Annotated in this window: 331 protein-coding genes and 1 tRNA gene; 151 read left to right on the top strand and 181 right to left on the bottom strand. The window is 67.0% G+C overall.

From position 1 onward, the window contains the following. Nucleotides 1–681 precede the first annotated feature (681 nt). Nucleotides 682–1,779, top strand: coding sequence for an AAA family ATPase (locus AB4089_RS07610; protein ID WP_441408677.1), 1,098 nt, complete (start codon nt 682–684; stop codon nt 1,777–1,779). A gap of 38 nt (nt 1,780–1,817) precedes the next feature. Here AB4089_RS07610 and AB4089_RS07605 read toward each other — a convergent pair whose 3' ends face one another. The 3 genes from AB4089_RS07605 to AB4089_RS07595 form a co-directional block, all read right to left on the bottom strand. Beyond that, nucleotides 1,818–4,211 carry an ATP-binding cassette domain-containing protein gene (locus tag AB4089_RS07605; protein WP_441408676.1) on the bottom strand — a complete coding sequence of 798 codons (2,394 nt, stop codon included), beginning with the start codon at nt 4,209–4,211 and terminating at the stop codon, nt 1,818–1,820. A gap of 134 nt (nt 4,212–4,345) precedes the next feature. Next, complete coding sequence (locus AB4089_RS07600) at nt 4,346–4,765, bottom strand: VOC family protein (RefSeq protein WP_441408675.1); 420 nt, start codon at nt 4,763–4,765, stop codon at nt 4,346–4,348. Then, a complete protein-coding gene (locus AB4089_RS07595; protein ID WP_441408692.1) occupies nt 4,762–5,193 on the bottom strand; it encodes a helix-turn-helix transcriptional regulator in 432 nt (143 codons plus the stop codon). The genes AB4089_RS07600 and AB4089_RS07595 overlap by 4 nt, the downstream gene beginning before the upstream one ends. A 121-nt stretch (nt 5,194–5,314) precedes the next feature. Between AB4089_RS07595 and AB4089_RS07590 the strand changes: the two genes are divergently transcribed. From AB4089_RS07590 to AB4089_RS07570, 5 genes are all read left to right on the top strand, one after another. Continuing rightward, nucleotides 5,315–6,616, top strand: coding sequence for a type III polyketide synthase (locus AB4089_RS07590; protein WP_441408674.1), 1,302 nt, complete (start codon nt 5,315–5,317; stop codon nt 6,614–6,616). Between the two features lie 41 nt (nt 6,617–6,657). Continuing rightward, nucleotides 6,658–7,392 (top strand): class I SAM-dependent methyltransferase, encoded by a 735-nt coding sequence (locus AB4089_RS07585; protein ID WP_441408691.1) that lies wholly within the window; start codon nt 6,658–6,660, stop codon nt 7,390–7,392. Further along, nucleotides 7,385–8,563, top strand: coding sequence for an FAD-dependent oxidoreductase (locus AB4089_RS07580; protein WP_441408673.1), 1,179 nt, complete (start codon nt 7,385–7,387; stop codon nt 8,561–8,563). The genes AB4089_RS07585 and AB4089_RS07580 overlap by 8 nt, the downstream gene beginning before the upstream one ends. Nucleotides 8,564–8,652: 89 nt before the next feature. After that, nucleotides 8,653–9,633, top strand: a complete 981-nt coding sequence (locus AB4089_RS07575) for a hypothetical protein (RefSeq protein WP_441408672.1) — start codon at nt 8,653–8,655, stop codon at nt 9,631–9,633. A 9-nt stretch (nt 9,634–9,642) separates the two neighbouring features. Beyond that, on the top strand, nt 9,643–10,314 hold the full coding sequence (locus AB4089_RS07570; protein WP_441408671.1) for a peptide deformylase: 672 nt from the start codon (nt 9,643–9,645) through the stop codon (nt 10,312–10,314). A 22-nt stretch (nt 10,315–10,336) separates the two neighbouring features. On the opposite strand, the gene AB4089_RS07565 is transcribed toward AB4089_RS07570, so the two are convergent. Then, on the bottom strand, nt 10,337–12,406 hold the full coding sequence (locus tag AB4089_RS07565; protein WP_441408670.1) for a prolyl oligopeptidase family serine peptidase: 2,070 nt from the start codon (nt 12,404–12,406) through the stop codon (nt 10,337–10,339). A gap of 178 nt (nt 12,407–12,584) precedes the next feature. On the opposite strand from AB4089_RS07565, the gene AB4089_RS07560 reads away from it, so the two are divergent. The 4 genes from AB4089_RS07560 (at nt 12,585) to AB4089_RS07545 (ending at nt 15,902) form a co-directional block, all read left to right on the top strand. Next, nucleotides 12,585–13,466 (top strand): methyltransferase domain-containing protein, encoded by an 882-nt coding sequence (locus AB4089_RS07560; RefSeq protein ID WP_441408669.1) that lies wholly within the window; start codon nt 12,585–12,587, stop codon nt 13,464–13,466. A gap of 211 nt (nt 13,467–13,677) precedes the next feature. Continuing rightward, complete coding sequence (locus AB4089_RS07555) at nt 13,678–14,139, top strand: NfeD family protein (protein WP_441408668.1); 462 nt, start codon at nt 13,678–13,680, stop codon at nt 14,137–14,139. 91 nt (nt 14,140–14,230) lie between these two features. Further along, entirely contained in the window at nt 14,231–15,187 is a 957-nt protein-coding gene (locus AB4089_RS07550; RefSeq protein WP_441408667.1) for an SPFH domain-containing protein, read from the top strand. Nucleotides 15,188–15,554: 367 nt separating this feature from the next. After that, complete coding sequence (locus AB4089_RS07545; RefSeq protein ID WP_208748926.1) at nt 15,555–15,902, top strand: RNA polymerase-binding protein RbpA; 348 nt, start codon at nt 15,555–15,557, stop codon at nt 15,900–15,902. 135 nt (nt 15,903–16,037) lie between these two features. Here AB4089_RS07545 and AB4089_RS07540 read toward each other — a convergent pair whose 3' ends face one another. The 18 genes from AB4089_RS07540 to AB4089_RS07455 form a co-directional block, all read right to left on the bottom strand. Then, nucleotides 16,038–16,775: a polyprenol monophosphomannose synthase gene (locus AB4089_RS07540; protein WP_441408666.1), complete on the bottom strand. Its 738-nt coding sequence runs from the start codon at nt 16,773–16,775 to the stop codon at nt 16,038–16,040. Between the two features lie 509 nt (nt 16,776–17,284). Continuing rightward, on the bottom strand, nt 17,285–18,961 hold the full coding sequence (locus AB4089_RS07535; protein ID WP_441408665.1) for an amidohydrolase: 1,677 nt from the start codon (nt 18,959–18,961) through the stop codon (nt 17,285–17,287). A 124-nt stretch (nt 18,962–19,085) separates the two neighbouring features. After that, the gene (locus tag AB4089_RS07530) at nt 19,086–22,025 is read right to left on the bottom strand and encodes a DEAD/DEAH box helicase (protein WP_441408664.1); all 2,940 of its coding nucleotides are present in this window, start codon (nt 22,023–22,025) and stop codon (nt 19,086–19,088) included. Between the two features lie 24 nt (nt 22,026–22,049). Further along, nucleotides 22,050–22,844, bottom strand: coding sequence for a twin-arginine translocase subunit TatC (tatC, locus tag AB4089_RS07525; RefSeq protein ID WP_441408690.1), 795 nt, complete (start codon nt 22,842–22,844; stop codon nt 22,050–22,052). A 48-nt stretch (nt 22,845–22,892) separates the two neighbouring features. Continuing rightward, nucleotides 22,893–23,162, bottom strand: coding sequence for a Sec-independent protein translocase subunit TatA (gene tatA / locus AB4089_RS07520; RefSeq protein WP_441408663.1), 270 nt, complete (start codon nt 23,160–23,162; stop codon nt 22,893–22,895). Nucleotides 23,163–23,197: 35 nt separating this feature from the next. Then, nucleotides 23,198–23,581 carry a hypothetical protein gene (locus AB4089_RS07515; RefSeq protein WP_441408662.1) on the bottom strand — a complete coding sequence of 128 codons (384 nt, stop codon included), beginning with the start codon at nt 23,579–23,581 and terminating at the stop codon, nt 23,198–23,200. 5 nt (nt 23,582–23,586) lie between these two features. Further along, nucleotides 23,587–25,653: a helix-turn-helix transcriptional regulator gene (locus AB4089_RS07510; protein WP_441408661.1), complete on the bottom strand. Its 2,067-nt coding sequence runs from the start codon at nt 25,651–25,653 to the stop codon at nt 23,587–23,589. A gap of 156 nt (nt 25,654–25,809) precedes the next feature. Further along, nucleotides 25,810–26,205 (bottom strand): FKBP-type peptidyl-prolyl cis-trans isomerase, encoded by a 396-nt coding sequence (locus AB4089_RS07505; protein ID WP_018772903.1) that lies wholly within the window; start codon nt 26,203–26,205, stop codon nt 25,810–25,812. Nucleotides 26,206–26,245: 40 nt separating this feature from the next. Continuing rightward, nucleotides 26,246–27,181, bottom strand: a complete 936-nt coding sequence (locus AB4089_RS07500) for an FKBP-type peptidyl-prolyl cis-trans isomerase (protein WP_441408660.1) — start codon at nt 27,179–27,181, stop codon at nt 26,246–26,248. Between the two features lie 111 nt (nt 27,182–27,292). Beyond that, the gene (gene pafA / locus AB4089_RS07495) at nt 27,293–28,657 is read right to left on the bottom strand and encodes a Pup--protein ligase (protein WP_441408659.1); all 1,365 of its coding nucleotides are present in this window, start codon (nt 28,655–28,657) and stop codon (nt 27,293–27,295) included. Between the two features lies 1 nt (nt 28,658). Further along, nucleotides 28,659–29,366: a proteasome subunit alpha gene (gene prcA / locus AB4089_RS07490; protein ID WP_441408658.1), complete on the bottom strand. Its 708-nt coding sequence runs from the start codon at nt 29,364–29,366 to the stop codon at nt 28,659–28,661. Between the two features lies 1 nt (nt 29,367). Further along, the gene (prcB, locus tag AB4089_RS07485; RefSeq protein WP_441408657.1) at nt 29,368–30,210 is read right to left on the bottom strand and encodes a proteasome subunit beta; all 843 of its coding nucleotides are present in this window, start codon (nt 30,208–30,210) and stop codon (nt 29,368–29,370) included. 86 nt (nt 30,211–30,296) lie between these two features. After that, the gene (locus AB4089_RS07480; RefSeq protein WP_026266331.1) at nt 30,297–30,500 is read right to left on the bottom strand and encodes a ubiquitin-like protein Pup; all 204 of its coding nucleotides are present in this window, start codon (nt 30,498–30,500) and stop codon (nt 30,297–30,299) included. A gap of 90 nt (nt 30,501–30,590) precedes the next feature. Then, nucleotides 30,591–32,201, bottom strand: coding sequence for a depupylase/deamidase Dop (gene dop, locus AB4089_RS07475; protein ID WP_441408689.1), 1,611 nt, complete (start codon nt 32,199–32,201; stop codon nt 30,591–30,593). 56 nt (nt 32,202–32,257) lie between these two features. Further along, nucleotides 32,258–34,069: a proteasome ATPase gene (gene arc / locus AB4089_RS07470; RefSeq protein ID WP_441408656.1), complete on the bottom strand. Its 1,812-nt coding sequence runs from the start codon at nt 34,067–34,069 to the stop codon at nt 32,258–32,260. A gap of 84 nt (nt 34,070–34,153) precedes the next feature. Beyond that, the gene (locus tag AB4089_RS07465; RefSeq protein ID WP_441408655.1) at nt 34,154–35,230 is read right to left on the bottom strand and encodes a tRNA (adenine-N1)-methyltransferase; all 1,077 of its coding nucleotides are present in this window, start codon (nt 35,228–35,230) and stop codon (nt 34,154–34,156) included. Between the two features lie 102 nt (nt 35,231–35,332). Then, complete coding sequence (locus AB4089_RS07460) at nt 35,333–36,520, bottom strand: site-2 protease family protein (RefSeq protein ID WP_441408654.1); 1,188 nt, start codon at nt 36,518–36,520, stop codon at nt 35,333–35,335. Next, complete coding sequence (locus AB4089_RS07455; RefSeq protein ID WP_441408653.1) at nt 36,513–37,286, bottom strand: HAD family hydrolase; 774 nt, start codon at nt 37,284–37,286, stop codon at nt 36,513–36,515. The genes AB4089_RS07460 and AB4089_RS07455 overlap by 8 nt, the downstream gene beginning before the upstream one ends. A 153-nt stretch (nt 37,287–37,439) precedes the next feature. Between AB4089_RS07455 and AB4089_RS07450 the strand changes: the two genes are divergently transcribed. Further along, on the top strand, nt 37,440–38,345 hold the full coding sequence (locus AB4089_RS07450; protein ID WP_441408652.1) for a PAC2 family protein: 906 nt from the start codon (nt 37,440–37,442) through the stop codon (nt 38,343–38,345). Nucleotides 38,346–38,370: 25 nt separating this feature from the next. Here the strand turns inward: AB4089_RS07450 and mshC are convergent, their stop codons facing one another. Beyond that, nucleotides 38,371–39,651 carry a cysteine--1-D-myo-inosityl 2-amino-2-deoxy-alpha-D-glucopyranoside ligase gene (gene mshC / locus AB4089_RS07445; RefSeq protein WP_441408651.1) on the bottom strand — a complete coding sequence of 427 codons (1,281 nt, stop codon included), beginning with the start codon at nt 39,649–39,651 and terminating at the stop codon, nt 38,371–38,373. A 15-nt stretch (nt 39,652–39,666) separates the two neighbouring features. Beyond that, entirely contained in the window at nt 39,667–40,500 is an 834-nt protein-coding gene (locus AB4089_RS07440; RefSeq protein ID WP_441408650.1) for an undecaprenyl-diphosphate phosphatase, read from the bottom strand. Between the two features lie 51 nt (nt 40,501–40,551). Here AB4089_RS07440 and AB4089_RS07435 point away from each other — a divergent pair, with 51 nt between their 5' ends. Further along, nucleotides 40,552–41,487: an aldo/keto reductase gene (locus AB4089_RS07435; protein WP_441408649.1), complete on the top strand. Its 936-nt coding sequence runs from the start codon at nt 40,552–40,554 to the stop codon at nt 41,485–41,487. Between the two features lie 75 nt (nt 41,488–41,562). Here the strand turns inward: AB4089_RS07435 and AB4089_RS07430 are convergent, their stop codons facing one another. Then, nucleotides 41,563–41,838, bottom strand: coding sequence for a hypothetical protein (locus tag AB4089_RS07430; protein ID WP_390202449.1), 276 nt, complete (start codon nt 41,836–41,838; stop codon nt 41,563–41,565). Between the two features lie 39 nt (nt 41,839–41,877). On the opposite strand from AB4089_RS07430, the gene AB4089_RS07425 reads away from it, so the two are divergent. Continuing rightward, nucleotides 41,878–42,111 carry a DUF5703 family protein gene (locus AB4089_RS07425; RefSeq protein WP_018772920.1) on the top strand — a complete coding sequence of 78 codons (234 nt, stop codon included), beginning with the start codon at nt 41,878–41,880 and terminating at the stop codon, nt 42,109–42,111. Between the two features lie 26 nt (nt 42,112–42,137). Here the strand turns inward: AB4089_RS07425 and AB4089_RS07420 are convergent, their stop codons facing one another. Together AB4089_RS07420 and AB4089_RS07415 are read right to left on the bottom strand one after the other, a co-directional pair. Then, complete coding sequence (locus AB4089_RS07420; protein WP_441408648.1) at nt 42,138–43,298, bottom strand: acyl-CoA dehydrogenase family protein; 1,161 nt, start codon at nt 43,296–43,298, stop codon at nt 42,138–42,140. Between the two features lie 15 nt (nt 43,299–43,313). Next, a complete protein-coding gene (locus tag AB4089_RS07415; protein ID WP_441408647.1) occupies nt 43,314–44,630 on the bottom strand; it encodes a M20/M25/M40 family metallo-hydrolase in 1,317 nt (438 codons plus the stop codon). Between the two features lie 164 nt (nt 44,631–44,794). Here AB4089_RS07415 and AB4089_RS07410 point away from each other — a divergent pair. Next, nucleotides 44,795–44,877, top strand: a tRNA-Leu gene (locus tag AB4089_RS07410). A gap of 155 nt (nt 44,878–45,032) precedes the next feature. Here the strand turns inward: AB4089_RS07410 and AB4089_RS07405 are convergent. The 4 genes from AB4089_RS07405 to malQ all read right to left on the bottom strand — a co-directional run bounded on the left by AB4089_RS07405 (nt 45,033) and on the right by malQ (nt 51,395). Continuing rightward, nucleotides 45,033–46,163: an AI-2E family transporter gene (locus tag AB4089_RS07405; protein WP_441408646.1), complete on the bottom strand. Its 1,131-nt coding sequence runs from the start codon at nt 46,161–46,163 to the stop codon at nt 45,033–45,035. A 34-nt stretch (nt 46,164–46,197) separates the two neighbouring features. Continuing rightward, on the bottom strand, nt 46,198–47,718 hold the full coding sequence (locus tag AB4089_RS07400; protein WP_441408645.1) for a CYTH and CHAD domain-containing protein: 1,521 nt from the start codon (nt 47,716–47,718) through the stop codon (nt 46,198–46,200). 247 nt (nt 47,719–47,965) lie between these two features. Then, complete coding sequence (locus AB4089_RS07395; protein ID WP_441408644.1) at nt 47,966–49,054, bottom strand: alkaline phosphatase family protein; 1,089 nt, start codon at nt 49,052–49,054, stop codon at nt 47,966–47,968. 112 nt (nt 49,055–49,166) lie between these two features. Beyond that, a complete protein-coding gene (malQ, locus tag AB4089_RS07390; protein ID WP_441408643.1) occupies nt 49,167–51,395 on the bottom strand; it encodes a 4-alpha-glucanotransferase in 2,229 nt (742 codons plus the stop codon). Nucleotides 51,396–51,562: 167 nt separating this feature from the next. Between malQ and AB4089_RS07385 the strand changes: the two genes are divergently transcribed. From AB4089_RS07385 to AB4089_RS07370, 4 genes are all read left to right on the top strand, one after another. Beyond that, a complete protein-coding gene (locus AB4089_RS07385) occupies nt 51,563–51,721 on the top strand; it encodes a hypothetical protein (protein WP_441408642.1) in 159 nt (52 codons plus the stop codon). Then, nucleotides 51,718–52,482 carry a M50 family metallopeptidase gene (locus AB4089_RS07380; RefSeq protein WP_441408641.1) on the top strand — a complete coding sequence of 255 codons (765 nt, stop codon included), beginning with the start codon at nt 51,718–51,720 and terminating at the stop codon, nt 52,480–52,482. Before AB4089_RS07385 ends, AB4089_RS07380 begins: the two co-directional genes overlap by 4 nt. 44 nt (nt 52,483–52,526) lie before the next feature. Then, on the top strand, nt 52,527–53,594 hold the full coding sequence (locus AB4089_RS07375) for a glutathione S-transferase family protein (protein ID WP_441408640.1): 1,068 nt from the start codon (nt 52,527–52,529) through the stop codon (nt 53,592–53,594). Between the two features lie 93 nt (nt 53,595–53,687). Continuing rightward, nucleotides 53,688–54,839 carry an FUSC family protein gene (locus AB4089_RS07370; protein WP_441408639.1) on the top strand — a complete coding sequence of 384 codons (1,152 nt, stop codon included), beginning with the start codon at nt 53,688–53,690 and terminating at the stop codon, nt 54,837–54,839. Nucleotides 54,840–54,932: 93 nt separating this feature from the next. Here the strand turns inward: AB4089_RS07370 and AB4089_RS07365 are convergent, their stop codons facing one another. Genes AB4089_RS07365 through AB4089_RS07355 form a run of 3 tightly spaced genes read right to left on the bottom strand, consistent with a single transcriptional unit; the run spans nt 54,933 to nt 58,586 of the window. Next, on the bottom strand, nt 54,933–55,847 hold the full coding sequence (locus AB4089_RS07365; RefSeq protein WP_441408638.1) for a MaoC family dehydratase: 915 nt from the start codon (nt 55,845–55,847) through the stop codon (nt 54,933–54,935). Next, the gene (locus tag AB4089_RS07360; RefSeq protein ID WP_441408637.1) at nt 55,844–57,184 is read right to left on the bottom strand and encodes a 3-oxoacyl-ACP reductase; all 1,341 of its coding nucleotides are present in this window, start codon (nt 57,182–57,184) and stop codon (nt 55,844–55,846) included. Before AB4089_RS07360 ends, AB4089_RS07365 begins: the two co-directional genes overlap by 4 nt. A gap of 10 nt (nt 57,185–57,194) precedes the next feature. Next, complete coding sequence (locus tag AB4089_RS07355) at nt 57,195–58,586, bottom strand: acetyl-CoA C-acetyltransferase (RefSeq protein WP_441408636.1); 1,392 nt, start codon at nt 58,584–58,586, stop codon at nt 57,195–57,197. A gap of 61 nt (nt 58,587–58,647) precedes the next feature. Between AB4089_RS07355 and AB4089_RS07350 the strand changes: the two genes are divergently transcribed. Together AB4089_RS07350 and AB4089_RS07345 are read left to right on the top strand one after the other, a co-directional pair. Next, a complete protein-coding gene (locus tag AB4089_RS07350) occupies nt 58,648–59,421 on the top strand; it encodes a TetR family transcriptional regulator (RefSeq protein WP_441408635.1) in 774 nt (257 codons plus the stop codon). A gap of 43 nt (nt 59,422–59,464) precedes the next feature. Beyond that, nucleotides 59,465–61,645, top strand: coding sequence for an acyl-CoA dehydrogenase family protein (locus tag AB4089_RS07345; protein WP_441408634.1), 2,181 nt, complete (start codon nt 59,465–59,467; stop codon nt 61,643–61,645). Nucleotides 61,646–61,740: 95 nt separating this feature from the next. On the opposite strand, the gene glgA is transcribed toward AB4089_RS07345, so the two are convergent. Next, nucleotides 61,741–62,976 carry a glycogen synthase gene (gene glgA, locus AB4089_RS07340; protein ID WP_441408633.1) on the bottom strand — a complete coding sequence of 412 codons (1,236 nt, stop codon included), beginning with the start codon at nt 62,974–62,976 and terminating at the stop codon, nt 61,741–61,743. A gap of 102 nt (nt 62,977–63,078) precedes the next feature. Between glgA and glgC the strand changes: the two genes are divergently transcribed. The 3 genes from glgC (at nt 63,079) to AB4089_RS07325 (ending at nt 66,625) form a co-directional block, all read left to right on the top strand. Then, nucleotides 63,079–64,494, top strand: a complete 1,416-nt coding sequence (gene glgC, locus AB4089_RS07335; RefSeq protein WP_441408632.1) for a glucose-1-phosphate adenylyltransferase — start codon at nt 63,079–63,081, stop codon at nt 64,492–64,494. Nucleotides 64,495–64,556: 62 nt separating this feature from the next. Beyond that, complete coding sequence (locus AB4089_RS07330; protein ID WP_441408631.1) at nt 64,557–66,065, top strand: SDR family NAD(P)-dependent oxidoreductase; 1,509 nt, start codon at nt 64,557–64,559, stop codon at nt 66,063–66,065. 92 nt (nt 66,066–66,157) lie between these two features. After that, the gene (locus AB4089_RS07325) at nt 66,158–66,625 is read left to right on the top strand and encodes a pyridoxamine 5'-phosphate oxidase family protein (RefSeq protein ID WP_441408630.1); all 468 of its coding nucleotides are present in this window, start codon (nt 66,158–66,160) and stop codon (nt 66,623–66,625) included. Nucleotides 66,626–66,710: 85 nt separating this feature from the next. On the opposite strand, the gene AB4089_RS07320 is transcribed toward AB4089_RS07325, so the two are convergent. Continuing rightward, a complete protein-coding gene (locus tag AB4089_RS07320) occupies nt 66,711–67,154 on the bottom strand; it encodes a universal stress protein (RefSeq protein WP_441408629.1) in 444 nt (147 codons plus the stop codon). 292 nt (nt 67,155–67,446) lie between these two features. Between AB4089_RS07320 and AB4089_RS07315 the strand changes: the two genes are divergently transcribed. Then, nucleotides 67,447–68,178 carry a response regulator gene (locus tag AB4089_RS07315; protein ID WP_441408688.1) on the top strand — a complete coding sequence of 244 codons (732 nt, stop codon included), beginning with the start codon at nt 67,447–67,449 and terminating at the stop codon, nt 68,176–68,178. Nucleotides 68,179–68,242: 64 nt separating this feature from the next. Here the strand turns inward: AB4089_RS07315 and AB4089_RS07310 are convergent, their stop codons facing one another. Next, entirely contained in the window at nt 68,243–69,943 is a 1,701-nt protein-coding gene (locus AB4089_RS07310; protein WP_441408628.1) for a GAF domain-containing sensor histidine kinase, read from the bottom strand. A gap of 157 nt (nt 69,944–70,100) precedes the next feature. Here AB4089_RS07310 and AB4089_RS07305 point away from each other — a divergent pair, with 157 nt between their 5' ends. Continuing rightward, complete coding sequence (locus AB4089_RS07305; protein ID WP_441408627.1) at nt 70,101–70,598, top strand: pyridoxamine 5'-phosphate oxidase family protein; 498 nt, start codon at nt 70,101–70,103, stop codon at nt 70,596–70,598. 95 nt (nt 70,599–70,693) lie between these two features. On the opposite strand, the gene AB4089_RS07300 is transcribed toward AB4089_RS07305, so the two are convergent. From AB4089_RS07300 to AB4089_RS07290, 3 genes are read right to left on the bottom strand one after another with little or no spacing between them, the layout of a single operon-like run. Then, nucleotides 70,694–71,545: a transglutaminase family protein gene (locus AB4089_RS07300; RefSeq protein WP_441408626.1), complete on the bottom strand. Its 852-nt coding sequence runs from the start codon at nt 71,543–71,545 to the stop codon at nt 70,694–70,696. Continuing rightward, a complete protein-coding gene (locus AB4089_RS07295) occupies nt 71,542–72,468 on the bottom strand; it encodes an alpha-E domain-containing protein (protein WP_390202421.1) in 927 nt (308 codons plus the stop codon). Before AB4089_RS07295 ends, AB4089_RS07300 begins: the two co-directional genes overlap by 4 nt. Next, nucleotides 72,461–74,056, bottom strand: coding sequence for a circularly permuted type 2 ATP-grasp protein (locus tag AB4089_RS07290; protein ID WP_441408625.1), 1,596 nt, complete (start codon nt 74,054–74,056; stop codon nt 72,461–72,463). Before AB4089_RS07290 ends, AB4089_RS07295 begins: the two co-directional genes overlap by 8 nt. Nucleotides 74,057–74,240: 184 nt before the next feature. Here AB4089_RS07290 and AB4089_RS07285 point away from each other — a divergent pair, with 184 nt between their 5' ends. Together AB4089_RS07285 and pepN are read left to right on the top strand one after the other, a co-directional pair. Continuing rightward, on the top strand, nt 74,241–75,251 hold the full coding sequence (locus AB4089_RS07285; protein WP_441408624.1) for a YeiH family protein: 1,011 nt from the start codon (nt 74,241–74,243) through the stop codon (nt 75,249–75,251). Between the two features lie 34 nt (nt 75,252–75,285). Further along, nucleotides 75,286–77,928, top strand: coding sequence for an aminopeptidase N (gene pepN, locus AB4089_RS07280; RefSeq protein WP_441408623.1), 2,643 nt, complete (start codon nt 75,286–75,288; stop codon nt 77,926–77,928). A gap of 103 nt (nt 77,929–78,031) precedes the next feature. Here the strand turns inward: pepN and AB4089_RS07275 are convergent, their stop codons facing one another. Both AB4089_RS07275 and AB4089_RS07270 read right to left on the bottom strand, forming a co-directional pair. Next, complete coding sequence (locus tag AB4089_RS07275; RefSeq protein WP_441408622.1) at nt 78,032–79,135, bottom strand: lipoate--protein ligase family protein; 1,104 nt, start codon at nt 79,133–79,135, stop codon at nt 78,032–78,034. A gap of 149 nt (nt 79,136–79,284) precedes the next feature. Further along, complete coding sequence (locus tag AB4089_RS07270) at nt 79,285–79,542, bottom strand: type B 50S ribosomal protein L31 (protein WP_028267311.1); 258 nt, start codon at nt 79,540–79,542, stop codon at nt 79,285–79,287. Nucleotides 79,543–79,841: 299 nt separating this feature from the next. Here AB4089_RS07270 and AB4089_RS07265 point away from each other — a divergent pair, with 299 nt between their 5' ends. Further along, nucleotides 79,842–80,315, top strand: coding sequence for a DUF6325 family protein (locus tag AB4089_RS07265; protein WP_441408621.1), 474 nt, complete (start codon nt 79,842–79,844; stop codon nt 80,313–80,315). A gap of 176 nt (nt 80,316–80,491) precedes the next feature. Here the strand turns inward: AB4089_RS07265 and AB4089_RS07260 are convergent, their stop codons facing one another. The 3 genes from AB4089_RS07260 to AB4089_RS07250 are packed head-to-tail and all read right to left on the bottom strand — an operon-like array spanning nt 80,492 to nt 82,947. Continuing rightward, a complete protein-coding gene (locus AB4089_RS07260) occupies nt 80,492–81,307 on the bottom strand; it encodes a TrmH family RNA methyltransferase (protein WP_441408620.1) in 816 nt (271 codons plus the stop codon). 49 nt (nt 81,308–81,356) lie between these two features. Then, complete coding sequence (locus tag AB4089_RS07255; protein ID WP_441408619.1) at nt 81,357–82,142, bottom strand: sulfite exporter TauE/SafE family protein; 786 nt, start codon at nt 82,140–82,142, stop codon at nt 81,357–81,359. A 19-nt stretch (nt 82,143–82,161) separates the two neighbouring features. After that, nucleotides 82,162–82,947: an ABC transporter ATP-binding protein gene (locus AB4089_RS07250; protein WP_441408618.1), complete on the bottom strand. Its 786-nt coding sequence runs from the start codon at nt 82,945–82,947 to the stop codon at nt 82,162–82,164. 132 nt (nt 82,948–83,079) lie between these two features. Here AB4089_RS07250 and serB point away from each other — a divergent pair, with 132 nt between their 5' ends. After that, nucleotides 83,080–84,009 (top strand): phosphoserine phosphatase SerB, encoded by a 930-nt coding sequence (serB, locus tag AB4089_RS07245; protein WP_441408617.1) that lies wholly within the window; start codon nt 83,080–83,082, stop codon nt 84,007–84,009. Between the two features lie 90 nt (nt 84,010–84,099). Here the strand turns inward: serB and AB4089_RS07240 are convergent, their stop codons facing one another. The 3 genes from AB4089_RS07240 to AB4089_RS07230 form a co-directional block, all read right to left on the bottom strand. Further along, nucleotides 84,100–84,876 carry an SDR family oxidoreductase gene (locus AB4089_RS07240; RefSeq protein WP_441408616.1) on the bottom strand — a complete coding sequence of 259 codons (777 nt, stop codon included), beginning with the start codon at nt 84,874–84,876 and terminating at the stop codon, nt 84,100–84,102. A gap of 146 nt (nt 84,877–85,022) precedes the next feature. Continuing rightward, nucleotides 85,023–85,442: an Hsp20/alpha crystallin family protein gene (locus tag AB4089_RS07235; protein ID WP_441408615.1), complete on the bottom strand. Its 420-nt coding sequence runs from the start codon at nt 85,440–85,442 to the stop codon at nt 85,023–85,025. Between the two features lie 153 nt (nt 85,443–85,595). Further along, nucleotides 85,596–86,321, bottom strand: coding sequence for a beta-ketoacyl-ACP reductase (locus tag AB4089_RS07230; RefSeq protein ID WP_441408614.1), 726 nt, complete (start codon nt 86,319–86,321; stop codon nt 85,596–85,598). Nucleotides 86,322–86,470: 149 nt separating this feature from the next. Between AB4089_RS07230 and AB4089_RS07225 the strand changes: the two genes are divergently transcribed. The 4 genes from AB4089_RS07225 to AB4089_RS07210 are packed head-to-tail and all read left to right on the top strand — an operon-like array spanning nt 86,471 to nt 88,569. Next, complete coding sequence (locus AB4089_RS07225; RefSeq protein WP_441408613.1) at nt 86,471–86,917, top strand: DUF3099 domain-containing protein; 447 nt, start codon at nt 86,471–86,473, stop codon at nt 86,915–86,917. Continuing rightward, nucleotides 86,914–87,207, top strand: coding sequence for a hypothetical protein (locus AB4089_RS07220; protein WP_441408612.1), 294 nt, complete (start codon nt 86,914–86,916; stop codon nt 87,205–87,207). The genes AB4089_RS07225 and AB4089_RS07220 overlap by 4 nt, the downstream gene beginning before the upstream one ends. Beyond that, complete coding sequence (locus tag AB4089_RS07215) at nt 87,208–88,086, top strand: SURF1 family cytochrome oxidase biogenesis protein (protein ID WP_441408611.1); 879 nt, start codon at nt 87,208–87,210, stop codon at nt 88,084–88,086. Nucleotides 88,087–88,089: 3 nt separating this feature from the next. Continuing rightward, a complete protein-coding gene (locus AB4089_RS07210) occupies nt 88,090–88,569 on the top strand; it encodes a YbaK/EbsC family protein (RefSeq protein WP_441408610.1) in 480 nt (159 codons plus the stop codon). A 151-nt stretch (nt 88,570–88,720) separates the two neighbouring features. On the opposite strand, the gene AB4089_RS07205 is transcribed toward AB4089_RS07210, so the two are convergent. Then, entirely contained in the window at nt 88,721–90,319 is a 1,599-nt protein-coding gene (locus AB4089_RS07205) for an ABC-F family ATP-binding cassette domain-containing protein (protein WP_441408609.1), read from the bottom strand. 304 nt (nt 90,320–90,623) lie between these two features. Here AB4089_RS07205 and AB4089_RS07200 point away from each other — a divergent pair, with 304 nt between their 5' ends. The 3 genes from AB4089_RS07200 to AB4089_RS07190 are packed head-to-tail and all read left to right on the top strand — an operon-like array spanning nt 90,624 to nt 92,733. Further along, nucleotides 90,624–91,271: a biotin transporter BioY gene (locus AB4089_RS07200; protein ID WP_441408608.1), complete on the top strand. Its 648-nt coding sequence runs from the start codon at nt 90,624–90,626 to the stop codon at nt 91,269–91,271. Further along, nucleotides 91,268–92,104 (top strand): energy-coupling factor ABC transporter ATP-binding protein, encoded by an 837-nt coding sequence (locus AB4089_RS07195; RefSeq protein ID WP_441408607.1) that lies wholly within the window; start codon nt 91,268–91,270, stop codon nt 92,102–92,104. The genes AB4089_RS07200 and AB4089_RS07195 overlap by 4 nt, the downstream gene beginning before the upstream one ends. Further along, nucleotides 92,101–92,733 (top strand): energy-coupling factor transporter transmembrane component T family protein, encoded by a 633-nt coding sequence (locus AB4089_RS07190; RefSeq protein ID WP_441408606.1) that lies wholly within the window; start codon nt 92,101–92,103, stop codon nt 92,731–92,733. Before AB4089_RS07195 ends, AB4089_RS07190 begins: the two co-directional genes overlap by 4 nt. Nucleotides 92,734–92,786: 53 nt before the next feature. On the opposite strand, the gene AB4089_RS07185 is transcribed toward AB4089_RS07190, so the two are convergent. The 3 genes from AB4089_RS07185 to AB4089_RS07175 all read right to left on the bottom strand — a co-directional run bounded on the left by AB4089_RS07185 (nt 92,787) and on the right by AB4089_RS07175 (nt 97,010). Continuing rightward, nucleotides 92,787–93,860: a DNA polymerase IV gene (locus AB4089_RS07185; RefSeq protein WP_441408605.1), complete on the bottom strand. Its 1,074-nt coding sequence runs from the start codon at nt 93,858–93,860 to the stop codon at nt 92,787–92,789. A gap of 452 nt (nt 93,861–94,312) precedes the next feature. After that, nucleotides 94,313–95,485: a thiolase family protein gene (locus tag AB4089_RS07180; protein ID WP_441408604.1), complete on the bottom strand. Its 1,173-nt coding sequence runs from the start codon at nt 95,483–95,485 to the stop codon at nt 94,313–94,315. Nucleotides 95,486–95,573: 88 nt separating this feature from the next. Continuing rightward, nucleotides 95,574–97,010, bottom strand: a complete 1,437-nt coding sequence (locus AB4089_RS07175) for an AMP-binding protein (protein ID WP_441408603.1) — start codon at nt 97,008–97,010, stop codon at nt 95,574–95,576. Between the two features lie 58 nt (nt 97,011–97,068). Here AB4089_RS07175 and ypfJ point away from each other — a divergent pair, with 58 nt between their 5' ends. Next, entirely contained in the window at nt 97,069–97,956 is an 888-nt protein-coding gene (gene ypfJ / locus AB4089_RS07170; RefSeq protein ID WP_441408602.1) for a KPN_02809 family neutral zinc metallopeptidase, read from the top strand. Nucleotides 97,957–98,003: 47 nt separating this feature from the next. On the opposite strand, the gene AB4089_RS07165 is transcribed toward ypfJ, so the two are convergent. The 7 genes from AB4089_RS07165 to AB4089_RS07135 form a co-directional block, all read right to left on the bottom strand. After that, the gene (locus AB4089_RS07165; protein WP_441408601.1) at nt 98,004–98,603 is read right to left on the bottom strand and encodes a hypothetical protein; all 600 of its coding nucleotides are present in this window, start codon (nt 98,601–98,603) and stop codon (nt 98,004–98,006) included. Nucleotides 98,604–98,793: 190 nt separating this feature from the next. After that, complete coding sequence (locus AB4089_RS07160) at nt 98,794–99,126, bottom strand: metal-sulfur cluster assembly factor (RefSeq protein WP_056434018.1); 333 nt, start codon at nt 99,124–99,126, stop codon at nt 98,794–98,796. Nucleotides 99,127–99,139: 13 nt separating this feature from the next. Next, nucleotides 99,140–99,937: a Fe-S cluster assembly ATPase SufC gene (sufC, locus tag AB4089_RS07155; RefSeq protein WP_441408600.1), complete on the bottom strand. Its 798-nt coding sequence runs from the start codon at nt 99,935–99,937 to the stop codon at nt 99,140–99,142. Between the two features lie 90 nt (nt 99,938–100,027). Beyond that, complete coding sequence (locus AB4089_RS07150) at nt 100,028–100,387, bottom strand: non-heme iron oxygenase ferredoxin subunit (RefSeq protein WP_441408599.1); 360 nt, start codon at nt 100,385–100,387, stop codon at nt 100,028–100,030. A 39-nt stretch (nt 100,388–100,426) separates the two neighbouring features. Then, on the bottom strand, nt 100,427–101,713 hold the full coding sequence (gene sufD, locus AB4089_RS07145; protein WP_441408598.1) for a Fe-S cluster assembly protein SufD: 1,287 nt from the start codon (nt 101,711–101,713) through the stop codon (nt 100,427–100,429). Beyond that, complete coding sequence (gene sufB, locus AB4089_RS07140) at nt 101,713–103,176, bottom strand: Fe-S cluster assembly protein SufB (protein WP_441408597.1); 1,464 nt, start codon at nt 103,174–103,176, stop codon at nt 101,713–101,715. The genes sufD and sufB overlap by 1 nt, the downstream gene beginning before the upstream one ends. Further along, entirely contained in the window at nt 103,176–104,036 is an 861-nt protein-coding gene (locus tag AB4089_RS07135; protein ID WP_441408596.1) for a helix-turn-helix transcriptional regulator, read from the bottom strand. The genes sufB and AB4089_RS07135 overlap by 1 nt, the downstream gene beginning before the upstream one ends. Nucleotides 104,037–104,153: 117 nt before the next feature. Between AB4089_RS07135 and AB4089_RS07130 the strand changes: the two genes are divergently transcribed. The 4 genes from AB4089_RS07130 to AB4089_RS07115 all read left to right on the top strand — a co-directional run bounded on the left by AB4089_RS07130 (nt 104,154) and on the right by AB4089_RS07115 (nt 107,568). After that, a complete protein-coding gene (locus tag AB4089_RS07130) occupies nt 104,154–105,122 on the top strand; it encodes an ABC transporter ATP-binding protein (RefSeq protein ID WP_441408595.1) in 969 nt (322 codons plus the stop codon). Beyond that, nucleotides 105,119–105,931 (top strand): ABC transporter permease, encoded by an 813-nt coding sequence (locus AB4089_RS07125; protein WP_441408594.1) that lies wholly within the window; start codon nt 105,119–105,121, stop codon nt 105,929–105,931. Before AB4089_RS07130 ends, AB4089_RS07125 begins: the two co-directional genes overlap by 4 nt. A 7-nt stretch (nt 105,932–105,938) precedes the next feature. Beyond that, the gene (locus AB4089_RS07120) at nt 105,939–106,883 is read left to right on the top strand and encodes a COX15/CtaA family protein (protein WP_441408593.1); all 945 of its coding nucleotides are present in this window, start codon (nt 105,939–105,941) and stop codon (nt 106,881–106,883) included. 160 nt (nt 106,884–107,043) lie between these two features. Then, a complete protein-coding gene (locus AB4089_RS07115; RefSeq protein WP_441408592.1) occupies nt 107,044–107,568 on the top strand; it encodes a hypothetical protein in 525 nt (174 codons plus the stop codon). A 12-nt stretch (nt 107,569–107,580) separates the two neighbouring features. On the opposite strand, the gene AB4089_RS07110 is transcribed toward AB4089_RS07115, so the two are convergent. Then, nucleotides 107,581–108,900 carry an MFS transporter gene (locus AB4089_RS07110; protein WP_441408591.1) on the bottom strand — a complete coding sequence of 440 codons (1,320 nt, stop codon included), beginning with the start codon at nt 108,898–108,900 and terminating at the stop codon, nt 107,581–107,583. Between the two features lie 569 nt (nt 108,901–109,469). Here AB4089_RS07110 and AB4089_RS07105 point away from each other — a divergent pair. Then, complete coding sequence (locus AB4089_RS07105; protein WP_441408590.1) at nt 109,470–110,699, top strand: acyltransferase family protein; 1,230 nt, start codon at nt 109,470–109,472, stop codon at nt 110,697–110,699. On the opposite strand, the gene AB4089_RS07100 is transcribed toward AB4089_RS07105, so the two are convergent. Both AB4089_RS07100 and AB4089_RS07095 read right to left on the bottom strand, forming a co-directional pair. Next, nucleotides 110,696–111,661, bottom strand: coding sequence for a threonine/serine dehydratase (locus AB4089_RS07100; protein WP_441408589.1), 966 nt, complete (start codon nt 111,659–111,661; stop codon nt 110,696–110,698). The two genes, AB4089_RS07105 and AB4089_RS07100, sit on opposite strands and share 4 nt — an antisense overlap. A 157-nt stretch (nt 111,662–111,818) precedes the next feature. Beyond that, nucleotides 111,819–112,781, bottom strand: coding sequence for a heme o synthase (locus AB4089_RS07095; RefSeq protein WP_441408588.1), 963 nt, complete (start codon nt 112,779–112,781; stop codon nt 111,819–111,821). 514 nt (nt 112,782–113,295) lie between these two features. On the opposite strand from AB4089_RS07095, the gene tkt reads away from it, so the two are divergent. The 6 genes from tkt to pgl all read left to right on the top strand — a co-directional run bounded on the left by tkt (nt 113,296) and on the right by pgl (nt 121,556). Further along, nucleotides 113,296–115,413 carry a transketolase gene (gene tkt, locus AB4089_RS07090; RefSeq protein WP_441408687.1) on the top strand — a complete coding sequence of 706 codons (2,118 nt, stop codon included), beginning with the start codon at nt 113,296–113,298 and terminating at the stop codon, nt 115,411–115,413. A gap of 62 nt (nt 115,414–115,475) precedes the next feature. After that, nucleotides 115,476–116,591, top strand: coding sequence for a transaldolase (gene tal / locus AB4089_RS07085; RefSeq protein WP_441408587.1), 1,116 nt, complete (start codon nt 115,476–115,478; stop codon nt 116,589–116,591). Nucleotides 116,592–116,597: 6 nt separating this feature from the next. Beyond that, a complete protein-coding gene (locus tag AB4089_RS07080; protein WP_441408586.1) occupies nt 116,598–118,232 on the top strand; it encodes a glucose-6-phosphate isomerase in 1,635 nt (544 codons plus the stop codon). 15 nt (nt 118,233–118,247) lie between these two features. After that, nucleotides 118,248–119,810, top strand: coding sequence for a glucose-6-phosphate dehydrogenase (gene zwf, locus AB4089_RS07075; protein ID WP_441408585.1), 1,563 nt, complete (start codon nt 118,248–118,250; stop codon nt 119,808–119,810). Continuing rightward, nucleotides 119,807–120,748 carry a glucose-6-phosphate dehydrogenase assembly protein OpcA gene (locus tag AB4089_RS07070; protein ID WP_018772991.1) on the top strand — a complete coding sequence of 314 codons (942 nt, stop codon included), beginning with the start codon at nt 119,807–119,809 and terminating at the stop codon, nt 120,746–120,748. Before zwf ends, AB4089_RS07070 begins: the two co-directional genes overlap by 4 nt. Beyond that, the gene (gene pgl, locus AB4089_RS07065) at nt 120,738–121,556 is read left to right on the top strand and encodes a 6-phosphogluconolactonase (protein ID WP_441408584.1); all 819 of its coding nucleotides are present in this window, start codon (nt 120,738–120,740) and stop codon (nt 121,554–121,556) included. Before AB4089_RS07070 ends, pgl begins: the two co-directional genes overlap by 11 nt. Here the strand turns inward: pgl and AB4089_RS07060 are convergent. The 17 genes from AB4089_RS07060 to AB4089_RS06980 form a co-directional block, all read right to left on the bottom strand. Next, on the bottom strand, nt 121,509–121,904 hold the full coding sequence (locus AB4089_RS07060) for an RNA polymerase-binding protein RbpA (RefSeq protein WP_441408583.1): 396 nt from the start codon (nt 121,902–121,904) through the stop codon (nt 121,509–121,511). The two genes, pgl and AB4089_RS07060, sit on opposite strands and share 48 nt — an antisense overlap. A gap of 115 nt (nt 121,905–122,019) precedes the next feature. Beyond that, a complete protein-coding gene (secG, locus tag AB4089_RS07055) occupies nt 122,020–122,277 on the bottom strand; it encodes a preprotein translocase subunit SecG (protein ID WP_441408582.1) in 258 nt (85 codons plus the stop codon). Nucleotides 122,278–122,325: 48 nt separating this feature from the next. Further along, on the bottom strand, nt 122,326–123,141 hold the full coding sequence (gene tpiA / locus AB4089_RS07050) for a triose-phosphate isomerase (protein ID WP_441408581.1): 816 nt from the start codon (nt 123,139–123,141) through the stop codon (nt 122,326–122,328). 78 nt (nt 123,142–123,219) lie between these two features. After that, a complete protein-coding gene (locus AB4089_RS07045) occupies nt 123,220–124,446 on the bottom strand; it encodes a phosphoglycerate kinase (protein WP_441408580.1) in 1,227 nt (408 codons plus the stop codon). 10 nt (nt 124,447–124,456) lie between these two features. Next, the gene (gap, locus tag AB4089_RS07040) at nt 124,457–125,467 is read right to left on the bottom strand and encodes a type I glyceraldehyde-3-phosphate dehydrogenase (protein ID WP_079549564.1); all 1,011 of its coding nucleotides are present in this window, start codon (nt 125,465–125,467) and stop codon (nt 124,457–124,459) included. Nucleotides 125,468–125,738: 271 nt separating this feature from the next. Then, nucleotides 125,739–126,362: a superoxide dismutase gene (locus AB4089_RS07035; RefSeq protein ID WP_441408579.1), complete on the bottom strand. Its 624-nt coding sequence runs from the start codon at nt 126,360–126,362 to the stop codon at nt 125,739–125,741. Between the two features lie 127 nt (nt 126,363–126,489). Next, nucleotides 126,490–127,470: a DNA-binding protein WhiA gene (gene whiA, locus AB4089_RS07030; protein WP_018772999.1), complete on the bottom strand. Its 981-nt coding sequence runs from the start codon at nt 127,468–127,470 to the stop codon at nt 126,490–126,492. Nucleotides 127,471–127,480: 10 nt separating this feature from the next. Beyond that, nucleotides 127,481–128,500, bottom strand: coding sequence for a gluconeogenesis factor YvcK family protein (locus AB4089_RS07025; protein ID WP_441408578.1), 1,020 nt, complete (start codon nt 128,498–128,500; stop codon nt 127,481–127,483). Further along, a complete protein-coding gene (gene rapZ / locus AB4089_RS07020; RefSeq protein ID WP_441408577.1) occupies nt 128,500–129,423 on the bottom strand; it encodes an RNase adapter RapZ in 924 nt (307 codons plus the stop codon). The genes AB4089_RS07025 and rapZ overlap by 1 nt, the downstream gene beginning before the upstream one ends. A gap of 142 nt (nt 129,424–129,565) precedes the next feature. Beyond that, the gene (uvrC, locus tag AB4089_RS07015; protein ID WP_441408576.1) at nt 129,566–131,575 is read right to left on the bottom strand and encodes an excinuclease ABC subunit UvrC; all 2,010 of its coding nucleotides are present in this window, start codon (nt 131,573–131,575) and stop codon (nt 129,566–129,568) included. Between the two features lie 47 nt (nt 131,576–131,622). Then, complete coding sequence (locus tag AB4089_RS07010) at nt 131,623–132,291, bottom strand: lysophospholipid acyltransferase family protein (protein WP_441408575.1); 669 nt, start codon at nt 132,289–132,291, stop codon at nt 131,623–131,625. Next, complete coding sequence (locus AB4089_RS07005; RefSeq protein ID WP_441408574.1) at nt 132,278–133,042, bottom strand: HAD hydrolase-like protein; 765 nt, start codon at nt 133,040–133,042, stop codon at nt 132,278–132,280. The genes AB4089_RS07010 and AB4089_RS07005 overlap by 14 nt, the downstream gene beginning before the upstream one ends. A gap of 222 nt (nt 133,043–133,264) precedes the next feature. After that, on the bottom strand, nt 133,265–136,213 hold the full coding sequence (uvrA, locus tag AB4089_RS07000) for an excinuclease ABC subunit UvrA (protein WP_441408573.1): 2,949 nt from the start codon (nt 136,211–136,213) through the stop codon (nt 133,265–133,267). Nucleotides 136,214–136,280: 67 nt separating this feature from the next. Beyond that, nucleotides 136,281–136,673, bottom strand: coding sequence for a GntR family transcriptional regulator (locus AB4089_RS06995; protein WP_441408572.1), 393 nt, complete (start codon nt 136,671–136,673; stop codon nt 136,281–136,283). Next, nucleotides 136,670–138,526, bottom strand: a complete 1,857-nt coding sequence (locus AB4089_RS06990; RefSeq protein ID WP_441408686.1) for an ABC transporter ATP-binding protein — start codon at nt 138,524–138,526, stop codon at nt 136,670–136,672. Before AB4089_RS06990 ends, AB4089_RS06995 begins: the two co-directional genes overlap by 4 nt. Before the next feature lie 122 nt (nt 138,527–138,648). After that, entirely contained in the window at nt 138,649–140,451 is a 1,803-nt protein-coding gene (locus tag AB4089_RS06985; protein ID WP_441408685.1) for an ABC transporter ATP-binding protein, read from the bottom strand. A gap of 135 nt (nt 140,452–140,586) precedes the next feature. Continuing rightward, complete coding sequence (locus AB4089_RS06980) at nt 140,587–141,366, bottom strand: trans-aconitate 2-methyltransferase (protein ID WP_441408571.1); 780 nt, start codon at nt 141,364–141,366, stop codon at nt 140,587–140,589. Nucleotides 141,367–141,509: 143 nt separating this feature from the next. Here AB4089_RS06980 and AB4089_RS06975 point away from each other — a divergent pair, with 143 nt between their 5' ends. From AB4089_RS06975 to AB4089_RS06965, 3 genes are all read left to right on the top strand, one after another. Further along, entirely contained in the window at nt 141,510–144,056 is a 2,547-nt protein-coding gene (locus AB4089_RS06975; RefSeq protein ID WP_441408570.1) for a DEAD/DEAH box helicase, read from the top strand. A gap of 106 nt (nt 144,057–144,162) precedes the next feature. Then, the gene (locus AB4089_RS06970; protein WP_441408569.1) at nt 144,163–144,675 is read left to right on the top strand and encodes a GNAT family N-acetyltransferase; all 513 of its coding nucleotides are present in this window, start codon (nt 144,163–144,165) and stop codon (nt 144,673–144,675) included. 19 nt (nt 144,676–144,694) lie between these two features. Continuing rightward, nucleotides 144,695–146,041 carry an alpha/beta fold hydrolase gene (locus AB4089_RS06965; RefSeq protein WP_441408684.1) on the top strand — a complete coding sequence of 449 codons (1,347 nt, stop codon included), beginning with the start codon at nt 144,695–144,697 and terminating at the stop codon, nt 146,039–146,041. Between the two features lie 110 nt (nt 146,042–146,151). Here AB4089_RS06965 and AB4089_RS06960 read toward each other — a convergent pair whose 3' ends face one another. The 3 genes from AB4089_RS06960 to coaE all read right to left on the bottom strand — a co-directional run bounded on the left by AB4089_RS06960 (nt 146,152) and on the right by coaE (nt 150,795). After that, nucleotides 146,152–147,180, bottom strand: coding sequence for a TerC family protein (locus AB4089_RS06960; protein WP_441408568.1), 1,029 nt, complete (start codon nt 147,178–147,180; stop codon nt 146,152–146,154). A gap of 162 nt (nt 147,181–147,342) precedes the next feature. Beyond that, complete coding sequence (uvrB, locus tag AB4089_RS06955) at nt 147,343–149,424, bottom strand: excinuclease ABC subunit UvrB (protein ID WP_441408567.1); 2,082 nt, start codon at nt 149,422–149,424, stop codon at nt 147,343–147,345. A 36-nt stretch (nt 149,425–149,460) separates the two neighbouring features. Next, nucleotides 149,461–150,795, bottom strand: a complete 1,335-nt coding sequence (gene coaE, locus AB4089_RS06950) for a dephospho-CoA kinase (RefSeq protein ID WP_441408566.1) — start codon at nt 150,793–150,795, stop codon at nt 149,461–149,463. Between the two features lie 22 nt (nt 150,796–150,817). On the opposite strand from coaE, the gene AB4089_RS06945 reads away from it, so the two are divergent. Continuing rightward, on the top strand, nt 150,818–151,519 hold the full coding sequence (locus AB4089_RS06945; RefSeq protein ID WP_441408565.1) for an IMPACT family protein: 702 nt from the start codon (nt 150,818–150,820) through the stop codon (nt 151,517–151,519). A gap of 319 nt (nt 151,520–151,838) precedes the next feature. Here the strand turns inward: AB4089_RS06945 and AB4089_RS06940 are convergent, their stop codons facing one another. The 4 genes from AB4089_RS06940 to polA all read right to left on the bottom strand — a co-directional run bounded on the left by AB4089_RS06940 (nt 151,839) and on the right by polA (nt 158,643). After that, the gene (locus AB4089_RS06940) at nt 151,839–152,276 is read right to left on the bottom strand and encodes a VOC family protein (RefSeq protein WP_441408564.1); all 438 of its coding nucleotides are present in this window, start codon (nt 152,274–152,276) and stop codon (nt 151,839–151,841) included. Nucleotides 152,277–152,746: 470 nt separating this feature from the next. Beyond that, nucleotides 152,747–154,222 carry a 30S ribosomal protein S1 gene (gene rpsA, locus AB4089_RS06935; RefSeq protein ID WP_026537355.1) on the bottom strand — a complete coding sequence of 492 codons (1,476 nt, stop codon included), beginning with the start codon at nt 154,220–154,222 and terminating at the stop codon, nt 152,747–152,749. Nucleotides 154,223–154,449: 227 nt separating this feature from the next. Next, the gene (locus tag AB4089_RS06930; protein WP_441408563.1) at nt 154,450–155,736 is read right to left on the bottom strand and encodes a GNAT family N-acetyltransferase; all 1,287 of its coding nucleotides are present in this window, start codon (nt 155,734–155,736) and stop codon (nt 154,450–154,452) included. Nucleotides 155,737–155,790: 54 nt separating this feature from the next. Further along, nucleotides 155,791–158,643, bottom strand: coding sequence for a DNA polymerase I (gene polA, locus AB4089_RS06925; protein ID WP_441408562.1), 2,853 nt, complete (start codon nt 158,641–158,643; stop codon nt 155,791–155,793). On the opposite strand from polA, the gene AB4089_RS06920 reads away from it, so the two are divergent. After that, nucleotides 158,642–159,106, top strand: coding sequence for a hotdog fold thioesterase (locus tag AB4089_RS06920; RefSeq protein WP_441408561.1), 465 nt, complete (start codon nt 158,642–158,644; stop codon nt 159,104–159,106). The two genes, polA and AB4089_RS06920, sit on opposite strands and share 2 nt — an antisense overlap. A 10-nt stretch (nt 159,107–159,116) precedes the next feature. On the opposite strand, the gene AB4089_RS06915 is transcribed toward AB4089_RS06920, so the two are convergent. From AB4089_RS06915 to AB4089_RS06875, 9 genes are all read right to left on the bottom strand, one after another. Continuing rightward, on the bottom strand, nt 159,117–159,665 hold the full coding sequence (locus AB4089_RS06915; RefSeq protein WP_441408560.1) for a dihydrofolate reductase family protein: 549 nt from the start codon (nt 159,663–159,665) through the stop codon (nt 159,117–159,119). A gap of 74 nt (nt 159,666–159,739) precedes the next feature. After that, nucleotides 159,740–159,961, bottom strand: a complete 222-nt coding sequence (locus tag AB4089_RS06910; protein WP_441408559.1) for a hypothetical protein — start codon at nt 159,959–159,961, stop codon at nt 159,740–159,742. Next, nucleotides 159,958–161,163 carry an anion permease gene (locus AB4089_RS06905; RefSeq protein WP_441408558.1) on the bottom strand — a complete coding sequence of 402 codons (1,206 nt, stop codon included), beginning with the start codon at nt 161,161–161,163 and terminating at the stop codon, nt 159,958–159,960. The genes AB4089_RS06910 and AB4089_RS06905 overlap by 4 nt, the downstream gene beginning before the upstream one ends. A 287-nt stretch (nt 161,164–161,450) precedes the next feature. Further along, nucleotides 161,451–162,137, bottom strand: coding sequence for a hypothetical protein (locus AB4089_RS06900; RefSeq protein ID WP_441408557.1), 687 nt, complete (start codon nt 162,135–162,137; stop codon nt 161,451–161,453). A 121-nt stretch (nt 162,138–162,258) separates the two neighbouring features. After that, nucleotides 162,259–163,128 carry a universal stress protein gene (locus tag AB4089_RS06895; RefSeq protein ID WP_441408556.1) on the bottom strand — a complete coding sequence of 290 codons (870 nt, stop codon included), beginning with the start codon at nt 163,126–163,128 and terminating at the stop codon, nt 162,259–162,261. Nucleotides 163,129–163,160: 32 nt separating this feature from the next. Beyond that, a complete protein-coding gene (locus tag AB4089_RS06890) occupies nt 163,161–164,477 on the bottom strand; it encodes an erythromycin esterase family protein (RefSeq protein WP_441408555.1) in 1,317 nt (438 codons plus the stop codon). A 260-nt stretch (nt 164,478–164,737) separates the two neighbouring features. Further along, a complete protein-coding gene (locus tag AB4089_RS06885) occupies nt 164,738–165,544 on the bottom strand; it encodes a hypothetical protein (protein ID WP_441408554.1) in 807 nt (268 codons plus the stop codon). A gap of 1 nt (nt 165,545) precedes the next feature. Then, nucleotides 165,546–167,246 (bottom strand): multicopper oxidase family protein, encoded by a 1,701-nt coding sequence (locus tag AB4089_RS06880; protein WP_441408553.1) that lies wholly within the window; start codon nt 167,244–167,246, stop codon nt 165,546–165,548. Nucleotides 167,247–167,364: 118 nt separating this feature from the next. After that, the gene (locus AB4089_RS06875) at nt 167,365–172,596 is read right to left on the bottom strand and encodes a peroxidase family protein (RefSeq protein ID WP_441408552.1); all 5,232 of its coding nucleotides are present in this window, start codon (nt 172,594–172,596) and stop codon (nt 167,365–167,367) included. Nucleotides 172,597–173,180: 584 nt separating this feature from the next. Between AB4089_RS06875 and AB4089_RS06870 the strand changes: the two genes are divergently transcribed. Further along, the gene (locus AB4089_RS06870) at nt 173,181–175,529 is read left to right on the top strand and encodes an FdhF/YdeP family oxidoreductase (RefSeq protein ID WP_441408551.1); all 2,349 of its coding nucleotides are present in this window, start codon (nt 173,181–173,183) and stop codon (nt 175,527–175,529) included. 259 nt (nt 175,530–175,788) lie between these two features. Here AB4089_RS06870 and AB4089_RS06865 read toward each other — a convergent pair whose 3' ends face one another. Together AB4089_RS06865 and AB4089_RS06860 are read right to left on the bottom strand one after the other, a co-directional pair. Beyond that, a complete protein-coding gene (locus AB4089_RS06865) occupies nt 175,789–176,106 on the bottom strand; it encodes a DUF6457 domain-containing protein (RefSeq protein WP_441408550.1) in 318 nt (105 codons plus the stop codon). Nucleotides 176,107–176,212: 106 nt separating this feature from the next. Next, the gene (locus AB4089_RS06860; protein ID WP_441408683.1) at nt 176,213–177,217 is read right to left on the bottom strand and encodes a LysR family transcriptional regulator; all 1,005 of its coding nucleotides are present in this window, start codon (nt 177,215–177,217) and stop codon (nt 176,213–176,215) included. Nucleotides 177,218–177,348: 131 nt separating this feature from the next. On the opposite strand from AB4089_RS06860, the gene AB4089_RS06855 reads away from it, so the two are divergent. The 11 genes from AB4089_RS06855 (at nt 177,349) to AB4089_RS06805 (ending at nt 188,395) form a co-directional block, all read left to right on the top strand. After that, nucleotides 177,349–178,227: an FAD binding domain-containing protein gene (locus AB4089_RS06855; protein ID WP_441408549.1), complete on the top strand. Its 879-nt coding sequence runs from the start codon at nt 177,349–177,351 to the stop codon at nt 178,225–178,227. 5 nt (nt 178,228–178,232) lie between these two features. Then, on the top strand, nt 178,233–178,775 hold the full coding sequence (locus AB4089_RS06850) for a (2Fe-2S)-binding protein (RefSeq protein ID WP_441408548.1): 543 nt from the start codon (nt 178,233–178,235) through the stop codon (nt 178,773–178,775). Beyond that, nucleotides 178,772–181,165: an aerobic carbon-monoxide dehydrogenase large subunit gene (locus AB4089_RS06845; RefSeq protein WP_441408547.1), complete on the top strand. Its 2,394-nt coding sequence runs from the start codon at nt 178,772–178,774 to the stop codon at nt 181,163–181,165. The genes AB4089_RS06850 and AB4089_RS06845 overlap by 4 nt, the downstream gene beginning before the upstream one ends. Next, nucleotides 181,165–182,139 carry an XdhC family protein gene (locus tag AB4089_RS06840; RefSeq protein ID WP_441408546.1) on the top strand — a complete coding sequence of 325 codons (975 nt, stop codon included), beginning with the start codon at nt 181,165–181,167 and terminating at the stop codon, nt 182,137–182,139. The genes AB4089_RS06845 and AB4089_RS06840 overlap by 1 nt, the downstream gene beginning before the upstream one ends. Then, on the top strand, nt 182,123–182,800 hold the full coding sequence (locus AB4089_RS06835; protein WP_441408545.1) for a nucleotidyltransferase family protein: 678 nt from the start codon (nt 182,123–182,125) through the stop codon (nt 182,798–182,800). Before AB4089_RS06840 ends, AB4089_RS06835 begins: the two co-directional genes overlap by 17 nt. Next, nucleotides 182,797–183,720: an AAA family ATPase gene (locus AB4089_RS06830; RefSeq protein ID WP_441408544.1), complete on the top strand. Its 924-nt coding sequence runs from the start codon at nt 182,797–182,799 to the stop codon at nt 183,718–183,720. Before AB4089_RS06835 ends, AB4089_RS06830 begins: the two co-directional genes overlap by 4 nt. Further along, the gene (locus tag AB4089_RS06825) at nt 183,713–184,999 is read left to right on the top strand and encodes a vWA domain-containing protein (protein WP_441408543.1); all 1,287 of its coding nucleotides are present in this window, start codon (nt 183,713–183,715) and stop codon (nt 184,997–184,999) included. Before AB4089_RS06830 ends, AB4089_RS06825 begins: the two co-directional genes overlap by 8 nt. Continuing rightward, complete coding sequence (locus AB4089_RS06820; protein ID WP_441408542.1) at nt 184,989–185,801, top strand: SRPBCC domain-containing protein; 813 nt, start codon at nt 184,989–184,991, stop codon at nt 185,799–185,801. Before AB4089_RS06825 ends, AB4089_RS06820 begins: the two co-directional genes overlap by 11 nt. A 9-nt stretch (nt 185,802–185,810) precedes the next feature. Continuing rightward, nucleotides 185,811–186,938, top strand: coding sequence for an XdhC family protein (locus AB4089_RS06815; protein ID WP_441408541.1), 1,128 nt, complete (start codon nt 185,811–185,813; stop codon nt 186,936–186,938). A 24-nt stretch (nt 186,939–186,962) separates the two neighbouring features. Further along, a complete protein-coding gene (locus AB4089_RS06810) occupies nt 186,963–187,682 on the top strand; it encodes a DUF5134 domain-containing protein (RefSeq protein ID WP_441408540.1) in 720 nt (239 codons plus the stop codon). A gap of 92 nt (nt 187,683–187,774) precedes the next feature. Continuing rightward, nucleotides 187,775–188,395: an L-threonylcarbamoyladenylate synthase gene (locus AB4089_RS06805; RefSeq protein ID WP_441408539.1), complete on the top strand. Its 621-nt coding sequence runs from the start codon at nt 187,775–187,777 to the stop codon at nt 188,393–188,395. Nucleotides 188,396–188,435: 40 nt separating this feature from the next. Here the strand turns inward: AB4089_RS06805 and AB4089_RS06800 are convergent, their stop codons facing one another. The 3 genes from AB4089_RS06800 to AB4089_RS06790 form a co-directional block, all read right to left on the bottom strand. Next, nucleotides 188,436–188,699 (bottom strand): hypothetical protein, encoded by a 264-nt coding sequence (locus tag AB4089_RS06800; RefSeq protein ID WP_441408538.1) that lies wholly within the window; start codon nt 188,697–188,699, stop codon nt 188,436–188,438. Between the two features lie 168 nt (nt 188,700–188,867). Continuing rightward, complete coding sequence (locus AB4089_RS06795) at nt 188,868–189,806, bottom strand: AfsR/SARP family transcriptional regulator (protein ID WP_441408537.1); 939 nt, start codon at nt 189,804–189,806, stop codon at nt 188,868–188,870. A gap of 391 nt (nt 189,807–190,197) precedes the next feature. Continuing rightward, entirely contained in the window at nt 190,198–191,133 is a 936-nt protein-coding gene (locus AB4089_RS06790; RefSeq protein ID WP_441408536.1) for a S1C family serine protease, read from the bottom strand. A gap of 234 nt (nt 191,134–191,367) precedes the next feature. On the opposite strand from AB4089_RS06790, the gene AB4089_RS06785 reads away from it, so the two are divergent. After that, on the top strand, nt 191,368–191,871 hold the full coding sequence (locus AB4089_RS06785) for an HtaA domain-containing protein (RefSeq protein ID WP_441408535.1): 504 nt from the start codon (nt 191,368–191,370) through the stop codon (nt 191,869–191,871). Nucleotides 191,872–191,894: 23 nt separating this feature from the next. Here the strand turns inward: AB4089_RS06785 and AB4089_RS06780 are convergent, their stop codons facing one another. Further along, nucleotides 191,895–192,644: an ABC transporter permease gene (locus AB4089_RS06780; protein WP_441408534.1), complete on the bottom strand. Its 750-nt coding sequence runs from the start codon at nt 192,642–192,644 to the stop codon at nt 191,895–191,897. Nucleotides 192,645–192,801: 157 nt separating this feature from the next. Between AB4089_RS06780 and AB4089_RS06775 the strand changes: the two genes are divergently transcribed. Both AB4089_RS06775 and AB4089_RS06770 read left to right on the top strand, forming a co-directional pair. Further along, a complete protein-coding gene (locus tag AB4089_RS06775) occupies nt 192,802–194,796 on the top strand; it encodes an amylosucrase (protein WP_441408533.1) in 1,995 nt (664 codons plus the stop codon). Between the two features lie 415 nt (nt 194,797–195,211). Then, the gene (locus tag AB4089_RS06770) at nt 195,212–196,627 is read left to right on the top strand and encodes a sensor histidine kinase (protein WP_441408532.1); all 1,416 of its coding nucleotides are present in this window, start codon (nt 195,212–195,214) and stop codon (nt 196,625–196,627) included. Here AB4089_RS06770 and AB4089_RS06765 read toward each other — a convergent pair. Together AB4089_RS06765 and AB4089_RS06760 are read right to left on the bottom strand one after the other, a co-directional pair. Further along, nucleotides 196,575–197,285: a response regulator transcription factor gene (locus AB4089_RS06765; RefSeq protein WP_441408531.1), complete on the bottom strand. Its 711-nt coding sequence runs from the start codon at nt 197,283–197,285 to the stop codon at nt 196,575–196,577. The genes AB4089_RS06770 and AB4089_RS06765 overlap by 53 nt on opposite strands. 97 nt (nt 197,286–197,382) lie before the next feature. Beyond that, nucleotides 197,383–197,628, bottom strand: a complete 246-nt coding sequence (locus AB4089_RS06760) for a hypothetical protein (RefSeq protein WP_441408530.1) — start codon at nt 197,626–197,628, stop codon at nt 197,383–197,385. A 290-nt stretch (nt 197,629–197,918) separates the two neighbouring features. Here AB4089_RS06760 and AB4089_RS06755 point away from each other — a divergent pair, with 290 nt between their 5' ends. Beyond that, on the top strand, nt 197,919–198,221 hold the full coding sequence (locus AB4089_RS06755) for a DUF4193 domain-containing protein (protein WP_223987258.1): 303 nt from the start codon (nt 197,919–197,921) through the stop codon (nt 198,219–198,221). Between the two features lie 218 nt (nt 198,222–198,439). Then, on the top strand, nt 198,440–200,689 hold the full coding sequence (locus AB4089_RS06750) for a putative bifunctional diguanylate cyclase/phosphodiesterase (RefSeq protein WP_441408529.1): 2,250 nt from the start codon (nt 198,440–198,442) through the stop codon (nt 200,687–200,689). Between the two features lie 40 nt (nt 200,690–200,729). On the opposite strand, the gene AB4089_RS06745 is transcribed toward AB4089_RS06750, so the two are convergent. Continuing rightward, nucleotides 200,730–201,677, bottom strand: a complete 948-nt coding sequence (locus AB4089_RS06745) for a cation diffusion facilitator family transporter (protein ID WP_441408528.1) — start codon at nt 201,675–201,677, stop codon at nt 200,730–200,732. 264 nt (nt 201,678–201,941) lie between these two features. On the opposite strand from AB4089_RS06745, the gene AB4089_RS06740 reads away from it, so the two are divergent. From AB4089_RS06740 to AB4089_RS06730, 3 genes are all read left to right on the top strand, one after another. Continuing rightward, on the top strand, nt 201,942–202,244 hold the full coding sequence (locus AB4089_RS06740; protein ID WP_441408527.1) for a cupredoxin domain-containing protein: 303 nt from the start codon (nt 201,942–201,944) through the stop codon (nt 202,242–202,244). A gap of 47 nt (nt 202,245–202,291) precedes the next feature. Then, nucleotides 202,292–202,696: a hypothetical protein gene (locus AB4089_RS06735; protein ID WP_441408526.1), complete on the top strand. Its 405-nt coding sequence runs from the start codon at nt 202,292–202,294 to the stop codon at nt 202,694–202,696. Between the two features lie 237 nt (nt 202,697–202,933). Continuing rightward, complete coding sequence (locus AB4089_RS06730; protein WP_441408525.1) at nt 202,934–203,689, top strand: CDP-alcohol phosphatidyltransferase family protein; 756 nt, start codon at nt 202,934–202,936, stop codon at nt 203,687–203,689. Here AB4089_RS06730 and AB4089_RS06725 read toward each other — a convergent pair. Together AB4089_RS06725 and AB4089_RS06720 are read right to left on the bottom strand one after the other, a co-directional pair. Then, nucleotides 203,581–205,224 (bottom strand): FAD-dependent oxidoreductase, encoded by a 1,644-nt coding sequence (locus tag AB4089_RS06725; RefSeq protein WP_441408524.1) that lies wholly within the window; start codon nt 205,222–205,224, stop codon nt 203,581–203,583. The two genes, AB4089_RS06730 and AB4089_RS06725, sit on opposite strands and share 109 nt — an antisense overlap. 4 nt (nt 205,225–205,228) lie before the next feature. Continuing rightward, the gene (locus tag AB4089_RS06720; protein ID WP_441408523.1) at nt 205,229–206,665 is read right to left on the bottom strand and encodes a DUF2252 domain-containing protein; all 1,437 of its coding nucleotides are present in this window, start codon (nt 206,663–206,665) and stop codon (nt 205,229–205,231) included. A gap of 315 nt (nt 206,666–206,980) precedes the next feature. Here AB4089_RS06720 and AB4089_RS06715 point away from each other — a divergent pair, with 315 nt between their 5' ends. Together AB4089_RS06715 and AB4089_RS06710 are read left to right on the top strand one after the other, a co-directional pair. Next, nucleotides 206,981–207,316 (top strand): carboxymuconolactone decarboxylase family protein, encoded by a 336-nt coding sequence (locus tag AB4089_RS06715; RefSeq protein WP_441408522.1) that lies wholly within the window; start codon nt 206,981–206,983, stop codon nt 207,314–207,316. A gap of 168 nt (nt 207,317–207,484) precedes the next feature. Then, nucleotides 207,485–208,063: a TMEM175 family protein gene (locus AB4089_RS06710; protein WP_441408521.1), complete on the top strand. Its 579-nt coding sequence runs from the start codon at nt 207,485–207,487 to the stop codon at nt 208,061–208,063. 30 nt (nt 208,064–208,093) lie between these two features. On the opposite strand, the gene AB4089_RS06705 is transcribed toward AB4089_RS06710, so the two are convergent. The 3 genes from AB4089_RS06705 to AB4089_RS06695 form a co-directional block, all read right to left on the bottom strand. Further along, complete coding sequence (locus tag AB4089_RS06705) at nt 208,094–208,435, bottom strand: GNAT family N-acetyltransferase (protein WP_441408520.1); 342 nt, start codon at nt 208,433–208,435, stop codon at nt 208,094–208,096. A 116-nt stretch (nt 208,436–208,551) separates the two neighbouring features. Further along, nucleotides 208,552–209,562, bottom strand: coding sequence for a pirin family protein (locus AB4089_RS06700; protein WP_441408519.1), 1,011 nt, complete (start codon nt 209,560–209,562; stop codon nt 208,552–208,554). A gap of 86 nt (nt 209,563–209,648) precedes the next feature. Then, on the bottom strand, nt 209,649–210,932 hold the full coding sequence (locus tag AB4089_RS06695) for a class I SAM-dependent methyltransferase (protein WP_441408518.1): 1,284 nt from the start codon (nt 210,930–210,932) through the stop codon (nt 209,649–209,651). A 184-nt stretch (nt 210,933–211,116) separates the two neighbouring features. On the opposite strand from AB4089_RS06695, the gene AB4089_RS06690 reads away from it, so the two are divergent. Then, nucleotides 211,117–211,461 (top strand): hypothetical protein, encoded by a 345-nt coding sequence (locus AB4089_RS06690; RefSeq protein ID WP_441408517.1) that lies wholly within the window; start codon nt 211,117–211,119, stop codon nt 211,459–211,461. Between the two features lie 268 nt (nt 211,462–211,729). Continuing rightward, nucleotides 211,730–211,996 carry a hypothetical protein gene (locus AB4089_RS06685; protein WP_441408516.1) on the top strand — a complete coding sequence of 89 codons (267 nt, stop codon included), beginning with the start codon at nt 211,730–211,732 and terminating at the stop codon, nt 211,994–211,996. Here AB4089_RS06685 and AB4089_RS06680 read toward each other — a convergent pair. The 3 genes from AB4089_RS06680 to ligD (AB4089_RS06670) all read right to left on the bottom strand — a co-directional run bounded on the left by AB4089_RS06680 (nt 211,986) and on the right by ligD (AB4089_RS06670) (nt 213,896). After that, on the bottom strand, nt 211,986–212,123 hold the full coding sequence (locus AB4089_RS06680) for a hypothetical protein (protein WP_441408515.1): 138 nt from the start codon (nt 212,121–212,123) through the stop codon (nt 211,986–211,988). The genes AB4089_RS06685 and AB4089_RS06680 overlap by 11 nt on opposite strands. 24 nt (nt 212,124–212,147) lie before the next feature. Then, on the bottom strand, nt 212,148–212,753 hold the full coding sequence (locus tag AB4089_RS06675; protein ID WP_441408514.1) for an AAA family ATPase: 606 nt from the start codon (nt 212,751–212,753) through the stop codon (nt 212,148–212,150). Nucleotides 212,754–212,873: 120 nt separating this feature from the next. Next, nucleotides 212,874–213,896 carry a non-homologous end-joining DNA ligase gene (gene ligD, locus AB4089_RS06670; protein ID WP_441408513.1) on the bottom strand — a complete coding sequence of 341 codons (1,023 nt, stop codon included), beginning with the start codon at nt 213,894–213,896 and terminating at the stop codon, nt 212,874–212,876. A 78-nt stretch (nt 213,897–213,974) separates the two neighbouring features. Between ligD (AB4089_RS06670) and AB4089_RS06665 the strand changes: the two genes are divergently transcribed. Further along, nucleotides 213,975–214,664 carry an alpha/beta hydrolase family protein gene (locus AB4089_RS06665; RefSeq protein ID WP_441408512.1) on the top strand — a complete coding sequence of 230 codons (690 nt, stop codon included), beginning with the start codon at nt 213,975–213,977 and terminating at the stop codon, nt 214,662–214,664. A gap of 33 nt (nt 214,665–214,697) precedes the next feature. Here AB4089_RS06665 and AB4089_RS06660 read toward each other — a convergent pair whose 3' ends face one another. The 5 genes from AB4089_RS06660 to AB4089_RS06640 all read right to left on the bottom strand — a co-directional run bounded on the left by AB4089_RS06660 (nt 214,698) and on the right by AB4089_RS06640 (nt 220,673). Continuing rightward, entirely contained in the window at nt 214,698–215,921 is a 1,224-nt protein-coding gene (locus AB4089_RS06660; protein ID WP_441408511.1) for a macrolide family glycosyltransferase, read from the bottom strand. 179 nt (nt 215,922–216,100) lie between these two features. After that, nucleotides 216,101–218,821 carry an ATP-dependent RNA helicase gene (locus AB4089_RS06655; protein ID WP_441408510.1) on the bottom strand — a complete coding sequence of 907 codons (2,721 nt, stop codon included), beginning with the start codon at nt 218,819–218,821 and terminating at the stop codon, nt 216,101–216,103. A 42-nt stretch (nt 218,822–218,863) separates the two neighbouring features. Beyond that, entirely contained in the window at nt 218,864–219,637 is a 774-nt protein-coding gene (locus AB4089_RS06650; RefSeq protein ID WP_441408509.1) for an anti-sigma factor family protein, read from the bottom strand. Further along, on the bottom strand, nt 219,634–220,140 hold the full coding sequence (locus tag AB4089_RS06645) for a sigma-70 family RNA polymerase sigma factor (protein WP_441408508.1): 507 nt from the start codon (nt 220,138–220,140) through the stop codon (nt 219,634–219,636). Before AB4089_RS06645 ends, AB4089_RS06650 begins: the two co-directional genes overlap by 4 nt. 338 nt (nt 220,141–220,478) lie before the next feature. After that, a complete protein-coding gene (locus AB4089_RS06640; protein WP_441408507.1) occupies nt 220,479–220,673 on the bottom strand; it encodes a hypothetical protein in 195 nt (64 codons plus the stop codon). Nucleotides 220,674–220,759: 86 nt separating this feature from the next. On the opposite strand from AB4089_RS06640, the gene AB4089_RS06635 reads away from it, so the two are divergent. Next, nucleotides 220,760–221,431: a hypothetical protein gene (locus AB4089_RS06635; RefSeq protein ID WP_441408506.1), complete on the top strand. Its 672-nt coding sequence runs from the start codon at nt 220,760–220,762 to the stop codon at nt 221,429–221,431. A 96-nt stretch (nt 221,432–221,527) separates the two neighbouring features. Continuing rightward, nucleotides 221,528–221,794: a hypothetical protein gene (locus AB4089_RS06630; RefSeq protein ID WP_441408505.1), complete on the top strand. Its 267-nt coding sequence runs from the start codon at nt 221,528–221,530 to the stop codon at nt 221,792–221,794. A 1-nt stretch (nt 221,795) separates the two neighbouring features. On the opposite strand, the gene AB4089_RS06625 is transcribed toward AB4089_RS06630, so the two are convergent. Next, on the bottom strand, nt 221,796–222,131 hold the full coding sequence (locus AB4089_RS06625) for a YegP family protein (RefSeq protein ID WP_441408504.1): 336 nt from the start codon (nt 222,129–222,131) through the stop codon (nt 221,796–221,798). Between the two features lie 720 nt (nt 222,132–222,851). On the opposite strand from AB4089_RS06625, the gene AB4089_RS06620 reads away from it, so the two are divergent. Beyond that, nucleotides 222,852–223,919 carry a quercetin 2,3-dioxygenase gene (locus tag AB4089_RS06620; protein WP_441408503.1) on the top strand — a complete coding sequence of 356 codons (1,068 nt, stop codon included), beginning with the start codon at nt 222,852–222,854 and terminating at the stop codon, nt 223,917–223,919. Nucleotides 223,920–224,011: 92 nt separating this feature from the next. Here the strand turns inward: AB4089_RS06620 and AB4089_RS06615 are convergent, their stop codons facing one another. The 13 genes from AB4089_RS06615 to AB4089_RS06555 form a co-directional block, all read right to left on the bottom strand. After that, on the bottom strand, nt 224,012–225,301 hold the full coding sequence (locus AB4089_RS06615; RefSeq protein ID WP_441408502.1) for a DUF3500 domain-containing protein: 1,290 nt from the start codon (nt 225,299–225,301) through the stop codon (nt 224,012–224,014). Beyond that, complete coding sequence (locus AB4089_RS06610) at nt 225,279–227,057, bottom strand: FAD-dependent monooxygenase (protein ID WP_441408501.1); 1,779 nt, start codon at nt 227,055–227,057, stop codon at nt 225,279–225,281. The genes AB4089_RS06615 and AB4089_RS06610 overlap by 23 nt, the downstream gene beginning before the upstream one ends. Beyond that, nucleotides 227,057–227,929: a fumarylacetoacetate hydrolase family protein gene (locus AB4089_RS06605; RefSeq protein WP_441408500.1), complete on the bottom strand. Its 873-nt coding sequence runs from the start codon at nt 227,927–227,929 to the stop codon at nt 227,057–227,059. The genes AB4089_RS06610 and AB4089_RS06605 overlap by 1 nt, the downstream gene beginning before the upstream one ends. Nucleotides 227,930–228,108: 179 nt before the next feature. Continuing rightward, nucleotides 228,109–229,008: an alpha/beta hydrolase fold domain-containing protein gene (locus AB4089_RS06600; protein WP_441408499.1), complete on the bottom strand. Its 900-nt coding sequence runs from the start codon at nt 229,006–229,008 to the stop codon at nt 228,109–228,111. A 100-nt stretch (nt 229,009–229,108) separates the two neighbouring features. Beyond that, nucleotides 229,109–230,122 (bottom strand): alpha/beta hydrolase fold domain-containing protein, encoded by a 1,014-nt coding sequence (locus AB4089_RS06595; protein WP_441408498.1) that lies wholly within the window; start codon nt 230,120–230,122, stop codon nt 229,109–229,111. After that, nucleotides 230,119–232,860 carry a glycoside hydrolase family 78 protein gene (locus AB4089_RS06590; RefSeq protein ID WP_441408497.1) on the bottom strand — a complete coding sequence of 914 codons (2,742 nt, stop codon included), beginning with the start codon at nt 232,858–232,860 and terminating at the stop codon, nt 230,119–230,121. The genes AB4089_RS06595 and AB4089_RS06590 overlap by 4 nt, the downstream gene beginning before the upstream one ends. A gap of 189 nt (nt 232,861–233,049) precedes the next feature. After that, a complete protein-coding gene (locus AB4089_RS06585) occupies nt 233,050–233,409 on the bottom strand; it encodes a VOC family protein (protein ID WP_441408496.1) in 360 nt (119 codons plus the stop codon). 34 nt (nt 233,410–233,443) lie between these two features. Further along, nucleotides 233,444–234,457, bottom strand: a complete 1,014-nt coding sequence (locus tag AB4089_RS06580) for an alpha/beta hydrolase fold domain-containing protein (protein ID WP_441408495.1) — start codon at nt 234,455–234,457, stop codon at nt 233,444–233,446. Further along, nucleotides 234,454–237,225, bottom strand: coding sequence for a family 78 glycoside hydrolase catalytic domain (locus tag AB4089_RS06575; RefSeq protein WP_441408494.1), 2,772 nt, complete (start codon nt 237,223–237,225; stop codon nt 234,454–234,456). Before AB4089_RS06575 ends, AB4089_RS06580 begins: the two co-directional genes overlap by 4 nt. Continuing rightward, nucleotides 237,225–238,232: an oligopeptide/dipeptide ABC transporter ATP-binding protein gene (locus tag AB4089_RS06570; RefSeq protein WP_441408493.1), complete on the bottom strand. Its 1,008-nt coding sequence runs from the start codon at nt 238,230–238,232 to the stop codon at nt 237,225–237,227. Before AB4089_RS06570 ends, AB4089_RS06575 begins: the two co-directional genes overlap by 1 nt. After that, nucleotides 238,229–240,244 (bottom strand): dipeptide/oligopeptide/nickel ABC transporter permease/ATP-binding protein, encoded by a 2,016-nt coding sequence (locus AB4089_RS06565; RefSeq protein ID WP_441408492.1) that lies wholly within the window; start codon nt 240,242–240,244, stop codon nt 238,229–238,231. Before AB4089_RS06565 ends, AB4089_RS06570 begins: the two co-directional genes overlap by 4 nt. Then, nucleotides 240,241–241,194: an ABC transporter permease gene (locus tag AB4089_RS06560; protein WP_441408491.1), complete on the bottom strand. Its 954-nt coding sequence runs from the start codon at nt 241,192–241,194 to the stop codon at nt 240,241–240,243. Before AB4089_RS06560 ends, AB4089_RS06565 begins: the two co-directional genes overlap by 4 nt. Before the next feature lie 60 nt (nt 241,195–241,254). Continuing rightward, entirely contained in the window at nt 241,255–242,811 is a 1,557-nt protein-coding gene (locus tag AB4089_RS06555; RefSeq protein WP_441408490.1) for an ABC transporter substrate-binding protein, read from the bottom strand. 374 nt (nt 242,812–243,185) lie between these two features. On the opposite strand from AB4089_RS06555, the gene AB4089_RS06550 reads away from it, so the two are divergent. The 3 genes from AB4089_RS06550 (at nt 243,186) to AB4089_RS06540 (ending at nt 245,939) form a co-directional block, all read left to right on the top strand. Then, on the top strand, nt 243,186–244,439 hold the full coding sequence (locus AB4089_RS06550; RefSeq protein ID WP_441408489.1) for a glycoside hydrolase family 1 protein: 1,254 nt from the start codon (nt 243,186–243,188) through the stop codon (nt 244,437–244,439). Between the two features lie 156 nt (nt 244,440–244,595). Next, entirely contained in the window at nt 244,596–245,465 is an 870-nt protein-coding gene (locus AB4089_RS06545; RefSeq protein WP_441408488.1) for an IclR family transcriptional regulator, read from the top strand. Nucleotides 245,466–245,642: 177 nt separating this feature from the next. After that, nucleotides 245,643–245,939 carry a hypothetical protein gene (locus AB4089_RS06540; protein WP_441408487.1) on the top strand — a complete coding sequence of 99 codons (297 nt, stop codon included), beginning with the start codon at nt 245,643–245,645 and terminating at the stop codon, nt 245,937–245,939. Nucleotides 245,940–245,984: 45 nt separating this feature from the next. On the opposite strand, the gene AB4089_RS06535 is transcribed toward AB4089_RS06540, so the two are convergent. Both AB4089_RS06535 and AB4089_RS06530 read right to left on the bottom strand, forming a co-directional pair. Beyond that, complete coding sequence (locus tag AB4089_RS06535; protein ID WP_441408486.1) at nt 245,985–246,437, bottom strand: universal stress protein; 453 nt, start codon at nt 246,435–246,437, stop codon at nt 245,985–245,987. A 138-nt stretch (nt 246,438–246,575) separates the two neighbouring features. After that, nucleotides 246,576–249,224, bottom strand: a complete 2,649-nt coding sequence (locus tag AB4089_RS06530) for a LuxR C-terminal-related transcriptional regulator (RefSeq protein ID WP_441408682.1) — start codon at nt 249,222–249,224, stop codon at nt 246,576–246,578. A gap of 152 nt (nt 249,225–249,376) precedes the next feature. Here AB4089_RS06530 and AB4089_RS06525 point away from each other — a divergent pair, with 152 nt between their 5' ends. Beyond that, complete coding sequence (locus AB4089_RS06525; protein ID WP_441408485.1) at nt 249,377–249,937, top strand: potassium channel family protein; 561 nt, start codon at nt 249,377–249,379, stop codon at nt 249,935–249,937. 316 nt (nt 249,938–250,253) lie between these two features. Next, complete coding sequence (locus AB4089_RS06520) at nt 250,254–251,867, top strand: hypothetical protein (protein ID WP_441408484.1); 1,614 nt, start codon at nt 250,254–250,256, stop codon at nt 251,865–251,867. A gap of 121 nt (nt 251,868–251,988) precedes the next feature. On the opposite strand, the gene AB4089_RS06515 is transcribed toward AB4089_RS06520, so the two are convergent. Further along, nucleotides 251,989–252,819: a class II glutamine amidotransferase gene (locus AB4089_RS06515; RefSeq protein WP_441408483.1), complete on the bottom strand. Its 831-nt coding sequence runs from the start codon at nt 252,817–252,819 to the stop codon at nt 251,989–251,991. 232 nt (nt 252,820–253,051) lie between these two features. On the opposite strand from AB4089_RS06515, the gene AB4089_RS06510 reads away from it, so the two are divergent. From AB4089_RS06510 to AB4089_RS06495, 4 genes are all read left to right on the top strand, one after another. Next, nucleotides 253,052–253,492 carry a hypothetical protein gene (locus AB4089_RS06510; RefSeq protein WP_441408482.1) on the top strand — a complete coding sequence of 147 codons (441 nt, stop codon included), beginning with the start codon at nt 253,052–253,054 and terminating at the stop codon, nt 253,490–253,492. Between the two features lie 109 nt (nt 253,493–253,601). After that, on the top strand, nt 253,602–253,988 hold the full coding sequence (locus tag AB4089_RS06505) for an SHOCT domain-containing protein (protein ID WP_441408481.1): 387 nt from the start codon (nt 253,602–253,604) through the stop codon (nt 253,986–253,988). Between the two features lie 106 nt (nt 253,989–254,094). Continuing rightward, the gene (locus AB4089_RS06500; RefSeq protein WP_441408480.1) at nt 254,095–255,273 is read left to right on the top strand and encodes an AI-2E family transporter; all 1,179 of its coding nucleotides are present in this window, start codon (nt 254,095–254,097) and stop codon (nt 255,271–255,273) included. A gap of 38 nt (nt 255,274–255,311) precedes the next feature. Then, complete coding sequence (locus tag AB4089_RS06495) at nt 255,312–255,980, top strand: GAP family protein (protein WP_441408479.1); 669 nt, start codon at nt 255,312–255,314, stop codon at nt 255,978–255,980. A gap of 8 nt (nt 255,981–255,988) precedes the next feature. On the opposite strand, the gene AB4089_RS06490 is transcribed toward AB4089_RS06495, so the two are convergent. Continuing rightward, the gene (locus AB4089_RS06490; RefSeq protein ID WP_441408478.1) at nt 255,989–257,584 is read right to left on the bottom strand and encodes an MFS transporter; all 1,596 of its coding nucleotides are present in this window, start codon (nt 257,582–257,584) and stop codon (nt 255,989–255,991) included. A gap of 344 nt (nt 257,585–257,928) precedes the next feature. Between AB4089_RS06490 and AB4089_RS06485 the strand changes: the two genes are divergently transcribed. Together AB4089_RS06485 and trxB are read left to right on the top strand one after the other, a co-directional pair. Then, complete coding sequence (locus tag AB4089_RS06485; RefSeq protein WP_441408477.1) at nt 257,929–258,564, top strand: LysE family translocator; 636 nt, start codon at nt 257,929–257,931, stop codon at nt 258,562–258,564. A gap of 197 nt (nt 258,565–258,761) precedes the next feature. After that, nucleotides 258,762–259,739 carry a thioredoxin-disulfide reductase gene (gene trxB, locus AB4089_RS06480; RefSeq protein ID WP_441408476.1) on the top strand — a complete coding sequence of 326 codons (978 nt, stop codon included), beginning with the start codon at nt 258,762–258,764 and terminating at the stop codon, nt 259,737–259,739. A 66-nt stretch (nt 259,740–259,805) separates the two neighbouring features. Here trxB and AB4089_RS06475 read toward each other — a convergent pair whose 3' ends face one another. The 5 genes from AB4089_RS06475 to ribA form a co-directional block, all read right to left on the bottom strand. Continuing rightward, the gene (locus AB4089_RS06475) at nt 259,806–260,966 is read right to left on the bottom strand and encodes a hypothetical protein (protein WP_441408475.1); all 1,161 of its coding nucleotides are present in this window, start codon (nt 260,964–260,966) and stop codon (nt 259,806–259,808) included. A gap of 121 nt (nt 260,967–261,087) precedes the next feature. Continuing rightward, nucleotides 261,088–261,603, bottom strand: a complete 516-nt coding sequence (locus tag AB4089_RS06470; protein ID WP_441408474.1) for a universal stress protein — start codon at nt 261,601–261,603, stop codon at nt 261,088–261,090. A 98-nt stretch (nt 261,604–261,701) separates the two neighbouring features. Beyond that, entirely contained in the window at nt 261,702–262,559 is an 858-nt protein-coding gene (locus tag AB4089_RS06465) for an SDR family oxidoreductase (protein ID WP_441408473.1), read from the bottom strand. A gap of 192 nt (nt 262,560–262,751) precedes the next feature. Beyond that, complete coding sequence (locus AB4089_RS06460; RefSeq protein ID WP_441408472.1) at nt 262,752–263,549, bottom strand: dioxygenase family protein; 798 nt, start codon at nt 263,547–263,549, stop codon at nt 262,752–262,754. 93 nt (nt 263,550–263,642) lie between these two features. After that, a complete protein-coding gene (ribA, locus tag AB4089_RS06455) occupies nt 263,643–265,571 on the bottom strand; it encodes a GTP cyclohydrolase II RibA (protein WP_441408471.1) in 1,929 nt (642 codons plus the stop codon). A 222-nt stretch (nt 265,572–265,793) separates the two neighbouring features. On the opposite strand from ribA, the gene AB4089_RS06450 reads away from it, so the two are divergent. Both AB4089_RS06450 and AB4089_RS06445 read left to right on the top strand, forming a co-directional pair. Continuing rightward, entirely contained in the window at nt 265,794–266,138 is a 345-nt protein-coding gene (locus AB4089_RS06450) for a YnfA family protein (RefSeq protein WP_441408470.1), read from the top strand. After that, on the top strand, nt 266,135–266,572 hold the full coding sequence (locus AB4089_RS06445) for a type II toxin-antitoxin system VapC family toxin (protein ID WP_441408469.1): 438 nt from the start codon (nt 266,135–266,137) through the stop codon (nt 266,570–266,572). The genes AB4089_RS06450 and AB4089_RS06445 overlap by 4 nt, the downstream gene beginning before the upstream one ends. A 60-nt stretch (nt 266,573–266,632) precedes the next feature. On the opposite strand, the gene AB4089_RS06440 is transcribed toward AB4089_RS06445, so the two are convergent. Next, nucleotides 266,633–268,048: an aminotransferase-like domain-containing protein gene (locus AB4089_RS06440; protein ID WP_441408468.1), complete on the bottom strand. Its 1,416-nt coding sequence runs from the start codon at nt 268,046–268,048 to the stop codon at nt 266,633–266,635. On the opposite strand from AB4089_RS06440, the gene AB4089_RS06435 reads away from it, so the two are divergent. The 8 genes from AB4089_RS06435 (at nt 268,047) to deoC (ending at nt 276,809) form a co-directional block, all read left to right on the top strand. Then, nucleotides 268,047–269,012 (top strand): DMT family transporter, encoded by a 966-nt coding sequence (locus tag AB4089_RS06435; RefSeq protein ID WP_441408467.1) that lies wholly within the window; start codon nt 268,047–268,049, stop codon nt 269,010–269,012. The genes AB4089_RS06440 and AB4089_RS06435 overlap by 2 nt on opposite strands. Before the next feature lie 55 nt (nt 269,013–269,067). Then, nucleotides 269,068–269,742 carry an FMN-binding negative transcriptional regulator gene (locus AB4089_RS06430; protein WP_441408466.1) on the top strand — a complete coding sequence of 225 codons (675 nt, stop codon included), beginning with the start codon at nt 269,068–269,070 and terminating at the stop codon, nt 269,740–269,742. Between the two features lie 347 nt (nt 269,743–270,089). Beyond that, on the top strand, nt 270,090–271,160 hold the full coding sequence (locus AB4089_RS06425; RefSeq protein ID WP_441408465.1) for a LacI family DNA-binding transcriptional regulator: 1,071 nt from the start codon (nt 270,090–270,092) through the stop codon (nt 271,158–271,160). A gap of 34 nt (nt 271,161–271,194) precedes the next feature. Next, nucleotides 271,195–272,169 carry a ribokinase gene (locus AB4089_RS06420; RefSeq protein ID WP_441408464.1) on the top strand — a complete coding sequence of 325 codons (975 nt, stop codon included), beginning with the start codon at nt 271,195–271,197 and terminating at the stop codon, nt 272,167–272,169. Between the two features lie 52 nt (nt 272,170–272,221). Then, nucleotides 272,222–272,626 carry a D-ribose pyranase gene (rbsD, locus tag AB4089_RS06415; RefSeq protein WP_441408463.1) on the top strand — a complete coding sequence of 135 codons (405 nt, stop codon included), beginning with the start codon at nt 272,222–272,224 and terminating at the stop codon, nt 272,624–272,626. A 1-nt stretch (nt 272,627) separates the two neighbouring features. Continuing rightward, nucleotides 272,628–274,118, top strand: a complete 1,491-nt coding sequence (locus tag AB4089_RS06410; RefSeq protein WP_441408462.1) for a sugar ABC transporter ATP-binding protein — start codon at nt 272,628–272,630, stop codon at nt 274,116–274,118. After that, nucleotides 274,115–276,118 (top strand): ABC transporter permease/substrate-binding protein, encoded by a 2,004-nt coding sequence (locus tag AB4089_RS06405; RefSeq protein ID WP_441408461.1) that lies wholly within the window; start codon nt 274,115–274,117, stop codon nt 276,116–276,118. Before AB4089_RS06410 ends, AB4089_RS06405 begins: the two co-directional genes overlap by 4 nt. A 22-nt stretch (nt 276,119–276,140) precedes the next feature. Next, nucleotides 276,141–276,809 (top strand): deoxyribose-phosphate aldolase, encoded by a 669-nt coding sequence (deoC, locus tag AB4089_RS06400; RefSeq protein ID WP_441408460.1) that lies wholly within the window; start codon nt 276,141–276,143, stop codon nt 276,807–276,809. Nucleotides 276,810–276,869: 60 nt separating this feature from the next. Here the strand turns inward: deoC and AB4089_RS06395 are convergent, their stop codons facing one another. After that, nucleotides 276,870–277,241, bottom strand: coding sequence for a VOC family protein (locus AB4089_RS06395; protein ID WP_441408459.1), 372 nt, complete (start codon nt 277,239–277,241; stop codon nt 276,870–276,872). A gap of 411 nt (nt 277,242–277,652) precedes the next feature. Between AB4089_RS06395 and AB4089_RS06390 the strand changes: the two genes are divergently transcribed. Continuing rightward, the gene (locus tag AB4089_RS06390; RefSeq protein ID WP_441408458.1) at nt 277,653–277,937 is read left to right on the top strand and encodes a hypothetical protein; all 285 of its coding nucleotides are present in this window, start codon (nt 277,653–277,655) and stop codon (nt 277,935–277,937) included. Between the two features lie 3 nt (nt 277,938–277,940). Here the strand turns inward: AB4089_RS06390 and AB4089_RS06385 are convergent, their stop codons facing one another. Further along, nucleotides 277,941–279,146, bottom strand: coding sequence for an alanine racemase (locus AB4089_RS06385; RefSeq protein WP_441408457.1), 1,206 nt, complete (start codon nt 279,144–279,146; stop codon nt 277,941–277,943). A 172-nt stretch (nt 279,147–279,318) separates the two neighbouring features. Between AB4089_RS06385 and AB4089_RS06380 the strand changes: the two genes are divergently transcribed. Continuing rightward, the gene (locus AB4089_RS06380) at nt 279,319–280,089 is read left to right on the top strand and encodes an alpha/beta fold hydrolase (RefSeq protein WP_441408456.1); all 771 of its coding nucleotides are present in this window, start codon (nt 279,319–279,321) and stop codon (nt 280,087–280,089) included. A 42-nt stretch (nt 280,090–280,131) separates the two neighbouring features. On the opposite strand, the gene AB4089_RS06375 is transcribed toward AB4089_RS06380, so the two are convergent. The 4 genes from AB4089_RS06375 to AB4089_RS06360 form a co-directional block, all read right to left on the bottom strand. Beyond that, a complete protein-coding gene (locus tag AB4089_RS06375) occupies nt 280,132–282,033 on the bottom strand; it encodes a primary-amine oxidase (protein WP_441408455.1) in 1,902 nt (633 codons plus the stop codon). Nucleotides 282,034–282,108: 75 nt separating this feature from the next. Then, nucleotides 282,109–283,344 (bottom strand): saccharopine dehydrogenase family protein, encoded by a 1,236-nt coding sequence (locus AB4089_RS06370; protein ID WP_441408454.1) that lies wholly within the window; start codon nt 283,342–283,344, stop codon nt 282,109–282,111. Nucleotides 283,345–283,414: 70 nt separating this feature from the next. Beyond that, the gene (locus AB4089_RS06365) at nt 283,415–284,971 is read right to left on the bottom strand and encodes an APC family permease (RefSeq protein WP_441408453.1); all 1,557 of its coding nucleotides are present in this window, start codon (nt 284,969–284,971) and stop codon (nt 283,415–283,417) included. A gap of 176 nt (nt 284,972–285,147) precedes the next feature. Further along, nucleotides 285,148–286,011: an MIP/aquaporin family protein gene (locus tag AB4089_RS06360; protein WP_441408452.1), complete on the bottom strand. Its 864-nt coding sequence runs from the start codon at nt 286,009–286,011 to the stop codon at nt 285,148–285,150. 221 nt (nt 286,012–286,232) lie between these two features. Between AB4089_RS06360 and AB4089_RS06355 the strand changes: the two genes are divergently transcribed. After that, nucleotides 286,233–287,003, top strand: coding sequence for a potassium channel family protein (locus AB4089_RS06355; protein WP_441408451.1), 771 nt, complete (start codon nt 286,233–286,235; stop codon nt 287,001–287,003). Here the strand turns inward: AB4089_RS06355 and lepB are convergent. The 5 genes from lepB to AB4089_RS06330 all read right to left on the bottom strand — a co-directional run bounded on the left by lepB (nt 287,000) and on the right by AB4089_RS06330 (nt 292,786). Next, nucleotides 287,000–287,488 carry a signal peptidase I gene (lepB, locus tag AB4089_RS06350; RefSeq protein ID WP_441408681.1) on the bottom strand — a complete coding sequence of 163 codons (489 nt, stop codon included), beginning with the start codon at nt 287,486–287,488 and terminating at the stop codon, nt 287,000–287,002. The genes AB4089_RS06355 and lepB overlap by 4 nt on opposite strands. Nucleotides 287,489–287,505: 17 nt before the next feature. Beyond that, entirely contained in the window at nt 287,506–289,116 is a 1,611-nt protein-coding gene (locus tag AB4089_RS06345) for a multicopper oxidase family protein (protein ID WP_441408450.1), read from the bottom strand. A 108-nt stretch (nt 289,117–289,224) separates the two neighbouring features. Next, nucleotides 289,225–290,475 (bottom strand): sensor histidine kinase, encoded by a 1,251-nt coding sequence (locus AB4089_RS06340; RefSeq protein ID WP_441408449.1) that lies wholly within the window; start codon nt 290,473–290,475, stop codon nt 289,225–289,227. Between the two features lie 85 nt (nt 290,476–290,560). After that, on the bottom strand, nt 290,561–292,156 hold the full coding sequence (locus AB4089_RS06335; protein WP_441408448.1) for a BTAD domain-containing putative transcriptional regulator: 1,596 nt from the start codon (nt 292,154–292,156) through the stop codon (nt 290,561–290,563). A gap of 117 nt (nt 292,157–292,273) precedes the next feature. After that, entirely contained in the window at nt 292,274–292,786 is a 513-nt protein-coding gene (locus AB4089_RS06330; RefSeq protein WP_441408447.1) for a hypothetical protein, read from the bottom strand. A 202-nt stretch (nt 292,787–292,988) separates the two neighbouring features. Between AB4089_RS06330 and AB4089_RS06325 the strand changes: the two genes are divergently transcribed. Further along, nucleotides 292,989–295,130, top strand: coding sequence for a PKD domain-containing protein (locus AB4089_RS06325; protein WP_441408446.1), 2,142 nt, complete (start codon nt 292,989–292,991; stop codon nt 295,128–295,130). Continuing rightward, complete coding sequence (locus tag AB4089_RS06320; protein ID WP_441408445.1) at nt 295,120–295,509, top strand: hypothetical protein; 390 nt, start codon at nt 295,120–295,122, stop codon at nt 295,507–295,509. The genes AB4089_RS06325 and AB4089_RS06320 overlap by 11 nt, the downstream gene beginning before the upstream one ends. Nucleotides 295,510–295,560: 51 nt before the next feature. On the opposite strand, the gene AB4089_RS06315 is transcribed toward AB4089_RS06320, so the two are convergent. Beyond that, complete coding sequence (locus tag AB4089_RS06315; protein ID WP_441408444.1) at nt 295,561–295,869, bottom strand: hypothetical protein; 309 nt, start codon at nt 295,867–295,869, stop codon at nt 295,561–295,563. Between the two features lie 96 nt (nt 295,870–295,965). Further along, nucleotides 295,966–297,240, bottom strand: a complete 1,275-nt coding sequence (locus AB4089_RS06310; protein WP_441408680.1) for an MFS transporter — start codon at nt 297,238–297,240, stop codon at nt 295,966–295,968. 189 nt (nt 297,241–297,429) lie between these two features. Between AB4089_RS06310 and AB4089_RS06305 the strand changes: the two genes are divergently transcribed. Next, nucleotides 297,430–298,281 (top strand): alpha/beta fold hydrolase, encoded by an 852-nt coding sequence (locus AB4089_RS06305; RefSeq protein ID WP_441408443.1) that lies wholly within the window; start codon nt 297,430–297,432, stop codon nt 298,279–298,281. A 57-nt stretch (nt 298,282–298,338) separates the two neighbouring features. Here AB4089_RS06305 and AB4089_RS06300 read toward each other — a convergent pair whose 3' ends face one another. The 3 genes from AB4089_RS06300 to AB4089_RS06290 form a co-directional block, all read right to left on the bottom strand. Continuing rightward, nucleotides 298,339–299,448 carry a DUF3616 domain-containing protein gene (locus AB4089_RS06300; RefSeq protein ID WP_441408442.1) on the bottom strand — a complete coding sequence of 370 codons (1,110 nt, stop codon included), beginning with the start codon at nt 299,446–299,448 and terminating at the stop codon, nt 298,339–298,341. After that, nucleotides 299,445–301,415 (bottom strand): aconitate hydratase, encoded by a 1,971-nt coding sequence (locus tag AB4089_RS06295; RefSeq protein WP_441408441.1) that lies wholly within the window; start codon nt 301,413–301,415, stop codon nt 299,445–299,447. The genes AB4089_RS06300 and AB4089_RS06295 overlap by 4 nt, the downstream gene beginning before the upstream one ends. Before the next feature lie 117 nt (nt 301,416–301,532). Further along, nucleotides 301,533–302,597, bottom strand: a complete 1,065-nt coding sequence (locus AB4089_RS06290) for a hypothetical protein (protein WP_441408440.1) — start codon at nt 302,595–302,597, stop codon at nt 301,533–301,535. Nucleotides 302,598–302,771: 174 nt separating this feature from the next. Here AB4089_RS06290 and AB4089_RS06285 point away from each other — a divergent pair, with 174 nt between their 5' ends. Then, nucleotides 302,772–303,545, top strand: coding sequence for an MBL fold metallo-hydrolase (locus tag AB4089_RS06285; RefSeq protein WP_441408439.1), 774 nt, complete (start codon nt 302,772–302,774; stop codon nt 303,543–303,545). 54 nt (nt 303,546–303,599) lie between these two features. Here the strand turns inward: AB4089_RS06285 and AB4089_RS06280 are convergent, their stop codons facing one another. Further along, entirely contained in the window at nt 303,600–304,529 is a 930-nt protein-coding gene (locus tag AB4089_RS06280; protein WP_441408438.1) for an EamA family transporter, read from the bottom strand. Nucleotides 304,530–304,604: 75 nt separating this feature from the next. Here AB4089_RS06280 and AB4089_RS06275 point away from each other — a divergent pair, with 75 nt between their 5' ends. Both AB4089_RS06275 and AB4089_RS06270 read left to right on the top strand, forming a co-directional pair. Continuing rightward, nucleotides 304,605–305,486 (top strand): LysR family transcriptional regulator, encoded by an 882-nt coding sequence (locus tag AB4089_RS06275; RefSeq protein ID WP_441408437.1) that lies wholly within the window; start codon nt 304,605–304,607, stop codon nt 305,484–305,486. Nucleotides 305,487–305,648: 162 nt separating this feature from the next. Next, nucleotides 305,649–307,175, top strand: coding sequence for an FAD-dependent oxidoreductase (locus tag AB4089_RS06270; RefSeq protein WP_441408436.1), 1,527 nt, complete (start codon nt 305,649–305,651; stop codon nt 307,173–307,175). 47 nt (nt 307,176–307,222) lie between these two features. Here the strand turns inward: AB4089_RS06270 and AB4089_RS06265 are convergent, their stop codons facing one another. The 3 genes from AB4089_RS06265 to AB4089_RS06255 form a co-directional block, all read right to left on the bottom strand. Further along, complete coding sequence (locus AB4089_RS06265; RefSeq protein WP_441408435.1) at nt 307,223–307,525, bottom strand: DUF4193 domain-containing protein; 303 nt, start codon at nt 307,523–307,525, stop codon at nt 307,223–307,225. A gap of 109 nt (nt 307,526–307,634) precedes the next feature. Continuing rightward, the gene (locus AB4089_RS06260) at nt 307,635–307,895 is read right to left on the bottom strand and encodes an SDR family NAD(P)-dependent oxidoreductase (RefSeq protein ID WP_441408679.1); all 261 of its coding nucleotides are present in this window, start codon (nt 307,893–307,895) and stop codon (nt 307,635–307,637) included. Beyond that, the gene (locus AB4089_RS06255; protein WP_441408693.1) at nt 307,847–308,041 is read right to left on the bottom strand and encodes a hypothetical protein; all 195 of its coding nucleotides are present in this window, start codon (nt 308,039–308,041) and stop codon (nt 307,847–307,849) included. Before AB4089_RS06255 ends, AB4089_RS06260 begins: the two co-directional genes overlap by 49 nt. On the opposite strand from AB4089_RS06255, the gene AB4089_RS06250 reads away from it, so the two are divergent. Then, complete coding sequence (locus AB4089_RS06250) at nt 308,040–308,183, top strand: hypothetical protein (protein ID WP_441408434.1); 144 nt, start codon at nt 308,040–308,042, stop codon at nt 308,181–308,183. The two genes, AB4089_RS06255 and AB4089_RS06250, sit on opposite strands and share 2 nt — an antisense overlap. Nucleotides 308,184–308,367: 184 nt before the next feature. Here AB4089_RS06250 and ppsA read toward each other — a convergent pair whose 3' ends face one another. Both ppsA and AB4089_RS06240 read right to left on the bottom strand, forming a co-directional pair. Continuing rightward, nucleotides 308,368–310,797 carry a phosphoenolpyruvate synthase gene (ppsA, locus tag AB4089_RS06245; protein WP_441408433.1) on the bottom strand — a complete coding sequence of 810 codons (2,430 nt, stop codon included), beginning with the start codon at nt 310,795–310,797 and terminating at the stop codon, nt 308,368–308,370. 152 nt (nt 310,798–310,949) lie between these two features. Next, entirely contained in the window at nt 310,950–311,768 is an 819-nt protein-coding gene (locus tag AB4089_RS06240; protein WP_441408432.1) for a pyruvate, water dikinase regulatory protein, read from the bottom strand. Nucleotides 311,769–311,902: 134 nt separating this feature from the next. Here AB4089_RS06240 and AB4089_RS06235 point away from each other — a divergent pair, with 134 nt between their 5' ends. After that, nucleotides 311,903–312,241 carry a hypothetical protein gene (locus AB4089_RS06235; protein ID WP_441408431.1) on the top strand — a complete coding sequence of 113 codons (339 nt, stop codon included), beginning with the start codon at nt 311,903–311,905 and terminating at the stop codon, nt 312,239–312,241. Nucleotides 312,242–312,298: 57 nt separating this feature from the next. Then, nucleotides 312,299–313,807 carry an MFS transporter gene (locus tag AB4089_RS06230; protein WP_441408430.1) on the top strand — a complete coding sequence of 503 codons (1,509 nt, stop codon included), beginning with the start codon at nt 312,299–312,301 and terminating at the stop codon, nt 313,805–313,807. A gap of 52 nt (nt 313,808–313,859) precedes the next feature. Here AB4089_RS06230 and AB4089_RS06225 read toward each other — a convergent pair whose 3' ends face one another. Next, nucleotides 313,860–315,353 carry a protein adenylyltransferase SelO gene (locus AB4089_RS06225; RefSeq protein ID WP_441408429.1) on the bottom strand — a complete coding sequence of 498 codons (1,494 nt, stop codon included), beginning with the start codon at nt 315,351–315,353 and terminating at the stop codon, nt 313,860–313,862. A gap of 89 nt (nt 315,354–315,442) precedes the next feature. On the opposite strand from AB4089_RS06225, the gene AB4089_RS06220 reads away from it, so the two are divergent. Together AB4089_RS06220 and ligD (AB4089_RS06215) are read left to right on the top strand one after the other, a co-directional pair. Further along, entirely contained in the window at nt 315,443–315,766 is a 324-nt protein-coding gene (locus AB4089_RS06220) for a hypothetical protein (RefSeq protein ID WP_441408428.1), read from the top strand. 68 nt (nt 315,767–315,834) lie between these two features. Then, complete coding sequence (gene ligD / locus AB4089_RS06215; RefSeq protein WP_441408427.1) at nt 315,835–317,079, top strand: non-homologous end-joining DNA ligase; 1,245 nt, start codon at nt 315,835–315,837, stop codon at nt 317,077–317,079. A gap of 31 nt (nt 317,080–317,110) precedes the next feature. Here ligD (AB4089_RS06215) and AB4089_RS06210 read toward each other — a convergent pair whose 3' ends face one another. Then, nucleotides 317,111–317,464, bottom strand: a complete 354-nt coding sequence (locus AB4089_RS06210) for a cupin domain-containing protein (protein WP_441408426.1) — start codon at nt 317,462–317,464, stop codon at nt 317,111–317,113. A gap of 42 nt (nt 317,465–317,506) precedes the next feature. After that, nucleotides 317,507–318,301, bottom strand: a complete 795-nt coding sequence (locus AB4089_RS06205; protein ID WP_441408425.1) for a carbon-nitrogen hydrolase family protein — start codon at nt 318,299–318,301, stop codon at nt 317,507–317,509. A 32-nt stretch (nt 318,302–318,333) separates the two neighbouring features. Between AB4089_RS06205 and AB4089_RS06200 the strand changes: the two genes are divergently transcribed. Beyond that, the gene (locus AB4089_RS06200) at nt 318,334–318,990 is read left to right on the top strand and encodes a GntR family transcriptional regulator (protein WP_441408424.1); all 657 of its coding nucleotides are present in this window, start codon (nt 318,334–318,336) and stop codon (nt 318,988–318,990) included. Here the strand turns inward: AB4089_RS06200 and AB4089_RS06195 are convergent. Further along, nucleotides 318,987–320,393, bottom strand: a complete 1,407-nt coding sequence (locus tag AB4089_RS06195; RefSeq protein ID WP_441408423.1) for an MFS transporter — start codon at nt 320,391–320,393, stop codon at nt 318,987–318,989. The genes AB4089_RS06200 and AB4089_RS06195 overlap by 4 nt on opposite strands. 146 nt (nt 320,394–320,539) lie before the next feature. On the opposite strand from AB4089_RS06195, the gene AB4089_RS06190 reads away from it, so the two are divergent. The 3 genes from AB4089_RS06190 to AB4089_RS06180 all read left to right on the top strand — a co-directional run bounded on the left by AB4089_RS06190 (nt 320,540) and on the right by AB4089_RS06180 (nt 322,777). Further along, on the top strand, nt 320,540–321,226 hold the full coding sequence (locus AB4089_RS06190; RefSeq protein WP_441408422.1) for a DUF2848 domain-containing protein: 687 nt from the start codon (nt 320,540–320,542) through the stop codon (nt 321,224–321,226). Nucleotides 321,227–321,598: 372 nt separating this feature from the next. Continuing rightward, nucleotides 321,599–322,210: a glyoxalase gene (locus tag AB4089_RS06185; RefSeq protein WP_441408421.1), complete on the top strand. Its 612-nt coding sequence runs from the start codon at nt 321,599–321,601 to the stop codon at nt 322,208–322,210. A gap of 99 nt (nt 322,211–322,309) precedes the next feature. After that, on the top strand, nt 322,310–322,777 hold the full coding sequence (locus AB4089_RS06180) for a group II truncated hemoglobin (RefSeq protein WP_441408420.1): 468 nt from the start codon (nt 322,310–322,312) through the stop codon (nt 322,775–322,777). Nucleotides 322,778–322,816: 39 nt separating this feature from the next. Here AB4089_RS06180 and AB4089_RS06175 read toward each other — a convergent pair whose 3' ends face one another. After that, on the bottom strand, nt 322,817–323,734 hold the full coding sequence (locus tag AB4089_RS06175; RefSeq protein ID WP_441408419.1) for a helix-turn-helix transcriptional regulator: 918 nt from the start codon (nt 323,732–323,734) through the stop codon (nt 322,817–322,819). A gap of 154 nt (nt 323,735–323,888) precedes the next feature. Between AB4089_RS06175 and AB4089_RS06170 the strand changes: the two genes are divergently transcribed. The 3 genes from AB4089_RS06170 to AB4089_RS06160 all read left to right on the top strand — a co-directional run bounded on the left by AB4089_RS06170 (nt 323,889) and on the right by AB4089_RS06160 (nt 326,471). Then, nucleotides 323,889–324,299, top strand: a complete 411-nt coding sequence (locus tag AB4089_RS06170; RefSeq protein WP_441408418.1) for a (R)-mandelonitrile lyase — start codon at nt 323,889–323,891, stop codon at nt 324,297–324,299. A gap of 24 nt (nt 324,300–324,323) precedes the next feature. Next, the gene (locus tag AB4089_RS06165; protein WP_441408417.1) at nt 324,324–325,181 is read left to right on the top strand and encodes an aldo/keto reductase; all 858 of its coding nucleotides are present in this window, start codon (nt 324,324–324,326) and stop codon (nt 325,179–325,181) included. 348 nt (nt 325,182–325,529) lie between these two features. After that, nucleotides 325,530–326,471 carry a C2 family cysteine protease gene (locus tag AB4089_RS06160; protein ID WP_441408416.1) on the top strand — a complete coding sequence of 314 codons (942 nt, stop codon included), beginning with the start codon at nt 325,530–325,532 and terminating at the stop codon, nt 326,469–326,471. A 62-nt stretch (nt 326,472–326,533) separates the two neighbouring features. Here the strand turns inward: AB4089_RS06160 and AB4089_RS06155 are convergent, their stop codons facing one another. After that, a complete protein-coding gene (locus tag AB4089_RS06155; protein ID WP_441408415.1) occupies nt 326,534–327,118 on the bottom strand; it encodes a helix-turn-helix domain-containing protein in 585 nt (194 codons plus the stop codon). A 122-nt stretch (nt 327,119–327,240) separates the two neighbouring features. Between AB4089_RS06155 and AB4089_RS06150 the strand changes: the two genes are divergently transcribed. From AB4089_RS06150 to AB4089_RS06135, 4 genes are all read left to right on the top strand, one after another. Continuing rightward, on the top strand, nt 327,241–328,302 hold the full coding sequence (locus AB4089_RS06150; RefSeq protein WP_441408414.1) for an NAD(P)/FAD-dependent oxidoreductase: 1,062 nt from the start codon (nt 327,241–327,243) through the stop codon (nt 328,300–328,302). A 13-nt stretch (nt 328,303–328,315) separates the two neighbouring features. Then, nucleotides 328,316–329,185, top strand: coding sequence for a class I SAM-dependent methyltransferase (locus tag AB4089_RS06145; RefSeq protein WP_441408413.1), 870 nt, complete (start codon nt 328,316–328,318; stop codon nt 329,183–329,185). A gap of 252 nt (nt 329,186–329,437) precedes the next feature. Further along, complete coding sequence (locus AB4089_RS06140) at nt 329,438–329,701, top strand: hypothetical protein (RefSeq protein ID WP_441408412.1); 264 nt, start codon at nt 329,438–329,440, stop codon at nt 329,699–329,701. A gap of 351 nt (nt 329,702–330,052) precedes the next feature. Continuing rightward, nucleotides 330,053–330,472 (top strand): SRPBCC family protein, encoded by a 420-nt coding sequence (locus AB4089_RS06135; protein WP_441408411.1) that lies wholly within the window; start codon nt 330,053–330,055, stop codon nt 330,470–330,472. Nucleotides 330,473–330,605: 133 nt separating this feature from the next. Here the strand turns inward: AB4089_RS06135 and AB4089_RS06130 are convergent, their stop codons facing one another. Continuing rightward, nucleotides 330,606–332,636: a glycogen debranching N-terminal domain-containing protein gene (locus AB4089_RS06130; protein WP_441408410.1), complete on the bottom strand. Its 2,031-nt coding sequence runs from the start codon at nt 332,634–332,636 to the stop codon at nt 330,606–330,608. Between the two features lie 182 nt (nt 332,637–332,818). Between AB4089_RS06130 and AB4089_RS06125 the strand changes: the two genes are divergently transcribed. The 4 genes from AB4089_RS06125 (at nt 332,819) to AB4089_RS06110 (ending at nt 337,242) form a co-directional block, all read left to right on the top strand. Then, nucleotides 332,819–333,868, top strand: a complete 1,050-nt coding sequence (locus AB4089_RS06125; protein ID WP_441408409.1) for a LacI family DNA-binding transcriptional regulator — start codon at nt 332,819–332,821, stop codon at nt 333,866–333,868. Nucleotides 333,869–333,953: 85 nt separating this feature from the next. After that, on the top strand, nt 333,954–335,204 hold the full coding sequence (locus tag AB4089_RS06120; RefSeq protein WP_441408408.1) for a sugar ABC transporter substrate-binding protein: 1,251 nt from the start codon (nt 333,954–333,956) through the stop codon (nt 335,202–335,204). A gap of 2 nt (nt 335,205–335,206) precedes the next feature. Next, on the top strand, nt 335,207–336,298 hold the full coding sequence (locus AB4089_RS06115) for a carbohydrate ABC transporter permease (protein WP_441408678.1): 1,092 nt from the start codon (nt 335,207–335,209) through the stop codon (nt 336,296–336,298). Continuing rightward, nucleotides 336,295–337,242, top strand: a complete 948-nt coding sequence (locus AB4089_RS06110; protein WP_441408407.1) for a carbohydrate ABC transporter permease — start codon at nt 336,295–336,297, stop codon at nt 337,240–337,242. The genes AB4089_RS06115 and AB4089_RS06110 overlap by 4 nt, the downstream gene beginning before the upstream one ends. A 41-nt stretch (nt 337,243–337,283) precedes the next feature. Here the strand turns inward: AB4089_RS06110 and AB4089_RS06105 are convergent, their stop codons facing one another. From AB4089_RS06105 to AB4089_RS06075, 7 genes are all read right to left on the bottom strand, one after another. Next, nucleotides 337,284–338,807 carry a glycoside hydrolase family 32 protein gene (locus tag AB4089_RS06105; RefSeq protein WP_441408406.1) on the bottom strand — a complete coding sequence of 508 codons (1,524 nt, stop codon included), beginning with the start codon at nt 338,805–338,807 and terminating at the stop codon, nt 337,284–337,286. Between the two features lie 58 nt (nt 338,808–338,865). Next, nucleotides 338,866–339,744: a carbohydrate ABC transporter permease gene (locus AB4089_RS06100; RefSeq protein ID WP_441408405.1), complete on the bottom strand. Its 879-nt coding sequence runs from the start codon at nt 339,742–339,744 to the stop codon at nt 338,866–338,868. Between the two features lies 1 nt (nt 339,745). Continuing rightward, nucleotides 339,746–340,708, bottom strand: coding sequence for a carbohydrate ABC transporter permease (locus AB4089_RS06095; protein ID WP_441408404.1), 963 nt, complete (start codon nt 340,706–340,708; stop codon nt 339,746–339,748). 81 nt (nt 340,709–340,789) lie between these two features. Then, a complete protein-coding gene (locus AB4089_RS06090) occupies nt 340,790–342,085 on the bottom strand; it encodes a sugar ABC transporter substrate-binding protein (RefSeq protein WP_441408403.1) in 1,296 nt (431 codons plus the stop codon). A gap of 168 nt (nt 342,086–342,253) precedes the next feature. Next, a complete protein-coding gene (locus tag AB4089_RS06085) occupies nt 342,254–343,273 on the bottom strand; it encodes a LacI family DNA-binding transcriptional regulator (protein WP_441408402.1) in 1,020 nt (339 codons plus the stop codon). Between the two features lie 193 nt (nt 343,274–343,466). After that, the gene (locus AB4089_RS06080) at nt 343,467–344,735 is read right to left on the bottom strand and encodes an FAD-dependent oxidoreductase (protein ID WP_441408401.1); all 1,269 of its coding nucleotides are present in this window, start codon (nt 344,733–344,735) and stop codon (nt 343,467–343,469) included. Continuing rightward, a complete protein-coding gene (locus AB4089_RS06075) occupies nt 344,728–346,044 on the bottom strand; it encodes an MFS transporter (RefSeq protein ID WP_441408400.1) in 1,317 nt (438 codons plus the stop codon). The genes AB4089_RS06080 and AB4089_RS06075 overlap by 8 nt, the downstream gene beginning before the upstream one ends. A 48-nt stretch (nt 346,045–346,092) precedes the next feature. On the opposite strand from AB4089_RS06075, the gene AB4089_RS06070 reads away from it, so the two are divergent. The 5 genes from AB4089_RS06070 (at nt 346,093) to AB4089_RS06050 (ending at nt 351,282) form a co-directional block, all read left to right on the top strand. Further along, nucleotides 346,093–346,914 (top strand): IclR family transcriptional regulator, encoded by an 822-nt coding sequence (locus AB4089_RS06070; RefSeq protein WP_441408399.1) that lies wholly within the window; start codon nt 346,093–346,095, stop codon nt 346,912–346,914. 174 nt (nt 346,915–347,088) lie between these two features. After that, nucleotides 347,089–348,243, top strand: coding sequence for a cupin domain-containing protein (locus tag AB4089_RS06065; protein WP_441408398.1), 1,155 nt, complete (start codon nt 347,089–347,091; stop codon nt 348,241–348,243). Then, on the top strand, nt 348,240–349,064 hold the full coding sequence (locus AB4089_RS06060; protein ID WP_441408397.1) for a fumarylacetoacetate hydrolase family protein: 825 nt from the start codon (nt 348,240–348,242) through the stop codon (nt 349,062–349,064). The genes AB4089_RS06065 and AB4089_RS06060 overlap by 4 nt, the downstream gene beginning before the upstream one ends. Further along, entirely contained in the window at nt 349,064–349,813 is a 750-nt protein-coding gene (locus tag AB4089_RS06055) for a maleylpyruvate isomerase family mycothiol-dependent enzyme (protein ID WP_441408396.1), read from the top strand. The genes AB4089_RS06060 and AB4089_RS06055 overlap by 1 nt, the downstream gene beginning before the upstream one ends. A gap of 269 nt (nt 349,814–350,082) precedes the next feature. Continuing rightward, nucleotides 350,083–351,282, top strand: coding sequence for a luciferase domain-containing protein (locus tag AB4089_RS06050; protein WP_441408395.1), 1,200 nt, complete (start codon nt 350,083–350,085; stop codon nt 351,280–351,282). Between the two features lie 42 nt (nt 351,283–351,324). Here AB4089_RS06050 and AB4089_RS06045 read toward each other — a convergent pair whose 3' ends face one another. Continuing rightward, the gene (locus tag AB4089_RS06045; protein WP_441408394.1) at nt 351,325–351,666 is read right to left on the bottom strand and encodes a hypothetical protein; all 342 of its coding nucleotides are present in this window, start codon (nt 351,664–351,666) and stop codon (nt 351,325–351,327) included. Between the two features lie 85 nt (nt 351,667–351,751). Here AB4089_RS06045 and AB4089_RS06040 point away from each other — a divergent pair, with 85 nt between their 5' ends. From AB4089_RS06040 to AB4089_RS06010, 7 genes are all read left to right on the top strand, one after another. Beyond that, complete coding sequence (locus tag AB4089_RS06040; RefSeq protein ID WP_441408393.1) at nt 351,752–352,342, top strand: TetR/AcrR family transcriptional regulator; 591 nt, start codon at nt 351,752–351,754, stop codon at nt 352,340–352,342. Between the two features lie 84 nt (nt 352,343–352,426). Continuing rightward, on the top strand, nt 352,427–353,245 hold the full coding sequence (locus tag AB4089_RS06035; protein ID WP_441408392.1) for a CPBP family intramembrane glutamic endopeptidase: 819 nt from the start codon (nt 352,427–352,429) through the stop codon (nt 353,243–353,245). A gap of 182 nt (nt 353,246–353,427) precedes the next feature. Next, entirely contained in the window at nt 353,428–354,366 is a 939-nt protein-coding gene (locus AB4089_RS06030) for a methyltransferase family protein (protein ID WP_441408391.1), read from the top strand. 387 nt (nt 354,367–354,753) lie between these two features. Then, on the top strand, nt 354,754–355,218 hold the full coding sequence (locus tag AB4089_RS06025; RefSeq protein ID WP_441408390.1) for a hypothetical protein: 465 nt from the start codon (nt 354,754–354,756) through the stop codon (nt 355,216–355,218). Between the two features lie 1,247 nt (nt 355,219–356,465). Beyond that, nucleotides 356,466–356,840, top strand: a complete 375-nt coding sequence (locus AB4089_RS06020; protein WP_441408389.1) for a hypothetical protein — start codon at nt 356,466–356,468, stop codon at nt 356,838–356,840. Next, nucleotides 356,837–357,913, top strand: coding sequence for a PEP/pyruvate-binding domain-containing protein (locus AB4089_RS06015; RefSeq protein ID WP_441408388.1), 1,077 nt, complete (start codon nt 356,837–356,839; stop codon nt 357,911–357,913). Before AB4089_RS06020 ends, AB4089_RS06015 begins: the two co-directional genes overlap by 4 nt. Continuing rightward, a complete protein-coding gene (locus tag AB4089_RS06010) occupies nt 357,910–358,509 on the top strand; it encodes a hypothetical protein (RefSeq protein WP_441408387.1) in 600 nt (199 codons plus the stop codon). Before AB4089_RS06015 ends, AB4089_RS06010 begins: the two co-directional genes overlap by 4 nt. Nucleotides 358,510–358,906: 397 nt before the next feature. On the opposite strand, the gene AB4089_RS06005 is transcribed toward AB4089_RS06010, so the two are convergent. Beyond that, complete coding sequence (locus tag AB4089_RS06005; protein WP_441408386.1) at nt 358,907–359,749, bottom strand: COG4705 family protein; 843 nt, start codon at nt 359,747–359,749, stop codon at nt 358,907–358,909. A 959-nt stretch (nt 359,750–360,708) separates the two neighbouring features. On the opposite strand from AB4089_RS06005, the gene AB4089_RS06000 reads away from it, so the two are divergent. Continuing rightward, nucleotides 360,709–363,318 (top strand): phosphatidylglycerol lysyltransferase domain-containing protein, encoded by a 2,610-nt coding sequence (locus tag AB4089_RS06000; protein WP_441408385.1) that lies wholly within the window; start codon nt 360,709–360,711, stop codon nt 363,316–363,318. 134 nt (nt 363,319–363,452) lie between these two features. On the opposite strand, the gene AB4089_RS05995 is transcribed toward AB4089_RS06000, so the two are convergent. Continuing rightward, the gene (locus AB4089_RS05995) at nt 363,453–364,787 is read right to left on the bottom strand and encodes an alpha/beta hydrolase (RefSeq protein ID WP_441408384.1); all 1,335 of its coding nucleotides are present in this window, start codon (nt 364,785–364,787) and stop codon (nt 363,453–363,455) included. Nucleotides 364,788–365,065: 278 nt separating this feature from the next. Between AB4089_RS05995 and AB4089_RS05990 the strand changes: the two genes are divergently transcribed. After that, on the top strand, nt 365,066–366,361 hold the full coding sequence (locus tag AB4089_RS05990) for an alpha/beta hydrolase (protein WP_441408383.1): 1,296 nt from the start codon (nt 365,066–365,068) through the stop codon (nt 366,359–366,361). A gap of 149 nt (nt 366,362–366,510) precedes the next feature. Next, nucleotides 366,511–366,861, top strand: a complete 351-nt coding sequence (locus AB4089_RS05985) for a hypothetical protein (RefSeq protein WP_441408382.1) — start codon at nt 366,511–366,513, stop codon at nt 366,859–366,861. An 86-nt stretch (nt 366,862–366,947) separates the two neighbouring features. Here the strand turns inward: AB4089_RS05985 and AB4089_RS05980 are convergent, their stop codons facing one another. Beyond that, nucleotides 366,948–367,313, bottom strand: coding sequence for a ClpX C4-type zinc finger protein (locus tag AB4089_RS05980; protein ID WP_441408381.1), 366 nt, complete (start codon nt 367,311–367,313; stop codon nt 366,948–366,950). 153 nt (nt 367,314–367,466) lie between these two features. On the opposite strand from AB4089_RS05980, the gene AB4089_RS05975 reads away from it, so the two are divergent. The 5 genes from AB4089_RS05975 (at nt 367,467) to AB4089_RS05955 (ending at nt 371,236) form a co-directional block, all read left to right on the top strand. Beyond that, complete coding sequence (locus AB4089_RS05975; protein WP_441408380.1) at nt 367,467–368,732, top strand: MFS transporter; 1,266 nt, start codon at nt 367,467–367,469, stop codon at nt 368,730–368,732. A gap of 314 nt (nt 368,733–369,046) precedes the next feature. Beyond that, entirely contained in the window at nt 369,047–369,646 is a 600-nt protein-coding gene (locus AB4089_RS05970) for a hypothetical protein (protein ID WP_441408379.1), read from the top strand. Then, the gene (locus tag AB4089_RS05965) at nt 369,646–369,888 is read left to right on the top strand and encodes a helix-turn-helix domain-containing protein (protein ID WP_441408378.1); all 243 of its coding nucleotides are present in this window, start codon (nt 369,646–369,648) and stop codon (nt 369,886–369,888) included. Before AB4089_RS05970 ends, AB4089_RS05965 begins: the two co-directional genes overlap by 1 nt. A 191-nt stretch (nt 369,889–370,079) precedes the next feature. Continuing rightward, nucleotides 370,080–370,589 (top strand): hypothetical protein, encoded by a 510-nt coding sequence (locus AB4089_RS05960; RefSeq protein ID WP_441408377.1) that lies wholly within the window; start codon nt 370,080–370,082, stop codon nt 370,587–370,589. 323 nt (nt 370,590–370,912) lie between these two features. Then, nucleotides 370,913–371,236 (top strand): hypothetical protein, encoded by a 324-nt coding sequence (locus tag AB4089_RS05955; RefSeq protein WP_441408376.1) that lies wholly within the window; start codon nt 370,913–370,915, stop codon nt 371,234–371,236. Nucleotides 371,237–371,377: the final 141 nt, after the last annotated feature.

The raw sequence follows: 371,377 nt of genomic DNA, 5'->3' as shown, positions 1-371,377 counted from the left end.
GACTTGCCAGTGGTCCCAATCGGCCAATCGCCTGTGTTCCCGCAGGTCACAGGTACTTTTCTGCTGCAGTCGCGGGGGCGCCGGGTGGCAATGTGCGGAGGAGGGGTGATCGTGCATCGGATGCAATAATCACGGTACTACTTTACATAATGTTGATTATCGGCATTATAGAATCAGCCGGAAGGGGCTGATATTGGGCATTCTGAAGAACGTCTTTGAGGCGCCAGCTCACGACAGCGATCCCAGTCCGGTATTCAGGCGACATCGGCGTGCAAATTCGAACGGCATGTTAGCGGCGTGCACTTCGCGAGATGCCGACGTCGTCTGTAGGCATTCGTATCGGCTGCCCAAAACAATCCGGCTGCCGAATAACGCCAGCCGCAAGCTGATGGAATTCCGAGTTCCTCGGGCTGTCGTCGGCAGGCTGTAGAAAAATGCCCGACCGCGACGCATGGCCGATCTGGATGCCTGCCGGCTGAGCATTGTGTCGCCGCCACTGCGACGCGCCCTGGCGAAGCATTAAGGTGAATGGTCAGACCAGGGCATAGCTGGCCCGACTCCCCCAGCGGCAACCCACCGGAGCGTCCAAATGAGGCCGTCAGCTAGCAGGGTCAGGGTGGTAGGCTGGCCGAAGTTTCACCAGTTTCACCAGTTTCACCTACATTCACCCCGGAGGCGTCGGTGCAGAATCCCTTTAAACCCACTGCTGGAGCTACCCCGCCGGACCTGATCGGACGCGCAGGGCTCCTGGACGAATTCGAATACGGCCTGCGGCAGGGTTCGGGCGCCCCGGGGCTCCTCACCATCATCACTGGCTCCAGGGGCATCGGCAAGACCGTCATGTTGAGCGCTGCAGAGGCGATCGCCAGGAGCCAGGGCTGGGCCGTGGTCTCCCGGACGGCCAATCCGGGGTTCCTGGCCAGAATCGGTGATGACATGCTGCGCCTCATCGACGAGTTCGGCGACGGCCCGCCCACCCGGAAGATCACCGCCTTCTCCGCGGCGGGATTCGGCCTGACCACCCAGCTCCCCCAGGAGCGGGTGCCGGACTGGCGCCGGACCGGCGAGGAGCTGCTGCGGCTGCTGGATGAGAAAGGTACAGGCCTGGTCATCACCATTGACGAGATCCACGCCGTCGACCGGACCGAAATCTCACAACTGGCCGCCGATGTGCAGCACTTCATCCGCGACGGTCTCCCCATCGGCCTGGTCTTTGCCGGTTTGCCGTCTGCCGTGTCCGACCTGCTCAACGAAGGCGTGGCCACCTTCCTGCGGCGGGCCGACAGGATCAATCTTCATGAGGCGGCAATCGCTGAGGTCACCGCGTCCTTCCTCGAACTGTTCAGCGAGGGAGGCATCGAGGTTTCTGCGGACCTGATGAGCGAGGCGGCGGAGGCAACTGAAGGCTACCCGTTCCTCATTCAGCTCGTCGGCTACTACCTGTGGATGGAGGCAGACAGGGCCGGGTGGACCTTGGGCGCGGACAGCGTCCGCACCGCCATTGCGGCCGCGCAAAGGCGGAATACCCTGGTGGTCGTCGAGTCGGCGCTCTCAGACGTCTCCGAAAAGGACCGTGAGTTCCTCGATGCCATGGCCGAGCAGGACGGCTCCTCAACGGCTGCCCAGATCGGCCACATCATCGAGTCAAGGCCCAATGTGGTGTCCAAGTACCGCAACAGGCTCATTGCGGCCGGCCTGATCGAATCAGCCGGGTATGGCAAGGTGGACTTCGCCATACCCGGCCTTCGCCAGTACCTCCGCGCCCAGGCCAGGCCCTAAACCCACTCGGGGGCAGCCCGCGGCGGGTCCCCTGTACCTCAGACGCCCACGTAGGCCGCCAGGTGCTCACCGGTGAGCGTGGAACGCTTCGCGACGAGCTCGGCGGGCGTGCCCTCGAAGACCAGCCGTCCGCCGTCGTGGCCGGCGCCGGGGCCGAGGTCGATGATCCAGTCGGCGTGGGCCATGACCGCCTGGTGGTGCTCGATGACGATGACGGACTTGCCGGACTCGACGAGACGGTCAAGGAGACCCAGCAGGTTCTGGACGTCGGCGAGGTGCAGACCCGTGGTGGGCTCGTCGAGGACGTAGACGTCGCCCTTCTCGGCCATCTGGGTGGCCAGCTTCACCCGCTGCCGCTCACCGCCGGAGAGCGTGGTAAGCGGCTGGCCGAGGGTGAGGTAGCCGAGCCCGACGTCCACGAGCCGGTCGAGGATCTTGTGGGCCGCCGGCGTACGGGCGTCCCCTTCGCTAAAGAACACCTCGGCCTCGGTCATGGACATTGCCAGCACTTCGGCGATGTTGCGGCCGCCCAGCCTGTATTCCAGCACTGGCGCCTGGAACCTGCGGCCCTCGCAGTCCTCGCAGACGGATTCCACGGTGGCCATAACACCTAGCTCGGTGAAGATGACGCCCGCGCCGTTACAAGTGGGGCAGGCGCCTTCGGAGTTGGAGCTGAAGAGTGCGGGCTTCACGCCGTTGGCCTTCGCGAACGCCTTGCGGATGGGCTCGAGAAGGCCGGTGTATGTGGCAGGATTGCTGCGCCGCGAGCCCTTGATGGCGCCCTGATCGATCACCACAACACCGTCGCGGCCGGCCACCGAGCCGTGGATCAGCGAGCTCTTGCCCGAACCGGCGACACCCGTGACCACGCACAGCACGCCGAGCGGAACGTCGACGTCCACGTCCTTGAGGTTGTGCTTCGAGGCGCCGCGCACCTCGAGCTTGCCGGCCGGCGTGCGCACCGAGTCCTTCACCGCGGCACGGTCATCGAGGTGGCGGCCGGTGATGGTGTCACTCCCCCGCAGCCCCTCGACGCTTCCCTCGAAGCAGACGCGGCCACCCTCGGTGCCCGCACCGGGGCCGAGGTCGACAACATGGTCAGCGATGGCGATGGTCTCCGGCTTGTGCTCGACGACGAGTACAGTGTTGCCCTTGTCGCGCAGCTGCAGCAGCAGCTGGTTCATCCGCTCAATGTCATGCGGGTGCAGGCCGATCGTCGGCTCGTCAAAGACATAGGTGATGTCCGTGAGGGACGAGCCCAGGTGCCGGATCATCTTGGTGCGCTGGGCCTCTCCCCCGGACAGCGTGCCCGCCGGCCGTTCCAGTGACAGGTAGCCCAGCCCGATTTCGGCGAAGGAGTCCAGCAGGTGCTGCAGGCCCTTCAGGAGTGGCGCGACAGAGGGTTCATTGAGCCCGCGGACCCACTCGGCGAGGTCGCTGATCTGCATCTCGCACAGGTCGGCGATGTTCTTGCCCTGGATCTTCGAGGACCGGGCCTCCGGGCTGAGCCGCGTGCCGTCGCACTCGGGGCAGGACTGGAACGTGATGGCGCGTTCCACGAAGGCCCGGACATGCGGCTGCATCGCCTCGACGTCCTTGGAGAGCATCGACTTCTGGATCTTGGGAATCAGTCCCTCATAGGTGAGGTTGATGCCCTCGACCTTGATTTTGGTCGGTTCCTTGTAGAGAAGGTCGTCCAGTTCCTTCTTGGTGAACTTGCTGATCGGCTTGTCCATGTTGAAGCCGGCGCCGCTGAAGATGCGCCCGTACCAGCCGTCCATGCTGTAGCCGGGGATCGTGAGGGCGCCGCCGGCGAGCGACTTGCTGTCGTCGTACAGCGCGGTGAGGTCGAAGTCGGAGACCGAGCCCATGCCCTCGCACCGCGGACACATGCCGCCGAGGTAGACCGCACCGTGCACCACGTTCTTCTCGACCCGGCCACCGGCCTTCTCGGTGCTCATCACCCCGCTTGCCTTCCGCGTCGGGACGTTGAAGGAAAACGCAGTGGGCGGGCCCACGTGGGGTGATCCCAGCCGGCTGAAGAGTATCCGGAGCATGGCGTTGGCGTCGGTGGCGGTGCCCACCGTGGAGCGGGGGTTGGCGCCCATCCGCTCCTGGTCGACGATGATCGCCGTCGTCAGTCCTTCGAGATGGTCGACGTCGGGCCGTGCCAGGCTGGGCATGAATCCTTGCACGAAGGCACTGTAGGTCTCGTTGATCATCCGCTGCGACTCGGCGGCGATGGTGGCGAACACGAGCGAGCTCTTGCCTGAGCCGGAAACGCCCGTGAACACCGTCAGGCGGCGCTTCGGGATCTCGACGCTGATGTCCTTCAGGTTGTTCTCGCGTGCGCCCTGCACACTGATCAGATCGTGGCTGTCCGCTACGTGCAGCGCAGGCGACTGCGTCTCCGGGCTCGTGGCAATGCTCATCGTGTCTCCATCTATTGGGCGGGGCGGCCTGCCCCAGCCGGCCTCCGCCAGCGTCGCTTTGCTCTATCTAACCAGCTGCGGGCACGTTGTCCCGAGGTTCTCTGGTTCTTTGGTTTTCCCGGTCACCGGACGGCTCAGCGCGGCTGCTGGATTCGGATCAGGTTGCCCGCGGGATCGCGGAAGGCGCAGTCGCGGACCCCATAGGGCTGGTCGGTCGGCTCCTGGACCACCTCGGCGCCGCTGGCCTGCACCCGGTCGAAGGTGGCGTCGACGTCCTTGGTGGCCAGGAGGATGCGCGCATAGGTGCCCTTGGCCATCATCTCGTCGATGGTGCGGCGTTCGTCGTCGGTGACGCCGGGGTCCGCGGCCGGGGGCTCCAGGACGATTGACGTGTCCGGCTGGTCGGCGGGGCCGACCGTGAGCCAGCGCATTCCGCCGTAGCCGACGTCGTTGCGGACCTCGAAGCCGAGGGTGTCACGATAGAACGCCAGGGCGGCGTCGGGATCGTTGTGCGGGAGGAAACTAGCGTGAATGTTGATGTCCATGGCACTCATGCTAACTGCGGCTCCAGGGCCGGTACTTCTCGATTCCTGACCGGTCTGGTGACCTGTTTCGCCACGCAGGACGGCATCCCTGCGGTCGCGCGTGCCGCCTCGCGCCGGTAGACGCTGGGTGGTACGCCAACCAGTTCGGTGAAACGGGTGCTGAAGGTGCCCAGGGACGAGCAGCCGACCGTGAAGCAGACCTCTGTGACGCTGAGGTCGCCCCGGCGCAGCAGCGCCATGGCACGCTCGATGCGCCGCGTCATCAGGTAGCTGTAGGGCGACTCGCCATAGGCCAGGCGGAACTCGCGGCTGAGGTGCCCGGCGGACATGTGCACACCGCGGGCGAGGGCCTCGACGTCGAGCGGTTGGGCGTACTCCCGGTCCATCCGGTCACGGACGCGGCGCAGCAGCGCGAGGTCGCGCAAGTGCTGCGCCATGTCGGGTTTGCTGGTCACAAGTCAGATCGTGCTACGTCGCGCCGAAGATGTCCACCCCGGACCCCAGCCAAATCCCGGGTCAGTCCATTGTCTTTGGCGGCGGGCTCACTGAGAATGAACCATGACGGTCTACCTGAGGTCCTTAGAAACTGCAGTCCCGCCAACCATTCTGGTCCAGCCCGAGGCCAGGGCCGTGTTCGCCGCCCAACCGGGGCTCACGCGGCTCGGATCCCGGCTGGTCAACACGTGCTTTGACTCCGCCGCCATCGACACCCGGCATACGGCCGTCGAGGAACTCACCACGGACAGCCGGGCAGAAGATCCCCAGTTCTTCGACCCGGCCACCGGCCTGGTACTTAGCCCCAGCACCAAGATCCGCAACGGCATATTCGCCACGGAAGCGACCAAACTCTTCATCGAGGCCGCCCAAAAAGCCCTCGATGCCTGTCCGGGAATCGAGGCGCCGGACATCACCCACCTGATCACCGTCTCCTGCACCGGATTCTTCAATCCCGGCCCGGACTACAAAATAGTCCGGGCCCTCGGCCTGAACCCGGCCGTCCAGCGGTACCACCTCGGCTTCATGGGCTGCTACGCCGCTTTCCCGGCGCTGCGGGCCGCGAAGTCGTTTTGTGAGGCGGATCCGGATGCGACGGTCCTGGTGGTCTGCGCCGAACTCTGTTCCCTCCATGTGCGGACTTCCAATGATCCGGACACCATCATGGGATCGGCCTTGTTCGCCGACGGCGCCGCAGCCGCAATCATCACCGCGCGGGACATCCCCGGCGAACCTGCCCTGCTGCGGCTGGACCACTTCGAAACCGTCCTAACGCCGGTCGGCGAGGACTCGATGGCCTGGAACATCGGCGATGAGGGCTTCGAGATGGTCCTGGGCAACTATGTCCCGCACATCATCGATGACCACATCATTGGCGCCCTCGAACCACTCCTGTCCCGCGACCCTTCGCTGCAGGGGCTCCCCTACCGGGACATCCAGCACTGGGGAATCCACCCGGGCGGCCGCAGCATCCTGGACAAGGTCCAATCCAGGCTGGACCTCAGCGACGAACAGCTGGTCCCCGCCCGCGAAACGCTCCGAAATTACGGCAACATGAGCAGCGCCACCGTCCTGTTCGTCATCCGGCACATCCTGGACCTGCCGGCCGCGAACGACGCCGGCGGCAGCGCAGGCAGCCAGGCCAACCAAAGTGACCCAGACGGCCCAGCCCGCCCAGGTGAGGAACGGATCTGCTCGATGGCCTTCGGCCCGGGCCTGACCGTGGAAACGGCGCTCTTCACCAGGCTGGTCGCTCCGCGTTCCGCTGCGGCTGCACGGCAGGAGCCGGCCGAGGCGGTGGCGGCGGTGGCCGCGGAACCAACGGATTCTGCTGACTCCGCGGAGCCGGTCTCGGTGCAGGCCTGAGGGCGGCGGCCCTGGAACCGTTCGGCGTGAATCAGTTGAGCATGGAGCGTTTCCACTCGGCCCTCCTGCGGGACCGTGCCCGGGACGCCGTCGAGGAAATGGACCTGCCCGGTTGCGATCCCGGCCAGCTGGAGCGAACCTATGCCCAGTTTGCGCTCGTCAACCGCGCAATCGCCGGCTGGCACGGTATCTATCGCACCCGGGTCCGGCCGCGGCTGTCCGCGGACTCCCCTACCTCGCTGCTGGACATCGGCTGCGGCGGAGGCGACGTTTCGGTGCTGCTTGCCCGCTGGGCCGCCCGAGATGGACTGCGCCTCGAGGTCACCGCCATTGACCCGGATCCGCGGGCCATTCTGTTCGCCCGCGGCCGCCACGCGGCAGAGAATGTCACGTTTCGGCAATCGTCCGCTGCGGAGCTGATCGAGAAGGGCGACCTGTACGACGTCGTGGTGTCCAACCATGTGCTGCACCACCTTGAGGGGCTGGCAGCGTTCCTGGCCGAGTCGGCCGCGTTGTCCCGGAGCACGGTGGTCCACAACGACATCCGCCGCAGCCCCGCCGCCTACGCGCTCTTCTTTGTCTCCTCCTGGGTGTTCACCGGCTCCTATATCCGGCGGGACGGGCTGACCTCGATCCGGCGGAGCTACACCGCCGCGGAGCTGGCCGCTGCCGCCCCCGACGGATGGACGGTTGCCCGCCACGCCCCCTTCCGGAACCTGCTGTTGCTGGACAGCGCCGACGGCGGCCCAAGGACGGGGCCCGATCCCCGTGGCTGAGGTGTTGATTGTGGGCGCCGGCCCCGTGGGACTGTTCATGGCTGCGCTGCTGCTGCAGGACGGCGTCGATGTCCAGGTCCTGGAACAGCGGAGCGCCCCGGAACCCCATTCGCGTGCCATCGGCATCCATCCGCCTGCGCTGATGGCCCTGGCCCGGGCCGGCATTGCCGGGTCCCTGGTTGCCGAGGGGGTCCAGATCCGCCGCGGAGTGGCCGTGGCCCGCGGGAAGACCCTTGCCGAGATGTCCTTCGACGGCGTCTCCGACCGGTTTCCGTTCGTCCTGTCCCTGCCCCAGTGCAGGACAGAGGCGGTGCTTGAACGTAGGGTCAGCGAGCTCGACGACGGCGCAGTACACCGCGCCGTCCGCCTCACCCGGCTCTCCGACGACGGCGCCCGGTTCACCGCCGAAGCCGAATCCCCGCGCGGCGCGCTGCGCTATTCGGCGCCGCTGCTCATAGCCGCCGACGGCGTGCGCTCCACAGTGCGGGCCAGCCAGGGCATCGGCCTGCGCGTCAAGGAGTATCCGGACAGCTACCTCATGGGAGACTTCGCCGACTGGACCGGGTTCGGTCCGGACGCCGCGCTGTTCCTGGCCGGTGCGGGCATCGTGGAGTCGTTCCCCCTGCCCGGTCAGCGGCGCCGGTGGGTCGTGCGCCTGGGGCCAGGCGATCCCCCTCCAGGCGGCCCCGCTGCCAACGGTCACGCTGCCAACGGCCAGGGCGGCGACGCGTGCTGGCTGATGCGCTGCGTGCGGGAACGGACTGGCCTGGAGATCGACGCCGGGACCAACAGCATGCTCAGCAGCTTCGGCGTCCGCTCACGTCTGGCCCGCCGGATGGTGGCCGGCCGGACGGTGCTGATCGGGGACGCGGCCCACGAGGTCAGTCCCATCGGAGGGCAGGGCATGAACCTGGGCTGGATCGATGCCGCGATGCTGGCGCCGATAGTGAAGGCGGCGGTGCGCGGCAGCGATGTGACGGGTTCCCTCAGGACTTTCGAACACACCCGGCTGAGGGCGGCAGCCCGGGCGGCACGCCAGGCGGAAATCAACATGACCCTGGGCCGGCCCCTGGCGGACGGCCTCTTGGCGGTGCGGAACCGGGCCATCGGGGGCATCGCTGCAGTTCCGGCGGTAAATTCACTGATCGCCCGCCGCTTCACGATGCACTAGCCGGCTGCCGTCGTGTGCCCCCCACCCGGGCTCCGCCTGAAGGGAGCCCACGCCGAGGACTGGACGGCGTCCCGGAATAGACTGTGCGCATGGACGGCCACCCTGTGACGCGCCGGCGCCGGATTCTGTTGCGGATCATGGCTGCCGTGGCCGTGCTTGGGACTGCGGCGTCCTGCTCGGGCAATGGGTTCCCGGGCACAGGTTCCCCAACGCCGACGACGACGGCCACACCCACCGCCGCCGGGCCTGTGACCGCGGAAATCAGCCAGTTCCGCGACAACTACAGCAAGCAAATCATCGAAATCCAGCTCACGAACTCCACCGGCAGCGCCCTGACGGTCCTGGGCGCGGAGCTGAACAGCCCGCTGTTCTCCGCTGTGATCGCCTGGCCGGCGCACTCCGGCGGGATCGTCCTCCCGCCCGGACAGACGAAGAGCCTGCCGGCACCGCTGCCCGCACCCGAATGCGGCAGCCCGGCCGCGACCACGGGGCCGCCAGGGACGAATGCTGCCTCCGGCGGCGCACCGGGCACCACCGCGTTCGTCTCCCTCCGGCTGGCGCAGCCCCCAGGCGGTGGCCCAGCCGGCGCCACAACGCCGGCGGCAGACCCATTCGGCGTCCTGGCCCGGAACAATGCCGAGATGTGCCTGACCGGTGCGGCCTCGGCCGTGGCCACGATCCGGCTCGCTCCGGACCTTGAGGTCGCCGCGGACGGGCGGACCGCCGTCGTGCGCCTGCTGGTGCAACCGCATGCCACCGATGCCGCCGATGCAGGCGGCGCTGAACTGGTGATCGACCGGATAGACGAAACCACCCTCCTCGCGGAAGCCACGCAGGCTCCATGGCCCCGCTCCTTGACGCTCCGCGCCGGCGGGCCGCCGCAGGAAGTGCGGCTCGGCATCCGGCCCGCCCGCTGCGATCCGCATGCCGTGGCCGAAGACAAGGTGGGCACGCTCCTGCCGCTGCGGGTCAGGGTGGCCGGCCGGGAGGGGGTCCTGAAAGTAGGCGCCGATGACCAACTTCGAGGCCGGATGTACGACTTTGTTACAACCGCGTGCGGCCGCCAGTAGTGTGGGGGCATGTCCAATGACGCCAGGCCCACCGACTTCAGCGCCGCCCGGATTAGCGAAACGGTCCAGGAGATCCTCAGCGCGGGTATCCTTCCGCCGATTGTCCAGGCAGGGCATCCCGTGCTTCGGCACGTGGCGGCACCATACGAGGGCCAGTTGACGGACGCCGAACTCGGTCACCTCATCGACCTCATGCGCAGCGTAATGCACAAGGCCCCCGGGGTTGGCCTGGCGGCACCGCAGCTGGGGATTCCGCTGCAGATCGCAGTCCTGGAGGACCAGTTCGACGTCGACGCCGAGGTAGCCGCAGTCCGTGGCCGGGAGCCGCTGCCGTTCTTTGCCATGGTGAACCCGAGCTATCGGATCCTTGGCCCCAAGTCAGTGGCGTTCTACGAAGGCTGCCTCTCCATTGGGGGCCTGCAGGCTGCGGTGATGCGGCCGGAATCGGTCCAGCTCGACTTCACGGCGCCGGACGGCACGCCGATGCAGCGGTCCTTCTCCGGCTGGCAGGCACGGATTGTCCAGCATGAGACCGACCACCTGCACGGGGTCCTGTTCCTTGACCGGGCAGAGCTGCGCTCCATCAGCAGCAGTGCCGAATACTCCGCCCGCTGGGCGCAGCCGGACATCAGCCGCGCCCGGCAGGAACTGGGGTTCCTGCCGGACCCGGCGGAGGACTGATGCGGCCGACTAGGGCGGCCGACTACGGCTGCGGTGCCGGATTCCCGGCGGATGGAAGGTAGCGCGCCCACCACTTCAGGATCTCGTCGAACCGCTGCTTCCGGTGGTGCGGGGTGCCGGAACGGGACAGCTCGTGGTTCTCGCCCGGGAAGACCAGGAACCCGGTCTCCACGCCCCGCTGCTTGAGGGCGGTGAAATACCGCTGCCCCTGCTCCACAGGGCACCGGAGATCCTCCTCGCTGTGGATCACCAGCGAGGGCGTCCGCACGTCGTCCACGCGGGCCATGGGGCTCTGGGCCGCCATTTGCTCCTCGGACCGGCCGGTGTATTCGCCGCCGAAGAACCAACCGATGTCAGAGGAACCCATGAAGCTCACAGGATCGAGGAAACCGCGCTCGACGATCGCCGCCCGGAAGCGGTGGTCGTGGCTGATGGTCCACGCCGTCAGGTAGCCGCCGTAGGATCCGCCCATGATGCCGACATTCTCTGCGTCCAGATCCTCGAACTTCTCTACGGCCCCGTCCAGGAAGGCGAGGACGTCCTGCATGTCCACCGTTCCCATCCGCTCCTTGATGGTCCGTCCGTGCTCCTGGCCGTAGCCGGCCGAGCCCCGCGGATTGCACATGAGTACGGCATATCCGGCCCCGGCGTAGACCTGGGCTTCGTCGAACAATGCCACGCTGAACTGGGCAAATGGGCCGCCGTGGATGTTCAGCAGCACCGGGTGCGGGCCCGGGCCTGCCGGCTTCACGAGCCAGCCATGGACCGGGTACCCGTCCGCTGAGGGCAAGGTCAGTTCCTGCGGCTCGCTGATGCCCGCGACGCTCCGCAGCGGCGCGGAGAAATCCGTCAGGCGCCGCACCCGCCCGCCGTCGAGCACTGCGAGGTCGCCTGCCGTGGTGGAATCGGTGAAACTGACCACCAGGGACCCACCGCCGTCCGTAGCGCCGGTCACCACACGGCTTCCCTCCAGGAGGACGGTGTGGCCGCCCGTAGCGCCGAACTCGTGCAGTTCCACGGTCCCCCGCGCATTGTTGAGGACCAGCGCGCCGGCGGGGCCGCGCAGCTCGATCCGGTTGCTGCCGGAGAGGTCAAGAGTCTCGGCGTCGCTGAGCGCCGTGGCTTGTCCGCCGCCGGCCGGCATGGCGTACAGGGCGGTGTTCCGGCCAACGAAGTCCCGGCCGGATGGGCCCAGGTCCTGCGCGAGGAAGAACAGCCACTTCCCGTCCGCGGACTGGCGCACCGCACTGACGGTCTGTGGCCGGGCATTGGCCGGTGTGATGGCCTGCGGCTGCCCTCCGGCGGCGGGAATCGCATAGATCCGGCTGACGAGGTCGGTGTCCTGGCCTTCATGAAGCGCCGCCGTGACGTAGATAGTGCCGCCGTCGGAGCTGAAGCTGGCGCCGTTGTGATCGGCTGGACCGGTGGTGAGCTGCTTGGCGGCCGGCAGCACGCGGCCGGCAGCCTCCGTGGGATCAGCCGCGGCGCCGAGTGCCTTCAGCGCGCGTCCGGCCGGGGCCACCTTCGGCTCGGCATCGAGCTGCGGGACTTCGAGGAGGAACAGGTGCAGGGGCTTGTCAGCGGTGTAGCCAAGACCGTTTATCCGGTACTTGAAATCGGTGATCAGCCGGGCGTCCTCGCTGCCCGCGCCCACGCCGTCGACGCTGCCGTACCGGCCCTCATCAGGGGTCCTGGCACTGAAGACAATGGTCCGGGAATCGGGTGACCAGGCGAAGGAGCTGACTCCCAGCGGGGCTGCCGTCAGCGGCTGCGGTTCGCCGCCGGTTGCCTCCACGACGTGCAGCTGCGGCTTGCCGCCGGGGGCCGCGCGCAGGAAGGCAAGGGCCTGCCCGTCCGGCGAAAAGTCAGGTGCCGTGTCCCGGAATCCGCGGGTCAAACGGCGCGGCCGTTGGGCAGGATCGTTGTAGTCCAGGACGTCCAAGCCCGGGTCTACGGGGACGGTCCAGAGCTGTCCCACGTAGGCGTCGGCGTCGAAGTCCGGCCGAATTACGGACACCACGGCGCGAGAGCCGTCAGGGTGCACGGCGGGGGCGGAGACGGAATTGAGCAGCGGAAGTTGTTCAGATTTCACGCTTGCGAGCCTAGCCCGTGGTGCGCGCACTGTGAAATACCTCACTCCCTGCGGTGCGGCGCGGACGCTCCAACCGTCCACCCGCGGTGCGGAGGGCCGGCCCCGGACCGTTCCCAAGTAGCCCGCCGCGTGTTCCCTGTCCCGCAGGGAGTACCGGATCCCCGCTTAGGATGAAGCTATGCCTCCCGCCCCCGAACTCCCCCTCCTGTGCCCGGTGTGCCGGAACGTTCTCCGGCCCGGCGGGGGCGCGGCCCCCACCCTCGTGTGCGGCGGCGGCCACAGCTTTGATGCCGCCAAGCAGGGATACTTCAACTTCCTGGTCGGCAAGGGAACCGTGTTTGAAGCGGATACAGCCGACATGGTGGCCGCCCGATTCGATTTCCTCTCCGCCGGGCACTATCGGCCGCTGGCCGAAGCCGTCGCAGCGATGGCCGCACCCGCCGTCCTGGAGGCCACGTCCCGCCACCCGGTGGTGCTGGACGCCGGAACGGGAACTGGCCACTACCTCAGGGCCCTGCTCGATCGGGTGGCAGTGGATCGGCAGGACGGTGACTGGGCCGCCGCAATCGGCTTGGACATTTCGAAGTTCGCACTGCGCCGCGCCGCAAGGATGAATCCGGAAGCCGTGAATGTGGTCGCGGATGTCTGGCAGCCGCTGCCCGTCGCGGATAACGCCGTCGACGTCGTCACGGTGGTCTTTGCGCCGCGCAACGCGCCCGAGTTCGCCCGGGTGCTCCGACCCGGCGGCCGGCTGGTAGTGGTCACGCCGCGGCCCGGCCACCTGGCCGAGGTTGCCGGGCAGGCCGGGATGTTGGGGATCGAGCCGGGCAAGGACGAGCGTCTCGTCGCGTCCCTGGGCCAGCACTTCGCGCCCGTCGAATCGCGGGATCTGGACCTGCCGTTGTCCCTGAGCCCGCGTGACGTGGCCAACCTTGCGTTCATGGGGCCCGCAGGCCATCACCTGGACCGTGCCGCGCTCGGCGCCCTCGAGGCCAGTCTTCCGGAGCGGACCGCCGTCTCGGCACGCTTCCGGATCAGCGTTTTTGAACGCATCGCGTGAACACTCCCGGGGTGCTGCGGAGCGGTTCAGGACGCCCCTAGACCACCAGGGCGGGGACTCCGGACGGAGAAATTGCCCCGGGAAATAACGACTTGGCCACTTTGGCCATGAATTTCCGCCTGCCGGTCCCAGCCCTCTGCCTTCCGCATAGTATGGAAATACAGTTACTGGGGGGCTGTGCCTTCAGCTCCCGGAACTCAAGGGGGAATTGATGTCTGTATGGCTGGTCGAGAATTGGTGGGCGCTTTGGCTCGCGCTGTTTCTCCTGTTTGCCGTGGTCGAGATGCTCACCCTGGACCTGTTTTTCATCATGCTCGGCGGCGGCGCTCTCGCCGGATTAGTAGCGGACTTCGCGGGGGCCGATCTGTGGCTTCAAATTATTGCCTTCTGCGTGGCATCCCTGCTGATGATCGGCTTTGTCCGGCCGGTGGCACTTAAACACCTCCATCGAGGCCCTGCAGATCAACGCACGAACATTGAGCGGCTCATCGGCGAATCCGCCGTCGTCATGGAAGCGGTAAGCGAAAGCGGCGGGCTCGTCAAAATCGGCGGGGACGTCTGGAGCGCGCGGTCCGAATCGGGAGTCCTGGCACCCGGCCAACAGGCGGTGGTCAGCGCCATCGACGGTGCCACTGCCATCGTGGCGCCGCAGCCGGAATCGGCCATCCAATAGGGGACGCCAGTTCTGCGGTCACCTGCAGGCAGCAGGCCGCGGATCTGCAAGGAGCGGGACCAAAACCAAACAACTGGGGAATAGGTGAAGTATGAATATCGCAGTCGCAATTGTGCTGCTGGTACTAATTGTGTTCGTAATTATTGTGCTGGTCCGGTCGGTCCGGATCATTCCACAGGCCCGGGCCGGCGTCGTTGAACGGCTGGGCAAATACCAACGCACCCTGAATCCCGGCCTGACCTTGCTGATTCCCTTTGTGGACCGCCTGCTGCCATTGCTGGACTTGCGTGAACAGGTGGTTTCTTTCCCGCCGCAGCCCGTCATCACCGAGGACAACCTGGTTGTTTCGATCGACACCGTGGTCTATTTCCAAGTCACTGACGCCCGGGCCGCCACCTACGAGATCGCCAACTACATCCAGGCCGTGGAACAGCTCACCACCACCACCCTGCGCAACGTGGTCGGCGGACTCAACCTCGAGGAAGCGCTGACGTCCCGCGACCAGATCAACGGCCAGCTCCGCGGAGTCCTGGACGAGGCGACCGGACGCTGGGGCATCCGCGTCTCCCGAGTGGAGCTCAAGGCGATCGATCCGCCCCACTCGATCCAGGATTCGATGGAGAAGCAGATGCGGGCCGAGCGTGACCGTCGCGCCGCCATCCTGACCGCGGAAGGAACCAAGCAGTCTGCAATCCTCACCGCCGAAGGCCAGCGCCAGTCCTCCATCCTGAAAGCCGAAGGTGACGCCAAAGCCGCAATCCTGAGGGCAGACGGCGAGGCGCAGGCCATCCAGAAGGTCTTCGACGCGATCCACAAGGGCAACCCGGACCAGAAACTGCTGGCTTACCAGTACCTGCAGACTCTCCCGAAGATCGCCGAAGGCAGCTCGAACAAGCTGTGGATTGTTCCGAGCGAGATCGGCGAGGCACTCAAGGGGATCGGCAGCGTCCTGGGCGGCGTCCCGGCCCAGGTGCAGGAGCCGTCGACGCCGGAGGCTGCTCCGCAGCCAGCGCCCGCGGCGGCTGACGGCCAAGTAAGCCGGTCCTAGCCCCCGGCACCTGTCGGCCCCCGCAGCCCCGCCTTTCCGGCGCGGTTGCGGGGGCCAACCAGCTTAAGGCCTGATTGGCCGGGTACAGCCTACGCAGTTCGCGCTGCATGGGTACTCGCTTTACCTCACCCACACCACTCCCGTATACTTGAATATTTGTCCGGTCCGTTCAGTCGTCCGGAACAAATACGCTCCGCACAGCGTTGATTCCAATGACGTTCCAAACAGTTTTGTTCACTGGTGACTGTCATTTGGCCGGGCCACACGGGCCAGGCACGGTACAGCGCTGTGCAACCAGAAGTCCGGCGCCCGACGGTCCCCGGACAACGCAGGGCTTGACCCTGCGAACCGAATAGAGGGAGAAAAGATGAGCGATCGCAGCCTGCGGGGTATGCGCCTTGGCGCACAGAGCATGGAGACCGAATCCGGCGTCGAACCGGCTCCGCGCCAGCGGGTTGAATACCGTTGCGAGGACGGCGAGCAGGTGTTCGTGACGTTCTCCTCGGAAGCCGAAATCCCCCCGGTCTGGGTTTCGAAGACGGGCAAGGAAGCCTTGCTGGTGGACGGCGAACGCCCCGTCAACAGCAATGAAAAGGCAGTGCGCACGCACTGGGACATGCTGCTGGAACGCCGCACGCTTCCCGAGCTTGAGCAGATCCTCGAAGACCGCCTCACCATCCTGCGCGAACGCCGCGGCGAACGCCGCTCGGCCTAGAGCCCGGCGCACACGCTACGGCAAGGGCCGGGCCCGCATCACTTGATTGATGCGGGCCCGGCCCTTTTCTGTGGCAAGAGCCTTGTGTGCCTTAGGTGCCCTGCGGGACGGGAGCCGTCCGCGCTGCCGGTGGTCCTACTTGCCGTCCTGCTTACCGCGTAGCTTGTTCCAGCGGGCAGTCAGTCCCCATTTGGTGACGTTGATCATGGCTTCCACCACGATGTTGCCGCTCATTTTCGAAGCGCCGAGCTCGCGCTCGACGAAGGTGATGGGGCGCTCCACGATCGTCAGCCCGAGCTTGGCCACCCGCCAGGCCAGGTCCACCTGGAAGCCGTAGCCCACCGAGTCCACCGCATCCAGGTTCAGCTTCTCCAGAGTGGTCCGGCGGAACGCGCGGAAACCACCGGTCACGTCCTTGATTTTCACGCCCAGCATGATCCGGGCATAGGTGCTGCCGACTCGGCTGATGGCCTGCCGGTAGATGGGCCAGTTGACCACACTGCCGCCGGGCACCCAGCGCGACCCCATGGCGAGGTCCGCGCCTTGCTCCACGGCCTCAATCAGCTGGGGCAGCTGTTCGGGCTGGTGCGAGCCGTCCGCGTCCATCTCTACGAGGATGTCGTAGCCGGCGTCCAGGCCCCACTTAAAGCCCGCGATGTACGCGGCTCCGAGCCCGGCCTTTCCAGCGCGGTGCAGGACGTGGACCTGGCCGTCTTCGGCGGCCATGCGGTCTGCCAGCTGCCCCGTGCCGTCGGGGCTGTTGTCGTCGACAACCAGCACGTCGGACGCGGGCACGGCTGTGCGCAGGCGACCGAGGGTCTTGGGCAACGATTCCAGCTCGTTATAGGTGGGGATGATGGTGAGGACACGCACAGCGAGGCCTTTCCTTGAAGGGAGCGGTCGGTGCGCCGAAAGACGATCGTTCGGGAAATTCAGGCGCAACTTCCCATTATAGGGAGTTGTGCGCGCATGACAGGCCCGCATCATCGCCCGGGCAGGTCCACCCGCTTCGGGCCAGTTCCGTCAGGCCTGAAAATTGCGGCGCCGGAACCGTTTTCTGCTGCGAAGTAGACCCGCCCCCTGGGGGTGCCCGTGGTCATGACCAGAATAAGTTCCCGCGGGTGCGGCAACCTGGAATGGACCGGGGACTGCCGGAGCCTGCGCCATACGCAAGCCGCCGTTGCCCCTCAATGCTACGGGGGCGGCCCGATCTGTCAACCGAGCCGTGACCTGCCCTTATGTCCGTCGTTCCAGTTCAGGGCGGAGCGGCGCGGGGGAATGTTTCGGCTCCGTAGGCTTGATGACGGGCCTTAGTGACGGGCGTTAGTGACAGGGGCCCGACGGCGGCCGCCCGGTTCGGGTGCCCAGTTGAGGTGACCGGCTCAGGCGCCCAGGCCGCCACTGGCATGGAGCCGCTGGCCGTCTCGTACGGTCAGGAGGCAGGCTGGGTCGCTTCCGGTGTCCAGCGCAGGCAGGAGCGGTGTCCGGGCGCGCGGGTCGGTGCTCCAGGACTGCACCCTTCCGTCGGAGACCTGGACCATGAGTTCCTCGACTTCCCAGACCGCGAAGCTGGCCGGAGCCCCCGGCACCAGTTGTCCGGCCATCGGGTTGGGGTAGCGGGCAGCCCGCCAGCCGGCGCGGGTGTGGCCAAGGAACGCTGCCCGGGCGGAGATCTGCTCCGCAGGGTTGGTGTGCTGCAGGCAGGCCCTCACACTGGACCACGGCCGCAGTGGCGTCACCGGGCTGTCGCTGCCGAAGCAGATCGGCACGCCGGCTGAGTAGAAGCTTGCAAAGGGGTTCATTCCCAGCTGCCGGGAACCGAGGCGCTGCTGGTACAGGCTGTTCTCACCGCCCCACAGTGCGTCGAAGACCGGCTGGGCGCTGACGGTAATCGAATAGCGTGCGAGCCGGCTGATGGCCGCGGGGTCGGCGAGTTCGACGTGCTCGAAACGGTGCCCTGCGGCGCGGACGCGCTGCTCCCCTACCTCGGCGGCAGCCAGGTCGAGGGCGTCCAGGGCCGCGTCCAGGCCGGCGTCGCCGATCACGTGGAAGCCTGCCTGGATCCCCAGGAGCGAGCACGCCGCAAGGTGGGCCGCTGCGTCGGCGACGGAGAGGTACTGGCTGCCGCGCTCTCCGGGGGCGTCGGCGTAGTCCGCGCGGAGGGACGCGGTCCGTGAGCCGATGGAGCCGTCGATGTTGAGGTCGCCGGCCAGGCCCAGGACCGCGATACCCAGTCCGTCCAGGATGGAGCGGGCATGTTCCTCGGATGTGGCGAGCTCACCCCAGTACGGCAGGATCTCCGGCACCGCCATGCCGGCCGCGTTGTCTGCCTGGTTCTCCCCGCCGGGGGTGGTGTTCCAGGCCGAGGCGACCTGCAGGTCCTCGATGCTCCCGATGTGCGGGGCGGCCATTTCGGCGAGGGCAACGTACCCGTTGGCGGCCGCCTCTGTGAGGGCCCGCTGCTGGTAGGCGCGCAGCGCGGCCGTCGGGAGTTGGCGGGCCGCCAGGCGGGCGGCGGTGTGCGCCCCGCGCTTGACCTGGCCGCCGCCGCCGTCGCCGTCGAGGCCGTCCAGCCGCGCAGCCGCCGCCAGAGAGCTGGACACGAGGGCCGAGTGGACATCCACGCGCGACAGATAGACCTGGCGGCCGCCGGCCGCGCGTTCGATTTCCTCCCGGGAGGGCAGGGTGGGATCGGCCCACGTGGTTTCGTCCCAGCCGTGGCCCAGGACGGTTCCGGATACGGAGGCGCTGGAAGCCGCAACAGCATCGAGCAGTTCGGCGGCCGAGCGCGCGCCCGCCAGCTGGAGCCCGTCCAGCGCGATTCCTGTTTCCGTCAGGTGGGCGTGGGAATCGACGAAACCCGGTGCCAGGAGTGCGCCCTGCAGATCGATGATCTCCATGCTGGAGTCCGCGATGGAGGACGCAGCCTGCTCGGACCCGACCCAGGCCACGGTGTCGCCGTCGACCAGCATGGCGGTGGCAAAGGGATCGGCCGCTGTGTAGACGGAGCCATTGCGGTACAGCGTGACGTTGCGGGCGGCGGCCGGCGAATCGGTCATGGGGCGGGCACTCCTTGTAGCTGGTGGCCGGCCCAACGCCGGCGCGATCGAAAAATTCGGCAAACTCAATAAGGCGCAAACACGGAAAGCGCACAAAACGCAGTAGAGGCCCACTGCTGCGGCCCTAGGCCACGGAGGAATAGGCGACGACGCCGCGTTTGATCAGTTTGATGGCCTCCGAGCAGAGCCGGACAATCCGGGGGTCTAGGTTCGGGATGTCGGCGAGCTGGTCCAGCAGGTCAATGACCTGTTTGACCCAGCGGACAAAGTCGCCCGCCGCCAGGTCGGTGCCGCTGAGCACGTCCTGAAGGTGCCGGCCCTTGGCCCATTTGAAGATCGGCCAGACGAGGCCAAGCTCGGGCTCGCCAGTAAGAGGCAGCTTGTTGGCCTCCTCGATGTCCTCCAGAGCAGACCATTCGTGCACCACGGTATCCACCGCGGATTCCAGCGACACGCTGGGCATCTTGGGCCGAAGCCCACGGTCCTCCCGTTTGGCCTGGTAGACCAGCACGCTGGCCAGGGCGGCGATTTCGGCGGCGTCGAGGTCGTTGAACGCACCCATCCGCAGGGACTGCGAAATCAGCAGGTCCTTTTCGCCGTAGATCCGGCGCAGCCGTTGCCCGTCTGCACTGATGGAGAGCACGCCGGTGTCCGAGGTCTCCAGGTAGCCGTAGCCGGTCAGGACGCCGCACACGCGGTCGAACGTCTTGGCGATGGTGTTGGTCCGACCCTGGATCTGACGGATCAGCCCGTCCGTTTCCTGGCGCAGTTTCCACCAGCGCTCGGACCACCGGGCATGGTCCTCGCGTTCGCTGCAACCGTGGCACGGGTGGGCGCGGAGCTCCCGGCGCAGCTCGGCGATCCGCTTCTCCTGGTTGGGCGCGGCGGAGGCCCGGCCGAAGTCGTCGTCGCGGCGCGGGGGCGCGGGCGGCCGGTGCTCGCGGATGGCGTTGCGCACCGAGGACGCCAGGTCACGCCGTGATTTGGGCACCTTGGCGTTGAACGACTTGGGAATCCTGATCCGCGTGATCGGCGACAACGGGCCCTCCACGTCGTGCAGGCCGATCCGGCGCAGCTGGTTGTCCAGGGTCATCACGGCGGGGCGCGGTTCCCGGGACTCGTGGTCGGAACTGAGCACCACCGCGAGGCCCGGTGACTTGCCTGCGGGGACGTCCACCACGTCGCCTGGAAGCAGCCGGCTCAGGGAGTCCTCGGTGAGGGACTTCCTGGCCCGCGAGGTGCTCCGGGAGGCGGTCGTCTCGGCGTCGCCAAGCGCCCGCCGCAGCCGCGCGTATTCGGTGAAGTCGCCCAGATGGCAGGTCATCGCCTTGCTGAATCCGGCGATCGATTCCTCCCGGCTCCGGACCTGACGGGCCAGCCCAACCACGGAACGGTCCGCCTGGAACTGGGCAAAGGAGGATTCGAGGATCTCCCGCGCGCGGGGCCTGCCGAACTGCGCCAGGAGGTTGATCGACATGTTGTATGTGGGCCGGAAGCTGGAGTTCAGCGGGTAGGTCCGTCGTGAGGCGAGGCCCGCGACGGCGGCCGGATCCGTGCCCGGTTGCCACAGGACGACGGCGTGGCCCTCGACGTCGATTCCGCGGCGTCCGGCGCGGCCCGTCAGCTGGGTGTACTCCCCCGCCGTGATGTTGACGTGCGCCTCGCCGTTGAACTTGTCCAGCTTTTCCAGCACGACGCAGCGGGCCGGCATGTTCACACCCAATGCAAGCGTCTCGGTGGCGAAGACGGCCTTGACCAGCCCGTCGACAAACAGCTTTTCCACGACTTCCTTGAACGTGGGCAGCATGCCGGCGTGATGCGCCGCGAGTCCGCGCATCAGGCCGTCCCGCCAGCTCCAGAAGCCGAGGACGTCGAGGTCGTCAGAGGGGATGTCCTGGGCGGCTTCGTCGACGCGCTGGGCGATGAGAAGTTGTTCCGCCTCGGTGGTCAGCCACAGTCCGGCCGCGACGCACTGGGCAACGGCGGCATCGCAGCCGGCCCGGGAGAAGATGAAGGTGATGGCCGGCAGGAGGTCCTGCCGGTCCAGGCTGGCGATGACCTGCGGCCGGCTGGCCTTCCGCACCGGGCTGCGCTGGGCGCTTTGCGGTTCGTCCCGCTGGCTGCGCTGGTTCCGGCGCTGGCTGCGGCCGCCGTGGCCGAAGCGGCCACGGAAATTCATCTGGCTCTCGGCCCGTGCCATGGACAGTAGTTCCGGGTTGACCTCGAACCCGGCCCGGCCGGGCAACTCCGCAGTGACGGCGGGCTGGATTGAGGCGGTCAGCGACGCCGTGGTCGCCGTCTCCTGGGCGGCGCCGGCCTCGCTTCCTTCGACCTCGCCGGCGGGGGCGATTTCGTCAAAGCTGGTGTCGCCGGCAAACAGGTCCACGATCTTCCGGCCCACCATGACGTGCTGCCACAGGGGCACCGGGCGGTGTTCGGAGACAATCACGTCGGTCTGCCCGCGGACGGTGTCCAGCCACGCACCGAACTCCTCGGCGTTGGACACCGTGGCGCTCAGCGAGGCCACCTGGACCTCGCTGGGAAGGTGGATGATGACTTCTTCCCACACCGCGCCGCGGAATCTGTCGGCGAGGTAGTGGACCTCGTCCATGACCACGAAGCCGAGGTCATCAAGGGTGTCCGAATCCGCGTAGAGCATGTTGCGGAGCACCTCGGTGGTCATGACCACGACGGGGGCGTCGCCGTTGATGCTGGTATCGCCGGTGAGCAGGCCCACCTGGGCGGCGCCGTACTTGGCGGCCAGCTCGGAGTATTTCTGGTTGCTCAGCGCCTTGATGGGTGTGGTGTAGAACGCCTTGAGCCCGCGCTGGAGCGCCAGATAGATGGCGAACTCCCCCACGATCGTTTTCCCTGCCCCGGTAGGGGCGGCCACCAGGACGCCGCGCCCGGTCTGCAGGGACAGGCAGGCTTCACGCTGGAAGTCATCGAGCTCGAATTCGAGCGTCCGGATGAATCCGCCCAGATAGGTCTTGGCTTCGGCGGCCCGCTCGACGCTGGCGCGGTAACGTTCGGACGGTGATTCCGGCCCGGGGTGTGACGACATGCTTCCAGCCTAATGCGCGAAAGGCTAGAGATTCTCCAGCTCGGAGCTGGGGGTGGCGTGGTCGGCCGTGGCTTCCGTCTCAGCCTCGCGCTTGACGGCACGCCGTTCGCGCCGGCGGTCGTTGAGCAGGCAGAGCCCGATCGCGGCGAAGAACAGCGCCAGCATGGGGCCGGCAAGGTAGAACATGCTCATGGCGTCGGCGCCGGGCGCGGCCATCGCGGCGAACAGGCACACCAGGAACACCGTGATCCGCCAGCTCTTGAGAAGCTGCTGGCCCTTGATCAGGCCGGCCAGGTTCAGCCCGAACAGGACCACCGGGAGGAGGAAAGCGATGCCGAAGGCCAGCAGCAGCCGCAGGACGAAGGACAGGTACACCTGGGCGCTGATGAAGTTGGAGCCGCCCGACGGCGTGAAATCGGTCAGTACTCGCACCGCGTTGGGCAGCACGAGCCAGGCCAGCAGGACGCCGCCGAGGAACAGCGGCACGGCAGCTGCTACAAAGGACAGGGCAAGGCGCCGTTCCTTCTTGTGCAGCCCGGGCACAATGAAGGCCCACAGCTGGTAGAGCCAGACCGGGCTGGCAATGATCAGGCCAAGGAACACGGACACCTGGATCATCAGGTCGAAGGAGCTCGCGACGCCGTCAAAGTTCAGGGTGGCCTGGCGGCCCTCGTGCGTGTTCAGGTCGCGGATGGGCTTGATCAGCGCCGACAGCATCGGCTGGTAGACAAAGAAACCCACCACTGTCCCGAGGACGACGGCGATTGCCGCCTTGAAGAGCCGGTTGCGCAGCTCTTTCAGGTGGTCGAGGAGCGCCATCCTCCCCTCGGGGTTCGATCGACGGCTCATGGTTACTGCCATGCGGTCTTAGGCGCGGGTCGACGGCGGAACGTCGGTACCGTCGCCCGTTCGGCTTTCCGGAGCGCCGGCCTGCGGGTGGTTGATGACCCGGCCTTCGACCGGGTCGGAGCCATCCTTGGCGTCGGAGGAGCCGTCCTTCTTCATTTCACGGACTTCCGACTTGAAAATGCGCATCGACTGGCCCAGGCTGCGGGCCATGCCCGGCAGCTTCGGCGCAGCGAACAGCACCAATGCCAGAACGATGATGATGATGAGATGCCAGCCTTCAAGCCTCATTTGGGGAGGTCCTTTCGTTTGAATACATCCTATGTCTAACGCGTTTCGATGTCGCGCAGTGCCTGCGGTTGCCCGCGATCCTTCTTGCGCTGGATGCGGCGCAACCGGCGGGCGTTCTGCCGGGAGAACTTGGATGCGTGGTAATCATGACGCATCCGGGCAGGCGAGGCAAAAACGGCGCTCCCGGGTTCGGGACGGGGGGCTGCGTCCGCGCCGTCCGGGGCGTCGGCGTCGGCCGCTGTGTGCCCCGATCCGGGGTCCGCAAATGAGGGCACCTGGGAAAAGCGGTCCGCGGCTTCACTCAGTTCTGCAAGCGTCGTCGTGGCCTGCCGGAACAGCCGCAAGCCGAGCACGCCGAAGAACAACAGCGAAAGCGCGACGAGCGCTATCCAAATCACGATCCAGGACCACCAAGGCATGCGGATCAGTCTATCGGGCGATCCGACGAGTCTTCGTATTGCGTCAGGGCCGCGGCGAGCCACTCCCGGGACGCGTCTGCGACGGCGCCCGGCTGCAGGATCCGCACCATCCCGCCGTGCTGGGCCACGAACATCGGCAGCCAGTCGGTGCTGCCGAACCGGATTTCGGCGAGGAGGCCGCCGCCGGGCAGGGCCGCGGTCCGCTCGGCGTAATAGTCGTCGGCGAGTCCGGTGCCACGGGGCGCAAGCTCCACGACCACCACCGTATCGTCGTCGTTCGGGGTGAAAAGTTTCACCGGGAAGCTGTCCGCCGGCTTTGCCGTGGCTGCCACGGGCCGGCCGTTGGGCGCCATGGCTTCGATCCGGTCCAGCCGGAAGTTGCGCAGGCCGTTGGCGGAGTGGCAGTACGCCTCGAGATACCACGTGTTGTCCAGCGAATACAGCCGCAAGGGGTCCACATCGCGTTCGGACACGGCGTCGCGCTGCGGCGAGAAATACCTCAGGTGCAGCTGCGCGCCGGACTCGATGGCCGCGCGGGCGGTTTCGAGCGTTTCGGTGTTGCCCGGGGCCACCTCGGGCCCGGAGAGCGCGGCCGCCTTGAGCCCCTCCTCCCCCGCCGCGGCCATGAGCTTGAGCGTCACGGATTCCAGCGCGCCGCCTTCGGCGATCTCTGGCAAGCCGTTGAGGGTCTCCAGACCGGTCAGGAGGGCGCAGGCCTCGTCCACCGTGAACCGGACGGGGCGGGTCAGGTCCAGGTCCTGGGTGATGAACACGTGGTCATCGTCCCACTGAATGTCCAGCAGATCGTCGGGGTAGCCTTCCGGCAGTCCCGAGCAGATCAGGATCCGCAGGTCGTCCTCGAGCGCCTTGCGGGTGATCCCAAACCGGGCGGCCACCTCGCTGATGTGCAGTCCCTGGTTGTGGACCAGGAAGGGCACCAGCTGCAGCATCCGCTTGAGCTGATCCTCGGAGGTCCGTTTGCGGGGCCGGCCGGCGCGCCCGGCCTCCGGGAACGCCACCTCGGGCGCCGGCCGGGCAACGAACGCGGCGGCGGCGCTGAGGCGGCGGTGGACGGCGGCGGCAACGTCGGGCGGCGAAATCACGGTGACCCGGGGACCGTAGGAGGCCAGTTCCTCGCCGAGGGTCTCGGCGTCGCGGAAGGTCACCGCGAGTCTGTCCGTGCCGGCCGCGCGCCGCCGCCCCCCGGATCGGAGTTCTCCGGACCAGAGTCCCCCGGATCCGGGCTCCCCGGGTTCCTGTGCCGGGTCCGTGACCGGCAGGGCGCGTTTGCGGAGTCCCAGCAGCCGTCCTTCCTCGACGTCGACGACGGCGGTCTGCACGGGCAATTCGGCCAGAGCGGCCAGTTCGGCGCGGACGTTGAAGCCGGCGGGAGGCGGTGTGAAGCTCTCCTTGTCCAGCACCGTCACGGCGGACGTCAGCCGGGACAGCCGGAAGAACCGTTTGTCCGACCGGTCCCGGTCGTGGCCCACGAGGTACCACTGGCCGAAGCGGCTGCCCAGGCCCCAGGGCTCCACCAGTCGTTCCTGCTCCTCGCCCGTGCTGCCGGCGAGGTAGCTGAACCTGACCGGGTGCTGGGAGTGCATCGCGGCGACCAGGTCTTCGAAGGCCTGGCCTGCGGGGCGGATGCGCGGCTGGACTCCGGTGGGAAGTTCGGCGTCGGGCAGGCCGCCGGCGGCCTGCAGTTTGCGGACCGCGTCCACGGCGGCGGAGCCGAGGGCGGCGTGCTCCCAGAGTTGCGCTGCGAGGATGAGGACGGTGCATTCCTCGGGCGTGAGGCTGACGTCGGGCAGCCGGTTCGACTCCTTGCCGATCCGGTAGCGGGTGGTCGCCGGGTCGTCGGAGCCCCAGCCCGTGTCCGTGACGGTTTCGACGTCGAACCCGAACTGGCGCAACTCGCCTTTGTCCCGTTCGAACATGCGGCCGAAGGCCACGTCCGTGCTCGTCGTGTCGTGGTAGACCTTTTCGCGCAGTTCGCTGCGGCGCAGGCCGTACTTGGTATTGAGCAGTGCGATGAGCAGGTTCAGGAGGCGTTCTGTACGTGAGGCGGACACCTCGCAAGGGTACTAAAGCCCGTCCCGGAAAATGACGAAAGCGCGGTAACAGCCGGAAGAACTTTCCCGATTGTTACCGCGCTTTGCGCCGTGTGCGCCTGATTCAGCGGGCTGAATCAGACGACCGGTTCAGCCCGCGTAGCTGGCGTCCGCGCGTTAGCGGACGGCGACGAGGTCCACGACGAAGATCAGGGCCTCGTTGGGGCCGATTGCCCCGCCGGCGCCACGGGAGCCATAGGCAAGCTCGGACGGGATCTCCAGGCGGCGGCGGCCGCCGACCTTCATGCCCAGCAGGCCCTGGTCCCAGCCCTGGATGACCTGGCCGACGCCGACCCGGAAGTCCAGGGGCGCGCCGCGGCCCCAGGAGGCGTCGAATTCTTCACCGGTGGACCAGGCAACGCCCACGTAGTGGGTGGAAACAGTGTCGCCGGGCTTGGCCTCGGCGCCGTCCCCTTCGATCAGGTCGGTGATGACCAGTTCGGTGGGGACGTCTCCTTCGGGGAAGTCAATTTCGGGCTTTTCGCGGTCGAGGTTGCGCTGTCCAAATGACATGGGTGCTCCTTTGGGGGTGACGTGTTGTGGATGCGGTGGATTACTTGACGCCGAGGATGTCGACGACGAAGACGAGATCGCCCTTGGCGTCGCCTTGGCCCTGATCACCGTAGGCGAGGTCCTTCGGGACCACCAAAAGGACGCGGGAGCCGACCGTCTTGCCGGTCAGGCCCTGGGTCCAGCCCTTAATGACGCCGGTCAGCGGGAAGGTGGCTTTCTTGCCACTGTCGAAGCTGGAATCGAAGACCTTGCCGGTGGCGAGGGCGACGCCGACGTAGTTCACGGTGATGGTGTCGGTCTCCTTGAGGGCCTGGCCCTTGCCCTTGATGAGGTCCTGCGAGACCAGCGCGGTGGGAGCCTTGACGCCGGCCACGGAGATTTCCGGAATGCCCTTGTCGTTTTCCTTGACGGTCGGCAGCCCGGCCGGCGGGGTGACGGCGTCGCCCTCAGGCTTGTCCAGGACCGGCGGAGCGTCCTTGGCGGAGAGCACCTTGACGATCAGGAGCTGCGTCGGCTTGGCCTCGGTACCCTCTGCTGCGGCCTGGCCGGGGACGGCCAGGGCAAGGTGGGAGCCAATCTTGGCGCCCACAAACGCGTTGTAGATCACGGGGCTGCTGCTCTTGAGCTCGTCGTTCAGCTCCAGCGGCTCGGGATCGTTCGGGAACGTGTCTTCGAGGGTGCTGCCGTCCTTGCCGTTGAAGGCGACGATCGAGATGTTGGCGATCTGGTTGGCCTTGACCCGGTCGCCGCTGCCTTCGGTGACCACCTTGACGGTGGGTTCCTTGACATCGAGCGGTTTGGTGAATTCGACACCGGGGGCCTTCTTGTCACCGTTCTCCGTCAATTTGACCGAGTCCAGCTTCGCGGTCTCACCCGCGGACTGGCTGGTGGGTTCCGGAGCCGGGGGCGCTTCGCCGCCGCCGCAGGCGGTCAGCAGCAGCAGTCCGGGAAGAAGAATTGCTAGTAGTCGGCGCACTTGGAAACTTTCGTCGAGGCAGGGTGGACTCAGTGCCGTTCGGTTTCCCGCGGCAAAGAAAGCGGCGGCCGCCAGGCGGCCCTACCTCAGAATAACGTGCGAAGCTGAGTATCAGCCCATCGAGTCCAGCAGCGCATCCACCCGGTCATCGACGCTCCGGAACGGATCCTTGCACAGGATGGTCTGGTGGGCGCGGTCGTTCAGCTTCAAATGAACCCAGTCCACCGTGTAGTCGCGGCCGAGCTCCTGGGCACGCCGGACGAAGTCGCCGCGGAGTTTGGCCCGGGTGGTCTGCGGCGGGGCATCCACCGCATCCTTGACCGTCGTGTCGTCCACTATCCTGCGGACGGCCCCGCGGGCCTGGAGCAGGTAGAACAGTCCGCGGCCGCGGGAAATGTCATGGTACGTCAGGTCCAGCTGCGCGATCCGGGGCGCGTCCAGCCCCAGCCCGTGCCGTTCCCGGTAGTTGTCCATGAGCTTCTTCTTGATCGCCCAGTCCACTTCTGTGTCGATGGTGCTCGTGTCGCCGCTTTCGATGGCGTCCAGCGTGCGCTCCCAAAGGTCCAGGATCAGCGGCACGTGTGCGTTGTGCGCGCCGTGCTCGGCCACGAACGCCGTGACCTTGCCCAGGTACTCGCGCTGGATTTCCAGGGCGGTGAGCTGCCGGCCGTTGGCGAGCCGGACCAGTGCCCGGCCGCTGAGGTCGTGGGAGATTTCCCGGATGCTCCGGATCGGGTTCTCCATGCGCATGTCGCGCATGATCACCCCGGCCTCGATCATCCGCAGGATCAGGTCCACCGTGCCGATCTTCAGCAGGGCCGTTGATTCGGACATGTTGGAGTCGCCCACGATCACGTGCAGGCGGCGGTAGAACTCGGCGTCGGCGTGCGGCTCGTCCCGGGTGTTGATGATCGGCCGGGAGCGGGTGGTGGCGGAGGAGACGCCCTCCCAGATGTGGTCGGCCCGCTGGGAGAAGGCGAAGGTGGCCCCGTGCGGGGTCTTCAGGATCTTGCCGGCCCCGGCGATCAACTGCCGGGTCACGAGGAACGGGATCAGGATCTCCGCGAGCCGGGAAAATTCGCCGCGGCGCGGGATGAGGTAGTTTTCGTGGCTGCCGTAGGAGTTCCCGGCCGAGTCCGTGTTGTTCTTGAACAGGTACACGGTGCCGTTGAACCCCTCGGCCGCCAGCCGCTCCTGGGCTTCGTCCACGAGGTCGCAGAGGATCAGTTCGCCGGCGCGGTCATGCGCGATCAGCTGGGCGAGGTCGTCGCACTCGGCCGTGGCGTACTCCGGGTGGGACCCGACGTCCAGGTAGAGGCGCGAACCGTTGGTCAGGAACACGTTGGAGGACCGTCCCCAGCTGACCACCTTGCGGAAGAGGTAGCGGGCTACTTCCTCGGGCGCGAGCGGCCGGGACTCCGGACTTGAATAGGAAATTCCGAATTCGGTTTCGATGCCGAATATGCGCTTGTCCATCTCACTTCTCCTCAGCCAGCAATGCCACGATGTCCGGGTCCTCGAGCCGGCGGAATGCCCGCCGGGTGCCGCGTCCGCTCTCCGAGGCCCGGTCCAGTACCGCGACTTCCAGCGCGGACGCCGGCAGCGTGGTTGTTTCCTTGTCCGCCACGAGTCCGGCGAGGGCCAGCCGGATGGCGCCCGCGAAGTCCAGTTCGCCCTGCCAGCCCGCCGCGACTGCTTCGGAAACCTTGTCCGCCTGGCCGCCCATCACAATGAAGCCCTGTTCATCGGCGATGGAGCCGTCAAAGGTCAGCCGGTACAGGTGATCCGCCTCCTGGGTCTGGGCGACCTCGGCCACAGCCAGTTCCACCTCGAAGGGTTTCTGTTCGGCCGTAAACACCGCGCCGAGGCTCTGCGCGTATACGCTCGCGAGACCGCGGGCCGTGACGTCCTCCCGGTCGTAGGAATAGCCGCGGACATCGGCATAGCGCACCCCGGCTTGGCGCAGGCTTTCGAACTCATTGTACTTGCCGACGGCGGCGAACGCGATCTTGTCGTAGATCTCGCCGATCTTGTGCAGCGACGGGGACGGGTTCTCGGCCACGAGGGCAATCCCATCCCTGCAGCTGATGACGACCACCGAGCGTCCGCGGGCGATGCCCTTCCGTGCGAAATCCGCACGGTCCTTCATCAGCTGTTCGGGCGATACGTAGAACTGCTGGGTCATTTCAGGCCTCCCGCTGGGCGACGGCCCGGGATTCGATGATGCGGCCGGCGACGGCGGCGAGATCGCGCTCCGGGACCCGGAAGGCGCCCGTTCGGTTCACGATGTACACCACCGGCCATAGTTGCCGGACCGGATCGGGCCCGCCCGTGGCGGAGTCGTCGTCGGCGGCGTCGTACAGGGCCTCGACGGCGACCGCCACCGCGTCCTGTTCCGAAAGGCCGGGGCGCCAGAGTTTCTTCAGCGCGCCGCGGGCGAACATCGAGCCGGAGCCCACGGCGTGGTGCTCCTGCTCCTCGTAGCGGCCGCCCGTCACGTCGTAGGAGAAGAGCCTGCCAAAGCCCGCGGGCCGGTCGAATCCGGCGAACAACGGGACGACAGCGAGGCCCTGCATGGCCATGGGCAGGTTGCCGCGCACCATGGCGCCGAGCCGGTTTGCCTTGCCGTCCAGGCTGAGCAGCGTGCCCTCGATTTTCTCGTAGTGCTCGAGTTCCACCTGGAACAGCCGGGTGATGTCGAGGGCAATTCCGGCTGTTCCGGCGATGCCCAGCACGGAGTACTGGTCCGCGGGAAAGACCTTTTCGATGTGCCGGCTCGCGATCACGTTGCCCATCGTCGCGCGGCGGTCGCCGGCCATCAGCACTCCCCCGGCATAAGTCATCGCCACGATCGTCGTGCCGTGCGGGACCTGCAGCCCAGCCGCCGGCTGGGCGGCATGCCCGGTGGCCGGCAGCTGGCTGAACGGCATTTGGCCAAAGGGCATTAAGTCAGGCCGTTCGCGCTGCAGATGCTCGGTGAATGAGGACGTCGCGTTGGCTGCTACTCGGTTGGCTGTTGTTTCCTGCACTAACGCTCTCCCTCAACGTGGTGGATCAACGACTCTTCCGGCCCTTAGCCCCTCCCGCCGCCCTCATCCGGCGGCCGGCGGCGCTCCTACTGGCCGCCCTTTTGGACGAAGGCGCGGACGAACTCCTCGGCATTGGACTCCAGTACGCCGTCGATCTCATCGAGGAGATCGTCCACGCCCTGGGTGGCTGCCGACGCCTGGGCGTCCGCGGGGGCCGGCGGCGCGGCGGGGACGTCCTCGTCAACCTCGGTGTCCCGCGACTGCGGCTGCTGCTGCTCCTGGCCTGCCATTGTTTTCTCCTTCATGTCCGTCCCTTTTCTCCTAAGGGACATCCTGTAGCAATAGTGCCACGCCGGGGGCGCCGGCGGGGGCCTTTATTCCTAGGAACCGGGGCTGAGTCCCAGCAGTTCGGCCAGGAACGTCCCGGCCTCCCGGTGCCGGGCAAACAGGCCGCCGGTGAGGGCTTCGGTTCCGCGCAGCGGCTCGCGGGTGGGGACCCGCTGGAGCCTGCCCCGGCCCGGGACATCGAAGATCACCGAGTCCCAGCTGGCTCCCGCGAGGTCCGCGCCGAACCGGCTGACGCAGCGTCCGCGGAAGTAAGCCCGGGTGTCCGACGGCGGTTCAGTCACCGCACGGGCGATCGCGGCGTCGTCGACGATTCGCTGCATCCGGTCGCGGGCCAGCAGCCGATAGTAGAGCCCCTTTTCGGGGCGGATGTCGGCCCACTGCAGGTCCACCAGGCCCAGCCTGGCACTGTCCCACTCCAAGCCGTCACGCTGGCGGTAACCCTCCAGCAAGGACAACTTGGCGAGCCACTCCACAGAGGACGCGGCCGCAGCCCGGTCACCGCCGAGCTCGGTCAATGTGGCGGACCACCGTTCGAGCACCTCGTGGGTGTGCCCGTCACCGTCCACGGCGTCCGCGACGCCGGTGTCCTGCGCGTGCTTCGAGGCGGCCTCGAAGTAGATCCACTGCAGGTCCAGGGCGGTGATCCGCCGGCCGTCGCCCAGGCGCAGCAGCGTGGTCAGCGAGGTGTCGTGGCTGATGGCCTGGAGGGCGGCGACGGGTTCGTGGACTTCGATCCGCGGCGCCAGCCCGGCCTCGATCAGGCTCAGGACCATGGCGGTGGTGCCGAACTTGAGGAAGTTGGATGCCTGGCTGAGGTTGGCGTCGCCGATGATGACGTGGAGCCGGCGGTATTTGTCCGCGGTGGCGTGGGGTTCGTCCCGGGTGTTGATGATGGGCCGGCGGATGGTGGTTTCCAGGCCCACCTCGGTTTCGAAGAAGTCCGCCCGCTGGCTGATCTGGTAGCCCGCCCGGGCGCTGTCCTGGCCCAGACCCACACGCCCGGCACCGCAAATGATCTGCCGGGTGACGAAGAACGGCGTGAGGCCGCGGACGATCTCGCCGAACGGCACCGAGCGGGGCATGAGGTAGTTCTCGTGCGAGCCGTAGGAGACCGATTTGTTGTCCGTGTTGTTCTTGTACAGGTTGATCGGCGGCAGTTCGGAATCGGCGGCCAGGCGGCGGACGGCGGCCAACGCCACGAGGTCGCCGGCGGCGTCCCACGTCACGGCGGCGTGCGGGTTCGTCACCTCGGGGCTGGAGTACTCCGGATGGGCGTGGTCGACGTACAACCGTGCGCCGTTGCCCAGCACCATGTTCATGAGCAGCGTGCCCGATTCGTCCTCGCCGTCGGCCTCCAGTTCCTGCCGCCCGTAGGCGAGGGCGATCGCCTCGGCGTCGAGGACGGGAGGCTGGTCCGTGAGCTGTTCCGGGTCAGCGCTGCTGCGCTCCAGGGTCCAGCCGCGGGCGTCGTGCAGCGGTTCCTCGTCGGTGTAGTCCCACCGTGTTTCGGCGCCGCCGGCGGCGCGCTGCCGCGTGACCTGGGCGTAGGCCTGGATTACACGGGCCGACATCATGGTGGCGTTGGCTCCCGGTGCCGAGGGCGCGTGGATGCCGTATTCGGTCTCCGAGCCCATCACCCTCATGGCCCCGCCGACCGGCAGCCCGCCCGAGTCGGCCGGCTTGCCGGAGACAACAGCCGTCACAGGTACTGCCCTGTGCTGGGCATCGTCTCGATGGACTTCCCGGGCTCCTGGCCGGCCTTGCCCTGCACGATGGTGCGGATGTAGGTGATGCGCTCGCCCTTCTTGCCGGAAATCCGTGCCCAGTCATCCGGGTTGGTGGTGTTGGGCATGTCCTCGTGTTCACGGAACTCGTCCACGACCGCCCGGAGCAGGTGGTCGATCCGCAGGCCCTTCTGCCCGATGGTCAGCAGGTCCTTGATGGCGTACTTCTTGGCCCGGTCCACGACGTTCTGCACCACGGCGCCGGAATTGAAGTCCTTGAAGTAGAGCATCTCGGTGTCGCCGTTGGCGTAGGTCACTTCGAGGTATTCGTTGGACTTCTCGGTGGAGTACATCGCCTCGACGGTCCGCTGGACCATGGCGTCCACGGTCGCCTGGACGTCACCGCTGTGCTCGGCGAGGTCGGTCTCGTGGAAGGGCAGGTCCGTGGTGATGTACTTGTTGAAGATGTCCGCGGCGGCCTCGGCGTCGGGACGCTGGATCTTCACCTTGACGTCCAGGCGGCCCGGCCGCAGGATGGCCGGATCGATCATGTCTTCCCGGTTGGACGCGCCGATCACGATCACGTTGTCCAGCCGTTCGACGCCGTCGATCTCGCTGAGCAGCTGCGGGACAATGGTCGTTTCGACGTCGGAGGAAATGCCGGTGCCGCGGGTGCGGAACAGGGAATCCATTTCGTCGAAGAACACCACCACCGGGCTGCCCTCCGACGCCTTCTCCCGGGCCCGCGCGAAGATCAGGCGGATGTGCCGTTCCGTCTCGCCGACGTACTTGTCCAGCAGCTCGGGTCCCTTGATGTTCAGGAAATAGCTCTTCATGTCCGTCTTGCCGGCGCGCTCGGCGGCCCGCGCGGCCAGCGAGTTGGCCACGGCCTTGGCGATCAGGGTCTTGCCGCAGCCCGGCGGGCCGTACAGCAGGATGCCCTTGGGCGCCTTCAGTCCGTGCTCGCGGTACAGGTCAGGGTGCAGGAACGGCAGTTCGACGGCGTCGCGGATCTGTTCGATCTGCGGGCCCAGGCCGCCGATGTCCTGGTAGGTGATGTCCGGAACTTCCTCGAGCACGAGGTTCTCCACCTCGGAGCGCGGGATTTTTTCCAGTGCGTAGCCGGTGCGTGAATCGATCGAGAGCGCGTCACCGACCCGCAGCCGCTGGGCGAGCAGGGCACCGGAGAGCCGGATCACCCGCTCCTCGTCGGCGCGGCCGACCACCAGGGCGCGGTCCGGCCCGAGCATTTCCTTGAGCGTGACGAGGTCCCCGGCGCGCTCGTAGCCGAGCCCGGCGACCACCATGAGGGCCTCATTGAGCAGGACTTCCTGCCCCACGGCCAGCTGGTTGAGGTTGACCAGCGGGCTAATCCCCACGCGCATTTTGCGGCCGGCGTTGAAGATGTCCACGGATTCTTCGGTGGCCGCCTGGCCGCTGTTCCCGGCGGTCGGCAGCCGCTTGGGGTTCAGCTGAAGGATGGTGCCGAAGCTGTACGGCGGCTGTCCCTCCTGGTCGAGGGCGTTCTTGAGCCGCAGGATTTCGGCTTTGGCCGTTTCCAGCATGCTGACGAGCTTGGAATTGTTCTGCGTCGCGGCAGCAAGCTGGCGGTCAATGTGGCGGAGCTTATCCCTGAGGATATTGACCTGCCGTTCTGCGACGGACAGTTCACTGGCGGGGTACCGCTCGCCCTCGCCGGATGCGGCCCGGGCCGCATCCGAGCGTGCGGTGGCATCCGCTGCGTCCTCAGCCGGTGTGCGGCCCGGGTCAGTGTTCGGAGTCTCCATCGTGTATCAGCCCCTTCCTGCTCTTCTGTTAAGACCATAGTCCTAAGAAGGCTGGTGCCGCTGGAGACATCCTAAATATGCTGCCTAGTTCGTTATCTCCGGGGCGTCCACGACGTTTGTTCCGGCGATTGCGTCGCGGGCGGCGCGGCGCAGTTTCTTGTCCGAAACGGCCCGCTCGCCCACCGCGCCCGGGGTCCAGGCATTGACGTCTTCTTCGTTAAAGTCCGTCTTGGAGGGACGGCGCTTCACCGAGATTCCCGTGACGCCGTCGGCCAGCCGGCGGGTTACGAGCAGGAATCCGGTGTGGGCGACCATCCGGTGATCCGGTCGGACGGCCAGGCCCTCGAGGTGCCAGCCGCGGACCATGGATTCCCACGCGTCAGGTTCGGTGAACCGTCCGTCGGCGCGGATGGCTTCGGCTGTCCGCGAAAGCTGCGTCACAGTCGCGACATAATTGATCCACACTCCGCCCGGTGCGAGGACAGTGGCGACGGCGTCGAGGCATTCCCACGGGGCGAGCATGTCCAGGACCACGCGGTCCACGGAGCCGGGTTCCTCGGTGCGGACGACTTCCTCCTGGAAGTCGCCGAGCGAGATCTTCCACGCGGGGTGCGGGCCGCCGAAGATGGTCTCGACGTTGCCGCGGGCGATGTCCGCGAATTCCTGGCGGCGCTCAAATGAGTGCAGGTAGCCGTTGTCCCCCACCGCGCGCAGCAGCGAGATGGACAGGGCGCCCGAGCCGACACCGGCTTCGACCACGCGGGCGCCGGGGAAGATGTCCGCCATGGTGACGATCTGGCCGGCGTCCTTGGGGTAGACCACGGCTGCGCCGCGCGGCATGGAGAGCACGAAGTCCGAGAGCAGCGGGCGCAGGGTCTGGTACTGCTGTCCGACGTTGTTGACCACCACGGAGCCGTCCGGCTGGCCGATGATCTCGTCATGGTTCAGGAATCCCCGGTGCGTGTGGAAGGCCCCGCCGACTTCGAGCGTGATCGTGTTCATGCGGCCGCGCTCGTCCGTGAGCTGGACCCGCTCGCCTTCGCGGAACGGTCCGCGGCGGCGCGCCGCGCCGGTCGCGCCGTTGACTGGGGCGGCGGCAGTTGTGTCGCCTGCGGCGGGGGTGGTGGCGGTGTTAGTGCCTGCGGCGGTGTCGCTGCTCATGAAGATGTTCCTCGCTCCTGTAAAGCTGTGTGGCCGCGGACATGCCGGCGGTCACCGGTCCTTGCGCGTGGGGGGCCGGAAATTCACGACCGCCCAGTAACTCTACCGGTTCTGCCCCTGGTTCTGGCGCTCGTTCCGGTACTTGCCCGTGATGGCCTTGAGCACAGCGGACTGGCGCAGCAGCCCGGTGACGGCGCCGTCGCGGTCCACGACGGCGTACTCCTGGCCTTCGAGCTGGGCCAGGTACTGGACGAGTTCCTGGCCCTTGGACCATTCGGGGACATAGGCGCCGGCGCCAAGGGGGTAGGAGACAGCGGTGAGGGCGGTCGCGGCGGCCAGCGCGGCGGGCACGGTGGCTGCGGCTCCGGCGTCGACGATGCCGACGGGGCGGCCGTCCCGGTCGCACAGCACCACGGCGGGCTTTCCTGCCGGCGCCCGGTCCAGGAAGTCGGCCACTGTGGCGGTTTCCGGAAGGCCGAGGGCCGGCTCGGCGAGGGCGGCGGCGTCGACGAGGTACAGCCGGCCGCGCAGGCGGGCCTGCTGGATCGACGCTGATGCGCCCATCCACAGGAAGCTGCCCACGAGGGCGGTGATAAGGGTGAAGGTAATGTCTGGCCGCTGGCCGCTGACCAGGGGCAGGATGATGAACCACAGTGCCAGGGCGACCACGATGATCCGGCCCGCCCAGCCCGCGGCAATGGTGCCCTTTTCCTGGCTGCCGGTGACTTTCCAGACGGCGGATTCGACCAGCCGGCCGCCGTCCAGGGGAAGGCCGGGAAGGACGTTGAAGATACCGATCAGCAGGTTGGCCCAGACGAAGATGTTGGCCAGGATGTCGCCAACACCCCTCAGGTCACCGAACGAAAGCAGGAGCCAGCCTGCGCCGGCCAGGACGAAGTTCGCGGCCGGTCCGGCCATCGCCACCAGGACGGAGCGGCCAGGTGAGGCCGTGAAGCTTTGGAACTGCGTGTGCCCGCCCCAAAGGTTCAGGACAATTTTTTCCGTGGGCCAGTGGAAGATCTTCGCGGTGAGCGCGTGGGCGAGTTCGTGCGCCAGCACGGAAATCAGAAGCAGCAGCGCGTAGGCGAAGGCGACGAAGAACGCGGTGACGCCGAGACGTGGATTGTTGCTCTGCAGGACCGGGCCGTACGCGATCACGGTGAAGGCGGCGATGATGAACCAGGAATACGCCAGAAATACCGGGATGCCGGCAATGCGGCCCAGCGGGATCCCCTCGCGGCGGGAAGCCGTGCTCTTGCCGGATTGCCCCCGGCTGCCGGTGTCAGCCACGGTGCTGGCTCCCGGCCGAGGCGCCGGTTGGGTGCAGGTCGGATTCGGGCGCGCGGCCGAACGTGGCGTCCGGGAATTCCTGCCGCAGGGCCACCAGCTCCTCAAGGTCGGCAACGGTCCGGCCTTCGAGGGTGTCCCAGGTGGTCCGGCGGGGGTCGTGCGGGAGGGGCAGGATATGCGGGATGGCGACCGTGACGACGCCGGAGGCTACGGCCGCTGCGACACCCGGCACGGAATCCTCCAGGGCCACGCAGTGGTGCAGGCCCAGTTCGGGATCCTGCTGCTGCAAGAGTTCCACGGCCGTCAAGTAGGCCTCCGGGTGCGGCTTCCCCTGCGTGACGGTGTCCCCGGTGACCAGGAACTCGAAGTAGGGTTCCGGCAGGCTCGCGACGATCTCGCGGGCCAGCGGGCCCTCGGACATGGTGACGAGGGCGCAGCGGACGCCGGCGTTGTATAGCTCGTCGAGCAGTTCGCGGGCGCCCGGCCGCCACGGAACGGAGTTCCGTACCTGGCTGATGACATGGCCGGTGAGCGTGTCGATGATCTCGCGCTGTTCCATCTTCACGCCGGCTTCCTGCAGGATGCCCGCGGAAAACGTCAGTGCCTGCCCGACGAGCTGCATGGCCTGGTCCTGGGACCATTGTCCGCCGTGGGCTTCAACGAGGGCGCGCTCGGCTTCGATCCAGTAGGGCTCGGTGTCGACGATGGTGCCATCCATGTCCCAGAGCGCTGCTTTTAGAAGGGGCCGGGAAGCTGAGGATCGCATGCCCTCCAGTCTACGGGGAAGCCCGCGGACCGGAGCCCGCGCTACGCCTACGGCGAATTCCGGCCGCCGTGCCGCGGGATTCGGGGCGGAAATTGGGCACGCTGAGCGCCCAATTGCCTGCGCGGGGCCGGGTCTTGGACGTAGGGTGATGGCATGAATAGCTTCGAGGCAGACCCCACCGAACCAGGCGCCGTCTCCGAGCCGGAGCGGCTGCTGCTGCCCGTCGCCGAGGGCCGGCGCATCACCGTCATGCTGGCTGCCTTTGAGGGCTGGAACGACGCCGGCGAGGCTGCCAGCGATGCCCTGCGCTATCTGAACAAGCTCTGGGGCGGCAAGAAGGCCGCTGCGATCGACGCCGACGAGTACTACGACTTCCAGTTCACCCGGCCCACGATCCGCCGGACGGCGGCCGGCGAACGGAAGATCAAGTGGCCGTCAACACGGATCTTCAAGGCCAGTGTCCCCGACTCGAACGTGGACGTGATCTTCGTCCAGGGCACCGAGCCGTCCTATAAGTGGCGTGCCTACACGGCAGAGCTGCTGGTCCATGCCGAGGCCCTCCACGTGGACTATGTGATCCTGGTCGGGGCGCTGCTCGCCGACGTGCCGCACAGCCGCCCGATTCCAGTGAGCGCGTCCACGGACGACGCCGCCCTGCGCGAACGGATGGACCTCGAGGCCTCCCAGTACGAGGGTCCGGTGGGGATAGTCGGGGTGCTGGCCGAGGTGGCCATGCTGGCCGGGCTTCCCACCGTGTCGCTGTGGGCCGCCGTGCCGCACTATGTCGCCCAGGCGCCCTCGCCCAAGGCCCAGCTTGCGCTCCTGCACCGGATTGAGGAGCTGCTCCAGGTCCCGCTGGACACCACGGAACTCGTGGAGGAGGCCGACGCGTGGGAGCGGGGCGTGGACGAGCTCGCCACCGAGGATCCCGAGATTGCGGCGTATGTGCGCCAGCTGGAGGAGGCGAAGGACACCGCCGACCTCCCGGAGGCCAGCGGTGAATCCATCGCCCGCGAATTCGAGCGCTATCTCAAGCGCCGGGGCAAGGACAAGCCCTAGCAGGGGTTTGTTGCGGGGCAGCGGGCTAGAGTTCGACGCCGAGGAGCGCGTTGACGGCGTCGCTCACCAGTGCGGCGTCCGTGGCGGCGGCCGTCTCCGGCGTCTCCAGGGCTGCCTTGGCCCAGGCGTCGACGGCGGCGAGGGCGCCGGGCGCGTTGAGGTCATTGGCGAGCTCTGTCCGCATCCGGCCGATGAGCCCCGCGGCGGAGCCCTGGGGAGCCACGGCGAGGGCCTCGCGCCAGGTGCGCAGCCGGTCCTTGGCCTCGGCGAACCCCTCAGCGGTCCAGGACCAGTCCGTACGGTAGTGGTGGGCCAGGATGGCCAGGCGGATCGCGGCCGGCTCTTCGCCGTCACCGCGGAGCTTTGACACCAGGACAAGATTGCCCTTGGACTTGCTCATCTTTTCCCCGTCGAGGCCCACCATGCCGGCGTGCGCGAAGTGGCGGGCCAGCGGCACACCGGCCAGCGAGTACGCGTGGCCAGCGCCCATTTCGTGGTGCGGGAAGATGAGGTCCGAGCCGCCGCCCTGGACGGTGAAGGGCTTGGGCAGGTATTCCTGGGCGATCACGGTGCACTCGACATGCCAGCCGGGCCGCCCCTCCCCCAGTTCGCCGCCGGGCCAGCTGGGCTCGCCGTCGCGGGCAACCCGCCACAGCAGCGGGTCCAGCGCCTGGCGCTTCCCGGCCCGGCCGGGGTCGCCGCCGCGCTCGGCGAAGAGTTCGAGCATTTCGGCGTCGGAGAGTCCGGAAATGGATCCCAGGGTCCAGGCGTCAGCGTCGTCCGTCGAATGTTTACCGGCGGCCTCGACGTCGTAGTACACGTCGCCGTCGGGCTCCCCGGCGCTGCCGGGCACGCGGTACGCGAGTCCGTTGTGCAGGAGGCGCTCAATGGCGGGAACGATCAGTGGAACGGACTCGACGGCACCGACGTAGTGGTCCGGGGCGAGGACGTTCAAGGCTTCCATGTCGGTCAGGAACAGCTCGATCTGGCTCGCGGCGAGGTCCCGCCAGTCGACGCCGGTGGCCGTCGCGCGTTCCAGGAGGGGATCGTCGACGTCGGTGACGTTCTGGACGTAGGCGACCTGCTGGCCACCGTCCCGCCAGGCACGGTTCAACAGGTCGAAGGCGACATAGCTGGCCGCGTGGCCCATGTGCGTGGCGTCATACGGGGTGATGCCGCAGACATACATGGACTGCTCACCCGTGGCCTCCAGGGTGACGATTCCGCCCTTGGCGGTGTCGAAAAGGCGCAGGGCGGGCATGCTGCCGGGGAGCTGGGCAACGGGGCGGGAGATCCAGGATTTCACAGCCCAAGCCTAGTGCTAGGCGCTGATGACATTGAAACCGAGCAGCAGGAACAGGGACATTCCCAGGATGATCCGGTACCAGACGAAGAGCCGGTAGCCGCGGGTGGAGACATACTTCAGGAACCAGCCGATGATGACGTAGCCCACGACGAAGGCGATCACGGTGGCCAGGGCCGTCTCCGGGAGTCCGTACGGGCCGGTGATGCCTTCCTTGGAGACCACTTTGTACAACTGGTACAGGCCGCTGCCGAACACGGCGGGGATGGCCAGCAGGAACGAGTAGCGGGCTGCCGCCTCACGGGTGTAGCCCATCAGTAGGCCGGCGCTGATGGTGCCGCCGGAGCGGGACACGCCCGGGAACAGCGCCAGGGCCTGCGCGAGTCCGTAATAAAGGCCGTGCTTGTAGGTCAGTTGCGTCAGTTCGCGGTTCTGCTTGCCAACCGTGTCTGCCACCGCGAGGACCATGCCGAACACGATCAGCATGGTGGCGACGCCCCACAGGCTGCGGAGCACGGATTCGATCTGGTCCTGGAACAGCAGGCCGAGGACGATGATCGGGATGCTGCCCAGGATCACCAGCCAACCCATCCGCGCATCCGGGTCCTGCCGTGACACTTTGCCGGTCAGCGAACCGGACCACGCGCGGATGATCCGCAGGATATCGCGCCAGAAATAGACAATCACAGCCGTCTCGGTGCCCAGCTGGGTGATGGCCGTAAAGGCCGCGCCGGGGTCCGACGCATCGGGCAGGAAGGCGCCGACGATCCGTAAATGGGCGCTTGAGGAAATCGGGAGGAACTCGGTCAGGCCTTGTACGAGGCCCAGCAGGGCCGCTTGTATCCAGTTCACGTTTATAGACCCTACGTTATGAAGCACGGCGACTCCCGTAAGCTTGCTGGCATGCAGCAGCGTTATGTCGGCAACAGTGGGTTGCGCGTGTCCGCCCTATCCCTTGGCACCATGTCCTGGGCCCGGGAAACCGAGGAACAGGATGCCGCCGCCCTGGTGCGGTCCTTCGTCGATGCCGGCGGAACCCTGATTGACACCGCGGCGTCCTACGCCGACGGTCAGGCCGAGGCGATGCTCGGCGGAATGCTCGGCGACGTCGTCGCCCGTTCCGAAGTGGTGATCTCCACCAAGGCCGGTCTGACGACGTCGGACGGCCGCCGAAGCGTCGACACCTCCCGCAACGGCATGCTCTCCGGCCTTGACGCGAGCCTGGCCCGGCTGGGAACCGACTACGTGGATCTCTGGTTCGCGCACGCCTGGGATCCAAACGTGCCGCTGGAAGAAACCCTGTCCGCGCTGGACTTCGCCGTGCGATCCGGCCGGGCGCGGTACGCCGGCGTCTCCAATTTCAACGGCTGGCAGACGGCCAAGGCCGCCGCGATCGCCGGCTTTCCCCTCGTGGCCAACCAGTCCGAATACTCGCTCCTGCAGCGCAACGCGGAGATCGAGCTGATTCCGGCAATTGAGGACGCCGGGCTCGGCCTGATGGCCTGGGGACCGATGGGACGCGGCGTCCTGAGCGGAAAGTACCGCGGGCACATCCCGGCGGATTCCCGTGCCGCCAACCAGCGGCTCGCCACGTACGTGGAGCCGTATCTTGAGGCACCGGCGTCGAGTGTGGTGGAGGCGGTCGCCATGGCGGCGAAGGGTCTCGGTCGGACGCCCCTGGATGTGTCGCTGAGCTGGCTGCTGTCCCAGCAGGGCGTGGCAACGGCCGTCGTCGGTGCGCGGACGCCGGTCCAGCTCAAGGAGATCCTGGATTCGGCCCTGGCGCCGCTGCCGCCGGAGATCGCCCAGGCGCTCGAAGACGTCTCCGACCCGGCCTAGGGCCGTCCAAAGAAGTCGCGGGCCGGCCCAGTTCTCTGGCGGCCTGGTTTTCCGGCTGCTCAGCTTCCTGGCCGCTCAGTTCTCTGAGTTCTGCAGGATCTCGAGGTCTTCTTCGTCGTCGACATCGTCCACGTCATCATCGTCGTCGTCGCCGTCGATCACTTCCAGGGGCGTCACTTCCCCATAGGCTTCATAGAGGGCGTCGTCGTAAACTTCAAAGGCATCGGCGACGGCGAAGAACGCCGCTTCGACCGCGGGATCCCCGTCGCTTCTGCGGGCGGAGGCCGCCGCCAGGTGCTCTTCGAGTGCAGAGGTCAGTGACTGAAGCGCGACACGCGGATCGATGCTCATGACTTCACGTTAGTCGGAAAAAGACGAAAATGGAGAGCAATGAAAGAACATTTTCTGAGCAGCTCGGTCCGGCGGGAACGGGACTATGTGAAGCAGTACGAGTACCTCGTCCTGACGGTCGGCCCTGAGGATTCCCTGCCCGAGGCCCGCCGCCGGCTGGTGGAGCACTCCGAGTACGGCAAATGGGAACTGGAACGCAGCCGCCTCTACGTAGGCGGCGGGCGACGGTTCTGGTTGCGCCGGAAAGTCATCCAGGTCCAGCGCACCGTATAGGACTCCCCCGGGCCCCAGGGCCGCCCCTAGGGCTCCAGTGGGCCCAGCCAGGCGTTCGCCACGGTGTTGTGCGCCGATTCGTCGTCGGACGGGTGGAACATGCCGGCCAGCACGTCCCGGTAGAGCCGCTCCAGTTCAGAGCCGCGGAAGTAGCTTGATCCGCCTGACACCCGGATCGCGAGGTCCACCACGGTGCGTGCCGTTTCCGTGGCCCGGACCTTGAGCCCCACCAGCCGGGGAAACCACTGGCTGCCGTGCTCAGCCAGTTCATCGACGTCGGCGGCAACGCGGGAGAGCTGCGGGTACAGCGCATCCATGGCCATCGCCGCCTCCGCCACCTTCCAGCGGATGTCCGGGTCCTGGGCGTAGCTGCGGCCGCCGTTCTTGAACGACGTGCGGCGCTGTACGGCTTCCACCCCGAGTGTGAGGGCCCGGTCGCCGATTCCGGTGTAAACCGCAGCCAGCAGGGTCTCGAAGCAGGCAAAGATCGCGAAAATGAGCGGGTCCGCGTTCGGGCCCACCGGAAGTTTCCGGAAGATCCGTTCCGCCGGCACGACGGCGCCGTCCAGGACCGTGGTGTTTGACTGGCTGGCCCGCATGCCCAGGGTGTCCCAGTCCGGCAGGATCTGGTACCCGGGCGTATCCCGGGTGATGAAGCCATGGACCAGCTCCCCGGCGCCGTCGGCCGCCGAGGAGTCCTTCCCGAAGATCCCCAGCCGGGTCCACGCCGGTGAGAGGCTCGTGAAAATCTTGCGCCCGGTGAAGCTGTAGCCTCCGCCGGGCACGGGGACGGCCTCGGTGCGGGAATCGAACAGCACCGCGTCGTTGCCGGCCTCCGAATTGCCGAAGGCAAAGATCTCCCCCTGGGCGGCTTCCTGGAGGATGAAGTCCAGGGAGGAGTCCCCCCGGGCTCCGAGCACGTGGGCGACGCCGGTCCACACCAGGTGCATGTTGACGGCCAGCGCCGTGGCCGGCGCCGCCGTCGCCAGCCGGCGCTGCAGCTGCGCCGCGTCCGCCAGCCCGAGTCCCAGCCCGCCGTCGGCCACGGGGACAAAGATCTTCAGGTAGCCGGCCGCCGCCAGGTCCGCAAGGTCCTCATGGAAGAAGGCGTTGTCGCGGTCGTAGCCGGCGGCGCGGCCGCGGATCCGTTCCAGCAGCGGCGCGGTGAGGATGTCCTCGGGCGTCATGGCCGGGGCGCCCGATCAGTAGTTGGTGAGCAGGGTGTCCAGCACCCGCGCACCGAACTTCAGGGAATCCGCGGGGACACGCTCGTCCACACCGTGGAACATGCCGGTGAAGTCGAGCTCGTCCGGAAGCATCAGGGGGGCGAACCCGTAGCCGGTGATGCCAAGCCGGCTCAGGGACTTGTTGTCCGTTCCGCCGGACAGCGTGTACGGCAGCACCTTGGCGCCCGGATCCTCCGAATGCAGGGCGTCGATCATCGAATCGACGAGGTTCCCGGCGAACGGCACCTCCAGTGAGACATCGTTGTGCACGTAGCTGATGTCCACACCGGTCCCCGCGAGTTCCCGGACGATCTCCAGCACCTGCTCTTCCTGTCCGGGCAGCGTGCGGCAGTCGATGAGGGCCTCGGCGGATTCCGGGATGACGTTGTGCTTGTAGCCGCCCTTGAGGAGGGTGGGGTTGGTGGTGTTCTGCAGCGTGGCGCCGACAAAACGGGCCACTGTGCCGAGTTCCTTGAGGATCTTGTCCGGGTCGTCGGGATCGAATTCGACGCCGGTGAGTTCGGTGACGCCGTCGAGGAACTGCCGGGTGGTCGGCGTGAGCTCGATGGGCCAGTTGTAGGCGCCGATCCGGGAGACGGCTCCGGCGAGCCGGGTCACGGCGTTGTCGGTGTTGATCTGGGACCCGTGGCCTGCCCGGCCGTGGGCGACAAGGCGGAGCCAGGAGAGGCCCTTTTCCGCCGTCTGGAGCAGATAGGTGCGCTGGCCGCCGATCGTGGCGGAAAAACCGCCAACCTCGGAGATCGCCTCCGTGGCGCCCTCAAAGAGTTCCGGCCGCTTGTCGACGGCGTAGCGGGCCCCGTAGGTGCCGCCGGCTTCCTCATCGGCGAAGAACGCGAAGATGAGGTCCCGCTTGGGTTTCCGGCCGGTGCGGGCGAAGTTGCGCAGCACGGACAGGATCATGGCGTCCATGTCCTTCATGTCCACGGCACCGCGTCCCCAAATCAGGCCGTCCTTCAGCTCGGCGCCGAAGGGGTCCACCGACCACTGCTCGCGGAGGGCGGGAACAACATCCAGGTGGCCGTGGACCACGAGCGCGCTGGCCGAGGGGTCCTCCCCCGCCAGCCGGGTCACGACGCTGGCGCGGCCGGGGGCGGCCTCGAAGATTTCGGCCTCCAGCCCGACTTCAGCCATGAGCCCGGCGGTGTACTCGGCGGCCGCACGTTCACCGGGGCCGGAGCCGTCTCCGTAGTTCGATGTGTCGATCCGGATCAGCTCTTGGCAGATCCTGACGACCTCGTCCTCGGGCCTGGGTTCAGTCCGGTTGTCAGTCATTGCGGCTCCTCTTAGCGGGTGGCTCAATTGCTTGCTTCAGCCTACCCACACCACCCCCGCGGACCCCGATTATTTGTTTCCGGAAAAGTCGTGCTAGAGTCTTTCTCGCTGCTTCCGAGAAAAGCAAAACGCTGAGAGGCGAAACGAACTCGGAATTACCACCTGCGCGGGTGGCGGAATGGCAGACGCGCTAGCTTGAGGTGCTAGTCCTCGAAAGGGGGTGGGGGTTCAAGTCCCCCTCCGCGCACAAGGGAAAACCCCTGGAATCCAAGGATTCCAGGGGTTTTTTTCTATCTTCACCCAGGCGGGGGCCGGCCCGCTGCCGGGGACTTCCTCGATGTCCGGGATGTGATTTCAAGCACATGAGCCCGCGATGACTGTGAGCTGAGACTACTGGGCAGGTTAACCAGCCGGCAGCTCTGGTTCGGGCAGCTCAGGTTCCGTCAGCTTGGGTTCCGTCAGCTTGGGTTCGGGCAGCGGATCGCGGCCGGTCCACGTCTTGAGGACAGTCCAGGCAACAGCCGTGATCGGCACCGCCAGCAACGCTCCAACGATGCCGGCGAGCAAAGTGCCGGCGGCCAGGACCAGCAGGATGGCCAGTCCGTGGATGCTGAGCACTTTGCCCATCAGGACCGGCTGCAGGAAGTGGTGTTCGAGTTGGTTGACCCCGATGACGACGGCGAGGACGATGAGCGCCTGGATCAGGCCGTTGGAGACCAAAGCGACGGCGACGGCGAGGGTTCCCGCCACGGTGGCTCCGACGATAGGGATGAAGCCGCCCATGAAGACGAACACACCCAGCGGAAGCGCCAGGGGTACGCCCATGATGGCGAGTGTAATCCCGACGACGAGACCGTCGATCGCGGCGACAATGGCGGTGCCGCGCACGTACCCGCCCAGGACGACAGTGCTGCGGTCTGCGGCCAGGCGTGCCTTGGCGCGCTGGTCGGCGGGAAGGAAACCAATGAGGAACGTCCGGATCTCGGGCCCGTCCTTGAGGAAGAAGAACAGCGTCACGACCATCAATACCGAGCCGGCGAATATTTCTCCCGCAGTACGGGCTCCCGTGATTGCCTCCGCACCGAAGGAGCTGGACGTGAAGAACTCCCGCACGGAGTTGATCGCGGCGGTGATCTGTTGGTCGCTGACGGGGACAGGTCCGGTATTGAGGAAGGAGTGCAGCTGGTCAACCCCGGCAGCGGCACGGGCCGAGAGCTCCGCCCACTGGCGGGAGACCAGGATCACGATGCCGGCGATGACGCCGCCAACAACGGCGAGGATGGCCACGAACGCGGCGACGACGGCGAGGGCGCGCGGCCATGCGCGCCCGGTAAGCCAGCGGACCAGGGGGGAAATGGCCGCGGCCAGGATGACGGCAATCAGGACCGGAATCACTACGAGCGAAACGCGCGTCGCGGACCAGATGATCGCCCATGAGAGGGCGGCCACAGAAAGGGCCTGGATGGAACGGATGCTGGCGCGGCCGAGTCCGTCCGACCATATGGCCGCTAAACCGGTGCGGAGTTCGGTCATTGGTGCCCTCTTTCGCAGCGCTGCGTCGTCGCGGTTACTCCCAGTGCAGGGGTTCCGGCCTGGAATTTTGCCAGGAGTCCAGGAAGCGCACGCGCGCTTCATTGCCGCGCTGTTGCTCCAGGGCATGCAGTCTCCCGTAAGTGAATCCAATGCCCGCGTCGGCAGCTGCCTGCGCGGCCAGCATCAGCAGGGTTTCCCTGGTGACCACGCTGTCCTGGAAATCTCCGAGCACTTCCTGGATTTCCTCCGCGGCCCGGGCCAGGGTGGTTGCTTGCTTGTCGAAAATCGGCGAGGCCGCTTCGGCCGCGTACCGCAGCCGCTTGGCGCTCTTGCGAACATCGTGGAGTGCGGCATCCTGCGACGTCCCGTCGGTGCCGCCGTTCAGGGACCGGACCGCTGCCTTCAGGCGTTTGCGGTCGGCCGAGACCAGCCGGCCAATCGTTCCCAGCGCTTCATTCCGGGCAGTACCGGAAAGCGGAGGTGCGGCCAGGAAGGCATCGAGGGAATCGAGGAGACGGAAGTAGCGGTCACTGTCCAGTGCCTCCAAACCTGCGGCGCGGCCCTGAAGCTGGATGGTGCCGAGCTGCTCCTCGATTTGCCGGGCCACCGGACCGATCAGCAACTCCGGCGGCTCGGCATCGAGCATGTCCTTCAGCCTGGCGCGGATGACCTCGGTGTCCCGTGCCTGGCCTACGGTGCCGGCGAGCCATTGGAGTTCGGCCCGCAGGAACTGGGACAACGTCGTATCCGTGAGCTTCCGGAAGGTCGCCAGCGCCGAGCGCAACCTGCGCGCGGCCACCCTGAGCTGGTGCACGGCATCGGGCGCATCGACGCGGACTCCGGGGTCATGGACTTTCAAGGCCCGAACTTGTTGGAAGATGTAAGCCAGCATGACATCCGACGCCGGCCCGCGCCGTCGTGGTTTTGGCGCCGGTGCCGGTTCCCCGGGATACCTGGCGCCGAGCGCCCTGGCGAGCTTGGAGGGCAGGGCGGAGACCGGGACGCCCTCTGCGGCCAGCACTTCGTCAGCGTCCTGGAGCAGCGCCCTGGGGCCGTCGGCGAGTTCAATTTCCCATTCCCGCCACCGCGACGGTTCCGCCGGCGGCAACAGGAATTGTGCCTCAACGCGGTCATCGCTGAACCGGGCCAGGAGTGCGGCATCGGCGGCGTACAAAGGGGTCGAGCTCCGGCTGGTCCTGATACGCGCCACAGGCACCAGCACGTGGTTGCGGGTGTGAACCAGCACCAACTGGCGCAGACGCTCCGGCACGGCGTCCTGATCGGCTCCGAGCGGCTCCGTGATCTCCCGCCGCTCCCCCGCGGCGACCGGGAGTTTGAGGTGCCAGCCCGCATCCGGACCACCGGACCGGCGGCGCAGGGTGATCCGCCGTGCGGCCAGCGCCAGTGCTTGGGTGTCAAAGTAGACCGCGTCCAACTGTTCGCTTACGGGTTCCCCCACGCGATCTACGCCCTGTATTGATGCCAGCCTCGGCAGGGCGCCGGATTCGGAAGGGCTGTATTTGTGTTCCACCTCAATCACTTCGGAACCAGCCATGATCCATTCTAGGAACTGGCATGCACTTCCGGCACGTGTCCAAAGCCCTTTTATCGCAGCACCCGGGTGCACAGATTTCGCGGGCAACGGTGGACGTGGCGAAGCTCCGACCAAATAGCGGTTGACCGGAGCTTCGGGACCATTATGGGCAGTGTTTGCTGTGTGTTCGCCGGGAAGCGGCGGCCGCCGTCGCCGGTGGCTGTGAATTGCCGCGAACAACCCGGGCACGCTGCCCCGGGCAGCAGCGCTATTGGTTGAGCATGTCGCTCATGAGGGGCGCGTTGCGGACGTTGTCGGTCAGGGGCTGAAGCCCCCACAGGTCCTCGACAGTGTGCAGCAGGGAGTAATGCGAGTAGGCCGCATTGGACGTGAAGCCTCTGCGTGCGGCCGGCCCGGCAAAGACTGTGGCCACCCGGTTGTCGTCCTTGCTGCCTTCATCCCAGGTGACCACCAGCAGGGAATTCTGCGTCGTGAAGGCCGGCGACCCCAGGATTTTCGGCACCTCGCGGGAGAGCCAGCCGTCCCCGGTGCCGATGGGACAGTCGTGGGTGTCGTTGCACAGGTCAGGGGTGATGAAGGAGTAGTCCGGCAGGGTCGCCGCCGATTGCAGGTCCTGGTCCAGCCGGGCAAACGGCACAACATGGTCCGAGCACGAGGCCAAGTCGCCCGTCACGGCGGGGTAATACATGAACGGATTGTGCCTCACCGCATACCGCCGGGAGTCCTGCGCGGTGCAGGGCGCGGGCATGCCTTCGGCGTACATTTTCCAGGTGCGCCCGGATTGCTGGATCTCATCGGCGATGGAGCGCACATTGGCCGTGCAGGACTTCGGTTTGCAGTTGCTGGTGATTCCCGCGTTGGTCCCGCTGGTCAGGACGAGGTAATTGGGAAGACTCGGGTGCATGATCGCCCGGTAGTTGTCAGCCACCGAGAACTCTGCCGCGAGCATGTTGAAGTAGCCTGCCTCGCTGGCGCCCATGATCTCCGAGGCCGCCTTGTTTTCCTGCACGATCACCACAATGTGCCGGATGCCGCCGCCCTGCGGTCCCGGGGCCGGGTGCGGCGCCGGCTGTGCGAAATACGGGGAAGGTGGCGGGCTCGCGGCGGGAGGGGTGCCTTGGCCCGGCGGCGCCTGCTCGGCAGGCGGGGCTGTAGCCGGCGGCGTGTCCGTGGCTGTGGCCTCAGGAGGCGGGGCTTCGGACGACGGCGCTTCGGCGGAGGGGGCTCCGGGGGGCGCAGGCGGGCCGGCCTGGAAGGGGTGCACCGCGGTGCACCCCGCCAGCACCATCGCCAGCGCCCACCCGCCGGCCAAAAAACCTCGGCCGATCCGCGTCATCGGACCATGCTAGCGGCCGGCATCGGTGCAGCCAATGCTGCCCGCAGTTCAGGTCTCAGGAATCGCTCAGGTCGGTGAGGTGATCATTCAGGGCCCAGCTGAAGTACCCGCGTCAGTCCGCTTGATGCAGCGCTTCCCGGACGGTGCCCAGCAGGGACAGGAACCGCTCGTTCCCGGGCAGGTCATCGATCAGCACCACGCCCTCGGGAGCGGCCAGCGGGATCCGCCAGTTCGGGTACTCGGTGCTGGTGCCCGGCTGGTTCTGGGTCCGGGTCTCCCCCACGGCGTCCACGAGCGCCACGCCCAGCAGCGAGGACGGGGCCAGCGCCGTGTACGCGTAGAGCGCCTCCACCGTGGTCCGGACATCCGGGCCCTGCATGTCCGAGGGGTCCTGAGTGTCCGTCAACAGTCCGCGGGCCCGGACCTGGGCCAGCACGGCTTCCTGCTCGGCTGCCGCCTCCGCGCGTTCGTCCTCCACAGGGCGCCGCAACAGCCCCAGAGACTCCCGCAAAGTGACATGTTCGCCGGCAAGGTAACCGGCTGTCGGGGGCAGATCGTGGGTGTTGACGCTGGTCAGGCACTGCCGGCGGTAGCGCTCCGGCGGAATCGGGCCGTCGGCGTCGTGCTCGAACCAGAGAATCGATGTGCCGAATATCCCCCGCTCGGCCAGGTAATCGCGGACCCACGGCTCGAACACGCCTAGGTCCTCGCCGATCACGATCGCCCCCGCCCGTTGCGCCTCAAGTGCCAGTATGCCGATCAGGGCTTCGTAGTCGTAATGGACATACGTGCCGCTCTCCGGGCCGGCCCCGGCAGGGATCCACCACAACCGGAACAAGCCAAGGATGTGGTCCACGCGAATGCCGCCGGCGTGCCGCAGCACAGTCCGGAGCATGTCCCGGTAGGCGGCATAGCCGGATTCGGCGAGCCGGCCCGGATGCCACGGTGGCTGCGACCAGTTCTGGCCCAGCTGGTTGAACATGTCCGGGGGTGCGCCCACGGTCACGCCGCGGGCCAGGACGCCGGCCAGCGTCCAGGCATCGGCACCGCCAGGATTTACCCCGACAGCAAGGTCATGCACGACGCCGATCCCCATGCCCGCGTGGTGCGCCGAGCGCTGGGCCGCCTCGAGTTGCTGGTCGCAGAGCCACTGCAGCCAGCAGTGGAATTCGATCCGGCCCGCGAGCCGCGGCCGCTGCTCGACGCAGTACGGCGATTCCGGGGTTGCCGCCGCACCGGCCCACTCCTCCGCCGTCGGCGGCAGCTCTTCGGCGAGTGCACACCACAGCGCAAAGTCTTCGAGCCCCTTGCCCTGATCGGCGCGGAAGTCCGCGAAGTCCCGGGAGCGGGCCGGACCGCGGCGCACCGCAAACACGCGTTCCAGGGCCGCGAGCTTCGCGGCGTAACTGGCGTCGCGGTCCAGCAGGTCCCGGGACCGGTTGGCTGCCTGCAGGCTTTCGGCCAGGCCCGCGACCTCGGCCCGGCCGGCGGTGTCGAGGTAACCGTATTCGGGGATTTCCTCCACCCGAAGGTAGAGCGGGTTGAAAAAGCGCCGTGTGGTGGGCAGGTACGGCGAGTCCTCGACGGGCGGCACAGGTTCGGCGGCGTGCAGCGGGTTGACCAGCACAAAGCCGGCCCCTTGCCCACCTGCAACGGTCGCGAGGTCGTTGAGATCGGCAAAGTCGCCAATCCCCCACGACCGGGAGGACCGCACGGAGTACAGCTGGGCCGTCAGCCCCCAGGTGCGGCGTGCCGCAATCGGGGCAGGGATTCGGAGTTGGCCGGGTGTGACCACCAGCGGACACTGCGCCAGGGTGCCGTCGGCGTCCGCGTGCAGGGTGTGCCAGCCGAGGCCGAGGTCGCCGGGAATGGTGAACGTGGCACGGCCGGTGAGGACGCCGTCGACGTCGACCGGCTGGTCCCAGTTCTCCTGCTGGGTGGCCTCATGCCTGCTGCCGTCTTCGGCGGCGATCCAGACCCGGACTCCGGCCCCGTGCGGTACGTGGACGTCCACGAGGGTCTCACGTCCCTCCCTTAACACCAGAACCGGTGGGAGGATGCGCCGCCAGGGAGCCAGCCGGGACGCCGACAGGGAACGCTGCTGCTGGTCGGGCCCGTCGGCGGGGACGCCCAGGGCCGCCAGCACGGCACGGAGAGTGCCGGCCGCCACGGACCGCTCCGCACCGTCCCAGCCCCAGTAGCTCGTGTCCACACCGTGGGCCGCGGCGAGTTCGCGCAGGAGCGCATCCGCCGCACCAATGTTCCCGGGGCTCCCGGGGTCCACTGGGACTTCTACGTCGTCGGAGTCTTCGGGGTTCTCGAGGAAGGTGCGGTCCGCCATGCGCCCACTCTAGACGCTGCCCCCACGCCCCGCGCCCCCTCCTAGGAGATGGGATCCATCTACCAGTTGCGGGGTGTTCCTTGGAGTCATTCCCCTGCACAGGCACGCGGCCTGGCCCGTCGGTCCGTTTAGGCGCCGCCACGGCGTCCGCGCTAGCCTTGCAGTCTATGGTTGACGTCGAACGGTTCCGGGTCCTGCTGCACGAGGAACGTGACCGGAAGCTTGCCCTCCTGCCCACCCTTCATGGCGACCGGATTCCGGAGGGCCGGCTGGGGGCCGTGCCCTGGGCCCCGCATTTCATCGGCCACGCCTGGGGCCGGGCATGACCGGGCTCGGCCTGCCCGCGGAACCGAACCTCGCCGTGACGTGGTGGGACCGGATCGTTGCAGGTTTCTCGCACGCTCCCAGTCCGCACGTGACCGGCACCGAGCTCGTCGTCGTGATGGTACTGGCCGTCGCACTGTCCTTGCCCCGCCTGACGTGGCGCTACTTCGGCCTGCTTGGCACCGTGACCCACGAACTCGGCCACGCGTTTGCCGCCCTGACCACCGGCCAGCGGCTCGGCGGCATCCGGCTGGGCCTGGACCACTCCGGCACCACCACGACATACAGCAGGAGCCGGCTCTCGGCCGCCTGGTCGACTTTTTGGGGCTACCCGGTCCCCGCCGTCGTCGGCGCCCTGATGGTGTGGTGCGGTTTCAACGGCTGGGGCCCGGCCGCGATGTCAGTGGGCACACTGATCCTGCTGGCCTCATTCCTGTTCCTCCGCAACGGCGTCGGGCTCCTCATCACCGCCGCAGCGGTGCTGGCCGCCGCGCTCCTGGTGCTGTTCGTGCCGCCGGCGTTCAACGGACACGTGATGATCGTGCTCGGACTCGCGCTCCTGGTCGCAGCCGTCCGGGACCTCGGCAAACTCGCCAACGTCCATCTGCGGCACCGTGAGAGGCTGCCGACGTCGGACGCCTATCTCCTGGCTCGGGCTACCTCTGTTCCCGCCGTGATGTGGATTGCACTCTTCGCCGCGGTAGTGGCCGGTGCCTGGTGGTTTGCCTGGCAGCCGATGGCGCCGGTGTTCACGGCACTGTAGCAGCGGAGTTCGGGCCGTCTAATTCCCGGCCTTAGGCTGGGACCATGAGCCAGACTACCCACACCGACGATCCCGGATTCAGCACCAAAGGCGCCTACGTGACCGGCGGCGCGGAATTCACCCGGGACACCAACTACATTGAGGACCGGATCACCCGGGACGGCGCACCGGGGAGCAACGGAGAGCCGGGCTGGCCGGTGGAGCCGGGACGCTACCGCCTCATCGCGGCGCGCGCGTGCCCGTGGGCCAACCGCACGGTGATCGTGCGGCGGTTGCTCGGCCTGGAGGACGTCATCTCGCTCGGCCAGCCCGGCCCCACCCACGATGTCCGGTCCTGGACGTTTGACCTGGACCCGGACGGCAGGGATCCCGTCCTGCGGATCGAGCGCATCCAGGACGCCTACTTCCGCCGCTTCCCCGACTACCCCCGCGGGATTACCGTCCCGGCGATCGTAGACGTTCCGAGTGGACAGGTAGTGACGAACGACTTTGCCCAGATCACGCTCGACTTTTCCACCGAATGGGAACAGTTCCACCGGGCCGGGGCGCCGCAGCTGTACCCGGAGCACCTGAGGGATGAGATCGATGCCGTCAACAGGCGCGTCTTCACCGAGGTGAACAACGGCGTCTACCGGTGTGGCTTTGCCGGTTCGCAGGAGACCTACGACGCCGCCTACGACCGGCTCTGGACGGCCCTGGACTGGCTCGAAGAACGGCTGGCAGGGCAGCGCTACCTCGTGGGCGACACCATCACCGAGGCAGATGTCCGCCTGTTCACCACACTGGCCCGCTTCGACGCCGTCTACCACGGCCACTTCAAGTGCAACCGGCAAAAGCTCAGCGAGATGCCGGTCCTGTGGGCTTACGCCCGCGATCTGTTCCAGACGCCCGGATTCGGCGACACCACCGACTTCGTCCAGATCAAGCAGCACTACTACATCGTTCATGAGGACATCAATCCCACCGGAGTGGTCCCCCGCGGCCCCGCACTCGGCAACTGGCTCTCGGAACACGGCCGCGAAGCGCTGGGCGGCCGGCCGTTTGGCACCGGCACACCGCCGGGACCGGTCCGCGCCGGTGAAGAGGTCACCCCCGGACACGGCGCAGCCTGAGCGGTTCCCCCGCCGGTCAGTCGGGAAGTGACCACAGCCGCGGCAGGTTAGTCCACTTGTCGCAGCAAGCTTCCGGCCCTAGGGTGAGCCGGGATGGTCACCCCAGAAAAGACAGCCGGCAGCCCACCCTCCGCGCCGCGCCGATGGACCCGCAACGTGTCCCATGCCGTCTCCGCGGCAATCCTGTGGCCCCGCCTCCAGCTGGCCCTGAAGGCGGGACTGGCCGCGGGCATCGCCTTCGCGATCGCTCCGTTCATGCCCGGCTCCGCTGCCGAGTACCCGTACTACGCACCGCTCGGCGCCCTGGTGGCCATGTACGAGAACGTTGCCGGTTCCATGCGCCAGGGCCTCCAGACGCTCGTCGGCCTGGCGATCGGCGTCGGCCTCGCGTTCATGCTCTTCAGCCTCGGTTCGCCCACTCCGCTCACGGTCGCGCTAGTCATGGGCCTGGGCGTAATCCTGGCCGGGCTGCCGAAGATCGGCTCGGGCCGGGACTGGATCCCGACGGCGGCGCTCCTGGTGCTGCTGGTCGGCGGACATAATCCGGACACGTTCTCCTTCGGGTACCTCTTCCAGATGGGCGTCGGCGTCACGGTGGGCATCATCGTGAACCTGCTGGTCTTCCCGCCGCTGCATTTCCGGGCCGCCGCCCTGAGCATCGCGGAATTGCGCCAGGCCCTCGCCCAGCAACTCTGGGACATGGGCAAGGCCCTGAAGGAAAGCTGGCCGCCGGAACATCAAAACTGGTCGCGCCGGTCGGAAGCGCTCGCGGCACACGCCCGGTCCGTGCGCCTCGCCGTGGAGAAGGCCGACGCGAGCCGCCAGGCCAATCCCCGCCGCCACCTGCATCCGCACGACCTGGACCTCGATTACCGGAACCTGCGGGACCTCGAGCGGCTGACGTTCCACGTCCAGGACGTGACCCAAGTGCTCTCCGAGGTCATCTGGGACGAGGACACCCCGTTCGTGATTCCGGACGCCTACGCGGCCCCCCTCGCGGACGCCCTGTCCTCCGTCGGCGACGTCCTCCGTGCCATGGAGGAAGAACAGCCCGAACGCCAGGCCGAGCTGGCCGTCACCGCCGATGCGGGGATCAACGAACTCACCGCCCGGCTGGGCTCCGAAGAGCACAGCAAGGATGCCCCGAGCGCGGTGGAATCCATCCTCCTGAGCCTGCACCGCATGCTGAAGGTGGCCACGCCCGGCCGGCCAGAGGCACAACCCGGGGCCCAACCGGCGGCATAGGTCGGGCATAGGTCACAACAGGCCAACCCGCCCGCAAGCCAGGCAACGGAGCGCACCGCCAGCCGGGAAGGCGTGCGGCGGGAACGACGGCGGCTACGGCAGCGCCGCGACAGAACCGCTGATGTGCCGGCGCCCGGAGAGTGCGTTCCACGCCACGTAGTCGGAGCGCTGCCAGGCGCCGCCGTCGGCCTGCATGCTGCTGATGTCCAGCGCCACCCGGGCCGGCAGGAACACCGGCGCCTCGAAGGCCACGTCCCAGCTGAACGAATCCCCCCTGACGGCGCCGACGTCGGCCAGCGCCCGCGACGCCAGGTACATGCCGTGGGCAAGGGAACGGCGGAGACCCAAGGCCTTGGCCGTCAGGACGCTGAGATGGATGGGGTTGAAATCGCCGGACACGGCCGCGTAGGCGCGCCCGGTGTCGACGCCCAGCTGCCACAGGGCCGTCGGATCCGGCACCGAGAACGGCGGCGGCGTCACGGGCACCGAGGGCTTGTCGATCCCCGGAAGGAACACGCCCTTGGCCAGATAGGTCGAGACCCCGCGCCAGCTGAGGTTCTCCTGCCCTCCGGCACGGACCTCCGCCACGAGGTCGAGCTGGGTGCCGGCCCGGTGCCCGCGCAGGTTCTCCACCCGGGCCCGGATGTCCAGGGCCTGGCTGAACAGAACCGGCGAGGACTGCACCACCTTATTGCTCAGGTGGATCATGCCGAGCAGCGGCAGCGGGAAATCGTCCCGGTTCATGACGCTCATGGCCAGCGGAAACGCCAGGGCATGGATAAAACCGGCGGGGAGGACGTCGCTCGCGCTCTCGCCGATCAGGTGCTGATAGGCGGTCAGGTTGCCTACGTCCGCCTTCACGCCACGGACCTCGTGAGTGTAGGCCGGCAGTTGCGTGCCGCCGTGGGTACCCAGCACCCGGCGACGTGCCGCGGCGGCCGCCGCGTTGACGTAGAGCTTGGACAGGGCAGGCATCTCGCCCAGGATGACGGTCTGGGAACCGCTCATGCGCCGACCAGGTTTTGCCCGCAGACCCGCAGCACCTCCCCGGAGATGCCGCCCGCTGCGTCGCTGGCCAGGAACGCGATGGCCTCGGCGACGTCGCCCGGCCGGCCGCCCTGCTGGAGGGAATTGAGCCGCCGGGCCACTTCGCGGGTGGCGAAGGGGATCCTGGCGGTCATCTCAGTTTCGATGAAACCCGGGGCCACTGCGTTGATGGACCCGCCGCGCTCACCGATCAGCGGAGCCGTGGCGCGCACCATGCCAACCACGCCGGCCTTGGACGCGGCATAGTTGGTCTGGCCGCGGTTTCCGGCGATGCCGCTCGTAGAGGCCACGGACACTATGCGGGGCGATTCGCCGAAGTGGTCCGAGGCAAGGAGTGCCTCGTTGATCCGCAGCTGCGCGGCGATGTTGACGCCGATCACGGAGTTCCAGCGGCCCGCGTCCATGTTGGCCAGCAGCTTGTCACGGGTAATTCCGGCGTTGTGGATCATGATGTCCAGCCGGCCGTGACGTGCCGCCGCGTGCTCGATGATCCGCTGTCCGGCGTCCTCGCGGCTGATGTCCAGCTGCAGCGCCGTCCCGCGGACCTCGTTGGCCACCTCCGCAAGGTGGTCCCCGGCCGCCGGGATGTCGACGAGGATCAGCGTGGCGCCGTCGCGGTGCAGGGTGCGGGCGATCGCGGCGCCGATTCCCCGGGCGGCGCCGGTCACGACGGCCACCTTGCCGGCCAGCGGCTTGTCGACGTCGTCGGGCAGCTGACCCGCGCCGGAGCTGACGGTCAGGAACTGCCCGTCCACGAAGGCCGAGCGGCCCGACAGGAAGAACCGCACTGCACCGAGCGTTCCGGGGCTGGTGGTCCCGGCGCCGTCGGCGAGCAGGATGCCGTTCCCGGTGGCGCCGGCGCGGAGTTCCTTCGCCAGCGACCGCAGGAGACCGTCCACGCCCTGCCGGGCCGCTGCCGCCGCCGGATCCGCGGCGGTATGCGCCGTGCGGGACACGGTGATGACGCGGCTGTTCCGGGCGAGATCACGCAGGGAGCCGGCGGCGGTGAGAACCGGCATCTCCAGGTCGCCGGGGTGGGCAAGTTCGTCCAGGACCAGGATGATGGCGCCGAGCTTTTCCTTGGGTATCGCGTGGCGGCGGACGTCCAGGTTCCAGGCCAGGAGGGTGGCGGCGAGGTCGTCGGCGCCCCTGGTTGACCCCTGGACGAGGACGGGACCTTCGATGAGGGGGCCGCCGGGCTGGTACCGCCGGAGGGCCACCGGCTGTGGGAGCCCGAGCCGCTTGGCGATGTCCTTGCCGAGTCCGTGGCTGACGAACTGCGTGTATTTGTCGCTCATCCGATGCTCCTTAGAGTGCTTCGAGGATCGCGACGACGCCCTGGCCGCCGGCGGCGCAGATGGAGACAAGGCCGCGGGCCGGGCGCCCGTTGACCTGGCCGGTGGTGTGCAGGGTCTTGGCCAGCGACGCCACGATCCGGCCGCCGGTGGCAGCGAAGGGGTGTCCGGCGGCGAGCGATGAGCCGTTGACGTTCAGTTTGGAACGGTCGATGCTGCCGAAGGCACCGTCCAGGCCGAGGCGGGTGCGGCCGAATTCCTCGTCCTCCCAGGCGGCCAGGGTGCTCAGCACCGTGCCGGCGAAGGCCTCGTGGATCTCGAAGAAGTCGACGTCCTCGAGGGTGAGGTTGTGCCGTGCGAGCAGCCGGGGCACCGCGAACGCCGGCGCCATGAGAAGCCCGTCCTTGCCGTGGACGAAGTCGACGGCGGCAGCCTCGCCGTCGACTACCGTGGCGAGCTTGGGGAGGTCGTGGGCGTCGGCCCATTCCTCGGAGGCGAGCAGCACGGTGGAGGCGCCGTCGGTCAGCGGGGTGGAGTTGCCGGCCGTCATGGTCGCCTCGGCGCCGAGGTTTTTGCCGAATACGGGCTTGAGCGTGGCCAGCTTCTCCAGGCTGGTATCGGCCCGCAGGTTCGAGTCGCGGCTCAGGCCACGGTAGGGGGTCAGGAGGTCGTCGAAGAAGCCGGCGTCGTAGGCTGCGGCAAGGTTCCGGTGGCTGTTGAAGGCGAGCTCATCCTGGGCCTCGCGTGTGATCTTCCACTGTGCAGTGGTCAGCGCCTGGTGCTCGCCCATGGACAGTCCCGTCCGCGGCTCCCCCGTGTTGGGGGCATCCGGGGCGAGGTCCTTGGGCCGGAGCCGGCTGAGCACCTGCAGCTTCCGGGATACCGTTTTGGCGCGGTTGAGGTCCAGGAGCACCTCGCGGAGTCCTTCGCTGACGGCGATGGGGGCGTCGGAGGCCGAGTCGACGCCGCCGGCGATTGCGGACTCGATCTGGCCCAGCTTGATCTTGTTGGCCAGGCCGAGCACCGTTTCAAGGCCGGTGGCGCAGGCCTGCTGGAGGTCGTATGCCGGGGTCTCGGCGGAAAGGGCCGAGCCGAGCACTGCCTCCCGGGTGAGGTTGAAATCGCGGGAGTGCTTCAGGACAGCTCCGGCAGCGACTTCGCCGATCCGCTCATCCTGGAGGCCGAAGCGGGCGATCAGTCCGTCCAGGGCGGCGGTCAGCATGTCCTGGTTGGAGGACTTGGTGTACGCGCCGCCGGTCCGGGCGAACGGGATGCGGTTGCCGCCCACCACCACAGCCTTGCGGAGCCGCGCCGAGGCGGCGGGCGCCTCCCCTGCTGCGGCTGGTGCGGCAGCTGATTCGGCGGCTGGTTGGGGGCGGGGCACTGACTGTCCGTTGACGGACATGGGCTGTCTCCTTCAATCAAAGCGGTTACCGATACCCAGCGTACCTGATACGCTGGGTATCGTGAACATCTCCGACGCAACCGCGCCCGACGGGCACACCGCCGTCGACGGCCGCGCTTCCCGCTGGCAGTCGCACCGCGAGGAACGGCGGCGGGAGCTCATCAAATCGGCCCGGCGGGCAGTGCACGCCCTTGGCAGCGACGCGTCCATGGAGGACATCGCCGCGGCCGCGGGAACGTCAAAGTCTGTCTTCTACCGCTATTTCGGCGACAAAGCCGGGCTCCAGCAGGCCGTCGGCGAGGTGGTCCTGAGCCAGATGCAGCGGCGCATCCAGGAGGCGGCCCAGAGCGCCCAGACCCCCCGCGAAGGCCTGTTCGCCATGGTGTCCGCCTACCTGCAGATGGCCGAGACCAGCCCGAATGTCTATACCTTCGTCACCCGCCATGCCCCGGGCGAAGCGGATGCCGCCAGCGCGCCGGTATCCACCGCTGGGGCGTTGAGCCACTTCTTCGCCGCCATCAGCGACATGATTGCCCGGCCCATGCGCAGCCACCTGGGCAGCGGCCAGGACAAGGAAGCCGTGATCGGCTACTGGCCGAACGCCGCGATCGGCCTGGTTCGGAACGCCGGGGAGCAGTGGCTGGCCAGCCCGCCCGGACCCGCCAAGCCGGACCAGGAAGCCATGGCCCGGCAGATCACGGACTGGCTCTGCTTCGGAATCGCGCCCGAACTGCAGTCAGCGGCCCTGGCACAGGCTGGTCCATCGAACCCGGGCGACCCGGCGGGCGAGGACACGGCCCGGCCCGGACACACCGGTCCCACGCCTGCGAACTGAATTGCCAGAACTAGAGATTGTCAGAACCAAAGAAGGAATCGACATGACTGAACTAGCCGACCGCACCACCGGCAACGCGCCACGCCGCACGCCGCGACCACAACTGCCGGCCGAACCCACAGCAGCCGGCCGCACCGACGCGCAACCCGGCTCCCGACCCGGTTCCGCTGAGGCGCCCGCCGTCGACGTCGCAGCCCTGGGCAAACAGCTGCTCGGCCAATGGGCCGACATCCGCCTGACGTCCAGGGCCCTCGCCGGCCGCCCGGAACTGCACAAGATCGAGGGGCTGACCCACACCGAGCACCGCCAACGCGCGTTCGGACAGCTCAAGATCCTCGTCCACAATGGTGCCGTCCACCGCGCCTTCCCGGCCTCCGTGGGCGGCTCGGACGATCACGGAGGGAACGTGGCCGGCTTCCAGGAACTGGTCATCGCCGACCCGTCACTGCAGATCAAGGCCGGCGTCCAGTGGGGACTCTTCGGCTCCGCCGTGAACCACCTCGGCACCGCCGACCACCACGCCAAGTGGCTGCCGGGCATCATGAGCCTGGAGATCCCGGGCTGCTTCGCCATGACCGAGACCGGCCACGGATCCGACGTCGCCAGCATCGCCACCACGGCCACCTACGACCCCGCAGCCGGGGAGTTCGTGGTCCACACGCCGTTCCGGGCCGCGTGGAAGGACTACATCGGCAACGCCGCCTCCGATGGCCTGGCCGCCGTCGTGTTCGCCCAGCTGGTGACCAAGGGCGTCAACCACGGCGTGCACGCGTTCTACATGGACCTCCGGGACCCCGAGACCAAGGAGTTCCTGCCGGGCATCGGCGGAGAGGACGACGGCGTCAAGGGCGGCCTGAACGGCATCGACAACGGCCGGCTGCACTTCACCCAGGTCCGGATCCCGCGCACCAACCTGCTGAACCGCTACGGCGACGTCGACGCCGAGGGCAACTACACCTCCCCCATCGCCAGCCCGGGCCGCCGCTTCTTCACCATGCTCGGCACGCTGGTCCAGGGCCGCGTCTCGCTCGACGGCGCCGCCGTGACGGCATCGAAGCTGGCCCTGAAAACCGCCATCCAGTACGCCACGGAACGCCGGCAGTTCAATGCCTCCTCCCAGACCGATGAGGAGGTCCTGCTCGACTACCAGCGGCACCAGCGCCGGCTCTTCACCCGGCTGGCCACCACGTACGCCGCGAGCTTCGCCAGCGAGCAGCTGCTGCAGAAATTCGACGACGTCTTCTCGGGCCGTCACGACACCGAGGAGGACCGGCAGGACCTCGAAACCCTCGCGGCCGCCCTCAAGCCGCTCAGCACCTGGCACGCCCTGGACACCCTGCAGGAATGCCGCGAGGCCTGCGGCGGCGCCGGCTTCCTGATCGAGAACCGCTTCGCCTCGCTGCGTGCAGACCTGGACGTGTACGCCACGTTCGAGGGCGACAACACTGTCCTGCTGCAGCTGGTCGCCAAGCGCCTGCTGGCCGACTACGCCAAGGAATTCCGCAGCGTGAACTTCGGCGTGCTGGCCCGCTACGTCGTGGGCCAGGCCACCGGCGTCGCCATCCACCGCACCGGGCTGCGCGGCGTCGCCCAGTTCGTGGCGGACACCGGATCAGTGCAGAAGGCGGCCCTGGCAATCAAGGACGAAGCCAGCCAGCGAACCCTGCTGACCGACCGGGTCCAGACCATGGTCGCGGAGGTCGCCTCAGCCCTGAAGGGCGCGAACAGGCTCCCGCAGCAGCAGGGCGCCGCGTTGTTCAACGCCCACCAGCACGAACTCATCGAAGCTGCCCAGGCCCACGCGGAGTTGCTGCAGTGGGAGGCCTTCACCGAGGCCCTCGGAAAAGTGACCGACCCCGGCACGCACAAGGTCCTGACCTGGCTGCGTGATCTCTTCGGCCTGTCCCTCATCGAGAAAAACCTGGCCTGGTACCTCATGAACGGCAGGCTCTCGATGCAGCGCGGCCGCACCGTGGGCGAATACATCAACCGCCTGCTCGTGAAGATCCGCCCCCACGCCGTCGACCTCGTGGACGCCTTCGGCTACGGTCCCGAGCACCTCCGCGCGGAGATCTCCACCGGCGCGGAAAAAGCGCGCCAGGACGAGGCCCGGGACTACTTCCGGAAGCAGCGCGCCAGCGGCCAGGCACCCCTGGATGAAAAGATCCTGCTTGCGCGCGCGGCCAACGGGACAAAAGCTTCCGGCGCACGAGCCACCCGCTAACAGCTTCGCGTCCTCTGTAACGGCCGGATTACGACGACGGCGCCGCCCCCTCAGCCGGGGCGGCGCCGTCGTCGTTCTGCTGTTTGAATGCTTTGTCAGGAGTCCTTGTTGAGCGCTGATTTGTTGAGCGCCGATTTGTCGAGCACTGAGCGGTAGACCTCGAGTGTGGTCTCGGTGATGGACTCCCAGGAGAAGTGCTCCTCGGCCCTGCGCCGGCCGGCCACGCCCATGGCGCGCGCCCGGGCGGGATCGGACACCACATCGATGAGTGCCTCGGCAAAGTCGGTGACGAACTTCTCCGGGTCCAGCGGGATGCCCGTACCGTCGGTGACCTGCTCGATCGGGACGAGCAGTCCGGTCTCGCCGTGCTGGACAACTTCGGGGATGCCGCCGGTGGCGCTTGCGACGACGGCGGCGCCGCACGCCATCGCCTCGAGGTTCACGATGCCCAGCGGCTCGTAGATGGACGGGCACGCGAACGCCGTCGCGTGGCTCAGCACCTGGATGACCTCCTTGCGGGGAAGCATCCGCTCGATCAGGATCACGCCGCTGCGCTGGCTCTGCAGCTCCTCGATCAGGCGTGCCGTTTCGGCCGCCAGCTCCGGCGTGTCGGCGGCACCCAGGCACAGGACGAGCTGGACGTCGGCCGGGAGCTTGGCGGCGGCCCGCAACAGGTACGGAACGCCCTTCTGCCGGGTGTTCCGGCCGACGAAGACAACGCTCGGCCGCTCCGGATCGATGCCGAGCTCGCGGATGATGTCATCGTCCTCATCCCGGGTCCAGTGGCTGACATCGATGCCGTTGTGGACCACCCTGACTTTGGCCGGGTCAACGTCCGGGTAGCTGCGCAGGATGTCCTGGCGCATCCCTTCCGAGACGGCGATGATGGCGGCAGCGGCCTCATAGGCGGTCTTTTCCACCCAGGAGGAGACGGCGTATCCGCCACCGAGCTGCTCGGCCTTCCACGGTCGCAACGGCTCCAGGCTGTGGGCGCTGAGGACATGCGGGATGCCGTGGAGCAGCGACGCGATATGTCCGGCCATGTTGGCGTACCAGGTGTGGGAGTGGACCAGATCCGCCCCGGCGATGTCCGGGACGATCCTCAGGTCCACCCCGAGGGTCTGGATGGCGGCGTTTGCTGAACCCAGGTCTTCGGGCACGGAGTACGACGTGACAGTCGCCCCGTGATACCCGGGCTCACGGGGCGCGCCGAAGGCACGCACCTGTAGGTCCACATGTTGGGCCAGCACCCTGCTGAGCTCGGCCACATGGACTCCGGCGCCGCCATAGATTTCCGGCGGGAATTCTTTAGTCACAATATCTATTCGCACATGCACCAAGGTAGTCGTTACGGTGGAACTGATCTAGTGTGAAGACGTTCGGGCATGCCGGACTGTTTTGGGGAGTAACGAAGGCGTTCAGGAGCGATCACCATGCCGCATCAAAAGAAAGTCTTGGCAATTGTCCTCGCAGGTGGCGAGGGAAACCGGCTCATGCCGTTGACGGCGGACCGGGCCAAGCCGGGCGTGCCCTTTGCCGGGAGCTACCGGCTTATTGACTTTGCCCTTTCCAATCTTGTGAATTCCCGGTATCTGCAAATTGTGGTGCTGACGCAATACAAGTCGCACAGCCTTGACCGGCACATTTCCGAAACGTGGCGTTTGTCCACCCAATTGGGCAACTACGTGGCCTCCGTTCCGGCCCAACAGCGCGTCGGTAAGAGCTGGTTCCTGGGCAGCGCCAACGCCATCTACCAGTCCCTGAACCTGATCCATGACGCCAATCCCGACATCGTCGTCGTGGTCGGCGCAGACCACGTCTACCGGATGGACTTCTCCCAGATGGTGGCCCAACACGTGGCCAGCGGGGCCAAGGCGACTGTGGCCGCCGTCCGCCAGCCGCTGCACATGGCGGACCAGTTCGGCGTGATCGAAACCGACGCGGAGAACCCGGACAAGATCGCCGCGTTCGTCGAAAAGCCGTCCTCGACGCCCGGCCTCGCGGCCGATCCGAGCCAGTTCCTGGCCTCCATGGGCAACTACGTGTTCGACGCCGACGCCCTGGTCGAAGCCCTCCACGTCGACGCCGAGCGCCTGGACACCAAGCACGACATGGGCGGGGACATCATCCCCTACTTCGTCACCAAGGGTGAGGCCGGCGTTTACGACTTCACTCTCAACGACATTCCCGGATCGACGGAACGGGACCGCACCTACTGGCGCGACGTCGGCACCATCGACTCGTTCTACGACGCCCACATGGACCTGATCTCCCCCGTCCCGGTGTTCAACCTCTACAACTCCGAGTGGCCGATCTACACCCGGCAGAGCGTCTCGCCGCCGGCCAAGTTCGTGCGCGGCAAATCCAACACGGTAGGCACCGCCCTCGACTCCATCGTGGCCAACGGCGTCGTCGTCTCCGGCGGCATCGTGGAGGGCTCGGTACTCTCCAACGACGTCTACGTCGGCACGTCCAGCCGGGTCCTGGATTCTGTCCTGATGGACAAGGTCAATGTGGGCGAGGGCGCGGTGATCAAGCGTGCCATCCTCGACAAGAACGTCAAGGTTCCGGCCGGGGCCGCGATCGGCCTCGACCCCGAGCTGGACCGCGCCCGCGGATTCAAGGTCACCGACTCCGGAATCACGGTCCTGTCCAAGGGGCAGCTGGTCCCGGATCCCAGCGACGCGGAACGTGCGCTCTCGGCCGCCAACCTGCGCTTGGTGCCGTCGGCCGTTCTTTCCGCCACGGAAAACTGGCCCGAAATGCGGGAGTCAGTGGACAAAGTCGCAGATGTGCAGGCCGCCGCCGTAGGTGCGGACGCCTCCGGCAAGCAAACTCCCACGGCATAGCCCGGCGGGGGGCCCGGCGCCGGCGTCAGGCCGGGCTCCCCGCACCCTGTAAAATTAGGGCAATGAGCTCCCCCGATCTGTCCTCTGATCTCCCCCCTGCCGAGCCTGGTCCCGCCGAGTCCGGTGCTGCCGGGTTGACCCCGGAGGAGATCCGCGCCTGCTTGAAGGTCCTGAACACGATCCACGCCTACGACGAGGAGCACCCGGACTACGTTTCCGTGCGCCGCGCCACCGGGAAGATGTTCAAGGCCGTCAAGCGCCACCGGCGGGTCAGCAAGCGCGACGAGATCGCCGAAGCGGACCGCGCCGTGATCGCCCAGACGGCGACGGCAGCCCCCGACAGGATCGACGACGAGACGCGCGGCAACAAGCTTGCCCCGTCCGCAACCGGCGAGATCGCAGGGCACCTGATCAGGTCCCGGCCGTGCTACATCTGCAAGCAGCACTACACGCAGGTGGACGCCTTCTATCACCAGCTGTGCCCCGAATGCGCATCCTTCAGCCACACCAAGCGCGACGCCCGGACCGATCTGACCGGGCGCAGGGCCCTCCTCACCGGTGGCCGGGCCAAGATCGGCATGTACATCGCGCTCCGGCTCCTGCGCGACGGCGCCCACACCACCATCACCACCCGGTTCCCCAAGGACGCTGCCCGCCGCTTCGCCGCGATGGAGGACAGCGCCGGCTGGCTGCACCGGCTCCGGATCGTGGGCATCGACCTCCGCGACCCGTCCCAGGTGATGGCCCTGACAGATTCGCTCGACGCCGCGGGTCCGCTGGACATCATCATCAACAACGCGGCCCAGACGGTACGCCGCTCCGGAAACGCCTACAAGCCCCTCGTCGACGCCGAGGACGAGCCGCTGCCCGCCGCCCTCCAGGCCGCCAACGGCGGACCCGAGCTTGTCACATTCGGCCACGCCCATGACAAGCACCCGCTTGCCCTGGCCAGCACCGTGCTCGAACACCCCGTGCTCGCCGGGGACGCGATCACCTCACTGGCGCTGTCCACCGGTTCAGCATCGCTGGAGCGCATTGCCTCCGGTACCGCCATCGACGCCGGTGGACTGGTGCCGGACCTCGCCACCATCAACAGCTGGACCCAGGTGGTGGACGAGGTGGACCCACTCGAGATGCTCGAAGTCCAGCTGTGCAACGTGACAGCTCCGTTCCTGCTGGTCAGCCGGTTGCGCGGGGCCATGAAGCGCTCCACCGCCCGGCGGAAGTACATCGTCAACGTCAGCGCCATGGAAGGCCAGTTCTCCCGCGCCTACAAGGGCCCCGGGCACCCGCACACCAACATGGCCAAGGCGGCGCTGAACATGATGACGCGCACCAGCGCCCAGGAAATGCTCGACGCCGACGGCATCCTCATGACAGCCGTGGACACGGGCTGGATCACGGACGAACGGCCGCACTACACCAAGGTCCGCCTCATGGAAGAGGGCTTCCACGCACCCCTTGACCTGGTTGACGGCGCGGCCCGCGTGTACGACCCCATCGTGATGGGCGAGACCGGCGAGGACCAGTACGGCGTCTTCCTGAAGGACTACAAGCCCAGTCCCTGGTGACCGGCGGCCCGCAGTGCGCACGGCACGCACGTGCCCGCCGCGGGTCTTATGGCCCTAATGGGGGTCCGGGACGGTCCGTAACGTGGCTCCACATGGACACTACCTCGCCCACGCCGCACTACTCGCTGACCATGGACCAGTGCTGGGCCCTGTTCGATACCGAAGTCGTGGGGCGCGTGGCAATGATTGTGGACAGCCATCCAGAGATCTTTCCGGTGAATTTCGTGCTGGAGCGGCGGAGGATTGTCTTCCGCACCTCCGGCGGGACGAAGTTGTGGGGCGCCATCACGGGCAAGCCGGTGGCATTCGAGATCGACGGCTATGACGCCGCCGACGAGTCGGCCTGGAGCGTGATGGCTCGCGGCGAAGCCGAGCTCATCGAAAGCCAGGACGAGAAGGACGCGGCGGATGCCCTGCTCCTGGAGCCCTGGCAGCCGGGCGAGAAGGCCTACTACGTACGTGTGGCGCCTCAGGCGCTCACCGGTCGGCGCTTCAAGGTCAACAGGCCCGATCTGTGGACCACGCGCCTGTCCGATCCGCGGCGCTCTTCATTCGAGTAAGGCGCGGCATTGGAGTCAGGCACGGCGCGGGCGTCAGGCCCGGCTTCGAGTCAGGCCCGGCTTCGAGTCAGGCACGGCGCGGGCGTCAGGCCTTCTCCGGTGCGTGCACCACCAGCACGGGGCAATGCGCGTGCGCCACACAAGCGGAGCTGACCGAACCCAGCAGCAGGCCCCCGAACCCGCCGCGGCCGCGGCGGCCGAGCACGAGCATGTCAGCCGACTTGCTCTCCTCGATGAGGGTGTTGCGGGGGTGCCCCTGGACGAGGCGGCTCTCGACGTACCCAGGAGTCTCGGGGCCGAAGGCCTTCGCTACCGCCTCGTTGAGGATCTCCCCGGCCCGGACGTCAAAGTCGCCGATGCCGACGGCGACGTAGCCGTCGTACACCGGCGGATAGTCCCAGCACGCCAAGGCGACCACTTTGGCGGACAGGGGCACGGCGAGGCCCTGGGCCTGCCGTAGCGCCTCCACCGAAGCCTCCGAGCCGTCTACGCCTACAACGATCGTGCGCACGTCCCTGGCTTCGTTCATCGGTAATCCTTGCCCTCGTGCCGGCCGGACATCCTGCCCGGTTTGGCGCCGCTCCCATAATTTCGCCCCGCCCTCCGGGCGGCTAGGGCCAAAAGACATCCAGCCATCGGTCCGGCGCCGACCCGGGGCGCAGGCGGACGCCAGCGAAGGCGGTACGGACGGCGGCCGGATCCGGCCGGCTGGGCACTATGACCCTTGTCCGTGGCCCCGCCGTGCAGAAGAATGGCAGGGCTGGGATACGTCGATGAACTACAGGATCAAGCGGTCCACCAAGCGGCCGGACGGGAGAATCATGATTGCCTGGGCAGACGCAGGTCTCACTGCATCCGAGGGTATGCAGTCGGTGATGCGCGTCTTTATCCTTGATGACCACGAGCTCGTCAGGCGCGGGCTCCAGGAACTCCTCGAAGGCGAAGGGTTCGTGGTGGTTGGCAGTTCCGGCTCCGCGGTGGAGGCGACGCGCCGGATTCCCGCCCTGCACCCCGATGTCTGTGTGCTGGACGCCCGCCTTCCGGACGGGACCGGCATTGAAGTCTGCCGCGACGTGCGGTCAGTGGACCCGTCCCTGAACTGCATCATCCTGACGAGTTTCGACGACGAACAGGCCCTCCGCGGCGCTGTCCTGGCCGGCGCGCGCGGATATGTGCTTAAGGAGATCGGCGGAACGGACCTGATCGGCGCCCTGCGGCGGGCAGCAGCGGGCGAGTCCCTCTTCGATGAGGGCGTCGCCGCCGGCGTCGTGGACAGCCTGGTAGAGGCCGAGGAAGTTGACCCCCGTACGGCCTCCCTCACACCCCAGGAACGCAAGGTACTGGAACTGGTGGGCGGCGGACTGACGAACCGGCAGATTGCCGCGGAGATGTTCCTGGCGGAAAAGACCGTCAAGAACTATGTATCCTCCCTGCTGGCTAAGCTCGGATTCGAACGCCGCACCCAGGCAGCGGTCTTCATCGCCAGCCCGGCATATCCGGTGGCCTCCGCCGGGAGTGCCACCGACGGGACGCGGCCGCACAGCGTTAGGTAGGCGGTGTCCTGTAGACGCGATTCGGTGCGCGCCCGCCGGCCCCGTCGGCCAACGGGGGCAGTAACTAAAGCGGCACCGACCATTCCAGGCTGGTCCCGGCGTCGGGCGCGCTGGTGATGGTGCATTCGCCGTCGAGCATCCGCGCACGGTCCTCGAGATTGCTCAGCCCGTTGCGCTTTCCTGGCTGGGCAAATCCGGCGCCGTTGTCGCTGATCACCACCGTCACGCGGCCCTTGACAACGGCGACCGAGACCGAGATGGTGTCCGCCCCGGAGTGCCGGATGGCGTTGCTGAGCCCTTCGGAGACAACCGCCACGACATTGTCCGCCTTGTCCGGCGTCACGGCATCGACGGGTCCTGTGATGGTCAGGCGCGGGGCGAAGGGCATGGATTTCGAGGAGCTTCGGGTGACCCGGCGGATCCGGCCGCTCAGCAGTTCAGTAACGCCGGTGTTGCTCTTCAGCGAGTAGATGGTGTCTCGCAGACTGCGGATCGCCTCGTCGAGTTCACCGGTGATGTTGCGGATGCGCTCCATCGCCAGCTCCTCCCTGGTGAACCGGGTGAGGCTCTGCACGCTCAGTCCGGCCGCGAACAGCCGCTGGATGACGAGATCGTGCAGGTCGCGGGCGATCCTGTCCCGGTCCGTGAAGACCAGGAGCTCTTCGCGCAGCCGGTGCACGCGGGACAGTTCCAGGGCCAGGGCCACGTGGGAGCCGAAGACGGCGCCCATTTCGATGTCTGTCCGGGTGTAGCGGACCGAATCCTTGTTCCGTGCCAGCAGCAGCAGGCCGTGGTGGGCGCCCTGGGTGCTAAGGGCCACGGCCAGAAGCGGCCCGGTCACGCCGGCGTCGACCTCCCCGACCACCTCCGAGGCGTCGTCGAACAGCAGCGGCTCGCCGCCGTCCAGAACCTCTTCCAGGAGTTCTGATTCCAGGTGCAGTGACCGTCCCGAAAACGCCGTGCCACGCTCGCCGGCAACACCGACCACCACGTGGGCAACGCCGTTGGCGGCGGGCGCCACCAGCAGGGCGAGGTCGGAGGCGGACTCCTGGAGCGCGCGGCCGGCGATGGGGTCCAGGCCGCCGGAGGTGTAGTCGCGGTCCGTGCTCAGCATCAGCCCGGAGACGTCCATGCAGGCCTCCAGCCAGCGGGCCCTGCGGCGGGCGTCGTCGTAGAGCCTGGCATTCTCGATGGCCACGCCGGCGGCTGCCGCCAAGGCGACGGCCAGGGCCTCGTCTTCGGGGCTGAAGTCCTCGCCGCCGATTTTTTCCGTCAGGTACAGGTTCCCGAACACCACGTCGCGGACGCGGACCGGAACCCCCAGGAACGACTGCATGGGCGGGTGGTGCGCCGGGAAGCCGTAGGCCTCAGGGTGCTGGCGAAGATCATGCAGCCGCAGCGACCGCGGGTCCGTGATCAGGAGGCCGAGCACGCCATGGCCGGTCGGCAGCGGACCGATCCGCCGGGCCAGTTCGCCATCGATACCGACGGTGATGAAATGGCTCAGGGCGTGGTCATCACCGATCACTCCCAATGCACCAAACCGGGCATGCAGCAACCGGCAAGCCGATTCGACCACGCGTTCCAGGACGGCATCCAGGCTCAGGTCCTCGGCCAGGGCGACGACCGCTTCCAGCAGGCCGGCCATGCGTTCTTTGGATTGGAGCAGCTCTTCCGCGCGGGCGCCGAATCCCGTCAGCAGTTCCTCAACGGCAGAATTTGGCGCGGATACGGTATGGCCTGAACTCTCACCCGTTGACTGCATATTATTGCCCCCAATCGCTCCGGCCAATGTCGACGCTGACGGCCCTATGCCAGAATACAGTGAACCACTCAGGAAGGCCCCAGATTTCGCAGTTTTTCCCGGAGCCTGGGTCCATTTGCCCTAGCCGACGTCAGCCCGTCCGCGTACGCTCTCGGGCATGACTACTGATTCGAACGCGGGCGGTCACGACTCAAAGGACCAGGCCCATACGGTGGAAAACCTCGAGCGTCACGAATGCTGGGAGCTATTGCGCAGCGTCTCGGTCGGCAGGCTGGCGGTGTGGGTGGACGATCATCCGGACATCTTCCCCCTCAACTACAAGGTGGACCACGGTTCGCTGGTCTTCCGGACCGCGGAGGGCACCAAGCTGCAAGCGGCCACCGGGGACGCGCCGGTGGCGTTGGAAGCGGACGGCGTGGACGCGGACACCGGGGTCGCCTGGAGCGTTGTGGTTAAAGGCCAGGCCGCGCCGGTGCAGAACCCCCAGGAAGTCATGGACACCGTGGGCCTGCTGCTGTTCCCGTGGCAGGCCGGCCAAAAGGAACACTTCGTCCGGATCACACCGGACACCATCACCGGCCGGCGCTTCAAGGTGGTGCCGCCGATGACATGGTGGACGCCGCTGGACGACTCCACCCGCACCGGCCTCGAATAACCCCGAAAAGCACCACATGCGCTGTCAGTTAGAGCTGCCCTGAAGGCCTCTGGGCAGCTCTAACTGACAGCGCAACGTGGGGGGTGCCGGGCAGGTCAGGCGACGCGGGTGATCTCCACGCTGACGGTCAGGGCCGATCCCCCGCCGCCGGACAGGATGCCCTTGAGCGGCGGAACGTCGCGGTAGTCGCGGCCCCGGGCCACGGTGACGTGGAAGTCCCCCGCCGGCTTGTGGTTGGTCGGATCCCAGCTGCGCCATTCGCCGTCCCACCACTCGAGCCACGCATGGGACTGGCCGGCCACGGTCTCGCCGAGCTCCGCCGTCGAGCGCGGGTGCAGGTAGCCGGACACGTAGCGGGCCGGGATCCCGCAGCTGCGCAGGGAGCCGATGGCGAGGTGCGCCAGGTCCTGGCAGACGCCCTGCCGCTGGGTCCAGGCCTGCTCGGCGTTGGTGGTGACGCCGGTGGAGCCCTTCATGTACGTCATCTCGCCGCGCATCCACTCAAAGACCGCCATCGCGGCCTCGTGCGGGGACTTTCCCTCGACCACGCCGGGAATGATGCCGAGCACTTCGGAGCCGGGCCCCGTGAGCTGGGACTGTGGAATCCAGTCGCTGAACTGGTTGAGCGTCTCCGGGGCGGCCAGGACGTCCCACCCGACGATGTCGGCCTCGGCGGCGATCTTCTCGACCCGGTGCACCTCAACGGTGGTGGTGGACAGGACTTCGAGGTGCTCGTGCGGCATCTGCATGTCGAAGGCCGTCACGCGGGTGCCCCAGTAATCGCGGTAGCTGCTCAGGGCCGCCTGCGAGGGTGAGACCTTCATGGAGGATTCCAGGACCACCTGCTGCGGGTCCGTGAGAGGGGTCATCCGGGCCTCGTTGTAGGACAGGGTGACGCGTTTGTTGTACTTGTACGCCGTCTTGTGGACGATGTTCAGCCGGGTCATGAAACTTCTCCCACCCAGGCCAGTTCGTCTGCCTGATTGAAGTACTTACGGGAAATGGCGTCCGAGGCCTGCGAAACAGCCTTTTGCACGCGCTCCATGTGCTCGGGCAGCTCTGCCATGAGGTCATCGGTGCGGTGGAACTCCAGGAACGTGCGGGCCTGGCCGACGATCCGGCGGGCGTCGTTGATGAACCCGACGCGCTGGGCCGAGGGGTCCAGCTTCGCCAGGCACTCGTCGGCGTCGCGCAGGGCGTAGACGATGGAGCGCGGGAACAACCGGTCCAGGAGCAGGAATTCGGCGGCGTGCTGGTCGCCGAAGGCCGCCCGGCGGGTCCGCAGGAAGGACTCGTACGCGCCGGCGCAGCGGAGCATGTTCACCCAGGACATGCCGGCCGAGAGGACGTCGCGGGTGGAGAGCATGCGGGCGGTCATGTCGGCCCGCTCCAGGGACCGGCCCAGTACCAGGAACTGCCAGCTCTCGTCATGGCTGACGGTAGTGTCGGCCAGGCCGCTGACCATCGCCGTGCGTTCAAGGACCCAGTTGCAGAAGCGGTAGGTGCCCACCACGTCCTTGCGGTGCTGGTTCAGCCCGTAATAGGTCGTGTTGAGGCTTTCCCAGAGCCCGGAGGAGACGGTCTCGCGGGCGCGGCGGGCGTTCTCCCGGGCCGCGCCGAGCGAACCGGCAATTGACGTGGCGCTCTGCTTGTCGTAAGCGAGGGCGTTGAGCAGTTCGGGGAGGCCGAACTCCTCATTCTGCGCACGGGCGCCCATGACGGCGAGGAGTTCCTGCGCAACGCTGCGCTGTTCCTCCATGGGCAGATGGTTGAGGCGCTCGAGGTGGACGTCGAGGATCCGGGCGGTGCCGTCTGCCCGTTCCACGTAGCGGCCGATCCAAAACAGTGACTCGGCTATACGGCTAAGCATTGGCGGTTACCTCCTGAGCCTGGGAAATCTGCTGCTGTTGCTGCTCTTTCTGGCTGTCACGCCAGTTGCTCTCCACGGGCCAGACGGAGACCCGCTCACGGACCGCAATGGCGGGCCGCGGGATGACTTCGACCGGGACCTGCGGGGAATCGGCCAGGACCCACGTGTCCTTGGAACCGCCGCCCTGGCTCGAGTTGACGATCAGCGAGCCCTCCTTGAGGGCCACCCGGGTCAGGCCGCCGGGGAGAACCCAGACGTCCTCGCCGTCGTTGACGGCGAACGGGCGAAGGTCCACGTGCCGGGGCCCGAACTTGTCGCCGCTGAGCGTGGGCACGGTGGACAGCTGCAGGACCGGCTGGGCGATCCAGCCGCGGGGATCGGCGACGACGCGCTTGCGGAGCGCATCGAGTTCGTCCTTGGACGCGTCCGGACCGATCACCAGGCCCTTGCCGCCGGAACCGTCGACGGGCTTGACCACGAGCTCGTCCAGGTTGTCCAGGACGTACTCCCGGGCTTCCTTCTCTTCGAGCCGGAACGTGTCCACGTTGGCGATCACGGGCTCTTCGCTCAGGTAGTAGCGGATGAGGTCGGGCACGTAGCTGTAGACGAGCTTGTCGTCGGCGACGCCGTTGCCCACGGCGTTGGCGATCGTGACGCCGCCGGCGCGGGCAGCGTTGACCAGGCCGGGACACCCGAGCATGGAGTCGGCGCGGAACTGCAGCGGGTCCAGGAACTCGTCGTCGATCCGCTTGTAGATGACGTCCACGCGCTGCTCACCGGCCGTGGTGCGCATGTAGACGCGGTTGCCGCGGCAGATGAGGTCGCGGCCCTCGACGAGTTCGACACCCATCAGGCCGGCGAGCAGGGTGTGCTCGAAGTAGGCGCTGTTGAATACGCCGGGGGTCAGGACCACAACGGTGGGATCATCGACGCCGGAGGGGGCCGTCTTCCGCAGGGCTGACAGCAGCCGGCGGGGGTACTCCTCGACCGGGCGGATGAGCTGCTGGCCGAAGGCTTCAGGCAGGCCCTTGGCCATGGCCCGGCGGTTCTCGAGGACGTAGCTGACGCCCGAGGGAACGCGCACGTTATCCTCCAGGACGCGGAAGGTGCCCGCGGCATCACGGACCACATCGATGCCGGAAATGTGGACGCGGACACCGCCGGCCGGCTCGAAGCCGTGCACCTGGCGGTGGAAGTGCGCGCTGGTGGTCACGAGCTGGCGCGGGATGACGCCGTCGGAGACCACGGCCATCTTGTCGTAGACGTCATTGAGGAATGCCTCGAGGGCACGGACCCGCTGGGCCACACCGCGTTCCAGAACGCTCCACTCATCGGCGGGGATCACCCGGGGGACGATGTCCAGGGGGAAGGGCCGCTCTTCGCCTGCGAAGTCGAAAGTCACGCCGCGGTCCAGGAAGGTGCGGGCCATGGAATCGGCGCGGGCACTGACATCGGCCAGCGACAGCTCGCGCAGGGCCAGGGCCACCTGCCCGTAGGACTTCCGGGCCTGCTGGCCGGGGGCAAACATCTCGTCGTAGGCGCCGGAGCGGCCGGCGGCCTCGGAGTAATCCTGGAATAGGTCAGACATGGTCACTAGCCAACCACTTTTTCGTTACGAAATCATTTCGACGGCCCGCGCCGCGATCCCGCCAGCACAATCACCGGCACAATCCCACTGGTGCGATCCCACTGGTGCAATCCGATCCGTGCAGGCCACCCCGGGGTACGGCCGCGGTTACGGCTTTTGGGGCCGCGTACGGCAAGGTAGGGGCGTGCCCCCCAAGAGATCCTTGTACGAGGCCGCGCCGGGCCTGATCGCCGCCGCGGCCGCCGTCGCCGCCGCCGCGGCAGTGCATCTGGTGCTCCCGGCGCTGCCGGTGATGACCCTTGCCGTGGTCCTCGGGCTGCTGGCGGCCAACCTGCCGGGTGTGGCGGGGTGGACGGCCGGGCCGGCGCGTCCCGGGCTCGACTTCGCCGGCAAGCACCTGATGCGGGCCGGGATCGTAGTGCTGGGCCTGAAGGTCAGCCTCGGCGATGTCCTGGGCCTGGGCTGGGTTGCGCTGCTGCTGGTGGCGGGCGTGGTCCTGGCCGCCTTCGCGGGCACCTACGGGATCAGCCGGCTCTTCCGGCTTCCTCCCCGGGTATCGCTGCTGGTGGCCACTGGATTCGCCATCTGCGGGGCGTCAGCGATCGGGGCCATGGCCGCCGTGCGGCGCATCCGCCAGGAGGAAACCGTGCTGCCCGTTGCCCTCGTGACCCTGTGCGGAACGCTGGCGATCGGGGTGCTGCCCCTGCTCGCGCAGCCGCTGGGCCTCGGGCCGGAGGTCTTCGGGGCCTGGACCGGCGCTTCGGTGCACGACGTCGGGCAGGTGGTCGCCACCGCCCAGACCGCGGGCGCCGCGGCCCTCGCCGTCGCCGTCGTCGTCAAACTCACCCGGGTGATCCTGCTGGCGCCGATGGTCGCCGCCGCCGGGCTCCACCACCGGATGGGTACCGCACCCGACGGCGCCAAGCGCCCGCCGGTGATCCCGCTGTTCGTGATTGGGTTCGTGGCCATGGCCGGCCTGCGCACCACCGGCTGGCTCTCCCCCGGCGTCCTGGAAGCCGCCGCAGCGCTCCAGGACCTGTTGCTGGGCATGGCGTTGTTCGGGCTGGGCTCCGCCGTCCGCGTGGGCCAGCTGCTGCACACGGGCGCCCGCGCACTGCTGGCCGCGCTGGCGTCGTGGTTGCTGATCGCCCTGCTGGGCCTGGCAGCAGCCTTCCTGATGTTCCCGCCGGCGTGATTCGGCACACACGCAGCCGTGATTAGATAGCTGGGTGTCGAATCAGAATCTGAGCCGCGACGAGGCCGCGGCCCGCGCTGCCCTCATCACCACGCACAGCTACGACGTCTCCCTTGACGTCCGGCAGGCAACGGACCCAAACGTCGCCGGCTACACCAGCCGCAGCGTCATCAACTTCTCGGCCAGCGAACCCGGGGCCTCGACCTTCGTGGACTTCATTGCGGGCAGCGTGCACAGCGTCTTCCTCAACGGCAAGGGCCTCGCCGTCGCCGACGTCGTGGACGGATCCCGGATTCGGCTGGAGAACCTGCAACGGGAAAACCAGGTCACGATCACCGGCACGGCCCTCTACAGCACCTCCGGCGAGGGCATGCACCGCTTCGTCGACCCCGCCGACGGGCAGTGCTACCTCTACACCCAGTACGAACCGGCCGACGCCCGCCGCGTGTTCGCGAACTTCGAGCAACCCGACCTGAAGGCCGAATTCACCTTCCACGTCATGGCACCCTCGGACTGGCAGGTGTCCTCCAACGGCGCCGAGGTCCTGCGCACCCAGCTGACCAGTGACCCGGCCACCAGCCGCTGGGACTTCGCCCCCACCAAGGCGATGTCGACCTACATCACCACCGTCCTCGCCGGACCGTACTTCAAAGCCGAGGACGCCTGGAGCGGCACGCTGGCCGACGGCACGGTCCTGCACGTGCCGCTGGCGCTCTACTGCCGGGCCTCCATGGCCGCGTCGTTCGACGTCGACGCCCTGTTCCGCCTCACCAGGAACGGGCTGTCCTTCTTCAACGAGCTCTTCGACTTCCCCTACCCGTGGGGCAAGTACGAGCAGGCATTCGTGCCCGAATACAACCTCGGTGCCATGGAAAACCCGGGCCTGGTGACCTTCACCGAAAGCTACGTCTTCACCTCGCGGGCCGCCGACTCCCAGTACCAGGCCCGCGCCAACACACTCCTGCACGAGATGGCGCACATGTGGTTCGGCGACCTCGTCACCATGAAATGGTGGGACGACTTGTGGCTCAAGGAATCGTTCGCCGACTACATGGGCACCCTGGGCGTGGACCGCACCACGGACTGGGACACGGCCTGGGTGAACTTTGCCAACAACCGCAAGGCCTGGGCCTACGTCCAGGACCAGCTGCCCACCACGCACCCGATCGTCGCCGACATCCCGGACCTGGAAGCGGCAAAACAGAACTTCGACGGCATCACCTACGCCAAGGGCGCCTCCGTGCTCAAGCAGCTCGTGGCCTACGTCGGGTTCGAGGCGTTCATCGACGGGTCCCGCCAGTACTTCCGGGACCACGCCTACGGCAATACGACCCTCGCCGAACTGCTGGCGGCACTGAGCGCGGCGTCCGGCCGCGACCTCGGTGAATGGGCCCGCCAATGGCTCCAGACCTCCGGCATCTCCACTCTGTCCAGTGAAATTCTGTCCAGTGACATCACCGGGCACGGGGACACGTTCAGCTCGGTCGCGATCCTGCAGGACGCCGTGGATCCCGCCACCGGCCGGCAGGAGCCCCGTCCGCACCGGCTGCGGATCGGGCTCTACGACTTTGATGACGCCGGCGCGCTGGTCCGCACGGGCAGCGTCGAGACCGACGTCAGCGGCCCCCGGACCGAGGTGGACGAACTCGCCGGCAAGTCACGGCCCGCGCTGCTGCTGGTCAATGACGAGGACCTCAGCTACGCCAAGGTCCGGCTGGACCCGGACTCCGAGACCACGGTGCGGGGCTCCCTGGACAAGCTCAGCGACCCCATGGCGCGGGCGCTGTGCTGGACTGCCCTGTGGGACTCGGCCCGCGATGCCGTCACACCTGCCTCCCTCTACGTCGACGCCGTGGAGCGGTTCGGGCCCGCCGAACCGGGAATCGGTGTCCTCCTCAACGTGCTCGGCAACGCGTCGACGGCGGTCGAACACTACGTGCCCCGCGGCCAGCGGGACGCCGTCCGCCGCGGCTTCCTCGCCACCGCCGCCGAACAGCTGCAGGCGGCGGCGCCGGGTTCCGACCAGCAGCTGGCCTGGGCGCGGACCCTGGCCGCGACCAGCCGGTACGACGCCGCCCGGTTGGACCTGCTCCGCGGCATCCTGGACGGCAGCACCGTGATCGACGGCCTCGCGGTGGACGCCGAACTGCGCTGGAACCTCTGGCACGGCCTGGCCGCCAACGGCCAGGCAACACAGGACCAGCTCGACCAGGAGCTCGCCCGGGACAACACGGCGGCCGGCAAGTCCGGGCACGCCACGGCCCTGGCCGCCCGCCCCGAAGCCTCCGTCAAGGCCGCCGCCTGGGACGCCGCGGTCCACGGCACCGCGCTGTCCAACCAACTCCTGAGCGCGACCATCGCCGGGTTCAACACCGGTGAGGCCGCGCTGCTCAGCCCTTTCATCGACCCGTACTTCGAGTCGCTGGAACAGATCTGGGCGGACCGGAGCATCGAGATCGCCGGCCGGATTGTCCGCGGGTTCTATCCCGCCGGCCAGGACCTCGACGGCCACGGCGGGACACCCGACACCCACGCCGTCATCGTCCGCACCGACGGCTGGCTGAGCGCCCATCCCGACGCGCCGCGTGCCCTGCGCCGGATCATCATCGAACAGCGCAGCCAGTTGCACCGTGCCCTCAAGGCACAGGCCCTTAAAGCACAGGCCCTCAACGCCTAGACCCGGGCGGAGTAGGTCCTGGCATCATCGACTGCTCCCCACCCACCGGCCCTTTTGACGGTTCAAAAGGGCCGGTGCGGAGCAACCGATGGAATGACTGCTACTAAGGAACCCGGTGCAGCCACTCCGCGGTGCCGAACTTGGTCTCCACGCGGCGGCGGGCGGCCTCAAGCTCGGCGTCGGTGAGCACGGACGGCGTCGCGCCGTAGCGTTCGGCGAAGACGTCCATCATGGCGGCGACGATTTCGGCTCGGGCCAGGCCGGTCTGGCGGCGGAGCGGGTCCACCCGCTTCTTGGCGCTCCGGGTGCCCTTGTCGGACAGCTTCTCCTTGCCGATCCGCAGCACGTCCACCATCTTCTCGGCGTCGATGTCGTAGCTCATGGTGACGTGGTGGAGCATCCCGCCGTTGGCGAGCCGCTTCTGCGCGGCCCCGCCGATCTTGCCTTGTTCCGTGGCGATGTCATTGAGCGGCACATAGAAGGCGCTGATGCCGACCTTCTCCAAAGCCGCCATCACCCAAGCGTCGAGGAACGGGTAGGAGTCGGCGAAGCTGATGCCGTCGACGAGGGTCTGCGGAAGGTAGAGCGAGTAGGTGATGCAGTTCCCTGCCTCCATGAACATCGCTCCCCCGCCGCTGATCCGCCGGACCACACTGATGCCGTGCCGGGCGACGCCGTCGGGGTGCAACTCGTTGCGGACCGACTGGAAGCTGCCGATCACCACGGAGGGCTCCTCCCAGTCCCAAAAGCGCAGGGTGGGATTGCGCCGCCCGGCGCCGACTTCCTCGGTCAGGACCTCGTCCAAGGCGACGTTGACGTGGGTGGGAAGGACGGACGGGGCGATGATGTTCCAGTGGTGGTCCGCCCAGCCGGTGGCCTTCGCGAGGGCGCGGCGGACGGTGATCGCGACGGCGTCGGCGGAAAACCCAAACAGCACGGCATCCTCCGGCAGGGCAGCTGTCACGGCGGCGGCGATGTCGGCGGCGCCTGTCTCGACGGGCAGCCCCGTGAGTGCCCGGTTGATCTCCGGCAGCGACTCGTCCGGTTCCAGGAAGAAATCCCCGCTCAGCGAGACGTGCGCCAGGACACCGTTCACCACGTCGAAGTCGGCGACCACGAGTTTGCCGCCCGGGACCTTGTACTCGCCATGGTGACGGGCGCCGTCGTCGTCAGTACTGGAAACAGTGGCCACGGGATGCGATGTCATGGCATCCATCCTGCCGCATGCTTCCGCCAACCCGCGACACAGGGAACCCGCGACGCCGGAAGGCCGCCGAGTGGTGAATCAGCCCAGACGCAGGAAGCCCGCACCGTTGCCGGTGCGGGCTTCCTGCAAGACCTTGGGGAAGAAGAAAGTTACTTCTTGCCGCCGAAGCCCTTGAAGCGAGCGTTGAAGCGCTCGACGCGGCCTGCGGAGTCCATGATGCGCTGCTTGCCCGTGTAGAACGGGTGGGACTCGGAGGAGATTTCGACGTCGATAACCGGGTAGGTGTTTCCGTCTTCCCACTCGATGGTCTTCTTCGAAGACACGGTGGACTTGGTCAGGAACTTGACGCCGGAAGCCAGGTCGTTGAAAACAACAGCTTCGTACTTCGGGTGAATATCAGACTTCATAATTGGACCTTTGTTCGCACAACTGGATTTTGCCAGTTGCCAGGTATGAATGGGATGGCCACGGAATGTACCGGACGGCCAGCTATCAATCATAGCCGATTGCCGGTGCACTGACGAACACCATTGGCGCACGTCAGCGCGGCGCAACCTGGCTTCGCCCTGGTCCTCATATTGTTGCCGGGTAGTTTTCCGTGAGCTCACCCGGTGAGGGTGAGGCGACGCACCTCACCCGGGCACAGGATGGAACTGTGGCTGTCCGTCGGATTGCCTGTACCCAATGAGAAACGGAGGTCATCAGTATGGCTGAGTCACTGGATGAACTAGGGCCGGTGGACTGGCTCGTCGTGGAGTTCCCCGGGCCCGACTTCGGTAAGGGCCAGATCGCCCCGTTCCTGGAGGACCTGGTCAAGCGTGACCTCATCAGGGTGCTCGACATGGTGTTCCTGAGAAAAACCGACGATGGCACGCTCGAGACGGCCGAAATCTCTGACCTCGACCCGAGCGAGCTCGGCGAGGTGCGCATGGCCGAGGCCGACCTGGCCATGGTGCTCTCTGAGCAGGACGTCATGGACCTGGCCGAGACGATCGCGCCCGGCCACTCCGCCGCGGTGCTGGTCTGGGAAAACCAGTGGGCGGCTCCGTTCGGCGCGGCCGTCCGGAAGGCCGGAGGCCAACTCGTGGCCAGCGGCCGGATCCCGACCCAGGCCGTCATCGCAGCCTTCGAGGCTGACGCCGAAGCCCAGTCACCCGAAGAAGCCAAGGAAGGAGCCTGACATGCCACTGGCAGCACGACGCAGACGACCCTTCTGGGTCATGCGCACCCCACTTTGCGAACTGCCCGGGCAGGACCGGCGGGCTTACCCGGGCAAAGACCTACTAGCACCCAAGTTCTCCCGGTCACGCGGCCGGGAGAACGGGGGCGGCACCGTACAAAAGTCCGTTGACAACATCATTGAGAGTCCCTTGGGCGGAGTTCCCAGAACGCAACCGCCGACGCCGCAGCGACGTTCAGCGAATCGACGCCCGGGCGCATCGGGATCTTGACGGCGAGGTCGACGGCGGCCAAGGTTGCCGGGCTCATGCCCGCGCCCTCCGTGCCCAGCACCAGGGCCAGCCGTTCCGGCTGGCGGGCCGCGAGTTCGTCGAGGTCGACGGCGTCTTCCGTGAGCTCCATAGCCGCCACGGTGAAGCCCTCCCCCTGAAGCGCAGCCAGGCCTGCGGTCCAGTCCTCGAGCCTGGCCCACGGCACCTGGAAGACGGTGCCCATGCTGACCCGCACGCTGCGGCGGTAGAGCGGATCCCCGCAGCGCGGCGAAACCAGGACGGCGTCCACGCCGAGGGCCGCCGCGGAGCGGAAAATGGCCCCCACGTTCGTGTGGTCCACAATGTCTTCCAGCACCGCCACCCGGCGGGCTCCGGCGAGCAGTTCCGCCAGCGGCACCGGGGCGGGCCGGTGCATGGCGGCCATGGCGCCGCGGTGCAGGTGGAATCCGGTGATTTCCTCCAGCAGCGCCGCCGAGCCGACATAGGCCGGGACCTCTGGGTACTGCTCGAAGACATCCGCCAGGTCCTCGGCCCACTTCTCGGCGAGGAAGAATGACCGCGGCCGGTGCCCCGCCGCCAGCGCCCGGCGCAGGACGCGGGAGGATTCGGCGATGTACAGGCCCTCGGCCGGTTCCCGGAGCTTGCGCAGGTGCACGTCTGTGAGCCGGGTGTAGTCGGAAACCCGCGGGTCGTCGGCGGATTCAAGAAAGTGAAAGGTCACGGGCAGGTCATTTCGGGGCTCTTTGAACGGTCGGGGGCTAGAGGCGGGGCTATTTGAACAGGTTGGCGATCATGAATCCCAGTGCCACAAGGCCCAGGGTGAAGATGACGCCGCGCAGGACCACCGGGGAGAGCCGGCGGCCTACCTTGGAGCCAATGATGCCGCCGATCAGGGAGCTCACGGCGATCAGGCTGACCACTCCCCAGTCGATCCGGTCGAATGCGAACAGGAGGTAGGAGCCGGCGGCGATCACGTTCACGCCCAGGACCAGGATGTTCTTCATCGCGTTGGCGTTCTGGATGGTCCCGGTCATGAAAATGCCAAGGATCCCCACCAGCAGGATGCCCTGGGCCGCGACGAAGTACCCGCCATAGACTCCGGCCAGGTACACCAGCACGACGAGCAGGACGCCGTGGCGCCGGTCCCGGATGGCGTGCTCGGGGTTTTCCTCGCGGGCCTTCACCCAACGCTGGAGCCGCGGCTGGAAGACCACCATCAGCAGGGCAAGCACGATCAGTACGGGAGCGGCGTAGTAGAAGACTTTCTCCGGCAAATGCAGCAGCAGATAGGCGCCGGTAACGGCGCCCAGCAGCGAGGCCGGGAGGAGCCGGAGCAGCTGCCTGCCGCGGCCGGCGAGCTCCCTCCGGTAGCCCCAGGCGCCGGTGGCGTTGCCGGCCACAAGCCCCATCGCGTTGCTGATGGAGGCGGTGACGGGGGGATAGCCGAGGGCGATCAGTACAGGGAACGTGACCAGGGTGCCGGATCCGACAACGCTGTTGATGGTTCCCGCCCACAGCCCGGCGAAGAAAATGAAGGCGCTGTTGAGGAGCTCCACGCGTGGTCAGCGGCCCCGGTCAGCGGCTGGCGGTGGCGGTGTACCGGCCTGCGTTGACGGTGACGTCCAGCGGCAGGCCGAACGTTTCGCTCAGGTTTTCGGCCGTGAGGACCTCCGGCAGCGGACCCGACGCCACCACTCCGCCGTCGCGCATGAGCATCGCGTGCGTGAAGCCCGGCGGCACTTCTTCCAGGTGGTGGGTGACCAGCACGATCGCCGGGGCGGCGTCGTCGCGGGCGAGCTCGCTCAGGCGCTGGACCAGGTCCTCGCGCCCGCCCAGGTCCAGACCAGCGGCCGGCTCATCAAGGAGCAGCAGCTCGGGATCGGTCATGAGGGCGCGGGCGATCTGGACGCGTTTGCGCTCCCCCTCGGACAGCGAGGCGAAGTGGCGGTTGAGCAGCGGGCCAATGCCCCACTCGTTCAACAGGCCGAAGGCGCGCCGCTCGTCGTTCTTCTCGTAGCCTTCGCGCCAGCGGCCGGTCACACCGTAGGCGGCGGTGACGACGACGTTGAGGACCTTTTCCTGCTCGGGGATCTGGCTGGCCAGCGCGGCCGAGGACAGCCCGATCCGGGGCCGGAGTTCGAACACGTCGACGGAACCGAGGACTTCCTCAAGGATGCCCGCCACTCCGGACGTCGGGTGGATCCGGGCGCCTGCCAGTTGGAGGAGAGTGGTCTTGCCGGCGCCGTTAGGTCCGAGGATTACCCAGCGTTCGCCTTCCTTGACCTGCCAATCGACCTTGTCCAGGAGGGTTTTAGCCCCACGTACAACGCTGACGCCGGCCATTTCAAGAACATCACTCATAGGAGTAGACACTAGGACAAAATAGCGGAGGACTGATAACCGGCGCTGCAGGCTGCCGTGGAGCGTCACGCGGCGGCGGCCGGGGCGCAACGAATTCGGGCCGTCCAGCGCGTGCTCGCTAGGATTGAGGCCATGAGTTCGAACGTGACCGCAGTCAGCTATGGCCTGAAACTTTCCCCTCCCGACATCCAGCGGCTGCGTTCGCTCCTGACCGCCGCGGGGCTGGGCGTCGGGGCCGAAAACCGCACCGGAAACGCCCGCTTCGAGGTGTACGCGGCGGACTGCACAGTGGATGGCTCACTGGACGGCTTGCCGGACGGCGCAACAGACGCTTCACTGGCCGCTTCCCTGACAGGCGCGCGCCGCACGCTGGCTGCCTCAGGGATCGACGGCGTGGACACGGCGCTGGTTCCCGCGGCACTGCGCAATGCGCCCCGGAAGTTCCTCATCATGGACGTGGATTCCACCCTCATCCAGCAGGAAGTCATCGAACTCCTGGCCGCCTATGCCGGCAAGCGCGAGGAAGTCACGGCGGTGACCGAGGCGGCCATGCGCGGGGAACTGGACTTCGCCCAGAGCCTGCACGCCCGGGTGGCTGTCCTCGCGGGGCTGCCGGCCGACGTCGTCGATTCCGTCCGCGCCGAGGTCCGGCTGACCGAGGGCGCCGCCGAACTGGTGGCGGCGTTCCGGGCCGCCGGCCATGCCGTGGCCGTGGTGTCCGGCGGGTTCAACCAGATCCTGCGGCCGATCGCCGAAGACCTGGGGCTGGACTACTGGATCGCCAACGACCTCGAAATCGTCGACGGCGCCCTGACCGGCAAGGTCCTCGGCGACGTCATCGACCGGGCGGCCAAGGAGAAGTACCTGCGCGAGTGGGCCGCTGCCGAGGGCATCCCGATGGAGCACACGATCGCCGTCGGTGACGGCGCCAACGACCTCGACATGCTCGGCGCCGCCGGCATCGGCGTCGCCTTCAATGCGAAGCCGGCCGTCCGCGCGGCCGCTGACGCCGCCATCAGCCTGCCCTACCTAGACGCCGTGCGGTACATCGCGGGGGTCTGAGGCGTTAACCGCGAGATGGCACGTCGCGGCAATGTTTGCGAAAAACATTGCCGCGACGTGCCACCTCGGTCGGCCCGGGGGCCTGCGCTACTAGTTGGAGCCGGTGCCGGCAGCCGTGTCTGCGGCCTTACCGAAATAATCGGCGCCGCCAACGTATTCGGTGTGGCCGGTCTCGACGTCGGCGGTAGCCATCTTGGCGACCTCCGCGGCGAACTCCTTGACCGAGTACAGCTTGCCGGCCTCGGCGCGTCGGGCCTCGATGGCGCCGGGGTTGGACCGGTCAAGCAAAGTGGCCGTGACGGTGCCCTCGATCATGTCACCGGAGACGACGACGAGCGAGATGCCCTTTTCCGCCAGGGCGGGCACGAGTTCACGCAGCGCGTCCTCGCCGGCACGCTTGCTGCGGGCGACGGGCTCGTACTCGGGCATGGTGGGAACCGTGCCGATGAAGTGGGCCTGGTGGCTGGTCACGAAGACCACGCGGGAGCCCTCAGGCATGAGCGCCACGGCGGCGTTGAGCATGTTCAACTGGGCGTCACGGTTCAGCTTCAGCGCGTAGCCCTCCTCCATGCCGGTTTCCATGCCGCCGGAGGCGTTGAGGACCAAGAGGTCGAGCGAGCCGAAGTTCTCCATGGCGGCGCTGGCGAGGGCCTGGACGCCTTCCTGGGTGGTGAGGTCCGCCCCGACGGCAGCCGCACGGCCGCCGTCGGCTTCGATCTCCGCGACGACCTTGTTGGCGCGCGGCGCCTTCTGGCGGTAGTTCACGACGACGGCCGCGCCTTCGCCGGCGAGGATCTTGGCGATGTCTGCGCCGATTCCGCGCGACGAACCGGTCACGATCGCAGTCTTGTTGTCCAGCAGTCCCATACGAGCTCCTTTTGTTCCAAACGTCCAAACACTGTGGGTCTGCAATCCATCATGCCAGCGGATCGTGCCTTTACAGTTGTTGAGCGTCCACAAAGAAGCCCAGACAGCGTAGTTCCCGGGGTGACAGGAACCCGCTGATGGCAGGGTCAGCTGCGGTCGATCCTGATCTTCGTCGTCGTTTCCCCTGTGACCACCTCGGGAGCCGGTGCACGGACCTCCAGCACGCCGTCCTTGTACGTGGCCGTGATGTCTTCTTCCTTGGCCCCTTGCGGCAGCGCGATGCTGCGGACGGACCGGCCGTAGCGGAACTCGGAGCGGTAGCCGGCCTTGCTCTTGTGCTCGGACTTTTCCTCCCGCTGCACCGCGATGTGCAGCATGCCCTCGCTGACCGAGACGTCAACGTCCTGGTCGGGGTCGATCCCGGGCACTTCCGCCCGGACCACCAGCGTGCTGCCCTCCTGGAACTGTTCGATTTTGATCCCGGGCGCTATGGACAGATCACCATCGAGGAAGCGGCGGACCGGTTCCAGCATGTCCGAGGGCGTCCACTTGCTGAGATCACTCATGATTTTCCTCCTGCGTCCACGCCCCTGCCATGGCATGGGCTGGGGCTGTGAGGCCATTAGACGCTCCCGGAGTCCCGGTGCCAAGGGCAAAAAGGCCCAGCGAAGAGGACAGCGGACGACGGCGGATACCGCCGTCGTCCGCTGTGTTCGGAGCTAGTGGCCCATTCCCAGGCCGCCGTCGACCGGGATGACCGCACCGGAGATGTAGGACGCCTCGTCGCTGGCGACCCAGCGAACCACGTTGGCGACCTCGGAGGCCTCGGCGAAGCGGCCGGCCGGGACCTTGGTCAGGTAGTCCTTCTGCGTGGCCTCGGGCAGCTCGGCGGTCATGTCCGTGTTGATGAAGCCAGGCGCGACCACGTTCGCGGTGATCCCGCGGCCGCCGAGCTCGCGGGTGAGCGAGCGGGCGATGCCCACCAGGCCGGCTTTGGAGGCCGAGTAGTTGATCTGGCCCGGCGCGCCGTACAGGCCGGAGACAGAGGAAATCAGCACCACGCGGCCCTTGCGGGCACGGATCATGCCCTTGGACGCGCGCTTGATGACCCGGAAGGCGCCGGTGAGGTTGGTGTCGATCACGGAGGTGAAGTCGTCCTCGCTCATCCGCATCAGCAGGGTGTCCTTCGTGATGCCGGCGTTGGCGACGAGTACTTCGACGGGACCGTGGGCGGCTTCGACTTCCGCGAATGCGGCGTCCACCGAAGCCTCGTCTGTGACGTCCGCCTTGACGCCGAGGATGCCCTCGGGCAGTGAAGACTCGCTGCGGAAGGTCACCGCCACCTTGTCGCCGTTGGCCAGGAAGGACTCGGCAATGGCCAGGCCGATCCCCCGGTTTCCGCCGGTGATCAGAACGCTGCGGCCGGTGGTGGGTGTTTCAGACATATGGGGCTCCGGGATTCTGCGGCAGGGAGGCCGCGCTGGGGGCTGGATTTTTCCTGCCTCCGATCTTAGCGCCCGGTTCGCATGCGTTTGGGCGGCTCCGCCGATGGTGAGAGAATTGGAGTAAGCCTTGGGAGCGTGATCTGACAGCCGTGACACTCAAAAACCGACCCGGTGCCCCTGTGCCCGGGAGGCCGGACGCCGAGTCCGGCGGTACCGAGGTGCACAGCATCACAGACGCCGCTGCTGCGCATTCGGACGAGATGCACCAGCGGATGGTCAAGTACGCCGTCGCCATGGGCATCCGGATGGTCTGCCTCATCCTGATATTTGCCGTGGATGGCTGGTTCAGGCTGATTCCGGTGCTGGGGGCCGTCTTCCTGCCGTGGGTGGCCGTGGTGATCGCCAACGGCAGCGACAAAGCGGAAATCCACAGTGACTCCCTCTTGGACTACGCTCCGCTCGCAGAGCTGGATGCACCGGCTCCCGCCGGGCCGGCCGAGCCGTACGCCGGCGATGACGCCTCGGGAACGCTGCTGCAAGGCGAGCTGATCGATGATGAAAACGACGACGACGACCACGGACGGGCAGCTTCATGAACCTCTTTGACCTGGCCGGGGGCGGCGGGGACACCCCCGCAGGCCCCGGCACCGTCTGCTCCCGGAAGGCCTGCCGCACGGCGGCGGAATGGCAGCTGTTGTGGAACAACCCCAAGATCCACACCCCGGAGCGGCGCAAGATCTGGCTGGCGTGCGGAGAGCACCGGGCCTGGCTTGAGGACTACCTCCAGACGCGCGGGCTATGGAAGGAGACGGTGGCCTTCGCTGAGGACTCCGTCCCCCTCGACCAAGACGCAGTCCCCCTCGACCCGTCAGGCAGGATCGGCTGAATGTACCGCTTTCTCTTCTCCAGTAAATGGCTGGGGTATTTGTTGCTGGCCGCGATCTTCGCCGCGGGCTGCGTCGGACTGGGCCGGTGGCAGATGGACCGGCGCGCCGAGACGCTGGCCGAAATCAACAGGGTGGTTTCCAACTACTCTGCAACGCCCGTGCCGTTCGCCGATGTCCGCGACCAGTTCAGCCGGCTGAATCCGGAGCGCGAGTGGACCCAGGTGGAGCTCAAAGGCAGCTACGACGTCGCCGGCCAGCGCATCGTCCGCAACCGCCCGCTCAACGGCCAGCCCGGCTATGAGGTGGTGGTTCCGTTCAAGCTCGAATCCGGCGAAACCGTCGTGGTTGACCGCGGCTGGCTGCCCATCGGCAACAACACTCCGGGCCGGCCGGACTCGGTTCCTGCGCCGCCGCAGGGTCCGGTCACAGTCGTCGCCCGGCTCAAGCCGGCCGAACCCGAGCTGCAGCGCGGCGCCCCGGAGGGGCAGCTGGCCTCGATCGACCTCGCCACTTATTCCACCCAGCTGGGCTATCCGCTGCTCACGGGAGCCTACGGCCAGCTGGCCTCAGAGTCGCCGTCGGTCCAGGACATGCCGTTCCCGTTCCCCAAACCCTCCACTGACGAAGGCACGCATCTTTCCTATTCGCTGCAGTGGTTCGCGTTCGGCATCCTGATGTTCGTCGGGTTCGGTTATGCGGCCCGGCAGCAGGCCCGAAACGCCGCGATCGATGCGGAGGACGCCGAGGCCGACGCCGCCGAGGGCGTGTTCCTGCACTCCAGCGGCCCGGCCGTACGCCGCCGTCCCGCTCCCCGCAAGCGCAAGAACGCGACCGCGGAAGAAGAGGAAGACGCCATCCTCGACGCCCAGGGGTTCTGAGCAGTGAGCACTGATTCCTTGCCCGGGCCCGTGGCGAACGTCAAGCGCGCCCTCACCTCGCTGGGCGTCGCGGACACCGTGACGGTGTTCGACTCGAAAGTCCCCACGGCTGCTGCGGCGGCCGCCACACTGGGCTGCGACGTCGCCGCGATCACCAACAGCCTCATCTTCGACCACGAGGGCACGCCGCTGCTCATCCTGGCCAGCGGCGCGGCCAAAGTAGACGTCCACAAGGTCGCTGATCAGCTGGGCGGCGGGAGAATCCGCCGGGCCTCCCCCGAATTCGTCCTGGAACACACCGGCCAGGAAGTGGGCGGCGTGGCCCCCGTTGGCCATCCGGAGAAGATCCGGACGCTGCTGGACACGTCGCTCGCGGCCCACCCCCTACTCTGGGCGGGGGCAGGCGACCACAACTCGATGTTCTCGATCGCCTATGAGGACCTGCACCGGATCACGGGCGCGGAAGAGATGCTGGTCCGTTAGGAGTTGGCTGCACTGAGCGGTGACAACCGCACGAGCGCGGCGGTGCGGGTGATTTGTGTAGCGTGCGTCTAAGCGAGGCACGAGCGAGCACGCGGCAAATTACCTGCGCCGAGGCGCGGGCTCAGCCGCCCTGAGGAACCAGCCCAGCGCCCTACGCCAGCGTGATCAGGTCCAGGTAGTCTTCGTTCCAGTGGTCCTCGATGCCATCGGGCAGCAGCACGACGCGCTCCGGGTTGAGCGCCTCGACAGCACCTTCATCGTGGCTGACCAGGACGACGGCGCCGGTGTAGTTGCTCAGGGCGCCGAGGATTTCGGCGCGGCTGGCGGGGTCGAGGTTGTTGGTGGGCTCGTCCAGGAGCAGCACGTTCGCGCTCGAGGCCACAATGGTGGCCAGCGCCAGGCGGGTCTTCTCACCGCCGGAAAGCACACCGGCGGGCTTGTCGACGTCGTCGCCGGAGAACAGGAACGAGCCCAGGATGTTGCGGACTTCCGCGTCGTTCATGTCGGGGGCGGAGGAGCGCATGTTCTGCAGGACGGTGCGGTCGACGTCGAGCGTCTCATGTTCCTGGGCGTAGTAGCCCACCTTCAGTCCGTGGCCGGCCACCACTTCGCCGGTGTCCGGTTTGTCGACGCCGGCGAGCATCCGCAGGAGGGTAGTCTTGCCGGCACCGTTGAGGCCCAGGATGACCACCTTGGAACCGCGGTCGATCGCGAGGTCGACGTCGGTGAAGATCTCGAGCGAGCCGTAGGACTTGCTGAGGCCGTCCGCCGTCAGCGGGGTCTTGCCGCAAGGTGAGGGATCCGGGAAGCGCAGGGCGGCTACCTTGTCGTGCGCGCGGACGGCTTCGAGGCCGCCGAGCAAACGCTCGGCACGCTTGGCCATGTTCTGCGCGGCGACTGCCTTGGTGGCCTTGGCCCGCATCTTGTTGGCCTGGTCGATGAGGACCTGTGCCTTCTTCTCCGCGTTGGCGCGCTCCCGCTTGCGGGCCCGCTCGTCCGTTTCGCGCTGGGTGAGGTAGCGCTTCCAGTCCATGTTGTAGAAGTCGATCTGCGCGCGGTTGGGGTCCAGGAGGAAGACCTTGTTTACCGTCGCTTCGAGCAGTTCGGTGTCGTGGCTGATCACGATCAGGCCGCCCTGGTGGTTCTTGAGGAACTCGCGGAGCCAGGAGATGGAGTCGGCGTCGAGGTGGTTGGTGGGCTCATCGAGGAGCATGGTCTCGGCATCCGAGTACAGGATGCGCGCGAGTTCCACGCGGCGCCGCTGACCACCGGAGAGGGTCTTCAGCGGCTGGTTCAGCAGCCGGTCCGGCAGGGCAAGGTTCGAGCAGATCGCCGCCGCCTCGGCTTCGGCCGCATAGCCGCCAGCCGCCAGGAATTCGGATTCCAGCCGGTCATAGCGGTTCATTGCCTTTTGCTGGACCGCGGCGTCCTCGCTGGCCATCTCTTCATGGGCGACGCGGAGCTTGCCCACCGCAATGTCTAGGCCGCGGACGGACAGGATCCGGTCCCGCGCGAGCTGCTCCATGTCAGGGGTGCGCGGATCCTGCGGCAGGTAGCCGATTTCGCCGGTGCGGGTTACCTTGCCCGCGGCGGGCAGGCCCTCGCCCGCGAGTACCCGGGTCAGCGTTGTCTTGCCTGCACCGTTACGGCCGACCAGGCCGATCTTGTCTCCCTTGTCGATCCGGAAGCTCACCTGGTCCATGAGGAGGCGGGCGCCGGCGCGCAGTTCGAGATCCTGGACGGTAATCAATGCAGCTAAGGCCTTTCACAACAGGGAATGCCGCGGCACGACGGGTGGAGTCTGGGCGGAGCCGGGACAGGGCGGTGCGAGAGCACGGCCTCTACAAGTCTACCGGCACGGCCCCGGCTCCCTGACATGGGCTCCCCCGGTGCCGGTTGGCGCCGGGCGGGGGCTGCGGGGCAGCCATCATTGGCGGCGCCCTCCAGCAATGGGCCCGTCGGTTAGTGGGGCGTCTACAAAAAACCCGATCCGCCGCGACCGTACAGTCAATATCAAGATTCCGATTTCCGCCGCAGCATCTGACAGGAACACCATGACCCAGACCCGCCATCCCGACACAGCCAAGACCCCGCGCCGCCGGGTCCGCTGGAATGCCACCGATCTTGGCCTGATCGCCGTCTTTGCCGCCCTCGTGGCCGCCTCCGCACTGATCGCCGCCATTCCTGTCGGCGGCCTCGGCGTACCCATCACGCTGCAGACCCTCGCGGTCATGCTCACGGGGCTGGCGCTGGGCGCGGGCCGGGCCTTCGCCGCCGTCGGCCTCTACCTGCTCCTGGGCTTCGCGGGCCTGCCGATCTTCAGCGGCGGCCGCAGCGGGCTGGGCGTCCTCGCCGGACCCTCCGCCGGCTACATCATCGGGTTCCTGCTGGCCGCCACGGCCGTAGGGTGGCTGGCCGCCGTCGTGCTCGCACGCACCGCCAACCGCACCGGAAAACTGCGCGCCGTCCTCCTGTTCGCCGCCGCGATGGTCAGCAGCATCATCTTCATCCACGGCCTCGGCATCCTGGGCATGATGGTCAACGCCAAGCTGGACTTCTCGAAGGCCTTCATCGCCGACCTCGCGTTCTACCCCGGCGACATCATCAAGAACGTCCTGGCCGTCAGCGTCGCCCTTGCACTGCACAAAGCCTTCCCGGATCTGCTGCTGCGCCGCGTCCGGACGGCTGACACCCGCCCGTGAGCAACATCATCCTGGACCGGGTGACGGTGCGCGTGCCGGTTGACGGCCGCCCCGCACCCAAGACACTGCTCCAGGAACTGTCGCTGGACCTCACCGAACCCCGGATCGGGGTGATCGGGGCCAACGGCTCAGGCAAGTCCACCCTCCTGCGGCTCATCAACGGGCTCGTGGCACCGAGCGATGGCACGGTGGCAGTCGACGGCGCCGATACCGTCCGCGCCGTGCGGGAGGTCCGCCGCCGCGTGGGCTTTGTCTTCACGGATCCGCTCTCCCAGCTCGTGATGCCCACGGGACGCGAGGACGTGGAACTGTCCCTGCGCCGCTCCATCCGCAACGGCACAGAGCGCCGGGCCCACGCCGAATCTGTCCTGGATCGGTTCGGCCTCCTGCCGCTGGCGGACCAGAGCATCTACGAGCTCTCCGGCGGCGAACGCCAACTCCTGGCCCTGGCCGCGGTCCTCGCCGTAGACCCGGACGTGCTGGTCCTGGACGAGCCGTCCACGCTCCTGGACCTCCGCAACCGCGAACTGCTGCGACGCACCCTGGCAGGCCTGCGCCAGCAGGTCATTCTCTCCACCCACGACCTCGAGCTCGCCGAGGATATGGACCGGGTGCTGGTGGTGGACGCCGGCAAGGTCGTGTTCGACGGCGAACCGGCCTCTGCCGTCGCGCATTACCGTACCCTGAGCGCCGCAGGCCTGCCCATAGGTGGGGGCGGGCCGGGTGGTGGGCCCGGTGGTGGGCCCGGCGAAGCCGGAACCGCCCGGGACGGGCGGGACGGGCGCGCGGGTGAGCGGACCGTCGCGGAGCAGACCCGGCTGGAGCAGTCGTGAGCAGTCACGGTTTCCTCCTGGCCACGTACGCGCCGGGCTCGTCCGTGATCCACCGAACGCCGCTGTGGCTGAAATTCGTGCTGGTGGTTGGCTGCGGAATGACTTCGTTCCTGATCGCCGACTGGGCCGTGTCCGCCGTCGTGCTGATGCTGCTGTGCGGGCTGTTCCTGCTCAGCGGGGCAGGTCCCGCCCGTCTGCTTCGCGCGGTGAAGCCGGTCCTGCCGGTCCTGCTGGCCATCGGCCTCTTCCAGTGGTGGCAGCTCGGCGCCCCGACCGCCGCGCGGATCGTGCTGAATGTCCTCGTCTGCGTTGTCGCGGCATCGATTCTGACCGCCACCACCCCGGTGCAGGCGCTGCTTGACGGCGTGGCCTCCCTGGCCCGGCCCTTCCGGCGGCTCGGGGCTGACCCGGAACGTTTCGCACTCACCATTGCCATCATGCTCCGCAGCATCCCGTTCGTGGCCGGGGCCTACGCCGACGTACGCGACTCTGCCCGGGCCCGCGGACTTGAACGGAACCCGCGGGCACTTGTGCTTCCGGTTTTCATCACCACGGTGGCCTTTGCCCGGCAGACCGGTGAAGCGCTGGCCGCCCGTGGGCTGGGCGAACCGGAGGACCCGGAGGACTAGCCCTCGGTGCCCTGGCCTGGCTCCGGAGTCCAGGCATTGGGAATGCGACGCCGTCACCAACCGCCGCGCGTCGGCGTGTGTCCCTTTCGGGCGTCGTCGGGCATTGCCATCTCGGCCCTCAGGCCCAGGAGCCGGATTGGCCGGCCCGCTTCGATTCCGGTTGCGAGGTCCAGGGTCCGCGCGAGGATTTCGCTCCGGTCGAATGTCTCGGGAATTTTCCTCGCATGGGTCGTGGTGAAAAACGGCGCGTACCGAACCTTGAGGGTCAGCTCAACCACGGGCCGCCCTTCGGCCACGACATCCTCGAGGACACGCGCCGTCAGCTCCCGCACGGCGTCGTCCACCTGGGCTGGCTCGGTCAGGTCCCGCTGGAAGGTGGTCTCCCGGCTGTGCCCGCGGGCAACCCACGGCGTGTCGTCCACGACGCTGGCTCCGTCCCCACGTCCGAGCTCCGCATACCAAGGACCCATCCTGGGGCCGAACTCCGGGACCAGGTCCTGGGGGTCGGACGCGGCGAGCTCGGCGACCGTGTTGATCCCAAGCTTGGCCAGCCGGCCCGACACCTTGGTTCCGACGCCCCAGAGATCCTTGGTGGGGCGACTGCCCATGACGTCCAGCCAATTCCCGGCAGTGAGCCGGAAAACGCCGGCCGGCTTGCCGAAACCGGTGGCTACCTTGGCCCGGACCAAGGTGTCGCCGATGCCCACGCTGCAATGCAACTGCGTTCGCTCAAGGACGGCGGCCTGCACCTGCCGGGCGTAGGCTTCCGGATTCTCTGTCTCAGTGCCTACAAAGGCTTCATCCCACCCCAGGACCTGCACGGTGGCGCCGGGCTGAGCGCGCAGGGTAGCCATCACCGCCTCGGACGCCGCGAGGTAAGCTTCCTGATCGACGGGCAGGATCACGGCGTCGGGCACTTTCCGGGCCGCGATGCGTAGGGGCATTCCGGAACCCACGCCGAATGCCCTGGCTTCGTATGATGCGGTCGACACCACGGCTCGTTCCGTGGGGTCGCCCCGGCCGCCGACAATGACCGGCTTGCCCGCAAGCTCTGGCCGTCGGAGCACTTCGACCGCCGCGATGAACTGGTCGAGATCGACGTGCAGCACCCACTGGATTCCGCTCACGGCACCAGTGTGCCCTAAACATCCCCGGCAAGCATCCGCGCATGCCCTCCAGTGGCCGCAGCCACTGGACATGCACCCGCAGTGCGCACTCCTCGCCCCGAGGAAGGGACATGTCCCGATCAGGTTGGCCGCGGAGCAGCGGCCCCGCCGGGGTCGGCCACTGGACATGCGCTCCCGTGGCCGCAGCCACTGGACATATGCCCCACATGTCCAGTGGCTGCAGCGAAGAATGAGCATGTCCCAGCACGGGAGCCAGGGCCGAGCATGTCCCCCCAATGGGAAGTGCACATGTTCCATCACAGGAGCCAGGACAGGTCATGTCCCGCAACGGGAGGCGGACATGCCCTCGCCCGCCCGCAGCCACTGGACATGTGCCCCATATGTCCACTGCTTGCGGCGAAGAATGGGCATGTCCCGTGGGGCGGGGCGTGGGCCGGCGCCGGGGGGGCGGGCTAGGTGAGGCTGGTGAACCCCATCAGCGCGGCCGTGCCCATTCCCCCTGCGATGCTGATCATGGCGAGGGCAAGCTGGCCCGGCACCGGGGACCTGCGCGCCTGGGCCAGCAGCCGGGTGACCAGCACCGCGCCCGAGGCACCGTAAGCGTGACCCAGGGCAAGGGCGCCGCCGTCGAGGTTTGCCTGCTCCGGGTCGATCCCCAACTGGTCAAAGCAGGCGAGGGTCTGGGAGGCGAAGGCCTCGTTGAATTCCACCAGGCCCAAATCCGCCGCCGTCACGCCGTGGGCCGTGAGAAGCCGTTCGGCGGCTGCGGCCGCGCCGATGCCCAGGAGCTGCGGCGCCACCCCGGCCGTGTCGGTTCCGAGCACCAGCAGCCCGTCCGCAGCGCCCAGCTGCCGGGCCCGTTCCATGGACGTGACGACGACGGCGGCCGCGCCGTCAGCGTCGAAGCACGAATTGCCTGCCGTCACCGTGCCCCCGCTGGCAAACACGGACGGGAACCGGGCCATCAGGGCCGGACCAAGGCTCGGCCTCGGACCGTCGTCGGCTGCCGTGGCCGCTCCGGAATCCGCAGTGAGTGGCACGATCTCGGCGTGGAACCGCCCGGCGGCGGCAGCGGCCAGCGCACGTTGGTGGCTGCGGAGCGCGAAGGCGTCCTGGCGTTCCCGGCTGATGCCGAAGTGGGCCGCTACGTTCTCGGCCGCCACGCCCATGTCGGGATCGCCCAGGCTCAGCGGGGCGAATTGGGCCCGGGTGTAGTAGTCCGGGCTACCGTCTTCGTTGCGGTGGGCCCGCAGCGGCGCCGTGCTGATGCTCTCCACACCGCCTGCGAGATAGAGGCCACCGCCGCCGGCCGCGACCAGCCTCGAGGCCAGGACGATCGCGTCCAGGCCGGAGCCGCATTGTCGGTCCACTGTAACGCCCGGAACGGTGACGGGCAGGCCGGCCTCCAGCGCCGCGAGCCGGGCCACGTTCCCGCCGCCGCCCACGGCGTTGCCGATCACGACGTCGGTAACGGACTCCGGTGCGGCGCCCCCGGCGCGGCCGGCACCCGCGCCGACGTCGGCAAGCAGGCTGCGAAGCACGGGGGCCAGGAGTTCGTGGGCGCGCAGCCTCTTGAGGGCACCGTTTGCCCGGCAAAGCGGCGTCCGCCGCGCCGCGATGATCACTGGCTGCCGGTCATCCGGCAACAAACCGGGGAACGGCAGGCCACGTGGGGATGGCCAGGCTGAGGACGGTCGGGCGTCTCCGTGCCGCTCAGCCAAGGCGCCGGATCCTGGGATCGTTCCCGGCCACCCAGTCGAGCAGCAGCTGGCGGCTGATCTTGCCGCGGTCTGTCAGGGGCAGTTCCGCCAATGCGAAGTACTCAAGGGGGCGTTTATTGCGTGCCAGCACGTCGTCGATCCCGGACCGGAGCTGGGTGGCGGTGACCGCACCGTGCGAGAGGACGACGCCGGCCACGACGCGCTGGCCGCGAACGTCGTCGGTCATCCCGGCAGCCACGGCGGCTGCGACGCCGGGGACGGATGCCAAGGCCATTTCGACTTCGTGCGGGTAGACGTTGGTGCCGGCGGCGATGATCATGTCGGAGCGGCGGCCCAGCATATGCAGGGTCCCGCCGGAGAGGAACCCCTGGTCTCCCACGGTGTACCAGCCGTCGAAACAGCGCAGGGCCTGGCCGTCGTCACCCCAGAGATAGCCGTTGCTGACCATGCCGCTGCGGACGCAGATGTTGCCGTCCTTGCCGTCCGGGAGCCCGGCCCCGTGATCGTCCAGGATGCGGATGTCGACGCCGGGAAACGGCTTCCCGATGCCGGCCCCGCCCGGCTCCACGGGCTGGCCCGGACGCAGTCCCGCGCCGGAGACGAAGCTGAGCTCGGAGGCGCCGTAGTACTCGAAAATGGTGGCATTGGGCGCCCAGCGCCGGGCCGCCTCCAGTGTGCGGGCGTCCAGTTTGGACCCGGCGCAGATGATGCTGCGAATGCCGGAGGCATCGACCCCGCCAGCCAGGCCGCGTTCGCTGAGCAGCCGGAGCATTGTGGGGACCAGCACCAGGCGCGTGATGCCGTCGTGGCTCACCGCCGCGTGGGCGGCGCCGACGTCGAAGTGCTCCAGGGTGTGGAATTCGGCCCCGGCGTACAGGCATTCGGCGAGGGCGTAGAGGTTCAGGCTTGCCGCGAGCGGGCCGGGGGCCAGGGACTTGTCCTCCCGCGTCAGCCCGAAGAATTCAATGGAGGCGTCGAAGGATTCCCGCCAGGACCGCCGCGACCGGGTGAACGCCTTGGGGATCGAGGTGGTCCCGGAAGTCAGGCCGATCAGGAACGAGGTCTCCGGCGGGCCGTCCACCAACTCGGTCCCCCGAGCCGGCTGGAGCGCCGGCGTGGCCGGGCACGGTGCTGCCGCTGGCTCCGGTTCCGTCCCGGCGATGCGGGCGGCAATGTTGTCCTGCATCTGCTGCGGCCAGGCCGGATCCAACACGGCGCACTGCCGCTCCCCGGCGACGGCGGCCGTGAACGCTACGGCGAAGCGGACGGAATTGTGTTCGGACAGCACAGTGACAGCCGGCGCCGCAGGCACCAGCGCCGCTGCCTGGTCCCGCAGGCCGGACCAGCTCAGGTGCTCTCCGGCCACGACGACGGCGGTCTCGTCGGGACGGTCATCGGCCCAGCGCTGGAGTCTGTCGAGAAAAGGCATCACACCAACTTTACCGTTGCCCGGCGCCGCCGCGGCCCGTGCGGGATATTGTGACAGCATGAGCTTCAACGACAACGCCCCGCTGGATCCGTCTCAGGTCCAGGACCGCCGCGGGATGGGCCGCGGCCCCATGATCGGCGGCGGGATCGGCGGCGGCATCATCCTGCTGCTGGCAGCCCTCTTTGGCATCAATCCGCAGCTGCTCGAGGGGCTGGCCGGCACCGTCCAGGACCCCCAGTCACAGAGCCAAGGCTCTGCCCCCGCCTGCCAGACCGGCGCCGACGCCGACGCCCGGCTCGACTGCAGGATCACCGGCACGGTCAACAGCCTGAACGCGTTCTGGCCGGCATATCTGGCGCAGTACAACACCAAATACCCGCGGCCGAAGGCCGTGATCTTCGCCCGTGCAACCAACACCGGCTGCGGCGCTGCCACCTCCGACGTGGGGCCGTTCTATTGCCCCGTCGACACCACGGCATACTTCGATCCCGGCTTCTTCCAGGAACTCGTCGACCGGTTTGGTTCCTCCGGCGGGCCGCTGGCACAGGAGTATGTGGTGGCCCACGAATTCGGTCACCACGTCCAGAACCTGCTGGGCAACCTCGACCGGGCTCAACAGGATCCCCAAGGACCGGGTTCCGGGGCGGTCCGGGTCGAGCTCCAGGCCGACTGCTACGCGGGGCTGTGGGCGCACTATGCAACGACGCAGCCGGACCCCAAGACCGGCCAGCCCTACCTCGAACCGTTCACGGACCGGGACATCCAGGATGCCTTGTCGGCCGCCTCGGCCGTGGGCGACGACCGCATCCAAAAGGCCGCCACGGGCCGCGTCTCACCGGAGGCCTGGACCCACGGGTCAAGTGCCCAGCGGCAGAAGTGGTTCTACCAGGGCTACAAGACCGGGGACATCAACAAGTGCGACACGTTTGCGGTGGCCGCCCCCTGACCTCGGCAATCCCCTAACTGCTGCAGCCGCATCCTGTCCCCCCGCCCTCACCCGTGTGGCCGCCTGCTCCGGACCGGGACTTCGACGTAGCTGAGGAATCCGGCGTGGCCCAGGTGCCGGTGTTTCGGGTGCCAGACAGGGCTGTACTTGTGACCGAACGGGTCGGTCACCCGGACTGTGCCCAGCCGGTTGTTCCCGGCCAGGAGGCGGTCGACGTCGGCCAGCGCGTTGCGCCGCGTCGCAAGCCCGTCGATGTCCAGGCCCCACAGCCCCAGCTCTGCATCCGTTCCGCGTTCCAGCTGGAGTGTCTCGAACAGTCCGGCCACGAGCCCGGCGAGCCCGGCGGTGTCCGCGCGCTGCAGCCGGTGCCCCTCGGGATGCACTTCGCGGGCGTCGGCCAAGGCCTGGCGGAGCCAGTGTAATTCCACAGATCCCAGGGGCGGGCCCAGGCGCAGGTGGCGGTGTTCGTCCAGCTCGAGCCGGTACGTGGTGGCGCCGCGGTCAATGATGCAGGGAGCCTCGCCGACGTATTCGAAGTCGGCCAGGAGGTCTTCCCTGGAACGGTAGTAGGAAAACTCGCCGCTGTCCTCGACCACCACATAATCCCCGACGGCAGCGGCGGGCCGCGGCGCTGGGGTGGCATCCATTCCGGTGTGCCTCCTGTCGACTGTGGGCCGGGTTGCGAAGCGTGGTGGACTCCTTGTCTTTATCAGACCACCGCCACGGCGATATGGGAACGGCGGGTGTACGACGACGGCGGCCCCACCTCGGTGAGGTGGGGCCGCCGTCGTCGTTCACAACCCGGGCCGGGGCCCATGGGGAGCTGTGCGCGGGGATCTAGATGTTGAAGCCCAGCGCGCGCATCTGGTCGCGGCCGTCCTCGGTGATCCGTTCCGGACCCCATGGCGGCATCCACACCCAGTTGAGCCGCCATTCGTCGACGACTCCGTCCAGGGCCTTGCCGACCTGCTCCTCGATGACATCGGTCAGCGGGCAGGCGGCGGTGGTGAGCGTCATGTCGATCAGCAGGGCGCCGTCGTCGTCCGAGTACTTCAGGCCGTAGAGCAGGCCCAAGTCAACGATGTTGACCCCGAGTTCCGGGTCGATCACATCCTTGAGCGCCTCCTCCACGTCCTCGAGGCCCGTGCGGGCCACATTGAGTTCGGTCATGGCGGACTCCTAACTATGCCTGTGCTGCAGCCGAAGCGGCAGCGATGGTGGCTGCCCCTGCGCCGGTGGCGTAGCGGTCGTAGCCTTCTTCTTCGAGGCGGTCGGCGAGCTCCGGGCCGCCCTCTTCAACAACCTGGCCGTCGACGAACACGTGCACGAAGTCCGGCTTGATGTAGCGCAGGATCCGGGTGTAGTGCGTGATGAGCAGGGTACCCATGTTGCCGCCGGAGTGGGCGCGGTTGACGCCCTCGGAGACAACCTTCAGTGCATCGACGTCCAGGCCGGAGTCGGTCTCGTCCAGGACGGCGAACTTCGGCTTGAAGAGCTCCAGCTGGAGAATCTCGACGCGCTTCTTCTCGCCGCCGGAGAAGCCCTCGTTGACGTTGCGCTGGGTGAAGTCGGCGTCGATGCGCAGCTGCGCCATGGCCTCCTTGACGTCCTTGGTCCAGGTGCGCAGCTTGGGGGCTTCGCCGTCGATCGCGGTCTTGGCGGTGCGCAGGAAGTTGGTCATGCTCACGCCCGGCACCTCCACCGGGTACTGCATGGCCAAGAACAGGCCGGCGCGGGCGCGCTCGTCGACGCTCATCGCCAGGACGTCTTCGCCGTCGAGCGTGATGGTGCCGGAGGTGACGTTGTAGCGCGGGTGCCCGGCGATCGTGGAAGCCAGGGTGGACTTGCCGGAACCGTTCGGACCCATGATGGCGTGCGTCTCGCCGGTCCTGATGGTCAGGCTGACGCCCTTCAGGATTTCCTTCGTGCCCTGCTCGGTGTCAATGCTGACGTGCAGGTCCTTGATCTCAAGAGTCGACATATGTCTTGTTCTCCTCTGCACGGTGCCCTCCGGCACTGTGCGTTTTCTTGGCGATAAGTTTTCTTTGTGCGGGTTGCCGGCTGCAGGCAGCTAGCTGAAGTTTGGGGCCTCGGCGCCGTTCAGGACGTTGGTGAAGTCAACGTAGACCTCGTCGTCCTGGACGGTCACCGCGAACACGGGAACGGGATCGTAGGCTGGCAGCTGGAGCGGCTCGCCGCTGCGCAGGTCGAACTGGGAACCGTGGCCCCAGCATTCGATCTTGCAGCCTTCAACTTCTCCTTCGGAGAGGGAGATGTCCGCGTGCGAGCAGGTGTCTCCGATGGCGTGGATCTCCCCCATCGAGTCCTTCACGATCGCTACGGGGTAGTCGTCGATCAGGATCCGCAGCGCCTGCTTGACCTGGATCTCGCTGGCGTTGCAGACTAGCTCGCCCTTTGGCTGTTCAGTCATTGATGTGTTCCGTGTTCCCGTGTTCTTTAGTGTTGGGCACTAGTTGTCAGTTGCCGCGAGTTCGCGCTCGACGGCTTCCGTGAGGCGCTCTTCGATGGCCGGGACATTGATCTTCTGGATGATCTCGTTGAGGAAGCCGCGGACCACCAGACGACGGGCCACCTTTTCCGGGATGCCCCGGGCCATCAGGTAGAACAGGTGCTGGTCATCGAAACGTCCGGTGGCGCTGGCGTGTCCGGCGCCGGCAATCAGGCCGGTTTCGATCTCAAGGTTCGGCACGGAATCCGCGCGGGCGCCGTCGGTCAGGACCAGGTTGCGGTTGGCCTCGTAGGTGTCGGTGCCTTCTGCCTCCTTGCGGATCAGGACGTCACCCACCCAGACGGTGTGCGCGTTGCGGCCCTGCAGGGCGCCCTTGTACAGGACGTTGGACTTGCAGTTGGCCACGGCGTGGTCCACGAACAGGCGCTGCTCCAAGTGCTGGCCGGCGTCGGCGAAGTACAGGCCGAACAGTTCCACTTCGGCGCCCGGAGCGGTGAAGCGTGCCGACGGGGTGACGCGCACAAGATCGCCGCCGAGGCTGACGACGATGTGCTTGAACTTCGCGTCACGGCCGAGCTTGGCCTGCTGGGAGGACGCGTGCACGGCGTCGTCGTTCCATTCCTGGAGCGAGATGACGGTCAGCTGCGCGCCGTCCTCGACCAGGATTTCGATGTTTTCCGAGACGACGGCGGTGCCCTGGTGGTCCAGGACCACCACGGACTTGGAGAACTTTTCCGCGACGATCACGACGTGCTGCGCGGAAGCCTCGGTGCCCTGGCCGGTCAGCAGGACGCTGACCTCGCCGTGGACCTGGACCTCGGAGGGCACGGTGATGACGGTGGCCTCGGTGAAGTTCTCCCAGGCGTTCGCGGAGACGCGGTCCTCGGGGATGGCTGCGGAGCCGATCCGGCGGTCCTCGCGGCCGACGGTCTCGACCCGGACGCTGTCCGGAGCGGTGACGCTCACGGACGGCGCGGCGCCGTTGAGGACCTCGGTGTGCAGGCCGCGGAGGCGCTTGAGCGGGGTGAACCGCCAGTCCTCTTCCATGCCGGTCAGCGGCTTGAAGTCCGCGAGCTTGTAGGAGGTCAGCCGGCCGGCGCGTGAGCTGTCCGGGATACCGACGCCGCCGCCGTGCGAGTGGCGCTTGACGGCTTCGCCGGCCAGCGGCGACTTCGATTCCGCGGCGTTAAGCGGGGAAAGGCTTTCGCCTTCCTCGGTGAAACCGTTGATGAACGGCTGGGCTGACGGCGCGCCGATGCGGGCCTTTTCAGTAGTGATGTCAGTCATTAACCGACCGATCCTTCCATCTGCAGTTCAATCAGTCGGTTCAGCTCGAGGGCGTATTCCATCGGCAGTTCGCGGGCAATCGGCTCGATGAAGCCGCGGACGATCATCGCCATGGCCTCGTCTTCGCGCATGCCGCGGGACATCAGGTAGAACAGCTGCTCTTCGCTGACCCGCGAGACTGTAGCCTCGTGGCCCATCGTGACGTCGTCCTCGCGGATGTCGATGTACGGGTAGGTGTCCGACCGGCTGATGGTGTCCACCAGGAGGGCGTCGCAGCGGACCGTGTTGGCCGAGTGCTTGGCGCCCTCGCGGACCTGGACCAGGCCGCGGTAGGCGGCGCGGCCGCCGCCGCGGGCCACGGACTTGGAGATGATCGAGCTCTTGGTGTTGGGCGCGATGTGGACCATCTTGGAGCCGGTGTCCTGGTGCTGGCCTTCGCCGGCGAACGCGATGGACAGGGTCTCGCCCTTGGCGCCTTCGCCCACGAGGTAGACGGCCGGGTACTTCATGGTGACCTTGGAGCCGATGTTGCCATCGATCCATTCCATGGTGGCGTTCTCTTCGCAGATGGCGCGCTTGGTGACCAGGTTGTATACGTTGGTGGACCAGTTCTGGATGGTCGTGTAGCGGACGCGGGCGCCCTTCTTCACGATGATTTCCACGACGGCGGAGTGCAGCGAGTCCGAGGTGTAGATCGGCGCGGTGCAGCCTTCGATGTAGTGGACGTAGGAGTCCTCGTCCGCGATGATCAGCGTGCGCTCGAACTGGCCCATGTTTTCGGTGTTGATGCGGAAATAGGCCTGCAGCGGGATGTCCACGTGGACGCCCTTGGGCACGTACACGAACGAACCGCCGGACCAGACGGCCGTGTTCAGCGAGGCGAACTTGTTGTCGCCCACCGGGATGATGGTGCCGAAGTACTCCTGGAAGATCTCCGGGTGTTCGCGCAGTGCGGTGTCCGTGTCCAGGAAGATGACGCCCTGGGCTTCCAGGTCCTCGCGGATCTGGTGGTAGACAACCTCAGACTCGTACTGCGCGGCGACGCCGGAGACGAGGCGGCTGCGCTCGGCTTCCGGGATGCCGAGCTTCTCGTACGTGTTCCGGATGTCCTCGGGGAGGTCTTCCCAGGTTGCGGCCTGCTTCTCGGTGGAGCGCACGAAGTACTTGATGTTGTCGAAGTCGATGCCGGACAGATCCGCGCCCCAGGTGGGCATGGGCTTGCGGTCGAAGTACTTCAGGCCCTTCAGGCGCAGGTCCAGCATCCATTCCGGCTCGTTCTTCTTGGCCGAAATGTCGCGGACAACGTCTTCATCGATGCCGCGGCGGGCGTTGGCCCCGACGTCGTTCTTGTCGGCCCAGCCGTACTCATAGGTGCCGATTCCGTGGAGCTCGGGATTCTTCTCCAGAATCTCCGAAATCACAGTAGAGTCAGCAACCTTCTTCTCTGATAGTTGGTCCGTCATCACGGCCTTTCTTGCAGATGGTTGGATACTTCGTCCGGGTTGACCGGGGCTGCGGGACCAGGAGTCCCGACGGCGGCCGGACGGCCCGTAGGTATGTGGGTGGTGCAGACGTGGCCGCCGCGCGCAAGGGTGGACAGCCGGCGCACATCGACGCCGACCAGCCGGGCGAAAACTTCGGTCTCCACGTCGCAGAAGACGGGGAACTGCGCCGCCAGGTGCTGGATGGGGCAGTGCCCCTGGCAGAGCTGGACGCTGGACAGCGCGGCCGGAAGCGGCGCCTTGGCTTCAAGTGACTGCGCGGAGGCCACGAAACCGTCGCGGCTCAGGGCCTCGGAGAGAGCCTGGGCGCGGGCTGTGATGTCCGGTCCGGCCTGCTCGATCTCGGGTGCGTAGCGGCGCTCCATGTCGGCGAACCGTTCTACGGCGAACTGCCGCACGGCCTCCGGCCCGGCTGCCTCGCCGAGGCGGCGCAGGGCCACGGTGGCAATGTCGAGGTAGTCGTTGCCGAGGGTCGACTGGCCCTGGGAGCTCAGGACATAGCGGCGGGCGGGGCGGCCTGCGCCGGCGCCGGCGCGGGCAGCCCGCTTGACCTCAATGACTCCGCTGCGGGCGAGGTGGTCGAGGTGGCGGCGGACGGCGGCGGGGGTGAAGCCCAGCAGGTCGCCGAGTTCGGCTGCGCTGATGGGTCCATGTTCCAGAACAGCGTTGAGGACGCGGTCACGCGTGCGCTCCTCGGCCTCGTGGGTGTGGCTGCCGCCGGCTGCGGGCACAACGTCCGGCACAGCCGCCACGTGCGCCCGGGCGGACCCGGCGCGTGCGGCGCCGCGCCCGGACGGGGCTGCGGACGCGGATGAGCTCATGGAATACACAACACAATCATGTCGTAATTTACTCCCGGGTTCCAGTAAGGCATGGCTTGCCTCCCCGGCAGCGCCCCCGCCGGGGAAAGGCCGTACTACATCGCGTAGAATGCTGAGGTGCGATCTCCCGAATCCCCCGTTCTGACCATCAGCGGGCTAGTCAAGGATGTTGGTCCACTGCCCACTCTCGACGGCAAGATGCTGCGCGTGGTCAGCGGCCTGTCCCTCATTGCCGAACGCGGGCAAGTCACGGCCCTGCTCGGCGCCAACGGCGCCGGCAAGACGACCACCATTGAATGCGCCCAGGGCCTCCAAAAGCGGACCGCCGGCACTATCAGCCTACTGGGCGAGGATCCCGACGCGGCCGGGGCCGGACTGCGCGCCCGCGTGGGCGTCATGCTCCAGGACGGCGGCCTCCCGCCGTCGGCCCGGCCCATCCCCCTGCTGCGGCACATCGCCGGCATGTACCAGGACCCGTGGCCTGTCGATGAGCTGATCGGACGCCTCGGGATCGACACCTTCAGCCGCACCAACGTGCGGCGCCTGTCCGGCGGGCAGAAGCAGCGCCTTGCCCTGGCCGCGGCGCTGGTCGGCAACCCCGAGGTCCTCTTCCTCGACGAGCCCAGCGCCGGGCTGGACCCGCAGTCGCGGCAAATGGTCTTCGACCTCATCTCAGAACTGCGCAACAGCGGCATGGGAATTGTCCTGACAACACACCTCATGGACGACGCCCAACGCCTCGCGGACTACGTCTACATCATCGACGCCGGCCGCAACGTCGCAGAAGGCACCGTCGCCCAGCTCCTCCAGCACCAGCTGCCCGCCGGCGACTCCGGGCAGCACATCCGCACACTGCTTTTCGAAACCGAACCCGGCCTGGACTTCACCGGCGTGCTGCCCGACGGCGTCGACGTCACCGAGGCGCGGGCCGGCAGCTACGCCGCGACCGGAGCGCTGACCCCGGCCGACCTCGCCGCGATCACCGGGTGGTGGGCCGCGCGTGGAATCATGCCCAGCTCCCTGAGCCTTGAAGCCCGCAGCCTCGAAGACGTCTTCCTGGACATCTCCGGAAGGGAGATCCGATGACCAGCGTTTCAAGCGGCGCCCCGCTGGAGAGCGCACGCCGCGGCAGCGCGCCCGGCACCCAGCACGGCAGCGCGCCCGCGCCGTTGCTGCGCCGCATCCTGCTGCAGGGCCAGTACGAGACCATCACCATGCTGCGGAACGGCGAGCAGCTGATCCTCGCGATCGTGCTGCCGCTGCTGGCCATGGTCGGCCTGACCGTGACCCCGCTGCTGGACGGACTCGGCTCGAGCCGCATCAACGTCGCCGTCCCCGGCGTCCTGGCCCTGTGCGCCATGTCCACCGCCTTCACTGGGCAGGGCATCGCCACCGGATTCGACCGCCGCTACGGGGTCCTGCGCTTCCTCTCCACCACTCCCCTGGGCCGCACCGGCCTCATCGCAGGGAAGATCCTGGCCGTCCTGGCCGTGCTGTTCCTGCAGGTGCTCGTCGTGGCCGCGGTGGCCTTTGTCCTTGGCTGGCAGCCCAATCCTGCCGGCTGGGTGCCGGGCCTGGCCATACTGGTCCTCGGGGCCGCAGCCTTCACGGCGTTGGGGCTGCTGGTCGCCGGGACGGTCCGGCCCGAGGCGACCCTGGCCATTACCAACCTGCTCTGGATCCTCCTCGGGGCGCTGGGCGGGATTGTCATCCCCAGCGAGCGGCTCCCGGCGCTGGCGCAGGCTGTGGTGCATTTCCTCCCCTCCGGCGCGCTGGGCCAGGCGCTGCGGGATGCATTCCTGGACGGCAGCGTCAACCTTGGCGCCGTACTTGTCCTGCTGCTCTGGACGGCGATCGCCGGCGGCGCAGCAATCCGTTGGTTCAAGTGGAATTGAGAAATCTGTGAGCACGGCGTCACGCACCCCCCGGATCATCTCCGGGTTCACCTCCCGGCTGCCCACCAGCGTCGACAACACGATCAGGCGGCTGGCCGTGTTGTCACTCATCGGGCAGATCGTCCTGGTGGTGACAGGCGGCGCCGTCCGGCTGACCGCCTCGGGCCTGGGCTGCCCCACATGGCCGCGCTGCACCGAAGCGTCCCTCGCCACCACGCCGGAAATGGGGTTCCACGGCATCATCGAATTCGGTAACCGGCTGCTGACCTTCGCGCTGGCGGCCATTGCCGTGATGATGCTCGTGTACCTCTGGAACCTCCGCAAGGAACGCCGCGATCTGTTCCTGCTCGCCCTGGGCCTGCTCGCCAGCATCCCGGCGCAGGCGGTCATTGGCGGCATCACCGTGCTGACCCAGCTGAACCCGTGGGTCGTGGGCCTGCACTTCCTCGTCTCCATGGCCCTCGTGGTCCTCGCAACCCTGCTGGTGAACCGGGCCTACGGCCGCACCGGCAAGGCCAGGACCGTGCAGCTGCCCGCACTGCCGGGCGCCGCACGCCCGGTGATGGCCGCCGTCGCGTTCTTCTCTGCAGTGGCCGTCTGCCTCGGCGTGGTGGTGACCGGGGCCGGCCCGCACGCCGGCGACGCCAATGCCCCGCGCAATGATCTCGACTGGGACCTGTTCGCGCACATCCACGCCGTCCCCGCCTACCTGGTGACCGCCGGCGCGCTGTTCGGGCTGTTCCTGGTGGTCCGCGGGCGGATCCCGGGCCCGTTCCGCTCCGCCGTGTTCATGCTGCTGGGCGTCACCGTGCTACAGGCCGTCATCGGCTTCACCCAGTATTACAACGGCATCCCGGCGCTGCTGGTCGGCGCGCACATGCTGGCGGCGGCCCTGCTGATGAGCGCGGCCACCAACGCCGCGGACCTGGCCCGCTACAGCCCCGTGGAATAGCCGCCGGCGCCGCGGCGACGGAGTTCACTACGGCATTCACGTCCCGGGGCTGGTCCTGACGGGATTTCCGGGTGGACTATGAGATGGCATGGACATCGACGGCTGCGGCAGTGGGCTCTTTTTCGTTCACTTCCGTGTCGCTGACCGGAAGGCCTTCTCAATGCAAGCGACAGAACCGACCGTGCCCCCTTCACCTTCGGCCCGGCAACGCGCGGCGAGCCTCAAAGAGCGCGTGTACATCATCTTCACGAGCCTTGCCGTGGTGCTGGCGCTGCGGAGCCACGCGGACGAGACCTCGCCCGCGGCCGCGGCGGCCACCCTCAGCATCGTGGTGATCGGGTCCCTGCTGGGGATTTTCGTCGCCGATCTCCTGAGCCACCTGACCGTCCACTCGAAGCTGCCCACCGGTGAGGAACTGCACCACATGATGGCCGTCAGCGCCGACGGCCTCGGTGTCCTGGTGACTCCGCTGCTTCTGCTGACGGCCGCCGGCTTTGGGCTATTGTCAACTGCTGCGGCCCTCGGGTGGGCGATCGTCGTTCTCGTCCTCTCCCTGGCCGTCGTCGGCTTCCTCGCGATCCGGCGCCTCGATATCCCGCTCCATCACAAGGCCGCCATCATGTTCGCCGAAGTTGTGCTGAGCCTGCTGGTGATCGGCCTCGAACTGCTGGCGCACAACCTCTGATCACACCGCAGATCACACCGCAGGAACTGCCGGCGGGCGCAGGAACAGCGCTGCCACTGCTGTGACGAGCAGCAGGGAAGCCGCGACCGTGAAGCTGAGCTGCATGCCATGAACGAACCCGCCCGGCTCGGCGATGAGGGCGCCGAAGACGGCGATGGCCACGGCCCCGCCGACCTGCCGGAAGGTGTTGAAGACCGCGCTGGCGGTGCCCGCCTGCCCGGCCGGCACGCTGGCCAGCACCACGGACGTGACCGGAGGCATCGCAATGGAGCCGCCGGAGCCGGTGAGGATCAGCAGGACTGCCAGGAGCATCGGGGATCCCAACGGCGCCGTGACCAGCATCGCAACCAGTCCTGCCACCATCGAGGCCAGTCCGAGAACTGCAGGGACCCGGGGCCCAAAACGGTTCGCGAGCGTTCCGCTGGCGATGTTGCCGGCGACGCTGAAGGCTGCCGAGGGCAGGAAGACCAGTCCTGCCTGCAGGGGCGTCAGTCCCAGGTGCTGCTGGAGGTAGAGGCTGATGACGAAGACGGAGCCGAAGTGGCCCACCATGAAGGCAAATCCGACCGCGACGGCGATGCGCATCCCCACGGAACGGAACAGCCCCAGGGGCATCATCGGGTGCCGTCCCCGCGCCTGGATCAGGACAAATCCCGCGATGCCCGCGGCGGCCAGGACCAGGCTCGCCATTACCGGCCAGGACCCGAAACCCTCGGCACCCCCGGTGATGAGGCCGTACATCAGCGCCGTCAACGCGATGATCGCCGCCGACTGCCCGGCCCAATCGAACGGCGCCGGCTTCACGGGCGACGCTGCAACAGCAGCCAGCAGCACGAGCATGGCAACACAGACCGGAAGGTTGATCGCGAACACGAGCCGCCAGTTCACGGTGGTGAGCAGCCCGCCCACCAGGGGACCCACGGCCCCCGCGACGGCACCGCCTACAGCCCAGATCCCCAGGGCATGCGCGCGCCGCCGGGGATCGGGAAATGCCTGGCGCACCAGCGCCATCGACGCCGGCAGCATGACCGCCGCCGCGGCCCCCTGCACTGCGCGGGCGGCGATCAGCAACACTGAGGACGGTTCCAGCGCGCAGGCAACCGAAGCCAGCAGGAATAGCGCTATGCCCCATCCGAGTGCCCTCTTCGCACCGATCCGGTCCGCCAGGTTACCCGCGAACAGCAGCAGCGCGGCGAACATCATCGTGTAGGCATCGATCACCCACTGCTGCCCGGTTGTTCCGCCGCCGAGTTCCCGGCCGATGTTGGTGAGCGCGACGTTGACGATCAGGATGTCCAACGTGATGAGGAAGAAGGCGAGCGAGGCCAGCAACAGCGTGACTCTCGGGCGTGCGGAGCGGGACGTAGCGGGGGCAGATGTCGGTGGGGCCAAAGTGGTTTCGCGGTGTGACACGGTGTTCCTCTGGATGGGGTGGCTGGGCAGGATCCAATTGAAACGCGGACGCCCGGCTTGTGGGGTGCCGTGGTCTTAGGGGTACTGGCAGGGCACCCCTCGGCCGGCGTCGGGAGCAGTCCCGAACGGCACCCGCAGGCTGCATGGAGACGGTCCGGGAGCCGGCCGAAGGCGAGACTTCGCCCACATTCCAGCGCTATTTACTCACCAGTCACTTGTCCAGGCAGGACGGCCTTCGGAATACTGGACCCTGTAGTCCTTGGGCTTAGAGGCCCGCGCGCCGGCATCGGCGGCCCCGTTCCCGAACCGTCCGGGGGTCTAATCGCCGGGCGGCCGCAGGGCCGGAGTCAGGTTTCGTCCAGCCAAGCGGGGAATACTTGAACACGGCGCAAGAGGCGCCGCAATCGCATTCAGAGAAAGAGGACGCGTCGGTTTTGCCGTGATTCAGCTGGAATCGGAACCGGCCAGATAAAGGCACCGGAGGACATGTGGCGTTACTAGTCGGCGAAAGGCCCGCCAAGGCGGCCCAACACACTACAGGGCGCCCACGCCTGGATGGTCTGGACGTTCTTCGAGGTGCCGCTGTTGGCGCCGTCCTGCTGGGACATTCCTGGCCGGGGATTTTTCAGGGCGCCGGCATCATTGGTGTCATTGCCTTCTTTGTTTTGAGCGGTTACCTCATCACCAACGTGTTGCTCCGGGATATCGAGCGGCACCGGAAAATTCGTTACGGCCGCTTCTACGCGCACCGGGCGTTCCGACTGGTGCCGGCCCTGATCTCCCTGCTTGGCGTGTACGCGGTCGTGGAACTGGCCACCGATGTCCTCGGGGACAGGTCCAAGGGAATCGTCGGGTACACCGTCCTCGCCGGCCTTGGCTATCTCAAGGACCTGCCGCTGCCCTTCGATGTCAGCATGGCGATCGGGCCGCTGTGGACGCTGGCCGTCGAAGAGCAGTTTTACCTGATCTGGCCTGCGCTGCTTGTGCTCGCCCTGCGCCGCAACCGCCAGGGGCGGCTGATTGGCGTCTCTGCCGCCGTCGCCCTGTTCCTAATGGCCGCCAGTGTGCTGGCGATGCTGATCCTGGCCCCGCAGCTCCACTCCCTGGTCTACGCGCTGCCGACAACATGGGGCCTGGGGCTGGTCATCGGTGCGGCCCTGCGGCTGTACAGGGTCCACGTGTTCAGCTGGTTCACCGGCCGCCGGCTCCGGCGTGCGGCCCTGCTGGGTTCAGTGGCCGCCCTGGCGTCGCTGGTCTTCTTCCCGAAGGCCAATGAAAGCCCGCTCTTCATCTTCCTTGGCGGCCCCCTCGCCATGGCTGCCGCGGCCGTCCTGGTGGCGCTGGCGGCCTCCCGCACCTCAGCGATGCCGACCTGGACGCGGCCCCTTCAACTGCTGGGAACGTTGTCGTACGCCGCGTACCTGTGGAACTACGTCGTCATTCTCTGGATCAACGGCGGCTCGACGGCGGACCTCCCCCCGGTCGTCGCGGTCTCGGCAATCCTGCTGACCCTGCTCATCGCGGTCATCAGCTGGCACACCGTCGAAAGGCTGGGCCGCGTGGCGCGGGCCCGCTTCGACCAGCGCTACCCGGACAAGTCCCAGCCGGTCAAGCAGCGTCGCAATCAGTCCCAGCCGGCCCAGTCCCAGCCGCGGGCCGTCAGCAACAGGTCTCCGGAAGCCTTGGCCACGCCCGGCCGGGAATCATCGGCGGCCTAAACACCGGAACCCGTTGCGTCGGCGTCGGGACGGCTCTCCAGCGTGCAAACATCCGTGTTCCCTCCGCAGACAATCACTGCCACGCGTTCCCCCTCGGCGGGCGTGTACGCCCCCGTGGTGAGGGCAGCCAGTGCCGCCGCCGCACCGTATTCGGCCGGGATCCGGTAGTCGCTCCACAACAGTGACCGGGCGGCGATGATTGCAGCATCGTCCACCAGGACAGACGTCGGAGGGACGCGGGTCGCAATGTCGAACGCGATCTCGCCCACCCGCCGTGCGCCCAGGGAATCCACGGCGACCCCGGAAACGGCCACATCCACCGGGTGGCCGGCCGCCAGGGCCGCGTGCAGTGTGGGGATGTTGCGGGGTTCGACCGCGACGACCCGTGCCCGGCCCTCGGCCGCTGCAGCCACTCCCGCGTAGAGTCCGCCGCCGCCCACCGCGACGACGATCGTGTCAATGCCCGGCTCGTCCTGCAGAATCTCCTCGGCCATGGTGCCCGCGCCGGCGGCGATCTCCAGCTGGTCGTAGGCGTGGCAGAACAGGGCGCCGGTTTCCGCCACGTATTCCATGGCGGCCGCGAAAGCCTCCGCGTACTCGGAGCCGACCTGCCGCACGGTCGCGTTGTACGCGCGCAGGCGCTCAACCTTCACGCGCGGCGCGGTCTCCGGAACGAACACCGTGGCCGGAACGCCGAGCGCCGCGGCCGCATAGGCGTTGGCCAGGCCGGCGTTGCCGCCGGAGGCCACCACCACCCCGAGGCCGGGGTCCAGTTCGCCGCGCTCCCGGGCGGCAAGTTGGCGGTTGAACGCGCCCCGGGCCTTGAAAACGCCCGTGTGCTGCAGGAACTCGCATTTGAACCACAGAGGAGCCTCAGCGGTACCTCCGCGGAGCAAAGGCGTGCGGCGCACGTAGCCGCTGATGCGGCTCCCTGCCTGGAGTACATCGCTTCTGTTGATCACTGGCTCTCCTGGGGTTGCGTTGCCTGGTCCGTGTTGACCTGTGTTCATCTGAGTTCGACTGTGGTACTTGTTCGGTTTGTCAGGATATCCCCCGGCAATACAGCAGACGCTCCCCCACCAGCGGTGAGGGAGCGTCAGGCAAACGAACGGGGAGGCCTTAGCCGCCCATGAGGGCGGAGCCGACGAACGGGTCTACCGCCAGGGCAATGAAGAGCAGCGTCAGGTAGCTGATGGAGCCGTGGAAGACCTTCATGGCCCCCTTGTTGGAGACGTCGCCGGCCTGGGCCCGGTTGTAGAGGGCGTGCGACTCGTACAGGAACCAGGCACCGGCGCCGACGGCGGTCACGGTGTAGACCCAGCCCGCGCCGCCGGCCGGGATCATCAGCAGCGAGCACGCCACCATGGCCCAGGCATAGAGGACCACCTGCACCGAGACCACTTTTGCCCCGGCGATGGCGCCCAGCATCGGCACGTTGGCGTTGCGGTAGTCCTCGCCGTAGCGCATGGACAACGGCCAGTAGTGCGGCGGGGTCCAGAGGAAGATCACCATGAACAGCACGACGGCGGGCCACTCAACGGTGTTGGTGACAGCGGCCCAGGCGATCAGGACCGGGAAGCAGCCGGCGGCCCCGCCCCAGACAATGTTCTGGGCCGTGCGCCGCTTGAGGATCATGGTGTAGATGACCACGTAGAAGACGATGGCGCCGAGCCCCAGCCACGCGGCGAGCGGGTTGGCCCCGAACCAGAGGATGGCGATCGCCGCCGCGCCCAGCAGCCAGGAGAAGACCAGCGCTTCGCGGGGCGTGACCTCGCCGGTGACCAGGGGCCGGTTCTCCGTGCGGTGCATGAGCTTGTCGATGTCGCGGTCGATGTAGCAGTTGAAGGCGCCCGCGGAACCTGCCGCGAATGCCCCGCCCACGAGCGTGGCCAGGATCAGGCCGATCGAGGGGAACCCGCGTTCGGCGTAGATCATGGTGGGCAGCGTGCTGACGAGCAGGAGTTCGATGACGCGGGGTTTCGTGAGCGCCAGGTAGGCCTTGGCTTTGCGGCCGAAGCCCATTCTTCCCGAGGCCGGGGAGGCGTTCAGCGGCGTATTAGTTGTGCTCACGGTGGCAGTCACTCTGTTCTGTCTGGCAGTTCTGTCTGGCTGTGCAGTTTTCTCTTAGCTGGGCAGCTCCGGGTGGATTTCGCAACGCGTGCAGCTGCAGATCGGGCCCAGCGCTGAACGCGCGCCCGTGTCTTTACCCCAGTCGAAGGCCACCACCCATCATACCGTGGAGCCCCGGGCGCCAAAGCCGCCCAAGTACGCCCCATGATTCCGGCGTGTAAACGCCTGCTCACGGCGGCAGCCGCGGGAGGTGATTCACATAAGCGAAATCAGGTCCAATTGGTGAGATAAACGCTGACCACCAAGTGGAATGGGACTAGGCTGTCCTTAGATCAGCGCACACGGGCACGCGTACAGGCAATTTGCCGGAACAGTCGGCTCTGCATCTGCGTCTGAATGATAGATCAACGTTTCGATGGTGAACGGCTGGTACGAACCGCAGCGGGCACCGAACTGTGCCCGGGGCGGACCCTAGAGCGTACCGCCGGCCGTCAGCACAGAGAGGGGCCCGGTTTTCGTGCCACATTTGGAAGAGCAAGAACTGTCATGGACTAACTTGGACCAGCGTGCGGTAGACACGGTCCGGGTGCTGGCCGCGGATGCGGTGGAGAAGGTCGGGAACGGCCACCCGGGAACGGCAATGAGCCTGGCTCCGGCCGCGTATTTGCTGTTCCAGAAGCTGATGCGCCATGACCCGGCGAACCCTGACTGGCTGGGCCGGGACCGGTTCATCCTGTCACCGGGGCACACGTCCCTGACCCTGTACATCCAGCTGTTCCTTTCCGGCTACGGGCTGGAGCTCAAGGACCTGGAGGCGCTGCGGACCTGGGGCTCGCTGACCCCGGGCCACCCGGAATACAAGCACACCAAGGGTGTGGAAATCACCACCGGCCCGCTGGGCCAGGGACTGGCGTCCGCAGTCGGCTTCGCCTATTCCCAGCGCCGGATGCGCGGCCTGTTCGACGCCGACGCTCCCGCCGGCGCGAGCCCGTTCGACCACACCATCTGGGTCATCGCCTCCGACGGCGACCTGCAGGAAGGCGTGACCTCCGAGGCGTCCTCGCTTGCCGGGCACCAGGAACTGGGCAACCTCGTAGTGATCTACGACGAGAACCACATCTCGATCGAGGACGACACCGATGTGGCGTTCACCGAGGACGTCCTGGCCCGCTACGAGGCCTACGGCTGGCACACCCAGCGCGTGGACTGGACCCGGACCGGCGAATACAAGGAAGACGTGCAGGAACTGCACGCCGCGCTGCTCGCCGCCAAGGCCGAAACGGGCAAGCCGTCCATCATTTCGCTGCGCACCATCATCGGCTACCCTGCGCCGAAGAAGCAGAACACAGGCAAGATCCACGGCTCGGCCCTGGGCTCTGAGGAAGTCGCGGCCCTGAAGAAGATCTTGGGCTTCGACCCGGAACGCGCGTTCCAGGTGGACGAGGACGTCCTGGCCCACGCCCGGGCTGTTCAGGAGCGCGGCGCGGCCGCCCGCACCGAGTGGCAGGCCTCCTTCGAGGCATGGCAGGCAGCCAACCCCGAGGCCGCGGCGCTGCTGGAACGCGTCGAGGCGAAGAAGCTCCCGGGCGAATTCGAGGACGCCCTGCCGGTCTTCGAAGCCGGCAAGGATGTCTCCACCCGGGCCGCGTCGGGCAAGGTCCTGAACGCGATCGGCCCGGTCATGCCCGAACTCTGGGGCGGCTCCGCGGACCTCGCCGAGTCCAACAACACCACGATCGAAGGCTCGCCGTCGTTCATCCCGGCGTCCCGGTCCACCGGCGCCTGGAAGGGCAACCCCTACGGACGGGTCCTGCACTTCGGCATCCGTGAGCACGCCGCCGCGTCGATCGTGAACGGCATCTCCCTGCACGGACGGACCCGGGCGTTCTCCGGCACGTTCCTGATCTTCTCCGACTACCAGCGCCCCGCGATCCGGCTCGGCGCCCTGATGGGCGTGCCGTCTCTGTATGTCTGGACGCACGACTCGATCGGCCTCGGCGAGGACGGCCCCACCCACCAGCCCGTCGAGCAGCTCGCGTCCCTGCGCGCCATCCCGGGCCTGGACGTTATCCGCCCCGGCGACGCGAACGAGGTCGCAGCGGCCTGGAAGGCCATGCTGGAAAACCACGAAAACCCCGCCGGGATCGTCCTGACCCGCCAGAACATCCCCACCTGGGACCGCGGCACGTCCGAGGCCACCGGTGACACGTTCGGCTCCACCGCCGGCGTCGCAAAGGGCGGCTACGTCCTCGCCGAGGCCTCGAACGACGGCAAGACCGTCGAGGCGCAGGTCATCCTGATCGGCACCGGCTCCGAGGTCCAGCTCGCCGTGACCGCCCGCGAGGCCCTGCAGGCCGAGGGCATCCCCACCCGGGTCGTGTCCATGCCCTGCGTGGAATGGTTCAACAAGCAGGACGCCGCCTACCGCGAGGCCGTGCTCCCCGCAGCCGTGAAGGCCCGCGTCTCGGTCGAAGCCGGACTGGCCCTGGGCTGGAAGGAATTCGTCGGCGACGCCGGCCGTTCCATCTCCCTGGAGCACTTCGGGGCGTCCGCCGACTACAAGCGCCTCTTCCAGGAGTTCGGCATCACGGCCGACGCAGTCGCCGCCGCGGCGAAGGAATCCCTCGCCGGTCTCACCAACTGATCCACCACCACGGTTCCGGGGGACCCTGTCCCCCGGAACCCATGATTTCCAGGAGTTATGACATGACTACCCCCACCCAGCAGCTCTCCGACGCCGGCGTCTCGATCTGGCTTGACGACCTCTCCCGCGGCCGCCTGCAGACCGGCACCCTGCGCAAGCTCATCGAAGAGAAGAACGTCGTCGGCGTCACCACCAACCCGTCGATCTTCCACGCCGCGATCACCACCGGCCACGACTACGACGCCGTCATCGCAGCCCAGGCCGCCGCCGGCGCCACCGTTGAAGAGACCGTCTTCGAAATCACCACCACCGACGTCGCCGACGCCTGCGACCTGTTCGCCCCCGTCGCCGCGGCAACCAAGGGTGTTGACGGCCGCGTCTCCATCGAGGTGGACCCCCGCCTCGCCTGGGACACCGCCGGCACCATCGCGGAGGCCAAGCACCTGTACAAGAAGGTCAACAAGGACAACGTCCTGATCAAGATCCCGGCGACCCTCGAAGGCCTCGAGGCCATCACGGCCACCCTGGCCGAGGGCATCAGCGTCAACGTGACCCTGATCTTCTCGCTGGAACGCTACCGGGCCGTCATCAACGCCTTCCAGTCCGGACTTGAGCAGGCCAAGGACAACGGCCACGACCTGTCCAAGATCCACTCGGTCGCGTCCTTCTTCGTCTCCCGCGTCGACGCGGAAATCGACAAGCGCCTCAACGCCATCGGCACCGAGGAAGCCGCGGCGCTCAAGGGCAAGGCCGGCCTGGCCAACGCCCGCCTGGCTTACCAGGTCTACGAGGAGCTCTTCTCCACCGAACGCTGGGCCCTCCTTGCCGAGGCCGGCGCCCTGCCGCAGCGCCCCCTGTGGGCCTCCACCGGCGTGAAGGACCCGGCCTACCCGGACACCCTCTACGTCACCGAGCTCGTCGCCCCCGGCGTGGTCAACACGATGCCGGAGAAGACCCTCGACGCCACGTTCGACCACGGCACCGTTACGGGCGACACCGTCACCCGCGGCTACGACGACGCCAACGCCACCCTGAACTCCCTCGACGCCCTCGGGATTTCCTACAACGACGTCGTGGCACTGCTCGAATCCGAAGGCCTGGACAAGTTCGTGGCCAGCTGGAAGGAACTGCTGGGTGACGTCGAAGGCGCCCTGGCCTCTGCACGGAAGGCTTCCTAACCCACTATGAGCACACTCAGCTACGACGCCACCGGCGCAGCCCGCCAGGCACATGAGCAGCACCTCCCGGCACTGCTGGAAGACCGCATTGCCACCCGGATCTTCGCGAAGGACCACACTCTGTGGGGTCCGGACGCAGAGCAGGAATCCGCTGTCCGGCTGGGCTGGGTCGAGGCGGCCACCGTCTCCCAGCCGCTGGTCGGCGACATCCTGGCACTGCGTGACGCGCTGAAGGCCGACGGCGTGACGCGCATTGTCCTTTGCGGCATGGGCGGGTCCTCGCTGGCGCCTGAAGTCATCGCGGGCACCGCTGGTGTCGAGCTGACTGTGTTGGACAGCACCGACCCCGAACAGGTCAGTGCCGCCCTGGCGGACCGACTTGCCGAAACGGCCATTGTCGTTTCGTCCAAGTCCGGCTCCACCGTGGAGACCGATTCCCAGCGCCGGATCTTCGAGCAGGCATTCACCGATGCCGGGATCGACGCGAAGAGCCGCATCATCATCGTCACCGACCCGGGCTCACCGCTGGACAAGGCCTCCCGTGAAGCCGGCTACCGCGCCGTCTTCAACGCCGACCCCAACGTTGGCGGCCGCTTCTCGGCCCTGACCGCCTTCGGACTGGTCCCCTGTGGGCTGGCCGGGGTGGACATCCAAGCCTTCCTGGACGAGGCCGAGGAAGCCGCCGAGATCCTCAACGAGGACTCCGAGGACAACATCGGGCTGGCCCTCGGCACCGCCCTGGGCGGCACCAGCCCGCTGCGCAACAAGATCGTCATCGCCGAGGACGGATCCGGGATCGTGGGCTTCGCCGACTGGGCCGAACAGCTCATCGCCGAATCCACCGGCAAGCTGGGCACCGGTGTGCTGCCCGTCGTCGCCGGTCCAGCCTCCCCGGAGGCGACGCTGGGCGCTCCGGACGTCCTCGTCATCCGGCTCGTCGCTGCCGACGCCGACGTGCAGCTCGGCGAGAACGAGGTCGCCATTGCCGGCGGCCTCGCCACCCAGATGATGGTGTGGGAGTTCGCCACCGCCGTCGCCGGCCGCCTGCTGGGCATCAACCCGTACGACCAGCCCGACGTCGAGGCAGCCAAAATCGCCGCACGCGGCCTGCTGGACGCGCAGCCCGAGCCGACGCCGGCCAACTTCACCGACGGCGCCATCGAGGTCCGTGGCGGTGAATGGCTCCGCGACGCAGCAACCGCGGCAGAGGCCGTCAGCGCCCTGCTCGCCGAACTCGGCCCGGACAACTACTTGAGCGTCCAGGCCTACTTCGACCGGCTCGCTTACGCCAGCTTCGAAGGCGTCCGGGACGAGCTGGCCGCGGTCACCGGCCGCCCTGTCACGTTCGGCTGGGGCCCACGGTTCCTGCACTCCACCGGCCAGTTCCACAAGGGCGGACCCGCGATCGGCGTCTTCTTGCAGGTTACGGCCGCTTCCGCGACGGACCTCGCCATTCCGGACCGGCCGTTTACGTTCGGCGAGCTGATCTCGGCGCAGGCCGCAGGCGATGCCCAGGTCCTGTCCGAACACGGCCGTCCGGTCCTCCGGCTGCACCTGACCGACCGCGCCGCGGGTGTGAAGCAGCTCCAGGAGCTCGTCACGTCCCTTGCCGGCCAAGCAGCATCTTCCACCAAAAGCTAAGGCACCCACGCAACCATGCCAGAAACCTACAACGGCGGCAGGAACACGGCCGGCCGGGGGCGCAATCCGCTCCGGGACCCCCGTGACCGCCGTCTGAACCGTATTGCCGGGCCGTCATCGCTGGTCCTGTTCGGGGTGACCGGGGACCTCGCCCGCAAGAAGCTCATGCCGGCCGTGTACGATCTCGCCAACCGCGGGCTGCTGCCGCCGAGCTTTGCCCTGGTGGGCTTTGCCCGCCGGCAGTGGGAGAACGAGGACTTCGCCGCGGAAGTCAAGGAGTCCGTCAAGGCCTACGCCCGCACGCCGTTCGATGAGACGGTCTGGAAGCAGCTCTCCGAGGGCATCCGCTTCGTGCAGGGCGAGTTCGACGACGACGAGGCGTTCAAGCGGCTCGGCGAGACGATCGATGAGCTCGACGAGCAGCGCGGGACGCGGGGCAACCACGCCTTCTACCTCTCGATCCCGCCGAAGGCGTTCGAACAGGTCTGCCGCCAGCTCTCCAAGCACGGCCTGGCCCAGGCCGGAGGAGACAATTGGCGCCGCGTCGTGATCGAAAAGCCGTTCGGCCACGACCTCGAGTCGGCCCGCCAGCTGAACGACATCGTCGAATCGGTGTTCCCGCCGGACGCGGTCTTCCGGATCGATCACTACCTGGGCAAGGAGACGGTGCAGAACATCCTGGCACTGCGCTTCGCCAACCAGCTGTTCGAGCCGCTCTGGAACGCCAACTATGTTGACCACGTCCAGATCACCATGGCCGAGGACATCGGCACCGGCGGCCGGGCAGGCTACTACGACGGCGTGGGCGCGGCCCGCGACGTCATCCAGAACCACCTGCTGCAGCTCCTTGCCCTGACGGCGATGGAAGAGCCCATCTCGTTCAACGCCGATGACCTGCGGGCCGAGAAGGAAAAGGTCCTCGCCGCCGTCAGGCTCCCCGATGACCTCTCCACCCACTCCGCCCGCGGTCAGTTCACCGGCGGCTGGCAGGGCGGCGAGGAAGTCCTGGGCTACCTGGAGGAAGAGGGCATCCCGGCCGATTCCAAGACCGAGACGTTTGCCGCGATCCGGGTGGACATCAACACCCGGCGCTGGTCCGGCGTGCCGTTCTACCTGCGGGCCGGCAAGCGCCTGGGGCGCCGGGTGACGGAGATCGCCGTCGTGTTCAAGCGCGCACCGAACCTGCTCTTCCGCGATCACAGCGAGGACGACTTCGGCCAGAACGCCGTCGTGATCCGGGTCCAGCCCGACGAGGGCGCCACGATCCGGTTCGGGTCCAAGGTCCCGGGCACCCAGATGGAGGTCCGCGACGTCACCATGGACTTCGGTTACGGCCACTCCTTCACCGAGTCCAGCCCCGAAGCCTACGAACGGCTCATCCTCGACGTGCTCCTGGGCGAGCCGCCGCTGTTCCCCCGGCACCAGGAAGTCGAACTGTCCTGGAAGATCCTTGACCCGTTCGAGGACTACTGGGCCGGCCTTGACGAACAGCCCCAGCCCTATGCGCCCGGCAGCTGGGGCCCCGCCTCGGCCGACGAGCTCCTTGCCCGCGACGGACGAACCTGGAGAAGGCCATGATCGTAGATCTTCCCGACACCACCACCTCCAAGATTTCCAAGAAGATCATGGCCCTGCGCGAGCAGGGCGGCGTGATCGCCCTGGGCCGGGTGCTGACCCTTGTGGTGGTCACCCGCTCCGGGCTCGAGGAGGAGGCCATCGAGGCCGCCAACGAGGCCAGCCGGGAACACCCGTGCCGGATCATCGTCCTCGCCGACGCCGGGGCCTCGGCTCCGACCCGGCTGGACGCCCAGATCCGGGTCGGCGGCGACGCCGGGGCCTCCGAGGTCATCCTGCTGCGCGGCTACGGCGAACTCGCCGAGGAAAGCGAATCCCTGGTCGCGGCCCTGCTGCTTCCGGATGCGCCCATTGTGGCCTGGTGGCCGCACGGCGCCCCCCGGAACGCGTGCCAGACCTCGATCGGGGGCATCGCGCACCGCCGGATCACCGACTCGGCCAATGAAGCGGACCCGGTCGCGGCGCTGGAGAACATCCGCCGCACGTACAAGGCCGGCGACACGGACCTGGCCTGGACCCGCCTGACCAACTGGCGCATCCAGCTGGCCGCAGTGCTGGACCAGGTGGACGACTCGCCGGTGACGGCCGTCGCCGTCGAGGGCGCCTCGGACTCCCCCAGCACCGTGCTGCTCGCGGCCTGGCTGACCTTGGCCCTGGACGTTCCGGTCACAATCGTGGCCGACCCGGCGGGCACCGGGATCCGGCGTGTCCGGCTGACCCGGCCCGGCGGCGACATCCAGCTCTTCCGTCCGGGACTGACCATCGCGGAGCTGACCCAGCCCGGCCAGCCCGCGCAGCGGATCTCCCTGCCCCGGCGCAGCCTCAAGGACTGCCTGGCAGAAGAACTCCGCCGCCTGGATCCGGACGAAGTGTTCGGCGAAGTGATTACTATGGGACTGCCACGTACCAATCTAAGGAGTGTCCGTCCCAGTGAGCGCTGATCCGAGAGTAAGCATCCATCCAGACTCGACCGTCCTGATGGCTGCGATCGCAGCCCGCCTGATCACCAAGCTCGTGGATATCCAGGACCGGCACGGCGAGGCCACGGTGGTGCTTACCGGGGGCAGCATGGGCATCGGTTCGCTCAAGGCGGTGGCCGAATCACCGGCGGCGTCGGCCGTGGACTGGTCCAAGGTGAACTTCTGGTGGGGTGACGAGCGCTTTGTGGCGGCGGACGACGCCGAGCGCAACGCCCGTCAGGCGCAGGAGGCCCTGCTGTCCCATATCAGCGTTGATCCGGCGCGTGTCCACGTCCCCGGTTCCACCGACGACTTCGAGAGCCCTGATGAGGCGGCCGCGGACTATGCGCGCCGCCTCGCCGAGGCGGCAGCCGCCGAGCACGCCGCGGACATGTCTGACGTCAGGCCGGAACACCCGGCGCGGCTCCCGCGCCTGGACATCGTCCTCCTCGGCGTCGGGCCGGACGCGCACGTCGCGTCGCTCTTCCCGGAGCAAGCCGGTATCCGGGAGAAGGAACTGACTGTCGTAGGGGTCCAGAACTCCCCCAAGCCGCCGCCGGCCCGGGTATCGCTGACGCTGCCGGCGATCAATACGGCATCCGAGGTGTGGATGGTGGTGGCCGGTGACGACAAGGCCGGCGCGGTGGGACTGGCCCTGGCCGGTGCCAATCCCGTGCAGGTTCCCGCGGCAGGGCCGCGCGGCCGCCAGGAAACCCTGTGGCTGATTGACGAGAACGCGGCCTCACGGGTCCCGGAGCAGCTCGTCCGGAAGGGACCGTCGGGAGCGTAACCGTTCGAGCGCTCCAGCCAGCACGTCTTCGGCGTCCTGGCTGGAGCGCCGTTCTTTAACGTATTCCAGGTGCGTCTTGAAACCCTCCAGCGGCGCTTCCTCGAGGCCAAACTTCGCTTCGTCACGGGTTGCGGTCCCGCCGCAGCGCCGGCAGTCCCAGACTCCCGGGATCTGTTCCTCCGGCAGCTGCGCGAACACGAGCGTGGTTTCATGGCCCTTGGCGCACCGGAAGGAGACACGAATACGGGGCTGGCGTACGCCGGCCCCGTTCATTGGCTCGTGGCGGGGAGTTGCCCCCTCGGTAGCGCCCACACGGATTCCTTTGAATCCGGAAGCAGAATGCAGCATCGGGAACTCCTGGCTACTTGGCTGGCGGACGTGTGCAAGACGCCAGTCTAGAGTGGGAGTTCCCGATGCCGGGAGGGCCTTAAGGACCCTTTATGAAGTTATCGAAACGGTCATCCTAGGAATCGGCGCCCGTGCTGAACCGCATGAGCAGGCCCAGGGCGACGATTACGACGCCCCAGGTGATCCCGAGGATGATCGTGAACCGGTTGAGGTTCCGTTCCGCGACGCCGGAGGAGCTCAGGCCCGAGCTCATGCCGCCGCCGAACATGTCGGACAGGCCGCCTCCGCGTCCCTTATGGAGCAGGATGAGCAACGTCAGCAGGAGGCTGGTGATGCCCAGGAGGACCTGCAGAATGACATGAAGAACGTCCACGACGGCCTTTCAGAAGAATTGGATTACGGGGGCCAAACTGTGTCCGGACTAATCCGTCAGCAGGTGACTCTCGAACCTGACAATATTAGCAAACTCGGCGGCGTCCAGGCTGGCACCACCGACCAGCAATCCGTCCACGTCGCGCTCCTTGAGGATTGAGGCCGCATTGTTCGCCTTGACCGAGCCGCCGTAGAGGAGGCGGGTCTTGGCAGCGACGTCGGCTCCGAAGAGGGTGGACAGCTCGGCGCGGATGGCTGCGCACATTTCCTGTGCGTCCTCGGGACCGGCAACTTCGCCGGTGCCGATGGCCCAGACGGGCTCGTAGGCGACGACGAGCTCGGCGGCCTGCTCCGGGGTGAGGCCCTCGACGCCGGCGCGGAGCTGGACGAGCGTGTGGTCCACGTGGGTGCCGGCCTGCCGGATCTCGAGGCCCTCGCCGACGCAGAGGACGGGGGTGATGCCGTGCCGGAAGGCTGCCTTGGTCTTGGCGTTCAGCACCTCGTCGGACTCGTTGTGGATGGTGCGGCGTTCGCTGTGGCCCACCAGCACGTAGCTGCAGCCGAGCTTGGCGAGGAACTGTCCGGAGATGTCGCCGGTGTAGGCGCCCGAGTCGGCCGGGGACAGATCCTGGCCACCGTAGACAACCTTGAGTTCGTCGCCCTGGACCAGTGTCTGGACGCCGCGGAGATCGGTGAACGGCGGGAAAACGGCAACCTCCGCCCGGCTGTAGTCGTGCTTGGCGTCGGACAGGGTCCACGCCAGCTTCTGCAGGAGGGTAATGCCCTGGACATGGTCCATGTTCATCTTCCAGTTGCCGGCGATGAAGGGCGTGCGGTCGAATTTGCCGTTGGTTGACGTAGTCACGTGGTCTCCAAAAGGTTCTTAGCAGTGGAACAGCCGGCAGGGCCCCGTCCGGGGACAGGGCCCTGCCGGCTGGAGGGTCTAGCGGTCGAGGACGCTCAGGCCGGGGAGTTCCTTGCCTTCAAGGTACTCCAGGCTGGCGCCGCCGCCGGTGGAAATGTGGCCGAACTGGTCATCGGCGAAGCCGAGTGTCCGGACCGCCGCGGCGGAGTCGCCGCCGCCAACCACCGTGAACGCGTCCGTCTCGGTCAGCGCCTGGGCGATGGCCCGGGTGCCGCCGGCGAAGGCCGCGAATTCGAACACGCCCATGGGCCCGTTCCAGAACACGGTCTTGGCGCCCTTGATGTGTTCGGCGAAGGCCGCGGCCGAATCCGGACCGATGTCCAGTCCGATGCCCTTGCCCCCGAAGCTGCTGGACTCGATGGCGTCGGCGGCGACGGTCTCGTGCTCGGCGTCGGCGGCGAACTTGCTCGCCACCACAACATCGGTGGGCACCACGAACGCGGTGCCGGCGTCCGCCGCCCGCTTCAGGTAGTCCTGGACCACCGGGATCTGGTCCTCTTCGAGCAGGCTGCCCGCAACCTTGTGGCCGGACGCGGCGAGGAAGGTGAACAGCATGCCGCCGCCCACCAGGATCGTGTCCGCCTTGCCGATGAGGTTGTCGATGACGGCGAGCTTGTCGGAAACCTTGGAGCCGCCGAGGACCACCACGTAGGGCCGCTGGGTGTCGGTGGTGAGCTTGCGCAGCACCTCGACCTCCGTGCGGACCAGGTCGCCCTGGTAGGAGGGCAGCCGGGTGGCGACGTCGTACACGCTGGCGTGCTTGCGGTGCACGGCGCCGAAGGCGTCATCGACGAACGCGCCGTTGCCGCCGGTGAGGGCGACGAGCTCGTCAGCGAAGGCGCCGCGTTCGGCGTCGTCCTTGGAGGTCTCCCGCGCGTCGAAGCGCACGTTCTCCAGGACCAGCGCTTCGCCGTCCTGCAGCGCGGCGGAAAGCTCCTTGGCCGACTCGCCGACGGTGTCGCCGGCAAGTGAGACCTTGAACCCGGCAAGCTCGGCCAGCCGGGAGGCTGCGGGCTTGAGCGAGTACTTCTCCTCTGGGGCGCCCTTGGGGCGGCCCAGGTGTGCTGTGACCAGCACGCGGGCACCGGCGTCCGTGAGCTTCGCCAGCACTGGAAGGGAGGCCTTGATGCGGCCATCATCAGTCACTGTAGAGCCGTCGAGCGGCACGTTCAGGTCACTTCTGACCAGAACGTACCGCCCGCGGACACCATCAGCGATCAGTTCGTTGAGGGTGTGGAATGTCATGAGTCTTACCCTAGCCCAGCTTGGACGCGACAAGCTCCGTGAGGTCCACGAGGCGGTTCGAGTAGCCCCATTCGTTGTCATACCAGGACACGACCTTGACCTGGTCGCCGATTACCTTGGTGAGGCCGGAGTCGAAGATGGACGACGCCGGGTCGCCGACGATGTCCGAGGAGACGATCGGCTCGTCGGTGTAGGTCAGCAGGCCCTTGAGCTCCTCGGTCTCGGATGCTGCCTTGAGGGCGGCGTTGACTTCGGCGACAGTGGTCTCGCGGGAGACCGTGACCGTCAGGTCGGTGGCGGAGCCGGTGGGGACGGGAACGCGGATGGCGTAGCCGTCGAGCTTGCCCTTGAGCTCCGGCAGGACCAGGCCGATTGCCTTGGCCGCTCCGGTGGAGGTGGGCACCATGTTGATGGCGGCGGCGCGGGCGCGGCGGAGGTCCTTGTGCGGGCCGTCCTGCAGGTTCTGGTCGGCCGTGTAGGCGTGGATAGTGGTCATCAGGCCACGCTCGATGCCGAAGGCGTCGTTGATGACCTTGGCCAGCGGGCCGAGGCAGTTGGTGGTGCAGGAGGCGTTGGAGATGATGTGGTGCGCGGCGTTGTCGTACAGGCCGTCGTTGACGCCCATGACGATGGTGATGTCTTCATCCGACGCGGGCGCGGAGATCAGGACCTTCTTGGCACCGGCGTCGATGTGCTTCTGCGCATCTGCGGCCTTCGTGAAGAAGCCGGTGGACTCGATGACGATGTCGACGCCGAGTTCGCCCCAGGGCAGCTTCGCGGGGTCGCGCTCGGCGAGGACCTTGATGATGTTGCCGTCGACGACGATGTTGCCGTCTTTGACCTCGATGGTTTCGGCCAGGCGGCCGCCCACGGAGTCGTACTTGAAGAGGTGAGCGAGGGCTTCCGGGCTGGTGAGGTCGTTGACCGCAACGATCTCAAGGTCTGCGCCCTGTGCGAGGGCTGCGCGGAAGTAGTTGCGGCCGATGCGGCCAAAGCCGTTGATGCCAATACGGGTCGTCACGTTTTCAGTCTCCTTGGTGCTCCTGCGAGCACGACTAGTTGAGAAGGCGTTCAAGCCAACTAACAGATCCCGCACGCCATTGGGCAGAGATAATTACCGGAGGACGACCAGCCACATTGCTGAAGGCTAACCGCCTTCCGTGATCCATCTTACGTTTAACCTGGACTGCCCCCGCAAGTGCGGGGGCAGTCCGTCCACAATTCGGGCGGAACGGCCCGTAATGTGAGGTTTGTTACAAACGGAAGTCGCTTCCGTCACGTCCGGCGGTTCACTACAGGGTGATCAGGCCCGTCGCGTTCTTGCGGGCGGCGTCGAAGCGCTTGGCGACGTCGGCCCAGTTCACGATGTTCCAGAAGGCCTTGACGTAGTCGGCCTTGACGTTGACGTAGTCCAGGTAGAAGGCGTGCTCCCACATGTCCAGCATCAGCAGCGGGGTGGTGCCGAGCGCGACGTTGCCCTGCTGGTCGTAGAGCTGCTCGATCACCAGGTTGCCGCCGATCGGCTCGTAGGCCAGGAAGCCCCAGCCGGAGCCCTGCAGGCCCAGCGCCGCGGCGCTGAACTGGGCACGGAACGCGTCGAACGAGCCGAAGGTGTCATCGATGGCCGCGGCGAGCTCGCCCTCGGGCTTGTCGCCACCGTCCGGGGAGAGGTTCTTCCAGAAAACGGAGTGGTTGATGTGGCCGCCGGTGTGGAACGCGAGGTCCTTGGAGAGGCGGTTGATGTTGGCGAAGTCGCCCTTCTCGCGCGCGTCGGCCAGCTGGGCGAGGGCGTTGTTGGCGCCGGCCACATAGGCTGCGTGGTGCTTGCTGTGGTGCAGCTTCATGATCTTCGCAGAGATGTGCGGTTCCAGCGCTGCGTAGTCATAGTCGAGCTCGGGCAGTACGTACTCGGTCACAAAATCCTCCAATGTCGTGGACGGGACGTCCGGTTCGGTAACTCTCGGATTGTGCATCCGGATGCGGGACATCCGGAAGATTGCGGGGGACCCAACGCCGGGCCCTGCTGTCGATTCTAGGGGCGGCCTAGTCGTCGAGCATTTCCGGCGTCACATTGGCCTCGGTGCCAGGGATGCCCAGGTCCTGGGCGCGCTTGTCCGCCATGGCCAGCAGGCGGCGGATCCGGCCGGCAATCGCGTCTTTGGTCATGACGGGATCGGCGAGGCGGCCCAGCTCGTCCAGGCTGGCCTGCTTGTGTGCCACCCGCAACTCGCCGGCGTACTTGAGGTGGTCCGGGACGTCGTCGCCCAGGATTTCCAGGGCGCGGTCCACCCGTGCCCCTGCGGCAACCGCGGCCTGGGCGGAGCGGCGCAGGTTGGCGTCGTCGAAATTGGCGAGCCGGTTGGCCGTGGCGCGGACTTCCTTGCGCATGCGGCGTTCCTCCCAGACCATGAGCGCGTCATGGGCGCCCATCCGGGTCAGCAGGGCGGCGATCGTGTCGCCGTCGCGGATCACCACGCGGTCCACTCCCCTGACCTCGCGGGCCTTGGCCTGGATGCCGAGGCGGCGGGCGGCGCCGACGAGGGCCAGGGCCGACTCGGGCCCGGGGCAGGTGACTTCCATGGCGGAGGAGCGGCCGGGCTCGGTGAGCGAGCCGTGCACCAGGAAGGCGCCGCGCCAGACGGCCTCGGCATCGGCGGCGGAGCCGTTCACTACTACTGACGGAAGGCCGCGCACGGGGCGGCCGCGGGCGTCCAGGAGCCCGGTCTGGCGGGCCAGGGCCTCGCCGTCGCGCACCACGCGGACCACGTAGCGGCTGCCGCGGCGCAGCCCACCGCCGGAGACGACGATGATCTCACTCTGGTGGCCGTAGACCTCGGCGATTGCGGCGCGCAGCCGGCGTGCGGTTGAGGCGAGGTCGACTTCGGCCTCGATCACGATCCGGCCGGAGATGATGTGCAGCCCGCCGGCGAAGCGCAGCATGGCCGATACCTCGGCCTTGCGGACTGATGACTTCTTGATATCCAGACGGGAAAGTTCTTCCTTGACTGATGCTGTCAGTGCCATGGCACCTTTCCTAACTGTTCCCGAAAATATCGTGGTACGCCGTCGCCAGCCGCAACGGATCATGGACCGGACGGCGACCAGACGCCCCCACTTTACCCAAGACCACCTCGGCTCCGAGCATTCCGGCCGCCTGTTCGAAATCGGGCAGGTCCTGGACCGACGCCGGATCGGCCAGGATGACGTCGATCGTGAAGTCGGGAGCGTATTCGCGCAGGACCCGGAGGTGGTCGGCGGCGCTCATGCCGGCGGTCTCCTTGGTGTCTGTGGCGAGGTTCATCGTCAGGCAGCGGCGGGCGGCGGTGTTGCAGAGGGCCTCGCGCATTTCCGGCAGCAGCAGGTGCGGCAGCACGGATGTGTACCAGGAGCCCGGCCCCAGGATCACCCAGTCGGCCAGTTCGATCGCCGTCAGTGCCTCCATGCACGCGGGGGCGTTTTCGGGCAGGAGCCGGACGTGTTCCAGGGACCCCGCCACCGCGCACTTGGCCTGTCCGGAAAGCGTCTGCAGCGCCGTGGTGCCGTCTGGGGCGGTGACCCGGACCTGGCCTTCGATCGTCAAGGGGATGCTGGACATCGGCAGGACCTCGCCGCGCGCGCCGAGCAGGGCGCCGGCCCACTTCAGGCCTGCAACGGTGTCGCCTAGGAGCTCCCAGAGGGTGACAATCAGGAGGTTGCCCATGGCGTGCTCATCGAGGGACCCGCCGCGGCCCTTGCCGGGGGCGAAACGGTGCTGCATGACATCGCGCCAGGTGCGTCCCCAGTCGGTGTCGTCGCACAGCGCGGACAGCGCCATGCGGAGGTCCCCGGGCGGCAGGACGCCGTACTCCTCACGGAGCCGGCCGGAGGATCCGCCGTCGTCCGCGACCGTGACGATCGCGGTGAGTTCGGAGGTCAGCAGGCGCAGGGCCGACAGCGAGGCCGACAGGCCGTGGCCACCGCCGAGCGCGACGACGGAAGGTCCCTTGTCCTGCTGGCTCGCGAAGGCCGCGCTGGCAGGGGGGACGAGGGGCAGCGGGCCGGTCAGCAGCGCCATTACTCGCGGCCCAGGTCCCGGTGCGTCGTCGTCACGGTGACGCGCGGGTATTGCGCCAGCCTCCGTGAGAGTTCGACGGCGACGGCCACGGAACGGTGCTTGCCGCCGGTGCAGCCCACGGCAATCGTGGCGTAGTGCTTGTTCTCGCGCCGGTACCCGTCCAGGACAGGTTCGAGGGCCAGGACGTAGCGTTCCACGAAGTCGCTGACGCCCTGGGCTTCCAGCACGTAGTCGCTGACGTCCTTGTCCAGCCCGGTGTGCGGGCGCAGCGCCGGGACCCAGTGCGGGTTGGGGATGAAGCGGGCGTCGGCGACGAAGTTCGCGTCCACCGGCAGCCCGTACTTGAAGCCGAAGCTCATCACGTTCAGCCGCAGCGCGACCGGCCCGGTTTCGCTGAAGAGTTCGGTGATGGCCGTGGCCAGACCGTGGACGTTCAGGGAGGACGTGTCCAGGACGATGTCGGCGGTGTCCTTCAGCTCACGAACAAGTTCGCGTTCGGCGGCGATCCCGTCGAGGATCCGGCCGCCGCCCTGGAGAGGGTGGGGCCGGCGGCCCTGCTCGAAGCGGCGTACCAGGACGTCGTCGTTGGCGTCCAGGAACAGCACGCGGAAGGTCACGCCGGTGGCTTCCAGGGCCCGGAGGGCCGCGCGCATGTCGGCAAACAGTTCATTGCTCCGGACGTCCATCACTACCGCGAGCTTGGACATCGAGTGCGGGGTCCGCGAGACCAGTTCGGCGAGCGTGCCGAGCATCTGCGGAGGGAGGTTTTCCACGACGTACCAGCCGTGGTCCTCCAGGGCGTCCGAGGCGGTGCTCCGGCCGGCTCCGGACATTCCGGTCACTACGAGCAGTTCCGCCTCCACGGGTTTGACCGGTGTCATGCCGTCCGCATCCGTGTCGGATCCTGCCGTCGACTCTGCCATCAGTGAAGCCCCATCTCTGCCTGTGCGTTCTGCTCTTGCGGTCGGGATTGGGCGCGGGCCGCGGTGATGCCGCGGCCGTGCCGTTTCCCAAGTCCTTACCCTAGCTAAGTTTGGCGGCGCTAGCTAAGTCTGGCGGCACCGGCTAGGCGTCGAGGATTTCACCAGTGGTCATATTGATCGCCGGGACCGTGACGGCGTCGTCGCCGCCGTCGTCGGTGAAGTGCCGGACGATTGCAGCGGCCAGGGAGGGACCGATCCCCTTGGCACCGGTGAGCTCCTCCTGCGTCGCGGCCTTGATGCCCTTGACGGACCCGAACTCGGCCAGGAGTGCCTTGCGTTTGGACTCCCCCAGCCCGGGCACGCCGTCCAGCGCGGAGACCGTCATGGCCTTCCCCCGCTTTTGCCGGTGGAAGGTGATGGCGAAGCGGTGGGCCTCGTCGCGGATCCGTTGCAGCAGGTACAGGCCGGCCGAGGCGCGGGGCAGGATCACCGGGAAATCGCTGTCCGGCAGCCAGACTTCCTCGAGCCGTTTGGCGAGGCCGACGACGTACACGTCCTCGATGCCGAGTTCTGCCAGTGCCCGGGCGGCGGCGTTGACCTGCGGCTTGCCGCCGTCGACGACGACGAGGTTGGGCGGGTAGGCGAACTTGCTCCGCGGAGCCGGCGTCGTGGAGTCAGCGACTGCCGCGGCAGTTGCCGCTTCCAGCGCGGCCTGGTGTGCAGGTTTGGCCGCGGCTGCCGCCATTTCGGCCTGTTCCTGAAGGTAGTGCCGGAAACGGCGGGTCAGGACGTCGTGCATGGCCGCGGTGTCGTCGTTCGCGGCAGCGCCGGTCATGGCGAACTTCCGGTAGTCGGACTTTTTCGGCAGCCCGTCCTCAACCACCACCATGGAGCCGACCACGTTGGTGCCCTGGACGTGAGAGATGTCGAAGCACTCGATCCGGAGCAGCGCCACCGGCAGTTCGAGGGCCTCCTGGAGTTCCTGGAGGGCCTGGGAGCGCATGGTGAGGTCGCCGGCGCGCCGGGACTTGTGGAGCTTGAGCGCGTGCTCGGCGTTTTCCCGCACCGTGGACATCAGGGCGGCCTTGTCTCCGCGCTGCGGTACCCGGACGTCCACCCGGGCCCCGCGCAGCCCGCTGAGCCACTGCGCGAGCTCCGTGGCGTTGGACGGTTCGGCGGGGACCAGGACTTCCCGGGGCAGCCTGCCCTGGAGCCCGGCTTCCTCTCCGTAGACCTGCTGGAGCAGGTGTTCGACCAGCTCCGGGGTGGTGGAGTCCTCGACTTTTTCGACCACCCAGCCGCGCTGGCCGCGGATCCGGCCGCCGCGGACGTGGAATACCTGGACGGCGGCCTCGAGCTCGTCTTCGTGGAGGGCGAAGACGTCGGCGTCCGTGCCCTCGGCGAGGACCACGGCGTTGCGTTCGAAGACCTTCTTCAGCGCCACGATGTCGTCCCGGAGGCGGGCCGCGCGTTCGTAGTCGAGCTCGGCGACGGCCGCGGCCATCTCCCGTTCCAGCCGGTTGACGAACGGTTTGGCTTCGCCGCCCATGAAAGTGCAGAAGTCCTCGGCGAGGGCGCGGTGGTCCTCGGCGGAGATCCGCCCGACGCAGGGCGCGGCACATTTGTCGATGTAGCCGAGGAGGCAGGGCCGGCCGCTGGCCTCGGCACGCTTGAGCACCCCGGCGCTGCAGCTCCGCACCGGGAACACGCGCAGCAGGGTGTCCATGGTGTCCCGGATCGCGCCGGCGGTGTACGGGCCGAAGTACCGGGTTCCCTTGCGCCGGTCGCCGCGCATCACCTGGACGCGCGGGTACTTCTCCCCCATGGTGACGGCCAAATAGGGGTAGGTCTTGTCGTCCCGGAACATCACGTTGAAGCGCGGCGTGAATTCCTTGATCCAGGTGTATTCGAGCTGCAGTGACTCGAGCTCGCTGCCCACCACAGTCCACTCGACGCTGCTGGCCGTGTGCACCATCGCGTAGGTTTTGGGCAGGAGCCCGGCAGGGTTGGCGAAGTAGGAATTCAGCCGGGACCGGAGGTTCTTGGCCTTGCCGACGTAGATGACCCGGCCGTGCGGATCGCGGAAGCGGTACACGCCCGGATTGGTCGGAATTTCACCCGTCTGGGGTCGGTAACTCGCTGGATCTGCCACACATCAAGTCTACTGAGCCGGCGGAGGTGCCGTGGCACCGGCCGGCGCTACTCGACCGTCTTGCTCTGGTTGTAGCTCGTGGAGCGTTCCTGGCCGCTCAGCTCCGCGATGGCGTCCATGATGCGGTCCGTGACCTGGCGGCGGGCCGGCAGGGAGTGGTCCGGGCCGGTCTTCTCGAAGTACAGCGGCTCACCCACCTTCATGGTGAAGTGTTGCGGCTTGACGGACTTGCTGTCGGCGGGCTGCAGATGCTCCGTGCCGATCAGGCCCACCGGTATCACGGGTGCCCCGGTGGTGAGGGCCAGCCAGCCGACGCCGGTGCGGCCGCGGTAGAGGATGCCGTCCCGGGAGCGCGTGCCTTCGGGGTAGATGCCCACGCCTTTGCCGGAGTCGAGGATGTCCAGGAGGGTCTTGAGTGCCTGGACGCTCGCGGCCTGCTCGCCGCGCTCTACGGGGATGGAGCCCACGGCTTCGAAGAAGGACTTCATGGCTTTGCCCTTGAAGCCGCCGGTGGTGAAGTACTCGGCCTTCGCGAAGAACGCGACGGGCCGTGGCATGAGGGCCTGGACGATCACACTGTCCAGGAAGGAGAGGTGGTTCGGCGCCACGATGAACGGCCCGTCCGTGGGCACGTTTTCCAGGCCAATGACCGTGGGACGGCAAGTGGTGGATATCAGCCCGCGCGTGGTCCAGCGGATTGCGTCAAACATTGCCATCGGTGTGCACCTCGTTCAGGGCTGTGGTCCCCGGGCGTTCGGAGAGTCTGGTGATCGTCGCGTGTAGCGCCGTGGTGTTGTGGACGATCTCGACGGCCCCGGCTTCGTGCAGTTCGCCGTCGGGCGCAAAACCCCAGCCTACGCCGATGCAGTCCAGTCCGTTCGCGGACGCCCCGGCCACATCCTGTGCCCGGTCCCCCACCATCACGGCCCGGCGGGCCGCAGCGGGGTCCGCCGCGGCCAGGTCCGAGAGGGCGGCCGCGACGATTTCGGCTTTCCCTTCCGGAACTGAGCCTTCACCTGCGGACGCCGGCCCGGCGCCCGTTGCGGCCTCGTCGGCCGCGGAGCCCCGGATGCTGTGGAAGAGCCCGGCGATGCCGTGGTGGGCCAGGACAGTGCGGGCAAGCCCTTCCGGCTTCTGGGTGGCGACGGCGATGGGGCGGCCGGCGGCCACGAAGTCCTCGAGGAGGGTGCGGATGCCGGGATAGAGCCGGCTTTGTGCGATGCCGGTGGACTTGTAGTGCGCGCGGTAGATGCGGATGGCGTCTTCCAGCTGGTCGGCCGGGACCCCGGCGACTTCCGTGAGGGAGTGGCTCAGCTTGGGGCCGATCATGGCATCCAGCAGGGATTTCGCCGGAACGGGAAGGCCGAGCTCCGTGAGGGCGGCGGCGATTCCGTCGGTAATCCCGCCGGCGGGATCGACAAGAGTGCCGTCAAGGTCGAAGATTACGGGCACTGTTGTATGCGTCACCGGCTTAGTTTCTCACGAGTGTGCGGCAGCCAGAAATTCACATGCTCCTTCAGGAATACATCAACCGCATACATCCGCCGAATACATCAGCCGCATACATCAGCCGACTGCTGAGGGGAACCGGCGCCGCACGGCATGTCCTCCCCGCCCAGTCCCGGGGCGGCCGGGGGTCAGGCGGGGAGGCTAATCGCAGTGTTCGGGCGCAATGGTCAGGCGCAGTGGTCAGGCGAGGAGCTCGGCGAGGAACGCGGCGGTGTGGCTCTCGCTGGACTTGGCCACCTGTTCCGGCGTTCCGGAGGCGATCACCCGGCCGCCGCCCGAACCGCCGTCGGGGCCCAGGTCCACGATCCAGTCCGCGCTCTTGATGACGTCGAGGTTGTGCTCGATCGTGATCACCGTGTTGCCCTTCTCCACGAGGCCCTGCAGCACCATGAGGAGCTTACGGATGTCCTCGAAGTGCAGGCCCGTGGTGGGCTCGTCCAGGACGTACACGCTGCGGCCGTTAGAGCGCTTCTGGAGCTCGGCCGCGAGCTTCACGCGCTGGGCCTCGCCGCCGGAGAGCGTCGTGGCGGGCTGGCCGAGGCGGACGTAGCCCAGACCGACGTCGACGAGCGTGTTGAGGTGCCGGGCGATCGGGGAAAACGCCGCGAAGAACTCCGCGCCTTCCTCGATGGGCATGTTCAGCACGTCGGCGATGGTTTTGCCCTTGTAGTGGACTTCCAGGGTCTCGCGGTTGTACCGGGCACCGTGGCAGACCTCGCAGGGGACATAGACGTCCGGCAGGAAGTTCATCTCGATCTTCAGGGTGCCGTCGCCTGAGCAGGCCTCGCAGCGGCCGCCCTTGACGTTGAAGGAGAACCGGCCCGGCAGGTAGCCGCGGACCTTGGCCTCGGTGGTCTCGGCAAAGAGCTTCCGGATGTGGTCGAACACGCCGGTGTAGGTGGCCGGGTTGGAGCGCGGGGTGCGGCCGATGGGGCTCTGGTCGACGTGGACCACCTTGTCCAGGTGCTCAAGGCCCTGGACAGACTTGTGCCGGCCGGCCACCTGCTTGGCGCCGTTGAGCTTGTTGGCGAGGACCTTGTAGAGGATCTCGTTGACCAGGGTGGACTTGCCGGAGCCGCTGACGCCCGTGACGGCGGTGAAGAGGCCCAGCGGGAAGCTGGCGTCGATGTTCAGGAGGTTGTTCTCCTTGGCGCCGATCACCTTGAGCTCGCGCTTCTTGTCGTACTTGCGCCGCTTCTTGGGGATTTCGATCTTCTTCCGGCCCGCGAGGTAGTCGCCGGTGAGCGAATCGGTGTTTTCCAGCAGCGCCTGGTACGAGCCGGAGTGGACCACCATGCCGCCGTGCTCGCCGGCGCCCGGTCCGATGTCCACCACCCAGTCGGCCTCGTGGATGGTGTCCTCGTCATGCTCCACCACGATCAGGGTGTTGCCGAGGTCCCGGAGCCGGGTGAGGGTTTCGATCAGTCGGCGGTTGTCCCGCTGGTGCAGGCCGATGGAGGGCTCGTCCAGGACGTAGAGCACGCCCACAAGGCCGGAGCCGATCTGCGTGGCGAGCCGGATGCGCTGCGCCTCGCCGCCGGACAGCGTCCCGGAGGGCCGTTCCAGGTTCAGGTACTCGAGCCCGACGTCGAGCAGGAAGGTCAGCCGGGCCTGGATTTCCTTGAGCACCTGGTGGGCGATCTGGGCTTCGCGGCCGGTGAGGACGAGGTTGTCGAGGAAGTGCGCGCATTCGCGCATGGGCAGCGCAGCGACTTCGGCGATCGACTTGCCGTTGATCAGGACCGAGAGGGATGCCGGGTTCAGCCGGGCGCCGTTGCAGGCAGGGCACGGGACCTGCCGCATGTATTCCTCATACCGGTCGCGGGCCGAGTCCGAATCGGTCTCGCCATGCTTGCGGTGCACGTACTGCATCACGCCCTCGAAGCCGGTGCTGTACTTGCGTTCCCGGCCAAAGCGGTTCCGGTACTGCACAACAACCTTGTGGTCCTTGCCCTGCAGCACGGTCTGCCGGACGTCGGCGTCGAGCTTCTCCCACGGCGTCGTCATGGAGAACCCGAGTTCCTCGGCGAGTCCGCTGAGCAGCCGGCCCCAGTACTCTGAGGTCGCCGTCCCGAGGGACCACGGCGCGATGGCTCCCTCCGCGAGGGAGAGCTCCGGGTTCGGGATGATGAGTTCCTCATCGACTTCGAGCCTGGTTCCAATGCCGCTGCACGCGCTGCAGGCGCCGAACGGATTGTTGAAGGAGAAGGAGCGCGGCTCGATCTCGTCGATAGCCAGGGGGTGTTCGTTGGGGCAGGCGAGGTGTTCGGAGAACGCCCTGATCCGCCCGGGATCCTCGGCTTCGAGGTCGACGAACTCGGCCAGGACCCGTCCTTCGGCCAGGCCGAGGGCGGTTTCAACGGAGTCGGTCAGGCGCTGGCTGATGCCTTCCTTGACCACCAGGCGGTCCACCACTACCTCGATGGTGTGCTTAAACTGCTTGCCCAGCTTCGGCGGATCGCTGAGCTGGACGAGCTCGCCATCCACCCGCGCCCGCGAGTAGCCCTTGGCGGTCAGTTCCTTGAAGAGGTCGACGAATTCGCCCTTGCGCCCGCGGACCACGGGCGCCAGCACCTGGAAGCGGGTCCCGTCCGTGAGCTCGAGCAGCTGGTCCACGATCTGCTGCGGAGTCTGCTTGGTCACGGGCTCACCGCAGATGGGGCAGTAGGGCCGCCCCACGCGGGCCCAGAGCAGGCGCATGTAGTCGTAAATCTCGGTGATGGTGCCCACCGTGGACCGCGGGTTCTTGCTGGTGGACTTCTGGTCAATGGACACAGCGGGCGAGAGGCCCTCGATGAAGTCGACGTCGGGCTTGTCCACCTGGCCCAGGAACTGCCGGGCGTAGGCGGAGAGGGATTCGACGTAGCGGCGCTGGCCCTCGGCGAAGATGGTGTCAAACGCCAGGGAGGACTTTCCGGAGCCGGACAGGCCGGTGAAAACGATCATGGCATCACGGGGAAGGTCCAGGTCCACGTTGCGCAGGTTGTGCTCGCGCGCACCCTTGACCACAAGGCGCGTCATGTCCGGACGCTTCAGCGCGGGACGGGACGGGGCGGCTTCCCGGGCTGCCAGCGGTTCGATGGCGGACTGGACTTCAACGGCTGGATCTTCAGCTACAGCTTTAGGCACGAATCTAATGCTAATCGAAAACTTCTTCGAAAAACTATTCCGCGCGTCGCGGGCCCTTCCGGATGTGCTAGTGGCGGTCGTAGGCGGCGGCCAGCAGCTGCACGGCCTCGGCGAAGCTCGCGCCCTGGGCCTTGGCGGCCGCGGCGAACTCGGTGGCGGCGGCGGACAGCGAGCTCCAGGCGGCGTCGCGGGCGCAGACGACGGTGCCGTTCCGGCCCCGCGTCACCACCACGCCGGCGGCCTCGAGTTCCTTGTATGCCCGCGCCACGGTGTGCGGTGCCACGCCGAGCTCGCCGGCGAGGCTCCGCACGGCCGGAAGCCGGGTGCCGGGGGCGAGCGTGCCGTTGTCGGCGCGTTCAATGACGTAGAGCCGGAGCTGTTCGAAGAGCGGCACGGAGCTGGCCGGGTTGGTCCGCCAGGAGCCGGGAAAACGCTCCCCCGCCGTGTCCACGGGACTCACTGTTCGGCCTCCCGGACGGTGCGCACGTGTTCGCGGCCGGCGAACTGCGCCTCGTACAAATCCTTGTAGAGCCCGCGCCTGGCCATCAGCTGCTGATGGGTCCCGTGTTCAACGATTCGTCCGTGGTCCATGACGAGAATTAGATCAGCGTCACGGACCGTGGACAAACGGTGCGCGATCACGAAGCTCGTGTGACCTTGCCGCAGCTGTTCCATGGCGTGGCGGATCTGCACCTCGGTGCGGCTGTCCACGGAACTCGTGGCTTCGTCCAGGACCAGGATGCTGCGCCCCGCGATCTGCGCCCGGGCGATCGAGACGAGCTGGCGCTGGCCCCGGCTCAGGGAATCGCCGTCGTTGCCGAGCATCGTGGCGTAGCCGGCCGGGAGGGACCTGACGAACTGGTCCACGTGGCTGGCCCGGGCCGCCTCCAGGATGTCGGCGTCGGCGGCGCCGGGGCGGCCGTATTCGATGTTCTCCCGGATGCTGCCGGTGAACAGCCAGGCGTCCTGCAGGACGGTGCCGAAGGCGCTGCGCAGATCGTCCCGCGGGATGGTGGCGATGTCGGTCGAGTCCACCAGGATCCGTCCGGAGTCCAGTTCGTAGAAGCGCATCAGGAGGTTGACCACGGTGGTCTTGCCGGCCCCGGTGTGTCCCACGATTGCCACGGTCTGTCCCGGTTCCACCGTGAAGGAGAGGTCCTTCACCACAGGGGTGCCGGGGCTGTAGCTGAAAGTGACGTGCTCGAACGTGACCCGGCCCGCCACGGCACCGGGAACCAGCGTCTCCGGAACCAGCGCCGCAGGGGACCCGGGCGTGGCATCGGATTTGCGTCCGTTGTGCGACCTGCGCGGGACATGGACTTTTCGCAGGGTGGCGCCGCCGCGAAGCTTGCCGGCGCCGTTGGAGGACACGGCCGGCACGGCGGCGTCCGCCGGGATCTCCGGGGCGTCAAGCAGCTCAAAGACGCGCTCCGCCGAGGCGAGGCAGGACTGCAGGAGGGTCAGCATGCCGCCGATCTGGCCCACGGGCTGGCTGAAGAGGCGGGAAAACTGGAAGAAGGCCTGGATGCCGCCGATGGTCATGGCCCCGGCGGTAACCTGCAGCGCCCCCACCACCGCCACGGCGATGTAGTTGAGGTTGGCGACAAACACCAACAGCGGCTGCACGATGCCGGACAAATACTGGGCCCGGGTGCTCGAGCGCGTGAGCTTTTCGTTGTACTCCCGGAAGACCTCCGCCGAGGCCTCCTGCCGGCCGAAGGCCTTGACCACTTCATGCCCGGTGAAGGTTTCTTCGAGTTGGGCGGTCAGTGCGCCCGTGCTGCTCCACTGCTCCTTGAAGTGTGCCTGGGAGTGCCGGGCCACCAACACGGTGATCACGGTGGACACCGGCACAGAGAGGACGGCAATCAGGGCCAGGAGCGGCGAGAGCCACAGCATCATGGCCAGTGCGGCGGTCAGCATCAGGACGGACAGGATCAGCTGGTTGAGGAGTTGGTTGAGGGCCTGCGAGATGTTGTCGACGTCGTTGGTGGCGCGGCTGAGCACGTCGCCGCGGCGCTGCTCCTCGAAATGGCTGGAGGGCAGCACATGGAGCTTCTGTTCCACGGAGCCGCGGAGTCCGTAGCTGAGGCGCTGCACGGCCGTGGCGGTCAGGGAGCCCTGGATCCAGCTGAAGAGCGACGCCCCGGCGTACATGGCGGATACCGCCAGCAGCCGGGCGGCCAGCTCCTGTTCGTCGAGGGAACCGCCCAGGAAGCCCCCCACGACGACGTCGGTCGCGTCACCGAGGACCTTGGGGGCCGCTACGTTGAGTGTCACGAACGCACAGGTGGCGGCGATGACACCGGCCATCCGCCACTTCAGCGGCACCAGCAGGCGCAGGAGGCGGGCGGCGGACTGCCACTTGATGCGCTCTGCGGGAGCGGCCGCAGCGGCCCTGGCTGCGGTCCCGGCGCGGGATGCGCGCCCGCGCCTCACGGGGCTTCCTCCAACACCAGCTGGGACGCGGCAATTTCCTGGTAGCTGGGCGAGGTCTCCATGAGTTCGCTGTGCGTGCCCTGCGCGACCAGGCGGCCGTCCTCGAGCACCAGGATCAGCCCGGCGTCCACGATCGTTGACACGCGTTCGGCCACGACCAGCACGGTCGCCGACCGCAGCAGCGGCTCGATCGCCGCGCGAAGCCGGACATCGGTTCCGTAGTCCAGGGCCGAGAAACTGTCATCGAAAAGGTATGCCGGGGCCTTCTTGAGCAGTGCCCGGGCGATGCACAGCCGCTGCCGTTCGCCGCCGGAGAAGTTGGTGCCGCCCTGGCTCACCGGCGCTTCGAGCCCCAGCGGCAATTCGCGGACAAAGTCGGCGGCCTGGGCCGCTTCGAGCGCCTGCCACAATTCCGGCTCGTCCGCGGCAGGCGAGCCAAGCCGAAGATTTTCCGCGACCGTGCCTGCGAAGAGATAGGACTGCTGCGGGACGACGGCGATCAGGCTCCGCAGGTCCTCCAGCGGCATGGCCCGCACATTGCGCCCGCCGATGAGGATCTCGCCGGCGGTCGCGTCGAGGAACCGGGGAAGCAGGTTCAGGAGCGTCGTCTTGCCGCTGCCGGTTGCACCGATGATCGCCGTCGTGGTCCCGGGCCGCGCGGTGAACGAAACTCCGTCCAGCACCGGCGCCTCGGCGCCCGGATAGGCGAAGGACACGTTCCTGAACTCGACGCTCCGGCCCGCGGGCGCGGCATGGCGGGGATGCGCAGCCTGGCCGGGGTGTGCACCATGGCCGGGCTGGCCGGCAGGGGCGCTGGCCCGGGCGCCGCCCCTGGCACCGGCAGGCGTGGCAGGATCGGCGATGGCCGGTTCCGTGTCCAGCACCTCGCGGATCCGTTCGGCGCATGCCGCCGCCCGCGGGGCGGTCATGAAGACGTACATTGCCATCATGATGGCAATCAGGATCTGCAGGATGTAGGCGATGAAGGCGGTCAGCGCCCCCAGCCGCATTTCGCCGGAGTCGATCCGATGGCCGCCGAACCACACCACGAACACGGACGACAGGTTCACCACGAACATGATCATCGGCATCATTGCCGCGACCAGCAGGGCGGATTTGAGGTTGTTGCGGGTGAGGTCCTTGTTGGCTTCATCGAAACGGCGGATTTCATGGTCCTGCCGGACAAAGCTGCGGATGACGTTGGCGCCGATGATCTGCTCACGCATGACCCGGCCGATCCGGTCCAGGAGCCCCTGGCCCTGGCGGTACAGCGGAATCAGCTGGCGCACGATCACCGTCATGATCACCGTAAGGACCGGGATGACCACCACCACGATCCAGGACAGCACGACGTCCTGGTGCACGGCCAGCACGATTCCGCCGATGAAGATCGCCGGCGCCGCAATGAGCATGATGAACACCAGGACGGCGAGGTTTTGGATCTGGGCGACGTCGTTGGTGGTACGGGTGACGAGGCTGGGGGCCCCGAAAACGCTGACTTCCTGGGAGGAGAAGGACTGCACCTTGATGAAGAGCTCTCCGCGCAGCTGGCCGCCGATCTCCATGGCGACGACGGCGCCCAAGTATCCGGCCGCGATGGCAGCGATCACCTGGACGGCGGCGATGCCGGCCATCCAGCCGCCGAGATGGAGGATTTCCCCTTTGTCCCCGCCGATGATGCCGTCATCGATGATCGCGGCGTTCAAGGTGGGCAGGAGCAGGTTGGCGGTGGCTTGCACGAGCTGCAGCACAACAATGGCCAGCACGCGCCCCTTATGCGCGGACAGCAGCCGCGCCATCAGGCCTATTAGCACCGAACCTCCATTACTAGCCCAGGGCCCGGAATGGGAAACAGCCTAACGGCTGCCCCCATGCCGCCACGTCATTGTAAGCCCCATTCCAGAGTGCTTTGTGTCAACCGGCGGACACTCCGCTCACCCGGTTTTTTGCGCCACCGCGAAGGTGCGCCGGAACGGGAACACAGTCCCGTGCCGGCCCGCGGGATACGCGTCGTCCAACCTTGCCGAATATTCGGCCTCAAATTCCCGGGCCGCCTCCTCGGGAAGGGCCGCGAGGACCGGCCTGAGTCCCGTGCCGCGGACCCACTCCAGCACGGGGTGGGCGCCCGGGAGCAGCTGCATGTAGGTGGTCTCCCAGGCGTCGGCGGCGCACCCGGCGTCGAGCATGATCTCCAGGTACTCTGCCGCCTCCCCCACCACGTCGTCGTGGCGCAGGACCCCGGCGAGCCGCCCGGCCCAGGCCGGCGAGTCGGCCAGCTCCCGCATCAGGGTGTGGGACGGGGCGTTGAAGTTCCCCGGCACCTGCAGCGCGAACCAGGAGCCCGGCTTGAGGGCATCGAGCCACTCCGGCAACAGCTTCCGGTGCTCGGGCACCCACTGCAGGGCGGCGTTCGTGACCACCACGTCCGTGTCCCCGGAGGGCATCCAGTGCGCGATGTCGGCCAGGTCGTAGGAGAGATTGGCCGCCGCGGCCGCATACTTCTTTGACGTCGCCAGCATTTCCGCCGAGGAATCCAGTCCCATTACCTGGGCGCCCGGCCACCGGTCCGCGAGCGTCGCGGTCAGGTTGCCCGGACCGCAGCCGAGGTCCACGACGTGCCGCGGCGCGTCGGCATGAATCCGTCCCGTCAGATCAAAAAACGGCCTGTCCCGGTAGTCCCCGAACTGCACGTATTTCTCAGGATCCCACTTCATGGCACCTCCAGTTTCCGGCAATTCTGTCCTATCCGAAGCGTAGTCCCGGCCCGTAGGCCAGCCAAGGAGGCACGCAACCGCTGCCTGCGGCGCAAGGCTCCGCCGGTGCCGCGGCCACGGCGCGGGCACTAAGCTGGACAGCAATGAAACTCGTTGATCAGCTCCCCGCCCCGGCCGCCCGAGTCCCCGGCAGGACGGCCCTGGACCCGGACGAGCTCTACACCCGGTTTGTCGAGTGGACCGAGACCCGCGGCCTTGCCCTCTACACCGCCCAGGACGAGGCCATCATGGAGCTGGCCGCCGGCTCCAACGTCATCCTCGCCACACCCACCGGGTCCGGGAAATCCCTCGTGGCCATCGCCGCCCACTTCCAGGCCATGGCACGCGGAGAGCGCAGCTACTACACCGCCCCGATCAAGGCACTGGTCTCGGAAAAGTTCTTCGCCCTCTGCGAGATCTTCGGAGCCGAGAACGTCGGCATGATCACCGGCGACTCCGGCGTCAACCAGGACGCACCGATCATCTGCTGCACCGCCGAAATCCTGGCCAACACCGCCCTGCGCGAAGGCGCTGCCGCAGAGCTGGGCGCCGTCATCATGGACGAGTTCCACTTCTACTCCGACCCGCAGCGCGGCTGGGCGTGGCAGGTGCCGCTGCTCGAACTGCCGCAGGCCCAGTTCCTGCTGATGTCCGCCACGCTCGGCGACGTGAGCCGTTTTGAGGAGGGCATCAGCGAACTGACCGGCCGTCCGACGACGACCGTCAGTTCCGTGGAACGTCCCATTCCGCTGCACTACTACTACGAGCAGACCCCGGTCCACGAGACCCTTGAAGAGCTGCTCGCCACGAAGCAGGTCCCGGTCTACGTGGTCCACTTCAGCCAGGTGGAGGCGATCGACCGGGCGCAGAACCTGATGAGCATCAACGTCTGCACCCGCGAGGAAAAGGACAAGATTGCCGAGCTGATCGCCGGGTTCCGTTTCGCCGCAGGCTTTGGCAAGACCCTCAACCGGCTGGTCCGGCACGGCATCGGGGTGCACCACGCCGGCATGCTGCCCAAATACCGCCGGCTCGTCGAGCAGCTCGCCCAGGCAGGCCTGCTGAAGGTCATCTGCGGCACGGACACGCTCGGGGTGGGCATCAACGTGCCCATCCGCACGGTGTTGCTCACGGCCCTGAGCAAGTACGACGGCGTGCGCACCCGCCTGCTGAACTCCCGCGAGTTCCACCAGATTGCGGGACGTGCCGGACGTGCCGGGTATGACACCGCCGGAACCGTGGTGGTCCAGGCCCCGGAGCACGTCACCGAGAACGTGAAGGCGATGGCCAAGGCCACAGCCAAGTTCGGCGATGACCAGAAGAAGCTGCGGCAGGTGGTCAAGAAGAAGCCCCCGGAAGGCTTCGTGTCCTGGGGCGAGCCCACCTACAAGCGGCTGGTCGAGTCTGTGCCGGATCCCCTGACGTCGAGTTTCACCGTGACGCACGCGATGCTGATGAACCTCATGGAACGCCCGGGCGACCCGTTCCAGGCCGCGCGCCGGCTGCTCACCGAAAACCACGAGACCCGTCCGGCCCAGCTCCAGCTCATGAAGAAGGCCCTGGGGATCTACCGCGAGCTCCTCGCGGCCGGTGTCGTGGAGCGGATCCCGCCGGAAGAGCAGGGTGCCGATGGCCGCACGGTCCGGCTCACGGTCCACCTGCAGCCGAACTTCGCCCTGAACCAGCCCCTGTCCCCGTTCGCCCTCGCCGCGCTGGAGCTGCTGGATCCGGAGTCGCCGTCGTACGCCCTGGACGTCGTGTCCGTGATCGAGGCGACCCTGGAGAAGCCGCGCCAGATCCTGTCGGCGCAGCAGAAGAAGGCGCGCGGCGAAGCCATCGCGGCGATGAAGGCCGACGGCATCGAGTACGACCAGAGGATGGCGATGCTCGAGGAGGTCACCTACCCGCAGCCGCTCGCGGAGATCCTCGGCGAGGCCTTCGATGTCTACCGCAAGGCCGCGCCGTGGATCGGCGACTTCGAGCTCGCGCCCAAATCCGTGGTCCGGGACATGTACGAGCGTGCCATGAACTTCGGCGAATTCGTCCAGTTCTACGGCCTGGCCCGCTCGGAGGGGATTGTGCTGCGCTACCTCGCCGATGGTTTCAAGGCGCTCCGCCAGACCGTCCCGCAGGACGCCCTCCGGGAGGACCTTGAGGACCTGATCGCCTGGCTCGGCGAGCTGGTCCGCCAGGTGGACTCCAGCCTCCTCGACGAATGGGAGGAGCTGACATCCGGCGCGGCGCCCACCCCGCATGACGCTCCCCCGCCCCCGCCGCCGTCGCTGACCTCCAACGTCCGGGCCTTCCGGGTGATGGTTCGCAACGAAATGTTCCGCCGCGTGGAACTGTTCGCCGATGAAGCCGCCACCGCCCTGGGCGAACTCGATGCCGGTTCCGGCTGGGACGCGGAGCGCTGGGAAGATGTCCTGGACGACTACTTCGACGAACACAACGACATCGGCACCGGACCCGACGCCCGCGGCCCGGGACTGCTGATCATCACCGAGGAGCCCGGCGTGTGGAAGGTCCGGCAGATCTTCGACGACCCGGCCCGCAACCACGACTGGGGCATCTCCGCCGAGGTGGATCTGGCAGCCTCGGATGAATCCGGGACCGCCGTCGTCCGCGTCACCGACGTCAACCGACTCTAGGGCCCCTGCCCGGCCGGCGGCCTGCCGCCGGGGCGCTGCCGGTACCGGAGACCCGCCGCCCTGTCGCGGCCCCGTGACCGATCACACCGCCGGGTAAACTCGGATGATGAGTGTAATCCGGCCCGCCACGCCCCAAGACGTCCCCGCCATCCTGCAGATGATCCACGATCTCGCCCTCTATGAGAAGGAACCGGACGCGGTCCGGAACACCCCAGAGATGCTCTCCGAGGCACTCTTCGGCGAGAACCCGAGGGTCTTCGCCACGATGGCGGAGAACACGGCCGGTGACGTGCGGGGCTTTGCCCTCTGGTTCCTGAATTACTCCACATGGGAGGGCGTCCACGGAATTTACCTCGAGGACCTCTACGTCAGGCCGGAGGCACGCGGCGAGGGCCACGGCAAGGCACTGCTGCAGCATCTGGCGGCGACCGCCGTCGACCGCGGCTACGCCCGCGTTGAGTGGAGCGTCCTGGACTGGAATGAGCCCTCCATCAACTTCTACAAGAGGCTTGGCGCAGCGCCAATGGAGGAATGGTCCACCTTCCGCCTGACCGGGGCGGCCCTGGAGGCTTTCGGCGGATCCCTAGCCGGCTCCCGCGGGGAGGCGGCCCGTGGTTGATCTTCCGGTGACGGGGCTCATGGGAGCCGCCCTGCTGGAGGCCGGCTCCAGCGTCCGGCACAGCGTGCGGGCACGCCACACCTACCGCGGCATGCGGACCGCGGAGCACTACTTCGAGGTCCCCCTGGACCACTTCAGTGAGGCGGAACGGCGCGGGGAGACCATCTCCGTGTTTGCCCGCGAGTACGTCTCAACGGAGCACAGCGAGGAGGCGGCGGCCGAGCTCCCCTGGCTGCTCTACCTGCAGGGCGGACCCGGCGGGCGCGGAAACCGGTTCCCGTCCCTTGGCGGCTGGAGCAAAGCAGCCGCCAAGGACTTCCGGATCCTCATGCTGGACCAGCGCGGCACCGGTCTGTCCTCGGCGGTGGACCGCAACACGCTGCCCCTGCGCGGCACCCACGCGGAGCAGGCCCAGTACCTGATGCACTTCCGTGGCGACTCGATCGTCGCCGACGCCGAGGCCATCAGGGCCGCCCTGGGCTCCGCCCCGTGGACCATCTACGGCCAGAGCTACGGCGGCTTCTGCGCGCTCAGCTACCTCTCCTTCGCCCCGGAAGGGCTGCGCGAGGTGCTCGTGACGGGCGGCCTTGCCCCGCTGGGCGGCTCCGCGGACCGCGTCTACCGGGCAACGTTCCAGCGGGTCGCGGCCCGGAACGCCGAATACTTTGGCTGGTACCCGGAGGACCGTGCCGCCGTCACCCGGATCGCCAGGCATCTGCGGGAGACGGAGGAGTTCCTGCCCGACGGCGGCCGGCTCACCGTGGAACGGTTCCAGATGGTGGGCTCGTTCCTGGGCGGCAATACCCGCGTGGACGCCCTGCACCACCTGCTCGAGGACGCCTTCGTGGCCACACCCGACGGCGACCGGCTCTCAGACGCCTTCCTGGACCAAGTCCGGGGCCTCGTTTCCCGGGCCGCCAATCCCCTGTACGCGCTGATGCACGAGTCCATCTACGGCCAGGCCGGGGCCACCAACTGGGCCGCCTGGCGTGTGCTGGCGGAGTTCCCCGAGTTCTCCCCCGACGCCGGCGAACCGCTGCTGACCGGAGAAATGGTCTACCCCTGGTACTTCGAGCAGGACCCTGCCCTGCGCCCGCTGCAGGAGGTGGCACGGCTCCTCGCCGAAAAGGACGACTGGGCGCTGCTGTACGATCCGGAGCGGCTGGCCCTGAACACCGTGCCCGTCGCCGCGGCCGTCTACAGCGACGACATCTACGTGGACCGTGAACTTTCCCTGGAGACGGCGGCCGCCGTGCGGGGCTTGCACGTGTGGGAGACGGACGAGTACCACCATGACGGCATCTCGGACGACGGCGAGGCGATCTTCGCGCGCCTGCTGGGGATGGCGCGGTCCGCCCGCCGCTGACCTCGTCTTGGCCCGGCTGCTGGCGGCCGGGCACAGCAGAACGGCGCTGAACCTGTGGAGGTTCAGCGCCGTTCGTTCTTATGCCGGCCGGCTACGTGGCGGCCCCGGTGCTAGTCGACGTCGCTCAGGCTCTTGTGGGCGTCTTCTTCCAGCCGGGCGTCCAGCTTGGACTTGGACGCCTTGGAGCTGATCAGGCTGGCGATGACGGCGATGATGATGGTGCCGATGATTACCGCGAGCGAGACGTAGGTCGGGATCTCCGGGGCCCACTCGATGTGCTGGCCGCCGTTGATGAAGGGCAGTTCGTTGACGTGCATGGCGTGCAGGACCAGCTTCACGCCGATGAACGCCAGGATGACGGACAGGGCGTGCTTGAGGTAGATGAGCCGGTTCATGAGGCCGCCGAGCAGGAAGTACAGCTGGCGCAGCCCCATGAGGGCGAAGATGTTCGCCGTGAAGACGATGAAGGCGCTCTGGGTGAGGCCGAAGATGGCCGGAATGGAGTCAACGGCGAACAGCAGGTCCGTCATGCCGATGGTCACGAAGACGATCAGCATCGGGGTGAACACCTTCTTGCCGTCCACCACGGTGCGCAGCTTGCCGCCGTCGAACTTCTCGGACATCGGCAGGATCCTGCGGATCCGGGCGATCAGCGGGTTTTCCTTGTCTTCCTCGTCCTCGCCCTCGTCCTGAGCCTGCTTCCAGGCGGTCCAGAGCAGGAAGGCGCCGAAGATGTAGAAGACCCAGCTGAACTGCTCGATCACGATCGCGCCGAGCATGATGAAAATGCCGCGCAGGACCAGGGCGATGATGATGCCCACCATCAGCACTTCCTGTTGGTACTTACGCGGCACCGAGAAGCGCGCCATGATGATGATGAAGACGAAGAGGTTGTCGATGCTCAGGCTGTATTCGGTTACCCAGCCGGCGATGAACTGGCCGCCGAATTCCGGGCCTGTGAAGGCGAACATGGCACCGGCGAACACCAGGGCCAGGGCCACGTAGAACGCGACCCACAACCCGGCTTCTTTCATCGAGGGCTCGTGCGGTCTCTTGAGGACCATCAGCAGGTCGATGGCCAGAATGACGCCCAGGACGACAAACGAGCCGATCTCGAACCACAGGGGAAGGTCGGGCACGGGGAATTACCTTTCGTAGGGTACAGCTCAGCGGTGTAAGTCTCTCCGACCGCCAGCGCGAATCGCTGCCTGGCTGCCCGCTACGCCCGGCACGGCATCTATGCCGCGCGTGTTGACGATCGTAGCGCTTGGGATACTCCCCTACGTCCGTCTGAGTTTACCCTAGGCGTGTCCCGCGGACTGCATTTGGCGCAGTTCCTTCTTCAAGTCCCCCACCTCGTCGCGGAGACGGGCCGCGAGCTCGAACTGCAGCTCACCGGCTGCGGCGTGCATCTGTTCGGTCAGCTGTTCGATCAGGCCAACGAGGTCCTCCGCCGGTGCGGCCGCGAGCCCGTCAGCGCGGATGACGGAGGCGCCCTTGCCCTTGCCACGGTTCTTGCCGGCCGCGGCCAGCAGCTCGCGGGTGTCCGCGTCTTCCTTGGCCAGCTGGTCGGTGATGTCCGCGATCTTCTTCCGCAGCGGCTGGGGGTCGATCCCCTTCTCCGTGTTGTAGGCAACCTGGATGGCGCGGCGCCGGTTCGTCTCGTCGATGGCGTGGGCCATCGAGTCGGTGATCCGGTCCGCGTACATGTGCACCTGGCCGGAGACATTTCGGGCAGCACGCCCGATGGTCTGGATCAGGGAGGTCGAGGAGCGCAGGAAGCCTTCCTTGTCCGCGTCCAGGATGCTGACCAGCGACACCTCCGGGAGGTCGAGGCCTTCACGGAGCAGGTTGATGCCGACGAGGACGTCGAAGACGCCCATCCGCAGTTCGCGCAGGAGTTCCACGCGGCGCAGCGTGTCGACGTCGGAGTGCAGGTATTCCACCTTCACGCCGTGGCCCAGCAGGTAATCCGTGAGATCCTCGGCCATCCGCTTGGTCAGGGTGGTGACCAGGACACGCTCGTTCTTCGCGGTGCGGGTCCGGATTTCGCCCAGCAGGTCATCGATCTGGCCCTTCGTGGGCTTGACGACCACCTCGGGGTCGATCAGGCCGGTGGGACGGATGATCTGCTGGACGAAGCCGTCGGATTTGCCGAGCTCGTACTTGCCCGGGGTCGCGGACAGGTAGACCGTCTGGCCCACGCGCTGGAGGAACTCATCCCATTTCAGCGGGCGGTTGTCCATCGCGGAAGGCAGCCGGAAGCCATGGTCCACCAGCGACCGCTTGCGGGACATGTCGCCCTCATACATGGCGCCGATCTGCGGGACGGTGACGTGCGATTCGTCGATCACCAGGAGGAAGTCGTCCGGGAAGTAGTCGATGAGGCAGTGTGGTGCCGTTCCGCGGTCGCGTCCGTCGATGTGCAGCGAATAGTTCTCGATGCCGTTGCAGAAGCCCATCTGCTGCATCATTTCAAGGTCGTAGGTGGTGCGCATCCGCAGCCGCTGGGCCTCGACCAGCTTGTTCTGGCTTTCGAGGACCTGGAGCCTTTCGGCGAGTTCGTCCTCGATCCTCTTGATTGCCCGGCTCATCCGCTCAGGCCCGGCAACGTAGTGCGAGGCCGGGAAGACGTACATCTCGGTTTCATCCCGGATGACTTCGCCGGTGAGGGGGTGCAGGGTGTGGATGTTCTCGATCTCATCGCCGAAGAACTCGATCCGGATGGCCAGTTCCTCGTACATCGGGATGATTTCGACGGTGTCGCCGCGGACCCGGAAGGTGCCGCGGTGGAAGTCCATGTCGTTGCGGGTGTACTGCATGGCGACGAATTTCCGGAGGAGGTCGTCGCGGTTCATCTCCGCTCCCTTGCGGAGGGTCACCATGCCGGCGATGTATTCTTCCGGCGTGCCGAGGCCGTAGATGCAGGACACCGTGGCCACCACGATGACGTCGCGGCGGGTCAGGAGGGCATTGGTGGCGGAGTGCCGGAGCCGTTCCACTTCCTCGTTGACGGAGGAGTCCTTCTCGATGAAGGTGTCCGTCTGGGCGACGTAGGCCTCGGGCTGGTAGTAGTCGTAGTAGGAGACGAAATACTCCACCGCGTTGTTGGGCAGCAATTCGCGGAATTCATTGGCCAGCTGCGCTGCCAGGGTCTTGTTCTGCACCAGCACCAGGGTGGGGCGCTGGACCTGCTCGATCAGCCACGCCGTGGTGGCGCTCTTGCCGGTGCCGGTGGCGCCAAGCAGCACCACGTCCTTCTCGCCGTTCCTGATGCGCTCCGTCAGTTCGGCGATGGCGGCCGGCTGGTCGCCTGCGGGCTGGAACTCGCTGATGACCTCGAAGGGTGCCACGACACGGTTGATTTCCTGGGCAAGGCTCATGTATCTAATCTACCGCCGGGCTGTGACAGGAAATCCTCATTCAGCTTTGGGCGGTACCAGGGCCGGCCCGGGCGCAGGCTCCGCCGCGGGTGCAGGGGTGCTGTTGCCTTTGCCGCCGTCCGTTCCGCCGCCGTCCGTTCCGCCGTCGTCCGTTCCCTGAACGCCGTACGACGGCGGCCGCCAGCCCGTGCTCAGGACCCACGCTTCCATCCGCGGCGCAGCGTATTCGGTGAACCAGCCTTCCTTGTCCGCCGCGTAGGCGGCAGTGGACTTGTCCGCCTCGTGCAGCCCGGCTACCCGCCGCTTCTCGGCGACGTAGTCCGCCCGGGCCCCGGCATCGGCGCGGAGCCAGTCCCGGAAGCACAGGGCGTAACGCCAGCCGGGCGAGCCGGCCGCGCGGACATGAAGATTCGCCGCCCGGCCGGGATCGGCGTTGCCGTGCAGCCGCTTGCCCCAGTCAGCGGGGTCCGGATGGGAGGGCTTGGGGTTGTCGGAAATGATGCCGGGCCAGCGCGGGAATCCCGCCTCCGCCAGCAGCGGCGCGATCCTGTCCGCGTCGTCGAGGTTCCGGACACTGAGCTGCAGGTCGACCACATCTTTGGCATCGAGCCCCGGGACGGCGGTGGACCCGATATGGTCCACGGCCAGGACGTCCTGCGGAACGGCGCTTTGCAGCCGGGCAATCAGGTGGCCGGCCTGGGCCGGCCAGGCCGGATCGGCGGGTGCGAGGACCGGCCCGTCCGTCCGGGGTGCGATTCTTTGTTCCTTGAGGTTCAGCGCGAAGGGCGTGAGCCGGTCCTCCCACAGCGCGTCGACCGCGCGCCGGAGTTCTTCCGGGGTGCCCGAATTGTCCAGCACGATGTCCGCGGCGGCCATACGGTCCTCCCGGCTCGCCTGGGCGGCCATCCGGGCATGGGCTTCCCCGACGGTCATGTTGCGGTGTTCGGCCATGCGTTGGACCCGGACGTCATCCGGGGCATCCACCACCAGCACCAGGTGAAAGTTCTTCCCCTGTCCGGTCTCGACCAGCAGAGGGATGTCCTGGACCACGACGGCGCCCGCCGGGGCGGCGGCGACAACCGCCGCGGCGCGCTCCCGCACCAGGGGATGGATGATCCCGTTGAGCACGGCCAGGCGCTCCGGGTCACCGAACACCAGGGCACCCAGCCGTGGCCGGTCCAGCCGGCCGTCCGGCGTCAGGATCGCGGCACCGAAGGCCTCGATCACACGCCCCAGCCCGGGCGTACCGGGCTCCACAACCTCCCGCGCCAGCGCGTCGGCGTCGACCAGCACCGCGCCGAGCTCGCGCAGGCGCGCGGCAACCATTGACTTCCCCGAGGCGATTCCGCCGGTCAACCCGATCTTCAACACCTCACCAGACTAAACTGAACCGGTGGCAGATGCGGCGGATGACCCCGAGAGCAGGACGGCCATCTACACCACCCTTGCCGCGGGGTCCGGGTTCCGCCACGAAATCGAGGTCAAGCGGTCCCGCTTCATCACCGTCCTGGCCCGAACGGCCGACGAGGATGCCGCCCGGGCCGTCCTGGGCCAACTGCGCCGGGAATTCCATGACGCACGCCACCACTGCTCGGCCTTCGTCCTCGGCCCCGACCGGGACGTGCAGCGGTCCAACGACGACGGCGAACCCTCCGGCACCGCGGGCATCCCCATGCTTGAGGCGCTGCTGAAGCGCGAAACCCTTGCCGGCGTGGCCGACCTCAGCGACGTCACCGCGGTCGTGGTGCGCTATTTCGGCGGCATTCTGTTGGGCGCCGGCGGCCTGGTGCGTGCCTATTCCGAATCTGTGTCCAGCACTCTGGCGCTCGCGCCGCTGGTGCGGCGGCGGCGCCTACGAATCTGTTCGGTGAGGGTGCAGCACGCCGTGGCCGGGCGTCTCGAGAACGATCTGCGCGCCGCGGGGTATGTCATGGCCGAAACCGGTTACGAGGCGCAGACTACTGTCCTGAGGCTTGCGCTGCCGGACGACCCGGATGAGCTGGCCCGGGCCGCGGCCCGCGTGGCCGCCATGTCAGCCGGCAGCGCCTCGCTGTTGCCCGGAGAATCGGAGTGGATCGATGTCCCCATTCGCTAAGACCGTGCCCGCGGTCGCGCTGCTTGACGTCGCCGAAGCCGTTCGTGAGCAGCTCTTGGAACTAACGCTCCGGGACGCCGACGCCGACGAGGTCACCCCGCCGCTGGGCACCACCGCCGGCTGGAATGCCGAACGGATCACCTGGTTCCGCGAATTCCACCGCGCCTCTGCGGCTGGGCTGGACGGTCCTGCGGGGCAGAAGAGCTGGGCCATCAGCTGCGACGGGCAGCTTGCAGGCTCAGTGCGCTTGAAACGGACGGAGTCGGGGCCGGGGCAAGGTGGTGCTGGTTGCGGGGTCGGACCCCTGTTCCGCGTGGGGCTATTGGGACTGAGCTATTTCCCAGATGTGTCCAGCAGGGTCGCGGAAGCACGCTGTGCGGATACCCCAGGGCCGGTCCATTGGGCCATTGAGCAGTTCAACTCCGCGGCGGGACAACTCGTCGCACATCGCATCGACGTCGTCCACTTCGATGGTGAACTGCATTCGCGCACCGGAATCCGCGCTTGCCACTGCGGCCGGCTGGATTAGTTCGGGAGCTTCGGAAACGTTGAGCAGGTTGATCAAGGTGTTCTCGAACTTGAAGACGGCCGAGACCTCGTCCTCGAAAATGAGCGGCAGACCGAAGACTGCCGCATAGAAGCCCTTGGTCGTGGCCAGGTCCTCGACAAATAGTGTGATGGCACCGATGCCACGCGGCCACGAACCCTCGGCCCCAAGTATGTCCTGCGATTCAACAGCCCCTGAAATGTCAGCCATGGAAGTCCCCTCATCGTCGGCCGCGAATATCTCAACCTGCCGAGTCTGCACTCAGGGCCGGGCACCCGTCAAGGAATCCCTAACGTGACGTGCCGTGGGCTAAACCAGCAGTGGGCAGCGGGACAGCTCCTGCTGCCCGAGGATGGGGTTTCCAGGCCGCGGACTGGACATGTCCATCAGGGCGTGCCCACCAGTGGACATGTCCCCCGCCCCGAACCAGGTCTGGGCACAATACCCATATGCCCACGGGCAAACCCCAAAAATGGGCATGTCCCCCGGGGGAGGGATGGAAAAATGGGCATGTCCAACGGTGCAGGCAGCCGAGGGGCATGTCCGCGCAAAACAAAGGTGGCCGCCCCGAGGGGACGGCCACCTTTGCTGAACTGTACTGCTGTGCACCATGACGGTGCGGCTTCAAGCTACAAACTGCCTGGTCTCAGGGAAAGGACTCCCCCGAGGCGCAAGGGCAATTAGTTGCCGGTCAGCTTCTCGCGCAGAGCGGCAAGAGCCTCGTCCGAAGCAAGCGTGCCTGCACCGGTCTCGGTTGCAGCCGGCTCGGAGGAGTAGCTGGTGGTGCCGGAGTCGCTCTCGCCGGACGTTGCAGCTGCAGCGTCGTCGGCAGCGTGCTGGGCAACCTGCTTCTTGTGTGCTTCCCAGCGGGTCTGGGCGTCAGCGTACTGCTGCTCCCAGGCGGCGCGCTGGTTCTCGTAGCCTTCAAGCCACTCGTTGGACTCCGGGTCGAAGCCCTCCGGGTACTTGTAGTTGCCCTCTTCGTCGTACTCGGCGGCCATGCCGTAGAGTGCCGGATCGAATTCGGTGCTGTCGGCGTCGACGCCCTCGTTGGCCTGCTTGAGGGAGAGCGAGATGCGGCGGCGCTCGAGGTCGATGTCGATGACCTTGACGAACAGCTCGTCACCAACGGAGACAACCTGCTCGGCCAGCTCAACGTGGCGCACGGCGAGCTCGGAGATGTGGACCAGGCCTTCGATGCCGTCTTCAACGCGAACGAACGCGCCGAACGGAACCAGCTTGGTGACCTTACCCGGAACAACCTGGCCGAGGGCGTGGGTGCGGGCGAAGGTCTGCCACGGATCTTCCTGCGTAGCCTTGAGCGACAGGGAGACGCGCTCGCGGTCCAGGTCGACCTCGAGAACCTCGACGGTGACTTCCTGGCCAACTTCGACAACCTCGGACGGGTGGTCGATGTGCTTCCAGGACAGCTCGGAAACGTGAACCAGGCCGTCTACGCCGCCCAGGTCCACGAAGGCACCGAAGTTGACGATGGAGGAAACGACGCCGGGACGAACCTGGCCCTTTTCCAGCTTGTTGAGGAACGTGGAGCGGACCTCGGACTGGGTCTGCTCGAGCCATGCACGGCGGGAAAGAACAACGTTGTTGCGGTTCTTGTCCAGCTCGATGATCTTGGCTTCGATCTGCTGACCGATGTACGGAGCAAGGTCGCGCACACGGCGCATCTCGACGAGGGATGCGGGCAGGAAGCCGCGCAGACCGATGTCGAGGATAAGACCACCCTTGACAACCTCGATGACGGTACCGGTGACAACACCGTCTTCTTCCTTGACCTTCTCGATGTCGCCCCAGGCACGCTCGTACTGAGCACGCTTCTTGGAGAGGATCAGGCGGCCTTCTTTGTCTTCCTTGGTGAGCACCAGGGCTTCGACCTGATCGCCAACGGAGACGACGTCTCCGGGGTCAACGTCGTGCTTGATGGAAAGCTCGCGGGAGGGAATGACACCTTCGGTCTTGTAACCGATGTCGAGCAGAACTTCGTCGCGGTCGACCTTGACGACGGTACCTTCGACGAGATCTCCGTCGTTGAAGTACTTGATGGTGGCGTCGACAGCTGCGAGGAAGTCCTCAGCGGTACCGATGTCGTTAATGGCGACTACGGGGGTACCGGGCTTCTCGGTGGAGGTGATGGTCATGTAGTAGGGGCTCCGTTGTGGATAGTTAGTCGGTCAGGCAAACCGCTTCGCCCGCATTATGGAATGCAGGCCAAGAACACGGCTTCACAACAAGTGATCCGCCGGGTCATCCTGATTTTGTGGATTGTAGATGCGCGCACGTAGTACACGCCCGTTTAGTCTAGTCGTTTACGTGAACGCCGGTCAAAGCGCGTGGCGCCTTGCGCGCCGCGACCGGGACCGGACCTCTAGAAGTGCGTGAGGCAGTGCGGTGAGCGTTCGACGGCGAACATGAGCCGCGCCGACAACGCCGCCCCGGCGGTGTGTTCAGTGATCCGGCCGGCGGCCGTCAAGGTCACCGGACAGACGGCGCCCAGATAGATGGAGCCCAGGTCCGCGACATCCAGCGACAGGTCCGGCTCGGCGTCCGGAGCCGGAGTCACCGTGGCCTCTCCCCCGCTGACCGTCAGGGCGAACGTGCCGGCCGCGAAGCCAAGACTGTCCCGTACGGCGAGGACCAGGGTGCCGTCGGCCGAATAGCGCCGGGCACCCAGCACCCGGGCCGGTTCCAGGATCCGCAGCCACAGCATGTCCCGGTGGTCTGAGGCCTCGACGCAGCGGGGATCCTCCAGCGCCCAGGCCAGGGGGTCGTCCATCGGCGCTTCCTGCCAGCTGATCCGGTCTACGAGGTCGATGCTGCCGAGGAACTGCCACAGCTCCAGGTAGGCGGCGTCGGTCGCGGCCACGAGGTCCAGAATCTCCATGGTGTACGGCTTGGCGTCCCACCCGGCGAACTTGTACGAGACGTACCCGTCCACGGTGCCGGCCGCGTCGTAGTGCAGGGCACAGCGGATGGCCTCGTCTTCGCTGCCGTCGCGGCCCAGGGAGCCCGAGGACCGCTGCCGGTACGCTTCCTGCCGCGAAATCGAGCCGGGCATGGAAGCCTGGACCCGCGCAAAGACCTGGGGTGCCAGGTCCAGCAGGACCTTCCGGTCGGCGATCTCCACCGAGCCGACCGCCGCATGGCGCAGGCGGAAGCGCGGCCCGGCGTCGACCTTGACGCTGCGCTCGAAGGTGGCCACCCCGTAGCCGAACCGGCCGTAGATGGACGCCTCGGAGGCGGTGAGGGCCGCCAGCGCGACGCCGTCGGCCTTGGCCGCCGTGAGGTCCTCGGTCATCATCCGCCGCAGCAGTCCCTGCCGGCGGTGGGTGCCGCGAACGGTGACGGCCGTGACGAGCTGGGCTTCGAGCTGCCGCCCGTAGCCGATGTTCAGGTCCTTGCGCAGCGTGGCGAAGGTAGCCACCGGGACGTCGGCCGCCAGCGAATGGGCCGCCACACCGTCGGCCTGGTAGACGCCGGTCATCTCCCGGTTGTCCACGAGGTACATGGCCATGATCTTGTCAACGAAGTCGTCTTTGCGCGGCTCCTCATAGAAGCCGATCCCGACTCCCCGCAGCCACGCTGTGCCCTGCGCATAGTCCGCCGAGTCCTTCTCGACCGCGCGGAACCGCCTGAGTTCGTACTTTTCTGCCACGTGCTTCTCCCCCTGAGAATCCTGACGTTCCGGCGGCGCCGGAACCGATAAAAGTTAGTGCCCCGCCTCGTACCAGCTGGTGCCGACGCCGATCTGGACGTCCAGCGGAACGCTGAGGTCCGCAGCCGAGCCCATCTGCTCGGTCACGAGCTTCTCCACGACCTCACGCTCGCCGTTGGCTACCTCGAGGACCAGTTCGTCATGGACCTGCAGGAGCATGCGCGATTTGAGGCCCTGGGTCGCCAGCTCGGCGTGCACGCCCAGCATGGCCCGCTTGATGATGTCAGCCGCCGAGCCCTGGATCGGCGAGTTCAGCGCGATGCGCTCCGCGTTCTCGCGCAGCTGGCGGTCGGTGCTGGTGAGGTCCGGGAGATAACGACGGCGGCCCTCGATGGTCGCGGTGTAGCCGTCGACCCGGGCCTGGTCCACCACGCCGCGCAGGTAGTCGCGGACGGCGCCGAAGCGGTCGAAGTAGTCCTTCATGAGCGTCCGCGCCTCGTCGACGGAGATCTCCAGCTGCTTGGACAGGCCGAACGAGGTCAGGCCGTACGCGAGGCCATAGGACATCGCCTTGACCTTGGAGCGCATGGCACTGGTCACCTGATCGGTGGGCACGTGGAAGATGTTCGAGCCCACGAACCGGTGCAGGTCTTCGCCGTCCCGGTACGCCTGAATCAGGCCCTCGTCCCCCGAGAGGTGGGCCATGATGCGCATTTCGATCTGCGAGTAGTCGGCGGACAGCAGGCACTCGTAGCCCTCACTGACCACAAAAATCCCGCGGACGCGCCGGCCTTCCTCGCTGCGGATCGGGATGTTCTGCAGGTTGGGATTGTTCGAGGAAATCCGGCCCGTGGCTGCGACGTTCTGCGCGTACGTGGTGTGGATCCGCCCGTCGTCCGTCACGGACTTCTTGAGCGACTCGAGCATCTGGCGCAGCTTCGAGGACTCGCGGTGCGCCATCAGCTGGACCAGGAATTCGTGCCCGGTCTTCTCCAGCAGGTTCTTGAGCGATGCGGCGTCGGTGGTGTAGCCGGACTTGATCTTCTTGGTCTTCGGCAGCTCCAGTTCCTCGAAAAGCACGGTCTGGAGCTGCTTCGGCGAACCGAGGTTGACCTCGTGGCCGATCGCGGCGAAGGCGAGCTCCTGGGCGTTGTCGATCACCTTGGCGAGGTCCGACAGCTGTTCGTCCATGCGGGACATGTCGATCGCGATTCCGGCGAGTTCCATGTCGGCGAGGACACGGCTGACTGGCAGTTCCAGCGTGCTCAGCAGGTCCTCGGCTTTGCGTTCCTTCAGTTCCGCTTCGAAGAAGCGGCTCAGGGCCCCGACCACTGCGGCCACGTGGACCAGTGCGCCGGCCGCTTCGGCGTCATCGCCGTCGAACGCCAGCTCAAGCTGGCCCGCCTTGGCGGCCTCGGTGGAAACGGAGATGTTGAGGTGATGCTGCGCCAACTCGGCGAGCTCGTAGCTGCGGCGGTCGGGCTGGATGAGGTAGCCGGAGATGGAGGTGTCATCCGCCACGCCCTCCAGTTCCAATCCCCGGGCGGTGAGTGCCTTCAGCGCGGCCTTGAACCCGTGCAGCACCTTCGGCGCGTGGGCGTCACGAAGCCAGGCTGCCAGGACGTTCTCGGCGGCGGCGTCCTGGCTGGCCAGGTCGAGGTAGACGGCGGCGTCGTCACGGACGATCGCCACCGCGGCGGCGTCCTCGCCGATCCGGCCGGGCACCAGATCGACCGCCACAGCGGAGCGCTTCCCGGCGCCGGCCGCGAAGAAGGTGGTCAGCTCGGCGGCATCCGCAGGGATGACGAAGTCCGGGGTGTCGAGGCTCTCCCGCTCCGATTCGGTGACTTCGCTGCCGTAGAGGGCAAAGAGCCGGGTGCGTATGGTCTTGAATTCGAGGGCGTCGAACAGCTCCTCGAGGGCGTCCTGGTCCGGCCGTGGGTCCGCGAGCTCGTCCAGGGTGACGGGCAGGTCCAGATCTGTGTGCAGCCTGTTGAGCCGCCGGTTGCGCTTCACGTCCTCAACATTTTCGCGGAGGGAATCCCCTACTTTTCCGCCGATCGCGTCAAGGTTCTCCAGGACTCCCTCGAGTCCGCCGTAGAGGTTGATCCACTTGGCTGCCGTCTTGGGGCCGACGCCGGGAACGCCCGGGAGGTTGTCCGCGGTCTCTCCCACCAGGGCGGCGAGATCCGAGTACTGGGCGGGGCTGACGAAATACTTCTCCTGGATGGCGTCCGCGTCCATCCTGGGAATGTCGCTCACGCCCTTCCTGGGGTACAGCACGAACACGTTGTCCGTGATGAGCTGGAAGGCATCGCGGTCCCCCGATACCAGCAGCACCTCGTAACCCGCCTTTTCACCCATGGCCGCGAGCGTGGCCAGGATGTCGTCCGCTTCCCAGCCGGGCATCTTGATGGTCTTGATGCCCCATGCGCCCATGACCTTGTCGATGAGGTCGATCTGGCCGCTCATTTCGCGGGGGGTCTCGTTGCGTCCGCCCTTGTACTCGCTGTACTCGGCCTTGCGGTGGGTGGTGTCGTCAGAGACGTCGAATGCCACGGCCACGTGGGTGGGCTTTTGTTCCTTGATCAGGTTGATCAGCATGGACGTGAAGCCGTGGACGGCGTTGGTGTGCTGCCCCGTGGCGGTGGAGAACTTGTCCGCCGGCAGGGCGAAGAACGCCCGGAACGCCATGGAGTGTCCGTCCAGCACGAGAAGTCGCGGCTGGTCCGTGATGGGAATCACGGGAGCCTCGGTGGCGGAAACCGACGCCGCGGCCCGGGTGGATGTTCGGGCGGGCTTGGCCGCAAGCACTGATTCCGGTTCAGTTGCCGGGAGGAGGTCTGTTGCAGATGGGGCAGGGGCCGGTTTGGTAGTTTCGCTCACAGGTGCCAGCCTAGTTGCCATGATGGACAATTTCACGCCCGGCCCCTTCGCGGCCGAGCTCGCGGCGGCCGGTGTTCCCGAGGAAATGCACGATTGGCTGGGCCAGTACGGCGTCGGCGCCCTCGTGGTGAAGATGGGGATCCGCTTCCTTGAACTGAGTCCGGAGCGCACCGTGGCCACTATGCCGGTGGAGGGGAACACCCAGGTGGCCGGGATCCTGCATGGCGGGGCACACGTGGTCCTGGCCGAGACGCTGGGCTCCTTCGCGGCGGGCATGCACGCAGGCCCGAACCGGCAGGCACTGGGCATCGAGGTCGGAGCGACGCACCACCGGGCGATCTCCGAGGGCACCGTCACAGGCACCTGCACGGCAATCCACCTGGGCCGGACCCTCACCACGCATGAGATCGTCATGACCGATGAGAGCGGCCGCCGGCTCTCCACCGCCCGGATCACGAACCTGATCCGCGACACAGAGCGCTAGGCGAGCCCGGCTAGGTCCGGCCCGGGAAACGGTAGCGCAACTCCACGATGCCCCGCCCCAGGGTGCGGGATGAGGTCAACTCCAGCGGCGGCGTCGGACCTTTCATGGGCAGCAACGGCTTGCCGCTGCCCAGCACCACCGGAATGACCGAGACAATCAGTTCATCCAGCAGCCCGGCGTCGGCGAACTGCGCGGCGAGGTCGCCCCCACCGACTACCCAGACGTTTCGGCCGCCGGCCTGGTCCGTGAGGTCGTCCGCGGCCTCGCGGACGTCTCCGCGGGCGAACGATACGTTGGCGCCCTTCGGCGCGGAGTGTTCGTGGTGGGTGAAAACCCAGCAGGGCGTGTCCGGATAGGGCCACGTGGCTGGTTCGTGTTCCCGCAGCCAGGCGTAGGTCCCGCCGCCCATGGCGATGGAGCCGACGTCGGCCATGAACGCGTCGTAGCTGTCCTGTCCACCGTCAAATCCGTCGAACTGGAGCAGCCAGTCCAGGTTGTCCCCGACTGTGGCGATGAACCCGTCGAGTGAGGATGCCACGAAGTACTGGAAGCTCGCCATGGCCCCAGCCTAGCCACTGCGGTGGCAGGTGTCCCATCCCCGTGACGCAGCGGCTGCACGGCCGCGGGGACGTCCTATTTGTGGAAGTAAGGAATGATCAGGTAGAGCCCGAAGAGAATGGCGGCGCCGCACAAAGCGAAGCACGTGTAAGCGAGCGGTCGGGTCCAGGCCGCCTGGGTGGTCCGGGTGTCCCCCGCGATGGCCGTGAGCCGGACGCCGAGGGAGTAGAGAACTACCACGGTTACAGCGGACACAAGCGTGGCACTCGCCACGCTGAACAGTTCCAGCCATTTCATCGCTGGGCACCGCCGTTCTTGATCGACTTGGTGGCGGACTTTTTCTTGCGGAACTGCACGGCCTGGCCGACTTCCTCGATCTCGACGGCGTTGTTGCTGCCCACAGGCGACTTCCGTGAGCGCACAAACATATAGGCCACTGCGGCGGTGCCGGCAGTCGCCGCGATGATCACGCCTACGACCCCGGTCTGCACGAGCAGAGCCGTCAGCGCGCCCATGATTCCAGCGGCCGGCAGCGTGAACAGCCAGCCGATCGCAATCCGGCCGGCGGTTCCCCACCGTACCGTAGTGCCGCGGCGTCCCATGCCGGAGCCCACGACCGAGCCGGAGGCCACCTGCGTGGTGGACAGGGCGAAGCCGAGGTGCGACGAGGCCAGGATGGCTGTGGCGGTGCTGGTCTCGGCGGCAAAGCCTTGGGCGGGCTTCACTTCGGTGAGTCCCGAGCCCATGGTGCGGATGATCCGCCACCCGCCGGAATACGTGCCGATCGCGATGGCGAAGGCACAGGCGGTGATAACCCACCACTCGGGACCGGAGCCGGCAGGCTGGAGGCCGGCGGAGATCAGGACCAGGGTGATGATGCCCATCGTCTTCTGGGCGTCGTTGGTGCCGTGGGCCAACGCCACGAGGCTGGACGTGAAGACCTGGCCGGTCCGGAATCCGCCGCGCTTCTGCGTGAGCTTGTCCCCGGTTTCGGGGTCATGGCGGGCGGTCAAGGCGTACGCCAGCCGCGTGCACAAGTAGGCTACGCCGCCCGCGATGATCGGGGCGAACACCGCGGGAAGAATGATCTTTTGGAGGATTGACTCGAAGTTGATCGCGTGGATGCCGATACCTGCAATCGCGGCCCCAATCAGGCCGCCGAAGAGGGCGTGGGAGGAACTGGACGGCAGGCCCTTGAGCCAAGTGATCATGTTCCAGAGGATGGCGCCCATCAGCCCGGCGAAGATGATGTCCGGGGTGATCTGGACCCCGCCCGAGCCTTCCTTGATGATGCCGCCCGAGACGGTCTTGGCGACTTCCGTGGAGAGGAACGCTCCCACGAGGTTCAGCACCGCCGCGAGGGCAACTGCTGTTTTCGGTTTGATGGCGCCGGTCGCGATGGGGGTAGCCATGGCGTTCGCGGTGTCATGAAATCCATTGGTGAAGTCGAAGAACAGCGCCAGCGATATCACTAGCGCCACCATTACGGTGATTTCCACCTGTTGCCCAATCTGAAGTGTTCACGGTCGGCAGTTCCACATCCCCGTTGCTGCATGGCCACGGGGTTCATGTCTGGATGAACTCGCCGGGCCACTAAAGCAGCTTTGAAACCTTATCGATGGTACGTGGGAAAAACGGCAGGGCAAAACATGCCAGAAGACCCTAAATTCCGCCCCGGTGCTGTACGTGGCATTCATGGTGGCGGTGCGATGCTTGTCACAGCGAACCGGGGCGCCCCGCGCAGCCCGCGGCGCCTCCCTAAACTGTCCGGTTTATGCTGTCCGACCTAACCGGTCCGGCGGGCCTCCGGCGCCGGGCCGGCGTCGAGCATGGAAGCGATCTTGTCCTCGAGCGCCGCGAGGGTGGCCTCCGGCAGCACGATGAGCCCGTCCAGTTCCCGGCGGGCGCGCCGGTAGGCCGTCTGGCGCTCGGCGGGGGTTGCCGCGGCGTCCGACGCGATCCTCAGGAGCTTCCGGGCCGTCTCCAGGCGCTGCCGTTCCGGCCCGGTGAACTTGCTGTCCCTGATCCGCTTCGCTTCGCGTTCGGCGACGTCGAAGGCGAGTTCAAAGCCGGTCACGGCCGCCCGGTATTCCGCGAGCCGTGCGGCCGTCCTGACATCCCCGGGGGCGGCCGGGCGCAAACCGTCGGCTTCACGCTTGGCTCGCAGGAACGCCACCGTGAGGGGCTCCCTGACGTCGGTCATGACCGGATAGTCGATCAGCTTTCCGATATCGAGTTCGTAGTCCAGCCAGCGTTTGTTGACGGTGTCGTGTGCCTTCATGAGGCCCAGCACCTCGGCCTGACTGGCCTGCTCGACCTGCGCGGCCTGGTTCTTGAGCGTGTAGAGCTCCACCCGACGGCGGTGCCGGCGTTCAGCGGCTTTGGACCAGGTCCGCGCCCACCCGCCGATCAGTCCGCTCATCGGAAAGACGAGCCACCAAAAGTGAGTGACGAAATTGAAGAAGGGGTCCACTGCATCATCCTCCCATCCGATGGCGGCGGCGGAAAGCCCCTCCCGTCAAGGGTTTTCCGGCGGCCCGTGGCCGGCCCAGACCCAGTCCCGGGACGGGCGGGAACCACGCTTCCGAGCCGCATCAGTCTCCGTGCTTGACCCTGTGCACACGGGTGACGAGCGTGGGACACGGCACGCCCAGCAGTACGGCGTGCGCCGTGGAGCCGAGCACAGTCCGGGAGAACCCGCTGCGTCCACGGCTTCCGATCACCAGCAGCCTGGCACCGTCGGCGATATTGACCAGGGCCTTGGCGGGTTCGATATTGGTTTCCAGGCGCTGATGAACTGTCAGGTCCGGGTATTGCCCGCCGAGTCCGGCCGCCGACTCGGCGAGCACGATCCGGTTCTCCTCGACCATTCTCTCGGCGAGGCCGCTGGACGGCGACTGTATTTCCACCCACCGCGCCGTGCTCTTGAATACGAGGACCACGGTGAGCTCGTCCCCGCCCAGGTCTGCCTCCGCAGCCGCGAACGCGACAGCCTGCAGCGATTCCTCGGAGCCGTCCACGCCGACTACGACGCCTCGATCCGCAGTTGCGAGGTTCACCGGGATGACAGCTACAGGGCACTCGGAGGCGGCGACAACCTGCAGGGCGCGGTCGGTCAGGGGCCCGGCATTCGGCCAGCGTTTGCCATGCGCGCCGACCACCACGAGGGCTGCCTGGTTGGACGCGTCCCGCAGCACCGAGCCTTCGCTGCCATGACGAAGGTCGATGTCCACGTCGACGTCCGGGGCATGCCTGCGGGCGCTCGACTGCGCTTTCTGCAGCAGGTCCATCCCTGATTCGCGGATGATCTCGTGGTACTGGAACTCCGGGGACATCCAGCGGTCGTCCACTGCATGGACGATCAGGACGGGAGCCTTGTCCCGGGCCGCCCGCGTAAGGGCCCAGGTCAGGGCGGCCTCGCTGCCCGCGGACCCGTTGATCCCGACGACGATCGGCTTGCCCATTATGGTTCCGCCTCCGTTGAATCCGAGCCGGGCTAGAATCCCGTGGGCTCTGTCTCGAATTCAGGTTCCCGGGGTGGCCCCTCATGGTGTACCGGCCGCAGGGCAGCCGTGTTTTCGAGCCAGATGAGGGCGTCGTATCGCTCCCCCATCCGGGTCGGAACGTAGTTTCCGGCCTCCCTTTCGGGGTGGTATACGACGCCGATCGCCCGGTGCCCGAGCCGCGTGGACAACCAGGGGCCGGTCCTGTCGTCGCCGAACTCCAGGATGGCCGGCGCCCCGAGGGCCTGGTGCAGGAAGTCTTCGTGGCTGCCCGGGCGCGCGTCGGGCACGGTGACGATGCGTTCGGGGCGGCCCCACCCGTCGGCGGCGGTCACGGAACCGCGGTGGGCTGCGAACCCGACAAGCAACACCCCTTCGCCCGCGTGGCGGTCGCGCAGCAGCTGACCGACGTTCACCAGGCCGTCCTGCGCCATGTCTGTGCCGCGGGCGTCCCCGATATGCGTGTTGTGCTCCCAGACCAGCCCTTTGGACGCCGGCCCCAGGTGCCGGCTGACCCTGTCGATGGTGTCCGCCATGTGATGGTCGCGGACGTTCCAGGACTGCCGGTCGCCGCGGACCATAACGCGGTAGTAATGCTCAGCGTTTGCCGCGACTTCGGCGTTCTGGACGGCATCGAAGGCGTCCTCATCGTGCGGTCCCGGGCTGGAGACCCGGGCCCTGACCTCGGTCAGGAGGGCCACGACGTCGGGCTCGCAGGACTGCGGCACCAGCCGCGTGTTCCATGCGTACTCGTGCGGGTCCTCGTGATGGGGCAAGAAGCACTGCCAGGCGCGCTTGGCCGCCGGCACCGCGTCGGGAACGTTGCCCTCCAGCCAGCCGATGATCTCGCGCAATGAATCCCAGAGCGAGTAGACGTCCAGTCCGTAGAAGCCGACCCTCTTGTCCTGGGGCCGGCCTGCGTTCCAGCCGCGCAGCCAGTCCAGGAACGCCGCGACTTCCTCGTTGGCCCACATCCAGGTCGGCCAGCGTTCGAAGCCGGCCAGCAGCGCATGGACTCCCTGGTCCTTCCCCGCCAGGCCGCGGACCCACTGGTTGATGCGCCAGCAGTCGGGCCAGTCCCCTTCGACTCCGATCCAGTTGTAGCCCTCCTCCTGGATGAGCCGCCGACTGAGGGTGTCGCGCCAGGTGTAGAACTCGTGGGTCCCGTGGGACGCTTCGCCGACGGCGACAAAACGGCAGTCGGCGGCGCTCCGCACGATCCCGCTGAGGTCTCGATCGGTTTTCAGCGGCCGGGCGAGATCGTGGATCTCTTTCAGCACGGAGCTCCGGGTAACGGCGTCGGGGTTCATTGCGGATCCCCGATGTGGTGGTGCTTCATGGCGCTCCCGTGGACCTTTAATATGTGTGGACCTTTAAATGCGAGCCCCTGTGAATGCGCAGACCTGTGGCTCGCGCTGCACGCCCAGCTTCCGCCCGGGCCTGCCGGGCGCCAAGGGCCAAAAGTCACCTCCGGATGTCCGCGGACACACGCGTGGCCGGCCGGTAGCGTTCCCCTTGCTCCGGCCGGCCACTGGTGCAGTCAGTGCCGGTCTCCTTAGTACCGGTCTCCTTAGTGCGAGTGCGTCCCGCTGTCATCCGCCGTGGCCTCAGGCTCCGGTGCCGGTTCCGGCTCGAGGGACATGTCCACTCCCTCGCCCGTGGCCGAACGGGGAGCCAGCTTTACCGCCGCGGACTCGACGCCGGCGGCACGGGCCATGCCGTTGCGCACGGATTCCACCAGCGCGTCGCTGAGCAGCGGCCCCGTGTAGCTGACCGTCAGGGCTCCCTTATCCAGGACCGTGCCGTAGTTGCCGAGCGCATCCGAGAGGATGCCTTCCTCAGCGATGGAACCGGCCACTGCTGCCGGGTCGGCGGCGGCGACGGTGAACTGGAGATCGTGGACCAGGACCGAGGAGACGTGGACGTGCTCCACACCGGGGTACGTGCCCTCAGCGCCGAAGGCGAGTTCAGCCAGCTTCTCCGCGTCCTCAGCGGTGCTTCCGGCCGGAAGCATCACGATCAGCTCCGGTGCCACATGTTCGAGGATCGCCGGCTCGAGCACGTCCGGTGGGATGTCGGACAGGACGATGCCGCTGGTGGCCGCCGTCTGCTCGAGCCGTGCGCGGGGTGCGCCCGGCTGTGCTCCCTCGGTGGGGTGGACGGCAATGACCGCGCGGCGCCGCACCATCAGCCCGTCGTTGCTCACGGTCGGACGGCCGTTGCCGACGTCTGTCCCGGTTTCCAGCGAGACCGGGGCGGCGCTCGGCGCAGCCCCGGCGGTCGGCGAGGCAGGTGCAGGTGACGGCGTTCCGCCGGTGCAGGCGCTCAGCGCCAGCACCAGCAGGGCCGCCGCGCCCAGTTGACCCAGGCGGCGCATGTCAGGTCCCCGCCGGGAATCCAGGCCGGTAGACCGGCGGGAACGCGTCGGGCGCTTCGGTGTCCAAGACCGGCGGATCCGTGGTGATGGGGTCGTTGGTCCGCAGATCGCCCACGGAGAACTGCACCATCATGTCATGGTCCTCGTGGACCAGGTTGTGGCAGTGGATCATGTAGCGGCCGCCTCCGCCGAAACCCGTGTCGAATTGCATGAGCGCCGTGATGGACTCGTTCTCGCCGGCGTAGAAGACGTCCTTAGGTCCCTGTTCCCACGCAAACGGCTTGCCGCCGTTGGTGTTCCGGGCGATGATCTTGGCGTCAATGAGGTGGATGTGCACAGGATGGAACCAGCCGCCGGAGGCATTGATGATGGTCCATTGCTCGACATCGAATGGCTGGGGGTTGCCGAACAGCTTGGTGAACCCGGACTTCTCCACATCTGCCCAGGTGACACCGTTGACCGTCCATTGCCCGTTTGTCCGGAAGAATTTCAGCTCACGCTTCGCCTTGACCATCGCCGGTGTGAGGCTCATGGTGGGGATGCCGCCGCTGGGCGCGTTGACGGAGCCGCCGTCCTCCAGCGTGGCCGGGATGCTCGAAATGGAGCCTGCCCCCGATCCGGAGTCGGCCACCACCTGGAAGCGCATGATCTTGTTGGTGTTGGCGAAATCGATGTTGTTCTTGTTGCTGAGGTTGCGCAGTTCGATCAACTGCCCGGTCCGGTATTTGCGGAAGTCGATCAGCACCTCGTAGCGTTCCGCCGTGCCCTGCCGCCAGGATTTCACGGCCTGCACTTTGGGTGTCATGCCGGCATCTGTTCCCACCACATAGACGGGGTCCCCCGTTGAGAGCGTCGGCCGGTAGGAGCGCGAGATGGACGCATCGAGCACCCGGAAGCGGTAGATCCGGGGCTTGACCTTCATGGTGGGCCACGGCACGCCGTTGACCATGATGATGTCCCCCCACAGGCCTTTCACGTCGTTGTCGTTATAGGCGAGCGAGCCGTCGGCCTTGAACATGGCGTCCGAGATCATCAAGGGCACGTCGAACTCCCCCTGCGGCAGCTGGGCGCGCTCGTGCCTGTCGGACAGCGGGTAGAAGGCCGCGAGCCCTGAATAGACGTTTTGTGCGGTGATGTGGTGCTTGTGGTCGTGGTACCAGAGCGTCCGGGCCGCCTGAAAGTTGGGGTAGTGGTAGTTCTTGACGAACCCGGGGACGGTGATGTCGTTGGCGTAACCGTCGTATTGTGGCAGCGACGCGGAGCCGTGCAGATGGGTGACTGTGTCAAAGCGGGCAGGCTGCACGAGCCCGGCGGCAGGCAGGTTGTTGCGGATCCGCACCTCGATCCGGGTGCCCTGGGTGGCCCGGATGGTCGGGCCGGGGAAGATGCCGTTGTAGCCCGCCACCGTGGTGTTCAAGCCTGGCACGAACTGGGCCTGACCGAGTTTCTGGGTGAGGGCGTACCGGGCGAACGGTCGGGCCGGGTCGCCGCCGTCAAAGCCCGTCTGAAAGGGGACGAGCTCGGGCGGCCGGCGAAAGACGCCCGCATAGGGAACAGGCATGTTCGCAGGTGCGAGTTGGCTGGCGGTGACGAGCGGTGTGCTCGGCCCAGTGGTGGGAACGTCGTCGTCGCCACCTTTGAATCCCGCCAGGCCGAGGGCGCCGACGGCGCCCAGTTTGAAGATTTCACGTCGTGTAGTCATGGCCCCTCCAAGTGGGCAATAGTGCTGAATGACGTTTCGAAAAGTGATTTTCGAGGAAGTGAGGAAGCCGGCTGGCGGGCCGTTGCAGGTCCGCCAGCCGGCGATCTCGTACTGCTTGCTACAGTGCTGCGCCCGTAGTGAATGTCCAGGTACGGGTTGTCAGCGGGTTGCCGGCCAAGTCGCGGACGCCAGTGGTGCCACCGGTGACGGTGACCCGGTACTGGGTGTTCGCGAGGAGGCTGGCTCCGGGGTTGATCGTCAGCACCCTGGTGGTGGTGTTGAACGTGATCGCCGAGGCGACCTGGGCTCCGGTGGAGACCCGCTCAATCCGGACCTTGCCGGCAACCGTGAAGCCGGTGATGGCCTCACTGAACGTGGCGGTCACGTTGCTGTTGCGCCGCACCCCGACGGCTCCCGCGGCGGGAGTGTTGGTGGTGATAGTCGGGTTCGGACCCGTGGTGAACGTCCAGGTGACGGTCGCCATGGCGTTGCCCGCAAGGTCACGGACGCCCGAGAGGGTCGCCGTGTACACCCTGTCCGCCAAGAGCGTGGCGTTCGGGTTCAATGTCGCCACCCGCGTCAGCGGGTTGTAGGACACTGCGGCGGCAATTGGCGCGGCTCCCTGGGTGAGCCGGAAGTTGGCACCGGTCACACCTCCTGCCACGGCCTCGCTCAGCGTTGCGGTGATGTTCGCGGTCTGGCTGACCGAAACTGCACCCGCTGCGGGAACCCGTGCCGTCACTGTGGGCGCCACCGTGTCAGTCACCCGGGGGGTGACCGGGTTGGAGGCCGCGGACAGAGGGCCGGGGCCGTTCACGTTCACGGCGCGCACCTGGAGGGTGAACGTCGTCCCGTTGGTCAGGCCGGTAACGGTGCCGCTGGTTGCGGTCGCCGGGATTCCGGTCACCGTGATGGCAGGGCCCGTGGCCGGAGTCGCGACGATCTGGAAGCTCGTGATCGCCGGGCCACCGTTGGGTGCCGGGGCCGTGAACGTCACGGTCGCCGAACCTGCCGAGGCAGTCGCCGTCCCGATCACCGGCGCCGCCGGTACCGGAGGTGCCACCGCGGCCGCGACGGACACTGTCTGGTCGGAGAACTGGAGCATCTCGACGTTGCGCAGGGTGTCGATTCCGTCACTGACCTTCTGGCCCGCGACGTTCGCGCCGGTCTGGGTGACCTTGACCGAGGCCAGGGTCGTGCCCGCCGCCGGTGCGGCGGCGATCGTGTAGTTCGACAGCGGGCCGGCGAAGACCACGGTGTCCACAGACGCCGTGTCCGTGCCAGCAGCCGGGCTCACGATCCCGCGGACGGCCACCAGGTTGCCGGGATCGACAAGCCCTGCGAAGATCGCCTGCTGCAGGGTCATGCCTGTTGTTCCCGGGCCGAAGTTGCCGCTGGTGGCCTTGTTCTCCATCAGGTCGGTGGTGCCGGTCTCGGTTGCCGGGTCGGCCGGGTTGGTCCGGACGCTGATCCGGACAGTCAGGGACCGGTCCCCGTCGATGATGTCGTCGCCGCCCCGACCTTGGATCGAGTCGCTTCCGGCACCGCCCAGGAGGATGTTGCCTTCTCCCCAGATCGGACCGGTAAGCGGGCAGGACTTGTTCGCCGAGGCCGCGACCACCGCAGCCAGGTCGCCGGACAGCGGCGGCAGCAGTGCTCCCAGTCCGTTGACCCGGTCGACGCCGGCCTGGTCGAGTACGTCGCAGCCGGTGAAACCAGCACCGCCGACGGTACTCGGCACAGCGTCGTCGCCACGGATGACGTCGTTGAACGCAGATCCCGAGTTGGCCTCGGTCTCCTGCCAGCGATCGCGGTTCACGACTACCGGGAGGGGCAGACCGATCAGGTTGTTGTTGATCATCATGTCATCGTCGGCTCCGACAGTGTCGTACTGGTGGATTGCCCAGTCGAACCCGGCCGCACCGGCGAACCGGTCAATCGCGGCGTTGGCCGCCATGATGTCGTCCCCACCCTCGGCGTCGTAGTCGTTTTCTCCTACTTGGCCGACCATGATGTCGTTGCCCGGTTTGACCTGGGCAGGATCATCGAAGAACGGGGCACCATGGTCACCGATCAACAGGTCCTGGCCGGAGCCGCCCTGTATCCAGTCGTCGCCGCCGTCGCCAAACACGGCGTCTGCGCCTTGACCTGCGATGACGAAGTCATTGCCGGGACCGGCGAAGGTTTCGTTGTCATTGGCTCCGCCGTTGATGAAGTCCTGGCCATCGCCACCCATGAAGATGTCGTCGCCGATTCCTCCGTCAAGGGCATCGTTGCCGGGGCCGCCTTTCAACACATCCGCACCGGAAAGGTCGGTGACGACGTCGTTGCCGTCGCCGCCGAGCATGACGTCGTCGCCGCCGTTGCCTTCGATGACGTCATTGCCTGCGCCGCCCCAGAAGGTGTCGTTGTCGTTGCCGCCAAAGATGCGGTCGGCGTTGAGGGTGCCGTTGTAGACGGACTGCCCATTGATCCCCACGGGATCGACGGCGTTGACCTGGCGGTACTGGATGGTCCCGTCGGGCTTGCGCAGCAGCAGCTTGGACTCGTCACAGTCTGTGGTTAAGTCGTCGGCGACTGTTGCCCCGAAGGACGTGAAGCCGGCGGGTGTTCCATCAAGGTGCGAGAGCTGGAACTTGCAGTCGGCGGTGCCGAACGCGTCTGCCTTCAGCGAGTTCGTGCCGTCCGTGTTGCGCTGGATCATCTCCGAGAACGAGTTGCCCTCGAGCTGGCTGCGCAGGTTCATACCGGGGGTACGGGCCAGGTAGTAGAGCCGGTCCCCGTTCTGCAGATCTGTCAGCTGGTTCTCGAAGACGTAGTTGAAGGTGCTGCCCAGCAGGCCGCCGAACAGGTTTGTGATCTCCGCGAGACCGCCGACCCAGAGGTCGATGTCGTCCACGCCCGTGACGGTCACGCCGTCGGCCGTGTTCGCGTACGCTCCCGTGCCGAACATGAAGGCGGCAGCATCGGCCGGAATAGCCGCGGGGTCGGTTGCCGGCGCCGAGGTCGGATCCACGATCGCCTTGGCCGCTGCCCGCTTGCCGGCCAGGGTCGTCTGGCCGGTGATCGACGGGTGCTTTCCGTACGCTGCGACGAAGTTGATCAGCGACTCAGGGTGCTTGAGGTGCTGACCGAAGTCCGACCAGCTTGTGTAGGGCGCGAGCTGACCATCGTTGGTTGCGGCGAAAATCTGCCGGCGGACGTTGTTCAACGGGGGGACGCCCGCGTCACGGGCCCGCGTCATGTTGAGCGTTGGCAGGTCCAGGGGCAGCCCCAGCAGGTTGTTGCGCAGCGTTTCGGTGACGAACTCGTCGAGTTCGTTGCCAACCTGGTCCGAGGAGCCCATGACGATGCTTCCGGCTGCCTGCTCAGGAGTTAGATCGCCGGCAGCACCGCCGTTGAAATACTCCGGAGGGTTCAGGAACGCCGTGAGCAGCGGGACCGAGTTGTCCGACCCGTTCTCGTTGGTGCGGGCGACTGTGTCGTCCAGCATCGAGTGCCCGAAGCGGTAGACCGCGTGGGCGAACTCGGCGTGGATCGCGGGGTTGACGTCCGAGTGGTAGACGTGGAAGGGCTGGATTGCGGGCTGGACCTTCCGGGCGAATTCCTCGAACACCAGGTGCTGGTATTCCATCTCGGTCACGAAGCGGGCGGCCTGGAACAGTCGCTCCCCGTTCCATCCGTTGGCACCGGCCACCGTCTTCCATTCGGCCAGGGCAGTAACGCCCGCCAGGGAGGTGTCGTCGGTCAGTGTCTTCTTGATGTCGTCGATCAAGCGGTCGTGCTCGGAGTGGAAGACCTGGTGGATCGTGGTCAGGGCGATGTTCTCGTTGACCCGGCCGTCACCGGCGCAGAAGTGCGCGTTCAGCATTTCGTCGTCGTAGGTCCCGGCCGGTTGATGGGCGAAGTCCGCGGACGGCGTGGTGTCGGTGTCAGGGGTGAGGCACCCGGCGGGTACGGCAGGTGTCACACCGATAGCGCTTGTGCAGGGTCCCACCGTGCCCGGGTCCGCGTTGTGCGCGATGTCCGTCAGGAACGGCGTGTCGAAGTGCAGTACGTTGGTCGGGACAAGGACAGGGCTGGCGGTGTTACCCTCGACCAGGCCGGTCGCCGTCACGTACTGCGGCAGGCCGCGCGCGGGTCCGGGGATGAACTTGCCGTACGGATCCGTTGCCAGCATCGGGATGTTGGTCACGTCCGTGTCGACGAGCCGGAGCCCGAGCAGGTCAGCGGCCTGAGCCTTGACCGAAGCCCAGGTGGCCATGCCGGTGGCCTTGGGTCCCGGGGTTCCGTCCGGGTTTTTCGGACCGCCGAGGAGCTTGCCAGTCGAGACCGGCTTTCCGGCGGTGTTGTTCACGTACTCGCGCAGGAACACCTGGTGCGATGCGTGCGAGGTGTAGGTCTGGCTCTGGTCCACCCAGGGCGAGTCGGTGTTGTTGGCGTTCTGGACGTCGTCGGCGCTCTCGTCGACGGGGGTTGCGGGGTTGTCGCCCAGGATGCCATCCGGGCCGGGCTGGTTCTGCGCCCGGGTCAGCACCATGAACCGCAGGCCTGCCGGCAGGTCGTCGGCGTTGCCCAGGATGTGGTCCGGTCCGGCGATCAGCGGGTCGTCATCATGGAGCGGAACAAACACCGTGCCACCGCTCTTGACGGTCTGGTCGACGCCGTGGTCAAAGAACTGACCGAAGAAGGTAAACAGGGAGTTGTAGGGCGGCGAGAGACCAACATCCGTGGTCACGTTCGGAATGAAGAGCGTCTGGTGCGACGGCACACAGCCGGCGGGAACTCCGTCAACTGCCGGAGGCCCGGGAACCGGGTCCGTGGTGCACGGGAAAAGACCTGGGTTTCCCTGGGTCCTGACCGGGAACGCGGCTGCGGCCACGGCAGCTGGGTTGGTGGATGTCTGGTCGACAATCAGGTTGCTGATCTCGCGCGGCTGGGAGTCGAAGACATTCCCCTTCTTCTGCGCATAGGACGTCGAACCGGGGGCGCCGAAGCCTGGCGGCGTGTTTTCGGCGGCCTTAAAGACGGGATTGGTCAAGCGCGGGAAGGGCACGTCTGCCGCGCCGAACTTCTCCCGGCCTGGAATCAGGTTGTTGCATGAGCCATCCACCGTCCGCAGACCGTAGGAGGTGAGGGCATCAGGGATCTGGTCGGGTCCGGGTCCGACCAGCGTGTCACAGGGGTGGGCCGGCGACAGAGTCGCGGCGTGGTGTTCAGCGATCTTGATCTGCTTCAGGATGAATGCCAGGTCGGATGGGGTCACGGTGAACCCCTGCCCGACCGGGGCCACGACGGCGTTGGCGCTGACCACCGTGCTGGTAAGTCCGATGAAACTGAGCAGGGCCATTGCGGTCCCTGCTGCGACTAAGCGGGTCGGTTGGCCAAAGACTCGTCTTTGGCCCTCCACCCTTGATGATGCAAACATGTTCATTGCACACCTGCCTCTTAGAGTGAGTGATGGTGCAAGAGTGCTGGGTGGTTCCTTGGGGAAAACTGGAACGGGTGAGTAACTTGCGATCCGGACCGCAGTCCGTCGATTTTCGCGACTGCCAGCCACCGGGATCGGGGGTCTTAAGTACGCGTACTGGCGCATTAGGGTACTCGCCCGGACATCGACTGCGGCAACGCGGCTACGCGGGAACTACTGCGCGGGAGGTCTGTGGGCGGATTACAGACGGGTAACGGCTACCCCTCGAGGACCCGAATATTTGGCCGCTGCTACCTGCGGCTGTTCTTCAGCAGGTTCTCAGCTTGCCCGAAGGCGGTGCCTGTATAAGGGCGTATCCGACGGTGCCGGGCCGGGCAAAGGCGCGGCTCCGGGCCAGTTGCTTGCGGCGCTCCGATCAAGCTGATAGGCCTGACAGTAAGCTGCAAAGTGGCAGATCAACGCGCCGTCCAAACCCGGACGGTAGTTGCAGAAGGGAAGTTCACGTGACTCGCAAGACCCCTCAGATCGAGGAACCGTCCGAGAAAGAACTGGTTGTCGGGGACGGGCCAAAGAGCTGGGCCGCCGGTGTCCCGGGCGTGTACCACTCCATGAAGCCGGCCATCGAGCAGATGGGGCTGAACCGGACCCGCAAGACCGTCATGGCCATGAACCAGAAGGACGGATTCGACTGCCCGAGCTGCGCGTGGCCTGATCCGCACCACCGCAAAGCCTTCGAATTCTGCGAGAACGGGGCCAAGGCCGTGACCTGGGAGGCCACGCCGGTGGTGGTCCCCGAGAGCTTCTGGGCCGAGAACTCCGTCAGCGAACTGCGGAGCCGGTCCGAGTACTGGCTTGGCATGCAGGGCCGGCTGACGGAACCGGTTTACAAGCCCGCTGGCGAGGACCACTACAGGGCGGTCAGCTGGGACGAGGCGCTCCGGCTTGTGGCCGACAAACTCAAGGGGCTGGATTCCCCCGACCAGGCGGCGTTCTACACGAGCGGCCGGACGTCGAACGAGGCGGCTTTCCTCTTCCAGTTGCTGGTCCGCGGCTATGGCACCAACAACCTGCCGGACTGCTCCAATATGTGCCACGAATCCTCGGGCTGGGCCATGGGCCAGACCATCGGCATCGGCAAGGCCACAGTCAGCTTCGACGACTACGCCGAAGCCGACCTGATCATCGTCATGGGCCAGAACCCGGGCACCAACCACCCGCGGATGATGACCGAACTCGAGGCGTGCAAGAACCGCGGCGGCGAGATCGTGGCCGTGAACCCCCTTCCCGAGGCCGGTCTGCGGCGCTACAAGAACCCGCAGGAGGTCAAGGGCGTGATCGGCCACGGCACCCAGATCGCGGACCAGTTCCTCCAGATCAGGATCGGAGGCGACATGGCGCTGCTGCAGGCAGTGTCCAAGCGCGTCCTCGACGCCGAGGCCAAGAATCCCGGAACGGTCCTGGACCACGCCTTCCTGGCCGAACACTGCGAGGGACTCGAGGAGCTCAAGGAGCACCTGGCCCGACTGGATGAGGGAGCCGTGCTCGAGGCCACGGGTCTGCGCAGCGAGGACATCGACGAACTCGCTGCCCGGTACCTCAAGGCCGAGAGAGTCATCATCACCTGGGCCATGGGCATCACCCAGCAGAAGAAGGGTGTTGCCACCATCAAGGAGATCATCAACCTCCTCCTGCTGCGCGGCAATATCGGCAAGCGGGGCGCCGGCGCCTCCCCCATCCGCGGCCACAGCAACGTGCAGGGCGACCGCACCATGGGCATCTGGGAGCAGATGCCGCAATCCTTCATGGAAGCCCTCGGCAAGGAGTTCGACTTCGAGCCGCCGCGGGAACACGGCACGGACGCCGTCGAAACCATCAACAAGATGCGCACGGGCGAGATCAAGGTTTTCCTCGCCCTGGGCGGCAACCTGGTGGGAGCCATCTCGGACACAAATGCCGCCATGGCGGCCATGGACAACACAGAGATGTCGGTCCAGATCTCCACGAAACTGAACCGCTCGCACACCGTAACGGGCCGTGAGGCGCTGATCCTCCCCACGATGGGCCGGACCGAGATCGACATCCAGGAATCCGGACCCCAGTTCGTCTCCGTGGAAGATACTGTCTGCGCCGTGCACCCGTCCTGGGGCAGCGTTGAACCGGTGTCCCATCATCTGCTCTCAGAGCCGGCCATCGTCAGCCGGCTGGGCAAACTCCTGGTGGGCGACAAGATCAGGGCAGACTGGGATGGCTATGAGAAGAACTACGACCTGATCCGCGACCACATTTCGCGGGTCGTGGGCGGCTGCAAGGACTACAACCAGCGGATCCGGCAGGAAGGCGGGTTTGTCCTCGCGCACGGTCCCCGCGATTCCCGCACCTTCCCGACGCCCACGGGCAAGGCCGTGCTGACGGTCAATGACCTCGAACTTATCGGCCGGCCGCAGGGCACCCTGATCCTGCAGAGCATGCGCTCCCACGACCAGTTCAACACCACCATCTATTCGCACAACGACCGTTACCGGGGTATCAAGAAGGGCCGGCATGTGGTGTTCGTGAACCCGGACGACATCGCCGAGCTCGGCCTTGCGGACGGGCAGTTCGTGGACATCCGCGGCGTGTACGACGACGGCGAGGAACGCGTGGTCCGCAAGTTCCGTGTGGTGTCGTACCCGACGGCGCGCGGCTGCGCGGCCGCCTACTACCCCGAGGCCAACGTGCTAGTGCCGCTGAACCACACGGCCGAGGGCAGCAACACGCCAGTGTCGAAGGCGGTGATCGTCCGGTTCGAACCGAGCCTGGACCAGACACCGGAGGGCGCGGCGACAGCCTCTGCCGGGGTGGCCTCGCCCTAATCAGGTTTGCGCAGGCCGGGGCCACGGGACATGCCCAGCGGACATGCCCCGCCCCGGCCACGAACACCGGACAAAGCACCATCAGGCCCATCCCTGAGCCCCACCAATGAGCATGTCCCGTGCGGCACCGAACCACCCAACAGGGACATGCCCCGCCCCGGCCTCGGCCACTGGACATAGCACCATCAGGCCCATCCCTGAGCCCCACCAATGAGCATGTCCCGTGCGGCACCGAGCATGTCCCGAGGCGTGACCTCTCTTACTGCGCCCTCTTGGCCCAGCCTTCCTCGTCCGGGCCGCCGGACTCGCCGTGTTCGCAGAGTTCAATGACTTTGTTGGACGCGGCGTGGGCGGCTTCCTTGGAGCCGTGGCGGCCCTTGGTGGAGGCAGTTCCCGCCGCGTAGCCCACAATGAATGCGCTGATGGCATCTGCGTGCGGCCCCACAGCCTTGACGGACTCGTCCGCGACCTGGACGATCTTCTCGTGGTCGACGTCGAGGTCGAGGATCTGCAGGGCCTGGATGAGCCGGCTGCTCCAATGCCGCAGCGAACTGTCTTCGTCTCGGGACAACGTCATGGCTACTCCTTCTCACGGGCTTCGAACTCACGGGGTACGGATCGTCTGACCTTCAAGGGGTAGCATCTGCCCCGGCGTCGCGCAACGATAGACCGCCCCAGGCGCCTCAGCTCCAGAGCGCGACGTGGAACTTGGACCCCCGCCGTTCCAATCCCCGTGAACCGCCGGGGGCAACCATGGCCGCGGTGGCGTCGGCGGTGCCGGCAAACCTTTGCAGGGTCCGTGCCATGGTGGTGGCACGGCGGCGGTCCAGGGTGCTGGCCCACCAGAGGCCGGAGATCGGCGTTCCGGCCACCGGGACACGGACCAGGGCGCCGCTGCGGATTTCGGCCCGGACTATGTGGCCCAGCGCCAGCATGGTTCCCTCGCCCGCCCTGACGGCGGCGAGCGCCTCGGTTTCGCTGCTGAGCCGAATGATCTCCGGCGCCACTGCCTGGGAAGCCAGCCAGCGGCCCTCCTCGCTCGCCGCCTGGATGCCTGCGGCGCCGGCGAACCACGGCCTGCGCAGCAGGTCGGCGAGCGCCACTGGTCCGTGGAGCGATGCGAGGGGATGACTGGCCGCCGCCACGACGATCCGCTGGTATCGCAGGAACGGAACGGAGTCGAGTCCGACGTCGCCAGTAACGTTGGGAGGAGTCCCGTTGGGAAGGGCGCTGTTGGCGGCAGCGGGCCGGGCGCCCAAAGCGACGTCATAGACGCGTTCCAGCAGCAGCGATGCAACATCCTCCGCCTCTTCCACCACCACATCGACGGAGGCGCCGGGAACGCGCCGGGTGAAGAGGTCCAGTAGGCGCCCGGCCGCGTGCTCGGCAAACGGCGCCGTCGCCACGATCTTCAGGCGCCCGGTCTCGGTCTGCGCATGCGCCACCTCCCAGCGCGCCCGGTCCGCCAGCCCCACGATGTCCTGGGCATGTTCGGCGAGGGCCCGGCCGCCGGGGGTCAGCGCTATCCCGCCATGGGCCCGCACAAAGAGCGGATCTCCCAGATCCTGCCTGAGCGCGGCCAGGGCCGTCGAAACGGCCGGTTCGCTGACTCCGAGGTGGGCTGCGGCCGCGTGAAGAGAGCCCAGCTTGGCCACCAGGGCGAACGTTCGCAACTGTCCCAATGTCATCGCCACGGCTTCATAACCTTTCGCTTATCACGATATTGACAGTGTCGTCGTGCCGGGGCAAGACTGACCTCAATCCGGCGCCATGCAGCCGCACCATCACGCCGCCGGCCAATCGGAGTGAGGTAGGGACAATGCAGATTCCGGCTCCATTTGACTACGTACGCGCCACTACTGTGGACAACGCCTTGGAGCTCCTGGCCCGGTATGGCCCGGAATCCCGGGTGGTGGCCGGCGGCCACAGCCTCTTGCCGATGATGAAGCTGCGCCTGTCCCGGCCCGAGTGGCTGATCGACATCAATGACCTCTACGAGCTGGACTTCATCCTCCGGGACGGCAACAAGCTGCGCATCGGTGCCATGACCCGCCACACCACCTTGCTGGAATCAGACGAGGTCGCCGGCCTGTTCCCTATTGTGCGGGACGCCGAGCTGGTGATCGCCGACCCCGTGGTGCGCAACCGCGGCACCATCGGCGGCTCGCTCTGCCAGGCTGACCCCGCCGAAGACCTCTCCACCGTGTGTGATGTCCTGGGTGCCGAGGCTGTGATCCGCGGGCCACGCGGCGAGCGGATCCTGTCCATGGCCGAGTTCCACCGCGGACCGTACGAGACTGCTGTGGGGCAGGATGAGCTCCTGTGCGAACTCAGGTTCGGCATCCGCCCCCGCACGGGCAGCGCCTATGAAAAGGTCGAGCGCCGGGTCGGGGACTGGGCGGTCGGGGCCGCCGGCGCCGCCGTCTCCCTCGCCGCGGACGGAACCGTCGACGACGCCGCCGTCGGGCTGACCGCGCTGGGCCTTGACCACCCACTGGCCGAGGCGGCCGCCCTGCTCCGCGGCAAGCGTCCCGCCGAGGAACTGTTCGCCGAGGCCGGCAGACTGGCGGCTGCGGCCTGCGACCCGGTAGCGGACCAGCGCGGCCCGGTCGACTACAAACGGCATCTTGCCGATGAGCTCACCCGAAGGGTGCTGCGGCGGGCCTGTGCCCGCGCCGCCCAGATGCAGGAAGGCTGAAGCCGATGCAGATCAGCATGACCGTTAACGGCACCGACGTCACGAGCGAGATCGAGCCGCGGGTGCTCCTGGTCCACTACATCCGTGAGGTCCTGGGCCTCACCGGTACGCACTGGGGATGCGACACCAGCAACTGCGGGACGTGTGTGGTCCTGATGGACGGCCAGCCCGTAAAGTCCTGCACCGTTCTGGCCGCCATGGCCGCGGGGCACGACATCCGCACGGTCGAGGGCCTGGCCACCGGCGGCACCCTCGACCCCGTCCAGCAGGGCTTCATGGAGGAGCACGGGCTGCAGTGCGGCTTCTGCACACCGGGGATGATGCTCACGGCCCGCGCGCTCCTGGACAAGAACCCACACCCGGACGACGCCGAGATCCGGCAGGCGATATCCGGGCAGATCTGCCGGTGCACCGGCTACGCCACGATCGTCCGGTCGGTGCAGTGGGCCGCCGCCCATTCTGCCGGCACCGGCCTGGACGGTACCGACACGGCCGTCCCGGATGTCGCCACAGAGACAGCGGAAACAGACGCGGAGGTGAAGGCATGACCGTCATCCATGACCGGCCGTCAAACCCGGCCGCCGGCGACGAGGACCGCCCGATCGGTTACGGCCGTATTCAGCGGAAGGAAGACCCGCGCTTTGTGCGCGGCCAGGGCCACTACCTGGATGACATCGTGCTGCCCGGGATGCTGCACGGCGCCATCCTGCGCGCTCCCGTGGCGCACGCCCGGCTCGTGTCCATCGATACCACCAACGCCCTGGCGCATCCGAAAGTGGTGGCAGTCATCACCGGCAAGGACCTCCTGGGCTTGAAGCTCGCGTGGGCGCCGACGCTCTCCGCCGACGTCCAGGCCGTGCTGGTCACCGACAAGGTCCGGTTCCAGGGGCAGGAAGTCGCGTTCGTCGTGGCCGAGGACCGTTACGCGGCCCGGGACGCCCTGGAGCTGATCGACGTCGAATACAATGTGCTTCCCCCGCTGGTGGACGCCCGCAAGGCGCTCGATGCCGACGCCCCGGTGATCCGGGACGAAATCGAGGGCCGGACGGACAACCGGATCTTCGACTGGGAGATCGGTGACAAGGCCGAGACCGATGCGGTGTTCGCCTCCGCAGACGTTGTGGTCAGCCAGGAGGTGGTGTACCCGCGGGTCCACCCCGCACCGATGGAGACATGCGGCGCCGTCGCGGATTTCGACGCCGTCAGCGGCAAGCTGACCCTCTACGAGACCACCCAGGCCCCGCACGCGCACCGGACCCTGTTCGCGATCGTGGCCGGCATCCCCGAGCACAAGATCCGGATCGTCTCCCCTGATATCGGCGGCGGCTTCGGCAACAAGGTCGGAATCTATCCCGGCTACATCCTCGCCGTCGTCGGCTCGATCGTCTCCGGCCGCCCGGTCAAATGGGTGGAGGACCGCTCCGAGAACCTGATGTCGACCTCATTCGCCCGGGACTACATCATGCAGGGCGAAATCGCGGCGACCAAGGACGGCAAGATCCTTGCCCTGCGCACGCATGTGCTGGCCGACCACGGCGCGTTCAACGCCACGGCGCAGCCCACCAAAAACCCGGCCGGATTCTTCTCCATCTTCACCGGCAGCTACGACCTCAAGGCCGCCCACTGCTCCGTCACCGGCGTCTACACCAACAAGGCGCCCGGCGGCGTCGCCTACGCGTGCTCCTTCCGCGTCACCGAGGCCGTCTACCTCGTGGAGCGGATGGTGGACGTCCTGGCCCGCAAGCTGGACATGGACCCGGCGGAGCTGCGGCTGAAGAACTTCATCAAGCCGGAGCAGTTCCCCTATGCCAACAAGACCGGCTGGGTCTACGACTCGGGCGACTACGAGGCCGCCATGCGCCTCTCGATGCAACTGGCCGGGTACGAGGACCTCCGCCGCGAGCAGGCCGAAAAGCGCGAACGCGGGGAACTCATGGGCATCGGCGTGGCCTTCTTCACGGAAGTCGTGGGAGCCGGCCCGCGGAAGCACTTCGACATTGTTGGCCTGGGCATGGCCGACGGCGCCGAGCTGCGCATCCACCCCACCGGCAAGGCCGTGGTCCGCATCTCTGTGCAGAGCCAGGGCCAGGGCCACGAGACCACCTTCGCCCAGATCGTGGCAGAGGAACTCGGCATCCCGCCGGAGGACATCGAGGTGGTGCACGGGGACACCGACCAGACCCCGTTCGGCCTGGGCACGTACGGCAGCCGGTCGACGCCGGTCAGCGGCGGCGCCGTGGCCCTTGTTGCACGCAAGGTGCGCGAGAAGGCGAAACTGATCGCCGGGGCCATGCTCGAGACCCGCCCCGAGGACCTCGAGTGGGAAAAGGGCCGCTGGTTCGTCAAGGGCGACCCCAGCGTCGGCAAGACCATCGCCGAGATCGCCATGGGCGCCCACGGCACCGTTGCCCTGCCCGAGGGCGTGGACGGCAACCTGGACGCCGAAGTCACGTACGACCCGCCCAACCTCACCTTCCCGTTCGGAGCCTACATCTGCGTCGTCGACGTCGACCCCGGCACAGGGCAGGTCAAGGTGCGGCGCTTCATCGCTGTGGATGACTGCGGCACCCGGATCAACCCGATGATCATCGAAGGCCAGGTGCACGGCGGCCTGACGGACGGCGTCGGCATGGCCCTGATGGAGATCATCGAGTTCGACGAGGCCGGAAACAACCTGGGCGGGTCCTTCATGGACTACCTGATCCCCACGGCCATGGAGGTGCCGGACTGGGAGACCGGATTCACCGTCACCCCGTCCCCGCACCACCCGATCGGGGCGAAAGGCATCGGCGAGTCCGCGACCGTCGGCTCCCCGCCGGCGATCGTTAACGCCGTCGTCGATGCCCTGGCGCCGTTCGGCGTCACGCATATGGACATGCCGTGCACGCCCGCCCGCGTCTGGGCCGCCATGCAGGGCAACGCCAGGCCGCCGATCTGATGACCACACCAGCAGTATCCCTGGCCGCCCGGGCGGATGAACTCACCAGCCGCCGCGAGCCGTTCGTCCACGCCACGGTGGTCCGCGCCCAGCGTCCCACGAGCGCCCATGCCGGAGACACTGCCCTGGTGCTGCCCTCGGGGGAGATCCAGGGCTTCGTGGGCGGGAACTGTGTGGAGGCCTCGGTGCGGGAGTACAGCCTGCAGGTGCTGGCTACCCAGGAACCGCTCCTGCTGCGGGTCCTGCCCGGCGAACCGTCCCGCATGGTCGAGGAAGGCGCCGTCGAGGTCACAAACCCGTGCCTCAGCGGTGGGGCGATCGAGATTTTCCTCCAGCCGCGGATCCCGGCGCCCCGGGTCCTGGTGGTGGGCACGACGCCGGTGGCCCAGGCCCTGGCGACGCTCGGCTCGGGCGTCGGTCTGGAAGTCGAACTCACGGACGGCGAGGGCGCCGACCCCCGCGGCGATGACGCTGCGTTGATTGTCGCCTCGCACGGAAAGGCGGAGGAAGGTGCCCTGGAAGCTGGCCTGCGCGCGGGTGTCCCCTACGTTGCCCTCGTGGCCAGTGAAACCCGGGGCGCGGCCGTCCTGGAGTCCCTCGACGTCGACGACGCGGCGCGGCGACGGGTCTTCACGCCGGCCGGGCTGCAGCTCGGCGCCCGGACGCCCGGGGAGATCGCGCTGTCAATCCTGGCCCAGCTGGTGGGGGAACGGTCCAAGGCGCGGCGCGCTGGTCCGCCCCCTGCACAGCACGCGACCGTTGCCGCAGCCGCGGCCGCGGCCGCGGCGGACACCGCGTCCACGGCCTCGGAACCCGGTCCGGCGAGCGCGGTCGACCCGGTGTGCGGCATGTCCGTCCAGGCCCTGGAGTCGTCCCTGCATCTGGTCCACGACGGCGCCACGCTCTACTTCTGCTCCCCCGGCTGCCGGGCCGCTTTCCGCAAGGATCCGGAGCGCTATGCCGTCGCGAGCTGAACCGGTGGCGGGGCCCTCACCCCGGACCGCAGGGATCATCCTGGCTGCGGGAGCCTCCCGGCGCCTGGGCCGGCCCAAGCAGCTCCTGCCCTACGGTACGGGAGTCCTGCTCGATGCCGTCCTGGCGACCGCGCGGGACTGCGCCTTCAGCCAGACGGTGCTGGCCCTCGGCGGATCGGCGCCCGAAGTTTCGCGCATGGTTGACACCGGCGGCTGCGATGTGGTGCTCAACCCGGACTACGGCGACGGGTGCGCGTCCTCCATCGCCACAGCGCTCGCCGCCGTGCATCCGGATACCGATGCCGTTGTCCTGCTGCTCGGCGATCAGCCCGGCGTCCGGGCAGCGAGCGTCCGGGCAGTGCTTGGCGCCCTCCGGCAGCCAGGTTCAGGCACGCCGTCTGCCGGCGGTGTGCCTGTCCCCGCCAGGCCGGCCGGCATCGCGGTGTGCCGTTACGACGACGGCGTGGGCCATCCGCTGGCGTTTGCCCGGCGCCTGCTTCCTGACCTGGCCGCCCTGCACGGGGACAAAGCCGTGTGGAAGCTCCTCGAACAGCGAACGGACGACGTCGTCGAGGTCCGGACGTCCGGCCCCGTCCCCCGTGACGTGGACACGGAGGACGATTACAGGCGCCTCCTCGGCGGGCTGCAGGGGGCCGTATGAGTACCGCGGCGCGGGCCGGAGCGGAACAGGACGTGCTGCGCCGGGTCCCGGATGTCGGGTCACTGATGGCCGCGCTGGACCGCACGAACTACCTGGCCGACGTCGGGTTGGCGACGGCCCTGTTCCTGGCGGTCCGCCTGCCGCAGCCCATCCTGCTCGAAGGCGAGGCCGGAGTCGGGAAAACAGAGGCCGCGAAGGCCCTGGCCGGGCTCCTGGACACACCGCTGTACCGGCTGCAGTGCTACGAGGGAATCGACGCCGGCGAGGCGCTTTACGAGTGGAACCACCAGCGCCAACTGCTTGGCATCCGGCTGGCTGAAGTCCGCGACGCGGAGGTCACGGAGACCGACCTCTTCGCCCCCCAGTACCTTCTGCGGCGGCCGCTCCTGCAGGCGCTTGAGCATCCCGGCCCGCGGCCTGCCGTGCTGCTGCTGGACGAGATCGACCGCGCCGACGCCGAATTCGAGGCCTTCACGTTTGAGCTCCTTGCCGAATCCGCCGTCACCATCCCCGAGCTCGGCACCATCCGCGCCACCCATCCCCCGATTGTGATCCTGACCTCCAACCGGACGCGGGACCTTCACGACGCGTTGACCCGCCGCTGCCTCTACCACTGGATCGACTACCCCGGGCCGGCCCGGATCGCGGAGATCGTGCGCCGCCGGGTGCCTGCCAGCAGCGGCCCGTTGGCCCTGCAGGCCGCGGCCGTCATCACCCGGCTTCGGACCCTGGACCTGGCCAAACCGCCGGGCATCTCCGAGGCCATCGACTGGGTTTCTGCCCTGGCGGTGCTGGGGGTGGAACGGATCGACGCCGGCACGGCCGAACGGACGTGGGGCTCGGTCATCAAGAACCGCGATGACCTGGAGCTCGTCGGCACCCGGGGAGCGGCCTGGGTGGTGGAGGGCACCGATGGGTGAGAACAACAGGGCCGGGGCAGACCGGCCGCCGCGGGTCGAGGCAGCCGCCTTGTCCGCCGCGTTCGTCACGGCGATCCGGAGGGCCGGGCTATCGACGTCGCCGGACCGGGCGGCACGGCTGGCCGAGGCTCTCCACCTGATCCCGCCGACCGACCTTGAGCAGCTCTACTGGACGTGCCGCGTTGTGCTCGTGTCCGCCCGGGAACAGCTGCCCGTCTTTGATGCTGTCTTCGCAGCCGTGTTCCGCGGGAAGGCCGCCACCGCGCGGCCGCTCAGCACGGGCCGCCCGGCAGAGCCGAGGCCGCCCACTCCGGGCGCGTCGAGCAGGCCCGCAGCGCCGGACACGCGGCCGGTGGACACGGTCCCCGGCCGGCAGCAGGAGCCGCGGGTGGCCTCCCCGGACCGGGACAGCGCGTCGGAGGCCACCCGAACTGGCGGGGAGGCCGTCCTTGCCATGGTTTCCCCGGACGAACACCTGCACGAGACCTCCTTTGCCGAGCTGTCCGCCGACGAAATCGCGGATGTGCGTCGGCTGGCAGCGGCGCTGCAGCTGGCCACCCCGCTCCGCCTGAGCCGCCGCACGCGCACGTCCGCACACAGCACGGCGAGCCTGGACGTCCGGGCGACGGTGCGGGCCGCCCGGCGTTCCGGAACAGACGCGCCGCTGCTGCTGTATGCCCGCCGTCGCAAACAGCGCCGCAAACTGGTGCTGCTGTGCGACGTGTCCGGATCGATGGAACCCTACTCGCGCGTCTTTGTGTCCCTGCTGCAGGGCGCGGTGACCGGCGCCGGGGCCGAGGCCTTCGTCTTCGCCACGCGGCTGACCAGGCTTACGCGGCAACTCGCCCTGCGCGATCCGGACCAGGCGCTGGCCGGGGCCGCTGCCTCCGCCCCGGACTGGGCCAGCGGAACCCGGATTGCCGAATGCCTCCGGCGCTTCGTCGACGAGCACGGCCGCCGCGGTCTGGCGCGGGGCGCAGTGGTGGTGGTGTTTTCGGACGGCTGGGCGCACGAGGATCCTGAACAGGTCGCCGCGCAGATGGTCCGCCTGCGCCGGCTCGCGCACAGGATCGTCTGGGTGAATCCGCGCAAGGCCGCTCCGCAGTACCAGCCCCTCGTGGGCGGCATGGCAGCAGCACTGCCCTATTGCGACGCCTTCGTCAGCGGCCACAGCTATACGGCCCTGGCGGAGATGGCGGCCGCCATCCGCGGCGACGGCCCAACGGCAGCCGCTGTACAACGACGAGCGAGAGGCAAGGAACCAGCCCATGCAAATTGACAGCACGTTCTCGGTGGTCGCACCGATAGGCCAGGTGTGGGACACACTGATGGACTTTGAAAAGGTGGCCGGTTGCCTGCCCGGCGCCAAGATCCTCAACAAGCTCTCGGAGGACGCCTACCAGGTGGGCATGAGCGTGAAGCTGGGCCCGGTCACGATGCAGTACAAGGGCCTGCTGACCGTCATTGAACGAAACTCCGCCGAACACCGTGCCGTCCTTGGCGGCAAGGCCCAGGAGACCCGCGGACAAGGCACCGCCGAGGCCACCGTCACACTGGTGCTGGCCGAAGACGGTACAGCCACGCAGGGGACGGTCAGCGCCGACCTCGCGCTGTCAGGAAAGGCAGCGGCCATGGGAAAGGGGGTGATCGGAAGCGTCACGGAGCAGATGATGTCCCTCTTCGCTGACAACCTCCAGGCCATGCTCGCAGAGGCGGCACCCCCAACCCCGGAGCCCGTCACGGAACTGGTCACAGAACTGGTCACAGAGCCGGCGGCGGGCGCTGAGCCGCTTCCCGCGGCCGTCCCGGAACCGGTCCCCGCGGCGGCTGTGGTTTCCGGTATTGAACCGGCGGGCACAGACCGTCCGGGCACTGCCCCGCAGATGGCCCCGTCGGCGGCCCGGAGGGAAGCCGAACCCGCCGGCAGCCTGGATGCCCTGACCCTGGCCAAGGGCATCGCGGCCGATCAGCTCTCCAACCCGGTGAAAGTCCTCGGCATCCTCGCCGCCGTGGCGTGCATCGCCTACTGGGCCGGCCGGCGCTCGGCATTCCGGACGCTCCGGCTGTGCGGCAGGCTCTGAGGAGCACCGATGCGCGATGTCCTGGCGGCTCTGTTGGCTGACTGGCGCAATGGCGCCACGGCGGGCCTGGCCACCGTCGTCAGCACATTCAAGTCCGCGCCGAGGCTCCCCGGAGCAGCCATGTTGGTGACCGCCGACGGCGATGCCGTCGGCTCCGTCTCCGGCGGCTGCGTCGAGGGTGCCGTCTACGAGCTGGCCACCCAGGTCAAGGACGACGGCGAGCCTGCCCTGGTCCGCTACGGGATCAGCGACGACGACGCCTACGCGGTTGGCCTGACGTGCGGCGGAATCATCGACATCTTCGTCGAACCTGTTTCCCGGCACCGGTTTGCCGAACTCGACGCCGTCGGGCAAGACATCGACGCCGGGCGCCGGGTGGGGGTGGCCACTGTCATCGAACACCCGGATGCGACCCGCGTGGGGCGGCACCTGATCGTCAGGCCCGAAGGATACGAAGGTGACCTGGGTTCGGAACGGACCAACCGCGCCGTCGGCGATGACACCCAGGGCCTTCTGGCGGCCGGCCGCACGGGCATCCTGACCTACGGGATTGACGGTGAGCGGCTGGATACCGGCATGCGCGTCTTCTTCACCAGCTACGCTCCGCCGCCGCGCATGATCGTCTTCGGCGCCATCGACTTCGCAGCGGCGCTGGCCCGCCTGGGTACGTTCCTGGGGTACAGGGTGACCGTCTGCGATGCGCGGCCCGTTTTCGCCACGCCCGCGCGGTTCCCCGACGCCGCCGAAGTGGTCAACGCGTGGCCCCACCGGTACCTGGGCGACCAATTCGCCCAGGGCCTGCTGGACGCCAGGTCCGTGCTCTGCGTCCTCACCCACGACCCGAAATTCGATATCCCCGTCCTCGAGGTGGCCCTGCGCGGCAGTCCCGTGGCCTTTATCGGCGCCATGGGATCCCGGCGCACACACGAGGACAGGATCGCGCGGCTGCGCCAGGCGGGACTCAGTGAGGACGAAATGTCCAGGCTCCACAGCCCCGTAGGACTGGATCTGGGCGCCCGCACGCCGGAGGAAACGGCCGTCTCCATCGCCGCGGAGTTCATCGCCCAGCAGTGGAGCGGCAGCGGCGAACCGCTGCGGCAACTCGTCGAACGGATCCATCATGACGAGCAGCTGTGAGCACGAAGAATTGATCAGCCGGCCATGATTGCGGGCGAGGCCCTGCGCTGGACACTGGCGGGGTTGCTGTTGGCGGCGACGCTGTACTCGGCATGGCGGGGCATGGCCGCAGCACAGCCCGCCAGGCGGGTGGACTCGGCGCTGCACGCACTCATGACGGCGGTCATGGCCATCATGCTGGTCCCGGGCGGCCAGTGGCCCGTTTTGCCGCAGGTGCTGCTGTTCTCACTCGGGGCCTGGTGGTTCGTCGTACAAGCCGTACGTCGCCGTACCCCCAGCCGGGACGGGTGGCCGCCGTCGGGTCCGGCGAAGCCCCTCTACGACGCCGCGGCCATGGCCGCGATGGCCTTCATGCTCGCTGCCACGGGTCTCTGGGGGCTGCCGGCGTCCGCGGCGGTACCGCCGCCCCGGGGCCCGCTGATTTCGCTGCCGCACCACGGTGGTTCGGCAGCAGCTGCGTTGGCGGCGCCGGACCCGGCCTGGAGCGCGGACCCAGCACTGATGCCGTCCGCGGTTTCCGGGCTGGCCATTGTCTTTGGCTTGGCCACGGTCCTGTGGACGGCCCGGCTGCTCCTGCAACTCTGGCCCGGTTCGGAAGTACCGCCGGTGCGCCCGGCCATACGCCCGCCCGGCGGCTGGTTGCGGAACCGACGCTCCGCCGGCTTCCGGGACTTGGCCGACACCGCCGTCGAGGTTGTCGGAGCCGCCGCGCTGGCCCTCATGTTTGCCGCCCTGGCCGCCTGAACGTACGCTGGCAGGCGGGCGCGGTGCCAGCGTGCAGTGTTTCAACGTCAGTGCTTCAACGGTCAGTGCGCCTCCGGCGTAAGCTTCATGCCATGGCGAGATACTTCGATGTGCACCCCGAGAACCCCCAGCCGCGTTCCATCCTCCAGGCAGTGGAGATCGTGCGCTCAGGCGGCCTGATCGCCTACCCCACGGATTCCTGCTATGCGCTGGGCGCGCAGCTGGGAAGCCGGGAGGCACTGGACAGGATCCGCACCATCCGGCAGCTGGACAACAAGCATCACTTCACCCTTGTCTGCAAGGATTTCGCGCAGCTGGGACAGTTCGTCCAGATCGACAACGACGTTTTCCGCAGCATCAAGGCAGTCACGCCCGGCAGCTACACGTTTATCCTCCCCGCCACCAGGGAAGTCCCCAAGCGGCTGCTGCACCCGAAGAAGAAAACAGTCGGCGTGCGCATCCCGGACAACCACGTGGTCCAGGCGCTCCTTGCGGAGCTCGGCGAGCCGCTGCTGTCCAGCACGTTGCTGCTGCCTGATGAGGAGGACCCTCTCACGCAGGGCTGGGAGATCAAAGAGCGCCTGGACCACGTAGTGGACGCCGTGATCGATTCCGGCGACTGCGGTGCCGAGCCAACAACGGTGATCGACTATTCAAGCGGCGTCGCGGAAGTCGTCCGGGTGGGTATGGGCGACCCCTCCCGTTTCGAGTAGCGGACGGGCGGTACAGGCCGCCGCTCAGCGACGGTACGTGCTAGGCGGATTCCACGGTGCGCGCCTGCCGGTTCCGCAGCCAGCGGCGGACGAGGTCGATCGCGGCGACCAGGCCGGCCAGGGGCGACAGGACGGCCGCGGCGTACACGAACATCAGCCAGGTCAGAGTGGTCACCGGGGACTGGCGGGTGCTCAGGAGGGACAGTCCGCCGAACAGGCCAAGGACCCAGAACAGGACGACGCCGGACAGCACTGCGGCCGCCGGGAAGTACTCATTCGTGACGACTTTCTTCAAGGTTTCCATGGGCCCTCCTCACGCCCGGCGGTGGGACAGCCCGCCAGGGTCTTTCCAAGTATGGGGCCCGGCAGTGCCGAATTTCCCGAGAAAACCGGCCACGTGACGAAGCTAACTCTTCGCCCGGCCGTGCCGCGTCAGACCCCCTCGATCAGACCGCTCAGCCGGGCCCCCTCGTCAGACCGCTGCCCTGACGCGCTGCAGGAAGGAATCCAGGACCCGGCCGGCATTCTCATGCATGCGCCGGGACTCTGCGGCAGGCAACTGCCGGCCCTTGGGCGCGTTCAACCGCTCACCCAGATACAGCAGCGCCGCCAGCACCTCGGAGAGTTCGGAGTTGCTCTCCGCACGCTGCCGCAGGAGCCTCAGATGAGCGTCTTGCAGGGCCGGACCCGGGGCGCAGCCAAGGTCGCGGTCAAAGAGCCGGCGGCAACGGTCATACGCCGCCAGTCCTTCCGCCGGCAGGCCGGCCTGTTCATAGGCTGTCACCAGTACGGTCCATGCCCGTTCGTTCAGCGGCTCGGCCCGGATGGCAGCTTGGACCAGGTTGACGGCGTCGTCCGGGTTGTCCAGCAGTGCCGCCGTTTCGGCCGCGAGGATCTGCAGTGCCACCCGCTCGGCTGCGTGGCGTGCGCGCGCCTCTTCCGCCCAGTCGGAGGCAAGTTCGAAGCCGAGTAGCGGCTCGGCCGAGACCTCGAGGGCCTCGAGCATCAGCGGGTAGGCCTCAACCGCAGGCAGCTCACCGGCCGCGCGGACCAGCCCCCGGAACCGGAACAGGTCCAGATCCACGAGTGTGGGGTCCAGGACGTAACCACTGTTGGCCGTCCGGAGCGGACCGGTCTTGGTCTGCCCTGGCTGGATGGCGCGCCTGATGCCGCTGATGTAGCTCTCGAGTGTCGCCACCGAGCCGTCGCTGGCTCCTGCTCCCCAGAGCAGATCGATCAGCCGGGTCTTGGACACGGGCGTGCCCAGGTTCAGCAGAAGAATTTCCAGTATGTGCCGGGGCTTGCATCCCCCCATGTCGGCGGCGGTGAGTGACACGCCGTCCCGGCGCACTTCGAATGATCCGAACAAGCGGACCGAAATGGAGGGTGTAGTTCCCGTTTGGCTATCCACGATGTTCTCCGATTTCCCCAGGTAAAACGAACTGAATCGTCTGCGAAGAGCCGGATCAACATTGAAACCAGGCCGTACTGAGACACTGTTCCCTCCGGCTTTCCAATGTCACCGTTACACGCCGGACAGGGCGCAACAAGGCATGCCGCTACGCGATCTTTCGCCCAAAGAAAGACGGGTACAGGCGTCAGTATCGTTGAGTAAGGACGTGGAGCGGCGGGCAGGTACTTGTGGCGCCAAACGAGTAATTCAGCGCACACCACGCATCGGGAATCCAAGTAGTCCGGGGCGGCCCGGAGTTCGTGCCCGCCGCGACATTTCCAGCGCCGGCAACCACCACTCTGCGCCGGCTTTTCCCTGCCGCCGGATGGATCCTGCGGCCGGAGTTTCCCTACTGGTTGTCGGTCATCTCCGCCGGAACAGCCACCAGCCGCAGGTCCGCTCCATCGCGAAGCACCACAAGGTCCAGTGGTTCCCCGATCGCTTCGGCGAACAGCAGTTTCTGCAGGCTCTCGGCGTTGGACACGTACATCTGGCCGACCCTCAGCAGGATGTCACCGGCCCGGAGCCCGGCGCGCTCGGCGGGCGAACCGGGGAGGACTTCGACTACCAGCAGGCCCTCCCTGCGGCCCGTCCGGACAACGGCACTTGGCTGCAGCTGGATGGGAGTGTTCACCAGGCCCAGATAGGCGCGGCGAACCCGGCCGTCCTTCAGCAGCGATCCGATGATCCGCCGGGAGGTGGCGTTGATAGGGACGGCCAGGCCGAGCCCCACTCCGGCCACCGCCGTGTTGATGCCTACGATCCGCCCGTGCGCGTCGGCCAGCGCACCTCCGGAACTGCCGGGGTTGAGGGCAGCATCGGTTTGGATGACGTCCTCGATCACGCGCCGGTTCCGTCCGGACCAGACGGGAATGGACCGGCCCAGCCCGCTGACCACTCCGGCCGTGACAGAACCGGCGAGCCCCAACGGGTTGCCGACCGCGATCACCAGCTGGCCGACCCGGAGGGATTCAGCGTCGCCCATTTCCGCCGGTGCCGCCGTGGGTGCCCTGCCATGGACCACGGCGAGGTCGGAGAGAGGGTCCGCGCCCACCACATCCACGGCCGTGGTGGTGCCGTCGGCGAAGACTGCGCGGCCGGACTGGGCGCCGCCCACCACGTGGGCGTTGGTGATCAGGTATCCGTCTGTGGTGAACAGGACGGCCGAGCCCGCCCCCACCCGGACCAGCCTGCCGTTGCGGCCGGTGCCTGTCATTTCCAGCGCTGCGACGTGCTGTGTGACAGCTTCGGCTACGCGGATGACGGTCGCGGAATAAGAATCCATTGGGTCTTCAGAGACCTCGGATCCTGGGACCCTGCTGATGGATGCGGCCACAATGCACCTCCTGCTAAGCGGTACTCATCCAAGTCAACCACCGCCGCCCCGCCGCTAGTCCCGGAGCGCCTACGCCGTCAGAGAAATACGCCGGATGAAGCCGCTGCCGTGCAACAGTTCAGCCGGGCCCGGATCCGCGGCTAGGCTCGATGTAGATCCGTCCGACGGCCCAGGAGAACCTACGTGACACCAGCGTCCGCTTCCCCCGCTCCGCTGCCCCCTGCGGGTCTGACCTGGGGCATCAAGCGCAGCTTCATGGATTACATTTCGGGACTCCCGGACGGTGCCGTTTCCGCCGCCGGCGGCGCCACGGTGACCGCCTCCGGGGAGTTCTGCTTCGCCAACGCCGGCTCCGAATACGATGCCGCCACGGGCACCGGCGTGCTGCGGTTCCGCGGCGACGTCCGGGTTGCCGGCCACCATGGAATGATGTTCGTCCGGCTGCTGGATCCCTGGGTCGAGTTCACGGCCGGGCATGGAGTCCTGTCCATCAGCACTGGCGACGGCGGCGGGATGGACCGTTCGGACGTCGGCACCCTGCGCACTGCCGCGCCCCGCAACATGGACGGCTTCCTGGTCTGGGAGCGCGTCGAGGTGGCCGTGTCCGCGGCGGGTTCGGACCTGTTCGACGGCCAGTACGCCGACGGCCAGGCGATGGACCCCCTCATCATCCGGGTGCCGGCCTAAGGCGCGGCGTTTTGGCGCCCGGCCTAGCGTGGGCGGGCGGGACGGACCCTCACCGGCGAGATGACCCAGATCAGGGCGACGGCGGTCATGGTCCCCGCCGCCATGATCGATGCCAGCACGACGATCTGGAAGCGGCCGGCTTCCAGCGGCGAGAGCCCGCCGAAGATCGCACCCACGAACGCCCCCGGAAGGGTGACAAGGCCCGTCGTCTTGGTCTGGTCGGTGGAAGGGATGAGGGCTGCATAGACGGCGCGCCGGGCCAGCCACACCGTCGATTGCCGCCGCGTCGCACCCAGGGCAAGCCACGCTTCAACTTCGTCCCAGTGTCCATTCACCGACTCGGCGAAGTGCCGGCCGGCCAGCGTCGCGATCGTCATCGCGTTTCCGATCACGATCCCTCCGATGGCCAGCGCGTAGCGGGGCGCGAAGGCGATCGCGCCAGTGCCGAAGACGATCGCCAGGGTCACCAGGATGCCCGCCGCCATGGAGCCGCCCACCACGGCCAGGCGGCCCCACGTCCACCCCAGGCGCCGCGTCGCCGTCACGGCCGCCACCGTGAACATCACGAGCAGTGCGGCACCGACCCAGACCGGGCTGGTGATGACACTGCCCAAAATCAGGCTGATGACGGCCAGCTGCGCAGCTCCGCGCAGGATGGCCAGGGCCGGCGCGGTTCTGTGCGGGATCCGGAAAACCGCGAGCAGTGCCACGGTCACCACCATCAGGAGCCCGACGCACAGCACGGTGGGCAGGAGATCAGTGGAACCGGTCATGACGCCAGCCTATAGACCCTCCCGCGAACAACCCCTTCCGCCGGAGATCTTGCCCCGCCGAAGCACGCCTCTGCGCTGGGCACGGGTCCTTGGGTCTGCAAGGATGTGAACTGTCGCGGCGCCGTCGGGGGCCGAAGTTCGTCGAAGGAGACTCCCCATGGTTGAACCCGCCCGCATAGATGACGGCGTAGCTGACGGGACCGTGGTCGAGGTAGTTGTGGACGAGGTAGTTGTGGTCGAGGTAGTTGTGGACGAGGTAGTTGAGCAGGTCCGCCGGCATGTCCTCCGGGCCCTGGCATCGGGCACGGAAATCGGGTGGGACGGACCGGACCGGGCGGCCTTCGAGGAGCGCTTCGACCGCCACTTCCCGGTTCTGCTCCGGCTCTTCCGCGACCTTTACGGCACGCGGCAGGACTGGGTGGATCAACTGACGAACCTCGCGCTGGAGTCCGCCCGCTCGTGGGTTCAGAGGCCGGCGGGGCTCAAGAGCCTCGACGCGGAACGCGAGCACAGCAGCGGCTGGTTCCAGGCCAACACCATGCTCGGCGGCGTCTGCTACGTCGACCGCTACGCCGCGGACCTGGACGGTGTCCGCTCCCGGATCCCCTATTTCAAGGAACTGGGCCTCACCTATCTGCACCTGATGCCCCTGTTCCTGGCCCCCGAACCGCACTCCGACGGCGGCTATGCCGTCTCCAGCTACCGGGACGTCAACCCTCAGCTGGGCAGCATCCAGCAGTTGCGCGACCTTGCCGCTGAGCTGCGGGCCAACGGCATCAGCCTCGTGGTCGATTTCATCTTCAACCACACATCCGACGAGCACGACTGGGCCCGGAAGGCGGCCGCGGGCGACCCGGCGTACAGCGATTACTACTGGATCTTCCCGGACCGGTCCATGCCGGACGCGTACGAGCAGACCGTGCGCGAAATCTTCCCGGACGACCACCCCGGATCCTTCATCCAAACGCCGGATGGCCGGTGGGTCTGGACCACGTTCCACACGTTCCAATGGGACCTGAACTACTCCAACCCGGCCGTCTTCCGGGCCATGGCCGGCGAGATGCTCTTCCTGGCCAACCAGGGCGTGGAGATCCTCCGGATGGACGCCGTCGCCTTCATTTGGAAGGAGCTGGGCACGCCCTGCGAGAACCTGCCCGCAGCCCACACGCTGCTGCAGGCGTTCAATGCCGTGTGCCGGCTGGCGGCGCCGTCGGTGCTGTTCAAATCCGAGGCGATCGTCCACCCCGATGAGGTGGCCCGCTACATCGACCCCGCCGAGTGCCAGCTCTCCTACAATCCCCTGCAGATGGCGTTGATCTGGGAGGCCTTGGCCACCCGCGACGTCGCGCTGCTCAACCAGGCCCTGGAGCGGCGCCACAACATTCCGGACGGCACGTCCTGGGTGAACTATGTCCGCAGCCACGACGACATCGGCTGGACGTTCGCGGACGAGGACGCGGCCGAGCTCGGCATCAATGCCTTCGAACACCGGCGGTTCCTCAATTCCTTCTACGTCAACCGGTTTCCGGGAAGCTTCGCCCGCGGGGTGCCCTTCCAGGACAATCCCCGTACCGGGGACTGCCGGATTTCCGGCACGACGGCGTCCCTGTGCGGGGTGGAGGGCGACCCAGCCGCGGCGGTGAACCGGATCCTGCTGGCCCATTCGGTGGCCTTCAGCACCGGGGGCATCCCGCTGCTGTATCTCGGTGACGAAGTCGGGCAGTCCAACGACTACCAGTACGCCGCCGAAGAAGGGCACGGAACTGACAGCCGCTGGGTGCACCGGCCGCACTATCCGGCCGCAGACTATGCACGGCGCGCGGACCGGGACACCCCCGCCGGGGCGGTCTACGCCGGGCTGCGCCGGATGATTTCCGTTAGGTCCTCGACGCCTGAACTGGCCGGCACCCGGCTGGTCGGGTTCGCCACGAACAATCCGGGTGTCGTGGGGTACCAGCGTCCGGGAGACGGAACCCTGATCCTCGTGCTGGCCAACTTCAGCGACGGCCCGCAGGAGGTGCACGCGGTGACGCTGTCCGGCTTCGAAGGCGACGCCGTGGACCTCCTGACGGGAACCCGCATCCGCCTTGACGCGGGAATCGGACTGAACGCCCAGCAGTTCCTCTGGCTGCGGGTGACACCCAGGCCCTGAGGCCTCGCCGGAGGCCCTGCGGCATGGGCTGGCTGCGAAGAGGGAGGGGTTGTGGTTGCCGGTTGCTCTGCCAGGAACGGGAGTCTTGGAGAAGGGTCGTGCCCGGCCGCACGCTGGTTGAGGAGAGCGTGCGACCGGAATCTGTGGTGTGACGGCCCCGGTTCGGCCGGCTTTCTGATCCTGTTTCAACTGTCCCGCATCCCCCTGAGAAGAGTCTGAGAGTAACCTCTCCCGGCGCCCCCGGCGACAGGTCCGGATGGCACCGGCATCTACCCGGGGTACGGGGCGGGGGGTGAGGCGGCGGAAATGCCCCACACCGGTTGTCCGGATCCCCGCGTTGCCGCATTCTTGGAGCATGGGACTGGGCAAACGAGCCACACATGGCCGCCCCGGCAGGGGCGCTGTTGATTGGGGCGTGCGCAAGCGCTCGACGGCGGTCGCCGTCGGCGTCGTGGCCGTGGCGTTGCTTCTCGGCGGCATGGTCCTGCTCGTGCTGCTCCAGGCGTCCCTGGCCAGGTCAAGCGACGCCGCAGCCCGGCAGAAGTCCCTGGATGTGGTTGCCGAAATGGAGGACATGGATATCGCGGATGCCCGCGCCTACATCATCGATACCGCCCATGCAGGCCAATTCGTCCAGGTGCTGGACGCCGCAGGGTACGTACTGGCCGGCTCGGATCCCGAGATCGCCAACGCCCCGCTGTCTGCCCAACGGCCCGCCCCCGGCCAGACCATGACCCAGGACGTCTCGGGCCTTCCGAGCATCGGGGACACCGACGATTACCACATCGTCACGGTGGGAGCGCGGACAGGCACTTTGAGCTATACGGTGGTGGTGGCCCAGGCCTCGCAGATACAGGCCGACACCATCGCCACGGTGGCATGGTTCATGCTGGGTGCCACGCCGCTGCTGCTGGGCACGGTGGCCGTGTCCGTGTGGCTCCTTGTGGGGAGATCCCTCCGCCAGGTGGAGCGGATCCGGGGCCAGGTTGCCCGGATCAACGCCGAGCAGCTGGACGGGCGGGTCGATGTGCCGGCCACCAACGATGAAATCCAGGCCCTGGCACAGACCATGAACACGATGCTGGACCGGCTGCAGGCCTCGGACAGCGAACAGCGCAGGTTCGTCTCGGACGCCAGCCACGAACTGCGCAGCCCGCTGGCCACGCTCAGGGCCGGAATCGAAATCGCGGCCGCGGATCCGACCGGGGCGATGTGGCTGCAGATGAAGGATGTCCTCACCGACGAGACAGCCCGCATGAGCTTCCTGGTCGAGGACCTCCTGACCCTGGCCAAGGCCAACGACGGCGGCCTGAGGGTGGAGCAGAAAGACGTCGATCTTGACGACGTGCTGGACCAGGAGATCCGCCGGCTGCGGTCAACCAGCAAGAACCAGATTCAGGCGACGCTCGTGCCCGCACGGATCCGCGGCGACGCCCGCCGGCTGGCGCAGGTCCTGCGGAACGTCCTGGACAACGCCGACCGCCATGCCCTGTCCCGGATCGCCGTGGACCTGCGCGCCGCCGGGGACCAGGTCATCATCACGGTCGACAACGATGGCGACCCCATCCCGGAGGCGGACAGGGAGCGGATTTTCGAACGATTTGTCCGGCTCGACGGCAGCCGCTCCCGTGAAGGCGGCGGCAGCGGACTGGGCCTGGCCATCGCAGCCGGCATCGTAGCCGCCCATCACGGGACCATCCGGCCGACGAACGCGCCGGCTGGCCACTGCCGGTTTGAGATCGCTTTCCCCTTGCCGGAGACGGCGCCACCGGAGGACGTCACCCCTCGCGAAGCTCGACGGCACGGGGCTCAGGGATCGGGTCGGCGCTGAGCTGATAGCCCATGCCACGCACGGTGGTCAGGCTGTGGAGACCAAAAGGCCCATCGATCTTGCGCCGAAGGTAGCCGATGTAGACCTCCACGACGTTGTTCGCGCCCTCAAAGGCCGGATCCCAGACGTTTTGCAGGATCTCCGCCTTTGAGACGATCTGGTCGTGCCGGCGCATCAGGTAGTGCAGGAGGCCGTACTCCCTGGCCGTGAGGCTGATGAGGGTATCTCCGCGGCGGACACTGTGACTGACGGGGTCCAGGGAAAGGGTGCCGAGTGTCATGATGACGGGCCTGGCCGGCGCTCCACGCCGGATCAGCGCCCGGATCCGGGCGACCAGCACCAGGAAGCTGAAGGGTTTGGTCAGGTAGTCATCCGCGCCCAGGTCGAAGGCATCTGTCTGGTCGTATTCGCCGTCCTTGGCCGTGAGCATCAGCACCGGGGTCCAGACTTTCCGGTTCCGCAATTCCTTCAAGACGTCGTAGCCGTTCATCCGCGGCAGCATGAGGTCCAGGAGGATGGCATCGTACGCGTTTTCGAGCGCGGCCGAGAGTCCCCGGACGCCGTCGTGGGCAACGTCGACGACGAACCCCTCATTCTTCAGTCCGCGCCGGACTGTTTCCGCCAGGGCGTGCTCATCTTCCACCATCAGAATCCGCAATCCAGACCCCTCCTTTTGAGCAAGTATGGCCCTTACTGGGCCGGCCCGGAAGGAACCTGACGTGTCCATGTCGGTGGGAAGGGGTCTCCTCGCCCGGCTAGGCCTGTTGGGCGGGGCCGAACAGCCATCCTGACACGTCGCTGCGCAGGACCACGTGGGGTCCGCCGGTGGCACTGACGCTCCCGTTGGGGACGTAGTAGCCGCGTCCTGCCCCGGGCCCTCCGGCCGCGCGGTCGAGGGCGTCAGTGAGGCTCCGGCTCAGGTGCCCGCTGGGGCCGAGGGACCGCAGCTCATTGAGTTCCTCCGGCGTCAGCCGTCCCAGCACTCCAGGGATATCGGCCATGGTGAATCCCTCCCTACGGATGGTGGTGCGCATGGTGCATGATGCCTAAAGAATCAGGCTAGGACACCGAAGTTAACGCCGCGTGACGCCCCGGTGACCAGTGGCGAACGAAGTGTAGGGGGCCGCGCCGCTGACCGCCGCCACGAGGTGTCACGAGCGTCACTGCCGCGACTGCCCCAGTCCCCAGCTTTTACCCGGTGTCATGCTGTACCGTTCAATCCCGGAGAACCGGAAAGACTCCGGATCACAAACTGAATCACACACCCCGCAACGGAAATGAGTACCACCAGGTGGCAACCGATTATGACGAAGTACGCTCCGACGTTGCGGAATCACGCAACGCTTCCCTGGAGGCCCTCCGTTCGGCTAACGCGCCTGACGCCCGCAGCGTGGTCCGCGAACTCGACGAGGCCGACACTTCCGAGGGCGTAGAGCTTCCGGGGGCAGACTTGTCCGGCGAGGAACTGACTGTCACGGTCATCCCGCAGAAAGAGGACGAGTTCACCTGCTATTCCTGCTTCCTGGTGCGGCACCGGTCCCAGCTGGCCAAGGAAAAGGGCGGCCACGCGTACTGCGCGGACTGCCTCAGCTAAGACCCGCCCCTTACCCACGCGCAGGCGGCCGGAGGAGTTCAGCCCGGCACAGGAAGTTTGGCACCCGTCTTCGACCGCGTCAGTCACGCGCCGAGTACACTGCTTTCACATGCTTCACATTAGTTTCGGGCAGCGGCCGGACATGACCCGCACGGGCCTCTTCGGCTACGCTCCTGTTGACGATGCGGCGAGTGCCGGCACGAGGCCGGAGGCACACCATGCGTAACCCCAACAACAGGTTGGCGGACCCGGCTGCCGCGCCGCCGTCGACCGCCGCCCATGCACCGGGACGTTCCACCGGCCAAGAGGCCGCACCGGCCGGGGACGTGACCGGGCCGCAGACGCCCGTTCCTACCGGCAGCCTGCAACGCGAATGGTCCAGGGCGTTCGCACTGGTGTTCGTAGCGCTGGTGCTCGGCGTCGTCGCAACGGTGGTTGGCGTCCGCGTGGTCACGGATCAAATCCAGCACGCCGCCGCGCAGCACCGCCTCGAGTCGGAGGCCGTCGCCGAAATACGGGCCCGCCTGGACGACCACGAACAAGCCGGACTGCAACTGCTCGCCGAAGTACCCGTCGACACATCGGCCTTTTTGCAGCAGCAAAAAGACCTCTCCGCCCAGTTCGACGCCGCCGCCGGGATCCTGCCGGACGCGTACGGCATGCGCGCCACGCTCCGGGAGGCCCGGACCGCGTGGCAGGACGGCCTGTCCGCGCACGGACTCTGGGACAGCCAGGTGGCCGGCCTGCACGGCAACCGCGTGGCAGAGGCCCCGTCATTCGCCGCCTCCGGCGCGAGGTCGCGCACGCTGCTGGCGAACATCCGGAGGGCTTCGCTCGACGCGCTCGACGACGGCGTCGCGTACGGCGCGGAACTCCAGCAGATGGTTTCGACCGGCCGCACAGTCCTCTTTGCCGTAGCGGTGGGCGGCGTTTTCTTTTTCCGCCGGCGGATGACCAAGTACCTGATGCGCCCCGTGGAGGGTCTCTACCGGGGGGTCCTGAAGCTACAGGCCGGCGACTACAGCCACAGGATCAACGTTGTCCGCAATGACGAGCTGGGCCAGTTGGCCGAGGCATTCAATTCGATGGCCGCCACCGTGCATGACAACCATCTTGAGCTGACCTTCCGCGCCACGCATGATCCCCTCACGGGACTGGCCAACCGCGTGGTCCTCACCGAACGCCTCGCCTCGGTCTTTCTCGCCGCCGACGCCGGGTCAGTTGACCGGCGCGAGGGCCTCGTGATCATCGACGTCGACGACTTCAAGGACGTCAACGACTCGCTGGGCCATAATGGCGGCGACGCGCTCCTCATGCAACTGGCCCAGCGCCTTCGCGGCTGTGTGCGAGTGCATGACCTCGTCGCCCGGCTGGGCGGGGATGAATTCGCGATAGTGGTGATGAATGACGGCGGCACGGCAACCGACGACGTCGCCGGCCGCATCCAGGACGCCCTGCGCGAGCCATTCTGCATCGACGACGTCCGGCTCAAGGTAACCGTCAGCATGGGTGCCGCCCAGCGCAGCGCCGGAACAGCAGATCCGGCCGAGCTGATGCGGCAGGCTGACTTCGCAATGTACATGGCGAAACACAGTGGCAAAGGCCGCTACCAGCTCTTCGATGCCCGGGGCTATGACAAAATGACCTACCGTGCCGCGCTCCGGGCCGACCTCGCCACGGCCGTGCAGGCAGGCCAGCTGCGCCTGGACTATCAACCCGTGGTTGAACTGGGCACAGGTGAGATCGCCGGGGTGGAGGCCCTGGTGCGCTGGGAACATCCCACGCTGGGCCGGCTGGGACCGGCAGAATTCATCCCCCTGGCCGAGGAAACCGGCGACATCGGCCCCATCGGCTGCTGGGTTCTCGACACAGCCAGCCGCCACGTCGCCGGTTGGCGCCGTTCCCCGGGCACCGCCGACGACCTCTGGGTCTCGGTGAACCTCAGCACGGTTCAGCTCTCCAGCGACCGCAACCTTGCCGCCCTGGAGCGCATCCTGGCCCACCCCGCTTCACAGGCTGACAAGGTGATCCTGGAGGTCACAGAATCAGCCCTCGCCACGAGCTCAGATGGTGGCGTGGGCGCCCTCAACCGGCTCAAGAGCTTCGGCGTCCGAATCGCGATCGACGACTTTGGGACTGGATTCTCCTCGCTCAGCACGCTCGCCGCTCTGCCTGCGGACATCCTCAAGATTGACCGCTCTTTCCTGTCCGGAGTGCCTGGGGACGCCCCGGCCGCGGCGATGCTCGAGGGCATCCTGGAAGTTGCGCGGAAACTGAACCTGGGCGTCATCGCCGAAGGCATCGAGGACACGGGGCAGCTGGATCTCCTGCGATCGCTTGGCTGCGACATGGGTCAGGGCTTCCTCCTGGCGGGTCCCAGCCCCTCTCCGGTCCTCGAGGCGCTGCTGGCCTCAGGGCCGCATCTGTTGCCACCGGCCGGCGTGGACGCAGCGGCGGACGGCGCCTAAGGCCGGGCTGCCCTCAGGCCGCGCCTATGGCCGGGTGCCCTCAGGCGGCGGGGAAGTCGAGTGAGGGCTCGTCCGCTGTGGCGAGGGTCAGGACGGCCTCCTCGACCGTTGCGTGGTCCTCGAGTTCGCGTTCAACGCGGCGCAAGGCCACGGCGACGTCATGCTCCTGGCGGTCCCCCACCATGTCCACCGCCGCCACGACGTAAAGCTTGCGCGGGCCCACGAACTCCAGGTGCAGGTACGTGATGCGCTCGATCTCAGGGTGCTCGAGGATGCGGCGGGCCATGGAGCCCTCGATATCGCTGGTCACGGCCTGTCCCACCAGGAAGCGGCGGTTCCGATCGATCAGCACGACGGCGACAACGGCCAGCAGGATGCCGACGAGAATTGACCCCACGGCGTCCGGCACGGAGGATCCGGTGACCTGGTGCAGGAAGATGCCGGCGAAGGCGATGAGCAGGCCGATCAGCGCCGCCCCGTCCTCGGCAAAGACGGCACGCAGCGTGGGATCGGAGCCCTTAAGGACCTGTTCCAGCGTTTTCCGGTCCAGTTCGCGTGCCGCCTTCCGGCTCTGCCGGAAAGCCTGGGTGAAGGACACACCCTCAAGGACAAAAGCGGCCGCCAGGACCACATAGGCGATCGCGAAGTCGCCGGCCGGCTCCGGCGTGAGCAGTTGCTGGATGCCGTGCATCACCGATACCACCGCCCCGGCGGTAAACAGGCCAAAGGCCGCGATCATGGACCACACGTACGCCTCACGTCCGTAGCCCATGGGGTGGGCCTTGTCCCGTTTCCTGGCGGCTTTGCGTTCGGCGATGAGCAGGAACACCTGGTTGCCGGTGTCGGCCCAGGAGTGGGCTGCCTCGGCCGTCATGGACGCCGAACCGGAGATGAGCGCCGCCACGGATTTAGCCGCCGCGACAAGAACGTTCGCCCCGAAGGCGATGAGCACTGTGAGCGATGCGAACCCGGACTTGTCACGTTTCACGCAATCTTCCTCCCGCGGCCGTGGAATGGATCCTTGGCCTACGCTATCTCCCCCGCCTGACGCCGGGGCATCACATCGCGGGACCGCGTAGCAAAAACTGGTTCCATTTATGCCGGGCAGGCGCACAATGAATCTATTAAGTTCATTCGCTCTTTGTCCCACAAGCCGCTTGGGGTGTGCGCCATGAATGCTCGCCGGAAGCTGTCAACGATTTGGCTGCTGCTGATCTTGTTCGGGACGGGCGGGTGCGCCAGTGGAACCGGAGTGCCGGCGTCGACGTCGGCGCCCCCTTCCGGAGCCACCCAGACGGCGGGGACAGCCGCCGCCACCATCACGATCAAGGACTTTGCCTACGGCGACCCGCTCACCGTGGCGCCCGGCGCGGTGGTCACGGTCACCAACATGGATTCTGCTGCGCATACGGTCACGGCTGACGAAGGCCAAGCATTCGATGCCGTGGTCAAGGGCGGCGGCACTGCCACTTTCACGGCGCCCACACAACCCGGTTCCTATCCGTATCACTGCACTTACCACACCAACATGCACGGGACGCTGGTGGTCAAATGAGCGTCCAAAGCCACTCCGGACGGTCCGTGGGAGTCCACGGAACCGGCATGACCCTGCGTATCCTCACGGCGCTGGCCCTGTTCATTGACGCCGGCGTCCACATCCATCTGGCCCCGGGCTACCAGGCGGGAAACTCCGCGGGGATCGGTCAAGGGAACCTCTTCCTGCTGGAGTCGGCCGCGGCTGTGCTGGCCGGGCTGTGGGTGCTGCTGCGCGGCAGCAGGGCCGCCTACGCAGCAGCTTTCGTCGTTGCGCTGAGCGCCTTCGTCGCCGTAGTCACGTACCGCTATGTGAACATTCCCGCGTTCGGACCATTTCCGGCCATGTACGAGCCCATCTGGTACTTCGAGAAGTCCCTGAGCGCAGTGGCCGAAGGAGCCGGAGCCGTACTGGCGGCCATCGGCTTCGCCCGCGCGGGACGGCGGTCCTCCCGGAGTCCCGCCCCGTCCTGACACATCACGACCTGACACATCACGACCGGACACCGCGCCGACCGGCATTGCCCGCGAGCCGGGCCTCGAATTGCTAGCATGTGGGCGGGGTGATTCAGGCTGAAGACGATTGCACAGGGCTCCAAACAACAGCGCACCAGACAACAGCGCGCGAAACAAAAGGGCACGGCGCCAGCAGGCCTGGGATCGACGGCCGCCGGACCAACCGGGCCGGGATCAGAACGCGCCCGCCGGGCTGTGGCGGATGCCGGTGCCGCCGTCGCAGCCTATCTGGTGGCCTGGGCCTGGCTCGGCATGGAGGTCCTCACCGATCCGGCTCTCTGGTTCGGGGCCCTGGCGGCGGGTGCCGCTGTGATCCTTCGGGCCACCGGCTCGGTGTTGCGCCGGAACCCACGGTTTTCGACTCCCGCGGACCGTGTCACCCTGGGCCGGGCCGCCATCGTGGCCTGCTGTGCCGCGATGACGGTGGTTGGCTTGGCCGCCGGAGCCGACGCGGGAGCGGCAGTAAGAGCTGGCGAGGTGGTGGTCCTGGGCACCACCGCGTTGCTGCTCGATGCCGTGGATGGTCGGGTGGCCCGCTTCACCGGGTCAGCCACGGCCGAGGGTTCACGGCTGGATTCAGACACGGACGCCGCCCTGGTTCTGGTGTTGTCCTGCGCCGGGGCGGGAAGGTTCGGCCCGTGGCCCCTGGCCATCGGCCTGATGTACTACGCCTTTCTCGCGGCGGCCTGCTTCCGCCCCTCCCTGAGGAAGCCGCTGCCGTCCAGCACTGTCCGGAAGGTCATCGGAGCCACCCAGCCCGCTGCCTTGTTGTTTGCCCTGTTGCCCGGCGTCCCGGCGTGGCTCGGGGCCGTGGTGCTCGGCGCGGCGCTCGGGCTGCTGATCTACTCGTTCGGGCGCGATGTTCTTGAGCTGGAACGGCTCCGCCGGGCAAGCCCCGGCGTGGAGTCCGGCTCACCCGCCAGATGCGCCGGAACCCCGGCGGGCAGATGACGCATTAGGGGCCTCGGCGCGAGGTTCACTGCCGCCGGGCCCTGGATCACCACACCGTTCGCGGCAAACCTTGAGCCGTGGCAGGGACAGTCCCAGGTCGAGTCCTCGGCATTGAACTCGACCGTGCAACCCAGATGCGTGCAGACCGCCGAGACGGCAACCAGGTCGCCGGCCGGGTCGGCATAGACCGCCGTCTTTTCGCCGTCGATCTCCACTACGGTGCCTTCGCCGGGCCGCAGGGCAGCGACGCGCCGTTCCTGCTGGTCCTGCTGTTCGGGTTGCTGGGGTTGGGGCGCCTGGACCTTCTTCTGGCCGGCCCCGCCGGCTGGCGTCGCCCGGTTGGTGTCGAACACCGCCGCCCAGGAGTTGTGCTTTCCAGACAGGGTGTCGGCAAGGACCAGCGCCGCGGCGGTGCCGTTGGTCAGCCCCCACTTGCGCAGGCCGGTAATCACATGGAGGTGCGCCGCCGTCGGGGTCAATGTCCCGGCGTACGGCAACCCGTCAACCGGCATGGTGTCCTGCGTGGACCAGCGAAAGCTGGTCCGCCCGGTACCGAGGCGTTCCCGCGAGAACTCCTCGAGCCGCCGGTACCGCTCGGCCGCATCGCCGGTTTCGGCGGCCCGGTGGCCCTCGCCGCCGGTGAGAACGTAACGGGAACCCTCGACGTCGATCGCCAGGATGGAGCGCATCGGCTCGTCGACGCTGATGAATGTCCCGTCCAGGGACGCGGCGGGTGCCAGGCAGGCAACGAGGTAGGAGCGGTGCAGGTAGCAGCGTTCGGCGAACCTCCCGCCGTCGCCGACGGGAACGTTCGTGGCTACGATCACCTCGCGCGCCCGGACCGTGCCGCGCGCGGTTTCGACGACGCCGGGCACACCATCGCGGACCGCGGTGACGAGCGAATCCTCCAGCACATGGCTTCCGCTGCCGTCCACGGCGCGGGCCAGGCCCTGCAGGTACCTCACCGCGTGCAGCTGTGCCTGTTTGTCGAACCGGGCTGCGCCCCGGACAGCGAACGGCAGCGGAACGTCGGAGGTAAAAGCTGCGGGCAAACCAAGCCGTGCGGCCAGGGCCGCCTCGTCGCGGACCTGGGCAAGGGCGTCGTCGGATTCTGCGTAGGTGTAGTTGGACACCCGTCGAAAGTCGCAGTCAATGCCTTCCTCCGCCACCACACGCGCTATGTGCTCGATTGCGGCCTGGTTGGCCTGCCCGTATGTGCCTGCGACATCCGGCCCGTGCCGGTCGGCAAGTTCCGTGTAGACCAGCCGGTGCAGGGACGTGACCTTGCCGGTGGTGTGCCCCGTGACCCCGGTGCCAATCCGTGCCGCCTCCAGAACCGCGACGGTCTGTCCGGCACGTTTGAGGGCCAGCGCCGCCGTCAGGCCGGCAATCCCTCCCCCAACCACGGCCACATCGACCTCGAGATCCGAGTCCAGGGACGGATATCTGGTGGCACCGGCTGCCGTGGCGACCCAAAGCGAAACCTGCTGTCCTTCGAGCCGCTCACCCACGGTGCCGCCTTCCGTTGCCGTCACTCCCTCAGAGGCCTTCTACTGCTTCCAGGCGGCCCGAGCGGACCGCGTCGGCGAAGGCCTGGTAGTCCTTTTCGTTCTGGTCCGCATAACGCTCGGAAAAATCAGTGATGGAGCGTTCGAATTTGTCGCTCTTGCCAAGGTAGGCGGAGATCGCTATCGGGTCACCGGACCGGGCGTGCGCCCGCGCCAGCGTCCAGCCGCAGGCATCGGCGTAGAAGGTCATGCCCAGCGGCTTCATCCCTTCCACTACGGCCGAGCCCTTCATGTCACGCAGTTGACGCCAGTACAGGAACCGGTTGTCCTGCACACCTTTGGTCCACCCCAGGAAGATGTCGCTTGCGGCCTGCATCATCCGTTGCCCCTGCACCACCCGCTCCCCCGGCTGCTTGAACTTGCTCTTCGGCAAGTGGTCCTCCAGCACCGATTTCGTGGCCTCCTTGACCTGGAGGAACAAGGGATCCTCCTGGTCGCGTCCCTGCAGCAGGGCGATGAACGCCCGCGTGCCGACACTGCCGACGCCCACCACCTTGCGGGCGACATCGATGACTTCGAATTGTTCGAGCAGGTGCCGCCGGTCATCGGGCAGCGTGGCCCGGTAGGACCGGAGCTGTTCACGAACCGCTTTCGCAACGTCATCGCCGGACATGCCGTACGTATCCGCCAGTTCCCGGACGGGAATGACGATTGGTGGTTGACTGACTATCCGGTACTTCCCGTCGACGCTCTCGGCGAGCTTGGACAGTGCCTGCAGGCTGTCCTTTGTGTGGGCCTTGGCTACGTTTTGCCGCGCCTCTTTTTCCATGCCCTGGGCTGCCTTCTTGAGGGCCTTCCCCTTCTGGCTTGCCACGGCGAGGTCGATCGCTTCCATCAGCTGTTCCTCGGACAGGCGCGCGTACCAGATGTCCAGGGTGCGCATTTGAGCGAACTGGGCCATCGCTTCGCGGTAGGCCCGAACAGCCGTGAGGGTCGAATCGCGCGTTTCTTCCGTGGTGAACGCATTGTTCCGCGCCGCGATCGTGAAACTCGCAGCCATCCGCTTCACGTCGTACTCAAACGGCCCCGGAAGTGTCTCGTCGAAGTCGTTCAGGTCGAACAGCAAGTTTCGCTCTGGTGAGGCGAAGACTCCGAAGTTGGACAGGTGGGCGTCTCCACACAGCTGGACGCGCAGGCCGGCCCGCGGAGTGTCCTTCAGGTCGGCGGCCATGATCTTGGCAGCACCCCGGTAGAACGTGAATGGTGATGCCAACATCCGGCCGTGGCGCACCGGTACGAGGTCCTGTTCGCGGGTGAGGTTTTGTTCCTCGAGGAGTGCCACCGGATCGGGTCGGTCGGAAGCCGGCTCCCACCCTGTGTGGCTGGAGACCGGTGCTTCGTTGCGATAGTCCTTGCCCTTCGCTGCTCGTTGCTCGACGCTTGGATGCTTGACTTTCTTCTCGGCCATGATCGCCGACCTCCCTTTGACGTCAGGAACCGCCACGGGCACTGATTGCCTGGGTCAGTTCTGCTGAACTTGGGTCGAGTTAATGCGATTGTGGCCTCGAAGTAGCGCCTCGTCAACGCGTTGGCGATGTCTTGCCGAACCCCGTCGCCGCACACTGAAGGCCGGTCTGTTCCGGGTTCCGAAACCTGACGATCGGTTCATCCCGTTCGGGTGATGTCTTCCTGGGCCGTACCGGGTTAAGTTGCAGACGGGTGGGGCTCCCCGCTCGCGCCGCCCCGCTCGGCAACAACACCGAAACCAGATGGAGACATGACCATGGCCGAAGAAGAAGCACCCGTCCTCGCCGCCCTCGCCGATATCACCGCCGTGTCGCTCGAGCGCTCCACCCTTGAGCCTCGCGAACTGATGCTGGTCCGGATCGCGGCCCTCGCTGCCGTCGACGCCCCAGTCGCCTCCTACCTGTTCAACGCCGGTACCGCCGTGGACGTCGGCATCACGCTGGAGGATGTCCGCGGCGTCCTCATCGCCGTTGCTCCGATTTTGGGGACTCCCCGGATCGTGGCGGCGGCCAGCAGTCTTGCCACCGCACTGGGCTTCGCCCTCGAAATGGCCGAGGCGGAACTCGAAGCCGAAGCCGAAGCCGAAGGCTGAGCCTGCTCTGACGACGTGGCCGTGGCGGGCGCCTCCGCCGTGGTGAGCCTTTCGGCGTGGGTTCCCGCCGGACGTTGGGCGGACCGGTAGCGTTTCCTACGAACCGCGCGCCACGGCGTCGGCAGTTCCTCGCTGCATCTGCCACGATGCCCTGATCAAAGGAGGCCCATGAACAAAAACCGGCTGGAGGCCTTCAGCGACGGCGTGCTTGCGATCGTGATCACCATCATGGTGCTGGAGCTTCACGTCCCCGCCGAACCCACCTGGCCGGCGTTGCTCCACGAGCTTCCAACGCTGCTTAGCTACTTGCTGAGCTTCATTTATGTCGGGATCTACTGGAACAACCACCACCACATGCTTCATCTGGCCGGGCGGATCAACGGCGGGGTGCTTTGGGCAAACCTCCATCTGCTGTTCTGGCTCTCCCTCATCCCTTTCACCACCCGGTGGATTAATGACACTGGCCTGGCGGAGGTCCCCGTCCTGGTCTACGGGCTAAACCTGCTGCTCGCCGCCATTGCCTACTACATCCTGAAATCGACCCTGATCCGCCAGCAGGGACGCGGCGGCGCGCTGGATGAGGCCATGGGGCAGGACTGGAAGGGCAAGGGATCCCCGGCTCTGTACATCGTAGGGATGGTGCTCAGCCTCGTGAACCCGCTCTTCGGGATTGCCGTCTATTCAGTGGTTGCCGCGATCTGGCTCATCCCCGACCGGCGTGTGGAGCGGTTTATCGCGCATCCATGAGCGGCAATGACCATTAAGCGTGACGAACGGTTACCGCCGGACGCGTTGGGCCAGTGAATCCCTCACGATTTCCAGATGGGCCGGGGTGGGCGCCACCACGCTCGCCGCGTAGCCGCGGTGTTTCGTCAGGTACTTCTTGATGTAGGGGCACACCGGAACGATCGAAAGGCCCGCGGCGACGGTCTCATCCAGTGCCTGGGCGGCCAGCACCCCGGCGAGCCCCCGCCCGCCATATTCCTCGTTGATCTCCGTGTGATAGAAAATCCGCTGGGCCGACCCGGCATCGTCCACGTAGGCGGCCTTGCCGATGACTGTGTCGGCGTCGAGCAGTTCAAAACGGCCGCGTTCCGGGTTGTTCCTGATGGTGGTCATGGTTGGCGTGGTCTCCTGGGCTGGGACGGGTTGGCGCGTTGGCCTGGCTTGGGGCATTGGGCTTGGGTAGAAGTTGCACGCCGCTGAGCACTGCTCAGGCACGGCTCATGCACTGCTCAGCCGCGGGGCTTGATGCGGGCGTTCGGCAGGGTCGGGGCCGGGAGGGCCGCCGGCCCGCCGGGCGGAAACGGGCCAAACCGCAGGTCGGCGCCTCCTCCGGCGGCCGGCGTCGACCTCGGACCGGAACCGTCCTCCGCACCGATCTCGGCCTGCCACTGGGCCCTGTACGCGACAATCTCTTCGTGGCTGCGTCCCACGAAGTTCCACCACATCACGATCTTTTCGCCCAGCGGCTCACCGCCGATCAGGAGGACGCGGGCCCCATCCGGGCCTGCTGTCAGGGTCAGGGTTCCGGTACCGGCAGGCACGTAGGCGAGGTGGTCCTTCGGCACTGGGTGTCCGTCCAGGAAGAGGGTGCCCGAGTCGACCAGCAGGCCATGTTCGAACGACGTCTTTGTGTCGAGGGCCAGTTCCGCCTCCGCCTCGAGCAGGATCTCCGCGCCCAGCAAGGGCGTATGGGTGGCGACGGGCGAGGCGGACCCGCAAAGCGTGCCGAGGAAGACGCGCATGGTCCAGCCGGGCCCGTCGACCGGTTCGGGGCGATAGTGCTCGAAGGTCGGTGCCATGTGGCGTGCCGCGTCCGGCAGCGCCACCCACAGTTGCGCACCGTGCAGCATTGTTGTCTCCGGGGTGGAAAATTCGGAGTGGCTGATGCCGCGGCCGGCCGTCATGAGATTCACTTCGCCGGGGCGCACGGCAGCGTGGAAGCCGGCCGAGTCCTGGTGTTCGATCTCCCCCGTGAACAGCCAGCTGACGGTCTGGAGGCCGGTGTGGGGGTGGCGCGGTACTTTCATGCCGCCGGAATCACCGACGCTGTCCGGGCCATAGTGGTCCAGGAAGCACCAAGCCCCAATGAGGCTGCGCTGGCGCTGCGGAAGCGTACGCCGCACGTCCATCGCCCGCGGACCGCCCAGCGGGACCTGCCGCGGGGCCAGCAGTTCGACGCCGGCATTCGTCCCCTCGGTTCCGCAGAGGATTTCCTGGGGCGCAACTTCGATATTGCTCATGATGACAGCCTAGCTTCGCGGGGTCCGCGGGTCAGCCTTCGGCACACGGCACAGGACGCCGGGACTTAGCCGTTCCTTGATCAGCTTCAGATCCACGACGAGCGCCGCAACGGCGGTTCCTCGCCGCCCGGGCGCTGCACCAGAATCTGGTTCACTCCCGTGATACCGGCCTCGAAGCCCAGGGCGCTAGCTGCCATGTAGAGCCGCCACACCCGGGCCCGGCCCACGCCGGCCAGGCGCACCGCCTCATCCCAGTGTTCCTCAAGGTTCCGCACCCAGGCCCGGAGCGTCAGGGCATAATGGCGCCGCAGTGCCTCAACGTCCAGGACCTCCAGGCGCGCCGATTCGAGTGCGGTGACCATGTCGGCGAGGCTGAGCATCTCGCCGTCCGGGAAGACATAGCGGGGAATGAAGGAATCCGGGTCCGGTGCCGTGGGCCCGGCGTTCCAGGAGATCGCGTGGTTGAGCAGCCGGCCGCCCGGGCGGAGCAGCCCGTGCAGCTGGGAGGCATAGTGCTGGATCTGCTCGCGGCCGACGTGCTCTGACATGCCAATCGAGCTGATCGCATCGAACGGTCCGTCGTCCACATCGCGGTAGTCCTGCACCCGGATGTCCACCCGGTCCGTCAGCCCGGCGTCCGCGGCCCGTTTGCGGGCCATGGCCGCCTGTTCCACCGAGAGCGTCACGCCGACGACCTCGGCCCCGTAATTCTGGGCGGCGTGCAGCGCAAAGCTGCCCCAGCCGCATCCCACGTCCAGCACGCGCATCCCCGGCTTAAGTCCCAGCTTGCGGCAGACGAGGTCGAGCTTGGCGGCCTGGGCAGCATCAAGCCCTGTCTCCTCCGACTCCCAGACGGCGCAGGAGTAGACCTTGGACGGGCCCAGGACGAGCGCGTAGAAGTCGTTCCCGACGTCGTAGTGGTGGGAGATGGCCGCGGCGTCCCGGCCCTTGGAATGACGCCGGCCGAACCGGTCCACGCGGGCTTCCTCCGGCGGCGGCGCAGGGTTCGGTCCCAGCGCCCCGAGCCGGACGGCAGTCTTGAGCAGCGCGAATCCCTCGCGGGGAGTGGGCGGCCGGAACGGGCCGGGCTCGGCGAATTTTCCGGCCGAGCTGAGGGCGGCGAAGGCGGCGAAGATGTCGCCGGGTGCGTCGATTTCGCCGGCGACATAGGCACGGCTCAGTCCGAGCTGGCCGGGTGACCACAGCATCCGGCGGAGTGCCCGCCGGGACCGGAACACCACTACGGGGGCGTCTTCCGGGCCGGCTTCCGAGCCGTCCCAGGCTTGCAGCCGCAGGGGAATCCCATCGGTGCCAAGGATGATCGCCAATGCGTCGGCCAGCCGTGAAGCTGCATTCGTGGATGTCGCCATGTCCAGTGCCTCGATTCCCGTGACTCGTCTCCAGCGCCGAGGGCTGTGCCCCGGCAGTTCAAAATCTAAGGGCAGTACACGGCCCTCAACCAGAGCTTAGGTCCCCATTGCCGTGGTGCCGTTCTTTTCCCACCGTGGCGGACGGCTCTGGCGCTTGTGGGTTCGGTTGCCTATGGTGTGAGCTATGTCTGAGTCTTTCTCGTCCCTCGTGGACACGTTCAAGAACGTGGGTGTTTCCCGGGCGTACGGCCCCGCCATGAACATCGCAGGGGAAGAGGTCATCCCCGTCGCGGTGGTGTCTTTCGGCTTCGGCGGAGGCAGCAGCACCGAAGATGCCCAGGCCGGCGGCGGAAGTGGTGGCGGGGGCGGCGGCTTCGTGATGCCCGTGGGCGTCTATGCCAAGAGCCCCGAGGGCCACATGGCATTCCGGCCCAACACCGTGGTGGTGCTTGTGGCGCTGGCCCCCCTGGTGCTAGCTGTCGGCGTTTCGATCCGCGGCATTCTTCGCACCCTCCGTCCGCGCCGCTAGCGCGGGAGCCTGAGGACTGGAGCGGGACTGGAGCTGGAGATGGGCCTGGTGCCTGGGCCTTGGGCCCGGAAGGCCAAGGAATCCCCAAGCCGCGCAGGGCATTGTGTGGTTTGGGTAGCCTGGGTCTCGGGCGGCTCCAGGGACCGGCGTCGGACGGACATGATCGACGATGAATATCTTCAGAGCTGCATGCGCAGCAACTTTGGGCGGGGCGCTCCTGATGACGGGATGTGCTGCGCCGCCGGCAACGCCGGGCCCTACGACCACTGTGACAGCGTCTCCCCCGCCGTCGGTGGTGGTCTTTGATCCGCAGACCAGCGGCAAGGTCCTGGCCGAGCGGATCAAGGCCCGGGCCAAGCCCAAGAAGGCCGGCGTCACGATTTCCGCAGTGGAGTGCAAGAACTTCCCGGACATCAAGGTGAACACTCACACGGACTGCCAGATGGTGGTCAACGGGGTCAAGCGCGGATACCGGGCGACATTCACCCAGCGGGACGGCCACTACGAAATCAAGGCCCAGGACCTCACCTGGTAGGCGGTGCGGAATAGGACATGGCGGGTTCCTGGTCGTCGTCGGCGTCAACCCAGGCCGCGAAATCCTTCAGCGACATGAAGCAGTAGTAATCGCAATACCTCAGGTTTTTCTTCTCCGCCTTGCTCATGCCGGTAATTCGACGCGGGCGGGCTCACGGATGGGGCGACGGCGGCTCGTCGCCACGGCTCCTGACGGCATCGGCGATGGCGAGCGAGAGCTGGGAGACCACTTCCTCTGGGGTACCCGATGCAGCCAGCTCGGTGAAGTGCGCGTATTCGGGCAACGCCTGGTAGGCGGCCCTCAGGGAGTCGAGGTCCTCGAGCGTTTCCGTGTCCGTGCCACGCGCCATCACGCGTTGATGCGCCTGTTCAGGATCGATGACCAGGTGGAGCACGACGTCGGGTTGGGGAAACCTTGCCAGGAGGAACGGCAGGAGCCGGCCCCGGGGAAGCCCGCGGGCCTGGCGCAGCGCAAGCTGGCAGTGCAGGTGGCGGTCCATGATGACCAGGCCCGGATGCCGGCGGGCCCTGGCGTGGGAAACGACGACGTTCGCGGTGCGGATAGCTGTCTCCACGGCATCGGCCAGCCGTGGATGAAGCTGTACCCCGAACTGTGCGCTCAGCAGGGACATCCTGCGCCGGCCAGCGTAGTTCCTGAGCAGGAGCGCCTTCTGGCCCGCACGGCGCGCGGCTGTCACCGTCGCCCGCGCGGCTGTTGTTTTTCCCGATCCGTCAATTCCCGTCAAGACAATCAGCAATCGGATTCCTTCTCATCGCGTGTTGGTGCGCGGGGCCGGGCACCGCCGCAGGCTCCGCCTACTACTACCAACGGTAGAGGCCGCCGATTCGTCCCGGGAACGGACGACGAATTCGCGGTTTCAGCCCTGGCTGCGCGCCCGGCTGGGCTGCACCCGCGGCGGTTCCCCGGGCATCTTCGGGAAGTCCGGCGGGAACGGCAGCTCTCCCAGACCCGCCTCGAGGTCCCGGTCCCACCACCCCAGGAGGAGATCGATGCCCCCCGGGTTCGCATGCATTCCGGCCCACGGATCGCCAGTGGCTTTGAGCCGGTCCGGCACCGTGACGATGGTGAAGGCAGCAGGGTCGGCGGAGTCGAGTTCCTCCCAGCGGATCGGGCACGACACCGCCGCGTTGGCCAGCGCACGCGGGCTGTAGGCCCCCGCAATCGTGCGGTCGCGGTTGGCCTGGTTGAAGTCAACGAAGATGCGGGCGCCGCGTTCCTCCTTCCACCAGGCGGTGGTTACTTGCTCGGGCAGGCGGCGCTCGAGTTCGCGCGCCGCGGCAATGACCGCGTGGCGCACGTCCAGGAACTCCCGGGTCGGCTCGATCGGGGCAAAGACATGGAGTCCCCGGTTGCCGGAGGTCTTGATGAAGGCCTCCAGCTCTGCCTCGGCGAGGACGCGCCGCAATTCCCGCGCGACCGGAACAGCCTCCGCGAAGCCGGTGCCGGGCTGCGGGTCAAGGTCGATCCGCAGCTGGTCCGGGTTGTCCGGATTGCCGGCCCGGGAGGCCCAGGGGTGGAAAACCACCGTGTTCATCTGCACTGCCCACACCGCGGCGGCGACTTCGTCAATGACCAGTTGCGGATGCGATCGTCCACTGGGATAGGCGACGTCGACCGAGCGGATGAAATCCGGGGCACCCTTGGGCGGGTTCTTGGAGAAGAACTGTTCGCCATCCACCGTGTCCTTGAACCGTTGGAGTGTCACCGGCCGGTCCCCGTTGGCCGCCAGGAAAGCGTCCCCGACGTCCACCATGTACCGGGCCAGGTCCAGCTTGGTCAGTCCCAGACCGGGCCAGACAACCCTGCCCGGGCTCGACACCCGCATCTCCCGGTCGCCGTGCGGACCGCTGACAGTGAGGTGCGCTTCTTCCCTGGCCATGGGGACAACCTACCCCGGCGGCGTGGACAGGTGAAGAGCGCAGCGGGCTGGCCGCCAATGACCGGGCATGATGGACACATGACGACACCCGAAGTCCCCATCACCCTCGACGTCGGCGACGCCACAGTCTCGGGCGTCTTTGCCGACCCCGACGGCTCGTTTGCCACCCTGGTTGTTGCCCACGGAGCCGGGGCGGGAATGGATCATCCGTTCCTCGCGGGCTTCACCCGGGCCCTGAACGGCCTGGGTGTCGCCACCCTGCGTTTCAACTTTCCCTACCGAGAGGCAGGACGGAAGTTTCCTGACAGGCCGCCGGCGGCAATCGCTGCCTGGCGGGTGGCCATGGACGCCGCCGCATCCCGGTCTGCCGGCCGGCCGCTGTGGGCCGCCGGGAAATCGTTCGGCGGACGCATGGCCTCCATGGCGGTGGCGGATGGCATGCCTGCTGGCGGGCTGGTCTACCTCGGCTATCCGCTGCACCCGCCGGGCAAGCCGGAGAAGCTCCGCGATGAGCACCTCTACGGGCTGACTTTGCCGATGCTGTTCCTGCAGGGCACCCGGGATACGTTCGCCACCCCGGAACTGCTGGAGTCCGTGGCGGCCAGGATCGGGCCGACCGCGACCGTGGAGTGGCGCGAGGGCGGGGACCATTCCTTTGCTGTTGCCGGCGCCAAGCGCGGTGCGGACGAGGTAGGGGCGTCGTTGGCGGCCACGGTTGCGGAGTTCCTCAGGGCGCACGGCGGGAATCCCGCGGACGCGCTCCCCTGATCGACCCCAGCCGACCGGCCTAACCGGCTGCCGCTAGCCGACCGTCCCGAACCGGCCTGCCCCGTGATGCACATGCGATTCAATGGCGGTGGCGGCGGCCGCGGCCCCTCCCGCCCCGCGGACAATCTCGCTCATGGCGGCCACGTTCCGCCGCACCTGTGCATCGGTTTGGAGCGCGGCGACTGCAGTCCTGAGCGCTTCCGGACCAACGTCCTCCGCGGCGAGGTGCCGGCCGAGGCCCAGTTCTTCAAGCCGCCTGGCGGTTGCCTCTTGCTCCGGTTGCTGCGGCACGGCCAGCATCGGGACGGCGAAATAGAGCGCCTCCATGGTCGAGTTCATGCCGGCGTGGGTAATGAAGACACTGGTTTGGCGCAGTACCTGCAGTTGCGGGAAGAAGGCACGGACCTGGATGTTTGGAGCAATCGTCCCGAGATCCGCCAGTCCGGTCTGGTCCCCGACGGCCATGGCGACGTCCCAGTCGCTTCCGCCGAAGGCGTCCAGGCACGTCCGGAAGAAGTCCGGCTGGCGGTTCAGTGGGGTGGTCCCCAGCGAAATGAACAGCAGCGGACCCGTTCCCCCGCGCACCCATTCACCTTCGCTGTCGCGGCCGCCCACGCTTGGCCCCACGAACCGGAACCGGTCATCGAATGTCTCCCCCCGGGGCTGGAACTCGCGCGGCAGGAACACGATGTTGAATGGCGCCGGCGGGCCATCGAACATCCGTGGCGTCCGCACGCCTTGCTCGGCCGCGAATTCGGCCAGCAGCCGGCCCATGGCCATAGCCACCTTGGCCATTTCATCGGCGCCTTCCGGCGGCCGGGCAGGCATCAGTGATCGGAGCGAGAAGTGTTCGTTGGTGGCATAGGTGGGCATGAGGGCGATGGCCGGCACGCCGATCTTTTCAGCGGCCATGCTGCCGCTGAGCGTCATCGCGTCAAAGCAAATCGCGTCGGGCGGGTCCTGGCGCAGGTGTTCCACGAGCGCCGGGAAGCTGGCGCGGATGTCCTCGAACACACGGTTCATGAGCGGCAGCATCAGGTGCGCCTGCGCCCGCTGCCCGGGGGCCAGGGCAGGCATTGATGCCATCCAGTTCCCGCCGGAAGCCGAAAAAGCCGCTCCGGCGTCACGGATCCGCGGTCCGAAGTCGGCCGATGTGAAGTACGTGACCCGGTGCCCCCGGCCCACAAGCTCCGCCACCAGCGGCAGGGTGGGGTTGACGTGTCCGTAGGCGGGAATGGAGACGAACGCAAGATGCATGGCCATCACTCTTCATCGCTTGGCTGAGATCACGCTTTATTTGCCACTGGACCGGCCTGGTTGCCCGGCGTCCCGCGGGCCGGGCGGTCCGCCGGCGTCGTGCTCCTTCATCATGCCCCTGTTGCCCCGGGCGGCGCGAGTGTTCGGCCCGCGGTGCCAGTTTCCTGCCCCGCGGGGGGTCAGTTCCTTGGCTTGGTCCGGGCTGTCGCCGGCGCGGTCCACGGATCTTCGGGCCACGGATGCCGGGGATAGCGGCCGCGCATTTCCGCGCGGACCTGTGCGTAGGGCCCGGACCAGAACGAGGCGAGGTCATCCGTCACGGCCAGGGGCCGGCGTGCCGGTGAGAGCAGGTGGAACAGCACCGGCACACGCCCGTCCGCAAGCCGCGGCGTCTCCGCCCAGCCAAAGCACTCCTGAAGTTTGACGGCCACCACCGGCCGCCCGGTGGCGTCTCCGGCCTCCGGATAGCCAATCCGGATCCGGGATCCGCTGGGGACCGCCAGCGTCTCCGGCACCAGTTCACCGAGCCGGGACGCCTCGGGCCAGGGAAGCAGCCGGCTCAGCGGCCCGGCGAGGTCGATCCCGCCCGTGGATGCGCCGCCGGCCAGCGCGGCAAGCTCCGGGGCCAGCCATTCGTCCAGCCGGGCCAGCAGCGCCGGCTCGGACACGTCGGGCCAGGGCCCGCCCAGCTCCCGGTGCAGGAGGGCAAGACGGCGGCGCAAGGCCTCCGCCGCGCTCGACCAGCCGATGGTCGCCAGCCCCTCGCTCGCCAGGGCGCGGGCCACAGCTGCGCGGCCTTCTTCCGCCGTAGGGCGCACCGGGGTGGATGAGAGCACGATTGCGCCCAGGCGGCGCTCCCGCCGGGCCGAGACACGGCCTTGGCTGAATCGCGCCTGTAGCGTGTCGCTCAGGAGGTGGCGTGCGGCAGCTTCCGCGGTGTCCTCTGTCAGTGGCGCCGCGGAGCGGATGACGGCGCCGGTCCCCGCTGCGTCGCGGCCCTGCGCGCGGGATACTTCGGCCACGCCCAGCCACTCGTGCCCGGACAGCGGGCTGCCGGCCGGCAGCCCGGCCCGCGTACCGGACGTGAGCAGGTATTGCGCCGGCCCCTCGCCCGGGACGCGGCGCGCCACACGGTCCGGAAAGGCCAGGGCGACAACGAAGCCGATCGCCTCCGCGGCGCCCACCGCGCCGGCAGGAGCGGAGGACCCGACGCCGGACCCCTCCTGGTGTGCGATTCTCTCCATCCGCCGGACATCCTCCGCCCACCGCCGGGATCCGGGATCCCGGCCCGTCCTCAGCGCGGCCACAAGGCGGGTGAGGTCCGCGCCCGGGGCGCGCTGGTCCCCCGAGACGAGGGCGACGGCCTCGGCCGCCACACGCTGGCCCACCGTCGCGGCGCCGTCCAGCAGGGCGCGGGCCAGCCGCGGGTCCGTGGGGACCCGGGCCAGGATCTTGCCCAGTTCGGTTGCGTGACCGTCCGGCGCCACGGCCCCGAGTTCCTGAAGCACTTCGACGGCGTTGTCCATCGCGGCCTGGGGCGGCGCGTCCGGCAGGGCGAGTCCGCGGCCGCCGGGGGCTCCCCAACAGGCCAGCACCAGGGCGGCGCCGGTCAGGTCTGCTGCGGCTATCTCCGGAGTCTGGTGGGCGGGCGCTGCGCCGTAGGCCCTCTGGTCATAGCAGCGGATCACGGTGCCGGGGCCCTGTCGTGCGGCACGGCCGGCCCGCTGTTCCGCGGACGCCCGCGAGCAGGACACTGTCACGAGGCCGGACATTCCGCGGTTCGAGTCACGCCGCGGCTCGCGGGACAGCCCGGAATCGATGACCAGCCGGACGCCCGGAACGGTGAGCGAGGATTCGGCCAGTGCGGTGGAAACGATGATCCGGGCGGCCCCGCCGGGCTCGCGCCCGGAGACGACGCGGTCCTGCTCCGCCGGGCCGGCCTGGCCATGGAGTTCCAGGACTTCGGCGCGGCTCCGGCCGCGCAGCCGGGCGGCAACGTAGGAGACTTCCCATGCGCCCGGGACAAACACCAGGGCGTCAAGGTCCCGCCCGGCAGCCAGTGCGGCGGCATGCCCCGCCGCTGCAGTGTCGGCCACGTGGTCCAGGAAGGCCCGGGCCACTCCGCGTTCGTCCAGCCGCGGGACCGACGCCGGGACCCATTCCACCTCGAGCGGGAACAGCGCGGAGGGACAGTCGACAACCGGGGCCGGGCCGCCGCCGTCGCCGTTCCCGTCCGCTTCACCGATCAGTGCGTCACCGATCGAGGCGTCGCCGATCAGTCCGTCACCGATCAGCGCAGCGAAGCGGGGCGCGTCGAGGGTCGCCGACATGGCGACGAGCGTGAGGTCACCGCGCAGCTGCCGGACTTCGGCCAGCATCCCGACGAGCAGGTCTGTCTCCAGCCCGCGTTCGTGGACTTCATCGAGGATCACCGCATCGGTGCCCTCGAGCCCCGGATCAGTCAGGAGGCGGCGCAATAGGATGCCGGGGGTAACGAACTCGATCACCGTCCCGGGTCCCGTCTGGCGTTCGCCGCGGACCGTGTAACCGACCCGCTCACCGAGCCGGGTGCCGTCGAGGGAAGCCAGGCGGCGGGCTGCAGCGCGGGCGGCGACGCGGCGCGGCTGCGTGACCACGATCCGCGGGCTGGCGCTGCTTCCGCTTCCGCTTCCGCTGGCGATCCTTGCGGCCGCGAGGTTGGCGAGCAACGGCGGGACAAGCGTCGTCTTGCCAGTGCCGGGAGGAGCCTGGACCACCGCGGACGCGCCGGCACCGCCGCCCCGCAATGCGGCGGCGAGGGCCCCCAACGAATCCGCGAAGGTCAGGCCCGCCCCGACGACGCCGAGATCGAAGAGGCCGTTGGAGCAGGCTGGGTCCAGGCGTGTGGTCGCGGAAGTCACGCCTCCATTGTCTCTGCAATTCAAGAACCACGTCCGCGCGGGCTATACGCTCGCGCTCAGGATCGTCCGCCCGCTGGCCACGGCACGGATTTCGACCCGGCGGATGTCGTCAGTCCGGATCACCGTGGTCGCCGTCGGCGTGGCCACCGTCCCGGGAGTTGCCGTCCAGGTGGCCACCTGTGTGGCGGCACCACGGGAATCGACAACCACCAATCCATACTCCTCGGGCGGGCGGGCACCGCCAGATCCGTCCGGCGCGGGAACGTCAGCCGGGGATGGCGTGTAGGTGCACTCCCAGTCGATCCGGGTTCCCCACGGCTGCCGGGTCAGTGAACCCTTTGCGGCCAGCATGCTGTCGGCCACCGGGGTGAAGTTCAGGGCAGTCCCGGACGCGGCCTGCGTCTGCGCGGGGGGCAGCGGAGGTGCGCTGACCGGGGCCGTCACGGCAACCGTGACAGCGCCCGAGGCGGCGGCCGCGCCCACAACAAGGGCGGCCACGGCCAGGCGCACGCGCCGGCGTCCGCGTTGGACTTGCCCCGCCAGACCGCTTGGCAGCCCGCCCGCGAGGCCGCCGGCCACCTCGGGGGCCACCCCCGGCACGGGCCTTCCGCGGTCGGTATGCCCGAGGGCGAGGGCCTCCTCGGGCGACAGGGCGGCCAGCAGCGACGGCATTCCGGCAAGCTCCGCCACGGCGGCCCTGCATCCGGCGCAACCGGAAAGGTGTTCTTCGAACTCGTGGCGCTCGGAGGACACCAAGGATCCCAGCACATACGCGGCATCCCAGCTGCGGTACTCATCCATTCCGTTCTTGCTCATGGCGTCACGCCTCCTTCCTGCAGGGCCAGCCGCATCGCCCGCAGCGCGTAATGCAGCCGCGACTTCACAGTCCCCTCCGCCAGTTGCAGGCTTTGCGCGATTTCTGCCGTGGTCTCCCGGCGGTAGTACGCGTGGATGACCACTGCCCTGTGCTCGGCGGACAGTCCGGCCAGGGCATCCGATACAAGCCACCCGTCCAGGATCTTGTCCACCCGGTCCGCCTCTGGAATCTCCGGCAACGGCTCCGTCCGGTTCTCGTGCCGGCGTCGGGCGCTGCGCCGGTCATCGATGACCAGATTGCGGGCCACCGTGTAGAGCCAGGCCCGCACCGCAGCCTCCGGGCGCTGCAGGACTTCCGGGTGTTGCCAGGCACGGATCAGCGTTTCCTGTACGACGTCGTCGGCCAGGGTGCTGTCACCGGTCATGCGCATAACGAACCGCCACAGGGCCGGACCGTAGGCGTCCTGCAGCGAGCGCAGCAGCTCGGCCTCCCGATCGGACATTTTCCGCCTCCTGGCCTTAACTACGACGCCGGGCCGCTTTCCGTTCACCGGCCCCGGCTGGAATCTGTCTGGAAGTCGTTTGGCAGTTGGCAACGTTGAACTCTTGGGCTGGCGGCGCCGTTCTAGGGACAGCCCGGCCGAACACGGCCGGCCTTCCCTGAGGAGCGCACCATGAAGATTTCCCGCCCGGCGTTTGCCGCCGCTGCGCTGGGCACGACACTAATGCTCGGATCCTGCTTCGCCGGGCACACGGCAGCACCGGCCCCACCATCCACCCCTGGCACAGTCACACCGGCACCCGCCGCGGGGAGCCCCTCGCCGGCGCCCAAAGACCCCTATTACCCGGCTCCGGCACCGGCCGTTGCAACGCCTGCACCGGCACCGCCTGCTCCTGCACCGTCTGCTCCGGCACCGATCCCCTCGCAGATGGCCCCGGCGCCGCCAGCTCCGCCTGCCATGGTGCCGGCCCCTGCACCGCGACGCGTCGTTCCGCCCGTGGTCCCGGCACCGCGGCCGATGGTTCCGAATCCCATGGCACCGCGACCCATGGTTCCCCGGCCCATGGTTCCCAGGCCGATGGTTCCGCCGCCCGCGGCGGCTCCCGCCGGGAATGATCACGATGCCGATAACAACGGAGGACCGGACGACGGTGACGGCAACAAGTAGCACCACGGCGGGGCCTGCATCGCGCCGTCGAACGGCACTGTTGTTCCTCGCGCTGGCAGGGACGACGGCGGTGCTGGGCGCCAGTGGCTGTTCCCGGACCGGGAACGAGGCAGCGGCGGCTCCTCCGTCCGGGGCAGCTCCGTTCGGGTGGTTCCGCGCCGGCCTGGCCCCGGCCGGGTGGCAGTCCCTGGAACTGCCGGATGCGACAGCGGTACTGTCCATCCCGCCCGATGCCATTGCGGTGGAGGGCGACCCCGGCACCGTATCCGCAACCGCGACGGCGCCGAACGGTGATCTCAGGATCTATCTCAACGCCACGCCGCAACAGGGCGAGGAGTCACTGTCCAATTGGTCCGAGTTTCGGCTCGCCCACCTCACGGGTGAGAACGCCGCCTCCGCCAACCAACTGGCAGACCGCGCCGGAATGCCGTTCCGGGGAGGCATCGGCTCATGCGTGGAGGACACCTATGTGACTCGCGTCGGCGCGCACAGGTACCGGGAGATCGCCTGCCTCGTTGCAGGATCGCGGGGTGGCAGCGTCTTGGTGGCGGCCGCACCCGCCGACTCATGGGACCTCTACAGTCCCGTAATTGAGCAGGCGGTGGACGCCTATGCGTCCGAGTAGGTCGACGTCACCGACCGGCGGCTGCCGCCAACCGGCTGGATTCGGCAGGACGAAGACGGGAGACTGGATCATCTCGATCACGAAAGTGGGAACCGCATGATCAACCTCAAGCAGGACGCCGACGGCTTCATCCGCATGAACCGGCATTTTCCAGAAAAGACACTCATCAGCATCACGTTTGCGGACGGCTCGGAGGGGGTCTACTCCGGGCGCCGGCTCAACGGCCTTTATGACGACGCCCTGGCGGACTACCGGGCCCAGAACCACCTGGATGCCAAGGGGTTCTCGCGGGCACCGAGGAAGACGGTCCACCCCGCGAATAAGATCGAGTTCGTTCCGGTCACGGCCGGAATGGAGCCGTAGGTCAGGCGACGCCGACGGCTCCGGGACCGTGCGCCGGCCGGCGGAGCGCCCTGGCACGGATGCGAAGGTCGTTGTCATGCACGCGCCGGTCGACGCCGGGCACTGGCGTGCCGGCAGCCCTTGGCCGCGGTGCCGCCGGACTCACCGGAGGCTCGGCCGGGCACAGGTCACTGATCAGTCCCATGCCGGCGTACTCGCGCACCGCGGTGATGCCGGCAACGGCTGCAGGCTTGTCTGCGAAGCCCTTTGACACAGCCAGTACTGCCCCGTCCGGGGCCCTGAGCCGGAACCTGAAGCAGGCATCGGCATCTACGAAGAGTTCAAATGTGCCGGCCATGACGTTCCTCCCGTTTTGCGGGCTCCCCTTCCGGGCATCGTTGCCACGGCGTGGAAGGGGAAGCTGCGCTGCTGCCCGCTGGTTTATCCTTGCGGCTGAAGAGATGGCATCAGCCCGTCTTAACAGTTTCGCCGTGGCCTTGAAACGCTCACAAGGTCAGCTGCGTAAATCCTGGGTAAACAGGAGCCAACAGCCCCGCGTGGTGGGCGGCCGCCGGCGCTGGCGCGCCTACAGGGGCGGCCAATGATCGCTGCAGTAGGTGCCTAGGCTGGCGGCCGGGGACGCCGGCGGGCTGGAGCCATCCCAATGGGCGGCGACGCCGTCGCTCCGTTCGGGCGGCGCCGTTGCCGCCGTTCGGCCCGAATCGCCGGGAGACCAGGTCATGGTCGAATCATTGGACAAAGTTCCCCCCCCAGTCCTCGGCTTTGTTGACTGAGGGCGCACCGGCTCGAATCGCGGACCGCCATGCGCCTCACGCCACCCTAACCGCGGGGACTGACACGAAAACAGGGCCTTAGGACCGTATCCGGGAATGCCGGGGACACCTAGGGAACGGTCTGGAGCGTCGACAACCGGCCCGGAACGGTCACCCCGGGGTCCAGCGGCCTGAAACGAATCGGCGGAAGTGTTTCATCCATTGGAAATAGATGTCGTCCCGGCGGAGAATCGGAGGCAGTCTTGGGGGCAGCCCGCGGTCCACTGACAGGAAAGAAGGATGCGATGTCCCTCAGCGTTGAGGAAATGAATAAACAGCTCCCGGTGGCCAATGTGCTGCCAGGCGAAGCCGTCCCCTACTACATGGCCTCGGGCGAGGGCGCCCGCTACGAGATCAACGGCCAACTGGTCACCGTCATTGCCCGCGCGGCGGACACCGGAGGGATCTTCAGCGCCGCCTACGTCTCCGGCGGGATGGGGTCCGAATCACCGTTTGTGAGCCACTCCGTGGAACACAAGACGCTGTACGTTTTCGACGGCATCCTGCACGTATGGCTGCCAGGCGAAAGCCGCATCCTGGCTCCCGGGGATTCCGTGGTAATCCCGCCGGGAACCCCACACGCGTACCGGATGGCAAGCCACTACACGCGCTTCCTGAACTGGATGACCCCGGGCGGCGCCGAGGCGTACTACGAGCGCGTCGGCACGCCCATCGATTCGCATGTCCCGCCCCTCACGGCGGGCCGGAAGCCCAGCTTGCGGGAGCGCGCCGAGGTGGGCGCCGAATTCGGGATGACGTTCCCCGACGTCGAAAGGGTGGCGCCGTCCTTCCGGCAGGACGCCGGGCTGCCAGCCGCTCAGAGCCCGTACTTCCTCAGCGCCGGCGAGGGCGAGCGGATGGTCAGCTACCAGACCATGTTCACGTACCTTTCCCGGCCGGCGAACACGGGATCGAACTACTTCGCCGTCCACACCAAGGGCGCCAAGTCCCCCTACATTCCACTCCATTTCCACGAACAGCACACGGAAAACTTCCTCTGCACCGAGGGCCGGATGTGGATCTACGCCAACGGGCGCGAGGTCCTGCTCACCAAGGGCGACTTCCTGCACGCACCGGCGGGAACCATCCACTCCTTCGCGTTCGACTCCCACTACACCCAGATGGTGGGGTTCCTGACGCCGTCGGTGTTCAACGGCTTCTTCGAGTACTTCAACAAACCCACCGAGGACTACATGTACACCGAGGGCGGCGAACCGTACATGGACATGGAGGGCTTCGGCCGCGCCCAGGCCGAGATGGACCTGACAGTGGTGGGTCCCCCGCCGCAGCGCCGTGCAGCGCTGGACATCTAAGACCCGTCTAAGGACGTCAGCACTACAAACAGCCAGGATCCGGAACTCCTCGAAAGTTGCGGACCCTGGCTGTTTGTTCGGTGGCTGCGGATTCAGCCCTGAAACCGGCTGGCTTCATGATGCTGGCGGGCGGCCTGATGCTGACGGGCTTCCTGATGCTGACGGACTAGCGCGCGGCCGTAGTCGTTGCCGTTGGGCGTGCGCATCACCGTGTGCATGTGGAACGGGGCGGGGGTGTCGTTGCTGAGGAAGACGCCCGTATGGTGGTCCAGCTCCATGACCACCACGGGACTCTGGATCCGGAAGTAGAAGGCATCCCCGGCGGCCCAGCCGCCGATCCAGGAAAACCAGGTCTGGCCGTAGTGCTCCTGGATTTCCCGGCGCCGCGCTGCCCTCGGTCCGTCCGGCAGGTGGGCAATGAAGTCATCCACCAGCAGGTCAAGGATGGTGCGCGCCCGGGCCGGCAGGGACAGCACCCTGATGCCCTCGTACGGGATCACCCGGTTGTCCTGGAAGCACCCGGCCAAATGCCGCTCATCGCCGGGGTGCATCCGGCCTTCGGGCATGGCTGGATCCTGCATGTCCTCGAACACCGTGGCGTCACGCCGCAGCTGTTCCGGGAGGGACGCCATGAGCTCGCGCGCCCAGGCGATCCGCTCCCTGAATACTGTCACGCCCCGGTGCGGGCCGGCGTCGATGAGATCCGGTTCGGCGCCGAGGAACACCGGCGAGACCACCAGCTGGCTTCCCGCCACGAGGCAATTGAGCGCCACGTGGTGCCCGAAAATCTGCCAGCCCCATGGTTCGGTCAGGGACGGGGATCCAAACAGGGCGAAGTTGTAGCTGAACTCGTTCATCAGCTGCGGGAGTTCCACCAGGTCGCCCAGGAACCCGTTGATCCGCATCAGGTTCCGGACCAGCTCGTAGCCGGCAGGGCTGAGGCTGGCCTCCATCACGGACAGGGCGGCATCGCGGACCGGGCTGTCCAGCTCATCCAGCCGGAGCCCGGTGTCGTGCTGCATGAACTCCGGGTTGGCCCAGCTCTGCCATTCCGGCGCGTCCGCCGCGTACACCAGCTGTTCAGTCTGGGCGGGGGTGACGGCGCCGAGCAGCGTCCCAGCGGCAGCCACCATGGCGGCTGCCGGAGCCTCCTCGCCGGGTTCTGACGGCCCAAACGGGTACAGGCCCTCAATTACCTTGCCGTTGCTGGTCACGCCCACGAACGGTTGCGGGTACAGCGTCTTCCAGCCCTCGATCATGGGCCCGGCGAAGGAATCCGTGGTGGCTGCTTCGGCGTAGCTCCGGGCATCCAGCCCGCGGATCGCCGCCACCCGCGGATGGTCCGGAGGGTAGAGGAAGTCACGGAACGATTGCGTCGACACGGGGGCTCCTGTCGTGGTCTTTGGACGTGTGGTCTTTGGAAATGCGGTGTTCGGGTGGCCAGCCGGCGGCGATGCCGATGGCCGCCGCCGCTGCGTCGGGCGCGGTCCCACGCCAGGCGACGTGCTGGTCCGGCCGGACCAGGACCGCGTCGGCGTCCCACAGGTCCGCCATCGGCGTTCCGTCATCTGTTGGCCCGACGGCGGTAACCGTCACCGGAATGCCGTGCCGCGCCGCGGCCGCCAGGACCGGCTCATAGGCCTCCTGCGCGGGCATGCCGGCAAGGGTCCCTGCGTCCACCAGCAGCGTGAAACCCGGTCCAAGAATGTCGTAGAGCGATGTCGAGCGGTCCAGCCAGGCGTGCGGCAACAGCGCGCCGGGGCTGGCCGAGGGAACGTAGCGGATGGGGTCCTCGGGCGGCACGGGCGAGCCGTCCGGGACAACCAGGGGCGAGGACGGGTAGCCGTAGCCCAGGACCAGGCCCAGCGCATCGAATTCGCTTTGCTTGACCGCCAGCGCCTCCTTCGCCCGGAGCCGCGCGGCATCGCCCGCGGCCCCGCCGCCGCGCAGTGCGGGGTCCGCGAAGTGATACGCGAGGGCCTGGCCGTTGGCGGCAGCGTCCCGGATGGTCCGTTCGGCCACCGGGCGCCGCTCCAGTTCGTAGCTTCCGAGCAGTGCCGGGCCGGCCCAGCCATCAATCTCCGCGGCGATTTTCCATGCCAGGTTGGCGGCGTCGCCAATGCAGGTGTTGAAGCCGTGACCGCCCCACGGCGGGTTCAGGTGTGCGGCGTCGCCCACCAGGAATGCGGCGTCGCCGCCGTAGCCGGGTGCCAGCAGCATGCGGGCAGTCCAGGGGTCGGTGGCGACAATCTCAAGGTCCACGTCCGCACCAATGAGCGAGCGCACCAAGGCGGTGGCGTCGAAGTCCTCACGCCCGTCCACGCCTTGGATGATGGCCCACCAGGTGCCCTCGAGGTCCATCCTGCCCACCATGCCGGCCACGCCCGGCCCCAGCACCCAGTACTGCACGGCGGGATCCAGGGTGATGGCATCCCCCAGGTCCCGGGAACGGAAGAGAATGCTGATGTTGGACAGTTCCGCGGAGCCGCCCTCCAGACGGATGCCAAGGCCGCGCCGAACGGCGGAGGCCCCGCCGTCGGCACCGGCCAGGAAGCGGCACTCGACGGCGCGGCGGCGTCCGGCGGCGTCGGAGACCTCCACCCGGGCGCGCGGGCCGGACGACCCGGGGGCGGCGTGGCTGGACCCATGGGAGCCGTAGTCAATGTCGCCGACAGCCAGGCCGGTCAGCAGGGTGACCAGCTTCGATCCTGCCACGGCGTCCCGCAGGACTGTTTCCATGACAGGCTGTGGGACCTGCTGTCCGCACTCAGGCTGCTGCTCGTAGCGGCCGGGAACCAGCTGGAACGCCTGGCGGAACCGGGTGATCTCCCGCCCGCTGTCCCCTGTCAGCCCCGAGCAGAAGATGACGTCCTGGGCATAGGAAACGGGCAGGGGCGCCGCGTTCCGCAGGGTGTCCGCGAGGCCCAGCCGGCGCAGGTGCGTCATGGTGCGTGCGTTGGTGGTCTTTGCCCGCGGCCTGTCCGGATCGATGGACGCCCGTGGTTCGATGACGGTGCTGGGGATGCCGCGCCGGGCGAGGTCCAGGGACAGGAACAGCCCGCTGGGCCCGCCGCCGGCAATCAGCACCGGGACGTCCTCCGGAAGGTCCGACAGGGAGGCGTTCTCGATGGCGGTCATCAGGCCCCCGCCCGGAGGTCCGGCGTGCCGATGGGGGTGGTGAGGGTCCCCAGCCGGTCGATTTCGACTTCGACGGTGTCGCCGGGCTGCAGCAGCCACTGCGGGGTCCGGGCGTAGCCCACGCCTTCAGGGGTGCCGGTGGCGATGACGTCGCCGGGGTGCAGGGTAAAGGTCTGGCTGATCAGCGCGATGATTGCCGGGACGGAGAAGATCATGTCCCTGGTGTTGCCGTTCTGGACTTCGGTACCGTTCACCCGGGTCCGGACCTTTAGGCCGTCGCGCAGGTCCCCTACTTCGTCCCGGCTGACCAACGGGCCCAGCGGCCCGCTGAGGTCGCCGTTCTTGCCAAGCGTCCACTGCGAGGTGAGTTTCTGGGCCCGGCGCGCAGTGAGGTCATTGAACGTGGAGTAGCCGAAAACTGAGTCCGCGGCGGTGGCTTCGTCAACGGATTCCACGCGGTGCCCGATGTAGGCGGCCACTTCGCCTTCCCAGTCCAGGCCGTCCTCGCCCGAGGGCACGGGGACCGGCACGTTTCCCACCGACAGGGAGGCCGTCCAGCGCCCGAACAGTGTGGGGTAGGGCGGCAGTTCCTGGTCCTTGTAGCTGCCTTCGGCGGCGTGGGCCTTGTAGTTCAGGCCGACACAGATCACCCGGGCCGAGGCCGGCACCAGCGGGACCTCCGTGACGTCGGCGCGGTCCAGCGCGTCACCGGAGTCCTCCGTCAGCGCGTCGGCTGAGAGGGAGAGCGCTTTCTCCTGCCATCCGGCGGCATCGGCCCAGAAGTCCGCAACCGGGGCCAGCGGAACCACCCGTGAGCCGAGGAGGGCGGCCGCCCATGCGCCGCCGTCGTGATTGATGCCTATGTACTGCATGTGGTGGGCCTTTCTGGTGCCGCCCGGGGGCGGGGGGGTGGTAGGTGGGCACGGCGATGGAGGCCCTGCCGTTAGGAGCCCTGTAGTTGGAGGAGCTGTGGAGTTGGGTCCGTGCCGGCGGGCCGATGCGTGTAGTCCGGCGATGGTGCTCTGTTGCCGTTTTGGGGTGCTGCGGCCGGTCAGGGTGCCGGCGTGTCCGCGGACCGGGATTGCCGGAGGAAGAACGAGAGGGTCGCCCCCATTGCCTTTTCGGCCGCGGCCTGGCTGTGGTCCGGGAGGATCCACATGTGGTCCGCGCCCTCAATCAGGAGAAGTTCGACGGCGGAACCGGCGCCTTCCAGCGCGGCTGCCAGCGACTCGGACTGTGCAGGCGGAACGAAGCGGTCCGCCGTTCCGTGGGCCAGGAAGAATGGCGGCGCGGAACGGCTGGCGTGGCTGATGGGGCTGGCCGCTGCCGCCTTCGCCGGCTCGTCGGCCAGGACGGCGCCGATGAGGAGTTCCTCGCGGGATCCGGGGTCGTCGGCCCGGGCGACGGCGCCGGGCAGGCTCTGTTCGGCCATCCGGACCAGGTCCGTGGGCGGGTACCAGGCGGCCACCGCAGCTACGGCAGCGTCGCCACCGGCGCCGGCAACATCTGCGAAGTCCGGGGAGCCGGCATTGGCAGTGAGGCCCACCAGGCTGGCGAGATGGCCGCCCGCGGAGTCGCCCCACGCGTAGATCCGGGCCGGGTCCACGTTGTAGTCGGCGGCATGGTTCCGGAGCCAGCGCACGGCAGCCTTCGCGTCGTGTAGCTGGGCCGGGAAAACTGCCTCGTGGCTGAGCCGGTAGTCGGCCGACGCCACCACGAATCCGGCGTCGGTGAGCTTTTCGAAGGCACTGAGGCCGAATCCGTCCAGGACCGGGCCCAGCGAGGACCGCTCCCCGACGCGCCAGCCACCACCGTGGAAATGGACCACGGCGGGGCGGGGAGCCGCCCCGTTCCCGGAAGCCGGAAGGTAGAGGTCCAGCAGCAGCGGGCGCGAACCGTCGCCGCCCGTGCGGGCGAATTCGATGCCGCTCAGCACGTGAGCATCCGTCATGGTCGACTCCCTTCCGTTTCCTGTGCCGGTTCCCCTGATGCATCGGCGCCTCCCCCTAAGACTGTCGGATCACAGGGCGGGCGCAAACCGCGGATTTCAATCATTGAAAGGGCTTTGCCGAGTCCACTTCAGCCGCGAGGAATGCCAGCCCCTGCTGCACGATCCCCAGCGCCGCCGAGTGGTTGAGGTACCCGTGCGTCGCTCCCTTTTCCAGCCGGAGGGCCACCGGAACACCGGCCGCGTTGAGTGACTCGACGAAGAGCTCAGCAGAGGTGCGCAGGTCATCGTATTCGCAGGCAATGACTGCCACCGGGGGGAGCCCTGAGGGATCGGCATGGCCGGGCAGGGCGTACGAGGACGCCATCCCGGCCGGGCCGCCAATGTAGTTTTCCACCATGCCCCGGCAGTCGTCCCCGGTGAAGCGCAGGATCCGGGGCAGGGCCGAAAGCACGCCTCCGTCAGTTACGGCGGCAGGCTCCAGTGAGGGGAGCTCCGAGTGAAGGAACGGATAGGCGAGGAGCAGCTTGGCGGGCAGCGCCAGGCCGGCGTCCTTGAGATACATGGCGGCACCGACGGCGAGGTTCCCGCCGGCGCTGGCACCGCCGAGGCACAGGACACCGGGCGTCACGCCGAGCTCCTCGGCGTGGGCGGCTGTCCAGCGCCAGGCCGCGAGCGTGTCTTCGTGCGGGACCGGGAAGTGGACGCCGTCGCGGGCCAGCCGGTAGTCGACGGAGAACACCAGCCCGCCGGTCCGGTCAGCGAGTTCACGGGCAACCTGATCCGCTTCCCGCATGTCCAGGGTGCCCCCGGCGAAGCCGCCGCCATGCAGCCACACCAGGCCGGGCAGCCCGGCACCGGAGGAACCTCCTTCCCCCGAACCCGGGCCCCGGTCCGGCGCCAGGTTGCCGGGGCCGTAGATCCGGATGGGCACAGGCCCGTTGGGCCCCGGGGCTTCCACCAGGCGGAGGGGAACGGCAGGGGCCACATACGGCAGTTCCCCACCGCTGAACGCCTCCAGCCGCCGCATCCCGGCAGGGTCGGCGAGGAGATCGGCGAAGGAACCGGCACCGGCCACGTGGTGCATGAGGCCGGCCAGCTCCAGATCCAGGGTCATGGCTGCAGCGCCGGCTCGCGGGCTCCATCGGCTGCTGCCGAGGGGGCTGCGGCGGAAGGAACAACGCAGCGGAATGAATGCGTCCCGGAGCCGACGTCGACGCCGGTGTTCCCACCGTCGGGCAGGTACACCGCGGCGGTGCAGCCGGCCGGGACGGTCACGGACAGCGAGAACTCGTCACCGTCCTGTTCCCACCGGACCGCGGCCTCGCCGTAGGGGGTTTGGTGCGTGGCTTCCGCCCAGCCCGGTCCCCCGCCGGGCAGCGGCCGGACCAGCAGCTTCCGGTACCCCGGCGCGGCCGGCGCGAGGCCGGCCACGCTGCGGTGCATCCAGTCGGCCACAGCACCGAGGGCGTAGTGGTTGAAGGACGTCATCTCACCGGGGTTGATGCTGCCGTCCGGGAGCATGGAGTCCCAGCGCTCCCAGATGGTGGTGGCGCCCATGGTCACCGGGTACAGCCAGGACGGGCACTCGGTCTGGAGGAGCAGCCGGTAGGCCGCCGCCGCCTGGCCGTGCTCGCTGAGCGCGTCGCAGACCAGCGGAGTCCCTACGAACCCGGTGGCTATCCGGTACCCGTCGGCTTCCACGGTTTCCGCCAGCCGGGCGGCCGCGGCGGCATGCTCGGCCGGTTCGAGGAGACCGAAGCGCAGGGCCACCGCATAGGCCGTCTGCGTGGATGGCGTGAGCCTGCCGGCGTCGTCGAGGTAGCGCTCGCGGAACACCGCCCGGGACCTGCCGGACAGCTCACGCAGCCGTTCCGCTTCCGTGTCCTGGCCCAGCAGTCTGGCAGCCTCGCCGGCCACCGACGCCGAGTACGCGAGGTATGCCTGCGCCACGAGCTGCCAGGGCGTGCGTGCGTCACCGGGCGAATCCGGCGGTGCGGCCGGGTCCAGCCAGTCGCCGAACTGGAAGCCGTGTTCAAAGCGCAGCTCCGGGCCGGCGGCTTGGGCCGCGGCTTCCAGCCAGGCGGTCATCCCCGGCAGCTGCCGGCGGAGGAATTCCAGGTCCCCCGTGCGCTGGTACAGCACCCAGGGAACAAGGACGGCGGCGTCACCCCACGCGGCCATTACCGGGCGGTCCGGGAACGGCGGCTTTTCGGCCACCACTTCGGGGACCACAAGCGGCGGCGGCCCGTCGGTCCCCTGCTCGGCGGCCATGTCTTTGAGCCACGAGGCGGTGAAGCCCGGAATCCGGTAGAGGAAGGCCGCCGTGGCGGCGAAGATCTGGAAGTCCCCGGTCCAGCCCAGCCGCTCGTTGCGCTGCGGGCAGTCCGTGGGGACGTCGACAAAGTTTCCGCGCATCCCCCACACGACGTTCGAATGAAGCTGGTTCAGCATCGGATCAGAGCACGCAAACGTCCCTGTTCGCGCCAGCTCGGAATGGATCACGACGGCGGTGAAGGCGCCGGGGTCCAGCTCGCCCGGCCAGCCGCTCACCTCCACATAGCGGAAGCCGTGGATGGTGAACCCGGGGTCCCAGGATTCGCCGCCCAAAGCTCCGCGCAGGATGTAGCGGTCGGTCTGCTTGGCCACCCGGAGCGGCCTGACGCCAAGTTCACCGTGTTCCAGCACCTCGGCGTGCCGCAGCACCACCTCGGCGCCGGGCGGACCGATCACATGGAAGCGCACCCGGCCGACAAGGTTCTGGCCGAAGTCCAGAATGGTCTTACCGGACGGCGTTCCCAGCACCGCTTTGACCGGCAGCTCTTCGGTGGCCCTGACGGGTGGGCCGTCGGGTGCTACCAGGACCGCAGGATCGAAGCCGTCAACCACGACGGCGGGCTGCAGCGTGCCTGCGTCCAGCACCGCCTCAGCCCCGGTCTCAGCCCAGCCATGGCTCTCGAGCCGCGCATCGTAGGTTTCGCCGTCGTACAGGTCGGCCGAGAGCACCGGCCCCCGCCCGGCCAGCCACGACGCATCCGTGCCGATCGTGGTGACTGCCCCGCCGGCGTCGGATATTTCCAGCTGGGCGATCACGGCGGTGCGGTTGCCGTAGGTGTTGCGCTTCTCCTGGAAGCCCAGGTTGCCGCGCCACCAGCCGTCCGCTACCTCAAGGCCAATGACGTTGGTGCCGGGCTGGAGGTACTCAGTGACGTCGTAGCTCTGGTAGCGCAGCCGGTGATGGTAGCTGGTCCAGCCCGGGGCCAGGATGTCCCTGCCCACGCGCCGGCCGTTGATGTGCGCCACGTAGACGCCACGGGCGCTGGCGTAGAGCCGGGCGGTCCGCACATCGCCTTCCAGCTCGAAAGTCCTGCTCAGGCGCGCTGCCGGCTCGTTGGCTTCGCTGGCCTCGTCCCAGGCCGGGCGGATCATGGCGGCCTGCCAGTCTGCGGCGTTCAGCAGTCCGGCCTCCACGTGGGCCACGGGGCTCCATTCGGAGGGGCCGCCGGCGTCGTTGCCCCAGACGCGGACCCGGACTGCGATGCGCTGGCGGCTCTCCAGCGGCGGCGCCGGCCACGGCTGCAGGAGCTGCTCGGAACTGTCGGTGCGGCCGTAACTTGCCAGGCTGCCGCCATCGGGACCGAGCTGAAGCTCATAGGCGGTCTGGACCCAGCCGGGAGTGTCCGTTGTGACCTGCCAGGACAGCCGCGGCCGGTCCTCGCCGATGCCGAAGGGCTCCTCGTGGTGTTCGAAGCGGACGGGGGCGGGAACCGTGGTGCCCGGAACGGGGGTGCCCGGAACGGTGGCACTCAGCCGGGCGGGTTCCCGGGACGGGAAACGAAGGGTGTTGGGAGTCAACGTCGGCTCGATTCGTCAAGAAGGAGGAAGCTTTAGGGCTTTCCCCAGCGTCCCGGGAACGGCAATGCGCCCGCTAGCGTAGTTTCATTGACTGGAAATCATGTGCGCGGAGCGGCTTGTTGGTCTGTATGGCTGCTGCCGATGCTGACCGGACGCGGCGAAAGAGCGCCGCGGCCGGACGAGGTGTGCTTAGTCCACGCAGAGGCAGAACGGGTGGCTGGCCGGATCGAGGAAAACCCGGAAGGTGGTCCCGGGCTGCGTGTCCGCTTTGGTGGCTCCCAGCTCGATGGCCTCTTTTTCGCCTTCGTCCAGGTCCCGCACCATCAGGTCCAGGTGCATCTGCTGTGGTGCGCCCTGGCCCGGCCATTCCGGCGCCCGGTAGTCGTCCACCTGCTGGAACGAGATGCAGTCGCTGCCGTCGTCCGGGCGGATTTCGGCCCAGTCGCCGTCATCCTTCACATTCCAGCCGAGCAGGGCACCGTAAAAGCCCGCGAGGGCTCCGGCGTCGGGGCAGTCAATGACGAGTCCTGGGAAGCGTGCGATAGCCATGCGGGAATGCTACAGCCGAATATTCGACCTGTCCCTAAAGCCACCGGACGAAATAGTCCACGGCCGTGCTGAGGATCCAGTCCAGTTGGTCCTCCGCGCCGAAAAAGCAGTGGTCACCGCCCCGGATGGGGATGAGTTCGTGGTGGACGTTCGCATCCGTGAACGCGGCGGCCAGCAGTTCGCTTTGGGCAAGCGGCACCAGGCCGTCGCTGTCGCCGTGGATCAGCAGGAACGGCGGTGCGCCGGCGGTGACGTAGCCCAGCGGGCTCGCCGCGGCCAGCAGGGCCGGATCGTCGGTGCCGCCCACCAGCATGGGGCCCGGTTCCAGGGTCATGCCCTCCGGCACGGCAGCGCTCAACGGTCCGGCCATCATGCCGGGCGGCAGGTTCATGGGCGGCATGTCCGGCAGGGAGGACACCCCGTAGAAGTCGACGACGGCGCTCACGGCGCTGGAGTGGCCCTGTACGCCGAGTCCGCCCTCAAGGTCGTCGCGGAGGCCGGTGAGTCCCAGCAGTGCGGCGAGGTGGCCACCGGCGGACTCGCCCCAGGCGCCTATCCGTCCGGCGTCGATGCCCAGCAGGTCAGCGTGTTCCCGGAGGTATCGGACGGCGGCCTTGAGGTCGTGCAGCTGGGCCGGGAACGGCGCTTCCAGGGCATGGCGGTAGTCCACGGTGGCGCACGCGATGCCGGCTTGGTTCAGTAGGCGGAACACTGATTCCGGGGCAAAGCTGGGCGGCAGTTCGCGGCGGTCCCCGAGCTGGAATGCGCCGCCGTGGACCCACAGAACCAGCGGAACCGGCGTCCCGGCGGCGTTGCGGGGCAGCCAGATGTCCATGGCGAGCCGGCGGAAGCCGACGGTGATCGCGTAGCTGACCTCGCGGTGGACGGCGGAGTCTTCCGACACGACGTCGGCCGTGCCCGGGGGCAGGAACGCCGGGAAGGCCGGGGCCGGCAACCCGGCAGGCGCCGGCGCCTCCGGTCCCGCCGGAACGGGTTCCGCCCTCGACGTTGGCTTGGACGTTGGCGTGGTCAGTGACTCGGGGGTCATGGTGCGCTCCTTGCAAGGGTCGGAATGGTGCCTGCGCCGCGCGCAGGGACGGCGGCGGGAAAAGTATGTGTTCCGGGCCCGACGACGGCGTTCGGCTGGCCGGCGAGGCGGACCTCCGCTGTGGTGCCGGGCGGGACGGTCACCCTGAGGGTCAGATCGCCGTCGTCGATTGTCCAGCCCACCTCGATCAGGCCCTGCGGGCCTCGGTGCGACGTGGCCGCGGACGTGATCCCGGCGCCGGGCCGGGGCTCGATGATGATCCGTTGGTAGGCTGCGCTGCCGGGTGCCTGGCGCAGGCCAGCCGTGTAGCGGTGCAGGAACGAGATAACGGCGCCCTTGCTGTAGTGGTTGAGCGAGGCCTCGGGCGTGCCGTCCGGGCCGAGGCCGTTCCAGGCCTCCCAGACGGTGCTGGCACCGCGGTCCACCATCGCGAGCCAGGACGGCTCGGAGTCCTGCATGAGCAGCTCATAGGCGAGGCCGGGATGCCCGTTGTCGGCAAGGACGGGCAGCAGGTACGGCGTGGCCAGGAAGCCGGTCCCCACATGGGTGCCAGCTTCCCTGACCAGGTTGACGAGCTGGTTCGTCACGGCGGCGCGGGCACTGTCCGGCACAAGGTCGAAGGCAAGCGCCCGCACGCAATTGGCCTGCGTGCCGCCGTCGACTGATCCGTTGCCGGCTGTCCCGTTTCCCGCTGTCCTATTTCCCGCCGTCCTGTTTCCGACTGTCCCGTCGGCCTGCAGGTATTCCCGTTGCCACGCGCGGCGGACGTTCTCGGAGAGTTGCCCGAGTTCCTTGGCCTCGGCTGCCCTGCCCAGGACGGAGGCAATGCTGGCCATGATGGCGGAGGAGCGCCGGTAGTAGGCGGTGGCAACGATGCCGTGGTCTGCGCTCCTGGCACCGAATAGGTCCGGCTGCGGCCCGTCCGGTTCCAGCCATTCGCCCCAATGGAAGCCGGTATCCCAGAGGTACTTCTCGTGCTCTTCGGGCGTGGGGCACAGCGTCCCCCGGGCCGGGTGCCGGTTCTCTTCGGCGGTGCGGCGCACAAAGCCGAGCCAGCGGTTCATGGCATCCCAGTTCTCCGCCAGGATCTTCGCGTCACCGGTGGCCAGGTAGATTTCCCACGGGACGGACACGATCGCGTCGCCCCAGCCGGCGGAGCCGTTCAGGAACGCCATGGGGTCGTTTCGCGTCGCGTCCGGGCCGGGCGAGGGCGAGATGTTGACGATCACGCCGTTCTCCCACTGGTCGGCGCGGACATCGTTGAGCCACTTCGTTGAGAATCCGGAGACGTCGAAGAGGTAGGCCGCGGTGGGTACAAACAGCTGCCAGTCGCCGGTCCAGCCCGCTTTTTCGCGCTGGGGACAGTCGGTGGGCACCTCGCACGCGTTGTCGCGGAAGCTCCATTCCACAATGTCGTGCAGCTTGTTGAGCCGGTTTTCGCTGCAGCTGAAGGTGCCCAGGCGCTCCAGGTCGGTCTGGACCATGCAGCCAACAATGTCCGCCGGCTCCAAAGTGTCGGCCAGGCCCTGGACCGAGATGTATTGGAAACCGTGAGTGGTGTGGCGCGGTTCGAACACCTCGCCCCGGGTGCCGGCCGAGACCACGGAGTCCCTCTGCCCGGGGTCGAGGAACTGTCCAGGGTTCTTGAAGTCGATGGGGCGGAGGTGGTCCTGGGTGACTTCCCCGTCGGCGCCCAGGGCCTCCCCGTACACCAGGGTCACTTCGGTGCCGGCAGCACCCAGCCGACTCAAACGGACCCAGCCATGGATATTTTGGCCCAGATCCACGATCTGGCTGCCGTTGCTGAGGCGGGTGATGGAGACCGGCAGGAGTTCCTCCACGATCCTGGTGGGCGGTGCCACCGGGCCGCTGAGCGTGGCGAAGCTGCCGTCGCGGAGGACCGTGTGCCCGGCCGCCCCGTGGCCGCGGCGGAAATCGACTTGCTGGCCTGCCATGAGATCGGCGCTGACGATCTCCGTGGCGCTGACCAGCCACGATGCGTCAGTGCCGATGACGGTCCGGGCTCCGCCGGACACCATTTCCAGCTGCGCCAGGAATGCCGTTTGCGTTCCGTACATGTCGGCGTCGCGGGTGAACCCGAAGGATCCGCGGAACCAGCCGTCCGTGAGGACTGCGCGGACGGTGTTGGCACCTGCGCGCAACAAGGGCGCGACATCAAACGTCTGGACCTGGAGGGTGCTGTTGTAGCTCGTGGAGCCGGGGGTGAGCTGCTGGTCCCCCACCCGCTCCCCGTTGATGAACAGCTCGTAGATTCCGTGCGCCGTGGCGTATGCCCGTGCAAGATCCGGGGCGGCGTCGAGGGTGAAGTCGCGGTGCAGGGCGTAGCCTGGCCGGTTCCCCGGCGCCGGGACCACGGGTTCCTCGGGACCGATCCAGCGGGCGCTCCAGTCGCCGGGGTGCAGGAGTCCAAGTTCCACGGACATGGGGCTGGACCAGGCGGAGGCAATCTCAGTGCCGTCCGGCGCCAGGTCCCATGTCCGGACGGACCATTCGAAGCGGTCACGCGAGCCGAGGGCGGGACCGCCGTATGGCAGGTAGCCGTGCGTGCCGCTGTCCACCCGGCCGGTGTCCCAGCCGTTGCTGGCGGTCAGCTGGTAGGCAACCTGACGGAGGGTGCCCTGCGGCGGTGTCCAGCTCAACCTGGGAGCAGTGCTGGTGATCCCGAAGGCCCGGCTGAGGTTGTCGGAACGGAGGCGTGTTGGGGGCAGGGGCCGGCGGCCCGTGGTGGCAGTCAAGGTGGGCTCCATCAGGCGTAGTGGCAGGCGACGTCGGACTCGCCCACGGTGCGCAGCGCGGGACGAACGGATGTGCACAGTTCGGTGGCCAGCGGGCAGCGCTGGCTGAACGGGCAGCCTCCAGGCTTGGCGGCCGCCGCGGCGGCCGTGCGGACGCCAAGGGATTCCCGCAGCATCCTCCGCTGGGCCTGTTCCGCGGGTCTTGGCACGGGCGAGGCAGCCACGAGGGCCTGGGTGAAGGGGTGCCTGGGCTGCTCCGTGACGGTTGCCGCCGGCCCGCTTTCCATCACTTGGCCGCGGTAGAGGACCACCACGCGCTGCGCCAGGAACTGGACCACCGAGATGTCGTGGGCGATGAACAGGTAGCTGAGGCCGCGTTCGTCCCGGAGGTCGGCGAGGAGGTTGAGTACCTGGGCCTGGGTTGACAGGTCCAGGGCGCTGACCGCTTCGTCGCAGACCACCAGCCGGGGTTCACAGATCAGGGCGCGCGCCACCGCGATACGCTGGCGCTGGCCGCCGGAGAACTGGCCCGGGTAGCGGTCTACGGCCTCGCGGGGCAGCCCCACACGTTCCAGCATGGCTTCGGCCTTCCCCCGCGCGTCAACCGCCGACACACCGCGGATCCGCAGCGGCTCCGCCAGCGAGGCACCAATGCTCTGGCGCGGGTTCAGCGAGGAGTTGGGGTCCTGGAAGACGGCCCGCAGCTCACCGCCCAGGGCGCGGCGCTCTGCGGCACCGGCATGGGTGATGTCCCTGCCCTGGTAGCTGATGGTGCCGCCGGCGCTCGTCTGGAGGCCCAGGATCGCCTTGCCGATGGTGGATTTTCCGGAGCCGGATTCCCCCACCAGGCCTACGGTCTCGCCGGGGCGGATGGCGAAGCTGACGCCGTCCACCGCGGCCGGGGCCGCCGCAGCCTTCCGGCCGCGGCCATAGCGGACCACCAGGTCCTTCACCTCGAGCATGGGTCCGTCCAGTACGGGGGCTGGGGACCCCTGCCGCTCTGCCGCTTCGATGCTCATGCCAGGTCCTTTTCGACGATTTTCAGTACTCGGTGCGTGGGCACTTCGGTGGCAAGCCATTCCAGGCCCTCGACGGCCAGTTCGTCCGCCTTGGCGCAGCGGACCCGTCCGTCCTCGGACCCGGAGGACAGCAGCGGGACCGGGGCGGCGCAGGCCGAGCCTGCGAACTGGCAACGCGCCATGAACCGGCAGCCCGTGGGCCAGTCCTTGGGTTGCGGAACCTGGCCGCTGATGGTGGCCAGCCGCTCGGGCATGTCCGCGGCGTTGTTGGCGTGCGGGTCGGCGGCCAGGAGCGCCAGGGTGTACGGGTGGCGGGGGTTGTCCAGAATGTTGGCCGTCCTGCCGCTTTCCACGACCTGGCCGGCGTACATCACGGCGACGTTGTCGCAGATGTCGGCCACGACGCCAAGGTCGTGCGTCACCATCACCACGGACATCCCGGTGTCCTTCACCAGGGAGCGCAGCAGCGAGAGGATTTCGGCCTGCACGGTGACGTCCAGGGCGGTCGTCGGCTCGTCAGCCACCAGCAGCCGCGGCCGGCCGGACAGGGCGAGGGCGATGGCCACGCGCTGGGCCATGCCGCCGCTGATCTGGTGCGGATAGGCCTTGAGGATGCTTTCGGCGTCCACGATGCCTACCTTTTCCAGCAGGCCAAGGGCTTCGGCACGCGCCTCGGCTTTGCCTGCCTTGCGCAGGCGCCGGATGGCCGCGGTGAGCTGGTAGCCCACCGTGAACATGGGGTCCAGGGCCCGCATGGGTTCCTGTGAGATCAGGGCGATGTCACGGCCGCGGATGCCTTCCAAGTCGCGTTCGGTGGCGGCTGCGAGGTTCCTGCCGTTCCACAGGATCTGGCCCGCGGTGGCAGAGACCCCGGAGGGCAGCAGTCCCAGCAGGGACAGCGCCGTCATGGTCTTGCCGCACCCGGACTCCCCGACCAGGCCCAGCACCGTTCCCTGGCCGACGTCGAACGAGACGTCCGTGACCAGCGCCGTGCCGCCGTCGACCCCCACGGAAAGGTTGCGGACGCTTAGCTGGCCTGTCGCAGGGACGGCGCCCGTCCTTTCGGGTGAGGCGGCGGCGCCTGCTGCGGCCACGGCATCGGCAATAAAACTGGCGCGCTGGCGGCGGGCCGCTGCCGAGGGCAGGTGGGAGGCCGCGGCGTTCGGCGCCTTCCCCAGGGCGTTGCCGATGGCGTTCGCGGCCAGGACTGTCAGGGCAAGGACCGCTCCGGTGGGCACCATGAGCCAGGGTGCGTCGTAGACGTGCTGCGAGGCGCCCTGGATCATGCCGCCCCAGCTGGGCTGCGGGATGGGCGGGCCGAAGCCGATGAACGCGAGTCCGGCCTGGATCAGCATGCCTACGGCGAAGATGAGGGCGGACTGGACCACGATCGTGTTGGTCAGGCCGGGCAGGACATGGCGGAGGCTGATCCCCAGGATGCTGACGCCGTCCACCTTGGCGGCGTCCACGTACAGCTGGGACTGCAGCGACTTCGCCTGGCCCAGCATGACCCGGTAGATGCCGGCAGAGATCAGGACACCCAGGATCGCCATGATCAGCGGAATGTTGGTTCCCACGGCACCGATGACGGCCAGGATGATCACCGTGCCGGGGAGCGACATCATGATCTCGGTGACGCGGCTGAGCACCCCTTCCGCCCGTTCGCCGGCGGCGCCGGCCGCCATCGCCAGGACGGTTCCCAGCCCGACGCCGACAATCACCGTGATCAGTGACGTTCCCAGGGTGCCGGCCGCGGCGGCGAAGATGCGGCTGAGGAGGTCCCGGCCAAGCTCGTCCGTGCCGAGCAAGTGCGCGGCGGTGGGGCCGGACAGGACAGCGGTGAAGTCCTGGTCCTCGGTCTTGTAGGGCAGCCACCACTGGGCGGTCAGCGAGGCAACCACCAGGGCCGCCAGCCATACGACGCCGGCCACCCCCCCGGGGGATGCGAAGAGCCGGTTGGCGGACCGTTTGGTGATGGCAGCCCGCGGGCGGGGCTTGAGTTTGGGGATCATGAGGCACGCAACTTCGGGTCAAGGAACTTGGTGGCAAGTTCCAGCACAAGGTTCACAGCCACCACCACGACGGTGGCGATGACCACCACGCCCTGGACTGCGGGGGCGTCGTGGGTGCTGACGGAGGTCTGGACGGCCTGGCCCAGGCCCGGCATGGCGAACAACTGCTCGGCGATCACGGAACCGCCAAACAGGCCGATGAACTGCAGCGCGATGCCGGCCACGATGGGCAGGCTGGCGTAGCGCAGGGCGTGGATGTAGAGGATTTTCCAGGTGGGGGTGGCCGTGGCGCGCAGGGTCCGGATGTGCTCCTGCTGCAGCGCCTCGAGCATCGAGGCCCTGGTCTGGCGGGCGATGAACGCTGCGCCGCCGACGGCCAGGGTGATCACCGGAAGAGCCAGGGACATACCCCAGTCCTGCGGTGAGACCTCGAAGGGAACATAGCCTGTGGCGGGAAAGACCGAGGACTGGACGGCGAACAGGTACACGAAGATGATGCCGATCCAAAAGGCCGGGAGCGCCACCGCGAGGCCGCACAGCCCGCCGACAACCCGGTCCACCAGGCCACCGCGGACCGCCGCCGTCACGCCCAGGCCAATGCCGAGGACGGCGCTCAGCACGGTGGCGCCGGCCGCAAGCGAGGCTGTGACGGGGAGCCTGTTCCCCAGGTCCGCCGCGACGGAACGGCCGTCGATGAGGGACGTGCCCAAATTGCCCTGGACGGCGTCTGTGAGCCAGCGGAAGAACTGGGTCAGGAGCGGATCGTTCCAGCCAAGCCGGGCGTTGACCTCGTCGATTGCCTCCTGGGAGGCGCCCGCTCCGAGCGACACAGCACCCGGGCTGCCGGGCATCGCGTGGACCAGCAGGAACGCCAGGACCGCGACCGCCAGCACGGTGGCCAGCGCCATCAGCAGGCGCTTGGTGATGAATAGTGCCATGGTGACCTCCATCGGTCAGGACCTGCCGGGCGACCCTTCCTGTTCGGAAGGGCCGCCCGGCAGGATCGGTGGTCAGCTAACCGGGGCGTAGGACGAGAGCAGCGGGTAGACGTTGCTGCCGGCGAAGTCCACCTGCTTGACCTTCTTGGTGTTGTAGCCCTGGTTGGTCAGGGATTCGAACAGCGGGATCAACCAGCCGGACTCAACCAGCCGCGTGTTGAGCTTGGTCAAGGCGGCCTTGCGGGCGGCATCGTCCTTGGCAGCGGCGGCCTCGCCCGTGGCGGCCGAGAGCTGGTCGTCCGTGGCCTTCTGGACATTGGTGAAGCCGCTCAGGATGGCGCCGTACATCAAGCCCACCGGGTTGTCCCACCCCAGCGGCGCGTAGCCCAGCGGGGTGGTGGCGACGGCGGCAAACGCCTCATCGGTCGACGTCGCCATTTTCACGTTCATAGTGATGCCGACGGCGGCGAGATCCTTCTGGACGGCCTGCAGATCCGTCTGGGTGGTGGCGCTGGCGACGATGGTGAAGTCAAAGCCGTTGGCGTAGCCAGCATCGGCCAGGAGGCTCTTGGCCTTCTCCGGGTCATAGGCGAAAGCAGTTTCCAGCTGCGACGTAAATCCGGCAGAATCCTTGGGCAGCGCGTTCCAGGTGGCGATATCCCCCTTGTGCAGGGCATCCACCAGGGCTTTGCGGTTGATGGCGTGCTGGATGGCCTGGCGGACCTTTTCGCTGGCGAACGCCGGCGACGTCTTGCCGGTCTTGTCGAAGGCGATCATGGTCTGGACGGTGCCACCGATCTGGGAGACTCCCACGCCTTTAGCCTTGGCGAAGTCAACGGTGGGCGAGGTCAGCTGGGCTACGTCCACCTGGCCAGAGACCAGGGCGTTGGCGCGTGCCTGCGGGTCCTGAATGACGCTGAAGACGATCTTGCTGTAGGGGTATTTCGCGGCGTCGGAGCTCTTGCCGTTCTTCTGCAGGACGTACTTGTTGCCCTTCACGGTGGTCCCGGAATCCAAGGTGTACGGTCCTGAGCCGTCCGGCTTGGCCGCGAGGTTCGCCGAATCCGCGGCCCCGGTCTTGCCGACGATCATGCCCAGTGTGGAGGACAGGTTTTTCTCGAAGCCCGGCTGCGCCTTGGCGAAAGTCAGGGCCACCTGAGTGGGGCTGAGGACATCAACTGACGTCACTTCCTGTGCGCCGCCCTTGGCGATGGCCGAGTACGCCGAGAGTGCGGGATCGGTGCGGCGGTCGAAGTTGGCCTTCACGAGTGCGGCGTCGAGTGTGGACCCGTCCGTGAAGGTCACCCCCTGCTTGAGTGTCAACGTCAGCACGGTGCTATCGGCGTTGTAGCTGAATCCGGTGGCCAGGCCCGGACCAACGGAGCCGTCCGGCTGCAGGGTCATGAGGTTTTCGTAGAGGCCTTCGAAGAACTGCCGCTGTGCGTCCGAGACGCGCAGCGGGTCAAAGCCGAAGGAGGCGCTGTCGCTATCGACGCCGATGGTCAGCGTGCTCTTGTCAACGGTTGACGCCGCCTGCCCGGAGCCGCCGCAGGCGGTCAGCGGGCTGAGCAGAAGCGCCCCGGCCAGAACGGCCGCGCTCCGTCGTGCGGTGGAGTTCAGAAGTTTCATGTGGTGCGCCTTCGCATTCTTTCTCAACAAACGGGGGTCAACATCCGGGGGAGCCTGGCGGCCTGTATGCCGGTCGTCTGTGACCGGCTCTCGAAGCCGTTGCGCCGGTGCCCCTCTCCTCGATGGGTCTCGGTGACCGGCTCACTCAAGGATCACGGCGCCGCCTCAAACGGAAACACTTCAATGTCATTGATTGGAAAATTATTGTGGCGGGGGTCACTCCGAGTAGGTCTCCGGCGGACGCGCGATGCAGGGACGGGCAGCGACGAGTCTTTCAACCAATGAAAACTGCCATCCCTGGTCCGTCATTGAGCACCGAGGATGGACAGTCAGCCCAGGCACTGTCGCCCGGCGCTCACACCGAAAGGAACCAAATGACCGACGCTTTTGCTTTCCCGCAGGATTTCCTCTGGGGCGTGGCCACCGCAGCCCATCAGGTGGAAGGAAATAACGTCAACAGTGACTGCTGGTTCCTGGAGCGGCTGCCCGGGACGATTTTCGCCGAACCATCCGGCGACGCCGTCGACCACTACCACCGGTACCGCAAGGACATTGCCCTGATCGCCAGCCTGGGCTTCACCAGCTACCGGTTCTCGCTCGAATGGGCACGCATCGAGCCCGAAGAAGGCCATTTCTCAGTGGCGGAACTCGACCACTACCGCCGCATGCTGGAAACCTGCCATGAGCACGGACTCACCCCGGTGGTCACCTTCCATCACTTCACCTCACCCCTCTGGCTCCTCGCGGCCGGCGGTTGGGAGGACCCGCGGACCCCCGCACGGTTTGCCCGCTACTGCGACCGGGCCATGAAGCACCTCGGCGACCTCATTGGCGTCGCCTGCACACTCAACGAGCCGAACCTCCCGTGGCTGCTCAAGGAACTCGGCCTGGGCGGTGAGGCCCCCGAGCGCAGGGCAAGCGTGCCGCTCTGGGCCGCCGCGGCGGACCGGCTCGGGATCGAGGCAAGCAGCGTGGCGCCCTTCCAGTTCACCGTCTCCGAGGCCGGCTTCGATATCAAGCTCGCGGCACACCGTGAGGGACGGGCCGCCATCAAGGCGGTCCGTCCGGAGCTCCCGGTGGGGTGGACCCTGGCCAACACCGACATCCAGGCAGCCGACGGCGGCCAGGACCGGGCGGACAGGATCCGCCGGGAGGTCAACGAACGCTTCCTGGCGGCGTCCCGGGAGGACGACTTCGTGGGGATCCAGACGTACGGCCGCACGGTTTTCGGGCCGGACGGCGTCGCGCCGGCCCCTGAGGGTGCCGAGACGAACCAGATGGGCGAGGAAATTTACCCCGAAGCCCTCGAGGCGACCATCCGGGAGGCGGCCAGGATCGCCGGCATCCCCGTGATGGTCACGGAGAACGGCCTGGCGACCGAGGACGACTCCAAGCGGCTGGCCTACCTCCGCACGGCGGTGGCCGGCGTGGCGTCCTGCCTGGCCGACGGCATCGACGTCCGCGGCTACATCGCCTGGACCGCCTTCGACAACTTTGAGTGGATTTTCGGCTACGGCCCGAAGTTCGGCCTCATCGCCGTTGACAGGGCCACGCAGGAGCGGACCCCGAAGGAGAGCGCCAAGTTCCTTGGCAGCCTGGCCAGGGCGAAGGTGGCCCAGTCCGTTTGACCAGGCACCGCCGCAGGTGACGCCCCACCCAGACAGCGCCGCATCCGGTGGGCGCCATATCCGGTGGGCGCCACGTCCGGGCGCCGGCTAGGAGTTTCATTGGGCGAAACACTAGTGTGGTGGGGGTCACTGGCGGCGAAAGAGGAACGGTTTGAAATGACACCAGTCCCAGTAAGGGATCCGGACACCGCCGGGCCCGCAACCCCCACTCCCGGCACCCCTGCTCCGGCGCGCGGCAAACGGCCAAAGCAGGGAGAACCCGTCATCGACCGTGCGTTGAGCCTGCTCGCCGTGTTCACGGACCGGCGCCGCGCCCTGACGCTTTCCGAAATGGCCAGGTACGCGGACATGCCGGCGCCGACAGCGCTCCGGCTCATCGGCCGGCTGGTGGCCTGGGGCGCGTTGGAAAGGCTCGACGACGGGCGCTACGTTGTGGGGGTACGGCTGTGGGAAGTCGCATCACTGTCGCCGCGGGGCCATGGCGTGCGGGAAATCGCGCTGCCCTATCTCGAGGACCTTTTCGAAGTTACCCGCCACCACGTCCTGTTGGCGGTCCGTGACAAGGATGAGGCCGTGCTCATTGAACGGCTGTCCTCCAGGCAGGCTACCGAGGTGGCCTACCGGGTGGGCGGCCGGGCTCCCCTGCGGTCCACCGCCGTCGGCCTGGTGTTGCTGGCCGGCGCAGACACGGCGTTCCAGGAAGCCGTCATCAAGCAGCCCGCTGATGAGGAAGCCGGCGTGGACGCCATGCCGGAGGGGCAGCTGCGGCGCACGTTGTCCGACGTGCGCCGCACGGGCGTCGCCATGATCAGAAGGTCGGCGCCGTCCAGGACAGTCTCCGTGGCCTCCCCCATATTCGACGCCCAGGGCGCCGTCGTCGCGGCTCTTTCCATAGTGGTTCCCGACGGCGGCACTCCCCCGAACGTGCTGGCACCGGCAGTCCAGGCAACAGCCAGAGCGGTGTCCCGAAACCTCGGGTTCACAGCGGAGGCCAGTGCCGGCGTGCGCCACCAGGCGCAGGCGTAGGGCGCAGTGCCTGGCCGCCAACAGGACCGTTCAATCGCCCATGGGCGCGACGTCCGGGCGGTGGAGCGGATCGGGCCGCTGCGGCACGGGCTTGCGGTTGGATAACTACTTGACATGCCCGGTAGCGGAGTCTACGACTGGCCTTGTCCAGTCCCATCCACCAGCCTAGGAGTAGCAATGGAGACCGCGCCCTACGGAGTCGTGCACTTTTTCCCGGGAGGCACCAAGGAGCAGTACGAAGCGTCGATTGCAGCAGTCCATCCAGGCGAGGGGCTCCTGCCGGAAGGCCAGATCTTCCACGCCGGCGGGTCGTCCGCGGGCGGTTGGACCATCATGGCAGTCCATGAATCGAAGGAGAGTTGGGAGAAATTCCGCGACACGATCCTTATGCCCCGGATGCAGCAAGGCATTGAGGGTGGCTTCGCCTCGCCGCCCGAAGAAACGGTCATCGACCTGTACAAGGTCCTGCCTTAAGAGGAAAGTCTCCGGCTGGCCGGTCAGCCCCGGCCAGCCGGAGACTCAAGTCGCTATCGGACGGACCACCAGTACAGGGCACGGCGAGTGGCCGGCCACCTGCGCTGAGACCGATCCGATGTGCAGGCCCGCGAATCCGCCGTGGCCGCGTGAGCCGACCACCACCAGATTGGCTTCCCGCGCGGCGTCAAGAATTGCCGACGCCGCCGAGTCGCTGTGGACGGTCCGCGTCACCGCGTTCACGCCCTCGGCGGCCCGCGCCGCCTCAGCGCCGAGGGCCTCGGCCTGCTGTTCCGGAGACGCTTCGGCCACGACCTCCCCGGCGGCTGTTTCCAGCAGCGCGGGATACCAGGACATCGGCGCTTTGCTCCAAACAGTCACTATCCGCAGCTCGGCATCGCGGTACCGGGCCTCGTCCACGGCCCATTCGAGGGCGCCGCGCGATTGCTTGGAGCCGTCAAACCCGACCACAATCACAAAAGGATCCGAATTTGTCATGATTCCAGACTTTCACCGTCATCTTGCGGAGGCCATCCCCGGGCACCCCGGCGCTACACCAAGTCTCAGCCTCCCTGCCGGCCTGGGCCTCACCCAGTCCGGGTGAATTGTCCGGCTCCACCCTTGCCTGCTGCCGGTTCAAACGATGCCGCGCTTGGCGGCCGTTTTGAGGGCATCGCGCCGGCTTCCGGCCCCGAGTTTCCGGTAAATGGACCGTTCATGCGTTTTGACCGTGTTCACCGATATGTACAGCGCGTCGGCGATTTCGGCCGCGGTCATGATGGAGCGCATGTAGGCCAGCACCTCGCGTTCGCGCTCCGTCAGGCTCCAGTAGGACTGTGTCCGGAGCCGGGCCCCGCTCTGGGTATCACGTGCCATGAGGGCAGCGATGAAGGACTCGTGGGCGGTGCCCCACACGGCGTGTTGCACCAGCAGGTCCGCGAGTTCCTCTTTCCGCTCCGCAAAGGGCCGAAAGACGGACTCGGGCTCGGCACGGTGGACCGCATGTTCAATCCGTTCATGCGCCGCGGCCGTGTCTCCGGTTCCGTGGGCCACGAGCGCCTCCGTCAGGCTCGCGCAGGTGTCGACATAGGAGTTGCCGCGCCGGCCAGTCAATGACTCCGTGCAGCGTTGGGCGGCGTCGATCTCGCCTCCGCGACACAGCAGCTCCGCCAGCAGCGAATCCGCCAGCGCCCCATGTCCGCCAGCGCCGAGTGGGTGCACGATCGCCAGCGCCCCATCCAGGTCGCCCTGGGCTTCAGCGACCTTCGCCCTGGCAATGGTGTGCAGGGCGTTCCATGACACGCTGTAGAGTCCCCGGGCGTGGAAGGATTCCAGCGCCGAGCTGGATTCTGCGAGCCGGTCCGGTTCCCCGATGGCACAATCGGTCAGTACCCGATAAATGACACTGAGCGGTCCTGAAGGGAATAGCTCGCTGCCCAATCGCTGGGCCCTCGCCAGGTATTTTTGGGCAGCCGCCAGGTCGTCGTTCCAGTAGCATGCAATGCCGCGGGCCAGCCAGGCCGGAGCCATCCGTTCCTGCGAATTCCAGCCCAGGGCCTCACCCCGCTCCAGGGCACTCGTGGCACTCTCCGCGGCCCGCACCAGATCACCGGCTCCTGCAAACGCCAGCGCAAGATCCGCCTGGGCACTGATGTCTATGGCTTCCAACCGCTCAAGATTGCCGCTTCCGCCGGCTGACTGGAGCAGGACTGCCGCGAGGTCGCCGGTGCGGTGCAGCCGAAATTCCGCCTGGGCAAGGAGGAACAGTCCTGTTGAACTGGCGGCAGAGTGGCTGTCCTCTGAAATCTCCCTGATCGGCCTGCCGCCCTCGGCCGGGGCAGCGTGGACGTCCTGGCGGCCGACGGCGGGCATCGGCTCGAAATGGGCCCGGCACGCCTCAAGTCTCCGGCGGCGAAGCGCATCCAGGACATAGGTCCGCGACAGTGCCCGGTCTGTGAGCTCGGACGCCGTCGCGTTGTCGCCGGAAAGCATGCGGCAGACGGATCTGATCATCAATATCTCTGGGTCCTCGCTCCACGGCGCCGGCAGGTCCCGGCAAAGCCGTTCCAGGCTCTGGGCATCGTTTCCCAGAACGAAGTCGAGCCAGTGCGCGCCGAGCGACATCACGGCCTGCCGCGGCGCGCGCCCTTGCAGCGCCTGGGCTGCGCACTCGACGACGTCAGACTCCTGGTAGTAGCGCGCCGCCACTCGATGCAGGCGCTCAGCAAGCAGTGGGTCTCGCCTCTCCAGTATTCGTCGGCACTGCGCCGCGAAGAGGGAATGCCAGCGGTACATCGATTCACCGCCGCGGTAATCGTGCTCCTCGATGAACAGGCCGTTGCGAAGGCATTCCTCAAGCAACACGCCGCCGTGCGGCCGGCCATAGAGTTCGACGGCGAGCCGCCGGCCAAGCCAGTCGCAGGTGGTGGCCCGCAAGATGAACTCAGCCAGTGACGGTTCGAGTTGGTCAAGGATTTCTTCCGCGACGTAGTCGGCGAGCGGTACGTGCGCTGCTGTGGTCCCCGGCGCCGTGACCGGCGTCGGCACCGGCACGTTGCCGGCCTGCGCCAGCGAGACGATTCCCGCGTGCACGGCGACCGGCCAGCCGGCAGTCATTCTCCACAGGGAACCAGCGTCAAAGGCTGCGTCTTGTCCCAGCAGGAAGGCAAATTGGGCGACTTCCTCTTGCGTGAAAGCAAGCTCAGGGGCGCGCAGTTCACCGAGGCCCTCGCCGTACCTGAACCTCTCCAGCTGGATCGACGTGTGGCCCCGCCCGGAGAGGACCAGCCGCAGTGACGGGGGCGCCGACGCGGCGAGCACGCCCACGATTCCAGTCGCCAGCCCCGGCCCGGCCAAGTGGACGTCGTCGATCACGAGGACAATCGGCTCCGTGAGTTCCTCGAGGGCACGGAGCAAAAGGTCGTAGGAGGCGGCCCGGTCATGGGCGAGGCTCTGGTCAAGGGCCAGCAATGCATCGTTGCCCGGCATGGGCACCGTGCTGGCTGCGCGCTGGATCGCCCCGACAACCCCGTGAAAAAGCCGTGCCGGTTCGGTGTCGAACCGATCGAGCGACAGCCAGGCGCACGGCAGGTCGCAGTGGCGGACCCAGTCGCCTAAAAACGTGGACTTGCCGTAGCCGGCCGGCGCTGCGACCAGCGTCAGACGGTGCGAATCGGCGGATGCGGACAGGGCGTTGTCCAGGCGCGGACGCGCCAACGCTCCGAGACCGCGCAGCGGTGGCCGGATCTTGAACTGAGGACCAGGCAGCCATCCAGCATTCTGCATTTCACCCACATAGCACATGCTAGGCGGCCGCAAAAGGGCCCTAACAGGGCGCAAAGACCCCTTGTGCGCCTTCGCTTTGCGCGGCCAAATAGCAGCCGGCGCCCACGTTCCCGCGGCGCGCCGGTAAATGTGGGGCGGGGGTATCATCAGTCATGGCTACGAAGCACGGAAGCCAGATGGACCCGATTTTCCTCCATGACCTCGATAAAGCCGGGCGGAGGCAGGTCCTTATTTTTGCTGCGGCACGCCTGGCTGCATTTTCCGTGCTAATCCTCGCCCTCTACTTCGTAATTCCAATATCGGGATTCAACGTGGACAATCCGGCGGCGGCGTGGATCCGCCTGGCCGCCGTCGTCGTGGTATTTCTCGCCGCCATGTCCCTTCAAGTGCGGATGATCCTCTCGGCGCATATCCCCCAGGTCCGGGCCGCCGTGACCGTGGTCGAAGCCGTTCTCATGTTTCTGTGCCTTTTCGGACTGCTTTACACGTCAATGTCGCTAACGGATCCATCCTCATTCAGCGAACCCTTGAACAAAACAGACGCCCTGTACTTCACGACGTCCACCTTTGCCACCGTCGGTTTCGGCGACATTACTCCGGTGAGCCAACTGGCGCGGGCAGTGGTTTCCGTCCAAATGATTGCTGATCTGGGAGTGCTCCTATTAGTGGTCAAAGTGGCCTTCTTCGCTGCCGGCCGCCGTCTGGGCCGGTAGGCCCAAGCAGCCTTGCTGCATCACCCAAAACAGGTGATGCAGCGCCAATGTGGTGAAGGTAGGCGGGAAATTCTCCCGAGTACAAAGTAGCGGCCCATCAAACTCCTAGCAGGACGCGGATGCGAGGCGCCAGGCGGCCCAGCGTGGCCCGAACCGCCGCGCCGCGGCAGGGACGGCAACCCTTCCCCGGCACGAACAGATCACCCTATGTGGGTGGGGCTGGACGGACGCACCGCGTGGACAATGAAAATTGTCATGAGTGCCCAACCGCGGTACATCGGGCCGGGTCGACGAGTTGCTACCTAGGCGGAACCCCATGTCTCTCCAAGATCAGTCCCCGAGCTCCAGCGGCACGGACCAGGAAGAAATACTCCGGCTGCGTGCGGAAGTTGCCCGGTTGCAGCAGGAACGGGACGAGGCCAGAAAGGCACCACCCAGGCCGGCCAGGTCGCATTCGGGGCTGGCCCGCCGGGTTATCGCCATAGTGCTGGTGGTCTTGACTGCAGTGCTGGCCTTCGCCGCTGTGCCCGCCATGTACCTGCGCAGTGAACTCATCGACACCGACCGCTACGTCGCAACTGTGGCTCCCTTGGCCTCCGACCCGGCGATCCAGGCCGAGATCGCGGACAAGGTCACACAACAGATCACCGACGCCGTGGACTTCAAGACCGTCATTGCGGACGCGCTGAACGAACTGAGCAAGACGGCGCCACGTGTTGCCGCGGTGATCACCGGTCTGGCGCCGGCGATTGCGGAGCAGACTAAGAACCTCATTCATACCGCTGTCTCCAAATTCGTCGCCACACCACAGTTCCAGGGTCTTTGGGTGCAGGTGAACCGGGTGGCCCACCAGGGCCTGGTGAACCTCGCCACCGGCAGCTCCGGCGGAACTGTAACTATCGACCAAAACGGCACTGTGACGATTTCTACCAAGGAGATCATCGCCCAGGTCAAGAGTGCCCTGGTCCAGCAGGGGGTCGGCATTGCCGCCCGCATTCCGGACGTTGACGCGCAGATCACGCTGTTCCAGTCTCCCGAACTGGTCCGGGCCACGAACGCCATCCGAACGCTGGATGCGACCGCCCCCATCTTGGCGTGGCTGACGGTGATTAGCGCCGCTGGCGCGATCGCCGTGGCCCCGAGTGGCAGGAAACGGAGCACCATCAGCGGCGTCGGTTTGGCGGTGGCCATAGCCATGGCGCTGCTGGCGCTGGGACTGGTCATCGGCCGCACCGTCCTCCTGAATTCGATTCCGCCAGACTCCGTGTCCCCGGCGGCGGCCCAAAGCCTGGTGGAAACCCTCCTGGTGCCCCTACGCAACAGCCTGCGCCTCGTCTTCGCGGTGGGACTCATCATTGCCGTGGCAGCTTTCCTCGGCGGCCATTCGCGCCCCGCGGAGTTTGTCCGGCACGGACTTGCGAGCGCGGGAGATTACATCACCGGGAAGGTCGGCGCCAGCCAGGCCCGACCGTGGCAGCGCTGGCTGGCCCGTTACCGGCGGATACTGGAAGCCACGATAGTTGGTATCGCCGTGCTGGTTCTGATCTTCTGGCAGGACCCGACGGCGGCCGTCGCCATCTGGACAGCGATCGTTGCTGTGCTTGCCATTCTCCTGGTCGAACTGCTGTGCCGCCCCGCCGTTGCGGCCGGCCCGGACGACGAAGCGTCCGCCACCGAGCCCGTCACTGAGGCTCCCCCGGCCCCTCCCGCGGGACCACTATCGGCGCCCGGCCGGGAGCCCGCGGCGATGGCTACAGCAACTATGGCCCCGGTAAAGCCCGTCGCCGCGCCCGGCCCGGAGTCCGCGGCAGTGGCTCCCACGGAGCCCGTGCCCGCGCCGGCGCCTCCGGCGAAACCCGCCAAGGCTGAGAAGCCCGCCAAGGCGGATCGCCCCCCGGACGAGCCGAACCCCACGATCCCTCTTCCTTGAGGAACGGGATCCTCTAGAGGACTAGGCGTGCGGGATCCAGTGCCCTGAACTTATTCAGCGCACTGGATTGCGGCGGCCCGAATTGCAGCGGGCGGGGCCGTTGCGGGGCACGCAGCCAGCGCTAGGGGGCTGTAGGCGAGAACGGGAAGAGGTCTTCTCCGCCTCCGTGCACCACCAGGCACGTTGATTCCGGTATTTCCCTCCATGCCCCCCTCAGATCCCCCAGCGGCTCGGAAACCACCACGCGCGCGTCGGAGGAGAGCTCCTGGAGCATCGCGTTGTCCGGGTACTGGGCGCGAAGCGTGGAGATGTCGGCGCTGTGGAACAGTGTCCGGGACATGCCTTCACTGGAGTAGCGGAACGCCCAGGTGGTCTCGCCGTCGGTGGTTGCGACAGTCATCTGGATGGGGTACTGGATGCCGTGGCGCTTGCCTACGTCTTCAATCAGTCCAACCGCAGAGGCGACCGCAGCACGCGGGTCCTTCTCCAGGCCGAAGGTGAGCGCGACGTAGAAGAACAGCTCCGAGTCCGTCGCTCCCTCAATCAACGGAAACAGCGACGGCTCGACGGCGAAGGCCAAGTCGCGCTTGACCGTCGGGAAATCCGTGATGAGCCCGTTGTGCATCCACAGCCAGCGGCCATGCCGGAACGGATGGCAGTTGGTCTGTTGGATCGCCGAGCCGGTTGTGGCACGGATGTGGGCGAAAACGCGCCCGGCGGATGCCAGGGCGGATAATTCGCGGAGGTTGCGGTCGTGCCAGGCCGGCTCCGTGCTGCGGAACACTCCGGGAGTCGGCGCCGATCCATACCAGCCAACACCGAAGCCATCGCCGTTGGTCGTCTCGACTCCCATGCGTGCGTGTTTGCTCTGCATGACGAGTGAGTGGACAGGTTTGTACAAAAGATCATCAAGTTTCACGGGCGACCCCGAATACGCGAGCCAACGGCACATGACGTCCTCCTCGTTTTGGACAGCAGTCCATCACGCGTACCGGACCCGCACATCATCATCCGGGGGTGATTCGACCGGTCGCGGGCGCGCGCGGGCACCGCCTGCAGGATCACCCCCGGCGGGTGAGGCGCCCGCCGGGTCCGAAGCCAACACTTGTGGTACCTGCCAGTGATAGGACTGCCAGGCGCGAGCCATGAAAAGTGCGCGAGTCTACGGAGAAAGGGGCCTTGCAGTGTCGAGACCACAACCAGTCCTCGCGCTGATTGCCTTCTGTGCGGCAATCGGGCTGCTCACGGGCTGCAGCACCACAAGTCCGAACGCCAGCCCCGCCACCAGCCAGACCCCGAGCGTTTCACCGGTGTGCGCCGCTTCCGCTGCCTTCTCCTCATCCTTGACGAACTTCAAGGACACTCTCAAGCCAGGTGCCACGTTGGAGCAGATCCGGTCGGCCCGGGAGCAGGTGGCGAAAGCCTACGACGATCTGGTCACGGCAGCCGGTGACGCAGCCAAGGATCGCGTGGATGCCGTCAAGACCGCCCAACAGAAGTTTGGTGCCGCCGTCAACGCCGTTCCCGACACCGCCACCCTGACCCAGGCAATCAACTCCCTGCGGGACGAAGCCGCGAACGTGCAGGCCGCCGTCAGCGACCTCACGAATGACGCCAAATGCTAAAGCAGCCACCAGGGACCCGGGCCTGTGGCCCAATCACCCGCACAGGGTCCCGTTCACAAGTAACGCCTCGCCAATTGAACGCCCGCCAATGGAAAGCAGGGAAGCGAAAATGAGTTTCTTCCAGAACTTTTGGGAATTCTTATGGTGGATGTTTATCTTCTATGCGTTCTTCGCCTTCCTGTGGGCGTTGTTCATGGTGATCGGCGACCTCTTCCGCGACCACGAACTCAGCGGCTGGTGGAAGGCCGTCTGGATCCTCTTCCTGGTGTTTGTCCCCCTCCTGTCCGTCCTGACCTACATGGTCGCGCGCGGCAAGGGAATGACGAAGCGGGCAACGGAGGCGGCCCGCAAGAGCCGGGCGGAAACCGATGATTACATCCGCCAGGCTGCCTCGGCCAGTCCGAGTGAGGAGATCGCCAAGGCCAAGGCACTCATGGACGCTGGAACCATCACTCCGGAGGAGTTCGACCGGATCAAGAGCAAGGTAGTCGTCTGACTCAGATTGGGGATCCCTCATAGTCGGGGACAGGCCACAATGAATCCACTACTCAGCACGCTTCCTCGCCCCTAAAGTGGAACCAGGCTGAACCAAGGAGGGCCCAATGGAGCCGGCATCATCGGAACCTGGTCCCCGTCCGGCCCTCCCCCGCAGCGTAACTATCCTGCTCGCCCTGGCCGGCGCGGCCGTTGTGTCATTCGGCCTCGGCGCGATGCGGGGAATTGTCACACCGGTGTTCTTTGCGTTCGTGCTCACGCTCTGTGTCCATCCCCTGCGCCGTTGGATGCAGGGACGGGGAATTCCCCGGGGAATAGCCACGGGAACCACCATCGCGGCCGTCTTCGGGTTGCTGACTGCCTTCGCCGCGGTTCTCATCGCCTCACTGGCACAGTTCTCCGCGCTGCTGCCGCAATACGCCCCCCAAATGCAACAGCTCGGCGCCACAATTTCCAGTGCGCTGGAGTCTGTGGGCTTCGGCCCCCAGCAGGCCCAAGAAGTCCTGAACGGGTTCACCCCCGGCCGTATCATCGGGTTTCTCGGCGGCCTCCTGGGGAACATCGCGAGCCTGGTCACCAGCCTCGTGATCATTTTGACAATGCTCATCCTCATGGCAATCGATGGCTCGCGCGTACCTGTGATCCTGACCCACCTGAACTTCCACCGGCCGGCACTGGTCGCCGCGTTTGACGTCTTCGGAACCGGCGTGCGCCGCTACATGGTCGCCACCACGGTCCTCGGACTAGCCCAAGGCATATTCAACTGGCTGGTCCTGGTCATCCTGCACGTCCCCGGGGCCCTGCTCTGGGGCTTGTTGTCTTTCATCTGCAGCTTTATCCCCAACATCGGGTACTTCATCGCAATCATCCCGCCGCTGTTCTTCGGATTCCTCACAGGCGGCTGGACCACCGTTGTGACCATCATCATCGTCTACGGCGGGATCAACAGCGTCATCCAGTCCATCGTCCAGCCTAAGTATGTGGGCAACGCCGTGTCGCTCAGCGAGACCTTGACCTTTGTCTCCGTCCTATTCTGGGCCGTGGTCCTCGGTCCCGTCGGCGCTGTCCTCGCCGTCCCCCTGACGCTCTTCGTCCGCGCCCTCCTGCTCGATTCCGATCCCGCGCTCGCATGGTGGCGGCCGTTGACGGGCGACAGGACAGACGTTCAACATCTCCTCAAAGAAGAGGACGAGGCGATCCGGGCCCGTCGCGGCCGGCTACGGCCTGGCCAGCCGGACACCGGCAGCGGTACCAGCACCGGCACCAGCACCGCGCCGAAGGCATGACGCGCCGCCAGGGTGCTGCCCGGGGCAGGTGAGAACGCATGCTGAGCACCGTCACCAGCCTGTTGCTGTTCGCCGTCGCCGGTGCGATGAGCACCGTGCCTGTCAGTGTGACGATCATGATCCTGCTCTCCCCGGATCCACGCCGCGGGGCCCTTCCCTTCCTGATCGGCAGCCTTGCAGGTTCCGTTGTAGTGGTGGGCCTCTCGGCGGTCGGGCTGCAGTTCCTGCCCGTCAGGCCACCGCTCCTGCACAGGGACGAATGGGTGGCCCAGTTTGCCATCGTGATCGGTGTCCTTCTGATTGGGTACTCCCTGTTCCTGTTCCTGAGCAAGGGCCAGCGGGAGAACGCCATGCTGGGCAAGATGACCTCGAGGTTCCGCTCCGCCCGACCCTGGGAATTCGCTGTCCTGGGCCTGGGCCTGAACCTTCGTCCCAAGGCAATCCTGCTGGCCGTCACGGCAGGTGCCGTGATCAGTGTCCAGGAACCGTCGCCGCTGGAAGGCAGCATCCTGATCCTCGCCTATGCCCTCGTGGCGCAGTCCGCCGTCGTTCTTCCCGTCGCTGTGTGGCTCCAGTCCCCGGAGCGCGCCCAAGCGCCCTTGACCACGCTCTACAACTGGCTACAGCGCCACGGGCGCAGGATCGCGGCTATCGTCACCCTGGCGATCGGGCTCTTCGTCGTCGGCTACAGCCTTGCGCAGCTCTGACCCGGAACTTAGCCCAGGAGAGTCCCCTCACCGGCGCCAGCTGGCTTGGGATCGGGGATCCGAACCATGCGGAAAGAGGTGCCGAGCCCGGCGAGGCCGGCAAGGATGGGGACGAACAATGCGATCTGGAGGGCCAGGGGCCGGGCCTCCGTGTTGATGCGGATGATTTCGTTCTGGATGTCCTGCGGTTGGCCGGCGATCTGTTCCTGGAGTTGCGCATCGCTCATCACCTGGGCGTCGTCTTCCAGGACCGTCGCGACCTGCTGCTTCTCGGCGGGCGGGAGGACCGTGCTGGCATTCGACAAGCCGATGAAGATGGCCGACAGCGATGCGAGCATGATCCCGCCGGCGAACGCGAGACCGAAGGACAGACCGAACGATCCCGCGGCCGAATTCACGCTGGCGGCCTCGCTGACCCGCTCGTCCGAAATCGGGGACAGGGTGTAGTTGTTCAGCTGGGATACCAGCAGCCCCAGGCCAAATCCTGAAATGATCAGCGGGATCAGAAGCCACCAGCCGGAGTCCGCGCGCGGCACGACCGGGACCAGCACCACCAAACCCAGGACCAGGAACAGGAAGCCCCACCGTATGAGGCTGGCCGGGCGCCGCCTCCCGGACCTCTTCCCGGCGATCATGGCGACCACGAACATGGTCAGCGAAAGCGGTGCGATCGACAGGCCTGACTGCATGGCGTTGTATCCGAGCACCATCTGAAGGTAGATGGGCAGCACGATCATGGTGCCGCCCAGGGCGATCTGCTGGAGCATTTGTCCCGTGGCACCAAAGCGGAACGTTTTGGTTTGGAACAGGTCCGGGTCCAGCAGCGTCGGCTTGTCGCGGCGTTTGCGCTGAACGAGCCAGTAGACCAGACCGCCCAGACCGACGGCACCCACGGCCAGGAGTGCGCCGACAGCCTCGCCGCCTTCTTGCCAGACCAGGATGCCGAGCACGACGCCGCCCATGCCGACAATGGACAGGAATGATCCGAAGAGATCCAGTTCCCGCGGCCCGGTGTACGGCACGTCTTTGACGAGCTTAATTCCGGACAGGACGACCGCGATGATGAGGGCCTCGAGCAGGAAGGCGACGCGCCAGGACAGGAACGTGGTGAGGAAGCCGCCGAGCAAAGGCCCGACCGCGGCAGCAATCGCCGCCGAGGCGCCGACCAGGGCATAGACCCTGTGCTGGGCATCTCCCTCGAAATTTCCGTGAATGAGGGACTGCATGGCGGGAAGGAGCAGCGAGGCACCAAGGCCGCCGATCAGGGCCCAGCAGATGATGATCGGGAGCAGACTCTGGGCCAGGGTCATCGCGACGGCACCGATGGCGTAGCAGCAAAGCCCAATGACGTAAGCGCGCTTGCGCCCGATCAGGTCGCCGATCTTGCCGCCGATCAGGATGAAGGCCGCTGAAACGAGCGCCTCAAGGGCGATTGTCGACTGGAGTCCGCTGACGGTCGCACCGATGTCGTTCACCACGGCGGAGATCGAGACGTTCATGATCGACGTGTCCACCACGAGGACGAACATCGCCATCGCCAGCAGCAGAGCGAGCTTCTGGTTGAACGGCACCGTCTGCGCGGCGGCGCCGTCGGGAGAGCTCATTGTGGGCCGTCCCAGCGGCCCGCCGCGTCCCAGATCAATTCACAGCCGGACATGCCGCCTCCTCTGCCGTAGACCGGGCGGGCGCACGCACGGGCCCGGCCCTCCAGGAACGCACCCCGCCAGAGCCCACCGTAGTGCGATGCTGATGCCACGCTAGCTGTCCGCCACCACGGCCGGATCATTCCCGGCGGGTGAGGTTTCGGCGCTCGCCATCGCTGTGCGGCAACGAAGGACTCCAGCCACCCCAGGCGATGGCCTAACCTAGGAGACTGGCCCCGGCTTAACTGCGGGGCAGACTTCTTATCCCGCCCCACCCAAGAACCAGCCCCCGGAGGCAATCCACCATGGTCGAACAGCTGACGGCCTTTGTGCTCACCTGCCTCGTCGTCGTCCTCGTCCCGGGCCCCGACTTTGCGCTCGTCCTCAGGAACGCGGCCCGCGGCCCTCGGGCAGCGGCAACAGCCGCCGCCGGAATCATGGTGGGCAACACGATCCTTGCCGCACTCGCCGTCCTCGGTGTCACGGCGCTGCTGGGGGCATCGGAGGCCCTTGGGACCGGAATCCGGATCGCCGGGGCCGCGTACCTGCTCTACCTTGGTGCCCGGGCCCTTGCGGAGGCATTTGCCAGGAAGCACAAGCAACCGGCGGTACCCCAGGCTGAAGGCCCCTCCCGCGGCAGTTCACCCTTCGTGCAAGGAATGGTGAGCAACCTGCTCAACCCGAAAGTCGCCGTCTTCTATTTGTCGCTGTTCCCGCAATTCAACGTCGCCCCGTTGCCGGCCCTTGCCCAGCACGCACTGATGGCGGGCATCTTTCTCCTGATCGCCCTGGCCTGGTACGTGCTGCTGGTCAGCGGGCTCAAGAAGGTGACCACCGTCCTCGCCCGGCCCCGAACCAACCGGATCATCGTCGGGGGTTCAGGCGCGGTCCTGGTCGGGGTTGGCGGGACGATCCTGACGAAGACCCTGGTCTCCGCTTAGCCGCGGCTCTCGGCTTAAAACGCGGCGGAAAGCTGCGCCCATCCTGCCGAGCTACCACGGGTCATTCGAAACGGGTGATGGCCTACCGGGACTGTGTGCGCGATGAACGGCGCATCCTGCCACCCGTGGCATCCATCGCTACAGTTGGAATGACGTCATGCCGACGGTTTTGGCCCCGCAGAAACCAGGAGTCTTCCATGAGCAACCAACAGCTGATCATCGTCGGATCCGGTCCTGCCGGTTACACCGCGGCAATCTACGCCGCCCGCGCCGGCCTCGAGCCGCTCGTCATCGCCGGGGCCGTCACCGCCGGCGGCGCCCTGATGAACACCACCGAGGTAGAGAACTTCCCCGGCTTCCCCGGCGGGATCCAGGGTCCTGAGCTCATGGACGGCCTGCAGCAACAGGCTGAGAAGTTCGGCGCCCAGGTGATCTTCGACGACGTCACCGAAGTCCACCTCGCTGGCCACCTCAAGCGCGTGGTCACCGGCGCCGGGGACACCTATGAGGCGCCCGCCGTCATCCTCGCCACGGGCTCCGCGTACAAGGAGCTCGGATTGCCCGAGGAGAAGAAACTCAGCGGCCACGGCGTCTCCTGGTGCGCCACCTGCGACGGGTTCTTCTTCCGCGACCAGGACATCATCGTGGTCGGCGGCGGCGACTCCGCCATGGAGGAAGCCACTTTCCTGACCCGCTTCGGGAAGACCGTGACGGTGGTTGTCCGCAAGGGCGAGCTTCGCGCCTCCCGCATCATGGCCCAGCGCGCCAAGGACAATCCCAAAATCAGGTTCGCCTGGAACTCCGCCGTCACTGCCATCCACGGCGATGCCAAGGTCACGGGCGTGACGTTGACGGATACCCGGACCGGCGAAGCCCGCCAACAGGCCGCCACCGGGATCTTTGTGGCGATTGGGCATGTCCCCCGGACCGAGCTGCTGGCCGGCCAGATTGACCTCGACGCCGAGGGCTACATCAAGGTGGACTCCCCCACCACGGTCACCAACCTGACCGGGGTCTTCGCGTGCGGGGACGCCGTGGACCACCGCTACCGCCAAGCCATCACGGCGGCCGGTACCGGCTGTGCCGCGGCCCTCGACGCCGAACGCTACCTCGCGGCGTTAGAAGATGCGGACAGCATCGCCACCGCCCTGGTCGAGGAGCCCACCCACTCGTAGGCGCTCACTTCCTGGACTGCTTAGACCACGACGGCGCCGCCGTCACCGTGGCCCCGCCGGCGGCACTCACGGCTCAGCCGCTTTTTCATCCTGTGCGGCCGGACCAGGCTGGGCCGCGGTGGCGTCGGGCTGCGGCAACTGGTTCGCCGGGCGGTCTGCGTCGAGCTGGTCGGCGTCAAGCTGGTCGGCGTCGACGGCGGCGAGGTTGCGGATCAGGACGATGAGCCAGGAGAAGATCAGCAGGGCGGCGATGAGCTCCACAGCGGTCAGGTTGTAATAGCCGACCGGGAACCACAGCACCGCGGCAGTGACGATCGCAGCGAGGAAAACCCAGCCGAGCGCGGCGAAGGTCGCCGGGATGGACGGCACCAGGGCGCGGATCCGGACGATCAGTGACCCGTACACCACCACCATGCCGGACGCGGCCAGGGTGTGGAGGCCGAAGCGCTCATCGACGGGGAACACGCCGACGCAGGCCAGGAAGATCCCCAACATGACGATCCCGCTTTCGAGCAGCCTCACCCGGTGACGCGCGGACGGGGTCGCCGCCGCCGTCGCCAGGGTCAGGGTGGAGTATCCCGCCAGGGTGGTGACCACGACGCCGGCGACGATCAAGGTGAAGTTGAACGTCACCCCGGAGATATCGGAGCTCGCGCCGAGGGCGCTGAGGTGCTCTTGCCACCACAGCGGGTCCTGCGCGGTGAGCATGCTGGTGAGGACACCAGTGACGAGGAACCCGGCCAGGAGCGCGGCCAGCCGGTAGGCGGTCATGCTGAGCGCCGAGAGGTAGGCGATGTAGGCGCTGACGGCCCCGGTGGTTCCGACGAGGACGGCAGCTGCCACGGGGTAGAGGACCGCGCCGAGGAAAGCTTGCTGGAAGATCGCGAAGAGCGCCAGCCAGCCAAGCAGGAAGATGGACGCGTGGGTCAGGGCGAGGGCGGCGATGTCGATGGCGGTGCGGAGCCGGCCGGACCGGGCCGATGCTGCCGGAGCCGCCGGTGGCGGTTGTTGCCTGCGTTGCACGCAGCCGGCGACCACTGCCCCGGCCCCCAGAATCGCGGTGCCGAGCGCAGCTATGTCACCGGCCGAACCCCGGCCGGACAATGCGACAGGTTCCCGCCCGACGAGCAGAAGCGCGACGCCGCCGAGGACCAGGAAGCCTGCACTGCCGATGACGAGCGCCCGCGACTCGGACGTGACGGCTGCGCGGTGGGTTGGGTCCGACATCACTCACTTCGATTCGCCGGGGTTGCGGGTAACCCCACGCTATGGCCGCTGTGGGGCCGGTGCCGTCACCCGGAGCGGATGAAACCCGGCCAGATACGTCCAGCGCTGCACCGGCGGCGGCCTACTGCCCCGGGTGCGGAATGATCAGCACGGGACGGCCCTGCAGGCGTGTCAGGTTCACGCTGACCGAGCCTTCCAGAAGCCGGCTCATCCGGGCAACCCGGCCGGGCCGCTGGCCGCCGACGATCAGCGCGGCCGCATCCGTGCTTTCCGCCAGCCGGACCAGCGCCCGGGCAACTTCCCCGTTCAACACCCGGAAGGACCAGGTTCCGCCGGGCACCCCAAGAATGCCCTCCAGGGAGTTGAGCAGTTGCGGGGCCGGGAACTCGGCTTCCAGGTTTCGGACAGGATCAAGGGACGTGCCGTCCCGGTAGCCGGCTTGGTCCCACTCCGTGAGGTAGCTCGCCGGGTCAACGAACGCGCAGATCAGGTGCGCCCTCATGATTGATGCGAGCCCTGCTGCGGCCCGTACCAGCCGCTCGTCGAATTCCCAGGGCACGCCGAGAACCAGCGGGCCGTCCGACCACGGCCCGTCACCGGCCCGACCGGGATCAGCTGGCGGTTCCACGTCGTCCATCAGTCGCGGCTCCCACCGGCGGGCAGCCTATGCCCCGGGGGCGTGCAGAGATTTCACGCCTTCATTATGCCCATTCCCGGTCCCCCAGGGGCAGGGCATCAACTTGCCGCGGCCGACTGCAAAGCCTGCAGCAGCGGCGTCGTCGGCCGTCCGATCAGGCCGGACAGCTCACCGGTGACGGTAGCCAGCAGCCCGGCCTTGGTGTCCGTATCGAGGGCGGCGAGGAATCCGGCAGTGCCCTCGTCCAGCCCGGCAGCGGTCAGGAGCTGAACCAGTTCGGGTGCCGAAACGGGCCGGTACACAACTTCCTTGCCCGCGAGTTCGGTGATCGCCGTGGCCAGTTCCTCAAAGTCCCAGGCGTGGTCGCCGGAGAGTTCGTAGGTCCGGCCCTCGTGCCCGGCGGTGGTGAGGACGGCCGCGGCGGCCGCGGCGTAGTCGGCCCGGGTGGCGCTGGCTACCCGGCCGTCACCGGCGGCGGCCACGACGGCGCCCGTCTGCCGCGCAGTGGCCACGGTCTGGGCATAGTTTTCGGTGTACCAGCCGTTGCGCAGGAATGTGAAGCCGAGTCCCGATCCGCGGATGAGCTGCTCCGTTGCCTTGTGCTCGGGCGCCAGGATCAGCTCGGTGGTGTCCGCGGCGAGGACGGACGTGTACGCGATGAACCCGACGCCAGCGGCTTTGGCCGCGGTAACGACGTTCGCGTGCTGCGCCACCCGGGCGCCCACTTCGCTGCCGGAGACCAGCAGGAGCTTGTCGACGCCCGCGAGGGCGGCTTCGAGCGCGGCCGGATCGGAATAGTCCGCTACGCGCACCTGCACGCCACGGGCGCGGAGCTCTTCGGCCTTCGCGGCGTCGCGCACCACCGCGACGAGCGAGGCCGGTTCCTGGTTGGTCAGCAGTTCCTCGAGGACCAGCCGGCCCAGCTGTCCTGTGGCACCTGTTACTGCAATCGTCATGTTGCGCTCCTGGAAGTTGTCGTGAAGTAGTCGTGAAGGGACGTCCATCAAGTTCTGGCAGCCCCGGCGAACCGGCGCCCGGGGTTCACAACCGGCCCCCGGTGCGGGTCATTCCCAGTGTTAAGTTGTGTGACAGTTACGTTGTGCGACGCCGGCGGTCTCGCGGCTCCGCTAAGGGTGAGGCCCTCGCGTCTAGGTCAGGGTCCAGGAACGCTTGGACAGCCCGAACCAGAATCCGTCGATCGCCGTCTTGGCCTGGATGTCGCCCGAGCCGTAGGCGGCTCCGAGGGCAACATAGAGCGGGGCCCAGTGCTCACTGCGGGGGTGAGCTTCGCGGGCGGCCGGCGCCTTGTTCAGGAAGTCCAGGATGGAGTCGACATCGCCGCGGGCCATGGCTTCCTCGGCCCAGTGGTCGAATTCCCGGGAGACCGTCGGCGGGGTGCTGTCCGGTCCGCCGGCAGGATTGAACCAGCGCAGGTTGTGCGTGGTGAATCCCGATCCGACAATCAGCGTGCCCCGGTCGCGCAGGGGCCCCAGCGACACCCCGAGATCGAACAATCCCTGCGGATCCAGCGTCGGCATGGACATCTGCACCACAGGCACATCTGCCGCCGGGTACATCTCCTTAAGCGGAACGTAGGCACCGTGGTCCAGGCCGCGGCTTTCGTCTCGGGCCACGTGGTGGCCGTGGGCGGCCACGAGCTTTTCCACCTCGGCAGCAAGCTCAGGCGCCTGCGGGGCGTCATATGCCACCTCGTAGTACTTCTGGGCGAAACCGCCGAAGTCATAGACCAGCCCCGGATCACGGCCGGTGGCGCTCAGCGTCACCGGGGCGTTCTCCCAATGGGCGGAGACCATGAGGATGTCCTTGGGCTTGCCGAACGTGCCGGACCACTCGTTGAGTTCGCGGGTCCACGTGGAGTCGTCGGCCAGCGGGGGCGCTCCATGGCTGAGGAAGAGGACGGGAGGCCGGTCGGCTGTCTGTGTCATGGGAATATCGTAACCCGTTTTCATTGAAGCTTCAAGTGTATTGTCCGACGCCTGCCCCGCCGGAACGGGGGCACTGTCACAACGAGGGCACAATCAGAACGAGGGCACAGTGAACCCGAGGCCAAGGAGGCCGCGGCCCGACTGCTCGAGGACGGGATCCCTGGTGAGCGCCGCATGGTTCATCAGGACGTTGATGTCGCGCTGGATCCGCTGGAGCGGGTGCGACAGCCGGTGGACGCTCCCGCCGGATCCCGCCATGACCAACCGAACCGCCTCCGCCGACGCCTCGCCGCTCAGAGCAAGGGAAAGGCGGTATTCCCCGCGCTCCCGGTCCGTCATGGTTGCGGGCCGGCGGCTATGAGAGGCTGCGACCACCCGGATTGCCTCCTGCCAGTGCAACCGGGCTGTGGCCACCAGGCCGTAGGCCTGGGCATAGCGGACCTGCGCGAGCGGCGCGTCGGCCTGCCGCGCCTCCACCGTGTGCTTGACTTTGCGCACCATCATCAGCTCGCGGAACAGTTCGACGGCGTACTCCGCAGAGCCCAGGGCGGCGGCCGGAGCGACCATGTTCAGGAGTGGGCCCATGGGAGTGTGGATCAGTGGATCCCGGTGAATCTCACTGCCCGGGTTGGCCTCCGCGCCCAGGAGGTCCCAGTCCAGCGTTCGATGCTGCGGGACGAACAGGTTCTTGGCGCGGATGTCGTTGCTTCCGGTCCCCCGCAGGCCGGCCGTCTCCCAAACGTCGAGGACCTCGACGTCGGCCAGCGGAACCAGGCACTGCAGGCGCACCCCGCCGTGCTGTGCGGCCAGCAGGGCCCACCCGGAGTGCATGACTCCGGAGGCAAAGCTCCACCGGCCTGTGATGGCGTAGCCTCCGGGGACCTTGTCTGCCACACCGGCCGGCGCACCGGTGGCGGCCGCCAACGGAGCCGGGCCGGCCGCGAACACCTCCTCCTGCGCCCGCCGCGGCCACCGGGCGAGCATCCAGACATGCTCGATCAGGTGGCCCGCCGTCCAGGCCGTGGAGGCGCAGCCCCGGGCGAGCCGGCGGACCACTTCACCGTAGGTCTCCACGTCCATTCCATATCCCCCAACGGCCTTGGGGGAAAGCAGGTGAAAGAGTTCGGCCGACCGCAGTTCAGCCATGGTGGAGTCCGGGATGCGGCGAAGCCTCTCCGTCTCCGCGGCCCGCTCACGCAGGGCCGGAACAAGCCCCTGGACCCGGGCGAGCATCTCTTCGCGTGATGGGACAGCGGCAGGTGCCGAAGCGCCGGCACGGGCCGCGGGTTCGGCGCGGGCGCTGAGTTTCGGCATGGCGAGCGGCTCATCATGCAGGGCAGCTCCGGCGTCGGACGGCAGCACGAGCGTGTGGGCGGTGTGGTCGCGCTTTGCCGCCAGGTACCGGAGGTTGGCCGGAGAGGCATGGACGCCGGTGGCGACCTGCGCGGAAACGTCGACGCCAAGGTCCCTCAGCTGGGCAGCCTTGTCCGGGTTGTTGCTGAGCAGGCGCACCGCGCCGGCGCCCAGGGCGACCAGCATCTGGGCCGCGGCCGTGTAGTCCCGCTCGTCTTCGCCATGGCCCAGGGCGAGGTTGGCCTCGTAGGTGTCCAGCCCGCCGTCCTGGAGGGCATAGGCATCGAGCTTGGAATACAGGCCGATGCCCCGGCCTTCCTGGCGGAGGTAGAGCAGGAATCCGCCGGCGTCGGCGATCCGCTCCACGGCCTCGCGCAGCTGCGGGCCACAGTCACACCGCTGGCTGCCGAAAACATCCCCGGTCAGGCACTCACTGTGCAGCCGCACCAGGGGTCCCGCGCTACCCGGCGCATCGTCCCGCACTGCCCGCTCCCAGTCGCCGAGGCCCAGCAGCAGGTGCTCCTTTCCGTCCGCGAGCCCACTGAAGGTCATCACCTCGGCATCGGCGGTGAAGCCGTCCGGAAAGCGGAGCGGCACCGAAACCCGGCTGCGCACAGCAGCTGCGGGAGCGGTGGCCGCCCGGGCGATGGTCTCTGACACAGTGCTCATCTCAGGTCCTCAGGTCTTCGGTAAGGGGTGCAGCCGGCGTCGAGCTCTTTCGGCCTTCCCCAAAACTTTACTTGAAGCTTAAAGTTATACGGTCGCGTGGCCGGTCACGCAAGAGGAGTCTCCGTGTGAAGGACCCGATGGAGGAGATCGGCCTGCATCGCGGGCGGGTGCGCACAGGCGGGGGTGCACGAACAAGCGGCAGGGCAGTGGCATGATGCAGTCGTGACTATCGCAAAAACCATCCTGCTGTTCGTCCTGGCGGCGGCAGCTGAAATTGGCGGGGCCTGGCTCGTCTGGCAGTCCGTCCGCGAGGGCCGGGATTGGTGGTGGGCCGGACTGGGGGTAGTGGCCTTGGGTATCTATGGCTTCGCCGCGACGCTGCAGCCGGACGCGCACTTCGGACGCATCCTTGCCGCGTACGGCGGCGTCTTCGTGGCCGGCTCGCTGGCCTGGGGCGTGGTCTTCGACGGGTTCCGGCCGGACCGGTGGGACGTCCTGGGCTCGGCGATCTGCCTCCTCGGGGTGGCCATCATCATGTTCGTTCCCCGCGACGCGGGCGGTCGATGACCATGACCCGGTTCGTGATTGGCCCGGATGTGGCCCTGTATCTCGCCCGCCAGGAAGCGGCGATCGCCCAGGACCACCAGCTCGTGGCGCCGACTCTTCTTCGCTCACATGTGCTCTCGCTCCTGTACCAGGCAGTCCGGCGCGGCGACGTGACCCAGGCAGATGCCGACCGTCAGCTCGACTACCTGCGGGGCCTTCGCATCCGCCTTCTCGGGGACCGCGTCTTGCAGCGCGCCGCGTGGCGGCTCGCCGATCAGCTGGGATGGGATGACACTTTCGACGCCGAATACGTGGCACTGACCCGGCTTCAGGCGGACGCGTTCGTGACGCTCGACGCCGGGCTGGCCAGGGCCGTGCAGGGGCTGGTCAGCATCGCGGAGCCCAGGGTGTTGCTCGCCCGCGCCACGGACTCCAAACCAAGCGCGGGCCTCTAAGCAGCGCAGGCACAGGACGCCGGCCCTGAGAGCCGAAGAGTCTAACGCGCCTGGTACCGTCTACCGGCCGGCCGTGAGGTCCATCACTTCGCCGAGGATCCGCGCGCCCTCCCTAAAGGCACCCGGGTTGGCTCCGGCGTAGTTGAGTCGAATGAACGGCCCCGCTGGCTCGGCCGGGAACCATTCGGTGCCGGCGGCGATGATGACGCCGGCGGCCTCGCAGTCGCGGACGAGCCGGTCGACGTCGGTCCCGTCCGGCAGGCGCGCCCAGAGGTTCAGCCCGCCCCTGGGGAGGTGCTCGACGTGGGCCAGGGGCGCAAGCTCCCGCAGGCTGCTGACCAGCAGGTCCCGTCGGGCCTGGAGCTGGTGGCGCAGTCCGCGCAGGTGGGTCTGCCACCCCGGCTGCGTCACGACGTCGAGGGCGGCCGCCTGGAGTACACCGCTGACATACATCGACTCGGCTCCCCGGGCGGCCAGAATGCGCTCACGTGCCGGGCCGCGGGCGATTACCGCAGCGATGCGGATGCCCGGCGACACGCTCTTGGTCAGCGAGCGAATGTAGACCACATGGCCGGAATCGTCGCGGGCGGCCACGGGCGCGGCATCGGTGGTGATGCCGAAGTCATGCGCCCAATCGTCTTCAACAAGGAACGCCCCGTGGGAGCGGACCACTTCCAGCACCTGCTCAGCCACACGCGCCGTCCATTGCGCGCCGGTGGGGTTCGCGTAGTTGGGCTGGGCGTAGAAGAGCCGGGCTCCGGTCTCCTCGAAGGCACGGGCCAGCGCGTCGGGGTCCGGTCCCTCGGGGCCGCTGGGCACCGGAATAACCCTGACGCCGGCCTGGGTCGCCGCCAGGATGGCGCCCCAGTATGTCGGGGATTCCACCAGCATTGGCTGCCCGCTGCCCACGAGTGCCCGGAACACGGAACTGAGCCCGCTCTGGCTGCCGGGCAGCACAATCACGTCGCTTGGTGTTGGTGGCGCCACCCCGGCCGGGGTGGCATCGCGGAGTTCGTGCGCAAACCAGGACTGCAGGTCCGGCAGCCCGGCCACGGGCGGGCAGGATATTGCCGCCTCGCTGCGGGCCGCCCGGGTCAGGGCCGCCCGCACCAAGCGCTCCGGAAGGAGCTCCCGGTCCGGGTAGCCCGAGTGGAAGGCGATGACGTCGTTCGGCGCGGTGCGCATCGCCGCCGATACGGGCCTGAGCGGCGCCTGGGGTGAGCCCAGCGCGGACGTCTGCCAGCCGTAGTCCGCCGGCCGGGCGGTTCGGACGGACCGCACAAAGGTTCCGACGCCGGGACGGCTCTCGATCAGGCCCTGCGCGGCGAGCGTGCGGAGCACCTTCTGCACCGTCACGGGACTGGCCTGGTACTCGGCAACCAAGGACCGCGTGGACGGCAGCCGGGCGCCGGGTGCGGCCCCTGAAATCCACCCCCGGAGCCGAGTCAGCATTTGCGAGGTGCTATCGTTATTCATGAGAGACAATAGTAGCGCTACTACGGTTATTGACCAACCGATATCCTCCCGGCCGGCAACCGGCATGTGGTGGGGGCTCCTCGGCGTCGCGGCCTTCTCCTTCACGGTTCCGTTCACCCGGGTGGCGGTTGCCGGACTGTCTCCGCTTTTCATCGGTTCGGGCCGGGCCGTCGTCGCCGCCATTCTCGCGGCGTGTGCCCTCGCCCTGACCCGGCAGCGCCCGCCCCGCGGCGCGCAGTGGGCGCGCGTCGCCGTCGTCGCCGCCGGAGTGGTTGTCGGATTCCCGCTGCTGACCTCCTTCGCCCTCGCCTCCGTTCCCGCCAGCCACGGCGCCGTCGTCATAGCGCTACTCCCGGCGGCGACGGCAGTGATGGCAGTCCTTCGCGGCCACGAACGCCCGTCCGTCACGCTTTGGATCATCACCGGCGTCGGAGCGGTTGCGGCCATTGGGTTCGCGTCCGCGCAGTCGGGCGGCATTGGAGAACTGCACCAGGCGGACCCGCTGCTCTTCGGTGCCGTGGCGGCCGCGGCGGTCGGCTACGCCGAAGGCGGCAAGCTGGCCCGCGAACTGGGCGCCTGGCAGACCGTCTCGTGGGCACTGGTTCTCGCCTCTCCCCTCATGGTGGGACTCGTGGTCTTCTCCACGGCCGGGCAGCCGCCAGCCGGCACTCCTGTGCAATGGGCGGCCTTCGCGTACCTTGGGGTCGTGAGCATGTTCCTCGGCTTCTTCGCCTGGTACCAGGGCCTCGCCATCGGCCCCATGGCACAGGTTAGCCAGATCCAACTCGTCCAGCCCGTGCTGAGCATCGGCTGGGCCGGACTGATCCTGGGCGAGGAGCTGACCTGGACCACCATCGTCGGCGGCGCCGCGGTGGTTCTCTGCGCCGGCCTGGCCGTCCGTTCACGGTCCGCGCCGCAAAGGGCCAAGGCGGTGACGGGCGTGGCGGCAAAACAGTCCCGCTGACTCAAACTCCGCCCCGCGCTGCAACACCGCAGCCCGAGCCGAATGGAGGATCCCCGTGTACATTCCCGCACATTTCGCCGCCGGCCCCGATTCCGTCCAGCAGCTGCTCCGCCGTCCGGCCGCCGCCAACCTGATCACAGCGACCCCGAAAGGCATCCTGGCCACGCTCATTCCCTTTGTGTTCGACCCGACGTCCGGTGAACACGGTGCGCTGCACGGGCACCTCGCCCGCAACAACCCCCAATGCACCGAGCCTGCCGCCGGAGAATCCCTGGCCATCATCCAGGGCGCGGACGCCTACATCTCGCCGACGTGGTATCCATCGAAGGCAGAGCACGGACGCGTCGTTCCGACGTGGAACTATTCCACCGCCCATGTGTACGGCAACCTCGTCATCCACGACGATCCGGACTGGCTCGCCGGCCACGTACGGCAGCTGAGCGACCACAATGAAGCCGGCTCGGTGCGGCCCTGGAGTGTCGATGATGCGCCCGAGCGCTACATTGCCGGCCAACTGCGGGCGATCGTCGGCGTCGAACTTCTCATCACCCGGATCGAGGCCAAGAACAAGCTCAGCCAGAACCGGCCCGACGCCGACATTGACGGCGTGGTGGCAGGGCTGCGGGCCCGCGGGCAGACGGAAAGCGCCGCCGACGTCGAATCGGCCCGCGAGGTCCGCGACCAGCCGCGATGCCCCCACTCCGACGCCTCGGCCCTGCCACCGGACTGAGCCAGGGCCGGGCACACACATTTTCAGCGCCTTCAGTCCTATCGTTTTCGCTAGGTTTTCGTACCGGTGACACGCAATAGGTCCGGCGCTACGGTTATCCGCGCAGCGCCGGACCTTTTCCGCGTCACGCGTCCGTTTCCCTAGCGGAACCCCTCCAGGCCCCCATCCCCGCCCCGCCAAGGTCACGCCGGCGCCGAAAGCACTGTCCTGAACTGCCCTCTTGTGAACTCTTCTGAAAACGTTTACAGTAATCGGTGCCGGAGTGGTTTGCTTCACAGCCGGCGCCCCAAGACGGTCCGGGAGGGGCCGGAACAGCAGACCCGGCAGACTCAAAGGAGAGCGCATCCGTGGCAAACATCCATGACGTGGCCAAGCTCGCCGGCGTCTCAATCGCCACCGTGTCCCGCATGCTGGCGGGCGAGAACGTTCGCAGCGCCGAGGCCATCCGCCAGGCCATCAGCGACCTCGGCTACCGGCCAAACGCCAGCGCGCGCGGGCTGCGCCTGGGCAAGCATCACTGCATCGCGGTGATTGTCCCGGACATCTCCAACCCGTACTTCGCCGCGCTGGTCCGCGGCATCGAGGAACGGGTCATGACCCGGGGATTCCGCATTATCGTGGCCAGCAGCGATGAGCAGTTCAGCGCGGAATCGGAACTGCTGGGCAACCTGGTCGACGCCGTCGACGCCGTCGCGATCGTTCCGGCGGAGGAAGGCGACCGGACCCGCCGGTTGCTGGCCGACCTCAACAAACCGGTGGTCCTGATCGACCGGTCCGTGGGCGAGGAGCCCGGCTTCGACCTCGTGCACGTGGACAACGCGAGCGGGGCCAAGGCGGCCGCGGACTACCTCCTGTCACTCGGCCACCGGCGGATCGGCATCATCAGCGGCCGGCAGGACACCGTTCCCGGCCGCGCACGGCACCAGGCCTTTCTGGAGACCCTCGCGGCCGCAGGCATCACTGTCCCGGCCGAGGCCATCAAGATCGGCGAATTCAGCAGGGACTTCGGCCGCCGTGCAGCCCAGGAAATGATCGGGCAGGGTTTGATCGGGCACGGTTTGGTCGGGCAGGGCCCGACCAGCCAGAAGCGGCCCGACGGGCCTGCCGGGATCACGGCCGTGTTTGCCGCCAACAACACCATGGCCCAGGGAGCCCTGCTGTACTTCCACGCCGCCGGAGTGTCCATTCCCGGAGACCTCTCCTTCATCTGCTTTGACGACTTTGAACTTGCGGAACTGCTGCCGGCGCCCGTCACCGTCATCTCCCGGCCCGCCATCGCCGAGGGCCATGCCGCCGCAGATCTCCTCCTGCGGCGGATTGAACACTTCGGCAGCGCCCATCAGCCCCCGCTCGGGCACAAAGTCCTGCCGGTCAGCCTGATCATCCGGCAATCCTGCGCGGCTCCGGCCGCCAACTGACTCCCACCTCAACCACAGCCCTTTAAGGAACCCCATGACTACAGCTATGCCCGGAATCGGGAATGTAATGGTGATCGGCAGCATCACCTGTGACCTGACCAGTTTCAGCGACCGCCTGCCGCAGCCGGGCGAAACCGTGCTCGGCAACGCTTTCACCATGGTCCTCGGCGGCAAAGGCGCCAACCAGGCGCTGGCCGCGGCACGCGCCGGCAGCCACGTGTCCCTTGTCGGTTGCGTGGGCGATGACGCGTTCAGCGGGCTCGTGCTCGGCACCCTCGCCGAGGAAAGCATCGACACCAGGCATGTGCTCAAGACCGAAGGCCCCACCGGAATCGCCCACATCCGCGTCGACGCCTCGGCGGAAAACGACATCGTGATGATCCCGCTGGCCAACGCCCGGCTGAGCCCCGAACACATCCGTCAGTCCCTGGCCAGCGCCGCGCAATCCGCCGCCGTCGCGCTCATCCAGCTGGAGATCCCGCACGAATCCGCCCTGGAGGCGGCTCGCCAATGCAAGGCACGCGGCATCACAGTCATCCTGGACCCGGCTCCGGCCCCAGCGGGGGCACTGGACCCGGACTTCTGGCCCAACGTGGACATCGTCACCCCCAACGAGACGGAGGCGCGGCTCATTACCGGGATCACCGTCACTGACCAGGAATCGGCCGTCGCCGCCGGGCGCTGGTTCACGGACCGCGGGGTGCAGCGGGCCGTCGTCACCCTGGCCGGCGCAGGCGCCGTCGTCGTCGAACGGACGTCCCCCGAGGGCACAGCCGTGAGCGTGCAGGAACCCTTCCCCGTGACCGCGGTGGACACCACGGCCGCGGGCGACGCCTTTGCAGGGGTGCTGGGCAGCGCGCTGGCCGAAGGACTGGACTGGGACCAGTCGCTGCGCCGTGCCATGGCCGGCGGCGCGCTGGCCGTCACGGTCGCCGGCGCGAGCCCGAGCCTGCCGCAGCGCGCAGCCATTGCCGCCTTCCTCGAACGGCAGCCGGCCGCCGCACGCTAGCCGCAGTCCCCCACACAGAAGTCCCATCCCTCCTCAACGCAGCGGAGCAACTATGCGCAAGAACAGCGGTACCCTCAACGCGGCCCTCTCCCGGGTCATCTCCGAACTGGGCCACACCGACGAGCTCGTCGTGACCGACGCCGGCCTGCCGATCCCGGCCGGCGTCGAACGGATCGACCTCGCCCTGACGGAAAACGTCCCGCGGTTCCTGGAATGCCTGGACGTCGTCCTGGCCGAAGTCCAGGCCGAGGGCGCCATCGCGGCCGCCGAGATCGCCGAGCACAGCCCGGACCTCCTCGAGGCCCTAAAGGAACGCCTCGGCAGGCACGGCATCCCGCTTGAACTGGTCCCTCACACGGCCTTCAAACAGCGGAGCAAGTCGTCCAAGGCCGCCGTCCGGTCCGGCGAATTCACCCCGTACGCCAACGTGATCCTCGTGGCAGGGGTGGTGTACTGACATGACGGTCACCCTCAGCGGCATCACCAAGTCTTTCGGGCCGAACCGTGTGCTCCGCGGCGTCGACCTCAGCATCGCAGCCGGCGAAATCGTGTCCCTGGTCGGCGAAAACGGGGCCGGCAAATCCACCCTGACCCGGATCATCGCCGGGGCCTACCAGCCCGACTCCGGTGAGCTCTCCATCGACGGCGAGCTGCGGAAGTTCAGCGGCCCGCAAGACGCCATGGCGGCCGGCATCCAGGTCATCTACCAGGAACTGAAGAACAACCTCTTCCCGCAGCTGGATGTCGCCTCCAACCTCTTTGCCCACGACGGCACCGGCGAGTTCGGCAAACTGTTCGTCAACAAGGACAAGATGCACGCCCGAGCCGCCGAGCTGCTCAGCCAGGTGGGGATCGACGTCGACACCCGCCTTCCCGTCGGGAAGCTCAGCTTCGGCCAGCAGCAGCTGGTACAGCTGGCCCGCTGCCTCAACCACTCGGTGAAGCTGCTCATCCTCGACGAACCCACCGCGGCCCTGGACGACCGGGAGTCCGAACTCCTGTTCGCCCAGGTGCGCAAGATCCAGGCCGCCGGCGTCGCCGTCATCTACATCAGCCACCGGCTCCCCGAAGTCTTCGCCCTGTCCGACCGCATCGTGGTGATGCGCGACGGCCGGGTGTCCACGACCGGAACCGCGGCCGAACTGACCGAGGCCGGCGTCGTGGCCGCCATGGTGGGCGGCGAGGTGGAGAACTTCTACCCCAAGGAACACCACGCCACGGACCGCGTCCGGCTCGAGGTCCAGGACCTGGAATCGGCCGGCGTCAACGGCGTGTCCTTCAAAGTCCATGCCGGCGAAGTGCTCGGCATCGGCGGCGTCATGGGCAGCGGCAAGGGAGAGGTCCTGCGGGCCCTGTTCGGACTCGAGAACGCCGCCGGATCCGTCAGCATCGACGGCAAGCCGCTCGCCCTGAAATCTCCGCGGCACGCCATCAGCGCCGGAGTCGCCTATTTGACCCCGGACCGGCAGGCGGAGGGCCTCACCCTTGCCCAGCCGATCTCGCACAACGAGTCCCTGGCCACGCTCGGCGCGATCACCCGGAACGGGATTGTGGCCCTGAAGCGCGAACGGGACCGGTGCCAGGAGATCTCCGCGCGCCTCAGCGTCAAATGCACCAGCGTGGACGACGCCGTCGGAACCCTGTCCGGCGGCAACCAGCAGAAGGTCCTCCTGGCCCGCTGCCTGCTGAGCAACCCGGCGATCCTGCTGATGGAAGAACCCACCCGCGGCGTGGATGTGGGCGCCAAGGCCGAGATCTACTCCATCATCAACGACGTCGCCGCCCAGGGCGTCGCCGTCGTCCTGGTCTCATCAGACCTGCCCGAACTAGTCGAAATGTCGGACCGGGTGCTGGTCATGCGCGGAGGCAGCATCAACGCTGAACTGACCTCCGACGCCCTGACCCAGCAGTCCGTCCTGGAACACGCAATGGAGACCCTAACCCGATGAAAAAGATATCCCTCTTCAACGACCAGTTGCGCGCGGTCTGGATGCTCGCGTTCGTGGCCATAGCGCTCGTCTTTGCCACGCCGCTGTTCCTGCAACCGTCCAACATGCTCAACGTCCTGCTGACGGCCGCCGTCGTCGCCCTGATCGCGGCCGGGCAGACCTACGTGATCATCCTCGCCGAGATCGATCTCTCCGTCGGCGCGGTCCTGGGCTTCAGCGCGATCACCACCGCCACGGTCATCAGCCAATACGGTCCCGTTGCCGGGCTGGCCGCGGGCCTCGCCATCGGCGCGCTGGCGGGCCTGATTAACGGGCTGCTTGTCACCAAAGCCAAGATGCCCTCGTTCATCGCCACCCTGGCCACGATGTCCATCTTCGCCGGGCTGACGCTGCAGTTCTCGCAGGGCAACCCGGTGAAGGTCACCGACGCGATGTTCCTGGCCCTGGGGCAGGGCAACCTCCTCGGCATACCCACACCCATCTGGATCATGCTGGTCCTCGGTGTGCTGTTCGGCTACATTCTGGCCCGCACCCGGTACGGCCGTGAGCTGTACGCCACCGGCGACAACGCCGACGCCGCACGACTGGCCGGCATCAGCACCGACCGGGTCAAGATCGTCGCGTTCATGATCTCCGGCGTCCTCGCCGCCACCGCCGGCTTCATCCTCACGGCACGGCTCGGCACGGCCCAGCCCACCGCGGGAACCGGCCTCGAGCTCGCCGCCATCGCCGCGGTGATCATCGGCGGAACCAGCCTCTCCGGCGGACGCGGTGCACTGCTGGGCACCCTGGTCGGCGCCGTCCTGCTGGCAATGATCGACAACGGCCTCAACCTGCTCAACGTCTCCCCGTTCCTGCAGAGCGTCGTCAAGGGCGCCGTGATCCTGCTGGCCGTGTTCGTGGACCGGAACTCCGGGGTCCTGATGCGCATCTTCCGGGCCTCCCCCGCAAAGGCGGCAGCACCGACAGCAGCATCGACGACGGCGGCCGGAACCGGCGCGTCCGCCCCGGCGCCGCTTCTTCCGAAGGTTGCCATGCTCGCCGTGGTGGGCCTGCTGGTGGTCGGTGCCGGCATCACCACGGCCGTCCGCGGCGCGGACTCCGGAAGCGCGGGAGCGCAGCAGAAATCGGCCACACTGGTCATCTCCACGCTCAACAACCCGTTCTTCGTCTCGGTCGGCGACGGCGCCAAGGACCAGGCGGCCAAGCTGGGCGTGACCCTGGACGTGCAGAACGCCAACAATAACGACACTTCCTCGCTCAACCAGGCCACCACCGCGCTGGTGAAGAAGCCCGGCGTGCTGCTCCTGGACCCCACCTCGAGCGAGGCAGGCGGATCGATTACCGTCAAGGCCAACCAGGCCGATGTGCCCGTGGTCGCCTTCGACCGCGTTCCGGATCAGGGCAAGCTGGCCGCCTTCATCGGCTATGACGCCGTCCAGGCCGGCAAGAACGGCGCCAAGGCGCTCTGCGAGGCTGTCGGCGGCTCCGGCAAGGTGGCCGAACTGCAGGGCCTGCTCGGCACCAGCGTGGCGCGGGACCGGTCCGAGGGTTTCAAGGCCGGAATGAAGGAATGCCCCGGCGTTGACGTTGTGGCAGTGCAGTCCGCGGACTTCGACCGCGGCAAGGCCCTGGACGTCACCACCAACATCCTCCAAGCCAATCCGGGCATCACCGGCATCTATGGTGCCAACGACGAAATGGCGCTCGGGGCGGTGGCTGCCGCGAAGTCCCGGGGCCTGCTGTCCTCGATCAAGATCGTCGGAAACGATGGCATCGGGGACGCCCTGGCGGCCGTGAAGAGCGGCGAAATGTACGCCACGAACGCCGAGTCGCCGTTCGCCCTCGGCCAGGAAGTCGCCAAGATCGGCCATGCCGTTGCCACCGGCGAAAAAGTCGAGGAGTCCCGGGTCCTTCAGGGCCGGCTCGTGACCGGCAGCGGAGTGGAGAAGTTCTGCTCCTACCTGCGCGGCATCGGCGACCTCGCCACTTGCAAGTAACCCCTCAGATCCAAGGAGAATCATGAATGAACTGCATGCGGCCGGCCTGGCCGCGATCGTGGACCACACCTTCCTGCAATCCACGGGAACCCGCGCCGAGGCTGAGCACGCTGCCGCCGAGGCAGCCCGGCTGGGCGCCTACTCCGTGTGCGTCTCGCCGTCGATGCTTCCGCTGCCCGCGGCCGGCATACGGGTCACCGCCGTGTGCGGGTTCCCTTCGGGCAAGCACCACAGCAGCGTCAAGGCCGCCGAAGCCCGCGAGGCCGTGCGCAGCGGAGCCGACGAGATCGACATGGTCATCGACGTCGGCGCCGTCCGGGCCGGCGACTACGACGCCGTCGAACGGGACATCGCCGCCGTCCGCGAGGCCGTTCCGGCCCCCACGGTGCTCAAGGTGATCCTGGAAACGGCGGCGCTGACCGATGAGCAGATCGTGCGTTGCTGTGCGGCCGCCGAAAGCAGCGGAGCCGACTTCGTGAAGACCTCCACCGGCTTCCACCCCGACGGCGGCGCCACGGTGCACGCGGTGGAACTGATGGCACGGGCCGTTGCCCCGCGCCTGGGCGTCAAAGCCTCCGGCGGAATCCGCGACTGGGCCACCGCGCAGGCCATGATCGCCGCCGGCGCCACCCGGCTGGGGCTCTCAGGCACCGAGGACGTCCTCAGCGGCGGACGCAGCACCGGTTACTGAGCGCACGGGCCAATGCCGCGGTCCGGGCTCTGCAGCCTGGGCCGCGGCAGGGATCAGCTTCTAACCCTGGCGCAGCCCGAGTGTGTTGCCGTCAGGATCACGGAACCACGCACCCCTAGCGGGGCCGAGCTGCGCGATGTGGCCCGTGGTCGCCAAGGGCCCTTCGGTATAGTCCAGGAATTCGACGCCCCTGGCGCTCAGGTCCTGGACCACGGCCTCGATATCCTCCACCTCGAAGTGCGCTTGGGTGTGCTCCGTGGCGACGGGCGGGCGCTTGAAAATTGATATTTCGCTGGCGGTTCCGCAGCGGTACCGTACGCCCACAGGGGTTTCCCACAAGAATGTCAGGCCGAGGGTTTCGCCGTAGAACGCCTTCGCCCGTTCCAGGTCCGTGACCGGAATTGTGGCAACAACCATCGTGGCAGAAATCATCAGATGCCTCCTCGGTAGACCCACCCGATCGGTGCGGGCGGTCCGTCGCGCCGGGAACCCGGGAGCCGGAACTGGGAACCGGGTCACCGCGCTTGTCCAGGGATCGTCGCACCGTTCACCGGCACCTGGACAGGGTCTTCGGGCCTTCGTCGCAGCCCTTTTCGCTGCGCTTTCCCGTTGCCGACACGCAAAACGCCTGGCGCTACGGGAATACCAGCAGCGCCAGAGAATCTCCGCGTCATCCGTGCGCGTCCGTAGCGGAACCCCACGACTGCCCCCTCATGACGGCGCGTGATGGGCATCGGCACAGCAACGCGTTTCGACCTTGTGCATTCACGCTGGCAGGTCCTTACTGGTGGGAGGTTGGGCGGCAGGCGCTCTAACCGCTGGACCTGGATCTAGGAGGCCAACATGTTCGCTCGCGTCAGCACGTACCAGCCCGGCCCGGACAGCTCCGGGGCACCCTCAGATGACACCGTCAACCGGGTGCTCCAACTGCCGGGATGTCTGGGCATCTATTACTTGCTTGGGAAGGACAACAAGTCACTGTCTATCACGCTGTGGGAGGACGCGGACGCCCTTGCCGGCAGCGAGCACGCTGCCGGCAAGATCCGCGCCGAGACCAGCGCGGAGCAGCACATGCAGATCCTGGGCGTCGAGGAATTCGAAGTCCTCACCAAGCACCTCAAGGGTTAAGGGTCAGGCGTCATCCATCGCCAGGGAGGATCGGCGGAAATCGGTGCGCCACACGTCCAGGTCGACTCCGTCGCCGTCAGTAAGGACGTATTCGGGCCAGCGATCGAATGCGGAGCAGGGATGGGATATCCCGAAATCCACCGTGTCGGTGACCTCCAGCCCGGTCGCGTCGGTGAGGACTGCGTGGTGGTCGTAGAGATTGCGCACCGCCGCGGCGGCGCCGTTCTTTGTGGCACCGTCCGCTGTCCGTGCCGACAGGAAGACCGGCAGTCCGGCGTCGTACGGAAGATCCCGTTTGCCGGCCCCCACAACCGCCATACCGGGTTCAGGGGTAGACACGACGACGGCGCGAACAGAAAGCGCCGGGATGAGTCCCGGGACGGGGCTGACGGCGGCGTAGGTTCCGTGATCGTGCGTGACGTAGCAACCGGATCGGAGAATGATCCGTGTTCCGGGGACCTGGCCGGCGTCGGGAAGGAACTCCACCACCCGGTCAGGGAACGCGGATCCGCCCATTGAATAGATGGGAGTGGCGGTCTCGAAGAACGCCGCCGCGGCCAGATAGATGTCTCGCACCAGTTGGCAATGCCGGTCCACCGCCGCGACCGTCTCCTCAGCCCGGCTGTTTGGCACCACGCCCTCGTAGCCGGCGACCCCCACCAGCCTCAGGCCTGGCGTGGCACGGACCAACTCAGCCAGCAGCAGACCGTCGTCCAGGCTCCGCACCCCTGTGCGCCCGCCGGGTGTTCCGACGTCGATCAGCACCTCAAGGGCGGTGGCACCGCCGTCGAAAACTTCCCCCGCCGTCCTGATCCCGGCCGCCGAGTCGACGAAGCAGCGGATCTCCCGTGCAGGGTCTTCCTCCAGCCACGTGCGGACACGGGTCAGTCCGAATTTGTCGACGATCTCGTTGGCGACCAGAACGTTGCTATGTCCCCACGTCAGTGCCGAGGCGACTTGATCCACGGTGGCGACGGTGACGCCGACGGCGCCCGCGGCCAGTTGCCGCTCGATGATCGGTGCCGACATGGTTGTCTTCACGTGCGGGGCGAGATCCACGCCCCGGTCCCGGCACCACGCCGCCATGACCCGGATATTGTTCTCGAGGGCCTCGTTGTTGAGCCGCAGCTGGGGATACGCCGGGCCCGTGACAATCCTGACCGCGAATTCGCCCTCGGCTCCGTCTTGGCTCTCGATCAGCTTGCCCACGCCACTCCCCTGTTCCTAAGTCCCAAAAGTTTCTGCACTGATTGCTTCAACACTGGGACAAATCTACTGGAGCGCCAGCGCACGGGTGGACTCGGCCAGTTGCCTGCGAAGGAGAAGCGGTGTCACACTCGGGCCATGGTCCCGCGGATTCAGAGGAGACTGCGCGAGTGACATGAGCCCTGCACCGACTGACTTGCTTCACTTCACCGAGCACGGCTCGGGCAAGCCTTTGCTGCTCATACACGGGTTGATGGTCACCGGCGAGATGTTCGGCCCAGTGGTCGAGGCTCTCGCCGCCCGGCATCGGGTGATCATTCCGGACCTGCGCGGGCACGGGCGGAGCCGGGGACTTCCGCCTCCGTACACGGCCACGCAGCTGGCGGCGGACCTGGCCCGCTTGCTGGATCATCTCGCCATCGACTCCACGGCCGTCCTTGGCTACTCGCACGGGGGCGCCATCGCGCAACAACTGGTCCTGCACTATCCCGGGCTCTGCGAGCGCCTCGTGCTCGTGTGCAGCTATGCGTACAACATGGCCACCTGGGGCGAGTGGGTCGAAGGCCATGTGATGCCGCCGGCGCTCCGGGTCATGGGGATGCGCCGGCTGGCCAGGCTGGTAGCCGGCCAGGCGGCCCCACAGCTGGGCAGCGAACGTACCGGCTGGCTGGCCGCGCTCATGGCGGAGCAGGACGCCCAGGCGATGGCATCCGCGTGGAAGGCTGCGATGGCGTTCGACAGCAGGCCCCGGCTGGCCGAAATCGCCTGCCCGACGCTCGTCGTCGCGGCCGCGAACGACCAGGCGGTGCCGTTCCATCACGCGAGGATGCTCCACGCCGGCATCCCCGGTTCCCGCCTGGTGGTGATCGACGCCGCCGACCACGCGCTGATCTGGACGCATCCGGAGGAGCTCGGGCGCGTAGTCGGGGATTTCCTCGGCGCCTGAGTGCGGGCAAGCCCCGGGCGAACTGCCGCTCCGGTCCGGGGCCTATACGTCCAGCGCCGGGTTCCGGTCGAAGAAGCCCACCGGCTTGAGCCAGAACGCAACTGTGTCCGCCGGCATTACAGGCCACTCCTCCGGCCGCGGGATGTGGTGGATGCCGAAGACGTACCAAAGCACGACGTCGGTGTTTTCCACGGACCGGCCCTGCCGCACCCATTCCGGCATTCCCAGTCCGCCTGCTCCTTGGTTCACAAACTCGCCGGCCGGCCAACGTTCGTTGGCATCGTTCGGCGTCACCCATACCGTGTGCCCAATGACCTCGGCGCGCTGGAAAACCGGGGATGCCGGGTCAAAGAATGCGGGGAACGACGCTCCAGGCACCAGCTTGTAGGACACCGGGGTTCCCAGTCCGTTGACTGAATTGTCGTTGGTCACCGTCCATGCCCGCTGGGTTTCCCAGGAATAGTCGTCGTGCCCCTCGGTCGTGATGGGGGTCTTTTTCTGATGCAGGGCGAGCCCGTACGGATTGTCCGGACCCATCGGGACCATCTCGGTTTCCGAGCGGTAAACCGTGTTGGCCGCACCGTCGATGTCGAGGTCGAGCCGGGCCACCAGGAAGTGTTGATGGAAGGGCGCGTAGGTCCGGTTGTCCACAAGGGTTCCGCTCGGATGCTCCTGGCCCTCGTCAAAATGTGTGACCACCATGATTCCAGTGGCTCTTACTTCGCACTCGATGTTCCCGTCCTGGTAGAAGCGCCAGTAGACCAGGTATTCGTAGTTGGCCACAGTGACATGGAACGAAACCACCAGTCGACGCATGCGGCGCACCTCCATGCCGCCGTCATGGTCCATGTGCTTCCACAGCACCGCCGCGTCCTCTTCATGAATACAGATCGCATTCTTGATGGTGAAGGGCTCCCCGGCCGAATTGTGCATGACCGCGTCCAGATACCTGATCTCTCCGAGACAGTCGCAGCCCAGTTCCAGGGACGTCGTCATGAATCCCAGACCCCATTCGCCGACGTCGAACGCGGTGCGGCGGTAGTGGTCGTCACTCGGGTCCCGGTAGGGAACGGCCATTTCGGCGAAGGACAAGCGGTTCGCAATCGGCCGCTCCCGGCCTCCGTCGCGATACCTCACCCGGTGGATGGTCATGCCTTCGCGGTAGTTGAACCCGATGCGCATGGACCAGTTCTGCCAGCTGACCCTATTGCCGTCAAAACGAAAGGAAACCCCCTCCGGCTGAACAATCTCCAGCGGCTTCAGGGGTTCACGCGTGCTGGCGTTGCGGAGCCGCTCCGGGATCAGCGCCGGGACATATTCCCCCATGATCTCGGGAGGGTCGACCGCAAAAGTGTCCTCGATGTCCAGCAGCTCCATGGAGGCCAGGTCAATGATGCAGTGGAAGCCGTTGACCGGACCTGCATAGGGGTTTGCTCCCGGACGGGCACGGACCCAGGTGTCGGACCAGCCGATCCGGCGGCCCTGGTACTTTTCCGGGACCATTGTCAGGCCGTAGGTCCAAACGTCCATGAACACCAGAGCCAGGTCCGTGATGCCTCGCTTGGCAAGCGCAGCGATCACGCGCGGGTCACTGCGCAGCGCCGCGTCAGCTTCTTCCCACTCGTCCACGGTCATGTTCGCCTGGACCCCCGGGACATGGGTAAAAGAGTCGACGACCCCCCGAGTCAGGGACAGCCGCGCCTGGTAGGTCTTGTTTGAGGACCGTTCGAAGCAGTTCACGCCGACGATGCGATCGGGGGCGGCCGAGTCGGCATCGGCTTCGAAGGCGTCGACGGCGGCCTTGTCCGGTTCGATCAGCTCAATGGCCGCCAGCCGCCAGGCAGGAAATGTGACGCCCTGCTCGCTGGCGAGCATGGCCGCCGCTGCACGGAACTCGTCCGCGCTGAGTGGATCCAGTGGATGAAACGTGGCCGCAATGTTCACTGCGCTCTCCTTCTCCGAGATCTTGTTGCCCTGCTCCGGCAATGAACCCGGAGCCGCTGGACCGTTCGCGGGTCCCTAGTTCGTTTCCTCCCTGATATGCCAGGGAGAGCCATATCCTTCAGGCTCGGGGGCGGCCATCAAATCCAGGAATGGTTTGGCGGGGAAAGCCTCTGGCCCCAGGACGCCTGCCCCTGTCCATGTCCCGCTGGCCAGCAGCTCGAGAGCGATGATCGGGTTGATGGCCGTTTGCCACACAACGCATTGGCTGGCGTAGTTTTCCATCGTCCATGCGTTGTCGGCCACATGGTAAAGGTAGGTACTTCGTGGATTGCCTTCCTTGTCTTTGCCCCGGACCAGGACCCCCGCACATGTCTTGCCCGTGATTTTCGGGCCGAGCGTGGCAGGGTCCGGGAGGCACGCTGCAACGACGTCCCTCGGACTGACCAAGGATCCTTTGACGTTCACCGGTTCGGTGGAGTCGAGACCGAGTTTGTGCAGAACCCGGAGCACCTCGATGAATTCGTTGCCGAGGCCGTACTTGAAATTCACGGTTTTGGCGTCGATCCAGCGCGGCATGAGAAGCACTTCTTCGTGTTCGACATTGACGCATTCGACAGGCCCAATGCCCTCCGGGAAGTCGAAGACCTCGGGCTCGCTGAATGGCTCCGTGGTCCTCCAGCCAAGCTCGGATGAGTACACGACAGGCGGGTTCAGGCACTCCTCAATCGTCGTCCAAATCGAAAACGAAGGGGCAAAGTCGTAACCTTCAACCACCAGGTTGGCCCCGTCCCGGACGGCCAATTCGTCGATCCGGGAAAACAGGAATTCCTGGGCGTAGGCGGCAAAGACATCGGACAGGCCGGGTTCGACACCCATTCCTACCAAGGCCAGGCGGCTGGCGGCTTCCCATTCGCCCGACTGGTCAAATTGCAGATCACCCAGCTTCAGTCCAGGGAGCTGATAGGGCACCTCGGGATGCGGCGTCGACAGCGACATCGCCATATCGAGGTATGTTGCACCGGCCTCCGCCGCCCCTTCGAAGATGGGCATCACGAAGCGGGGATCAACGGCATTGAAGACGTGTGTGATGCGATGCCGGCGTATCGCATCGGCAACCGCCCCCTTGCTCGAAGCGTCCAGGGCCACCGCCTCAAAGCGCTCCCTGAGGCCAGACGGAAGGGACTGAACGACAGATTCGGCACGGGCCACATCGTAGTCCGCGACGACGAATGCTTCGAAGAAGCCACGGCGCGCCGCGATGCCTGCGGCTGCTCCACCCACGCCGCCGGCGCCGATGCACAGGATCCTCATTGGTGTCCTTCAGCTGGGAGCCCCCAGGTGGAAGCCACGGGGTCGGCGGTGAGGTTCTTGGCGGCGCGCCTCATTCGTCCGCGCTCCGGGACAGTGTGCGGCCGCGGAAGAAGTCGGGCTTCCGGATCCACCAGATGCCCATGAGCACGGCCCCCATCAGCAGGCCGCCGATGCCCACCACTGCCTCGGCACCAATACCGAAGATCGTCACGTTGTTGCCATCTGCATCCTGCAGCCAATCGGGCTGGGCGAAGTTGGCCAGCCCGTAGACGAAGACGGCTGCCAGCATGAGGCTGCCTACCAGCGGGAACACCCCGCGCATGATGAAGTTCCGGAAGGACGACGTCAGTGTCTTGCGATAGAACCACACGCAGGCGAGGCCGGTCAGTCCGTAGTAGAACGCGATCATCAGACCGATCGAGCCGATCAGGGCCAGAAGGAGGGACGGGCTGATGAATGTGAAGACGAGGAAGAAGAAGGCGGAGGCGATGCCCATGCCGATGGTGGACCAGGTGGGCGTGAGGAAATTCGGGTGGATCCGCGCGAACTTTTCCGGGATCGCCTTGAAGACCGCCATCGACAGCGAAGTGCGCGCCGTCGGAAGGATGGTCGTTTGGGTCGACGCCGACGCCGACGTCAGGATGGAGAATCCGAGAAGCGTCATGAGGATCGATCCAACCGGGCCCTCGCCGAACAATGTTGGTCCGATGGCGGAGAAGACGTCGGCCGAGTTTTGCGGATTTGCCAGTCCGATTCCCGAGTCGCCGACGCCGGCGAAGGCGACGGCGGCGACGGTCACGATCGCGTAGGTGGCCAGCAGGAGGACGGTGCTGATGATGGCCGCGCGCCCCGGGGTCTTTCCCGGGTCCTTCGTCTCCTCATTCACTGAGACCGCGCTGTCCCAGCCCCAGTAAATGAAGATCGCGGTCAGCATTGCCGGGGCAATGGTCTCGCCGAAGTCGAGTGTGAAGGGATTGAACCAGTCCAGGGACGGGATGAGGGAGTAGGGCTCGGCGGTCCCCGAGTACACCCTTACCAGGGCGAAGACTGCGAAGAAGATCAGGATGAGGATTTCGAATGAGAGCAGCACGTATTGCACACGGGCCGTGAGCTCGATGCCCCGGTAGCAAATCCAGGTCATTATCGCGATCCACGCCAGGCCGGCAATCGTCGTCGCAACGACGTTGCTCGACAGGGCCGCGACCTCCGGCAGCCCGAATCCTCCCACGAACGTGAATGAGTACGCGCCGGCGATCTGGGCCAGGTTGGACATGACCACGATGTCGGCGATGATAATTCCCCATCCACCCATCCAGCCTGTGACCGGACCAAACGCTCGTGAGGCCCATGTAAACGTAGTTCCGCAGTCTGGCTCCGCCTTGTTCAGCTCCTGGTAGGCGACCGCAATGAGGTACATCGGGATGAAGGCGAGTAGGACGATTCCGGGCGCCTTGACACCGGCAAAGATGGTGCCGCCGACGACGATGAATCCCAAGCTCGCCGCAAGGCTGTACGCAGGGGCCGTTGATGCGACTCCCACGACGACACTCGATACGAGACCGAGCGCACCGCCCTTCAGCCCCTTGCTGTCGACCTCTTTGCTCCCGGAATGAACAGTGCTTGCCATCTTGTCTCCCAACCGAGGAACCGGCAGTGCCGGTGAAGCGGAATCCAACCCTTACCCAACGAAAGGCGGGAGACCCGATGGGTAACTACAGCAAATAATCCATCGTCTGCAGATTTACCGCAAGAGGGCGGATTGATCCGGTCCAGGGGCGTGGGGTCCTTCGCTTCCTCGGCGGTCTAGGTGTCTTCTTTCGTGGTCTCCGTGAAGAGGTCACCCTGCGCGGCGCCGGAACCGGACCTGCCGCCGCCCGCGCCGCGCAGGACGAAGGCGATTCCGACGGCGACTACTGCGCCGGTAAGCGGCCCGGCGACATACACCCAGTAGTCGCTGAAATTGAGACTGGCGAGATCAGGCCCGAACGTCCGGGCCGGATTCATCGACGTGCCGGAGATGGGGCTGCCCCACAGGCCCGCCAAGGCAATGTAGGCGCCTACTCCAAACGCCCCCAGCAGACCGACGTTCTGGGCCCCGGAGGCGGTTCCCAGGATGACGCTGACCAGCACCATCGTCAGCAGTGCCTCCATCAAGAACGCGGCGCCGGCCGTATAGTCCGCCGCCGGATAGTTGGAACCGTACGTGGCGGAGACTCCGATCACGGCCTGCAGCAGCAGGCAGGCGAGCGTCGCCCCGATGAGCTGGACAACGATGTAGCCCGGCACCCGTCGCCACGGGAAGTCGCCGCGGAGGGCGAACGCGATGCTGACCGCGGGGTTCAGATGCGCGCCCGAGATCTTGCCCATGAACAGGATGATCCCCATAACCATCAGGCCGGGGGCCACCACGGCCGCGGTACGGCTGATCACACCGGGGAACGCCTGGCTCATCATGCCGCCACCGGCCGCGACAATGACGAGTAGGAATGTGCCATACAGCTCCGAGAACAGCCGCCGCCATTCCTGCCGGGGATCATTAAAATCCTGGATTCGCTGCATGATGTTCTGTTCGAGGACCCCCAGTTCGCTGGCAAGATTGTGCTCTTGCGCCCGGGTCTCACCCGCGCCCACGCGTCCGGTTCCGTCTTGTCCCTGATTTTCCGCCATGGCCCGTCACCTCCGCCGATTCTGGCATCGTGATGGTGCCGCACCCAGAGCGGGCCGGCACCTGAGACCCTCAATGTACCGCTGCCGGAGATGGTTGTCAGCGCTGTGCCGGTGCGCGGCTGCCGGTTGGCGCCTGGCTCGTTCCCTCCGCCATCCGGGGCTGTTCATTCGGGCTGCAATTTCGTGGGGACATCCGCCGGGCAAAGCCCTAGCATTCAGCCATGAGGCAAGAAACCTGGCAAAAGTATTCCGAGTGGCCCCTCGTCGGTGCGGCCTTCATCTTTCTGGCGGCCTATTCGGTCCTGGTCATTGCCGAACCGCCGGAGCCCTATGCCGCCGCGCTGGCGTTCGTCATGGGGTCAACGTGGGTTGCCTTCGGCGTCGACTACCTGGTGAAGTTGCTCCTGGCTCCCCACCGCGGCCGATGGTTCGTCCGTCATCCTTTGGATCTGCTCATGGTGGTGCTCCCGGTCGCGCGGCCATTGCGGCTCCTTCGCCCGTTCACCTTGCGTCGAGTGATGGAACGGGCCCCGGGCACTGCCATCCGGACCCGCGTCATGGCCTATGTCATTCTGTCCGCGATCATTCTGGTCTACACCGTTGCCCTGAGCGTCCTCCATTTCGAAAGGGCCGCTCCCAACGCGAACATCACCACCATGGGCGACTCATTGTGGTGGGCCACCGTCACCATTACAACTATCGGCTACGGCGACTACTACCCAGTCACAACGCCCGGCCGGTGGGCTGCGACCGCGCTGATGATCGGCGGATTTGCCGTCCTGAGCATGGTCACCGCGGCCGTGTCCTCCTGGCTCGTTGAAAGCGTGACGGAGGCAACCCATGCCCGGAAGAACGCGGACGAACCCATCGGCAGCGAGGACCTTGCCCACCTCACGGCCCAGATCAACAGGCTCCATGAGCAGCTTGCACGGGGACAGGGACAGGGACAGGACCCTTCCGGCGGCGGCCCGGCCGAAGGACAAGAAGGCTAGGAGCCTCGGTTGATGGCCGTTTCCGGCGGGAGCGCGACAACAGTGCCCTGGATCGCCGTCATCGGCACTGCCCCGAAGTCCCGGGAGTCTATTGACACGGCGCGGTTGTCGCCCAGGACGAAGACACTGCCGGCCGGCACCGTCTCGGGCCCGAAATACGTGCCGTCTATCCGGCTGTGGTCGATGAAAGGTTCGGCGACGGCAATGTCGTCGACGAACAGCTCCGAATCCCGGATTGCCACCCTTTGACCGGCCCCCGCGATGACGCGCTTGATCGACGTCCGGCCATCGGCCGGGCTGGTAAAAGCGACCACGACGCCATTGCGGATCAGGCCCGCGGCTGCTGCCGGCTTGTACAGGAATACGACGGCGCCCGGGGGAATCGTCGGGGCCATGCTGTCCGAGGCTACGCTCACAGGTTCAACGAGCCAGGTGCGGACACAAAGGACTGCCAGGAATGGGACTAGGGCCGCTACGAGGACCATGGCCCGCGGGCGCCGGTTCACGCCGGGTCATCGTCCCATGCAGCCCTGGCGGCCGTCATGGGGTCATCCGGGTCCCAGTCGGATTCCTTCAGGCCCACCCGGAATTGGGCCATCATGTCGTGGTCCTCGTGCGGCAGGTTGTGGCAGTGCATCATGTAGAGGCCCGTGTTGGGGGTGAACTTCATGAGCAGTCTGACGGTCTCGCCCTCACCGACGTACACGACGTCCTTGGGGCCGCGCTCGTGCGCCAGGGGCGGTGCCCCGTTGCGGCTGAGGATCTGGAAGTCCACGAGGTGGATGTGGAGGGGATGGAACCAGCCGCTGGATTTGTTCTCGATCTCCCAGATTTCCACGGAGTTGAGGTCGGGGTCGGCGATGACTTTTTTGTAGCCGCTGGCGATGACGTCCTGCCAGCTGTCGTCATTGATGGTCCACATGTTGGTGGAATCGCTCCGTTTGACCCGGAATTTGCGCGTCTTCACGGACTGTCCTGGCTGCAGCGACATGGCCTCGCTGCTGGCGAGCGTGGTCGGGATCCGGTTCCAGGTGGGGTCCGAGGCGTCCACCGGTTCGTCCGTGACGTCGAATGCCATGATCTTGTTGGTGAAGTCGTAGTCCACGTTGTTCTTATTGGACAGGTTGCGCAGTTCAATCCGTTGCCCGGCCTTGTATTTCCGGAAATCGACGAGGACCTCGTACCGCTCCGCTCCGGCATGGCGCCAACTGTCCACGGGCTGCGCCACAGGGACCAGGCCGCCGTCGGTCCCCACCACCACCACCGGATCACCGGTGCTGAGCGTGGGCCGCAAGGAGCGGGAGATCGAACAGTTCAGGATCCGGAAACGGTAGACGCGTTTCTGCACCTTCATGACCGGCCAGGGCCTGCCGTTGACCAGTATCACGTCCCCCCAGAGTCCGGAGTGGCTGTTGTCGTCAAAGCCCAGGGACCCGTCCGCGGCGAACATGGCATCGCTGATCGTCAGGGCCACGTCAAAGTTGCCTTGCGGGAGGACCTGCCGTTCCACGGGATCGTGCAGGTGGTACTGGGCGGCGAGTCCAGAGTAGGCGTTCAGGGCCGTGAAGTGGACACCGTGGTCGTGGTACCAGAGCGTGCGGGCCGGCTGGAAGTTGGGGTAGTGGTAGTCCTTGTAGAACCCGGGGTGGGTGATGTCGCTGGCGTACCCGTCGAACTGCGGCTTCGAGGCCGAACCGTGCAGGTGCGTGGACGTGGACAGGGCATGCCCGTCCAGCGCATGCTCGGCCGGCAGCTGGTTTCTAATCCTCAGGACGGCCTTTGTGCCCTGGTCCAGGCTGATCGTGGGTCCGGGGAACAACCCGTTGTACCCCAGGATCGGTGTGCCCAACCGGGGCAGGATGCTGGCCATGGCGGCCTTCTGGGTCAGCTTGTAGTAATTGACGGGCAGCCCGTCCACGGGGTCGGTTCCGGCGGCGTAGGGCTGCAGAACCGGTGCCTGGACGAATGCCGCCTGGAATGGTTTCGGCATGTCGTTGGGACTGATGCGGCTGGCCGACTTGGCTTCGACAGAACCCATGGGCAACATGGTGCCACCGGCTCCGAGGACACCCAGGCCCCCGATCAACAAAACCTGACGACGTGAAATGGACATGGCCGGTCTCCTTCATGTGCGGATACCAGACCTTGCAGGACCGGGCTTGGAGATAGCCTGCGGCCGAATTCCCGAACCTTGGGAGAAGCCTGAATTCCCGGCTGCGGCTCAGCGGGCCGCCGCGAGATGCGATTGCAACCGCGCTGTCACAGTGGTGCCCGCGCCCGGGACGCTGAGAATTTCCAACTTTCCGCCCGCTTCGCGGATGGTGTCCTGGAGTATCCGCAGGCCAAGATGCCCTTCGGCGGCCCCTCGGGACGTGTCGAAGCCCCGGCCGTTGTCCGAGATGCTTATCTCCGAGCCCTGTTGGTCTGTCCGCAGCGAGAGCACCACAGCGGTTGCACCCGAGTGCTTGGCACAGTTTGAGAGTGCTTCCCGGGCCACGCGGTACAACAGCGCAGAGGAACCACGGCCGAGCGGGACATCGTGCGGGATCCGCAGATGCACGGTCATACCGCGTTCCTGGTGCGGCTCCGCGAGGCGTTCCAGGGACGTCCTGAGCCCCAGTTGTTCAAGATCGGGCGGGTACAGCTCCTGCGTCATGGCCCGCAGGGCGCGGACGCTGCGCTGCAGTATGGTCCGTGCCCCACCCAGCACCGGCCGCTGCTCCGGGGGCCCGTGGAGCTCTTCTGATTCAAGGGCGTAGCCCAGCCCGGAGAGGTCCTGGATCACTTCGTCGTGCAGGTCCCGGGCGATCCTGCGGCGCTCCAGGTCGGAAGCCTCAACAGCGCGTTTCAGCAGCCGGTTCCGGGTCACCTGATGGTCCTGGATTCCGCGGGCCAGCCGGATGGCGGGGGGCAGCTGCGCGAGCTGCAGTGCCGCCAGGGCGAGCAGGAGCGGCGGGATCATGCTGTACAGGACTTCCTGCTGTTCGGCCCGGACAGGGTCGTCGTCGTAGTAGGCCTCAAAGATCAGGGGCGTACCGTCGGTAGCCGAGGAGCTGACGTAGACCTCCACAAGTTCCCCCGAGGCCAGTTCGTACTCGTTCTCCAGTTCCTGCTGGTTTTCCAGGGAGGCCGTCCCCGGCCCGCCGGCCAGGAGATCTCGGCCCCAGCCCGGCAAAGCGAAGTGTTGTCCAACCAGCGATCGAATGTCCGAATACACCACGCGGCCGCTGCCGTCCCACACTTTGATGCGCAGCACCGCGGCGTCCTCGCGCCACGGCTCCAGGGCCTTATCCAGTGCGTCCAGCGCTGCCGCGTCCCCGGCGAGGAGCGCCTCGTTCACCAGCGGTTTGATGGTCAGGTCCGCCACGCGTTGGGTAAGGAGGAGGGCATTGTCCAGGGCGTGCCGCTCTGCTTCGGCCCGGATCCAGAACGCGACGGGGGTCGCGACAATCAGCAGGGCAAGGAATCCCATCAGGAGGAATTTCGCCACGGCGGCCCGGACCGGGAACCGTTCCGCCGTGCCCGGAAAATCCTCCGGTTGCCAGCCATCCCCAGCCTCAGACGGCCTGGACATCGGACTTCTCGCGCAGGATGCCCCGGACCTCCGCCTCGGCCATAGCTTCGCTCTGGGAGTGCGAGCCCAGTTTGGAAAAAATGGTTTTGACGTAGCCGCGGCAGGTGTGGATCGAGATGCCCAGGCTGGTGGCGACCACCCGCACCTCATGCCCCTCGGACATCAAACGCAAGACCTCCAGCTCGCGGGGGCTTAGGGGTGGCCCAGGGGGGACCGCGGCGGCAGCCGAAGGCGGGGCGCCGATCCGCGCCACCAGCGAGGGGTGAACCACCATGTTTCCGGCCCGGGCGTGGCGGAGAGTGTCGAGCATCGTGGCCAGCGAGCCGTCTTTGGGGAGGAATCCGCAGATTCCGATGGCTGCCGCCTGCCGCAGGACGTCCTGGGACGGGTCGCCTGTCAGCATGATGATCCGGGCGTCCGGGTTGTGTTCGAGGATTCTGGCCGCGGCGCACAGCCCGTCACCGTCCGGCAAGTGGTAGTCCATGACAACGACGTCGGGTTCCAGTTCGCGGCACAACTGCACGCCGCTCTCCACGGAAGCCGCCGAGCCAACACTGCGAAGGTCCGGCTCCCGGTCCAGGGCCCCGGTCAGCAGTTCGGCGAATGTCCTGTGGTCATCGATGGTCAGGACCCGCAGAGTGGCCACTTCTGCCGCTTCTCCTGCGGGGCCGCTGTCCGGGACGACGGCGGCGGGGCCCGGGCGCTCAGAAACTGCGGGATCGGGGGCGGCGGGGAATGAGGCGGCACTTGGCAGGGTTGCGGCGCCGCCGGTCTGCCGCAGGAGGCGGGTGTGGGCGTCGCGAAGGGTATCGCCCGGGGCACAACCCATTTCCCGGTGCAGGGTGCGCCTGCACTGCTCGTAGGCCCGAAGCGCTTCTAGCGGCTGCCCGGATTCCTCGAGTCCCAGAACGAGGGACTGCCACGCGCTCTCGTTCAGCGGATCACCGGCCAGGGCCTCCCTGGCCCAGTGGACCGCGCGCCCGGGCTGGTGCAATGACAGCGCCAACTCGGCGGCCTGCGCCCGGGCCCTGCCGACCCGGTGCTCGTGGTTGGCCCGTTCTTCCTCGGCCCAGGGTGCCTTTAGCTCGTCCCCGAGCAACGGCGCGGCTGCCAGGCCCAAGGCTTCCTGCAAGAGCTCCAAGGCCTCCCCGGACCCGCACCTCGACGCCCGGCGCAGCAAGGCATCAAAGCGGCGCACGTCCAGGTCCACCAGGGCAGGATCCATCACATAGCCGCCCGAGACGGTCCTCAGCGGACCGGACTTGCCCTGTCCGGGCTGCAGGTGGCGGCGCAGGACGCTGACGTAGCTTTCAAGCGTCGGCAACGCCTCTGCCGGTGGCCGTCCGGCCCAGAGCACGTCGATGAGGCGGTCCTTTGAAACGGCCGTACCGAGATTGAGCAAGAGAATTTCAAGGATTTGCCGCGGTTTGTGACCGCCAAGCTCACCGGCTTCAATGACGTCCCCGCCACGCCGGATCCGCAGCGGACCGAGAACGTGGACCTCGAGGACAGGCCGGGGCAACGAGTCCCCCGCCGCGGCGGATGGGCCGGCGCTCTCATGCATCGGGGTGGGGGGCATCTGAGACCTGCAATTCGAACGGAAGTGGTGCTCCCAAGTTTTTTCCATGAAGAGAGAGTCGAGCACGAGTATCCGCTACTCGATTTTCGGGGGGTGCCACCGATCTGCGACAGGTAGTCAGCCTCGTCCCCGATGGTGCGCGGCCCCCAGGGACAGGCCCGGCCCGCCTGGCAAATCCAGCGCCAGATCGACGGCCCGGTCCGGCAGCTCAAACACGAGCGTGGCGTTGATACTCTGCCCTTGCGGGACCTCCCGGGGACCGGGAGAAAACCACAGGGCCTTCCACGTCCCTGTCCCGAGGCCTGACACGGTGTATTCAACGGGATCATAGGCGAGGCCGCCCTTTTCCAGCGCCGTCAGCTCCACCAGCAGCCGCACCCGGTGAAGCCCGCCGGCGGGCGGCACGGCGAGCGCGGCAGCGGCGGAGGCGGGCATTCCGGCGTCGTTCTCTACCGGGACGACGCCGTTAATGCGCGCCACTCCCCCGGTGACGACGGCTGAGGCGCCCAACGGTGCGGGCGGGTTTCGCGGTGCACTCATGACGACGCCGGCGATGAGGGCCGCGACAAGGCCCAGCAGGAGCGCCGGAACGAGGATTTTCGCGCGCTGAAGCGCAGCTGACCGTGACATGTGGGCCAGCCTTCCCGGAACGCCCTAGGGAAACCCTTGGAATTCCTCGGGCGCGCGCACTGGCCCGCGGTTGCCGGTTCGCCCGATCACAGGCTTGCTACAAGTCCCCGTCCATACCGTGACGCTCACAAGTGCGCCTCCGGGCACACCGTGTTCCTCCCGCCAGGGTGGAGGGGCGAAAAAACACAGGATGGATATCGTGATGAAACGAATACTAGGTTTCCTGCTCACAGTTTTCGCGGTCGTCTCGCTGGCTGGCCTCGCCTCGGCCGCCGTCGGCCCTCCGGGAGTCAACGGTCCCGGACTCGCGGAAGTCGGCCCGGTCGATCCGACAGACGGCTATCCGGTCTGGTACCGCGACCATACCGGCCTCAGGCTGGAGAAGTGCGTCGCGCAGGCCGATCCGATGTGTCCGGCCCGCGGGCCGCTGCCGGATGAAGCCGCGCCCGTTTCGTTCCCGGATAACTACCCGGATGAGGGCTTCTACTCACTGACCAGCACCACGATGAACACCGCCGGCGGTGGAAAGGCACTTGCCGCGATTGCCCTGGAGCAGGCGTTCGGCAGCGGTCCGGTTGCCGACGGCGATCAGGTCACCTTTGCCCGTCTTCGCCTGAAAATCACGAATGTCAGGGACGGCGTGGACTACAAGTTCACCACGCCGGCGGGCACCAAGACCCTCCGGACCTCGAAGCCGGGCCTCGTCTTTGACACCGAGGACATCGGCATCGGCGGAAAGGGCGACTTCTCTGGCGCCCTGGGTGGCAGGATCGGCCCGTTCCTGACCTGGGATACCTACCCCACCGATCCCGCCCTCAAGCCCGACGCCAGCGGCAAGGGCACCTACGTCGGCGACGGCACCACGCCGCACAAGATCACCGGCAGCCCGTACGGGACCAATATCTTCCGCATCGAGGGTCCAGGCATCAATCCGGGCACCGCGGATGCATGCCCTTCGGTTCCGGGACCGGTGGCGGACTGCGTGGAAACCGATCTCTTCACGGTGCAGGGGAAACTCGCGACCAACAGCGGAGTGGCCGCCGAGCGGGCGACGTATTCCCGGTCATCGCTCAGCTCCGGGACGGTGGACGTCTTCGCCTCCAGCGAATCCGGTCCGCAGTCAATCCAGATCTCCGACTCTTCCGCCGGCAGCGCACTCTTCAGCCCCACTGCGCTGGAGGGATCCGGCGGGAAATATTTCGCCAGGATCGCCTTTGACGGACCCCAGCCGCCGGCCACGGTCAATGTCACGAACTCCAGCGACGTACCGGCGTCGGCGAAGAAGATCGACGTCGTTGACAGGGTCAGCGGCAAGGCCACCTTCAACGCCGACACCCGTGTCCTGTCCATCGAGGCGGTGTCCAGTGACACGGCGGGTGCGCGGATCCTGACCGCCGTCGGCTTCGGCCAGCTCGCCGCGGGTTCGCTGGCATCAGGCCCACTCGCGGCTCCCCCTGTTTCTGTCACCGTGAGGTCAGATGCCAAGGGCGAAGTGGTGTTGCCGGTTGAGGTCACTGGCAGCGCCCGCGCTCCGATTCCGGTGGCGGCGCAGGCCGGAGCCGATCAAACGGTCCACCAAGGCCAGAAAGTGGACCTCGACGGGTCCGCCTCCAGCGGTCCGGTCTCCACCTACTCGTGGAGCGGCCCTGCCGGAGTAGTCCTGAGCGATCCCAACGCGGTCCGGCCAAGCTTCACCGCACCCGCTCCGGGCGACTACGTCTTCTCCCTCACGGTCAACGGACCGGGCGGACCGAGCACGGCCACTGTCACGGTGACGGTCCTGGCCTCCGCCCCGGCGGCAGCCAACGCCGGACCAAACCAGCTGGGCGTACAGCGCGGAGCCAAGGTCACCTTGGATGGGAGCGGTTCGGTGGGTGCAGCCACCTATTCCTGGACGCAGATTGTGGGCTCGGGCGATCCCAAGGTCACCCTCACCGGCGCCAGTTCCGCCCGCCCCGCGTTCACGTTCCCGCTGTACAAGTATCCTGCGGGTTCAGGCGCCCTGACGTTCAAGCTGACGGTGGGAAGCGCCGACGGGTCCTCAAGCGACGCCCAAGTGACGGTCACGCCGCGGGCAGATACCGTGGCGGTTACCTCCGCCCGGTACACAGCCAGCAAGCGCGAATGGCGGGTGGACGGGACCAGCTCCGTCCCGGCCGGTCAGGCGGTAACAGTGCACCTCGGCGGGCTGGAGGGAACCGTCCTGGGTACGGCCGTAGTGGACGCCACGGGCGCGTTTGCCATCCGGGTTACATCGGCTGTTGTGGGCCGGGCGGGCCAGAGCGTCAGCGTTGAGTCCCCTCTGGGCGGCACCACAGCCGGATTTGCCGTCCGTGTCCAGTAACCATCGCGCAGCCGGAGCCCGGGAGGCGGCCGTCAGGCCGGCCGCCTCCCGGGCCCTCGGCCAGCAATCCGCCCACACCGACGGGCACCGTGTGGCGCCGCAGCCCCCGTCCCTCAGCACCGCGCCGGGCATCGCGCCGGACCCCGCGTCGGACCCCGCGTCGGACGAATATGCGGGCACATCCCTGCGGCTGCAGGTCCTTGAGATCATCGACGGCCTCCTCAACAGCACCGGGCCGGAACTTGAAGAGCACCGGGCCCGCCTGCGGAGTCACGTCACCGAGCATCCCTGGGACCCGGAAACCGCCCTGCTGCAGTACCTTTGGGATCGCGACCAGCACTTTGGAACGCCGCCGGCGCTGCCCGGGTCCGGCAGGTAATGGACCCGTCGAAGAAGGGCTTCAACCGAAGGCAGGCGGGAGGGGGAAGCGTCAGGGGGTTGGGGCTGTCACATTCTCGATGGAGACCGTTTCGATAATCCTCGTCGATGGCTCACCAACCAGCGCCGGCGCCGTCACGCCCGTTTTCCACGTATCGTTCTGCAGGCGGCCCAGGAAGTCCACGGCCGCTGCCTGCGTATCGAAGTCCATTTCCAGCATCACATAGTCTTCCTGATCCAGCGGACGCGAGATCCGGTAGGACCGGACTCCCGACGCGGCGCGGTTCAGTGGATCACTGTCAAAGGCCCGCCTCCACATGGAGAAGTCCCGGACCTGGTGTTCGATCTGCAGGGTAATCACTGATGCGCTCCTGTCGACGGCTCTACACGCCCAACTGTAGGCCCGGAAGGCATCGCCAAGTAAGGCACGTGGCAGAAGTGTTATCCGGTTGGCGTCCTACGCCGGTTGGGAACCGGTGTTCGTCGTGCTCGTCGGGGCGTTGGCCTGATCGGCCCGGTGGCCTTGCCGGCGGCTCGCCAGCAGGAACGGCACCGCGATCAGCTCAATCACGCCGCCAATCGCCAGCGACGCCGGGTAGCCGTATACGTCCGCCGCCCGGCCGAGGATCGGCTGCACCACCACGCCACCGCTGGAGCCCATGAGCGAATCGAAGCTGAGCACCGTGGCCCGTTGCTTCGAGGCGATCATGTCGTTCAAATACGCCTGCCGCACCGGGATGGCCGCCGAAGCAACCAGGGCCCAGGATGCCAGCAGCACCAGTGCCACCCAGAACACGTGGGTGAACCCGAGGACCACCAGGATCACTGTGCCCACGATGCTTGCCAGGATCATCACGGTGGTCCGTTTGCGCACGAGGCTGCGGATGCGGGGCGCCAGCCAGCCCCCCAGCACCTGCGCTCCGGCTACTATCGCCGCTGCGAGGCCCGCGACGGAATACGCGTGGGGGTCCCCGAACAGCTCCAGCAGGTACGGCTGGAGGGCGTAAAACACATAGATCCCGACGCCGGCGCTGAACGGTGCTGCGAGCATCACGTAACGCACGGGTGGATTTTTCAGCCCGTTCTCGATCGAGGCAGAGAGCACCGCGCGGGTCGCCTGCAGAGGATGCGTCGAGCGTTCGGGCGTGAATCCGACGTCGCGCATGAGACCGAAAGCCACCCCGAACATGGCCAACAGCACGCCCACGCGCAGCAGGAACGGCACACCCAGAGTGGTGGCCTGGGCGATCACGCCGCCGGCCACCGAGCCGGCCAGCATCGCGACGCCGGAGACCATTTGGCCGCGCCCGAGGACCGTCTCCATCCCGCCTTCGTACCCGGAGAACCGCAACGCGTCGACCAGCCAGGCCTCCACCGCGCCGGAGAAGAAGGTGAAGCCCAGGCCAAGCAGGATCGACACCACCGCCCACATCCAGAATGGCGCTGAATACTGCCAGAGCAGGTAGTAAAGGAAAGTAGCTCCGGCCAGGGTCAAAGTGCCGAGCAGGAATGAGACGCGGCGGCCCCAAGAGTCGGCAACCACTCCGGTGGGCACTTCGAACAGCACCATGCCGGCGGTGAAGAAGGCGTTCGCGGCAAACGCCTCGAGGTTGCTGAGTCCGGCATCGAGCAGGAAGAGCGTATTGATGCCCCAAATGAACGAGGCCGCAAGGGTATTGCCCAGCGTCAACGTCAGATAGATGCGCTGAATCTTTCGGGCGGCGGCGTTCATCACGTCGCCGTCCCCGCCAGGGCGAGGGTGGACCACGAGCCCATTCTCGTCCCCCGCGCCGGTGCGCGCCAGCGAAGTTGAGGCGCGGCACCGCTGCGGCCGGGGCATTCCGGCGCGAGCGTCCCGGTGGCAGACTTTTGTCACCGGAGCAGTTTGAAGTGTAAGGGCGGGAGGATTCCGGTGGCGGACATGGCTGAGGCCGTTTTGCACGACGGCACGGCAATACCCATCCTTGTCAGCGGTGACGGCAGGGCGCTTCTCATTCCTGCGGATTTGAAGGCCCACTCCGAGTCGGAAGCCCAGACAATGCGCGACTGGGGCGCGGACCCCGACCTCGGGCCAAACCTGGTGTCGGCCCTCTCCCAGTCGTATCGGGTGGTCGCCGCAGACTATGAGGGGCACCGGATGGCGCACCCTGCGCCGGATACGCTCACGCCGGCGAACGTCGCCGCCGATTTCCTGGCCATCGCCGATGCAGCGCACGCCGAAACGTTCGGGTACTACGGGTACTCGTGGCTGGCCCTGTGCGGTCTACAGTTGGCGATCCGGACAAATCGGCTCTGGGCCCTCATCATGGGCGGATTCCCGCCGCGCGAGGGCCCGTACAAGAGCATGCTGGCTGTGACGCAGGCGGCCCATGCGGCGGCTGCCAGCTCCTCTACGCAGACCGCGGCGGCGGACCTCCCGGTCGAGCCAGGCGACTGGGATGCCGCCACCATTCAGACCAGCGAAGCTCAGACCCGCCAGTTCGTCACGCTGTACGAGGCGCTCCAGGACTTCGACGATTCAGCCGTAGGCGTGGCGCCGGGTCTGCCCCGGCTGGCCTTCGCCGGCTCGGCCGATAACATCGTTTACGGACCCCGCTGGGGAGACGTGACGGTGCGAATCGGCGGGCCGCTTGCTGCCCACGAGCGCGAGCTCATCGCGGCCGGGTGGGACGTGGAGGTACTCCCGGCGCTCGATCACCTGGGCGCGATGCGCAGCGACGTCGTCGTTCCTCTCCTGACCGCGTGGCTCGGAAAAGTGAGCCGGGAACTGTAGCCAACCGCCAGGAAGGGAAACCGGCGCTATAGGAGATGCGTCCGCCGGGAACCCGGGCTACCTGCCCAGCTCGAAGACATCGGCTTTGATCCCGTGGCGTCCGTCCTTGCGCTTGCCGGCGGGAGTTCCATACAAGACCAGGGCGGACCGGCCGTCGTCGAGCACGGTGATCCCCTCGGCATGATCGTCGCCTTTGCCGAACGGGGCGTCGAATTCGCAGTGCAAGTCGTCCTTTTCCAGGACGGCCTCGGCTTGCGACGTCAGCGCGCGCCGCCAGCGGAACACGGCCGCGCGCCCGTCCAGCTCCATGGTGGGCCCCGCCAGGACCAGCAGATCGTCCCCGTGCCGGCACAGGTCCCGCACGCCCAGGCCGTCCAGGCGGAGAAAATGCTTGCGGTACCGACGGTTCCCGGGACCGATCGGCTGCGGCTCAATGCCCGGCCCGCCACCGACGTCGAGCTCGATGATCAGCGCCCACCCACGCAGCACCGGTCCGCGCAGGCCGACAAACACGCGGTCGCCGGCAACGGCGAGGCCTTCGCAGTCAATACCGTTTTCCTTGCCCGGGATCGGGTACGAGCCGGTTGTCGAGGTCCGTATGAAACCCCCGAGGTGAGGGTCATCGGCGAGGAGGTCCACCAGGTCCTCGTTGCGGCCAAGACCGAGTACACCGGCACGCGGCTGCCCATCGGTCCCGCCGCCGTCCACCTCCGGGAGGGTTTTCCCGGCGTTAACCAGGGTGGTGGTCGAGAGCCGGGCCAACACCCGCCGGCGCTGGCTGACCTCTACTGTGGCCAGCGAATCCTGTGCCTCTGCGGGCGTCGACTTGCCCTTGACCTGCTTGCGGGCCGCGCTGTGCGATCCGAGCAGCCACAGCGTGTTGTCCTCAACGTCCAGGCCCTCGATGTCCAGCTCGCCCTTGTCCCCCGGCAGGTCAAGGAGTTCGGTGAGGTCGAAGCTTCGATGTGCGCCGGCGTGGTCGCCGTTCTCCAGGGTGAGCCGCTCCACACTGGTCGTCTCGTCATTGGCGACCCAAAGGTGGTTGCCCTGGCGGGCGATCGCGGACAATCCATCGCGAAGGTCAGCCTTCCGGCCGAGCGTGCTGCGCTGATCGAGTACCAAGGTAATTTCGCCGGAAGGCTCGTCCGGCCGCGGCCATCCGTTCATCGGGTACTCCGCGCTCTCCGTTCGCGCAGCCACGGGATGAGGCCGCCCGCCAGGAGCATGTCCACCTGGCGGCTGGAGAGGCTGTGCCGCACGGGGTAGACCTCGTCGCGGGTCTCGTTCTGCGCCAGGATCTCCCGCCCTGAGGCAAGGGCTTCGTGAAGTCCGGTCATCAGGAGCACATCGCCTTGTTCAATCCGGTCGTGATCGGCGGGATTCGCGAACTCGAGGGCGAGGACGCCGAAATTGGCCAGGTTCTGCCAGTGGATCCGCGCGAACGAGACGGCCAGCACTGCGCGCAGCCCGAGGAAGCGTGGGGTGATGGCAGCGTGTTCCCGTGAGGATCCCTGACCGTAGTTGGTGCCCCCTACCAGGATGTGGCCTGTCGAGTCGCGGGTTCGTGCGGCACGGGCGGGGTAGCCAGGGTCCACCTGGTCGAAGGTGAATTCGGCGAGTTTGGGGATGTTGCTGCGGTAGGGCAGAACGCGGGCACCGGCCGGCAGGATCTCATCCGTTGAGACATCATTGCCCACGACCAGGGCCACCGGCGCCTCGATGCGGTCGGACAGGGGGCCGAATTCCGGCAGCGCGGAAATGTTGTCCCCTTTGACCAGTGCCACCTTGCCGGCTTCCTCCGGCGCCAAGGGCTTCTCCAGCATGGCCAGGTTCACGCTGGACGCCTCGGGAAGTTCGAGCGCGGGGTATTCCAGGCCAAGGAGCCCTGTCAGGTCCCGCGGGTCCGTGATTGTCCCGGTCAGAGCGGCCGCGGCGGCCGTCTCCGGCGAGCACAGATAGACCGAGTCCTCCTTCGTGCCCGACCGGCCGGGAAAGTTGCGGGGCATCGTGCGCAGGCTGTTGCTTCCGTTGGCGGGGGCCTGGCCCATCCCGATGCAGCCCATGCATCCGGTCTGGTGCAGCCGGGCTCCGGCGCTGATCAGATCCAACGTGGCCCCCATCCGGGTGAGGTCCTGCAGGATTTGTCGGGAACTCGGATTGACGTCGAACGACAGGCCCGGGTGGCACTGCCGCCCCTTCGTGATTGCGGCGACAATGGCGAAGTCGCGCAGGCCCGGGTTCGCTGAGGACCCTATGACGACCTGCGCCACCGTCCTGCCAGCCACCTCGCGCACAGGAACGACGTTGCCGGGCGAGCTGGGGAGGGCGATGAGCGGCTCGATCGTGGCGAGGTCGATCTCGTCGGTTATCTCGTACGCGGCATCGGAATCGGCGAGGAGTTCGGTGAAGTCGCCTTCGCGCTGTTCGGAGCGCAGGAAGGCCCGGACCTGGTCGTCGGCCGGGAACACCGTGCTCGTCGCACCGAGTTCGGCGCCCATGTTGGCAATCACGTGCCGGTCCATCGCGCTCAGGGTGGCGAGGCCGGGGCCGTAGTACTCGATGATCCGGTCCCGGCCACCTTTCACGCCATGCCGGCGCAGCATTTCGAGAATCACGTCCTTGGCGCTGGTCCACGGCGGCAGTTTGCCGGTAAGCCGGACGCCCCAGACCTCCGGCATCTTCAGGTAGAGCGGCTCGCCCGCGATTGCCAGGGCAACCTCCGTGCCGCCCACCCCAATCGCCAGCATCCCCAGTGAACCTGCGGCCGGGGTATGGCTGTCGGAGCCGACCATGGTCTTGCCCGGAATGCCAAACCGCTGCATGTGCGTCGGATGGGACACGCCGTTTCCGGCCTTGGAGAACCACAGGCCAAACCGGCTGCAGGCCGAGCGGAGAAAATCATGGTCCTCCGCGTTCCTGCTGTCGGCCTGCAAAAGGTTGTGGTCCACGTACTGCACGGACACCTCAGTTTGTGCCCGGTCGAGCCCGAGGGCCTCCAGTTCAAGCATGACGAGTGTCCCGGTCGCATCCTGGGTGAGGGTCTGATCGATATGCAAAGCAATCTCACGCCCGGGAATCATCTCTCCGGCGACCAGATGCGATGCTATGAGCTTCTGGGCCACGTTGTAGGCCACGGCGGCCTTCCTTACTTGATGGCGAGGCCGGACGCCGCTGTCGGCAACGAACCAGCCGCCGGGCACTCCCCTTTATCCCCAAAAATAGCCCACTCCCGGCGTCGGGAACAGTGGAGATTACATGCCGGGACCGCCCGGCCCCGGGACGCTCGTCGTGTTCCACGAGCTGAGGAAGGCCAGGGCCGCGGCCACTCCCGCACTCAGCACCACGGCTCCCAGCCACATCGATACGGGCCATTCAATTCCTGACGCCAGGGCGATGCCGATCAGCTGGCCCGTCCAGACAAATGCCGCCAGGATTGCGGTGATTGCCGGCAGCCGACGCCGCAGCCACGGCCCCGGCCGTCGGGCTAGCAGCACGTCCGCGACGACGGCGGCTGCCGTGGCCCCCGCGGCCCCGGCCACCGCTGTCGGGCGCAGCCCCGACATGCCCAGGGGCAGCCACGCCACCATGGCGACCAGGATCGTGGCAATGCCGTAAGGCGGCCGTCGGGCTCCCGACAGCGTATAGAGGAAGGGGCCGATGATCAGCGCCGTGGTCACCAGGTAGCTGGCGAGCCCCAGCGCCGGCGGCTGCTCCGCCTGGGCGTGCCCGGGGCTCCCGATCGGCGTCGGTAGATACGGGAGGGCCGGCGGGATGCGGACGAAGGCCGAGCAGTAGATGAGGAAGAAGGCGCCCAGGCCGGTCAACAGGGCCAGCGACAGTACGGCTGCAGGCGTCCATGCGAAGGCCCCCGGGCCGCTGGCGGCCCGTGCACTGCGGATGCCGGTGCCGAGGATGAGGAAGAGGCTGAACCCGAGCAGCAAGTGCGTGGGGCTGACCAGGGCGTCGAGGGAGACTTCGATGCCAAGGATCTCGTGCCATGCCAGATCCAGTACGCCCGCGACGGCGAACAGGGCGAGTCCGATGACCGTGCCCTGGTAGCCGGCTGGTATCGCCCGGGCCAGCGGCCGCCCCGGCGTGCGGTTCCGCCAGATTACATAGGCCATCCACGCGCCAGTGGCCACGAGGCCCGAATACAGTGCCGCGTGCCATGGCGTGAAGAAGGTTTCGAGTTCGGGTATGTGCAGGTGGGCCCACCCGTCCAGGAAGACGGCCAACAGGAGCCAGATGCCCAGCAGTTGCGTTACAAGGTCCTTCCGCGCCCCGGCCCGAAGAGTCGGTGCTGCCGTGTCTACCATGCTCGCTCTCCTCACGCCCGCCGTGCCACCGCCGCCCGGCCGGAGCCGCCCGAATCTGGTCCCGCGCCGAATGGTTAAAGCTTGGACCCCCCGGTGCCCAACCGCCAGTGGCCGGCAGGCCCGCCGCTCTTGATGAGTGTGAGCGGGCACCGGGCCGGCCGCTAGGATGGGCCGGTGCACCTCCGAGCCAATAACCGGCACCCCTTGTCCAACGTTTCCGAGCAGGCACCCGGCGTGTTTTTCGTTGAAGGACCCGCTTCCAACTGGATCGTGGTCCGCGACGAAACCGGCTTCATGCTCATTGACAGCGGTTACCCTGACGACCGTGCCCTGGTCCTTGAGTCCATCCGCCAGATGGGCATGGATCCAGCCGACGCCCGAGCCGTGCTCATCACCCACGGTCATGTCGACCACACCGGCTCTGCGGCCTACTTCTCGGCAACATACGCAGCGCCGGTCTTGTGCGCCCCGGAAGAACTGGCCCATGTCCAGGGCAGGGAAAAGCACCAAGTCACGTTCGGTCAGGTGATCGTCCGGGCGTGGCGCCCCCGCGTCTTCCGCTGGATGATCCACGCCATCAAGGCAGGATCCCTGACGGCGACGCCGGCAACACAGGCCCGGGCCTGGGACGCCGAGTGGCTCCGGAGCCTGCCCGGCAGCCCGGAGGCAATCCTGCTTCCGGGCCACACCCCCGGCAACGTCTCGATCCTTCTTCCCAAAGCAGGAGCGATCGCCGTCGGTGACTCGTTTGTGAGCGGCCATCCGCTGAGCCGTAGGTCCGGACCGCAGATGCTCCACCCGATGTACCACACAGACCCGGCCGCGGCGTTGGCGGCAACTCACCGCCTGGACGGCATCAAGGCTTCAGTGATACTTCCTGGCCATGGCCCCGCATTGCGCATGCCCCTGGCCACGGCCTTGGCGCAGTTGCGACGCCCGGCCGCCTGAGGTCAATCCCCGTGCCGGTCAGCGGACGTTCTCTGTTTCGGGGAACTGCTCGGCTCAGGTACGGGACGGCTGCGGTGAAGGTGTTTCGGTGAGTTTGCGAGCTTTGACCGGCGACGCCGTCCGGATGGCTCCCATGCTGGCAATCACCACGAGGGCAACCGCCACCGCCTCGATCAAGCCGAAGTGCTGCCCCAGCACAATAAATCCGGCCAGCGCCGCCACGGCCGGCGCCGTGCAGGTCAGCACGGAGAACGTTGCGGCCGGGATGCGGCGCAGGGCCATGAGCTCGAAGGAATACGGGACGGCGGTCGAGAGCAGCGCGACGCCTAGGCCAAGGCCAAGGACGGCCGGCTCCAACAGGGCGGACCCGGAGGTCAGTATGGCGCCCGGGAGCGAGATGACCGCTCCGATGGCCATCCCGATTGCCAGGCCGCCGAGCCGCGGGAACGCCGCACCGGTGCGGGCGTTGCACAGGATGAAGAAGGCCCAGCACGCCGCCGCACCGAGGGCGAAGCAAACACCCGTGACGTCGAGGTCGGCCAGCCCCTCCTGTCCCAGTCCCAACAGGGCTACTCCCGCAAAGGCCAGCCCGGCCCACAACAGTGCACTGACGCGCCGGCTGGCCACGACGGACAGAACCAGGGGGCCCAGCACTTCTATGGTGACTGCCGTGCCCAGCGGCAGCCGGGCAATGGCCTCGTAGAACAATGAATTCATCGCTGCCATCGTCACTCCGAGACCGATCGCGGCGCGCCATGCCCCTGCACCGTGCCCGTGCAGCCTTGGCCGGGCGACGGCCAAAAGGACAATGGCGGAGAACGCCAGACGCAGCGTCACGGTGCCCAACGGCCCTGCTGCGGGAAACACGAGGACCGCCACCGCCGCACCGAGCTGCTGGCACAGCACCGCCGCCATCACCAGCACGGCCGCCCGGGAGTAGCCGGGGGCGGGTGCGGCGGAGGAGGCCCGGGATTTCGTCACCATGTGCATGGCTCCAACCTTAGGAAGGTCAGCAGGCGGCCGGAAATGCCAATTGAGTTGCCGTTATAACCTAGACGCATGAGCGTTGATGCGCGGCATTTGCGGGCCTTCCTGGCAATCGCCGAGGAAGGCGGGTTCAGTGCTGCAGCGGCCGTGTTGCAGGTCAGCCAACCGGCCCTGTCCCGGACGTTGCGGCAACTCGAGACGCACCTTGGCACAACACTGTTTGACCGCTCGACCCACCACGTGGCCATCACCGCGGCCGGGGAGGCGCTGCGTCCGCGCGCCGCTGCTGCAATCGCCGCCCTCGACGCCGCCCTGGACCCCGCGGAGACACCTGTCCGGCCGCTGTTGCTGGGGTATCCGTGGTCCGCGCTCGGCCGCCGGACCGGTCCCCTGCTGCGCCGCTGGCGCGAACTGCACCCGGACACGCCGGTGGAATTGCGCCGCGTGGATGACCGGTTCGGCGGTCTCTCCTCGGGGCGCGCCGACGTCGCCCTGATCCGCGGGGATCCTCCCGTGAGCGGCGGCCCGGCCGGGATGCGGCAACGCGAGCTGGCCGAGGAACCGCGCTTCGCCGTCCTGCCTGCCGACCATGTGCTGGCCGGCCGGGACGACGTGCGCCTGGCTGACCTCTCTCCCGAGGTCGTCGTCGTCAACATCCTCACCGGCCTCACCAGGCTGGAGTTGTGGCCGGCCCGGATACGCCCGAAACAGACCGTAACCACGGACAACACCGACGACTGGTTGCTGGCCATATCCTCCGGGCGCGGCATTGGCGTGAGCGGCATCTCGACGGCGGAGACCCACCAGCACCCGGGCGTGGTGTACCGGCCGCTTGTCGATGCCCCGCCCGTCACTGTGTCCCTGGCCTGGCTGGAGCCGGTGCCCCACGCGGCGGTCCCGGAGTTCGTGGAGTTCATGGTGGACGAAGTGCCGCGGGACCTCGCGGCGGATTAAGGGTGCCAGCCGGGCACCGTCTACAGCACGGCGGAACCCCTTCCCTAACGCCGTCGGCCGATTGAAGCGCCGGGCCGGAGCGCGCCCGCTGAGCCGGTCTACTGCCCGGCTGGCCGCAGGCCTATACTCATGCCACAGGAATCCCGATCCGGTGGTGACTCAGTGAACTCGTCGAACAGTGAACGGCCCGAAGGTAAACCCGTTTCCCTCTGGATCGCCACCGCGGCCACCACCGGCTACCCTGCCGCGAGCGGGGACGTCGAGGTCGATGTGGCGGTCATCGGGGCCGGCATCGCCGGCCTGACTGCCGCCTTGGCGCTCAAACGTGCCGGCCGCACTGTCGCCGTCATCGAGACCGCCCGTGTCGGAACGGGCGTCACCGGGCACACCACCGGCAAGGTCACCTCGCTGCACCGCCTTGCCTACACCGAACTCGCCCGCAGGCACGGCACCGACACCGCCCGCACCTATGGGGAGGCCAACCAGGCCGCGATCGAACACGTCGCTGCGGTTGTGGCCGAAGAGGGCATCGACTGCGGCTTCCGCCGCGTCGCCAACTACACCTACGCCGAAACCGACGACGCCGTCGCCCGGGTCCGTGAGGAAGCGGCCCTCGCCGCCCGGCTCGGCCTCCCCGCCGTATTCACCACCGACGTGCCGCTGCCTTTCCCCGTCAAGGGTGCGGTCCGGTTCGATGGGCAAGGACAAATTCATGCCGTGAAGTACCTGCAGGGCCTCGCGGCGGCGGTCAACGGTGGGGGCAGCTTTGTCTTCGAGGGGACGACTGTGCAAAAGGTCCGCGACGGTTCGCCGGCCGTGGTGGTCACCGAAAGAAGCGCCATCCGCGCCCTCGACGTCATTGTCGCCACGAATGTGCCGTTCGGCGGCCAGGGGCTGTTCTATCTGCGGTGTCACCCGCACCGCTCCTACCTCATCGCCGGACGGGTGGACACAGCCCCGCTGGACGCCACGTTCATCAGCGCCGAGGAGCCCCTGCGCTCCATCCTGACCGCCAGCGCCGGCGGATCGAGCTACGTGCTCATCGGCGGCGAAGGCCATCGCGTGTCCGAGGCCGGGGACACGGCCGGGCGGTACCGCAGGCTTGCCGCCTTCGCCCACGACCGCCTCGGCGTCGCCGAGATCGCCTACCGCTGGTCAACGCAGGACGGCATCCCGCTGGATGGGCTCCCCTACGTCGGCCGCATGTCCCCCACCGCCAAGCACGTGTACGTGATCGCCGGCCTGCGCAAATGGGGCCTGACCAACGGAACCGCAGCCGCCCTCATTCTCAGGGACATCCTCAGCGGCCAGGAGAACGACTGGGCGTCGGTGTTCAACAGCAACCGGATCACCCCGGCAGCCAGTACGGGACGGTTCATGCAGGAAAACGCCAAGACCATGGCGGCCGTCCTGACCGGCAAGCTCGGCCGGCGTCCCAGCCAGGCGACCCTGGCGCCCGGCGAGGGGGCAGTCATCAAGGTCAACGGCGAAAGCACAGCCGTCTACAGAGGCGCCGACGGGCAGATCCGCGCCGTCTCCGCCGTCTGCACCCATCTGGGTTGTACCGTGGCCTTCAACGCCGCAGACACCACCTGGGACTGCCCCTGCCACGGCTCACGATTCACCACCGACGGCTCCGTCATCCAGGGCCCCGCTACCAGGGATCTGCCGCCCCGGCCGGCGCCGTGACCGCCGGCTTCTGCCGACTGGTCATCGATCGTGGCGGGTTAGGACTCCTATCCTTCGCACTCGATGCAGTACGAGTGGCCGTCCTTTTCGCGCGCCAGCTGGGACCGGTGCCGGACCAGGAAACAGGAGTAGCAGGTGAACTCGTCCTCGGCCTGGGGAATCACCTGGACAATGAGTTCCTCGGCAACGAACTCCCCGCCGGGAGTCATCGCATCATCCAGCGCATCGGATTCGTCCAGCTCCCGGACGACGCTGCGGGCATCCGGGGCATTGGCGGACTGCAGCGCCTCCAGGGAACGGTCCTGTGATTCCTTGACGTCGGAACGTACTTCGTCGTAATCGGTTGCCACCGGGATCTTCTCTTTTCGGGTGTTCTTTGCTGACGGCATATCAACGTATATCAGGGGCTTTGTGTTCCCGGCTGCCCGCCGGCCACGTCAAAGTGCGGTCAGAGTGCCGTCAGAGTGCGGTCAGGCCGCCGTCGACGGTGAAGAGGCCGCCTGTGGCGTAGGCCGATTCGTCGCTGGCGAGGTAGACCATGATGCCTTCGACGTCGGCGGCGGTTCCTGCCCGTCCGAGCATGGTGGAGTCCACCAGGCCGGCGCGGCTGGCCGGGTCGTCGGCGATGGTCTGCACGAGCGGGGTTTCCGTGTACCCGGGGACCACGGTGTTCACCCGGATGCCTTCTTTGGCGTAGTCCGCCGCGACGACGCGTGCCAGCCCGTGAACGCCGGCCTTGGAGCTGGAGTAGCGACGGTTTTGTCCCAGACCTCCAGGGACAGCTCGCCCACTTTCGCGTCCTGGCCGACGAGCTGGACGCCCGCGTTGGCGACGACGATGTCCAGCTCGCCTCCGTTGACCACCATGCGGCTTGATTTCCGGGCGTTGGGCATCGCAACCTTCAAGATGCTCCACCACCAGATCCTCACCGGAGAACCCGCTCAGCACCACGTCGTCGAGCCCGAACTCGTGGTCCGCGAGTCGACGTCGCGCCTCGCTCGGCCCTGAATATTGGCGGTCGCCAGCACGACACAGTCGGTTGACCGCATGGCCTCGACCAGGCCAAGGAAGCGCTCGAAGGCCTGGCCCTCTGCCCCTGGGCCGCGCCGCCGGCTCGGGCAGCACGGACTGGAATTCATGGTCCGTGCTGCCCGTCGGGTGTCTTGCCTGTCCTTGCCTGGTCGCCGGGCTGTCAGTTCGCTGCGGTCCCCGCGGCGGCGCCGACCCCGGCCTCGACGGCAGCGCCGCCTGTCCCTCCGGCGAGCCGGAGCCAGGTATCCACCACGGTGTCAGGGTTCAAGGAGACCGAATCGATGCCTTCGTCGACCAGCCACTCGGCGAAGTCCGCGTGGTCGCTCGGGCCCTGGCCGCAGATGCCAACATATTTTCCGCGCGCCTTGCAGGCCTTGATGGCCATGCTCAGGAGCTTCTTGACCGCGGGGTCGCGCTCGTCGAAGCCGCCGGAGACGATCGCGGAGTCCCGGTCCAGGCCCAGGGCCAGCTGCGTCATGTCGTTGGAGCCGATGGAGAATCCGTCGAAGTAGTCCAGGAACTCGTCGGCGAGCAGGGCGTTGGACGGGATCTCACACATCATGATCACCTCGAGGCCGTTCTCGCCCCGGATCAGGCCGTTCTCCCCCAGCAGGTCAATGACGCCGCGGGCCTCGTCCAGGGTGCGCACGAACGGGATCATCAGCTTGACGTTGGTCAGCCCCATCTCGTTGCGGACGAAGGACAGGGCCTCGCATTCGAGGTCGAAGCAGTCCCGGAAGGACGGCTCCAGGTACCGTGAAGCGCCGCGGAAGCCGATCATCGGGTTCTCTTCGTGCGGCTCGTACGCGGGTCCGCCGATCAGGTTGGCGTATTCGTTGGACTTGAAGTCGGACATGCGCACAATCACCGGTTCCGGCGCGAAGGCCGCCGCGATGGTGGCCACGCCTTCGGCCAGGCGCTTGATGTAGTACTCGCGCGGGCTGTCGTACGCGGCGATCCGCTCCCGGATGTCCGCCGCGACGTCCGCCGGCTGCTCGTCCAGGTTCAGCAGCGCTTTGGGGTGGATGCCGATCTGGCGGTTGATGATGAATTCGAGCCGGGCCAGGCCCACGCCGTGGTTGGGCAGCTGCGCGAAGGTGAAGGCCTGCTCCGGGGTGCCGACATTCATCATGACCTTGACCGGGGCCTCGGGGAGCTGGGTGATCTCGGTTTCCTCGATGCTGAAGTCCAGGAGCCCCTGGTAGATCACCCCGGTCTCGCCGTCGGCGCAGGACACGGTCACCTCGAGGCCGTCGGAGAGGACATCCGTGGCGTCCCCGGTGCCGACGACGGCGGGAATCCCCAGTTCCCGGGCAATGATGGCCGCGTGGCAGGTTCGTCCGCCGCGGTTGGTCACAATGGCGGAGGCCCGCTTCATGATCGGTTCCCAGTCCGGGTCGGTCATGTCGGCGACGAGGACATCGCCGGTCTTGAAGGCGGCCATCTGGTCGATCGCGGTGAGGATGCGCACGCTGCCGGCGCCGATCCGCTGGCCGATGGCGCGGCCCTCGACCAGCACCGGGCCGGTCCCGTTGAGGCGGAAACGGCTCAGGCTGCCGGAGGCCCGGCGGGACTGCACGGTCTCCGGGCGGGCCTGCAGGATGTAAAGGCCGCCGTCGATCCCGTCCTTGCCCCATTCAATGTCCATGGGACGGCCGTAGTGGTTCTCAATGGCGACGGCGTGCCGGGCGAGCTGCTCGACGTCGTCGTCGCTGAGGCTGAACCGGTTCCGCAACGAGGCCTCCACCGGCACGAAGTCGATGGTGCGGCCGATTTCCCGGCTGGCCGTGTAGGTCATCTGGAGGGCCTTCTCCCCCAGCCCGCGCTTAAGGATGGCGGGCCGGCCGGCCTGCAGCGCCGGCTTGTAGACGTAGAACTCGTCGGGGTTGACGGCACCCTGGACCACGGCCTCGCCCAGGCCGTAGGAGGACGTGACGAATACGGCGTCCTGGAACCCGGACTCCGTGTCCATGGTGAACATGACGCCGGAGGCGCCGACGTCGGATCGCACCATCCGCTGGATGCCGGCCGAGAGCGCCACCTCGGCGTGTTCGAACTGGTGGTGCACGCGGTAAGCGATGGCCCGGTCGTTGTAGAGGGACGCGAACACGTCCTTGATGGCGAGCAGGATGTTCTCGATGCCGCGGATGTTCAGGAAGGTTTCCTGCTGCCCCGCGAAGGAGGCGTCGGGCAGGTCTTCCGCCGTGGCGCTGGAACGGACGGCCCAGGAGAGGTCTTCGGAGCCGCCGTGCTTGTCCACCAGCTGCAGGTAGGCGTTCCGGATCTGCGCCTCAAAGTCCGGCAGGAAGGGCGTCTCGCGCATCAGGGACCGGATTTCCTGGCCGGCCGAGGCGAGGGCCGTCACGTCGTCGGTGTCCAGGCCCACCAGACGGTCGGCGATCTTCTGGTCCAGCCCGGAATCTGCCAGGAAGTTGCGGTAGGCATCCGCGGTGGTGGCGAAGCCGTCCGGGACCTGGACGCCGGCAGAGGTCAAATTCTGCACCATTTCACCGAGGGAGGCGTTCTTTCCGCCCACCCGGTCCAGGTCCTTGAGGCCGAGTTCTGAGAACCACAGGATGTCTGTCGTCATTAGTTGCTGCTCCTTTGCAGATGATGGCATGCAGATGCGCCGCCCCGCTCGCGGCGATAACCGGTCGGTGGGCGCGAATCCTGTCCACAGTGACAGGTCTCCGGCGACCTTTCCATATGACATGCGCCACACCGGGATTGTGAAAATTTTCCCTAATGTTTGAGGTTCATGCGCTGCAGGATGGTGGCGGCCATTTCCTCCACGGAAACCGTGGCTGAATTCAGGTACGGAATCCGGTGGGAGACATACAACTGCTCGGCGCTGCGCAGCTCGAAGCCGCACTGCCGCAGCGACGCATAGGACGAGCCGCGGCGCCGTTCGGTGCGGATCTGGCTCAGGCGCAGGGGGTTGGAGGAGAGGCCGAAACATTTCTCAACGAAAGGCCTCAGCGGCTTGGGCAGGCCCTCCCGCTGAAAGTCCTCGTCAACCAGCGGGAAATTCGCGGCGAAGATGCCGTGTTGCAGGGCCAAATACATGGTGGTCGGCGTTTTGCCGCAACGGGACGGTGCCACCAGGATGACCTGGGCCTTTTCCAGCGCGCGCAGGCTCTGGCCGTCGTCGTGCTCCATGGCGTACTCGACGGCGGCCATCCGGGATTGGTACCGCTCCGCATTGCCCAGGCCATGGGCCCTCCCGGGTTCGCCGCTGGCCGGTGACCCCAGGGCCTGCTCCAACTGCCCGACATGCGTGCCGATGAGATCCACGACGATTCCCTTACACGTCGCCAGGACCTGGCGGACATCGCTGCTGACGGCCGTGGAAAAGACGATCGGCCGCGGGCCGGCGGCGACCAGCCCGTCAATGGTGCCGACCACGGCCTTGGCCTGCTCGGCGGTGGTGATGAACGGGACCGTGATGCGGTCAAAATGGTTCGCGGGGAACTGCGTCAACAATGTGTTGCCGAGCGTTTCCGCTGTGATGCCGGTGCTGTCCGAAAGGAAATAGACAGGCCGAAGAGCGTCATTGGTCATGAACGCATTCTCCACCAAAGGCGGCAGCCGCCAGGCATCGGAGTGCCGGCGGGTCCTTACCCGGGCTCCGGACCCAGACGTAGACTGCTCGCGTACGGCGGCACCAACACCACCAACGTTCGCAGGAGATGCTCATGAGCTATGAAGGCACCGGTAATGAGAAGGCCGTCGCGGCAAGCGACCTTAACCGCACCCACGTCGGGCTGACCGTCAGCTTCCAGCCGGACGAATTTACCGTGGTCTTCGGCCGGATCGGCGCCATTGCGCGCAAGGAGGGCGGCGTTACCATCGCACTTGCAGGGGTGGACGGAACGGGTGGCCTGCCTTCCCACTTCAGCCTTCCTCCCGCCCAGCACGTCTACGTCCAGCCGGACATGCTCACCAATACGGAGTCGACCATCAAGGATTTGTTCGGCAAGGTGCAGGAGAACCTGCGGAGCCACAAGGGCGATCAGCGGCCGGACGGCGTCTAGCGAAAGCTTCTCGACGGGGCGTCGACCGTCCCGGCGCCGGTCAGTACACTGGGACGCATGACCGAGCAGGAACCGGGCCAGCCCGGAGCCGCTGCGGCTCCCCACGGCAGTGCGGGCCTCCCCGAGGACACGGCCGCCCCGTCCATTCCGGCCGAGGCCGGCGGGGCGCTGCGCCTGGACGACCCCGACGCCGTCGACACGTCCTTGCGCAGTCCGGCGGAGCGGAACCGCACATTCGGCGGGATCCTGGTAAACACCGCCCTCGCCAACATCACCACCAGCTACCTGTGGTTCGCCCTGACGTTCTGGGTGTACCTGCAGACGCGCAATGTGATCGCCACCGGGGTGATCGGCGGCGCGTACATGCTGTTGATCGCCCTTTCCAGCATCAGCTTCGGCACCTTCGTGGACCGTTACCGCAAGCTGGCCGTGATGCGATTCGCCGCAGGCTTCACGCTGGTGATGTTCCTGCTGTCCGGGGTCATGTTCCTCTTGACACCCACCGCCTGGCTGCTGGACCTGGCACAGCCCTGGTTCTGGGTCTTCACCCTGGTCATCCTGGTCGGTGCAGTCGTGGAAAACATGCGCAACATTGCCCTCTCCACCACCGTCACCATCCTCATTGAGCCGGACCGGCGGGCCAACGCCAACGGGCTGGTAGGCATGGTGCAGGGACTGATGTTCATCATCACCTCCGTGCTCTCCGGGCTGTCAGTCGGGCTGATCGGCATGGGTTGGACGATCGTGGTCGCGCTCGTTCTCACGGCCCTGGCCTTCGCGCACCTGCTCACCCTGCGCATGCCCGAGGAGGTGCGCGCGGCCGCTACGGACGCACAAGGCGGATTCGATCTGCGCGGCTCCCTTGCCGCCGTGCTGGCCATTTCCGGATTGTTCGCGCTGATCGTGTTCTCCACATTCAACAACTTCATCGGCGGCGTCTACATGGCGTTGATGGACCCCTACGGCCTGGAAATGTTCCCCGTGGAGCTGTGGGGAGCCTACTTCGCGCTGGGCGCCACAGGGTTCATCGTAGGCGGCGCTCTGATCGGCAAGTTCGGTCTCGGGTCGAACCCGTTGCGCACCATGCTCATCGCGGTGATCGCGATGGGGGTCCTCGGTGCGGTGTTTACGCTGCGGGAGTGGGCCTGGCTGTACATCGCCGGCATCTGGCTGTACCTGGTCCTGGTGCCTTTCGTGGAGGCTGCCGAGCAGACCATCATCCAGAAGGTGGTGCCCTTGCCCCGGCAGGGCCGCGTGTTCGGATTCGCCATGGCGTTCGAATCGGCGGCAGCACCGATCACCGCGTTCCTCATCGCCCCGATCGCACAGTTTTGGATCATCCCGTACGCGCGGTCTGCCGAGGGCTCCGCCCAGCTGGCCCCGCTGCTGGGCGAGGGTACTTCCCGGGGCATTGCCCTGGTGTTCCTGATAGCCGGGCTCATCATGATCGTGGCCGCGCTGCTGGCCTTCCTGACGCCGGTCTACCGCCGGGTCTCGGCGTCGTATGGGCGGACTGCTGCAGAGGCGCCGGTGACGGCGGACACCGACTCCGAGTCCTCCGGGTGAACGAGTCCACGCGACGCGTTTACGTGCCCAGGCGCAACCTGCCCTTGGCGGCTCAGGTTCCGCAGAAGGTCCGGTAGGGGCCGAAGCTTTCCGGGGCGGCTGTGGCGTAATGCTCCAGACCGGGCCGCTCGTCGAAGGGTGAGGCTACGGCGTCCATCAGCCGTTCCAGCGGACCCAGGTTTCCGCCGGTTGCGGCTGCCAGGGCCTCCTCCACCAGGTGGTTCCGCGGGATGTAGACGGGGTTGACCCGGTCCATGGCGTCGGCATCCGGTCCCAGGGCGCGCCAGCGCGTCACCCAGGCATCGAACCGTGCCGTATCCAGATGTGCGGTTTCCAGAACGGCGGTGCCCAGAATCTGGCCCCGCGCAGGTTCATCCTGGCCGCGGGCGGCTTTGCCCAGGTGCCGGAAAAACGATGTGTAGTCCGCCCGTGACTCCTGCAGCAAGGCCACGAGCTCGTCCACAAGAGGCGAGGCCGTGTCGTCGTCGAGCCCTTCACGGAACCCCAGCTTTGCCTTCATGCCTGCCGACCAGGCTTCACTGTACTGCCGGCGGAACCCGCTGAGCGCCTCCACAGCGAGGCCCACTGCCTGCTCCTGGTCATCGTGGAGCAGGGGCAGGAGAGCCTCGGCGAGCCGGGCAAGGTTCCACTCCGCCACCAGCGGCTGATTGCGGTAGGCGTAGCGTCCGGTCTCGTCGATCGAACTGAAGACGGCCGCGGGGTCGAAGCCTTCCATGAAGGCGCACGGCCCGTAGTCCAGGGTTTCGCCCGAGATCGTCATGTTGTCGGTGTTCATGACCCCGTGAACGAACCCAACGAGCATCCACTGGGCCACCAGGGAAGCCTGGGCTGATATGACCGCCCGGAAGAGTGCGAGATATCGGTTTTCCGCCTCCGCGCCGGCCTGGTAGTGCCGGGCCAGCGCGTAGCCGGCGAGGCGGCGCAGTAGGCCGATGTCGTCCGTGGACCGGGCGTACTGGAAGCTGCCCACGCGCAGGTGGCTGCTGGCAACCCGGGTAAGAATGGCGCCGGGCAGGAGCGTCTCGCGCTGCACCGGACGCCCCGTGGCGACGACGGCGAGGGACCGTGTGGTGGGGATGTTCAGCGCGTGCATCGACTCGCTCACGATGTATTCGCGCACCATGGGACCGACCACTGCCTGGCCGTCGCCGTTCCGCGCAAACGGCGTGCGTCCCGATCCTTTGAGATGGACGTCGCGGAGCTGCCCGTCCGCGTGCCCGATCTCGCCGAGCAGGAGGGCGCGCCCGTCGCCGAGACGGGGCGCGTACCAGCCAAACTGGTGGCCGGCGTAGGCCTGCGCCACCGGGCTGGCCTCCGCGGGGATGGCGTTGCCGATCAGCAGGCGCAGACCCTCAGGACTCCGGAGAAAGGCCGGATCGAGGCCGAGCTCGGTGGCGAGCTGCTCGTTGAGGACCAAAAGGCGCGGGTCGGGAGCCTCCTCCGCGCGCCAAGGAATGGCCATCTCCTTGAACTCCCGGGCGAAGCGGTCATCAAATGTGACGGTCGGATGCGCGATGCCACTCATCTTTCAAGGATACGGGCGAGGCTGTCAGTAGCCGGCCCGCAGGCATAATCTACGACTGAACGCTTTCTTCCAACGCCGGGGAGCTCATCATGGACAACGAATTCGCTGATGTCATCGACCACGACGTCACCACCATCACGTGTGTGTGCGGCAATACCGTGAGCACCGAGGGATTGATCCAGGCGAACTCACAGGGCGTCCCCGTTCACATCGGCGGAAACACGCCGGTGCCCGCGGGTCTGGCTGCGTGGCCCGAGGACGAGGATCTCTACACCCTGTGCCCGGCGTGCGGCCGCGTTTACCATGACGTGGTCATCGAAGAGACGGGGACCGCGCCGGTCGCTTTCCGGGTGGATATCGCTGCCGGACCGATCGCAGAGGCCATCCGTGTCCACTGGGACCTCAGCACCTAGCCCTGTGACGGTTTCCAGGATCAGCAGGTGCTCTGGCTGGGGCATCCGATCGTTGCTAGCGTGACGGAATGAACTCGTCGAAGACCCCCGCCGAGATCCTCACCATTGACGGCAACGAGGTCCGCATCTCGAGTCCGGACAAGGTGGTGTTTCCCGGGCCCGGGCTGACCAAGCTCGACCTGGTTCGCTACTACCTCGCCGTCGCCGATGGTGCGCTGCGGGGCGCCGGCGGACGGCCCATGGTGCTCAAGCGTTTCCCGAAGGGGATCGGCGCTGAGCCGTTCTTCCAGAAGCGCGTGCCGGAAAACCACCCCGACTTCATCCACACGACGACCCTGCATTATGCGTCGGGGACATCAGCCGAAGAAGCCGTGATCCGGGATGCCGCGGGCCTGGCATGGGTGGTGAATCTTGGCTGTCTGGACCTCAACCCGCATCCCGTGCGCGCCGAGGACCTCGAGCACCCTGACGAGCTCCGGGTCGACCTCGACCCGATGCCGGGGGTCGACTGGGCGCAGATCGTCGACGTCGCCTATGTCGCCCGGGAGGTGCTCGACGACGTGGGACTGGTGGGCTGGCCGAAGACGAGCGGTTCGCGGGGACTCCACATCCTGGTGCGCATCGCGCCCCGGTGGTCCTACCGGGACCTGCGGCTCGCCGCCGAGACCCTCGCCCGCGAGATCGAGAACCGCGCCCCCGGCCTCGCCACCGCGCGGTGGTGGAAGGAGGAGCGCGGCGAGAGTGTGTTCGTCGACTTCAACCAGAACGCCAAGGACCGCACCGTGGCATCGGCGTACTCGATCCGGCCCCTGCCCGACGCCCGCGTCTCGACTCCGCTCACTTGGGACGAGGTTGCCTCCGCCCGGCCGGAACAATTCACGGTTCCCACGGTGCTTGAACGCTTCGCAGCAATGGGCGACCCCCACGCCGGCATCGACGACGCCGTGGGGACCCTCGACAGGCTCATCACCTTGGCTGCCGAGCTCGGCCCCGCCGAAAAGCCGCCGCGCGGCGGCGACGGCTCGGGCCGCCGGCAGTCGGTCATGCCGCTCATCGAGGTGGCACGCACCAAGACCAAGCCCGAGGCGCTCGCCGCGCTCGAGGAATGGAAGACCCGGCATGCGGACCTCATCCCGGCCCTGCATCCCGCCGACATACTCGTCGATGGAATGCGAGGCTCAAGCTCGCTTTGGTACCGGGTGCGGGTGAACCTGCAGCATGTGGCCGAAGATGAGCGTCCGCCACAGGAGGAGCTCATCGCTGACTACGACCCGTGGGCGGGCAAACAGTGGCCGGGGCGCCCCGGGTCCTGACACCCCCATCCCCTGGCAGCTGTGCTCCGGACTACGAAGCGGCGTCGTGTGGGTACCGGATGACCACCAGCATGCTGCAGCCCGGTTCGCTTCGATACGGTCCGTGTTTCATCCCGGGCGGACGGCACGCATACATCCCGGCGGTGAAGGTTTGGCCAAGTCCCAGGTCGGTCAATTCTCCGGTAAGGATCATGACCTCTTCCCAGTACTCATGGGTGATGGTTTCCGGAGCAGTGGCGGCACCAGCCTGATAGCGCTGCAGAAGGGTTGCATCCCCGCTGCCGGGGTCCTGCGCCAGCATCTGATCCCAGATGCCGCTGCTCTTGGGTCCCGACGGGTGCCAGTCACCGGCCGGTTCGTGGAATTCCTGTTCCTGCTTGCTCAATGTTCTCGCCCCTCAGTCGTGACTCATCTGTCAGGACGCTTGTTAAAGGGCGCGCGCGTTGGCCAGCACCGGCAGTTTGGCGCGGACGGCCGCTACTTCGGAAGGGTCGACGTCGATCACGGCCAGTTGCGGTTCGCGGCCGAGGGTGACCAGTGGCGTGCCGAGCGGCGACACCACCGCGCTGTGCCCGATGCCGGTGGGTGCGGAATTCACCGGCTCCTGGCCGATGCTGGCGGGATCTCCCTGTCCGCACGCCACAACGAACGTGGTGCTGTCCACGGCGCGGGCGCGAACCAGCAGATCCCACTGCTCCACCTTCCCTTCACCGGATCCCCAGGACGCGCAGACAATGTTGATCTGCGCCCCGGCCCTGGCGTTGGCACTGAAAAGTGCTGGGAAGCGCACGTCGTAGCAGGTGGCCAGGCCGATGACCGTCCCGTTGACCTCAAACGTCACGGGCGACGTGCCAGCGTCGACCGAATCCGACTCCGCGAAGCCGAAGGCGTCAAAGAGGTGGATCTTGTCGTAGGAGGTGTTGGTGCCCGGGCCGGTAACCAGCAGGGTGTTTCGCACCCGACCGTCCCGCCCCGGGGTGAACATGCCGGCCACTATCGTGAGCCCCAGCTCCGCGGCGATTCCGCGGACGGCGGTGGCCCACGGGCCATCGAGAGGCTCGGCAACCTCGGCAAGGGGATTCCCGAACGCGCGCATTGCAGCTTCCGGGAAAACTGCGAGCTCGGCGCCCGCGGCCTGGGCGCGGGTGGCGTAGTCTCGGATCTGCTCCAGGTTGGCTGCCGGATCGGCGCCCGTGATGATTTGGGCGAGTGCTATGCGCATGGTTTTACTCCAGTTTGTTGTATACCTAATGTATGCGGAAAATTTCGGGGCCGGCCTCCTCAGGCCGGGAAAAGGCCTACGCGTATTTGCGTGAGAACGTTTTGACCGACCCGGACGTGCAGGGAAAGTTCCTCAACGAACAGGAACTCGCGGCCGACATTGGCGTCTCCCGCACGCCCGTGCGTGAGGCGTTGCTGTTGCTGGTCGCCGACGGCCTGGTGGAGCTGATCCCCCAGCGCGGGGCCTACGTGCCGGTGGTCACCGGCCGGGAAGTCTCCGAACTGATGGAACTCCGCGGCGTCCTCGAGCGCCATGCGGCCGGGCTGGTCATCGCCGAGGGAAAGGTTCCTGCCGCTCAAATGCAGGAGACCCTGGCCCTTCAGGCGGCCCTGCCGGACACCCTCGAACCCGAGTCTGTCAGGGAGTTCATTCGTCTGGACACGCTGTTCCATCAGCAGCTCATCGACGCCGCGGGCAATGCGCTGATCTCCCGGACCTACAGCAAGCTCCACGTCCGGCAGATCCTGGTGGGAATCTCCGCCCTGTTCGGTACCAGCGGCCGCCGGCACGACGTCTGCGCCGAACACCAGGGCATCCTGGATGCCCTGGTGTCCGGCGACGCCGCAAGGGCGGAGCAGGCGATTGAACATCATCTGGCTGTCACACGGGACATCCTGCTCCGCAGCTAGCTGTTGGCACCGACGGTGGTTCCATCGACGCCGACCGCCGGGCGTTCGGTGGAGGAACCCTCGAGGAGCAACTTGTAGTCGTCATCTTCGGTGGTGTTGGAGTTCCGTCCCAGGGACAGCCCGATCAGCGTCACGACGGCGGCGACGGCCACGTAGATCGCCACCGGCACCCAGGTGCCGAACTGCGAGAGCAGCAGGGTGAACATCAGCGGGGCGATGGCGCCGCCGATCACACCGGCGAACGTATAGGCCAGCGAGCTGCCGGTGGAGCGCAGCCGGGGCGAGAACTGCTCCACAATGAAGGCCGCCTGCGGGCCGTACATGAACGAGTGCGCCATCAGGCCAAACACAATGCCGATGATCAGCATCGGCTCATTCTTGCCGCCCAGGATACCGAAGAAGACGAACGTCCAGGCCGCTCCCACCACCGCGGCGATGCCATAGACCAGGCGGCGGTTGATCCGGTCGGAGACGGCGCCGGCCAGGGGAATCATGAACAGCTGGAAAGCGGACCCGATGAGGACCGCGGTGAGCACCTGGTTCCGCTGGTAGCCGAGGACCTGGATGCCGTAGGTGAGGGTGAAGACGGTAAACAGGGCGTAGAGGACGTCCGGTCCCACGCGGCAGAGGACGGCGGCGATCAGCGGGCGCAGTTCCTTGCTGAAGACCTCGCGGATGGGGGCATCAGGCTGCTGGCCGTGCGCTTCGATTGCCTTGAAGATGGGCGTGTCCTCGAGCTTGAGGCGGATCCACAGACCAAATCCAACGAGCAGCGCCGACAGCAGGAAGGCGATGCGCCAGCCATAGCTGATGAACTGTTCCTCTGTGAGCGCCAGGGTCAGGATGGCGAGGGCACCGTTGGCCAGCAGGTTACCGGCGGGCGGACCCACCTGGGCGGCCGAAGCCCAGAAACCGCGGCGCCGCGGATCTCCGTACTCGCTGGAGAGCAGGACGGCCCCACCCCACTCGCCGCCGACGCCCACACCCTGTGCGAAGCGGAGCAGCACCAGAATGATAGGGGCCGCAATGCCGATGGTGGCGTAGCCCGGCAGCACGCCAATCAGGACGGTTGCGACGCCGATGATCATCAGGGTCGCGACAAGGACTTTCTTGCGCCCGATGCGGTCTCCGAGACGGCCGAAGACGATTCCGCCCACGGGGCGGGAAATGTAGCCCACGGCGTAGGTGGAGAACGCCAGGATCGTCCCGGTCAGCGGATCTGACGACGGGAAAAAGACGATCGGGAACACGACGGCGGCCGCGGCTGAGTAGACCGCGAAGTCGTACCACTCGAGCGCCGTGCCGGTGAGGCTGGCGGCAAAGGCCTTGTATAGGCCCTGGGGTCGGATGGGCGCCTCCGGGCGCGCTGCCGCGCCGGATGCCTGTACGGGAGCATTGGCCATAATTGTCCTCCACGAGATTTCGAAGTGATGCCTGTCACGCTGGCATTAAATGTATACATTACGCATACTAGATGTACATTGGCGACTGTTTACGGTTTCCGGTTTGTAAATTTCTCACCGTCCCAACACACGAAGGAAGTACTGACATGGCTACGCTCAGCTTCGAACTCCCCGACGGCAGCACCCGAAACGTGGAGGTCGCCCACCTGCTCAATGCCGGCTACGCAGGCCGCGAGCAGGATGAGGTGCAGGCCCACATCGAAGAACTTGCCCTGCTCGGCGTCCCCGGTCCCACCACCACCCCGGCGCTGTATCCCGTGTCGCCCTACCTTGCGCAGCAGGCCACCGAAGTCCGGGTGCAGCACGGCCGGACATCGGGGGAAGCCGAGTGGGCGCTGGTGATCACCGAGGACGATGTACTGCTGACGGTCGCCTGCGACCACACGGACCGCGATCTCGAGGTCCACGGGGTGGCCTGGAGCAAGAACGCCAGCCCTGACGTGCTGGGCCGCAAAGCCTGGCGGCTTGATGACGTGCGCGGCCACCTGGACCGGATCACGCTGAAGGGGTGGGTCGGCGAGGGAGATGAGGCTGACACTCTGATCCAGGACAGCACCCTGGGGGCCTTGCTGACCCCGGACTACTGGCTGGACGTCCTTTCGGAGCGCGGCCTGGACCAGCCAGGCACTGTCCTGATTTCTGGCACGGTGGCCATGACCCATGGTGTGGACCAGTTTGCCCGCAGCTGGAAGGTGGAGATGACCGATCCGGTCACCGACTACTCGATCGAAGCGGCCTACATCGTGGAACAAATGGCGGAACCCATCGGCTGACCGCCGTTCCGCGGAGGGGCATTCGCCGCAGATCATTGCGGACCGTACCAAACTTGCCTATCGTAGTCCCATATAAGTGGCCCGGGGCAACCACTATCGGGGGCGGGCCATTGTTGCCTCGGCGACGATATCAAAGCAGGACCCCCACCTGAGCACGGAGAAGTGCAGGTGGGGGTCCTGTCCTTTGCCCCGGGCCGCCGACCCGCAGGTCCGGGCGAAGACCCGCAGTGATTCCTGTGGAAGATGCGCAGATGCGCGGCCTTCTCCGTGGACGGATCCCACATTCGGATCGATCAGGATCTAAGAAGCAATCAGCCGGCCCGCGGCATAGTGTCAAGAGCATCACCAGTCCGCCTCACTGAAGGACCTGCCATGACCTCCATCGAATCAGTCACCCTCGAAGTAGATGACCCCGCGGCCGCCACCGCCTTCTACACCGCCGCCTTCGGACTGGGAACGCACGTGCGCGTGCGAGCCACCGACGCCCCGACCAGCGGGTTCCGTTCGTTCACACTGTCGCTCGTCGTGTCGCAGCCGTCCACCGTCAGCAGCCTGGTCGAGACCGCCGTCGCGGCTGGCGCCACGACGCTGAAGCCGGCCCAGAAATCGCTGTGGGGCTACGGCGGCGTCGTGCAGGCTCCGGACGGCGCGATCTGGAAGGTCGCGACGTCGGCGAAGAAGGACACTGGCCCGGCCACCCGGAAGGTCGACCAGATCGTGCTCCTGATGGGAACCGCCGACGTTGCTGCGAGCAAACGGTTTTACATTGACCAAGGCCTCGCCGTCGGGAAGAGCTTCGGCAAGTACGTCGAGTTCGCCATGCCGTCGAGTCCCATAAAGCTGGGGCTCTACGGGCGCCGGGCGCTCGCCAAGGACGCCGGCGTCTCTCCCGAGGGCACGGGGTCGCACCGACTCGCGATCGGCAGCGACGCCGGCCCGTTCACGGACCCGGACGGGTTCGCCTGGGAGGGCGCTACAGACTGAGCCAGGTGACGGCGTCGACGTCGTTACCCCGCCTGCCGATTCGCTGCCGCCTTTGGCGGCGTCCTTCCGTACACGGGCGCTGCGTGCGATCGTTACAGCATGCAGACCGTGTTCGAGGCTGCCGGCGGCGACGGCTTTTTCCTGTCGCTGGCCGGCGCGTGGCATGTCAGGGTGCTGGCGGACGAGGTGGTTGGGCACGCTTTCAGCCATGGGTTCCATCCCGAGCACACGCGGCGGTTGGCCGCGTATTGGGCGGAGGCGTTGGGTGGCCCGACGACGTATTCGGACTCCTATGGCGATGAGACATCAGTGGTGCGGATGCACAGTGGCAACGGCCCGCACGAGGACATGGACCGCAGGGCGATCGCCTGCTTCGATCAAGCGCTGACAGACGTCGGACTCACCGACGCCGACCCGCTCCACAAGGCGCTCCACGACTACTTCGCTTGGGCGACCACCACCACGATGTCCCGGTACCAGCGCTCCGCAGATGACGTTCCGTTCGGCCTTGCCATCCGGCAGTGGTCTTGGGACGGGCCCGTCAGCAGGACGGGTCCAAGCTCCTGATCGCACAGGCGCCCGCTGCGGACGTGTCGGCGCATATGGTCAGTCCCGCAGGTCGACGTCGGGCGGGCTGATCATTGCGGTGCGCGATTTTCCCGCCGTCGGACGGGTTGGGACCCTTTCCGCTGCGCTCCAGTTGACGAGGAAGTCGAGCTGTTCCTGGGCGTGGGAGCCGGGTTCTGCGGTGTAGGCGATGAGGGTCAGGCCCTCCCCGGGGAGTTCGAGTGCGTCGCCGGTGAGTTCGATGTCGCCGATCAGCGGGTTATGCAGTGTCTTGCGGGCCGAGCGGTGGAAGCGGACGTTGTGCCGTGCCCAGCGTGTCGAGAATTCCGTGCTTCCGGTGGCGAGGTCACCAATGAGGCTGTTCAGGGCCCTGTCGCGCGGATTGCGGCCTGCTTCCGTGCGGAGGGCGGCTGCAAGGTCATCTGCGAGCGTCTCCCATTCGAGAAAGAAGTCTTTCGAGCGGGGGTCAAGGAACATGAAGCGGGCGAGATTCAGCGGCAGGTTCTCCGGGCTGAGGATCCCCGCGTAGAGGGCGAAGCAGAGGCTGTTGGCGGCGACAATGTCTCCGCGCGAGTTACGGACGTAGGCGGGCGTGCCCGTCATGCCGGCCAGGATGCGTTGAACACTGGGGCGCAGTTCTGCCCGCACCCGGCGCGTACCTGATTCCCGCGAGGGCGCCGCGGCCTTCGCCAGGTCAAGCAGGTGGGCCCGTTCCGCCTCATCGAGCCGGAGTGCGCCGGCGAGGGATTCGAGGACACTCTCGGAGACTCCCCGCAGGTTGCCCCGTTCGAGCCGGGCATAGTATTCGGTGCTGACGCCGGTCAGCATGGCCACTTCCTCGCGCTTGAGCCCCGCCACCCTCCTCGTGCCGCCGTAGTCCGGCAGCCCGGCCTGGGCCGGAGTGATGCGCGACCGCCGGCTCATGAGGAACTCGCGGACGTCTTGACTGTTCTCCATGGCCTCTACGCTACGGCGGACCGGCCCGTCCTAACAGGAACTGGCAGTACACCGCACGACAGGCACTGCCGCGCGCCGGAAATGGCTGGTTGTCTTGAATGCAGGGCAGCACGGCACTCAGCACCGGCTGACATCCGGGCAAAGGAAGGACGCAATGCAACTCATACCCACCACCCCAACGATCAAGGGCCCCAGCGACAGGTTCGCCGGAGACGTCTACCTCAACACGCTTTGCCAGGGTCAGGCTCCCTCCAGGTTCATGGCCGCGATGGTCCGATTCACCCCGGGCGCCCGCACCAACTGGCACTCCCACCCCCTGGGCCAGACCCTGCACTGCACCGACGGGACCGGGATCGTCGGCACCCGCGACGGCACTGTGATCGTCATGCGGCCCGGGGACACGGTCCACACCCCGCCCGGCGAGGAACACTGGCACGGCGCCACCCGGGACTCCATGATGTGCCACCTGGCCCTGGCCGAACACCTCGACGGGGCGAGCGCCACCTGGCTGGAACCCGTCACGGACCAGGCCTACGAAGCCGCCCACCCCCAAACCCGCCGATAACCACTGACGAATCAAAGGAATTTCATGAACAGCGTGACCCTCAACAACGGCGTCAAGATGCCGATCCTCGGCTTCGGCGTCTTCCAGATCCCCGACGTCGAAACCCAGGCCGCCGTCGAAGCAGCCCTCGCGGCCGGCTACCGGCACCTGGACACGGCCGCCTCCTACCTCAACGAGGCTGCCGTCGGCGCCGCGATCAAGGCCAGCGGTATCGCCCGCGACGAGCTCTTCATCACCACCAAGCTCTGGATCCAGCACGCCCCCACCGGCAACGTCCAAGAGGACACCAGGCGCGCCTTCGAAAACTCCCTCAACCGGCTCGGACTGGACCACCTCGACCTCTACCTGATCCACCAACCCCTCGGGGACTACTACAGCGAGTGGCGGGCCATGCAGGACCTCCACAAGGAAGGCCTCGCCCGCGCGATCGGTGTGTCCAACTTCCACCCCGACCGTCTCGTGGACCTCATTGACCACAACGAGATCGTCCCGGCCGTCAACCAGATCGAGACCCACCCCTTCCACCAGCGCGCCAACGACCAGGCCCTGATGCGCGAACGCGGCGTCCAGATCGAGTCCTGGGGACCCTTCGCCGAGGGAAAGAACCACCTCTTCACCAATCCGGTCCTCAGCGCCATCGCCGAAGCCCACGGCAAATCAGTCGCCCAGGTGGTGCTCCGCTGGCTCATCCAGCGCGAGGTCGTGGTCATCCCCAAGTCGGTGCGCCCCGAGCGCATGGCCGAGAACCTCGACGTCTTCGGCTTCACCCTCACGGACGAGCAGATGAGCCAGATCGCCACCCTGGACACCGGTGCCAGTCTGTTCTTCGACCACCGCGACCCCGCCATGGTCAGCTGGCTGGGCGGACGCCGAATCGCCTGAGATGGCTACCGGCCCAACGACCACTGGGCGGCAGGTCCTGCGACCAGCGGTCACGTGCCCAGGCGCTGCCACGCTCTTAGACAGGGACAAAAAAGCTGCGCCCCGGAAGACCGGGGCGCAGCCACTCCCGCGCAGGCTGCAGGCACGCAAGCCGTGAACTTGCTGTGACTTCCAGTGTTTTGGCTGTGAATCATCCGGCGTTCCTTGCGCGAGTCTGGTTGCCTGCGGCAAGCTGTTGATGACCTGAAGAATTGATCTTCATGGGGGTCCGACAGCAAGGGTGCCGTGGGACTTTGCCGTCGCGAAACCGCAGCCGGGCAGGAGCCCGCAGAACGGGAGGCACGCACCATGAACCGTGCACCATCCAGCCCGGCTAAAACTCGCGCCATCGTCATTTTCTCGATTGTTGCGGTGGTGGTAGTTCTGGGACTTGTTTTTATTTTCATTTCCCGGCCCACCGTGACGCCGCCTCCCGGCGCTTCGTCGACTCCGGGCGCGACATCCGCTCCGGGAGGGTCCGGGGTTTCGCCGAGCAATCCTGCAGTGTCCGGGCGCGCGACTTACCATAAAGTCCCCAATCAGGTCCTGTACGCGCTCGACAGCGCCGGTAACCCGAATATCTCCGGGAACCTGACCAATATCAAGCAGGGCGACGCCGGCGATTGCTATTTCCTGGCAGCCTTGATGACAGTGGCCGCGCAATCGCCCGAAACCATTTTGAACATGGTCCGCGACAACGGCGACGGTACTTACACCATTTCGTTCCACAGCAAGTATGACGGCGTTCCCAATCCGGTGACGGTGACGGTCAACGGCGACCTTCCATACCGCCGCGGCACTCCCTTCGAGAACGGCATCGAGAACATCGACGGCAAAAACGTTTCCTGGGCCGCAATTATCGAGAAAGGGTGGGCGGCCGTCAACGGCAACCACTATGACGGCATCGATGGCACCGATCTCAGCAACGCCCAGGATCACGATGTGCACAATGCCCTCTATGCCATCACCGGCAAAGAGGGCGTCGACCGCAATCCCGGGGGCCCCATGACGGGAGTGAGCTTTGAGCAGATCCAGCAGGATTTCACGAACGGCCTGATAACCCTTGGGACCTCCAACGACAACGGCAAACTGGTCTCCGACCATTCCTACGCATTGCTGGGCGTGAATTCCTCCGACCAGACCGTCGTGGTGGGAGACCCGGAGGGCGGCCAGGAGACGCTGTCGTTCGAGACGTTCCAGTCCACGAACATCAACCAGTACATCGCCATTCCGACCTATCCCAAGGCCTGACCGCTGAAGTCCTGGCCTCCGAAGGCATGACGGCCGTCCCTTCGCCCATCGGGCCACTTGACCTATGAGGGCTTTGGCCGGGCGCGTACGTGCATCCGCTCGCCCTGCTGTCCAAACAGACTGATGAACTCGACGGGTCTGCCGTCAGCGCTGGCGAACCAGTGCGGTGTGTGGGTGTCGAATTCCGCGGCTTCGCCGGGGCGAAGTTCAAAGTCCTTGTCGCCCAGAACCAGACGCAGTCGTCCGTTGAGGATGTATAGCCATTCGTAGCCTTCGTGAACGCGCGGGTCGGGCTCTGCCCCGCGGGCTTCACCGGCGAGCACCATCTTGAAGGCCTGCAATCCGCCTGGCCGGCGCGTGAGCGGAACAGCCGTCATGCCGCCATGGGTGATGGGCCGGAGGTGAATTCTCGGATCCCCGGTGGGTGGGGCGCCGACCAAATCATCGAGGGGAACACCGTACAACCTCGCGAGGGGCAGCAGGATTTCGAGGTTTGGCCTGCGTTGGCCGGACTCGAGGCGGGACAGGGTGCTGATTGATACCCCGGACGCGGAGGACACCTCTCCAAGGGTGAGGTTGCGTTCCGCGCGCAGAGCCCGAAGCCGGGGACCGACCGCACCGAGGACATCGTCAAGCTCATTTGCCATATCCCCACTTTGCCATAACGGCAAATACATTTGTCAATCCTCGTGCATGCGGTGAAAGCTGGTGTGACCGCCCAAGGACGCTGGCGGCGAACCTGCAGGACGCGACGAAGGAAAAATAAGTAATGGACACCACACGGCATGACGTTGTCATTGTTGGCGGCGGCGCGGCGGGACTGAGCGCGGCCACGACGCTGGGCCGGGCGCTGCGCTCGGTACTGGTCATCGATTCCGGAACTCCACGCAACGCACCCGCGGCGGGTGTACACGGTTATCTCTCCAGGGACGGGATGAACCCCGGGGAGCTCCTGTCCCTCGGGCGCAGCGAAGTGCGCTCCTATGGAGGAACGGTCATTGGCGGCGAAGCCGTTTCGGCACGGCGAACCCCCGATGGTTTCGAGGTGGCCCTCGGAGATGGCCGCCGGTTCTTCGGCAGACGCCTCCTGGTCACCACCGGATTGACGGATGAGCTGCCGCCCATCGACGGGCTGCGGGACCAATGGGGAAAGGGTGTTGTGCACTGCCCCTATTGCCATGGCTGGGAAATCCGCGGGCAACGGATTGGAGTGCTGGGCACCGGCCCGCTGTCCGTCCATCAGGCACTGTTGTTCAGGCAGTGGTCCCGGGATATCACCCTTTTCCTCAACGACACCGTGGAACCCACCGACAAGGAGTGGGAGAAGCTCGCCGCCCGGTCCGTAACGGTCGTCGAGGGCGCCTTGGCTTCTGTTGACGCCGTCGATGGTGTCCTCACCGGGCTCACGCTCCGCCAGGGCTCCTCGTTCGACGTACAGGCCCTGGCTGTCGGAGCGCGGATGGAGGCCAGATCCACACTTCTGGAATCACTCGGGCTCACTCTTCAGGTGCACCCGTCGGGGGTCGGACGGTTTATCGAGACTGACGCTATGGGTGCCACGGCCGTCCGCGGCGTGTATGCGGCGGGCAACGTCTCCAACTTGATGGCCCAGGTAATCACCGCGGCGGCCGAGGGTGTCATGGCCGGCGCGGGAATCAACGCCGACCTCATTGAAGAGGAAACCCGGTGGGCCGTCGAGGGCCACTTCGGCCCCTTCTCGGCCGCCGCGGAAGCCGCCGCTTCTCAGATCCTGCCGGGTCACCGCCGCCATGGCGTTGATGATGGGCAGGAAGCCGCCGGCATGGGCCGTGCGGCCACAGTAGAACAGTAGAAAGGTAACCGGCATGGATCACCAGCCCCACCGGACACGGGACAACAACCACCAGAACCACCAGCGATCTGGCGGTCATGACCAGCACCGCGTCCTCGACCTCGATGCCGAGGTGTTCGGCGACCACCTCGCAGCCGTCCTGGACTTAGCCCGGGTGCCAGTTGCGCGCAGCGTCGTTGACCTCGGCGCCGGCACCGGTGCAGGCAGCCGGCTGCTGCGCAGGCGGTACCCCGACGCTGCGGTGATGTGCGTCGACAACGACCCGCAGATGCTCAAGCTGCTGCGCGGGCAAGGCTTCGCCGTGGTCGAGGCCGACCTCGACGACGGCTTCCCCGCGATTGGCGGCTCCATGACCACGGCTGATCCAGCGGCCGACGCCCACGTTGACCTGGTGTGGGCGTCCTCCTCGCTCCACCACGTGGCCCACCCCGCGCGGCTCCTGTCGGGAGTCCGCCGGGCGCTGGCGCCGGGCGGGATCCTGGTCGTCGTCGAGCTCGCCGCCCTGCCTCGCTTCCTCAGCGATTCGCGCGAAGCGCGGCTGGAGCAGCGCTGCCACACCGCCGCGGCGGCCGAGGGGTGGAACCACCACCCGAACTGGGCGCCGGTCATCGAGTCCGCCGGGTTCAGCGTCACCCAGTCCAAGGTGACCACAACCGCACCCGCGACCCCGGCTGCACGGGAGTATGCCCAGCAGTGGTTCGCGCGCTTCTCGCACCTGACCGCCATGGCCGCGGACGACCGTGACTCCGTGGAAGACCTGCTGGAACGGTTCCCCGACGACATCGAGCTGGAACCCCGCGCCACCCGGACCGTCTGGGTGGCCACCCCGGACCAGTGCCAGCAGCAGCCCCGCATATTTGTCCGCGTTCTGCAGTCAAAATAGACGACCATCGTCAGAGTACTGCAGGTCTTTCAGTCTCGGCTTGAATTGCGCCAAATCCAGGCAGGCGCAAGGCCGCAGAGCGTTCACGGCAAGAAGTGCCCCGTTCAGAGTTCCGTAAATGGAACACCTTGCGGGCAGCCCGCAGACCAGGCGAGATGCGGCCACGAAAAAGCCTTGTCTGGGTGCGGAACGACCAGTAGCGTTCTGCGCAGTGGGCCTGCGGACCGCTGGCCCCCTTCGAGAGGACGCGCTATGCCAACCGTGATCGGCCACCACGATGTGAAGGACAAGGATCATTGGCTTGCCTCACCGAAACGCGAAGAGGTCTTCGGGCCCCTCGGAGTCACTAACATCCGGACGTTCGTCAACCCACAGAACCCGACGCAAGTGGCGGTGCTGATGGACGTTCCCGACATGGATGCCCTCATGGCCCTGATGCAATCCGGGGCCGGGGCCGAGGCAATGGCGTATGACGGCGTGCTGCCCGAGACATTGGTGATTCTCGTCGAGGCCTAGTTCCCTTTCTCGGACACGGGCGCGCAAAAACTGCTTATCGGCCGTGAACGGCCTCACCTCTTGTCGCGACGGACGATCTCTGACCGGGACAGCTTCAGCTTTCACCGGACAGGCCCTCTTAGTCTCGGAAGTGAGGCCGCTGCTTCTTGGACTCGTCTTGGCGATGATTGGCTTCGTTAACTTTGCTGGGGCCTTTGCCGCCGACCGTCTTTCGTTCGTCGGTACGTTCATATTCCTTCTAGCTGGGCTTGGTGCCTCTCGGTGGGCTTATTGCGTTGCTCAAGCCGAGACTGAGAGACCTGCAATACTCTGACGATGGTCGTATATTTTGAGTGCAGAACGCGGACAAATATGCCGAAATCGGAGCTGTTTGACCTTGCCCGGAGCATCGACGTCCACAAGGACTCCATGGCACAGTCTCGTGAAGAGGCCGTTGATGGCGTGACGTCCGGTCTTATCTCATTGGGTGAGGAAGTGACCTGGCGAGCTTGGCATTTCGGCCTCCCGCTCCAAATGACGAGCCGGATCACCGAGATGCAGTCACCCGACTATTTCGTAGATGAGCAGGTTAACGGTCCTTTCCAGCGGTTCCGGCATGTCCATGAATTCAGCCAGGACTCCACAGGAACCACAATGGTGGACCGTATCGAGTTTGCGGCACCATTCGGACCCATAGGACGTTTGGCCGAGAAACTGGTGCTGGCCCGATACCTCCAAAGACTGATCGAGACGCGCAACCAACACCTCGCAGAAGACTCGACTCGCGAATAAATAGTCTCTCGGTAGTCGAACCTGCCGCGACGCTCCGGCTGAGCAGAAACGAACGCCAAAAGCCAGGATCCCCTTGCCGGCCACACCCGGCGCCAAACAGCGCCGCAAAATGACCGCCAATTACCGCCGAAAGTCAGGCGGGGAGCACCGTCACTTTTCCCCCGGCGTCGACCTCCACGCTGAAACGCGTCTTGCCGGAGCGCAGTCCCTCCACGCGCATGGCGCCGAACGGCGTCGGGCTGGAGGCTGAGCTGAGGGGCAGGCCGTCGGAGCCCTGCGGCTTCAGGTCGAGGGTGGCCAGCATGACGGGAACCACCGACGCCGCCGCCCAGGCCTGAGGGCGGCACGATGCCGGGTAGGGCAACGGCCCGCCCTGCTCGGCGGTATCGCCGGAGAACAGTTCCGGCAGGCGGTAGCCGAAACCTTCCGCGGCGTCCAGCAGCGCCGCCGCGAGCTGCGCGGCCTCGGCCGGATGGCCGGCTGAGGCCATGCCTTGCAGGATCACCGCAGTGTCGTGTGACCAGACAGATCCGGCGTGGTAGCGCAGCGGCCAGTAACCGGCGTTGCCCGTGTCCAGGGTGCGGATGCCGAAGCCGGAGAACATGGACGGGTGCATCAGCCGCCGCACCACCACCTCAGTCTCCTCGGCGTTGAGGATCCCCGTGCCGAGCAGGTGGCCCATGTTGCTGGCCACGCCGTCGACGGCGCGTTTGTCCACGTCGAGCGCGATGGCCGGGTACGGGCCGAGGTGGTCCGCGCACCAGAATGATGCCCGGAACTTGCCGGCCAGGTCCGTGGCGTAATCCCTCCATTCGTCCCCGCCCGGTCGGCCGAAAGCGTCGAGGATTTCGGCCGCGTTGACGGCGGCTTGATAGGCATAACCCTGCACCTCGGCCAGTGCAATGGGGCCGGTGGCGAGTGATCCGTCGTTCCACCGGATGGAGTCGCCGGAATCCTTCCAGCCCTGGTTGGCCAGGCCGTGGCCGGTCTCGTCGATGTATTCCAGGAACCCGTCGCCGTCGGCATCCGCCCAGTGCTTGAGCCATTCGAGCGCCCGGTCCAGGTTGCCGAGCAGGCCCTCGACTTCGACGGCGGGCATGCCCCATTTCCAGGCGTCGTGGAGGAGGGAGACCCACAGCAGTGTGGCGTCGACAGTGCCGAAGTAGACCGGGGGAAGTGCCAGCCCCTCATGACTGCTGCCCTCCGGAAACCGCAGTTCGCCGCGCCGCACCTCGTGCAGGATCTTGCCCGGCTGCTCCGCCGTCTCGACGTCGTTCTGCGCGCCCTGCCGTGCGGCAAGGGTGCGCAGGGTGCCGGCGGCGAGGGCGGGGTCCACCGGCAGCAGCATGCGCGCCGCGATCAGGGAGTCACGGCCGAACAGCGTGAAGAACCAGGGCGCGCCGGCGGCAAGGAAGACGTCCTCCGGCGCCTGGGCCGTGGCCATACGGAGACCACCCAAATCCGCCATGGCCTGGCCGGCAAGCAACGCCAGCCGCCGGTCGTCCGCGCGGACGCGCATTTCCGCAGGGGCCTTGCCCGGGGCCGCGACTACCGGCGCCTCGCTGTCCGCCGCCCGCACGGACCAGCCGGCGGCGGCTGTCCCTCGGGCCGGGACGGTGACTTCCCAGCGCAGCCGGAGACGGTGAGCTTCCGGGGTGACCGCCGCGCCGACGGCGGTGATCACCGAGGTGACTCCCCCTGCGGCCGCGTGCCAGGCGCCGTCGCGCTCTTCCGGCCGGACGGGGTGGGGGGCGGCCCCGGACTTCACCGCTTCCAGGGGCGAAAAGTCGTTGCCCAGGACCAGTTCCACCACGGCGGTGACGTCATGGGCGAGGTCCGAACTCAGCAGGATCTCCTCGGACACTGCACCCGTTGTGACGGTCCGTGTTCTGGTGAGCCGGACCAGGGGGTCGCTTCCTTCGCCGCCGACGGTGCGGACCAGCGCCTCGAAGGATGAGACGCCGCCGCGGGTGCGGCCGCTGCCGATCGCTTCCGGCTCCTCGCCAGTGACCAGGAGGACGGCCTCGTCGATCACGCGGGTGTCGGCGCAGTAGATCCCCTGGGCCCCCTGGCGACGAAGCTGCCCGTCATGACCGCTCCACGCCTGCATGGGTGCGGCGAGCAGAACGTTCAGGTCGTGCAGGAAGGGTTGGCGGTGGGTCATGAGGTTCCTCCTGGGAGCCCGGCGGACCCCGTTGAGTTGATGTGAGCTGGGCGATTTCCCAAGGACAGTTGACAGTGACCTCGGCCACAATCCATGATGAGGATATCTTTTTTGATCGATCAAATACAGTTTTATCCCAAATTTGATCGATCTAAAACCCCTAGAAGGCAATCGGAGGAACAATGGCGTCGAGGCCTACCCTGGCCAGCCTGGCCGAAGAGTTGGGCCTGTCCCGGCAGACCGTCTCCAACGCCATCAACGCGCCCGAACGGGTCAAGCCGGACACCCTGCGGCGCGTGAACGAGCTGATCTCCGCGTCCGGCTACCGCCCCAACGCCGCGGCGCGGCAGTTGCGGACCCGGCGCTCACGGAACCTCGGTTTCAGGCTTATGCCCACCGGGGACGGAATCAACGGCGCCATCCTGGACCGGTTCCTGCACGCGTTGACCGAAAACCTGCAAGATCACGGCTACCGGGTCACGCTGTTCGCGGCGCGCAATGACGAAGCCGAGATGCAGTCCTACGAGGAGCTCCTGGAGACCTCCGACCTCGACGGTTTCGTGCTCACCGGCACGCACCACGGTGACGCGCGGACCGACTGGCTGATGGCCCGGGACATCCCCTTCGTGACTTTTGGCCGCCCCTGGACCGGATCCGGCAATGACGAAGACTGTGCCCACTCCTGGGTGGACGTGGACGGGCAGGCGGGCACCGCTGAGGCAACCACGTACCTGCTGGGCCGGGGACACCAAAGGATCGGTTTCCTCGGCTGGCCGGCCGGATCCGGCGTCGGCGACGACCGCCGGGCCGGTTGGGCGTCCTCCCTCGGCACAGCACTCCCCCCGTCGGACCTCGAGGCCTTGGCGATCGGAGTGGACGACGGCGCACGGCAAGGCGCGGAAGGTGCCCGCCAGCTCCTGGAACGGGGCGCCACCGCAGTGGTCTGCGCCAGCGATTCGCTCGCCCTCGGCGCCTCCGAACAGCTGCGGGCGGCGGCGCCGGGCACGCCGCCGGCCGTAATCGGGTTCGATGACACCCCGGTGGCGTCCGCCCTGGGCCTCAGCAGCGTCGCCCAGCCGGTGGAGGCTGCCGCGGTGGCGATCGTCGACATCCTGCGCCATGTCCTCGACGGAGCACCGGAGCAGCCCGTTCCGGTGACGCACCGGCTGCTGAAGCCGAGGCTTGTCCTGCGCGACGGCGGCGGCCCCCTCGCCAGCCCGCACACCCATTAGTTCCGCCACCGCCCCACACTTTCCAACCACCCCTGATTTGCCGTGCGCCCAACGATGGGCGCCCTACTGAAATGGAGTTCGACCCATGACAAGAACCCGAACACAGCGACTGGTCACCGGCGCCGTCGCCGCCATCGGAGCCCTCGCGCTCAGCGCGTGCGGCTCCGGCTTTAGCAGCCCGGCTTCCAGCGGCTCAGCCGAAGCGACCGGCTCCGGTCCCATCAGCGTTCTGATCGGCAGTTCCGGCGACGCAGAGACGACGGCGGTCAAGTCCGCCGTCGCCGACTGGTCCAAAACATCCGGGACGGAGGCCTCGGTGAGCGTTGCCTCCGACATGGTGCAGCAGCTGAGCCAGGGCTTCGCCTCGGGCAAACCGGCAGATGTTTTCTACGTCTCCACCGACCAGTTCGCCGGATTCGCGGCCAACGGATCCCTGGAGCCCTACGGCGACACGCTCACGAACAAGGCCGACTTCTACCCCGGCCTGGCCAAGGCGTTCAGCTATGACGGCAAGCTCTACTGCGCCCCCAAGGACTTCTCCACCCTCTCGCTGGTGATCAACACGGAGAAGTGGGCGGCCGCCGGGCTTGGCGAGGGCGATATCCCCACCAGCTGGGACCAGCTGGAGTCAGTGGCCAAGAAACTCACCAGCGGACCCACTACCGGACTGTCGTTCAGCCCCGAAATCGCCCGCGTGGGCGCCTTCTTCCCGCAGGCCGGCGGTTCGTTTGTGAGCGGGGACGGCAAGAGCGCCACAGTCAACAGCCCGGAAAACATTCAGGCCCTGACCTTTGTGAAATCCATGCTGACCGACGGCGCCGCCAAGTACTCTTCCGACCTAGGAGCGGGCTGGGGTGGCGAGGCATTCGGGAAGGGACTCTCGGCCATGACCATCGAAGGCAACTGGATCAGCGGTGCGTTGAGCAAGGACTACCCCAACGTGAAGTACCGTACGGTGGAACTTCCCGCCGGCCCCAAGGGCAAGGGAACCCTGCAGTTCACCAACTGCTGGGGCATCGCCGCGGACAGCAAGAACAAGCCGGCCGCGAAGAAACTGGTGGAGCAGCTGACCAGCACGCAGAGCCAGATCGGCTTCGCCAAGGCCTTCGGCGTGATGCCCTCCGTCGAGTCCGCCGCCACCGAGTTCAAGTCGGCCTTCCCCGATCAGGCAGCATCCCTGGCCGGCGCCGAGTACGCCCAGACGCTGCCCTCGCAGCCCGGCGCAGCTGATGTCATCAAGGACCTGAATGCCAAGCTGGCCACGCTGAAGACCTCCGACCCGAAGGCCATTCTGGACGCCGTCCAGACCGAAATGACCGCGGTCCTGGCTAAGTGACTGTGGCCCCACAGCAGCTCCCCCGGCGGCGTTCTGGTATCCACGGACGCCAGAACGCCACCGGGTGGCTCTTCATTGCACCCGTCGTGATCATCCTTGGCCTGTTCCTGGCGTTGCCGGTGGCCATGGCGGCTTGGGTCAGCGTGTCCGACTGGACCGGCCGCGGCAGCCCCTTCGCGGGCACCACCCGGTTTGTCGGGGCCGGCAACTACGACGCCATCCTCTCCGGCGGGGGCCTCGCCGCGCGCGACTTCGGCACGGCGCTGCGCAACAACTTCTACTACGTCATCCTCACCGTTCCGCTGCAGACCGCGCTGGCCCTGCTGCTGGCTGTGCTGGTGAACCGGCGGATCCTGAAGGGCCGGGGATTCTTCCGCACGGCCTTCTACTTCCCCTCGGTGACCAGTTCGGTGGCCATCACGGTGCTGTGGCTGTTCCTCTTCAGCGCCGGCGGTGTGGTCAACAAGCTGCTCGGCCTCGTCGGCGTCGCCGGGCCCAACTGGTTTCAGGACCCCAACGGCGTGCTGCACCTGCTGGCCGGGAGCGTGGGCGTCACCACGCCGCCGGCCGCGCTGGCCAGCGGAACGTTCCTGGGTGTCAGCTGGTGGGAGTGGCTGTCCGGCCCTTCCGTGGCGATGTCCGCCTTCATCCTGATGGCCGTCTTCACGACGTCGGGCACATTCATGCTCTTGTTCATCGCGGCGCTGCAGAACGTGGGCGGCGAGCTGCAGGAAGCGGCCATGCTCGACGGCGCCGGCGGCTGGCAGCGCTTCTGGTACGTGACCCTGCCGATGCTCCGCCCCACCCTGTTCACGGTGATCACCCTCGGCCTGATCGGCACCTGGCAGGTGTTCGACCAGATCTATACCGGCACCCAGGGCGGACCGGCCAAGACCACGCTCACCCCGGCGTATCTGTCCTTCAGCACTGCATTCAACAATCAGCAGTGGGGCCAGGGCGCGGCCATTGGCTTCATTCTGTTCGCCATCATCATTGTCTTTGCCATTGTCCAGCGGCTGATCCTGCGCGAACGCACCACCGTTCCGCGCCGCAAACGGTTCAACCCGCCACCGTCCAAGGGAGGAACCCCGTGACCGTTCCGCACACTGGTTCATCCGCCGTAACTGCTGAACTGCCATTCCGGCCGGAAACCCTGACCCAGGAGGAGGCACCGGCGCCGGGCAGCCACCAGCCGGCTCCTGCCCGCGGTCGGAAGCCTGTCGCGTGGGGCTGGGTGACCTACGCTGCCCTGATCCTGCTGGCGATCGTGTACATTTTCCCGTTCCTGGTCAATATTGCGACGTCGTTCAAGACCGAACCCCAGGCCGCCGCGGATCCGCTGTCCCTGATCCCCCCGACGTGGACGGCGGCCGCCTACGAACGGCTGTTCCTGAATTCGGATTTCCCGCTCTGGTTCAAGAACTCGATCGTGGTCACTGTTGTGGTCACGTTCGGGCGCGTGTTTTTTGACCTGCTGGCCGGGTACGCCCTGGCCCGGCTCCGGTTCCGCGGCAGGTCGGTCGTCTTCGCCGCCCTCGTCGCCGTCATGGCCGTTCCCGGCGTCGTGCTGCTCATTCCGAAGTTCCTCGTCATCAACCAGCTGGGGATCTACGATTCCTACGCCGGCATGATCGTTCCCCTGCTGGCCGATGCCGCCGGGGTGTTCATCATGAAGAACTTCTTCGAATCGATTCCGGTGAGCGTGGAGGAACAGGCGAAAGTGGACGGGGCGGGAACATTCCGCACGTTCTGGTCGATCGTGCTGCCCATGTCTGTCCCGGCCGTGATGACCATCATCATCCTGTCCTTCCAGGGGTCCTGGAATGAGTTGAGCCACTTCATCGTCTCGACCCAGGACCCCGGGCTGACCACACTGACCAAGGGCGTGGCCCAGCTGTCCTCGGGCCAGTTGAGCGCCGGAACGCAATACCCGCTGAAGCTGGCCGCGGCCGCCATCATGACCATCCCCGTCGCCATCGTGTTCTTCGTCTTCCAGAAACGGATCATGAATGCCACCGCCGGAGCGGTGAAGGAGTAGCCGGCGCGGTGAAGGAGTAGCCGGCGCGGTGCTCCCGCGGCCTACCCGCCTCCAACGATGGCCAGGCTCACCAGCCTGCCGCCGTCGCGGTCCGCGAACAGCCCTACCTGTGTACTGGATTCCGCGGGGAACACCTGGTCCGTGATGGTGGCGAGGCCGTCCTGGGCGAAGACCTCCACGGAGCAGCGGTCCAGGAAGATCCGCAGCCGCAGCCGGCCGTTTTCCAGCGGCACGGGCACGCTTTCCAACGAAGCGAACGATTCGTGGAAGTCCGTGTTGCCGGAAGCGGTCCGGTCCAGGCTGAGCACGCCCGTGGCGCACCTGTAGGCGAGGACCGTCCGTTCGGCGCCGCTTGCCCGGAGCAGGAGGCCCACTTCCCCGGCGGCGCCGGGTTCGAATTCGGCGTCGATCCGCAGGACGTCGCCGGAGGCTTCCGCGGGGATCCAGTGCGTTCCGGCAGGAAGAGGCCGGGCGGCCTCGGAGTAGGGGGAGGCTCCGAGATTCCGGCCGGCCCCGACGCTCTCGAAGGGGTCCAGCGCCGTCTGCATAGGCACCACGCGGCCGCCGCGGACGGCCAGCCTGACTTCCCGCACCAGGGACATGGCGCCGCGCCACCCGTCGGTGGGTGTGAGGGCCCCGTACTCCCAGTTGTTCATCCAGCCGATCATGAGCCGGCGCCCGTCCGGGGCGTTGCTGAAGGAGACGGCCGCGTAGTAATCCCGGCCCCAGTCCAGCCAGCCGTACTCGGCCATGCGGCTCTCATCCTTTTGGAGCCCCTCGGTGACCGTGGTCTCGGAAACGAACGCGACGCCGTCGAAGGTTCCCAGGAAGTACTGTCCGGCGGAACCGCCGGCGATTCCGCCGGGGTTCAGGTTCACCACCAGCACCCACTTGGTGTTTCCGGGATTGCCGTCCACCGGAAGCTCGAACAGGTCCGGGCATTCCCACACTCCCCCGGTGGCGTTCGCCGGGCCGAAGGTGCTCAGGTACTCCCACGCTTTGAGGTCGGCGGACTTGTACAGGACTGCTTCCCGGTCCATCGCCTCGACGGCGACCATCACCCAGTAGCTGCCGGCGGCGCCATCGTACCAGAAGACCTTGGGGTCGCGGAAGTCTGCGGAGCCGCGGTCCAGCACGGGGTTCCCGGCGTGTTTTATCCAGGTGGCGCCGTTGTCCGTACTGTAGGCAAGCGACTGCGCCTGCCGGCCGGACAGCGGGGATGCGGGCGAATAGGCGCTGGTATAGATGGCAACGAGCGGCGGATTGTCCGGGGTGCCGAATCCGCTGGTGTTGGCCCCGTCCAGCACGGCCGAACCGGAGAAGATGGCTTCCTGGTCATCGCAGGCGATGGCCACGGGTTGTTCGTCCCAGTGCAGCAGGTCCGCTGAAGTCGCGTGCCCCCAGGACATATTGCCCCACCCGTTCCCGGACGGGTTGTGCTGGTAGAAGAGGTGGTAGGTGCCGTTGGCGTAGACCAGTCCGTTGGGATCGTTCAGCCAGTTGCGGTCCGCCGTGTAGTGGTGCTGCGGCCGGTACTGGCAGCCGAGCGCGGTGGTGGTTGTCATGGTTGTGCTGTCTGCTTTCACGGTGTGTGCCGGAAGGGTGGGCCGGAGCGGCGGGTGGTTAGCCCTTGACGCCGCTGGACGCGATGCTGTTGATGAAGGAACGCTGGAAGGCGATGAACAGGACCACCACGGGAACCGTGATGAGGGACGCGTAGGCCATCACTTCACCCCAGGAGACGTTCAGCTGGAAGAAGTACTGGATGCCGATCATGACCGGCCGAAGTTCCTCGGACTGGACCACCATGAGGGGCCACAGGTAGGAGTTCCAGGCCGGCAGGAACGTCAGGATCGCGACCGTCGCGGTGGCCGGACCCGCCAGCGGCATGACCACCTGGCGGTAGATCTTGAACCAGCCGGCACCGTCGATGCGGGCGGCTTCGTCCAGTTCCTTGGGGATGGATTCGAAGTACTGGTGATAGAGGTAGATGGAGAACGCATTGGCGATGAACGGGATGATCTGGACCTGGTAGGTGTCCAGCCAGCCCTTGGAGATCTCGAGGCTGAAGCCGTTGAGTTCGAAGTAGGGCAACTGGTTGACCCACCAGACCAGCGGCAGGGCCAGGGTCTGGAACGGCACGATCAGCGTGGCCAGGATGACCGTGAACACCACCCGCTTGCCGCGCACCTCCATGCGGGACAACGCGAACGCGCAGAGGCTGTTGACGAAGATGCCCAGCACCACAGTGATCGCGGAGATGCCGATGGAGTTGACCAGGAACCGGGCGGCCGGGACCCGGTCGAACACCGCCGCGTAGTTGTCAAAGGAGACGTTTCCCACGGGCAGGAAGGCGGCCACGGAGGACATGTCCCCGAAGATCTGGGTGTCCGGCTTGAGCGAGGACACCAGCATGAAGACGATCGGGAAGGCGGCGACGGCGGCGAACAGGATCCGGACCAGCATGGTTGCCGCATAGTTGAGTCGAAGCGAATTTTTCACGTCAGTCCTTCTCTCGGGTCAGGTATCGCTGCACCGCGGAAATGAGCAGCACAAGGACGAAGAAAACCAGCGAGATCGCGGAAGCGTAGGAGGTTTCCTGCTGTTTGAAGCCGGAGCGGACGGCCTCGTAGATGATGGTTGTGGTGGAGTCCAGCGGGCCGCCCTGGGTCATGACACTGACCTGGTCGAACAGGCCGAGCGCCTGGATGGTGATGGTCACCAGGACCAGGCTGCGGGTGTGTTTCAGGCCCGGCCAGGTGACGTACCGGAACTGGTGCCAGCGGCTGGCGCCGTCCAGCTGGGCTGCCTCGTACAGTTCACCGGAGATGCTCTGCAGCCCGGCGAGCCAGATGATCATGTGGAATCCGGCCGCCTGCCAGATGGACAGCGCGATGATGGCAGGCATGGCCGTGGCGGGATCGTTGAGCCAGTCGGCACCCTGGATGAGGCCGAAGCTGAAGGTGGACAGCAGCTCGTTGATCAGGCCTTCCTTGCGGTACATGAAGAGCCACAGGAGGGAGACCACCACCATGGACGTGACCACAGGCAGAAAGTAGATGGTGCGGAAGAAGTTCACGCCGCGGAATTTCTTGTTGATCAGCAGCGCCATGGCCAGGGCCAGGGCCGACTGCACCGGGACCACCACCACGGCGAAGTAGGTGACGTTCAGCAGTGACCGCCAGAAGGTGGGGTCCGCGAACAGCCGGGCAAAGTTGTCTGTGCCGACGAACTCCACCGGGCGGGGCGAGATCAGCCGGGCGTTGGTGAAGGCCAGGCCGAAGCCCAGGACGGCCGGCAGGAACACAAAGAGCAGCAGCAGTACCGCTGCGGGGGCAATCATGCCCCAGCCGCTGATCTGTTCGCGCAGCAAGCCTGCCCGGCGGCGGCGCGGCAGGGCCGGCAGCGGCCGTGGCGCCGGTTCGGCGGCGGGGCGGGGACGGGTGGAAAGTGGGCTGGTTGTCATGGGATTCTCCGTTGACCTGCAGCACCGGGGGGACGACGACGGCGGAACTCACCCGCCGTCGTCGTCCTCCGCGGAGGGCTGCTAGTTCTTGTAGCCGCCGTTGGATTTGATGTTGGCGTCGATGGCCTTGACGGCCTTGTCCAGGGCCGTCTGGGGGTCGGCGCCTGCGAGGACGTCCTGGACGGCTTTGCCGTATTCGGTGGCGATGAACGGGTAGGCCGGGGTCTCGGGACGCATCACTGCGTACTGGCGGGAGAAGTCCATGAAGATCCGGTTGGTGCCGCCCTTTGCGAACGACGGGACCAGGGCCGCGGCCTCATCCGTCGCCGGGATGGTGCCCGTGGCCTTGGCGACTGCGGCCAGGTTTTCCGGCTTCAGCGAGTAGGAGAGGTAGTCCATGGCGGCGTCGGTGTTGGCGCAGCCCTGGGTGACGCCCCACTGCCAGGAGGCGCCGCCGATCTTGGGTCCGTTGCCAAGGTCCACGGTGGGCATGACCACCAGGTCATCGCCCAGGGCAGCCCGGGCCTTGTCCGCGGCCCATGAGCCGGTGTACAGCAAGCCGCTCTTGTTGTTCAGGAAGTCCTGGGTGGAGTCCTTGCCGCTCTTGGTGGCCATGAAGCCCTGGTCGGCCAGTCCGCGGAACCACTTGGCCCATTCCACTGCCTTGTCCCCATTGAGGACTCCGTCCGCGCTCTGGAAGCCGTCGCGGTTGATCAGGTCGGCGCCGAAGGACTGCAGGAACGGCGAGTAGCCGTAGGGCAGCCATTCGCCGCTGCCGGCGGTCCCCATGTCCAGCGGGTATTCCCATTTGCCCAGGGCTTTGAGCTTGGTCAGCGCGTCCTGGAACTCCGCTTTGGTCCAGGGCTGCTCGATTGTTGCGGCGCGCACCCCGGCGGCCTTGAGGTCCGACGCGCGTGCAAGCATGGCCAGCGCCACGTCGTAATAGCCGACGGCGTAGGTTTGGCCCTCCCACTTGGCCACGGTGCTGGGCAGGTTGGCGGACAGGTCGGTGGAGAGCTTGAGCGGGGTCAGGTACTTTGCCCACGCCCAGTTGGGGACATTGGGTCCGTCGATATCGACGATGCAGGGAAGCTTACCGGCGGCGGCCGCGGAGACCACGGAGTCGTTGTAGGACTCCTGCGGGAACGCCTGCACCTTGATCTTGGCCTTGGCGCCGCTGCTCTTGTTGTAGGAGTCGACGACGCCCTGGATGGAGGCCAGCTCTTCGGGGTTGCCGGCGTTGTGGGTCCACATCGTGATCTCTTTAGTGCCCTCGGACGTGGCCGAGGCACTGCCCTTGCCGCACGCGCCGAGGCTGCCGACCAGGGCGGCCGCCGTTATGCTGGTGGCCAGGATTCGGGTGAATCGCTTGTTCATGAGTGAGTCTTTCTGCTTATTTTTGTACGCGGATGATTAGCCCGGATCCGTGGGGGCGCGGCCGGTGCAACGGCCGCGCCCCTTTTAGGGCCCGGGATGGGTCTGTGGTGGATACGTGTGGGTGCTGGTGTAGCCGAAGGGCTCAGTTTGGGGGCTCAGCCCGGCGACTCAGTCCGGCGGCGGGCCGACGGACCCCCGCTCAATGAGCGGGCAGGAAAGCAGCTCCTGGACGGCCTTCACCTCGGGGCCTTCGATGTCGTCGAGGAGCCGGGTGACGGCCCAACGCCCCATTTCATAATGCGGCAGCGCCACCGTGGTGAGTCCGGGCCAGAGCGCGGCGGCGATCAGCTCAAGGTTGTCCATGCCGACCACGGACAGGTCCTCGGGAATGCGGAGTCCCAGCGTGGCAGCGCTCTGGTAAGCGCCCATGGCCACGCGGTCGCTGAAACAGAACAGTGCCGTCGGACGGTCCGGACGCTGCAGCACCTGAAGCGCCGCCTCCCGCCCGCCGGGAGTATCAGCCGTGCCTGAGGTCACCAGCTCCGGATTGAACTGGAGGCCGTGGCGGCCCAGCGCGTTCCGGTAGCCCTGAAGCCGTCCGTGGGTTGCCGGGATGTCGTCGACATTGTTCAGCATCCCGATCCTGGTATGGCCGGCCTGGACGAGGGCTTCCACTGCCGTTTCCGCCGCGGCCACCTCGTCCGGGACCACCGAGGAGATGGACCGGTCCGCGGTGACGGCGTCGAGGAGGACTGTGGGCAGCGTGTCCAGGTCCGCAGGAAGGCTGACGCCCTGGTGGTACATCCTCGCGTAGACGATCCCATCAACCTGGTGCTGCTGCAGGGTCCGGATTTCGCGGTTTTCCAGTTCAGGGTCGAGGCCCGAGTTGACCACCATGACGACGTAGCCGCGCTCATAGGCGGCGTCCTGGGCGCCCCTGATCATGGCCCCGGCGAACGGTGTGGTGGTGATTTCGTCGCTGACGAGGCCAAGGATCTGCGAACGGTGGTTGCGCAGCCCGCTGGCGAGCCGGTTGGGCGCGTAGCCAAGGTCCTTGGCGACGGCCCGGATGTGTTCCCGGGTTTCTGTCTTGACCCGGGTGCCGCCCGCTGGGTTCAGGGCGTGGGACACCGTGGTCACGGAGACCCCGGCAGCTTTCGCTACGTCCCTAATTCCGACCTTCGTCACCGTTGACTCCCTTTGCAAAACGTTTTGGCATGTTGTGTGGCTCACACTATCCAAAACGTTTTGGCAGTGTCAAGAGGCACAGCGTCAGCGGGCACAATGTCGAGACGTGCTGGAAGTAATGAGGACCCGAACTTAACGCAAGAACCCCCTCAGGAGAGGGGGTTCTTGCGGTGCCGCATGCTCAGTCGCCGGGTCAGGCAGGAATGCGCTCCGCCAGCTTTGAGTGCGCCGCACGGGCGGCCGGCACGCCGTCGCCGTCCTGGCCGTACAGCCAGTCGTTGTACTGGAAGTCGTTGTCCTTCCGGCTCTTGAACAGCAGGTTGCGCAGCGTGCGGGCCAGCCCGGAGACGTGCCATGATTCGCCCCAGACGCGGGCGGTGCGCTGGACCCGTGCGGTGCGGCCGGCGCGGAGGCTGTTGAACTCCTTGATGGCCTGGTCCCAGCCTTCCGGGTTGACGCCGTCGGCGGTGAAGACGGTGCCGGTGCTGGCGTCCTGGAGGACGGCCGCGTCCTCGAGGGCCTGGCAGGCGCCCTGGGCGAGGTACTGCAGCATCGGGTGAGCGGCGTCGCCCATCAGCACCATGCGGCCGGCGACCCAGTTTTCGATCGGGTCGCGGTCGTACATCGGCCAGCGCATGCCCGTGCCCAGGTTCTTCAGCGCCTCCCGGACGGCCGGGACGCAATCCTTGTACGCGGCCTCAAGCTCGTCCACTCCCCCGTACTGCTCCTCGCCGCGCTCAAAGGAGGCCGACTTGAAGACGGCCACGGTGTTCAGCAGTTCGCCCTTGCGCAGCGGGTACTGCACCAAGTGGCAGTCCGGGCCGAGGTAGACAATGACGTCCTCGAGGTCGGCCTTGGGCGTGTTTTCGGTGATCGGCACGGTGCCCCGGTAGGCCACGTAGGCCGAGGAGACCGGCTGGTCGTTGGCCACGAGCGGACGCAGGGTGGACTTGAGCCCGTCGGCGCCGATCACGACGTCGGCCGAGTAGTCCACTCCGGCGGCGGTGTGGGCCACGCCGCGGCCGTTGACCGTTTCCACGCTCTCGACCATGACGTCGTTGACCAGCGTGACGCCGGCGGCTTCACAGCCTTCGAGCAGGACCCGGTGTAGATCACTGCGGTGGATCACGACGTACGGCGCTCCGTAGCGTTCCTCGAATTCCCCGCCGAGGCTCTGGCGGGTGAGTTCCTCGCCGGTGACGGCGTCACGGAAGACCAGGTGCTTGGGCTGGACGCCGATTTCCAGGGCTTTTTCCAGCAGGCCCCAGCGCTTCAGGACGCGGGAGGCGTTGGGGGCCATCTGCAGGCCTGCGCCGACCTCGCCGAATTCGGGGGCCCGTTCCACCAGCGTGACGTTGGCACCGTTTTCCCGCAGCGCGAGGGCTCCGGCCAGTCCGGCCATTCCCCCTCCGATGACGAGGACATCGGTGGAGATATCGATGGACGGGGCGTGCTCAGACATTGCTTGCTCCTGTTGGTGAGGTTGAGGATTTTGACTTGAGTTTGAGGCCGACGGCGGCCAGCAGGACCGCGGCGATGGCGGCTGCGCCTGCGAAGGCAAGGAAATTGGAACTGACGCCCAGCCCGGCCGCCAGCAGGAGGCCGCCGATCTGGGGTGCGGCGACGGCGCCGATGCGGCCGGTCCCCAGCGCCCAGCCCAGCGCCGTGCCGCGCAGATGCCCGGGATAGTGGCTGGCGACGGCGGCGATGATGAGGCACTGCGTGCCGTGGGTGCCGACGCCGGCGAGGACCAGCATGAGGTACACGACGGTGACCGGCGGCCCCGTAACCAGGACCACGAGGGCGCCGCCGGCGACGGCCGCGGCGGCGATCGCCGTCGGGATCGGGCCGAAGCGGGTCCCGGCCCAGGCTGTGATGACCGAGCCGGCCACCGCGCCCAGGTTCAGGGCAAGGGCGAAGGTCAGGGCGGAGCCAAGGTTGTAGCCGGCCAGCTGCATGAGGTTGGGCAGCCAGGTGCCCAGCCCGTACCAGGCGAACAGGGTGGCGATCGTTGCCAGGGCGAACAGCAGGCTGACTCCCAGGTAGGGGGCGCGGAGCAGGGAGCCGAACCCGGACGGCTCCTCGAGGTTTCGGCCGCCGCTTGCGGCGCGGGCCGGGGCCAGCGTCTCCGGCAGGTACTTCAGTCCGAGGGGCACCACGATCAGCAGGGCCAGCACGGCGACGAGGAACATGGACTCCCAGCCGAAGGCGGGGATCAGCTGGATGCCAACAAGGGCGGCGATGGATCCGCCGATGGGGACGCCGGACATCATCAGGGTGGCGATCGTTGACCGCCACTTGGCCGGGACAAGTTCGGCGACCAGGGCATTGGCCGAGGGCACCAGGCCCCCGAGTCCGACGCCGGCCAGGAGCCGCAGGGTGCCGAACACCGGGGCGCTCGGTGCGAAGGCGCAGAGGATGGTGAAAATCGAGAAGACGATGGCGCAGCCCAGGATGGTGCGGCGGCGTCCCCAGGAATCGGCCATCCGGCCCGCGAAGATCGCTCCGATCATCATGCCGACGAAGGCCATGGAACCGATGGTTCCGGCGGTGGCCTTGGTCAGCCCCCAGCCGGTCTCGGAAATCAGGGAGGACTGGACGGTGCCGTAGACAATCAGGTCGTAGCCATCGAAGACCACCAGGAGCCAGCAGACCAGGACAGCGGCGGCCGAGCTTTTGGAGAACCGCGCCGCGGGCCCGCCAACGGTAACGGGGGTGGGATCCCCCGGCGAGGACCGGCGCGGCACTGCAACGGAGGGTGTGTGATTCATACCACTACTGTCGTGGCCTTCGCAGGTGAACCACAATATAATTCTGATGTGCAGAATACCCCATCGGCCAGATCCGCCCGAAAGCCCGTCCAGAAGCGGCCGACCTATTCCATCGAGGCAGTGGACAATGCGCTGCAGCTCCTCCAGCTCCTGCGCGACGGCGGCGCCCTGCGTCTCAAGGACGCCGCGGCCGAGCTGGGCGTTGCACCCTCGACCGCGCACCGACTGCTGGCGATGCTGGTCTACCGGGGCTTCGCCGTGCAGGACGAAACGCGCCGCTATGTCCCGGGCCCGGCAATGGGGGTCGGGCCGGCCGGGCTGAGCTGGACCCGGCTGCTCCGATCCATCGCCCAGCCCCATATGGAGCTTCTGTCCGCACGGCTGAACGAGACAGTGAATCTGATGGTCCGCGTGGGGACCAAGGTGCGGTTCCTGGCCACCGTGGAGGGCAGCAATGTGCTGCGCGTGGGTGACCGGCAGGGGACGGTAATGCCCGCCAACAAAACCTCCGGCGGGAAGGCCATGCTCGCGGAGCTGGAGCCGCCGATGATCGAGCAGCTGTTCCGCAGCCACAACGCGGAGATTGGCGGCGACACCATCCCGGACGACGAATTTCCGGCGTTCCTGCGCGAACTTGAATCCATCAGCGGCAACGGCTTCGCAGCCAACTTCGAAGGCACGGAGGAAGGTGTGAGCGCCCTGGGGATGGCCCTGCACAACCGGCACGGAATAGTTGTTGGCGCGCTCAGCGTCGCCACTCCAGCCACCCGCTTCCGCAGGGTGTTCGACGCCGGACTCGTCCCGGCCATGCGAGAAACCTGCCGACAGCTGGAGATCGACATCGCGGCCAACCCGGCGGAGCCGGACTGACGGCGGCCCAACCGACTCGCAGTTGAGGCCCTTTTGAGGGCCCATAACCGCCCCTGCTGCGAGTCAGCTGGGTTGCAGGGAATTCTGACCAGCAGAATATGTTGGGGATCACACGGATGAATCTTTAGTGTCGAACTACGCCAAGAACTGTTCTGACCTATCGAGGAGGCCCACGTGTCCATCAGCGCAGAGAACACGACTCATGAATCAGTGGCCGCGGGGCACACTGCTCCGGAGCCGACACCTGAAGAGGCTGCCCAGCTGCAGGAGCTGTACCGGGATTTTGACCGGGAGAACCTGATTCCGCTGTGGACCGAGATCGCGGACCTGATGCCCATGGTCCCGACTCCCAAGGCAGTGCCCCACGTCTGGCGGTGGAGCGACCTGTACCCCCTGGCCGCCCGCGCCGGGGACCTGGTTCCTGTGGGCCGCGGCGGCGAACGCCGCGCCATTGCCCTCGCCAACCCGGGCCTGGCCGGGACGCCGTACGCCACCCCAACGCTGTGGGCTGCCATCCAGTATCTCGGGGCCCGCGAGACCGCCCCGGAGCACCGGCACTCGCAGAACGCCTTCCGCTTCGTCGTCGAGGGCGAAGGCGTCTGGACCGTGGTGAACGGAGACCCGGTCCGGATGTCCCGCGGTGACTTCCTCCTGACCCCGGGCTGGAACTTCCACGGCCACCACAACGACACCGATGAACCGATGGCCTGGATCGACGGCCTGGACATCCCGTTCGTGCACTACGCCGACGCCGGCTTCTTCGAGTTCGGCACCGAGCGCGTCACCGACGAGGCCACTCCGGACATCTCCCGCTCGGAGCGGCTCTGGGCCCACCCGGGGCTGCGCCCGCTCTCCGGGCTGGATGACACCACGAGCTCCCCCATCGCCGCGTACCGCTGGGAACACACGGACCGGGCACTGGCCGAGCAGCTCCTGCTCGAGGACGAGGGCCACCCGGCCACCGTGTCCCAGGGCCACGCCGCCGTCCGCTTCACCAACCCCACCACCGGCGGTGACGTCATGCCGACCATCCGGGCCGAATTCCACCGGCTCCGCGCCGGCGCCTCCACCGAGAGCCTCCGCGAGGTCGGCTCCAGCGTCTGGCAGGTCTTCGAAGGCTCCGGCACCGTGGTCCTGAACGGCGAGACGAGGAACCTGGCGAAGGGCGACCTCTTCGTCGTCCCGTCCTGGCAAGAATGGTCCCTCCAAGCCGACCTGCAAGCCGAAGCTGGCTCGCAAACGTCGTTTGACCTCTTCCGCTTCAGCGACGCCCCCATTTTCGAACGGCTGAACTTCAACCGCACCTACATCGAAGGACGCAACAAATGAGACTCCTCACCCTCCGCACCGCGAACGGAACCGTGGCTGTCCGCCAGGACGGCGACACCCTGACCGAAATCGACGGCTTCGTCGACGTCGGGGAACTGCTCCGCACCGCGGACTGGGAAGCGACGGCCAAGGCCGCCAGCGGCGCAACCCACGCGCTCAACGGCGCCGACCTGGCCGCCGTCGTCCCTTCCCCCGGCAAGATCATCTGCGTGGGCCACAACTACCGCAACCACATCAAGGAGATGGGCCGGGAAGTCCCCGAGTTCCCCACCCTGTTCGCGAAGTACGCCGAATCCCTGATCGGTCCCAACGATGACCTTGCCCTGCCGCAGGAATCCGACGCCGTGGACTGGGAGGCCGAACTCGCCGTCGTGATCGGCAAGACCGGACGCCGGATCAGCGAAGCCGACGCCGCAGACCACATCGCCGGGTACGCAGTGCTGAACGACGTTTCCATGCGCGACTACCAGTTCCGCACCATCCAGTGGCTGCAGGGCAAGACCTGGGAAAAGTCGACCCCGTTCGGCCCTGCCCTGGTCACCAAGGACGAATTCAGCGCCGGGCCGCTGATGACCTCCGAGGTCGACGGCGAAGTCCAGCAGCAGACCCCCACGGGCGACCTCGTCTTCACCCCCGAGTACCTGGTCTCCTACATTTCCACGATCATCACGTTGAATCCGGGCGACGTGATCGCCACCGGCACCCCCGGCGGCGTGGGCCACGCCCAGGACCCCAAGCGCTACCTGCAGGAGGGCCAGATCCTGGTCACCACCATCGAGGGACTGGGTCAGCTGAAGAACCGCGTGGTCAAGGAAGCCTGATGGTTGCCCGCCAGGACCAGACGACGGACCCGGAGCTGCTTGCGGCGCTGCTGCAGGCGCGCCGGGGCACGGCGTTCTTCGCCCGCAAGCTCAATGAGCTCTCCGACGCGGAGCTCGACGGCGACTCGCTGCTGCCGGGCTGGACGCGCCGCCACATCACAGCGCATATCGGCTACAACGCCCGGGCCATCGCCCGGCTGGTCGAGTGGGCGGCCACCGGGGTGGAAACCCCGATGTATGCCTCGACCGGGGTCCGCAACCATGAGATCGATTTCGGCGCCACGCTGAGTCCGATCGCGCTGCGGAACCTCTTCGACCACTCGGCGGTGCATTTGAGCGTCGAGTGGCGGGACCTGCCCGGGGACGCCTGGCAGAACAGGGTCCGCACCATCCAGGGCCGGGAAGTCCCTGCCACCGAAACGGTCTGGATGCGCAGCCGCGAAGTCTGGATGCACGCCATCGACCTCGACAACGGGGCCTCGTTCGCCGACATCCCGGCACCTGTGCTGGAGCGGCTCCTGGCGGACATCACGGGCGCCTGGAAAATCCGGGGCACCGACGCGGGCCTGGTGGTGAAGGTGGCAGGCTCAGGTTTGTCGTTCGGCGACACCACCGCCGCTGACCCGACGATCATCACCGGGGCCCTGCCCGGCGTCGTCGAATGGGCCGCCGGGCGCGGCACCAGCGGCGTTAGTGCGAGCGGCCCGGCCGCCAACGGCACGGTGCCGGCCGCGCCGAAGTGGCTCTAGGCCCCCATCACCGTTGGGTTCGCGACGCTGGCGGACCTGGACGGGATCGAAGCCGGCGCCTTCGATGCGTTCGACGTCCGCCCTGCGAGCGTGGCGGTGTACCACCTGGGCAATAACGGGACGGCCCGCCAACTGCTCACGGCATGGCCAATCAGTACCGAGGGCCTCAACGGCATCCGAAATAGTTGACGGGGAATACCCAACACTTCATGATGGTTGAAGCTTCAACAAACAATCTTGTGTTCACTCCCCCTCAGCCAGGAGCTTTCATGCAAACCCCAGAGACACCCACGGTCGTGGGCGACCTTTCCCTCAGCGCTTCACCCGTAGTGGCGACCGCCGGATCAGCCGACCCGTCGGCGCCCCTGGTGGTGCTCCTGCACGGGCGCGGCTCAAGTGAACGCGAAATCATTGCCCTGGCTGACCAGCTGCCACCGAGTGCCGCCTATGCGGCAGTCCGGGCCCCGATTGCCGAAGGCGGCGGCTATGCATGGTTTGCCAACCGCGGCATCGGCCGCCCGGTTGCCGAGTCGCTGGCCGCCACCATGTCCTGGTTCCGAACCTGGCTCGATGCCGCTGCCCCGGACGGACGGTCCGTAGTGCTCGTCGGCTTCAGCGGGGGCGCAGCCTTCGCCGGCGGCCTAGTACTAGCAGATCCGGAACGTTTTGACGGAGCGGCCATTCTGTACGGGACTTTGCCGTTCGACGCCGGCGTCCCCGTCACGCCGGCCCGGTTGGCCGGACTACCGGTTTTCGTCGCCCAGGGCGACCAGGACAGGATTATTCCGCCAGAGCTGCTGGAGCGCACGTGGCAGTACCTGCTCACGGATTCCGCAGCCGCCGCCTATGCGCGCCGCGATCCCGGCGGGCACCACATCAGCGCTCAGACGCTCGGTGAACTCAGCGGCTGGATCCACGAGCGCTTTTCGTTCCTTACCCGGCCCGGAGCGCGCGACCGCACCGCAAACAGCACCCACTGGTCGGCGCTGCCCGGGGGCCACCTGCCGGTGAGGTCCGGCCAGCGTCCGGCCGTGTCGTGGACCATCCCACAGGAACAACTCAGTGACAACGCGCCACTTGGGCTTCAGGAAAGATTGTTCGACCGGATACGCTCGCTCGCCGGCGTCGCGACGTCGCAGTCAGCGATCTCCGTTCCGGGTGCGCGCAGCCTCAAGGTGAAGCCCGGGGCTGATGCCCCGGCCGATGCGTTCTTGGTTCCCTCCGTTGGGGAGTTTGCCCACCAGCACCCGCCCTACGACGGCTCGCTCCACCTGGCCCTTCCGCCCGAACTGGTGGCCGACGCCGTCGCCAAGGGCTGGGCGGCGGCCCATCCGCTGGCCGGCATCCGGCTGGCTCGAGGCATGGTCATGATCTACGGGCCGCGGGACGACAGCGAGCTGGAGGTTGTCGCGGCGATGGTGGCCACCAGCCATGGCTACGCCACCGGGGCCAACGCCGAAGAGTTCTGACGGTTCGCCGGGACGTGACGCCCAATGCCTTCCCGCAGACGATCATGTGCCCCGGCGTTCCCCGCCAACGGACCTGTTCCGTTTCGTGGCGCGGCGCGCCCGGGCGCGTGTCGCGGCCCGGCTTAGCCGCGCCTGGATCAGGAGAAGCCGAGGCACCGCAAGGTAGACGGCAGTGGGAACCACCACGAGGGTGAGCGCAAACGCCCGAAGGACCGGAGGCCACTCCGGCGCCAATGCTGCCAGCGCGCTCATCCCGATGGCAGCCAGCGGAAAGATCGCCAGCCACGTCACGGCGGCCCTGACATGGACGGATGCGATGCCGGCGGTCCGATGATGATGCACGTCCGTCTCATCGGCGGCAAGCGCTTTGCCCTCGTGTTCCACTCAATCTCCAAACGTCTGGTTGGAAACGATGCTACGGAGCCGCGGCGCCCAAAAGCAAACGAACGGTTGGAGATAGGATGGGGCCATGGCCTGGGACACTGACGCAACGCGGGAGAAGATCCTCGCGGCCGCCATTGCCGAATTTTCAGAGCGTGGCTTCTCCGGCGCGCGCATCCACCAGATTTCGAAGAGTTCGGGGTGCAACCGCGAACGGATCTACTTCTACTTCGGCGACAAGGCCCAACTCTTCGAAGCGGCGCTCACCCGCCAACTCGCCACAGCCCTGGACGACCTCCCGGTCATCGGCTCGGGACCTGCTGCGATCGCCGATTTCGCGGGACGGTACTTTGACTTTTCCAGGAGCTCCCCGGGTCTCGCGCGGCTCACGTTTTGGGAGGGGCTTGAGCTGGGCCATCCAGTCGGCGCCGAAGCTCGCGCCCTCCGCTCAGCAGACAAGGTGGCCGAGATCCGTCGCGCGCTGCCCACGGCGAGCGAGAAGGCAGCGGAAGACCTGTTGCTCACAATCGTGACACTCTGCCACGCCTGGGCATCGAGCCCGAACGTCCACCTTGTGATCACCGGAGCGGCGGACGAGGAACGCAGGCGCGTGGCCATCATGCGAACCAGCGAACTGCTCGCCCATGACGCCGCGGACGCAACATACCGCCGGCCGTAGCGGCGGCACCAGCCCCTCCCGAATCGCCCATGCTTTCGCCGTTTCGTGGTTTCCTGCCACGGACTGCCCTGACATGCTTGTGGGGTGTCCACTATCTCGACGGAAACACCCCGGACCGCGCTCAGCTGGAAACTCGTGCCAGCGGCGCTTGTTTCCACGTCCGGTGTGCTGCTGTTTGGCGTCCAAAATGACGCTCTTGGCTACGGTACTCTCGCCGCTGGCCTGGCGACGGCGGCCTTTATCGACCGCGGGTTGATGCGGCACCTCGTGCTCATTGCGGCGGGAATGGTCATCATCAGCGCGGTTCCTCTGAACGCCGATTTGAGCATCCAGCACATGGTCCTCATGGGTGGCGCCCTCGCCCTGGCCGTGCTGGTGCCGTGGCTGGTGTCGCGTTTCCTTTACGGCGAGGAAATCATCAGGTTTCCGGTGAACACCGGCCGGAAGTGGCCGCTCGCCGCGAAGCTGTACCTGGTTGGCGTGGCGGCGCTCGGATACTTCATTCTGCCCGTATACCTGATCAGCACCGGGGTCTACCAAAACTGGCCGGACGCATCCGATCCGGCAATCTTCTGGCGGCTATTTCTGGGAGTGAACGCCGTTGGCATCTGGGACGAGTTGTTCTTCATCTGCACAACTTTCACGCTGCTGCGCCAACACTTTCCAGACTGGCTGGCCAACGTCCTGCAGGCCGTGGTTTTCTCCTCGTTCCTCTGGGAGATCGGCTATCAGGCCTGGGGACCGCTGTTGACGTTCCCCTTCGCGCTGCTGCAGGGCTATACCTTCAGGCTGACGAAGTCCTTCACCTACGTCGTGTCAGTCCACCTGATCTTCGACTTTGTCCTGTTTCTCGCGCTGGTGCACGCACACAACCGGGACTGGCTGCCCATCTTCTTGTACTGACGTGGCGGCCCGCCGTGCAGCCAGGCTCCCCGGCCACTGCGGTCGGATTCGGTAGGCTGACGCCAGCCCGCCATCGAGCGGGAAGTGCCTGCTGGATTTCCATCGACAGGCCTGTGGGGACTACTGGTGGTGGGGTTGAGTCGGTGACAGGCTTTGTGCGGTGGAGTAGAACCTATTTCGCCATGCAGGCGATTGCCGGTATCTCCTGGTGGGCCGCGGTGTTCCTCGTGCCCGGGGTGCGCGAGGCGACCCTCGGGAATCTGGACCCTGCCGCCGTCGCGGTCTTTGACATTCCGCTCTTCGTCGTGGCCTCGGCCGTGGCGGCATGCGGCGTCAGGGCTGCCGCAGTGGTGAGCGCCTGCTGGACAGGCGTCGTCGCCGTCGTACTGGCTGTGTACGCCACGTTCACAACCGAAGCGGGCCGGGGCGCCCTGAGCATGGGTGCTGCTGCCGCATGTTCGGTGATCGCGCTCTGCGCCCTCTTGCTGGGACGCATACCGACCACGTGGATCATCCGCGGCCCCTTCGCATTCCGCCCCGCCGTCACCCGCCCAACCGCTGCAACCCACGTGGCGTCAACATTTGGACAGATCGTCCTGTTCTGGGGGTTCTTCCTCGTGGTGGTTCCGTGGGCCATAACGGTTCTTGAGCAGCGCTGGGCGATGTCGCTCCCCTTCCCACTGGGCGCGGGGCCCGTCGGCGTCGCAGTTCTCCTACTCGCCAGTGGTCTTGGCATCTGGTCGGCCCTGGTTATGTCGACGCTTGGAGAGGGCACGCCGCTGCCAGCGGCGATGCCGAACCGTCTGGTCATCGCAGGTCCGTATCGCTGGATTCGGAATCCCATGGCGGTAGCGGGCATCGTCCAGGGCGCCGCGGTCGGCCTCATCTTGCACTCGTGGCTTGTGATCGCCTACGCGGTCCTGGGCTCGATCGTCTGGAACTACGTCGTCAGGCCGCTCGAGGAAACTGACCTCAAAGAACGGTTCGGCGAAGAATTCCAGCACTACCGCGAAACGGTGCGCTGCTGGATCCCGCGGATGCCGACGTCTCAGCGTTCAAAGGGACTATGGAGACGTCTCTCCGAGACATACGAGAGGCCGGCTTTCTCACGCCGCCGCTAAACCTGCATCGGCCTCGGCCAGTGTCTTGAAAAACCGTAGTATTCCACGGCGTCCACGTGGCCAGACTTCGCAGGAATCTAGGTTGCTGTTAGCGCCCCCTCACAGTGCATTTCACCGTACGGGTCATACGTACATTGCCCTCTTCGGCGCCGGACCAGGAGCCGTGGAAGTAGGGAGAGTGCTGTCAGGGACCGGCTTGCGGGCGCCGGGCAGGTGCGGAGCGTTCGTTGGCGCGCGTGGTGCCCACCTGCCAAAGTGCTCGCATGGAATATCAACGCCGCCGCACGGTGGAGGCAGTCGCCTGACATTGGAGTGCAGTGGTGGCCGTGGTCGAAACGATTGAGCTTCCCCGGGTGTGCACCGTGTGGAATAGTGCCATCCATAGCCTTGGGGGTAGAAGTGATGAAGTGCAGACGTTTGCTGGACCTCGCAGTCGCGATTTCCCTTGTAGCGGTTCCGCTTACGGGATGCGCGGGGCAACAGCCAGAACGCGGGAACCCGCAATCTTTTGACTCCATTGATGAGGCCTATGCTGCCGTCGATAACGTCCTGGGCTGTGATACTAAACCCGATGGCGATCCGGTTGTTCCTATGGGCGATGGCATTCCTCTCACTTCGGCGCAGAGACTTTGTTCCGAAAAAATTCAGATAGATCTCTATCCGAATCAGGACGCCCTTGAGAAGAGCTATCAAATATGGTCTGACTCAAAACAGGGAAAGATCCCTCTCGTTCGGGGAAGTAATTGGATGGTTGTTGACCTCAGCCAAATCGCGAGTGGCCAGCCATCAAGCCTTAACATCGAACGTTTGGCCGAGAAACTGAATGGCCAGTACGCCATCGTCGGCACGTAACCGGTACACCCGAGAACGTCCGTCCGCAAATTCCTTGACCAGATACTGTGCAGCCGCGCGCCCGGTGAAGGATCCACAACTGTGCCGCGTAATGCCTGCCCCTGCGATCAGGACTAGGTCTTGGGCAAGGCAGCAGAGTGGCTCGGTTTAGGACGATTAGTTCGTGCGAACTTGGGGTCTTGCGTGGCTGCCCATCGAGGTAACCACGGCGGCTACGGCGGCGGCCAGGGCTGGAATGTAGAACCATCCGATGCTTGCGGAGCCGATGACTACGAAGACAATAAGAACGACAGTAGTCGCGACCGACACTGGAGTCCGCGCGCGTCCTCGTGCGAGGAGAGGTAGCGCGGTCAGGGCCACGGGGATGAGCAACGGCACGAACATAGACGGCCCTACTGTTTCCAACAAGGTTGGATGGCTAACCTGCTCTGGCCCACCGGAAGTTAGTTTTACCTGGGTGTACATGGGAACCAGTAAGAGAACCAAGGACGTGATTATCGCGAGTGAGACAGCAAGGACTTGGCGAACATTCCAAGTATCCGGATGACGATTCATATGACTCCCCAGATGTAGCTGTGTAGGTCAACGAAAGCACCGTTGGTGTGATTCCACTAGAGGCCAGTGGGATCGAACAGAACGTCCTGCTTGAGGTTCCTCAAATGGACGGGCTTGTAGGTCGCTTCCTCGTCATTGAGAAGAGAGCTAGGGCGATTCCTGCCGCTGCGATCGGCAGGGCCGTTATGTACGCGCTGCCCAGATATGTAAGGGCCCCACCTAGAGGGTAGGTCGCACCAAACCACCCGACCGCCACCAACGTAGCCCTTCCGATGGTTGAACGGGGGTGACCCAGCAGCGCAATAAGACTCACCGTGAGGCACCAGGCTCCGGCTAGGAGGAACATGAACACACCGACAAACGCAAGACGGTCGGCGGTAAATGCGCCAACAAAATTGGCGAAGCCAGTTAGCGCCAGGACGAGTCCCAGAAGCAGCAGCCCGAGTTCCGACGCTAAGAGGGCCGGGCGTTCGACAAGCGACTTGAGCATGGAACGACCCTAATTGGAGCGGCCACGACTTGCCATACCAACTCCGATTCGGTGAAAACGCTTAAGCTGTCCCGTTTACGGATCGGCCTACGGGCGCAAGTGTGACACCAAGCGATCACAGAACACCGCCACGAAGCGATCAAATCCACACTGACATCAACAGCGTGTTGACAACAAAGTGTTGATCGCGTGGGATTGATGCATGACTCCGGATGACCGCTCTCCCGCCGATGCTCTCGCTGCTCACCGCGCCGTCTTGGGTGCTGTCGGGGGCGACGGGCTGTCCGAGCGGCCGTGGCAGCATCTTGGGCAGCCGGCGAGCGACTGCGATCTCGTGCGTCTGGCGGCTTGGAAGGCTGCGGATGAGGACGTCGAAGCGGACGTTGTGACGGCTGGGTTGGGGCTGATTGGCGCTGCCCGGGCTGAGCTGGACCAAGTCGAGGCGGGGCTGTTGTTCGCCGCGAGGGCTGCGGGCGTCACGTTCCAGCAGCTCGCTGTAGCGCTGGGATTGGGGTCGGGGCAAGCCGCGCAGCAGCGGATGTCGCGCGTGCTCGCCCGCCTGGGTACCCAGTCGTGAACGCGTTCATCCCGCTTCGCGAGGCGAACGCGGCCTGCGGGTCGAAGGCTGTCGTGCTGGGTCAGCTGTCGCGGGCCGGGTTCGCGGTCCCGGATGGATTCGTCCTGCCAGTCGATCCGGACGCGGGTTGGGAGCAGGAACTACCCGGCGTCCTGGACGCGCTGGGCGGCTCCAGCTGCGCTGTGCGGTCTTCGGGGATGGTCGAGGACGGGCACGAGTGGTCGTTTGCAGGCCAGTTCCACACGAGTCTGGGGGTGCCGCCTACCGATGTCGAGACTGAAGTGCGCAGGACAGCTGTTGCTGTGGAGGAGGCGCGCGCATACGCGTCCGCCGTCGGCCAGCCCGCCCCTGCCAAGGTGGCCGTCATCGTGCAGCGGATGTTGTCCCCCTCCGCGGCGGGCGTCGCTTTCACGCGCGATCCCGTCACCGGACAACGGATCAGCGTCATCGAGGCTGTCCATGACCTGGGTGACCGGCTCGTATCGGGACAGGGCCACGCGGAGCGGTGGCGAATCACGCCCGGAGACCGGCCTCGGCGCTTGACGGCGCGCATGGTCCTCAATGCCGGACAGGCAACCACGGTGAGCCAGGTCGCGGTATCGGCCGAGGAGCTCCTTGGCGGCCCACAGGACGTGGAGTGGGCGATCGCAGACGATCGGGTGTGGATTCTGCAGGCCCGGCCGATTACCGCAACCTGGACAACCGAACAGGTTCTCGCTGCCCCAAGCCGGGACGCGACGGCAACGATGGGCCTGATGTTCGGCACGCCTTCGAGTCCGGGCACCGCACGCGGGCGCTTGCGCGTCATCGAGGGCCTTGACGACTTCTCCCGGTTCGCCGCCGGTGAGGTGCTGGTATGTCGGGCGACGTCACCGGCTTGGACGCCGCTGCTTGCTCGAGCGGCGGCTGTCGTGACCACGCGTGGTGGGGTGCTGTCGCACGCCGCGATCGTCGCCCGCGAGTTGCGTATCCCTGCCATCACCGACGTCCCCTTCGCCATGGGCCTGCCCGATGGCGTGCTAGTCGACGTCGACGGCACCACCGGAACCATCACCGCAACGGAAACCCGATGACATCACCAGACGACGTCCGACTCCAGGTCCTCCACACAGTGCGGATCCTCGGCTACGCCGGAACTTCCCCCGTGAGCGAGCGCGCGGGTCTTCCGGCCGCCCAGGTCGACGAAGCCCTGCTCGATGCTCAGGCAGCAGGGCAGGTGATCTGGGCCCGGTTCGAGACCGACGGCGGATGGTCGCTCACCGAAGCTGGCAAAGCAGAGGGCGAGAAACTCCTGGCCGAGGAGCTGGAGCGCGCCGGTGCCCGTGTCGTGGTGCAGTCCGTGATGACCGAGTTCGAATCGCTCAACCATCAGGTCACCGACGCCTGCACCCGCTGGCAGCTGGCCGAGATGGGCATCGCCGAAACGGGCATGAGCCTCGCCGAGACCATCAAGGAACTCGCCCGGGTCGGGGGAGCATGGGCGATGCTCGAAGAGGAGTTGGTGCGCCGCTTGCCGCGCTTCGATGGCTACCACGAACGATTCAGCGTGGCTGTCGATCTCGCCTCGAGCGATCCCGCGTGGGTGACAGGGACCGACCGCGAGTCCGCGCACCGAGTCTGGTTCGAACTTCACGAAGACCTCCTTGCCACACTCGGCCGCTCCCGCTGACGTCGGTGTTCCAAGCAGGCGCAAGAGCGAGCAACGACTGATGGCAGCGGGCAGCCGGGTTGAGCTCTTCGCGGCTGTACGTCAATGCCGAATCGCGCCTTGCAGCGCACGCACGGGGTCGGGTACCGCACGGTCGCTGCTGCGTTGGACCCGGCGTGGCCGAAGGCCAAGAAGCCGTCGCCCATGCGCGGGTCACGGCTCGATCCGTACCGAGACGTGATCGACGGCTGGTTGCGCGATGATCTCGATGCGCCGCGGAAGCAGGGACGTCCTCAACAACAAACCCTGACCCCGCACTTCCAGGCATCCCGTCCACCTGCCGCAGTGTCAGCGGGTGTGCACGGGTCAGGGCCGCCCAGTCGCCGGCGGCCCCGGTACCGGGGTACGGGCAGCTTCTTTAGCCGAAGCGGCGGGCAGCGTTTCTTTTGCCGGCGATTGACAGGTAGGTGACCACTGCTGCGATGCACGCGGCGAGGCCCAGGCTGACGGGACCGGTCCCCCAGCCGAGACCTCCCCGATCGGAGGATACGGCCGTCCAGTCGGCGAAGGACGCCCCGAGCGGCCGGGTGAGGATGTACACGAACCAGAACGACGGTATCGCCGCAAGCCAGCCACGCCAATACCAGAGGGTGCCGACCCCGATCGCAGCGACGAACACGACGCCCGACGCAAGATAGCCCAGGTCCAGGCTGTAGGCGGTCATGTCGCCCGTCGCGGTGCCAAGGGCGAACGTGACCAGCACGGCGATCCAATAGAACACTTCGCGGCACCGCGTGTCCACGCTGTGGATCGACAGGGTCTTCTCGGACCGGTACCAGAGGAGGAAAACGGCTGACAGTGCGACGAGGAAGAACACAGTAGACACTAAGTACGGGACGCCCAGCACGACGTGCACCGCATCGGCAGCCATCGTCCCGAAGACACTGACCATAACCACGGCCAGCCAATAGACCCATGGAACGTAACGGCGGACGGCGAACTGCAGAACGAGCGAAGCAGCCAGGCCGCACCCACCCAGGCCCAGCGCCACGACAGGGTCGATGTGATGGACCAGAAAGTCCGACGTGGTCTCGCCCATCCCGGTCGTAAGTACCTTTGCCACCCAGAACCAGGCCGTGATTTCCGGAACCTTGACCCCGACCCGGCGTGCGCGAGCCCCTCCCCGGGCCAGCACCCCTGCCTCCTGCAGCCCAGACGCGGCGCCGATATGTGAAATGTCCTGCTGTCGGGAATCTGTCATCCCGTGATTGTGCCTCACAGTCCCTACCGTTACCTGAACATGACAGCGCATCATCCGCCCGGACCCCGAAGGAAAGGGGTTCCGAGGGCCCGGCGCTGCCGGCGGCTGCGGGTCGTGCGTAAGACTCGCTAGGCAACGGGGTGCATTGCGGCCGACACGTTCCGCGAAGTCCGCCGCGGATGAGATCGGGATGTCCATCGTCCTGGCTGGTTCCAGGGGGAAGTAGTGGAGAGGGGCAAAGACCAGCATCATCTCCACTGGGGGCATGCTCTGTCCGGCCGCACCCCAGGCCGCTCTGCTGGTATTCGGCCAGGATTCATCGCGCCGTCCAGAGCGAACGCCATCCAAGTCGGAAGGGTCAGGAGTCGAAAACACCAGTGTCCGAATCGGGATTGCCTTGGGACGCAGTGGGCGGCAGGGACACACGAGCCGTGTCGGTCGATGACCAACTGGGAGCGTCTTTGCCAGGTTTCTTGTGTCACGGTGGAGGTCAACCGCTCCCGTCGATTATTCAGTGAGGCTCATGGTTTTCCCAGCCAGGCATCGGAGAATGAAGGTATGTATTTGGTCGAAACCGGCGCCTACGAAAAGGCATCGTCGCACATCGCACTGGCATTTGGTTCCGGTTCCTGCTCGTTGTCGACTTGCGAGGGGCGCGCCCGCTGCTGAACCTCATAACTCGGGGGCGCGCCCTGGACGACGCCAGCGGATGCGTCCTCAATAGCAGCCAGACTTGACGCCGGTGATGGAGCGGACTTTTCTTCCGTGCGCTCCGGCCCTCTACTTTGAATAGGATGCACGCTCCCGACACCGGCGCTCATGAACAGCGGTGAGCCGGTGGACCGTGCATCCGTCCGGCAGCTCCAGGGTCTCCCTTGATGCCGGCCGCCCTGAAAGGAATCCTCGTGACCTTGCTGCCGCCTGATCACGCAAGCGCGCCATTTTTCGCTTCCGGGCCCTTGAAAAGGCTGCGTGCCGCGCCGGTAACGGTGGGCTTTGTCCTGATGTTCTGGGCTGCGGGAGCATTCTCCTCCTGCCTGATCTCTGGCCCGAGCCCTTCCCTGCGGACCCACTTGGCGGCGACAGCGCACTCCCTGCCGGGGAACTGGTGGGCCGTGCTGACGTGTGGGTTCTGGGCACAAAGCCTGGGCGGGTACCTGCTGGGTACGGCGTTGGTCCTCGCCGTCGGCATTCCGCTGGAACCTCGGATGGGAAGCCTGAAGTTCGCCGCCGCAGGCCTGGCTTCACACGTTCTGGGCATCGGTGCAGCCTTGGGGTTTCTGGCCCTGACACAGCAAACGCTGAGGAGCTTGACCCAGGAAATGAGCGGGCATCTGTTCCTGGGGCCCAGCGCACTGATCGCAGGGGCGTTGATGGCGGGGACCGCCATGATGCCAACCCTGTGGCGGCGCCGGGTCCGCCTGGTCGTCTTCGCGTTGCTGATACTCCTCGCCCTCTACAGCGGGGGGTTCGCCCACCTTGTCAGGCTCGGCGCCGCAGCGACCGGAGCTCTTCTGGGTCCGATCCTGCTGGGCAGGCTTCCCAAGTTCGGACGCCCGGTGAGCTCCCGGCATGAAGGCCGTGTCTTGGTCTCGCTCCTGGTGGCGGTTTCGGCCGTCGGCCCGGTCGTGGCTGGCCTTGTCCCGCATGCCGCCGGTCCCCTGGCGGTCCTGCGATTCCTCTTTACCAACATCCAGCCGGTGGACTCCCAGACCCTCCAGAACCTGTGCTCCGACCCGGGGTCAGCCAAGGACTGTGCCGCCGCCCACCTGCAGCTGCGCGCCGGAGCCGGCGGCATCTTCATGGGAATCCTTCCATCATTTCTGCTGTTGCTGCTTGCCGACGGCCTTCGCCGCGGCCGCCGCTTCGCGTGGACCGGCGCCGTGCTAATCCAGCTCGCTCTCTCGCTGCTGGCTGGCATCACCATAGCCGGGGTTCTCCTGCGAGCGGCACCGGACACCTCGGCCGTGGAGGGGATCGGCGCGTTCGCAGCATCGGGGTACGCACACCCGCTCAGCCTGATAGTGCCGTTGCTGCTGCCCATCGCCCTGAGTATTCTCTTGCTGCTAACGCGCAGGCTCTTCCTGGTGGCGGCACCGTCGGGGACATACACCCGGCTCTTGTCACGGGTTCTTGCCGTGGGAGCGTCCCTTGGAGCGTTCTACCTGCTCGCCGGACTGGCTCTTGCCGGCGGCTTCGCACCCGTTCCCGGGCCGGCCGAACTGTTGGCAGATATTCCGGACCGATTCCTGCCGCTCGGATACATGGTGGACGTGTCGCCGGCGTACTTTCCCCAAAGCACCGCGGCGGTTCTGCTGTACGAGGGCATCGGCGTCATCTTCTGGGCCGCGACCGCCGTTCTGGTGTTGAACACTTTCTTGCGCCCGGTCCCGATCCAGCACAACGCCGGCGCCGCACGCGCCCGCGACATACTGAAAACGCGGGAAGGCAGCTCTTTGTCCTGGATGACGACCTGGCCCGGCAACAGTTACTGGTTCTCCGCCACGGGCGAGAGCTTCGTCGCCTACCGCGTCATCGGCGGGATCGCCCTCACCATGGGCGTGCCGGTCGGTCCCGGGCCGGACCGCGGGGACGCCTTCGCGGAATTCACCCGCTTCTGCACCAGGGAAGGGTGGACACCGTGCTTCTACTCCGTTCCCCAGGACCTGCGGGACCACGCCGCGTCGCTGGGCTGGCGGTCCGTTCAAGTGGCTCAGGAGACGGTCCTGCCGCTGGACTCGATGTCCTTCAAGGGAAAGAAATTCCAGGACATCCGCACGGCCATGAACAACGCCGCGAGGGCCGGCATTCGCGCGGAGTGGATGACATACGCCACCGCACCGTTTTCGGTCCTTGCCCAGATCCAGGAGCTCTCCGAAGAATGGGTGGCGGACAAGAAAATGCCCGAAATGGGGTTTACCCTCGGCAGCCTGGACGAACTCAACGACCCTGATGTCCGCCTGCTGCTTGCCATCGACGGGCATCACAGGGTCCATGCCGTCCTCTCCTGGCTGCCCATCTACCGCAACGGAACCATCAAGGGCTGGACCCTGGATTACATGCGTCGACGCAGCACCGGGTTCCGTGCCGGCATCGAATTCCTCATCGCCTCCGCGGCACTCAGCTTCAAAGACGAAGGATGCGGCTTCATGAGCCTGTCCGGGGCGCCCCTGGCCCGGGCGAATGTGACGTCACCGGACCTGGCCGCCCATTCGGATCCGCAGACGTCGGGCGGCCTGGACCGGCTGCTGGACTGGCTGGGCGCAACTCTGGAACCCGTGTACGGGTTCAGGTCCCTGCTGGCCTTTAAGGCCAAATTCCAGCCCCGTTACGAACCCCTTTACATGCTCTATCCCGATGCGGCGTCGCTGCCCGCTATCGGAAACGCCGTCACCCGGGCCTACCTCCCCACCATCAAATTCGGAGAAAGCCTTGCACTGGCCCTGCGAATGCTTCGCCGCCCCACCCGAGGGAGGCCCGCAGCGCTCCGCAATCCGGAGCCGGTCCCGGGCGCCAACCACATCGACGAGCCCAAGGATGAACGGCCGGGTGCCGTCACCCCCGGCTAACCTCTCGCGGGGCGCCGGGACGATGCCGTGGGCCGATGCGCCCGGCGCGGCGTCGCCGGCGGGTGCGGTCCGGTGGGAGCCGGGTCTTGAACGCCGAGGTCTTCGGCGCGGTGGCTGCGAAGCGACTGTTCAATTCAGGGCCGGGTGAGGCCGAACCTTTGGTACAGCAACGGGAGCCCGGACTTGAGGCCGAAGTTAACGGCGTCCCCGAGGTGCCCGATCCCGGCCCCGACGAACCGGTTGGTAGTCATGCCGGCGGCCTTAGCGTCCGCTTCGGCCTTGGCGCCCTCCGGCCCATACCTGGAGTCCAGGGCGCCGTTGGTGAAGATGGCGAGTTCGTCGTTGTATTTGTGTGCTTTGAGGATGGTGGCGGGTTTCTCTGCGGTGTATGCGGCTTTGTCCCCGCCGAAGATGGTTTTCACCGTGTTGTCGGCGTTGCGGTCCACGGGGTTCAGCTCTCCGGAGATGTCCAGCAGCGAGCCGAAGATCTCCGGTCGCTTGGCCGCGAATGAGAGGGCGCATTCCCCGCCGTTGGAGTACCCGGCCACGGCCCACTGGGTCCGGCCGGTGGCCACGTTGAGGTTCTTGCGGATGTAATTGACGACGTCGGTAGTGACGTAGGTGTAGACGTTGCCCTTGGCGGAATCAACGCAAACCGGATTTCGATACGGATTGCCCAACTGGTCGATGGTGAGCACGATCGGTGCCAGACCGTGGTTTTGCTGCGCCAGCGCATCGAGCTGCTGCACGGCGGTCTTGCTCTGTTCGGGGCCGCCCGGCTGGCCCATCATCATGACGATGATCGGCAGGGCCGGCGGATTGTCCACCAGGGCCGCGGGCGGCAGGTAGAGGAAGGCGTCGCGGGCGCGGAAACCGGACGCGTTCGCCGGTATCGTGACCGAGCCGCTCACTCCGGCTGACGGGATGCCCGCCGGGGGTTTCCAACTCTGCCACAGCGCTGTCCCACTTGGTGCCTGCGGCACCGGGTTGAGTTTCGGCAAGACCAGATGGCTGGTGTGGTCAACGCCCAGCATGGCTCCCAACGTCGGGTTCAGCCCGTAGCCGGCGTTGATCCCCAGCGCCGCAGTGACCACGAACACCAGGCTGGCGGCGACGGCGGCCGCTTTGCGCCACCAGCGTGACCGCCACAGGTTCACGACGCCGAGACCGACGCCGGCGAACGCAATGATGACCCAGGTGCGGGTGCCCGCGTCCAGTGGCAGTCCGAAAACGTTCAGCACGACTTCGCAGACGAACAGGGTAATGGCTCCGGCCAGGGCGCCGCCGGCCACACCCGCCGTGGCGGTGATAATCCACGAACGGCGTCCTGGCCCCGTGGTCCGGCGGCGCAGCTGGGGTGGCAACAGCACCGGGCGCACGAGCAGGTAGAGCGCTGCCAGAGCGGAAAGGGCATAGATGGCGTAGAGCAGTGATGTGTCGATGATGTTGAGGTCGAAAAGCTGTTCCACCCCGCCTCCTCCTGTTTGGCATGGCCCGTGCTGGCGGTCCGTGTCGGGACAGATCCACAACGGCCCCCGGCAGCGGCTATCCCCGGGACTTTATAGCACGCCAGTCATCATGGACGCTGGGAATCCGTCTTCCCAGCCGGCAGCAATCTTCAGCCGCTATGATCAGCGGCGTGACCGTACGGGCAGTCCCGGATGGGTTCAGGGGCCGAACAGCCCCGGCACGCCGGACGATGCCGTTCCGGCGGGACGGTGGCCGCAGAATATGGTCGACAGGGGACATGAAAAAATTCATTCTGGCTCTCAACATCGTTGACGGGCCCTTGATCGTCGCGGCATATGTGCTCAGCGCGGCTTTGTGCGCGACCCTTCTGGTGCGACGGGGGCCTAGGCCGTTCGCCCTGACGGTACTCTGGGGTGCTGCCGGCGCCGTGGTCGGGGCCGTCACGTTAGTGGTGGCGGAGAAGATCGTGCAGGCATTTGGCAGTCCCCTCGACTGGTCTGTTCGGATCTGGGTCATAGTGTTCTTCGCCGGCCTCGGCGTCTGCGGGGCGAACTTCCGGGGATCCGGCACTTGGCGGAAGGTGCTCGCATCCGTGGCGGCTCTCAGCTTTGCTGCCACGGCCACCCTGGGAATCAACGCCTACTACGGACTGAACGTGACGCTGGCCTCCTTCCTGGGGGTCTCCCTGGCCCCAAGGATTGACTTGGGACCGGTCCCACCCCACGCCGCCGCACCCCAGAAGCCGCTGTGGGAAGCGTGGAAGGCGCCGGCCGGAATGCCCTCCGAGGGTTCAACGGCCCAGGTGGTCATCCCGCCCCAAATATCCGGGTTTGCCTCGCGCCCGGCGGGCCTGTACCTGCCCCCGGCGGCACGGGTCCCCAATCCACCGGCCCTGCCGCTGTTGGTCCTGATGATGGGTCAGCCCGGCGATCCGGACCCGCAGTACGCGGCTGCAGTCCTGGATGACTACGCAGCACACCACGACGGACTGGCACCGATCGTCATCGTCGCCGACCAGCTCGGTGACCCCATGGTCGACAATCTGTGCCTCGACTCGCCCCTTCACGGACGCCCGGAATCCTTCATCAACCGCGACGTGGCCGACTGGGCCCGAAGCCACCTGAACATCATTGACAACCCGAAATACTGGACCATCGCGGGCTATTCAAACGGTGGCCAGTGCGCCATTTCCTTCGCCGCCAAGTACCCCTCGGTCTGGGGCAACGTCTTGGACATATCCGGGGAAGAATACCCGGGAGCGGAGGACCCCGGGGGCAACCTCCAGGACGTCTTCGGCGGCAACCAGGCAGCCTACGACGCCCAAAAACCGATCAACATCATGAAACAACAGCACTACCTCGATACCCGCGCCATCTTCACGGCCTCAACCGACGACCCCGTCTACCTGGACGCGGCCCGTCACGTCTCGGCAGCGGCAGCGGCAGCGGGAATGACCGTCACCTACTACGAGGTCCCTAACGGGGGACACGTCATCGGGGCGCTGAACGGGGGCCTGACCAAAGGATTCGAAGTCCTCTACCCCCGGCTCGGCCTCTCCCGGCCCACCCCGTAGGAGCCTCCCGGCCAGCGCTTGAACGCGCCGGGGCCGGCCCCCAAACCCCATGCTCGCCCTGTAGAGCAGTCGCTGCCACCGGCCAGGGCCCTCGGTGGTCTTGGATCAGGCTGTCCTCGTGGTCCTTAATTACGTTGACATAATCACAAGTGCCTCCCAACGGCCGCGGACGCCACCCAGGCATCTTCGCTCTCGCCAACGGTCTGGCAAACGATGGCAAACTCAGCGACCAGGACTGGGCTGCCTGGCGTAGCGCGAACGATCACTATAACGCCGCATACGCGGACCCTTCGACAGTAGACAGGGCGATCTATGACCGTGCAATCAACCCGTCAGCACAGTCCTGGTTCAAGCGCACGGCCACGCACCTGCTGATCGGCGTGGATTTCTACACGGACCTTCTAAACCGTTATGACGTCGGCTGGCAGAGACTCTATTCGAACGATCCAGGGAGAATTCTTTACGAAGACGACGTCCAGATAGTTGTCGCGCCTCATTAGGGAATGATCCGCCAGACATCGTGGCAGCGGGGCCACTGGCACCGCTCAGGGCGGCCTTGCAGCGACGAGACTTCGACGTCTGGCGGTCACAGATGTTCTTTGAATCTTTCCCAGGCCGACTGACGAGTGATGTCCAGGGCCGCTCCTATTTGGGACCAGGTGATCTTTCGTTCTCGGGCGGCGCGGACCCAGATGCGAAGCTGCTCTTCGACTTTGAGGCTTACCCGGGAAATTTCGGGCAGGTGCTGCAGGATTTCCGCGTCTGACATTTTGTCCCAGACGGGCCCCATCGCCTTGGACGACCCCTCGGTGCTGGTGTCGCGCAGGATCTTCCCTGCCTCGGCGACGCACAGTTCGCAAATGGTGACTCCAGGCCCGGCTATGAGCCGGGTTCCGGAAGGCGGCGTCAGCCCGCAGAAGGTGCAGAAATCGCGTGGGCGGTCATTAGACATCGATATGTGCTCCAGACAAACGAGTTGCTGCCACAAATGTCAGGACCAGCCTGACTATAGTCAGGTATGACCTTACGAATCGTGGCTTTCATCAAGACTACGGGCAACCGTAGAAGCGTTGGGGAAGAGCATCGCCAGCCGGCCAGATTCGTTATGCCTGCGGCTTTCCGAAAGTTGCTCACGGCGAGCATTGGGGACGGAATCGGCGACGATGTGCTGCGCTCGATGTTGCCGGTTGTCGCTGTTGCCGTTCTCGGCGCGGGGGCGTTCCAGACCAGTGTTCTGAACGCCCTGGGCATGGCGGCATTCTTGCTGCTCGGAGTGCCGGTCGGTGTTCTAGTGGACCGGTGGTCGAAGAAATCCACGTTGGTTTTGGCCAACGTTGTCCGTGCCGCCGCAGTTGTCTCGGTGCCGATCGCGTATTTTCTTGGAACGCTCAGTATCTGGCACCTCTTTGTCGTCGCTGCCGTCGTCAGCGTGGCTGATGTCGTTTTAGCGACGGCGCAGTCCGCCATGATGCCGACGCTGCTGAAGGGAAGCGAGCTCGGTGATGGCTACGCAAAAATGCAGTCCGTCCAGAGCGGCCTGGCCATCAGCACGCCTGGAGTTGTGGGTCTGATTGTGAAAGTAGTGTCCGCTCCGGCCATGCTTTTCATTGCCAGCGCAGCCTACTTGTTCTCAGCGGTCATGACCGGCAGGCTCCCACAAGATCGACCCTCCCGAGCAGAATCCCCGGACAAGTTCTGGTCCGAAGCACGAGACGGCCTTGGCTACACATTGAGCCATCCCTTTATTGGCTCCTTGATGGTCTCCGTTGCGCTGGTCAATGCCGCAAGTATGTTCGGCGCCGCTGCCAGAGTCATCTTCGCCCTCCAAATCCTCAACATCGCCATGGATCAATTCGTAGTCCTGGGCGCACTGTCAGCCGCCGGGGGCCTGGCCGCTTCCATGACAGCTACTCGCATCACACGACGTCTTGGCGTCGGCAGAACCAAGATCGCCTCGAGCCTGGCCAGCGCCGGATTCGTCATTCTGCTCCCGGTGGCGCCTTTCCTGGGGCTGGCCCCGGTCGCGTGGATTGGCATCTCCGGATTCGGCTGGTCCTTCTTTGTCATTCTCTCTGGTCTGGCCGGGGCCGGCATCATTCCCCGGCTCGTTCCACAGGACCTGATGGGGCGAGTCATGTCCGCCTACCGGCTCTTCACCCTGGGGATCATGCCTGCGGCCAGTATCGGCGGCGGAGTCCTGGCACTGGCAACCGGCGTCATTCCCGTGCTCTGGGGATGGGCCCTCGTTGCCGCCGCATCCGCCATCCCCATCCTTCTCTCACCGATTCGGTCCTGGACGGAATTTCCCGAGGCCCTCGACGTCCACTCACAAGACAACCCGAAATCGGTAGTACCCATCCCGGCGCCGTAGCCCCAGCTGTAGTCACTGATAGGCGCTCAGCTCTCCGAGCTCACGCCAGAGCGGCGCCCGAAGGCGCCTGACAGGCACAAACGAGGCCGTTCCGCAGCAGAGTCTCGTCGGACCCCGATAGAACCGTCGAACCTGGACACTGTACGGTGGGACGTTCGCCCGCCGCCGGACCCTGTTAATTGTCCGGATGGTGAATTTCACTAAGGGCTGGCGGTCATCCACACAGGCCGCCTTGAAGTATTTATCGTTTTTCGTTATGTTAACGACAAACGATAAATGTTGTCTTGGGTTGGGGATGGACTGTGGCGAATACGATGGCTAATTTGGACCGCAAGGGCGCTTTGCTGTTTGCCGTGATTTTTGGGCTGGCCGCACTCAGCATCGCCGTTTCGGCGCTTGTGGCGGTCTACTCCGGGCTCGGGAACACGCCACTTCTGAATGTGCCCCTCACGAACCTAGTGAAACCCGCCCTGGGTCAGGGCAACAGTGAAGTTATCAAAGCCGCGTATGCCACGGCCGACGTCCAGCCGGCCAGCCTGACCTCGACCGAACGCTTTCTGCTGCTCGGATCAGGACTCCTGGGCGGTCTTGCCGGTCTGTTGTCCGCGGCGACTCTAGGCCTGATCAGCTGGTCCGTCTACCGCGGCACAGGCTTTGGAAAGCAGCTGGCCCGCGCCGTCGGCATCTCGGGCATCGCTGTGATGACTTGGGGGCTCCTGGGCCCGTTCATGAACGCAATCGCCCACCACTCGGTCCTGAGTCGGATCACATTGCTTCCGGAACAGGAAACAGGTGCTTCCTTCCTCATGGAGCTGAATCTGTGGCCGATCGCGGTTGGACTCGGTGCTGCCGCTCTCGCGAGCGTGTTCGAGACGGGCCGGCGCCATCAGCTCGAACTGGACGGGCTGATCTAATGGCTCCCGCAACAGATGAAGAGCAGCGAATCCATTGCCGACTCGATGAACTCCTCGCGGCCCGGGACATGACCTTGACCGAGCTAAGCCAGCGCGTAGGCGTCAGTATCGTCAACCTGTCCGTACTGAAAAACGACCGGGCGCGCGCGATCCGCTTTTCCACACTCTCCGCAATCTGCGATGTTCTCAACTGCTCGGTCGGCGAACTGCTTGTCGTCACCCCCTCGCAAGAAGGAAGCTGAACAATCTAAATCGGAGTCGTACGCTCGTACCACTTCGGCGACAACCCGTCCGGGGAATGGCCCTTGTGTGGGCGCAATGATTCAACTGGTTCGTCTGCGGAACGGAGCCTCAGGACTCTTGCTGGGGCCACATACGTCCGTCGAACCGGGGCCAAGAAGGATTGACAAAGTCACGGGGTAGCCTTCTGGCTATGCAGCCACTCGCGACCACTTGCATTCGACGGCCGTTTCATTGGGGAATCGTCATCATCGCCGATTCCGAGCCTGGAAGCCAGATTCCGGACGTGGACCCCGAGAAGGCTGTTTCGTCGAACGAACATGGCATTGTCGCCCTGATCCGTCATGCACAGGACATTGTCTCGTTCGTGGGCGATTTCGACTGGGCCGAGGCTCAAGTGCTCGTTCGCCTACTGGCCCAGCCAGAGCCGCCCTCGACGGATAGGCGCGAGGTGTTCCGAGGAAGGCTAATGATAACTAGTGGCAGAATTTCAGTCGGGGATGCCGATGGTGAAGTAGTACATCCCGCTCACGAAGGTTGGAACGAGCTCATCGTCACGGTCGCGTCCGATGTCGCTGTCAGCGATTTCTCACCAGAAGAACTCCGGATCGACCTTATCCCGCCGGTTAGCTCGGGGCCGGAGATGATGGCTCCGCCTCGCGGATCTTCCGTGATCCCACGCCCGTTAGCCGGCGACTGCTAGTTGCAGACCGGCGTCCCGATGCCATTCGGCCTACGGGCACCAGGGATGACATTTAGCGCTGAGAAAATGCCGCCACTTATCGCTGCAATTCACAATCGTGCGGCTGCGGAAATTCGGCAAATCGTAATCCGGAAATTTTGCGTCGTCCTTGCCCCGGAGGAGCACCGGCTTACGGGCGGGCAGGGTTTGCGATGTCGTGGGCCCGGCAAACGGCGCGCCCCGTAAGCCGATCCATTACCAGGCCTGCTTTAGCAGCGCATTCAGCGACGGAGTTAATACGACCGCGGTCATTCCCTTCTCTCGCTGAGAGTTAGTATTCGGACATGCCAGAGAAACTCGCCCGTCGCGTCATCCGTCTGTTTCCTGATTACGGCCATCGGTGGCCACTTTGGGAGAACAGCGCTGCTGAGCGTCCCAGCAAATACACGATGGAACCGGCAGACTTTGGACTGTCAGAGAACCTCACTCACCGGCTTCGCGCTTGGTACGACGTGTGGGATGCCGAAAACTTGTATGAGAGCGGTTGGAGTTCGGCTGAAAACTACATGACTTGGAAAACAGAGGGTGCCAGCATCGCCGAGCAACTGCGGGAAGAGGTCAAAGCCTCTGCTGACGTGGAATACGACGAGTGGAACCCGCGCCGCTAGATGTACTGCGCCGGGACGTTGTTGACACTTTGGGCTTGAAAACGAGGAGGACCTCCGGGCTTAGTGGAGCTGTCTAGTTCACACACTTTGCGCTCGGAGGTCCTCGTGTCCCACGTTAATGCCCGACTGACAGTTCATGGA

Origin of the sequence: Arthrobacter sp. 2MCAF15 (assembly GCF_052115605.1) — a bacterium.
In the GTDB taxonomy this organism is placed as follows: Bacteria; Actinomycetota; Actinomycetes; order Actinomycetales; family Micrococcaceae; genus Arthrobacter.
The sequence above is the reverse complement of the archived record's forward strand: the minus strand, read 5'-3'. Positions and strand labels throughout refer to the sequence as shown.

Coding starts and splice junctions, on each gene's coding strand:
- AB4089_RS07375 (WP_441408640.1), top strand. CDS start 52,527: ATGAGCCAGACTACCCACACCGACGATCCCGGATTCAGCACCAAAGGC.
- AB4089_RS06155 (WP_441408415.1), bottom strand. CDS start 327,118: ATGGCAAATGAGCTTGACGATGTCCTCGGTGCGGTCGGTCCCCGGCTT.
- AB4089_RS06340 (WP_441408449.1), bottom strand. CDS start 290,475: ATGGGATTCCTTGCCCTGCTGATTGTCGCGACCCCCGTCGCGTTCTGG.
- AB4089_RS06125 (WP_441408409.1), top strand. CDS start 332,819: ATGGCGTCGAGGCCTACCCTGGCCAGCCTGGCCGAAGAGTTGGGCCTG.
- AB4089_RS06620 (WP_441408503.1), top strand. CDS start 222,852: ATGTCCCTCAGCGTTGAGGAAATGAATAAACAGCTCCCGGTGGCCAAT.
- AB4089_RS06305 (WP_441408443.1), top strand. CDS start 297,430: ATGGCTGAGGCCGTTTTGCACGACGGCACGGCAATACCCATCCTTGTC.
- AB4089_RS06200 (WP_441408424.1), top strand. CDS start 318,334: ATGCGGAAAATTTCGGGGCCGGCCTCCTCAGGCCGGGAAAAGGCCTAC.
- AB4089_RS07315 (WP_441408688.1), top strand. CDS start 67,447: ATGATTGCCTGGGCAGACGCAGGTCTCACTGCATCCGAGGGTATGCAG.
- AB4089_RS06780 (WP_441408534.1), bottom strand. CDS start 192,644: ATGACCGGTTCCACTGATCTCCTGCCCACCGTGCTGTGCGTCGGGCTC.
- prcA (WP_441408658.1), bottom strand. CDS start 29,366: ATGACCCAGCAGTTCTACGTATCGCCCGAACAGCTGATGAAGGACCGT.
- AB4089_RS07370 (WP_441408639.1), top strand. CDS start 53,688: ATGGTCACCCCAGAAAAGACAGCCGGCAGCCCACCCTCCGCGCCGCGC.
- AB4089_RS06630 (WP_441408505.1), top strand. CDS start 221,528: ATGATCAACCTCAAGCAGGACGCCGACGGCTTCATCCGCATGAACCGG.
- AB4089_RS06165 (WP_441408417.1), top strand. CDS start 324,324: ATGAACAGCGTGACCCTCAACAACGGCGTCAAGATGCCGATCCTCGGC.
- sufB (WP_441408597.1), bottom strand. CDS start 103,176: ATGACGGACCAACTATCAGAGAAGAAGGTTGCTGACTCTACTGTGATT.
- AB4089_RS06140 (WP_441408412.1), top strand. CDS start 329,438: ATGCCAACCGTGATCGGCCACCACGATGTGAAGGACAAGGATCATTGG.
- AB4089_RS06830 (WP_441408544.1), top strand. CDS start 182,797: ATGAGTACCGCGGCGCGGGCCGGAGCGGAACAGGACGTGCTGCGCCGG.
- AB4089_RS06585 (WP_441408496.1), bottom strand. CDS start 233,409: ATGGCTATCGCACGCTTCCCAGGACTCGTCATTGACTGCCCCGACGCC.
- polA (WP_441408562.1), bottom strand. CDS start 158,643: ATGGCAACTAGGCTGGCACCTGTGAGCGAAACTACCAAACCGGCCCCT.
- AB4089_RS06205 (WP_441408425.1), bottom strand. CDS start 318,301: ATGCGCATAGCACTCGCCCAAATCATCACGGGCGCCGATCCGGCAGCC.
- tatA (WP_441408663.1), bottom strand. CDS start 23,162: ATGAGGCTTGAAGGCTGGCATCTCATCATCATCATCGTTCTGGCATTG.
- AB4089_RS06635 (WP_441408506.1), top strand. CDS start 220,760: ATGCCGATAACAACGGAGGACCGGACGACGGTGACGGCAACAAGTAGC.
- AB4089_RS06845 (WP_441408547.1), top strand. CDS start 178,772: ATGACCGTCATCCATGACCGGCCGTCAAACCCGGCCGCCGGCGACGAG.
- AB4089_RS06180 (WP_441408420.1), top strand. CDS start 322,310: ATGCAGACCGTGTTCGAGGCTGCCGGCGGCGACGGCTTTTTCCTGTCG.
- ligD (WP_441408427.1), top strand. CDS start 315,835: ATGAACTCGTCGAAGACCCCCGCCGAGATCCTCACCATTGACGGCAAC.
- AB4089_RS06195 (WP_441408423.1), bottom strand. CDS start 320,393: ATGGCCAATGCTCCCGTACAGGCATCCGGCGCGGCAGCGCGCCCGGAG.
- AB4089_RS06650 (WP_441408509.1), bottom strand. CDS start 219,637: ATGAGCAAGAACGGAATGGATGAGTACCGCAGCTGGGATGCCGCGTAT.
- AB4089_RS07325 (WP_441408630.1), top strand. CDS start 66,158: ATGGACACTACCTCGCCCACGCCGCACTACTCGCTGACCATGGACCAG.
- AB4089_RS06465 (WP_441408473.1), bottom strand. CDS start 262,559: ATGACGATTGCAGTAACAGGTGCCACAGGACAGCTGGGCCGGCTGGTC.
- AB4089_RS07230 (WP_441408614.1), bottom strand. CDS start 86,321: ATGTCTGAAACACCCACCACCGGCCGCAGCGTTCTGATCACCGGCGGA.
- AB4089_RS06975 (WP_441408570.1), top strand. CDS start 141,510: ATGAAACTCGTTGATCAGCTCCCCGCCCCGGCCGCCCGAGTCCCCGGC.
- tatC (WP_441408690.1), bottom strand. CDS start 22,844: ATGGCGCTCCTCGACCACCTGAAAGAGCTGCGCAACCGGCTCTTCAAG.
- AB4089_RS06190 (WP_441408422.1), top strand. CDS start 320,540: ATGGCTACGCTCAGCTTCGAACTCCCCGACGGCAGCACCCGAAACGTG.
- AB4089_RS05965 (WP_441408378.1), top strand. CDS start 369,646: ATGGCTCCCGCAACAGATGAAGAGCAGCGAATCCATTGCCGACTCGAT.
- AB4089_RS06965 (WP_441408684.1), top strand. CDS start 144,695: ATGGGAGCCGCCCTGCTGGAGGCCGGCTCCAGCGTCCGGCACAGCGTG.
- AB4089_RS06555 (WP_441408490.1), bottom strand. CDS start 242,811: ATGAAACTTCTGAACTCCACCGCACGACGGAGCGCGGCCGTTCTGGCC.
- rbsD (WP_441408463.1), top strand. CDS start 272,222: ATGCGCAAGAACAGCGGTACCCTCAACGCGGCCCTCTCCCGGGTCATC.
- AB4089_RS07240 (WP_441408616.1), bottom strand. CDS start 84,876: ATGGGACTGCTGGACAACAAGACTGCGATCGTGACCGGTTCGTCGCGC.
- AB4089_RS07575 (WP_441408672.1), top strand. CDS start 8,653: ATGGACGGCCACCCTGTGACGCGCCGGCGCCGGATTCTGTTGCGGATC.
- AB4089_RS06060 (WP_441408397.1), top strand. CDS start 348,240: ATGAGACTCCTCACCCTCCGCACCGCGAACGGAACCGTGGCTGTCCGC.
- dop (WP_441408689.1), bottom strand. CDS start 32,201: ATGAGGGTGATGGGCTCGGAGACCGAATACGGCATCCACGCGCCCTCG.
- AB4089_RS06920 (WP_441408561.1), top strand. CDS start 158,642: ATGATGGACAATTTCACGCCCGGCCCCTTCGCGGCCGAGCTCGCGGCG.
- AB4089_RS06170 (WP_441408418.1), top strand. CDS start 323,889: ATGCAACTCATACCCACCACCCCAACGATCAAGGGCCCCAGCGACAGG.
- AB4089_RS06940 (WP_441408564.1), bottom strand. CDS start 152,276: ATGGCTGACATTTCAGGGGCTGTTGAATCGCAGGACATACTTGGGGCC.
- AB4089_RS06405 (WP_441408461.1), top strand. CDS start 274,115: ATGAAAAAGATATCCCTCTTCAACGACCAGTTGCGCGCGGTCTGGATG.
- tal (WP_441408587.1), top strand. CDS start 115,476: ATGACTACCCCCACCCAGCAGCTCTCCGACGCCGGCGTCTCGATCTGG.
- AB4089_RS06790 (WP_441408536.1), bottom strand. CDS start 191,133: ATGGATTCTTATTCCGCGACCGTCATCCGCGTAGCCGAAGCTGTCACA.
- AB4089_RS06695 (WP_441408518.1), bottom strand. CDS start 210,932: ATGGCGACATCCACGAATGCAGCTTCACGGCTGGCCGACGCATTGGCG.
- AB4089_RS06505 (WP_441408481.1), top strand. CDS start 253,602: ATGAGTTTCTTCCAGAACTTTTGGGAATTCTTATGGTGGATGTTTATC.
- AB4089_RS07395 (WP_441408644.1), bottom strand. CDS start 49,054: ATGACGCGGATCGGCCGAGGTTTTTTGGCCGGCGGGTGGGCGCTGGCG.
- AB4089_RS06895 (WP_441408556.1), bottom strand. CDS start 163,128: ATGGGCAAGCCGATCGTCGTCGGGATCAACGGGTCCGCGGGCAGCGAG.
- AB4089_RS06520 (WP_441408484.1), top strand. CDS start 250,254: ATGTCTCTCCAAGATCAGTCCCCGAGCTCCAGCGGCACGGACCAGGAA.
- AB4089_RS06860 (WP_441408683.1), bottom strand. CDS start 177,217: ATGACATTGGGACAGTTGCGAACGTTCGCCCTGGTGGCCAAGCTGGGC.
- AB4089_RS07455 (WP_441408653.1), bottom strand. CDS start 37,286: ATGCGATCCTCAGCTTCCCGGCCCCTTCTAAAAGCAGCGCTCTGGGAC.
- AB4089_RS06605 (WP_441408500.1), bottom strand. CDS start 227,929: ATGCAGTACATAGGCATCAATCACGACGGCGGCGCATGGGCGGCCGCC.
- AB4089_RS06390 (WP_441408458.1), top strand. CDS start 277,653: ATGTTCGCTCGCGTCAGCACGTACCAGCCCGGCCCGGACAGCTCCGGG.
- AB4089_RS06445 (WP_441408469.1), top strand. CDS start 266,135: ATGACCATGACCCGGTTCGTGATTGGCCCGGATGTGGCCCTGTATCTC.
- AB4089_RS05975 (WP_441408380.1), top strand. CDS start 367,467: ATGCCTGCGGCTTTCCGAAAGTTGCTCACGGCGAGCATTGGGGACGGA.
- AB4089_RS06800 (WP_441408538.1), bottom strand. CDS start 188,699: ATGGAAACCTTGAAGAAAGTCGTCACGAATGAGTACTTCCCGGCGGCC.
- AB4089_RS06475 (WP_441408475.1), bottom strand. CDS start 260,966: ATGTCGGACCCAACCCACCGCGCAGCCGTCACGTCCGAGTCGCGGGCG.
- AB4089_RS07555 (WP_441408668.1), top strand. CDS start 13,678: ATGTCTGTATGGCTGGTCGAGAATTGGTGGGCGCTTTGGCTCGCGCTG.
- AB4089_RS07320 (WP_441408629.1), bottom strand. CDS start 67,154: ATGAACGAAGCCAGGGACGTGCGCACGATCGTTGTAGGCGTAGACGGC.
- AB4089_RS06500 (WP_441408480.1), top strand. CDS start 254,095: ATGGAGCCGGCATCATCGGAACCTGGTCCCCGTCCGGCCCTCCCCCGC.
- AB4089_RS06550 (WP_441408489.1), top strand. CDS start 243,186: ATGACCGACGCTTTTGCTTTCCCGCAGGATTTCCTCTGGGGCGTGGCC.
- AB4089_RS07365 (WP_441408638.1), bottom strand. CDS start 55,847: ATGAGCGGTTCCCAGACCGTCATCCTGGGCGAGATGCCTGCCCTGTCC.
- AB4089_RS06840 (WP_441408546.1), top strand. CDS start 181,165: ATGACCACACCAGCAGTATCCCTGGCCGCCCGGGCGGATGAACTCACC.
- AB4089_RS07400 (WP_441408645.1), bottom strand. CDS start 47,718: ATGGCTGGTTCCGAAGTGATTGAGGTGGAACACAAATACAGCCCTTCC.
- AB4089_RS06135 (WP_441408411.1), top strand. CDS start 330,053: ATGCCGAAATCGGAGCTGTTTGACCTTGCCCGGAGCATCGACGTCCAC.
- AB4089_RS07530 (WP_441408664.1), bottom strand. CDS start 22,025: ATGTCGTCACACCCCGGGCCGGAATCACCGTCCGAACGTTACCGCGCC.
- uvrB (WP_441408567.1), bottom strand. CDS start 149,424: ATGAGCCTTGCCCAGGAAATCAACCGTGTCGTGGCACCCTTCGAGGTC.
- AB4089_RS06160 (WP_441408416.1), top strand. CDS start 325,530: ATGAACCGTGCACCATCCAGCCCGGCTAAAACTCGCGCCATCGTCATT.
- AB4089_RS07290 (WP_441408625.1), bottom strand. CDS start 74,056: ATGTCTGACCTATTCCAGGATTACTCCGAGGCCGCCGGCCGCTCCGGC.
- AB4089_RS06690 (WP_441408517.1), top strand. CDS start 211,117: ATGTCTGAGTCTTTCTCGTCCCTCGTGGACACGTTCAAGAACGTGGGT.
- AB4089_RS06750 (WP_441408529.1), top strand. CDS start 198,440: ATGCGTAACCCCAACAACAGGTTGGCGGACCCGGCTGCCGCGCCGCCG.
- AB4089_RS06885 (WP_441408554.1), bottom strand. CDS start 165,544: ATGCGCCGCCTGGGTCAACTGGGCGCGGCGGCCCTGCTGGTGCTGGCG.
- AB4089_RS07590 (WP_441408674.1), top strand. CDS start 5,315: ATGACGGTCTACCTGAGGTCCTTAGAAACTGCAGTCCCGCCAACCATT.
- AB4089_RS07070 (WP_018772991.1), top strand. CDS start 119,807: ATGATCGTAGATCTTCCCGACACCACCACCTCCAAGATTTCCAAGAAG.
- AB4089_RS05960 (WP_441408377.1), top strand. CDS start 370,080: ATGCAGCCACTCGCGACCACTTGCATTCGACGGCCGTTTCATTGGGGA.
- AB4089_RS06380 (WP_441408456.1), top strand. CDS start 279,319: ATGAGCCCTGCACCGACTGACTTGCTTCACTTCACCGAGCACGGCTCG.
- AB4089_RS07310 (WP_441408628.1), bottom strand. CDS start 69,943: ATGCAGTCAACGGGTGAGAGTTCAGGCCATACCGTATCCGCGCCAAAT.
- AB4089_RS06230 (WP_441408430.1), top strand. CDS start 312,299: ATGACCGAGCAGGAACCGGGCCAGCCCGGAGCCGCTGCGGCTCCCCAC.
- AB4089_RS06435 (WP_441408467.1), top strand. CDS start 268,047: ATGAGAGACAATAGTAGCGCTACTACGGTTATTGACCAACCGATATCC.
- AB4089_RS07595 (WP_441408692.1), bottom strand. CDS start 5,193: ATGGCGCAGCACTTGCGCGACCTCGCGCTGCTGCGCCGCGTCCGTGAC.
- arc (WP_441408656.1), bottom strand. CDS start 34,069: ATGGAGACTCCGAACACTGACCCGGGCCGCACACCGGCTGAGGACGCA.
- AB4089_RS06850 (WP_441408548.1), top strand. CDS start 178,233: ATGCAGATCAGCATGACCGTTAACGGCACCGACGTCACGAGCGAGATC.
- AB4089_RS07330 (WP_441408631.1), top strand. CDS start 64,557: ATGAGCTCCCCCGATCTGTCCTCTGATCTCCCCCCTGCCGAGCCTGGT.
- ligD (WP_441408513.1), bottom strand. CDS start 213,896: ATGGCCAGGGAAGAAGCGCACCTCACTGTCAGCGGTCCGCACGGCGAC.
- AB4089_RS06760 (WP_441408530.1), bottom strand. CDS start 197,628: ATGGCCGATATCCCTGGAGTGCTGGGACGGCTGACGCCGGAGGAACTC.
- AB4089_RS07235 (WP_441408615.1), bottom strand. CDS start 85,442: ATGAGTGATCTCAGCAAGTGGACGCCCTCGGACATGCTGGAACCGGTC.
- AB4089_RS06275 (WP_441408437.1), top strand. CDS start 304,605: ATGAGCGTTGATGCGCGGCATTTGCGGGCCTTCCTGGCAATCGCCGAG.
- AB4089_RS06235 (WP_441408431.1), top strand. CDS start 311,903: ATGAGCTATGAAGGCACCGGTAATGAGAAGGCCGTCGCGGCAAGCGAC.
- sufC (WP_441408600.1), bottom strand. CDS start 99,937: ATGTCGACTCTTGAGATCAAGGACCTGCACGTCAGCATTGACACCGAG.
- AB4089_RS06225 (WP_441408429.1), bottom strand. CDS start 315,353: ATGAGTGGCATCGCGCATCCGACCGTCACATTTGATGACCGCTTCGCC.
- AB4089_RS06090 (WP_441408403.1), bottom strand. CDS start 342,085: ATGAACAAGCGATTCACCCGAATCCTGGCCACCAGCATAACGGCGGCC.
- AB4089_RS07135 (WP_441408596.1), bottom strand. CDS start 104,036: ATGAGCTCATCCGCGTCCGCAGCCCCGTCCGGGCGCGGCGCCGCACGC.
- AB4089_RS07570 (WP_441408671.1), top strand. CDS start 9,643: ATGTCCAATGACGCCAGGCCCACCGACTTCAGCGCCGCCCGGATTAGC.
- AB4089_RS06700 (WP_441408519.1), bottom strand. CDS start 209,562: ATGAGCAATATCGAAGTTGCGCCCCAGGAAATCCTCTGCGGAACCGAG.
- AB4089_RS06610 (WP_441408501.1), bottom strand. CDS start 227,057: ATGACCGCCATCGAGAACGCCTCCCTGTCGGACCTTCCGGAGGACGTC.
- AB4089_RS06735 (WP_441408526.1), top strand. CDS start 202,292: ATGACCCTGCGTATCCTCACGGCGCTGGCCCTGTTCATTGACGCCGGC.
- AB4089_RS06240 (WP_441408432.1), bottom strand. CDS start 311,768: ATGACCAATGACGCTCTTCGGCCTGTCTATTTCCTTTCGGACAGCACC.
- AB4089_RS06360 (WP_441408452.1), bottom strand. CDS start 286,011: ATGGCGGAAAATCAGGGACAAGACGGAACCGGACGCGTGGGCGCGGGT.
- AB4089_RS07355 (WP_441408636.1), bottom strand. CDS start 58,586: ATGTCCGTCAACGGACAGTCAGTGCCCCGCCCCCAACCAGCCGCCGAA.
- rpsA (WP_026537355.1), bottom strand. CDS start 154,222: ATGACCATCACCTCCACCGAGAAGCCCGGTACCCCCGTAGTCGCCATT.
- AB4089_RS07275 (WP_441408622.1), bottom strand. CDS start 79,135: ATGACATCGCATCCCGTGGCCACTGTTTCCAGTACTGACGACGACGGC.
- AB4089_RS06855 (WP_441408549.1), top strand. CDS start 177,349: ATGCAGATTCCGGCTCCATTTGACTACGTACGCGCCACTACTGTGGAC.
- AB4089_RS07265 (WP_441408621.1), top strand. CDS start 79,842: ATGGCTGAGTCACTGGATGAACTAGGGCCGGTGGACTGGCTCGTCGTG.
- AB4089_RS06890 (WP_441408555.1), bottom strand. CDS start 164,477: ATGAACCCCGACGCCGTTACCCGGAGCTCCGTGCTGAAAGAGATCCAC.
- AB4089_RS06875 (WP_441408552.1), bottom strand. CDS start 172,596: ATGGCCCTGCTCAGTTTCATCGGACTTACCAGCACGGTGGTCAGCGCC.
- AB4089_RS06255 (WP_441408693.1), bottom strand. CDS start 308,041: ATGGTGGTCAACGGAGGCGAGCTGGACATCGTCGTCGCCAACGCGGGC.
- AB4089_RS06145 (WP_441408413.1), top strand. CDS start 328,316: ATGGATCACCAGCCCCACCGGACACGGGACAACAACCACCAGAACCAC.
- AB4089_RS06880 (WP_441408553.1), bottom strand. CDS start 167,246: ATGACTACACGACGTGAAATCTTCAAACTGGGCGCCGTCGGCGCCCTC.
- AB4089_RS05990 (WP_441408383.1), top strand. CDS start 365,066: ATGAAAAAATTCATTCTGGCTCTCAACATCGTTGACGGGCCCTTGATC.
- AB4089_RS06130 (WP_441408410.1), bottom strand. CDS start 332,636: ATGACCCACCGCCAACCCTTCCTGCACGACCTGAACGTTCTGCTCGCC.
- AB4089_RS07385 (WP_441408642.1), top strand. CDS start 51,563: ATGGTTGACGTCGAACGGTTCCGGGTCCTGCTGCACGAGGAACGTGAC.
- lepB (WP_441408681.1), bottom strand. CDS start 287,488: ATGGTCCTCGTAGCGGCCCTAGTCCCATTCCTGGCAGTCCTTTGTGTC.
- AB4089_RS06250 (WP_441408434.1), top strand. CDS start 308,040: ATGCGGCTTGATTTCCGGGCGTTGGGCATCGCAACCTTCAAGATGCTC.
- AB4089_RS06310 (WP_441408680.1), bottom strand. CDS start 297,240: ATGAACGCCGCCGCCCGAAAGATTCAGCGCATCTATCTGACGTTGACG.
- AB4089_RS07505 (WP_018772903.1), bottom strand. CDS start 26,205: ATGTCATTTGGACAGCGCAACCTCGACCGCGAAAAGCCCGAAATTGAC.
- AB4089_RS06010 (WP_441408387.1), top strand. CDS start 357,910: ATGACATCACCAGACGACGTCCGACTCCAGGTCCTCCACACAGTGCGG.
- AB4089_RS06395 (WP_441408459.1), bottom strand. CDS start 277,241: ATGATTTCTGCCACGATGGTTGTTGCCACAATTCCGGTCACGGACCTG.
- AB4089_RS06910 (WP_441408559.1), bottom strand. CDS start 159,961: ATGAAATGGCTGGAACTGTTCAGCGTGGCGAGTGCCACGCTTGTGTCC.
- glgC (WP_441408632.1), top strand. CDS start 63,079: ATGCCGCATCAAAAGAAAGTCTTGGCAATTGTCCTCGCAGGTGGCGAG.
- AB4089_RS07175 (WP_441408603.1), bottom strand. CDS start 97,010: ATGCCTTTTCTCGACAGACTCCAGCGCTGGGCCGATGACCGTCCCGAC.
- AB4089_RS06805 (WP_441408539.1), top strand. CDS start 187,775: ATGGCGAGATACTTCGATGTGCACCCCGAGAACCCCCAGCCGCGTTCC.
- AB4089_RS07270 (WP_028267311.1), bottom strand. CDS start 79,542: ATGAAGTCTGATATTCACCCGAAGTACGAAGCTGTTGTTTTCAACGAC.
- AB4089_RS07435 (WP_441408649.1), top strand. CDS start 40,552: ATGCAGCAGCGTTATGTCGGCAACAGTGGGTTGCGCGTGTCCGCCCTA.
- AB4089_RS07545 (WP_208748926.1), top strand. CDS start 15,555: ATGAGCGATCGCAGCCTGCGGGGTATGCGCCTTGGCGCACAGAGCATG.
- ppsA (WP_441408433.1), bottom strand. CDS start 310,797: ATGACGACAGACATCCTGTGGTTCTCAGAACTCGGCCTCAAGGACCTG.
- AB4089_RS07045 (WP_441408580.1), bottom strand. CDS start 124,446: ATGACATTCCACACCCTCAACGAACTGATCGCTGATGGTGTCCGCGGG.
- trxB (WP_441408476.1), top strand. CDS start 258,762: ATGAGCAACCAACAGCTGATCATCGTCGGATCCGGTCCTGCCGGTTAC.
- AB4089_RS07415 (WP_441408647.1), bottom strand. CDS start 44,630: ATGACTGACAACCGGACTGAACCCAGGCCCGAGGACGAGGTCGTCAGG.
- AB4089_RS06370 (WP_441408454.1), bottom strand. CDS start 283,344: ATGAGGATCCTGTGCATCGGCGCCGGCGGCGTGGGTGGAGCAGCCGCA.
- AB4089_RS07450 (WP_441408652.1), top strand. CDS start 37,440: ATGAATAGCTTCGAGGCAGACCCCACCGAACCAGGCGCCGTCTCCGAG.
- AB4089_RS07600 (WP_441408675.1), bottom strand. CDS start 4,765: ATGAGTGCCATGGACATCAACATTCACGCTAGTTTCCTCCCGCACAAC.
- AB4089_RS06280 (WP_441408438.1), bottom strand. CDS start 304,529: ATGGTGACGAAATCCCGGGCCTCCTCCGCCGCACCCGCCCCCGGCTAC.
- AB4089_RS06815 (WP_441408541.1), top strand. CDS start 185,811: ATGCGCGATGTCCTGGCGGCTCTGTTGGCTGACTGGCGCAATGGCGCC.
- AB4089_RS06570 (WP_441408493.1), bottom strand. CDS start 238,232: ATGAGCATCGAAGCGGCAGAGCGGCAGGGGTCCCCAGCCCCCGTACTG.
- AB4089_RS06440 (WP_441408468.1), bottom strand. CDS start 268,048: ATGAATAACGATAGCACCTCGCAAATGCTGACTCGGCTCCGGGGGTGG.
- ribA (WP_441408471.1), bottom strand. CDS start 265,571: ATGAGCACTGTGTCAGAGACCATCGCCCGGGCGGCCACCGCTCCCGCA.
- AB4089_RS07535 (WP_441408665.1), bottom strand. CDS start 18,961: ATGACCGATTCGCCGGCCGCCGCCCGCAACGTCACGCTGTACCGCAAT.
- AB4089_RS06515 (WP_441408483.1), bottom strand. CDS start 252,819: ATGTGCCGTTGGCTCGCGTATTCGGGGTCGCCCGTGAAACTTGATGAT.
- AB4089_RS06710 (WP_441408521.1), top strand. CDS start 207,485: ATGAACAAAAACCGGCTGGAGGCCTTCAGCGACGGCGTGCTTGCGATC.
- AB4089_RS06040 (WP_441408393.1), top strand. CDS start 351,752: ATGGCCTGGGACACTGACGCAACGCGGGAGAAGATCCTCGCGGCCGCC.
- AB4089_RS07515 (WP_441408662.1), bottom strand. CDS start 23,581: ATGCCTTGGTGGTCCTGGATCGTGATTTGGATAGCGCTCGTCGCGCTT.
- AB4089_RS06625 (WP_441408504.1), bottom strand. CDS start 222,131: ATGGCCGGCACATTTGAACTCTTCGTAGATGCCGATGCCTGCTTCAGG.
- AB4089_RS06470 (WP_441408474.1), bottom strand. CDS start 261,603: ATGGACGACGTGGAACCGCCAGCTGATCCCGGTCGGGCCGGTGACGGG.
- AB4089_RS07305 (WP_441408627.1), top strand. CDS start 70,101: ATGACTACTGATTCGAACGCGGGCGGTCACGACTCAAAGGACCAGGCC.
- AB4089_RS06175 (WP_441408419.1), bottom strand. CDS start 323,734: ATGGAGAACAGTCAAGACGTCCGCGAGTTCCTCATGAGCCGGCGGTCG.
- AB4089_RS07480 (WP_026266331.1), bottom strand. CDS start 30,500: ATGGCAGGCCAGGAGCAGCAGCAGCCGCAGTCGCGGGACACCGAGGTT.
- whiA (WP_018772999.1), bottom strand. CDS start 127,470: ATGGCACTGACAGCATCAGTCAAGGAAGAACTTTCCCGTCTGGATATC.
- AB4089_RS07250 (WP_441408618.1), bottom strand. CDS start 82,947: ATGAGTGATGTTCTTGAAATGGCCGGCGTCAGCGTTGTACGTGGGGCT.
- AB4089_RS06660 (WP_441408511.1), bottom strand. CDS start 215,921: ATGCATCTTGCGTTCGTCTCCATTCCCGCCTACGGACACGTCAACCCC.
- AB4089_RS06575 (WP_441408494.1), bottom strand. CDS start 237,225: ATGGAGCCCACCTTGACTGCCACCACGGGCCGCCGGCCCCTGCCCCCA.
- AB4089_RS07220 (WP_441408612.1), top strand. CDS start 86,914: ATGAACCTCTTTGACCTGGCCGGGGGCGGCGGGGACACCCCCGCAGGC.
- AB4089_RS06540 (WP_441408487.1), top strand. CDS start 245,643: ATGGAGACCGCGCCCTACGGAGTCGTGCACTTTTTCCCGGGAGGCACC.
- AB4089_RS06565 (WP_441408492.1), bottom strand. CDS start 240,244: ATGATCCCCAAACTCAAGCCCCGCCCGCGGGCTGCCATCACCAAACGG.
- AB4089_RS07080 (WP_441408586.1), top strand. CDS start 116,598: ATGAGCACACTCAGCTACGACGCCACCGGCGCAGCCCGCCAGGCACAT.
- AB4089_RS07115 (WP_441408592.1), top strand. CDS start 107,044: ATGCAAGCGACAGAACCGACCGTGCCCCCTTCACCTTCGGCCCGGCAA.
- AB4089_RS07295 (WP_390202421.1), bottom strand. CDS start 72,468: ATGCTTAGCCGTATAGCCGAGTCACTGTTTTGGATCGGCCGCTACGTG.
- AB4089_RS06580 (WP_441408495.1), bottom strand. CDS start 234,457: ATGACCCCCGAGTCACTGACCACGCCAACGTCCAAGCCAACGTCGAGG.
- AB4089_RS06980 (WP_441408571.1), bottom strand. CDS start 141,366: ATGAAGTGGGATCCTGAGAAATACGTGCAGTTCGGGGACTACCGGGAC.
- ypfJ (WP_441408602.1), top strand. CDS start 97,069: ATGAGCTTCAACGACAACGCCCCGCTGGATCCGTCTCAGGTCCAGGAC.
- AB4089_RS06020 (WP_441408389.1), top strand. CDS start 356,466: ATGACTCCGGATGACCGCTCTCCCGCCGATGCTCTCGCTGCTCACCGC.
- AB4089_RS06665 (WP_441408512.1), top strand. CDS start 213,975: ATGACGACACCCGAAGTCCCCATCACCCTCGACGTCGGCGACGCCACA.
- AB4089_RS07360 (WP_441408637.1), bottom strand. CDS start 57,184: ATGAGCGACAAATACACGCAGTTCGTCAGCCACGGACTCGGCAAGGAC.
- AB4089_RS07060 (WP_441408583.1), bottom strand. CDS start 121,904: ATGCTGCATTCTGCTTCCGGATTCAAAGGAATCCGTGTGGGCGCTACC.
- AB4089_RS07300 (WP_441408626.1), bottom strand. CDS start 71,545: ATGACCCGGCTGAACATCGTCCACAAGACGGCGTACAAGTACAACAAA.
- AB4089_RS06005 (WP_441408386.1), bottom strand. CDS start 359,749: ATGACAGATTCCCGACAGCAGGACATTTCACATATCGGCGCCGCGTCT.
- AB4089_RS07160 (WP_056434018.1), bottom strand. CDS start 99,126: ATGACCGAACTCAATGTGGCCCGCACGGGCCTCGAGGACGTGGAGGAG.
- AB4089_RS06775 (WP_441408533.1), top strand. CDS start 192,802: ATGGTTGAACCCGCCCGCATAGATGACGGCGTAGCTGACGGGACCGTG.
- AB4089_RS06545 (WP_441408488.1), top strand. CDS start 244,596: ATGACACCAGTCCCAGTAAGGGATCCGGACACCGCCGGGCCCGCAACC.
- AB4089_RS06485 (WP_441408477.1), top strand. CDS start 257,929: ATGGTCGAACAGCTGACGGCCTTTGTGCTCACCTGCCTCGTCGTCGTC.
- deoC (WP_441408460.1), top strand. CDS start 276,141: ATGAATGAACTGCATGCGGCCGGCCTGGCCGCGATCGTGGACCACACC.
- AB4089_RS07345 (WP_441408634.1), top strand. CDS start 59,465: ATGACTGAACTAGCCGACCGCACCACCGGCAACGCGCCACGCCGCACG.
- AB4089_RS06420 (WP_441408464.1), top strand. CDS start 271,195: ATGACTACAGCTATGCCCGGAATCGGGAATGTAATGGTGATCGGCAGC.
- AB4089_RS07010 (WP_441408575.1), bottom strand. CDS start 132,291: ATGGCAATGTTTGACGCAATCCGCTGGACCACGCGCGGGCTGATATCC.
- AB4089_RS06495 (WP_441408479.1), top strand. CDS start 255,312: ATGCTGAGCACCGTCACCAGCCTGTTGCTGTTCGCCGTCGCCGGTGCG.
- AB4089_RS06810 (WP_441408540.1), top strand. CDS start 186,963: ATGATTGCGGGCGAGGCCCTGCGCTGGACACTGGCGGGGTTGCTGTTG.
- AB4089_RS06095 (WP_441408404.1), bottom strand. CDS start 340,708: ATGACAACCAGCCCACTTTCCACCCGTCCCCGCCCCGCCGCCGAACCG.
- AB4089_RS07025 (WP_441408578.1), bottom strand. CDS start 128,500: ATGGCGCTGCTGACCGGCCCGCTGCCCCTCGTCCCCCCTGCCAGCGCG.
- AB4089_RS07150 (WP_441408599.1), bottom strand. CDS start 100,387: ATGACTGAACAGCCAAAGGGCGAGCTAGTCTGCAACGCCAGCGAGATC.
- AB4089_RS06080 (WP_441408401.1), bottom strand. CDS start 344,735: ATGTCTGAGCACGCCCCGTCCATCGATATCTCCACCGATGTCCTCGTC.
- sufD (WP_441408598.1), bottom strand. CDS start 101,713: ATGACTGACATCACTACTGAAAAGGCCCGCATCGGCGCGCCGTCAGCC.
- AB4089_RS07200 (WP_441408608.1), top strand. CDS start 90,624: ATGACCCAGACCCGCCATCCCGACACAGCCAAGACCCCGCGCCGCCGG.
- AB4089_RS07430 (WP_390202449.1), bottom strand. CDS start 41,838: ATGAGCATCGATCCGCGTGTCGCGCTTCAGTCACTGACCTCTGCACTC.
- AB4089_RS06410 (WP_441408462.1), top strand. CDS start 272,628: ATGACGGTCACCCTCAGCGGCATCACCAAGTCTTTCGGGCCGAACCGT.
- AB4089_RS06150 (WP_441408414.1), top strand. CDS start 327,241: ATGGACACCACACGGCATGACGTTGTCATTGTTGGCGGCGGCGCGGCG.
- AB4089_RS06720 (WP_441408523.1), bottom strand. CDS start 206,665: ATGGCCGAGAAGAAAGTCAAGCATCCAAGCGTCGAGCAACGAGCAGCG.
- AB4089_RS06990 (WP_441408686.1), bottom strand. CDS start 138,526: ATGGCCGGTGTCATCGCCGCCACCTGTGCGTTCGTGACACTCAACGTA.
- AB4089_RS05980 (WP_441408381.1), bottom strand. CDS start 367,313: ATGTCTAATGACCGCCCACGCGATTTCTGCACCTTCTGCGGGCTGACG.
- AB4089_RS06185 (WP_441408421.1), top strand. CDS start 321,599: ATGACCTCCATCGAATCAGTCACCCTCGAAGTAGATGACCCCGCGGCC.
- AB4089_RS07125 (WP_441408594.1), top strand. CDS start 105,119: ATGACCAGCGTTTCAAGCGGCGCCCCGCTGGAGAGCGCACGCCGCGGC.
- AB4089_RS07380 (WP_441408641.1), top strand. CDS start 51,718: ATGACCGGGCTCGGCCTGCCCGCGGAACCGAACCTCGCCGTGACGTGG.
- AB4089_RS06345 (WP_441408450.1), bottom strand. CDS start 289,116: ATGTCCATTTCACGTCGTCAGGTTTTGTTGATCGGGGGCCTGGGTGTC.
- AB4089_RS06105 (WP_441408406.1), bottom strand. CDS start 338,807: ATGACAACCACCACCGCGCTCGGCTGCCAGTACCGGCCGCAGCACCAC.
- AB4089_RS06460 (WP_441408472.1), bottom strand. CDS start 263,549: ATGACACAGACAGCCGACCGGCCTCCCGTCCTCTTCCTCAGCCATGGA.
- AB4089_RS06330 (WP_441408447.1), bottom strand. CDS start 292,786: ATGTCACGGTCAGCTGCGCTTCAGCGCGCGAAAATCCTCGTTCCGGCG.
- AB4089_RS07605 (WP_441408676.1), bottom strand. CDS start 4,211: ATGAGCATTGCCACGAGCCCGGAGACGCAGTCGCCTGCGCTGCACGTA.
- AB4089_RS06595 (WP_441408498.1), bottom strand. CDS start 230,122: ATGACCCTGGATCTGGAGCTGGCCGGCCTCATGCACCACGTGGCCGGT.
- AB4089_RS06640 (WP_441408507.1), bottom strand. CDS start 220,673: ATGGGATTCGGAACCATCGGCCGCGGTGCCGGGACCACGGGCGGAACG.
- pafA (WP_441408659.1), bottom strand. CDS start 28,657: ATGGACAAGCGCATATTCGGCATCGAAACCGAATTCGGAATTTCCTAT.
- AB4089_RS06325 (WP_441408446.1), top strand. CDS start 292,989: ATGAAACGAATACTAGGTTTCCTGCTCACAGTTTTCGCGGTCGTCTCG.
- AB4089_RS06715 (WP_441408522.1), top strand. CDS start 206,981: ATGGCCGAAGAAGAAGCACCCGTCCTCGCCGCCCTCGCCGATATCACC.
- AB4089_RS06970 (WP_441408569.1), top strand. CDS start 144,163: ATGAGTGTAATCCGGCCCGCCACGCCCCAAGACGTCCCCGCCATCCTG.
- malQ (WP_441408643.1), bottom strand. CDS start 51,395: ATGGCGGACCGCACCTTCCTCGAGAACCCCGAAGACTCCGACGACGTA.
- AB4089_RS06300 (WP_441408442.1), bottom strand. CDS start 299,448: ATGAACGGATGGCCGCGGCCGGACGAGCCTTCCGGCGAAATTACCTTG.
- AB4089_RS06820 (WP_441408542.1), top strand. CDS start 184,989: ATGCAAATTGACAGCACGTTCTCGGTGGTCGCACCGATAGGCCAGGTG.
- rapZ (WP_441408577.1), bottom strand. CDS start 129,423: ATGGCAGAGTCGACGGCAGGATCCGACACGGATGCGGACGGCATGACA.
- AB4089_RS06600 (WP_441408499.1), bottom strand. CDS start 229,008: ATGACGGATGCTCACGTGCTGAGCGGCATCGAATTCGCCCGCACGGGC.
- serB (WP_441408617.1), top strand. CDS start 83,080: ATGAGTTCGAACGTGACCGCAGTCAGCTATGGCCTGAAACTTTCCCCT.
- AB4089_RS06055 (WP_441408396.1), top strand. CDS start 349,064: ATGGTTGCCCGCCAGGACCAGACGACGGACCCGGAGCTGCTTGCGGCG.
- AB4089_RS07585 (WP_441408691.1), top strand. CDS start 6,658: ATGGAGCGTTTCCACTCGGCCCTCCTGCGGGACCGTGCCCGGGACGCC.
- AB4089_RS06075 (WP_441408400.1), bottom strand. CDS start 346,044: ATGAATCACACACCCTCCGTTGCAGTGCCGCGCCGGTCCTCGCCGGGG.
- zwf (WP_441408585.1), top strand. CDS start 118,248: ATGCCAGAAACCTACAACGGCGGCAGGAACACGGCCGGCCGGGGGCGC.
- AB4089_RS07465 (WP_441408655.1), bottom strand. CDS start 35,230: ATGAGCAGCGACACCGCCGCAGGCACTAACACCGCCACCACCCCCGCC.
- AB4089_RS06535 (WP_441408486.1), bottom strand. CDS start 246,437: ATGACAAATTCGGATCCTTTTGTGATTGTGGTCGGGTTTGACGGCTCC.
- AB4089_RS06530 (WP_441408682.1), bottom strand. CDS start 249,224: ATGCAGAATGCTGGATGGCTGCCTGGTCCTCAGTTCAAGATCCGGCCA.
- AB4089_RS06120 (WP_441408408.1), top strand. CDS start 333,954: ATGACAAGAACCCGAACACAGCGACTGGTCACCGGCGCCGTCGCCGCC.
- AB4089_RS06525 (WP_441408485.1), top strand. CDS start 249,377: ATGGCTACGAAGCACGGAAGCCAGATGGACCCGATTTTCCTCCATGAC.
- AB4089_RS07165 (WP_441408601.1), bottom strand. CDS start 98,603: ATGGATGCCACCCCAGCGCCGCGGCCCGCCGCTGCCGTCGGGGATTAT.
- AB4089_RS06365 (WP_441408453.1), bottom strand. CDS start 284,971: ATGGCAAGCACTGTTCATTCCGGGAGCAAAGAGGTCGACAGCAAGGGG.
- AB4089_RS06490 (WP_441408478.1), bottom strand. CDS start 257,584: ATGAGCTCTCCCGACGGCGCCGCCGCGCAGACGGTGCCGTTCAACCAG.
- AB4089_RS07420 (WP_441408648.1), bottom strand. CDS start 43,298: ATGACGCCCGAGGACATCCTCACCGCGCCGCTGCTGGAACGGATCCGC.
- AB4089_RS06645 (WP_441408508.1), bottom strand. CDS start 220,140: ATGTCCGATCGGGAGGCCGAGCTGCTGCGCTCGCTGCAGGACGCCTAC.
- AB4089_RS06030 (WP_441408391.1), top strand. CDS start 353,428: ATGCAGGCGATTGCCGGTATCTCCTGGTGGGCCGCGGTGTTCCTCGTG.
- AB4089_RS07425 (WP_018772920.1), top strand. CDS start 41,878: ATGAAAGAACATTTTCTGAGCAGCTCGGTCCGGCGGGAACGGGACTAT.
- AB4089_RS07550 (WP_441408667.1), top strand. CDS start 14,231: ATGAATATCGCAGTCGCAATTGTGCTGCTGGTACTAATTGTGTTCGTA.
- AB4089_RS06865 (WP_441408550.1), bottom strand. CDS start 176,106: ATGACGTTGTCCCGAGACGAAGACAGTTCGCTGCGGCATTGGAGCAGC.
- AB4089_RS06355 (WP_441408451.1), top strand. CDS start 286,233: ATGAGGCAAGAAACCTGGCAAAAGTATTCCGAGTGGCCCCTCGTCGGT.
- AB4089_RS06985 (WP_441408685.1), bottom strand. CDS start 140,451: ATGGCGCGGCTGCTGTCCGCGCATAAGGGGCGCGTGCTGGCCATTGTT.
- AB4089_RS07405 (WP_441408646.1), bottom strand. CDS start 46,163: ATGACCGAACTCCGCACCGGTTTAGCGGCCATATGGTCGGACGGACTC.
- AB4089_RS06220 (WP_441408428.1), top strand. CDS start 315,443: ATGGACAACGAATTCGCTGATGTCATCGACCACGACGTCACCACCATC.
- AB4089_RS06290 (WP_441408440.1), bottom strand. CDS start 302,597: ATGGTAGACACGGCAGCACCGACTCTTCGGGCCGGGGCGCGGAAGGAC.
- AB4089_RS07215 (WP_441408611.1), top strand. CDS start 87,208: ATGTACCGCTTTCTCTTCTCCAGTAAATGGCTGGGGTATTTGTTGCTG.
- AB4089_RS06915 (WP_441408560.1), bottom strand. CDS start 159,665: ATGGCGAGCTTCCAGTACTTCGTGGCATCCTCACTCGACGGGTTCATC.
- AB4089_RS05955 (WP_441408376.1), top strand. CDS start 370,913: ATGCCAGAGAAACTCGCCCGTCGCGTCATCCGTCTGTTTCCTGATTAC.
- AB4089_RS07560 (WP_441408669.1), top strand. CDS start 12,585: ATGCCTCCCGCCCCCGAACTCCCCCTCCTGTGCCCGGTGTGCCGGAAC.
- AB4089_RS06050 (WP_441408395.1), top strand. CDS start 350,083: ATGCAAACCCCAGAGACACCCACGGTCGTGGGCGACCTTTCCCTCAGC.
- AB4089_RS05970 (WP_441408379.1), top strand. CDS start 369,047: ATGGCTAATTTGGACCGCAAGGGCGCTTTGCTGTTTGCCGTGATTTTT.
- AB4089_RS06335 (WP_441408448.1), bottom strand. CDS start 292,156: ATGCCCCCCACCCCGATGCATGAGAGCGCCGGCCCATCCGCCGCGGCG.
- AB4089_RS06705 (WP_441408520.1), bottom strand. CDS start 208,435: ATGACCACCATCAGGAACAACCCGGAACGCGGCCGTTTTGAACTGCTC.
- AB4089_RS06835 (WP_441408545.1), top strand. CDS start 182,123: ATGCCGTCGCGAGCTGAACCGGTGGCGGGGCCCTCACCCCGGACCGCA.
- AB4089_RS06680 (WP_441408515.1), bottom strand. CDS start 212,123: ATGAGCAAGGCGGAGAAGAAAAACCTGAGGTATTGCGATTACTACTGC.
- AB4089_RS06560 (WP_441408491.1), bottom strand. CDS start 241,194: ATGGAGGTCACCATGGCACTATTCATCACCAAGCGCCTGCTGATGGCG.
- AB4089_RS06825 (WP_441408543.1), top strand. CDS start 183,713: ATGGGTGAGAACAACAGGGCCGGGGCAGACCGGCCGCCGCGGGTCGAG.